Source organism: Bordetella holmesii (assembly GCF_020735985.1).
In the GTDB taxonomy this organism is placed as follows: domain Bacteria; phylum Pseudomonadota; class Gammaproteobacteria; order Burkholderiales; family Burkholderiaceae_B; genus Bordetella; species Bordetella holmesii.
Window position 1 is genome coordinate 1,021,416 of record NZ_CP085973.1, and the last position, 459,594, is coordinate 1,481,009.

Consider the following 459,594-nt stretch of genomic DNA (forward strand, 5'->3'; position numbering starts at 1 on the left):
TGCCGATCGCGGGCATGCCCACGGAATAGGGCTGGGTGGGGGAAGTCCAATCGCCTTGCTGCGCTCCCTGCGGAACGGGAAGCTCCTTGACCTCTGCCAGCGGTTTGCCCGTGGCACGGTCGAGCAGGAAGATCTGGCCGCGCTTGGTGACCTGAATCAAGGCATGCTGCATGCCGCCCTTGCCATCCGGAATGTCATAGAGCGCGGGTTGCGAGGCGACGTCATAGTCCCAGAGATCATGGTGCACCGTCTGGAAGACCCAGCGCTCACGGCCCGTGGCAATGTCCAGCGCCACGACCGACGAGGCGTACTTCTCGGCGGCCTTGCTGCGGTGCGCGCCCCAGAAGTCCGGCGGGGAGTTGCCGGTGGGCAGATAGAGCAGGCCGAGCTGGTCGTCGAAGGCCGGAGTCGACCACACATTGGGTGTACCGCGCGTGTACGTCTTGCCCTCGGGCGGCAGGCCGGTGATGGACGGATCGGCCATGTCCCACGCCCAGGTCAGTTCACCCGTGTCGGCGTTGAACGCGCGCACCGCACCGGAAGGCTCGTCGATGGCGCGGTTATCGAATACCCAGCCGCCGATGACGATCATGTTGCGCACGACCGTGGGCGCGGAAGTCTGGAAGTAGTAGCCCGGTTTGATCTCGCCCATGCCTTGTTTGAGATCCACGCTACCGTGCGAACCAAAATCCTCGCAAGGCTTGCCCGTGTCCGCATCCAAAGCGATCAGGCGCGAGTCGATGGTGCTCAGGATGATGCGCTTGCGGCATGCGGCAGGCTGCGCATCGCCGGCAGCGGGGGCTGCGGCGGTTTCGTAGTAACCCACGCCACGGCAGCGCTGCCAGACGGGTGAAGACGCCTCGGGGTCAAAGCGCCAGCGCTCCTTGCCGGTATCCGCATCGAGGGCGAAGACCTTGTTGTGCGGCGTGCAGACGTAGAGGGTGTCGCCGATCTGGATGGGCGTGTTCTGATTTTCGGCTCCGGACGAGGCGACATCGCCCGTGCGGAACGTCCATGCGACTTCCAGCTTGTCGACGTTTTGGGGTTCGATCTGCGTCAGCGGTGCATACCGTGTGCCGGACGGCGTGCGCCCGTAGTATTGCCAGTCGGCCACAGGCTGCGGCGTGGTCTCCGCGGCGGGTTGGGCTCTGGCCTCGGTACGGATGACGCCTTGCGGGCGGAACATCCCGACGCCGAAACCGATGAGCGCCAGCAACGCAACGCCGGCCAATGGATAGGCGTTGCGGCGCACGCGGCTGCGGGTGCCGTCGTTGTGCAGCGCCGGCCAGATCAGCAGCGTGATGAGGGCCAAGACAATGGGTCCGATCAGGCGCGGCACCAATTGCCAGAAGTCAGTGCCGACTTCCCAGAGCGACCAGATGACCGTCGCGACGAACACGATCGTGTAGAGCCAGGCGCCCGAGGAGCGACGGCGAATCAGCAGGATGCCCGAGGCGAGCATGCCCAGGCCGGCAATGAGGTAATACCAGGAGCCGCCGAGGCTGACCAGGCGGGCGCCGCCTGCGGCAAGCGCCAGGCCGATGAGCGCCAGCACGATGCCAAACAGTGTCACGTACCAAGGTGGGCGATTAGGGGTGGGGGACATGTGTCTACCTCTGTGTTTTCACCAGCACACGGTGTGCGCAAGACCGGATGTCAGGCCGGCCGGTGTGTTCATGAAAAATCCGACGAAATGATACCTATCGGTATCATTTGGGGCAAACCCTGAAAATCAGGGGGTAAAATAGGGTTCATCGAGGAATACCGGGGAATGCAGACCGGATCTTGAGGAAGAAGTACTCCTGATCGCGGTAGCCGTAGGCGCGGCGCTTGATGACTTTGATGGTGTTGTTGATGCCCTCGACGATGCTGGTGTTGAGCCGGTGGCGACAGCGAGACAGAATCCCGTGCAGATAGGCTTTTAGCTTGAGCGCGAAGTGAGCCAAGGCGGCGATGCCGCTGCCCTGAGCCTGTTGCAGCCAGTGATCCCATGCCTGGCGGGCGTAGCCGGGGTGTTGGTAGAACCACAGCTGTTTGAGCTCATCGCGCATCAGATAAGCGGTGAGCAAGGGCTGGTTGGCCTGGAGCAACTCGTCCAACTTTACCGATTGGCACGGATCGAGGTTTTTGCGATTGCGCAGCAGTAGCCAGCGACTGGACTTGATCACCCGGCGGGCCGGCTTGTCGTGCCGCAACTGGTTCGCTTGGTCTACACGCACCCGGTCTATCACTTCACGGCCGTACTTGGCCACGACGTGGAACAGGTCGTAGACGATCTCGGCGTTGGGGCAGTTGGCCTGGATCTCCAGCTCATAGGCCGTCGTCATGTCGATCGCTACGGCCCGGATCTGCTGGGTGACCTGCTCCCCGTGATTAGTACGAAATCGATGTAGAGTCCGTTCCCAAAGGAATGGCAATGAAGAAACGATTTACGGAAGAGCAAATCATCGGCGTGCTCAAGGAAGCCGATGCAGGTGCCAAGCCCGCAGAGTTGTGCCGCAAGCACGGAATCTCCGAGGCAACGTACTACAACTGGAAGGCGAAGTTCGGTGGCATGACGGTGTCGGACGCTCAGAGGCTCAAGGAGCTGGAGCAGGAGAACAACAAGCTCAAGAAGCTGTTGGCCGAGTCGATGCTGGACAAGGCGGCGCTTCAGGATCTGCTAAGCCGAAAGTAGTCAGCCCGCAGGCCAAACGCGAGGCGGTCAGGACATTAATGACCGAGCGCAGCATGGGTGTTACCCGGGCCTGTGGGCTGGTAGGAATTTCGCGGTCGCTGTTTGCCTACGAGAGCACACGCTCAGGCGATGCTGCGCTGACCGAGCGCATGAAAGAGATGGCAGTGGCGAAACGACGCTACGGCTATCGGAGGATCCATGTGCTCTTACGTCGCGAAGGCTGGCAAGCAAATCACAAGCGAATCTGGCGGCTGTACAGTCTGGCAGGGTTAAGCGTGCGAAAACGAAAGCGTAAGCGAATCGCGGCGACCGAGCGCGTGGTTCGCCCAGCGGCAATCGCGCCGAATCAGAGTTGGTCAATGGACTTTGTGGCCGACGGCCTAGCCTATGGCCGCCGATTCCGCTGTTTGACTATCGTCGATGACTACACTCGCGAATGCCTGGCCATCGAGGTCGATACGTCGTTGCCGGGACTGCGTGTTGCCATGGTGCTGCAACGGCTGGCGGAGATGCGTGGCCTGCCGCGATCTATTACCGTGGACAACGGGCCAGAGTTCGCCGGAAGAGCCTTGGACGCCTGGGGGCCTACCAAGCAGGCGTAAAGCTGTCGTTTATTCGGCCGGGTAAGCCGGTGGAGAACGCTTATATCGAAAGTTTCAACGGCAAGTTCCGCGACGAATGCCTTAACGAGCACTGGTTCTTGTCCCTGCGACAGGCTAAAAGCTTGATCGAAAACTGGCGAGTCGAGTACAACACCGATCGGCCTCACAGCGCGCTCGGATATTTAACGCCGGCGCAATTCGTGCAGGCTCATCAGAAAGAAGGTCTTTTACCCCTGGGCTCTATGTCGGTGCCGTACTAAATCTGGGGGCAGGTCAGGGCAACCCCAGTTGGCAGTTGTTCGAAGAAGGCTCTGGCCGTCTCGCGCGAGCGGCCATCACCGATCCATAGCACCTGACGGCGGATCGGATCGACAACGACCGTGGCATAACGATGGCCCTTGTGTAGAGCGAACTCGTCCATCGCTAGGTAGTGGATCTGGCTCCAGTCCGGCTCTTGGATCGCCCGTCGCAGCAGGGCCTTGTCCAGCGCCTTGACCGTGTGCCAACCCAGTTGGAAGAAGCGCGCCACGGCCAGAATGTTGCTGGACTCAAGCAACTGGCTGACCGCCTCGGCCAGCCGGTCGGTCACTCGCTGGTAACGGCCCAGCCAGCTCAGCCTCTCCAGATGCGGTCCACCGCACTGCTCGCACCAGACCCGCCGACGCGGCACTACCAGCGTCACTCGCAGCGCCATTAGCGGCAGATCCCGCACCCGGCGCGTGGTCGTCTCATGCACCTGCCGACATCGGTTGCCGCAGTGCTCGCAGTGCATCGTTCGCGCTGAAGGCTTCAGGTAAATCGTGACCGTCCGGCTCTCACCTTCAGGCCACACGACCCGCTCCACCCGATAACCTTCCCACCCACCCAACCTCTCGATCGTCTTGCGGTCCAGCATGATCCCGGCCTTGATCCTTGAAAATCAAGGATCAAGCGTAACGGCAATCAAGCACGGCTCCACGCTATTCCGCGATGAACCTAAAAAAGGGGGGGTGATTTGTATTGCGCCGCCATGCATGCTATAAACACGCCTCTTTAGCGCCCGTAGCTCAGTTGGATAGAGTACTTGGCTACGAACCAAGGGGTCGTGGGTTCGAATCCTGCCGGGCGCGCCATATCTGCAAAGCCCGCAAGCCATGCTTGCGGGCTTTCTCTTTTGGCGCGGCGTGTGTTCACGAGGCATGACGCTTGCGACGCAGGGCCAGCGCGCCTACAAACAGCAACGACAGCGTCACAACGATGGTGGGCGCCGGTGCACTGTCGAGAAAGAAGCTCAGGTATACGCTGGCCATGCAGGACACGACGGCGATGCTCACGGCGCAGACCAGCATGGCGCCGAAGCTGCGCGTCAGCAGCAGGGCGATTGCGCCTGGGGCGATGAGCAAGGCGATGATGAGGATGATGCCCACCGCCTTGAGCCCACCGACGATCGACAGCGAGAGCAGGGCCAGCAATCCGTAATGCAACCACCCGGTTCGCAGTCCCAGCGCGCGGGCCTGTACCGGGTCGAAAGCCTGCAGCAGCAGGTCGCGCCACTTCACGACAATGACCCCGCTGACCACAATGGCGATGATCCCGCTTTCGACTTGGTCGGGCCAGGAGACGCCCAGCATGTCGCCGAACAGAATGTGATCCAGATGGACTTCGCTGCGTATGCTGGTATGCAGCACGACGCCCAGGCCGAACATGCCTGAGAAGACCACGCCCATCACGGTTTCCTGCTTGAGGCGGCTGTTGGCCTGCAGATAGCCAGTGCCCACGGCGCAGAGCATGCCGGCACCCAGTGCGCCGATTTCCAGAGGTATACCGGCCATATAGGCGAGCACCACGCCGGGGAACACGGCGTGCGAGACGGCATCTCCCATCAGGGCCCAGCCTTTCAACACCAGGAAGCAGGACAGCAGAGCCGTGGGGATGGCTACCAGCATGGCGATCAGAAGCGCCTGGCGCATGAAATCGAACGCCAAGGGAGCATAAAGCTGTTCGATCAGCGTCATGAGGCCTCCAGCGCGGCTCGCCGGTGTGCTGCCAGGCGGCCATGCTTGGGGGCAAAGACGAATGCCAGCAGAAAGCACAGCGTTTGCAGCAACACGATGATGCCGCCGGTGGCGCCGTCCAGAAAGTAGCTGGCATAGGCGCCGATGAAGCTGGTGGCCGCACCGATGATCACGCTCAGGATCAGCAGATGGCCGAAGCGGTCTGTCAGCAGGTAGGCTGTGGCGCCGGGCGTGACCACCATGGCGACCACCAGAAAGGCGCCGACGGTCTGCATGGCGGCCACCGTGCAGGCGGCCAGCAGGCTGAAGAAGACGGCCTTGATCACGCGCGGATTGATGCCCGTGGTCCACGCGTGGTTTTCGTCGAAGAACGTCACCATCAGATCTTTCCACTTGCACAACAGTATGGCGAGCGAAACAAAACCGATGATGGCCAGCTGCAAGGTGTCTTCGGGTGTGATCGCCAGGATGTTGCCCATGATGATGGTCTGCAGATTGACCGCCGCGGGCGACAGCGAAGCCATGAATAGCCCCAGGCCGAAGAACCCCGCAAACACAAGGCCGGTGACGACATTTTCCTTGAGAGCCGTGCGCTGCTTGATGAACAGCATCGCCGCCGAGGCCAGCAGTCCGGCCAGAAAGGCGCCGCCGGAAAACGGCAGGCCCAACATGTAGGCGCCTGCCACGCCGGGCACGATGGCGTGCGAAAGCGCATCGCCAATGAGCGACCATCCCTTGAGCATGAGGTAGGCCGACAGAAAAGCGCAGACCATGCCGACTAGCGCGGAGACCCACATGGCCTTGATCATGTAGTCATAGGTGAATGGCGCGACGAGCCCGGCGATCATGGCCGGTCTCCGGGGCGTGGTTCGCGCGGTGTCGCGGTGTCGCCGTAGAACACCAGCGGCCGCTCATCATCGGTGACAATGTCCACGGCCAGCGCCCTGCGCTCGTCGGTGTTGCTCAGTACGAAGCGGCGCAGCACGCCGCCGAATGTCGCCTGCAGGTTGGCCTGCGTGAACACGTCAGCCACTGGGCCGTAGGCCAGTACGGTTCGATTGAGCAATACCGCGCGATCACAGAATTCCGGCACGCTGCCCAGATTGTGGGTCGACACCAGCATGATGCGGCCTTCGTCGCGCAGTCGGCTGAGCAGGGCGATGATGGCGTCTTCGGTCGTCACATCCACGCCGGTGAAAGGTTCGTCCAGCAGAATGACGCGCGCGTCCTGAGCCAGGGCGCGCGCCAGGAAGACCCGTTTCTTCTGGCCGCCGGACAACTCGCCAATCTGTCGGGTGCGCAGGGTATGCATCCCCACGCGCTCGAGCGCCGACGTCACGGCCAGGTGATCCTTGCGGCCCGGGCGGCGCAGGGGGCCCATATGCCCGTATCGGCCCATCATCACGACATCTTCGACCAAGACTGGAAAATCCCAATCCACGTCTTCGCTCTGGGGCACGTACGCCACCAGCTTGCGGCGCAGCGCCGTGCGGGCGGGCATGCCGAGGACCTCTATCTGTCCGCACGCCAGGCGTTGCAGGCCCATGATGGCCTTAAAGAGCGTGGACTTGCCGCTGCCATTGACCCCGACCAGCGCGGTGATGGTGCCTGCGGGGATCTCGAAGCTGGCGCCGCGCAAGGCGGTGTGGCCGTTGCGGTAGGTAACCGTGGCCTCGTCGATCTTCAGGCCGGTCAGTGTGGTGGGGGGGATCAAGGTTGCAGTCCGCGAGCGATGGTTTCGGTGGTCACGCGCAGCAGGTCAAGATAGGTGGGCACGGGGCCATCGGGCTCGCTGAGTGAATCGACGTACAGCACGCCGCCATAGCGCGCGGCGGTTTCTCGCGCAACCTGCTTGGCCGGCGCGGGCGAAATCGTGCTTTCGCTAAAGACTGCTGGAATCTTGTGCTCGCGCACCACGTCGATGACATGGCGCACCTGCTGCGGCGTACCCTGCTGGTCCGCGTTGATGGGCCACAGGTACAACTCCTGGAGCCCGAAGTCGCGCGCCAGATAACTGAACGCGCCCTCGCTGGATACCAGCCAGCGACGGTCAGGGGCGATGGCGTGGAGTCGTTGCGCAATGGGTTGCAGGGTTGCCTGGATGCGCGCCTTGTAGGCTTGGGCATTGGCGCGATAGATCTCGGCGTGGGCGGGGTCATGGCGCGCCAGGGCATCGCGGATGTTGTCGACGTAAATCAGCGCGTTCTGAGGCGACATCCACGCATGGGGATTGGGTTTGCCTTGGTAGGGGCCGGCGTCAATGCTTATGGGGGTGATGCCATCGCTGACTACGGCACTGGGGACGTTGCGTACCCGGCTGAAGAAGCGCTCGAACCAGCGCTCCAGATTCAGGCCGTTCCAGAGCACCAGTTGTGCGCCCTGGGCTCGCGCCAAATCGCCCGGCGTAGGCTGGTACTCATGAATTTCGGCGCCGGGGCGGGTGATGGCCGTGACGTCCGCGGCGTCGCCGGCCACATTGCGTGCCATGTCGGCAATGATGGTGAACGTGGTGACCACTTTGAATTTGTCGGCGGCCAGCGCGGTCAGGGGAGGGCTGAGCCCGGCGAGAAGGGCAAGGCACAGCAACAGGCGGCGGGATCGATCCAGCGACACGGAGGGACTCCTCGAAAACAAAAGGCGTGGCCCTTTCTGGCAAGGGCGCGTCAACAGGAGGATCGATAAAAAGTCATGCGGCACGTATAAAATTTAAAGGATAATAAGTCTCATTAATTGATTGTGTCCAGCACCGGCCTGGTGTCAACGCGGCGTGATCGCCGTCAATTGGACAAATGGTAAAAACACGCTATAATCTTTCTTCTGCGCCCGTAGCTCAGTTGGATAGAGTACTTGGCTACGAACCAAGGGGTCGTGGGTTCGAATCCTGCCGGGCGCGCCATATTGAGAAATCCCGCAAGCCATGCTTGCGGGATTTTTTTTAGGTTCATCGCGGAATAGCGTGGAGCCGTGCTTGATTGCCGTTACGCTTGATCCTTGATTTTTCAAGGATCAAGGCCGGGATCATGCTGGACCGCAAGACGATCGAGAGGTTGGGTGGGTGGGAAGGTTATCGGGTGGAGCGGGTCGTGTGGCCTGAAGGTGAGAGCCGGACGGTCACGATTTACCTGAAGCCTTCAGCGCGAACGATGCACTGCGAGCACTGCGGCAACCGATGTCGGCAGGTGCATGAGACGACCACGCGCCGGGTGCGGGATCTGCCGCTAATGGCGCTGCGAGTGACGCTGGTAGTGCCGCGTCGGCGGGTCTGGTGCGAGCAGTGCGGTGGACCGCATCTGGAGAGGCTGAGCTGGCTGGGCCGTTACCAGCGAGTGACCGACCGGCTGGCCGAGGCGGTCAGCCAGTTGCTTGAGTCCAGCAACATTCTGGCCGTGGCGCGCTTCTTCCAACTGGGTTGGCACACGGTCAAGGCGCTGGACAAGGCCCTGCTGCGACGGGCGATCCAAGAGCCGGACTGGAGCCAGATCCACTACCTAGCGATGGACGAGTTCGCTCTACACAAGGGCCATCGTTATGCCACGGTCGTTGTCGATCCGATCCGCCGTCAGGTGCTATGGATCGGTGATGGCCGCTCGCGCGAGACGGCCAGAGCCTTCTTCGAACAACTGCCAACTGGAGTTGCCCAGCAGATCCGGGCCGTAGCGATCGACATGACGACGGCCTATGAGCTGGAGATCCAGGCCAACTGCCCCAACGCCGAGATCGTCTACGACCTGTTCCACGTCGTGGCCAAGTACGGCCGTGAAGTGATAGACCGGGTGCGTGTAGACCAAGCGAACCAGTTGCGGCACGACAAGCCGGCCCGCCGGGTGATCAAGTCCAGTCGCTGGCTACTGCTGCGCAATCGCAAAAACCTCGATCCGTGCCAATCGGTAAAGTTGGACGAGTTGCTCCAGGCCAACCAGCCCTTGCTCACCGCTTATCTGATGCGCGATGAGCTCAAACAGCTGTGGTTCTACCAACACCCCGGCTACGCCCGCCAGGCATGGGATCACTGGCTGCAACAGGCTCAGGGCAGCGGCATCGCCGCCTTGGCTCACTTCGCGCTCAAGCTAAAAGCCTATCTGCACGGGATTCTGTCTCGCTGTCGCCACCGGCTCAACACCAGCATCGTCGAGGGCATCAACAACACCATCAAAGTCATCAAGCGCCGCGCCTACGGCTACCGCGATCAGGAGTACTTCTTCCTCAAGATCCGGTCTGCATTCCCCGGTATTCCTCGATGAACCTCATTTTTTCTCTCAAAGGCAGACAGGCGGGCGGGATTGCTGCATGGCCGCCGCATTTATACGTCTGCCCCCGGGTATAAGAAAAATTCTATTTATTTATTTATTTTGCATATTCGTGCTGCTTATGGAAAATGCCGCTGTGGCGACGACAGCCGGGCCCGATCTGAACGAAATGCGGGAAAGTCATGTTATTTCAATGACTTGTTGGCTCACTCCGGGATAGCCACGGGCTCGGAAGTCAGCGTGTCCCAACACCGACGATCAGCCTGGGACAGCACGGTATTAGTGAAACCCCGGGGGTCATATCAGGCCCAGCGTCTGCAATAGGGGCAGCCGTTGGTCATGGAAATTTGCGGCCAGCGTACGCAGTTCTGCCAGATTACTGGCGGCATCGGGCAAGGCAGTGCCATCTTTCATCAGGCGTCGTCCGCTGCTGTCGAGCCGCTGCCAAACATGCCGGACCCAGGCGTCGAGCTCATTTCCTGATTGCGCAGCCTGCAGCATCAGTCGGCTGACATGGTCCAGTGCGATACCGCCGCCGGTCACCGGGCTGGCCAGGTATTGGAGGATGTCACCGTTTTGCGCCAGAACATGACTGTTAAAGGCGTGGCAGCACCGCCGCGTACGCTCGGTACTTTCCTGGATGGGGTGAACGTGACCGCTGCCAGCCAGAACGAGCAGCGCCTCGATCGTTTGGGATGTAGCGATGTCTTGCGCCTGCAGCCGGGATTGCAGCTCCCCGATGGTCAGAGGGCCGTGCTGTTCGAATGCCTCGAGCAGGGGCTCATGGACGGCTTCTTTCATGGTGGCTTCGCGGGTGGCACCGCGCACGGTCATGGAGATGGCCGAGCGTGGCGAGCATAGCGCGATGCGCTGTTGTTCGATGAGGGTTTGCCTTTCTTCGGGCGGCAGCAGCCGTGCGCCCTTGATCCAGCAGTCTTTGCGAAAACTTCTTCCCACCATCACGTCGCGGGCGTCCTCCCGCACCAGAGGGTCCGTCAGCGCCGCCAGCACGGACTGCTGCTCGGCTGTCGTGTGCAGTGCCTCGACGTGATCGAAAGGGTCCGCGCTGCACGCGTAGTCCAATTTGGCGGTCTTCAGCGACGAGGCCAGACCACTGAAGATCTGGGGCTCCCATTGATGGTTGAAGTATTCGTGCAACAGATACTCGATGGGGTGGTCGCGCAGAGCCGGGACTCTTTCTTTGATCAACGGTGCGATCTGCTGGTAGATAGGGTCGGTTGCCAGCAGACGCTCGCAGAAATCCAGTGCCTGTTGTGCGCGCTCGCGCAAGGGACCGCCATTGCTGCGGGCATGGCTGGCAAGCAAGTGACGCACGGGTAGCATGGGTGCCCACCCGGGCAAGGCGTTGTAACTCAAATAAACCACTCCGCCGACGTTGAGTTTGCGGCGGATGAGATCGAGAATGGCCTGGCGGCTGTCATCCTGTATCCAGGACCAGATGCCGTGCAGCGCGATAAAGTCAAAGTTGGGCAGGTCCGGGCGGCCGACAAATTCTTCGAACGCGTCATCGCACAGGGTGGCTGGGTGGCCTGCGGCCCGGGCCAGCTCCTGCGCGAAGGCGACCTGCGCGGGATTGAAGTCCGTACCATGCCAGTGCCAGCCTGTGGCACTGGCATGGATGTTGATGCTCAGTCCTTGGCCGAAACCCAGTTCGCAGGCGTGACCGCTAGTCGGGAAGCGGTAGCCCGCCAGGCCCATGACGAATCTGAGCCAGAGGGGATTGAGCTCACGGTAGTAGCCGTAGGTATAGGGGACTTCGGTAATGTAACCGGCATTCCAGGCTTGCATGGTCGGCTGCCAAACAAATGGCAAATCATGCGCGCAGGCCATGGCGCAGCCGGGGCTTGATGTGATAATTCGGTCATATCCTAGCGGGCCAGGGTGAATGTGCTGCGGGGCTGTCGTCCTGGCGGCAATCGCCGTTGTCACTAGCCTGGACCGCGGCGAACCTCGCGCAGCCGCTAGTTAAAGAGTGCGTCGAGCAGCGTATCGGCCGTCTGCCGCAAACGCGCCCTGTCTCGATAAAGACGTTCAATCACGACCAAACCCCGGGTAGCGGTGATGAACAGCCGCGCCGCCTCGGGTGGGGGTAACCGCAACTCGGGCGCGGCGCTTGCCAGGCGTTGGACAAACAGGGTTTCGAGATCATCCAGCAGGCCGGTCAGGGCATCCCGGATGACAGGATCGTCGATATCTGGCCCCATGGCCGTCTTGGTCGACATGCAACTGCGCGCCGGCGTTTCGTTGGTCAGCGATCCGATGAGCAGGCAGAGAAAGCCGTCGAGCGCGTCACGGGCGCCGGCCGCCTCGAGAACGCGCCGCGTGGCATCGACCCAATAGGCGCGATAGCGTTCAAACACGCGCAAGAACAAGGTTTCCTTGTCGCCGTACGCGTTGTAGAGCGAGCCGCGCTGCACCCCTGTGGCCGCGGCAAGTTCCTGCATGGTGGTGTCGGAATAGCCATGCTGCCAGAACACCGCCAGAGCCTGATCCAGCAAGAGGTCTTCATCGAATTGGCGTACGCCTGCCACGCTGTCCTCGCATTGTCCATGTCTGCGTAGGGGTATTAGACGGCATTCTTGTCATTGGTGTCAAATTTGACTAGAGTGTCAAAAATGCCGGGAACACCGGCGGTTTCTTGGGTGTTGCGCCATGTCTGTACCCCGTGTGTCCCGCGAGTTCCGTTTTGTGCTTTGCCTCGTTTTTGCGGGGTTCTGTGCCAGCCTCATCAGCATTGGGCCGGCTCGCTTTGTCTACACCCCGTTGCTGCCGGCTTTGATCGAGGCGCATTGGTTCTCGGCCGCCGACGCCGTCTATCTCGGTGCGGCCAACTTGGCAGGATATCTGGTGGGCGCGTTGAGTGGGCGTGCGCTGGCGCGTCGATGGCCGGATGTCAACGTGCTGCGTCTGATGTTGGTGCTGGTGGCCGCGTCCTTCGTCGGTTGCGCCTTTCCATTGTCGCTGAGTTGGTTTTTCATCTGGCGCTTGCTTTCCGGTATCGCCGGTGGCGTTGTGATGGTGCTGATTGCATCGACCTTGTTGCCGCATGTCCCTGTTGCCCGGCGCGGGCTGGCCAGCGGAGTGATCTTTGTTGGCGCAGGGTTGGGCGTGGTGGTCTCGGGCACCCTGGTGCCGTGGTTGATGCACTGGGATTTACGCGTCACCTGGCTGGGGTTGGCCGTGTTTACGGCTGTGTTGACGTTGGCGAGCTGGCGAGCCTGGCCCCCGGCAGTCCCCCGGAGCGGCCCGGCGGGCAGCACCTGCCTTGCGCGGCCTGCTGCTGCACGTACCGCGACCGTCGCGCTGCTCTATGTTCAGTACGCCCTCATGGCAGCGGCCTTCGTGCCCGTGATGGTGTTTCTGGTCGATTTCATCGCGCGCGGTCAGCGTCTGGGAGCCAGCGAAGGAGCGTATTTCTGGGTGCTGTACGGAGTAGGAGCCATGTTGGGGCCGGCGTTGTATAGGCTGTTGATCGACCGTTTCGGCGCTACGCTTACGTTGCGAATGATGCTGTCGTCGCAAATGTTGGCGATGCTGGCCCTGGCACAGGTCGACCACCACGGGGTTCTGGCGTGTCTGACGTTGCTACTCGGTACGTTTCCGTCGGGCATAGCGCCGACCATGCTGGCGCGTATCCATCAGTGGATGGCCGGCGCGGCGCAGCAAGCGGCGGTATGGAGCCGGGCGACGACCGCTTTTGCGGTGTTGCAGGCCGCGAGTGCTTATGGCTACTCTGCTCTGTTCAACCATACCGATGGCCGCTATGCCTTGTTGTTCGAGCTGGGTGCTGGCTTCATGGGCTTGACGTTTCTGATGGATTTTGGGTACACGGCACTGCAGCGCGAAAACAAAGTGGCTTGACAAAAAGTCTAATAATAGACACATATTACATATGTCTATGTCACCACGCGCGGTCGAGCAACAGGCGTTGCTCGACCAATTGCAACATATCGCCTGCGGCCTGAGTCAGACCTTCGCGCCGTTTTGCGAAGTGGTGCTGCACGACCTGCGTGATCCGACGCACTCCATTCTTGCCATCCATAACAATCTGTCAGGGCGCCAGGCCGGCGATCCGACCACGGAGCTGGGTCTGGCTCGCATTGCCGACGCTGGATTTCCGCAGGTGGTGGCCAACTATGCCAACCAGTTCGCCGATGGCAGGCAGGCCAAGAGCACCTCGATCGGGATCAAGGACAGCAGCGGTACCTACGTGGCCGCGCTGTGCCTGAATGTCGATCTCACGTTGTTTCGCAGCATGCAGAGCCTGTTGGGTCAATTCAGCACTCTGGCTGACGGTGCGGCGGCGCAGGAAACGCTGGATCCGCCCGGTGTACAGGCACTGCGCATGCGCATCGATCAGTTTGCGGCCCGGCTGGCCAGCACGCCGCGTTCGCTCAAGCCCGAAGAGCGTCGCCAGTTGTTGCGCGAACTCAAGAAGGAAGGCTACCTGGACGTGCGCCGCGCCGTGGAAGTCGTGGCGCAACATCTGGGCGTGTCGCGAGCCACGGTGTATGGCGATGCTAAATAAGTGCCATGCCCCGGCGTGCGCCGGGATGGTTTTTCGTTAAATCTTCAAGACCTACCGGTGAATTCGACCATGCAAAACCTTCCGACTTACGCCGACGTAGCGGCCGCCGCCGAGCGTCTGCAGGGCCACGCCCATCGCACGCCCGTGGCAACCTCGCGCCGCCTGAACCAGGAGTTGGGCCTGGAGTTGTTCATCAAATGCGAAAACCTCCAGCGTATGGGAGCGTTCAAGTTCCGTGGCGGCTTCAATGCTCTGTCGCGCTTGAATGACGCGCAACGCCGCGCCGGTGTGGTGGCCTTTTCGTCCGGTAACCACGCTCAGGCCGTGGCGCTGTCGGCGTCGCTGCTGGGCATACCGGCTACCATCATCATGCCGGAGGATGCGCCTGCATCCAAAGTCGCAGCGACCAAGGGCTATGGTGGAAACGTGGTGTTCTACAACCGCTATACCGAGGACCGTGAAGCCATCAGCCGCAAGTTCTCCGAAGAGCAAGGCCTCACACAAATCCCGCCTTATGACCATCCCGATGTCATTGCCGGGCAGGGTACCGCAGCCAAGGAGTTGTTCGAGGAGGTTGGACAGCTCGATGCCTTGTTCGTGAATCTGGGCGGCGGCGGCCTGTTGTCGGGTTCCTTGTTGTCGGCCAAGGCCTTGTCTGCTGATTGCAAGGTCTATGGTGTGGAACCCGAGGCGGGCAATGATGGCCAGCAATCGTTGCGTGCCGGGAAAGTCGTTCATATCGACACGCCCAAGACGATTGCCGATGGCGCTCAGACCCAGCACCTGGGGCAATACACCTTCGAGATCATCCGTCGCGACGTGACGGACATTGTGACGGTCAATGACGCACAATTGGTGGCCGAGATGCGGTACCTGGCCCAGTTTCTCAAGTTGGTTGCCGAACCCACCGGATGCCTGGGGCTGGCCGCCGTACGCCAGGCTCGCGAGCAACTGGCTGGCAAACGCGTCGGCGTGATCATCAGTGGCGGCAACGTCGACATGGCGCGTTTTTGCGAGCTACTGCGTGCCTGAGTCCGCGCTGGCATAGTCCTGCCGGTCTATGCCATGGCGTTGCAGCTTGTCGTAGAAGGTCTTGCGCGGCAAGCCCAGGGCGGCCATTGTCGCTTTGACCTCGCCCCGATGCGAGGCCAGTGTCTGGCGGATGATCTGCGCTTCAAATTGCTCCATGCGCTGGGGCAGACTCAACCCCGGCTCTGGGTGCGATTGGCTCACGGGCGGGTTGAGCCCCCCCAGCACAAAGCGTTCGGCAAAGTGTGCCAGCTCGCGGATGTTGCCGGGCCAGCGATGAGTGGCCAGATGATGGCGGACATCCTCGGTGATAGCGGGCGCCTCGCGATGAAACCGCCTGGCGGCCTGAGCGGTAAAGTGAGCAAATAGCAGTGCAATATCCGCACGGCGCTCACGTAATGGCGGCAGATGCAGCGTGACCACGTTAAGACGGTAGAAAAGGTCCTCGCGGAAACTCGCCCGCATGGCCTCGGCGCTGAGGTCTGTCTTTGTTGCCGCAACCACGCGCAGATCGACCGAGCGCACTTCATTGGTGCCCAGCGGGGCGACCTGACGGCCTTCCAGTACGCGTAAAAGTTTGACCTGTAAGGCCAGCGGCATGCTTTCGATTTCATCGAGAAACAGCGTGCCGCCGCTGGCGTACTCGATGCGCCCGATGCGTTTTTTCTGGGCACCGGTAAAAGCGCCCGGCTCATGGCCGAAGAGCTCTGATTCGATGACGGTTTCGGGCAGCGCGCCGCAGTTGATCGCCACCAGAGGGTGGTCGCGTCTATGCGACAACCTGTGCAGCATGGTGGCCACTACTTCTTTGCCCGTGCCGGTTTCGCCTTCGATGAGCACGTCCACATCCGCGTCGGCGATCTGACGCAACGTCTGTTTGATGCGCTGCATGGCAGGCGTCACGCCGATGAACGGGATATCTTCGTCCATGGCGTGGGCAGCCGCTTCCCGCAACTGGCGGTTGCTCAATACCAGGCGGCATTTTTCGGCCGCACGGTCTATGGCGGCCAGAAGCAGATCCGCGGGGTAGGGCTTGGCCAGAAAATCATAGGCGCCGTCGCGCATGGCCTGCACCGCCATGGCGATGTCACCGTGGCCGGTCACCAGAATGACGGGGATGTCCGCATCGATGTCGCGCAAGCGCAGCAAAAAGGAAATGCCATCCATGCCCGGCATGCGGACATCCGTGACGACGACTCCGCCAAAATCGCGATTGATGTGCGGCAAGGCAAGCAATGCCGAACTGAAGCCCCGGACGGAGAACCCCCGCATTTGAAGCGTCTGGAGACAGGCGCGCAATGCATCCGGGTCATCATCGACCACGAAGACTTCAGGTGTGCTTTGGTCCAGGGCGGGTTGGGAAAGGGGATTCATGAGGTTAGATCGGGGGCGTCGGGGGCGCGGCGCAGCAGGATTTCGAATACGGCGCCGCCCTCCGGGGTATTGGCGGCGTCCAATGTGGCGCCGCACTCGGTCAGAATGTCCTGGCAGATCACCAGACCCAGCCCGAGGCCTTCGGCCTTGGTGGTCTGAAACGGCGTGAACAGTTTTTGCAAGATCTGCGGCGCGATGCCTGGACCATTGTCCGTCAGACTGAGGCGGATAAAATCAGCGTCTGCCTGTACGCGCAGCGTCAAGCGGGGCTGGTGAGTGGCGGCATCCAGCGCGTTTTGCAGCAGGTTGACCAACACTTGCTCCAGGCGAGATCGGTCTGCCCGCACTCGTAGCTCAGGGGGGGCAGCCGTGTACGCGAGCACGGCATCTTGCCGGTGTAGCCGCGGCCCCATGAGCAGCAACGCACCATCGATGGCCTGATGCACGGGCAGATCGGTGATGCAGGCGCGGCCCTTGCGCGAAAACGCCCGCAACTCGCCCGTAATGCTGCCGATGCGATCCGTCAGGGCGGCGATGGTGCGGAGGTTTTCCTCGGTATGCTGCGGATCGCCGCGCTTCAGGAACGCCTGGGCGTTATCGGCGTAGGCGCGGATAGCCGACAACGGCTGATTGATTTCATGGGCCACGCCTGCCGCTATCTGTCCCAGGAGGGCTAGCTTGTTGGCCTGCACCAACTCATCCTGCATTTCGTGCAGGCGCGTTTCAGTGCGTTGCCGCTCGTCGATCTGTGCGACCAGTTGCTCATTGCTTTGACGCAGTTGGCGGGTGCGCATGCGGACGCGCCTTTCCAGGCGGGCCTTGGCGTTGAGTTGGGCGCGGACGCGCTCGCGCAGCAGGCGACGGCGATAAAACATCAAGCCACCGCCGGCGTAGGCGAAAGCCATGATCAACACTACGGTCAGTTGAATATTGGATATGGCGCGCCGGGTGCTGGCTTGCACCGGCACCAGGGTGTGCAATGTCCAGTTCGGCGAGGCGGGTACCGCACGGGCGCTGTGCATGAGTAAGGTGCCAGGCGGCATCGTCAGCGCTGCCGCCGTGTTACGCGTGAGCGCGTGCGCAGTGCCGTCGGCCAGGCTGGGTGCCAGCGGCAGTTCGGTGACGGCTCCTTGGCCGAACTGCAAACTCTGCTGCAGGCGTTCGGTCAGTGCGGCCGGCAACGGACCGATAGAGTGAAATTGCCATTGCGGTACGTTGCTGATGAGCACGACACCTTGTTCATCGGTGACGAATAGCGGATCGGGCAGCCCCTTCCAGTCTGCCTCTTGCTGTTGAAAGTCCATTTTGAGTACGGCGACGCCAAGGGGATGGCCTGCGACGTCATCGATGCGCCGGGAAATATACAGGCCCGCTTCGTGGCTGATCGTACCCAGGGCGAAGTACTCTGCCTGACCGTCGGCCATCGCACGCTGAAAGTAGGGGCGGAACTGATAGTCGACCCCCACGAACGTGGCCGGTTCGCGCCAGTTGCTCGCGGCAACGGCCACCCCCTGGCGGTCAAGGATGTAGATGGCTGAGGAACCGACGGCGTGACTGATCTCGGCCAGTTTGGCATCCAGGATTTCGACGGCCGACTGACGGCGTTCGGTCAGAGCCTGGTGCACTTCGGCATCGCGGGCCAGCACGTGCGGAACGGCGCGAAATTTCTCCAGGCTGCTACGCAGCGCGACGGTGTTCAACTGTGTGGTGGCATCGGCTCTTGCGGCTACCTCGCGTAAAGCGCGACTCTCCGCCCACTGGGTGGCCGCCAGCAGAATCAATAGCAGCAGCGCCAGTGCAGCAAGCGCCCAGACCGCTGCGCCAGACCATCGATGTCGACGTTGCGATGCAGCATTCGCGGCGTGGGCGGCGCGAGGCGGAGATGAGGAGAGCGGGGTGTACACGACGAGGAGTGTGTGGAATTCCGCACATTCTATAGCAGGCGTGTGCGGTCTGCCGCCAGCGCCGCGCGGCAGTACTTCTCGTGGTTAAAAAAAATGACGCCAGATCAACTGCTTGCCACTCGATTTTTGGTACCCTGAACCGGCACGAAACTTGCATTTATCGAAGCAGGGCCGCGCGTGGTGCGCGGCCGAACCATTGCAAAAACAAGCGCGTCGACTCATGTTGCGTTGCAATAGACGATGCGGAAACAGGTGGGGACAATCCCGATGATCGAAATCGATCAAAGCGCTGGCAGGCCGGTGCGCAAACAGAAGTTTTATCAAATCCTGTATGTGCAGGTGATAGTAGCCATTGTGATCGGCATTTTGCTGGGGTATTTCCGGCCGGATCTGGCCGATGCCATGAAGCCTCTGGGCGATGGTTTCATCAAGCTGGTGAAAATGATCATCGCACCCGTGATTTTCCTGACGGTTAGCACAGGCATCGCCGCCATGAGCGACCTCAAGAAAGTGGGGCGCGTGGCCGGCAAGGCCATGTTGTATTTTCTGGTGTTTTCCACACTTGCCCTCATTCTGGGTCTGGTGGTGAGTCATATCGTGCAGCCAGGCGCAGGCCTGCACATCGATCCGACTACGCTCGACCAGAAAGCGGTGGCCGATTATGTGACCAAGGCCCATGACTCGACCATCACCGGCTTTCTGCTCAATATCATTCCGACCACCATCGTCAGCCCGTTTGTGACCGGCGATATTCTCCAGGTGCTGTTCGTCGCCGTCCTGTTCGGTGTTGCGCTGGCGTTGGTCGGGTAACGCGCCAAGCCCGTGACGGATTTTCTGACGGTCCTGTCGTTGCCGGTTTTCAAGCTGGTTGCGCTGTTGATGAAGGCTGCACCCATTGGCGCCTTCGGCGCCATGGCTTTTACGATAGGCAAATATGGCATCAAGTCCGTGGTCAACCTGGCGATGCTGGTAGGAACCTTCTACGTTACCTCGATATTGTTCGTGGTTGTGGTCCTGGGGCTGGTGGCGCGTTATAACGGTTTTTCCATCCTGAAACTGGTGCGTTATATCCGCGAAGAGCTCCTGCTGGTGTTGGGTACGAGCTCGTCGGAGGCGGCGCTGCCCACGCTGATGCAAAAAATGGAGCGCGCCGGGTGTTCGAAATCCGTGGTGGGCCTGGTCGTGCCGACGGGCTACTCCTTCAACCTGGATGGAACCAACATCTATATGACCATGGCCGCGTTGTTTATCGCACAGGCTTGTGACATTCCGCTTACGTTGGGCGATCAGATCCTGCTGCTGTTGGTGGCGATGCTGAGTTCCAAGGGGGCCGCGGGCGTGACGGGTGCGGACTTCATTACGCTGGCGGCCACGTTGTCGGTGGTCCCGACTGTCCCGGTGGCGGGTATGGCCTTGATTCTGGGGGTCGACCGTTTCATGTCTGAATGCCGTGCGCTGACCAATCTGGTGGGCAACGCTACCGCCTCGATTGTCGTGGCGCGTTGGGAAGGCGAGTTGGACAAGGATGCCCTGCAGGTGGCGCTCGAGGGTTCACGTGCTGCGCCGGCTGCCGAACAGGCCAAGCAGGCCAAGCAGGCCAAGCAGGCCAAGCAGGCAGGTTAAGGCTACAGCGGCCAGAAGAAGACAGGCACCGGGGGCAAGCCCCGGTGTTTTTTTTTCAGGGCAAGGCGATGCCGGCATGGCCCAAAAGCTCGGACGTTTCAAAGAGCGGCAGCCCCATGACACCACTGTAGCTGCCGCTGATATGGCGGATGAAACTGCCGGCTAAGCCCTGAATCCCGTACGACCCTGCTTTGCCGAAAGGCTCGCCGCTATCGCAGTAGCGTTCGCATTCGGCGCGGGAAAGCGGCCGCATGCTGACCTCGGTGATAGATACCGCTTGATGCAAGGTCTGACCGTGGGCCAGAACTACGGCTGTGTGGACTTCGTGCGTTGTCCCCGATAGACATGCCAGCATGCGCAGAGCATCGGCTCGGTCTGCGGGCTTGCCCAAAACCTGGCCGTCGAGCATGACGGTTGTATCCGCCGCCAGCAAGGGGAGCACGGGAAGACCTTGATGCTCCATCCATGCGAGGCCGCGTTCGGCTTTCTCGCGCGCCGTACGGCGCACATAATCGGCCGGAGTTTCTCCCGGATGTTGAGGCTCATCCTCGCCAGCCGGGGCGGGTACTTGAAGGACGATGTGTTCGAGACCGATTTGAGTCAGCAACTCGCGGCGGCGTGGGCTGGCAGAGGCGAGATAAAGACGGGCAGGGCGGTCCATGGACGGTCAGGCGCGGTGATAGGGGTGGTTGGTCATGATGGCCCAGGCACGGTAGAGCTGCTCGGCCAGGAGCACCCGTACCATGGGGTGGGGTAAGGTGAGCGACGATAGGCGAATGAGCCCATCGCACGAAGCCTTGAGGCTGGCATCCAGTCCATCTGGGCCGCCAACCAGAAATGCCACATCGCGCCCGCCACCGCGCCATTTTTCCAATTGCTGCGACAGCGCTATCGTGGCGAGATCCCGCCCACGCTCGTCCAGAGCGATACGCAGGCTGCCTGCTGGTAGCGCTGCTTCGATGCGTCGCGCTTCGGCGGCCATCATCTGTGCCGGGGTTTTACCGCTGGTGCGCGGCTCGGGCTTGATTTCACGCAGTTCCAGCGCGCAATCGGCCGGCAACCGCTTGGCATAGTCGTCCCAGGCGGTCTGGACCCAATCCGGCATCCGGGTCCCGACCACAGCGACTATCAATTTCATGCCGGATCTTCGTCGTCGCTGACCGCGTCGTAGCTGCCCGCCATCGGCGCGGCGCGAGTGGACTCGGGCAACAGTTTGAGTCGCACGGGTTTGCCGCCCCAGATCTCTTCGAGGTTGTAGTACTGACGGATGGCCGGCTGCATCAGATGCACGACAATATCGCCCAAGTCGACAACGACCCATTCGCCGGTGTCTTCGCCCTCGACGGTGATGCCCGTCAGGCCCAGCGCGCGGCCACGATCGGCGGCGCTGGAGGCCAGCGCGCGGGTTTGGCGGTTGGAGGTCGCACTGGCAATGACGACACGGTCAAACAGGCTGGTCAGGTGGGTCGTGTTAAAGACCTTGATGTCCTGGGCCTTGACGTCTTCCAGGGCGTCGATGACGGCGCGTTGTAGTTTTTGAATATCCATGGCTGAAATAATAACCCGCGAGAGTAAAAAGAAAGATCGCCGCTCAGGCGGCAAGGTAGAGACCGTGCTCGGCGATGTAGCGCGAAACGGCCGCTGGTAGCAGGCCCGCGGTGGATTGGCCACTGGCCAGGCGTTGGCGGATGTCGGAGGCCGATATCGCCATGGGGGTAAAGGGTAGTTCGCGCAAGGATTTGCCCTGCTGCGCAAGCAAGACAGCCAGCGCATCGGGCGCTTGCAGCGGTGTGCCCGGACGGGTTGCCACCGCCAGGTCCACGCGGCGCACGATTTCCTGCCAGTCGCGCCAGGTGCAGAAATTTGCCAGTTGGTCGGCACCCAGGATCCAGGTGAATGTCGCGGCAGCGGGCAGCGCGCGCACGGTATCGACCGTATAGGTCGCACCGCCGCGATCGATTTCGGTCGAGTTGACTGCCAGACCGGGCTGCCCGGCAATGGCGGCCTTGATCATGGCTAGGCGGTCAGCGGGGCTGGCCAGCAGGGGGGCGCGTTGCCAGGGGTTGGCAGCGGGGATGAACTGCACTTCGTGCAGGCCCAGGTGAGCCATCGCGCTCTGCGCCAAGGCCAGATGTGCCAGATGGATGGGGTCAAAGCTTCCCCCCAGAAGACCGATTTGCTTCACACCCAATCCCGGGGCGTGAGAAAGGCGGCCAACTCGGCCTCGGGGGTGCCGGGCTCGGGCTGCCAATCGTAGCGCCACTGCGCCTGCGGTGGCATGGATAGCAGAATGGATTCGGTGCGCCCGCCCGACTGCAAGCCAAACAAGGTACCCCGGTCAAAGACCAGGTTGAACTCGACATACCGGCCACGCCGGTACGCCTGGAAATCGCGCTCACGCTGGCCATAGGCCAGGGCCTGGCGACGTTCGACGATGGGCAGATAGGCGCCGAGAAAACTGTCGCCGACCGAACGGGTCAGCGCAAAGCTGGCCTCGAAGCCGGGATCGTTCAGGTCATCGAAGAAAATGCCACCCACGCCGCGGGTTTCCTGACGGTGCTTGAGGTAGAAGTACTCATCGCACCAACGCTTGTAGTGGGGGTAGTAGTGCGGACCATGCGGGGCGAGGGCATCACGGCATGCAGCATGGAAATGACGCGCATCTTCTTCGAAAGCATAGTAAGGCGTCAGATCCAGCCCCCCGCCAAACCAGAAGACATCCTGTTCGTCGTGGTCGGGCCTGGCTTTGGCCACGAACATGCGTACGTTCATGTGCGTGGTGGGCACGTAGGGATTACGTGGATGCAAAACCATCGATACGCCCATGGCCTCCCAGGAGCGGCCAGCCAGTTCAGGGCGATGCGCACTGGCCGAGGGGGGCAGGCGCGAGCCGGTGACATGGCTAAATAGGACCGCCCCGCGCTCGAGCAACCGACCGCCTTCGATCAGGCGCGACAGACCGCCGCCGCCTTCGGGACGTTGCCAGTTATCGCTACGCAGAGCTTCGCCGCCAGCGGCCTCCAGCGCCGAGACGATACGGCTTTGCAGATCGAGCAGGTAGTGCTTGACAGCGGATATGTCGACGCTCATGCAGACATCAGGCTTTGGATTTTTGCTGGGAGGGTTTCAGGGCACGCCAACCAATGTCGCTGCGGTATTGCCGGCCATCGAAATGGATGGCGTTGACCGCCTCGTAGGCACGCTCGCGCGCGATGCGCACCGAGTCACCCAGCGCGGTGACGCACAGCACACGCCCACCGGTGGTCTTGATCTGATCGCCATCGCGTTCGGTGGCGGCGTGAAAAACCATGCAATCGTCCGTCTCGGCAGGCAAACCGTTGATCACGTCGCCGGTGCGCGGCGTGCCGGGGTAATTGTGCGAAGCCAGAACCACGCCTAGCGCGGTGCGGCGATCCCAGATGATGTCGGCTTGATCCAGGGTGCCGTCGACCGCATGCTCGAGCGCTTCGAGCAGATCGCTCTTGACGCGCATCATGATCGGCTGGGTTTCCGGGTCGCCCATGCGGCAGTTGAACTCCAGCGTCTTGATCGAGCGGTCTGGATCATCACCGGGGGCGATCATCAGGCCGGCATACAGAAAACCCGTATACGGGATGCCGTCGCGCGCCATGCCCTGCACGGTGGGCAGGATGATTTCGCGCATGATGCGATGATGCAGTTCGGGCGTGACGATGGGCGCTGGCGAGTAGGCGCCCATGCCGCCGGTATTGGGGCCTTGGTCGCCGTCTTGCAGGCGCTTGTGATCCTGGCTGGTCGCCAGCGCCAGGACGTTGCGGCCGTCGACCATGACAATGAAGCTGGCTTCTTCACCGACCAGGCACTCTTCGATCACTACGCGTGCGCCGGCATTGCCCAGCGAGCCATCGCCCAGCATGGCGTCAATGGCGGCGTGCGCCTCTTCGAGGCTGGCGGCAACGACGACACCTTTGCCCGCGGCCAGACCATCGGCCTTGATGACGATTGGCGCGCCTTCCTGGTCGATATAGGCATGGGCCTGCACCGGGTCGGTAAAGGTCTGGTAGCGTGCCGTGGGGATGTTGTGGCGCACCATGAACGCCTTGGCGAAATCCTTGGAGCTCTCCAGTTGGGCTGCCGCCTTGGTCGGGCCGAAGATCTTCAGGCCGCGCGCACGGAATACGTCCACCACGCCGGCAGCCAGGGGGGCTTCGGGGCCGACGACGGTCAGCGAGACGCCCTCTCGCTGCACGAAATCAGCAAGTTCTTCGGGCTGGGTAAGCGCGATGTTTTCCAGCTGGTCGCCCGTCTGCGTGCCGCCGTTACCCGGCGCCACATAGACCCTATGCACGCGTGGCGAGCGGGCCAGACGCCATGCAAGGGCATGTTCGCGGCCGCCCGAGCCGATTACCAGGAGTTTCATGTTGCGGAGAATCTGAAAGGTGTTGCCGCCCGGCGAGGGCGCGGGAGCCAGTCGGTCCCGTCGGAATAGACGCCCGTCCCGGCGGGTGCCGTGACGGGCGGTGTCACTACTGCGCTTCGTCGAACACGACGTTGGTGTAAACCTCTTGGACGTCGTCCAAACCTTCGAGAACGTCGAGCAGCTTTTGCATCTTGATAGCGTCGTCACCCGTCAATTCGGTTTCGTTCAACGCCTTCATGATGATGCCGTCGACTTCGGCCTTCAGGCCGGCAGTGTCGAAGGCCTGGCGCAGGGCGGCATAATCCGCGGGCGCGCAAACGACTTCGATGCCGCCTTCTTCGTCGGTCAGGACATCCTCGGCACCGGCTTCCAGGGCCACTTCCATGACCTTGTCTTCGGAGCTGCCCGGGGCGAACAGGAACTGGCCGCAGTGCTTGAACATGAAGGCCACCGAGCCTTCCTGGCCCAGGTTGCCGCCGTTCTTGGTGAAAGCATGACGGACTTCGGCTACCGTGCGGGTGCGGTTGTCAGTCATGCAGTCGACGATGACGGCTGCGCCGCCGACGCCATACCCCTCGTAGCGGACTTCTTCGTAGTCGGCGCCGTCAGCGCCGCCTGCACCGCGCTGGATGGCACGCTGGATGTTGTCCTTGGGCATATTGGCGTCGGTAGCCTTGTCCCAGGCCAGCCGCAGACGCGGATTGCTGTCGGGATCCGCGCCGCCGGCTCGTGCCGCGACGGTGATCTCACGAATGATTTTGGTCCAGAGCTTACCCCGCTTGGCGTCTTGGCGGCCCTTGCGGTGCTGGATATTGGCCCATTTACTATGTCCGGCCATGGCTTCCCGATGAAAGATCTGCAAACGGGTATTTTACCGTGCCCGGGACTGGCCCGCCGCAGCGTTACGCTTATGTGTCTCTGCCGCCACGTCCACACAGGCCGCCCAGGCCCTAAACTTGACCCTCTTTCAGGGAAATCCGGAGTACCGCCATGCCTGATCCTATCGTCATTGCCAAGAATGCCAAGACCGAACTTGCCTTGCTGCCAGCCCTGGCCAACCGGCATGGTTGCATCACCGGCGCCACGGGGACGGGTAAGACGGTCACGCTGCAACTCTTGGCAGAGTCATTCTCGCGCATCGGTACGCCGGTTTTTCTGGCCGACGTCAAGGGTGACCTGACGGGCATCGCGCAGACTGGCGCCGCATCGTCCAAGCTCACGGAGCGCCTGAGCAGTCTGGGTCTGCCCGAGCCCGTCTGGGGTGCCAGCCCGGTCGCGCTGTGGGATGTCTTCGGCGAGCAGGGCACGCCTGTGCGCGCCACGGTTTCAGACATGGGGCCATTGTTGCTGGCTCGCATGCTCGAGCTAAATCCGACCCAGGAGGGCGTTCTCGCGTTGGTGTTCAAGGTGGCTGACGATGAAGGGCAACTGCTGCTGGACATGAAGGATCTGCGCGCCATGTTGCAGGATGTGACCGACCGTGCCGCCGAACTCAAGGTGCGCTACGGCAACGTCTCGGCGGCCTCGGTGGGGGCGATTCAGCGTGCTTTGCTGCAGTTGGAGTCACAGGGCGCGGACCATTTCTTCGGCGAACCCATGCTGGATGTGGCTGACCTGATGCGCACCGATGCGCGAGGACACGGCGTGGTCAATATCCTGGCTGCCGACAAACTGATGCAGGCTCCGCGGCTCTATGGTGTGTTTCTGCTCTGGTTGCTGGCTGACCTTTATGAAAAGCTGCCTGAAGCCGGCGATCTGGAGCAGCCCAAGCTGGTGTTTTTCTTCGATGAAGCGCACCTGTTGTTCAGTGATGCACCCGGCGCATTGCTGAACAAGATCGAGCAGGTGGTGCGTTTGGTGCGATCCAAGGGAGTGGGGATCTATTTCGTCACGCAAAACCCCCTGGATATTCCTGACAGCGTGCTTGGGCAGTTGGGTAATCGGGTGCAGCACGCGCTGCGCGCGTTTACGCCGCGCGATCAGAAGGCCGTCAAAACGGCCGCCCAGACAATGCGACCGCAGTCCGGCCTGGACATCGAGGCGGCCATCACCGAACTGGGGGTGGGCGAAGCGCTGGTGTCGTTGCTCGATGCCAAAGGGCGGCCGACGCCGACGCAGCGCGCCTGGATACTGGCGCCGGGCAGTCGTATTGGTCCGGCCTCCGATAGCGAACGTGCGGCATTGCGCCGGGACATGCCGTTGGCAGCCAAGTACGAGCAGCCCGTAGACCGCGAATCTGCCTACGAAAAACTCCACGCCCGGGCTCAGGCGACCGCGCCTGCAAGCCCTTCGGCAGCACCACCGCCGGCCGCGACGCAGGGCGACAGCCTGACCGGCGGGCTACTCAAAGGGCTGAACGACGTCCTCTTTGGCTCGACCGGCCCGCGCGGTGGCAAACGCGACGGTGTGGTGCAGACCGCGGCCAAGTCGGCATTGCGGCAGGCCAGCCGTGATCTGGTGCGAGGGGTGCTTGGATCACTCTTGGGCTCGCGCAGGCGCTGACGCACCGGACAATTGATGTTCCGTTTGTCAGAGATTTTCACCAGAGTCCTGACAGGCTGTGACCGCAGGGAGACAGGCGTTTCGGTCCATTTCAGGTCTGCTTGCACGTGAGCGCAAGCGGCGCATGATGTCCTCACCGGCATGTGCCGGAGTGGAGGACATCATGAGGATGATGACGCGCGCTGCCGCCGCGGCACTGTTGGGCATTCTGGGCGGATGCATCGTGGTCCCCCCCGGCCACGGGCATGGCCCGGGGCCCTATCGCTACGGCCCGCCCCAGTACTACGCGCCGGCCTATCCGGCCCCGTACTACCGTTGATGGCCCAGATGGGCGGCCGTATCGTCGAGCACGCGCGCGAATCGGGCCACCATGTCGCGCACTTGGGCTGCGGTAATGATGAGCGGGGGGCAGAAGGCGACGGTGTCTTGAATACCGCGCACGATGAGTCCATGGTCGTGGGCACGCTCATAGGCATAGCCTCCGGCGCTGCCCAATGGATCAAAGGGGGTGCGGGCAGCTTTGTCGGCCACGAGCTCAACGCCAGCAATCAGGCCCGCGCTGCGGATTTCACCGACCAAAGGATGATCGGCCAGCGCGTTGAGTTCCTGGCGCAGGATATCGCCCATTTCGGCGGCGTGGGCGATGAGGCCGCGCTCATCGATGATCCGCAGGTTCTCCAGGGCGACCGCCGTCGCCACAGGGTGGCCACTTGCCGTATAACCGTGGCCAAAGGTGCCGAGGCGGCCGCTGTAGTTCCGAATCGCATCGGAGACCTTGGCGTTAAGCAGCACCGCACCCAAGGGCTGATAGGAGGAGGTGATCTGTTTGGACAGGACCATCAGGTCGGGTTCGATGTCGAAGATTTCGCTACCGAACCGTTTGCCCAAACGGCCAAATCCGGTGATGACCTCATCGGCAATCACCAGGATGTCGTACTTGCGGCAAACCGCCTGGATTTTTTGCCAATAAGTCTGGGGTGGAACGATCACGCCTCCCGCGCCCATGACGGGTTCGCCGATAAAGGCGGCCACGGTGTCGGGCCCTTCGCGCAGGATGAGAGCCTCGAGTTCGTCGGCCATGCGCGTGGCGAAATCCTCTTCGCTTTCGCCTGGCAGGGCCTGCCGGTAATAGTGCGGGCACGCCGTATGCAGTATCTGCGGCAACGGCAGATCAAAGCCTTTGTGATTGCCGGGCAGGCCGGTCATGCTGGCTGAGGCCACCGTCACGCCATGGTAGCCACGCTGGCGGGCGATGATTTTCTTTTTGTCGGTGCGGCCCAGTGCGTTGTTGTAGTACCAGACCAGTTTGACGACGGTGTCGTTGGCCTCGGAGCCGGAGTTGGTGAAAAAGGCCTGCGCCATTCGGCCCTCGGTATAACCGATGAGGCGCTCGGAGAGCTCGATCACGCTTGGGTGCGATTTGTGCGTGAACGTGTGGTAGTAGGGCAACTCCTGCAACTGGCGCGTTGCGGCATCGACCAGACGCGGCTCGCCAAAACCCACGGCCACGCTCCACAGGCCCGCCATGCCTTCGAGATAGCGATTGCCTTTGTCGTCATACACATAGATACCTTCGCCGCGCGTGATGATGCGCGGCCCCACCTGGGCATGCTTGATCGCATTGGTGTAGGAGTGCAGTTGATACTGGACATCCTGCTGCTGGGCCTGGCTGAGATTGGACATGGGAGATTTCCGGATGAGGCCGCCGTAGACGGTCTGTAACGTGGCTTTTGGCCTGTTATATGATCGAGTCATTATCCAACAATCCCACGCCTCGCAGCGCGTAGAGTCCACCGTGAAAATCATTTTCTCAACCAGCCACGAAATCGAACCGTCCGAATGGATTTAGCCGCTGGCTCGTGCGGTGCCGGGCGCGGAAGTCGTGATGTGGTCGGAAGACCTGCCACGGCAGGATGCCGAGATCGCCGTGGTCTGGGGCCCGCCTGCCGGGTTGTTCGAGCGTGAGCGCAAACTGCGCGTCGTGTTCAATCTTGGTGCAGGCGTGGATGCGTTGTTTCGCTTACCGACGTTGCCGGCCGAACTGCCGATCGTGCGACTCGAGGATGCCGGCATGGCGGTGCAGATGGCCGAGTACGCCGCGCATGCGCTGGTGCGCGCCAGCCGGCAGTTCGATCAGTACGAGGCGCTGCAGCGCGAAGGACGTTGGCAACCATTGCCGGAACTGGATCGCAGCCTGTGGCCGGTCGGCGTGCTTGGCATGGGGGTGATGGGCGCGCGGGTGGCCAGCAGCCTGGCCGCTCTCGACTATCCGGTGGCGGGCTGGTCGCGTAGCGGCAAGTGCCCCGACGGCATTCAGGCCTTTGGCGGCCGAGATGCATTGGATGCGTTCCTGGGCCGCACACGGGTACTGATCAATACGTTGCCCTTGACCGACGACACGCACGATCTGCTGTGCCGCGAAACCCTGTCCAAGCTGATGCCTGGCGCCTATCTCATCAATATGGGTCGCGGTGCGCATCTGGTCGAAGAGGATTTGCTCGCCTTGCTCGACAGCGGACAGGTGGCCGGCGCGACGCTGGATGTCTTTCGCACCGAACCGTTGCCGCTGGGGCATCCCTTCTGGACCCATCCGCGTGTGACCGTGACGCCGCACGTGGCCGCGATGAGTCTGCGGCGTGAAACTCTTGCTCAGGTAGCGGCCAAGATCCAGGCTTTCATCCGAGGCGAGCCCTTATCGGGCCTGGTATCGCGCGAGCGGGGATATTGAGTCCCGCCATGTGCGCTGGCAGAACCCGCGCGCGCACCTTCAGCGGTTGAGCAGGAGAGATTGGCGTGCGGCGTCGTTCTCCGGCGCGGGCGTCTGGCGGTCGGCTAGCGGCTGCTTGACGTCACCGCCCGCCCGCATCCGAGCGTCGGCGGGATCTTCCAGGCGCGTTGCGCCAGGTCACGAGAAAAATGCCGGCACCCACGATGAGCATCATGCCGGCGACGGCCAGGCCGTCGGGAGGGCGGTCGAACAGGAAGGTGCTGAACACCATGGCCATCAGTAGATGGAAATAGTTCAGGGGAGCCAGCGTTGAGGCTTCGACACGTTGGAACGCCGCGATAAGCAGAATCTGCGCCAGGCCATTGCCTGTGCCCATGGCCAGGATCGCGAGCCAGTCGGCGGCGTCCGGCCAAGGGTCAGGAAGAAAGAAAGGCGCGGGCAGGGCAGTCATCAGCAGGCAGATGAAGGCCGTGTAGGCATATTGCACATGACTGGCGACCCGGCCGGCCAGCTTGCGGGTCAGAACCTGGAATATGGCGTATGCCATGGCCGCGACCGCCATGAGCGCTGTGCCCAGGGCGGGCAGATCACCGCCCGGGCGCACGATCAGCAACATGCCGGCAAAGCCTGCGCCGACGGCCAGCCACTGTGGCAGCCCCACGTGTTCGCCTAGCAACCAGGGCGACAGTGCCACCAGAATAAGGGGTGAGGTGAAGTAAATCGCGGTGGCCTCTGACAAAGGTATCCAGATGAGTGCGGTCATAAAGCAGGTGCCCACCGTGCCTAACGCCAGCCCACGAGCCAGCAACAACGGTTTGTACGGTTGCCGCGACCAACGGGCAGCGCCACGGCCGGCCAGCAGAAACAGTGCGATGGTACTGACTGCGCTGTAACGCACGACGTTAAGAAAGGGGGCGGGATAGAACGCCAGCATATGCTTGGAGGCGGCGTCAAAGGTCGCCAGCGCAACCAACGCCGCCAGAAAACAGAGGATGCCGGCCGTGCGCGAGGAGGCGGGGCTGACGGTGGTCATGGCTGCGCAGCCCCCCTCTTGCTCCAGCGCCTGGGCGCGAGTCGGTATGACAAGGAGCGCGGCGCGGGCACTGCGGCCCGGATGCGCAACGTGCCGTCGCAGGCGCGGCGGCCGCGACGTGGAAAGAAAGCCTTCATGAGTGTCCCGGCCGGGCGCTATCCGGCCGTCTTGATTTCGACCTCAACGAACACGAATTCGGTGTCGTTGGGATTGATGACATTGTGTTCGACGCCGATTGGGCGTGTGTAAGCGACCCCCGAGGTGAGCTGGCTTTCACGCAGCCCTTCGGGGGTCTCCAGTAGCAATACGCCGGTGGTTTGAGGAACAACGACGTAACGCATGCCGTGACGATGTCAGCCAGTCTCGGCGCCAGGCGGGAAGCGCCATTCTGTCACGCAGACGTAGTCGTCATCGATTTGCACGGTGGGGATGGCCGGGGGGCGAGTCATAGCGGTCTCCGAAATCGTTCAGCAGGTGGCTGGGGCAGGGCCTGGTTCATTATGTACAGCGCTTCGTTCGTCAACTTTCTTGATGGAGGGCGGAGCGTGGCAATGGATGTCGTTTGCACACGGCGGCGCTGTCGCGGCCCCCAGCCGCGTGTCGGGGCGCGGTGACGGTCGGCGTGTGGCCGGGGAAGCGTCGCAGCGATAGGCACGTCACGCCCTGTTTGCCGTCCAATGGGTAGGTTTGGGCCGTCGCCTGCGGTGGGCACGACCACGTGGTGGCCAGCCGGCCGAGCCTCGTTGCCCTCATGCATGATGTGCACGTCCTGATGATGGTGACGCAGCGTATCGAATGTTGCGTAATTTCAAAAGGTCCAAACGACATCGAGTTTCTGGTGCCACTCGGAAAGCATGGGGTTCCTCTGGAGCACGTCTGGCGGGAGCAGATCGTTCCTCCACCAGCGCGTTGGCCGGCGTCGGCATACGTGCAGCGCTGGCCGGGCGCGGTGCCCACCCTTTATCATGCGCAAGAGACGCGCCGTGTCGGCGTGTGACCTTGGAGACATTCGGGTGGCTGCAAAGAAACACAGAATCGCCGTGATTCCCGGCGACGGTATTGGCAAGGAAGTCGTGCCCGAAGGGCTGCGTGTGCTCGATGCGGCAGCCACGCGTTTTGGCATCGATTTCCAATGGGATCACTTCGACTGGAGCTGCGACTATTACGCCAACTACGGCAAGATGATGCCCGATGACTGGATGCAGCAGATCGGCGGCCATGAGGCCATTTTCTTTGGCGCCATCGGTTGGCCGGCCACCGTACCCGATCATGAAGCACTGTGGGGGTCGTTGTTTCGTTTCCGCCGCGATTTTGATCAGTACATCAACTTGCGCCCGGTACGTCTGATGCCTGGCGTGCCGTCGCCGTTGGCCAATCGCCAGCCTGGCGAGATCGATTTTTTCCTCGTGCGCGAGAACACCGAGGGGGAATACTCCAACAGCGGTGGGCGCCTGTTTGCAGGTACCGAACGTGAAGTCGTGATCCAAGAGAGCGTGTTCACGCGCGTGGGCGCCGACCGGGTATTGAAGTTCGCCTTCGATCTTGCGCAAAAACGCGGTAAACATTTGACCGCCGCGACCAAGTCCAATGGCATCTCGATTTCCATGCCTTGGTGGGACGAGCGCGTGGCCGATATCGCCACGCAGTATCCCGATGTGCGCTGGGACAAGTATCACATCGACATCCTTTGTGCCCATTTCGTGCAACACCCGGACTGGTTCGATGTCGTGGTGGCGTCGAACCTGTTCGGTGACATCCTTTCCGACTTGGGGCCCGCCTGCACCGGCACCATAGGAATTGCGCCTTCGGCGAACCTGAATCCCGAGCGTAAGTTTCCCTCGCTCTTCGAGCCGGTGCACGGATCTGCGCCCGACATTTACGGCAAGGGTATCGCCAATCCGATCGGCCAGATCTGGAGCGGGGCGCTGATGCTGGACTTCCTCGGCTACCCTCAGGCCTCGCAAGCCGTCGTATCGGCCATTGAAACGGTGTTGGCGCAAGGGCCGCGCACGGCGGACATGAAGGGCAAGGCCAGTACCGAAGAGGTCGGCCGGGCCATCGCCGGCATCGTGGCCAAGGCTTGATAAGAAAGGCCCACCTGAACTGCCCCCCAATAAGCTGGACCTAGGTCCAGCTTATTGGGGGGCAGTTCAGGTGGGCGGGCCTTGTTGGCGGCGAGTCAGTGCGCGCCGGCTGCGGCTTCGGCCGCGCCATCGTCCTTGCCTTTGCCCTTGCCGCGCGAGGACGTGGGCCGGGCAAACCACACCGTGCCGATGAGCAGCACGAAGATGATGGCCGAGGCGTAGAAGATATCGACGGCCGCCATCGTGTAGGCCTGGTTATTGACCATCCCATCGACCACGCTGAGGGATTGCTGATGATCGAGACCCAAAGCGTTTTGCAATGTGCCCATGATATGGTCGAAGGCCTGCTGGCCAGATTTGGCGGACTCCGTCATCTGCGCGTGATGTAGCGTAGCCCGGTTGTCCCATAACGTGGTCGCAATCGAGGTGCCGAATGCGCCGGCGGTCAACCGTGCGAAATTGGACAGGCCCGAAGCGGCCGGAATGCGGCTGGGATCGAGCCCGGACAGCGTAATCGAGGTCAACGGCACAAAAAACATGGCCATGGCCGCACCCTGGATGATGGTCGGAATCATCAGGGTGCGCATGTCGGTCTGTGTGTTAAAGCCCGAGCGCATGAAACATACCAACGCGAAAATCATGAAGGCCACTGTCACGATCTGGCGCGGGTCGCGGGTGGCCAGCAATTTGCCTACGATAGGCGTGAGCAGAATCGCCAGCAAGCCGACCGGCGCGGTCACCATGCCTGCGTAGATCGCCGTATAGCCCATGTTGCTTTGCAGCCAGAGCGGCAGCAGTACGACATTGCCGAAGAAAACCCCGTAGGCCGTGGCCAGCGTGAGCGCGCCCACGGTGAAGTTACGCTCTTTGAACAGCCTGAGGTCGACCACCGGATGCGCGTCAGTGAGCTCCCATATCAGGAAGAAAACGAAGGCGGCAAAGGCAATGGCAGCCAAAGCGATGATGGTGGGACTGGCAAACCAGTCGAGTTCTTTGCCCTTGTCGAGCATGATCTGCAGGCATCCTACCCAGACGACCAGCAGGAACAGGCCCACTTTGTCGATCGGCAGTTTACGGGTGAGCGATTCGCGATCGCGGAAGATACGCCAACTGATCCATGCTGCCAGTAGACCCACCGGCACATTGCTGTAAAAAATCCATGGCCAGGTGTAGTTGTCGGATATCCAGCCTCCCAGCAGAGGCCCGGCCACAGGCGCGACCAATGTTGTCATGGACCACACTGCCAGCGCCATGCCCGCCTTTTCTCGCGGGAAAGCTCCCAGCATCAAGGCTTGCGACAGCGGGATCATGGGACCAGCCACGAGGCCTTGCAACACCCGGAATGCAATCAGCGCTTCAAGCGTGGGCGAGAAGCCGCATAGCCACGAGGCAAGCACAAAGAGCAGGGTGGACGTCACGAACAGCCTCACTTGTCCGAAGCGTTGCGTCAGCCATCCGGTCAGAGGGACCGTGATGGCGTTGGCCACGGCAAACGAGGTGATGACCCACGTGCCCTGGCTGCTGCTGACGCCGAGATCGCCCGAGATGGTGGGGATGGACACGTTGGCGATGGACGTGTCCAGCACGTTCATGAACACCGCCGTCGACAGCGCGACTGAGCCGATGATGCGGGTGGCGCCCTCTAGTGGCGGGTAGGGCCCGTCCGAGGGCGCCTTGCGGGCTTGTTCGCTCATGATTGAAGGTTGTCTTTGATGATCTTGGCAATGAGGGCGTCAACTTCGCCGTGGGCGGCATCGAAGGCGCGCGTTGACCAGGCCGGCTCCGAGCGCGCCGCCGTCAAGGCGGGGCCGTCGTCCTTGCCCACGTCGACCTCGACATCCATGGACAGGCCGACCCGCAGCGGATGCTTTTTGAGATCTTCCGGATCCAGGGCAATGCGTACGGGCACGCGCTGCACCACCTTGATCCAGTTGCCGGTGGCATTCTGGGCGGGCAGCAAGGCGAAAGCGCTGCCGGTGCCAGCGTCCATGCCGATAACCTTGCCGTGATACTTGACCGAGCTGCCATACAGGTCCGCAGTCATCGTCACCGGTTGGCCGATACGCATATGGCGCAACTGCCCTTCCTTGAAGTTGGCTTCGACCCAGACCTGATCCAGGGGCACCACGGTCATCAGAACCGACCCGGGTGCCACGCGCTGACCGACTTGCACGCTGCGCCGGGCGATCATGCCGTCGACCGGTGCGGGCAGCACCGTGCGCGAGCTGGCCAGCCAGGCATTGCGCAGATTGGCTGCGGCCTGCCGCACGTCGGGGTGGTTCTCTACCGACGTGCCCTGGGTCAGCGCCTGATTGGTGACTTGCTTGGCCTGCGCCGATGCCAGGGCCGCTCGGGCCTGCGCCAGGCCGGCCTGGGCGGTCTTGAGTGTGGTTTCTGCGTGGAGGATTTCCTCGCCGCTCACGCCTCCGGAGGCAGCCAGTGCCTGGCGGCGTTTGAGGTCGCTTTGCGCGCGGTTGAGATCGGCCTGGGCACGGCCGATGTCGGCCTGGCGCACGTCCACGTCAGCGGCCAGGCTGTCGTTCTGGACATAGAACGTGCGCACTTGGCGGACGATCTGGGCGAGTTTGGCTTCAGCCTGCTGCAAGGCGACATCGGTGTCGGCCGGGTCCAGGCGCACCAGTGGCTCGCCTGCCTTGACCATATCGGTGTCATCCGTCTCGATCGCTACCACGGTGCCTGGCACCTGCGGAGTGATTTGGACGAGGTTGCCGTGTACATAGGCGTCGTCCGTACTCTCGAAATGCGAGCCGTAGAGCGCCCACCAGGCACCGTAGAGCAGTGCCAGGACGATAAAGGCGCCGGTTGCGATCAGGAGCAGGCGCTTGCGAGCGGGATGGGTAGTGGGGGTGTTCATGGCAAGCGATCAGTGAGAAGAGGAAGGTTGATTGCTGGCATCGGGCGTGTAGCCGCCGCCCAAGGCGTAGGCTAAGTCGGCATCGAGCTGATACGCGCGGTACTGCAGGTCCGTCAGTAGACGCGCCTGGGCCAGGACTCCGTCCTGGGCCAGCAATACCGAGAGGTAGTTGCCCAGGCCGCTGCGGTAGCGCCGCACGGCCAGATCGTAGGCATCTTCGATGGCCTGACTGGCCTGGCGGCGTTCGGTTTTTTCACGGTCGATCAGGCGTAATGCATCCAGCGCGTCGCCCACCTGTTGTACGGCGGTCAGTACGGTCTGGTTGTAGTCGGACACGGCAAGATCGGCGTCTGCGCGGCTGCTCGCCAGGTTGGCGTTGAGTTCGCCGCCGTGAAAGATCGGCAACGTGATGGCCGGGCCGACGCCCGTCGTGCGGCTGAAGCGGTCAAACAGCATGTTGGTGCCCAGCGCCTGAAAGCCTGCAAAGGCTGCGATGTTCACATTGGGATAAAACTCTGCTTTGGCACTGTCGATTTCGTGGCGCGCGGCCTGAGCGCGCCAGCGGGCCGCCACCACATCGGGCCGGCGCCCCAGCAGCTCCAGTGGCAGGGCGTGAGGCAGGATGCCGTCTGGGGCCTGCAGCACGACAGCGGTGATGGATTGCATCTGAGCTGCGCTGGAGGCGGTCAGCGCGGCGAGTTGGTTGCGCAGTTGAGCGATCGTCGTCTCGACCTGAGTCAGGTCCACTCGGGCTGCCGCGGCGGCTGACTCGGCCTGTTTGACCTCGACGGCGGTATCCAGGCCGGCTTGCCGGCGATCCTGTGTCAGTTTCCAGACGTCGTCGCGTTGCGCGATGACGCGCTTGATGACGTCGCGCTGGGCAAAGGCATTCTGCAGGTTCAGATAGCTGCGCACGACGGAGCGGGCCAGCATCGTGCGGGCCGCCTGGGCATCGGCCTGCGCGGCATCGCGCCGCGATACGGCCGCTTGCAGGCGCGAGCGGTTCTTGCCCCAGAAATCCAGCTCGTAGCTGAAGTCCAGCGCCATACGGTTATCCGACACAACCGAGCCGCCCAGCGGCGCGGGATACTGGTAGTTGCCGGACAAGTGCTCCCGGGTCAGGTTGTAGTTGGCGTCGACCCGTGGCATCAGAGGAGCGCGCGCGCCCGCCACGGACGCATTGGCCTGCGCCAGCCGGGCCAGGGCAGCGGTCAACGTGGGGTTGCTGTGCAAGGCCGCATCGACCAACTGGTCCAACTGCGGATCGCCATAGCGTTGCCACCATTGGGTGGTGGGCCACAGGGGCGAGGAGTCGGCCAGACCCAATTGGGTCGGTTCCAGTTCAGCCACTGGCTTGGAGGCCGGGTCCATCAGCGCGCAGCCCGTCAAGGCGAGCACCAAGGCGGTGGAAAGTAGGCGTTTCATCCTGACTGTTTGCTTAAAATGTTTGATCGGTCTGTTATTGACTAGGCAGTAATTAGAGCGCATTGGCCTGGGCTTGGTATGAACAACCCATTTGGAAACGAGGTTAACGAATGCCGGGTATCAAGAGCAGCCTTGCTGCGAACCGTTGGCCAGCATGCGGTTGAGCAGGTGGCGCAACTGCAACACCTCTTCGGGGCTGAAGCCGCGCAGGTGCGTATTGAGCGCCTTGGCGATGTAGGTCGGAATCTGGCGCGCCTTGGCCAGGCCGCTATCGGTAAGCTCTAGCTTGATCACGCGGCGGTCTTCGTTGCTGCGCATCCGCCGCAGCAGGCCTTTGAGCTCCAGTCGGTCCAGTGTGCGGGTCATCGCGCCCGTGTCCACGCCGATGATGCGTGCCAGCTCGGCGGACGTATCGGCGCGGCCGCGCTCGATGAGCGCCAGGGGCCGCCATTGCATGGCCGTCAGATCCAGCGGCGCCATCTCCTGGTCGAGCATGCGGTTGAGCGATTGGTGCACCAGCTTGATCAAAAACCCGCAGTTGTCCTCGCTGGCGGTGACCGTGTCGGCACGGTAATGGACATTGCTGGGGGCGGCAGGATCAGGCTTGGCGGGATTCATAAGCCAGAATTTTACTGCCTAGGCAACTATTGTCAAGGCAGTGTGCCAGCTTTCACGCTCCGGGTTTGCGTAGGCCGGACCACACGATGGCCGCCACGATCAGGGCGGCGCCACCCAACATGCGCACACTGGGTTGCTGGGCGAACAATATCCAGGCGAAGGCGATGGCATAAACCGGCTCAAGCGCGATGACCAGGCCGGCGCTACGGGCATTGAGCTTCGTGAGCGAGGAGACAAACAGGAAGTGCGACAAGCCTGTGCAGAACACCCCCAGCAAGGCGAGCCACATCCAGTCTATCGCCGCCAGAGTGGGCAATTGATCGACCGCAAAGGGCAGAACGATGAGCGAGACGATGGCGTTTTGCCAGCAGGATACTTGCATGGGATCCATGCCCGAGGCGGCGCGACGGTTGCTTAACGCCAGTAGCGCGAACGACAAGCCCGACAGCAGCCCCCAGGCCAGGCCCACGGTGCCTTGGTCGGCCCAGTCGAAAGAGGGGGTGACCAGCACCAAGCCGGCAGTCACCAGCGCGAGCACCATCCATTCGGCCGCACGGACTTTTTCGCGAAACAGCACGCCCTCTAGCAAGGTGATGAAGGCAGGAAAGCTGGCAAAGCCCAGAGTGGCAATAGCAATGCCACCGACCTTGACCGAAATGAAGAAGGTGACCCAATGGCCGGCCAGCAGTGCGCCGGAAATCACCAGTACGAACAACTGGACCGGGGTCAGCACGCCGAGCAGGCTGCGGCGCTGCACCCGTGCAAAAAAAGCCAGAGAGGCGACGGCGAACAGTGCGCGGCCCAGGGTGATGACCGCAGCGCCGGCCTGGATGAGTTCGCCGAAGACCCCGGTCAGGCCGAAGAGCACCGCGGCTACATGGATATATACAAGGGCACGCTGGCGAGTCATGGTGTGTGGGCTGAGAGTCGGGGGGAGGGCGGCCTGCCGGCCCGGGCCGATGGCGGGCAGCAAAATTCACGGCGCACCTGCGCGTTGGACGCAAGGGCAAACTAAAATCATCGCATGAATCGACTTTCCAAGCATTTTGCTGCTTCCCGCCAGGGGCAGATCCTGGCGGGCTATTTTTTGGTTCATCGAGGAATACCGGGGAATGCAGACCGGATCTTGAGGAAGAAGTACTCCTGATCGCGGTAGCCGTAGGCGCGGCGCTTGATGACTTTGATGGTGTTGTTGATGCCCTCGACGATGCTGGTGTTGAGCCGGTGGCGACAGCGAGACAGAATCCCGTGCAGATAGGCTTTTAGCTTGAGCGCGAAGTGAGCCAAGGCGGCGATGCCGCTGCCCTGAGCCTGTTGCAGCCAGTGATCCCATGCCTGGCGGGCGTAGCCGGGGTGTTGGTAGAACCACAGCTGTTTGAGCTCATCGCGCATCAGATAAGCGGTGAGCAAGGGCTGGTTGGCCTGGAGCAACTCGTCCAACTTTACCGATTGGCACGGATCGAGGTTTTTGCGATTGCGCAGCAGTAGCCAGCGACTGGACTTGATCACCCGGCGGGCCGGCTTGTCGTGCCGCAACTGGTTCGCTTGGTCTACACGCACCCGGTCTATCACTTCACGGCCGTACTTGGCCACGACGTGGAACAGGTCGTAGACGATCTCGGCGTTGGGGCAGTTGGCCTGGATCTCCAGCTCATAGGCCGTCGTCATGTCGATCGCTACGGCCCGGATCTGCTGGGCAACTCCAGTTGGCAGTTGTTCGAAGAAGGCTCTGGCCGTCTCGCGCGAGCGGCCATCACCGATCCATAGCACCTGACGGCGGATCGGATCGACAACGACCGTGGCATAACGATGGCCCTTGTGTAGAGCGAACTCGTCCATCGCTAGGTAGTGGATCTGGCTCCAGTCCGGCTCTTGGATCGCCCGTCGCAGCAGGGCCTTGTCCAGCGCCTTGACCGTGTGCCAACCCAGTTGGAAGAAGCGCGCCACGGCCAGAATGTTGCTGTGACCTGCTCCCCGTGATTAGTACGAAATCGATGTAGAGTCCGTTCCCAAAGGAATGGCAATGAAGAAACGATTTACGGAAGAGCAAATCATCGGCGTGCTCAAGGAAGCCGATGCAGGTGCCAAGCCCGCAGAGTTGTGCCGCAAGCACGGAATCTCCGAGGCAACGTACTACAACTGGAAGGCGAAGTTCGGTGGCATGACGGTGTCGGACGCTCAGAGGCTCAAGGAGCTGGAGCAGGAGAACAACAAGCTCAAGAAGCTGTTGGCCGAGTCGATGCTGGACAAGGCGGCGCTTCAGGATCTGCTAAGCCGAAAGTAGTCAGCCCGCAGGCCAAACGCGAGGCGGTCAGGACATTAATGACCGAGCGCAGCATGGGTGTTACCCGGGCCTGTGGGCTGGTAGGAATTTCGCGGTCGCTGTTTGCCTACGAGAGCACACGCTCAGGCGATGCTGCGCTGACCGAGCGCATGAAAGAGATGGCAGTGGCGAAACGACGCTACGGCTATCGGAGGATCCATGTGCTCTTACGTCGCGAAGGCTGGCAAGCAAATCACAAGCGAATCTGGCGGCTGTACAGTCTGGCAGGGTTAAGCGTGCGAAAACGAAAGCGTAAGCGAATCGCGGCGACCGAGCGCGTGGTTCGCCCAGCGGCAATCGCGCCGAATCAGAGTTGGTCAATGGACTTTGTGGCCGACGGCCTAGCCTATGGCCGCCGATTCCGCTGTTTGACTATCGTCGATGACTACACTCGCGAATGCCTGGCCATCGAGGTCGATACGTCGTTGCCGGGACTGCGTGTTGCCATGGTGCTGCAACGGCTGGCGGAGATGCGTGGCCTGCCGCGATCTATTACCGTGGACAACGGGCCAGAGTTCGCCGGAAGAGCCTTGGACGCCTGGGCCTACCAAGCAGGCGTAAAGCTGTCGTTTATTCGGCCGGGTAAGCCGGTGGAGAACGCTTATATCGAAAGTTTCAACGGCAAGTTCCGCGACGAATGCCTTAACGAGCACTGGTTCTTGTCCCTGCGACAGGCTAAAAGCTTGATCGAAAACTGGCGAGTCGAGTACAACACCGATCGGCCTCACAGCGCGCTCGGATATTTAACGCCGGCGCAATTCGTGCAGGCTCATCAGAAAGAAGGTCTTTTACCCCTGGGCTCTATGTCGGTGCCGTACTAAATCTGGGGGCAGGTCAGAACCTTTTTTTGGGCGCCCGGACACGCTGTCCGAGAATGGCGCTTGCCCCCAGACTCCTGCTGCTGTCGTTGCACAATGACGCCGTCTTTCGGGAGGCGTGCTGTGGTGACTCGTTTGGGAAAAAGCCGGCTAAGAAGGGCTGCCGCAATGGGGGCTTTGCTGATTTTTCTGGCTGGCGCAGGGGCCGGGGCATGGTTTGACCGTCAGCTCACGATCGATGCCTGCCTGGATGCCGGGGGGCGTTGGCAGGCGCAGGGGGTTTGCGTGCATGCCCCGCAGCCTGCCTGCGGCGGCTAGAACGCCTTTCCGCCTGTGTGGGCGGTCACTCTGTTGCGGCCCTTGCGCTTGGCTTCGTAAAGCGCCTGATCAGCGTGGGCCAATACAACCTGTGCGTCGCCGTGCGCCTGCCACAACGCCACGCCGATGGACACGGTGACGTGACCTACGCCACCAGGCATATGCGTGGCCTGCACGGCAGCGCGCAGGCGTTCGGCAAGCGCCTGTGCACGGGGCATGTCGGCGCCGGGCATCAACACGAGGTATTCTTCGCCTCCAACGCGAAAGGCACAGTCTTGCTGCCGTATTGTGGTACGCGTCAGGTTGGCCAGCGCCTTGAGTACTTCGTCGCCCGCAGCATGACCGAAGGTATCGTTGACGCGCTTGAAGTGATCCAGATCCAGCGCCAGGGCCGCAAAGGGTTGCCTGTTCGCCTGCAGGCGGCCCATCTCGCGCGCCAGGCCGCGACGGTTCAACAGCCCGGTCATGGGGTCGGCAAGCGTTTCGGCATCCAGCGAGGACAGGCGCTGACGGTATTCGGCCAGCGTAATGTCCACAGCTTCGCCCAATTGCTGCGCCTCGAAATACCAATTAGAGCTTATATGGCTGGCAGGCTGAGGATGGGCCAGGTCGGTGCTGCGCAGAATATTGGCCAGTTTACCCAGGGGGCGGGCAATACCGTAGGCCAGTGCACAGACCGCAAAAAAGATGATCAGCGCAATGGGTAGCGAATACAGCGCTGCGCGGGCCAGCAGCGTGCGTTGCGGCGTGGTAATGATGGTTTGCGGGCTTTGGACTACCACGCCCCAGTCGGCAGTGGCCACCGGCGCGTAACCGGCCAGGTACAGCTCGCCGCGCGTGTTCACGATGGCTCGCGCACCTCGCTCTTTACGTAAAAGAGACTCGACCGCCTCGTTGTGGCGCTCGCTGCTGCCCACCCGGCGGGGATCCTGGTGGGCAATGATCGTGCCGGTGCCGTCGACGACATAGGCATAGAACCCGTCCGCGCGCGAGTGGTTGCCAACCAGCCGGCTGAGTTGGTTGTCCTTGTGGACCAAGGTGGACAGACCCACCAGGCCTAAGTATTCCCCTGCCGGGCCTCGGATAGGTTCTGTAAGCGCCACCGCCATTTTCTCTGCGGCGGTCAGATAGACCGCCGAGACGTTGTCGCGGCTTTGTCGGTCACCGATCTCCAGGCCAGCCAGTGTGCCAGGGTTGCTCGCGGCGTCTGGCGTCAGCGTGGCATAGGCGATCACCTTGTCGTCCTTATCTGCGATCGCAGCCACCGACTCGCCATCGGCTAGCTCGGCCAGCCGGGAGGCTTCGGCTTGCAGTGCGTCGGGCTGTTGCATCAGCGCAGGAAGCCGTCTGGCACTCGAGCGCAATTGGCGCTGCACCGACCCCACATATATGTCGATGGCCTCGGCAAATTTTGCAGCATAAGCCTGGTTGGCCGACAGCGCTTGGGCCATGAGGTGCTCGCGTTGCACCGCATAGGCCAAACCCAGGGCAGTGGCGAAAGCCACCGCGCTACTCAACATCGCCAAAGCGACGATGAGGTACAGCAATCGAATCTTCGATCGTCTCATCTATTCCCCTCTCCCGCCGGCCGTTGACCGGCCGGGTGCGGTATTAAGACCGATCTGGAGATGGAATATTCCCGGCGCGCCAGTGATAAGGACGCCGATTCTTGATAAATATCAAATCAAGATGATGTCGTACTGCTCCTGGGAGTATGCGCCCTCGACCTCCAGCGAGATGGGCTTGCCCACGAAATCCCCCAACATGGCCAGATGCTGGCTTTCCTCTTCCAGGAACAGATCCACCACCCCCTGCGAGGCCAGCACGCGGAACTCCTTGGGGTTGAACTGCCGAGCCTCGCGCAGGATCTCGCGCAAGATCTCGTAGCAGACGGTGCGGGGAGTGCGCACATTGCCACGAGCCTGACACATGGGGCAGGGCTCGCATAGCTGGTGGGCGAGCGAGTCTCTCGTGCGTTTGCGTGTCATCTCGACCAGGCCAAGTTGCGTAAAGCCATTGACCGTCATGCGAGTACGGTCACGCGACAAGGCTTTTTTCAGTTCGGCCAACACGGTGTCGCGGTGCTCGCTGTCTTCCATGTCGATGAAATCGAGGATGACGATCCCTCCCAGATTGCGCAGGCGTAATTGCCGGGCAATGGCCTGGGCCGCTTCGAGATTGGTCTTGAAAATGGTGTCGTCGAAGTTTCGCCCTCCGACAAAGCCACCGGTGTTGACGTCGACTGTCGTCAGGGCTTCGGTCTGGTCGACGATGAGATAGCCGCCGGATTTGAGATCGACACGACGTGACAAGGCCCGAGCGATCTCCTCGTCCACGCTGGCCGTGTCAAACAGGGGGCGTTCGCCGCTGTAATGGCGGATTCGCGACAGCACGGAGGGGGTGTACGTCTTGCCCCACTCGAGCAGCGCCGCCGTCGTGCTGCGTGAGTCCACCTGAATGACGCCGGTGGAGGGGCCGGCCATGTCGCGCAAGACGCGCTGCGCCAGGGTCAAATCCTGGTGCAACATGGTGGGGGCGGGCTGGCTGCGGGCGGCCGCCTGTACGCTGGCCCAAAGCTTGCGCAAATACTCCAGATCCGCGGCCAGCTCTTCATCGTTGGCACCCTCGGCCTGGGTACGGACGATGAAACCGCCTTTCTCGCCCTCGGGCACCAGGGCGTGGACGCGCTCGCGCAACTGGGTGCGTTCGGCTTCGGAATCGATCTTCTGCGAAATCCCGATATGCGGGTCATGCGGCAAATAAACCAGCATGCGGCCGGCAATGCTGATCTGGGTGGACAGGCGGGCACCTTTGGTGCCCAGCGGATCCTTGATGACCTGGACCATCAAGGTCTGCCCTTCGAACAGCAGCTTCTCTATAGGGGTCGGATTGACGCCCTGGCTGCGCTCTTGCCGATTTTCTCTCAAATCGGCGATGTGGATGAAGGCGGCACGTTCCAGACCAATATCAATAAACGCGCTCTGCATACCTGGCAACACACGAACCACCCGGCCCAGGTAGATATTGCCCACATGGCCGCGCTGAACACTGCGCTCGACATGCAATTCCTGCACCGCGCCCTGCGCGACGATGGCAACACGGGTTTCAAAAGGCGTGACGTTGATCAGAATGTTTTCAGTCATTGTTGTCCGTGTCTATATATAGGGATGCGCTAGGGTAGCGTAAGTCGCTGCGGCGCAGGCAACAGCCCCGGTGTGGAGGAGGAAAATGCGCCTGCTGACCAGCCTGTACGGCGTCGTGAGGAAGAAAAAACAGGTTTTTTATAAAAAAGGTGTCAAAGCCGTGACACACGATTTTTTTCTATGCTATAGTTCGCCCCCTCGCAGCACAGACAGCAACGCAGATGCAACGCAGTCGGTGTAGTGAGGACCGAAGCGAGATTGGTTTTTCGGTTTCCGAGGCGATTGCCGCATGAGCGGGGCGCAGGAAGCGGGAAGTGATTTCGAACACGGGGAGTGAGGATTAGGCGAAGAGCCGGCCGGGATTCCTGAATCGCCCCGGGTTTCTTAGACAGTCCCGTTCATCAAAAAGTAGCGCCGTTCGAACTCTACCGGAGAAACCTGGCCGATATAGCTGTGGCGCCGTCGTGGGTTGTAGAACAACTCGATATAGTCAAACACATCGGCGCGTGCCTGGTCGCGAGTGGAATAGATCTTGCGTCGGATTCTTTCACGCTTGAGCAACTGAAAGAAGCTCTCAGCAACGGCGTTGTCATAGCAGTTTCCTCGTCTGCTCATGCTGGGGCGCAACCGATGGGCTTTCAGGAAGTCTTGCCAGTCATGACTGCTGAACTGACTCCCTTGGTCTGAATGCACGAGTACTTCGGCCTCTGGTTTACGACGCCAGACCGCAGCCAGCAATGCGTTGATGGCAAGTTCTCGGGTCATCCGATCGCTCATGGACCAGCCCACGATCTGCCGCGAGAACAGATCCAATACCGCGGCAAGATAGAGCCAACCTTCGTGTGTTCGGATGTAGGTAATGTCGGTCACCCAGACCTGGTTGGGGGCATCGACCCGGAACTGGCGTTGTAGATGGTTCGGAGCAACAACGCTGGGACGAGTACCTCGGCCTCCCGGACGACGGCCGTATCCTGTGTGTGATCGCAAGCCAGCTTGGCGCATCAAGCGGGCCACGCGGTGCTTGCCACACCGCTCTCCCATATCGTTCAAGTCACTGCTGATCTTACGATAACCGTAGATCCGGCCACTGTCTTCCCAGCACTGCTCGATGAGCGCGCCGACGCGCTTATCCTGTGCCCCGCGCGCACTCACAGGCTGCACCTTCCAAGCGTAATAGCCGCTGGGATGTACCCCCAAAACTGCGCATAGGCGACGCACAGCGTATTGCTCCTCATGGGCCTTGATAAACGCGTACTTCACCCGGACTGCTTGGCAAAGTACGCGGCGGCCTTTTTTAGGATGTCGCGCTCCTCGCTCACCCGCTTGAGCTCAGCCTTAAGCCGACGGACCTCCGCGCTCTGGCTATCTTGATGCGTCCGCTGCTCAGGACTGCCCGAATACCGCTTGAGCCATGCATAAAGGCTGTGGGGACTCACGCCTAATCGTGTCGCAACATCGCCGACCTTGTGTCCCCCTTCGGTGACTTGCTTTACCGCCTGTACCTTGAACTCTTCTGAGAATCGCTGCCGCGATGTCTTGCCTTCCATACACACCTCCATATCGCCTTAATTGTGAGGCAACTAGGTGTCTAGGAAACCCGGGGCGATTCATTCCAGTGTTGCACGACGGTGTAGAAATAAAGCGGCTTCGGTTGCATGATCTGCAAAAGTTGTGTTATAGTTTCGGGCTTGGCAGTTAACGAAACGTCAGGGTTAATCCTGATCTGCACTGAAAGGCGCAGGACGCTTCGCTAGTTGCTAAGCAGGGTTGCCGAGGGGTGATCCCGGGGGCGCGAGTCTCTGAGGAGGTGGTGAGTTGGCAAGGCAAACGTGAGCAGAAGAAATTTTGCGAGCGTCGCGAAAAAAGCGAAGCCGAGTTGACAAACTTAAAAAACTTCTTCATAATCTCGTTTCTCTGCTGCTGACAACGATGCAGCGACGACAGCAAGGCAAGGCGCTGTAAGTTGCACGACGTTGGCAGGCAAGCGAAGCAGTTTGGCAGTACCGCTCTTTAACAATTAAACAACCGATAAGTGTGGGCACTTGATGTGAGTGCGCAACGACTGGGTTTCAGCCTGGTCGGGAAGCGAAACTATCAAGTGCTCATATATGAAGTAAGGAATAGTTTTTCGAAACTATCCCTCACTTCCTTTGAGCAAGCGAAAGTCGTCATTGGGTAACACTGATGGCGCAACACAGAGATTAAACTGAAGAGTTTGATCCTGGCTCAGATTGAACGCTGGCGGGATGCTTTACACATGCAAGTCGGACGGCAGCACGGGGCTTCGGCCTGGTGGCGAGTGGCGAACGGGTGAGTAATGTATCGGAACGTGCCCGGTAGCGGGGGATAACTACGCGAAAGCGTGGCTAATACCGCATACGCCCTACGGGGGAAAGCGGGGGACCTTCGGGCCTCGCACTATTGGAGCGGCCGATATCGGATTAGCTAGTTGGTGGGGTAACGGCCTACCAAGGCGACGATCCGTAGCTGGTTTGAGAGGACGACCAGTCACACTGGGACTGAGACACGGCCCAGACTCCTACGGGAGGCAGCAGTGGGGAATTTTGGACAATGGGGGCAACCCTGATCCAGCCATCCCGCGTGTGCGATGAAGGCCTTCGGGTTGTAAAGCACTTTTGGCAGGAAAGAAACGGCACGGGCTAATATCCTGTGCAACTGACGGTACCTGCAGAATAAGCACCGGCTAACTACGTGCCAGCAGCCGCGGTAATACGTAGGGTGCAAGCGTTAATCGGAATTACTGGGCGTAAAGCGTGCGCAGGCGGTTCGGAAAGAAAGATGTGAAATCCCAGGGCTTAACCTTGGAACTGCATTTTTAACTACCGAGCTAGAGTGTGTCAGAGGGAGGTGGAATTCCGCGTGTAGCAGTGAAATGCGTAGATATGCGGAGGAACACCGATGGCGAAGGCAGCCTCCTGGGATAACACTGACGCTCATGCACGAAAGTGTGGGGAGCAAACAGGATTAGATACCCTGGTAGTCCACGCCCTAAACGATGTCAACTAGCTGTTGGGGCCTTCGGGCCTTGGTAGCGCAGCTAACGCGTGAAGTTGACCGCCTGGGGAGTACGGTCGCAAGATTAAAACTCAAAGGAATTGACGGGGACCCGCACAAGCGGTGGATGATGTGGATTAATTCGATGCAACGCGAAAAACCTTACCTACCCTTGACATGTCTGGAATCCCGAAGAGATTTGGGAGTGCTCGCAAGAGAACCGGAACACAGGTGCTGCATGGCTGTCGTCAGCTCGTGTCGTGAGATGTTGGGTTAAGTCCCGCAACGAGCGCAACCCTTGTCATTAGTTGCTACGAAAGGGCACTCTAATGAGACTGCCGGTGACAAACCGGAGGAAGGTGGGGATGACGTCAAGTCCTCATGGCCCTTATGGGTAGGGCTTCACACGTCATACAATGGTCGGGACAGAGGGTTGCCAACCCGCGAGGGGGAGCCAATCCCAGAAACCCGGTCGTAGTCCGGATCGCAGTCTGCAACTCGACTGCGTGAAGTCGGAATCGCTAGTAATCGCGGATCAGCATGTCGCGGTGAATACGTTCCCGGGTCTTGTACACACCGCCCGTCACACCATGGGAGTGGGTTTTACCAGAAGTAGTTAGCCTAACCGCAAGGGGGGCGATTACCACGGTAGGATTCATGACTGGGGTGAAGTCGTAACAAGGTAGCCGTATCGGAAGGTGCGGCTGGATCACCTCCTTTAAGAGCTTGAGTGCTCGTGTCAAGTGTCCACGCTTATCGGTTGTTGTTATATAGCTGCTGGATCGGTGGCTGCTGATCCGAGAGAGAAAGGTTTCGCGGGTCTGTAGCTCAGTCGGTTAGAGCACCGTCTTGATAAGGCGGGGGTCGTTGGTTCGAATCCAACCAGACCCACCAAGGTTTCCTGAGAGGGAAATGGGGGTGTAGCTCAGCTGGGAGAGCGCCTGCTTTGCAAGCAGGATGTCATCGGTTCGATCCCGTTCACCTCCACCAAAGCCTGTCCAGAGGATGGGTGTGGGGCGAGACCAGAAGGCGAGAGAGCAACGCTTAGTGCTGCGAGTCAGTGTTAAGCGTTGGGTTTTGGCCCGACAGCTATATATGTTCTTTAACAATTTGGAAGAAACACAACGTAAAGTGTTCGTTTAGTAGTCGGCGCGAGTCGATGAGGACGGATACGGGTTGTGATTGCATGATTTTGTTCCAAGTCTCAAGAACTGGCTGGGCGCGCAAGCGTTTGGTCAGATGCTTTGAACTTATGAACGGCACAAGCACGAATGAACAGCACCTATAAGACTTTAGTGTTATAGGATCAAGCGACTAAGTGCATATGGTGGATGCCTTGGCGATCACAGGCGATGAAGGACGTAGTAGCCTGCGAAAAGCTGCGGGGAGCTGGCAAACAAGCATTGATCCGCAGATATCCGAATGGGGAAACCCACCGCGCAAGCGGTATCCCTGGCTGAATACATAGGCCAGTGGAGGCGAACCGGGTGAACTGAAACATCTCAGTAGCTCGAGGAAAAGAAATCAACCGAGATTCCGAAAGTAGTGGCGAGCGAAATCGGAAGAGCCTTTACGATTTAGCATTTTGCATAGTCGAACGGAATGGAAAGTCCGGCCGTAGCAGGTGATAGCCCTGTAGACGAAATGCAGAGTGTGGAACTAGGCGTAAGAGAAGTAGGGCGGGACACGTGAAATCCTGTCTGAAGATGGGGGGACCATCCTCCAAGGCTAAATACTCGTGATCGACCGATAGTGAACCAGTACCGTGAGGGAAAGGCGAAAAGAACCCCGGAAGGGGAGTGAAATAGATCCTGAAACCGTATGCATACAAACAGTCGGAGCCTCTTTATGGGGTGACGGCGTACCTTTTGTATAATGGGTCAGCGACTTACATTCAGTGGCGAGCTTAACCGAATAGGGAAGGCGTAGCGAAAGCGAGTCCGAATAGGGCGTCCAGTCGCTGGGTGTAGACCCGAAACCAGATGATCTACCCATGGCCAGGTTGAAGGCACGGTAACACGTGCTGGAGGACCGAACCCACTAGTGTTGAAAAACTAGGGGATGAGCTGTGGATAGGGGTGAAAGGCTAAACAAATCTGGAAATAGCTGGTTCTCTCCGAAAACTATTTAGGTAGTGCCTCAAGTATTACTGCAGGGGGTAGAGCACTGTTATGGCTAGGGGGTCATGGCGACTTACCAAACCATGGCAAACTCCGAATACCTGCAAGTACAGCTTGGGAGACAGAGCACCGGGTGCTAACGTCCGGACTCAAGAGGGAAACAACCCAGACCGCCAGCTAAGGTCCCGAATTATCGCTAAGTGGGAAACGAAGTGGGAAGGCATAGACAGTCAGGAGGTTGGCTTAGAAGCAGCCACCCTTTAAAGAAAGCGTAATAGCTCACTGATCGAGTCGTCCTGCGCGGAAGATGTAACGGGGCTAAGCGATAAACCGAAGCTGCGGGTGTGTACTATGTACACGCGGTAGGAGAGCGTTCTGTAAGCCTGCGAAGGTGGCTTGTGAAGGCTGCTGGAGGTATCAGAAGTGCGAATGCTGACATGAGTAGCGATAAAGGGGGTGAAAAGCCCCCTCGCCGTAAGTCCAAGGTTTCCTGCGCAACGTTCATCGGCGCAGGGTGAGTCGGCCCCTAAGGCGAGGCAGAGATGCGTAGCTGATGGGAAGCTGGTTAATATTCCAGCACCGTCGTACAGTGCGATGGGGGGACGGATCGCGGAAGATCATCAGGGTGTTGGATGTCCCTGTTGCTGCATTGAAGATGGCGCTTAGGCAAATCCGGGCGCGTAAATCAAGGGTGTGGCTCGAGCGAGCATGTCTCGCGAAGTGATTGGAAGTGGTTCCAAGAAAAGCCTCTAAGCTTCAGCTGTACGAGACCGTACCGCAAACCGACACAGGTGGACGGGATGAATATTCCAAGGCGCTTGAGAGAACTCGGGAGAAGGAACTCGGCAAATTAATACCGTAACTTCGGGAGAAGGTATGCCCCGGTAGTGTGAGGCGCCTGCGCGCTGAGCATGATGGGGTCGCAGAGAATCGGTGGCTGCGACTGTTTATTAAAAACACAGCACTCTGCAAAGACGAAAGTCGACGTATAGGGTGTGACGCCTGCCCGGTGCCGGAAGGTTAAGTGATGGGGTGCAAGCTCTTGATCGAAGCCCCGGTAAACGGCGGCCGTAACTATAACGGTCCTAAGGTAGCGAAATTCCTTGTCGGGTAAGTTCCGACCTGCACGAATGGCGTAACGATGGCCACACTGTCTCCTCCCGAGACTCAGCGAAGTTGAAGTGTTTGTGATGATGCAATCTACCCGCGGCTAGACGGAAAGACCCCATGAACCTTTACTGTAGCTTTGCATTGGACTGTGAACCGGCCTGTGTAGGATAGGTGGGAGGCGCTGAGCTCGAGTCGCTAGATTCGAGGGAGCCGACCTTGAAATACCACCCTGGTTTGTTTGCGGTTCTAACCTTGGTCCGTTATCCGGATCGGGGACAGTGCATGGTGGGCAGTTTGACTGGGGCGGTCTCCTCCCAAAGTGTAACGGAGGAGCTCGAAGGTACGCTAGGTACGGTCGGAAATCGTGCTGATAGTGCAATGGCATAAGCGTGCTTGACTGTGAGACTGACAAGTCGAACAGGTGCGAAAGCAGGACATAGTGATCCGGTGGTTCTGAATGGAAGGGCCATCGCTCAACGGATAAAAGGTACTCTGGGGATAACAGGCTGATACCGCCCAAGAGTTCATATCGACGGCGGTGTTTGGCACCTCGATGTCGGCTCATCTCATCCTGGGGCTGTAGCCGGTCCCAAGGGTATGGCTGTTCGCCATTTAAAGAGGTACGTGAGCTGGGTTTAAAACGTCGTGAGACAGTTTGGTCCCTATCTGCCGTGGGCGTTGGATACTTGACGGAGCCTGCTCCTAGTACGAGAGGACCGGAGTGGACGTACCTCTGGTGTACCGGTTGTCATGCCAATGGCATTGCCGGGTAGCTAAGTACGGAAGAGATAACCGCTGAAAGCATCTAAGCGGGAAACTCGTCTGAAGATTAGGTATCCCGGGGACTAGATCCCCCTAAAGGGTCGTTCAAGACCAGGACGTTGATAGGTCGGGTGTGGAAGCGCAGTAATGCGTTAAGCTAACCGATACTAATTGCCCGTGCGGCTTGATCCTATAACTCTTTAGTCTTACATATACGATTGCTGGCCAGTTCGCGCCAGTGCCGTCTGAACATACATCAACGCAACCTCAGTTGCTGCTTCTTCCAAATTCAAGCCGTTGACAACGCGTCAACCGCTTAGCCGGTTACGCCTGACGACCATAGCAAGGTGGCCCCACTCCTTCCCATCCCGAACAGGACAGTGAAACGCCTTCGCGCCGATGATAGTGGACGTACGTCTGTGAAAGTAGGTCATCGTCAGGCTTTTATTCCTCAAAACCCCGTAAGCTATCCGCTTACGGGGTTTTGTTTTGCGCAAAACATTTACACCCGTGAGGCGATCTCCACATGTTCGACCCGATGTCGGACATGGTTGCCTCCCCCCTCTGCCAACGCCTCTTTGCCAGTCCCTGTCGTTTGCTTGATTGACGCCGGACCTGACGCATGGCGGCTTGGCCTGACCCTAGCGTCGCCACGCAGGCGAGGCTTTCTGCACAGAAGGTTGGGGCGCAAGCCTACGCGCCGCTGCTCGTGCAACTCGACGATGCCGGAACGCTGCCTGGCGCCACTGTGGGCAGCATTGCGCAGCTAGCCGTTCTAGAGCGTTGCGCAAGCGGTGTGTTTTCTGCTGACGCGTGATCGAGCGGGAGTCATGCCGGGCGAAGACGCATGCCGGGCCCTTGTTTCCTGGGTTACGCGCTCGGTATGACCTGCTCCCCGTGATTAGTACGAAATCGATGTAGAGTCCGTTCCCAAAGGAATGGCAATGAAGAAACGATTTACGGAAGAGCAAATCATCGGCGTGCTCAAGGAAGCCGATGCAGGTGCCAAGCCCGCAGAGTTGTGCCGCAAGCACGGAATCTCCGAGGCAACGTACTACAACTGGAAGGCGAAGTTCGGTGGCATGACGGTGTCGGACGCTCAGAGGCTCAAGGAGCTGGAGCAGGAGAACAACAAGCTCAAGAAGCTGTTGGCCGAGTCGATGCTGGACAAGGCGGCGCTTCAGGATCTGCTAAGCCGAAAGTAGTCAGCCCGCAGGCCAAACGCGAGGCGGTCAGGACATTAATGACCGAGCGCGTGGTTCGCCCAGCGGCAATCGCGCCGAATCAGAGTTGGTCAATGGATTTTGTGGCCGACGGCCTAGCCTATGGCCGCCGATTCCGCTGTTTGACTATCGTCGATGACTACACTCGCGAATGCCTGGCCATCGAGGTCGATACGTCGTTGCCGGGACTGCGTGTTGCCATGGTGCTGCAACGGCTGGCGGAGATGCGTGGCCTGCCGCGATCTATTACCGTGGACAACGGGCCAGAGTTCGCCGGAAGAGCCTTGGACGCCTGGGCCTACCAAGCAGGCGTAAAGCTGTCGTTTATTCGGCCGGGTAAGCCGGTGGAGAACGCTTATATCGAAAGTTTCAACGGCAAGTTCCGCGACGAATGCCTTAACGAGCACTGGTTCTTGTCCCTGCGACAGGCTAAAAGCTTGATCGAAAACTGGCGAGTCGAGTACAACACCGATCGGCCTCACAGCGCGCTCGGATATTTAACGCCGGCGCAATTCGTGCAGGCTCATCAGAAAGAAGGTCTTTTACCCCTGGGCTCTATGTCGGTGCCGTACTAAATCTGGGGGCAGGTCACACCGACTGTCGGAATCGGCGTATGAGGACTATCTGGTTTGCTCATATTGGACGCGCATGATGGGGACAGATCCGAGCGGGGCACGACAGTAAAAGCAAAGCGCCGGCTTGGGCCGGCGCTTTGTCTCCAGGATCGGATCTTGAATCCCGGTCAGGTTCCTACCCAGCCCTGCGGGTTAGTAGTCCAGTTCGCCAAAACTGTATTGGCCGCTGGCCTTGGCTTGCGCAAGTTCGGCCTTGACCTGGTCGCGGCTCAGCGATTGACGGCTCATCTGGACGGCGGGGTAGTCCAACTCGCCGAACGTGTACAGGCCTTTGGCCTTCGCTTGCTGCAGGTCGGCGCTGACGTCAGCCCGCGACACAGAGCTGGTGCTCTGGCTGTAGACGCCTTGGAAGGGAACGTCATTGGGTTCGATGTTCTGCGAGGCAAAGGCACCGGTGCTCAGGACGGCAAGGGATACGAGCACTGCGCTAGTAAGGGTCTTCATGATGATTCCTCCGGTTCGTTGGATCTGGGATCCGGACTCGGCGGCCTTTCCGTCGATGTTCGTTGTTGTTTCCCAATGACTGTATTGTGCGCTGCTGCAACATAGGTATAAACCCTGTTTTTCGAGAATGATTATCCCATTTTTCGTGCTAATAAATAAATAAATGAATAATTAACCTCGTATTATGGGTTGAATTCACAGAACAACTTGCAGCCTTGCGAACGTCTCGGTGCCGGCGGGCCTGCACGACCGGTGTTACCTGTTCGTGGGTGGAATAAATGTCTCCCTGCGTCGCGTGAAGCACGATACGATCAGTCACGCCCGACGCGCTGTCGGGTTCTTGTCAGCAAGACAAGGTTGGCGCTCAGCCGACCTCAGAGAAAGCGCACCACCACCACCTGTTTTTACATCCAAGGAGTGGCTTGATGACTCGACCGAGGTTAGTCAGACAACGCGTGTGTATTGGGATCGGGGTAATGCTGGCACTGGGACAGACCCCGGCATCGTCGGCGACTACGGCGCAAGCCAAAGGCAGTAAGTTTTAAGGACCTCTAGCTCATGCCTGGTTAGAGCAGCGGACTCATAATCCGTTGGTGCCGAGTTCGACTCTCGGGGGGGCTACCAAAGAAATCCTGAGCAATCAGGTACCTACAGCCGCCAGCAATGGCGGCTGTTTCGTTTCCGGCGTCTGCTGTGACCAAAACGTGACCGTTTCGGGGTGCGCGGCAAGGTGTGAGTCGCCCCGGGTTTCCTAGACGTAAGCGCCTGCTGAACACACCCTTGACGGTTCTGCTTATGCAGCAGGTTGCCACCGATGCGGCAGCAGCTCAGCGATCTGGCTGTTTTTCTGCGTGGGAAGGCGCGTGAGCACGTCCTTCAGATAGGCGTACGGGTCGTGCCCATTGAGCCGCGCCGACTGGATCAGGCTCATGATGGCGGCCGCACGCTGCCCGCCGTGCAGCGAGCCTGCGAACAACCAGTTCGAGCGCCCGATCGCCCAGGGCCGGATCTGGTTCTCCACCCAGTTGTTGTCGATCGGTGCATCGCCATCATCAAGATAGCGCGTGAGCGCCTCCCAGCGCTTGAGGCTGTAGTCGATGGCGCGTGCGGTACCCGAGCCATCGGGCACGCGCTGGCGCTGCGCGATCAGCCATCGATGCAAGGTCTCGGCGATCGGCCTGGCGCGATCCTGACGTATCCGCCTGCGCTTGTCGGCAGGCAGGTCGGCTACGTCCCGCTCTACGCCGTAGAGCGCGCCGAACAGATCCAGTGCCTCTCCGGCGATCTGGCTCTGGTGGCTCGCATGCAGGTCATGGAACTTGCGCCTGGCGTGCGCCATGCGGCCAAGTTCCTTGATGCCGGCAGCGAAGCCGGCCTTGTAGCCCACATAATCGTCGGTCACCAGTTTGCCGCGCCAATCTTGCAGGAACGTGCGGCAGTGCTCACCGGCCCGGCTTGGCGCGAAGTCGTAGAGCACTGCACGCAGGCTGTCGAACGAGGTCGGTGTGTATGCCCACAAGTAGGCCCGGTGCGTCTTGCCCGCGCCCGGATTGAGCATCTGCACTGGCGTCTCGTCGGCATGCAGCACGGGTTTGCCCAGCACCTCGGCCTTGAGCGCATCGACCAGCGGCTGCAACCGCAGCCCGCATACGCCGACCCACTCGCCCAGCGTCGAGCGCGGCAGCGCCAGACCGGCGCGCGCAAAGATGCCTTCCTGGCGGTATAGCGGCAGGTGGTCGGCGAACTTGGCCACCAGCACCTGCGCCAGAAGTCCCGCCGTCGGGATGCCCTTGTCGATGACCTGCGCGGGGACCGGCACCTGCGTGAGCGTCTCGCAGTGCTCGCACACCCATTTGCCGCGGATGTGACGTTCGACCGTAAAGACGCCCGGCAGGTAATCCAGCTTCTCGCTGACGTCCTCGCCGATGCGTTTCAAGCCGCAGCCGCAGCGGCACGTCGTGGACGCCGGTTCATGGTGGATGTCGGTGCGCGGCAACTCGGCCGGCAGCCGCATGCGACGCGGCGCTTGCGACGGCGCAGGCTTGGTGGAGATCGCTTCGCGCAGCGCGTTGACTTCCTCTTCGATAGCCGCCATGTCGGCGTCCATTGTCTCTTCCAGAAGGCTTGCCTGCGCCGGGCTCAATTGCTCGCTGCGCTTGCCGTAGCGCCAGCGCTTGTACAGCGCCAGCTCCTGCATGAGCTGGTCGATGTGCGTCTGTTTGAAGTGCAGTACGCGATCCCGCTCGGCAACCACCGCATCGTGCGCCGCTATCTGGGCGTCACGCGCGGCCACCTCGCCCATCAGGCGTTCGGCCAACGCGCGCAGTTGCTGTGCGTCGAGGTGATCCAGGGATGCGGTACTCATGGCCCACAGTATGCCGCGGGGCTCGCAGCGGCGATATTGGCGTCTTGCCGGATTGTCCGGCGCTACAACACCGAGATCGCGCCGGCCCCGCCCACATGCTGCCAAGGCAGGCCCAGCACCAGCGCCTGCCACTGCTCACTGTCGACCGCGACGTGGGGGCCGCGCAGCGCATCGGCCCACACGAACTTGCCGCGGTTCAGCCGGCGCGCAGCCAGCCACACGCCGATCCCGTCATGTACCAGCACCTTCATGCGGTTGGCGCGCCGGTTTGCAAAGCAATAGGCGTGGTGCGGACGGGCCGAACCGAACACGGCCACCACCCGGGCCAGTGCCGTCTCGGTGCCGGCGCGCATGTCCAGCGGCTCGGTGGCCAGCCAGATCGCATCGACACGGATCACCGCAGCCACTCGCGTAGCCACGCCACACATGCGCCCGCTTCACTCACGGGCCATTGCACCGTCGCTTGCGCGGGACCGCGCGACAAGCGAATCTCGATGTGACGGCCTGACGAGGGCACCGCAGGCAACGCGACCGGCACGAACGCCGGCGCTACAGGGGCCTGCCGTTCGGCCTGGCGAATCCACTTATGCACCAGGTTCGCGTTCACGCCATGTGACAGCGCCACGCCGGCAATGGAGGTTTCTGGCTGGCTGCACTGGGCCACGATCTGGGCCTTCAGCGCCTTCGGATAAGACCGACGCTTAGGAACCGGCGCTAATTCTGTCTTCGACATGGTGTCCACCTAAACGTGGTGGACACTATCGAGGACAACGCACGCGCTCAATATGGGTTCGCCGGGCGCTTACGGATGTCCTATCTTGCGCAGCTGTCAAACGACGACAATGTATCTTATGGCGGGTCGGCCTATAAGGCTGCCTTGCCCGGCAATCGATGGCGCATAGGGGGTGGGCTTGCGCTGGACACCGGGCCGCATCGCGTCTTTCTAGACATGCGCTACGGCCATGGCTCTGACGTCTCGCGTGAGGTCTCCGCCGTGGTGGGGTACTCGTACCGTTTCTAGGGCGTTGGGCTAGGCCGCCTATAATGCGCGCCTCGCAGTGCGCGGAGTTTCGGCATGCCCGAGGAGAGTCTGTTCTGGTTCATGACGGCCACTGTCACGTTTGCGCTATGCGCTGGCGTGGCTGCTGGCTGTCGGAAAACTCTAGGGTCCACCTTGCGTGCCGTGGCATTGGCCTCCGCCCTCGTTGCGGGGGCCGTGGCATGGATGACGCCGCCCATGGCGAGCGGGGGTATGGCCTGGCTCCTAGCGGCAGCCGGTGGCCTTTTTAGTCTGGTCATTGCCTGCGCGTGCGCACTTCTGACCAGGCGTATGCGGGGGGCAGCCGTTCCGGCGCACGATCATGACAGCCATGTGGCCAACCAGGAAAGTATCAATGGAAATTATCAGTAGCCAGACCGGCGAATTCGACTCGGGTATCAGCCTGCAGACTACGGTGGATGGCATCCCCTTTGGTGTCTACATCGTGTTGGGTGTGCCGGATCTGGACTCTATCGCGGATTTCGTCCCGCCCGAAGCCCTGTCTGATGGGGCCTCGATTCATGCGGCTTCTGTCGATACGGTGGATGGCGCCCAGGAGCAGATCGATGAAGTGCTAGAGAATCTCAACCCTGCTGACGTGGTGGTCTTCTTTTGCGCAGATGTGGACTGTTTTGCTGCAGCCCTGGATCTGCTGGGTCTTCCGATCGAAGAGTGAGCAAACCGGGGCGGCTGGAGGGGGCTTTTCTTCGCTATCTCTTTGATTATTAGTAAATAAGACACATCCAAATATTGACACGAAGATAAAGCAGAGCGTAACGGCAGTTTCTATTTGTTGCATTCTTCGGACGTATTTTTATGGATTATCTTGACTTAGGAGAGGAACCTGACGATAGTGTCGGCACGAGAGATCAAGTGTTGCGAAGTCTGTTCAGTGCCGTGCCTTTTCCGGCATCAGTTATTGTCCTGCTGTCCCCTCCTTGATTGCATCGTGGCTCCGGGTGCATCCGCACCCACTATCTTAGGAAATACAGTATGGAAACCGGCGTCGTTAAGTGGTTCAACGCAGAGAAAGGTTATGGCTTTATCACCCCGGAATCGGGTGGCAAGGACCTGTTCGCTCATTTCTCCGAGATCCAGTCCAATGGCTTCAAGACCCTCGAAGAGAACCAGCGCGTGAGCTACGTCACGGCGATGGGCCCCAAGGGTCCCCAGGCAACCAAGATTCAGATCATCTAATAAATAGCTGAATCTAGGCCAAAGCCGAGCCCCGCAAGGGGCTTTTTTGTTGCCTGTCCCTGCCGCGCGCCCGGTGGGCGCGCGACATCCTTCTTGATAGAGGTCCGTCATGCCTTCTTCGTCGTCTTGCCAGTCTTCGGATGTACTCGATTTCTGGCGTCATGCCGGCCCGCAGCGCTGGTTCGCACGGGATGTTGCCTTCGACCGCGAATTCAGGGAGCGCTTCCTCGAGGCGCATTTCGCTGCCGCGCGGGGAGAGCTTTTTGACTGGGAAGGCAGCGCTGATGGGGTGCTGGCACTGCTCGTGCTGCTGGACCAGTTCCCGCGCAATGCCTTTCGTGGCACGGGCCATATGTTTGCCACCGACGGTCTGGCGCTGGCTGTGGCGCGACGCGCTGTCGCGCATGGACTGGATCGGGAAGTCGACACGGAATTGCGCGCGTTCATTTATTTGCCTTATGAGCACGCAGAGAATATTGACGCCCAGCAAGAAGGCGTTGAATTAATGACACACCTGGGCGGGGAAACCTTGCGTTTCGCTATTATTCACCGTGACCTGCCCCCAGATTTAGTACGGCACCGACATAGAGCCCAGGGGTAAAAGACCTTCTTTCTGATGAGCCTGCACGAATTGCGCCGGCGTTAAATATCCGAGCGCGCTGTGAGGCCGATCGGTGTTGTACTCGACTCGCCAGTTTTCGATCAAGCTTTTAGCCTGTCGCAGGGACAAGAACCAGTGCTCGTTAAGGCATTCGTCGCGGAACTTGCCGTTGAAACTTTCGATATAAGCGTTCTCCACCGGCTTACCCGGCCGAATAAACGACAGCTTTACGCCTGCTTGGTAGGCCCAGGCGTCCAAGGCTCTTCCGGCGAACTCTGGCCCGTTGTCCACGGTAATAGATCGCGGCAGGCCACGCATCTCCGCCAGCCGTTGCAGCACCATGGCAACACGCAGTCCCGGCAACGACGTATCGACCTCGATGGCCAGGCATTCGCGAGTGTAGTCATCGACGATAGTCAAACAGCGGAATCGGCGGCCATAGGCTAGGCCGTCGGCCACAAAGTCCATTGACCAACTCTGATTCGGCGCGATTGCCGCTGGGCGAACCACGCGCTCGGTCGCCGCGATTCGCTTACGCTTTCGTTTTCGCACGCTTAACCCTGCCAGACTGTACAGCCGCCAGATTCGCTTGTGATTTGCTTGCCAGCCTTCGCGACGTAAGAGCACATGGATCTGTCAACGCCGGTTGAAAATTGACCCACTTTCGTCGGAATCGTCGGAGTAAATCTGACCCACCCCGGCGTTCAAAAACCTAGTTCCTGATCTTGATGTTTCCTGCTTTGCGCTTGTCCTTGAGCCGGTAGCTTTCCCCGGCAATCTGCACGATATGGGCGTGGTGCAGCAGGCGGTCGAGCAAGGCAGCGGTCAGCGTCTGATCCTCAGAGAAGCACGAGGCCCACTGGCTGAAGGGCAGATTGCTGGTGACGATGATGCTGGTACGCTCGTAGCGCTGGGCCACCACGTTGAAGAACAGGTTTGCTTCCTCGCGCCCGAAGGGCAGATAGCCAATCTCATCGATCACCAGCAGGCGCGGCCCGATGATAGCGCGGTTGAAGTACTGCTGCAGCCGGTCCTGCTTATGGGCCGTGGCCAACTGCATCATCAGGTCGGCGGCAGTCAGAAACCGGGTCTTGATGCCCGCCATGACGGCGCGGTACGCCAATGCCTGCGCCAGGTGGCTCTTGCCCACGCCGCTGGGTCCCAGGAACACCACGTTCTCAGCCCGTTCGATAAAGCTCAGGGCCGCCAGTTCCTGGATCTGGGCACGCGGCGCACCACTGGCAAAGGCGAAGTCATAGTCTTCGATGGTCTTGACCGAGGGCAGCGTGGCGATCTTCATCAGGGCGGCGCGCTGGCGTTCGATCCGGGCGTCGTTCTCAATACCCAGAAGGCGCTCCAGGAAGTCGCCATGGCTGGCGTCTTCGCGGGCGCACTGCTGGGCCATGGCGGGCCACTCGCTGCCGATACGCTCCAGCTTCAGGACATCGCAGATCTGTTCGATGCGGTTGTGTTGAAGGTTCATGCTCGCACCTCCAGCAACTCGTTATAGACCGACAGCGGGTGCTGGAAGCTCTCTCGCGGCACAGGCCGGTGAGACGTGGCCGGCACCAGCATGCCGTGTTGCGCAGGCAACTGCAGTAGCGCCAGGCGCTCTTCCTGCAACCGCTTAGCGGGTCTCTCCCGAGTGGTGCCATGCAGCCGCTGATCGGCCACCTCCGTGAGCCAGCGACCGACGTGCGCGTTGGCTGCCGTCACATCGAAGCGCAGGCCAGCCTGCTTGAGGGGCGCGGCCAACGGGACACAGAAACTGCCCTTCAGGTATCCGTTGAAGCGTTCGACCTTGCCCTTGGTCTTGGCGCGATAAGGCTGGCACACACGCGGGGTGAAGCCGAACTCCTGGGCGACGGCCAACAGCCCGTTGTGCCAGCGATGCTGGCCGGGGCCGTAGGCATCGCGCTCGGTGATGATGGCGCCCGCGTTGTCGAACAACACGTGCTGGGGTACGCCGCCGAAGTAGATGAAGGCCTGACGCAGACATCCGAACCAAGTGTCGGCGCGCTCATCGGTGGTGAACCGCACCCAGCTCGAACGGCTGTATCCCAGCGTGGCGACAAAGGCCATCAAGGGATCACGGCCGCGCCGGATGTGGGTGAAGTCGGCCTGCATCTGCTTGCCAGGCGGCGTCTCAAAACGAACGACCGGTTCAGGCTCCTGGTGCTTGTAGCCGCTAAGAAACTCCTTGAGCTGCGTTACACCACCGGGGTAGCCCAGTTCTTGAATCTCCCGCAGCAGCACGGCTGCTGGAATCCAGTGCGGCCGGGCCGCCTCGATGCGCCCGTGCAGATAGTCCTTGTACGGATCCAGCTTGGTGGTCCGTGCCTCGCGGGGCTTGTACTGCTGGGCACCAGCCTCACGCAGATACCGCCTGATCGTGTTGCGTGAGCAGCCCAGCTGCTTGGCCATCTCCCGAATGCTGACGCCGCGACGCGCCATTACCTTGATCTCCACTGCTTGCTCCTGAGTCAACATTGTCGGCGGCCAAAAGGCCGCCATCATCGCCCAGGTGGGTCAGATTTACTCCGACGCGGTGGGTCAGTATTACATCGGCGCTGACATGGATCCTCCGATAGCCGTAGCGTCGTTTCGCCACTGCCATCTCTTTCATGCGCTCGGTCAGCGCAGCATCGCCTGAGCGTGTGCTCTCGTAGGCAAACAGCGACCGCGAAATTCCTACCAGCCCACAGGCCCGGGTAACACCCATGCTGCGCTCGGTCATTAATGTCCTGACCGCCTCGCGTTTGGCCTGCGGGCTGACTACTTTCGGCTTAGCAGATCCTGAAGCGCCGCCTTGTCCAGCATCGACTCGGCCAACAGCTTCTTGAGCTTGTTGTTCTCCTGCTCCAGCTCCTTGAGCCTCTGAGCGTCCGACACCGTCATGCCACCGAACTTCGCCTTCCAGTTGTAGTACGTTGCCTCGGAGATTCCGTGCTTGCGGCACAACTCTGCGGGCTTGGCACCTGCATCGGCTTCCTTGAGCACGCCGATGATTTGCTCTTCCGTAAATCGTTTCTTCATTGCCATTCCTTTGGGAACGGACTCTACATCGATTTCGTACTAATCACGGGGAGCAGGTCACCTCGGCCAGCCGGTCGGTCACTCGCTGGTAACGGCCCAGCCAGCTCAGCCTCTCCAGATGCGGTCCACCGCACTGCTCGCACCAGACCCGCCGACGCGGCACTACCAGCGTCACTCGCAGCGCCATTAGCGGCAGATCCCGCACCCGGCGCGTGGTCGTCTCATGCACCTGCCGACATCGGTTGCCGCAGTGCTCGCAGTGCATCGTTCGCGCTGAAGGCTTCAGGTAAATCGTGACCGTCCGGCTCTCACCTTCAGGCCACACGACCCGCTCCACCCGATAACCTTCCCACCCACCCAACCTCTCGATCGTCTTGCGGTCCAGCATGATCCCGGCCTTGATCCTTGAAAAATCAAGGATCAAGCGTAACGGCAATCAAGCACGGCTCCACGCTATTCCGCGATGAACCTTATTTTTTGAGGCTTAGTGGTCTGCACTGCTCGTGAGTCGATCTACGTAGGCGATGCCTACCGCCGAGAGTATGAATACCACGTGAATGATGGTTTGCCACATAACCCCGGTTTCGGTAAAGCGGGCATTGTCTGATCCCAGGTTGCCGGCTTCGATGAACGTGCGCAGCAAGTGGATCGAAGAGATACCGATGATCGCCATGGCAAGCTTTACCTTGAGCACGCTCGCATTGACGTGGTTGAGCCACTCAGGCTGATCCGGATGGCCTTCCAGGCGCAGGCGCGAAACAAAGGTTTCGTAGCCACCGACGATCACCATGACCAGGAGGTTGGAAATCATGACGACATCGATCAGCCCCAGCACCAGGAGCATGATGTCCATCTCGCCGAAGCTATTGGTGTGCGACACCAGATGCCATAGCTCCTTGAGAAACAGAAAGACGTAGACGCCCTGGGCGACGATCAGGCCAAGGTAGAGAGGTAGTTGCAGCCAGCGCGAGCTGAATATCAGGGCCGGCAGAATGCCGAGGCGAGGGGGCTGTTGAGGGTTCATCGTTGCGAGCCTATTTGGTGAAGTGGGATTCAGGCGGCTCGCATTCTAGCAACGGCAGGTGTCGTTTTGCAGGCCACAGTCCCCTCCGGCGAGGCCATCTGCGGGGCGCTACGGGACGGGGATTGGGGTTGTCGGGCGACTTTCCGGTAAAATGGCTGGTTTACCCGGTTCGATTCGTCGTTTGCCGGGTTCGATTTCTTCTCATCCCTCGAAAAATAGGTCTTTTGATGCAGCCTGTGGTTGAAACCCTCTCCGGCCTGGAGCGCCGTGTTGATCTGGCCATTTCCGTGGCCGACGTGGAAAAGGAAGTCCAGGCGCAGCTCAAGCGCGTGGCCCGCACCGCCAAGGTGCCGGGTTTCCGTCCCGGCAAAGCGCCGATGGCTATGCTCGAGCGTAGCCATGGTCCGAGTATCCGCTATGACGTGATCAACTCCCAAGTCGGCCGTGCCTTTGAGCAGGCCGTCGAAGGCGCCAAGCTTCGCGTGGCCGGTAGCCCGTCGTTGGAGCCCAAGACCGAAGGCGTGGACGAAGCCACACTGGCTTTCTCGGCGACGTTCGAAGTCTATCCCGAAGTCGCCGTGCCTGATCTGTCGGGTCTTGCCGTAACGCGCTTCGAAACCGAAGTCAGCGACGCTGAAGTCAACAAGACACTCGATGTTCTGCGCAAGCAGCGTGCTACTTACGAAACTCGCGAAGGCCGTGCCGCGCAAGACGACGACCGCGTCATTCTCGATTTCGCTGGCACGATCGATGGCGTGCCTTTCGAAGGCGGCAAGGCTGAGGACTTCCCCTTCGTTCTGGGCCAGGGCCGTATGTTGCCCGAGTTCGAAGAAGCGGCGCGCGGCCTGAAGGCTGGTGAGACCAAGGTCTTCCCCCTGAGCTTCCCCGAGGACTATCAAGGCAAGGAAGTCGCTGGCAAGACCGCCGAGTTCACGATCACCGTCAAGGAAGTGGCCGAGGCCGTATTGCCTGCTGTCGATGCCGAGTTCGCCAAGTCGCTGGGCCAGGCCGATGCTGACGTCGAAAAGCTCAAGGCTGATATCCGCAGCAACATCGAGCGTGAAGTCAAGGTCCGTTCGCAAGGCCGCACCAAGACCAGCGTGATGGACTCGTTGGTCGACGCTGCCAAGTTTGATGTGCCCAAAGCGCTGGTCGATAACGACGTGCAAGGCCGCATTGCTCAGGCCCGTGAAGAGCTCAAGCAGCGCGGCGTGCCCAATGCCGAAAACATGCCCATGCCGGCAGAGGTATTCGCAGCCGAATCCGAGCGCCGTGTTCGCCTGGGTCTGTTGGTGTCTGAGCTGGTCAAACAAGCTCAGTTGCAGGCCAAGCCGGAGCAGGTTCGCGCCCGCATCGAAGAGTTCGCCCAGAACTACGAGCAGCCCGCTCAGGTTGTCAGCTACTATCTGTCGGACCGCCAGCGCCGCGCCGAGATCGAGGCGATCGTGCTGGAGGACAACGTTGTGGCCTACGTGCTGGAAAAGGCCAAGGTAACCGATGAAAAGGTTCCCTTCGATCAGTTGATGGGGATGGCATAACTATGCAGCGATTCACCGATTTCTATGCGGCAATGTATGGTGGAGCGTCGGTGACGCCCACCGGGCTGGGCTATATCCCCATGGTGGTGGAGCAGTCCGGCCGTGGCGAGCGCGCCTATGACATTTACTCGCGCCTGTTGCGAGAGCGCCTGATTTTTTTGGTCGGGCCTGTCAATGACGCCACGGCCAATCTGGTCGTCGCCCAATTGCTGTTTCTGGAGTCGGAGAATCCTGATAAGGACATTTCCTTCTACATCAACTCGCCCGGCGGGTCGGTGTATGCGGGCATGGCCATTTACGACACCATGCAGTTCGTCAAGCCCGATGTATCCACGTTGTGCACCGGGTTGGCGGCCAGCATGGGTGCATTTCTGTTGGCAGCGGGCAAGAAGGGCAAGCGCTTTTCCTTGCCCAACTCCCGCATCATGATTCACCAGCCCTCGGGCGGCGCCCAGGGGCAGGCCAGCGACATTCAGATCCAGGCCAAGGAAATTCTCGACTTGCGCGAGCGCCTCAACCGCATCCTGGCCGAAAATACCGGTCAGCCGGTCGAGCGCATCGCCATAGACACCGAGCGTGACAACTTCATGTCCGCTCAAGATGCGGTATCGTATGGCTTGGTAGACAAGGTTCTGGCCCGACGCGAAGACGTTTGATACGTTTTTGCCTGGCTTGCAGGCCCTGCCGCCACGTCCGATAAGCGTTACATGCATTCCCCGGCAACGGGGAGTGCATCTCCTACCAGAGACTAGAAACACTTATGCCTGAAAAAAAGGGATCGGCAGACGCAAAAGTGCTGCATTGCTCTTTCTGCAACAAGAGCCAGCATGAGGTCCGCAAGCTGATCGCAGGTCCGTCTGTATTCATCTGCGATGAGTGCATCGACCTTTGCAATGACATCATCCGTGAGGAAGCGCAGGCGACCGCGCGCGCGGCGATTCGTTCCGAATTGCCGACTCCGGTTGAGATCAAATCCTTCCTGGACCAGTACGTCATCGGTCAGACCGGCCCTAAGCGCATGTTGGCGGTAGCGGTTTACAACCATTACAAGCGCATCCGGCATGGCGAGATCAAGGGCGATGAGGTCGAGCTGTCCAAGAGCAACATCATGCTGATCGGGCCCACGGGCTCGGGCAAGACGTTGCTGGCGCAAACGCTTGCACGCATGCTCAACGTCCCCTTCGTGATGGCCGACGCCACTACCTTGACCGAGGCTGGTTATGTTGGCGAAGACGTCGAGAACATCATCCAGAAGTTGCTGCAGAACTGCAATTACGACGTCGAGAAGGCCCAGCGGGCCATCATCTATATCGATGAGATCGACAAGATTTCGCGCAAGTCTGATAACCCGTCCATCACCCGCGACGTATCGGGCGAAGGCGTGCAGCAGGCGCTTCTGAAACTCATCGAAGGCACGGTGGCTTCCGTGCCTCCGCAAGGCGGGCGCAAACACCCCAACCAGGACTTCGTCCAGGTGGACACGACGAATATCCTGTTCATCGTAGGTGGTGCCTTCGACGGGCTGGAAAAAGTCATCCGCGACCGCACGGAAAAATCCGGTATCGGGTTTTCGGCTTCGGTTCGGGCCAAATCCGAGCGTGGCGTGGGCGAACTCTTCAGTGAAGCCGAGCCGGAGGATCTGGTCAGGTTTGGCCTGATTCCGGAACTGGTCGGCCGCCTGCCGGTCGTGGCCACGCTCGATGAGCTCGACGAGGCTGCACTGGTGCAGATTCTTACCGAGCCCAAGAATGCGCTGGTCAAGCAGTTCCAGAAGCTTTTTGCCATGGAAGGAGCCGAGCTGGATATCCGGCCGGATGCTCTGACGGCAATCGCGCGCAAGGCGCTCAAGCGCAAGACCGGCGCGCGTGGATTGCGCTCGATCCTTGAGTCGGCGTTGCTCGACACCATGTATGACTTACCCTCGCAGGGCAATGTCAGTCGCGCCGTTCTCGATGGCAACGCCATCGAAGGCGGGGGCAAGCCCCTGCTGATCTACGCCGACGAGGGTGCTGAGTCTGCCAAGGCAGGCCAAGGCGAGGTCCGAGACGCGGCGGCCTGAGCCGCATGCTCTGCAAAAAACCCGTCATTGGCGGGTTTTTTTGCATCTTGATGCGGCCGCGTAATCAGCATCTTGATTTTTGGGCTATCGTTCCCATATCAGACGTAACCGACCTCGGGCCTATGCAGCCCTTGTGTCCCTCTCATTCACTCTGAGGAACCCCCTATGTCTGCGAGCCAGACCCTGCCTTCAGATCCGATTGACTTGCCCCTGTTGCCTCTGCGCGACGTGGTGGTGTTTCCGCACATGGTTATTCCGCTGTTCGTCGGGCGCCCGCGCTCGATCCGTGCGCTGGAAGTGGCGATGGAAGCGGGTAAAAGCATCATGCTGGTGGCGCAGAAGTCCGCCGGTAAGGATGACCCCACTCCGGAAGACGTCTACGACATCGGTTGCGTAGCCAGTATTCTGCAGATGCTCAAGCTGCCCGATGGCACCGTCAAAGTGCTGGTCGAGGGCAGCCAGCGCGCGCGCATCGACAGCATTCAGGATGCTGACTCGCACTTTACCTGCCAGGTCACGCCGATCGCGCCCGACGCCACGGCAGGCCCCGAGGCGGAGGCGTTACGCCGTGCCATCGTGGCGCAGTTCGAGCAGTACGTGAAGCTCAACAAGAAGATTCCGCCCGAGATCCTGACCTCGTTGGCGGGTATCGACGACGCCGGCCGCTTGGCCGACACCATCGCTGCGCATCTGCCGCTCAAGCTTGAGCAAAAGCAGAAGATGCTCGAAATCGTGCCCACGGCCGAGCGCCTTGAGGGGCTGCTCGCGCAGCTGGAAACCGAAATCGACATTCTGCAGGTCGAAAAGCGCATCCGTGGCCGCGTCAAGAAGCAGATGGAGAAGAGCAAGCGCGACTACTATCTGAATGAGCAGGTCAAGGCCATTCAGAAGGAGTTGGGCGAGGGCGAAGAGGGCGCTGATCTCGAAGAGCTCGAAAAGAAGATCATCGCCGCGCACATGCCCAAAGAGGCGCGCAAGAAGGCCGACGCTGAGCTCAAAAAGCTCAAGCTCATGTCGCCGATGTCCGCCGAAGCCACGGTGGTGCGCAACTACATCGACACGATCATCAATCTTCCCTGGAAGAAGAAAAGCAAGATCAACAACTCGATCGCCAATGCCGAGCGGGTGCTGGACGATGACCACTATGGCCTGGAGAAGGTCAAAGAGCGCATTCTCGAGTATCTTGGGGTGCAACAGCGTGTCGACAAGGTCAAGGCGCCTATCCTGTGTCTGGTGGGCCCTCCGGGCGTGGGTAAGACCTCGCTGGGACAGTCCATTGCCAAGGCGACCAACCGGAAGTTCGTCCGGATGGCGTTAGGTGGCGTGCGCGACGAGGCCGAGATCCGTGGGCACCGTCGGACGTACATCGGCTCCATGCCGGGCAAGATCTTGCAGAACATGTCCAAGGTGGCCGTTCGCAATCCGCTCTTCCTGCTCGATGAGATTGACAAGCTGGGCATGGATTTTCGCGGCGACCCGTCGTCGGCATTGCTTGAGGTCCTGGATCCGGAACAGAATCACACCTTCCAGGATCATTACATCGAGGTGGACTTTGATCTGTCCGACGTGATGTTCGTGGCGACCAGCAATACGCTGAATATTCCGCCGGCCTTGCTTGATCGTATGGAAGTGATTCGTCTGTCGGGTTACACCGAAGAAGAGAAAATCCATATCGGCAGCGATCATTTGTTGCCCAAGCTGATGAAGAACAACGGCGTGAAGGAAAACGAACTGACGGTCGAAGAAAGCGCGTTGCGCGACATCGTGCGTTATTACACGCGTGAAGCGGGAGTGCGTTCGCTCGAACGAGAAGTGGGCAAGATATGCCGCAAAGTGGTCAAGCAATTGCTTACGGCAAAGGATAAGGGCGAGCCTGAGACCGGCCCGGTCGTGGTCAATGCCGAGAACCTCGATGCCTATCTCGGCGTGCGCCGTTATACGTTTGGCATGGCTGAGAAAGAGAACCAGATCGGGCAGGTGACCGGTTTGGCGTGGACCGAGGTGGGCGGCGATCTGCTGACCATTGAAGTGGCGGACATGCCCGGTAAAGGCAATATTCAGCGCACGGGTTCGCTGGGCGACGTCATGAAAGAGTCGGTGGAAGCGGCCCGTACCGTAGTGCGGTCGCGGGCTCGCCGTCTGGGCTTTGCCGATAGCGTGTTCGAGAAGCACGACATGCACGTCCACGTTCCTGAAGGCGCCACGCCTAAGGATGGGCCGTCGGCGGGTATCGCCATCACTACGGCCATGGTGTCGGCGCTGTCGCGCATCCCGGTGCGCGCGGATGTTGCCATGACCGGCGAGATCACCCTGCGAGGCGAGGTTCTGCCTATTGGTGGCCTGAAGGAAAAGCTTCTGGCAGCGCACCGCGGTGGCATCAAGACCGTGTTGATACCGGAAGAAAACGTCAAGGATCTCGCAGAGATTCCAGACAACGTGAAGAACTGCTTGGAGATCGTGCCGGTGCGCTGGATCGACAAGGTGCTGGAAATGGCGCTGGAGCGTCTGCCCGAGCCCTTGGCCGATGAAGAGCCCGTCAAGGAAACCATTGTCAGCAAGCCAGTGGAGTCAGGCGATCCCGTGCTCAAGCACTGATCCGCCAAAAAAACCCCCGCCATCTCAAGATGGCGGGGGTTTTTTTTGGTTCATCGAGGAATACCGGGGAATGCAGACCGGATCTTGAGGAAGAAGTACTCCTGATCGCGGTAGCCGTAGGCGCGGCGCTTGATGACTTTGATGGTGTTGTTGATGCCCTCGACGATGCTGGTGTTGAGCCGGTGGCGACAGCGAGACAGAATCCCGTGCAGATAGGCTTTTAGCTTGAGCGCGAAGTGAGCCAAGGCGGCGATGCCGCTGCCCTGAGCCTGTTGCAGCCAGTGATCCCATGCCTGGCGGGCGTAGCCGGGGTGTTGGTAGAACCACAGCTGTTTGAGCTCATCGCGCATCAGATAAGCGGTGAGCAAGGGCTGGTTGGCCTGGAGCAACTCGTCCAACTTTACCGATTGGCACGGATCGAGGTTTTTGCGATTGCGCAGCAGTAGCCAGCGACTGGACTTGATCACCCGGCGGGCCGGCTTGTCGTGCCGCAACTGGTTCGCTTGGTCTACACGCACCCGGTCTATCACTTCACGGCCGTACTTGGCCACGACGTGGAACAGGTCGTAGACGATCTCGGCGTTGGGGCAGTTGGCCTGGATCTCCAGCTCATAGGCCGTCGTCATGTCGATCGCTACGGCCCGGATCTGCTGGGCAACCCCAGTTGGCAGTTGTTCGAAGAAGGCTCTGGCCGTCTCGCGCGAGCGGCCATCACCGATCCATAGCACCTGACGGCGGATCGGATCGACAACGACCGTGGCATAACGATGGCCCTTGTGTAGAGCGAACTCGTCCATCGCTAGGTAGTGGATCTGGCTCCAGTCCGGCTCTTGGATCGCCCGTCGCAGCAGGGCCTTGTCCAGCGCCTTGACCGTGTGCCAACCCAGTTGGAAGAAGCGCGCCACGGCCAGAATGTTGCTGGACTCAAGCAACTGGCTGACCGCCTCGGCCAGCCGGTCGGTCACTCGCTGGTAACGGCCCAGCCAGCTCAGCCTCTCCAGATGCGGTCCACCGCACTGCTCGCACCAGACCCGCCGACGCGGCACTACCAGCGTCACTCGCAGCGCCATTAGCGGCAGATCCCGCACCCGGCGCGTGGTCGTCTCATGCACCTGCCGACATCGGTTGCCGCAGTGCTCGCAGTGCATCGTTCGCGCTGAAGGCTTCAGGTAAATCGTGACCGTCCGGCTCTCACCTTCAGGCCACACGACCCGCTCCACCCGATAACCTTCCCACCCACCCAACCTCTCGATCGTCTTGCGGTCCAGCATGATCCCGGCCTTGATCCTTGAAAAATCAAGGATCAAGCGTAACGGCAATCAAGCACGGCTCCACGCTATTCCGCGATGAACCTTTTTTATGGCTGCTGTTTTTGTGCGGGCTGCGTCAGTGCAGGCTATGGGTGCGAATCAAGCCCACCGCGATGCCTTCCAGTGCGAACTCGTCGTCCGGGCTCAACACGATGGGTGCGAACTCGGGGTTTTCGGGGAGCAGCTCGATACGGCTGCCGTGGCGTTGCAGGCGTTTGACGGTGACATCGTCGCCGAGGCGCGCCACGACGATTTGGCCGTTGCGCGCTTCAGCCGCCTTTTTGACCGCCAGCAGATCGCCCTCGAGTATGCCTGCATCGCGCATGCTCATGCCGCGGACTTTGAGCAGGTAGTCAGGGGCTTGGGCAAACAGGCCTGGATCCACGCCCACCTCGCGTTCGACATGTTCGGCCGCGAGGATGGGCGAGCCGGCAGCTACGCGTCCCACGAGTGGCAGCAATAACTGCGCCAGAGCAGGGTGGGGCAGCAGAGCCTGGCTGGGCGCACTGGGCTCGGGCCCTTTGAGGCGGATGCCACGCGAGGCACCGGCGGTCAGTTCAATGGCGCCCTTGCGTGCCAGCGCCTTGAGGTGGTCTTCAGCGGCATTGGGCGACCGGAAGCCCAGCGCCTGTGCGATCTCGGCGCGCGTGGGGGGAAAGCCGGTACGGGCGACGGTTTGCCGGATCAGGTCGAGAATTTCCTGCTGGCGATCCGTGAGTTTGGTGGCCATGGTAATGATCCCAATGATGGCCCGGGGCTTGTGTGAACCACGGACTGTATGTATATACAGCGTGATTCTGGGGGACACAGCTGAAAAATGCAAGCGATGCCAGGGCGATACTCCCGTTTCTAGCGACTACCGCAAGCAGGGGACGCTACGCGGTCATGGCTGGCCCCTGGTTTGCGGTCGATTCGCGCAAAGCCATCGTCAGATACTCAGGATTGGCACATCCAAGGTGTGGTTGACCTGCCCCCAGATTTAGTACGGCACCGACATAGAGCCCAGGGGTAAAAGACCTTCTTTCTGATGAGCCTGCACGAATTGCGCCGGCGTTAAATATCCGAGCGCGCTGTGAGGCCGATCGGTGTTGTACTCGACTCGCCAGTTTTCGATCAAGCTTTTAGCCTGTCGCAGGGACAAGAACCAGTGCTCGTTAAGGCATTCGTCGCGGAACTTGCCGTTGAAACTTTCGATATAAGCGTTCTCCACCGGCTTACCCGGCCGAATAAACGACAGCTTTACGCCTGCTTGGTAGGCCCAGGCGTCCAAGGCTCTTCCGGCGAACTCTGGCCCGTTGTCCACGGTAATAGATCGCGGCAGGCCACGCATCTCCGCCAGCCGTTGCAGCACCATGGCAACACGCAGTCCCGGCAACGACGTATCGACCTCGATGGCCAGGCATTCGCGAGTGTAGTCATCGACGATAGTCAAACAGCGGAATCGGCGGCCATAGGCTAGGCCGTCGGCCACAAAGTCCATTGACCAACTCTGATTCGGCGCGATTGCCGCTGGGCGAACCACGCGCTCGGTCGCCGCGATTCGCTTACGCTTTCGTTTTCGCACGCTTAACCCTGCCAGACTGTACAGCCGCCAGATTCGCTTGTGATTTGCTTGCCAGCCTTCGCGACGTAAGAGCACATGGATCCTCCGATAGCCGTAGCGTCGTTTCGCCACTGCCATCTCTTTCATGCGCTCGGTCAGCGCAGCATCGCCTGAGCGTGTGCTCTCGTAGGCAAACAGCGACCGCGAAATTCCTACCAGCCCACAGGCCCGGGTAACACCCATGCTGCGCTCGGTCATTAATGTCCTGACCGCCTCGCGTTTGGCCTGCGGGCTGACTACTTTCGGCTTAGCAGATCCTGAAGCGCCGCCTTGTCCAGCATCGACTCGGCCAACAGCTTCTTGAGCTTGTTGTTCTCCTGCTCCAGCTCCTTGAGCCTCTGAGCGTCCGACACCGTCATGCCACCGAACTTCGCCTTCCAGTTGTAGTACGTTGCCTCGGAGATTCCATGCTTGCGGCACAACTCTGCGGGCTTGGCACCTGCATCGGCTTCCTTGAGCACGCCGATGATTTGCTCTTCCGTAAATCGTTTCTTCATTGCCATTCCTTTGGGAACGGACTCTACATCGATTTCGTACTAATCACGGGGAGCAGGTCATGGTGTCGCAATGTACATGCTCCATATCGTCTCAGCGATGTTGGAACACCCATTCGTAACCCACGGTCGTGTTGAGGCGTTCGACGTAGGCATCCTGTCGTGGCTTGCCCGGTTGAGTATCTTTGAGCTTCAGGCGATCTCGGTGCTACGTGGGCCACCAACAGTCAACACCATTCGGAACTTGACGTTGCCTGACTTCATGCGTTGATAGGCTTCATTGGCCTGCTCGAATGGCATCACTTCGATCTTGGGGCGTACCCCCGCCAGCACGCTGAAATCCAACGTTTTTTCGTTCTCCCAGGGCGATCCGGTGATTGAGCCCAGTACGCTGCGCTCTCCCACAACTAGGTGGCCCGCAGACACAGGCAATGGATCTTTCCCTGCGCCAAGTAGCACCAGGCGGCCTTGTGGCGCCAGCCCGACCATCAGCGGGGAGACCACGGCAGGAGCGCCAATCGTGGTGATGATGGCCTGCGCGCCTCCCATGGCTTTGAGCTTGGCTGCCGCATCCTCTTCGTTGGTGTCGATGTAGATGTGTGCGCCCAGATCGAGCGTATCGTTGGCGATGTCACTGCCTCGTCCTATGGCTACTACGCGAAACCCCATGCGACGCGCATATTGCAACGCCATGTGGCCCAGCCCACCAATGCCCAGAATGGCGACGGTATCGCCGGCCTGCGCCCCGCACTTCTTCAAGGCATTGAACGTCGCAATCCCCGCACAAAGAATCGGAGCAGCTTCTTCCGCATGGAGTTCGTCGGGAATCGACACCAGGCCGGACGCCCGAGCCAGCATGACCTCGGCGTAGCCGCCGTCGCAGGTGGCGCCGACGAATGGCTGGTTCTGGCACAGTTGAAAATGTCCCTGGCGACATTGCGCGCACTCCCCGCAAGGCCCGCCCAGTCGGCCAATACCGACACGCTGGCCGATTTTCCAGATAGACGGCACATACGCTCCCAGCGCGGTGATCCGGCCCACTACCTCGTGACCGGGTACACGAGGCGGCTGCAACGTCGGATCGGCACCGTCGATGTCGCCCACGTCGGCGCCACAGATGCCGCAGGCATCAACTTCAATCAACACTTCGCCCGCGCCTGGTGTTGGCGTGGGATGTTCCACCAGTTCCAGAAAGCCTGGCTGGGTGACTTGCATGGCACGGTATGTCGATTGCATATCCTCCGCTCCTAAAAATGATTAATAGAAAAATGCCTCGGCCCAGGGCGGATGCGAGGCGGTTCAGCGCCTCATCGACCACACTGCGCGGACACGGCAGGTTGATGCGCGTGAAGCCTTCGCCTTCGGCGTCGAACTTGCGTCCACGGTCGAGTCATAGCCGTGCGCGGCGCAGCAGGTGGTCATGCAATTCGGCAGTCGCCACATCAATGTCGTGAGTGGCACCGGTGATGCGCTCCGTCTTGCCTTGCTGTCTCATGGCAACTCCTTGTTCAATGCCGCACGGGATACCCCTGGCGTCAGTGCCTGGACACCCAGACCTGCTGCTTCGATGGCGCCGGCGAGATAGCCCGGAAACTGCGGCGACCACTCATTGGCGATGCCCGTGAGGCAGCCTTGCCAAGGTCCTGATGCGGCTTTTGACGCAGGTGCCTGAGCATGCTGGCCCGTCGCGTCGCGATCCATTGCCGTGGCGGTGCGCGGGTCTTGTGCCCAGTCTTTGATGATGTCGGCCTTGGGCGTCGCCGCGTCGGGTCCGAACATCCGGACGCACTGCGCACGGCAGTGCGTGCGCATCACCTCGTCAGAAACGGTGCTGCGCACGCGCGCCGGCACACCCAGGAAACCAAACAGCGCTGCGCTGCCGCCGGGCATGGAGGCATCATGGATCTCACCCATCGGCCCGCGTGCACTGCGGCCCTCTCCTGATAACCCCCGTTCTCGCCAGAACGGGCTGCCATAGATTGCGATGTACTTGGCGTGCGGCGCCATCCATGTGGCCGTGTCGCGCCACTGCCGGGCGAGTGCCTCCGGCAACGCTGGCTCGAAGGCAATGGTGTTTTCGATCAGACGAGGCGGCAGCGCCAGCAGGACGTGCTCGGCGTGCCACGTCACGGGACGACCGCTGGCATCGACGCTCTCGACGACAACATGGTAATCGTTTTTGCGCAGGCTCTGCACCGTATGGCCGGTCAGGACACGGCCTGAGTTCAATCTGCGGTGCAGCGCTTCGATCAGGCGGCCCATTCCACCCTTCAGGCGCATGGACGCCGGAGAGTTCGCATAGCCATGCATGCGCACGGGAGCGTCCTGCGGCGAACGCTCGACCACCATGTCACCGGCCTCGAACTGCTTGAAGCTTTCCAGGCCCAGTGCTTCGATCAGCCGTCAGAGTTCGCGCTGGTAGCCGGGCCAGAACCAGGCGGGGCCAAGATCGAAACGGTCAACGGAGCTTGCTTGTGCTGCTCCGTGGGAAACGACCTGTCCCGAGGCGTCGGCAGAGGCGATACGCCCGCCAGGTGCCTCCCGAGCTTCCAGCACCACGTAATCGGTCACGCCTTGTCGTGCCAGCAGATAGGCTGCGTACAGGCCGCTCAATCCAGCGCCGACGATGACGATGCGTGCGTTATGCGGGCTCATGCTGCTACCTCCGCATCGGACAAATGGCCCGTCTTGAGGTACACAGTGGCACCTTGATCGCCAGCACGAGGCACAGCAGGTTCACCTGCCGGCAGCCGCAGCCAACTGCCTTGCTCGTAGCGCGTCTCCTCCAGCACCACAGTGCCTGATACGACCAGGATTTCCGCGCCGTTTTGCGACGCTTCGAGAATATTTGCGCCAGTAGCCAGGCGCTGCAGGCTGACCTGCTCGCCCTCAGTCGCGAATAACGGGCACACCTCACGCGCACCCTCGCGGCACCAATTGGCCGGGTCGCGCGTGTTAATGCGGACGCTGCGCGTCTCGTTATCCGGCATCTGCTGGAGCTTGACGAAAATGACTGCGCCCTCGGCGCTGGAGGGCTGATGGCTGGAGCCGGGCGGGTTGCGCAGATACCAGCCTGCCGGGTAATGCCAGCCTCCTTCAGAGAAGGTTCCAGACAGAACCAGGATTTCCTCACCACCCGGATGCGGGTGCGCGGGAAAGTAGGATTCGGGTGCGTACCGCACGATGCTGGTGGCACGGGCTTTCTCCGCGCCTACGCGATCCAGCATCACCCGCTCGACGCCTCCCTGTGGCGAGGCGACCCATTGGTAACTGCTGGATGCCACGATGGCGCGGCGGGTGAAATCAGCATTGATCAGCATGATGTTTTTCCAAACTGGGGACGGCGCCATGGCTCGTCCAGGCGATGGCGGCCATCCCCGGTCAATACGGCTTATCTGGCGGGCAGTTGCTGGTAGGCCTCGACAACACGTGCCGAGTAGGTAAGCGCAGCACCCGCGTTCAACGCGATGGCAACACCCAGGGCTTCGGTGATTTCTTCGAAGGTGGCACCGTGTTCGACCGCCTTCTTGGTGGGCACGGAGATGCAGCCGTCGCATCGGGTGGTGATGGCCACCGCCAGTGCAATCAACTCGTGAATCTTGGGTTCCAGATGGCCGCTCTTGACGGCTGCGTTGTCGATCGTCATCAGGCCGCGCATCACGTCCGGGCTTTGTTTGGCGTAGTCGCCCACGCGCTCCAGCAGGGAGTCGCGGTAAGCATTCCAGTCTTGCATCATGGTTGTTCTCCAATAACAGGTTAAAGCCGGACGTAGGTGCGCCCAGCTGTGGTTTCAATAGGAAGCCTCCGCCATCGGCGTACCGATGGCGGGAGGCGCTACAGACAGCGATCAGTCAGCGAAAATGGTGATGACGTCCACCGGCCGCACCAGGGTCTCGTGCAAGGTGCAGGCTTGCTCGACGGCAGCGATCAGCGCCTGCAGTTGCTCATGGCTGGCATCGGGCGACTTGGCGTGTGCCTTCACGCGCACCTGAGTCACGCCAAGCGGCACGCCGGGATCCACATCGAACTACGCGGGCTGCCCTGCCGGCTTGCGTCAAAACGTTCAGATCGACGCCGTTGAGCGGGGTGGTTGTCATCCGTTGCTCCTTACGCGACGCTGTAGATGCGCACGTCCGGCGCAGCGTCGAGCAGCGGCTTCAGGCCACCAACGACATCAGCGGTGAAGAGATCGCTTTGCAGGTAGGCATTTGCGTTCTCCACGGTGTCAAAACCGTGCTGCACCTGCACATCCTCGTCGCGCACTAGCAGTTCCTTGGAGTGAGCGCCCTTGATAGTGTCGAGGAACGCCGCCTTGTAGTTCTGATAGACACCGGCAGCAGCCGCACGATTGGCGTTGGCGATCTTGAGAGTGATTTGCAGATAGACCATGCTGATTTCGTTTCCAGGTTGATAAAAACAGGGCAGGCGCCGTCAAGACGCCTGCATCCGACAATCAGTTGCGGCCAGCCATCACGCCGCCATCGACATCCCAGATGGCGCCAGTGACCCAGCCCGCTTTGTCCGACAGCAGGAAGGCGACCACTTCCGCCACATCCTTTGGCGTGCCCACGCGGCCGATCGGGTGAAAGCTGTTGAACCCTTGTAGCGCGCTGTGGACTTCGGCCTGGGAATGAAACCTTCGTAGATCGGGGTCTGCACCACGGCAGGCGACACAGCGTTGACACGGATGTTCTTGCCGGCCAGTTCCATGGTCAGATGCTGGGTCAGGGAATGCAGGCCGGCCTTGGCCATGGAGTACGCCGAGGACGGTGTCGCCGCGACGGCCTGCTTGCCCCACATCGACCCGATGTTCACGATCGCGCCCGGACGGCCCTTGGCAACCAAATTGGCGGCGACCTTCTGTGTGATGAAGAAGGTGGCTTTGTTCAGTTGCATGTACTGGTCGTAGTCCGCACCCGAATGCTGCAGGAACGGCTTGGGGAAGAACACGCCGCGGCATTGACCAGCAGGTCGATGTCCGAGTGCTGCTCGTCCAAGGTCTTGATCAGCGAAGCCACGGCCTCGTCGTTGGTCAGGTCTGCGGTCAGTGCCCAGACTTGACCCAGCGCCGCAAGCTCCTTGCGCGCTTCTTCGGTCTTCTCCGTACGGTTGCCCACGATGACGACGCTGCCGCCGTCGGCCAGCACGGTGCGTGCGATCTGCATGCCCATGCCGCTGGTGCCGCCGACGACCAGCAGCTTCTTGCCCTTGAATTGATTACTCATCTTGAAATCCTCTCTGTTGGCCCGCCGCTTGGCAGTGGATGAATAGAAGAAAAACTGTTGATTTCGAAGGTGGCAACAGTGCCGCCTCATCCACCTTAAAATGAATTTTTCTCTGTAATAAGCGTTATTTTTCTCCTGTTCCCAAAGACTGACAAACCATATAAAGTGTCAGTTATTGAAAGAAAAACTTTATCAAAATGAAGTCACCCCTCCACCTGAATGCCTTGCGTGCCTTCGAGGCCAGCGCCCGCCACCAGAGCTTCTCTGCGGCGGCAGCCGAACTCAACGTCACGCCAGCAGCGGTAGGCCAACTCGTACGCACGCTGGAAGACTGGCTGGGAACACCCCTCTTCGTGCGGGGCAGCAGTGGCCGCGCGCGGCTCCTTCCCACGGAGGCTGCCGAGCGGGCACTGCCCGATATCCGCGCCGGGTTTGATCGGCTCACCCTGGGGATGGAGAGACTTCAGGAGGGTGCGTCAAACGGCGTGCTGACCGTGGCCGTCAGCCCCGCCTTCGCGGGGAAATGGCTATTGCCCCGTATCGACCGCTTCCAGGCCGTCGGCGCCGACACGGATGTGCGCCTGGACACCAACCTCAAGCCCGTGGATTTCGTGGCTCAGCGGGTTGATATCGGGGTGCGATATGGCGCCGGCCATTGGCCGGGGTTGACCGCCGAGAAGCTGATGGATGAAGAGGTTTACCCGGTGTGCTCGCCCCAATTGCTGCGTGAGCACTGGCGCTTGCAAACGCCTGCGGACCTGGCCCAAGAAACCCTGATCCACGATTTGTCCATGGACCGGCACACAGCGTTTCCGAGTTGGGGGGGTTGGCTGCAGAAAGCCGGTGTGACAAATGCCATTGCCCAACGAGGCATGCAGATCAATAATTCTGCTGCGGTCCTACAGGCGGCGATCGACGGGCATGGCGTAGCGCTGGCGCGCAGTGTGATGGCTCATGATGACTTGGCAAGCGGACGTCTGGTAAGGCTATTTCCAGGCATCAACTTTGCTTCTGCGCTGGCGTACTACATTGTGTATCGACCAGAGTGTGCGAGCTTGCGCAAACTGACAACCTTTCGGGATTGGCTGCTGGCAGAGGCCGCTCATTCTCAAACAGAGAGTGGTGAGTTTCAAGTCTCAGGCTCTAGTCTCCGGTCAACCTCCCGTGACTGACTCCCACCTCGCATTGTCGCGCAGCACTGCTGCTCCAATCGTCGTTCGATCATGGGACGCACGGCACAGACGGCAAGCCTATGCCGGCATCGAGCATCGTGTAATGCCGCATCCAAGCCGCCCGCCGGCGTTCGCGCGATGCCGGAGCAGAGCAGCTTGCTGCCCGTTGGGATGATCTTGCACGGGAAGGCGGGCACCGCGGTATCTCGTAGTGCGACCGTGTTGTCTTTGGGGGAGGCATCGGCTGCCGACGTGTTGAGCTTCTTCGGCACGCGCAAGGCAGAGTTCTTCCACCTCAACCGCTTCGAGAGCATCGAGCAGTTGCAGGCCGGCATCCGGCAGTACATCCGCTACTACAATCACGACCGCATCAAGCTCAAGCTGAAAGGCCTGAGCCCGGTGCAATACCGAACTCAGGCCTTCGGGCTCTAATCGACCGTCCAACTTCTGGGGGTCAGTTCATTTTTACCGGGGCGTTTGTGGCCTGGGCTATGTCCGGGCGCTTACTTGATCACGGCGGCGATAGCGGCAGCCACCACATCGATGTTGCGGCTATTCAGGGCCGCCACGCAGATACGGCCGCTGGAGACGGCATACACAGCATGCTCTTCACGCAGGCGGTCGACCTGAGCTGCGGTCAGGCCGGAGTAGGAGAACATGCCGCGTTGTTGCAGCACGAAGCTGAAGTCTTGCGCGGCGCCCTGGGCCTTGATCTTTTCGACCAGTTGCTTGCGCATCAGGCGGATCCGGTCACGCATGCCGGCGAGTTCCTGCTTCCATTCGGCCAGCAGTTCGGGGTTGTTCAGCACGTTGGCCACCACAATGCCGCCATGGGTGGGCGGATTGGAGTAGTTGGTGCGAATGACGCGCTTGAGTTGGCTCAGGACGCGGGTCGCTTCGTCTTTGTTGCCAGCCACCACGGTCAAGGCGCCGACGCGTTCGCCGTAGAGCGAGAAGGACTTGGAGAACGAAGAGCTGATCAACATGGTCAGATCCATGCCGGCAAACAGGCGCACGACCGATGCGTCCTGGTCGAGGTCTTCGCCGAAGCCTTGATAGGCGATGTCCAGGAAGGGGACCAGCTTGCGCGCCTTGACGACGTCGGCGATCTGCTTCCATTGCTCGGCAGTGGGGTCCACACCCGTGGGGTTGTGGCAGCAAGCGTGCAGCACGACGATAGTCTGTTCGGGAGCCGCCTGCAGAGCCGCCAGCATGCCGTCGAAATTCAGGCCGCGGGTCGATGCGTCGTAATACGGGTAGTTTTCAACCGTGAAACCGGCGCGCTCGAACAGGGCGCGATGGTTTTCCCAGCTGGGGTCGCTGATCATGACCTTGGACTGCGGCAGCAGTTGCTTCAGGAAATCGGCGCCGACTTTCAACGCGCCCGTGCCGCCCAGCGTTTGGGTCGTCAGTGCGCGGCCTTCCGCAGCCACGACGGAATCATTACCCAGCAGCAGGGTTTGCGCGCCCTTGTTGTAGGCAGCAATGCCCTCGATGGGCAGGTAGCCCCGGGCAGCCGCTGCTTCGACACGAGCGATTTCCGCCTTGCGAACCGCGCCCAGCAGGGGAATGCGTCCCTCGTCATCGTAGTACACACCCACGCCCAGGTTCACTTTACCGGGACGGGTGTCGGCGTTGTACTGCTCGTTCAGGCCAAGGATGGGGTCGCGGGGCGCGAGTTCGACAGAAGCGAAGAGGGTGCTCATGAGTGTTGAGAGTATGGGTGGACGCACGATGATGTGCTGTGGATAATGGGGGGTTTACCCTTGGACAGTCTAGCATGACAGACCCTGGATTCGTGGAATTTCCCGGCAGCCCGTTTCAGCTGTACCAGCCTTATCCGCCAGCTGGGGATCAGCCTGCGGCCATCGACGGCCTGGCCCAGGGCATCGCCGATGGGTTGATGTACCAAACCCTTTTGGGGGTGACGGGTTCAGGCAAGACCTACACGATGGCCAATGTCATTGCGCGGCTTGGCCGCCCGGCGCTGGTGCTGGCGCCCAATAAAACGCTGGCCGCGCAACTCTACGCCGAAATGAGGGAGTTTTTTCCGCGCAACGCGGTCGAGTATTTCGTCTCTTATTACGATTACTACCAACCCGAGGTCTATGTGCCAACGCGCGACTTGTTCATCGAGAAAGACTCCTCGATCAACGAGCATATCGAGCAGATGCGCCTGTCGGCCACCAAGAGTCTGCTGGAGCGTCGCGACACGGTGATCGTGGGCACGGTGTCCTGCATTTACGGTATTGGTAATCCGGGCGATTACCACGCAATGGTGCTCATCCTGCGCACGGGTGACACGATCTCCCGGCGTGAGGTGTTGGCACGGCTGGTGGCGATGCAGTACACGCGCAACGACGCGGATTTCACTCGGGGCACCTTCCGCGTGCGCGGCGAGACGATCGACATCTTCCCGGCGGAGAGTCCGGAGCTTGCCTTGCGCCTGACGTTGTTCGACGATGAAGTCGAAACGCTTGAGCTCTTCGACCCGCTGACGGGCAAGGTGCGGCAGAAGTTGCCGCGCTTTACGGTGTATCCCGGGTCGCATTATGTGACGCCGCGCGAAACGGTGTTGCGTGCCATCGAGACCATCAAGGAAGAGCTGCGGGACCGGCTGGCGGCTTTTGTTCGCGATGGCAAGCTGGTCGAGGCGCAACGCCTGGAGCAACGCACGCGTTTCGATCTCGAAATGCTGCAGGAGCTCGGTTTTTGCAAGGGCATCGAGAATTATTCCCGCCATCTGTCGGGAGCGGCGCCAGGCGATCCACCGCCCACGCTGATCGACTATTTGCCTGCCGACGCCTTGATGTTCATCGACGAAAGCCACGTCACCATGGGGCAATTGGGTGGCATGTACCGGGGTGACAGGGCGCGCAAGGAAACCCTGGTGCAGTACGGTTTTCGCCTGCCCTCCGCATTGGACAACCGCCCGCTGCGCCTGGAGGAGTTCGAGGCGCGTATGCGGCAGTGCGTGTTCGTCTCGGCCACGCCGGCGGAGTACGAGCGGCAGCACGCCGATAATGTTGTCGAGCAGGTCGTGCGGCCGACTGGCCTGGTGGATCCTGAAGTGGAGATCCGCCCGGCGCATACCCAGGTTGACGATTTGCTGGGCGAGATTCGCAAGCGGGTGCTCAGCCAGGAGCGCGTGCTCGTGACAACGCTGACCAAACGCATGGCCGAAGATTTGACCGACTTTCTCACCGAGCATGGCGAGCGGGTGCGATACCTGCATTCGGACATCGATACGGTCGAGCGGGTCGAGATCATCCGGGATCTGCGTTTGGGGACTTTTGATGTCCTGGTCGGCATCAACTTGCTGCGCGAAGGGCTGGATATTCCCGAAGTGTCGCTGGTGGCTATCCTGGACGCCGACAAGGAGGGGTTTCTGCGCTCTGAACGCAGTTTGATCCAGACGATCGGCCGTGCCGCGCGTAATTTGCACGGCCACGCCATTCTCTACGCCGACCGCCTGACGGAATCCATGCGGCGCGCCATCGATGAAACCAGCCGCCGGCGCGCCAAACAATTGCAGCACAACGAAGACCACGGGATTACTGCCCGAGGTGTGAGTAAAGCCGTGCGGGAGATGATCGACGGCGTCATGGCGCCTGCCGACTCGCACGATCCGCTCGAGGCCATGGTGCCGGCTGCAGCCCTGAGCGACGAGAAGTCCATGGCGCGTGAAATCAAACGCCTGGAAAAGCTCATGATGGATCATGCTCGCAATCTGGAGTTTGAGCAGGCGGCGGCTGCGCGTGACGCCCTGACGGCGCTCAAAAATCGGCTATTGCTCGATGGAAAGCAATAGCTGGTTGCGGCGGTATATGCTTATCCTGGGTGGTGTCAAGCATATAGGCGGAAAATATGCAAAAAGACGTCAAAAAACATCATTCTATACATCAATTTATTATTTTAAGTAATTGATTTAATTGGATAAAAAACTTGGTCAATATTGGTGGCCCAAATCATTAAAACGCAAAAAAAGCTTGCTATATTCCGGGTTTTCCCGCACACTGGCTCCCATGATGACCAAGGTACTTTTCGTTTGCATGGGCAATATCTGTCGCTCGCCGAGCGCAGAGGGAGTTTTTCGCCATTTGGTGAACGACGCCGGCTTGGGTGAAGTTGTCCGGATCGATTCCGCAGGCACTCACGCGTTCCACATCGGTGAAGCCCCCGATGCGCGGGCTGTTGCGGCTGCGCGCAAGCGTGGCTACGACATCAGCGAATGCCTGGCGCGCCAAGTCACGCCGGAAGACTTCCGCGAGTATGACCTGATTCTTGCCATGGATTGGGATAATCTGTCTGCACTGCAGCAGCAGTGCCCCAAGGCCTATCAGCACAAATTGATGTTGTTGATGCGCTTTGCCAATGATTTCGAGGAAGCCACCGTGCCCGACCCCTATTATGGTGGTCCGGAAGGTTTCGGCAAGGTTCTGGATTATCTCGAGGATGCCTGTCAAGGCGTTTTGGAGCTGGTGCGCAAGCGCGCGACTCAGTACCAGGCGGCCTGATGACGCCCTTGGGGGCAGGATCTGCCCCCTAAGGTTGCACATGCGTGTGCGGCCTTGCCACAAACCGCGCCACGGCGCGGTTTTTTCAATCCGAGATACTTAGCAAATTACTCGGGAATTTGTTATACTTGAGGTAATTACTCAGGTATTACGCCAGAGTGTGTAGCCGGGATTGCTGTCTGTATCCGGCAGGCGGGTCCCGACAGATTCACAGGAAACTCATCATGCGGCTAACCACCAAAGGACGTTTCGCCGTGACTGCCATGATCGATCTGGCTATGCGGCAGCATAGCGGCCCGGTCACTCTCGCGGCGATCAGCCAGCGCCAGAATATTTCCCTCTCCTATCTGGAGCAGCTTTTTGGCAAGCTGCGCCGCCACGAACTTGTGGACAGTGTTCGCGGCCCCGGCGGCGGCTATTCGCTGGCTCGCCTTGCGCGCAATGTGACGGTTGCCGATATCATTTTCGCGGTCGATGAACCCCTGGACGCCACCAGCTGTGGCGGCAAGGTGGATTGCACCAGCGGCAATGACGGTAAGCCCGGCAAGTGCATGACGCACGAGCTCTGGGCCACGCTCAACCGCAAGATGGTTGATTATCTGGATTCGGTTTCGCTGCAGGATCTGGTGGATCAGCAGCGTGTGCGCCAATTGCAGGAAGCCAACAATCAAGCCCAAGGCTGTTCGGTGCGCGTCAATCGCGCAGGCTCAAATGCCAATGCCGCAACGGCTGTTGTTTCGGGCACAGCCGCCAACGCTGCGGCTACCGTTTAAGAAGCATCAGGAACAGTACTCATGAGCAACCGCCCCATTTACCTGGACTACTCCGCCACGACGCCGGTCGACCCGCGTGTGGTCGAGAAGATGATCCCCTGGCTCTACGACAATTTCGGCAATCCGGCTTCGCGTAGCCACGCCTTTGGCTGGGACGCTGAAGAAGCGGTCGAAAATGCGCGTGCCGAGGTGGCCCGACTGGTCAATGCCGATCCGCGTGAAATCATCTGGACGTCTGGCGCGACCGAATCCGACAATCTGGCCATCAAGGGCGCTGCGAATTTCTATGCCGAGCGCGGCAAGCATATCGTGACGGTCAAGACCGAGCACAAGGCTGTGCTGGACACCTGTCGTGAGCTGGAGCGCCAGGGTTTCGAAGTGACGTATCTCGATGTCAAGGACGATGGCCTGCTGGACCTCGACGCCTTCAAGGCGGCGCTGCGCCCGGATACCGTCCTGGTGTCGGTGATGATGGTCAATAACGAAATCGGCGTCATCCAGGATATTGAGGCCATCGGCGAAATCTGCCGTGAAAAGGGCATTATTTTTCACGTCGATGCCGCGCAGGCCACGGGCAAGGTCGAGATCGACCTGCAAAAGCTCAAGGTGGATCTGATGTCGTTCTCGGCGCATAAGACTTACGGGCCCAAGGGCATCGGTGCTTTGTATGTGCGCCGCAAGCCGCGCGTGCGCATCGAGGCGCAGATGCATGGCGGTGGGCATGAGCGCGGCTTCCGCTCCGGTACGCTGGCCACCCACCAGATCGTGGGCATGGGCGAGGCGTTCCGCCTGGCGCGTGAAGAAATGGGCACGGAAAATGAGCGCGTGCGCATGCTGTGCGACCGCTTACTGGCAGGCCTCTCGCAAATCGAAGAGGTGTATGTCAACGGCAGCATGGAGCACCGTGTTCCGCACAACCTGAACATCAGCTTCAACTACGTCGAAGGTGAGTCCCTGATCATGGCGATCAAGGAACTGGCTGTTTCCAGCGGGTCGGCGTGCACGTCGGCCAGCCTGGAGCCTTCTTATGTACTGCGCGCGCTCGGGCGCAATGACGAACTGGCGCACAGTTCGATCCGGTTCACCTTGGGCCGCTTTACCACCGAGCAGGAAGTCGACTTCGCTGTCGAGCTGCTCAAGGGGCGTGTTGGCAAGTTGCGCGACATGTCGCCGCTGTGGGAAATGGCCAAGGAAGGCATCGATCTGAACAGCGTGCAATGGGCTGCGCACTAAGCGCGCCGCGAGTCACAACCTACGTGGAGAATCATCATGGCATACAGCGATAAGGTCTTGGACCACTACGAAAATCCCCGCAACGTCGGCTCTTTCGATAAGGGCGACGATTCGATCGGTACTGGCATGGTTGGCGCGCCCGCCTGTGGCGACGTCATGAAGCTGCAGATCAAGGTCAACGATGAAGGCGTGATCGAAGATGCGCGCTTCAAGACCTATGGCTGTGGTTCGGCCATTGCATCCAGCTCGCTGGTGACCGAATGGGTCAAGGGCAAGACGCTGGATCAGGCCATGGCCATCCGTAATACGCAGATCGCCGAAGAGCTGGCCTTGCCCCCGGTCAAGATTCACTGCTCGATTCTGGCCGAAGATGCCATCAAGGCTGCCGTGCAGGATTACAAGACCAAGCACGGCGTGGCCGAGGCTGTTGCGGCAGACTGATATGGCCGTCACCCTGACCCAACAAGCGGCCAACCATATCGGCCGCTATCTGCAAAGGCGCGGTAAGGGTATCGGGCTGCGCCTGGGCGTGCGCACGACCGGCTGCTCGGGCATGGCGTACAAGCTCGAGTATGTCGACGAGGCGCAGGCCGATGACATGGCATTCGAGAGCTTCGGCGTCAAGGTCTTTGTCGACCCCAAAAGCCTGGCGTATCTGGACGGCACCGAGCTGGATTATGCGCGCGAAGGCCTCAACGAGGGCTTCAAGTTTCGCAACCCCAACGAGAAGGCGACCTGCGGCTGCGGCGAGTCGTTCACGGTGTAAGTCTTGGCCGTTGACGATCATTTCAGCCTGTTTGGCCTGCCTGCGACGTTCGAGCTCGATGACCGTGCGCTTGAAGCGGCCTGGCGTGATGTGGCCGCTCGTGTTCACCCCGACCGGTTTGCCACGGCCAGTGCGCCGGAACGCCGGGTGGCGATGCAGTGGTCCGCGCGTGCCAATGAGGCCTATCGGCAACTGCGGGATCCGCTGTTGCGCGCGCGCTATCTTTGCGAGGCAGCCGGCGTCGATCTCCAGACCGAAAGCAACACGGCCATGGCGCCTGGCTTTCTGATGCAGCAGATGGAGTGGCGCGAGCTGCTCGATGATGCGCGCCACGACGAGCAGGCACGGCTTACATTGAACGCCGAGCTCGAGGATGCGCGTGAAGCGATGCGGCAGACGCTTGCCGATTTGATTGACCGGCGCAAGGACTATCCCGCCGCGGGCCAGAAGGTCCGCGAGTGGATGTTCATCGAAAAACTGGCTCAGGAACTGGCTTCGATCCAGCCCTAGCAGCGGCCCGGCAGGGCCCGTTCAGCGACAAGTACAACAATGGCTTTATTGCAGATTTCCGAACCCGGTGAATCACCCGCCCCGCATCAACGGCGCCTGGCAGTGGGTATAGATCTGGGAACGACCAATTCTCTGTTGGCAGCGGTGCGCAGCAGCGTGCCCGAAGTATTGTCCGACGCTGACGGACATGCGCTGTTGCCTTCGGCAGTGCGTTATCTGCCTGAAGGCCGGGTCACGATCGGTCGTGCCGCCTTGCCGCATCAAGCCAGCGACCCGGGCAATACCATCGTGTCGGTGAAGCGCTTCATGGGCCGCTCGGCCGAGGATGCGCGTGACAGCGGCGCGCCTTATGACTTCGTGGATGCCCCTGGTATGGTGCGCCTGCGCACCCTGCACGGTGACGTCAGCCCGGTTGAGGTCTCGGCCCAAATTCTGGCTACCTTGCGTCAGCGCGCTGAAGACGTGCTGGGTGATGACCTGGTGGGCGCGGTGATTACGGTGCCTGCCTATTTCGATGATGCACAGCGCCAGGCCACGCGTGATGCGGCCAAGTTGGCGGGCTTGAATGTCTTGCGTCTGCTCAACGAGCCGACGGCCGCCGCCATCGCCTACGGACTCGATCAGGCCGCCGAAGGCATTTATGCCGTTTATGACCTGGGTGGGGGCACGTTCGATATATCGATCTTGCGCCTGTCGCAAGGGGTGTTCGAGGTGATCTCCACCGGCGGCGATACGGTGCTGGGCGGCGACGATTTCGACCATGCGATCGTGGCCGATCTGGCCGCCTCGCTCGGGCTGGAAAACCTGTCGCTGTCCGATAAGCGCGGGCTGCTGGTGGCGGCCCGTGCCGCACGCGAAAGCTTGACCGATGTGGATCAGGCGGTGATCTCCGTGATGCTCGATGCAGGCCGTCAGGTCGATATGCCTCTGACGCGTGCCCACTTCGATACCTTGGCAGCACCGCTTGTAGATCGGACGTTGCAGGCAGCTCGCCGCGCGTTGCGGGATGCCAGCCTGAGCGCCGCCGAGGTCAAGGGCGTGGTGCTGGTCGGCGGCGCGACGCGCATGCCGGTCGTGAGGCAGGGTGTTGCCGCTTTCTTCGGCGCGCCGCCGTTGACCAATCTCGACCCGGATCAGGTCGTGGCGTTGGGCGCGGCCTTGCAGGCCAACTTGTTGGCGGGCAATCGTGCACCAGGCGAAGATTGGCTTTTGCTGGACGTGATGCCTTTGTCACTCGGGCTGGAGACGATGGGTGGGCTGGTCGAACGGGTCATTCCGCGCAACAGCACCATCCCGGTTGCCCGTGCCCAAGAGTTCACCACGTTCAAGGACGGCCAGACCGCCATGAGCGTGCATGTTGTGCAGGGCGAGCGCGACCTGGTTGCCGATTGCCGCTCGCTGGCCCGCTTCGAGCTACGAGGCATTCCTCCCATGGTCGCCGGCGCGGCTCGCATCCGCGTGACCTTTCAGGTTGATGCCGACGGGCTGCTTAGCGTGACCGCGCGCGAACAGAGTACGGGTGTGGAAGCGGCCGTCACGGTCAAACCTTCCTATGGCCTGTCCGACGACGAAATTACGCGCATGCTTTCCGACAGTGTCTCGTATGCCGATGACGATGCCAAAGCCCGGATGTTGCGTGAGCAGCAGGTCGAAGCCCGCCAACTGGTCGAGTCCGTGAGTGCTGCGCTGGCGGCCGACGGGGACCTTCTCGATGGCGACGAACGGTCTCGTGTAGATGCTGCCTTGCAGGCCGCCGCACAGGCGCAGTCGGCCACCGAGGTTGATGCGGTGCGTCAGGCCGTTCAGGCCTTGTCTGACGCCACTGAGGATTTTGCCGCCCGCCGCATGGATCGCAGTATCCGCGCGGCACTGGCTGGCCGTAAATTGGACGAACTCGCTTAACTCGACGTCATGCCGAAACTGACTGTATTGCCTCATCCCGATTTATGCCCGGAAGGCGCCGTGATTGATGATGCGCCGCAAGGCAAATCAATCTGCAGGGTGCTCCTCGATAACCATATCGATATCGACCATGCCTGCGAGCTTTCCTGTGCATGTACCACGTGCCACGTCGTCGTGCGCCAGGGCTACGCCTCTTTGGAAGAGGCCAGCGACAGCGAGGAAGATCTGCTGGACAAAGCCTGGGGCCTGACCTCGGTGTCGCGCCTGTCGTGTCAAGCGATCATCGAAGAGCAGGATCTCACCATCGAGATCCCCAAGTACACCATCAACCATGCCAAGGAGGATCATTGACATGAAGTGGGTAGATACTTATCAGATCGCTGAAGCTCTGATGGATACGCATCCGGCTGTGGATCCCAAGACGGTGCGTTTTACGCAACTGCGTGAGTGGGTTCTGGCGTTGCCCGATTTTCAGGATGATCCGGCCCGTTGTGGCGAGAAAATCCTTGAGGCCATCCAGATGGCCTGGATAGACGAAGCCGAGTAAACAGCCTCGGACGCGCACAAATCCCGCTATTGCGGGATTTGTGCTTTGTGGACCCTTACATCCGGTAGCGCGCGGTCAGCAGGAAGCTTCGGGGAGCCCCATAGAAATTGTGATCGTAACTAATGGAGCTGTAGTACTTCTTGTCCGTGAGGTTGTAGATGTTCAGGCCCAGGTCCAGGCGTTCGTTGACTTGGTAGCCGACCCGGGCATCAAGCGTGGTATAGCCGCCCTGCGTGCGGCCATAGTAGCCAAAGTCGGAAGATTTGCTCTGGGTGTTGATGCCACCGCCCATCGACCAGCGGTTCCATTGGTCGGGTAGACGATAGTTGGCCCAAAGTTTGGCCATGTGGCGGGGCACGCCCGTGTTGGACGAAATGTCATAACCCACGGAGGGGACGTCAGAGCCGCGGTGCCGTGTATGGGTGTAGGTGTACGAAGCGGTGACCTGCTCCCCGTGATTAGTACGAAATCGATGTAGAGTCCGTTCCCAAAGGAATGGCAATGAAGAAACGATTTACGGAAGAGCAAATCATCGGCGTGCTCAAGGAAGCCGATGCAGGTGCCAAGCCCGCAGAGTTGTGCCGCAAGCACGGAATCTCCGAGGCAACGTACTACAACTGGAAGGCGAAGTTCGGTGGCATGACGGTGCCGGACGCTCAGAGGCTCAAGGAGCTGGAGCAGGAGAACAACAAGCTCAAGAAGCTGTTGGCCGAGTCGATGCTGGACAAGGTGTCAGCGCCGATGTAATACTGACCCACCGCGTCGGAGTAAATCTGACCCACCTGGGCGATGATGGCGGCCTTTTGGCCGCCGACAATGTTGACTCAGGAGCAAGCAGTGGAGATCAAGGTAATGGCGCGTCGTGGCGTCAGCATTCGGGAGATGGCCAAGCAGCTGGGCTGCTCACGCAACACGATCAGGCGGTATCTGCGTGAGGCTGGTGCCCAGCAGTACAAGCCCCGCGAGGCACGGACCACCAAGCTGGATCCGTACAAGGACTATCTGCACGGGCGCATCGAGGCGGCCCGGCCGCACTGGATTCCAGCAGCCGTGCTGCTGCGGGAGATTCAAGAACTGGGCTACCCCGGTGGTGTAACGCAGCTCAAGGAGTTTCTTGGCGGCTACAAGCACCAGGAGCCTGAACCGGTCGTTCGTTTTGAGACGCCGCCTGGCAAGCAGATGCAGGCCGACTTCACCCACATCCGGCGCGGCCGTGATCCCTTGATGGCCTTTGTCGCCACGCTGGGATACAGCCGTTCGAGCTGGGTGCGGTTCACCACCGATGAGCGCGCCGACACTTGGTTCGGATGTCTGCGTCAGGCCTTCATCTACTTCGGCGGCGTACCCCAGCACGTGTTGTTCGACAACGCGGGCGCCATCATCACCGAGCGCGATGCCTACGGCCCCGGCCAGCATCGCTGGCACAACGGGCTGTTGGCCGTCGCCCAGGAGTTCGGCTTCACCCCGCGTGTGTGCCAGCCTTATCGCGCCAAGACCAAGGGCAAGGTCGAACGCTTCAACGGATACCTGAAGGGCAGTTTCTGTGTCCCGTTGGCCGCGACCCTCAAGCAGGCTGGCCTGCGCTTCGATGTGACGGCAGCCAACGCGCACGTCGGTCGCTGGCTCACGGAGGTGGCCGATCAGCGGCTGCATGGCACCACTCGGGAGAGACCCGCTAAGCGGTTGCAGGAAGAGCGCCTGGCGCTACTGCAGTTGCCTGCGCAACACGGCATGCTGGTGCCGGCCACGTCTCACCGGCCTGTGCCGCGAGAGAGCTTCCAGCACCCGCTGTCGGTCTATAACGAGTTGCTGGAGGTGCGAGCATGAACCTTCAACACAACCGCATCGAACAGATCTGCGATGTCCTGAAGCTGGAGCGTATCGGCAGCGAGTGGCCCGCCATGGCCCAGCAGTGCGCCCGCGAAGACGCCAGCCATGGCGACTTCCTGGAGCGCCTTCTGGGTATTGAGAACGACGCCCGGATCGAACGCCAGCGCGCCGCCCTGATGAAGATCGCCACGCTGCCCTCGGTCAAGACCATCGAAGACTATGACTTCGCCTTTGCCAGTGGTGCGCCGCGTGCCCAGATCCAGGAACTGGCGGCCCTGAGCTTTATCGAACGGGCTGAGAACGTGGTGTTCCTGGGACCCAGCGGCGTGGGCAAGAGCCACCTGGCGCAGGCATTGGCGTACCGCGCCGTCATGGCGGGCATCAAGACCCGGTTTCTGACTGCCGCCGACCTGATGATGCAGTTGGCCACGGCCCATAAGCAGGACCGGCTGCAGCAGTACTTCAACCGCGCCATCATCGGGCCGCGCCTGCTGGTGATCGATGAGATTGGCTATCTGCCCTTCGGGCGCGAGGAAGCAAACCTGTTCTTCAACGTGGTGGCCCAGCGCTACGAGCGTACCAGCATCATCGTCACCAGCAATCTGCCCTTCAGCCAGTGGGCCTCGTGCTTCTCTGAGGATCAGACGCTGACCGCTGCCTTGCTCGACCGCCTGCTGCACCACGCCCATATCGTGCAGATTGCCGGGGAAAGCTACCGGCTCAAGGACAAGCGCAAAGCAGGAAACATCAAGATCAGGAACTAGGTTTTTGAACGCCGGGGTGGGTCAGTTTTACTCCGACGATTCCGACGAAAGTGGGTCAATTTTCAACCGGCGTTGACAACAAGGCGGCGCTTCAGGATCTGCTAAGCCGAAAGTAGTCAGCCCGCAGGCCAAACGCGAGGCGGTCAGGACATTAATGACCGAGCGCAGCATGGGTGTTACCCGGGCCTGTGGGCTGGTAGGAATTTCGCGGTCGCTGTTTGCCTACGAGAGCACACGCTCAGGCGATGCTGCGCTGACCGAGCGCATGAAAGAGATGGCAGTGGCGAAACGACGCTACGGCTATCGGAGGATCCATGTGCTCTTACGTCGCGAAGGCTGGCAAGCAAATCACAAGCGAATCTGGCGGCTGTACAGTCTGGCAGGGTTAAGCGTGCGAAAACGAAAGCGTAAGCGAATCGCGGCGACCGAGCGCGTGGTTCGCCCAGCGGCAATCGCGCCGAATCAGAGTTGGTCAATGGACTTTGTGGCCGACGGCCTAGCCTATGGCCGCCGATTCCGCTGTTTGACTATCGTCGATGACTACACTCGCGAATGCCTGGCCATCGAGGTCGATACGTCGTTGCCGGGACTGCGTGTTGCCATGGTGCTGCAACGGCTGGCGGAGATGCGTGGCCTGCCGCGATCTATTACCGTGGACAACGGGCCAGAGTTCGCCGGAAGAGCCTTGGACGCCTGGGGGCCTACCAAGCAGGCGTAAAGCTGTCGTTTATTCGGCCGGGTAAGCCGGTGGAGAACGCTTATATCGAAAGTTTCAACGGCAAGTTCCGCGACGAATGCCTTAACGAGCACTGGTTCTTGTCCCTGCGACAGGCTAAAAGCTTGATCGAAAACTGGCGAGTCGAGTACAACACCGATCGGCCTCACAGCGCGCTCGGATATTTAACGCCGGCGCAATTCGTGCAGGCTCATCAGAAAGAAGGTCTTTTACCCCTGGGCTCTATGTCGGTGCCGTACTAAATCTGGGGGCAGGTCATCGCCCCGATAGGTATTGGGCGGCCCCAGTCGGCCGCTACGCAGCAAATACTTGATGTCGTTCGTTTCATCCACGCGCACCACAGCCGCCTTGAATTTCCATCCATTGGAAAATCGGTGGGTGAGGTCGGCGAACCAAGTGTTCTGGGTTTTATACGCGTGATTCCATTTGGCGCTCAGATTGGTCGAGCGTGAATACTCCGGCATCGACCCGTCTCCATAGTTGGGCAGCCCACTCCAGTCGATGACCCCATAGGGATTTTCGCGGCTGTACCCCAGTCCCAATGTGGTGGCCGGGCCGAGGTCTATGTCCAAGGCGCCGTAGAACGTCCTCTCGTTGCTATCGACATAGTCTCGGAAAGAACCCTTGGTTTCATAATCGGCCACCACGCGGCCGCGTACGGTTGCGCTTTCATTGAGCGGCCCACCGAAGTCCACTTGAGCGCCGTACTGGTCATAACTGCCCACTCGACCGGTCACGATGAACTGGCGTTCCTGCGTAGGGCGTTTGCGCACCAGGTTGACCGATCCAGAGGGGTCGCCTGCCCCCTCAAATAGCGCCTGAGGGCCGCGCATGATTTCGATACGATCATAGATGGCAGTATCGGAGTTGAATGCGGATCCGCGTGCGTATAGCTGGCGTTCGAGCGGCACGCCGTCGAACTGATAGCTCTGGATGAAGAATCCACGTGAGTAGAACTGGCCACCGGGTTCGTTGGAAACCATGGAAACGCCGGGCGCGTAGTTCAAGGCTTCGCGCACGTCGGTTACTCCTTGGTCGTTCATGCGCTGACGTGTGATGACCGACACGGCCTGCGGTATATCGCGTAGCGCGAGGTCTCCCTTGGCGATGGTGGTGATATTGGCAGAGTAGGAGCCGGTACCCTCAGTGGTGGCGAGGTCGCGCCCAGTTACCGCCACTGGGCTGAGGAGGAAGACCGCTTGGGTGTCCGCCTGTAGACGATACTGGCCTTGGGGGTCCCTGATGGCATGCAGTCCTGTGCCGGCGAGGATCGCGTTCAGTGCGGTGGGTAATGAAAAATTGCCGCTCAAACCGGGGCTGCTGCGGCCGGCCGTCAATCCAGGGGGGCTGGCCAGCAGCACGCCGGATTCGGCGGCAAAGCGGGCCAGGACTTGTTCGAGGGAACCGGCGGGGATGCTGTAATCGCGGTTAAGGTGCGTCGCTACAGTATCTGCAGTGGTTTGCGCATGGCTGCCCACGGGGGCCAATCCGGACAAGGCGGCTGCGCAAGCCAGATGGATCAAGGTTTTTCTGGACCAGGCAGCGGGCAAAGCCATGCGGGTTCCACGACGGCAGCACGTGCGGCCGTGGAGGGACAAACGGGTAGACATGACGCGTTCCTCTGAGCGAATCGGAAGGTGATTAGGAGATCTCTCTTCCTGTTCATCGAACGAGACACGAAAAGCGGAACTCTTTTTTTATTTTTTTGTGTCTGGTCAGGATGGCGACGTCGCGGGCTGCCTGTCAGCGTGGCAGGATGTCCACCCACCAAGGCAGCATCCTGACGCGGACCGGCAACACGGATTCCAGCATGTTCAACGTGCGATCGGGGTCCGTCATGGGGAAGCTGCCAAAGACGGGGAGGGCAGCCACGTCGGGAGCAACACCCACATGGCCCAAGCGGTACCGCGACAGCTCCCGCGCCATGTCGGCCAGGGGGATGTTCTTGGCAATGAACAATCCTCGGGTGGAGGACTCGGCATCGGGATCGGCCGCGCGTGGCGCGCTGATGCCCTGGCGCGTCATGCGGGCACGCCACCCGGCAAGCAACAGCGCCTGCGCGCCTGACGGCGCATTCGCCTGAACGCTGCCCTGATAGACAGCCACGTCAGTACCCCCGTCATCGCGGCGAACGGAAAAGCGCGTCCCCAACGCACGCAAACGGCCTTGTGGGGTGTCAACGACGAAGGGGCGAGAGGCGTCGGGAGCCGTGCTGATGAGGATCTCGCCAGCGATAAGCTCCAGACGCCTGAGCCCGGCACTGTAGTGTTGGTCAAACGCACTGGCCGTGCCCAGCCAGACGCGTGTGCCGTCGTCCAGCACGACTTCACGTACCTCACCCGTGCCGCTGCGGTAATCCGCCGCCCAGGGATAAAGGACGTTGTGGCGCCAGGCGGCATGTCCGACCACGCCGGCCGCAGCCAGAGCCCCAATCCCCAGGAGGGTACGCCGCCGGCCACTGTTGAATTCGGCGCGGCGGTAGGCGGTGGCGGCAACCCCGGATGCCTCGCTCTGACGTATTGGCAGGAAAAGCCGGCCGACGCTCTCGACCTGGGCCCAGGCGCGCGTATGGGCTTCACAGGCGTCGTGCCAGGCTTGCCAGGCGGCGCGTTCGGCTGCGGTGGCCTCGCCGGAGCGCAGCAGGGCAAACCACTCCGCCGCCTGCTCCAGGGGGGCGATTCCAGGTGCGGCGCGCTTCAAAGTTTTTGGAGGCATTGCAGCATCGCTTGCGCGACATACTTTCGGACCATGCGGGTGGAGACACCCAATTCGTTGGCAATCTCCTGATCGCTCATTTCGCAGCCGACTGCCATGATGAAGGCATGAGCCGCTTTGGGAGGAAGGCCGCGCACGAGACGATCGACCTCCTGCAAGGTTTGCAGCACGATGGCCTGATGTTCGGCGCTCGGCACGTGTGCTTCGGGTTGGGCGGCCAGGGTCTGCAGCCAGGCGTGTTCGATCTGTCGCCGGCGCCAGAGGTCGACGCACAGCCCGCCAGCCAGCGTGCGCAGGTAGACGCGTGCCTGCGGCCGACTGCCAAAGGGCAGAGGTTTGGCCAGCAGGCGCATGAACGCATCCTGGGCCAGATCGGCGGCATCCGCAGCGTTGCCCAGCCGGCGGCGCAACCAATCCTGCAGCCATGGATGGTGGTCACCGTAGAGCGTTTCCAGGTTGGGCGGCGATGCGTAATCCGAAGCGTCCAATTTGTGTTGCTGCACGCAAGCAGCACCAAGAAGAGATTTGTAATAAGAATGATTATTACTTAAAATGGGGCGGCAGCCAATTCAAGGCCAAAGCCGATGTGGCAGGCGCACGGCGGTATCATTCTGTTTTCCGGCTCCCTGACAAGCATCATGACCTCGCCTTCCTTGCGCTTTGGCCTGGCGGCCAATCGCCTGCATCACGAGACGCCCGACGCTGCGCTTTTTAGCTGGCTACGCGCCAGTGGCGCTGGCATACGCGAAATGGGTATTGAATTACACACGGTAGGCCGCACGCACGATGCCATCGCGCGCGAGGGCATGCTGCAAGGATATCGAGGACTGATCCGCTACCCGTATGGCCGCGAAGGCGGGTTGATGAAACTGGTGGCCCGCGTGACAGAAGGCCGGGATGGGCAAGCCCCTTTCGATGGCGCCATCTATCTCATCGATCCGGTTGACCCGTCCTCTATCTTTCCAGAGGCGCTGGCGCTCAAGCGGCAGTGCATCACGCACGGCCGGCCTTTCATTTCCACCCTGGCCGGGGCCATAGAGTGGATTGAGATCGAGCGCCTCAGTGCGGGGTTGCCGGCGGACCCCGCTCTGGCGCGGTTGTTTCGTTTCGACGGGCAGACGCTGGCGCTGATTGCCCACGATGCGCTCAAGGACGAGATGGTGGCCTTTGCCGACCAGTACTTCGACGTGCTGTCCCAGTTTGCGCGGCGCGTGGCCACGGGCACCACGGGTGGCCTGCTCAACGACCTTGCGTGGTCGCGCGGTTGGCCCAAAGACCAGCCTTGGGTGACGCGATATCTCAGCGGTCCGCTGGGCGGCGACGCACAGATTGCCGAACTCGTGCTCGAGCATCAGTGTCAACGGGTGATTTTTTTCGAGGACCCGCATGTGGCGCGTCAGCACGAGGCCGATATCCAGCTGCTGGAGCGCGCCGTGCGCGTGGTGACCGACTCGGCTACTTGCGCCACGTCGCCCACCGTCGCGCGGCGGTGGGCCGAAGCGGTACGCACACGCCAAGCAATGTAGCCGGGATAGTTGGCCGCTTTTTAACGCGGCCGGCGGCGGTAGGCCAGCACACCGCAGACCAGCGCGAGCAATACCTGCGCCAGGCCCAGGGGGAGCAGGAAGTCGAGCTTGCCGTCGACGCCTGAGAGGCTGCTGCGGCTCATCCAAAGCAAGCATGCAAGGATGGCGCTGGCTAACAGGACGCCAGAGGCGGCGCAGCAAAAGAGAAAACCGCGCCCGGCCTGCCCACGGGCGGCGCGGCGGCACGGCAAATAGATATACAGGACAAGCACCACGAGGCCAGCCAGCAAAAGGATCTTGGCAAGCATCGTGGCGTGGCCTCAGTCTTCGCGGCGCAGGTGCGGGAAGAGAATCACATCGCGGATGCTGGGGCTGTCGGTCAGCAGCATGACCAGGCGGTCGATGCCGATGCCGCACCCACCTGTCGGCGGCATGCCGTATTCCAGGGCCCGGATGTAATCCGCGTCGTAGTACATGGCCTCTTCGTCGCCGGCATCCTTGGCCTCGACCTGGGCGCGGAAGCGTTCTGCCTGATCTTCGGGGTCGTTGAGCTCGGAGAAACCGTTGGCGATTTCACGGCCGGTGATGAACAACTCGAAGCGTTCGGTGATGCCCTCACGGGTGTCGGAAGCGCGAGCCAGTGGCGATACCTCGACGGGGTAGTCGATGATGTAGGTCGGATTCCAAAGCTGGGACTCTGCGGTCTCTTCGAACAGCGCCAGTTGCAGGGCGCCCAGACCAGCCCTTGCCAGAGGGGCTTTGTCGACGTCGGCACCGAATTTCTTCAATTCGGCTCGCACGAAATCGGTGTCGTCGAGCTCGGCCTGCGTGTAGTGCGGCGCGTACTTGAGGATCGCTTCGCAGATTGTCAGGCGATCGAAGGGTTTGGACAGGTCGAGTTCGCGCCCCTGGTACGTGAGCACGGCGCTGCCGGCCGCTGCAATGGCTGCCTGGCGGATGAGCGACTCGGTGAAGTCCATCAGCCAACGGTAGTCCGCATAGGCCGCGTAGAACTCCATCATGGTGAACTCGGGGTTATGCCGCGGGCTCACTCCTTCGTTGCGGAAATTGCGGTTGATCTCGAACACTCGATCGAAGCCACCGACGATCAGACGCTTGAGATAGAGCTCCGGTGCAATGCGCATGTACATTTCCATGTCCAGCGCGTTGTGATGCGTCACGAACGGCTTGGCTGCCGCGCCACCCGGGATGGGATGCAGCATGGGCGTTTCGACTTCGAGGAAGCCGGCCTCCAACATGGCCTGTCGGATGCCTCCTACGGCCTTGCTGCGCGCCTCGAACGTGCGGCGGGTCGTGTCGGTCATGATGAGGTCGACGTAGCGCTGGCGATAGCGCATTTCCTGGTCAGACAGGCCATGAAACTTGTCGGGCAAGGGGCGTAGCGATTTGGACAGCAGGCGCGCGGAGCTGGCATGCACGGACAGCTCGCCCTTGTTGGTCTTGAAAACCGAGCCTTCGATGGCGATGATGTCGCCGATGTCCCACTGTTTGAAGCCCGCGTAGACGTCTTCGCCCAGCGTGCCACGATCCAGATAGATCTGGATGCGGCCGCTGCCGTCTTGAAGTGTGGCAAAGCTGGCCTTGCCCATGACGCGTTTGAGCATCATTCGTCCGGCCACTTTGACGTGCACGGTGGCTTCGAGCAGGGCTGCGGCGTCCTGGTCGTCATACGTGTCGTGCAGGCGGGCGGCTTGCGCGTCCGGGACGAAATCGTTCGGATAGGCAACACCAGCTTCGCGCAGTTTGGCCAACTTGGCACGCCGTTCGGCGATCAAGCGGTTTTCATCCTGGGCGGTGGGCGAATGATCAGTCATGGTGGGTCAGTGGTAATTGCGGATGTCGTCGATTTCGGTCTGGCCGAAGTCTTCGCGATCCAGGTAAGCGAGGCTGTTGGCAGCCACGTCGGCCGGCGCAGACAACTTGCCGGTTGCGTGGAAGTCCTGAAAGCGGGTCAGGCCGGGGAAGGCTTGCGGGTCGCTGGAACGAATATCGGCTTGCATGCCGGTATCGACAATGCCTGGCGCCAGTGACACCACGCGGACACCGCTGGCGCCGTGTTCGGTTTTCAGGACGCGGCTATACATGTCTACAGCAGCTTTGGTGGCGCAATACACGCCCCAGCCGGCGGTGGGGTTGCGTCCCGCGCCGGAGGAAATGTTGATGATGCGCCGCTCGGCCGACAGCCCGTCGACCGCTTGGAGAAAGCGCGCGGTCAGCAGCATGACGGCGGTGACATTCAGCGCCAACGCCTGGCCGATAGCCGCCGCGTCGTTCAGGGCAGCGGTGTTGGCTACCGGATGCACCGTGCCTGCGTTGTTGATGAGCACGTAGCGTTTGGCGTCGCGGGGAATGACGAGTTCGGCGGCCGCGCGCGCGGCCGCCTGACTGTCGGCCAGGTCGACTTGCACCTGCTTCAATGTCACGCCCTGTTCCCGGGCCAGCCTGGCCAACTCGGGATCGGTGTTACGCGCCAGAGTCACCAGTTCGGTGCCTGGACGCAGCAGGCCGCGGGCCAGAGCGGCGCCCAGTCCGCGCGAGGCGCCGGTCAGAATGGCAAACGTGTCAGTCATGGTTGCGGGTTTCCGTAGGCTGCAGGGCAGGGACTTGCGCCCCTGCGGGAATCAAACACCTTGCTTGAGGCTGGCCTGAATGAAAGGGTCCAGGTCGCCATCGAGCACTTTCTGGGTGTTGGAGATTTCGACGTTGGTGCGCAGATCCTTGATGCGGCTTTGGTCCAGCACGTACGAGCGGATCTGATGGCCCCAACCCACATCGGTCTTGGAGTCTTCGAGTTTTTGCTGCTCGGCCATGCGTTTGCGCATTTCGAGTTCATACAGCTTGGATTTCAGCATCTGCATGGCCTCGGCGCGGTTGCGATGCTGGGAGCGGTCGTTCTGGCACTGCACCACGATGCCGCTGGGCATGTGGGTAATGCGTACGGCCGAATCCGTTTTGTTGATGTGCTGGCCACCCGCGCCGCTGGCGCGATAGGTGTCGACGCGCAGATCGGCCGGGTTGACTTCGACCTCGAAGGACTCGTCCACTTCGGGATAGACAAATACGCTGGCAAACGAGGTATGCCGCCCGCCGGAAGAATCAAAGGGGCTCTTGCGGACCAGGCGGTGTACGCCGGTTTCGGTGCGCATATAGCCAAAGGCGTATTCACCTTCCATCTTGATCGTGGCGGATTTGATCCCGGCAATTTCGCCCTCGGATTCTTCCAGCACTTCGGCTTTGAACCCCTTGCGCTCGGCGTACTTCAGGTACTGGCGCAGCAGCATGGAAGCCCAATCCTGGGCTTCGGTTCCGCCGGCGCCAGCCTGGATGTCGAGGAAGCAATTGAGCGGATCGGCCGGATTGGAGAACATGCGGCGGAACTCGAGGCCTTCGAGCTTTTCCTGGAAGCCATTGGCATCGATCTCGATGGACTCCAGCGTGGCGTCGTCGGCGTCGGAGGCTGCCAGTTCGAAGAGCTCCCGGGCGTCGGCGACACCCTGGCTCAGTTCGGTCAGGGTCTGAACGACATCCTCGAGCGATTTCTTCTCACGCCCCAGATCCTGGGCGTGTTTGGGGGCGTTCCAGACGGCCGGGTCTTCAAGTTCGGCGTTTACAACGTGCAGGCGTTCGGTTTTGGCATCGTAGTCAAAGATACCTCCGTAGAGCCTGCTCGCGCTCCGCGTAGTCGGCAAGGCGGGCGGCGATCTGGTTCTGACGTTCGGCTTCCATGATTGATCCTGGTGACTTTTATGCGAAACCTGGCATTTTAACGTGCTTGGGTCGGACGTTGGATTCCGGCCCATTTTTCACACCGGCTCGGCGTACTCGATCACCAGTTGCGCCGTCACCATACCGTTCCAGACATTCTGTTCCAGGCGATAGGCGGCCTGGATACGCTCGGGCATCATCTCGTCGTGGCCAAACCAAATGGCATCGAAACGCTGGTGGCCCCGTTCGAGCGACAACTTGAGGTGTTTTTCGCCTACCAGGCGCTGGCTGCGAACGGTGAATTCGTCCAGAAAGAGGGGGGCGGCAAAGCCTGCCCCCCAGACTTGCTGTTGCAACAGGCCGGCGACTTCAGCATTGGCATAGCCGCTTTCCAGCGACCCGTCGGTCTCGAGCAAGGGCTCGAAGCGATCCCGGCCAGTGAGTTCGCGCACGGCGGCGTCAAAGGCCGGAGCAAAGGCGGCAAAGCCGTCGCGGCCCAACGTCAGGCCGGCGGCCATGGCATGGCCGCCGAACTTGCGGATCAGGCCAGGATGGCGCTTGGACACCAGATCGAGCACATCGCGCAGATGCACGTCCAGGATCGAGCGGCCCGAGCCGCGGATTTCGTCGTCACCGGCCGGTGCGAAGGCCAGTGTGGGCCGCCAGAATTTTTCTTTCAGACGCGAGGCGACCAGACCCACCACGCCCTGATGCCAGGAGGGATCGAAAACGCAAACGGTCGCGCCTGCCACGGCATCGGGCGCCTGCATGGCTGCCATGGCCTGATCGCGCATTTCTGCCTCGATGCCACGGCGCTCGCGATTGATGGCATCGAGTTCGCGGGCCATTCGCAGCGCCTGATCTTCGTCATCGGTGGTTAGGCAGGCAATGCCCAGGCTCATGTCGGCCAGACGGCCGGCGGCGTTGATGCGCGGGCCCAAGGCAAAACCCAGGTCAAAGCCGCTGGCCGAGCGCGGCTCGCGGCCGGCGACGGCAAACAACGCCCGCAACCCTGGCTGCATCCGGCCAGTGCGCATCCGTTGCAAGCCTTGCGTGACCAGCAGACGGTTGTTGGCATCGAGCTTGACCACGTCGGCGACGGTGCCCAGCGCGACGAGATCGGATAGCGCATCCAGGCGCGGCCCGCCGTCTGGCGGGTACACGCCGCGGCGGCGCAGCTCGGCGCGCAACGCCAGCATCATGTAAAAGATGACGCCCACGCCCGCCAGATTTTTGGAGGGAAAACCGCAACCAGGCTGGTTGGGGTTGACGATGGCCAGGGCCTGGGGAAGGGTATCGCCGGGAAGATGGTGATCGGTGATGACCACGCCGATGCCAGCATCATTGGCTGCGGCCACGCCATCGACGCTGGCGATGCCGTTGTCGACCGTGACGATGAGGTCGGGTTTGCCGCTGCGGTGTTTGATGGCCAGATCGATGACGGCAGGCGACAGACCATAGCCGGTCTCGAAGCGATTGGGCACCAGGAAGTCCACATTGGCGCCCATGGCGGTCAAGGCGCGCAAACCGACAGCGCAGGCGGTGGCGCCGTCACAGTCGTAGTCGGCCACGATCAAAAGCCGCTTGCCTGCCGCGATGGCGTCAGCAAGTACCGCCGCGGCGTGCTCGGAGTGCGTCAGCGTGCCCGGCGGCAGCAGCGAGGGCCAGTTCATCTGTGTCTGGCCGGCCTCGGTTACGCCGCGCGCGGCCCACAACCGGGCGAGCAGAGGATGGATGCCGGCATTCTGTAGTGCCTGGCAGGCGGACAGATTGGCCGAGCGGACAGTTAGACGGGGTGTGACCACCAGCGATTCCAATTGTGTTGGCGCGCAGGCCACCATTTGAGCAGGCCGGCGCGGGGTTTGAGGGTGATACTGGCGCGGCGGTCGCGGCCTAGCAGGGTCAGGTCGAGCGCGGTCAATACTTGACCATGGGCGTTGGCCAGCGGTTTGAAGTGTTCGGCGTCCAGCGCTGCCAGGCAGCGCAGCCAGCCGCCCCAATCGCCCTCGCGTGCCAGAGCCTCCAGCCCGGTGTAGACCTGCGCCTGGTGGGGCACGGGTTGCCAGGGGTGCGCCCCGCCATACAGCCACAGCGCATTGACCGGCGGCGCGCCGCGAGCCATGCGTGCTTCATTGACCGGATGCTCGTACCAGGCCATCTGGATCTCATTGAGCAGTCGTCGCCAGGGACGGCTGGCGGCATCCTGTGCCCACCAGTGCTGCAGTCGGTCTCCAGCCACGGCCAGTGGACTGGCCGGCCGCGGTGCCATGCCCGCGGGCAGGCGCAGGCGCCAGCGTTGCGGGCTGAGGATCTCGGCGCCGAACTCGCCGTCGGCCAGAAGCGGAGCAATGGCGTCGAACAGCACCGCACTTTCTTCCGTACGCAGGTCCATCATCTCGGGATCCAGCAGCGAGGCCGTATCCGCGCCCAGCGCCAGGTGGACCAATTCGCCCAGCCAGACGCTGTCGCTGCCGTCGCGGATGCCTGCCAGCAGCGGCCCCAGACCCATGCCCAGAGATTGGCCGGGTTCGGCCTGGAAACCGGCTGCCTGCAACTGCCAGCCTTCATAGGCGGTGCAGCCATGGATCCTGGGATCGAAGTGCGCGGCCTCAGCCTGGCCCAGCGCCAGCCAGCGGCTGAAGGTGGGAGCATGTTCGGGCAGATGGCGTGCCAGTTCGCTGGCAACGGCGAGGTCGGGCAGGGCGCCGGGGATCACGATGTGCATGGCCGGGATTGTAGTCCGGTCCGGCTCGTCTACAGACCGTCACAGACCGGCATACCCGGATGTGTTTTGCCGCTCGGGTTAATGCCATAATGCGCACGTGCTGAAATTACCTTACGAACTCTGGATCGGCGCCCGCTATGCGGGCCTGGCCCGTCTGGGCCGGCGCGGTGGGCGCCGGGATCGCTTCATTTCCTTTATCGCGGCCTCCTCCATGGCGGGGATAGCGCTCGGCGTCGCGGCGCTGATCGTAGTGCTGTCCGTGATGAACGGGTTCCAGAAAGAGGTGCGCGACCGCATGCTGTCGGTCCTACCTCATATCGAGCTCTACATCCCTGGCGCCTTGCCGGATCGGGTGCTGGCGCAATGGCAGGAGTTTGCCGATGCGGCCCGCAAGAACCCCGAGGTCAAAGGGGGGGCCCCTTTTGTCGCTGCCGGCGGCATGCTGGTGCGCGGGCAAGCGCTGCGCGGCGTGCAGGTACGCGGTATCGATCCGAGCCTGGAGGGCGAGGTCTCCGATTTGCCCAAGCAGATGGTCAGCGGCAAGCTTTCCGACCTCAAGCCGGGCAGTTTTGGTGCGGTGCTCGGTAGCGATCTGGCCGATAGCATGGGCGTCAAAGTGGGCGACACCCTGCTGATGCTGGCCCCGCAAGGGTCCATCAGCCCGGCGGGCTTTGCGCCGCGCATGCGGCAGTTCACCGTGGCCGGGATTTTTACCTCTGGCCATTATGAGTATGATTCTTCCCTGGTGTTTGTCGATGACGATGACGCGGCCAAGGTTTTTCGTGACAGTGGCACGGCCGGCGTGCGGTTGCGCGTGGCGGATATGCAGCGCGCGCCCGAAGTGGCCGCTGAGCTGACCCGGGTGCTGCCGCCTTACGTCATGGCCAGCGACTGGTCACGCAACAATCGCACCTGGTTTGCCGCCGTCCAGACCGAAAAGCGGATGATGTTCCTCATCCTGGCACTCATCGTGGCGGTGGCGGCCTTCAATCTGCTGTCGTCGCTGGTGATGGCGGTCAAAGACAAGCAATCCGATATCGCCATCTTGCGCACGCTGGGAGCCGGCCCGCGCGAAGTGGCCCGGATTTTCTTGGTGCAGGGGGCGCTTATCGGCGTGATCGGCACCCTGCTGGGCGTGCTGGGTGGCATTGTGATTGCCTACAACGTGCATATCATCGTGCCCTTCATCGAAGGGTTGTTCGGCGTGCATTTCCTGCCGCGCGAAATTTACTTCATCAGCGCCTTGCCTTCCGACCCGCAGGCGGGCGACATCATTACCATTGGTGTGACCTCGCTGGTGTTGTCGTTGCTGGCTACGCTTTATCCGAGCTGGCGCGCGTCGCGCCTGCAACCGGCCCAGGTGCTGCGTCATGACTGATTCTGTCCAGGCGGCGCTGCGCGCCGAACATCTGTCCAAGGTTTATGACGAAGCCCCAGCCCGCATCCAGGTGCTGGACGACGTTTCGCTGGTAGTGTCTCGCGGTGAAATGGTTGCCATTGTCGGAGCCTCCGGCTCGGGCAAGAGTACGTTGCTGCACATTCTGGGCCTGTTGGACGTTCCCAGTAGCGGCTCCCTGATCGTCGACGGGACCCCTGCTGACGGACTTTCCGAGGCGCGTAAAAGTGCTTTGCGCAATCGCAGCCTGGGCTTTGTCTATCAGTTTCATCATCTGCTTCCAGAGTTCACGGCGCTGGACAATGTCGCCATGCCGTTGATCGTGCGGCGGGCCGACCGAGACCAGGCGCGCGCGCAGGCACGCGAGGTGTTGTCCCAGGTCGGGCTGGCCGAGCGCGAAGGGCACTATCCCGGGCAGTTGTCCGGAGGCGAGCGTCAGCGGGTGGCGCTGGCGCGGGCCCTGGTCACTCGTCCGACCTGCGTGCTGGCCGACGAGCCCACAGGCAACCTGGACCGCCACACCGCGCACAACATGTTCGAGCTGCTTACCCGCGTCAATCGGGAGTCCGGTACGGCGTTTGCCATCGTGACCCACGATCCCGAACTGGCCGCCCGCGCGGACCGTCAGCTCCACATGGAAAACGGACGTCTGCTTCCGGGTTGATCCGGGGCAGCCCGCCTGCCATGCTGATCGACACCCACTGCCATCTGGATGCCGCGGAGTTCGATGCTGACCGCTTGGCGGTGGCGCGTCAGGCATATGACAGAGGGGTAAAAACCATAGTCATACCGGCAGTCGAACGCGCCAATTTTTCGATCGTGCGGGACCTGGCCCATGGCATACAGGGCGGGGCCTATGCGCTTGGGATACATCCGCTTTACGTGGGCCGGGCAAGCCAGGAGGATCTGGTTGTGCTGCGCCAGGCGGTCGAAGCCGCAATGCCGGATCCACGTTTCGTGGCCATCGGCGAGATCGGGCTGGATTTTTTTGTGCCAGACATCGCCAGTGGCGAGCCCCGCATGCGCCAGGAGCATTTCTATGCGGCGCAACTGGCGCTTGCCGCCGAGTTCGGTCTGCCCGTGCTGCTGCATGTGCGCCGCTCTCAGGATATTCTGCTGAAGTACTTACGCCGCCAGCGCGGATCGTGCGGCGGCATTGCTCATGCTTTCAATGGCAGCGCCCAGCAGGCCCGAGGTTTTATAGACCTGGGCTTTGCCCTGGGCCTGGGCGGGGCGATGACCTATGCGCGGGCGTTGCAGATCCGCCGCCATGCCACGGACACAGATCTGGATCATCTGGTGCTCGAAACGGATGCACCCGACATTCCGCCCGCATGGCTGCATGAGCCTGAGCGACGCAATACCCCGGGCCAACTGCCCCGTATCGCCGCAGAGTTGGCCGTCATACGGCATTGCGCGATCGACGAGGTAGCCCGCCGCACGACAAGCACGGCGCGGCGGGTGCTACCGCGCCTGGCTGCCATTTGCTGAGTCGACCCCGGGTGCCGTGATACGTGCGGCACCCGTGGGGAACCTCTTACATGCGATAGCGTAGCGTCAGCATGGCGTTACGACCATCGCCATAGACGCTGAAGAACGTGCTCGGCGGACGGATGTAGTAGCTGCGGTCAAAGATGTTGTTCAACTGTAGCGATACATCGATATGGGGGTTGATACGCCAGCCGACCTGCGCATTGAAGATCGCATAGCCGCCTTGGGTGACGCCCCGATAGGTGGAGCTCTGGGTCAGCATGCCGCCGCCGACCGTCACATCGCGCAACGCGCCTTCGCTAATGCGGTAGTTGGTCCACAGTTTGAACAGATGCTTGGGGTCGGTGCCGTCGGTCAGGTCAGGGGCGTCGTTGTCGAACTTGACGTTGAGGTAGGTGTAGCCGGCATACACATTCCAGTTGGGGGTAGGTTGGCCCGCCACCTCGAATTCCACGCCCTGATTGCGCGCCTTGCCACCGGGGATGCTGCCGATGGGGTGATTGGGGTCCTCTACCGCGCGGTTGTTGTCATTGATGCGAAACAGTGCCACCGTTGTGCTGAGCCGATTGTCGAAGAAGCTGTTCTTCACACCGACTTCGTACTGTTCGCCGGTGCGTGGCGGTAACATCGCGCCTGTGTAGGTGGTGCTGGTCTGCGCACTCATGAAGCGCGAGAAACTGGCGTAGGCCGTGGTGGCGGGTGTCACGTCCCACACGAATCCGGCCGAGGGCAGGAAGCGATGATTGACTTTAGCTACCGTCTCCCAATCTCCGGTTGTCGGGAGGATGGGCTGGGAGCGTTCATCGAGAAAGGCTTCGCGCGCGCCCAGCACCAGCGTCAGCGGGTCGGCCAACTTCAGCCTGGCCTGGGTGTAAATGCTGTATTGCTGCAGCCTGTCCTTGTTGCCGCTGGTAAAGGGCACCGATACCTCCGGAACCGCATTCGGGTCATACAGGCTGAAGGCGCCACCGGCATAGGGGCCGTACACTGACTCGAAGCCGTACTTCTGCGTCGAGTGCATCTGCGAGTAATTGACCCCGGCAGTGAACGTGTGCGTGCGTCCGAACGCCTGCAGCGGGCCAGACACATGGCTATCGAAGCCAAACCATTCGGTCTCGGAGGATTGGCGTTGGTCTCCGAATTCGCTCAGGCCCTGCTGCGTCGCGCCGGGACTGGAGTAGGCATATTTGGCGCTCAGGCTGCCGCTGCGGTAGAATGTCGTGGTGTCCCAGTTCCAGCCATTGTCGAAGCGATGCGTCAGATTGGCATTGACTTCCTTGATCGCGACATGCGAGCGGTTCCAGTCAGGGCTGTAATTCTCCGACGGCGAGCCGGACAAGCCTCCGATCAACGCCGTGCCGCTGGCGTTGACGACGCCGGGGGCTCCGTAATCCAAACCCTTGATGGAGGTGACCTGGTAGCCCGCCGAAAGGGAAAGCGTCGTTTGCGGCGAGACATCGTAGTCCAGCGCCGCGTAGAGCATGCCGTTCTTGTTGCGGGTGTCGTCGGTCGACTGCAGCGAATTATTACCCGCCATGACCGCGCGGCCACGAAGCGTGCCTTCGTTGTTGAGCGGACCCGTGACGTCGAACATCTGGCGCACGCTGCCAAACGTGCCGACCTGTGTCTCGCCGGAGAGGTGGAACTCATCCATGGGGCGCTTGCGCACGAGATTGACCGTACCGCCTGGTTGCCCGATGGCGTCGTCGGTCACGCCCGCCGGTCCGCGCATGACTTCGACCCGGTCATACATGGCCATGTCGAACTGCTGTTGATACTGCAGGCCATTCATGATGGACACGCCGTCGAACTCGATGCCCATCTGATTGCCGCGGGCGCGGAAGTAGGCCGTGCCATCGCCATAATCGATGGATTCGACTCCGGTCACATAACGCAGGCCCTGCTGGATGGTGGTGACGTTCTGGTCGTCCATGCGCTGGCGCGTCAGCACCGACACGGAGGCGGGGATCTCTCGGAGTGCAACCGGAATCTTGCCGATGGTGGCGCTGGTCGCAGCATAGGAACCGCTGCCTTCCGTATTGGCGTCGTCGGCGATGATGCCGGTTACTCGGACGGCTGGCAGCGTCGTGCTGGGCAGTGCACGCAGCAGATAGCCGCCGTTGTCCTGTTGCACGGCCTGCAGGTTGCTGCCCGCCAGAAGCGCGGCCAGTGCGGCGTCCGGGGTATAGCTGCCCTGGATCCCTGGGGTGGTCTTGCCACGAGTCTGGTCCTCGGTGAAGGACAGCAGAATATTGGCTGAACTGGCCAGTGCGCGCAGCGCCGGCGCCAGCGGGCCTGCCGGTATCGTGAAGCGAGCGGCCTGTGTCTGGGTGGCGGTGGCCTGAGCGTTGGCCGCTGGCAGGCCGCTGGCCAACGCCAGGCTCAGCGCAACGGCCAAGGCGCCAGGACGTAGGCACAATGGGCGGGCGGCGGGCGCAAAGCGGGCCGGGATGTGTTGGTGTTGGCTATTGGTGCCAGGTCTTGCGACGGTGCGCATGAGGTCCCCAAGAAAGGTAGGTAGCGTGACGTTCTCTTGGGGTATGAGCCGCGAGATGGGCGATCGGGCAGCCTGGGGTTTACTTTTTTTCCGGTTATTTTGTAACAATGATTCAGGACTGGGCCTGTACGACGATCCAGTAGCGGGTGCGTTGGGAAATCCGCACCGGCAGGAACTTAGGCAGCATATCCAAAATGGTGTCGGTGTCCTGCAAAGGGAAAACGCCGGAGAGCCGCAGATGGGCCACGGCCGGGTCACAACGCAGCAATCCGGGCCGGTAGCGTGAAAGCTCTGCCAGAAAGTCGGCCAGCGGCAGGTCCTCGGCAATGATCTGGCCATGCGTCCAGGCGAGTTCCTTGTCCGCCAACGCGACAGGTACGTCCACGCCGTGGCGAGTGAAAAACACACTTTCGCCGGCATCGAGCCGGCGCTCCGAAGCCTGTTGTGGCGAGATTTCTACGGCGCTTTCCAGCACGGCCACGGCACTGCGGTCGTCCTCCTGCCGCACCATGAAACGGGTACCCAACGCGCGTACACGGCCTTGAGCCGTCTGCACGATGAAGGGGCGGCTGTCCGGTTTTCCCCCGACCAGACGGTGTCCCGTGGTGAACAATGCCTGGCCGGCGACGAGACGGATAAGGCGCAACTGGCTGTCGAAACGCACATCGATGGCGCTGGCCGTATTGAGGACGATCTCCGTGCCGTCGGCCAGCGCAATGGTCCGCTGCTGACCGATGGCACTGCGATAGTCAGCAGTCAGGTTTTGCCATGTCTGGCTGCGGGTCGCGAGCAGGGAAGAGCCGCCTATGAGGCCGCCCCATAGCAGCAGACGCAGCGTCTTGCGCCGGGCGCGCGCGGTCGCGCCATTGTAGGGCGACAGGGTCTGGTAAGCCGCGCCGGCCTGTATCAGGGGCAACCGGCGGCCAGTGACCGCTTCAATATGTTGCCAGGCACGCTCATGCTCGGGGCTGGCGGCGCGCCACTGTTGCCAGCGCTGGCGCTCTTGCGTTGTGGCCTCGCCCGACATCAGCACGGTGAGCCATTGCGCCGCCGCGTCGGCAGTGGCTTCGCTGATCGGCTGGCCACAGGCCATCGGCGGGTTCGAGGGATGCGCCAAGACGGATGGGCCTGCCATGACTCAGGCGCTCAGCGCAAAAAGACATTGCCGATTGGCACGAACCAGATACTGCTTGACCGAGCTTGCCGACACCCCAAGGCGGTTGGCGACTTCGGCATAGCTGAGCTCTTCCAGATGCACCAGCAAAAAGGCTTCTTTCGCTTTTGGTGGCAGTCCGTCGAGCACGCGGTCGAGTTCTTGCAGCGCCTCGAGCGCGAGCAGTTGCGCCTCCGGCGACGGGGCGATTTCTTGCGGCAGGGACGCCAGTATTTCCAGATAGCTGGTTTCCAGCACCTGGCGGCGGTGGCGGTGCGCCACCAGCCGCCGGGCGACGGTCACGAGAAAGGCTCGTGGCTCGCGAATGCTGCCCATCGACCCGGCCGTGATGACGTTGACGAAGGTGTCTTGCGTGACATCCGCCGCATCAAAGCTGTTGCCCAGTTTTTTTCGCAGCCATCGGAAGAGCCAACTGTGATGGTCGCTATACAGCGTGTGCAGGTCGTGCTGTGCGGGGAACTCGGCGGTCGGCATGGGGCTACCGCAGCATTGCGGCTCAGGGGCGCGGATTGAATAGGAATGTTTGTCATTTATAACCGAAACGAAACGAAATACGCAATGCCGGATCGAGCTGAGGCGGGGGGCTCAGGTATGATGCGGCCACTGTCCGACCATCAGGCTTTTCCAGCATGCCGCTCATTGAATTCACGCTTGCCGCAGGCGCTCCCTATATAGAGATCAACCAGTTGCTCAAGGCCACGGGCGTGGCTGACAGCGGTGGAGCAGGTAAAGCACTGGTGGCCGATGGCCAAGTCTCAGTGGGTGGCGTCGTGGAAACCCGCAAGACCGCCAAAATCCGCAGCGGGCAGATTGTCAGCCATGGTGATACCCGTATCGTCGTACGCGCGGTGCCCAGCGCCGACGATTCTGTCTGACGCGCATCGCCATGAAATTCAAACTGTCGCAAGATTCCATTTTTGCCGTGCTACTGCGCTCGCCATTGTGGATGAGTGCCGGCCTGGCCCTGGTGCTGTGCCTTGGCGGCTTTGCCGTTCTGCCCAAGGACCTGGCCGCGATGGGGGTCTTCGTGGCCGTGCCGTTTGCGGCCATTGCCCTCGTTTCCGCCGTGCGGCGCCGGAACACGCCGTCGCAGGCAAGGATTCTGGCCGTGGCCGCAATGTCCTGGGCCGAATTCGCCAGCACGGCCGAAGCCGGTTTTCAGCAGGATGGTTGTCAGGTCGAGCGCCTGCAGCATCCCGGCGCCGACTTCTCCTTGCGCAAGAAAGACAAGGAAGCGGTAGTCAGCGCCCGTCGCTGGAAAGCAGCCAGTATCGGAGTCGAGCCCTTGCGGCAGTTGCAGGCACTGCGTGAAAAACGCGGTGCCGGCGAGGCGATCTTCATAGCATTGGGCGAGGTTTCCGATAAGGCCTGGCATTACGCCCAACTGCAGAACATCTCGCTGATGACCGCGCCCGAGCTGGCTAAGTTGCTGCGACACCAGAAGCTCTGACGCGTCCTCGCGGACTCAAAACCGCGCGCCCCAGTTGAGACAGCGCTCGAGCGCTGCGCCGGGGTGGCGGAATTGACCTGATCGGCATCGGTCAGCAGACCGGGCTTGCGCCTTCTGGAAGCCGCGTGACGAAATGACGTTGAGTCAATAGGGCCGGTCGCATATCCGTGGCCACGCGGCGGCAAATCCGTCGCTTTTTGTTCGCCAGCACGCTTGCCGCCTGCCTGATGCAATGTGTCCCCTATGGTGATCTCGAGACTCTTCCCACAAGCAGGTCGGGCTCCGGCGACTTATCGCGTCTGAGCTAATCGATAAAGTGCGTTGCAGTCCCAGGGGCCTTCGCTCGCGCTGCGCGTTGCCACTGCCTTTGCCGTGCGCCTCATCGAGGCGCCGCCCGCAGTGGCAACGGGCCCCTGGGCTGAGCCGCCAGCGCGCGGGCAAGCTGCCGTTTATCGAAGGAATCCGCCATGAGTAAGAGCATCCGCCACCCGGTCCGATCATTGGCCTCTGGTGAGAGGGTGAGTGGCGACGACGCTGGCAGCAGACGCCGGCAAACGGGGCGTTCGGGGCGGCGTGGCAGACACCGCGCACGCCCGAGCGTCGCTGCAACGGTAGGCACCAGCCTCCTGGTGCAATCATTGTTGCCCGGGTCGGTCTTGGCACGGACTGCTCCCGCTCTGACGCCCGGTTCAGACGCCATCGCGCCAACCGCGCCGCCCACCTGGATTCATAAGCTGGCCGACGAGTTGCGCGGCCTGGCGGCACGACAGCGGGAGGGGCAGGTTGCGCAACTGGACGGGCGCTATCTCAGACTCCAGGCGCAGGGCGAGTTGAATCAGGCCTTGCAAGACTCCGTGACCCGCGCAAGGGAATCGGGCCTTCCCTTTCTGCGGCGCCTCGAGGGTGGCGTGAACATCGATGTCGAGTCCGGCCGCAGCGCCCTGGAGCTCAACGCCATCGAGGAGGTTCATCGTGCAGGCAAGCGGTCGGTGTTGGCCCAGGTGGGCGCGCACAACGAGAATGACCGCCCCACCGCCAGTGCGGGCCTGGTCTATCGGCACGATACTGCTGCAGGCTGGCTCCTCGGGACCAATGCGTTTGTGGACCGCGAGTTCGGCAAGCAGCATTGGCGTGCCTCGGTGGGAATGGAGGCCATCGCGCCGGAGTTCACGCTGCTCGGCAATGTCTATCTGCCGCTATCAGGTTGGAGGGGCTCCCGGCACGAAGAGCGGTTACAGGAGCGTCCAGCCTCCGGTTTCGATCTGGGATTGAGTTATCGGCCCGAAGCATGGCGGGGCTTGAGCCTGACGGCGTCGTACTTTCGATGGAATGGTGCGCAGGTGGACGTCTTCGACAGTGGGCGCGGTCGATACCGGCCTGCTGGTTTCAAGTATGGTCTGCAGTACCGCCCGGTTCCCATGCTCAGCGTGGGACTGGAGCAGACACAGGTATCAGGTGGACAGCGGCAGCTTCGACTACAGCTCGGGCTGTCGATCCGTCTGGGCCAGCCGTGGGCCAAGCAATGGCGGCCTGAGGCAGCGCCACCGATAGAACCCTCGCTTGATCGACAGAGGTCTGCTCTGGTGCGGCGTGAAACCCGCATTGTGCTCAAGACCCGGCGCAAGGAAATCATGTTGCCATTGTCGGCGCACCCGATCATCACCGACGCCGTGGACGGCAGGCTTACGGTGGCGGGCCTGACGCAAGCCTTTGCGACGGTCAGCCTGCGTATGCCGGATGGATCTGTCGGCACGACGAGGGCCGACGCCGCGGGGCGTTTTCGCTACACCAGTGCGCGTGATCAGCCCTCGGGCAATGTGCTGTTGCGGGCGGTCAATATCTACGGCGACACAAGCGTGGAGCTTAACCTGGTCTATGTCGATGAGGTCGTGCTGGGCAAGCTGAACGTGGCACTGCTGGCGCTGGCTCCTCAACCTGCCGACCGCGCCCTGGCCTTATCGGGCAAGACGCAGCCCAGCATGGAGGTCGTGGCGCATTTCCCCAATGGTGAGTCTGTGTCTGCCAAATCCGACGGCAAAGGCTTGTTCAGGGTTCGCTCGCGCCGTGCGGTGGGGCAGGGCCAGGTGGTAGTCAGAGCCATAGATCCGCAAACGCGGCAAGAGGCGCGCACGGCGGCGCACTATCAACCCCCGGTGGCCGTCGCGCCGACCATTGATACGGTGGACACCGATGCCGCGACCGGGCAAGTCACCGTACAAGGCCAGGCGGAGCCCGGCAGTGATGTGGAGTTGATCTTTCCCGATGGCAGCCGGCAGCGGGTGCGGGCAAGTGCCGAAGGCCGCTATCGACTGACGTCAGCCGCCGACGTACCATCCGGGCAATTGCGAGCCCTGCGGGTGCCGCGTTCGGGCGAGGCCGAGGCCGCGTCCCTCTATACCTATGTGGATGTCAGTGACAAGACGCCACCCGGCGCCCCTGAGTTTGCGAGCGTACTGACCGCAGCCGACACCGGCCGGGTCAGCATAACGGGTAGAGCTGAACCCGGATCCGATGTGGATGTGTTGTTTACGGATGGTTCGCATCAACGTGTGCACGCAGGCAAGGATGGTGCGTTTCAGGCCGTATCCCATCAGGACATCCCGGCAGGCCCGATTGTCGCGCGTGCTACTGACGCCGCAGGCAATGTCGGCCCCCAGGCCAGTTACGACTACACCGACGGGGTGGACAAGACGGCACCCCGGACGCCGACGATTGATGTCATGGAAGCGGCGCAAGACAGTGGCCGAGTCACCGTCAAGGGGGCTGCCGAGCCGGGGGCGTGGGTGCAGGTGACTTTCCCGGATGGCAGTCGGCAACGGGTACAGGCGGATTCGCAGGGCGCCTACCACACCACGTCGGATCACGACGTCGAGTCGGGGACGATCGTGGCCGTGGCCGTCGATGCTGCCGGTAACTCGAGCCAGCAGGCCAGACAGGTCTACGTCGATCTGGTCGATAGAACGGCGCCCGGCCTGCCAGTCATCGATCGAGTGCAGGCCCGGCAGGACAACGGCGTCGTCACGGTCGAGGGGACATCCGAGCCCGGTGCGTTGTTGAGCGTGAGCTTTCCGGGAGGCGAGGTGAAGCAGGTGCGGGCGCAGGCCGATGGCCGCTACCGTGTGACCTCCAGCGATCACATCGAGGCCGGTGCGATCCGCGTTGAGGCGGAGGACGAGGCCGGCAACCGTAGTCCCGCCGCTATCCATTCCTATGTGGATACCGTCGATCGGCGTGCGCCGGACGCTCCCAGCATTCTCGCCGCCCAGGCTGACCCTGCCACCGGTCGCGTCACGCTGACGGGTAATGCCGAGCCTGGAGCGGCGGTGACGGTACGCTGGCCTGACGGAACAGTCTCGAAGGCCGTGGCGGGCCCGGATGGCAGTTATGCGGTGACGTCGGATCGTGACCAGCCCGCGGGCGAGATCATGGTGTCCGTGACTGATGCGGCCGGCAACCAGAGCAGCGCCATGCATCAGGCTTACGTGGACCACGTGGATGCCACTGCGCCCGCCGCGCCAACGGTCAGCTCGGCCACGGCAGATGCGCACACTGGCAGGGTGACGGTCCAAGGGCTTGCCGAAGCGGGCTCGACCGTGACCGTACGCTGGCCCGACGGCACGCGTACGACGACCACAGCGGGTGCCGATGGCCGCTATACCGCCATGTCCGAGCGCGACCTGGCCTCAGGTGACATTGTCCTTGAGGCAAACGATGCCGCCGGTAACACGAGCGGGTCGGCGCGCCATGTCTACACGGACGACGTAGACGCCACACCGCCTGCGGCGCCGTCGATAGATTCGGCACTGGCCGACTCCAGAACCGGCCGGGTCACGGTAAGCGGCGCTGCCGAATCCGGGGCGAGCGTGACGGTGCACTTTCCCGATGGCACGACCGTGCAGGCCAAGGCCGACGCCAATGGACGTTATACGGCCACGTCCAACGGTGATATCGGCTCGGGCCAGATTACGGCCCAGGCGAGCGACGACGCAGGCAATAGCAGCAGCGCTACGCCTCACACCTATCGCGACATGGTGGACGCGACCCCACCCGCCGCGCCGGTGATCTCGGCGCTCACCACAGACAGCCAGACCGGGCGCGTCACGGTGACGGGCCAAGCCGAGGCGGCAGCGATGGTGACCGTGGTGTTTAGCGACGGCAGCCGGCAGACCGTCACCGCGGGCCCCGATGGCCGCTTCGAGGCGCAGTCGGCCAAAGACATCCCCACCGGAGCGATCTCTGTCATGGCAGCGGACGCGGCAGGCAATCAAGGGCCGCAAGCGCTGCGGCAATACATGGATGAGGCCGACAAAACAGCGCCTGCGCTGCCCTCCATCGACGGGTTGGATACCAATGACAGCAATGGCCACGTGACGGTGCGCGGCAAGGCCGAGCCGCTAGCCTGGATCGACGTGACGTTTCCTGGCGGAAGCAAAAAAACGGCACAGGCGGATGGCCAGGGGCGGTATCGCGTCACCTCCGATAAGGACATCGGGACGGGAGAAGTCCTTGTCGTCGCCCGCGATGATGCCGGCAATATGAGCCTGCCTGCCAAGCAGCAATATCGGGACAGCTGGAGCGGGAAACTGCCGCCCAGCGCCGTGCTGTTCGAACTGTCTAGCCGGCAGAACCTCTCGATCACCAAGTCGGCGATTTCGGGCGGCAGATTGTGGATGCTCTACCTGGACCCGAAGTACGCGGGCAAGGTGCAGGTTGATGTGCAACCGACCAATGTCACCAATGGCCATGCGGCCGTCGTCGCGCAGTACGTAAAACGCAATATCGAAAAGACGCTGCGGTATGACCGAATCAAGCGGCGCAACGTGTATGCCATTGGTTTTCATGACCAGACCAGCGGCAACAAGTCGGTCAACAAGGTCCCTGCGGGTCGGTATCCCAACCTGCTCGAGTTAAGGGTGACGGTGCCTGGCGAAGGGGTGTATCGCATGACGCTGAACGTCCAGGTTCATGACTGACGTAATAACGCCGCTAGGCGACCGCATACCCCACGCGGCTGGCGCCTGCCCCTCCTGACAAGGGCGCTTCCTCCGCGATCTCCTGGCAGCCACTGCGAGCGTGCAAGCGTGCCAGAAAACGCGCGCCTCCGACGTTCGGATTTTTCCTGCAAGTTCGTCGGAATTAGGTGGCTTATCTAGTCTGAGCTTATCGCTAAAGTACTTGCCTATAGCGGTTGACGGCACGCAATAACAGCGCTCAAAGCGCGCCTATGCCGTTTTCTGCACCGCCACGTCAAGGCATCTCTATTCGTCGATAGCCGGCCGCTTGCGAGCAGCCTGGGCGCCGCTTTGCCTGCGATTTTTGCAGGGGCAGCACCCCTCACTCAAGGAAACGCCATGAACAAGAACATCTACCGCCTCGTCTGGTCCCGGGCCCGGGGGGCTTGGGTGGTTGCTGGAGAATGGGCTCGTGCAATGGGTAAGGCGGGCGGCCAACGCCGTCGCATGCGCCCGCGTCTGCGTCAGACCACGGCGGCCATGATCAGTGGCAGTCTGTTGGCGCAAGCGTTGCTGCCCGTGTCGGTTGCCGCGCAAGGGATTCCCACGCTGGGCCCAACTCGCCCCTCGCCGCAGGAGGCCTCGGCTGCCGAAGACCGCTCCTGGGAGCACAGGCTCGCCGCCCAGGCGCAATCCCTTGCACAGGCTCAAGCCGAGCGCGAGCCGGGAGCGCGCCTGGACGCCGACTATCTCAAGCGCGAGGCGCAGGCGCAGGCCAATGACGTCTTGCGCGGCGGCGTGAGCCTAGCGCGGGAGTCCGGCCTGCCATTTTTGCGCAACCTGCAAGGCGCCGTGAACGTCGATTTCGACTCCGGCCGCAGTTCCGTGCAACTGAATACGATCGACGAGGTGTTTCGTGCCGGGCCTGCCACCGGGTTGGTGCAGGTGGGTGCGCATAACCAGAACAGCCGCCCCACGGGTAATGTCGGCGCGGTCTACCGGCACGAGGTCCATGAGGCGCTGATGGTGGGCGCCAATGGTTTTCTGGACTATGAGTTTGGCAAACAGCATCTGCGAGGCTCGCTCGGGATCGAGGCTATTGCCCCGGAGTTCAGCCTGCATGGCAATGTGTACGTACCGATCTCCGGTTGGAAAGGCGCCAAACGCGACAATCGCCGGGAGGAAAAACCCGCCTCGGGTATGGATGTGGGCGTCCAATACAGTCCTGCCTTCGCGCCCGGACTGAGCCTGAAGACGTCGTACTTCCGCTGGAATGGCGCCCATGTGGACTATTACGACAGCGGTCGCAGTCAGGCCGGTGCCAAAGGCTTCAAGGTCGGGGTGGAGTACCGTCCCGTACCCGTGCTGAGTCTGGGCCTGGAGCAGACACAGGTCATGGGCGGAGGTGGGCAGACGCGCTTGCAGCTTGGGCTGTCCGTAAATCTGTCGGAGCCGCTGTCCAAGCAGTTGCGCCGCCCAGACTCCGACGCACCCGTCTTCTCGTTGGATGGCCGCCGCCACACCCTGGTCGAGCGCGAGAACCGCATTGTGCTCAAGACGCGACGCAAGCAGATCGTTTTGCCACTGACCGTGACTTCCGTCTCCACGCGGCAGGCCGACGGCCGCATCACCATAAGCGGTCTAACCCATGCGGGAGCAACGGTCACGGTGCGCCTGCCGGATGGTTCGACGGGAGTTGCGGGCGCCGACGCTGCGGGCCGCTTCACGTACCTGTCGGCCGAGGATCAGCCCTCCGGCCTGATCGTGCTGCGAGCCCGCAATGCCGAAGGCGACAGCAGCCGCGAAGTAAGCTACCAGTACGTGGATGAAGTGCGCCCGGGCAGCTTGCGGGTGGCGGTTACCTCCCTGGTGACGCAGCCCGTGGTGCGTTCGCTGGAAGTCAGCGGCCGCACGGAACCGCAGGCGGATGTGCAGGTGTCTTTCCCGAATGGCGAATCGATCGCCGCCAAGGCGGACGATCAGGGGATGTTCAAGGTACGGTCCAAGCGCGAGGTCAAGCAGGGGCAGGTCGTGGTGCAAGCCACCCATCCGCAGACCGGGATGCGGGTAAGCACGAGCACCCATTATCAGCCTCCAAGCGTGCAGGCGCCTACTATCGAGACGGTCGTCACCGAGGCGAAAACCGGGCGCGTCACCGTGACCGGCAAGGCCGACCCCGGCGCACGCGTGGACGTTCGTTTTCCGGACGGTTCCTCGCAACGTACGGTGGCAGGCAAGGATGGCATGTACCAGGTCGTCTCGGCTGGCGACATGGTGTCCGGCGACATCAGAGCCCAGGCGACGGGGCAAGACGGCAGCACGAGCCCGGTTGCGGTTCAGGCTTATGACGACGCCCAGGACACCACGCCGCCAGAGGCGCCTGAAATCCGCCTTATCACCACCGACGATGCCTCCGGCCGCGTGGCTGTCAACGGGCGGGCCGAGCGGGGCGCAGACGTCACGGTGAACTTCCCGGACGGCACGGTCCAGCGCGTGGTCGCTGCCGATGACGGCAGCTATCGGGTGGTGTCTGAGACGGACATGGTGGCCGGGGACATCCAGGTTGTTGCGGCGGACGCTGCCGGCAATAAGAGCGCAGTGTCCACTCACCGCTACGTGGATGTCGTGGACAAAACCGCCCCGGCCGCGCCCATCATCACCGCCGTCACCGAAAATCCCGCCGACGGCCGCCTCACGGTCGCGGGCAAGGCCGAGCCAGGTGCGCAGATTGACATCGTCTTCCCGGATGGAACGCTTGCGCAGGTCGTAGCGGGGGACGATGGCAGCTACGAAGCGACGTCTACGCGCGATATGGTGTCGGGCGGGATTGATGTCAGGGCCAAAGATAAGGTCGGCAATCTGAGCGAGGTGACGACGCGCCATTTCGACGATCGCGTGGATAAAACAGCGCCGGCGGAGCCGACGATCACCACCGTCGTCACGGATCCGGCCACGGGGCGTGTGACCGTGAGCGGAAAGACGGAGCCGAAAGCGCAGGTCACCGTCAGTTTCCCGGACAGCACGGTGGCTCAGGGCGTTGCCGGCGACGATGGCATGTTCAGCGTGACCTCTGCGGGCGATATGGTCGGTGGCGACATCCGCGTGCAGGCCGTCGACCAGGCGGGCAACCAGAGTCCGCAGGCCAGGCAGCGCTACGATGATGCTCCGGATACAACCCCGCCGGCGCCACCAAGCATTACTAGCGTGGTCACCGATCCGAAGACGGGCCGGGTGACGGTCAAGGGCAGCTCCGAGGCAGGGGCCGAGGTCACGGTAACGTTCCCGGGAGGTGCCAGCCAGAAGGTCAGGGCCGGCGCCGACGGCAGTTACAGCGCAAAATCGGCGGAGGACGTCATGACGGGCACGATACAGGTCGAGGCGGCCGACTTGGCGGGCAACAAGAGCCCTCGGATGACTCATGAGTACATGGACACGGTAGACAAGACTGCGCCAGACGTCGACATCGACAGGCTTGAAGAGGACCGCTCGACAGGGCGTGTGACGGTCATTGGTACGGGCGAGCCGGGCGCGCGGGTTATGGTTACCTTCCCCGACGACTCGACCAAGACCGGCGATATCGACGCCAGTGGCAATTTCCGGGTGGAGTCCGACAATGACTTGGAAACGGGATACATCGAGGTGACTTCCCAAGATAAGGCAGGCAACACCAGCCGGGTGTCGCGCGTGCTGCATACGGACAAGGTAGATAAAACGGCGCCTGCCGCGCCCATCATCGCTGAGGTGACGACGGACCCGACGTCGGGTCGGGTGACCGTCAAAGGTCAGACCGAGCGCGGCGCGCAGGTCGAGATTGACTTCCCGGATGGTTCAAAACAGACGGGTACGGCCGACGGGTCAGGTAATTTTTCGGTCACGTCGGCGAACGACCAGCCTTCGGGGCAGATCACGGCTACCGCTAGCGACAAGGCGCGCAACAGAAGTGCACCGGCCACCCGGCAGTACACCGACACGGTGGATAAAGACGCGCCCGACATGCCGACGATTGCCGATGCCGTTACCGATATGACGACGGGCCAGGTCACCGTGACAGGTAAGGCGGAAGCCGAGGCCACCGTGACCGTCAGCTTCCCCGGCGGGGGCAGCAAAACCGTTCAGGCGGGAAAAGATGGCAGGTACTCGGTGCAGTCTGACGATGATGTGCCCGCGGGGACCATCACGGTCACCGCCAGGGATGCGGCAGGCAACACGAGCCAACCGACCAAGAAGAACTACACCGATAGTTTCGCTCAGACCCATCGAATATCGCGGTTGGACACCAACCCGCAGAACGGTATTGTGACGGTAAGTGGCAAGGCACAGCCCAATGAGGCACTGGTGCTGCGTTTGCCCAACGGCGACGAAGTGAGTCTGTCAGCGCAGACCGATGGAAGCTTCACCGCGTCGTCGACCACTGACGTGCCGGCCGGTGAGGTCCAACTGTTGTCCCGGGCCAATGGCCAGCAGACGGTATTGGCCAAACGTGCGTACACAGATACCTTTACCAAAGGACGCAGCGATCCGTCGTTGAGTACCGCTATCCAGTATCGCTTCTTCGGTGTGCGGCCTCAGGAAACAAGCGCGACACTCATGAGTCTGTATATGGCGACCTTCCGTAAAGGCCCCCCCGTGGTGCAGATCTTGGATGCTTCGCAGCAAGACAAGGAACTGGCCAAACGTGCAGCCAAAGCGTTTACCTTGAAGATCGTGCCCGACTACAACCAGCAGAAGTATGACGTGCAGGTCTCCTGGCCGGCGGGGACGTTTACCGACGCCGACACCGGCCGGCTGACCAATTTGAAGGTCAAGATCTTTGATACGGGAACGGGGAACTACCTCGCGACTCGCGGGCAGATCTACTTCGAGCCGCCGCACAACTGAGTCGACGGCAGGCCGTCTTGCGGCGGCCTGCCGGGGCAAATGATGGGCTGCCGGTTTGATGGCTAGGTCTGTTCTCGACACAAACGGGCCGCTCGATCAGTCGGGCCATCCATATAGACGAGCCGCGTTGTCGGCCATGACAGCATTCCAATCTGCCTGGCTGCCCACCCAATCTGCCAGGCGCTCCAACGCCTGGGCGTCGTCGATGGGATGAAAGGGTTCAATCCCTTGCGCTGATCGCGCCACGCCAGGCCATGCTCCGGGGTGAGGCCAATCGCTTCCCCACAGCAGCCGGTCGCTGCGGCAAGCGACGAGCCCCTGTACCAAGGGCCGCATGTCTTCATGGGCCGCCGCTGCTGAAGCACGCTGCGCGGCCGATAGCTTGATATACACATTGCCCGAGGCCAACAAATCCAGGAGGCAGCGGTATCCCGCTTGCGTAACGCCGGCTTCGCCGCGCAGACCCGCGAAGTGGTCCAACACCACGGGGACGGCCAATCGGGCAATTTCATCGGCCAGACGCTCGATGACAGCCAGGCTGGCGAAGACCTGGACGTGCCAGCCAAGCTGCTCGACACGTGCGCTTGCGTCGAGCAGCAGGGTGCGCGCGACATCCGGGTCGTTTTGGCCGCCGGTCTTCAGGTTGACGCGAACGCCCCGAGCGCCCCGTGCGTGCATGTCCCGCAGACTGCTCAACGACGTGTGAGCGTCCATGACGACGACCGCTCTGGCGGCATCGTCATCCTTGGGATCGTAGGCGCTGAGGGCGTCCAGCGTGCAGCGGTTGTCTGCCCCATACGGACTGGGTTGCACGATGACCACGCGCGAGATGCCGAGTTTGCCGTGCTGCGTGCGCAACTGCTGGATGCTGGCTGGCCCCGGCGTGTAGACGCGGGACGGATCGAAAGGGTAAGCAGACGGCGGACCGAAGACGTGGGTGTGACAGTCGCATGCGCCTTCGGGCATGGATAAGGGAGCCCGCAGGCCTGGATTCTGGGCGTGCGTCACGGGTGTCATAGTTTCTCGATCTTGGCTGATACCATGACGTCACCCCACTTCTTGATATCCGCCAACTGAAGCGCTCTTACCGTCTTGGCATCGCCATATTGCGCCACGATGCCCAAATCAAGAAAGCGCTTCTTTACGCTTTCCATTGTGAGTATGTCGGCGAGTTCCCGGTTGATGCGTTCAACGACTTCGGGGGGAGTTCCAGCCCGAGCGGCCAGCCCGTTCCAGGCCTCAACGACATAGCCGTCCAATCCACTGCTGGCGATGGTCGGAATCTGCGGCAGGGCCGGAAAGGGCTGGGCGGTGCTCACGCCCAAAACCCGCAATGCGCCGTCGGCCATATGTGGCACCACGGGCGCCAGGGTATCGATGATCAGTTGCACATCCCCGCTGCGCGCGGCGGCCACTACATCTCCGGACGATCGATAGGGCACGGTAACTGCTGAGATACCTGCCATCGATTTGAAAAGCTCGGCGGCAAAAAATTGCGCGCTGCCGACTTGCACCGTACCGATGCTGAGCTTGCCGGGATTTTGCTTGGCAAAGTCGATGACATCCTGAATCTTATGAAACGCGGATTTTCCGGAGACGGCAAAGGCGTAGCCGAAACTGGCAGCCTGGGCGATCATGTCGAAGTCTTTGACCGTATCAAACGGCAGCGACTTCATCAGTACCGGCGAGATGCCGAAGTTGCCCGAGGCCGCCATCAGCAAGGTGTAACCGTCGGCGGGCGCGTTAAGCGCGGCCTGCGAGGCGACGATGCCCCCGGCGCCCGGCCGGTTGTCGATGACGATCGCTTGCTTGAGGCGTTCGGCCAGCAAGGGGGCAACGATACGCCAGCTCAGGTCGGCTGTGCCTCCGGCGGCGTATCCCATCACCAGCTTGATGGTGGATTGCGGGTAGGACGCCGCGACGGCAGGCAATGCGACCAGCGCACTGGCCAATGGCGCGGCGGCGCAAAGCTTAATGAACATTCGTCTGTGCATTGCTGTCTCCATTTTTCTTATTGGTGTCACTGGATGGTGAATCGCCCCGGGTTTCCTAGACACCTAGTTGCCTCACAATTAAGGCGATATGGAGGTGTGTATGGAAGGCAAGACATCGCGGCAGCGATTCTCAGAAGAGTTCAAGGTACAGGCGGTAAAGCAAGTCACCGAAGGGGGACACAAGGTCGGCGATGTTGCGACACGATTAGGCGTGAGTCCCCACAGCCTTTATGCATGGCTCAAGCGGTATTCGGGCAGTCCTGAGCAGCGGACGCATCAAGATAGCCAGAGCGCGGAGGTCCGTCGGCTTAAGGCTGAGCTCAAGCGGGTGAGCGAGGAGCGCGACATCCTAAAAAAGGCCGCCGCGTACTTTGCCAAGCAGTCCGGGTGAAGTACGCGTTTATCAAGGCCCATGAGGAGCAATACGCTGTGCGTCGCCTATGCGCAGTTTTGGGGGTACATCCCAGCGGCTATTACGCTTGGAAGGTGCAGCCTGTGAGTGCGCGCGGGGCACAGGATAAGCGCGTCGGCGCGCTCATCGAGCAGTGCTGGGAAGACAGTGGCCGGATCTACGGTTATCGTAAGATCAGCAGTGACTTGAACGATATGGGAGAGCGGTGTGGCAAGCACCGCGTGGCCCGCTTGATGCGCCAAGCTGGCTTGCGATCACACACAGGATACGGCCGTCGTCCGGGAGGCCGAGGTACTCGTCCCAGCGTTGTTGCTCCGAACCATCTACAACGCCAGTTCCGGGTCGATGCCCCCAACCAGGTCTGGGTGACCGACATTACCTACATCCGAACACACGAAGGTTGGCTCTATCTTGCCGCGGTATTGGATCTGTTCTCGCGGCAGATCGTGGGCTGGTCCATGAGCGATCGGATGACCCGAGAACTTGCCATCAACGCATTGCTGGCTGCGGTCTGGCGTCGTAAACCAGAGGCCGAAGTACTCGTGCATTCAGACCAAGGGAGTCAGTTCAGCAGTCATGACTGGCAAGACTTCCTGAAAGCCCATCGGTTGCGCCCCAGCATGAGCAGACGAGGAAACTGCTATGACAACGCCGTTGCTGAGAGCTTCTTTCAGTTGCTCAAGCGTGAAAGAATCCGACGCAAGATCTATTCCACTCGCGACCAGGCACGCGCCGATGTGTTTGACTATATCGAGTTGTTCTACAACCCACGACGGCGCCACAGCTATATCGGCCAGGTTTCTCCGGTAGAGTTCGAACGGCGCTACTTTTTGATGAACGGGACTGTCTAAGAAACCCGGGGCGATTCATGGTGATGCGCGCATCCTTGATGACGCGTTGCCATTTTTTGTAGTCGTCACGGATATAGGCGTCGAAGGCGGCCGGACTGAGTTGCTGAATGGTTATGCCTTGTCCTTCGAGCGTCTTTCGCAAGGCGGGGTCATTGGCGGCTTTTTCGATTTCTGAGCCAAGGCGCGCGATCACCTCGGGTGGCGTGGCTTTGGGAGCGACCACGCCAAACCAGGTCGCCGCATCAAACCCGGGCGCAACGGTTTCGGCGATGGTGGGCACGTCCGGGGCTGCCGGCGAGCGTTTGGCCGTGGAAATGGCCAGGGCCTTCAGGCGCCCGCTTTGCACCAATGGCAGGGCGATCTGGAGGTTGCTGAACATGATGGGAATCTGGTTGCCCATGACATCGGTGAGAGCCGGCTGCTCGCCTTTGTAGACGATATGCGAGAGCTTCGTACCCGTGGACAGTCCTAATAGTTCGCCGGCCATATGTGGCGTAGAGCCGACTCCTCCAGACCCATAATCGATTTTTCCTGGCTCACGCTTGGCTTTGGCGACGAGCTCGGCGACGGTTTTGGCCGGGAAGGCTGGATTGGCCACCAACAGCAGCGGCGCCGTGGCCAGCATGCCGGCGCCGGCAAATGATTGGCTCGGGTCTGCATTGTCTGGGCGCATCAACAGGGGCCCTACGGCCAATGTCGATTGTGTTCCCATCAGCAGGGTGTAGCCATCGGGTTTGGATTTGGCCACGTAGTCCGCGCCGATCATGCCGCTGGCGCCGGTGCGGTTTTCGACCACGACGGTCTGGCCCAGGCCCTCGCTCATCCGCGCGGCCAGCGCACGAGCGACGCTGTCGACCGCGCCGCCTGCGGCAAAAGGCACGATGAGAGTGACTTGCCGCTGCGGCCAGGCCGCCGCCGCTGTGGACGTCATGCCCAAAGCACCCACGAACAAGGCAGAGGAGAGGAAGCTGCGTTTAAGCATGGGGGTCTCCTGGGTCAGGCTTGCACCGACAAAGCTGCGCGCACACCGTTTGTCCATTGCTGGGCGGAGCTTGTCAGAAAGCTGACGTCGGTCTGGGTGGTGACGAACTGCGCGCCGCCCTTGATGGCTTTGACCTGGCGCTCCACATTGCGATTGCCTCCGCAACCGGCGTATTTTCCGTGTTTGCGCGCCACGTCGATGACGCGAGCCTGTGCAGCGACGAGTTCGGGGTCATCGAACTGGCCTGCCTTACCGATGTTGGCGGCGAAGTCGTTCGTCCCCATGTGAATGACGTCCATGCCCGGCACGGCGCAGATTTCTTCGATGTTGGCCAGGCCTTCAGCGGTTTCGACCATGCACACCAGCAGGCAGACGTCGTTGAGCTCTGAGATGCTCTGCGACAGCGGCAGCGCTTTGTAGTCAAAGTGCGGATACCCGCCCGCCACGGAGCGTTTTCCCAATGGCGCGAAACGGCAGATCTCGACTGCACGGCGCGCGTCGGCTGCGGTGTTGACATCCGGGTAGACGATGCCGGTGACGCCATTGTCCAGCAGCAGCGAAACGTCGGGGTCGTTGACACTTTTGACCCGCACCACAGGTGCTATGCCGATTGCCAGAGCGGTCTGGGCGATCTGATGGACCGTCTCCAGGTTAAAGATGGAGTGCTGCGTGTCCAGAAAAATGAAGTCGTGTCCCGTGGCTTTGGCGATGCGCGCGATATCGGCCGAGCGGCCCAGGCGGATATTCATGCCGAGGGCGACGTCGCCGTTCTGCAGGCGTTGTTTAACGGGGTTGACGGGAAGCAGTGAGGGCATTTCGTGTTCCTGGTGTGAAAGAAATATATGTTCAGGCGACGCGGGATTCGGGTTGGCCGCCCTCGAGTACCTTGAAGAGTTCTTGCGCGACTTGCAGGGAACTGCGTTCCTGGGTTTCGGCCGTTCCGCCGCCGGCATGCGGCGTGGCCACTACCGTGGGCAGGCTCAGAAGGGGGTGTTCGGAGACGGGGGGCTCACGTTCTTGCCAGACATCCAGGCCAGCGCCGAAGATGTGTCCGGATCGGATGGCGTCATAGAGATCGGCTTCGTGGACGATACCCCCACGGGAGACATTGACCACGATGGCGCCCTCGCGCATGGCGGCCAGCTCTCGGGCGCCCACCATGTGGCGTGTGGCGTCGGTCAGCGGAACATGAACTGTCAGAAGGTCCAGGCGAGGCCAGAGTGCCTCCAGTCTGTCGATGCGCTCATGATCGATGAACGCCCAGGGATCGTTCTGTGCTCTGGGCTTGTAGAAAGGGTCGTAGGCAAGGACTTGGCAGCCAAAGGCCGCCTGAAACTTGGCAGCGGCCCGGACTCCGATATTGCCCATGCCGATGACGCCCACCGTCTTGCCTTGCAGACCCAGGCCCAGCAGTTTTGGTCGTTCGATTTCTTCCCCCGCTCGAATCATGCGGTCGAACTGTCCTACTCGCCGGGCTACCGCAAGCGCCAGTGCGAGCGCCAATTCGGCCACCGCCTCGCTATTGACACCTGGCGTGTTGGCCACCACGATGCCGTGCCGCCGGGCGGCATCCAGGTCGATGGTGTTGACGCCAACGCCCTGTTTGACGACGGCCTTGAGCCGCCTGGCCTTGGCAAAGTCTGCCTCTGTAAGAGGTGTCATACGGACCATGACGCCATCGGCGTCTTCGTGCCAGTGGGCGCGGCGCGGATCGTTGAAAGGAATCACTTCGGCGCGGCCGTTCAGCCACTGCGGACCTGAGGGGTGAAAGGCGTCGAGCACGTAGATTTTCTTCATTGGCGGAATTCACTTGAAAAGGAAGGGGACCTGAGAGGCCGCGCATAATCGGCGGAGGTGGTCGGCAAGCGCAGGCGGGACCGGAATTCCTTGACGGCTGCGGCGTTCGCGCGCCGCTGCTTCCAGATCACCGTGCACGAGAACGGGGCTGGCCTCTGTTGCCGGGGGCGTGGCGCGCAGTGTGTCCAGAAGGACATCCATATCGTCGCCAAAGGTCTCGGCGCTGCCAAAGGCCGCTGGATCGATGGCGCAAAAGAAATGACCGAGATTGTCTGGATCCTGCGTCCGCTGCGTCTTGATTCGCACCGGAGAAAACGAGGCGCCCGACAGCGTGCCGGCCAGGATGTGCACCATCATGGCCAGGCCATGTCCCTTGTGGCTGGACATTTCGCGGCTGCCTCCCAGTGGCGTTAGACCGCCCCCGATTTCCTTGGGCCGCTTGAACAGGATGTCCATAGCCTGTGCCGCGTCAGTCACCGAGGCGGCGTGCTCATCCACCACCCAGCCCGCGGGCAGCGGATCGGCGCGCAGCTCGTAGACCTTGACCTTGTTTGACGCGGCCGAGCTGGTGGCCATGTCCAGCACGAATGGAGGATTGCGCCGGGCGGGCGCGGCGAAGGCGATCGGGTTGGTGCCGAGTACCGGGACACGGGCGCCCGTGGGTACGGTATTGATGGTGCGTGTGGAGCTGGTGCACAGGCCGATCATGCCTTCAGCGCTGGCCAGGCGCACGTAATAGCCCGCGGCGCCGAAATGATGCGAATTGCGCACGCAGGCAACGCCCACGCCGTGAGCCCGGGCGGCGTCGATGGCTATTCGCATGCCCATGACGGCTGGCGTGTGCCCCAGGCCGGCATCGGCATCGATGAGCGCTGTCGCGCCCGCCTGCCGGACCACGTGTGGCCGCGCCTGCAGATTCAGCCGGCCGTTGCGGCGCGACGTGTCATAGTCCATGAGCATGGACAGGCCATGCGAGTCGACGCCCGACAGGTCGGTGTCGACCATGACTTCGGCGCTGGTCTGCGCTTGAGATGGCGCAATGCCCCAGGCCAGCAATAGCGACAGGATCTGTTCCCGCACCTGGGCTGCCGTGGGCATCAGCCAGCCCTTCATGTCGTCGGCCAGCGTATTGGCATAGGTCATTTGAAGATCGCGGTCAGGCTGACGTCGTGACGGGCATGCGGGTCGTCTCCGTAGGCCACATGGATAGCTGCCTCATGGCGATCGAGGTAACGGATGCGGCCATCGGTTTGGGCCAGTGGTACGTCGTGTCCTGGGATCACGATGCTGTCCGGTTTGCGCCGCCAGTGCTGCCATATCAGGTCGATGCTGGCCTTGGACTGCGCAGCATCGAGGGCCGCTTCGCAGATACCAGAAGCCAGTTCGGCACGCGTTTTTGCCGCATCACCGAGAAATAGGGCGTCGCGTTCCGCGCCCTGCAGAACAAAGAACAGGTGGCCTGGCGTGTGCCCGGGTACCGCGTGGGCGTACAGATGGGGCAGGGGCTGGTCGCCATCGTTCAGGCGGCGCAATCGAGGTGAATGGCTAAGCTCGCGCATGTAGAGCTCGGGGACGGGAGTTTCGCCCCAGGGCTGTCGCACGGACCAGTCCAGCTCGTCTGCCGCGATGGCCACGTGAGCATTCGGAAAGAGCACCCAGTTAATGCTGTGGTCGTGATGGGAATGGGTGAGCAGTACATCCGTGACCTCGGCAGGCGTCACCGCCAATCCCTTGAGTTTGGACATCAGCAGTTTGCGCATACCGATAGGGCCTGTGTCGATCAGTACGACGCGCCCATGTCCGCGCAACAGCGCGATCGTGCTCCAGCCCAGCCCGCCGTGGCATACCGATTTGCCCGGAAACCCGATGACGAGCAGATCTACCTCATAACCAGCGATAGTCAAACGATTCATGGTTTTGTCTCCTACGGAAATGATGGCGTCATCGCTGGCGAATGCATATTCAATTGATATGCTTTAGCCATAAGGTTGAGTTATGAATAAGGGCAGCTAGCTGGGGGCTTGGCTCCGCCTGTGCGCTAGTGTTTGTGGCCTCTACGGGTTTGCCCTTGTCGCATGCGACAGTCGCATGCAGGTCGCGCGAGCTGAGGTATAAATCCAGGTCGAATTTCATCGACTTCAGATAAAAGCAACTTATATGCTCACGCTGCGCCATATCGAGGTGTTTCATGCCGTGATGCGCACCGGTTCGGTGACGGGTGCGGCGCGTCTGTTGAACGTATCGCAGCCCGCCGTCAGCGCTGTCCTGAAACACTGTGAGGCGCGGGCACGGATCCGTCTTTTCGAACGCACCGGGCGCAGGTTGGTGCCGACTGCAGAAGCGGTCGCGCTGTTTCCGGATGTCGCCGCCATCTATGGGCGCCTCGATTCTTTGACCAGGCAAATGCAGGATTTGGCCGGCGGGCGCATCGGGGCCTTGTCGGTGGCGGGGGCCTTTCCGATCGCCAATGGTTATCTGGCCCAGGCCGTGGCCAGCTTTCTGGTGGAACGACCCAGCGTGCGGTTCGCACTGCAGTCGCTGACCTCGCCCCAAGTCATCGACCGGGTGGCCAGCCGGGAGGTCGAGCTGGGCATCGTTTACGAGCCCGTGGTCAATTCAGAGGTGCACACGGAGGAGCTGGTCAGGTCCACCGTGGCTTGTGTCATGCGCGAGGATCATCCATTGGCGGGCCACAAGGAAATCCACGCGCAGGAACTGGCTGCCTACCCCATCATCACCTATTTGCCGCAGGCCCTCATGCGCAGCTATGTGGACGGGGTGCTCAATGAGGCAGGCGTGGTGCCACATATTGCGGTGCAGGTCAGTCTGTCATTGACCGGCATGATCATGGCGTATCACGGGGCCGGTATCGCACTGGTAGAACCGTTTCTACTGGCGTCCATCAAGCTGCCTGGCCTGGTGACCGTTCCTCTGATTCCGCGGGCCGAGTTGAAAACCTTGCTCGTCTATGCCAAGTCCGCACCGCATTCGGAGCTCATGAAGCTGTTCATCCAGCACTTGCGCAAAGAAGTCACCGCCATATCGGGTGAATTACCGGTCGGCTCGCGGCCTACCCGCAGCCGGGCAGGCCGCAAAGCCGCCAGCAAGCCGTAACCACCTGGGCCCGGCGTGCCTCGCTCCCCTCCCGGCGCAACTGCGGCGGCCTCGCCAGGCTGCGTCTCTGTGCCAAAAGCGCTCTGCCTGCGTTACGACGCCTTGTTCCTTGCCTGGCCTGGGGTATGCACCAGACGCACTACACCTTACTTGAGGCAACCGCGTTGGGGTTGTGGCCATCGCTGGCCGGCGGGATCGCCAGGGTGGCCGTGGGCGCGGCCACCATGCGCTTTGCGCTGGCCGCGCCCGGACTGAGCATCCTGATGAAACGATGGATCGCCCGTGCGCTGCGACGTCCGGCCGTGACCGCCAAGATCAGCAAGCTGGCGCGTGTGCCGCAGGGCAGCGATCGCGTGTTCGAGCGCGCCGACCGTTGTTGTCCAGAGGCCTTCTTGTTGTCGTTGTGCACTCGTGGACTTTAGGTGCGGTCAAACCAAACGGTCTGTACGTTGACGAACTCATGCACCCCAAAGTGCGATAGCTCGCGACCGTACCCGCTGTTCTTTACGCCGCCGATCGGTACCCGGGGGTCCGAGGCCGAAAAACCGTTCACAAAGACGCCGCCCGTCTCCAGCCCGCGCGCCATTTTTCGAGCCAGGTCCTTGCGCTGCGTCCAGATCGCACCACTGAGTCCAAACTCGCTGGCGTTGGCCAGTTGCAACGCATCGTCTTCGTCCTTTGCCTGAATGAGCGCAGCGACGGGACCGAAGGTCTCCTCAGTAAAGGCGGCCATGCCGGGCTTGACGTTGGCCAGCACAGTAGGTTCATGGAACGCACCCACCCCCTTGGGAATCCTTCCGCCTAAAAGCAGCTCGGCGCCTTGCTCAAGTGTCCGGTGGACCTGATTGGCCAGCTCGTCGCGCAAGTCAGTCCGTGCCATCGGTCCAACGTAAGTGGAGGGCTTCTGAGGGTCGCCAAACTCAAGCTTGGCAACCTTTGCGACAAACTTTTCGGTGAACGCCGCAGCGATAGGAGCCTCTAGGATGATTCGTTTGGCCGCAATGCAAATCTGCCCGGAATTCTGATAGCGTCCAACCACGGCCGCGTCGACGGCACGGTCAATATCTGCGTCAGCCAACACGACGAACGGGTCAGAGCCTCCCAGCTCCAGGAGCGTCTTCTTCAAGGCAGCGCCGGCTTGAGCGGCGATTGCAGAGCCTGCACGAACGCTTCCGGTAACTGCCACTGCACTGATTCGGCGATCTGCGATGGCTGTGGAGACGAGGTCATTGGTGACATTGATGACCGAGAAGACACCCTCCGGGAATTCTGCCTGGGCAAAGAGATCGAGCAACGCCCGGGCGCAGCCCTGGACGTTAGGGGCATGTTTGAGCACGTAGCTGTTGCCGGCGAGGACGATCGGCATTGCTCCTCTCAGAATCTGCCAGTAGGGGAAATTCCAGGGCATGATGGCCAGCACAGGGCCAATTGGCAAATAGGATACGTAGGCGTGGGGGCCGACGAGGGTCGGCCCATCTTTAAGCATCGCGGGCCCGTTCTCCGCGTACCAATCACAGAGGTTTGCGCATTTTTCGATCTCCGCGACGGCCTGGGTGATCGGTTTTCCCATCTCCTGGGTTGCTAAGAGACCTAGCGATTGCTTCTGTGCGCGCAACAGTTGACCAAGCGCTGCTATGCACACGGCCCTAGCCTCAGTATCGTGAGCAGCCCAGGTTCGGTAGCCCCTATGAGCGCGGGACAGAGCAGCATCTAACTCATCTCCACTCTCGTAGGGATACTGAGCCAGGAGCTCGCCAGTGGCGGGGTTGATTGATCGAGCTTCGGAGGTAATCGACAGGGAGGTCATGCTTATTTTTCCTGTGTTCTACCATGACAAGAGGCCGAATCTCGCTCATAAAGTTAGGCAAATCGGCCAACAACGTCTTGCCCTCGGGGCTGTCGAATGCTGCCTTCAATGCGGCTTCATCCTTGAACCAGAGTTCGCTGAAGCCATCGAATCCAAGAGGATCTTCGGCATCCTGCACAATCAGGTTGACGGCGTACCTTTCCAGGCCGGGCAGCTTCACGCAAAGGGCCGCATGCACATTGAGCCAATGCGCGTGGAAGGCTTCCATTGTCATGTCTGGACGGCGCTTGAGCAGACCAATGCGTTTTACGTACTGTGTGTTGTCCATCCTGAATCCTTTTATGCCGTTGTCGCGGGAGCGTCTTTGCCACGCACTTCTACGCCCGTCCATTGCTCCAGCGTCTGGACGATAGTGGTGCTGTTCTGGCTTGCGCCCACCTGAAGAACGGTCTGCATCCACAAGCGGTCTACTGCCGTGCCGACCCACAGAGGTACTTGCAATGTTTCGGCCATGTCCAGGCAAAGACGCACGTCTTTGCGCATCAACGCATTGGCAAATCCGTTGTTGAACGAACGGTTCAGAACATGGTTGGGGAAACGTTCCTCGGTGGCAGCGTTGCGGCCTGATCCGGTGTTGATGATTGCGAGCATCACGTCAGGATCCAGTCCTGCTTTCACCCCCAGAACCATCGCTTCTGCCGTGATGGCCAGATGGGTCGCTGACAGGAGGTTGTTGGTCAGCTTCAGACTATGGCCTTGGCCGACTTCGGTACCTACGATGCCCGGTTTGCCGAACTCGCTCAAAGCGGGAATGACCTGTTTGACCACGTCTGGGTTGCCGGACACCATCAATGCAAGGGTGCCGGCAATGGCGCCGCCAACGCCGCCGCTGACAGGCGAATCGATAGCAACGATGTTGCGAGTCGCCAGCGCCGCGCCGACCTCTTGAGCTGCCTTCGGCCCAGTGGTCGAGAGGTCGACATAAATTCGGACCTTATCGCCAGCGATGATACCTTCGGGTCCGAGAGCTACCTGCCGGACTACGTCAGGGGTGGGCAAGCTGACCATGACGAGTTCAGCGCGAGACGCGACGTCTGCAGGGCTTGCCGCTATTTGAGCGCCTAGCACCGCGTACTCGTCGAGCTTGTCCTTCGAGACGTCGAAAACGACAAGATCGCGCCCACTGTCCAGGAGGCGCCTGGCGATGGGTGCCCCCATGCTGCCTAGGCCAATGAATCCGATGGGGCCTGAGCTCATTTGGCGGTCTCGTTAATCAGGTGCTCGCGGATGACCGGCGTGGCGGTGCGGAAGCCTTCGATCCCCGCTGGGACGCCGGCATAGACGGCTGCCTGGAGCAGCGTCTCCTGGATCTCCTCGATCGAGCAACCGTTGACCAGAGCGCCTCGCACGTGGGTCTCGAGTTCTTTGGGGCGGTTCAACGCTGCCAGCATGGCGATGTTAAGCAGACTTCGGGTCCTATGGGCCAGGCCCGGTCGAGCCCAGGATGCTCCCCAGCAGAACTCGGTGGCAAATTGCTGCATGGGTGCGTTGAATGCGTCAGCGTCCCAGAGTGCTTGCTTGACCTTGTCCTTACCAAGGACCGCCTCTCGCACCTGCAACCCGGCTTTGAATTTTTCGGCTTCGTCGTACTGCTGTTTGGATTGGCTCATTTTTTACCTATACCGAGTTATTCCGGCGTGGCACCGGAGATCGTGACCGCTTCGGCCACTTCGTGACTTCTTGATCCAGGAATCTCTGCGCTTGTTCAGGAGTCTGGGAAAGGACACCGCTGGCGCGGTCCCTCATGAACTTCGCCATTGCGGGACTGTTCAATACTTCTTGGCTTGCTTGGGATATCTTGGTTTTGATGTCCTGTGGCACTGCAGCCGGCGTCAGGAGCATTCCCCACCCGATCGCCTCAAACTTCCGCCCCGTGATTTCGGCAACGGTGGGTACGTCCGGTAGTTGCTCCAGCCGTTTGGCCGTGGTTACCGCTAGCGGTGTCAGCTTCTTGGACTGGATGAGAGGAAGAATTGCGGGCAGGGCGTCAGCAATGATGGGTAGCTGCCCACCGACGACGTCGGCTTGCGCAGCCGGGCTGCCGCGATAAGGGATGTGCTGCACATCTATCTGCATCGCATGATTGAGCATCGCGGCGGCCAGATGCTGAGTGCCACCCACGCCCGCGCTCGCATAGGAGAGTTTTCCTGGCGCGCCCTTGGCCTTATCGACGTACTGCTGGAGCGACGCAATTTGCGAGGCGGGATTCGATGCGAACATCAGCGGTACGGTGTAAATGCCGGTGATGGGCGTGAAGTCCTTCTTAAGGTCGTAGCCGAGCCGTTCTTTAGGGTAGAGCGTCTGATTGACCGCCATCGAACTACCGGCCATCAAGAGCGTGTAGCCGTCGGCGCTCGAGCGCGCTGCGGCAGCGATACCGAGGTTACTGCCGGCGCCGGACTTGTTGTCTACGACGATGGACTGACCGAGCTTCTTGCCGAGCTCTGCGGCAAACGCGCGAGCGAAGATGTCCGCGGATTGGCCCGCTGCGAAAGGAACGATCATCGTTATCGGCCTTTCCGGGTACGCCGCGGCAGCAGCGCTGGAGGCGGCAAGCAAAGCGGCAAGAACAGTGGTTCTCATCTGTGGTCTCCTGATTTTATGAAAGCGGTTATGAGTACCGCTCTGGCGACCAGTATGCGATTGTCCTGATGAGCGTGGAGCGGTTATTCTCGAAGCACCCTTCTAAAAATTAGAAAGCTTGCCTCGTTTGTTGGGTAATAAACCGCAAAATGCCTACTGTGATTCCGGATTTGAGAACGCTGGTCCTGTTTATCGATACCGTGGAGGCGGGTAGCATTACTCGGGCGGCGAAGGCATCGAATATGGTGGTTTCAGCCGCAAGTCGACGGCTCGCGCTGCTGGAAGAGAGCGTAGGGACACCGTTGCTGATCCGCGGCGCCAGAGGCGTGGCGGCGACGCCGGCTGGCGAGGCAATGTTGTTCCACGCCAGAAGCCTGTTGCGCCAGGTTGGCCAGATGAACCTTGATCTGCAGGATCACGCAAGAGGTATGCGGGGGATAGTGCGAATTTATGCTGTCGCTTCCGCACTGAGCAGGCAGTTGCCGACGGACCTGCGGCGCTATAGCGAGTTGTATCCGGAGGTGGGCGTTCAGCTCGAGGAGAAGCACTCATTCGAGGCGGTAGCGGCAGTGCAACTGGGACTGGCCGATGTTGCGGTCACATTCTCAACGGCATCCGAGGACGACGGACTTACGTACCTGCCTTATAAGACCTCGCAGTTGGTAGCGATCGTCGATCTGTCTCATGGGGCCGCCCATGACGCGTGCAGCCTGAGCGATTTGCTCGATTACGACCTTATCGGCCTGGAGAGCAACACGGCATTGATGGCCCTGTTGGAGCGAGAGGCTAGGTCGCTGGAAAAGACGGTGAGGCTTCGAACCCAGGTCAAGAGCTTTTACGTGCTGGCGCGATTGGTTGAGGCAAGACTGGGAGTGGGATTCATGCCGCTGGACGCAGCAACCTCATTCGCCAAGGATATGCAGATCCGCATTATCCATCTGACAGACTCGTGGGCAATCAGGCAACTGCATCTCTGTGTCCAAACCGTGCCGTTACTACCTGCGCACACCGCCAATCTTGTCGAAGTGCTCGGTTCTTACCGCGAACAACCCTCCGGAGTTTAGGAGCGGTAATGCGGCGACGGGATCGCGCGGATATCGCGAAGCACCTTCTTTCTAACGCAGAGACGCCTGTCGCCGGCCTATTAGCCCCGTTGGGGGTGGCAGCGCGCGTGAGCGGCGGCTGCCGGCTTGGTGATGCAAGAAGAGATTCGGGCCCGATAGGGCTTCGGACGCCCGTTGATGGCGGCCCGAAAGCGACCGGACGTCGAGGGTGTGCCTTGCGAAAAATCGACGGTGAAAAAACATACAACGCCGAGCTCGAGAGGGCGGCGATCGAAAAACGGAGATCGGCCGAGTAGTAGTTAATGGTGAGACAAACACGGTTCCCGGCGTCATCTCTCTATTTTTGCCGAGTACCTCTACGCAGTCTCATTGGCCTTCACACGTGGCGCCTTGCCGAGAGGCATTGCAGCAGACTGCGACGTTTGGGCGAGGCGATGCGTGTGTGGCGGGGGCGTGTGACGGAGAGAGGCTTGATGGCTTGGCTGATGCTGCTGGCCGCAGGGCTGGCCGTGTGGCGGGCGCTTACGTGGGATTCTGCCTTGCTGGCGGCGCAGCATGACAATCAGATATTCGTGTTGCCTATCACCGTTGCCAGCCTGGCACGGGGCGATGGCCATAGCCGGACGTTTACGGCGCAACTCGATGCCAAGCGGCCGCAGGGGCTGCCTGAACAGGTACGGGTCAGTTGGCGCGCATTGCCAGGTGGGCAGGTGTCAGAGCTGGTTCCGGGGCAGCGCTGGCGTATGGCGTTGGTGCTGCGCCGCCCTTACGGGCCGGCCAATCCGTACGGGCCACATCACGAGCGGCGGCTGCATGCCGAGAGGGTGGGTGCGACGGCCACGGTGCGCGGGCAGCCACGCTTGCTGGCGCCACCGCAAGGTCATTGGTTGGAGCGTGCGCGGCACGATTTGCGCGAGCGGCTGGCCGCGGTGTTGGGTGAGCGTCCCTACGCTGCAGTGATCATTGCCCTCGTGATGGGCGACCAGCAGTCGGTGCGCCGCGAGGATTGGCACGTTTTCAATCGAACCGGCATCACGCATCTGGTTTCCATCAGCGGTCTGCATGTGACGATGCTCGCCGGGCTGGCAGCGGCGGTGGCGCGGGGTTTGTGGCCACGCTTGCGTTGGCGCGGCTATTTTCTGGCTGAGATCTGGGCCGCGCAGCGCGTCGCGGCAATGGTGGCGGTGCTGGTTGCCTTGGCGTACTGTTTGTTGGCAGGGTGGGGGGTGCCAACTCGCCGCACGTTTTTCATGCTGGCTGTGGTGGCATGGGCGCTGCAGGCCCGGGTGCCATTGCGGCCGGCGGCGATCGTGCTGTTGGCGGCGATGGCTGTCGTGATGCTCGATCCGTGGGCCGTGATGACGCCCGGATTCTGGCTCTCGTTCGCGGCGGTGGCGATCCTGATGCGGGTGGCGCTCACTGCGCGGCGGGGCAACTGGCGCGCTCGGGTGCAGGCGGTGGTGGCGGATTTTTGCCGTATGCAGATGGCCGTCACCTTGGGACTTGTGCCCGTGCTGGCCTTCTGGGTCGGTGAGGTGTCGCTGGTGTCGCCGTTGGCCAATGCGCTGGCGATTCCGTGGGTAAGCCTGGTGGTTACGCCGCTGGCGCTGTTGACCGGGGTGACGGCTGCGTTGGCTGGCCAGTGGGCCTGGGCCATCGCCGGTTCACTGGGGTGGGCCGCGCACGCCAGCCTGGCTGTGCTGATGCAGCCGTTGTCATGGCTGGCTAAGTGGCCTTGGGGGACACTGCCAGTGGCGGCATCGCCTGGCTGGATCGGGTTGCTTGCCCTCGCTGGCGTGATATGGGCGCTACAAGGCCGCGGATGGCCGGCGCGCTGGGTGGGCTGGCTATGTGTGCTGGCTATGTGTGCTGCCCATGGTGATGTGGCGGCCCGAACGTCCGCAGCCTGGCTATTGGCGGCTTACGGCACTCGATGTGGGGCAAGGCACGGCCGTGGTCCTGGAGACCGCCCATCACGTGCTTCTTTATGACACCGGTCCCCGGCATTATCAGTCCTGGGACGCGGGCGAACGGATCGTACTGCCTTATTTGCGGGCACGCGGCATTAGGCGGCTCGATCATTTAGTGGTGTCGCACGCCGATCTCGATCATGCGGGCGGCGTGCCCGCCATCCTGGCGGCGATGCCGGTGGCGCGATATTGGTCCTCATTTGCTCTGCCGGCGTGGCTGGCGCGCGAGCAGCGCTTGCGCGAACGCGATGGCTATGCGCTGCCAGCCAAACTGGCCATGCCACTCAATCTGCACGAGTGTCGCGCGGGGCTGGGTTGGGAGATGGACGGCGTGAGGCTGCGGTTTCTGCACCCCGGGCCGGAGCGTGCGCTTTGGCCCAAGGGCAACAATGCCCGCAGTTGCGTGTTGCTCATCGAGGGAGTCGCGCACCGAGCATTGCTGCCGGGTGATGTCGCGGCGGCGCAAGAGTCGGCTTGGGTCGCTGACCTGCCGGCCGTCGATGTGGTGTTGGCGCCGCACCATGGTTCGGCGTCGTCGTCCAGCCCCGCCTTGGTGGCCGCGGCGCGGGCAAGCCATGTCATCGCCCAGGCCGGCCGGTTCAGCCGCTTTGGGCATCCAGCGGCCGCTGCGGTCAGGCGGTGGGAGCGCGCTGGGGCGACGGTCTGGCGTACCGATCGCGATGGTGCGGTTGTCGTAGAGTCAGGCAAGTCTTTGCAGGTGTCCGCATGGCGCCAGATACGCTGGGATGGCTTTCCATTGACCGAGGCAGGGTCCCCGCAGCAAGATTGACTGCGCGCCTGGCCTGGTGCCTCGTGGTCCGCGATTCTGACACCGTTGCAAGCGAAATCGTTTGGCGACGCAGACGTTTCGGTACGCCTGACAGACGCAACTGCCCCTTTGCGCGAGAACGCCGCGATATTATTCGCGTTTGAGGCGGCGCCAGGCTCTGGGTTTGGTGCGATCGAGTAACGGGGCAGTGACAACACTTGTTGGCCGGGAAGTCCGCAGGTGCGACTGGGTGTGAGGGGCGTTTTATGGGGCCATGAGGCGCGCATCCGTACGGTGTCAGGGAAAGAGGCGTGTGTTAAAAAGGCAACCGTTTTGTGAGGTTTTCATTGGCTTTGTGCCATTCTGGCGGCCGACATTTCACGGACGCCGCGGGCGGCTCCCGGCCCGCTTTGATCCTCGTCCACACGCAAAGACACCATGACACCTCGATCCGACACCGTCGCCTATGACGCCGCCCTCCATCTGGACGAGCTCAGGCAGGCAAGGCGCATTGCCGTATTGATGGCGCCGCGTCTGGGTGACAGCGCGTTGATGATGGCCATGGCCGCCAACCTCGCCCGCAATGGACGCGAGGTGGTGGTGTTTGGCGATTTCATCTATGGCATGCGCGAGGCTTTTGCCGGCATGGATGTGCGCCCCTCGCTCGCAGAAGGCCAGGCCAAGGCGGTGCTGGCCGATTTCGATTGCGCCGTGCAAATGCACGTGGGCTGGCCCTATCCGCTGCATGACTACGCCAAGCATTATTTCTATTACGACGCGCACGTGGTGATAACGGGCAAGGGCTTCGTCAAACTGGAGCAGATCCGCGATTTCTGCCACGATGCCATCGGCTTGCCCGACTGTACGCAGGACAACGGTCTGCGGCCGCCCGCGCACTGGGTGTTTCGTAAATATCCCCGGCGCGTGGCAATCCATCCGAGTTCCACCAGTGAGCAACGGTGCTGGGCCCAGGCCCACTTCGTTGACCTGGGCAAGCGTCTGCAACGCCAGGGGTACGAACCTTATTACATTCTGGCCGCGCACGAGCGCGAACAGTGGCGCTGCCTGGAAGAGCAGGGGCTGCCCATCCAACAATCGCCCTCTCTATTAGACGTGGCGCATTTCATCCACGAGTGCGGTTGGTTCATCGGAAACGAATCGGGCATTGGCCACCTGGCTTCCAATGTCGGTATTCCCACACTGACCTTGACCGGCCGGCCCACCCGAACCCGAGCCTGGCGCCCGGCCTGGGCGCCTTCGCGCATTGTCTACCCGGCCTATATCCCGGGGGGGCGTTGGCGCGATCGGCTGTGGCGAAAATGGTTGCTGCCTTCGCACGTCATGCGGGCTTTCAAGCGATTGGTGCAGGAGTGCAATAATACGGCCCAGTCTTCGGGACAGTCGTCAACGGATGGCGGATTCCGCCAAGCGTGACCGGGTCAGTTTGTGTAGGTGAGGGTGTGTTGTCTAGAAGCTTCTTGATGGTGGTCACATTGTTGGCCTTGCTCGTTCCCGCCTTGGCCCTGATCAGCGCCGATGGCGGTCCAGCCATCCTCTATCTGACGTCCTTTTTGGGCTTGTGCGCCTGGGGCGTCAACGCCTTTACCCGGCGCGAGCCTTTCGATTTTCGTAGCCTTGCTGCTGTCGCCGTCGCCCTGATGTCGCCGTTGGGCGCGATGCTGATCACCAATTCCGTGCATGGAGCCTGGAGCTCTTCCGAGCAGGAGAAGCTGCTGCGTTTTGCCCTGTGCGTACCTATTGCGTGGATGCTGCTGCGTGCCCGGCGGCAATGGTTACGCAATGTGCAGTGGTCCCTGATTTTCAGTGCGTACGCGGGCTCGATCATGTTGTTGGCCATTGTTGGCACGCCAGGACTGGGCCGCATGGCGGTCTCGGAGTTCGGTGGCAAATACAATGCGGTAGCGTTTGCTGATTTGACCCTGTTTTTTGGTTTTGCCTCGGCGCTTTGCCTGCCTTGGTCGCAGTCGACCTGGCCACGTCTGGAGGCAGCGGTCAAGATACTGGCCGTGCCCTTGTCCGTTTATGCGGTGTGGGTCTCGGAAACCCGCAGTAGCTGGATTCTTTTTGGCGTGCTGGGCCTGGTCATTTTTTTGGTTCATCGCGGAATAGCGTGGAGCCGTGCTTGATTGCCGTTACGCTTGATCCTTGATTTTTCAAGGATCAAGGCCGGGATCATGCTGGACCGCAAGACGATCGAGAGGTTGGGTGGGTGGGAAGGTTATCGGGTGGAGCGGGTCGTGTGGCCTGAAGGTGAGAGCCGGACGGTCACGATTTACCTGAAGCCTTCAGCGCGAACGATGCACTGCGAGCACTGCGGCAACCGATGTCGGCAGGTGCATGAGACGACCACGCGCCGGGTGCGGGATCTGCCGCTAATGGCGCTGCGAGTGACGCTGGTAGTGCCGCGTCGGCGGGTCTGGTGCGAGCAGTGCGGTGGACCGCATCTGGAGAGGCTGAGCTGGCTGGGCCGTTACCAGCGAGTGACCGACCGGCTGGCCGAGGCGGTCAGCCAGTTGCTTGAGTCCAGCAACATTCTGGCCGTGGCGCGCTTCTTCCAACTGGGTTGGCACACGGTCAAGGCGCTGGACAAGGCCCTGCTGCGACGGGCGATCCAAGAGCCGGACTGGAGCCAGATCCACTACCTAGCGATGGACGAGTTCGCTCTACACAAGGGCCATCGTTATGCCACGGTCGTTGTCGATCCGATCCGCCGTCAGGTGCTATGGATCGGTGATGGCCGCTCGCGCGAGACGGCCAGAGCCTTCTTCGAACAACTGCCAACTGGGGTTGCCCAGCAGATCCGGGCCGTAGCGATCGACATGACGACGGCCTATGAGCTGGAGATCCAGGCCAACTGCCCCAACGCCGAGATCGTCTACGACCTGTTCCACGTCGTGGCCAAGTACGGCCGTGAAGTGATAGACCGGGTGCGTGTAGACCAAGCGAACCAGTTGCGGCACGACAAGCCGGCCCGCCGGGTGATCAAGTCCAGTCGCTGGCTACTGCTGCGCAATCGCAAAAACCTCGATCCGTGCCAATCGGTAAAGTTGGACGAGTTGCTCCAGGCCAACCAGCCTTTGCTCACCGCTTATCTGATGCGCGATGAGCTCAAACAGCTGTGGTTCTACCAACACCCCGGCTACGCCCGCCAGGCATGGGATCACTGGCTGCAACAGGCTCAGGGCAGCGGCATCGCCGCCTTGGCTCACTTCGCGCTCAAGCTAAAAGCCTATCTGCACGGGATTCTGTCTCGCTGTCGCCACCGGCTCAACACCAGCATCGTCGAGGGCATCAACAACACCATCAAAGTCATCAAGCGCCGCGCCTACGGCTACCGCGATCAGGAGTACTTCTTCCTCAAGATCCGGTCTGCATTCCCCGGTATTCCTCGATGAACCTTTTTTTTGGATAACCGACACTGGAGCCGCCGCATCAAAGCGGTTTTCGTCGCTGGGGTGGCGGCCTTCATGCTGGCTGGCCTGGTGTTTTCCTGGAATTCCAGCGGCAGCCGCATGAGCGAAGTGTGGTCGGAAATCAAACGCTACGAGCATCAGGATCGGGATACTTCCACAGGTATCCGCATGCAGTTGTGGCATGCGTCCTGGTTGATGTTCAAGGAGCATCCGCTTGTGGGCGTGGGCGCGCCCAATTTCCGTGACGAACTCGCTCGCTTCGAGCAAAGAGGTATTGTCACACCGCGTGTGGCGATAGACTATGGCGAGCCGCACAATGATTATCTGGCTGCCTTGGCCTGCTATGGCCTGATCGGCCTGTTGAGCTTTTTGGCGCTTTATTTCGTGCCGGCGCTGGTATTTCTTCGGCGCCTGCGCAGCACTGATAATCTGGTGCGCGAGGGGGCCCGTATCGGGCTGCTGTTTACCTTGGGATATGCGGTGTTCAGCCTGACGGAAATGATGTTCCGCAATATGCGTAGTGTCCCGATCTATGCAATCACGATGGTCGTGCTGTTTGCCTTGACCCGTGAAAAATCGCCTTCTGACGCGTCGCAGGACACGTAGGGCCAGGTGTGCGCCGTGCGCGGCGGCCAACGGCGAGGGGGCGGCAGGCCGCGCTTGTGCCTCTGATAGGACGCGGGCCCGGCCTTGCCTGGTGCTGAGCCAAGGCTTCAGGACCGGACGTAAGACACCGGCGGGTCAGGCAACCCGGGCAGGGGTAAGATGAACCCCGATCCCTTTTGCAGACAGGCCCTCTCATGTCAGACCCGCGTTTGGATTCCGTCACCTGCGTCAGTCCCGCAGGGTTTCATCGCATGGCATATTGGGAGTGGGGCGATCCGGCCAACGCCCGGGTGCTGCTGTGCGTGCACGGCCTGACGCGAAATGGCCGTGACTTCGATCATCTGGCACGGCGTCTGGCGCCGCACTACCGTGTGGTGTGCCCGGATGTCGTGGGGCGGGGGCAGTCGGATTGGCTGACCAACCCCATGTATTACACCATCGCCCAATATGCGTCGGACATGATGACGCTGCTGGCGCGATTGCGCCCCGCGCGCTTGGCTTGGGTCGGTACGTCGATGGGAGGCTTGATCGGCCTGGGCCTGGCGGGTGCGCTGGGCATGGCGCGCCAGGCGCATGCCGCACAGTCGCATGCCGGCTTGCCGCTGCCACCCTCTCACGAGTTGAGTATCGAGCGCATGGTGCTCAATGATGTAGGGCCCCGCCTGCAGCGTGTGGCGCTTGAACGTATCTGCGAGAACGTCGGCGCGCGTGCGGTATTCAATACCTTTGATGAGGCGCTGCAGGCAACTAAAGTGTCCTGCGCCACTTTCGGGCCCCACAGCGAGGAGCATTGGCGCGAGTTGGCCGACAACAGCTATGTCAGCGAAGGCGGGCATTGGGTCAAACGCTACGACCCGAACATCGCATTGGCGCTGGCGGCGCAGGCCAACCCGCAGGCCTATGAGGCGGGCGAACAGTTGCTCTGGCACGCGTACGATGGCCTGGGGTGCCCGGTTCTGGTGTTGCGAGGGGCAGATTCGGATCTGCTCAGCGCCCAGACCGTGCAGGAAATGCAGCAGCGTAATCCGCGTACCGAAGAAGTGGTCTTTAGCGGGGTTGGGCATGCCCCCACCTTGATGTCGGCCGACCAGGTGCAGCCGGTGGCTGATTTTCTGCTGCGCGGCTGAGGCGCCAGAGCTGCCAGGGGCTTACACACCTGCGGAGCTGCGCCTACAATACCCTCCATGCCTAGTTCCCGCCTGAATATTGACCTGCATTGCCATTCCACGGTGTCTGACGGTATGTTGCCGCCCGCCGAGGTGGCGCGCCGTGCGCGCGCCAATGGGGTCGATGTATGGGCACTTACCGACCATGATGAGGTCGGAGGGATCGACGAGGCGCGTGCGGCCGCCGCTGAGGTCGGGCTGCGATATTTCACCGGTGCGGAGATCTCCGTGACTTGGGCAGGCCAGACGGTGCATGTGGTAGGTCTGTGCTTTGACGACAAAGACTGCGCCCTGGTGGAAGGCTTGCGCACGACCCGCTCGGGCCGCGCCGGTCGGGCGCGGCGTATCGGCGAGCGCCTGGCGGCCCTGGGCATGCCGGGTGCCTACGAGGGAGCCTTGCCCTTTGCCGGCAATCCCGAACTCATCAGCCGCACTCATTTTGCGCGCTATCTTGTCGAGGCAGGCTATTGCCCGGACGTCCAAACGGTATTCAACAAATACCTGGGCGACGATTGCCCCGGACATGAGCCCATGCAATGGGCTACTCTGGCCGAGGCGGTGGGCTGGATCTGCGGCGCGGGTGGCCGCGCCGTTATTGCGCACCCCGGACGCTACAAGTACAGCCCCTTGCAGTTTGCCGCCCTGTTCGATGAGTTTTTGCAGTTGGGCGGCGAGGGCATCGAGGTGGTCACCGGTAGCCACACGGCTCAGGAGGCGGTGCTGTATGCCGGCGTGGCGCGGCGTTATGGGTTTCTGGCCTCGCGGGGGTCGGATTTCCATAGCGTGGGCGAAAGCAAAGCTGACCTTGGCCGGCTGCCCGCCTTGCCTGACGATTTGACGCCAGTCTGGCACGACTGGCTCTAAACCTGTCTTTCATCCTGAATGGGTGCCCCGCGGGTGCCGCGTCTTCATTGGGTTTGCCATGAACAAGGCTTTTGTCAAAGAATCCGATCGTGACGATGACGATGACTTGCCGCAGGCGCAGGCGCAGGCGCTGCCCGCGGGTACGCGCAACTATATGACGCCCGAAGGCTATGCGCGGCTGCGTGACGAGCTGGCGCATCTGATGACGGTCGAAAGACCCAGCGTGGTGCAGATCGTGTCCTGGGCGGCGTCCAACGGCGACCGCTCTGAAAACGGCGACTATCTTTATGGCAAGAAGCGCTTGCGCGAGATAGACCGGCGGATGCGTTTTCTGACCAAACGGCTCGAGCTGGCCGAGGTGGTCGACGCATCGTTGCAGCCCAACCGTGACCAGGTATTTTTCGGTGCGACGGTGATCTATGCCGACAAGACCGGCGAAGAGCACACCGTGAGTATCGTCGGGGTGGATGAGGCCGAGCCGCTGGGCGGTAAGATCAGCTGGATTTCGCCCGTGGCGCGGGCGCTCATCAAAGCGCGTGAGGGCGATACGGTGGTACTGCGCACGCCTGGTGGGATTCAGGAGCTGGACATCCTCGAGGTCCGCTATCCGCCCCGGCAGGACTGATTGCCCAAAAGAAACGGGCGCTGGCTTGTGGCCAGCGCCCGTGGTTTGGAAGGGATTATTGACGCCCTTGCCTTGCGTCGGTGGCCGGAGCCACCGTTCCCCTTGGGCTGCTGCTTATTGCTTGCGTTCGGCGACGGACTTCTCGGCCAGATTGACCAGATCCTCGCCGATCTGTTTCTTCCATTTGGTGTAGACGCTCTTGGTGGCGTCTACAAAGGCGGCGTGCTGGCTGGCATCCAGATTGGTAATGGTCACGCCGTGGCTCTCGATCTCCTTGAGCAGCGAGGGGTCCTGTGGCGTGACACCCTTGCGTGCAATGACGATCTCCTGCTTGCCAGAGTCCAGCGCCGCCTGACGCACGATCTCGCGATCTTTTTCGCTCCATGAGTTCCAGACGTCACGGTTGACCACGTAGATGAGAGGGTCGGCCACGTAGTTCCACAGCGTCAGGTATTTCTGGCCCACAGTGTAGAGCTTGGAGCCGGTATAAATCGACAGAGGGTTTTCCTGCCCATCGACGGCGCCGCTGGCCAGCGCGGGTTGTGCATCGGCCCAGCTCATCTGCGTGGGATTGGCTCCCAGGGCGGTGAACGTGTCGATGTATAGCGGCGAGCCGACCACGCGCAGTTTCAGCCCCTTCATGTCTGCGGGCATCTTGATGACGTGCTTGGAGTTCGAGAGCTGGCGGTAGCCATTCTCGCCCCAGGCCAGTGGGACGACGCCGGCTTTTTCGATGTACTTGAATATCTCCTTGCCCACTTCGCCTTGCACCAATGCGTCGATGGCGGCGTAGTCAGGCATGAGGAAGGGCAAGGAAAACAGATTGAGCTGTTTGACCTGCGGCGACCAGTTGATGGTCGAGCCCACGGCCATGTCGATCACGCCTTGACGGATGGCCGTGAATTCGCGCGTCTGGTCGCCCTGCACGAGCGAGGTGCCGGGATACACCTTGATGTTGATACGGCCATCGGTACGCTCGCGCACCAGCTTGGCCCAGATCTCGGCCCCCTGGCCCCACGGAAAGCTCGTGCCCACCACGATGGAGAGCTTGTACTCCGGCTTGTAGTTCTGCGCTTGAGCGTGGGGCAACGCCAGGGTGGTGGCGGTCAGCAGGGCCGCGCTCAAAAGACGGGATAGCTTCATGGAGTCTCCTCGGTTTGTGCTTGCTTTGTTATGGGGCCGGGCTCAATAGCCCAGCCGATGCGGCAACCAGAGTGCCAATTGCGGGTAAGCCAGGACAGCTATCAGTACCACCATCATCCCGGCCAGCAGCCAGATTACCCAGGGAATGGTCGATTCCATCGGTACGCGCGCGATGCGGCACGACACCATCAGGTTGACGGCCAGCGGCGGGGTGAACTGCCCAAGCGCGACCTTCAAGGTGAGGATGACGCCGAACCAAACCGGGTCCCAGCCATAGGCTTTTGCGATCGGCATCAGCAGGGGCACGAAGATCAGGAAGATGGAAATACCATCCAGGAACATCCCCACCGTCATCAGCAGCACGATCAACAACGCGAGCACGCCATACTCGCCAAGGCCCGAGTGCACGATGGCGTTGGTGGTGGGATCGATGACGCTCAGCGTCGACAGTGCCCAGGCAAAAATGCCTGCCAGCGTCACGACCATCATGATGACGGCGGATAATTCGGCCGCCTCGCGCAGAATGGGAAACAGATCTCTGACTTTGATCGTGCGATGTACGCACATGCCGACGAACAACCCGTAGAAGACCGCCACCACGGCCGCTTCGGTCGGCGTGAACCAACCCAGGCGCATGCCGCCGAGGATGAGAACCGGCGCGGCCAGACCCCATAGCACATCGCGCAGGCTTTGCCAGAACGGCGGGCGGGGCAGCTTGACTTCCAACTGCCCCATACCGTGGCGGCGCGCCATCCAGACCGCAGGAACGATGAGTGCCAGCCCGGCCAGAATGCCCGGCACCATGCCGGCGGCAAAGAGTGCGGGCACCGACGCTTCCGGAACCAGCACGGAGTAAATGATGAAGGCGACAGACGGTGGGATGAGAATGTCGGTGGCCGCGCCGGCAGCCACGACGGCGGCCGAATAGGGTTTGGGGTAGCCTGCACGTGACATGGCAGTGATCATCACTGCGCCCACGGCGGCGGCACAGGCCGGCCCTGAGCCCGAAATACCGCCCAGAAACATCGCCACGAAGATGGATATCATGGGCAGCATGCCGGGGCTGCGGCCAAAGATGGAAATGGCGAAGTCCACCAACCGCTTGGCCACGCCCGAGCGATCGAAGATCGATCCGACCAGCACGAACATCGGAATGGCCAACAGGGGATACTTCGCCAGGCCGGCGTAGAAGTTCTGAGGCACGGCCAGCAGGCCGAACCAGGCGACATCGGTGTTGGACAGGACGATGGCCAGGGTGCCGGCCAGACCCAGGGCTACGCCAACCGGCACGCCGATGACCATCAGCCCGATGAAGACCACAAACAGCAGGGTGGCGATCATGGCCCGGTCTCCTGGCGCCGGCGCGCTAGACGAATCAACGATCCCAGAACGCGCAGGGTGATGCCGGCCGAGAAGATGGGCAACCAGATCGAGTACCACCACGTGGGCAGACCAATGGCCGGAGAGGTTTCTTCAAACCTGAACTCGTCATGACCTGCTCCCCGTGATTAGTACGAAATCGATGTAGAGTCCGTTCCCAAAGGAATGGCAATGAAGAAACGATTTACGGAAGAGCAAATCATCGGCGTGCTCAAGGAAGCCGATGCAGGTGCCAAGCCCGCAGAGTTGTGCCGCAAGCACGGAATCTCCGAGGCAACGTACTACAACTGGAAGGCGAAGTTCGGTGGCATGACGGTGTCGGACGCTCAGAGGCTCAAGGAGCTGGAGCAGGAGAACAACAAGCTCAAGAAGCTGTTGGCCGAGTCGATGCTGGACAAGGCGGCGCTTCAGGATCTGCTAAGCCGAAAGTAGTCAGCCCGCAGGCCAAACGCGAGGCGGTCAGGACATTAATGACCGAGCGCAGCATGGGTGTTACCCGGGCCTGTGGGCTGGTAGGAATTTCGCGGTCGCTGTTTGCCTACGAGAGCACACGCTCAGGCGATGCTGCGCTGACCGAGCGCATGAAAGAGATGGCAGTGGCGAAACGACGCTACGGCTATCGGAGGATCCATGTGCTCTTACGTCGCGAAGGCTGGCAAGCAAATCACAAGCGAATCTGGCGGCTGTACAGTCTGGCAGGGTTAAGCGTGCGAAAACGAAAGCGTAAGCGAATCGCGGCGACCGAGCGCGTGGTTCGCCCAGCGGCAATCGCGCCGAATCAGAGTTGGTCAATGGACTTTGTGGCCGACGGCCTAGCCTATGGCCGCCGATTCCGCTGTTTGACTATCGTCGATGACTACACTCGCGAATGCCTGGCCATCGAGGTCGATACGTCGTTGCCGGGACTGCGTGTTGCCATGGTGCTGCAACGGCTGGCGGAGATGCGTGGCCTGCCGCGATCTATTACCGTGGACAACGGGCCAGAGTTCGCCGGAAGAGCCTTGGACGCCTGGGGGCCTACCAAGCAGGCGTAAAGCTGTCGTTTATTCGGCCGGGTAAGCCGGTGGAGAACGCTTATATCGAAAGTTTCAACGGCAAGTTCCGCGACGAATGCCTTAACTAGCACTGGTTCTTGTCCCTGCGACAGGCTAAAAGCTTGATCGAAAACTGGCGAGTCGAGTACAACACCGATCGGCCTCACAGCGCGCTCGGATATTTAACGCCGGCGCAATTCGTGCAGGCTCATCAGAAAGAAGGTCTTTTACCCCTGGGCTCTATGTCGGTGCCGTACTAAATCTGGGGGCAGGTCAGTCATAGACCAGCCGCGTCGAGAGCACGGTCAGCAAAGCAAAGAAAAACAGCACGCAGACGTTGGAGATCAAACCCAGTATGCGCTGGCGCCGGGGGCTGCCGTTGTCGGCGAGGATTTCGATGCGGATGTGATGATTGCGTACAAACGCCAGGCTGCCGCCGGCCATGGTCAGGACAATCAGCAGAAAAACGGAAATCTCTTCTGTCCAGGCAAAGGACTGGTCGGTCAGATAACGGACCAGGACATTGCCGAAGGTGATCAGGGCCAGAGCGGCCAGCAGAATCACGGCCAGCCAGTCCTCGATGGCCAGAGGCACTTTGACCGGGGGGGCGGTTTCTGCCGGGAGTATGGGTTCGAGCGGCTCTTCTTGGGGGCGGTGCATCACGAACGGCGTCTAAGGCTGTTGGGCAGCTCTTGTGGGTAAGAGGAGGCTGCATCCTACCGTCGCCGAATCCCGGCATGTCTTCGTGTTTTCCCGCGGTGCGGGGCGATTGCAACATGTTGCGCGGCAGCAAATGACGCTGACGGTTGGCTGAATCGGCCATTCACGGAAAGGGAACACCGTGACATCCCGGGCCTGTTGGGGTCGCACGTTGCATCGCAGCATGCCGGTTTGGCGAGCCGAACGGGATTTTGTAACGCTGCTGCCGACCTCGCTGGCAGAGCACTAATTCACCCGAGTTGGGAATTGGTCCGGGTTTACCCCCGCCAAGCAGGTAAAATCATGTTTTGATCCTCTTTCTTCCCTACGGCGCCCGCATCGTGTCCCTTGTCCAGCATCTGCCCGGTTCCTCCGTCCTGTCCTCATTTCGCCGTGAGCGACTTCTCACGCAACTGAAAAAGGCCGGCCTGCCGGTGGCGGACATATCCGCCCGCTACGAACACTTCGTGCAAACCGACAAGGCTTTGTCGGCCGAGCAGCAGACTCACCTCGTTCAACTGCTGGATTACGGCACGCCCGTTGCCGGCGAACCTGCCGCCAAGGGCCTGGCGCTATTGGTCATCCCCCGTCTTGGCACGATTTCGCCCTGGGCCAGCAAGGCCACCGACATCGCGCACAACTGTGGCCTGGACAGCGTGCACCGCATCGAGCGCGGGGTGCGTTACCTCATCACCCCTGAGCGTGGTTTGCTTGGCAGCAAGTCCTTTGACGCGGACATGCTGGCGCGCGCGGCGGATTGCCTGCATGACCGCATGACCGAGACGGTCGTACAGGCCGATTTCGATGGCCAGGCGCTGTTTACGCCGCTGGCCGGCAAGCCCATGCGCACCGTGGCGGTCAAGGCCGAAGGACGCGCTGCGCTGGAAGCGGCCAACACCAGCCTGGGTCTGGCTTTGTCGGAAGACGAGATCGACTATCTCACCAAGGCCTTTGGCGACCTGGATCGCGACCCCACCGATGTGGAGTTGATGATGTTCGCCCAGGCCAATAGCGAACATTGCCGGCACAAGATTTTCAACGCCGACTGGGTCATCGATGGCCAGGAGCAGCCCAACACGCTGTTTGGCATGATCCGTGCGACGCACAAGGCTCAGCCTCAGGGTACGGTCGTGGCGTATTCGGACAACGCTGCCATCATGGAGGGCGGCCCGGCGCAACGCTTCCAGGCGGGCCTGCCGGGTCAGGCAGGCGAGGGCGCCGAAGGCGCGCGCTATGTGCGCCGCGATGCGATCATGCATACGCTCATGAAGGTCGAAACCCACAATCACCCCACCGCAATAGCGCCTTTCCCGGGTGCGGCAACGGGCGCGGGCGGCGAAATTCGCGATGAAGGCGCCACCGGCCGAGGCTCCAAGCCCAAGGCGGGCCTGACCGGCTTTACCGTGTCGCACCTGCGCTTTGACGACGCCTTGCAATCTTGGGAGGCCGATCACCACGGCCTGCCGGATCGGATCGCCTCGCCGCTGTCCATCATGATCGATGGCCCCATCGGTGGAGCCGCATTTAACAATGAGTTCGGCCGCCCCAATCTGCTGGGTTATTTCCGCAGCTTCGAGCAGACCGCCGGTGGTACGCGCTGGGGCTATCACAAGCCCATCATGATCGCGGGTGGTCTGGGCAGCATCGATGCTGGCCTGACCCACAAGGATCCATTGCCGCCGGGCGCGCTGCTGATGCAATTGGGGGGACCGGGTTTCCGCATCGGCATGGGCGGCGGCGCGGCTTCCAGCATGAGTGTGGGTAGCAATTCGGCCGAACTGGATTTCGACAGCGTGCAACGCGGCAACCCCGAGCTGGAGCGCCGTGCCCAGGAAGTCATCGACCGCTGCTGGCAGCAAGGCGCCGAGAACCCCATTCTGGCTATCCACGACGTGGGGGCAGGCGGCCTTTCCAATGCCTTCCCCGAGCTGGTCAACGATGCCGGGCGGGGCGCCACGTTTGATTTGACGCGCGTTCCGCTGGAAGAGTCCGGCTTGTCGCCGGCCGAGATCTGGAGCAATGAATCGCAAGAGCGTTACGTGCTTGCCATCTTGCCGCAGGATCTGCCGCGCTTTGAAGCCATCGCCCGGCGTGAACGCTGCCCGTTTGCCGTCGTGGGCGTGGCCACTGAAGAGCGCCAGTTGCGCGTGGTCGATGGCGAAGGCCTGCCGGGCCTGGATGCCGTGCGCGCGCAGCGTGCCGACGAGGTTCGCCCGGTCGATGTCCCCATCGATGTCATTCTGGGCAAGCCCCCCCGCATGACGCGTGACGTACAGCGCCTGCCGGGCGTGTCCGCACCGCTGGATCTGGCCGGTATCGATCTGACCGAGGCAGCCTATCGCGTGCTGCGCCACCCGACCGTGGCCAACAAGAGCTTCCTCATCACCATTGGCGACCGTACGGTGGGCGGGTTGTCCAGCCGTGACCAGATGGTCGGTCCCTGGCAGATTCCGGTGGCCGACGCCGCCGTCACGCTGGCCGACTACGAAGGGTTCCGCGGTGAAGCGATGTCCATGGGTGAGCGTACGCCGCTGGCCATGCTGGACGCGCCGGCCTCGGGCCGCATGGCGGTGGCCGAAGCGCTGACCAATCTGGCCTCGGCCGATGTGGCGCGCATGGAGGACATCAAGCTGTCGGCCAACTGGATGGCGGCCTGCGGAGTGCCGGGCCAAGATGCGGCGCTGTATGACACCGTCAGTGCCGTCAGTGAGTTGTGCCAGGCCGTTGGTCTATCCATCCCGGTGGGCAAGGACTCGCTGTCCATGAAGACCACCTGGGCCGAAGATGGCGAGTCGCGGCAGGTCATCTCGCCCGTCTCGCTCATCGTGACGGCCTTCTCGCTGGTGGGGGACGTGCGCGCCAGCCTGACGCCGCAATTGCGCGGCGAGGCGGGCGACAGCGTGCTGATTTTCATCGACCTCGGGTGCGGCCGCCATCGCATGGGCGGCTCCATTCTCGCGCAGGTATACAACCAGGTGGGCCAGACCGTCCCGGATATCGATCAACCGCAGGATCTGCGTGCGTTTTTCGTGACTATCCGCACGCTGGCCGAGGCTGGCTCCATTCTGGCCTACCATGATCGCTCCGACGGTGGCCTGTTTGCCACGATCGCCGAGATGGCCTTTGCCGGCCGTACGGGGGTGTCGGTCAATCTCGACATGCTGACCTTCGATCCGCAGTCGGCCGATTGGGGCGACTACAAGATCCGCCCCGAGCAGGTGGCCGTGCAGCGCGATGAACTCACGCTCAAGGCCCTGTTCTCCGAAGAGGCCGGCGCGGTCATTCAGGTTTCCGCCTCTGAGCGCGATGCCGTCATGCAGGTGCTGCGCGGCGCGGGTCTGTCAGCGCATTCGCATGTCATCGGTGGTCTCAACGGTGGCGACGAGATTGAGTTTTTCCGCGATGGCAAGAAGATCTGGGGCCAACCGCGCGCCGAATTGGGCCGCGCCTGGAGCGAGGTCAGCTACCGCATCATGGCGCGCCGCGACAATCCCGCTTGCGCGCAGGCCGAACTCGATGTCTGGAACGACACGACCGATCCCGGCCTGTCGCCGCGTGTCGCCTTCAATCCGCAGGAAGATGTCGCGGCTCCGTTCATCGCCACGGGCAAGCGTCCGCGGGTAGCCATCTTGCGCGAGCAAGGTTGCAATAGCCAGGTTGAAATGGCCTGGGCCTTCGATACGTCGGGTTTCGAGGCGGTCGACGTACACATGACCGATCTGCTGTCTGGCCGCATCGACCTGGCCGGCATGCAGGGCCTGGTTGCAGTGGGCGGCTTCAGCTATGGCGATGTGCTGGGCGCCGGCGAGGGCTGGGCCCGTACCATCCGCTTTAACAGCAAGCTGTCGGATCAGTTTGCCGCTTACTTTGCCCGTCCGGATACCTTTGGTTTGGGCGTGTGCAACGGTTGCCAGATGATGGCTGCACTGGCGCCCATGATCCCCGGAGCCGAGTTCTGGCCGCGCTTTACGCGCAATCAATCCGAGAAGTACGAGGCGCGTCTGTCCCTGGTGGAAGTGCAGGCATCGCCCTCCATCTTTTTTGCCGGCATGGAAGGCGCGCGCATCCCGGTGGCGGTGGCCCACGGCGAAGGCTATGCCGACTTCTCGCAGCAAGGCGATGCCAGCCGCGTTCTGGCGTCGGCCCGCTACATCGACAATCACGGCAAGCCTACCGAGGTCTATCCCTTTAACCCTAACGGCAGTCCGCAAGGCCTGACCTCGGTGACCACGGCCGATGGCCGCTTCACCGTGCTGATGCCGCATCCCGAACGCGTGACGCGTAATGTCATGATGTCCTGGGCGCCGCAGCAATGGGGCGAGAAAGACAGCGGCGGCGCGTTTACGCCGTGGATGCGCTTTTTCCGCAATGCGCGAGTGTGGTTGGGCTGATTCCTGCATCCTCTTATCGCAAACCCGGCAAGCGGCCACCAGCCGCTTGCCGGGTTTTTTATGAGCAAGCCCCGCTAGGCGAAACGCGCGGCCAGACGGATTGCGGCTTAAAATAACGGCTTCGCGCTATGCCTGCTCCCAAACGGAGAACCGCTCATGAACGCCCGTGTCCCTGACGACGCCCTGCCTCCCACTCTGGATCCGAAAGCCTTGCAGGCTTTTGTCGATGACAAATGGGATACCGAAATTATCCCCGCGCTGACCGAGTACATCGCCATTCCGGCCAAGAGCCCGGCGTTTGACGCCGATTGGGAAAAAAACGCCTATATCGAACGGGTGGTGCGCGACGCTGCTCAGTGGGTGCAGGCGCAGAAGATCCACGGCATGACGGTGGAAGTGGTGCGTTTGCCTGGCCGCACCCCCGTCATCTTTTTTGATGTGCCTGCCACGCGCAAGGACAACGGCGACACCGTGCTGCTCTACGGCCACCTGGACAAGCAACCTGAGTTCTCGGGCTGGCGTTCGGATCTTGGCCCCTGGACCCCCAAGTACGAAAACGGCAAGTTGTATGGCCGCGGCGGCGCGGACGATGGCTACGCCATCTACGCGTCATTGACGGCCATCATGGCGCTGGACAAACAGGGTGTGCCGCGCCCGCGCTGCGTGGGCATCGTCGAGACCTGTGAGGAGTCCGGCAGCTATGACCTGCTGCCTTATGTGGATGCGCTGCGCGATCGTCTGGGCAATGTGGCACTGGTGGTCTGTCTGGATTCAGGGGCGGGCAACTACGACCAGCTTTGGATGACAACGTCGTTGCGCGGCATGGTCTCCGGTACGCTCGAGGTCCAGGTACTGGACGAGGGTGTGCACTCGGGCGACTCCAGCGGGGTGGTGCCCTCGAGTTTCCGTATCCTGCGTCATCTGCTCGATCGCCTCGAAGACAGTGGCACCGGCCGCCTGTTGCCGCAGAGCCTGCATTGCGAGATTCCGGCCGATCGTATCGATCAGGTCAAAGCCACGGCGCAGATTCTGGGCGACGAAGTCTGGCGGCGTTTTCCCTGGAGCTGTGGCGCCGAGGCTGGCTTTGTGCTGCCCATGACCACCGAGCCGGAACAGGCGCTGCTCAACCGTACCTGGCGCCCGACGCTGTCGGTTACGGGCGCCGAAGGCCTGCCTCCTTTATCCAGCGCGGGTAATGTGCTGCGTCCGCGTACGGCGTTCAAGCTGTCGCTGCGCTTGCCGCCGCTTATCGATGCGGTCGCCGCGTCGCAGGAGATCAAGGCGCTGCTGGAAGCGGACTCGCCCTATAACGCGAAGGTCATATTCCACGCTAACGAGGGCGCGGCAACCGGCTGGAACGCACCGTCGTCGGCAGCGTGGTTGTCTCAGGCGCTGGACCTGGCCTCGCAGGACTACTACGGCGCGCCTTGCGGCTATATCGGTCAAGGCGGCACGATTCCACTGATGAGCATGCTGCAAAAGGGTTTTCCCAAGGCGCAGTTCATGGTGTGCGGCGTGTTGGGGCCCAAGTCCAACGCGCATGGCCCGAACGAGTTTCTGCACGTGCCTTACGGCAAGAAATTGACCGCAGCGGTGGCGCAGACCATGGCTGCCATGCCTGGCGCCTGAGGTCCGTATGATTCTGGAAACTTCCGCGGCGCAGGCCGTTGCCGGCGAAGTGCGCCGCTGGCTGGATAGCGCCGTCATCGGCCTTAATCTCTGTCCTTTCGCCAAGGCTGTGCAGGTCAAAGGCCAGGTCCGTTATGCCGTCAGCGATGCCACCGACGAGGAGGGCGTGCTGCAGGACCTGGAAGCCGAGCTCCTGCTGTTATCGCAGACCGACCCCGACAGCGTGGACACCACGTTGTTGATTCTGCCCGAGGCGTTACCCGATTTTTATGATTTCAACGACTTCGAAGAGTTGTCGGAGCGGCATGCTAAAGCGCATGCGACTGGTGGGCGAGTTGCAGGTCGCCACCTTCCATCCCTTGTTTCAGTTCGCCGAGACCGATCCGGACGATATTGAGAACTACACCAATCGTTCGCCTTATCCCATTTTGCATCTGTTGCGCGAAGAAAGCATCGACCGGGCCGTCGAGGCATTTCCGGACGCCGCCGAGATTTATGAGAAGAACATCGAAACGATGCGCGCTCTGGGTCACGATGGCTGGCAGCGCCTGATGGATGAGGGCAGCGACAAGGGCACCCACTGAACGAACCCCTCAGGGCGCGAGGATGGACGCGCGTTGCGCGCTGCGGCGTGCGATGAGGGCCTGGTACTGGCGTAGTCTGTCCTCGCGGGCGGCGATCATGTCGGCCCGGCATGAGGCCAGGGCGACTTCGCCCCAAGTCAGGCGCCAGGCATCATTGTCGCGCCCAGCCATATCGGCATACACCGCGCAGTCGGCCTCGATGTAGCCCTGCCACTTGTCTTGGTCGTTGGCCAGAGAGGCGGCTTCATCGTCGGGCAGTTGCCGGCGCAACGCGTCATAGCGAGCGAACATCGCGGCCTGGCGCTCGGCCAGCGCGGCTTGCGCGCAGACCTGGGCTTGATAGCGTTACTCTGCCAGTGGCGTGCCACAGTCATCGCCCCTGGCGGGCAGCGCGGTCAGGGAAATGGCGGCCGCCGTCAGCGGCATGGCGGCGCGCAAGAGCATCGTCATAATGCTGGACTCAGAGGTCAGCAGGGACGGTAAAGCGCTCGCGCAATTGCGGCAGGCCCACCCGATCCAGAATCTCATGGAGGCGCTGGGCAGCCTTGCGGCGGGGCCGATCGGGCTTGTGCTGCGCGATGATGAGTTCGTTTTTCATGGAGTGCTCCCAGCCGACCAGTTCGGTCACGCTGACCTGGTAGCCGTGAGCCTCGAGTTGCAGGCAGCGCAGGACGTTGGTCAATTGGCTGCCGAATTCGCGTGTATGAAGCGGATGACGCCAGAGTTCGGCGGCGTCACCCAGCGATGCGCCCTTGTTCTGTCTCAGGGCGGCGGCGATCTCGGCTTGGCAACAGGGCACCAGCACAATATGGTCGGCGCGCTTGGTCAGCGCAAAGCGGATGGCGTCGTCGGTCGCCGTATTGCAGGCGTGCAGGGCGGTAACAACGTCGATGGTCTCGGGCAGTAGCGGCGAGACGATGGACTCGGCCACCGACAGATTGAGAAAGGACATGCCAGCAAAGCCGGCGCGTTGCGCCAGGTCCTGCGAGCTTTGTACCAAAGCTTCCCGCGTCTCTATCCCGTAGATGTGCGAGTCATCGGCCAGTTGCTTGAAATACAGGTCGTAGAGAATGAAGCCCAAATACGACTTGCCCGCGCCATGGTCGGCCAGCGTGACCCGGCCACGGCGCGACTTCACCTCAGCCAGCAGCGGCTCGATGAACTGAAACAAGTGGTAGACCTGCTTGAGCTTGCGCCGGCTATCCTGATTCATCTTGCCGTCGCGGGTCAGGATGTGGAGCGCTTTGAGCAGTTCGACCGACTGGTCGGGGCGGATATCGTAAGTCTTGGACATCGGTACAACGAGGGCAGGCGTGGCCACCAAACCCGCAGTGTACCGAAATCCGGTGGGCAGGCGTGGCGCGCGCCTTGGGGCGTGCGTTCAGGGCTGCGCAAACACCGGTTCGCCCAGATTCAGCATCAGCCGGTTGGCCCAGGCGAAGATGGCATCGGCGTGCAGCAGATCCAGGATTTCGCCTTCGGTCAGGCCTACATCCTTGAGTGCCTGGATATCCGACGCCTGCAATGCGGCCGAGTGCTCGGTGATTTTGACGGAAAACTCGGCGATGGCGCGTTCGCGCGGCGTTGTGCCGGCTCGGCGCGGATTCTCGAACACTTCCGCGATCACGTCAGTGCGTTTGGCCAATTGTTCGAAGCGCTGCGCGTGCACCGAGGCGCAATAGACGCAACCATTGACGCGCGACACCACCGTGGCGCCAAGCTCGCGTTCTGCGCGCGACAGCCCGCCCGGCGCATACATGATGGCGTTGAAGGCCGTGGAGCGTTGGCGCAGGATTTCCGGCTGGTGAATCAGGAACAGATAGTAGTCGGAGGTTTTGGCTTTGGGATGGCTTTCTTCCAGCACGGCAATCTGTTGGGCCGTGGCCTGCTCGACGTTCACCGTGTCGAGCCAGGCTTTCCATTCGAGGACTTCATTGGTGAAGCCATGTGCTTTGATCGGGGTAGTCATGCAGCGTGCTCCAGCGATTTCATGGCCTTCAGGCCCGCGACCAGGCGCACCTGATATGACAGAAAGGCGATCAATTGAGACAGCGTCACCACCTCGGAGGTGGATAGACCGGCCGCAGGCAAGGCTTCAAGTGCGGCCCGGTCGCCCTCGACCGGGTTCTGGATCAGCTTGCGCGTGAACTCCAGCATGGCGTCCAGGCGCGGCACGCCGGCGGCCTGGGGCGCGCCCTGAGCCAGTGCGTCGAGCACGGCAGGATCCGCCTTCTCGGCAACCAGACGTTGTTGGTAGTAGTCGGCCAATTCGGGCGAGGGCGTCAGCCTGCAGGCATGCACGGCGACAGCCAGCCGCTCGACCAAGGACAGGCCGGGCAGCGCGGGATCGAACAAAGCTTCCAGGCTGCCCTGGGTGGCGGCGACGACTTTCTCGCGCTGATGGCGCACAGTGTAGAGCGCATCGTCTGCGTCAATGCCGACCAGCCGGTCGACGAGGTCTTGCTGATTCATTGTGTATCTCCTTGAGCCTTGGCCGCCACGGCGCCGCGCAGGAACTGCAGCACGCCCGCCCAGGACGCCTCATCGGCGTGGGCGTTATCGCGCGGGTTGCCACCGCTGGTGCTGATCTTGCCCGACACCGGATGGGCGTAGACCATCTGCGTGGTGGGCACATACGGGAACACGATCAGGTGTCCGCCATTTTCGAAATCCAGCCAGCGAACATCGTGGGGCTGGCCGGTTTCGGTCAGTTTGTCGCGCACCATGCGCGAGTACAGCGACGATGGCCAGGAACCGTCATCGGTGGCCGACAGGAGCATGACCGGCCCCTGTATGCGTTCGACCGGAATGCGAGCACGAGCCACGGCGTCCGGATCCTGCAAGGCGGTGAGGAAGGCGAGCTCATGGCGAGGCGGTGCCGGGCCATCGTCGAAAGGCTTCCAGCTGGCTGTGCGGTTGTTCTCCCAGACGTGGGGTAACGCTTTGCCCTCGAGCAGCCAGGTCGGGCCTTCGCGGCCCACCTTGGGGTCGGCCGCGTTCTGGCCGCTGTGAACCACCGCGCCAGGCACATAGGCAATCACGGCGGAGACGTCTTTAGCAAACGTCGCACCCAGCAGAAGCACCAGTTCGCCTCCCCGCGACTGACCGCTGAGGGCGACGAAGTCGTGTGCGGGGCGGACTTCACGGCGCAGCCATTGCAGGCCGCGTTGGAAGTACTCCAGCGGTGTATTCGAGATGTAGTCGGACAGGCCAGGCGCTTTGAAGTAGCCCAAGGCAAAGGCTGCGTATCCGTGCGACGCATATAGTGCGGCGCGCGGCTCATTGATGCCACCACCCGAGCCGTTGAGAATCATGATGGCGGGATGCGGTCCTTCTCCAGCAGGCAGATAAAGCGTGCCCACCAAACCGTCTTCACGCACCTCGCGCCGCGTCACGCCGGCGGCTGCCAGACGCTGCACGAAATGGCCGCTGGCGTGCATGTCCTGGGTACTGGCCAGAACCTCGGTGGCAAGCGCTTCGGTGACCGGCTGGTTGAAGGTCTCGCGGCGTCCGGCCACCTCGGGCGCCTGGGACCAGATCAGCCCCATGGGCGAGACGCCCTCATAGCTGCCGCGGATGGGCGCGTCGCGGGTGGTGTCCACCGAGCCCTGGGCATCGGCCACGAAGCTGGCCTGGGCTCGCCAGGTGACGCCGGCGCGCGAGGTTGCGGTCTGCAGGCTGACCTCTGCGCCGGGTTGGGCGCCGCGCACCACGATGCGCCGCGGCACATCGATGAGCGCGTCGGCTGGTTCGATCGACAGGCTGAGGCCGGCCATTACTTGGCGTCCTTGCTGACCATCTGGGCGGCCGTGCGGTCACTGGTCATCGGTTCGACCTTCAGGCCTTTGCGCGCGGCCCAGATGTTCTTGTAGTGAAAGAGGGGGATGATGCCCACGTCATCACTGACGATCGTGGCCGAGTCGCGCAGGATGGCTTCACGCTTGGCCACGTCAAACTCGGACGTGGAGGCGTCCAGGGCCGCATCGACCTTGGGGTTGCTGTAATGGCCCCAGTTGGAGGCGCCCAGGCCTTTTTGCGGTGACACGGTGGCCAGGATATTGACCAGGGCGTAGCTGGCTTCGCCGGTGCCATTGCCCCAGGCCAGCATGCTTACGGCATATTCGTTCTTATTGGCTCGGCCGGAGTAAACAGCCCATGGCACGACCTCGACCTGGGTCTTGATGCCGATGCGCGTCCAGAATTGTGCGATGGCTTGCGCCGTCTCGGCACCTTGCGGGTAGCGATCGTTGGGCACGTGCATGGTCAGTTTGAAGCCGTCCGGGTAGCCGGCTTCGGCCAGCAGCTTCTTGGCACGTGCGGCGTCGTAGGGGATGTTCTTGATATCGGGGTTATAGCCAAACGTACCCTTGGGCATCCATTGATTGGCCTCGGTGGCCGCGCCTTGCAGGATGCGGTCGGTAATGGCGGGACGGTTGATGGCCAGATTCATGGCTTGGCGCACGCGCACATCCAGCAGCGGATTCTTGTCCAGCGGTTTGCCGGCGTTGTCGGTGATGAAGGGGCTGGGAGCGGGATTGAAGTTGGGCTGCAAGAGCATGACGCGCAGGCCATCGTAGGGATAGACCGAGATGTTCGGTGCCTGCTTCAGCTTGTCCAGATCCGAGACCGAGACTTTGTCGATGACGTCAACGTCACCGGCCAGCAGGGCGGCGCTGCGCGCGGCCGCATTGTTGATGTAGCGATAGTTGATCTTGTCCCAGGGTTGCTTGCCGCCCCAATAATCGTCGTTGCGCTCCATGACGACCCGGTCGCCCGGTGTGTAGGAGACGAACTTATACGGACCCGTACCGACCATGGCCTTGCCCGAGTTGTAGTCTTCGGTGGCGGACTTCTCACCCACGTGTTTGCTGACGACGTGCACCGATGCCAGATTCAGCGGCAGGTCGGGATTGGGCGTCTTGGTCTTGACCACGAAGGTGAGCGGATCTGGTGCGCTCATGGATTCGATGGTGCGCAGATACCCCGCATAGGTGGCAACGCTACCCGGTACGGCGCGGGCACGGGTGTAGGAGTAAATCAGGTCATCGGCGGTAAACGGCGTGCCGTCCTGCCACTTGACGCCAGGGCGCAGCTTGAATTCCCACGTGGTGCTGTCCAGGGGCTTCCAGAACAGTGCCAGGCCAGGCTGCAACTTGTTCCATTTGTTCTCGACCAGCAGGTCCCAGAAGTGCAGGGCCACCGAGCGGTCGCCGGCATGGTTGTTCAACTGCGGGTCCAGCGAGGACAACGGGTCGGCGAACCCGATGGAGAGGTTCTCGGCGGACACCGGGGCGGCCGCGGCCACGAGGGCGGCGGCCAGGGTGGTGAGGAGCACTCGTTTCATGGTGCGTAGTCCTGATAAGTGTGTGGGAGGTTAGCGTCCATCGTTCAGATGACAGACGCTCAGATGATCAATGGCGATGCCCTTGAGTTGCGGCGCTTCGGTCTTGCAGCGCGGCATGACGTGGGGACAGCGGGGATGGAAATGACAGCCCGAAGGCGGCGCCAGAGGGCTGGGGATTTCGCCCTTGATGGCGGTAAATGTCTTGTGGCGGGTGTCCAGCCGTGGAATCTCGGCCAGTAGTGCCTGGGTGTAAGGATGATTGGCGTGCCGGAACACCTCATCGACCGAGGCCGATTCGACCACTCGGCCCAAATACATGATGACGACCCGGTCAGAGATGTGTTCCACCACGCCCAGATCGTGGCTGATGAACAGATAGGTAAGGTCGAGCTCGGCACGCAGATACATGAACAGGTTGAGGATCTGCGCCTGGATGGAGACATCCAGCGCGGCCACTGCTTCGTCGCAGACCAGCATATCGGGCCGCACGGCCAGGGCGCGGGCAATGCCGATGCGCTGGCGCTGCCCGCCCGAGAACTGATGCGGATAACGCTGGCGCAGTGCGGGATCCAGACCCGCGCGCTGCAATTTTTCGCTGACGTAGTCATCAAAGCCGCTGCGATCGACCAGCCCATGAATGCGGGCGGCCTCGCCCACGATTTCGTCGACTCGCAGACGCGGGTTCAGGCTGGCGTAGGGGTCTTGAAAAATCATCTGGACTTTCAGGCGGGCGCGTTGCGCCTCCTGCGGGCTCATCTCGCCAGGCAGTCGGCCGTTGACGCGAACGTCTCCATCGCTGGGCGGCATGATGCCTGCCGCGATGCGGCCCAGCGTGGATTTGCCGCAACCGGACTCGCCGACCAGGCCCACGACTTCGCCCGGGCGCACCAACAAGTCCACGTTGTCCACGGCGCGTGTGACGGCGGGCGGCCGGGACAGTCCCAAGGATTGCAATGCACGTGACACGGCTGTCTCGCGCCGCTCGCCAAAGCGTTTGCTCACGCCACGCAGGTCTACCAAAGGTGTGGCCACATCGCTCATGCTGCAATCTCCAGCGCGGGGTGAAAGCAGCGCACCAGACGCTGGGTCACGGGTGCGGACAGCGGGGGGCGCTGCCCACAGGCGGTCGAGACGCGCTCACAGCGCGAGGCGAAAGCACAGCCTTCGGGCAGGGACAGCAGATTGGGTGTCATGCCGGGGATCTGTCGCAGCCGCTGGCCGCGCACATTGTTGCTGGGCAGGCTGCTGATGAGCCCGGCCGTGTAGGGATGCATGGGCGTATCGAGCACCGCATCGACCGGCCCGTGCTCGACGATGCGCCCGGCATACATGACGGCGACCTCGTCGGCCAAGCCGGCCACCACGGACAGGTCGTGAGTGATCCAGATCAAACTGGTGCCGTGTTGGCGAGCGAGTTTTTGTACCTCGGACAGGATTTGAGCCTGGATGGTGGCGTCCAATGCCGTGGTGGGTTCATCGGCGATGATGAGATCCGGGCGATGCAACATGGCAATAGCGATGGCTACGCGCTGACGCATCCCGCCAGAGAGCTGGTGCGGATACGCCAGCAGTCTTTCCTCGGGGCTGGGTATCCCCATCATGCCCAGCGTCTCGCGGGCACGCTCGCGCGCCTGAGCGTGGCTGACGCGCGTGTGGGCGCGCACGGCCTCGATCATCTGCGCGTCGACGCGCAAGACGGGATTGAGCGTCATCATCGGATCCTGAAAAATCATCGCAATCCGATTGCCTTGCAGTTGCCGCAGTTCACGCGGGCGCATCCGCGTCAGGTCGCAGCCCTGGAACAGAATGCTGCCATCGACCACGCGGCCCGGGGGGGCGACCAGACCCATGATCGAAAACCCCGTCACGGACTTGCCCGAGCCGGACTCGCCCACCAACCCCAGGATCTTGCCGCGCTCGAGCCGGAACGACACATCGTCCACCGCGGGCAGGGTACCGGCACGGGTCTGGAAGTGGGTGCGCAGGTTGCGCACCTCCAGCGTGAGCGGCGCCAGAGATTGCGTGGCGGCGGTCATCGGTGCGTCCTCGGGTTGAGCACATCGCGCAGGCGGTCGCCCACCAGATTGATCGCCACGATGGTGACCAACAACGCGATGCCGGGATAAAAACTGATCCAGTATTGGCCGGAGAGCATCGTCTGAAAACCGTTGGCGATCAGCAGACCCAACGACGGCTCGGTCACCGGCACGCCCAGTCCCAAAAAGCTCAGCGTGGCCTCCAGGGTGATGGCACGGGCGATCTGCAACGTGGCAATCACGATGAGCGGCGGCAGGCAGTTGGGCAGTATGTGCCGCAACATGATGCGCCAGTTCGGGATGTCCAGGCAGCGGGCGGCTTCGACATATTCGCGCCGTCGTTCGACCAAAGCCTGGCCCCGGGCCGTTCGCGCGTAATAGGCCCACTCCAGAATGACCAGGGTCAGGACGACATTGCCCACGCCTTTGCCGAGGTAGGCCAGGATCATCATCGCCACCAGGATCGACGGAAACGACAGAATCAAATCCACCAACCGCATGATGATGGTGTCGGTTTTGCCACCCGCGTACGCGGCAAGCAGGCCAAGCAGGGTGCCTATCACCGCGGCGATCAGCGCCGAACCCACGCCTACGATGAGGCTGATACGCAAGCCATACAGAATGGCCGAGTACAGGTCGCGGCCCTGGCCATCGGTGCCCAATAAGTAGTTGTAGCTGTCCATGCCATTGGCCGAGCCGGGCGGCAGGCGTGCATCGAGCACGTCCAGTTGGAGCAGGTCATAGGGATTTTGCGGAGTGATCCAGGGAGCCAGTGACCTGCCCCCAGATTTAGTACGGCACCGACATAGAGCCCAGGGGTAAAAGACCTTCTTTCTGATGAGCCTGCACGAATTGCGCCGGCGTTAAATATCCGAGCGCGCTGTGAGGCCGATCGGTGTTGTACTCGACTCGCCAGTTTTCGATCAAGCTTTTAGCCTGTCGCAGGGACAAGAACCAGTGCTAGTTAAGGCATTCGTCGCGGAACTTGCCGTTGAAACTTTCGATATAAGCGTTCTCCACCGGCTTACCCGGCCGAATAAACGACAGCTTTACGCCTGCTTGGTAGGCCCCCAGGCGTCCAAGGCTCTTCCGGCGAACTCTGGCCCGTTGTCCACGGTAATAGATCGCGGCAGGCCACGCATCTCCGCCAGCCGTTGCAGCACCATGGCAACACGCAGTCCCGGCAACGACGTATCGACCTCGATGGCCAGGCATTCGCGAGTGTAGTCATCGACGATAGTCAAACAGCGGAATCGGCGGCCATAGGCTAGGCCGTCGGCCACAAAGTCCATTGACCAACTCTGATTCGGCGCGATTGCCGCTGGGCGAACCACGCGCTCGGTCGCCGCGATTCGCTTACGCTTTCGTTTTCGCACGCTTAACCCTGCCAGACTGTACAGCCGCCAGATTCGCTTGTGATTTGCTTGCCAGCCTTCGCGACGTAAGAGCACATGGATCCTCCGATAGCCGTAGCGTCGTTTCGCCACTGCCATCTCTTTCATGCGCTCGGTCAGCGCAGCATCGCCTGAGCGTGTGCTCTCGTAGGCAAACAGCGACCGCGAAATTCCTACCAGCCCACAGGCCCGGGTAACACCCATGCTGCGCTCGGTCATTAATGTCCTGACCGCCTCGCGTTTGGCCTGCGGGCTGACTACTTTCGGCTTAGCAGATCCTGAAGCGCCGCCTTGTCCAGCATCGACTCGGCCAACAGCTTCTTGAGCTTGTTGTTCTCCTGCTCCAGCTCCTTGAGCCTCTGAGCGTCCGACACCGTCATGCCACCGAACTTCGCCTTCCAGTTGTAGTACGTTGCCTCGGAGATTCCGTGCTTGCGGCACAACTCTGCGGGCTTGGCACCTGCATCGGCTTCCTTGAGCACGCCGATGATTTGCTCTTCCGTAAATCGTTTCTTCATTGCCATTCCTTTGGGAACGGACTCTACATCGATTTCGTACTAATCACGGGGAGCAGGTCACCAGCGCCGCAGCCAGAAAGAGCAGTACCGTTACCACCAGCCCGAACACGGCGGTCCTGGAGGCGAAGAACTCGGCCGCATTGCGCCGCCAGGGCGATTCGCGCTTGAGCGCGGGAGCAAGCGTCTGAGTCATTGCGCGCCCTCCAGCCTGACTCGCGGGTCGAGCATCTTGTACAGAATGTCCACGATGAGATTGAGCATGACGAACAGGTACACCACGACCACCAGGTAGGAGACGATAACGGGGCGATCCAGTGCGTTGATGCTGTCCAGAATGAGTTTGCCGGCACCTGGCCAGGCGAAGATGCTTTCGGTCACCACCGCAAACGCAATGGTCGAGCCCAACTCCAACCCCAATACCGTGACCAGCGGGATCATGGTGTTGCGCAGGATGTGCATCACCACCACGCGCATGGGCGACAAGCCTTTGGCGCGTGCGAATTTGACGAATTCCTGGGGCAGGACTTCACGTACACCCGCCCGGGTCAGGCGAATGACGAGCGACATCTTGAAGAGCGACAGATTGATGGCAGGCAGCAGCAGATGCCGCAAGCCGTCTGCCGTCAGCCACGACCACTGTGCGCCGGCGACCTCCACCGTCTGGTCCCGGCCGCTGGCGGGCAGCCAGCCCAGGGAGACGCTAAACGCCATGATGAGCATCAGCCCGACCCAGAAGGTCGGCAGAGAAAACCCCACGATGCTGCCCGTCATGATGGCTTTGGAGACGGGATGCTCGGGGTACAGGCCGGCATACAGGCCTAGCGGCACTCCGATCAGCACCGCCAGAAACAGCGCGGCAAAAGCAAGCTCCAGCGTGGCTGGCATGCGTTGCAGAATGAGTTGCACGGCCGGAATGTTGTAGACAAAGCTGTTGCCCAGGTTGCCGTGCAGCGCGCCGTTCAAAAAGGCCAGGTATTGCCGCCACAGTGGCTGGTCCAGGCCCAGCTCGGCGATGATGCGGGCGCGATCGACTTGGTCGACGTCCTGGCCGATCAGGATGTCGACCGGGTTGCCAATCGCATGCAGGCCGACGAAGACGATGAGGGTCATCAGCAGCACGACCACCACCGCTTGGGCCAGGCGGCGCAAAAACCACAGTGTCATGAGCGGGCTCCTGGCGGCGGGGCCGCCGTCCACTCGTCGCCGAAGACTTCCGGCTCGGCATACGCCAGCATGTTGGCGAAGTGGTGCTCCACATCCTCGGCATAGAACTGCCCCGCGATGCCCTGCGCCAGCCGGCGCGCGCCCTCACTGACGGCGGGAATGTCTCCCGACACACTGCCGTGTGACAAGGCGGCTGAGTAGCAAAAGCAGTGCACGCGTTCCAGGCCTGGACAGGCGCCCGGTGACTTTTCCTGGAACTCGAAGACGGGGCCGAGATCGGGCGAGTCCTGCAGTTCCTGGTCTTCGGCACCCGGGGCCGGCTGATAGCGGTCGCCCCACAGACGAATATGCGGTGCGATGGCGGCGAATTCGGGGTGGGCCTGCCAGTCAAGCTTGAAGCCGGTGGAGAAAATGACGAAGTCCACCTCGAACACACCTTTGGGCGTGGTCAGATGTATACCGCTGACGTCGGCATGGACGTCGACAATGGGGCAGCCAAGGTTGAAGCGGGCGTTGGCATGCTGCGACACGCGCAAGGTGCTGCCGCGGGGTGGCGGCACCTGCTGCGTGTTGATGTAATGCCGGAAGCGCCACTTCCATTCGTCGGGCAGGGATAGATGGCCATGCGTCAGCCCGGGGTTGCCAGCGCCTTTGCCCTTGTTCACACGCGGGATGTCGTCACGGCGGATGAGCATATCCACGCTGACCGCACCGGCTTCGAGTGCGGTGGCGGCGCTATCCATGGCCGAGGCGCCCGCACCAATGACCGCGACACGCTTGCCAGCCAGCGTTTGGTAGTCCATGGCATCGGAAGAATGCGCCCAGCACGCGCGCGGCAGGCGCTGCGCGAAGGCGGGCAGTGCTGGCCCGCCCAACCCGTCACGGCCAGTCGCCACCACCACGTGGCGCGCCAGCATCTGCTGCACGCCTTGAGGGCTTTCTACGGCCAGCTCCACGACGCCATCGGGGCGCGGCAACACGGCGGCGACCCGGTGGTCGTTGCGTATGTCCAGCTCCAGCACGCGGCGGTACCAGCGCAGGTAGTCCATCCATTGCAGGCGCGGGATCTTGTCCAGCGCTTGCCAGGCGGTGGCACCATATTGGGCCTCGAACCATGCGCGGAAGGTCAGCGCGGGCAAGCCCAGCGCCGGGCCGGTCAGCTGCTTGGGTGAGCGCAGCGTCTGCATGCGGGCCGTGGTCGCCCAAGGCCCCTCGCAGCCCTGAGGCGAGCGGTCCAGGCAGACCGCGCGCACGCCATGTTGCTTGAGGGCAGCACAGGCGGCCATGCCGGCCATGCCGGCCCCAATGATCACCACCTCGAAAAGCGTGTGTCCCTCCGACTGGCGGGCAGGTACCCAGTCGCGGGCAGGTAGATCGAGCCAGGCCAGATCCTGACGTAGCCGTGCCTCCAGCTCGGTCAGGCCTAACGGTGGGTGGGCAATAGAAAAACTCATATCGGGTCCGTCGAAAAATCGTCTTTGCCGTGGATGCTGTGTAGCAATCCGGCGTGGGCGCTGGCCTCATGGCGGATAAAGCCGGGCAGCAGCGTGGCGGCGGTCTGCGCCAGCGCCTCGGCCATCGCCGCGACGGTCGGTGCGATGGGGGTGGACTGCGGCGTGACCACGCCGAAAAAGAATGGGATGTTCTGGTCAATGGCGCGTATGGCCACGCCCTGCACGGGCAGACCTAGCGCCGAGACGGGCTCGAGAATCGCCACGCCCAGCCCGGCGCGTACGGCGGCCAGGGCGTTCAACGAAGAATTGCTCTCGATCAGGCCGGCGGCAGCCTGGGCCAGTGCACGGTCCAGGCGTCCGCGCAAACGATAGGGGTTGGCCAGCGTAATGAAACGCCGTCCGGCCAGTGCCGCCACGGGCACGGTAGCGTGCTGCGCCAAGGGATCGACGTCGGGCAGCGCCACCACGCAGGCGGCCTGGCCTATCCAATGCACGTCCAACCCGCGGTGCTCCAACGGCAAACTGGTCAACCCCAGTTGCGCCGAACCCGTCAGTACGGCGTGCAGAACCTGTTCGGGCGAGACGCTGCGCACCTGCATGGCGCGCACGCCGTAATTGGCCTCGGCGCGCGCGATGGCGTGGGGCAGCAACCCAGCCGCCAGTGCGGAGGTCGCCGCCAGGCGCAAGGGCTGCTGCTTGCCCTGGGCGATGTCGTGTGCCCGCGTCTGGATATGTCGCAGGCTGGACAGCGCATGCGCCACATCTTCGTACAACAGGAAACCCTGTTCGGTTGGCGTGACGCGCGGCCCGCTGCGCAAAAACAGCGGGTAGCCGATTTCCGCCTCGAGCTCCTGGATGGAACGGGTGATGGAGGGTTGCGAGCGGCCCAGCAGCCGGCCTGCGGCAGTAATACTGCCGCTGCTCATGACAGCGGCAAAGGCCTCGAGTTGGCGTAATTCCATGACATTGCTTTTATGCTTTAAGCGAATTCTTACGCGCTTAGTATGCGCAATACAAATACTTAAAGGGCATAAGCAAATACCCGGGCTAGTAATAACCCGGGTATCGAGGGCCTGCGCCGAGCGCCACGCTCAATCGTCGTGGGATTCGTGCACGGCCACGGCGCCGCGCTTCCAGTAGCTCGCGGCTCGGATGCGGTTTTTGTCGATGCCGTGCTGCTCGACCATGCGGGTACGTACCGCCTTGGCGATGGCGGACTCGGCGGCCACCCACATATAGCCTTCTCCGGCGGGCAGTTGCAGCGCCGCGGCAGCGTCGGCCAGGCTCGGATCCCCCGCATCCCGCGCCAGCCAACGTACTTGCAGGCGGGCTGCCGACGTCAACGGCAATTGGTTGGTGTGCGAAGGGACTTCCATCAGGACCAGGGCTTGTGTGCTGGCAGGCAGCTCTTCAAGGCGGCGGGCAATGGCGGGCAGGGCGGTTTCGTCACCGATGAGCACATGCCAGTCAAACTCTGGGGGCACCACGAACGAGCCACGTGGCCCGCCGATGGCCAGTTGCTGGCCCACTTGCGCCTGAGCGGCCCAACTGCCGGCGGGGCCTTCTCCATGCAACACGAAGTCCAACACCAGTTCGCCGGTGTCGCGGTTGAAGTGGCGCGGCGTGTAATCGCGCGCGGCCGGCCGTGGTTGACCTTCGGCAAAGCGCACGCCATCCGTACCGACTTCCGGCAGCACCACGGCCTGGCCGGGCACGGAAGGAAAGAACACTTTGACGTGGTCATCAAACGAGGCGGAGACAAAATCATGCAGGTCTTCGCCCGAGAATGTGATGCGCGCCAGCAGGCCGGCAGCCAGATGTTCGACGCGGCTGACGGTGAGCTGCCGCAGTTTCAGGGTGTGGCGCACGCGCTCGACGTGCAGGTTGGGGCGGGTCATGGGAACTCCTTACGGAAATCGAATACGGGTCTATCGAGAACAGGGTGGGTGGTCGATCTCTTGGGCGGTACGCCGCAAGATGGCCGCGACGCGGCGCTGCTCGGCCGGGCTGGCTCCGCTTTTGAGCAACAGTGCCTGGCGCAGGGCCTGCCGCGCTTCGACGAACTCCGGCACCCATCCCGTAGCGAGATCTTCACCTTGCGGGCCCGTCTGCCGCGGTTCGGCGCTCCAGGCCTGGCGCATCCATTCCATTTTGCGGCCGATGTGACGCAACCTTTCGAGCAGGAGTTCTGCCTGTGCACGGTTGGCTGACAGATGCGCCAGGCCATCGGTGGTGAGGTGATAGCGCTTTTTGCTGCCTTGGGGTTCTACGGTCACCAGACCCAGTTCTTCGAGATAGGTGAGCGCGGGGTAGACCATGCCCGGACTGGGCGTGTAATAGGCTTTGCTCAGTGCGCCTATCGCCTTGATGAGCTCATAGCCATGGCTGGGGTTGAGCTCGAGCAGGGCAAGCAGGATGAGTTGCAGGTCTTCGGCGCTGACCTTGCGGCCTCGGGTCATGTCAGCCTCGCCGGGCTCGCCGCGGCCGGGTGCAGGGTGGCGCATAAGGGCCTCCTTCATTGGGTAAGGGCCAGAAAGCAGGATGATGCCATTAATATATCTTAAGATATATATCTTAAGATATACTGAACATGCTGAAGTGCTGCCAAAAAAAACACGCCTTGCGGCGTGTCGTCGTGCTCTCTGGTCGCTCAATCCCTGTCATGCAAGGCGAGCGCGTAGTCCACGATATCCGGTGGCCAACCTTGCATGCAGGCCACCAGCGCGGCGCGGTCGCCGGCATACAGGCCGCGAAGCGCCTCTTCATAGGCGGGCAGATTGCCCGCTACGGCGTGCAGAAAATGATAGGTGGCGTCCTGGCGTTCGCGCCGATCGCTGACACCCTTATCCCGCTTGCGGGCTTCTTCGACCAGCTTGCGCAGCGTCACCGACGCGCCGCCGGGTTGTTGCGCCAGCCAATCCCAGTGGCGCGGCAGGAGCGTGACCTCGCGGGCGACCACCCCCAAGCGCGGCCTGCCACGGCCTCGGCCAAACGCTGCGCCTTCTTGGGCCGGATCGGCCAGGGCGAGGGGGGCAAACGTGGCGCTGGTTGCGGTCAGCCGTGGATCCAGATCGATCTGGCGGCCGGTGTGATCGTTGAACACCAGCACCTGGCCTTTCGGCCTGTCGTGCAACGCCAGTGCCACCTCGGCCAAGCTGCCTTGTGCCACGCGGCGCATGCCATCAAACGCCGTGAACTGCTGCGTCATACATGTACCCGGGTAAAAATAGTTTCGCCAGTATGGGCAGGCCCGGGTGTGGATGTCAATAAAGCCCGGGTATAAATGTCGTGTTCGGACCACAAGCCCTGCCGGCAAGATCCGACGCTTGGCCCTTGACGTCTACACCACATTACGGGAAAAACCTAGGGCTAACACCTAGTCACGGTGGCTGATCGGCGTATAATCTTGCTTTGCGCCCGGAGTTCCCCATGCGTCTCGTCCAAAAAGCGCTCACCTTCGACGACGTGTTGTTGGTGCCTGCGTATTCCGAAGTGTTGCCGCGCGACACTTCGCTCAGCACCCGCCTTACCCGTAATATCACCCTCAATATTCCGCTTGTGTCTGCCGCCATGGACACCGTGACCGAGTCGCGCCTGGCCATCGCCATGGCGCAAGAGGGCGGGATAGGCATCATTCACAAGAATCTCAGCGCCGACGACCAGGCTCGCGAAGTCGCACGCGTCAAGCGCCACGAGTTCGGCATCGTGATCGATCCGGTCACGGTCACGCCCGACATGAAAGTGCGCGACGCCATCGCCTTGCAGCGCCAGCATGGCATCTCGGGCCTGCCCGTGGTCGAGGGCGGCAAACTGGTCGGCATCGTCACCAACCGTGATCTGCGCTTCGAAGACCGCCTGGATCAGCCGCTGCGCAACGTCATGACCCCGCGCGACCGCCTGGTCACCATGCATGAAGGCGCCACGCTGGACGAAGCCCAGACCCTGATGCACAAGCATCGCCTCGAGCGCGTGCTCATCGTCAACGATGGTTTCGAGCTGCGTGGCCTGGCGACGGTCAAGGACATCGTCAAAAATACTGAGCATCCCTATGCCTGCAAGGACGCCCAGGGCCAGTTGCGCGTGGGCGCGGCCGTCGGCGTGGGTGCCGGCACCGAAGAGCGTGTCGAAAAACTCGTGGCCGCCGGTGTCGACGTCATCATCGTCGATACCGCGCACGGACATTCGTCGGGCGTGATCGAGCGCGTGCGGTGGGTCAAGCAGAATTTCCCCAAGGTCGAAGTCATCGGCGGCAACATTGCCACTGCGGCTGCGGCGCTGGCATTGGTCGAGGCTGGCGCCGACGGCGTCAAAGTCGGTATCGGCCCTGGATCGATCTGCACCACCCGTATTGTGGCTGGCGTAGGCGTGCCGCAGATCACCGCCATCTCCGATGTGGCCAAGGCGCTCGAAGGCACCGGTGTGCCTCTTATCGCCGACGGTGGCATCCGGTACTCGGGTGACGTGGCCAAGGCCCTGGCAGCAGGCGCCTTTTCCTGCATGATGGGCGGCATGTTCGCCGGTACCGAAGAAGCGCCCGGCGAAGTCGTGCTCTTCCAGGGCCGTTCGTACAAGTCGTACCGCGGCATGGGCAGCCTGGGCGCCATGGCCGATGGCTCGGCCGACCGCTACTTCCAGGATCCGGCCAACAACGCCGACAAGCTCGTGCCCGAAGGCATCGAAGGCCGCGTGCCCTACAAAGGCAGCGTGCTGGCTATCATTTATCAGCTGGTCGGCGGCATCCGCGCCTCCATGGGGTATTGCGGTTGCGCCACCATCGACGACATGCGTACCAAAACGCACTTCGTCGAGATCACTTCGGCGGGTGTGCGTGAATCGCACGTCCACGACGTCCAGATCACCAAGGAGGCGCCTAACTATCGCGCCGACTGATCCCCGGATCGTCAACCCCGCAATGCATCGCGCACCGGCAGAACCCTGAAACGTTCTGGCCGGTGCGCTTTTATTTCCAACCGGCAGAGTCACCATGCATCAGCGCATCCTCATTCTCGACTACGGTTCGCAAGTCACCCAACTGATCGCCCGCCGCGTACGCGAAGCTGGCGTCTACTCTGAAATCCACCCCGGCGACGTGGACGACGCCTTCGTGCGCGAACAGGCTGCCCAGGGGCTCAAAGGCATCATCCTGTCCGGCAGCCACGCATCGGCCTACGAAGAAGGTTCCATGCGCGTGCCGGCCTCGGTCTTCGAGCAGGGCCTGCCCGTATTGGGCATCTGCTATGGCATGCAAGCCATGGCGCAGCAACTCGGCGGCAAAGTCAGCTTCAGCGACCACCGCGAATTCGGCTATGCCGAAGTCTCCGCGCACGGCAGCACCAAGTTGCTGGCGGGCCTGGCCGATTTCCAGGACGACGCCGGCCAGGACCGCTTCAAAGTCTGGATGAGCCACGGCGACAAAGTCACCGAACTGCCACCGGGCTTTAGCCTCATGGCCTCCACGCCGTCCTGCCCCATCGCCGGCATGGCCGACGAAGCGCGCGGCTATTACGCAGTGCAGTTCCACCCCGAAGTCACCCACACCGTCCAAGGCAAGGCCATGATTTCGCGCTTCGTGCGCGAAATCTGCGGCTGCGAAGGTGACTGGAACATGCCCGACTACATCTCCGAAGCCGTCGCGCGCATTCGCGAACAAGTCGGCAGCGATGAAGTCATCCTCGGCCTGTCCGGCGGCGTCGACTCGTCCGTGGCGGCCGCGCTCATCCATCGTGCCATCGGTGACAAACTCACCTGCGTGTTTGTCGACCACGGCTTGCTGCGCCTGAACGAAGGCCAGCAAGTCATGCAGACCTTCGCCGACAACATGGGCGTGAAAATCATTCACGTCGATGCCACCGACCAGTTCATGGGCAAACTGGCCGGCGTTGCCGACCCCGAAGCCAAGCGCAAAATCATCGGCCGCGAGTTCGTCGAAGTCTTCCAGGTCGAAGCCGGCAAGCTCAAAGGCGCCAAATGGCTGGCTCAGGGAACCATCTACCCTGACGTCATCGAATCGGCGGGTGCCAAGACCGGCAAAGCCGCTGCGATCAAATCGCATCACAACGTCGGCGGTCTGCCGGATACCCTCAACCTGCAACTGCTCGAGCCCCTGCGCGAACTCTTCAAAGACGAAGTGCGTGAGCTGGGCGTCGCTCTCGGCCTGCCGCCGCAGATGGTCTACCGCCATCCCTTCCCCGGCCCGGGCCTGGGCGTGCGTATCCTGGGCGAAGTCAAACACGAGTACGCCGAACTCCTGCGCCGCGCCGATGCCATCTTCATCGAAGAATTGCGCAACACCAAAGACCCGGCCAGCGACCTGAGCTGGTACGACCTGACCTCCCAGGCCTTCGCCGTCTTCCTGCCGGTCAAATCCGTAGGCGTCATGGGCGACGGCCGCACCTACGAATACGTAGTTGCCCTGCGCGCGGTGCAAACCTTCGATTTCATGACCGCCGACTGGGCACCCCTGCCGCACCCGCTGCTGGCCCGTGTCTCATCACGCATCATCAACGAAGTCCGCGGCATCAACCGTGTGGTGTACGACGTGTCCAGCAAACCGCCGGCGACGATCGAGTGGGAATGACGGAGCGTCTTTCGGGGGCTATCGCCAGGTATCGGTAGGGGTGACTTAACTTGTTGATTTTAAAAGTATAAGTTGCGTTTTCTATCGGTGGCTATCGCCGGCCAGCAGAACGGGTCGGCGACAGAACTGACGGTACGCCCCCGGAGGTCGGATCCAGACCTTCCTGTTTACTATTTAGACCGAACCGGTCTTTGACGGTAAAAAAACTCCTGAGGAAAGCTTATTTCATGCGGCTTTCCGAGCATCAACGGGTCTCCAGGTCCCTGACGGTAAAAGCCGTCACGAACAGGAGGAACACCCTCAATGCTCACCGACACAGCACTGCGCAATCTCAAGCCTAAGTCCAAGATTTATAAGGTTTTTGACCGCGATGGCATGTACGTGGCGGTATCGACCGCCGGTACCATCACCTTCCGCTACGACTACCGTCTCAACGGGCGCCGCGAGACGCTGACCCTCGGACGGTACGGGCCGGCCGGTATGTCGCTGGCCATGGAGCGAGAGCGGCTGCTCGACGCCAAGCGCTCGGTCGATCAGGGCCTTTCCCCGGCGCTGGAGAAGCAGCGGGCCAAGCGGAGGCTGACGGCCGCCAAGACCTTCGGCCAGATGACGGAACGCTGGCTGGCCGATGCCCGCATGGCCGACAGCACGCGGGCGATGCGCAAGCACATCATCGACCGTGACATCCTGCCGGTCTTCCAGAACCGGAAGCTGAAGGAAGTCACCCCCGACGACCTGCGGGCGCTGTACAACAAGGTAAAGGCGCGCGGCGCACCGGCCACGGCCATCCACGTCCGCGACATCGTAAAGCAGGTCTATGCCTTCGCCATCCTGCATGGCGAGCGGCTTACCAACCCGGCCGACGACGTGAAGGCGGCTTCGATCGCGACCTTCGTTCCCAAGGACCGGGCGCTTTCGCCAGCCGAGATCCGGTTGGCCTTCCACCAACTGGAGACTATCGCGGCTTATCCGACCATCCGGTTGGCCTTGCGCCTGATCCTGCTGACGATGGTGCGCAAGAGCGAACTGGTCGAGGCGACCTGGAGCGAGGTGGATTTCGAGAACGCCACCTGGACGATTCCGAAGGTGCGGATGAAGGGGCGCACGCCGCACGTGGTCTACCTGTCGCGGCAGGCGATGGACATCTTCGTAGCCTTGCACACCTGCGCAGCGGGCTCACGGTTCGTTTTGCCGTCGCGCTATGACCCCGACCGGTGCATGTCCCATGCAACGCTCAACCGGGTGACCCAGCTCATTGGTTCACGCGCGAAGGAAGCCGAGTTGCCGTTGGAGCCTTTCACGGTGCACGACCTGCGGCGCACCGCGTCCACGCTGCTCAACGAGGTGGGCTTCAACGCAGACTGGATCGAGAAGTGCCTGGCGCACGAAGAAGACAGCGGACGTCGCGGTCGGTCTACAACAAGGCCGAGTACGCCGGGCCGCGGCGGCACATGCTCCAGGAGTGGGCCGACATGGTGGAGGCGTGGATCGATGGGCGCACGCATGTGCCGAAGCTGGTGCCGGAGGACGTGACCGTGCCGGTCCTGAGTCCTACGGTCTGATGTTTTAAATCTGTGATTTGGGGACATGGTGAGGCGCTCATGTCATCAAGAACGACATGAGCACCTTAGGTGTCGCTATTTCGATGAAATAAGAACATGACTCGTTGACGTGTCGCCAGCAGCGACATAAGCTGAGAACGTGTCGTCAAAATGGTATTTTTGCATCATGAATGATATTGCACTTGCCTGGCATCCAGAGCAGCCTCACAACCAACTACCAGCGCTCCCCCCGGCGCAGGAACTGGAGACCCGGCCCGTGCTCAAGGCCTGTATCGAGGCCCGTGCCGCGTTGGCCGAACTCAAGCAGGCGGCCGAGTTGATTCCCAACCAGGCGATGCTGATCAATACCATTCCGTTGCTGGAGGCCAAGGACAGCTCGGAAATCGAGAACATCGTCACCACCACCGACCAACTGTTCCAGTACGCGCAGGGCCACGACAACGCCGATCCTGCCACCAAGGAGGCGCTGCGTTACCGCACTGCGCTGCACCAAGGCTTTCAGTCGCTCAAGGCGCGACCGTTGTGTACCACCACCGCCGTGGATGTCTGCCGCACCCTCAAGGGGGTGGACATGGACATCCGCCACACCCCGGGCACGCAACTCGCCAACGACCGCACGGGGGAGGTGGTCTACACCCCGCCCGAAGGCGAGGCCCGCTTGCGTGACATGCTGGCCAACTGGGAGCGCTTCCTGCACAACCAGGTCGACCTGGATCCGCTGATCCGCATGGCCGTGGGCCACTACCAGTTCGAGGCCATCCACCCATTCACCGACGGCAACGGCCGTACCGGCCGCGTGATCAATATCCTCTACCTTATCCAGGAAGAGCTGCTGAATCTGCCTATCCTGTATCTCAGTCGCCATGTGATTGCCCACAAGGCCGACTACTACCGCCTGCTGCTCAGTGTGACGCGAGATGGCGCCTGGGAACCCTGGCTGCTGTTCATGCTGCAGGCCGTCGCCGATACGTCCAAATGGACCACAGGGAAGATCGCGGCCATTCGCGGGCTGGCCGAACACACCACCGAGTACGTGCGCACACGCCTGCCCAAGATCTACACCCGCGAATTGGTGGATGTCATCTTTGAACAGCCCTATTGCCGCATCGGCAACCTGGTGGAAAAAGGAATTGCCCAACGCCAGGCTGCCTCGCGCTACCTGCACGACTTGGCCAGCCTAGGTGTGCTGCGCGAAATGCAGGTTGGCAAGGAAAAGCTCTTCATACATCCCAAGCTGATGCAATTGATTAGCCGCGACAACAACGACTTCCAGCCTTACGCCTGAAGTGCCGGGAATGGCTTCGGGCGGGTAGCCTCGGGTTTGCATTTTTCCAAAGAAGATCACTCTGGATGATCCTTTCCCTGAATTTTCAAACTTATCGTCCTTGGTGGTGGTTTATAAATATGATATTTTGAGCACTATGGATGCTCAAAATTCAGGAAAATTGAACCGTTTGCTGGCCGAACTGGGCGATACGCGCCTGGTGTCCAGCCGCTGGCTGCGCGCGCATGACTACTCCAACAGTCTGGTCGCGCGCTATGTCGGCAGCGGCTGGCTGGTGTCGCCGGCGCGCGGCGTGTACATGCGCGCGGGCGGGCGGCTGCAATGGGATGGGGTGGTCCGCAGCCTGCAGGTCGGGGAGGGCATGCCACTGCATGTCGGGGGACGCTTTGCTCTGGCTCTGCAAGGGCACGAGCACTACTTGCGTTTGGGCGATGCCGGGACGATCACGCTTTACGGGCCAGCAGCTCCGCCGGGCTGGGTCGGCAAACTATCCATGGAGCAGCGCGTCGAGTACCAGGGCAAAGGGCCGTTCGATCTGCCGGCCGTGTCCTTCACGGCGGAAGTCTCCGAGACGGCGCTATCCAAGGTGGGTCTGGCCTGGCATCCCGCTACGCCTGGTGTCGATGCCCTGGTGTGCTCGACGCCCGAGCGGGCCATGCTGGAGTTGTGCGATGGCGTATCGAGTGCGGCAGGGGTCTATGAGGCCGATGCGCTGATGCAGGCCATGACCACGCTGCGCCCGCAGCGCGTCGGCTTGCTGCTGCGTCACTACCGCAGCATCAAGGCCAAGCGGCTGTTCCTGGCGCTGGCCGATCGCCATCGGCATGCGTGGCTGGCGCATGCGCCGTTGGATGGCGTCGATCTGGGCCGGGGCAAGCGTGCGCTGGTGCCCGGCGGGCGCCTGCATCCGGCCTACCAGATCACCTTGCCAGGAGACCTCGATGAGCACCTGGCTTGATCGGTGGGATCGGCGCTACACCGACCGTGTGCGGCTGCTGGTCGAGATCCTGCCGGTGCTGGCCCAGGAGCCGCGCTTCGCGCTCAAGGGCGGCACCGCCATCAACCTGTTCGAGCATGACCTGCCGCGCCTGTCGGTGGACATCGACCTGGCCTGGCTGCCGGTGCACGACTATGCCGAGGATGCGAAGCTGATCGCCGAAGCACTCGGACGACTGGGCGACGCGATGCGCGCCCGGCCTTTGCAATTGCAGGTGCAAGCTTCAGCGGGCGAAGGCGGGGCGGTCACCCGGCTGGTAGCCAGTCGCGGCCGCGCGCGGGTGCAGATCGAGACGACGCCGGTCATGCGCGGTGCGGTGCATCCGGTGCGGACCATGGTCGTGCGCCCGAAGGTGGAGGAGGCGTTCGGCTTCGCCGAAGTGCAGGTGCTGGATTTCGCGGACCTGTATGCAGGAACGCTGGCGGCGGCATTGTCGCGGCAGCATCCGCGCGATCTGTTCGACGTGGGCATGCTGCTGGAGGATGCGCGGGCGGATGTAGGTCTCTGGCGAACCTTTCTCGTGTACCTGACGTGCAGCCCCAAGCCGGCGTGGGAGATACTGGCGCCTCGCGTACCTGCGGATTTTGAGGCCACCTTCGAGGCTCATTTCAAGGGCATGACGTCTGAGCCCATTGAAGCGGCGGCCTTGCTGGAGAGTCGCAAACGTCTGTTGGCGCGCGTGGCGCATTGGCTGGACGAGCCGTCGTGCGCCTTTCTGCAATCGGTCGAGGATGAGCAGCCGAATTTCGGGTTGATCGGCCTTGCCCATGCGGCCGATCTGCCGGGGGTGCGGCGCAAGCTGTACAACCTGGCACAACGCACGGCCGCCAAACGCGCGGCGGATCTTGGTCAGTTGGCGGACGTGCTGGCGCGCATCAAGGCGCGCTGACGCAGCGGGTAATACAAAGGCGATCGGGTGATCGCGATGGCTCACGATTTCACACTGATATATGCGTTGAGTCCTGAGTTGGATTTGCAGGATGAGGTCCTGAGCCGGCTGGCCAGCAGCGATTGTGCCGACGCCACGGTGAGCTGGGGTTAGCCTGGGCACGTTGCGCTGGCCTTCAGCCGGGAGGCAATGGGCCGCGATGCTGCGGTCGCGCTTGCCTCGGCTCAGATGGCACAGGTGCTGCCCGGGGCAGAACTGGTCAGGGTGGATGCCGGGTAGTCGCCGTGGACGCTAGACGGCGATTTCATCGAACAGGGTGATGCCGACGCAGCCTCACGTCCGGGCCGGGCGATATGTCGGTCTCTGCTGATCGCGAGGCTTGCTTGCGGCCTTCGATCCAGGCCTCGACTTCTTCCAGATCCCAGACCACGCAGCGCGGCGTCAGCTGGAAGCGCCGGGGAAACTCATCGCGTTGCTCCATCTCGTAGATGGTGATTTCAGCCAAGGGCGCGATCTGATGCAGTCCGCGGCGGCGGATCGTGCGGCGAAAAGGCAGCGGCGAGCCCTTCGGGAACAGCGGAAGCTCAGCGTACTGCTCGGTGCCGGGGAGGGAAGCAGTGGGTTGTGCAGAGGTGCTGAGCGGTTCTGAGTCGGAAGCCACCGTCCAGATTCCATGTGTTCGCAACGAACGTCATGGTGGCTATCGGTGGCGATTGCGACAACGTGCTGGGTAATTCCCCCATTTTTAGCGATCGCTTATGCGGCGGGTTTCTCACCGTGGCAGCAGCCGGCCCGCCCGCAGGCAGTAGTCATCATAGGCGGAGCCGAATTCGGCGCGCATCATGGCTTCTTCGCTCGGGACGCGGATCAGCCACATGGCCGCGAAGGCCGGTATGACCAGGGCTCCGGCAATCCAGTTATGGATCAGCAGGGGCTGGGTCAGGGCAGCGATCCAGATCGCTGCATACATGGGGTGGCGAATACGCCGGTAGACGCCTGCCGTAATGAGTTGATGCTCCTGGCGCACTTCCAGTCCGGGGCTCCAATTGCGGCCCAGATCGGCGTGGCTGCGCCAAAAGAGCCAGAGACAAGGCAGTTGGAGCAGGGCGCCCGTCCATGTTGCCCAGGATGGCAGGCGGTAATCCGCAAATCCGAAGGCACCTGTGGCCAGTTGCAGTAGCGGCAGAACCATCATCGTGATGAACATGCCCGATAGCAGCAGGCGTTCGTCCAGACCTTTGCGAGCACCGACGATGACGTTGGCACGATTGCGAATGCTGTGCGGCGTTCGAATCGCAAACATGGCAACGAAGCAGGCCAGCCAGACCAGCGCGCCCCAGCCGCTGGCGCGCCAGCGCAGGGCATAGGCGAGGAGGGCGGCGGCGATCAGCAACACGCACGCTGGCGATAAAACGATAGCCAACGGTGAGTTATTGAGACCGCGACGCGGTGTGGCGGCGCCGGGGCGGGATGGCAACTGGCGGGCAGGCATCGTGTTCTATGCTCATTAATGAGAATAAGTCTCATGAGTATATGTCCTGTGCGCGACTTTGGGGTCCTCGGGGGTGTTACGACATTTTTTCGTCCTGCGCGTCGCTCACGCGCTGTGGGCGTAATCAGAGGCCTGGCCACATGCCGCCATCGAGACGCAGGTTAGCGCCTGTGATGTAAGCCGCCCGCGGACTCACCAGAAAGGCAATGGCGTCGGTGATTTCTTCGAGAGTGCCGACGCGGCCCATGGGGATCGGTGCAAAGACGGGGAGCATGGCGCGCTCGATGTCTGGCCACGGTGCATCGGCGTCCATGCCGCGCTCGGCGGCTGCCTGACGGAAGGCCCGGTCGAGGCTCTCACTATGGATGGTGCCAGGCGATAGGGTGTTTACGGTGATGCCTTCGCTGGCCACGGTCTTGGCGAGCGACGCTGTCATGGCATGCATGGCGGCCTTGGCTGCTGAGTAGTCCGGCCGGCTCGCCGCAGGCATTAGTGCCGCCATGCTCGAAATGTTGACGATTCTGCCCCAGCGCGCGGCCCGCATGCCAGGCAGGAGGGCAGAGATAGCCCGCACGGCGGCCAGCACGTTTCTGTCAAAACTTGCGGCCCAGGAGTCGGTTCGCGTGTCTGTCCAGTCTTCAGGTTGGCCGGATCCGCCCGCGTTGTTCACCAGGATGTCTACGCCCAGGCTCTTGGCCTGATCGAGCAGGTGCGCGGTTTGATTCTCATCTGTCAGGTCGCCTGTGACGCCATGCGCCTGCCCGCCTTGGGCGAGGATGTCTTGCACCACGCTGGCAGTCCGTGATGGGTTGCGGCCATGGATGATGACGGTCGCGCCTTCACGCGCCAGGCCACGGGCCACCGCTTCGCCGATACCCCGGCTGCTGCCGGTGACAAGGGCCACCTTGCCAGTTAATTTCAAGTCCATGAGTCATCTCGTGTTAGCGTCGTTGTTTGATTAAAGGACAGGATCATGGGCGAGGCAATTACGCACTTTAAAGTGCCTGTGACTCCCGAAGAACGTGCCGCCTGCCTGGGTGTGGATGGCTCGGTCGCGCAGGTGACGCGGGCGTTGCGCATGCTGAGCGGTCGTTGGAAGCTGCCGATTCTGTTTCGGCTGTTCGCCGAGCCTTCGTGGCGGACGGCACATCTGTTGCGCGACATGCCGGGGCTCTCAGCCAAGATGTTGACCCAACATCTGCGTCAGCTCGAGCGCGACGGGCTGGTGGCCCGACGCGATTTCGGGTCGCAACCGCCGCATGTGGAGTATTCGCTTACCGATGCCGGGCGGGCGCTTATGCCCGTGCTGATGGCGCTGCGGGAGTTTGCACGCCGCCAGGCATGATCAAGAGGCACATGACCGTCGTGACGTCCGGGGCCGGCCCGCAAGAGCGGGCCTGTTATGGGCCCCGCCTTCAGCCGGCCAGACTGCGCACGGTTCCTGATACCCGGATGCTGCCGCCTGTTTCCGGTGAGATCTCGGCATGCAGGTAACTGGGCATGCCCATGTCTTCGCCCTGAATGATGTCGATGGCGCCACCATGCGGCCATTGTTGATCGCGCAGATAGCCGCCTAAGGCTGCGGCGGCAGCCCCCGTGGCTGGATCCTCGTAGACACCGCCCGAGGCGAAGGGGTTGCGTGCGTGGAAGCGTTGCGCGGTTTCGGCGTAGACGATGGCAATGGTAGCAAAGCCTTGAGCGAGCATGAGTTGCCGGCCGGCGGATTGGTCATAGCGCATGCCGGTCAGGCGCTGACGGTTGTTGAGGGCCAGGATGAGGTGGTGTGCGCCGCCCTGCGCCAGGGCGGGAGGTAGTCGCGGGTCCAGGTCGTCATGGGTGTAGCCAAAGAGTTGAAGGCTGGCTTCGATGAGCTCTGCCTCTGCGGGCTGGCTGCGGGTCGGCGGCGATTGCAGGGCGACCTGGAGTTGGCCGTCGTGCCGGTGGGCTTGCACGCTGATCAAGGCGTCGTTGATTTGCAGGGCGTAGCGGCCTTCTCCGTGGCGCGCGGCCAACGCGGCGCCCAGGGCAATCGTAGCGTGGCCGCAGAAGGGAATTTCGATTTCGGGAGCGAAGTAGCGGACCCGCCAAACGCCGGCTTCGGGCGCGGCGAACGCGGTCTCGGAATAGCCGACGTCGGCCGCGATGGCCTGCATCGTGGCGGCGTCAGGCAGGTGTTCGCTGATGACGACGCCAGCGGGGTTGCCACCCGTGTCGCCTGCGGCGAAAGCCGACAGGCGCTGCACCGAATAACCGTGGATGCGTTCTTGGGCAGTGGGCTGGAAGGAGGAGGTCTGCATGGCGGTCCAGGGGATGAGGTCCGCCATTTGTACTGCGTCGAGCCTTGGTTGGGCAACCGGGTGCGCTCAGTGGCAGCGTTCAGAATTGATAGGTCATGCCCAGCATGGGGCCGCGCTGCACGACGTCGTAGACGAAGCCGTCATGGCGGTAGTCCACGCCCAGGGCGCGGTAGCCCAGGGCCACGGAGATGTGCTTGCTTGCCTGGTAGCCAACCGCTCCCATGAGGTCCCAGTCGAGCTTGGCCGCACCACCGCCGACCAGGGCCCAGCCAGTGAGGTAAGTCCGGTCGGTGAGGTGGTAGCTGCCTTTGACGCCGCCGACGGCGTCGACCCAGGTGGCGCTGCCGCTTTTGCGGCGGCCGTCGAGGTAGCCGCCTTCGATGGACAGCCGGGTGCTTACCGACCAGAGGCGGGCGCCGGCGATGACATCGAGATTGCCGTTGGCGCCTTGCAGCAGGCTGTATCCGCCGCCAACCATGGTGGAAAAGGTCTCCGAGGTGACATCGATGTTTTTGCGCAAGATGCCGTTGCCGTTATGGTCGGTGACCGAGGTCTTTGCATAGAGCAGGTCGCCGACGATGCTGTAGCGGCCTTTTCTGGCATCAAAGGCACCCATGATGGCGATGTCGAGGTTATCCCAGATATCGCCGAAGCTGGATTTGATGTCAGCGGCCGGTAGCGGAGCTTGTCCTGACGTGCCGCTGATGCCCGAGGCCCAGGCATAGGGGCTGAAGGAGAACGTCCAGCCAGCGTCGGCGGCAGCAGCTTGCTGGCCGGCCAGTACGGCGCCAGGCAGTACTGTGGTCAGGAGGGAGAGAAGGCGGCTAAAGCGCATGGTTCAAGGGGTTCCGGATAAGGCAGCGGTTTCGCTGCTGCACTCCATGGCGGGGTGCTGGGCGGTGGCCGCGATGACCTCTTTGCGGGCCAGTTCGAGATCAGCGAGGAAAGTCGGGTCGGCGTGCAGACGGGCCACCGTGGCCGCGCCCATTATGCGTCCGGCGTCGACGTCGCTTTGCCAGTGCGCGTTGCAGATGACCCGGCTCTGGCCGAAGGAAATCCCGCGGCTCAGCAAGGTATTGGCGCGCTGGGGATGGATTTCGGCCAGCACCAGCGCCCAGGCCCAACCAGCAGCCGTATGGCCGGAAGGGTAGGAGCCGTCATTGCGCAGCAGCGCTTCCTGGTCGGGCCGGCACGTGCCTTCGTTGTGTATGACAAAGGGCCGCGTGCGCTGGTACTTATCTTTTACGCCGTAGGTGGACAGACCCGCGTCGGTAAGAATGCGTTGCATGAGGGTGTAGAGATGTGGCGTGGTTGTCGCGTCTATCTGCAGGCCCATGGCGCAGGAGAAGTTCTTGGCGGGCTGAGGAAAACTCAGGTCGGCATCCGTGCGTGCGAGTTCCCAGCGGGCCGTGCCGCGCAGGGGCAGCGTGGCTTGCCCGGCTTGTTCGTCGCGAGCCAGCGACGGGCTGCCGACCGTGGGCGGCGGCCCCAGCAATTGAAGGCTATCGGGCAGGTTTGTCTGCTTGAGATAGCCGGGGGCAAGCTGGAAGTGGGGGTCGCTGACGGCTGGCGGCAGGGCGCTGTCCTTGTCGGCTGCGAAGGCGTGCGCGGCGAATCCTGCACTCAGGCAGATAAGCAGGGAATATCGAAGACGTGATGGCATGGTCGCGAAATGACTACTAGGAAGCGCGTCGAGCGGGGCAGCCAACGCTGTGAGGGTGTCTGCACCGGTGTGCAGAGGCAGATGGGCGGGTTGCCCAGACCGCGCGTGCAGAGGCTACAAAGAAACTTCCGTCACGGCTTGCCATTTGGTGCCAAAGTCGCTTTCGGGGGGCAGTCCTTGGCCTGACGGAGGAATCGCGAGGGGGCCTGCCCAGTCCAGCGCTTGAAGGCACGGGTAAAGTGTGCGGGGTCGCTGTAGCCCACCATGTAGGCGATTTCGGTGGCGGAATAGCGGCGCAGCTGCATCAGCCGTAGCGCTTCGCTGCGGCGGGTTTCGTCGCGCAGTTCCTCGAAGTCGACGCCGCTGCTTTTGAGGCGCCGCTGCAAGGTGCGCGGAGAAAGCCCGATGTGCCTGGCCACGGACTGCAACTTGATGTCTTGCTGATCGGCAATGTGGTCGATGAGCAGGCCGGCAGTGCGGATGGTGGATTGCAGAGCTTCGGTCACTTTGCGTGCTTCGTCCCGGTATCCCTGTAGCGGGATATCCAGGAGGTCGCGGTCGAACTCGATCATGTCGAACTCGGCACCAGTTTCGATATTGGGCCCGAGGCTTTCCTCCAGCGCTTCGTCGCCCGGGGAGCGGGCGGCTTTCAGGTGCACACGCACGGCAGCAGGCGCGCCGGCCAGCAGGGCCACCTTGCGCAGCACTGCCAGGGTGCCGAGCGTGAACTGTTGCGGGTCTTCTTCAAGGGGGGCGGTGAAGCGATGGATAAGCCGCGTCGTGCGGCCCTCGGTCACGATACGGATGTCTCCGCCTTGATGCAGCATCGCTGCCCGCGTGGCTGCCATGGCGCAGGCTTGCGCCACATTGGCCGAACTCAAGACATGTTTTCCCCAGGGGCCCAGGGCGCGCAACTCCATCAGACGACCCACATGAGCGCCGCCAAAGGGATCCTGCGCGATCGCGGCCATCTGGTTGGCGATGCGAAAGCACAGTGTGCGCGGCAACCAGATATCGGGGGTCTGAAAAATATTGGGAGAAATGCCGGCGCGTTGAAAAAATTCCAGCGGCGAGATGCCCCGGCTTGCCAGATAGGGGGCGATCTGCAAAAAGCTGCGCAGCAGGATGGCGGGCTGGACGCTGGGCATGAGGCGGGCAGGGGTGCGAGGGCTGCGGGATCCCGGGCGGTGGCAGATGCGCGGGGGAGATCCCGGCCCCGGCATCGCAGAGGCGTAGACGCAAGCAGCAGGCGATGGGGGCGCGTGCCGCCCGGATGCGCGCGGGACAAAGCGCCGGGCTCCTGGCGGTCGTTGGGCCCGAAGCCTGGAGTTCGTGATCCATGGCCCATGGCTTCTGTCTGGTCTTGCACTCTGCGGCGCTAGTGTAAGCCGACAGGGCGGCGCAAGGTTAGTGGTTTACGCGTCTGGCAGCTTGCCTTTCGGCGTCAACCTGAAGCGGTTGTGGCTTTGGCGCCAAGTACGGTTTGGTTTTGTTGACAGCGGCATGGCCGGTCTCAATACTTGCGCCGCGTCGCCGTATGCGACGAGACAACCAAGCAGATCAGAGGTGTTTCATGCGGGTGGCAAGTCATGTTGGAGTGGTGAGTGTGCGCCGCGTGCTGGCGCGTGTGTCGTTGTCCGCCCTGATGGCGCTGGTGGTGTTTGTGCAGGGTGCCGTGGCGATGGCAGCCGACAACGGCCAGCAGCTGCGTGCTCAGGCCGCGCAGGCCTTGCAGCATCTGTACGTCAAGGTGCCCGGCAGCGCCGAGCTGGGAGAGAAGGCCGAGGCCGTCCTGGTGTTTCCCAAGATATACAAGGCCGGTTTCGTGGTCGGAGGCGAGCACGGCAAGGGCGTGCTGTTCAAGGGTAAGGAAGTGGTGGGCTACTACGACATCTCCGCGATGTCCGTCGGTCTGCAAGCCGGCGCGCAGATGTTTTCCTACGCACTGTTCTTCATGAATCGCACGTCGTTGGACTATCTGGCCAAAAGTGATGGCTGGGCACTGGGTAGCGGACCGAGTGTGGTGCTGTGGGATAAGTCGTTTGCGTCCAGTGTTTCGACGACCACTCTCTCTCAGGATGTTTTTGCCGTGCCTTTCGGGGGCCAGGGCTTGATGGCGGGTATGGGTCTGGAGGGGTCGAAGATCTCGCGGGCAAGCCCGTGATGCCGCAGGCAGCCGGGGGCGTCAGGCGGCCGTGCTCTTTCTGGGCAAGAAAAATGCTGTCGTGTCTACGCCTTCTAGGGCGAGCAGGCGTAGTTTTCTGTGCAGACCGCCCGCATATCCCGTCAGGCTGCCACTGCTGCCCACGACGCGGTGGCACGGGATGATGATGGAGATCGGGTTGTGGCCAACGGCGCCGCCCACGGCCTGGCCGGCGACAGGCCGATTGCCGGTCTGCTCTGCAATCTGCCGCGCGATGGCGCCATAGGTGGTGGTCTGGCCATAAGGAATCTCGCGCAGCGCCTGCCAGACGCATTGCCGAAACGGCGTTCCCTGAGGAGCGAGGTCAAGATCGGCGAGCGCAGGCTTTGCACCGCGAAAGTAGGCGTCAAGCCAATGTTCGACACGTTTGAACTCCGCCCGGTCCGGGGCGGGCGTCAAGGGAGCACGGATCGAGCCTCCATGGTACTTCTGGCCCGCGATCCACAAGCCTGTCAGATGGTGGCCATCACTGGTCAGAAGCAGCGGACCCAGTGGAGAAAGGTAGTCGTGGCTGTACATCATCGCGTTCAGTGAAGAGCATTCCAGAGATTGATTGTGGCGTAACTGCGCCAGGGTTGCCAGGCCTGAGCCAGCTCACGAATCTGGCCGGCTGTGCGTGGCGCCAGCGCCTTCTTCACGCCAAAGTCGGTCGGCATGAAGGCATCCGTCCAGGCCATGGCCCGCATGGCGATGTACTGGGCGGTCCAGGGGCCGATGCCCGGCAGCGTAAGTAATTTTTGAACTTCATCTTCGGCAATGGCGCCGGGCCCGAAGTCCAGCTCGCCGGTGCTAAGCGCGTGGGCCAAGGCCCGGATCGTGCGTGCACGCGTACGAATGATGCCCAGCGGCCCCAGGTGGGTCTCGATGTCGCCATTCAGCTCCAGAATACGCTCGGGTGACGGGAAGGCATGGCTTAAGCCCGGCACGCCTGTTTCCACGGCGATGCCGTAATGGCTGACCATCCTGCTGGCCAGAGTCCGGGCGGCTCCGACGGTGATCTGCTGGCCGAGGACGGCGCGCACCGCCATCTCAAAGGGATCGAAGCTGCCAGGCAGGCGGGTGCCGAGAATTTGCATGGACTCGGCCAGAGTATTCATGCCGGCCAGGCCTTCGTGCACGGGATGAGGGTCGCAGGTCAGGTCAAAGAGGTGACGCACGCGGGCCAGCACAATGGGAAGCACGGGTAACAGGGTCAGCGACACCTCGAGGTCGAGCGCGTGCCGCGCGGGTAAGTGGCGCACGCTTATCCAGCCGGTATGCATGCCGCCGTCGGTGCCGGTAAGCGCCACGGCGCGGGCGTAGCGTTGTGCATCGACGATTTCTATGCCCGGGATGGCGCGCGACGCCAGAAAACCGAGCATGGTCTCCCATCGGTAGGGGGGGCGGTAACTCAGCTTGAGCCGGATCTGGCTGGAGGGCTCGGCCCGTTTGCGGCGACGCAGCGCCGTCGGCGCCAGGCGGTAGCGCGCCTGAAAGAGCGCATTGAATCGCCTCAGACTGCCAAAGCCGGCGGCCAGGGCCACGTCCACCACGGCTAGGTGTGAAGATTCAATAGGTTGTATGCATGGTTCATCCGAACCGGATTTGAGAAACTGGAAATCGCCAACCCCCCAGTTCACTCAAGGAGCCCGGCCGGATGAACACCCATAAGCATGCCCGATTGACCTTCCTACGTCGCCTCGAAATGGTCCAGCAATTGATCGCCCATCAAGTTTGTGTGCCTGAAGCGGCCCGCGCCTATGGGGTCACCGCGCCGACTGTGCGCAAATGGCTGGGCCGCTTCCTGGCTCAGGGCCAGGCGGGCTTGGCCGATGCGTCCTCGCGCCCGACGGTCTCGCCCCGAGCGATTGCGCCGGCCAAGGCGCTGGCTATCGTGGAGCTGCGCCGCAAGCGGCTGACCCAAGCGCGCATCGCCCAGGCGCTGGGCGTGTCAGCCAGCACCGTCAGCCGCGTCCTGGCCCGCGCCGGTCTGTCGCACCTGGCCGACCTGGAGCCGGCCGAGCCGGTGGTGCGCTACGAGCATCAGGCCCCCGGCGATCTGCTGCACATCGACATCAAGAAGCTGGGACGTATCCAGCGCCCTGGCCACCGGGTCACGGGCAACCGACGCGATACCGTTGAGGGGGCCGGCTGGGACTTCGTCTTCGTGGCCATCGATGACCACGCCCGCGTGGCCTTCACCGACATCCACCCCGACGAGCGCTTCCCCAGCGCCGTCCAGTTCCTCAAGGACGCAGTGGCCTACTACCAGCGCCTGGGCGTGACCATCCAGCGCTTGCTCACCGACAATGGCTCGGCCTTTCGCAGCCGCGCCTTCGCCGCGCTGTGCCATGAGCTGGGCATCAAGCACCGCTTTACCCGACCTTACCGCCCACAGACCAATGGCAAGGCCGAACGCTTCATCCAGTCGGCCTTGCGTGAGTGGGCTTACGCTCACACCTACCAGAACTCCCAACACCGAGCCGATGCCATGAAATCCTGGCTACACCACTACAACTGGCATCGACCCCACCAAGGCATCGGGCGCGCTGTACCCATCTCCAGACTCAACCTGGACGAATACAACCTATTGACAGTTCACACCTAGGTCGGTATCGGTGAGAAGGTTCTTGGCCAGCAGCAGGCGGCTAGTTTGCAGGTATTGGATCGGGTTGACGCCGAACTCGGCCATAAAGACCCGGCGCAGATGGCGGTCGGTGCAGCCCAGCTCTTGCGCCAACGCACGTACGCTGGCGTGGCGGCCGCCATGATCGTCCATCAACCTGGCCGCGCGCCGCGCCAGCGATGTGCGGGCGTCCATAGGCGAGTGGCCGGGCGCCAGTTCCGGGCGGCACAACAGGCAGGGGCGAAAGCCGGCTTGTTCGGCTGCGGCGGCGGTATGGTGAAAACTGCAGTTTTCCAGTTTTGGCACGCGCACCGGGCAAACGGGCCGGCAGTAAATGCCGGTGGAAGACACGCCGACGAAGAAGCGTCCATCGAACCGCGCATCTTTCGCTTTCAGTGCGCTGTAGCACGCTTGGCGTGCGTCACCGGTCATTGGCTGGGTATCCATGTCATCCACTCTAAACCCTGCCGCCGCAGGTTTCTCGCCATTTTCGGACCTCATAGCGTGCCAGGGTGTCAGCTTCCGCGTTTCAAACCCGCCACATGCGCAATCACCATATCGCGCATGGCGCGCGCGGGCAGCGCAAGCAGTTTGTTTTTGTGAGTGAGGATGAAGACCTCGCGCTTGAAGCTGCTGTCTTCAATCGGGACGATGGCCAGCGACGGCCGGCGGAATTGATAGAGCGTCAGCGAAGGAACGATAGTCAGGCCGACGCCGCTTTCGACCATGGCGCTGGCCGTGGCCAGATGCTCGACCTCCAGCACGGTGTTGAGCGGGTAGGGGCTGAACGCGGCGTCCACATGCTGGCGCACGCTGCTGTGGCTGACGAAGTTGACGATGGGATATTGCACTATCTGCTCCAGCGTGACGCGTTTGCGCTGCCGGGCCAGCGGATGATCGGGCGGGCAGACCAGATGGAGCTGGTCCTGCCATAGCAACTGGCGTTCGAGCTTGGCGGTATGGCGATCTTCCGTGGCGATGGCGAAGTCGATGTCCCCGGCGGCCAAAAGCTCCACACAATTCTGCGACATCCCATCGCGCAGCACTGTGGTCACGCCGGGGTATTGGGTACGGAACTGGCGAAATACCGGCGGCAGCCAACTGGCGGCCACCGAGGGCAGGGCGGCAACCTGAACCGAGCCGATGCGGCCAGCGGCATAGTCCTGCAGGTGTTGGAGGGCTGTCGTGGTTTCGTTGAGCGAGCGGCGGGCAAAGGATTCGAATAGCTTGCCAAACGGCGAAAGCTCGATATTGCGTGTATTGCGCACAAAAAGCTGCGCATCGAGTTCTTCCTCCAGCGACTTGATCAGGGCGCTGAAAGCCGGCTGCGACAGCCCGATCTCGGTTGCGGCACGGGTGAAGTTCTGCTGGTCGGCGGCGCTGACAAAGGCGCGCAACTGGCGCGTGGAGACGTTCATCTATTGATTTGAATATTGGATTAGTTGTTTTGAAATTTCGATTTTACTTCTGAGTTGGCGCCGCCCACAATTCGCCCATTCCAACAATGCAAAGAGACAATGGTGACGCCGCTCTGGATTGGTTGTGGGGCCGGATTTTCGGGGGACCGCCTGGACGCGGCCTTGCCCGTGGTGCGCACCTTGGCCCGGCGGCCAGGCCGGCGCGTCCTGATTCTGGAAACCCTGGCCGAACGGACCCTGGCGTTGGCACAACTGGCGCGCCGCGAGAATCCGCAGGCCGGTTATGAGCCGTTGCTCGAACCCTTGCTGCGCCCGGTGCTGGAGCTCTGCCTGACCGAGCGCATCGCCATTGTCAGTAACTTCGGCGCGGCCAATCCCTCGGGGGCGGCGCAACACATCCTGCGGTTGGCCAAGGCCATGAACCTGCGCGCGCCCAAAGTCGCCATCGTGCATGGCGACGATCTGCTGGCGCGGGCAGACGCTCAGACGCTGATCGCGCAGGCCGGGTTGGCCCGCCCGGCAGCCCTGGTCAGTGCCAACGTGTATCTTGGCGCCGAAGCCATCGCGGCGGCCTTGCTCGACGGCGCCGATATCGTGGTGACGGGTCGCGTGGCGGACCCGTCGCTGGTTTGCGGACCCGCGCTGGCCCATTACGGGTGGTCGCCGCAGGATTGGGATCGACTTGGGCCTGCGACGATGGCCGGACACCTGCTTGAGTGCGGCTCGCAGGTGACGGGAGGCTATTTTGCCGACCCGGGTTTCAAGGATGTACCCGATTTGTGGAATCTGGGTTTTCCTGTCGCCGAGATCCTGCCCGACGGGCACTGCATCGTGGGCAAGGCCGACGATACGGGCGGAATCGTCGACCGCCGCACGGTCACTGAGCAATTGCTCTACGAATTGCACGATCCGGCCGCTTACCTGACTCCGGACGTGACGGCAGATATCAGCGTGGCGACGCTCACCGACCTGGGGGCAGATCGTGTCGCGCTGGCAGGGGTGCGGGGCCATCGTCGTCCTGACACCTTGAAAGTCCGCGCTTTCTATGAAGGGGGATGGCTGGGCGAGGCCGAGATTTCTTATGGCGGCCCGCGCGCCGAAACGCGCGCGCGGCTGGCCGCCGACGTCATCCGGCGCCGCCTGGGTGGCGAGTTGCGGGTCGACCTCATCGGAGTGCAGAGCCTGCTGGCCGATGATGAGGGACGTTTCATGAGTGTCCTGGCCGATGGCGGCGCGCGTGATGTACGCCTGCGCGTGGCGGGCAAATACTCCGCACGCGAGGAAGCCGACACCCTGGCACGCGAAGTCAACGCCTTGTATTGCTGCTGCCCGGCCGGCGGAGGCGGAGTTCGCAGCGCGGTGCGCCGGCGCCTGGAAACGCGCTCGGCCTATATCGACCGCAATCTGGTCAACGCAACCCACGAGGTGCTGGCATGACGAACGGCAGGCGCGTTCACCTCTTTGAAGTGGCGCATGGGCGTACGGGCGACAAAGGCAATCGCTCCAACATCAGCGTCATTGCCTATGACCCGGCACTTTACGACAGCCTGGTGGATCAGGTAACCGAAGAAGCGGTCAGACGTGTATTCGCGCATCGGCGGCCTGGCGCCATCCGCCGCTATCTGTTGCCGCAATTGGCGGCCATGAATTTCGTCATCGACGACGTGTTGGACGGAGGAGTGAATGACTCGCTCAATCTGGATTCGCACGGTAAGTCGCTGGCGGGGTATCTGCTGGACCTGGAGATCGACCTGCCCGGCGCTGCGCCGGGCTGACACTCACTGCCCACAACAAGCCGCTACGTACGGCTTACCCATCCATCGGAGGAGACATATGAAGACAGTCAAGCATTGGTTGGTGGCGGCAAGCGCCATCGTGGCCTGCACCGCCCACGCCGAGAACATCAAGATCGCCTATAACGGCGATATTTCGGGCTCGCCTTCAGCGGAATCAGGCCAGATCGGCGTGATGGGGATCGCCGCCGCTGTCGAGGACATCAACAAGCGCGGCGGTGTATTGGGCCGCAAGCTTGAATTTCTGGTGCGTGATGATCTGGGCCAGCCGCCCAAGTCCATCCAGAACATGACCGATCTGATCGACCGCGAGAAAGTGGCCGTCGTCTTCGGGCCGACCAATTCCGGCAATGCCCTGGCCTGGAAGCATATCGCCAACCAGAAAAAGATGCCGGTCCTGGTCTCCAGCGCCTCAAGTACGGCGATCACCGAGCCGGCGGGCAACAATCCCAACTATCTGTTCCGCATTTCGATGGTGGACCGCGACCAGGCAGCCGCCCTGATCGCCTATGCCGCCAAAAGCCCTCAAGCAAAAAAAAATCGGGTTTTTTGTCGAGACTACGGGCTACGGGCAAGCGGGTCTGAAGGATATGGAGCAGATCGCGGCACTGCACGGCATCAAGCCGGTGGTGATCGAAAAGTTTGACGCGCGCGACACGGACATGACCTCGCAGTTGGGCAAGGCCAAAGCCGCCGGCGTAGATACCTTGGTGGTGTGGGCGCAGGCCGCGCCGCTGGGGCATCTGGTGCGCAGCATGGAGAAGATCGATTACATGCCCCGCGTACTGACGACCTGGGCGGCGTCGTTCAGCGGTTTTCCGCAGGTTGCCGGCAATAAATTGATGGAATGGCCGGTGTTTCTCACCACGTCCAGCCAGGCCAAGTCACCGGCAGCGAAGTCCTTGCTCGAGCGTATCGGTCCGAAGTTGGCCAACCCGTCGATGTTCTGGGCCGCCAGCCAGGCATACGACACGGTGCTGGTCTGGGCGGCGGCGGCCGAGCAGGCCAAGAGCCTGGATGGCGCGGCCGTGCGAGCGGCCATGGAGGATCTGCAGCAGCCCGTCGATGGTCTGGTCAAGCAATACCAGAAACCTTTTACGGCCACCAATCACGAGGGCCTGCAGGCGCAGGACTACCATTGGTCGCGCTGGCAGGGCGGCAGTGTCGTGGACTTTGCGGATCCGGTGCTCGACGCCATGACCGCCGCCGACTTCAAGAAGTAAGGATCCGGGCATGTCGACGACCCTACTTCAGGCCTTGATCGGCGGGTTGACCATGGGCGGCATCTACGCATTGATCGCCCTGGGTTTCAGCCTGACCTACACGACCACGCGCACATTGAATTTCGCGCAAGGCGACTTCGTGTCCGTGGGCGCTTTCGTGGGCCTGGCTGCGGTCGGCCTGGTGGCCAGCGCGCTGGCCATCGATCCGGCCACCTCGCCGTGGGCCTATGTGCTTGCGGTGCTGGCTGCCTTTCCTAACGGCCTGTTCGGCAAGACACTGGTGGAAAAAGTATGAGCGTCGCACAAACTCAGGCGCCGCCCGCAGCCGGCCCGCGCATGCCGCCTTTCGCCGCGGTGGCGACGACGGCGCTTCTGGCCGTCCTGGCCATGGTGCTGACCAATGATTTCTATCTGCGCATTCTGTTCATGTGTGGCGTCTATTACCTGTGCGCCGCAGGCATGAATGTGCTGGCCGGATATGCCGGGCAGAAGTCGCTCGGCCAGGCAGGCTTGTTTGCTGCGGGCGCGTACGCCGCGGCTTTGCTTACCACGCGTTGGGGTTGGCATCCGGCCTGGGCGCTGTTGGCCGCGCCGCTGGCGGCCGCGCTGGTGGGGTTGTTGATTGCCTTGCCATCGCTACGCGTCAAGGGACCGAGCCTGGCATTGGTGACCCTGGCCTTTGGCATCGTCGTTGAAAAACTCGTGACAGAGTGGACCGATGTGTTTGGTGGTGCCCAGGGTATTTATGGCATCGCGCCGCTGGCCTGGGCCGATGCACCGTTTAGCCTGCAGCAGTGGGTGTGGCTGGTGCTCGGTCTGAGCCTTTTGGTTCACCTTGTGCTCAAACGGGTGTTGCAAGGCAGGTTCGGTCGGGCATTGTTGTCCTTGCAGTTTGATGAGATTGCAGCGGCCTGTTCTGGTATTGCGGTATATCGTTACAAGACGCTGGCGTTCATGGTGGCCGCGGCCTTGTGCGGTCTGGCCGGGGCGTTGGTGGCGCAGCAGAACCAATACTTCAATTCTGACTTCATCACATTTCATCTGTCGGTGTTCATCTTGCTGCTGGTCTTGCTCGGTGGCGCCGGTACGATCTATGGCCCTTTGGCCGGCGCCGTCGTATTGACGCTGGCTGAGGTATTCCTGGCTCAGAGGCCATTTGCGCAGCATTTCATCTATGGTGCGATGCTCTTGTTCGCGTTGTATCTCATGCCGCGGGGCATTGTTGGCCTGTTCGACAGACGGCGCACACCAGCGGCCGGACCGACGGGCGTGCAGACCTGCGAGCCAGCGTTGCCGCATCGGCATGTGGCCGCGGACGTGCCGTTGTTGCAGCTCAAAGGCATATGCAAGAACTTTGGCGGCGTGATGACGGCGCAGAACATCGATCTGGTCTTGCAGCCCAGGCACATTCATGCGCTGATCGGGCCCAACGGGGCGGGCAAGAGCACCTTGATCAACATCCTGACCGGCGTGATCGCGCCGAGCGCAGGCACGCTGATGCTGCAAGGCCGCGACATGACGCATGCGGGTGCGCACAAACTGGCCGCCGCCGGGGTGGCGCGCACGTTTCAGAACCTGCGTCTTTTTGGCGTGTTGTCCGTGCTGGATAACGTGCTCGTTGGTGCGCACACCCGTCTGGAGCAGGGCGTTTCGGAAGCCCAGGCACGGCAGGAAGCACTGGATGTCCTGGCATTTACGGGCTTGTCCGGTTACGCGCAGGCCGTGGCCGGCAGTCTGCCCTATGGCGTGCAGCGCAGAGTCGAACTGGCGCGCGCCCTGGCCAGCCGTCCCGCGCTGTTGTTGCTGGATGAGCCCGCCGCCGGTCTTAACCCCCAGGAGACGCGCGAGCTGGGTCAACTGGTGCGCCGCATTGGCGCCCTTGGCGTGGCGGTGCTCTTGGTCGAGCATGATATGAGTCTGGTGATGAATATTTCGGATCACATCGTGGTGCTCGATCGCGGCATCGTCATCGCCGAGGGTAATCCCCGGCAGATTCAGCACGATCCGCGCGTCATCGAAGCCTATCTGGGCACCGATACGGGATGGGAGGACTGATGCTGGCTATCGAGGATATGGCGATCTCCTATGGGCCCATGCGTGCCTTGCGCGGGGTATCCATGCATATCGGGCAGGGCGAGATCGTGGCTTTGCTAGGCGCCAATGGCGCGGGCAAGAGCAGCCTGCTGCGCGGCATCATGGGTTTGATGCCGGCGGCGGGCGCGTTGCGTTTTGAGGGCCGAGATCTGTGCGGCCTGTCTACACCCGAACGGGTCATGGCCGGACTGGCCATGGCGCCTGAAGGCCGGCAGGTGTTTACGGATCAGACCGTGCACGAGAACCTGCTGCTTGGCGGCTATCTGATACGTCACGACCGGCCCCGCCTGGCCCGGCAGATTGAAGGCTATTTCGAGATGTTCCCCCGGCTCAGAGAGCGCCGTGAACAGGTGGCAGGCACGCTCAGCGGTGGCGAGCAGCAGATGCTGGCCATTGCGCGGGCGCTGATGTCCAACCCGTGCCTGTTGATTCTCGACGAACCGTCGTTGGGGCTGGCACCCCTGGTGACGGCCGACATTTTTCGAGGCCTCAAACGCCTGCGCGATGCGGGCATGACAATACTGCTGGTTGAGCAGATGGCCAATCAGGCGCTGGCTATTGCCGATCCGGCCTATGTGCTCGAAGGCGGAACGATGACGCTGCAGGGTCTGGCTGCTGACTTGCGCCGCGACCCGCGCATACGCGAGGCCTATCTGGGCGGCGAGTTCGCGCCCGAGGCCGTCCATTGACTTCATTGAATAAGGAATTGCCATGACGCTGGCTCAATATGGTTGCTTTATCGACGGCGTATGGGGGGCTGCCGGTTCGGGCGAAATGCTCGATGTGCTGGACCCGGCCACCGGAGAACCGATCGCTCGGATTGCACGCGGCCAGGCCGGGGAGGTCGACGCCGCGGTGCAGAGCGCGCGGCGCGCCTTGCGCGGTTGGGCGGAGTGCCCGCCTGTGCAGCGCGCCCGCATATTGGCCGAGATTGCCCGGCGCATCACTCTGGAGCAGGACCATCTGGCCCGTTTGGAATGCCAGGACACGGGTAAGCCGCTCAAACAGGCACAGGCCGATGCCGTGGCCGCCGCCCGGTTTTTTGAATACTACGCGGGGGTGGCAGACAAGGTGCTCGGAACCTCGATCCCCTTGGGGGCGGAGTATTTTGATTTCACCGTGCGCGAACCCATGGGGGTGACCGCGCAGATCGTGCCCTGGAACTATCCCTTGCAGATCGCCTCGCGCGGCCTGGCGCCGGCCTTGGCGACCGGCAATACGGTGGTGATGAAGCCAGCCGAGCTGGCCTGCCTGAGCGTGCTGGAACTCACGCGCATCTGCCACGAGGCAGGCCTGCCCGCTGGTGTTCTCAACGTCGTGACCGGCTTGGGCCATGAGTCGGGAGCCGCCCTGGCCGCGCATCCTGGCGTCGGGCTGGTGGTCTTTACCGGTTCGGTTGCGACCGGCAAAGGGGTGATGAAGGCAGCCGCCGAGAATATTGTGCCCGTGCTGTTGGAGCTGGGAGGCAAGTCGCCTAATATCGTGCTGGACGATGCCGATCTGGACATGGCTGCGCCGCTGCTGCTGAAAGCCGCCTTTCCGCACGCGGGTCAGACGTGCTCGGCGGGCACGCGCATTCTCGTGCAGCGCGGCGCACACGCGGCCCTGCGCGAACGCTTGACGGCGTTGGTCGGCCAACTGCGGGTCGGGCCCGGGTTAAGCGACCCCGACATCGGGGCGCTGGTCAGCCGCGATCAGCAACGCAAAGTGCAGGGCTACATCGAGATCGGCCGTCGGGAGGGGGTGGACGTCATTGCGGGCGGGCAGCCGGTTGCCGGCGCCGACCTCGACGCCGGCAACTTCGTGATGCCGACATTGCTCGATGGTGCCCACGCGCAGATGCGGGTGCACCAGGAAGAGATCTTCGGGCCCGTGCTGACGCTGCTGCCTTTCGATGATATCGACGAGGCGGTCGATATTGCCAATGGCACGGAGTACGGATTGGTCGCAGGCATCTGGGGGCGCGATGTCAGCCGCACGCACCGCCTGGCGCAACGGGTGCAGGCCGGACAGGTCTTCGTCAATTGCTATGGCGCCGGTGGCGGGGTGGAACTGCCCTTTGGCGGCTACCGTAAGTCCGGCTTCGGGCGTGAAAAGGGCCTGGACGCGTTACTGTCATACACCCAGGTCAAGAACATCTGCATCCGAATCTAGGTCTCTGTCATGTACACAGTCTCGAGTTTTTCCTGCCCGACCCGTTTGGTTTTTGGCGTGAACGCCCATCAGCAACTGCCGGCCATCGTGGCTGGCGCAGGCGCGCAACGGGTGTTCCTGGTCGTGGATCCGGCGCTGGCGCAGGCAGACATCACGCGAGCCATCATGGCCAGCCTGAACGAGCGGCAGTTGTCGCTGGCAGTGTTCGCCGAGGTCGAACCCGACCCCAGTGACACCACGGTGCACGCTGCCTACGATCTGTGCCGCGCCCGGCAAAGCCAGGCCATCATCGCCATTGGCGGGGGCAGTACCATCGATGTTGCCAAGTCGGTGGCGATTCTGATGACCAACGGCGGACGCATTGCCGATTACGAAGGCATAGAGAAGTTCAGCATCCCGCCCATGCCGCTGTACGCGGTGCCGACCACCGCGGGGACGGGCTCCGAGGTTTCCGGCGCCTGCGTGGTCACGGATACGGCGCGCAACGTCAAGATGGCCATCCGGCATGCGGCCTTCAGTCCTGCCCAGGTGGCTATCCTCGATCCGCTGGCCGTCAGTTCCATGCCTGCGCATGTGGCCGCTCATGCGGGTATCGATGCCTTTGTGCATGCATTCGAATCGTACTTGTCCAAGTTGGCCAATCCTTTTTCGGATGCCGTGAATCTGCACGCCATGAAGCTGATCGTCGGCAGTATCCGCCAGTTCGTGGCCAATCGGCGCAATACGGCCGCAGCCATGGACATGTTGTGCGGATCCTCGATGGCGGCGATGTCCTTTGGCGTCACGGGCCTGGGCAACGTGCACTGCATGGCCATGCCCTTGGGGGCGCTGTTCCATATACCGCACGGTTTGGCCAACGCCTTGTGTCTGCCGACAGTGGCCGAGTTCAATCTGATGGCCAACCCGGCGCGTTATGCCGATGTGGCGGCCATCTTCGGCCTGGACTGCCGCGGCGTGCCGCCGTTGGCGGCCGCGAGGCTGGCGGTGGGTGCGATACGTGAGCTATGTGCGGATCTGGGCGTGCCTGTGCGGTTGCGCGATGCAGGGGTGGCGGAGGATGCGCTCGACGAACTGGCGCGGCGCAGCTATGCGGCGGATTACAACCGCTGGAATCCGCGCCACACGACCGAGGCGGATTTCCGCGGCCTGTTCCGTCGCGCGTTCTGACGCCTACGCGCAGGCTTCGGTTCTGGCCAGCACGATCTCGATGTTCGCGGCTTGCCCGAGAGTGCGAAGGTCTGCCAGGATGATCCGTCGCCGGGCCTGCGCCGCCGTGGCGCGTGCCACGGCGGCGCGATAGCAGTAGACCGACGCGACGGCGTCGCAGCTCGCGGCCCGCCAAGCATTTGGCGGGCCGCCGACCAGCCAGACCTGCGTGGCCGGGCGCGAAACCCATGCGGCGGGCAAGCCAGCATGAGTTGCTGCGGCCAGGCGCGTAAAAGCGCGGGGCGTCATGGTGGTCGGGGCCGAGGCGGGGAAAAGCGGGCAGAAAATCGGGGATCGCGCTGCGGCAGCCGCTGCAACGCAGCCCTGCACGCGCCTGGAGCGTTGGGCACGGGTCGCCGCCATGGCTTAACATGGAGGCAGGCTAGGCTGCCTCGGCGCCGGCCGTCTTCCGTTTTTTGGTAGCACCCGTTATATGTCCATTTCTCCAGGCATCGTCGACGACCTTGCCGCAGCGTCTCCTGAACTTTCTCCCGCCCAAACCCGCCGAGCCCTCTTTGCCTTGGGGGTGGGCGGCTTTGGCATCGGCACCGGCGAATTCGTCATCATGGGCCTGCTGCCCGACGCCGCCAGCGATCTGGGAGTGTCCATTCCCCAGGCAGGCCACCTCATCAGCATCTACGCCTTGGGCGTCGTCATAGGAGCGCCACTGCTTGCAGTGCTGGGGGCGCGCTGGCCACGGCGCAGCTTTCTGATCGGTTTGATGCTGGTGTTCGCCTTGGGTAATTTTGTCAGCGCCGCAGCCCCGGGCTTTGCCTCCATGGCGACCGCGCGTTTTTTCACCGGTTTTCCGCATGGCACGTTTTTTGGCGTTGCCGCGTTGGTCGCAGCCGGTCTGGTGCCGATCTATAAACGAACGCAGGCCGTCGCCATGGTGTTGCTGGGCCTGACCATCGCCACGTTGGTGGGCGTGCCCATCGCCGCGGCCATCGGGCAGTGGCTGGGGTGGCGATCGGCGTTTGCCATCGTGGGCGCCATCGGCCTGCTGACGGCCTTGCTGGTCTGGCGCTGGGTGCCATACATGCCGGGTAACAAGGCCGCCAGCCCCTTGCGTGAGCTGGATGCGTTGCGCCGCAAACAGGTCATTCTGACCCTGGCCATCGGCGCGATCGGTTCAGGCGGGATCTTCTCTGTCTTCAGCTACATCAAACGGACCATGATCGAGGTCGCGCACATGCCAGAGGCCTGGGTGCCGGCCGTGCTGGCGCTGTTCGGGGTGGGCATGGTCAGCGGCAATTTGCTCGGCTCGCGTTTTGCCGACCGCAATATTGAACTGACCATCCGGTATGTACTGATCTGGGCAGCTATCGTACTGACGGCTTTTTTCCTGACCTCGCACAGCGCGATCCTGGGTTCGATCAATGTGTTGCTCATCGGCACCATCGTGGCGCTCGGCTCGACCTTGCAGACGCGGCTGATGGACGTGGCCGGCGATGCGCAGACGCTGGCCGCGGCGCTGAATCATTCGGCGTTCAATGTGGCCAACGCGCTGGGCGCCTGGCTTGGCGGCGTGAGTATCGACGCCGGGCTGGGCTGGTCGTCGACCGGGTGGGTGGGCGGCCTGCTCGCCCTTGCAGGTCTGGCCACCCATTACTGGGCCCTGGCCGATATGCGCAAACGTGCTCGCTGAACCGCGCTGGCCTGGGTCAGCGCGGCGCGCGCGAGCCGGGGGCTCGCGCGCAGTAAGCAAGATGATCAGGCCAGGGCAGCCTCGTAGCGGCGCTGCACTTCGGGCCAGTTGACGACCTCGTAGAACGCCGCGATGTAGTCCGGACGGCGGTTCTGGTACTTCAGGTAGTAGGCATGCTCCCAGACATCCAGACCCAGGATGGGGGTATAGCCTTCCATCAGGGGGCTGTCCTGATTGGCGCTGCTTTGCACCACCAATTTCTTGTCCGGCCCCACGCTCAACCAGGCCCAACCGCTACCGAAGCGCGTCAGTGCCGCCTTGGTGAACTGTTCTTTGAAGCTATCCAGTCCTCCCAGGTCGGCATCGATCGCGGCGGCCAGACGGCCTTGCGGCTTTCCGCCGCCCTTGGGCGACATCACTTCCCAGAACAGGCTGTGATTGGCATGGCCGCCACCGTTGTTGCGTACAGCGGCGCGGACGTCCTGGGGCAGTGTTTCGATGCCAGCGACCAGTTCTTCGATGGGAGGAAAGGGCAGCCCCTTGGCCTGCAGGGCGGCATTCAGGTTGTTGATATACGTCTGGTGATGTCGCGTGTAGTGGATTTCCATGGTCTGCGCATCGATATGCGGTTCGAGCGCGTCGTAGGCATAGGGCAGGCTAGGCAGGGTGTAAGCCATCTCGATCTCCTTCTTGTCCGGGGATACTCGGGGCGCCGACATGGCGCACCGGACAGGAGACGGCGGTGTGAGCGGGCATGGTGAGCGATCCTAGGCAGAAGAGGCGAATGGTAGGGAGTTTTACGGCCAGGGCGAAGTAAGTCCTTGCCGCGGACAGGGCTTTTGGCCACCTTCGGCGCTATCGGTATGGCTGCGCCGCGTCGAGGCCCATCTCTGCAATGTAGCGCGCTGGCGGCTTGCCCAGGGACTTTTTGAACATGGAAATAAAGGCCGTGACCGAGTCGTAGCCTAGCGCGCCGGCGACCTGTTGCACACGGTGGCCGCTAGCCAACAGGCGCAGTGCTTCGATCAGATGGATCTGCTGACGCCACCGACCAAAGCTCAAACCGGTCTCGGCCTGCACCAGCCGCGCGAGCGAGCGTTCGCTCATCGCGACCCATGCCGCCCATTCTCCCAACGTGCGCCGGTCGGCAGGGTGCTCCGCCAGCCGTCGCGCAATGCGGCGCACGCGAGGCTCCTGGGATACCGCCAGATGCAAGGTCGTCACGGGCATGCGCGTCAACTCTTCCAGCAGCACGGTTGCTTTGCGCTGCTCGGGGCCGTCGCCCGGGTAGTCGGCCGGCAGCCGGGCCATTTCCAGGACAAGCTCACGCACCAGTGCCGTGATTCCCAGTGTGCAGCAGCGTGCCGGCAACGCGGCCGCGCCGGGCTGCACGAAGAGATAGGCCAGCCGAGCGTTGGCGGTGGCCCGAATACTGTGCGGCATCATGCCAGGCACCCAGACCGCGCAGTGCGGCGGAACCATCCACAAGGCATCGGCTACCTCGCAGATGGCGGCGCCTTTCAAGGCCAGTACCAGTTGCCCCTGCTGATGCCTGTGCACGGGGACTTCGCTCTGGATATCGGAGACGTCTACGCGTATTCCGACTGCCGGGCTGCGCAGCGTCTCCATATTCACATCTTGCAGAGCCTGGACCAGCTCTACCGAGCGCGGGGCAAACATGGACATGATTTGGCGGAATTCAGCGATTTAATGTCTATATAGCTTAATTCATGAAGATACCGGACACGCTAGGCTCCTGGTTTACGTAATCAGAGTCTCTTATGTCGAATCGATCCCGCACGGTGTGGCTGGTTGTCGGCCTGTTGCTGGTGGCCGCCAATCTGCGCGCGCCCGTCACGGCCGTGGCGCCGGTCCTGTCCATTCTGCAGGAGCAGTTCCGGCTGTCGGCAGCCCAGGCTGGCCTGCTGACCACCTTGCCCTTGTTGGCGTTCGGGCTGGTGTCGCCGTTTGCCGGCGCGATTGCTCGCGCCCATGGCCTGGAGCGCACGGTGCTGGTCGCGCTGTTGGCGATCGCCGCCGGCGTCCTGCTGCGATCTGCCGGCGCCATCTCGGCCCTTTATGCCGGCACGCTGCTCGCGGGGATGGGCATCGCGTTAGGCAATGTCCTGCTGCCCAGCATCATCAAACGCGACTTTCCAGGGCGAGTCGCGCTGGTGACGTCCGCCTGCGCGCTGACCATGGGGGGCGCAGCGGCAATCGCCTCGGCCAGCGCAGTGCCGCTGACCGGTGTTGGCGGCTGGCCGCTGGCGCTGGCTCTGCTCGGACTGTCGTTCTGGCCTGCGTGGGCGCCCCTGTGGGCCTTCTGCCTGGGCGCAGGCTCGGGGGCAGGTTTGATTCTGGCGTTGATGTTCATGGGGCTGCGAGCGGCCACTCCACGCACGGCCGCCGCGTTATCCGGCATGGCACAGTGCTTGGGCTATCTGCTGGTAGCCAGCGGGCCGCTTCTGGCAGGTAAGGCGTATGCATGGTCGCACAGTTGGACCCAGCCTCTGGGTATCGGGGTCGTACTGTGCGTGGCCATGGCAGGTTTCGGGGCGTTGGCCGGGCGGGCGCGCTTGCTCGGCGATGGTGTTTTGCCTTCAGCACAAAAAAGATAATAATAGTCACTCTCAATTGAGAGTGAGGCATCGTGAGTACCGTTGGGCCGGACTGGTCTTTGCCAGCGTCCAGGCCCGCCATGCAGTTGGCGGGCGGGTCGCTGCGTTTTCTGCGTGCCGAACGCATGCCCGAAGCGCTTTCGCCAGGCTGGAAGTTGGTGCTGTTGCTGGAAGGGCGACTGCGCTACCGGGTGGGAGGTGGGCGCGTGACAACGGTGTGCGGCCCGGCCGTGCATCACAGTCTGTGTCGCGAGCCCTGGTCCATGGAGCATGAGTTCGACAGCCAATCTCAGCTGCGCTTTGTATCTGTGCGCTTGCCCCTTGATGCGTTGGCGTGCAGTTGCGGCCTCGATGGCGATGAGCTGGCGTATCGTCTCGGGGCGGGGACTGATGCCTATGCCGAATCTAATCGGGCTGCCCCTCCTGGTCTGATGGCGCTGGCGCGCCAGATGCTGGATTGTCCGGTACCCGATGCGCTGCGAGAACTTTATCTCTCCGCCAAGGCGAGTGAACTGGCCGCGTTATCCCTGGCGGCCTTGCTGCCGCGCCCGGCGTCCAGCGGCCTTTCTCCTGCCGACTGCGAGCGCTTGCATCAGGCGCGCGATCAGCTGTTGGCCCATCTGCAGCAACCGCCCAGCCTGCCCGCGCTGGCTGCGGCCGTCGGCATTAACGTCAACAAGCTCACCAGCGGATTTCGACGCTTGTTCGGACAGAGCGTGTACGCCTTTGTGCGGCAGGCGCGTATGGCGCAGGCGCATGCGCTGTTGGCCGAGGGCCGGCTGACGGTCAGCCAGGCCGCGTATGCGTGTGGTTATACCGATTCGCATTTCAGCAAGGTTTTCCATCTCCATTACGGGGTCTTGCCGCGCGACGTGGCACGGTAAGTAAAGTCTTCCGCGATCGGCATTAAAACTTCCGCAATCGCCATTCATGCCGGAGTCATCTTTCTAGAATCTCGTGAGAATTATTCTCATTGACTGGAAAGAGGAACGGTCGTGTCAAACAGCAAGGAAAAGCCCGGCTTGCGGCAAGCCGCAGCCTGCCTGGCAAGTGCCATGGCGCTACCCGTGGCGGCGCAGGATGTGGTGCTGATGCAGGCGGTGAGCGTGAATGCGCCGAGCGCCCAGACGGTTTCGCTGGGCAAGCAGTCGCTTACGTTGCAGGAAATCCCCCAATCGGTATCGGTGATCGGGCAGGATCAGATGCGCGAGCAGAACTTGCAGACCTTGGACGAGGTCATGCAGCACGCCACCGGCATCACGGTGCAGCCGTATCAATTGCTCACCACAGCCTATTACGCGCACGGTTTCAAAGTGGACTCCTTCGAGCAAGACGGTGTACCCGTATTGATGGGCAATACCGCGGCCTCGCCGCAAGATATGGCTGTCTATGAGCGGGTGGAAATTCTGCGTGGCGCCAATGGCCTGATGCACGGCTCGGGGAATCTGGCAGCGACGGTCAACCTGGTGCGCAAGCGTGCGCAGCGCGAGTTTGCCTTCAATGGCAGTCTGCAGGCCGGAAGCTGGGATCATTACCGTGCCGAGGCCGATATCGGCGGGCCCTTGAACGACGCGGGCAACGTCCGCGGGCGGATGGTGGCCGCCTATGAAGACCGCGGTTATTTCTTTGATGTGGCGGACCAGCAGTCGACGCTCTTTTATGGCGTGGGCGAGATCGACCTGGGTGCGGCGACGGTGTTGACGGCGGGGGTGCAGTACCAGCACATTCGTTCGACGACGAATATGGCCGGTGTGCCACGATACAGCGACGGCGGCGATATCGGCTTGTCGCGGTCGACCTTTCTGGACGTCGACTGGGATCGCTTCAACTGGGATACCACTCGCTGGTTTGCCGACGTGGAACATCAGTTTGCGTCGGGATGGCGTGGCAAAGTCAGTCTCAATTACCTGAGGTCAGACAGCCATCTGAAGTACGCGGGGGCTTATGGCGCCATCGACCGCAAGACTGGGCTGGGATCGCGCCTGATGGGCGGGGCGTACAAATTCGACAACAGCCAGACTAGCGTTGATGCCTACTTGTCCGGACCCTTGACCCTCTTCGGGCGAGAGCATGAGGTGGTGTTGGGCGGCAATGTGCAGCGTGTCACGACCGAACAATACACCGCCGCGTTCTCGCCGGCGCTGAATGTGCCTGTCAACGTGTTCGACTGGGACCCGCACAGTGTCGCCGAGCCGGCGACCGGGACGTACCGGTCGCCTGGCGAGACGCGAGTCAAACAACAGGGGGTGTATGCGATGGGGCGGTTCTCGCTTGCGGACCCGCTCACGCTGGTATTGGGCGGGCGCATGAGTTGGTGGAACCAATCCGCGCCTACTGCGGGGCAGCGCATTGACCCGGAATTCACCCCTTATGGCGGCTTGGTGTTCGACCTCGATAGCCGATGGTCTGTTTATGCGAGCTATGCCGAGGTATTTCAGCCGCAAAGCGAGCTCACTCTCGACGGCCAGCCATTGGATCCTATCCGAGGCAGCAGTTACGAAGCCGGTGTCAAGGGCGATCTGGACGGCCTGAATCTGTCCGTGGCGCTGTTTCAGATCGACCAGAAAAATCGTGCTCAGCAGGACCCGCAATGGCCTTGCGTGGGCAACGCCTGCTATTACATTGCGGGTGGCAAAGTGCGCAGCCGCGGCCTGGAGTTGGAAGCCTCCGGCCGCATCCAGCCCAATTGGACCGTGACGGCGGGTTACACCTACAACACCAGCAAGTATCTGGAGGATGCGGTCTCGGCTGGGCAGCCCTTCGCTCGCTTCACGCCCAAACACATTTTGCGCCTGTGGACGCAGTACACGCCCGCGGTTTGGGAGGGGCGTTTGTCGGTGGGCGGTGGCCTGCGCATGCAATCGAATTTTTCCACCGTATCGGCGGGCACGACCCTGAGGCAGGGCGGGTACACGCTGGTGGACGCTCGCTTGGGCTGGCGCGTGAACAAGCATCTGACGGCCTCTGTCAACCTGAACAACCTCTTTGACCGGCGCTACTACCAGAGCTTGTCCAGCACAAGTTGGAACAACCGTTATGGCGAGCCTCGCAATGTCATGCTGACACTGCGTGCCGAGTATTGAAGCGCAGCGCCGTCATGTCCACATTGTTGCGGCCTCCGCAGGTATTCGACAGCTTCGATCATTTTTTCTCGCTCACGGCCGACGGCACGCTGTCGTGCCTGGGCCCTCTGATGCGCTCGGCCCAGGCGCCGGGTTGGCTTGCCGGCCTGAAGACGGCGGCTGACACGGCCAGCGTGCACGGCCACGTCTGGGAGCGCCACACACACGGTGACGAGTTGCTGAGTGTGGTGGCCGATCACGTGGTCGTGCACTGGTGTGATGGGGAGCATACGAGCGGCCAGGAGGATCTTCCCGCAGGCAAAAGCTTGCTGGTGCCACGCGGCCTTTGGCATCGGCTGGAGCTCTTGTGCGCCAGCCAGATTTTTTTTCTCACGCCCGCCCAGGGCGGTGAGCATCGCAAGCAGGAGGTTTGATGTCTTTTATGCAGTCGCGACCGCGTTTGTTCCTGATGATTGGCGCCCTGTATTTGTCGCAAGGCATCCCGTTGGGGCTGGCGATGGAAGCCTTGCCGACGCTATTGCGCCGCGATGGCGCTGCCCTGCAGGCGCTGGCCTGGCTGCCCCTGGTGGGGCTGCCCTGGGTGCTCAAGTTTCTTTGGGCATCGCAGGTTGACAACCGGTGGTCGCCTGCGTGGGGGCGGCGGCGCAGTTGGATATTGCCCATGCAGTTGTTGGCGCTTGGCTGCCTGCTGATTCTGGCCATGGTCGGGACGGACGATGCCGCCTTGGGGATACTGCTTTTGGGCTTGGCCTCCCTGGCCAGTGCGACACAGGATATCGCCACTGATGGTTTGACCGCCGAGCATTTCAGCAGCGACGATCTTGCCCGGGCTAACGCAATACAGGTGGGCGGCACCATGGTGGGGTTTTTCCTGGGCGGACCTGGATGCCTCACGCTGGGAGCCTATGTGGGCTCGCGTGGTGCGGTGCTTGGTCTGGCCGGCCTGGTGGGCTTCAGCCTGTTGATGGTCAGCCTCTGGCGTGAGCCGCCCGTCAAGCTCGCACGGCAGGATCGTGCCTGCCTGCGTGGTTTTCTGAGGCGCCCGGGTGCATGGCCGCTGGTGTGGGCGGCCGGCTTGTCCGCCATGGCCGTGGCCGCGCCCTATGGGCTGGCCAAGCTCATGCTGGTCGATGCCGGTTGGGCGCCCGAGGCGATCGGGCGCCTGGGTCTGGCCGGCGGAGCAGTCACGTTGTTGCTGGGTTGTGGCGGGGGCGCATGGCTGGCTGAGCGTATAGGGCCGCGCAACGCGTTAGGCCTGGGATTGTTGGCCAGCGCGGCGGCTGCCACCGCGTGGATCGCCCTGGCAGCCGGCGAGCCGGGGCCTCTGGGAGCCTTCCTGGCGCAAGCCTTGGCTTCTTTCGGTGCCGGCGCCGCGTCGGTCGGGTTGATGACGCTGGCCATGCGCTTTGCGCAAGACGGCCGGCAGGCCGGCACGGATATGACGGCAGTGCAAAGCGCACGTGATCTGGGCGAAGTCATGGCGTCTGCCGGCATGACCGCCTTGGCCGCACAGTTGGGCTATTCGGTGAGCTTTGGGGTCAGCCTGGGCGGGGCCCTGTTGGTACTCATTCTTCTGCTGCTGACGTTCACCCCGGGGCGGGCCAAGCCCGTGGCATAGCGGGCCTGGCTGCGCGGTTCAGCAGCGCTGCGCGGACGGGGCGCGGCGCGAACGCAGCATGTGCGAGAGCACCAGCAGCAGTCCGGCCCCGGCGATCAGGGCTCCGGCAAGCGGCACGGCGGAGTAACCCATGCCCGCCGATAGGGCCGCGCCGCCGGCGGCCGCGCCCAGGGCATTGCCCAGATTGAAGGCGCCCACATTGACCGAGGATGCCAGTCCAGGCGCTTCGGCCGCGGCGCGCATGACGCGCATCTGCAACGGAGGCACCACGGCAAAGGTGGCAATGCCCCAGATCAGCAATGCCATGGCTACGCCGGTGTGGCTTTGCGCCAGCCAGGGGAATGCCAGCATGACCACGATCAAGAGTGAAAGAAATACGACGAGACTGCCGTCCAGGGAGCGGTCAGCCAGCCGGCCGCCGGCGATATTGCCCACCGAAAAGCCCACACCGATCAGCACCAGCATTGCGGTGATGAAGGCCGGCGAAGCGCCGGTCAGCGCCGCCAGGGTCGGTGCGATATAGGTGTACAACGTGAACATCGCGCCGGCTCCCAGGACCGTGGTGGCCAACGCTGCCAGGACGGCAGGCCGGGTCAGTACAGCAATCTCGGCCCCGATGTTCAGGCGGCTGCCGCCTTGACCGGCCGGCAAGGCCACGCGCAGTCCAAGCATGGCGATCAAACCCAACCCGGCTGTTGCCGCGAAAGACAGGCGCCACCCCAGAGTCTGGCCCAGCCAGGTCGCCGCCGGTACCCCGCCGATGTTGGCGATGGTAAGGCCCATGAACATGGCCGCGACAGCGCTGGCTTGCCGGTGCCGGGGCACCAGGCTGGCGGCCACGAGCGAGCCCAGGCCGAAGAACGCGCCGTGGTTAAGGCTGGTGACCAACCGGGCCAGCAGCAGCGTGAGGTAGTCGGGCGCCATTGCAGAGAGCACATTGCCCAGGGTGAAGATGGCCATCAGTGTCATCAAGGCTTTGCGCCGCGGCCAATGCGCCAGAGCCAGCGTCATGACGGGCGCTCCGACCAGCACGCCAACCGCATAGGCACTGACCAGCATGCCGGCTTTGGGGATGGATACATCTACGCCTTCGGCAATGACGGGCAACAGGCCCATGGGGCCGAATTCTGTGGTGCCGATTCCAAAGGCGCCGACGGCCAGCGCCAGTAGTGGAAGAGTGGCCTTGGTGCCGGATTGCTCCGCCGGCAAGGGGGTGTTCATCAACGTACTTCCGGTTTGAATAAACGAAGGCTGCAGTTTGCCGTCTTTACTTTTGCAGAAAAAGACGGTTATAAGCGAAAGACTTTGATAAAAAATCAACAAATGAAAATTACGCTGGAAGAAATCCAGGTATTTCTGGCCGTGGTCGACAGTGGTTCGCTCACGTCGGCGGCGCAACAGCTGGGACAGACCGTCTCGGGCGCCAGCCGGGCCCTGGGCCGCCTCGAGGAAAAACTGCAGACCACACTTTTGCACCGCACGATCCGACGTATCGAGCTAACCGAAGAAGGGCGGGCGTTCATGGCGCAGGCGCGCGCCATTATCGGCGCGGTCGAGGCAGCGGAGGAGGGAATGGCCGTCCGGCGCGGGCAGCCCTCGGGACGCCTTCGGGTGGACGCCGCCACACCCTTCATGCTGCATGTGATCGTGCCGCTGATAAAGGGTTACCGGCAACGCTATCCGCAAGTCGAACTGGAATTAAACAGCAGCGAAGGCTATATCGATCTGCTGGAGCACCGCACGGATGTGGCCATACGCATAGGCCGCCTCAAGGACTCCACGCTGCACAGTCGGGCCATCGGCAGTGGCAGGCTGCGTATTCTGGCCAGCCCCGACTATCTTGCTCGCCATGGCACACCGCGCTCACCGGATGACCTGGCTATCGGCCACAGCTTGCTCGGTTTCAATCAACCCGACTCTCTCAACTATTGGCCGTTGCGGGACGAGTCGGGCGAGCGGCGCTATATCACTCCGACAATATGGGCCTCCAATGGCGAAACGCTCAGGCAGCTTGCCTTGCAAGGCATGGGCCTGGTCTGTCTGTCGGATTTCATGACGGGCCAAGACCGAGCCCTGGGGCGATTGAAACAAGTTCTGACCCGGCACACGATAGACGAACGCCAGCCAATAAACGCGGTTTATTACCGGAATACCGCGATTTCGGCTCGCATTACGTCCTTCGTGGATTATCTGGCTCAGGCCGTCGGCTAGACCCCGTCTCTTATGTCCGGCGGAACATCAGCGTGGTCGACTCGGCCCGCGCGCCATGCGGGTCGATCGCGTAGCCAGGGATACGCCCAGCCTCCTCGAACCCGAGGCTGAGATACAAGGCTTGGGCAGGGCTGTCACTGACGGTGTCCAGCGTCAAGAGATGACGTCCGCGTCGCTGGGCTTGCGCCATTGACCTGCCCCCAGATTTAGTACGGCACCGACATAGAGCCCAGGGGTAAAAGACCTTCTTTCTGATGAGCCTGCACGAATTGCGCCGGCGTTAAATATCCGAGCGCGCTGTGAGGCCGATCGGTGTTGTACTCGACTCGCCAGTTTTCGATCAAGCTTTTAGCCTGTCGCAGGGACAAGAACCAGTGCTCGTTAAGGCATTCGTCGCGGAACTTGCCGTTGAAACTTTCGATATAAGCGTTCTCCACCGGCTTACCCGGCCGAATAAACGACAGCTTTACGCCTGCTTGGTAGGCCCCCAGGCGTCCAAGGCTCTTCCGGCGAACTCTGGCCCGTTGTCCACGGTAATAGATCGCGGCAGGCCACGCATCTCCGCCAGCCGTTGCAGCACCATGGCAACACGCAGTCCCGGCAACGACGTATCGACCTCGATGGCCAGGCATTCGCGAGTGTAGTCATCGACGATAGTCAAACAGCGGAATCGGCGGCCATAGGCTAGGCCGTCGGCCACAAAGTCCATTGACCAACTCTGATTCGGCGCGATTGCCGCTGGGCGAACCACGCGCTCGGTCGCCGCGATTCGCTTACGCTTTCGTTTTCGCACGCTTAACCCTGCCAGACTGTACAGCCGCCAGATTCGCTTGTGATTTGCTTGCCAGCCTTCGCGACGTAAGAGCACATGGATCCTCCGATAGCCGTAGCGTCGTTTCGCCACTGCCATCTCTTTCATGCGCTCGGTCAGCGCAGCATCGCCTGAGCGTGTGCTCTCGTAGGCAAACAGCGACCGCGAAATTCCTACCAGCCCACAGGCCCGGGTAACACCCATGCTGCGCTCGGTCATTAATGTCCTGACCGCCTCGCGTTTGGCCTGCGGGCTGACTACTTTCGGCTTAGCAGATCCTGAAGCGCCGCCTTGTCCAGCATCGACTCGGCCAACAGCTTCTTGAGCTTGTTGTTCTCCTGCTCCAGCTCCTTGAGCCTCTGAGCGTCCGACACCGTCATGCCACCGAACTTCGCCTTCCAGTTGTAGTACGTTGCCTCGGAGATTCCGTGCTTGCGGCACAACTCTGCGGGCTTGGCACCTGCATCGGCTTCCTTGAGCACGCCGATGATTTGCTCTTCCGTAAATCGTTTCTTCATTGCCATTCCTTTGGGAACGGACTCTACATCGATTTCGTACTAATCACGGGGAGCAGGTCACCATGACTTCCAGCATGAGGGCGCGTGCCAGCCCCTGCCGCCGCGCCCGAGGATGCACGAGAAGTTTGCGGATTTCGGCGCGATGTGGTTGATTGGGTGGCGTGTCGAGATCCAATTGCACCGTGCCCTCCAGCGTATCGCCCCGCCAGGCCGCCAGCAGATACACGCCGCCGTCCTGCAGGCCGGGCCGCACTTTGTCGCGCCAGAATGCGGTAGCGCTTTGCAGCGAGTACGGCAGCAGAAAGTTCACGCTTGCGCCGCCGGCTACACAGGCCTGCAACACGTCGGCCAAGGCCGTCAGATGGGTATCAAGATCGCTAGCGCTCAGGGCGCGGATACGCCAGGTTTGGGTCGTGCTCATGAGGAGGGCGGTGCTCAAAGGAGGAAAAGAAAGTAGTGCGCGCCCGTCTGGGTGAGAAAGCGGCTTGCGCCATACAACTGGTAGCGCAGGCAGTCGCCAGGAGCCAGGTGATGGAGCCGGCCGTCCACGGTCATCTCCAGATCGCCTTGCACGAGCACGAGGTGATGCTCCAGGCCCGGCCGGGGTGGCGCGTCGTAGTTGATGCAGGTGCCGGCGACAAGTTCGCAAGCGAGAACCTCACCGGCCAGGTTGCGCGCCGGAGGGGAAACCGAGCGGCGCACGAAACCGGTGTCGCGCCACACGGCCTGCGCCGACAGGGGTACGAAGGCCGGAAATTCTTCCTCCACCATCCGCAATAACCGTGACAGCGTGATTTCGAACGTGGCGCACAAGCGGCCGAGTACTTGCGTGGTGGGGCTGACCTCGGCGTTTTCGAGCCTGGACAGGGTGGCCCGGCTAACCTGACTGCGCCGGGCCAATTCATCCAATGACCAACCCCTTTCCGTGCGCAAACCTTTAAGCCGTTGCGCCAGTTGTTGATCAAGGTCTTGCGTCGAATCTTCCATATTCGAGATTATTTCTCAAATATGGGAATCATTCAAGTGTGGCGAGGTTTGCCGCGTTGTTTGGTGTGGGCGAATTCTTCGAGCTGCTTCTGCGTCATGGTGTCGTACATCTGGCGCGAGGCTCCCTTGAGCGAACCGACGGGGGCCTCATGTCGTTTGGCGGCCAGGGCGGCACCCGCAGCCATCTGCTGAGCCTTGGATTTGGCGGGCATGACAGTCCTCCTTGCTGGAAACGTTGGCGATCCGGCCAAGCAGACCGGCTTGAGGTTCATCCTAGCGTGAGTGTTAGGGCCCCCGGAGTTACGCGTGGTAGCTGGATGCAACCTTGCCGTTTGCATCCGAACCCGGTCGGGCTTACAGTGGCCGCCAACATACGACGCGGAGCCTCTGCATGAATCGTCACCAGGTATTGCGGCAGGCGTTACAGGAAGGCCGTCTCTTATCGGCCATGGCGGCGCACAACCCGATGGCGGCGCTGCTTGCCGAGCAGGCCGGCTTTGATGCAATCTGGGGCAGCGGTTTCGAGCTCTGCGCCAGTTACGCCGTGCCGGACGCCAGCATTCTGTCGCTTTCCGTGCATGTCGAGATGATGCGGGCCATCGTGGCGCGCGTGAGCGTGCCCGTCATCGCCGACATCGATACGGGCTTTGGCAATGCCGTCAACGTCGCCTACGTCCTGCCGCAGTTCGAGGCCGCGGGGGTGTCGGCTGTCGTCATGGAGGACAAGCACTTCCCTAAAGACACCAGCCTGCGCGAGCAGGGGCGGCAGGACTTGCTGCCCATCGAGACCTTCCAGGGCAAGATCGAGGCCGCGGTGGCGGCCCGGCAGAATCCGGATGTATTGATCGTCGCACGCGTCGAGGCGTTGATCGCGGGCCTGGGCCAGGCCGAGGCCCTGACACGTGCGACGGCCTACGTGCAGGCAGGCGCCGATGCGATTCTCATCCATTCCAAGCAGAAGACGCCTGATGAAATCCTCGAGTTCGTGCGCGCATGGAGTGGTCAGGCGCCGCTCGTGCTGGTGCCCACTGCCTACCCGCAATTGCGCGAAAGCGATATTGCGCGGTTGCACAAAGTGGGTATCGTGATTTATGGCAATCACGCCATACGTGCGGCTGTCGGCGCCATGCGCGAGGTCTTTGCGCGTATCCGCGCCGAAGGCGGCATCGCCGAGGTGGACGCGCACCTGCCCACGGTCAAGGAAATCATCGCGTTGCAAGGGGATGCCGGCATGCGCGAACTGGAAAAGCGTTTTTTGCGTTGAAACGCCAGGCCCGGCGGCACGCTCCTGTGGCGCTTGGCCCATATCGGGAGCAGACAAACAGAGCGTGATCGAACCACCTCTGGCAAGATGGCGTCTACTCAGTTGTCCGAGATTCCCGATGCCCCGTTCCACCACCGCCGGTCTGCGTAGTGCCTGGCTGGCGCAGGCCCAGTCTCATCCTCTGGTCACCGGAGGACTGGTACTGGGAGTTCTCGTTGTCGGTTGGCTGTGCGCCAGCAGTATTCACGAGGCGTTTACGGGAAGCAATCGCGGGCATGTGGGGCTGGCGGTCGCTGGCGGTCTTGCCGGATTTTCCGCCACCGCATTGGGCGCGTTGGTGGCGGGCATCTTGGGTCGCATATCGCCCCGCACCCAGGACAGCATGCTGGGTTTTGCGGCCGGCATGATGCTGGCTGCCAGCGCCTTTTCCCTAATCCTGCCTGGCTTGGCGGCTGCCCAGCCCCTGGTTGGCGGCGGATCTGCCGCAGCGGCAGTGGTGGTCCTGGGCATGGCACTTGGCGTGTTGCTGATGCTGGGCCTGGACTACTTCACGCCCCATATGCATGCGCAAAGCGGGTTGCGTGGCCCGGAGAGCGCACGGGTCAATGGGGTGTGGCTGTTCGTGCTGACCATCGTGTTGCACAATCTGCCCGAAGGCATGGCAGTTGGCGTGAGCCTATCGAACGGCGACCTCGGTGTAGGGCTGCCGCTGACCTCGGCCATTGCCATTCAGGATATTCCGGAGGGTCTTGCGGTGGCGGTCGCGCTGCGCGCCATCGGCCTGAGTCGCCGGCAGGCGGTGTGGATTGCCATCGGGTCGGGACTCATGGAGCCGCTGGGGGCACTGATTGGCGTAGGGATGGCCAGCGGCTATGCCTTGGCCTATCCCGTCAGTATGGGGTTGGCCGCAGGCGCCATGATCTTCGTGGTATCGCACGAAGTCATCCCCGAGACCCATCGCAATGGTCACGAGACCTTTGCCACCGTCGGGTTGATGATAGGTTTCGGGGTGATGATGTTTCTGGATACCGCGTTGGGTTGAGCGCGGCTTAACTGCCCCAGCGCTGATCCCGGCAGGTCTGCAGCGCGCGGTTGTATGAGTCCACCATGACCTGCGTGGTCCATTGGCTGGCGCCGGCCGGGTCGAAGCCGCTCTGGTCCATCGCGTATCGAGCGCAATTGACGTGGCCGGTGGCCGCCGTCGTCTGGGCTACGGGAGCCGGCGCGAGGTTGACCGAGGCCGGGTCCGTGGGATCCGCGGCATAGGATGCGGCAGGTTCATAGACCGGCGCGGCATACGCAGGCGCGGGCGCATAGGCGGGCGGCTGCACGTAGACCGGAGGCGGCGCATAGACGGGCGCGACGCTGTAGCCCGGGGACATGTAGGCGTAACCGTTGCTGCCCATCTGTACCGTGGGCGCGTAGCTGTAGCTGGGTTCAGCGTTGGCCGACAGCAACAGGCCAGCGGTGATCAGGCCGATGGCGCCGCCGACGATCCAGCGATCGGCGGCGGACCACCCGCTGGAATGTCCACCCCGGTGACCTCCGTGATAGCCGCCTGGACCGTAGCCCCCGCCCCAACCGGGGCCGCCTGCCAGCGCGGGGGTGGCAGCCGTTGCCGTCAAGGCCGCCAAGGCGGTTGCGCCCGCCAGGCGCATCAAACGCGATTTCATTGCAAAACTCCTGAAGACCGGACTGTCCGCGAAGGCGGTTCTGCGGTCCTAATGCCTAATGTACTCTCTGGCCGGCTCCATGGAGTGTCACCAGACTTTAGCGGGATTTCAGGAGGTTTCACCACTCTGGGCGTCGTGGCGCTGCGCCCACAGAACGATGGGGACGGCGCACAAGGCGAAGGCAGCCATCATGGCAAATCCTCCCCATTGCACCTGCGGGTAGACCAATCGTGCTGCGTTGACACTGAAAAACATCAGGACGCCGCCGGACAGCACGGTGTACAGCGCAATGGCCGAGGTCTGGCAGTCAGGCGGTACATGCTCGGAAATATAGGCCATGATGGCCGAGTTGTTGCCGCCCAACGTGAAGGCTTGGAGCAACTGGAAGGCCAGCAGCACCGGCACCTCGACGAACATGGCCAGGCCGACCCAACGCACGGCGGTCATGGCCGCGGAGATCCAGATCAGCCGCTGAGACCCCAATATCGGCAGAATGAGCAAAGCCAGGAAGAAAAACACGACCTCAGCGCCCACGCCGGCCGTCCACAGCAGGCCGATATCCGTGGTGGACAATCCATGGTCGGTCCAGAACAGCGTGGCATAGGAGTACAGAAATCCATTGCTGGCCTGGGTCAGCGAAGCGGCCAGAATGCAGAGCACGACAGGGCGCAGGCGCAGTACCCGCAGCAGCGGCAGACCTTGTGCCGCGTGGGGGCGGCGCGGCGGGATCTCACCGGCGCTCAGGGCGCGCAGGCAGGCGACGCAGGCCAGCGCCAGCGTCACGCTCAGAACAATAATGGCCAGCGGGCCGGTCTCGCGAATCAGGTAGCCACCGGCCAGTGTGAGGGCGGCAAAACCCAGCGATCCCCAGACTCGTACCGTAGTGTAGAGAGGCCGGCCTGCCCGGTTGCTCGCCAGGGCAAGGCGGTCGAGGGCGGGCTGGACGGCGGGCAACAGCAGGTTTACCCCAAGCGTGGTCCAGAACATCCAGCCCAGTGACTGCTGCCAGGGATAACCGGCAAACAACAGCGCGGTGCCCAGCAACGGCAGTGCGATGAGCAAGCGCAGCCTGCCAGTGAGGTCGGCGGCATGCGCCAGGGCAGGGGCTGACAGTATCTTGGGAAGAAATGCCGTGGCGACGATCAGCCCGATGGCATCCTTGTCCAGTCCCTGGCTGGATAGCCACAGGGGCAGAAAGGGGATGCTGATCCCCTGCAATCCGTAATACAGAAAATAGAAAACGCGCAGCCAGCTCAGGTTGTGGGCCACTTGGAAAGACTCCGACGGTATCGCGGCTCGGCGCGCGGCAGGGGCAGAGCATACTGCAAAGCCAGGCGCTGGCGCCGGGCGCGCCGCGGCGCTACCATCTGGCGTCGCGGTGTGTGTGTTCTTCGGGTTTCCATGTCGCTACTGTTGCCGGCTCTGGTGTTGCGCGCGGCCGTTGAGTCGGATCTGCCCTTTCTGTTGGCGTTGCGCCGTCATACGATGGAGCCGCATTTGCGGCGCGATGGTATGGCGGTGGATGAGCAGGCGCATCTGCAGCGCATTCGCTATCACTGGGACGATGCGCGCATCGTTCTTATCGACGATGCGCCGGCCGGACTGCTCAAGGTTCATCATGATGAGCAGGGCTGGTATGTGATCCAGATTCAGGTGGTTCCGTCGCGCCAGGGGCAGGGACTGGGTAGCCGGTTGCTGGGGAGCGTGTTGCAGCGCGCCGATGACGGCGGCCAACAGGTGCGTCTCTATGTAATCAGGAGCAATCCTGCCCGCCGTCTCTATGAGCGGCTGGGATTCAGAATTTGCGAGCGGGGCGAGCACGTATTCCTGATGTGTCGCCCGCCAGGCACGGGGCCCGTGATCGCTGGTTAGGCCTGCACCAACGTCTGAAAGCCCCCATATGCCATGCGCCGAGGATCGAAGACCCCTTCGACGCACACCTCCATGAGCCGTGGGTCATTCATGACGATCGCGTTGATCCGGTCGCGTTCGCTTTTGCTCGAAAACACGATCCAGGCGAAGATCACGATGTCGCTTTCGCCCGCCTCGGCCACGTCACGGAAGTCGCGCATGCCGTGCTGCGGGTCGAGCGCATCGCCGACGCATTCGCGGTAGGCCAGCGCGCCATGCGCGAGCCACACTTTGGCCGCGTGAGCGGCCATGGTGCGATAGGTTTCCAGTTTGTCGCTGGGGATGGCCAGCACATACCCGTCTACATATTCGGTCATTCCGCTCTCCTAGGGCGCCGACAGGCGCCATAGGTCTACTGTAGCGGCGCAGGGCCGGCGGCGGCCAAGGGGATTTGCGACATTCTGGCGGGTGGATTACGACATCGTGCCGCGCTATGCTTGGCCGATGAAACGCATCGCCCTGCTGGTGCCTGCCGGCGCCAATATCGCTTCCCTGGAAACGGCACGCCAGGGTTTCCAGGCAGCCAACGCGCGCTTGCGCGACTGCGGTCGCGATCCGGCGTTTTCGGTGCGCCTGCTGGCCGCCGAACCCACCATGACGCTGGACGACGGTCGCATCAGCGTGCGCGTCGATGCGACCCTGGCCAGTGCCGGCCAGGTGGATATTTGTCTGGTGCCGCCATTGATGATTAGCGATGGGGCGGGCCTGGGCCAGATTTTGGCGGCCAACGCCGCGCTTATCCGCTGGCTTGCCGCGCACTATAAAGAGGGTGGCGAACTTGCCAATCTCTGCCTGGGTGCGGCGTTGCCGGCTGCGGCCGGTTTGCTCGACGGCCGGCGTGCGGTGGTGCATTGGGCCATGCGCAATCAGTACGCCGCGCTATTTCCCAATGTGTCCTGGGTATGCGATTGCGTGGTGCTGGCAGATAAGGGGCTCTACACCAGTGGCGGGGCATTGTCGGCGGCGCATCTGGTACTGCATCTGATCGAAAAGCATGCCGGGCGCGACATCGCCATCTGGTGTGCCAAATTATTCCAGCTGGACTGGGATCGCCACAGCCAATTGCCGTTTCTGGTTTTTGCAGGCCAGAAAGCGCACGGCGACGCGGTCGTATTGGCGGTGCAAGAGCATATCGAAACGCATTACGCCACGCGGTTGGCCGTCGATGGCCTGGCGGTGCTCCATGCCGTGGGCCGCCGCACGCTCGAGCGCCGCTTTCGGCACGCCACCGGCAACAGCGTGGTGGAGTATCAGCAACGCGTACGTGTGGAGGCCGCCAAGCAGCAACTCGAGCGCACCCGCAAGAGTGTGTCGGAAGTGATGTACGAAGTGGGCTACAGCGACACCAAGGCTTTCCGCGACATATTCAGTAAGCACTGCGGGATGTCGCCGCTGAATTATCGCGATAGATACGGTTGATTGCGGGCAGGCGACGGGCAAAAAAGAGGAGGCGCGATGCCTCCTCAACAATGAGCCGGCGCCTGGCGGCGCCGTGTCGTGGCGCCCGGCCATGCTCGTTGGGTACCGGCGAGAACCCATGCTTGGGCCAGGTGGGCGCGCCTGAGCAATGTGTACGATTTCGTGCCGAAGATCGCGTGCGACGTCGTGTTTTCCGACCAGTCCTGCCAGCGCGGGCCATGTCGGCTGTCCGAGCAAGGAGAGGCCGAGGGGGGGCAGTCGCCGTATTGCGCCTTTCGTGCCAACATAGCCCCATGGCACGCATACCGCTTTTTCCCCTGGGCAATATCCTGTGTCCCGATGGTGTTTTGCACCTGCGGGTCTTTGAGATCCGCTATCTGGACATGATCAAGCGCTGCCTGGAGGACAGGCAGCCTTTCGGTATCGTGATTCTTCTGGTGGGCCAGGAAGTGCGCAAGCCCGACGCGTTGGAGGTGCTCGCGCCCGTGGGTACGCTGGCGCGCATCGAGCATTGGCAGCAGCCGGATCCGGCCCTGTACGAGCTGCGTTGCCGAGGCGGCCAGCGTATTGAGCTCGCCGATTGCGAGCGGGGCCGTTTCGGCCTATGGACTGGGCGGATGCAGGCCATTGATGCCGACCCGGTGGTGCCCGTGCCCGGCGCCATGCGCGAGGCCGTCGGTGCCTTGGGGCGGCTGATCGCCGGGCTGCAGCAGCAAGGGTATGGCCCGGCCGAGATGCCGGTGGGCGCACCGTATCGGCTGGACGAGGCGGGATGGGTGGCGGATCGGTGGTGCGAGCTGCTGCCACTGGCGCCGGCTGAGAAGGCTCGTCTTCTGGGTCTGCGCGATCCGCTTGCCCGGCTGAGCGAGGTCAGCCGCGAGCTGGCCGCGCGCGGCCTGATATAAGAACGGGCGCGCAAGCGGTTATGCTTGGCGCCATGGATATTGAGATCAACGAAGAGTTGCGGGTGTATATCGACCCGCTGACGTCCGAAGAATATAGCGCGCTGGAGCGCAGCATCCTTGCCGAAGGCTGTCGCGATGCGTTGGTGCTCTGGGGTAATGTGCTGGTCGATGGGCACAATCGCTACGAAATCTGCTGCCGCCACGGTGTCGAATTTCGCACCCTGCAAAACGAACGCTTTCAGTCCATGGACGATGTGCGGTTATGGATGATAGACAATCATCTGGGCCGGCGTAGCGTGTCGGATTATCAACGAGGCGTTCTGGCGCTGCGTAAAAAACAGATTCTGCAAGCCCGGGAACCTTCCGACTCGGGTGAAGCTGCTCCGGAGGCTGTTGTACCCAGCCGCCAGGAACTCGCTCGTGAAGCCCGTGTAAGCAGCAATACGCTGGCGCAGATAGAGCGGATTGAGCAGCAAGCCGTGCCGCAACTGGTGAAAGCGGTGCGCGCAGGGGAGATTTCCATCAATGCCGCCGCCGCCGTGGCCAGTTTGCCGCCGCCGCGCCAGCAACAGGCTGCCGAGGGAGGCAAGCAGAACCTGCGGGAGGTTGCCCGCCAGGCGCGTCTGGAACTGCAAGCAGCCCGCTACCAGGCCAAATTGCGTAAGGATGCGCAAGCGCAGCCCGCAGGGCAAGCCGAGGCCGGCACGCAAGTCGTGCCGCCGTGGGAGAGCCCTGCGATCGAGGACTATCCGGCCGAGGTGGAGCGCTTGAATGACATCATCAAGCGTTTGACCGAGGAACGCGACGCACTGAAGAAAAAAGTCATGCACCTGACGGTGGCGCTGGCCGAAGCACGCCGCGAACCCGGTTGAATCGGATCAGCCGCAACGGATCGCGCTGATCTTTCCCTGGCCGTCGACGATGATGTTTACACGGCTGGGGTTGTATTCCAAGGTCATGACCTGGCCAGGCTTGAGTACGCGCACGGTGCTCGAGCCACTGCCGGAGAGCACGTTGCTGCTGGCCGAATCACTGAACGCCTGGCCGACCATCCTTTGGGTGGGCTGGGCGTCGCAGCTCTTGCCGCCAGACAGCATGGAGCCGCTGGCGCTTTCCGGGGCCGCGGAGGGCGACGGTCCACTGGATGAGCTCGTCGACGAAGGGGCGGAGTTGTTGCCTTGGTTGGCGGCGCAGCCGGCCAGACCGGCCATGCCGGCGGCAAGAATGAAGGTCAGCAGGTTCCGGTTCATGAGTACTCCTGGGACGGGAAGCGGACGAAACCTCCATGATAGTAGAGTACGCGCCAACGGGCACGGCTGTCGTCAGCGCGTGCGACGTTGGCGCACGGCGCGGGCGAGGTCATCGAGCACCGGCAGGGTCTGGGTCCAACCCAGGCAAGCGTCGGTGATGGACACGCCATGCGCCAAGGGCACCCCCGGCTTGAGATCCTGCCGCCCGGGTTGCAGGTTGCTCTCTATCATTAACCCGGTGATCCGGCGCTCGCCGCCGGCGACCCGTTGCGCGATGTCGCGGGCGACGTCGATCTGCCGGTCATGCGATTTGTTGGAATTGGCGTGCGAGCAGTCGATCATGACTTGCTCGCGCAGCCCCGCTTTGCGCAACACGTCGCAGCAGGCCTGTACGCTGGCCTGATCAAAATTGCTGCCGTTCTTGCCGCCTCGCAAAATCACGTGCGTATCGGCATTGCCACGTGTCTCAAAAATGGCGGCCACGCCCATTTTCGTCATGCTCATGAAGGCATGGCTGGCACTGGCGGCCACCATGGCGTCGGCGGCGATCTGCACGCCGCCGTCGGTGCCATTCTTAAAGCCCAGAGGGCAGCTCAGCCCCGAGGCCAGTTGGCGATGGCTGGGGCTTTCGGTGGTCCGGGCGCCGATGGCGCCCCAGGCGATGAGGTCCGCAATGAACTGCGGGCTGAGCAAATCCAGGAACTCCGTGGCGATGGGCAAGCCCAGGCTGGAGATTTCCAGCAGCAGCGCACGCGCGCGGCGCAGCCCTTCGTTGATGCGGAAGCTGCCGTCCAGACGCGGATCGTTGATGAAACCCTTCCAGCCGACAGTGGTGCGCGGCTTCTCGAAATAGACCCGCATGACGATCAGCAGATCATCGCCGAGCGCCTCGGCGGCCGTTTTCAACTGCCGCGCATAGGCTATTGCCTGGTCGTGGTCATGAATGGAACAGGGGCCCACCACGACGATGAGGCGATCATCGCGCCCGTGCAGCACATCGGCGATGTCGCGGCGGCTCGATTCGACCAGGTCCTGGACTGCGGCCGGGGTCGGCAGTTCGTCGAGCAGGAGTGCGGGCGAAATGAGTGGGCGCACTGCGCCGATGCGCGTGCCGTCAATTCGGGTCGTGTCTTGGGTGGAGTCGGCCTGGCCGGCTTCCCGGTCATGCATGGCGTCGTCGATGCGGGTCAAAGCGTTTCTCCGTGCGCGTGCGGTGGTCTTGTCAGGCAGCCATTATCGCACTTCGGCCACGCGCGCCGCCAAAAGCCGGCGCTTGCTGCGGCGAGCTCGCGCGCCTTACGTCAGGTTACCGGCGTTTACCTGCCTGCCTGGCGCTGGCGCTACCATGGGCGGAATCAACGGGAGCGCACATGACATCGATACGTGCAGGCATTGGTGGCTGGACTTACCCACCCTGGCGCGACGGGGTGTTCTATCCCGCAGGTTTGCCGCATGCGCGCGAGTTGGCGTTCGCGTCACGGCAGGTGAGCGCGATCGAGGTCAATGGCACGTTCTATGGCAGTCAGAAACCCGCCACGTTTGCGGCCTGGGCCAACGAGGTGCCGGCTGGCTTCAAGCTGGCGCTCAAAGCGCCTCGCTATGCGACCCAGCGGCGCGATCTGGGTCAGGCGGGGGAGTCGATCAGACGATTCATGGAAAGCGGCATTGACCGGTTGGGCGACACGCTCGGCCCGTTGTTGTGGCAGTTGCCGCCAGGCAAAGTCTACGAAAGGCAGGAGATCCTGGAATTTCTGGCGTTGCTGCCGGCACAGGTGTCGGGCAGGGCGCTGCGCCATGTGCTTGACGTGCGCCATCCCAGTTTCGACTGTGAAGACTATCTGCGGCTGGCGCGCGCCAGGGGCGTGGCGACGGTGTTGACAGACAATCCCCGGTTCGTGGCGATCACGGACAGCACCTGCAAGGACTTGATCTATATACGGTTGATGGCAGCCGACCCGCGCTTGCGGCGCGGCTATGCGCCTGCGGTACTCGATGCGTGGGTGGAGTGTGCGCGGCAATGGGCAGCCGGACAAAGTCCGGATCTGCCCCGGCGCCTGCCCGATATCGGCGGCGGTATTGCGCGCGAGGTCTACGTGTTTTTCATCAACGGACACAAGCCCTTGGCGCCAGCGGCCGCGGTGGATTTTCTGCGCCGCCTGGACCGGCCATAGCGCCCGGTCGGGCGCGTTGCGGCGGGCGCCGCCTGCTTCCGTCAGGCGGACGGCCGGGCAGGTCCGGCCGTCGTTGGCTGCGTTGCGTTGGGTGGGCGCTTCAGTCGGCCACAGGCGTGCGCATCGTGACGAACTCTTCGGCGGCCGTGGGATGGATGCCTATGGTTTCGTCGAAGACACGCTTGGTGGCGCCGGCCTTCAGGGCCACCGCCAGGCCTTGCATGATTTCGCCCGCGTCGGGGCCGACCATGTGGCAACCCAGGACACGGTCAGTGTCGGCGTCGACCACCAGCTTCATGAGTGTGCGCTCCTGGGAGTCGGTCAACGTCAACTTCATCGGACGGAAACGACTTTCGAAGCGTTTGACGCGGTGGCCTCGCTTGACGGCCTCTTCGGTGGTCAGGCCTACGGTGCCGATATTGGGCAGGCTGAAGACGGCCGTGGGGATGAGGTCATAGTCCACCGGGCGATACTCCGCAGGGCGAAACAGGCGGCGGGCGATGGCCATGCCTTCTGCCAGGGCGACCGGCGTGAGCGGCACGCGTCCGATCACATCGCCCAACGCCAGGATCGAGGGTTCGGCGGTCTCGAACAGGTCATTGACCTCGATATAGCCTTGTTTGTTGAGGCTGACCGAGGTGTTTTCCAGGCCCAGGTTGTCCAGCATGGCACGCCGGCCGGTGGCATAGAAAACACTGTCGGTTTCGAGCACGGAGCCATCGACGAAGGTCGCCGCGAGCGTGCCGTCGGGCAATTTGTCGATCCGGGCGACGTCGCTGTTAAAGCGCAGAGTCATTGATTTTTTCTGCAGCTCGTCGCGCAGGTGCTCGCGTACGCTCTGGTCGAATCCGCGCAGGAACAGCTCGCGCCGGTACGCCAGCGTGGTATCCGCACCCAGACCATTGAAGATAGAGGCAAACTCGACGGCAATATAGCCGCCACCGACCACCAGCACGCGGCGGGGCAATTTCTTCAGGAAGAACGCCTCGTTGGAGGTAATGGCGTGTTCCTTGCCGGGGATGTCCGGCACGAATGGCCAGCCGCCGGTGGCCACGAGAATGCGTTCGGCCGTGTGCCGCTGACCGTTGATCTCGACCGTATGGGGATCGACGATGCGAGCGTGGCCTTCGTGCAACGCCACGCCGCTGTTGACCAGCAGATTGCGATAGATGCCATTGAGACGTTCGATTTCGCGGTTTTTGTTCTGGATCAGGGTGTGCCAGTCAAACCCGGGGTGTCCGGGTGTCCAGCCAAAACCGCTGGCCTGCTCGAACTCTTCGCTGAAATGAGCGCCGTAGACGAGCAGTTTTTTGGGCACGCAGCCGACGTTGACGCAGGTCCCGCCCAGGTAGCGGCTCTCCGCTACCGCGACGCGCGCGCCGAAACCGGCGGCAAACCGCGCCGCACGTACCCCGCCCGAGCCCGCGCCGATGACATAGAGGTCGAAATCGAAAGCCATGAGTATCCTTGTTGCTAGGCCGGCAGCCGCCGGCGAGTAGTGCTATTAAACATCGTTCCGGGATTTCGCCAAATCCAGCCGCGCAAATGGGATATAACCATGCAAAAGGGACGACCGAGGTGTCATGCAAGCAGAAACAGGTTTTTTCGGTAGCGCCGGCGCGGCGTTGGGGCAGGGCATCAAATGGGTGGCCGAGGCGTTGCGCTGGTTATTCGGCGGCTTTTTCGGTGCGTTGGGTGAGTTTTTCGCCGGCATGGCCGCGGCGCTGGGCATGAGCCCGAACATCATGAATTTTGCCCTGTTATTGATCGGCCTGTTGATGCTGTGGGCGGGGATCAAGGCGTTTGCGCGGCGTTCGATTTTGAGCGGCGTCTTCTGGCTCGTGCTCTGCGCGCTGCTGCTGGGTGCATTGACGGGTTAGGTTTGCCGCGCCTGCGTGATGAGCCGCGCCAGGCGTCGCGATAGAGGGTCGAACAGGTCGGCTGCCGTATTGCCATAGCCCAATACCAGGCCGTTTTGTGGCGCGGCCAGCGCGAAGGCCGACAGCGCCTGAGGCTGCATGCCGTGGGCCGGGCCGGCGCTGGCGATGAGATGGTCGGGGTATTCCACGGGAAGACGCAGGGTCAGGTGCAGGCCGCACTGCCCGCCCTCGACGGTGTGGTCGATGTCCAGATGGCGGGTCAGCGCGGCGCGCAACGCTTGTTGCCTTTCGCGGTACAGGCTCCGCATACGACCCAGGTGGCGGCTGAATTCGCCGCTTTCGATGAAATCCGCCAAGGCTAGTTGTTCATAACGGTGCCCACCGCGCAACAGTTCGGCAATCCCTATCCGGGTGGCGTCGACCAGGCATTCGGGCAACACGGCAAAGCCCATGCGCAATGACGGAAACATCGTTTTGCTGAAGCTTCCGATATAGAGCACCGGTGCCTGCGGCGTCATGCCCTGCATGGCGGCGATGGGTTCGCCGTGGTGGCGGAACTCACTGTCGTAATCATCTTCGATGATCCACGCCTGGTGCTGGCGCGCCTGGGCGATGAGGTCAAGCCGGCGGGCCGCGGGCATGACCCCGCCGGTGGGGTATTGGTGCGACGGCGTCACATAGATCAGGCGCGGCGCAGCGTCGGCCCAATCACGCGCGTCAACGCACAATCCGTCGTTGTCCACGCCTTTGGGCCGCACGTCCAAGTCGCCGGCAAAAAAAGCGGTCCTTGCGCCGCGGTACCCGGGATCTTCCACCCAGGCAATGTCGCCCGGGTCGGCCAGCAGCCGCACGGCCAGCGCCCGAGCCTCCTGTGTGCCTTCGGTGATGATGACCTGCTCGGGCAGGCAGTGCACACCACGGGCCACGCCCAGGTAGCGTGCGATGGCCGCACGTAAATGTGGCTCTCCGGCAGGTTCCCCGTAGGCCAGCGCCTCGCCGCCGCCATCGCGCATGGCGCGATCCAGTGCGCGGCGCCAGGCAGCAGCCGGAAAGTGAGCCAAGGCCGGCTGGCCGGGGCGTAGCGCAAGGTATGAGCCGGTGCCTCGCGGCGTGGCCACCAGGCGTTCAAGCCGCCGGGCCACACGTACGGGTTCTGTTGAGACCGTCGTCGCGGCCGGCCTGCGCTGGCGGGTGAGCGTTGCCACGCGCGTGCCTTGGCGGTCGGCCTGCACATAGCCTTCAGCGGCCAGGTGTTCGTAGGCAATTGAGACCGTGTTGCGCGAAATCGACAACGCTTCGGCCAGGTTCCGTGAGGCGGGCAGCCGTGTTCCCGGCGCTAGGCGCCCTTCGAGGATGGCTGTCTTCAGACGCTGAAGCAATTGGCGTTGCAGCGGTACGGCACCCGGCAGCAATGGCGCATCCAGCAGGACGAGGCGGGTCAGGGTGTCTTCCATGGCGCAGGCGTGGCACTAAGAAAATGCTTTTTACTGGGGCTTTCTATGATGCCACGAATCGATCTAGAGTAAGCGCTCTCAATCCTGCTGCGCGGAGATACGTATGGCCCTGCTCAATTCCTTTGACCAGCCTGTTGGCGAAACCTTGCCGGGCTGGACGGCGCGGCCCCGTCCGCCGCGCACGCCTCTGGAAGGCCGTTTCTGCCGTCTCGAGCCTCTGGATGCCGAGCGGCACGCGGCGGATCTGTTTGCCGCATACAGCGCGGCCCCGGACGGCCGCGATTGGACCTATCTTGCCGTTGGCCCGTTTGTCACGCAGCAGGCCTATCGCACGTATTGCGAACAGGCGGCGCAGAGCGACGACCCCATGCATTTTGCCGTCATCGACCGTGCCAGCGGACGTGCCGTGGGCACGTTGGCATTCATGCGTATCGACGTGGCCAATGGCGTTATAGAGGTGGGCAGCGTGACCTTCTCCGGGGCGCTTCGACGCACTCCCATCTCCACGGAGGCACAGTTTCTCTTCATGAGGCGCGCATTTGACGAGCTGGGCTACCGGCGCTACGAATGGAAGTGCGACAGCCTGAACGCGCCTTCCCGGCAGACGGCTGCCCGGCTGGGCTTTCAGTTCGAAGGGATATTTCGCCAAGCGGTGGTCTACAAGGGCCGCACTCGCGACACGGCTTGGTTCTCCATCACCGATGCGCAGTGGCCTGCTCGGCGCGCGGCCTTTGAGCAGTGGCTCGCGCCGGAAAACTTCGACGCCCAAGGCCGCCAGCGCGCGCGCCTGCAGGACCTGCGTGTCGAGGCCGGGTAAGCGTTCAACGGCAGCGCCGGCGGGCCCACCAGGTTTGCAGGGTGCCGGCGGCGCTCACCAGCGTGATGCCGGCCAGCACCAGCGCCGCGCCAGCGGCAAAATGTCCGTCCAAGGGATCATCGAGAAGGATGACGCCCAGGCCCACGCCAAATAGCGGCGTTAAAAAAGACCACATCGAAAATCGCGTGGCCAGATAGCGGCGCAGCAACCAGAACCAGGCCAGATAGCTCATGAGCGCTACCACCACGCTTTGAAACAGCAGGCTGTAGAGCGCGGTCACGGTCCACGTAGCGGCAGCACCTCCCATCACGCCGTGCAGCAAGGGCAGGATCAGCGCCGCGCAGACCATCTGATAGAACAGCGTTTTGGAGGCGGGAGCCTCTGACAGCCGGCTGGCGCGTATGCCCACCGTCGTCATGCCCCACGCTGCTCCGGCTAGGATGCCCAGCAGGTCGCCCAGCAGCATATCGGGCGCGGTGTCGGTGGGGGAATGTTTGCCCAGAAACGTCAGCGCGATGCCGGCGAACGCCAGGGTCACGCCCAACCATTGCAGCGGCCGCAGACGTTCACCCGGCACCCAGGCATGCAGGCCCAGTGCGGCGAAGATCGGGGACGTGTATAGAAACACTGCCATGTGCGAGGCGGTGGTGTAGTGCAAGCCCAGCGCCACGAACACGAACTCCAACGCAAACAGCACGCCGACACCCAGCCCGGGCCGCAGGCTGCCGTCGCGCCAGAAACCGGTGCCTTGCGTGCGCAGCACTACCAGGCCGAGGACGGCCGCGGCAAACGCCGAGCGCAGGCCGATCTGCAAAAGCGGCGCGACATCGGCTGCGACCGCTTTGATGGCAATCTGCTTGGCCGCCCAGCACAGGCACAGCACCACCATGGCGCCCGTGGCCAGACCGTCGAGCGGCCGGCGGATGGCGGTCATGGCAACTCGGCCGGGTGGTTGTCCAGGGCCTGCGCGATTTGCTGACGCAGATCCCAGTCCGCCAATTGCGCACTGATGGGGCCGTAATAGGCGCCGTCGCGCACGACATGGATGGCGGGCAGGTGAAAGACCTCATAGCGCTCGACCAGCCCGCCATTGCGGCCTGCATCGACCCAGAAAATGCGCTCGGCAGGCAGTTCGAACCTGGGCAGGCGCTCGCGCGCCACGCGGCAGTTCGGGCAGCCCTGACTATGGAAAACCACCAGCGAGATACCGGGGGCGTCGAGCAGGCTACGGTCGGCGGTGCCGTCGTCGATATCGGTCTGGTCCATGGGATCAGGCAAGCGTGTCCAGTTCCAACAGGGTTTGATAGAGCACCCGCGTGCCATCGAGTAACTGCTCAGGGGTGATCCACTCTTGCGGACAATGACTGCGTCCGTCCAGACAGGGGATGAAGATCATGCCCATGGGGCCGGTCGGTGCCATGTACATGGCGTCGTGGCCGGCTCCGCTGGGCAGAGTCATGGTGTCATAGCCCAGCGAATCGGCAGCAGTGCGTACCGCTTCCATCACCAGCCTGGCGCAATCGGTCGGTTCGGCGCGCGACAGCGGTTCGGCCTGCACGGTCAGACGCAGCGCGGCCAGCTCGGGCGTCACGGTCTGTAGTACCGCCTGTGTGAAGCTGTCCAGGACGGCATTGCTGTCGCTGCGGACTTCCAGTGTCATGTCCACCCGTCCGGGCACGGCATTGGCGGCGTTGGGGGTCAGCGTCAAGCGTCCGACCGTGGCCACCACATAGTGCGGCCGGCCTGCCAGGTCGGTGGCGCGGTGGTGTGCCGCGTCGATGATGCGCGCCGCACCCACCAGGGCGTCGCGGCGGATGTCCATGGGCGTGGTGCCGGCATGGTCGGGCTGCCCGAGCACCACGATGCGCGTGCGGCGGATGCCGACGATGTTGCTGACCACGCCTATCGGCAGGCCGCGGGCTTGCAGCACAGGCCCTTGCTCGATATGCAGTTCTACGAAGGCGGCGCTGGTGTCCGGGCCGCGCAAGGCTTGGCCCAGTGCGTCTGGCCGGCCGCCCGCGCGGACGATACCTTGTGCCAGTGTTTCTCCGTCCGGATTGCAGGCAGCCAGCATATCCGCGGTCAGGTGACCGCTGATTGCGCGGCTGCCGACGCATGAGATGCCGTAGTCGCTCGGTTCTTCGGATAGGAAGTCGATGACTTCGAACGGATGGTCCAGCCGCAGGCCATGGTCTTTCAGTGTGTGGGCCACCTCAATGCCAGCCAGCACACCAATGATGCCGTCAAAACGCCCGCCCTCCAGTACGGTGTCGCAATGCGAGCCGGTCACGAGCGGCTTTTTTTTCTCGGCGTTGCGGCCGCTCATGCGTCCCACGAGATTGCCTGCGGCGTCGATATGGCTGCTCAGACCCGCGGCGTCGAATTCGGCACGCAACCAGGTGCGTGCCTGATCGAACAAGGGAGTGAACGCACGGCGGGTCCAGGGTTGGCCGGGCACGGTCATGCGCGACAGGGTCTCGATGCGCGACCAAAGACGGTCGGCATCAATAGGAGGAAAGACAGTGGTACTCATGGGCGTGGAAATTTTCGGGGCCCGAAAGGGCCGCCCGATTATGTCATAGCCGCTGCGCACTTCCTGCCCGCCGGAGGGCTGAAAATACCGGGTAAACCCTTGGTGTCGGGTGGTAAAGACACCAGAAGCTGCTTGGTTAGCCCGCATACTCCCAAGTATGATGGCCGCATCGCCCGGGGCATGGTCCGCCGGGCCACATTTTTTCGGTTCATCGAGGAATACCGGGGAATGCAGACCGGATCTTGAGGAAGAAGTACTCCTGATCGCGGTAGCCGTAGGCGCGGCGCTTGATGACTTTGATGGTGTTGTTGATGCCCTCGACGATGCTGGTGTTGAGCCGGTGGCGACAGCGAGACAGAATCCCGTGCAGATAGGCTTTTAGCTTGAGCGCGAAGTGAGCCAAGGCGGCGATGCCGCTGCCCTGAGCCTGTTGCAGCCAGTGATCCCATGCCTGGCGGGCGTAGCCGGGGTGTTGGTAGAACCACAGCTGTTTGAGCTCATCGCGCATCAGATAAGCGGTGAGCAAGGGCTGGTTGGCCTGGATCTCCAGCTCATAGGCCGTCGTCATGTCGATCGCTACGGCCCGGATCTGCTGGGCAACTCCTGTTGGCAGTTGTTCGAAGAAGGCTCTGGCCGTCTCGCGCGAGCGGCCATCACCGATCCATAGCACCTGACGGCGGATCGGATCGACAACGACCGTGGCATAACGATGGCCCTTGTGTAGAGCGAACTCGTCCATCGCTAGGTAGTGGATCTGGCTCCAGTCCGGCTCTTGGATCGCCCGTCGCAGCAGGGCCTTGTCCAGCGCCTTGACCGTGTGCCAACCCAGTTGGAAGAAGCGCGCCACGGCCAGAATGTTGCTGGACTCAAGCAACTGGCTGACCGCCTCGGCCAGCCGGTCGGTCACTCGCTGGTAACGGCCCAGCCAGCTCAGCCTCTCCAGATGCGGTCCACCGCACTGCTCGCACCAGACCCGCCGACGCGGCACTACCAGCGTCACTCGCAGCGCCATTAGCGGCAGATCCCGCACCCGGCGCGTGGTCGTCTCATGCACCTGCCGACATCGGTTGCCGCAGTGCTCGCAGTGCATCGTTCGCGCTGAAGGCTTCAGGTAAATCGTGACCGTCCGGCTCTCACCTTCAGGCCACACGACCCGCTCCACCCGATAACCTTCCCACCCACCCAACCTCTCGATCGTCTTGCGGTCCAGCATGATCCCGGCCTTGATCCTTGAAAAATCAAGGATCAAGCGTAACGGCAATCAAGCACGGCTCCACGCTATTCCGCGATGAACCATTTTTTCGCGGCGACGGCAGCGGCGCCGTGCATGCCTGTTCCGTCCCATCCTGGAGAGTTCCCGAATGACGCAAACCGCCGAGGCCAAACTGCCGCCGCTTAACGTGCCCGCTTACGTAAAACATGCGCGATTGATCGAATGGGTGCAAAGCGTGGTCGCGCTGACGCAGCCAGACCGCGTGGTCTGGTGTGATGGCACGCAAGAAGAGTATGACCGCCTGTGCGAGCAGATGGTGCCGGCCTGCACCATGCGCCGCCTCAACGCTGAGAAGCGCCCGAATTTCTATCTGGCGTGTTCTGACCCTTCCGACGTGGCGCGGGTCGAAGACCGTACCTTCATCTGCTCGCAGCGTGAGGAAGACGCCGGCCCGACGAACAATTGGGCTGCTCCGGCGCAGATGCGTGCGACGCTGCAGGGATTGTTCCAAGGCGCCATGCGGGGCCGCACGCTGTATGTCGTGCCATTTTCGATGGGCCCGCTGGGTTCGCCGATCGCTCACATCGGCGTCGAGCTCTCTGACAGTCCCTATGTCGTGGTCAATATGCGCATCATGACGCGCATGGGCCGTGCGGTATGGGATGTGCTGGGCGCTGACGGCGAATTCGTGCCGTGTGTGCATAGCGTGGGCAAGCCGTTTGCCGCCGGGCAGGCCGACGTGGCGTGGCCGTGCAACCCCGTCAAATACATCGTTCATTATCCTGAAACGCGCGAGATCTGGAGTTTTGGTTCGGGGTATGGCGGCAACGCTTTGCTGGGCAAGAAGTGTTTTGCCCTGCGTATTGCGTCGACCATGGGCCGCGACGAGGGCTGGCTGGCCGAGCATATGCTGATTCTGGGCGTGACCACGCCCAAGGGCCGTAAATACCACGTGGCGGCAGCTTTTCCGTCGGCATGTGGCAAGACCAATTTTGCGATGTTGATCCCGCCTTCGGGTATGGACGGCTGGAAGGTCACCACCATTGGTGACGACATCGCCTGGATCAAGCCGGGTGCCGATGGGCGCCTGCGTGCCATCAACCCGGAAGCCGGCTATTTCGGCGTGGCGCCAGGGACCAGCGAGAAGACCAACTTCAATGCCATGGCCACGCTCAAGGCCAATGTCATTTTCACCAACGTCGCACTGACTGACGATGGCGACGTCTGGTGGGAGGGGATGACGGATGTTCCGCCAGCGCATCTGATCGACTGGCAAGGCCAGGATTGGACTCCCGAGATCGCCCGCGAAACCGGCCGCAAGGCCGCGCACCCCAATGCCCGTTTCACGGCTCCGGCCGCCCAGTGCCCCTCCATCGACCCCGAATGGGAAAATCCGCAGGGAGTGGCCATCGATGCCTTTATCTTTGGCGGCCGCCGGTCGACCACGGTGCCCTTGGTGACGGAGGCCCGCGACTGGGTCGAAGGCGTCTACATGGCTGCCACCATGGGGTCGGAGACCACGGCGGCTGCGGCCGGCAAGCAGGGGGTCGTGCGCCGCGATCCTTTCGCGATGCTGCCGTTCTGCGGCGACAACATGGCCGATTACTTCAATCATTGGCTCTCCGTGGGTCAGCGTCTGTCTGATGCCGGTGCGAAGCTGCCGCACATCTACTGCGTCAACTGGTTCCGCAAGGGCCCGGACGGAAAATTCGTCTGGCCGGGGTTCGGCGAGAACATGCGCGTGTTGAAGTGGATGTTGGGCCGTTTGGACGGCGACGCCGGCGGCCAGGAGCAGGTCTTCGGGATTTCGCCGTCTTATGGCGACATCGACTGGACGGGGCTGGAGTTCACGCCGGATCAGTTCCAGCAGGTGATTTCCGTGGATGCGCCGGCCTGGCGCGAAGAGCTCGGCCTTCATGGCGAGCTGTTCGAACAACTCGCCCGCGGTCTGCCGCCGGCCTTGTCTAACACCAAGTCGGAAATCGAGCGCCGCCTGGTGGCTTGAGTCCTTCTGGGCGCCCACGGGCCAAGGGCGGCATAATGCCGCTCATGGCCCGCTTTCGCATTCTGGCTTCATGAGTGTCCTGACCTTGCCGCACGAGGCAGGCTATTTGTGCCTGCGCGGTGTGGCGCCTGCCGGTTTCGTGCCGGTGGACCTCTGGAGCTGCAGCGTGGCGAGTGCATCGCCATCATGGGGGAGTCCGGGGCAGGCAAGTCGCTGTTTCTGCGGCAGATCGCGGATCTGGATCCCGGCGTGGGTGAAATCTGGCTCGATGGCGTGGCGCCCAGCAGCATGCGGGGGCCAGCCTGGCGCCGCCTTGTGCGCTACTGTCAGGCGGAAGCCGGCTGGTGGGATGACGCCGTGGCCGAGCATTTTTCCGGTCCAGCCGCGCAGACCGATGCCGTGCCAGCGCTGCTCGAGGCCCTGGGTTTGCGGGCCAATATCATGCAATCGCAAGTCAGCGATCTGTCCACCGGCGAGCGGCAACGACTGGCGTTGCTGCGGGCGCTGCGCGATCAGCCTGCCGTCATGCTGCTCGATGAACCCACCGCCTCGCTGGACGAGAGCGCGACCGAGCGCGTCGAGAGGCTGATCCGCCGCTTGCTGGCGCAGGGCACGACCGCGTTGATGGTCACCCATAACCCGGCTCAGGCTCAGCGTCTGGCCGGACGGTGCTATCGAGTGCATGATCGCAGGTTGCAGCGGCTATGAACGTTCTGGCTCATCCCACCGTGCAAGGGGTGCTCACGCTACAGACGAGCGATCTGGCTATTGCGGCCTCGCTGGTGGCTTTGAGCGCAATCATTTCGCTGGTGATGCGGCTGCGTATGGAGCGCAGCATCGTGTGGGCCGCCATCCGGGCGGTGGTGCAGTTGCTGCTGGTAGGTCATATCCTGCGGGTGGTTTTTGCGTATGCGTCGGTGTGGCTGACGCTGGGGGTCGTCTTGGTCATGATGAGTCTTGCCGCGCGCGAAGTGGCGGCAAGACCTGCCGAACGCTTCAGCGGAGCCGGTAATCTGCGCATCGGTGCGCTGGCGGTGATAACCACCACCGCGGTGACCGCGATGTTCATCCTCAGTACGGCGCTGCACCCTGACCCCTGGTACGACCCCCGCTACCTGATTGCACTGGTAGGTATTGTGCTTGGCAGCGTGCTCAATGCCGCAAGTCTGGCGCTTGATGGCATGCTGGGCAACGTGCGGCGCCAACGCGCGGCGATCGAGTCCCGGATCGCGCTGGGCGCCACGCCACGCCAGGCTTTCTCGCCCCTCATGCGCGAATCCGTGCGGCGGGGGCTGGTGCCTGCCATCAATCAGATGGCGGCGGCAGGCATCATCACGCTGCCGGGCATCATGACAGGGCAGATCATTGCAGGCATGGATCCCGTCGAGGCCGTGAAGTACCAGATTCTGATTCTGTTCTTGCTGTGCGGGGCAAGTGCCCTGGCAGCGATGGGCGTAGCCTGGGCGGCTTTGCGCCGCTTGACGGATGCCCGTGGCCGTTTGCGGCTGGATCGCCTGCATGTGCGCTGAACCTGCCCGCATCCATGGCTTCGCACCCGTAGCCCGTCCAGATGCACGCATCCTTATCCTGGGGACCATGCCCGGCATGATTTCCCTTCAGCGCAATCAGTACTACGCCAACGCGCGCAATGCTTTCTGGCCCATTGCGCAGGCCTTGTTCAAGGTGGATCTTCACGCCGGCTACGACGACCGGCTGACGGCCTTGCAGGATGCCGGTGTGGCCTTGTGGGATGTGTTGTCCCAGTGTGTGCGGCCTGGCAGCCTGGATGCTGCCATCGTGGCCGAGTCCGCCGCGCCCAATGATTTCGTAGGTTTTCTGGCGCGGCATCCCTGCATCGAGGTCATCGGTCTCAATGGTGCCAAGGCTGCCCAGCTCTTCCGGCGTCATGTGGTGCCGACCTTGGCGGGCGGAGCGCGCCAGCCTCGGCTGGTGACGTTGCCGTCGACCAGTCCCGCGCATGCGGCGCAACGCTTTGACAGCAAACTGCTGGCCTGGCGCGGGCTGCTCGAGCAGGTCTGAGTTCGCACCAGGTCAGTGGAAGTTGCGGCTGCGGGCTTGCAATCCGTCTTCGTCCAGTTCGCGCAATAGCGCCGACATATCGACCAGCCGCTGGGCCACGAGGTTACGAACGCCGTCGATGTTCTGCCAGGTGCCATAGACGCCCAGCAGAACGGCACCCAGCAATTCACGGCGCTGGCGTTCGATGAGCTCGTTGCGCACCACGACATTGACTGGCCCGGTCTCATCCTCGATGGTGACGAAGATCGTGCCTTTGGCCGTCTGGGAGCGCTGGCGCACGGTGACGATGCCGCAGGCCCGCGCCAGCCGCCGGTCAGGATAGGTATTGAGAACCTCGGCAGGCTCGAATCGGCGAGCCGCCAGGTTGGCGCGTAGCAGCGCCACAGGGTGGCGGCGTAGCGTCAGGCCGGTACTGTCGTAATCGGCCACCACGGTTTGGCCTTCGCTGGGCGCAGCCAACAAGGGACGCTCGGTCTCAAGGATCGGCGCATGGTGCAGCAAATCACGGCTATGCACACCGACAGCGGACTGCCAGCGCGCCTGCCGTCTGTGCCCGGCCAGCGGACGCAGGGCATCGGCGGCGGCCAGCGCATCGAGCTCCTGGCGGTTCAGGCCGGCGCGGCGGCCAAGGTCGGCAACATCGGTAAAAGGTTGTTGCCGGCGGGCGTGCTCGATGCGTGAGCCGGCAGCTTCTTTGAGCCCTTTGATCTGATTCAAGCCAAGGCGAACGGCCGGCCTCGTCTGGCCGGCGAGGGGTTCAAAGCCCGCCTCCCAGCCACTGATGGTTATGTCTGTCGGCAGCACCACCACGCCATGGCGGCGGGCATCCTGCACCAGTTGCGCGGGTGCATAAAACCCCATGGGCTGTGAATTCAGCAGCGCAGCCAGAAAGGCTTCGGGTTCGTGGCATTTGAGCCAGGCGCTGGCATAAGCCAGCTGCGCGAAACTGGCCGCATGGCTTTCTGGGAAGCCATACTCGCCAAACCCCTCGATCTGCCGAAACAGCGCCTCGGCGAACTCCAGGCTGTAGTCGTTGGCGACCAGTCCGTTGATGAGCTTGAGGCGGAATCTATCCACGCCGCCTTTGCGCCGCCATGCCGCCATGGAGCGGCGCAACTGATCCGCTTCGCCTGGCGTGAAACCCGCTGCGGCCACGGCGATCTGCATGACCTGTTCCTGGAAGATCGGCACGCCCATGGTGCGCCGAAGCACTTCTTCTACAGCCTGTCCGGGCGAGACGATTGCCTCTTTACCTTGGCGGCGGCGCAGATAGGGGTGGACCATCCCGCCTTGAATAGGCCCTGGCCGCACGATGGCTACCTGCACCACCAGATCGTAATAGCAGCGCGGCTGCAGACGCGGCAGCATGCTCATTTGCGCGCGGGATTCGATCTGAAAGGTGCCTACCGTGTCGGCGCGGCAGATCATGTCGTAGGTAGGGGTATCGTCCGGTGGGATCTGATGCAGAGCCAGCGGCAAACCGCGCCGCTGGCCTGCCATACCCAGGGCGCGCCGCAACATCGACAGCATGCCCAGGGCCAGCACATCGACCTTCAGCAGATTGAGGGCATCGAGATCGTCTTTATCCCATTGCACGACGCTGCGGCCATCCATGGCGGCATTCTCAATGGGCACCAGACGGGAGAGTTTGCCACGCGAAATGACAAATCCTCCCGGATGCTGCGACAGATGGCGGGGGAAACCCATCAGGGTCTCGGCCAGAATGGCCCATTGCCGTGCGATGCGCGAGCTCGGATCCAGGCCGCATTGATGCAGCGTGCGCAGCATCTCTTTTTTGCCGTCCCACCATTGATGGGCGCGCGCGACCGCGTCGATGATGGCGGAATCCAGACCCAGCGCGCGCCCGGTATCGCGCAGCACACTGCGTGGCCGATAGGAGATCACCACGGCGGTCAGCGCCGCGCGCGCCCGGCCGTATTTTGCGTAGATGTACTGGATGACCTCTTCTCGGCGCTGATGCTCGAAATCCACATCGATGTCGGGCGGTTCGTTGCGCTCCTTGCTGATGAAGCGCTCAAACAGCGCATTACCGTTGCTGGGGTCTACGGCGGTGATGCCCAGGCAATAACAGACGGCCGAATTGGCCGCCGAGCCCCGGCCCTGGCAAAGAATGCCTTGTCGGCGCGCGAAACCGACGATGTCATAGACCGTCAGGAAATAGGCCTCGTATTGCAGTTCGGCAATGAGACTGAGCTCTTTTTCCAAAAGTTCGCTGACCGACTCGGGAATGCCAGCAGGGAATCGTTCGGCAGCGCCCGCATAGGTGACGCGGCGCAGATAGGAGGTGGGCGTCTCGCCTTGGGGCACGATTTCATCGGGGTATTCATAGCGGATTTCATCCAGGCAGAAGTCGCAGCGTTGCGCAATGACCTGGGTTTGGGCCAGCGCCTCGGCGGGATAGAGCCCAGCCAGACGTAGCCGCGAACGCAAGTGGCGCTCAGCGTTTGCGGCCAGGTCATAACCGCATTGCGCGACGCTGCGGCCGCTGCGGATCGCCGTCAGCGTGTCGTGCAGGGGCTTGCGCGAGCGCACATGCATGTGCACCTGGCCGATGGCCACCAGCGGCAGGCCGGCCGCTTGCGCGGCCTGTTGCACAGCGGCGCGATGCAGGTCGTCACGCGAGCGCTGCAATTGCGATAAACCCACCCAGGCGCGGCCCCTGAAGTGGCGCGCCAGCCAGTGCGCCTGTGCGGTCATCTCGGCTGGCGCTTGGCCATAGGGCGGCGTCAGAATGGCCAGGCAACCGGCAAGGCCGCGCGCAGCAGGCGTGACCAGGTCCGCGGGCCGCAGCAGATAACGGCCTTTTTCGGCACGGCTGCGGCCCAGCGTGATGAGTTCTGCCAGATTGCCATAACCCTCCTTGTCCTGGGCCAGAAGCACGAGTTCTATAGGGGCATGGTTGCCATTGTCCAGCGCCATCCGGCTGCCGATGATGAGCTGCAGGTCCGGATGCTTGGCCGCCTGAACATGCGCACGGACCACTCCAGCCAGCGAGCACTCGTCGGTGAGCGCCAAGGCGGTGTAGCCGAGCTTGGCGGCGCGCTCGACCAGTTCTTCGGGGTGCGAGGCGCCCGTCAGGAAACTGAAATTCGACAGGCAATCCAGTTCGGCATAGGCCGGCAGCGCAGAGGTAAAAAGATCGGCCACCATGCGGGTCAGGCGTATAGCCCGTGCAAAAACCAGTGCTGGCCATGTTCGCGGTACAGCCAATAACGGGCCCCGGCCTGATCCTCGGCCACAAAGTAATCGCGTTGCGTTTGTGTGGCGTCCCACCAGCCGCTTTCTATGCGCTCGGGACCGCGCAGCAGGCGCAGTGGCTGGCCTTGATAGACCGGGCGATGTGCCTGTTCGGCAAGAGCGCGGGCAGGTTCGACGAGCCAGCATGGCCGATCCAGCGGCCCGGTGGGCAGGCTGTCGCGTACGCGGACGTGATGATGGGCAGGCTGCCAGTGGTTGGCGACTTCAGGCCTGTGATCGGCTTGAGGAGCCGGTCGCCGCAGTGCCTGTGGCCCCAGACGTGCAGCCAGCAGGTCCAGCAACCGTGCATGGTCGGCGGCATTGCCGCCCGGTTCGGGAAACAAGGTGGCGCTCGCGGTCCCGGGCTCGACGGTCTCGTGCGCCGATAGCGCCACGGCGATGACCGGCGCGGCCAGTTCGAGGCGCTCGAGGCGTTCGCGCAGCAAACCAAGCAGATGACGGCTGTGCCAGACCGGCTCAGCCATGGAGAGCGTCAGCAACGATGGCGGGCAGGCACGGCGGCCGCGTTCGTGCTCGAGCGTGAGCGTGACCGCGCGCACCGCGCGCCGGCAGGCGTGCAACCAGCCACTGAGTTGCTCGGCCAGTCGGGCTGCGACATCCATGAGGGCATGGGCGTGTTCGACGTAGTCCAGGAGTTCGAGGCGCGCGTCAAAACGTGGCGGTGGCTCAAACCAGCGGTGGGCTTCGCTGGCCTGCCCATAGGCAAGGTCAAGTGCTTGCAGCAACGCCGGCCCGGCACGGCGTTGCAGGCCGCCGCGTGGCAGGGCGCGCAGGTCGGCCAGGCTGTGGCAGCCCAGGCCTTGCAACCAGGTGCCCTGGGGGTGAGCTTCGGGCAGCAGCATCAGCGGCAGCGCGTCCAGGCGGCGTGCGAGGCTGGATAGCCGCAGGGCGGGGCGGGCTGCGCCCACGGCCAGCAGCCAGGCGCCTTGGGCCGTGGGCGCAATGCCCAGCCGTCCATGCAGCCCCAGGGCGGCCAGGCTGCTGCGCACGCGGTGAGCCAGGCGAACAGGCCCGCCAAATAATTGCAGGCTGGCGCCGACATTCAGTAGCAGGGCGTCGGGTTCGCGCAAAGCCAGTTGCGGGGTGTACTGCAGCAGGGCCAGCGCGGCTTCGTGCAGGCGGCGCGTTTCGGCCTGCGGGTCGCGCAACCGCAGATCGGCACTGGGCGCCAGGGCCAGGGCGCTGGCGCGCCGCATGCCGATTTCCATGCCTGCCTGGCATGCCGCTGGCGTGAGCGCCACGATGCGTTCCTGCTCGAGGAGGGCGCCGCAGTAACCCGGCTCAGGCCACCGGGCTTGCACACTGTCCAGAGACAGATGATGGAGATGGATGGCGATCCAGAGGCGCATGAGGAGTAAAGACTTGAGCTGCCCGGTTTGGGGTACCGTCCAGCGGCAGGAAAATCGGGGTGTCGCACACCGGACCGCGGCGCTTGAGAATCTGGATGGACAGCCCGTTGGGCGCGGGCGCCAGGGCCAGGCGCAGCGGTGCGGGCGACGCATGATGCGCGGCTTGCGCCGGGCGCAATACGAAAAACAAGGTATCGCTGGCCTGCGCGGCCAGATGCAGCCGGCGCAGGGATTCGGGGCGCACCTGCGGCAACCAGCAAAGCAAGGCCGTGCAACTGGCGTGTTTGAGGATTTGTTCGGCAGCCCATAAGGCATCGCCCGGGCGCGGCGGCGCCACCCACAGCAAGCGTTCGGGAGCGAGCCGACATTGCCGCCAGGCAGCGATATGCGGCGTGAAAGGCGGCTGCACCAGCGCGATCGCACGGGCATCGTCGCGTTCGGCGATGGCCGCAGCCAGCAGGCGCACTTCACCGCTGCCCGGATGAGGCAGCAGCAGTTCGGTCAGACAACCTATGGGCCAACCGCCCTCGGGCAGTTGCGCGGACAGTTCACTGTGGCCGGTGGGCACCACGCGTGCGCTGGCCCGGGCCAGTTGCGTGGCTCGCCAAAGTGCGGGGTGGATGTGTTCGGGCGTAGGCATGGCGAAATTTCAATGACTGTATAAATATACAGTAAATCGAATCGAATGACCCATGCTGATGCGGCACCATATTAGTGCTCCATGCATGCCCCAAAAGGGGGCGCCTGGGCAGGAAAATGGGTTGACGGCGGGGCGCCTGGAGAGGGCTGCCCCGCGGCAACCTTGGCACGCTTTCTGCTTGCTCAAGGGCTGTCCGCTGTCATTCAACCTGCCTGAGGAGCCGTCATCATGGCTTACCTTCCCGAGAAGATCGTCGAGCTTTCGCGCCGCGTGGAAAAAATCTCCAACGAAAAAATATCCAGCATCGTCGACATCAACCAGCAAGCCAAATACTTATCCCTCAATGCCCGTATCGAGGCGGCGCGCTCCGGCGAGGCGGGGCGGGGGTTTGCGGTCGTGGCCAATCAGGTGCAATTCGTCTCCGAGCAAATCACCGGCATCGCCGATGCCCTGAAACAGGAGTTGGCCGGCTCCATTGCCGACCTGATCCGTATCAGCGAACACACGTTGCAGGAGATCCGTGGCTACGAAGGCAGGCGGCTAAGCGATCTGGCTTCCAACATGATAGAAACCATGGATCGCAATCTCTACGAGCGCTCCTGCGATGTCCGCTGGTGGGCCACCGACTCATCGCTGGTGGATCTGCTCAGTTCAGGGCAGGGTGAGCGCCATGCCAGCGAGCGGTTGAGCGTGATTCTGGACAGCTATACCGTCTATCTCGATCTCTGGGTAGCCGATGCCAGTGGCCGTGTGGTGGCCAGTGGCAGGCCTGGCCGCTATCCTCAAGTCATGGGTGCCGACGTTTCGCACTCCGAATGGTTCCGGCGCGGCATGGCCACGGCCAGCGGTGGCGATTACGCGGCACTGGATATTCAGTGTGAGCGCCTGCTGGGCGATGCCCAGGTCGCCTCCTATGCCACCGCGGTCCGCGCCGGGGCGGACCGCAATGGCAAACCTCTTGGCGTGCTGGGCATTTTTTTGGTTCATCGAGGAATACCGGGGAATGCAGACCGGATCTTGAGGAAGAAGTACTCCTGATCGCGGTAGCCGTAGGCGCGGCGCTTGATGACTTTGATGGTGTTGTTGATGCCCTCGACGATGCTGGTGTTGAGCCGGTGGCGACAGCGAGACAGAATCCCGTGCAGATAGGCTTTTAGCTTGAGCGCGAAGTGAGCCAAGGCGGCGATGCCGCTGCCCTGAGCCTGTTGCAGCCAGTGATCCCATGCCTGGCGGGCGTAGCCGGGGTGTTGGTAGAACCACAGCTGTTTGAGCTCATCGCGCATCAGATAAGCGGTGAGCAAGGGCTGGTTGGCCTGGATCTCCAGCTCATAGGCCGTCGTCATGTCGATCGCTACGGCCCGGATCTGCTGGGCAACCCCAGTTGGCAGTTGTTCGAAGAAGGCTCTGGCCGTCTCGCGCGAGCGGCCATCACCGATCCATAGCACCTGACGGCGGATCGGATCGACAACGACCGTGGCATAACGATGGCCCTTGTGTAGAGCGAACTCGTCCATCGCTAGGTAGTGGATCTGGCTCCAGTCCGGCTCTTGGATCGCCCGTCGCAGCAGGGCCTTGTCCAGCGCCTTGACCGTGTGCCAACCCAGTTGGAAGAAGCGCGCCACGGCCAGAATGTTGCTGGACTCAAGCAACTGGCTGACCGCCTCGGCCAGCCGGTCGGTCACTCGCTGGTAACGGCCCAGCCAGCTCAGCCTCTCCAGATGCGGTCCACCGCACTGCTCGCACCAGACCCGCCGACGCGGCACTACCAGCGTCACTCGCAGCGCCATTAGCGGCAGATCCCGCACCCGGCGCGTGGTCGTCTCATGCACCTGCCGACATCGGTTGCCGCAGTGCTCGCAGTGCATCGTTCGCGCTGAAGGCTTCAGGTAAATCGTGACCGTCCGGCTCTCACCTTCAGGCCACACGACCCGCTCCACCCGATAACCTTCCCACCCACCCAACCTCTCGATCGTCTTGCGGTCCAGCATGATCCCGGCCTTGATCCTTGAAAAATCAAGGATCAAGCGTAACGGCAATCAAGCACGGCTCCACGCTATTCCGCGATGAACCTCTTTTTTTGCATGGCGTGCCGCCGCGGCACTCAGTGTGAGCGCACGAAATTCTGATCGATTTCTTGGGGGTGATTCAAGCCCAGCAGTGCCGTGTTCCGGTGGAGCTCGGTCTTGAGAATCTGGATGGCATGTTCGACGCCGGCGCGCTGTCCAACCGTCGCGGCATAATGCATGGGCCTGCCGACAAAGACGCAGCGTGCCCCTAGCGACAGTGCCTTCAGAATATCCGTGCCGCGGCGGATGCCGCCATCCAGCATGACGGGTAGATTTGGCACTGCTGCGACAATTTCCGGCAGCATATCCAGGCCACTGACCGCTCCATCGATCTGCCTGCCACCATGATTGGATACGATGATTCCATCGCATCCGGTCTTGGCGGCCAGCAAGGCATCGTCGGGGCGCAAGATCCCTTTTATGATCAGAGGGCCTTGCCATAGACGCCTGGCGAGGGCGACGTGCGGCCAGCTCACCTTGTCGCGGCCCTGAGTGTCTCGCTCGACACGTGCCGAAATGATGGGCGCTCCGCGTTCAGCACGCCAGTTTTCAAAATGCGGCATGCCGTGACGAAAAAGGGTTTTCAGAAAAGTGGACATCAGCCAGCTCGGATGGCTCAGCCCATCCCAGGCCATTCGAAGGCTGGGCTTCAATGGCGCGCTGAATCCATGGCGGGCATAAGCTTCGGGATTGGGAGAGACGGGCAGGTCCACCGTCAACACCAGCGTGCTGAAGCCAGCGTTTCGGACCCGAGTCAACAGTGCCTGGATCCGCTCTTGTTCTGCAGGCAGATACGCCTGGAACCATGTCTGAGGGGCAGCCTGAGCCACTTCCTCCATGGGTACGAGCGAGGCGCCGCTCATGATGGCTGGCACATTGTGTTCTTGCGCGGCTTGTGCGAGGACCTTGTCCGCGCGATAGCACCACATCGCCGCCAACCCTACGGGTGCGAGGCCAAACGGCGCACTATAGGTCTGACCGAGCAACGATATGGACGAGGATCGATTCGAGACATCCGTCAGCACCTTAGGGCAGAGGTGGATTCCTGCAAATGCCTGGCGATTGGCCTCGATGGCCATCCCGTCTTCTGCGCCATGCCGGAGGTAACCGTAGAGTTGCCTGGGCAGGCGTTTCTTTGCGGCGGGTTCGAAGTCGTGCAACGACAAAAACGAAGCGGGTCTGAACATGGCCTGCCATTTATCCTAATAAATAGGATGCAAGTTTTATAATATGGCTTGCATCATCCGCAACCAGGCAGCCTTTGTCAATCGCGAAGGCAAGCGATGCGCCCGCTGGCAGGCAGGGTGTGGGCAGGTATGGGCCTGGGCAGGTGGGCGGGCAGCGAGCACGCTAGCCAGGCGAACGATGGCGATCAGACGTGGTCAGGCGGGGCAGGCCGGCCGAACGCGCGGCAAGGGCACGCAGCGCGCCGCGGCCTCGCCGGAAAAGAGGCCTCGCGCGAGCGGGCGGCGCTTAGTTACCGTCGCAATCCGCCCAGCAATTGGGGGTTTCAAACAGACGGACGCGAGACAGCCGGAGATGGTGCCCGTAGGTGTTCTGATAGTGGGGGGCAAGAATCCCGAAAATAACGGCCGCCAGGTTTTCTGCGGTAGGGATACGGTCGAGGATCACGGTCTTGTGATCGGGCAGGGAGGCCAAAAAATCGCGTACGGCGGCATCGCCTTCATAGACCAGAAAAGCATGGTCCCAGATATCGACCAGATGCGTTTTGGCGATGTGTTTGATGTCCGAGAAGTCCATCACCATACCGTTATCGGATTGGCCGGGTGCCTGGACGACGTCGCCAGTCAGCGTCAACTCCAGGACGTAACGGTGGCCGTGCAGATTGCGGCACTGGCTGCGATGATCGGGAATGCGGTGGCCGGCATCGAACTCCAGCCTGCGGGTGACGGAAATCAAGGGCGGCTCCCGCACGTGAATCGGACAATCATGGAATGCCTATGTATTTATGGGTTTGCACGCTCAGCCGCCATTGCGGATGCGCCATGCAATAAGTCACTGCCGCTTCGGTATTGGCCAGCCGCTGCGGGCCATCCATGGGCTGCAGGAAGAAATGCTCGAAATCGAGATTGGCAAATGCTTCGGGGGGCGTATCGGCTTGCGGAAACACCAGTTTGAGCTCTTGGCCGCGAGTCTGCACCACGGGTGCCTTGCCCTTGGGGCTGACGCAGATCCAGTCCACACCAGCCGGAACGGGTAGGGTGCCATTGGTTTCGATGGCGATGGTAAAGCCTTGCGCATGCACTGCCGCGATCAAGGCAGCATCGAGTTGCAACAAGGGTTCCCCTCCCGTGAAGACGACATACCTGCCGGCGGTCTCGGGGCCCCAGGTGTCAGCGAGCGTCGCAGCAAGCGCTGCAGCGTCACGGAATTTGCCGCCGCCCTCGCCGTCAGTACCGACGAAATCGGTATCGCAAAAGGTACAGGCAGCGGTTGCGCGGTCTCTTTCGCGGCCAGACCAGAGATTGCAGCCCGAAAAACGGCAGAACACCGCGGCGCGCCCAGCCTGGGCGCCTTCGCCCTGCAGCGTCTTGAAAATTTCTTTGGCGGAGTAAGTCATGAAGATCCGGGAGCCTGAGCCCAAACCGGGAAAATGCAATCTGCCATTTTACCGTCAGTGAGCGCGGGCAGCCTGTCGGGCCCGTGCGGGCCTCGTCAGCGCCGGAAAGGACAACGGCAGGGTGAGACAGGCCGGCGTGGTTAAATCTCCCTTTCAATGAGCCGGCGCATTTTCGATGTTGCACATTCAGGAATCCCTTTACCTGGACGAACGCGAACTGGATTTCGGCATGATCCGGGCGCAGGGCGCCGGTGGCCAGAACGTCAACAAAGTCGCCAGCGCCGTGCACCTGCGCTTTGACGTGCCTGCTTCGGCGCTACCTGATGAGGTCAAAGAGGCCATCCTGGCCCTGGCGGACCGTCGCATATCCAAGGACGGCGTGCTGATCATCAAGGCGCAGGCCTATCGCAGCCAGGACAAAAATCGCGCCGATGCCGTCGAACGCTTGCTGGCCTTGTTGCGCCAGGCACTCGTCAAGCACCCGACACGCCGCGCCACCCGGCCGACCATGGCATCCAAACGCCGCCGCGTGCAACGCAAGGTGCAACGTGGCGATGTAAAGCGCCTGCGAGGCCGTGTGGGTGAGGATTAGGCCACCGCCGGATAGCTGAAGAACGCGACGTGAAGCGTGTTTAGCAGCAGATGCGCCACGACGGCAGCGGCCAGGCCGCCGCGCTGATAGGCCCAGCCGTAGAACAGGCCGGCCACCGACGCCAGGGCGACCAGGCCGGGTCCGCCGGCATAGTGCGCCAGCCCGAATAGCACCGCAGTGCAGATGCAGGCCCAAGGCCCACCCAGACGGCGATTCAAGGCTGGCTGAAGATAACCGCGAAAAAAGGCTTCTTCGGCCAGGGTGACCAGCAGCGCGTTATTGATCAGCCATGCCCAGCCCGCATCCGGCCAGCCGGGTGCCCAGGCAACGGCACCAAACCACCAGGCGATACCCAGGCAGACCAGAGCGCCGGTCAGACCGGCTGCCAGGCCACTCTGCAGGCTCTGCCGCTACCCGCCACGTATCAGCGGCGGAGCCATGACCCGTAGTACCCACCAGGCAATGAGCGGTTTGTCGAGGTTGAGATACATGCGAAGGGGCACGGAGTCTGGCTTGATGGCCTGGTCGATGATCAGCGGATTATGGAACCCCGGCAGCCGGTGCAAGGCGAGCGCCAGGGCCGTGAGGACGAAGAGCGTGTGGCCGAATGCCGGGCAGCGACCGCGCTGCAGCTTCGCACTGGCCAGCAGTAAGGCGAACGCCAGCAAGGCCGAAGGTTCGAGCCAGTCTCGCCATGCGGCGCAGGCCAGTCCTGCCAACAACAGCGCCAGGGCTGGCCTGTACGCCGGCGGCCACCAGAGCAGGACGTAGGCCGGAAAGATCAGGATCCAGGGCAGGCAGGCAATCATGCAGGAGTCATCGGGAGCGTTGGCGCATTGTAGGCAAGGTGCGCGGTCGGGGCGAGGAGCGAAAAAAACGGCTCCCGTCTCAGGTGTTGCGGTGTAAGGTTGACGCATGCTCGGCATGCCGCCGGCTCAAAGGACACGCATGATGCATATCGCTTTGTTAATGATGGCCGCGGCGCTGTTGCCGCTGGTCGCTGCCATTGCCTGCAAGGCTGGAGGCACCGGATTTGACAACCGCGAGCCGCGCCATTGGCTGTCGGATCAGCAGGGCTGGCGAGGGCGCGCGAACGCGGCACAAGCCAATAGCTTCGAAGCCTTACCGTTCTTCTTTGCCGCCGTGTTGTTTGCGCTGTATAACCAGGCTCCCCGCGAGCAGCTTGTCGTGCTCATGGGGGCCTGGGTGGTGGTGCGTTTGGTCTATCTCGCCCTGTACGTGGGAGGCCATGGCACACTGCGCTCGCTGGCCTGGTTGGCAGCGCTTATCCTCAACATAGTTATCTTGTTTGCCGGCGTGCACTGAGCCGGCAACGGCTTATTGCCACTCAAAAATCGCGTTTGCGGTCCCGCTCGCACCGATATGCACGCCTTGCGTCTTAACCTGTCCGTTGGACGTGGCTTTGACGGTGTAATCGCCCGCCGGAAGATTGGCCAAAAGATAAGGGCCTTGCGAGACAGTCTTCAGGACGACTTTGTTCTGCGCATTGCTGATCTCGACCGGGATGTCGGCCAGATACTGGGCACTGCCGCCGGCGGCGCGTTGGGCAAACGTGAGCATCAGGCGGTACTGACTGGCTGCCGCCTTCATGGCGTCGGATTGCCCTTGGCCGATGCCGCCAGACAGAAAGCGCACATCGCCTTGCTGCTGGGCTTGAGGCAGACCGGACGGCGGCGATTGGGCCAGGCTGGCCCCGCTAAGAGCCATGAGGCTGGCGGTTATCAGGGCTGCTGCGACTACGTTGTTGCGGTTTTGCTTCATGGTCGGTACTCCTCAGATAAGGCAATCTTTACCGGGTCGATTACCCGTTGCCGATTGCACGCCGTGCGGGATCGCTTGCCAAGGCCAAGAGGCGCCAGCCTGGATGGCCGTTCTATCAGGCCGGATGCATAAGGGAAGGTGAGATCGGTTTCGCCGGCCACATGCGCCTCGGGCGTGAAGCGCCTTTCATGCAACTCGCCCACGCCATTATCACGCCATAGCAGCACCGTGGAGCACCGAGTGCCGTAGTCCGGGCTGACGATGAAAGGACTGCTCAGCAGCCGTTCTCGTGCCAGTGGCAGGCCGGTCCGGGGCAGGGCCGCGTCATCGGCCGGCTCGCGGTCGTCCAGCGCGGCAAACAGGGCCGGCAGGTTGGGTTGCGGGCTATGGGCCAGTACCTGCGCGACGGCCGTCTTCAGGCGCACCAGTTTGGGCCAGGGAGTATCCAGCAGGTGGTTCGATAATGCGTAAACGCCGGTGCTCAGATAGCGCGGCGCCGTGTCTCGATTGCTGTAGTACCAGGCTCCTTGATGATCGCCGACGATGAGATTGAAACCGTTATAGGCGCTTGCCTGGCGTGCCACGTCCATAAGGTAGTCGTGCGGCGCTATCGAACCGGCAAGGTAACGCTCGACCAGCGCGCCGCGCGACGGTGCATCGGCGACCTGGTGCCCAACTTCGCGGTAATTGGTGATGACGGCATAACGGCCGTTGTCGGCTGCGCCCATCCACGTGCCGCCCGCGCGCAGGTCGCGCCCGGCATACAGCCGAGGCTCGCCCGGCCAGGGGGCGGCCGCGGCCGTGGGACGGGCATGGAACTCATCGCGGTTAGCGGCGATGAGCACCGGGATGCAGGCCACCTGGTTCAAGGCGATGACGGCAAGGCACATATCAGCTGCGCACCAAGGGTGCCAGTTCGGGCTGCGCGATGCGGAAGTAGTCCTCCGTGCGCAGGAGGATGGAAGCATCCAGACGGCCGGCATTGAACACGATTTCATCGTGCCGCTGACGCAGCGTGGGATCAACGATCAATTGCAGTTCGGGATTGAAGGAGAACGGAGGGATGGCACCGATCTCGCAGCCGGTCAGTTCGCGCGCCAGATCCAGCGATGCCAGCGCGGCTTTCTTGCCACCTGCGGCGCGGGCGATGGCCTCCAGATCGGCTTGCGCGTCAGCCGGGAAAACCGCCAGCACGTGTTTGCGTTGCGTGGCGCTTATCTTGATGCGGCAGACCAGGGCTTTGGCGCCCTGGCTCACTTCGGTGCCGCGGATGGCCGCGACTTCCACGGACTTGCCTGCAGCCGGATGGCGGAGCAGACGAAAACTCACGGCATGCTTGGTCAGCAGGTCCTGCAATTGCTCAAAGACGTCCATGACGGCGTACGAAGGCGGATACAGCCTCCATCATACGCCCGCTTCGGCGGGGGCTTCATTCCACCAGCCGCCACCCAGCGCGTGCATGAGCGCGGCCGTATCGGTGTAGCGGCGGGTCTGGGCCTGGATACGGTCGCGCCGTGCCGAGAGTAATTGACGTTGCGCGTCGAGCAGGTTCAATTGGCTGATGCCGCCGACGTGGTACTGGTCGCTGGCGGTGGTGTAAACGGCCTCTGTTTGCGCTTCGGCTTGACGCTGCTGGCCGAGCACCTCGGCGTCGTGTTCCAGGGCACGCAGGCTGTCGGCCACCTGCTGCCAACCTTGCAAAACCGTATTGCGGTAGGCCGCGGCCGCGGCCTCGTAGGCGGCCTCGGCGCCGCGCTTGCGGGCCCGTAGTTCGCCGCCCCGGAACAAGGGCTGAGCCAGGCCCAGCCCGAGGTTCCAGATGTTGATGCCGTTGCCCAGGTCCCCTGCATGGGTGCGTTGGGTGCCGAAGCCGGCCGTCAGGGTCAGGCGCGGGTAGAGATTGGCCGTGGCCACGCCCACATCGGCCGCAGCGCGGCGCCACGCGGCTTCCGCAGCCAGGATGTCGGGACGCTGTCGCGCTAGCGCCGAGGGCAAGCTTACCGGCACTTGCTGCGGCAGTTTGAGGCTCGACAGCCTCAGGCCAGGATCGGACATGCTGCCCGGGTCCCGTCCAAGATACACGGCCGGTTGATGCGTGCTGCGCGCGAGTTCCTGTCGCAGCGTGGGCAACTGAGCCTGCGTCTGGGCCACGAGCGCGGCCTGCGCATGCCACTGCCGTTCGGCGACCGCGCCGGCGTCTAGACGCTTGCGGACGATAGTCAATTGCGACTGTTGGGCCTCGGCCAGGGCCGTGGCGGCCTCTAGCTCCTCGCGCAGTCCGGCTTGCCTGATGGCAGTCGTGACGACGTTGGCCGCCAGGGTCATGCGAGCCGCCTGCCATTCATAGGCCATGCGCTGCGCCTCGGCGACGTAGCCTTCGACAGCCCGCCTTTCGCCGCCCCAGATATCCAAGGTGTAAGACACCGCAATCGAGGCGTTATACAGGGCGAAAGGCTCGGGCTGCGGCACGTCGATACCCATGGAGGACGGGTCCACCCGTTGCCGCACGCCGGACAGCTTGGCGTCGACTGCCGGCAGCAGGCGCGAGCCGGCTTGTGCATTGGCGGTCTCTTGCGCTTGAACGAGCTTGGCGCGGGCCTGCGCCAGGGTGGGGCTGTCAGCCAGCGCCTGGCGCACGAGCGTGTCGAGGACCGGCGATCCGAACAATTGCCACCATTGGGCGGGCACATCCGCGCCCGCCTGCAGGGCTTGCGCGTCGCGGCCCTGGCCCACCTGGGCTGGCATGCTCAAGGGCGTGCCTTGGGGGGCGTGGGGGTGGAAATCCGGGCCGACGGCGCAACCGGCCAGCAGCACCAGCCAGGGCAATCGGGTCGCGAACGTAGCGTAATGGGGCATCGAGGCACTCAATCCAGGGTGCGGCGGTAAAAACGCAAGGCCAGGCCCATGACGACCAGCGTGAAAACAATCAGCGGCCAGATACTGGGCCACAGATCGATCCAGCCATTGCCTTTGAGCAAAATGCCGCGAATCAGCCGGTTGTAATAGGTCAGCGGCAGCACGTTGCCGATGGCTTGCGCCCAGGCGGGCATGCCCAAAAAGGGGAACATGAAGCCCGACAGCAAGAGATTGGGCAGGAAGTAAAACATCGCCAACTGCAAGGCCTGCAGCTGGTTCTGAGCCACCGACGACAAGGTGATGCCCACGGTCAGGTTAGCCGCAACGAAAAGCAGTGTCGTCAGATAGACGGCCAGCAGACTGCCTTCGAAGGGCACGTGAAAGACAAAACGGGCCGCTGCCAACGTGATCGTGGCCTGGATCAGGCCAATGGCGATGTAGGGCATGATCTTGCCGGTCATCACTTCCAACGGCGTGACCGGCATGGCGAGCAGGTTCTCCATGGTGCCGCGCTCACGTTCCCGGGTCATGGCCAGGCCGGTGATCATTACCAGCGTAAGCGTAAGCACCATGCCGATCAGGCCGGGAACGGTGTTGTATTGCGACACCTGCTCTTCGTTGTAGAGACGGTGCACCCGCACGTCGAAGGCAGCAGGCGCGCCAGCCAGATGCGCCCAGGGGCCGGTCAGGTCATGGCGTGGGACGCTGTCGGCCAGTTGCGCTGCCGCGCCGATGGCCATGCCCGTGGCCAGGGGATCCGTGGCATCGGCCTCGATCAGCAGGGCGGGGCGTTCGCCGCGCAGCAACTTGCGGGTAAAGTCCGGGGGGATAGTGACCACAAAGAGCACGTCGCCGCGCGCCAGTGCCTGCCGTGCGCTGGCTTCGTCAGGCAGCGTGTCGACGATTCTGAAGTAATCCGAGGCGGACATCGCCGAGAGATAACTGCGCGTGAACTCGCTCTGATCGGCGGCCAGGACAGCCGTTGGCAATTGCTTGGGGTCGGTATTGATGGCGTAGCCAAACAGTGCAAGCTGCACCAAGGGCAGTACGATGATCATGCCGAAGGTAATGCGGTCACGTCGCAACTGCAGAAACTCCTTGAGCACCATACTCCACCAGCGCGTCCAGGAGAAAAAGCGCCCTTGAGTACGCACGGCGCTCATGGTTGGCTCCCGAAGTTGTCGCTGGCTCGGCTCATCAGATAAATAAAGACATCTTCCAGGCTGGTTGGCACGGGCGCAATCGTCAGACCGCGGCGATGTACCGCGTCGCGCAGTGTCTGCTCCAACGGTCCGCCGAGCTGACCGCTGACGTGCAGCGCATTGCCAAACGCCACGGTCTGTGCGACACCGGGCTGGCCGCGCAACCACTGACCCAATGGCACCAGATCTGCTCCTCGTACCGCCCAGGTCTGCAACTGCTGGCCGGCGGTGATGCTCTCGGCCGTGCCTTGCGCCAGCATGCGGCCGTAGGCCAGATAAGCCAGTTTGTGGCAGCGCTCGGCCTCATCCATGTAGTGGGTGCTGACCAACACCGAAATACCTTGTGCGGCCAGGGAGTGCAGCTCTTCCCAGAAGTCGCGCCGGGCCGTCGGGTCAACGCCGGCAGTGGGTTCGTCCAGAAGCAGTAATTGGGGTTCGTGCAGCAGGCAAGCGGCCAATGCCAGGCGTTGCTTCCAGCCGCCTGATAGCGAACCCGCCAGTTGATTGGCCCGCCCCTGCAGGCGCAACTGCTCGAGCGCGTGGTCCACGGCCTGCCGACGTCGGGGCATGTCGTAGATACGCGCTACGAAGTCCAGGTTTTCACGGATGGTGAGATCTTCCCAATACGAGAACCGCTGCGTCATGTACCCCACGTGGCGTTTGATGCTGCCACTGTCACGCAGAATGTCGTAACCCAGGCAGGTGCCACTGCCGGCGTCGGGGGTGAGCAGCCCGCACATCATGCGTATGCAGGTGGTCTTGCCGCTGCCGTTGGGACCGAGAAATCCGTAGATCTCGCCGCGCCCGACTTGCAGTGACACTTGTTCGACGACCAGTTTGTCACCGAAGCGTTTGGTCAGCCCCTGGACGTCGATGACAGGGTCGGGCTGGGTCATGGCGCCGTCTCGTCCAGACGCACGTCCACCGGTTGGCCGGGATGCAGGCGAGTGGCCTGATCCGCCTGGGGGCGCGCTTCGACCAGAAAAACCAGTTTGTCCCGCACTTCGCGGCTGTAGATGACGGGTGGCGTGTATTCCGCCTGCGTGGCGATATAGCTGATGTGCGCCGGTATGGCGCCGCCGCAACCATCGCAGGCGATACTCAGCGGCTGGCCGACGCGCAGGCGACCGACTTGATCCTGTGGGACGAAAAAGCGCAGCTTGATGTTGCCCGGCGGCAGCAACCGTACCACCGGACTGCCGGCGTTGACCCATTCGCCAGGCCGGTACAGGGTGTCGAACACCAGGGATTGGGCGGGAGCCTGAACGCGTCGCTGTGCCAGGCTCCAGTCCGCCTGGGCCAGCGTCGCTGCGGCCGCTTGAACGTCGGCCTGTTGCGCCTGACGTTGCTGGTCACGGGCTGGCAGCGTGGCCACTTCAAGCTGGGCCTGCAACTCGCGGACCTGGGCACGATTGGCATTGGCGGAGGCGCGCGTATTGTCCAGCTCCTGGCGCGAAATGCCCCCGTCTTGATACTGGCGCGTGTCGCGCGCCAGTTGGGCATCGGTACGGGTCTGTTCTGCCTGAGCACGAGCGAGCTGGGACCGCACGACGGCGACCTCGGGCGGTCGTTTGCCGCTGGCGGTGTCGGCCAGTTGAGCCTGCGCTGCGGTCAATCGCGCCTGGGCTTCGTCGCGAGCCGCCGTTTCTTTGTCGTGATCCAGGGTAAACAGCAGACCTGCCTGGGGCACTTGCTGCCCCCGTTCGACATCGAGGCTGAGCAACCGTCCGGACTGGGTAGGCGCCACGGCGACGAAATCACCCTCGGCATAGCCCTGGAAAGCGGTGTTTGATTCGCGGCCGCAGGCGGCCACAAGGCCGCAGGCCAACGCCGCCGCGGCAAGGCGAGCGAACCGGGTCATGGGCGTAGGATCGGTCAAAGTCATGGGCGTCGGCGTCTGGAAGAGAAAAGGCCGTGCTCGATAAGCGCACAGGCGTGGGCGGAGATGGCGGTACGGTCCAGGGGCTGGTCCTGGCCCCAGACGCGCCGCCAGACCCCGGCGGTAGCCAAGGGCAACAGCGTTGTGCCCAGGATGGAGAGAAAAACCAGTCTGGGATCTATCCCCGGGTGGATCTGGCCTTGGGCCTGCGCCTGCGCGAGTTCTTGCGCAAAGGCGCGCAGTCTTTCGGTCGGTAGGTGGGCGAGGACGCGATCGCGCAACTCCCCGCCTTCGTTGACGACTTCCCGCATCCATAGCGGCGCAAGCCACGGGCGCTGGTCGGCGCACTCCATCAGCCTGGCCACGATGGTGCGCACCATCCCGCGCAGGGAGCAGACCTTGTCGGGCGGTGACCAGACGTATTCGATGAGAGGCACCAGGCGCTCGGCTACGACCGTGTCGAGCAAGGCGTCGCGATTGCGGAAGTAATAATGCACCATGGCCGCGGTCAGGCCCGCGGCCTGGGCAATGCGGGCAATCGTCGTTGCCGACACGCCGTGCTGCGCGAATAGGGCCGTGGCGGTATCGAGCAGAAGTGCACGCGTGGCGCCGGCGTCGGGGCGGGCAGGCCGTCCAGGGCGGCGCAGGCGTAGCGAGGCGGTTAAGGTCACCATGGACGCAAGTTTAATTAATGAATAAGTTAATTAAAAACGGATATATGTGACAGGATCCGGGCGCGCGGGCGCCTGCCTGGTGTAAAAGAGATCAAATCCATCAAGGAGTTCGCGCATGGCTGAACAATCCGCCTCCGTCAATCGCCGCATTCTGCTTGCCCGTCGTCCCCGGGGCGAGCCCCTGGAGAGCGATTTTCGGCTGGTGACCGAAGCCGTACCTCGCATTGGTCCGGGCCAGGTGTTATTGCGTACGGTTTATCTGTCGCTGGATCCGTACATGCGGGGCCGCATGAGCGATGCGCCATCCTATGCCAAGCCGGTGGACCTGGATCAGGTCATGGTGGGCGGCACGGTAAGCCGTGTGGCGGCCAGCCAGCATCCTGACTTTGAGGTGGGCGAATGGGTGCTGGGTCAAAGCGGCTGGCAGGATTGGGCGTTGTCGGACGGCCATGGCTTGCTCAGCTTGGGACGAGATCCACAGCAGCCCTCGTATGCGCTGGGTGTGCTTGGCATGCCTGGCTATACCGGCTATATGGGCCTGCTCGACATAGGGCAGCCCCAGCCTGGCGAAACCGTGGTGGTAGCTGCGGCCACCGGCGCGGTGGGTTCAGTGGTGGGGCAGGTCGCGCGCCTGAAGGGATGCCGCGCGGTGGGGATTGCTGGCGGTTTGGAAAAATGCCGATTTGCGGTCGAACAACCGGGCTTTGACGCCTGCCTGGACCACCATAGCCCCGACCTGGCGGACATGCTGGCAGAGGTGACGCCAGATGGCATCGATGTTTACTTCGAGAACGTCGGCGGAAAAATTTTTGATGCCGTCATGGGTCGCCTCAATCCGCGGGCGCGGGTGCCGGTCTGCGGGCTGATTTCGACTTATAACGCCACCGAGCTTGCACCGGGACCGGACCGGGTGCCCGCCCTCATGGGAACGATATTGCGTAAGCGCATCCGCATGCAGGGCTTCATCATCATGCAGGATTACCCGGACGGGTTCATCCCATTTCGCCAGGTGATGAGCCGTTGGCTCGAGCAGGGTGACGTCAAATACCGCGAAGACAGGATCGAGGGGCTGGAGGCCGCCGGTCGTGGTCTGATCGGCTTGTTGCGCGGTGAGAACGCGGGCAAGCGCATCGTACGAGTGGGAGACGACGCATGAGGATACTCATGGTGCTGACATCGCATGAGCGCCTGGGCGATACGGACCGCAAGACGGGTTTCTGGCTTGAGGAGTTTACGGCGCCGTTTTATGTCTTCAAGGATGCGGGGGCGCACATCACGCTGGCCTCGCCGCGCGGGGGGCAACCGCCGCTGGATCCCCAGAGCCAGGCCAGTCAGGCCCAGACCGAGTCCACGCGCCGGTTCGACAAGGATATACCCGCGCAGGCGCAACTTGCCGCCACTGAGCGACTGGCCGATATCCGGGCCGCGGATGTCGACGCGCTGTTCTACCCCGGCGGCCACGGGCCGCTATGGGATCTGGCCGAAAACCGCCACTCGCTGGATCTGATCGAGGCGCTGCTTGCGGCTGGCAAGCCGGTAGGGGCGGTGTGTCACGCGCCTGGCGTGTTGAGGCATGCCAAAACCTGCGGCGGAGAGCCGTTGGTGGCAGCGCGCAGGGTAACCGGATTCAGCAATGCCGAAGAGGCGGCCATGAAGCTGACTCATGTCGTGCCGTTTCTGGTCGAGGATGAACTCAAAAGGCTCGGCGCCGACTACAGCGCAGGACCGCAACCGTTTGCACAATACGTGGTGCGCGACGGTCTGCTGATCACGGGGCAGAACCCGGCTTCCTCAGCAGGCGCGGCGCAGGCCTTGCTGGCCGCGCTGGCGCGCGACTGAGCGAGGCCGGCTCAATCGGGCAAGCGGAACGTCGCGGCAACGGCCTCGAAGTCAGCCACCGTGCGCTGTTGCCAGGCGTCGTCCCGGTCGAGCTCCTGAGCCAGGATGCGCGCAACCTCGGGTGCGGCCACGCTGGCGGCCGCGGCATCCAGGAAGAGGGCACGATTGCGGCGCGCCAGCACGTCTTCGACCGATTGCGCCAGCTCGTGGCGGGCGGCATAACGTACATGCGCTTCAGTCAGCCCGCTGGCTTGGACCAGCATGCGGTCGGCGCCTGGCAGGGCACGCAAGGCCGGCAAATCGGTGCCGTAGTAGCTATCCGGTGTGCCTTGCGGCGCCAGCGGCCTGGCGTCGGCCGCCGGCGCACCGTGCAGGCGTAACTGCGCACTGCGGCAGGGTGCTTGCGGCAGCAACTGTTTGCTGATGGCAGTGTCCATCACATCCTGGGCCATCCGGCGATAGGTGGTCCACTTGCCGCCGGTGACCGTGATCAGGCCGCTTTTGGCAGTCAGGATGGTGTGTTCACGCGATAGCGACTTCGTGGAGGCGTCGCCGGTGGCCTTGACCAATGGCCGCAGGCCAGCCCAGACGCTGGTGACGTCCGCACGCGTGGGCTTGCGAGTCAGGTAGCGGGCGGCGGTCTCGAGGATGAAGTCCACCTCGCCGGGCATCGGGCGCGGATCAATAGGGAGATCCGTACGTGCGCTATCGGTGGTGCCGACGATGGTATGACCGTTCCAGGGAACCATGAAAAGCACCCGGCCGTCATCGGTTTTCGGCACCAGAATGGCTTGTTCGCCAGGCAGAAAATCCCGCGGCAGCGTCAAATGTACGCCTTGACTGGGGGCAACCATCGTTTGCGCGGCGGGGTCGTCCATACGGCGCACCGCATCAACCCACACCCCGGTGGCGTTGATGACGCACCGGCCGCTAACGGTGTGTTGGGTATCATCGATGGTGTCATGAGTCCGTACGCCGTCGATGCGGCCTTGTGCATCACGGGTCAGGCCGACGACTTTGACGTAGTTGATCGCGGTGCCACTCAGATCCAGGAGCGTACGCATCAGCGCTGTGGCCAGCCGAGCGTCGTCGAACTGGCCGTCGTAATACAGCACTCCTCCACGCAGCCGTTGGCCGTTGACGGCGGGCGCCAGCGTGCTTGCCCGTGCCAGGGTTTCGCGCGAGGATAGCCAGCGGCTGGGAGCCAGGTTGAGTTTTCCGGCCAACATATCGTAGAGCTTGAGCCCCACGCCATAAAAAGGTTGGTCCAGCATCGAATAGGCCGGGACCACGAATCCGAGCGGCCAGGCCAGATGGGGCGCGTTCCGCGCCAACAGTCCGCGTTCGTGCAGCGCCTCGCGTACCAGGCTGACGTTACCTTGGGCGAGATAGCGCACTCCCCCATGCACGAGTTTGGTGGCCTTGCTGGATGTTCCCTTGGCGAAGTCCGCGCCTTCAAGCAGCAGGGTCCTGAAGCCGCGGGAGGCCGCATCGACGGCCGTGCCCAGACCGGTGGCGCCACCACCAATGACAATGACGTCCCAAGGAGCGGAGGGCTCCAGGCGGGCGAGAAGTTCAGCGCGTGTGGGCGTGGCGTCGGAAGGGCGTGAGTTCATGGTTGCGAAGAAAGAGAGTCAGGGCGCATCGCCAGCGATATGGCAACGCACGCCCGCGTCGCGTAGGATTTGGGCCAGCGCGGGCTGCGGTTCTGCGTCGGTGAAAAAAACGGCTGATGCGGGCAATGGGTGCCAGCTCGACCATGGCCTGGCGCTGAAACTTGCTGCTGTCGGCTGCCAGCCATACTTCGCGCGACTGATCAATGATGGTCCTTGCGACCCGTACCTCACGAAAGTCGTAATCGCGCAAGGTGCCGTCGGCTTCGATACCGGATATGCCGATCAGGCCAATGTCCACCTTGAATTGCCGAATGAACTCGATCGTGGCCTCACCGGTAATCCCCCGGTCGCGCGGGCGCACGACGCCGCCGGCGACGATGACTTCGCAATCCGGGTTGTCCGATAGGATGTCGGCCACATGCAGATTATTGGTGATGACGCGCAGACCTCGGTGCCGCAGCAGGGCGCGCGCAATCGCTTCCGTGGTGGTGCCAATGTTGATGAGCAGAGAACATCCATCGGGCACGGCGCGCGCCACGGCTTCGGCGATGCGCCGCTTGCCCTCGGCGTGCAGACCCTGGCGCTGGCGGTAGGCGATATTCTCGATGGTCGATGCTTCGCTGCGCACGCCGCCATGAAATCTCGAAAGCATGCCGGCCTCAGCCAGCAGATTGACGTCGCGGCGCACCGTCTGCAACGTCACATCGAAGGCGCGCGCCAACTCTTCGATGGAGGCCGACCCCTGAGATCGGACCTGCTCCAGGAGCGCACTTTGGCGGGGGTTCAGTGTCATGGTTACATGATAAAACAACAAAAGCGAAAACACATAATCCTATTCGCGCGTGGATTATGTTCGCTTTCTGTCGTACCAGGTTCGCTCGTGCCGCGCCTGTGGCGTGTGCAAACGCGGGCGTGCGGGCACCGAAGCCGGCAACCCGATCCGTCCATCCGACAGGGGCAATGATGGTGATCTGCGTATTGCGGCCCAGGCGCACGGCGGATGCCGAAGTACCGGCCACGGGCTGATGGCGTCGATGTCGACATTCAGGCCTGGCCAGGTACTCACGTTCCGACCCCGCGTCGACCCGCGCATGGGGCTGGTTCAGGGTGCGAACTTGCCGCCGCTTTGCGGGGTGCCGGAAGTCAGCCTGATAAACGGCGGCTCGACGAATCGGCCGTCAATCGCCTTCGGTCCACTCTACGCAAGCCCCTACCGAACACAGGTTTTCGACGAAATTGGGGTGCGCCCGGAGAATAGGCAGGGCATTGGTGATTTCCGAGCGGCCTTCGATACTGGCGGCCACCATCAGCAACGCGATGGCCACGCGAATGATATAGGGACTTTCGACCTTGGCCGGGGTGAGCGGCAGGCCGTCGAATGTGATGAGGCGGTGGGGATCGGAAAGAAAAACGTGGGCGCCAAACTTGGACAGCTCTCCCGACCAACCCATGGCGCCGTCGTAGACCTTGTTCCAGAACATGGCGCTGCCCTGCGCCCGTACGCCGAGCGCGATGAAAATGGGCAGCAGATCGACGGGCAGGTAGGGCCACGGGGCGGCTTCGACCTTGGTCAGGATGTTCTGGGTGAAGGGCCGGCGCACCTGCAGCGGGCCGTCGCAATGCGCCTGCGACCAGCCATCGTGATGCTCGACCTCAACGCCAAACTTGGCGAATGTGCGATCGATGAGAGGGAACTGCTCGGGAGCAGAGTTCTTGACCGTGATGGCGCCGCCGGTGATGGCCCCCAGCGCCAGAAAAGTGGCGATTTCGTGGAAGTCTTCGTCGAACCGGAATTCACCACCGCCCAGACGCTGGCCGCCTTCGATACGCAGATGGGACGTTCCGATTCCGCTGATGGGAACGCCCAGCATTTCCAGAAACCGGCAGAACTCCTGCACATGCGGTTCGGAGGCGGCATTGACCAGGGTGGACACCCCTTGAGCGGCTACGGCGCACAGGGCGAAGTTTTCCGTAGTGGTAACCGATGCGTAATCGAGCCAATGATCATTGGCCGCCATTTTCCCGTCGGCGCGCACGATTAGCGAATGAGGCGCGCGTTCGATGCGTGCGCCAAAGCGTTCGAACACTTCGACGTGCGGATCGATCTCACGCACGCCCAGCGTGCACCCCTTGACGTCGTTTTCCAGGCGGGCCACGCCAAAGCGCGCCAGCAAGGGCGGGACCAGCATGATGGACGAGCGCATTTCTTCGGGCAAATGATGGTGCGCCGGATCGAAAGCGGTATGGCAGTGGTGCAGGTCCAGAACGCCAGACGCAAAATCAACGTTTACATCGCTGCCCAGTTGCCGAAAGATGTCGAGGATCTTTTTGACGTCGGTGATTTCGGGCACGCCAATCAGCCGCAACGGCTGGTCGGTCAGAAGCGTGGCGCAGAGAATGGGCAGTACGGCATTTTTATGGTTCATCGAGGAATACCGGGGAATGCAGACCGGATCTTGAGGAAGAAGTACTCCTGATCGCGGTAGCCGTAGGCGCGGCGCTTGATGACTTTGATGGTGTTGTTGATGCCCTCGACGATGCTGGTGTTGAGCCGGTGGCGACAGCGAGACAGAATCCCGTGCAGATAGGCTTTTAGCTTGAGCGCGAAGTGAGCCAAGGCGGCGATGCCGCTGCCCTGAGCCTGTTGCAGCCAGTGATCCCATGCCTGGCGGGCGTAGCCGGGGTGTTGGTAGAACCACAGCTGTTTGAGCTCATCGCGCATCAGATAAGCGGTGAGCAAGGGCTGGTTGGCCTGGATCTCCAGCTCATAGGCCGTCGTCATGTCGATCGCTACGGCCCGGATCTGCTGGGCAACTCCTGTTGGCAGTTGTTCGAAGAAGGCTCTGGCCGTCTCGCGCGAGCGGCCATCACCGATCCATAGCACCTGACGGCGGATCGGATCGACAACGACCGTGGCATAACGATGGCCCTTGTGTAGAGCGAACTCGTCCATCGCTAGGTAGTGGATCTGGCTCCAGTCCGGCTCTTGGATCGCCCGTCGCAGCAGGGCCTTGTCCAGCGCCTTGACCGTGTGCCAACCCAGTTGGAAGAAGCGCGCCACGGCCAGAATGTTGCTGGACTCAAGCAACTGGCTGACCGCCTCGGCCAGCCGGTCGGTCACTCGCTGGTAACGGCCCAGCCAGCTCAGCCTCTCCAGATGCGGTCCACCGCACTGCTCGCACCAGACCCGCCGACGCGGCACTACCAGCGTCACTCGCAGCGCCATTAGCGGCAGATCCCGCACCCGGCGCGTGGTCGTCTCATGCACCTGCCGACATCGGTTGCCGCAGTGCTCGCAGTGCATCGTTCGCGCTGAAGGCTTCAGGTAAATCGTGACCGTCCGGCTCTCACCTTCAGGCCACACGACCCGCTCCACCCGATAACCTTCCCACCCACCCAACCTCTCGATCGTCTTGCGGTCCAGCATGATCCCGGCCTTGATCCTTGAAAAATCAAGGATCAAGCGTAACGGCAATCAAGCACGGCTCCACGCTATTCCGCGATGAACCTTTTTTATTGGCGGGAGGGACGATCTTGCCGCGCAATGCCGTGCCGCCATGAACGATCAAATGAGACATGATATTCAAACATGAAGTCAGGACAGTGCCTGAGGAAACTCGGGCAACGCAATGTCCGCGTGGCCAGGCAACACCCAGCGCGCGCACTCGCGGGTCGCGTCGATGCAGCCGCCTTCGGCGTAGACACCTTGCGGATCACGGATGCGCAGCATGCGCTGCAGTACCGCCTGGCACGCGGCCGGATCGGCTTTAGTTTGGGCGACCGAGGCTTCTACGATGTCTTCATCGATGAACAGCTTGCCTTCGGCATCGAGGCGCGCACCGTCACGCCAGTGAAAAATTTCCAGGCATTTATGCGTGAGCGTGTAAGGCTGATCGCGCTTCCAGAAGTTATTGAACAGGCCCGATCCAAGGTAGAACACCCACGAGCCCTCATAGCCTTCGACGTTGGAAGAATGCGGATCGGGGTTGCGAAACCAAAGCCGGTCACCCGGCACGTAAAAGCGTGGCGGCAACGGGTCATCGAGCGAGCCGTACTCGCGCAGGAACGCATCATGGAAACGCCCCGACATCACGGCGCGTGTCTCCCATTGGCGTTGCAACCTGGCATGGAGCTCCGGATTGCTTTGCTGCAGTTCTTGCGCGATGCCCAGCACGGTGACGTATTCGGTCGCGCGATAACACGAGAAGGCGTAGGTCTGCCCTGATACCTGAGGCTGGGTGGCCAGGGTTAGGCCTTCGATCAGCGAGCGGCCCGGCAGGATGGTAAAGCCGGTCGCTTCGTCGTATGTCCAGTATTGCGCCGGGCGCTCGGCCTGCTCGGTGTCAAACGCCAACGCGGTACGGGTCGCCGCGCGCACGATGTTGCGGCGCACACGGATTGCCGCTTCGAGCTCGGCCACGTCGGGGAAGGGAAAGGCAACCGGGCAGGCCAGCATGGCCAGCACGATTTCCTGCTCGAGATCGGCGTCCCCGCCCGTGTCCAATCCCAGGCTTTGGACCAAGCTGGTCGTGTCACCCTCTGGCAGGTGACGCGCGGCGAAGTCTGCGCGCGCGCGAATACGCCCGGATCCGTCAGCGGCGCTGTCGCACCATGCGTGCTGGTCCAGCCCCCGCGTATGCAGGAAGCGTTGGGCTGCAGCCAGGCTGTCAGAGGAGGCCGGAAGAATACGAATGCCGCCGGAATCGGCGGCGTAGGGGGCTGCACTGGGCTGCATGGATCAAGCACCTGATGGCGAACGCCGGTGGACACCGGCTTGGGTCGGGGCGGGTCTGGCGACCCGCGCATCCGCTACAGCATAAATCAGGCCGCACGGTCCGTGGGCGGCGCCGGCGTGGCTGGGGGGTCGGAAGGCGGCGGGCTTGTGGAGTCGGAGCGAGCCATCCACGCGATCAGCGAGGAGCGCATGGCCTCCTCGACGGACATATTGATTGGCGTTACCCATTCCGTGGGTACGAACACCGTGTAGCCTCCTATCATGTACCCCATGGGCAGATAGACGGCCACGCGTTCGCCAGGCAAGAAGCCTTCGGGCAAATCATCGGTGCCGCGGCGAGTGATCAGGCCCACCACCTCCAGGGGATTGCCGGGCATGCGCAGCACAACGACCTGTTGCGAGGTAGCCTTCGCGCTGGAGGAGAAATAGTCGGCAAAGCTCTTGAGCGACGAATAAATGCTCTTGACCACGGGCACGTTGGTAAACGGGATTTCCAGAAAGAGCACCACGCGCTGCACACGCTCTTTGGAGACCAGAAAGCCGATGGCCAGAATGGCCAGAATGCCCAGGAACAGCCCCAGGCCGGGGATGTAGAAATTGCCGATGAACGGACGCAGGAAGGTCAGCGCGATCGCTTCCGTCCATGCCAGGAAGATGAATAGCAAATACAGCGTGAGCGCGATCGGCAGAACGGTGATCAGGCCAAGAAAGAAATAGCGATATAGTCGTCGGGACATGTGATCAACTCCGGACAGCAGGTGTCCAATCAGGCGCCAATGGTACTCGAAGCCAGCCGCGCGGTATGGCTCAGCGGTCCACCGGCAAGTACAGCGATTCCTTGATCTCTTCCATCACGACATAACTGTGCGATTCGGCCGAGGCGGGCAGGCGTTTGAGAATCTCGCCCAACAGGCGGCGGTATTCAGCCATTTCGGTCAGCCGGGCCTTGACGAGATAGTCAAAGTCACCCGAAACCAGGTGGCATTCCATCACTTCCGGCACATACATCAACTCTTGCTTGACCTTGTCGAACACATCGCCCGACTTGGCCGAGAGCCGGATCTCCAGAAAAACCAGCAACGTTTTGCCCAGGGCGGCTGGATTCAGGCGCGCATGGTAGCCGGCAATCACGCCATCGCGTTCCAGGCGTTTGACACGTTCGGAGCACGGGGTGGCAGATAGGCTGACCTGCTCGGCCAGGTCGGTGATGGAGATGCGCGCGTTGCGCTGCAGGATATCGAGGATTCTTCGATCGATGCGATCCAGTTCGCGCATTTCACTCCCCGGCGGCAAGAAAGAGGGCGGATCCAGTGGAAGTTTAATGTTTTTTGCGTATATTTGGTGGTTTTCACTAGATATGCGGTCATAGACTACCCGAATCGACTTGGTAATATGAGAATCGCGGGGAATCACCATGCATATCATCGTCTTGGGCAGCGGTGTCATTGGTACGACGACGGCCTATTATCTGGCCCGGCAGGGTGCTCAGGTGACCGTACTGGATCGCCAGCCTGGTCCGGCTGATGAAACCAGTTATGCCAACGCCGGCCAAGTCTCCCCAGGGTACTCCACACCCTGGGCAGCCCCGGGCATTCCGGCCAAGGCGCTCAAATGGATGTTTCAGAAGCACGCACCGCTGGCCCTGCGGGTCGACGGCAGCCTCTGGCAATGACGTTGGCTGGCGGCCATGCTGGCCAATTGCACGGCGGGCCGCTATGCCGTCAACAAAGAGAGGATGTTGCGGCTGGCGGAATACAGCCGTGATTGCCTGCGCGAACTGCGCGACGAGACGGCCATTCAGTATGAACAGCGTACCCAGGGCACGCTGCAGTTGTTTCGAACCGAGGCGCAGATGCAGGCCGCACGGCGCGACATGGCCGTGCTGGAAGACGTAGGCGTGCCGTATGAGTTGCTCGATCGCAACCGCCTTCCTGTGGCCGAACCTGCGCTGGCGCGTTCGCTGAACAAGTTGGTCGGCGGTCTGCGCTTGCCCAATGACGAGACGGGCGACTGCCGACGTTTCACGCGCGCGCTGGCTGAGTTGGCCCGCGGTATGGGCGTTCAGTTCCGCTTTAACCAGGCCGTCGACGGCCTGGTGGTGGAAAATGGCCGGATCGGCGGCGTGCGGGTGGCGGATGAACTGTTGCGCGCCGACGCCTATGTTGCCGCTTTCGGCAGCTATACGCGGGACTTTCTCGCTCCGCTGGGGCTGGATCTGCCGGTCTATCCGGTCAAGGGGTATTCGCTCACGATCCCCATGACCGACGCGGCGGCCGCACCCGTATCTACCGTGCTCGATGAAACCTACAAGATCGCCATCACCCGTTTTGACGAACGCATCCGCGTCGGCGGCATGGCCGAGCTCGCCGGCTTTGATTTGCGCCTCAAGCCGCAGCGCCGCGCCACCCTCGAGATGGTGGTGCAGGATCTTTTCCCCGGGGCAGGGGATGTGGCTGGCGCGGAATTCTGGACGGGTCTGAGGCCCATGACCCCAGACAGCACGCCCATCGTCGGCCCGACGCGCTACGACAACCTCTTTCTGAATACCGGGCACGGCACGCTGGGCTGGACCATGTCCTGCGGCTCCGGCCGGCTCATGGCCGACATTGTCATGGGCTGCCAGCCTGCCATCCGCGCCGATGATCTGGCTATTTCGCGCTATCAGCGCACCGCGCGCGCTGCCGGTGATTTGCGCCTGGGGCAGAACGGGGCCTGACGCAAGGCAATCGCCCTGTCCGGTGCAGGGGCTTGTGCCACAATCCTGGCATGAGCTCCCGACCCGTTTCCTTCCTGCACACCGCCGACTGGCAGATAGGCCGACAGTACGGCCAGTTTGATGACGACGACGGCGCCGTACTGGCCGAGGCGCGGCTGGAGACGGTCGCACGACTGGCGGGGCTGGCGCATGAGCGCGGCGTCGACGCCGTGCTGGTGGCGGGCGACGTGTTTGATACCCAGGCCGTCTCGGACCGCACCATCAGGCGTCTGTTTGCGGCCTTGCAGGCCTACTCCGGTCCGTGGGTAATGATTCCGGGCAACCATGACGCGGCGCTGGCCGACAGCGTCTGGACCCGCGCCCAGCAACTGGGTTGCATTCCCGAAAACGTATCCGTCGCCTTGCAGGCAGGAGTGATCGAGCTGCCCGGTATGGCGGTGCTGGCCGCCGACTTGACCCAGCGACATACCTACGATGACGTCACCCGGGTTTTCGACGGCTTGGCAAGCCCGCCCGGGTTGCCGCGCGTGGGATTGGCGCATGGCAGTGTGGCGGGCCGACTGCCCGAGTCGGCCGACGCCGCCAATCCCATCGCCGCGGATCGAGCCGAGCGGGCGCGATTGGATTATCTGGCGCTGGGGGATTGGCATGGGTGTTTGCGTGTGGGCGAGCGCTGTTGGTATGCCGGCACGCCCGCACCAGATCGCTTTCGAGGCAACGAGCCCGGATATGTGTTGCACGTGCGGCTGCAAGGCGGCGCCGCCGAGGTGGAGCCCCTCAAAGTGGGGCGCTATCGATGGCAGGCCTGGACGGTCGCTCTCTCGGTCGAAGCCGATGCCGAAACGCTGGCGGTTCGCCTGGAAGAACTGCGCGCCGACGATGTGCTGCGTCTGACCTTGACGGGAACGGTTTCACTGGCTGCGTGGGAGCGCCTGGCGCAGGTCATCGGTCAGGCCCAAGCCCGCTTGCGAGCGCTGCGGTTGGATCAGGATGCGCTGACGCTGGAGCCACAGGAGACGGATTTCGCCGCTCTGGATGGCGGGGGCTATGTCGGTGACGTGGCCGCCCGATTGCGAGCGATGCAGGCGCAGTCGGATCCACAGGGGGCGCAGGTGGCGCGTGACGCCATGCGCATCCTGATGCGCATGGCGCGCGACGGGAGCGCGCCATGAAACTGCACCGGATTGTCCTGCAGGAATTCCGCAAGTTTCGCGACACCGCGGCGCTGGAGAACCTGCACACGGGCCTGAACATCATTGCCGGCGCCAACGAAACCGGCAAATCCACCTATGCGCTGGCCTTGCGGGCGGCGTTTCTCGAGCGTTATGGCACCAGCAAGGTTGCGGATCTCGCGCCCTACGGCTTGAGCGGCGCGCGCCCGTCGGTGACGGTCGCATTCGAGCATGCAGGCCATCAATACGAGCTGTGCAAGCAGTTTCTGCATCGGGCCCGCTGCGAACTGCGTATCGACGGGCAACGCCTGGAAGGCGAAGAGGCCGAACAGGCGCTGGCCAAGTTGCTGGGATTCGACATCCCTGGCCGCGGGCAGAGTAAGCCTGAGCACGCGGGCGTGCCCGGACTGCTGTGGATCGCCCAGGGCAGCGGGCAGGACATTGCTGAGCCAGCCCAACACGCCGCCGGACAGGTGCGCGAGGCCCTGACACAGATCACGGGCGAACTGGCCAGTCAGGGTGGCGACCGGTTGCATGCGCAGGTGCAGGAGGCGCGTGCCGCCTTGCTGGACGCACGTGGCGGCAAACCCAAGGGGGCTTACAAGGCGGCCGAAGACAACTGGTTGCGTCTGGGCCAGGCTCGGGAGGCCCTGCTGCGCGAAAGTGCTGAGCTGGAGGCCGATGTCGACCGGCTGGCCAGCTGGCGCGCCGAGTACGAGCAAAACGAAAGCCAGGCGCCTTGGCTGGCACTTGAAGCGCAGGCCGCACAAGCGCAAGCGCGCCTGCAGGCGTTGGCGCGCGAACAGGAGGCACTGGACCGCCTGCGTCAAGAGGCCGACGAGGCGCGGCGGCTCGCGCTGGCCTTGCGGGAGCAGATCGCCCGCGACCAGCAGGACTCCGAAGCCCTTGGCCAATTGCGCGCCGACGCGACGGCAGCAGCTCAAGCGGCGGCGCAGGCCAGCGACGTGGCAGCGCGCAACACGCAGGCGCGTCAACGGGCCGAGTCGGCGTTGCTTCAGGCGCGCGCGGCCCTCGAAAGCCTGCAGGAGGCGCGCCGACAAAGTGAGATGCGCGATGCGCTGCGCCGCGTCATCAATGATGAGGCACGCCTGACCGAAGCGCTACAGGCCGCCCAGGAATCCGCCATCCAGGGCGAGCGGATCCAGGCTCAGTTGGGTCAAATCCGTATCGACGCGGCTAGCTGTGAACTGTCAATAGGTTGTATTCGTCCAGGTTGAGTCTGGAGATGGGTACAGCGCGCCCGATGCCGTGGTGGGGTCGATGCCAGTTGTAGTGGTGTAGCCAGGATTTCATGGCATCGGCTCGGTGTTGGGAGTTCTGGTAGGTGTGAGCGTAAGCCCACTCACGCAAGGCCGACTGGATGAAGCGTTCGGCCTTGCCATTGGTCTGTGGGCGGTAAGGTCGGGTAAAGCGGTGCTTGATGCCCAGCTCATGGCACAGCGCGGCGAAGGCGCGGCTGCGAAAGGCCGAGCCATTGTCGGTGAGCAAGCGCTGGATGGTCACGCCCAGGCGCTGGTAGTAGGCCACTGCGTCCTTGAGGAACTGGACGGCGCTGGGGAAGCGCTCGTCGGGGTGGATGTCGGTGAAGGCCACGCGGGCGTGGTCATCGATGGCCACGAAGACGAAGTCCCAGCCGGCCCCCTCAACGGTATCGCGTCGGTTGCCCGTGACCCGGTGGCCAGGGCGCTGGATACGTCCCAGCTTCTTGATGTCGATGTGCAGCAGATCGCCGGGGGCCTGATGCTCGTAGCGCACCACCGGCTCGGCCGGCTCCAGGTCGGCCAGGTGCGACAGACCGGCGCGGGCCAGGACGCGGCTGACGGTGCTGGCTGACACGCCCAGCGCCTGGGCGATGCGCGCTTGGGTCAGCCGCTTGCGGCGCAGCTCCACGATAGCCAGCGCCTTGGCCGGCGCAATCGCTCGGGGCGAGACCGTCGGGCGCGAGGACGCATCGGCCAAGCCCGCCTGGCCCTGAGCCAGGAAGCGGCCCAGCCATTTGCGCACAGTCGGCGCGGTGACCCCATAGGCGCGGGCCGCTTCAGGCACACAAACTTGATGGGCGATCAATTGCTGGACCATTTCGAGTCGACGTAGGAAGGTCAATCGGGCATGCTTATGGGTGTTCATCCGGCCGGGCTCCTTGAGTGAACTGGGGGGTTGGCGATTTCCAGTTTCTCAAATCCGGTTCGGATGAACCATGCATACAACCTATTGAATCTTCACAGCTAGCCTGTCCGCGTTGCGCAAAACAGCCCACGAATGCGATACCTTGCGTCTGCGCCAGGAGCTTGCAGCCACTCGCATCCGTTATTCGCTGCCGCCCGACGTGGTGCTCAGCCTGGGTGAAAGCATTCTGCGAGACGAGGGCGAGGCCCTGTTGTCCGCGGCGACGGAACTGCGGTTGCCCGGCTTGGGCACGCTGTCTATTGAACCCGGCGGGCGGGATCTCCCCACGCTGCAGCGCGAGCTCGCTCAGGCTCAGGCAAGCTTGTCAAAGGGGCTGCAGGCGCTGGGCCTGGAAACGTTGGCGCAGGGCGAAGCACGTCTGGCCTTGGCCGAGGAATTGCAGCGGGAGCTGGCTCAGGTACGTGCCGCGCTGGCCGCACAGGCCCCTGAGGGCTTGGCGGCGCGGCGCGCGGAGCTGGCCGAGGTCACCAGCACGCGCGCGCAACTGCAGGCACGCCTGAGCGTCGAGGCGCCTGCCGCAGATCTTGAGCAAAAGCTGGCGGCGGCCGCTGATACGTTGCAGCGCTGCCAGGCCAGCTGCGAAGCCGCGACCCAACTGGCTCGCAAAGCCGACGCCGTCCAGATCGAGGCCCAAGGTCGGGCTGGCCTGTTGCGAGAACAGGCCGATAGCCGCCAGGCTGCCTTCGACACCGAGAACCAGGCTGCACGCCGCGCGGCGCGGGCAGTGCAATTCACGCAGGCCGAGCAGCGTGAGCAGGATTGCCGCAGGCGCGTCGAACACGCTGAGGCGGCGTTGGCTGAACATCGCCCGGAGCAGGTCCGACAAGACGCCGAGCGCTACGCGCGCTCGGCCGAACTGGCGCGCCAGGCGCAGCAGGACCGCCATGCGCGTCTGCTGCAATTGCAGGGCAAACTGGAGCAGGCTGGCGCGCAAGGGGTGGGTGAACGCCTGGCCGCCACCGAGGCCGAGTGGCAGCGAGCAGGCCGCCTACGAGAGGATTATGCCCGCCGCGCCGCCGCGCTGGATCTGCTGTGGCGGCTTCTCGACGAGCAGCGCGAGACGGCGACCCGCCGCTTGCTGCAGCCACTGGCCGAACGCTTGGCGCACTATCTAGGGCTGTTGTTTCCCGGGGCGGATTTGCGACTGGACGAGCAGTTGCTGCCCGTGGCGCTGGCGCGTGGCGGCATCGAGGATGCCCTGGCTGCCTTGAGCTTCGGCACGCGTGAACAGCTGGGTCTGCTGGCGCGGCTGGCCTATGCCGACTTGCTGCAACAGGCCGGCCGTCCCACACTGCTGGTGCTTGATGATGCGCTGGTGCACTCCGATGACAGCCGGCGCGAGCGGGTCAAACGCGCGTTGTTTGATGCCGCTACGCGTCACCAGATCCTGCTCTTTACCTGCCACGCTCAGGCGTGGCAGGACATGGGTGTACCGGTTCGCCAGCTCGACGCATTTACTCCGTGAGCTGAATCTTCTGCTCACGGGCGATCTTCTGGCGCAGCTCCAGTTCGCGCTTGATGAGTGCGGCATAGGCTTCCGGCGTGCCGCCGTCGATCTGCGAGCCGCCCTCGATCAGGCGTTGCGACGTGCGCGGGTCTTTCAACGCGCGTGCGGCGGCGTCATGCACCTTCTGCACCACGGCTGGCGGCACGCCGGCCGGGGCGACCAGACCGTACCAGGCCATATTGTTCATGGCCGGCATGCCAGCCTCGGCAAATGTAGGTACGTTGTCCAGCCCGGGGACGCGTTTGGTCGAGGCGACGGCCAGCGCACGCAGCTTGCCAGACTGGATATGCGGCATGGAGGAGGGCAGGTTATCGAACTGCGCGCTGACTTGCCCGGCGAGCGTGTCGTTCAGTCCCGGGCCCGAGCCTCGGTACGGGACGTGGATGAACTCCGGCGTGCCCGTCAGCGATTTGAACAACTCTCCATCCAGATGGGAGATGCCGCCCGTGCCGGCCGATGCATAGCTGTACTTACCCGGATTGGCCTTGAGCAGAGCGACGAACTCTTCCAGGTTTTTCGCGGGCACCTTGGGATTGACCGTCAGCACGTTGGGCACGTTGACCAGGTTGATGATCGGCGTGAAGTCTTTCAACGGGTTGTACGGCGTCTTGGGGTTGGTCGCCGGATTGGTGGCCATGGTGCTTACGGTGGCCATGCCCAGGGTGTAACCGTCGGCCGAGGACCGGGCGAGTGCCTCGGCGCCTATCGCGCCGCCGCCGCCGCCCTTGTTCTCGACCACGACGGGCTGGCCGAGCTCGCGTCCCAGGCTTTCGGCGACCACGCGCGCGACGATATCGGTGGTGCCGCCCGCGGCAAAAGGCACGATCAGGCGAATAGGCCGGTCAGGGTAGTCGGCCATCGCCTGCGAAGCGAAAGCGGTAGCGCCTAGCGCGACACACAGCAGAGTGCGGATTTTCATAGTGTTCTATCTCCTCAGCGCGGCAGGTCGTGGCCTCTTCCGCAATGTTGTGATGTGCCCGCGGCTTTGTGGGCCGGGCGCGGCATTCCACCCAAAAAACGCCGGCGGAGATAGGCGGATTTACCCGTAGGAGGGGGCGGGTGCTGGGCAACAAGCTGCTGTGATTGCACAATTATTGTGCAATGATCGTCGTGGTAAACGCTGTTATTGGTGCGTAATTTACAAGAATCTGATATTTTTTTGTCTGAGTCTCCTGGCCGTTTTGCCAGAACCCCTTCCGTAATGGCCCTCAGTGCGCTCGCCGCGCTGGTGGGATATGTTGTCTGTTCAGGACGGCGGCGAGCGGTAGTATGGATCGAGTCAGGGCGTCTTCCGATCGCCTAACAGGCTTCATGCCCGTCTTTCGCTTGCGCCAATAGACGGGCCGGACCTCTCCCGGAGCGCCATGTCGCTACTACTCATTCTCGCTCTGCCATTTGCTGGCAGCTTGTGCGCCGCCCTGTTGCCGGCAAATGCCCGCAATGCGGAAGCCTGGCTGGCTGGGCTGGTTGCGCTGGCAACCACCTTGCTGGTGGCCAGTCTTTACCCTCAGATCGCGGCGGGTGAGGTGATACGGGTCCAGATACCCTGGGCTCCGGCATTGGGTTTGCAGTTTGCCTTGCGCATGGACGGCTATGCCTGGCTGTTCTCCTTCATCGTATCGGGCATGGCGACCTTGGTCGTGCTCTATGCGCGTTACTACATGTCTCCCAAAGATCCGGTTCCGCGGTTCTTTTCATTTTTTCAGGCGTTCATGGCCGCCATGCTGGGCGTGGTGCTGTCGGGCAACCTCATCCAGCTGGTCATGTTCTGGGAGATGACCAGCCTGGCGTCCTTCATGTTGATCGCTTATTGGCACCATCGCGCCGATGCACGACGTGGAGCGCGCATGGCCTTGACGGTCACTGGCGCGGGTGGCCTCTGTCTGCTCGGCGGGGTGCTCCTGCTGGGCCACATCGTAGGCAGCTACGACATGGATGTGGTGCTGCGCTCGGGCGACCTGGTGCGTGCCGACCCCTGGTACCCGGCCGCGCTGGTGCTGGTTGCACTAGGCGCGCTGACCAAGAGCGCGCAGTTTCCCTTCCAGTTCTGGCTGCCCAACGCGATGGCGGCCCCCACCCCGGTATCGGCCTATTTGCACTCGGCCACCATGGTCAAGGCCGGTGTGTTTCTGCTGGCGCGATTCTGGCCTCTGCTGGCCGGCACGGATGAGTGGTTCTGGCTCATCGGCGGAGCCGGGCTGTGCACGCTGGTGCTGGGAGCCTACGCCGCCATATTCCAGCAGGACATGAAAGGTGTGCTGGCCTATTCCACCATCAGTCATCTGGGGCTCATCACGTTGCTGCTGGGCCTGAACAGCCCGCTTGCTCTGGTCGCGGCAGTGTTCCATATGGTCAATCATGCAATCTTCAAGGCCTCGTTGTTCATGGCCGCCGGCATCGTCGATCACGAAACCGGCACGCACGACCTCAGCCGGCTAAGTGGCTTGTATTCGGCCATGCCGTTGACGGCGACCATGGCGATGGTCGCTGCAGCCTCCATGGCCGGCGTGCCGCTGCTCAACGGTTTTCTGTCCAAGGAAATGTTCTTCGCCGAAACGACGTTTATCACCGGCGACCATGTCCTGGAGTATGGCTTGCCCCTGATGGCAACCATCGCCGGCGCCTTCAGTGTCACCTACTCGTTACGTTTCATCCTGCAGGTGTTTTTCGGTCCGCCCTCGACGGATCTGCCGCGTGCGCCGCATGAGCCGCCCCGCTGGATGCTGTTTCCCAGCGCATTGCTGGTATTGCTCTGTCTGGTGATAGGGGTGGCTCCGGGCCTGACCGTCGGGCCGGTGCTGGATATTGCCGCGCACAGCATCCTGGGGCCGGACATGCCGCAGTTCAGCCTGGCCGTCTGGCATGGTTTCAACCTGCCGCTGGTCATGAGTCTGGTGGCGATGACCGCGGGTGTGCTGCTGTATCTCGGGTTGCGGGCCCAGCAGGCGGCCCATCCGGGAAGGGTTCCATTCATCTATCGTCTGGACGGCCGGCGCACCTTCGAGTTTCTGTTCGAAGGCAGTGCGGTCGTGGCACGCTGGGTGCTGCGCCGCGTGTCCTCGCCACGCCTGCAAGTGCAGATGCTGATCATCATCAGCGTCACGCTGTTGGCAGCCTGGCTGCCCCTGCGCCTGCATGCCTGGCTCGACGGGCAGGGGCCGCGTACGCCCGCCGATCCGACCTTCTTGCTGCTCTGGCTGGCAGGCGGGGCCTGCGCGGTGGGCGCGGCCTATCAGGCCAAGTACCACCGCTTGGCGTCGCTGACGCTGTCCGGCGGGGCAGGGTTGGTGACCTGCCTGACGTTCGTATGGTTCTCGGCGCCCGATCTGGCCTTGACGCAGTTGGCCGTTGAGGTCGTAACCGTCGTCCTCTTGTTGCTGGGCCTGCGCTGGCTGCCACGGCGTATCGTGGGCGAAGGCGAGGACGTACGGCCGGACGTCAAGGCTCGCCTGCGGCGGGCACGGGATCTGGGCCTGGCCGCTTTGGCGGGGATATCCATGAGCGCGATTGCCTACGCCATGCTGACGCGCCCTCTGGGTGAAACGATTTCATCGTTTTTCGTCGAGGAGGCCTTGCCCGAGGGGGGCGGCACCAACGTGGTCAACGTCATTCTCGTGGACTTCCGGGGATTCGACACGCTGGGCGAAATCACGGTGCTCGGCATCGTGGCGCTGACGGTCTACGCCTTGCTGCGACGCTTCCGGCCGGCGCAGGAAAGCATCGAGATGCCGCGCCAGCAGCGGGAGCAGGATGGCTTGACGATGGGCGAGTTGCCGCCCAGTCCGGACGTCAAGTCGCCGCTGCCTCAGGGGGCGATGCGGATTCCCGCCGTGCTGGTACGCCTGTTGTTGCCTATCGCCGTATTGGTGTCGGTCTATCTGCTGCTGCGAGGACACAACTTGCCTGGCGGCGGGTTCGTCGGGGGCCTAGTCATGGCGACCTCGGTCATCCTCCAGTACATGGTGGGGGGCGTCTACTGGGTGGAGTCGCGCAGCCGGCTCAATCCGCAGCACTGGGTGGGCCTGGGATTGCTGGCTGCAGGTGCTGCCGCGATGTCGGCCTGGCTGGCGTTGCGGCCGTTTCTGTCGGCGCTGGCCTGGGACATCCATGTGCCGCTCATAGGAAAGATCCACCTTTCCAGTGTGCTGTTGTTCGATCTCGGCGTTTACATGTTGGTGGTGGGTGCCACGGTGCTTGTGCTGGTCGCGCTCGCTCACCAATCATTGCGGGCCCAACGCAAACTCGTCGCCGAAGCGCAGCAGGCCGATGCCGAAGCGCAGGCAGCAACGGCCGTCAAGGGGGCGTGATATGGAGTGGATCTACGCAATTGCCATTGGTGTGTTGGTAGGCTCAGGGGTGTGGCTCTTGCTGCGCCCGCGAACCTTCCAGGTCATCATGGGGCTATCGCTCATCTCTTACGCCGTCAATCTCTTCATATTCGGTATGGGGCGGCTGACGGTGGGCCGTCCTCCCGTGGTCGATCCCTTGGTGCCGCCAGATCCCAGCGTCTACGCAGACCCTCTGCCGCAGGCGCTGGTCCTGACCGCCATCGTCATCGGCTTTGCGACGACGGCCCTGTTTCTTGTGGTGCTGCTGGCCTCGCGGGGCCTGACAGGCACCGACCACGTTGACGGCCGGGAGCCTGAATCTTGATCGATTGGCAGCAACACCTTCCCATTTACCCCATCGTGGTGCCGCTCTTGGCGGGCGCGGTCATGCTGCTGCTGGCCGACACTCGCCGCCGCGAGCGCGCGGCCATCGCCGTGGTTTCTACGCTGCTGCAACTGGCAAGTGCCATCGCGCTGCTGTATCTGGCTTCCGGCGCAAACGGCGTCTGGCCTGATGGCATCGGCGTTTACCTGCCCGGCGACTGGCCGGCGCCTTTCGGCATCGTCCTGGTAGTCGACCGGTTGACCGCGGTCATGCTCACGCTTACCGCCACGCTGGGGTTGGCCACGCTCATTTATTCGCTGGCGCGCTGGGACCGTGCGGGAGTGCATTTCCACTCGCTGTTCCAGTTTCTGCTCATGGGCCTCAATGGCGCCTTCCTCACCGGCGATCTGTTCAATCTGTTCGTATTTTTCGAGGTGCTGCTGGCCGCGTCATACGGCCTGCTGCTGCACGGATCGGGCGCCACGCGGGTGCGGGCCGGCCTGCAATATATCGCGGTCAACCTGGTGGCTTCCTTTTTGCTGCTCATCAGCATCGCACTCATTTACGGCGTGACGGGCACGCTCAATATGGCCGATCTTGCGGTTCGCGCCGGCACGCTGGTCGGCGCCGATCGCAGCCTGTTCGAGGCCGGTGCCGCCATTCTGGGCGTCGCTTTTCTCGTCAAAGCGGGTGCTTGGCCGTTGAATTTCTGGCTTGTCAGCGGCTATGGATCGGCGTGTGCACCCGTGGCTGCCATGTTCTCCATCATGACCAAGGTGGGGATTTATGCTTTGCTGCGCATCGGTTCGCTCCTGCTACCGACGGGGGCGCCTTCGGCGTTCAGCCTGGATTGGATGTTCGCCGTCGGCTTGGCCACGCTGTGTTTCGCAGGCATCGGTATCTTGGCGTCGCAGCAAATGGAGAAGATCGCCGGTTACTGCGTCATCCTGTCGGCGGGCACCTTGCTGACGGCGTTGGGCATGCCAGGCGTGACATTGACCGGACCGGCATTGTTCTACCTTATCAGCTCGGTGCTGGCCACCGGCGCGTTCTTTCTGCTCATCGAGCTCATCGAGCGCACCCGCAGTTTCGGTGCCAACGTGCTGGCCGTGACGATGGACAGCTTTGATCTCGATGATCCGGCTGCGCCCAATCGTTCCGATGACGTCGTCGGGGTGGCGATCCCCGCTGCCATGGCCTTTTTGGGGCTGGCGTTCACCGCCTGCGCGCTGTTGGTCACCGGCTTGCCGCCCCTGTCGGGCTTCGTTGCTAAATTTTCTTTATTGTCGTCAGCGGTCTCGGCGGCCAACACATCGGCTCCGCCGCTGGACGCTTGGCTCCTGGTGGCAGGAGTTCTGTTGTCCGGCCTGGCTGGGCTAATGGCATTGGGCCGGACAGGGATACGCGTATTCTGGAGCAGCGAAGACCGCACCACGCCGCGGCTGCGGGTGATCGAAGCCGGCCCCGTGGCGGTTCTCATCCTGTTATGTGTGGCGTTGACCGCCGCAGCCGGGCCGATTTCGGCCTATCTGGATGCCGCCGCCCAATCGCTGGATACGCCAACCGCCTATATCGAAGCCGTGCTATCCAAGCAGCCCGTGCGCGTGATCGGGGAGGGGCACTGAGATGCGCGAGATCATCGGTAAAACGCTCCTGCCGCTGGGTATCTTCCTGCTTTGGCTGGTGCTCAACGAGTCGTTGTCCTGGGGGCAGGCCGCCGTGGGTGCGGCTCTGGCGGTGTGGCTGGGGTGGGCATCGACCCGGCTGCGCCCGCTACAGGCCCGCCCGCGCCGCTTCTATTTGCTGCCTGGCTTGTTCTGCCGCGTCTTGTTGGACATCATCCGCTCGAACTGGGCTGTTACCCAACTGATCTGGCGGCCGCATTCAGACATGTCCCCTGGGTTCATGCACATTCCTTTGACCATGCGCGACCCTCATGGTCTGGCCATGCTGGTTTGCATCCTCACCTATACACCGGGGACCGTGGTCGTGGAAATCTCCGACGACCAGGATCTGACCTTGCATGTGCTGGACCTGCAAAACGAGGAAGAATGGGTGGCCCTGGTCAAGGGACGCTACGAGCGCACATTGATGGAGGTGTTCGAATAATGGGGCTGTTACTTTATTTGTCGGCTTCTTTCGCGCTGACCTGCTTTGCGGTCGGCCTGGGCTGCGCCGTGATCCGTATACTGCGCGGCCCGACGGCTCAGGACCGCGTGCTTGGCCTGGATGCGGTCTATATCCAGGGCATGCTCATCATGTTGGTCTTCGGTATCCGGGAAGGGACGGGGGTTTACTTCGATATTGCGCTGCTGATCGCGCTCTTCGGCTTTGTAGGCTCGACGGCCATGGCGAAGTTTCTGCTGCGAGGGGAGGTCATCGAACCATGATAGGCGCCGATATTCCCTGGTGGATCGCGGTACCGGCCAGCCTGTTGCTGATCGCCGGCGGCCTGCTGGAGCTGACCGGCGCGGTGGGGTTGCTGCGCTTTGGCCATTTTTATGCGCGAATTCATGCTCCTACGCTGGCCAATACGCTGGGGGCTTGCAGCGTCCTGTTGTCATCGATCCTGGTATTTTCCTACCTGGCGTCGCGCCCGGTGTTCCATGAAGTGGTGATCATCATCCTGCTGGTGCTGACATCGCCCGTCACCGGAATGATGCTTATGCGCGCGGCGGTCTACCGCAATCGCGACGCCGAAGTCGGGCCCAATGTACCGCGCACCAGCGCCAGCAGTGAGCCTTGAGGCGATTACGCTTGGACAGCTCTGTAACATTTCGCGCAAGATCCATGGGCGAGATTTGCGTAAGGTAGAGACGTTACAGCTGTCAGCTTTGGTCCCCCGGGATGTGTCCCGGCCTAGAACCCAAACAGGAGAAGACCATGAATCAACCTCAAACCCTCCGCCACCGCTGCGTGAACGCCACCGCCGGATCGTTGCTGGCCTTGACGGCGGCGCTTTGGGCGATCAGCCCGGCGCATGCTGCCGAACCGTCCAACACGCCCGACGCTGTCTATAAACGCGAAGTCGCCCGCTGCAACGCTGGCATGAGTGCGCAGGATCGCAAAACCTGCCTGCGCGAAGCCGGCGCCGCACGCGACGAAGCCAAGCGAAATCGTCTGAGTACGGGATCGACCAGCCACGAGCAGAATCGCACTCGGCGCTGTGACGCGCTGCCTGCCCTGCAACGGCAGGATTGCATCACGCAGATGACCGATCCGGCCAACACGACCACGCGCGGTAGCGTCGACGGTGGCGGGGTGATGCGCGAAACCGTCATTCCCGTGCCCGCCGGGACTCCGGGTTCCACCATGCAGAATAATCTGCCGCCGGCGGGCACGCCGTCGGGCCTGCAACCGGCCGCCGCGCCGATGCGTTGATCGACAAACGCGGGACGGCGTCTGCCGTCCCGCAGCAGTGCATGCGGCATTCAGGCAAAATGTGGGCTCTTTCACTTGAGCTATCCCCCGAATGTCCGACGTCATCGCCCTGGTATTCGACTTCGACGACACGCTGGCTCCAGACAGCACCACGGGCTTTCTCGAAAGCATTGGTGTCGATACGGCGGCCTTCTGGAAGGACTCCGTTGATCCGCTGCTGTCTCAGCAGGACTGGGACCCCGTTCCTGCCTATCTCTACCGCATGATAGAACTGTCCCGCCAGGGCAAGCATGGCCCGATCACGCGCGAACAGCTGCAACAGTGGGGCGCCAGACTGCCCTTGCATAAAGGGGTGCCCACACTTTTCGAGCGCCTGCGCCAGGCCGTGCGCAGTACGCATCCGCGTATTCAGCTCGAGTTCTATCTCATCTCGAGTGGCATCGGCGATATCGTTCGTTCTACGCCTATCGCTGCCGAGTTCACCGATATCTGGGCCAGCGAGTTCATCTACGATGAGGCCGGCGGCATCTGTTTTCCGCGTCGCATTGTCAGCTTTACCGACAAGACACGGTATCTCTTTCATATCCAGAAAGGGCTGGTGGGGCCGGAGTTTCGCAACCGGCCCTTCGAGGTCAATCGTAAGGTGTCGGAAGATCGTCTGCGCGTGCCCTTGGACCAAATGGTCTTCGTCGGCGATGGCTATACCGACATTCCCTGCTTTTCTCTTATCCGGCGCGCCGGCGGCTATGCGTTTGGTGTTTGGGATCCGAGCCATCGCGACAAGCGCAGCCGGGCCTGGGGGTTTGTCGAGCAGGGCCGCGTCTCCAATCTCAATTTCGCGCGCTACGACGAAGAGGCCGAGCCATATCAGTTGCTTGAGGCCGCGCTTATCGGGCTGGCCGGTAGTGTCTCGTTGAAGTCCAGAGCCTACGGTGGCTGAGGACGCGACGGCGGTGACCGATGACGTGTTCATGCAAATGGCGCTGGATCAGGCGCGCCTGGCCTATGCAGCCGGCGAGGTGCCCGTGGGCGCCATTGTTGTCAGTGCGCAGGGCGAAGTGCTGGGCATGGGTTACAACCGCACCATCATGGATGCGGATCCCACCGCGCATGCCGAAGTTGTGGCGCTGCGCGCAGCCGCAGCTCAGTTGGGCAACTACCGCTTGCCGGGTTTGGCGCTTTACGTCACGCTTGAGCCTTGTGTCATGTGCATCGGCGCCATGCTGCACGCCCGACTGGCACGCGTGATCTATGGCGCGCAGGATCCCAAGACTGGCGCGTGCGGCAGCGTGCTCGATGTCGGCGCTGTCGGCCAACTCAATCATCACACCACAGTAACCGGAGGTGTGCTTGCACAGCCTTGCGCGGACCTTCTGCGCACGTTCTTTCGTGAGCGCCGCCAAAAGGAAAAAACACGATGAACCCCCCCCGTAAGACAGGTCACGAAGGCCATGATCACGATCACGGCCATACCTGCGGGCTGACCTGCGAGCACCACGTCGCACCTTCCGGCGGTATTTACCTCATTTCGCCGTCGTCGGCCGTGCGCGATCCGCAAACCGTCGAGCTTGCCCGAGAACGGCTGGCGGCCGAAGGCTTCAAGACCGTGCTCGATCGCGCGGCGCTGGCTACGCATCAGCGCTTTGCGGGCACGGATAAACAACGCCTTGCCGGCCTGGCGCGTGCCGCCGCGCAGAAACAGCCCATCGTCATGGCAACGCGTGGCGGCTATGGATTGTCACGCCTGTTGCCGCACATCGACTGGAAAGCCATGGCCGACAGCGGCAAGCGGTTTGTCGGCATGAGCGACTTCACTGCTTTCAACCTGGCCTTGCTGGCGCAGACCGGAGCGGTAAGTTATACGGGCGCCACGGCCGTGCGGGATTTCGGTGGCAAGCGCATCGATCCGCTTACTGTCGCCCTGTTTGGCGAAATCATGCGTGGCGAACTGGAAATCCTCAGCTTCGAAACCGCCGATGCGGATTCCGTCGATGCGCGCGGCGTACTGTGGGGTGGCAACTTGGCGACACTCGTTTCCCTGCTCGGCACGCCTTATTTCCCCAAAGTGCGTGGCGGTATTCTGTTTATCGAAGACGTATCCGAGCATCCCTACCGCATCGAGCGCATGCTGGCCCAACTGGCGCAGGCTGGCGTGCTGCAAAAGCAGAAGGCCATCCTGCTGGGCAGTTTCACCGACTATAAGCTGGCCGAGCATGATCAGGGCTACGATTTACCTGAAGTCATTAAATGGTTGCGCCGCGAGGTTAAGGTGCCGGTCATCGTCGGCCTGCCCTACGGTCACGGCAATCTCAAGGCGACGCTACCCATTGGTCAGAAAGTGGGCGTGGCCACCGAGCGCGGCCTGGCCCACCTGGTGATCGACGAACATCACCATTGACCCTGGACGCCGGCTGATTGCCCTGCTTGCGGCCTGCCGCAAGCAGGGCAGCGCGTAAATCCCCCGGGCTTGGTACACTGTCAGGTTTACTAGACCGGCAACGAGCTTGGGGCTTTTTTTGCGCTTCGCTTTGCATGCCGGGCCGGCCCGCGGCCTTTTGCCGTCGATGACATCGGGCGCACGACCATCAGATGGCCAGCAGGCCGCCGATATCGTCGGGCGCTTCGGGCCTGTATCAGCATAAACAGACACCGTGATCTCTACCGCCAATCTCACCATCCAGTTTGGTCCCAAGCCGCTTTTCGAAAACGTCAGCGTCAAGTTCGGCGAAGGCAACCGCTATGGCCTTATCGGGGCCAACGGCTCGGGCAAGTCCACCTTCATGAAGATTATTGGCGGTGACCTCGAGTCTTCCGCCGGCAATGTTTCGCTTGAGCCGGGCGTGCGCCTGGGCAAACTGCGTCAAGATCAGTTCGCCTTCGAAGACATGCGCGTGCTGGATGTGGTCATGATGGGCCACAGCGAGATGTGGGCTGCGATGACCGAACGCGACGCCATCTACGCCAACGCCGAGGCTACCGAAGACGATTACATGCGCGCGGCCGACCTCGAGGCAAAGTTCGCCGAGTACGATGGCTATACGGCCGAAGCGCGTGCCGGCGAGTTGCTGCTCGGTCTGGAAATCGCCGTGGATCAGCACAATCTGTTGATGCGCGAAGTTGCTCCCGGCTGGAAGCTGCGCGTGCTGCTGGCCCAGGCACTGTTCTCCAATCCCGACGTGTTGCTGCTCGACGAGCCGACCAACAACCTGGATATCAACACCATCCGTTGGCTGGAGACCGTGCTCAATGGTTATCAGAGCACGATGATCATCATCAGCCACGACCGTCACTTCCTGAACCAGGTGTGCACGCACATGGCCGATGTGGACTACGGCGATATCCGCATCTATCCCGGCAACTATGACGACTATATGCTGGCCTCGACGCAGGCGCGCGAGCGCCTGACGGCCAACAATGCCAAGGCCAAAGAGCGCATCACCGAGCTGCAGGACTTCGTGCGTCGCTTTGCGGCCAACAAGTCCAAGTCGCGCCAGGCCACCTCGCGCCTGAAACAGATCGACCGCATCAAGGCCGATCAGGTCGAGGTCAAGCCGTCTTCGCGCCAGAACCCCTACATCCGTTTCGAGCAGAACAAGGTCATGCACCGTCAGGCGGTGACGATAGACCGCCTGTCCAAGAGTTACGACGCGCCGGTCATCCGTGACTTCTCGGCCATGGTCGAGGCGGGCGAAAAGATCGCCATCATTGGCGCTAACGGCGTGGGCAAGACCACGTTGCTGCGTCTGCTTGCCACGGATCTGGCGCCGGACTCGGGTTCGGTCAAATGGTCGGAGAACGCCGACATGGGCTATATGGCCCAGGACGTCTCAGATCAATTCCACCAGACCGACATCAACCTGTTCGATTGGATGTCGGAATACCGTCAACCGGGCGATGACGACCAGGCCATACGGTCGGCTCTGGGGCGGTTGCTGTTTTCCAGCGATGATCTGCCCAAGGCCCCCAACGTGTTGTCTGGCGGCGAGAAAAACCGCATGACGTTTGGCCGCCTCATGCTGGGGCGCCACAATGTGTTGCTGCTCGACGAACCCACCAACCACCTGGACATGGAATCCATCGAGTCGTTGCAGTTCGCGCTGGAGAAATTCGAGGGCACGCTGATTTTCGTCTCGCATGACCGCGAATTCGTCTCTGGTCTGGCTACGCGCATTATCGAAATCCTGCCTTCGGGCGAGATCGTCGATTATCGCGGTGGCTACGAAGACTATCTGGCCTCGCGTGGCATCGAAGCATGATGGGCCGGTGAGGGCTGCCTTGGCCGGCGGCCGGATCCTGCCAAAAGGCTGCCGCGGGGCAGCCTTTTTTATATGACTTTTAGCGATTAAAACATTCTATAAATATCGTTTGGATTCATATGGTGAATTGTTAGATTGTGCATCAACCCGCCGTCCGGCGGCCGAGATACTCATGAATCTGACTTTCGACCACGTTCACAAGCAGTACGGCGACCTCCTCGTCGTCGATGGCTTCTCCAGTGAGTTCAAGACCGGAGAGCTGGTCGCCCTGGTGGGGCCGTCCGGTTGCGGCAAGTCCACCTTGTTGCATCTGGCCGCTGGCCTGGAGAAGGCCACGCAAGGCCGGGTACTGGCCGATGTCCAGCCCGTGGGTGGTCCGCATCCCAGCCGCACCTTGGTCTTTCAGGAGCACGCGCTCTACCCTTGGCTGACCCTGCGGGACAACGTGGCGTTGGCCCTGGAGTTTCAGAAGACCCCCAAGCGCCAGGCGCGCGCGGCTGCCGACGCCTGGCTGGCTCGCGTCGGACTCAACGGGTTCGAACACTACTATCCTCATCAGGTCTCTGGCGGTATGCGCCAGCGCGCGGCGCTGGCGCGCGCTTTTATCGCGCAGCCACAGACGCTGCTGATGGACGAGCCTTTCGGCGCTCTTGATGCTCTGACGCGCTTGAGCCTGCAGGATGTGTTGCGGCAATTGATTCGTGAAGAGAAACCGATGGTCTTGCTGGTTACGCACGACGTCGACGAAGCCTTGTTCCTTGCCGACCGCATCGTCGTTTTTTCGGCGCGCCCGGCGCGTGTGCTGCGCGAGTTCAACCTGACTCACCGCGCCAAGACGCATGATCTGGCCGATCTGGCGGGCGAGAAGCGCGAAATCCTGAGCCTGCTGGGCATTGCCGTCGGTCAAGACCACGGCGCCCAGACACTGGCTGCCTAAATTATCGGGCCCGCCTGGCGCGCCCTTATTCGCAATACTGGAGATCTGGATGAAGTTCAAGCAATGGTTGGCCCTGCCTCTGGCAGCCGCACTGTTGGCCGCACCGGCCATGGCAGCTGAGAAGTTCCGCGTCGGCTACCTGCGTGTCATGGACGACGCGCAGGCCATCGTCGCGCAGGAAGGCGGCTTTTATCAGAAAGCAGGGCTCGATACCGAGCTGATCGAATTCAAGTCGGGAACCGACCTCATCAAGGCCATTGTGGGCGGTCAGCTCGACATCGGCGTGCTGGGCTTTACCAACGCCGTGGCCTGGGCCTCCAAGGGCGCGGACCTGAAGGTCGTCGGCGGCGCGCAGCAGGGCTACCACTCCTTGCTCGTGCGCGATGACAGCGGCATCAAGGATATCGCCGGGCTGAAGGGCAAAACACTGGCCTCTCAGGCCGAAGGCAGCACAGCAGACGTCGTGCTCAAGGGCGTGGTTCTCAAAGAAGGCAAACTGGCCGACGGCGACGTCAACGTGATGGGCGTCAGCCCCGCGGTCGCCGTGCAGTCGCTTGTCGGCAAGCGCGTCGACGCGGCCTTCCTCTTCGAGCCCTACGACCGAATCGCGCAACTGATCGCGCCGGTCAAGCAAATCTATGAAGTGGGTCAATCCTGGCCGTTTCCCTGCATGGTCGTGATCACCTCGGGTGACGTGCTGGCCAAGCGCAAGGACGACGTGTGGAAGGCGTTGGATGCGCAAAAGTCCGCCATCGACCTGTTGCAGAAAAAGCCTGACGAAGCCTCCAAGCTGATTGCTTCCTACTTTATCGCCGAACCTACCCTCAAGACCTTGTCGCGTGGCGAACTGCCGCGTGAGACGGTGATCAGCGAAGCGATCCGTACTCAGGTGTTCACGCCGGCGCTCACCGCCAAGGACACCAAGCGTATGCAGGAGATCGCTGACATCCTGCAGGCTCAAGGTTCGCTCAAGACGCGTGATGGCAAGCCCTACGATGTCTCGTCGATTGTCGATCTGTCCTGGCAAGAGGCTCGTAAACTTTGAGCTCCCGAGTGACCGGCGCGCGCAAGTACCTGGCCGGGGTACTTGGCGTAGCCTTCATTTTGCTGTTGTGGCAGACGGCGGCATGGTTGCTGCCGGACTTCCTGATGCCCGGCGTACCCACGGTCTTGGCCCGCCTTTATGAAGAGCTCGGCAAAAGCAGTTTTCATCAGGCGTTGCTGGGCACGCTGGCGCGGCTGGGAGCGGGTTATGGCCTGGCGCTGGTGGCCGGCATAGGCTTTGGTCTGGTGGCGGCACTGCTCTATTTTTTCCGCGAGGTTCTGCGCAGCGCCATCGTCATTCTCCAATCCATCCCCTCGATTGCCTGGGTGCCGCTTTTCCTGATTGTCATGGGTTTTGGCAGCACCCCGATCATCGTGGTGGTGGCGCTGTCGGCCTTCTTCCCGGCAGCCCTGAGCGTGATGAACGCCACCGAGTCTGTACAACGGGTGCATGTCTCGGCAGCGCGCGTCATGGGCGCTTCACCATGGGGACTGGTCAAACGCGTTTATCTGCCAGCAGTCATGCCTGAACTCATTACGGGCGCGCAGTTGGCGTTCGGCAATGCCTGGCGAGCCTTGATCTCGGCAGAAATGCTGATCGGTTTTGGCAAGGGTCTGGGCCGTTCGTTGGCTTACTCAGGCGAAATCGCCGATATGACGGGCGTGATGACCAATATCCTGGTCATTGCCGTGTTGGCTGCGTTGATCGATCAGTTCGTGCTTGAAAACCTCAAGCATCGACTGTTGCGCTATCAGTACGTGTGAGCGCATGAAACCCGCCTGGCTGCCTCCGTTGTTTCTGGCCGTCGCCGCCATGTGCGGCGCGTCCGTGCAGGCTCAGGAGGTATTTGCGCCCGCGCGGGCGCGCGGCGAGTTGCGTGTGGGCGTGCCGGCGCTGGCGCCAGCGCCGCTGGCCGGCGCCAAAGTTCGTACCCCGGAAGGACTTGCAGTGCCCGCTGCGGCCCGCCTGGCCGCGCGCCTGAACTTGCCCTTGGTATTGGTGGAGGTTCCTGCGTCGCAGGCGCAGGCTGCGTTAACCGAGGGCAGGGCAGACGTGGTGCTGGCCGAGCAGACGGTTGGCAGTCCACCTTCGCAAGGTTGGATCAGCGCGCGCGTGAGCATGCAGCCCAAGGCCGTGATCCGCAGCGATACGCCGCTACGCATCTGGCCCCAGGTGGCAGGTAAACGCGTATGCATGGCGCAATCGAATCTGCGGGCGCAGACGCTGGCCGTTGCGCACGATGCGCGGGTACAAACCTATCGAGCGCCTTCGGATGCGTTGGTGGCCGTGCGCGAAGGGCAGTGCGATATTGCCTTGATCGACGGCACGGTATGGACGGCGCTTATGCGTTTTCCGGAGTGGCGCAAATTCTCCTCGACGCTACCGGCAGACGGCCCGCGCGCTGACCTCGGCTGGTTGACGAGCCCGCGCGACACCGTCTGGCTGCAAAACGAAATGCGCAGTTGGCAGGCCACCGGCGCCTGGACGGCGATGGCAGCCAAATGGGCGCGCGATGTGGCCTTCGACGTCTATCTCGATCAGGAAGTGCCTGACTGCCACGGCTGAGCCCCGCAGTACAATGGCGGCGTATGCTGCAGACCCTAGCCGCCGCCTGTTCCTTCCAGGAAGACATCAAAAAAAGCCGTTTCGCCGCGCATGCGGCTCCCGTGGCCAGCGTGGCCGAGGCCATGGCGTTTGTGTCGGCTCACAGTGTTGCCGATGCTACTCACAACTGCTGGGCTTATCGTATCGGCAACGCGTACCGGTACAACGACGATGGCGAGCCTGGCGGCACGGCCGGCCTATCCTGCAAGCCATAGACGGGCAGAGCCTAGACCGAGTGGCGGTGTTGGTGGTGCGGTGGTTTGGCGGCATCAAGCTGGGCGCCGGCGGTCTGGTACGCGCGTATGGCGGTTGCGCGGCCAATTGCCTGCGGGCCGGACACTATCTGGAAATCATCCCCGCCGTACAGGTGAGCTGCCGCTGCAGCTTTGCCGAGCAGCCTGTGCTCAGAATGCGTTTGGCGGCAGCGGGCGCACACATCCTGGCTGAAGACTATGACGCCACAGGTGTGGCGTTGGTCGTGGAGATGCCGGCTGCCGTGCAGAGCGAACTGGCGCGCGTCGCAGCCAACATCACGCGCGGGCAGTCCCACTGGCACGTCCTGCAACCACCGCAGACAGTGCCAGAGGGTTGATTCTCAGGCCGGGTCGCCTTCTGCTTTTTCCTGCGCCTCGGCAATATCGCGATGGACCTGGGCCATGTCCACTTCCTTGACCTTGGTCAGCAGCTCTTCAAGCTGACCGGCACTCAGGGCACCGGGTTGCGAAAACAGCAGCACCTTCTCGCGGAATACCATCAGAGTGGGAATGGAACGGATGCCCAGCGCGCCGGCCAATTCCTGTTCGACGTCAGTGTTGACCTTGGCGAACGTCACATCGCCATGCTTTTCGGCAGCCTGCTCGAAAACGGGCGCAAACCCTCGGCAAGGGCCGCACCACGGGGCCCAGAAATCGATGATCAAGGTACCATCCGGCGTGATGGCGTCCTGGAAAGAGTCTTTGGTGAGTTCGACGATGCTCATGGCGTTGTCCTTGCCGGGTGCCGGCGTTAGGGGCGGGTTTCACCCAGTTTGCGCGATCGGCGATCGCGATTCAAGCGCGGGCCGCCAACGCGGCCCGGCCAGTTGACCTCAGGCGGCTCGACCTACGCCGTCGCGCTGCTTGAGCGACGCGACAATGTCGTAGGAGCGCATCCGGTCTTCATGGCGATAGAAGTCCGAGACGATCATGACCTCATCGGCTTCGGTGCGCGCGACAATATCCTCAAGCTTGCGCTTGACGGTATCCGGTCCTCCGACGATGGCCGCTCCCAGTTTCTGTTCGACCGCGGCACGTTCCCATTCGTTCCAGTGCTCGTCCATGTTTTCAACCGGCGGCTGCAAAGGCAGGCGGTTGCCGCGGATGAGCGACAGAAACTTCAACTGCTGCGTGGTCGCCAGTAATTGGGCTTCTTCATCGGTGGGTGCTGCTACGACGGGCACACCGATCATGGAGTAGGGACGAGCCAGGGTAGCCGAGGGTTTGAACAGATGCCGGTACAGGCGCATGGCGGCCATCCCTTCCGGCGAAAAATGGCCGGCAAACGAAAAAGGCAGGCCTAGCTCGGCGGCCATGCGAGCGGAAAAATCGCTCGAGCCCAACAGCCAGATCGGGACATCCAGGCCCGCGCCGGGAATGGCGCGCACGGCCTGGCCCGGCCGCTCGGGCGCAAAGTAAGCGCGCAGCTCCTGCACCAGTGCGGGAAACTCCAGGCCGCTGCGTGGGCCTCGGCGCAGTGCCTGCTGCGTGGCACCGTCACTGCCGGGCGCGCGTCCCAGGCCCAGATCGATGCGGCCCGGATAGAGGCTCTCCAGCGTGCCGAACTGCTCGGCGATGATCAACGGCGCGTGATTGGGCAGCATGATGCCGCCCGAGCCCACTCGCAGTGTCTGCGTCTGACTGGCTACGAGCCCGATGAGGACGGCGGTGGCGCTGCTGGCCACGCCCGTGATGTTGTGGTGCTCGGCCAGCCAGAAGCGCCGATATCCCAGCCGTTCGACATGCTGCGCCAGATCCACCGTGCTGCGGAAGGCATCCGCCGGCGTACAGCCCTGCACGATAGGGGCAAGGTCGAGGACCGAGAAAGGAATAGTGGCCAATACGCTCATGGATATCACTCCGTCTTCATGCCGGCCGCAGTTGCCAACTATGAATATTCAAGTTTCTATATGGGGAGTGTATCGGCCTTTTTAATCACAAGTCCGAGCAACCTTGCTATCGGGCGGGTCGATAGTCTGAGCGTATCGGCCCGATTGTCCCGGCAGCGGCAGGCTCCCGGGACCTTGGCACGTCACTCAGGGAAAAATGCGTAACGGATCACAAACAGCGCGGCGACCAGCCAGGTAGCCGGGTGCACGCTTCGGATGCGGCCCGTAAACGCCTTGAGCACGACATAACTGATAAAGCCGAACGCCAGGCCATTGGCAATCGAGTACGTAAACGGCATGATCAGCGCCGTCAAGGCGGCCGGAGTGGCTTCCGATACGTCATTCCAATCGATGTCCACCAGCTCGCGCATCATCAGCCCGGCAACGTACAGCAGGGCGGGCGCCGTGGCATAGGCTGGCACGGAGCCCGCCAGCGGTGAGATGAACAGCGCAGCCAGAAACAGCAGCGCGACGACCAGGGCCGTCATGCCCGTACGTCCTCCCGCTTGAACGCCCGAGGCGCTTTCGACAAAAGCGGTGGTACTGCTGGTGCCCAGCACCGAGCCGGCCACGATGGCGGTGCTGTCGGCAAACAGGGCGCGGCCCAGGCGATTTGGCCGATCTTCGGGCACAAGGCCTGCGCGCTTGGCCACGCCCATGAGTGTGCCGGTCGCGTCAAACACTTCTACCAGCACGAACACCAGGATGACATGCACCAGGCCGCTGTGCAGCGCACCCATGACGTCGAGTTTCATGAAGGTCGGAGCGAGGCTGGGCGGAGCCGAAAACACACCCTTGAACTCGTTGTAGCCCAGCGCCATGGACAGCACCGTTACCACCAGAATGCCAATCAGGATCGCGCCGCGCACACGCAAGGCATCAAGCACCGCGATGATGAAAAACCCCAGAATCGCGAACAGCGGAGCGTGGCCGCGCAGATCGCCCAAGGTGACTTTGGTGGCCGGATGCGGCACCACGATGCCTGCGCTCGACAGCGCGATAATGGCCAGAAATAGCCCGATCCCAGCCGCAATGGCGCTGCGCAGAGAATGCGGGATGCCGCGTATCAGCCAGGCGCGGATGCCGGAGATCGTCAGTATCAGGAAGATCACGCCCGAGATGAAGACGGCGCCCAGCGCCTGTTCCCAGGTGTAGCCCATGGTTTTGACCACGGTGAACGCGAAAAAGGCATTCAACCCCATGCCCGGCGCCATACCGATGGGCCAGTTGGCCACCAAAGCCATGATCAGCGAGCCCAAGGCAGCGGCCAGGCAGGTGGCCACGAAAACCGCGCTGCGATCCATTCCCGTCGACGACAGAATGTCAGGGTTGACGAAGATGATGTATGACATCGTCAGGAAGGTCGTCAGTCCTGCGATGACCTCGGTCTTGGCCGAGGTGCCATGCTCGCGCAGTTTGAAAAGCTTCTCCAGCATTATTATTCCCGGTAGCGTGCGGATTGGAAAAAACGCGGCCTCCCCGCGCATGGCGTATTTTGGCACCGTGTAAACTCCAGGGCCATGATTATTCTCGGTTTTGAAAGCTCCTGCGATGAAACGGGCGTAGCTGCCGTTTGCACGCAACGAGGCCTCCTGGCCCATGCGCTGCACTCGCAAATCGCCATGCATCAGGAATACGGCGGGGTCGTCCCCGAGCTGGCTTCGCGCGACCATATCCGCCGCATTGTCCCGCTCACGCGCGAGGTCCTCGAGCGCGCGGGCCTGCAGCGGCGCGACATTGGGGCAATTGCCTATACGGCAGGCCCCGGGCTGGCCGGTACGTTGCTCGTCGGCGCCAGTGTGGCGCAGTCGCTGGCATGGTCCTTGGGGTTGCCCGCCATTGCCATTCATCACCTCGAAGGGCATTTGCTCTCACCGCTGCTGGCGGACCCTCGGCCCGATTTTCCTTTCGTGGCCTTGCTGGTTTCGGGCGGTCACACCCAGCTCATGCGGGTCGATGGTGTGGGGCGCTACACGTTGTTGGGCGAAACCCTCGACGATGCAGCCGGCGAGGCGTTCGATAAGTCGGCCAAGCTCATGGGCCTGGGTTATCCGGGCGGGCCGGCGCTGTCGCGATTGGCCGAGCAAGGCGATGCTTCGCGATTTGAGCTGCCTCGTCCTATGTTGCATAGTGGCGACCTGGACTTCAGTTTCAGTGGCCTGAAGACTGCCGTTCTCACACGCGTCAAGGCCGCCACGCAAAACGGCGCGCTCGACGAGCAGTCCCGCGCCGACCTTGCCGCAGCCACTCAGGCAGCCATCATCGACGTCCTGGCTGCCAAATCCATCCGCGCGCTCAAAGCCTCCGGGCTGCGCCGCCTGGTGGTGGCCGGAGGTGTGGGGGCCAACAAGCTGCTGCGCCAACGGCTGGGCGAAGCATTGCCGCGCATGCGCGCCACGGCCTACTTTCCGCCTCTTGAACTCTGTACCGACAACGGCGCCATGATTGCGTTTGCTGCGGCTGAACGCGTCAAAGCGGGGTTGGCCGACCTGGCCGAAGGTGACCACGCGTTCACCGTGCGCCCGCGATGGGATCTGGACGAGTTGCAGGCTGCTTAGGTCAGGCGGGTTGCCGGTAGAGCAACGCCTGCACATCCATACTGCGCATCAGCCGGGCTGTGGCCTCGGCCAGACGGGTGGCCGGACGCTGGCGCGGCGTGGCCAGCACCAACTGGTTGCGCAGGGGGTGCGATTCGATATGGCAGACCGCCAGTGCCCTGTCGTCCAGCGCTGCCGAGCGCGGCAAGATCGCGCAGGCCTGCCCTTGCGAGGCCAGCTCCACAATGGTCTGCACCGCATCCACCTCGGTCACGACGTTCAATCGCACACCATGCCGCCGGCACACGCCTTCGACCAGTGTGTGGATGGCGTTGGGTGAGCTGGGCAGAATGAGCGGGATGTCAGTCAACGCGGCAAGCGGGATGTGCGCGGGAAGGGGCGGTTGGCGCTGTCGTGGCGCCACCAGTACCAGCTCCTCTCGCAGCAGGAGCTCCGTGGCCAGTTGCGGTGTGGCAGGCGGATCATAAAGCAGGGCCAGATCCACCCTGCCAGATAACAGCCACTCCCGCATTTGTGCGGACAGGCCTTCGGCGACGGTAATGGCGGCATCGGGAAAGGTTTGCCTGAACGTTGCCACAAGAGGAGGGGTCAGCACCCGCGCGATGCGCGGCGGCAATCCAACCACCACCTTGCCGCTGGGAGACGCGCGCAGACCGCGCAGGTCTTCGCGTGCCCGAGCGGCTAGCGCCAGCAAACCTCGCGCATGCCCCAGGAAACGCAGACCGGCTTCCGTGGGTTCCACACCGCGGCCGTTGCGATAGAGCAGATGCTGCTCGAGCTCCAGCTCCAACAGCCGAACCTGCCGGCTCAATGTTGGCTGGGCCACGTCCAGCGCTTCGGCGGCACGCGAGAAGCTGCGCCGTTCGGCAACATTGACGAAGTACTCAATCTGTTTGAGGTCCATGACAGCAGGGCGGTCGCAATAGTTATAGAGAAAAAGCATACCTGAAATCACAGATATTTCATTGTTAGTTGATCCGGCCTCGCGCACCATGTCAGCTTTCCTTCATTGGCCCATCATGCCGGATTGCCTGCCTCCGCTAGAACACCCCAGCCGTCCCCGTCACGCGTTGCCGCCGGGCGCGTGGGACACGCACTGTCATGTGTTCGGCCCCCCCGACCGATTTCCCTACGCCGAAGGTCGCAGTTACACCCCGCCGGACGCTCCCTATGAGCGCCTGGCTGCCTTGCATCGGCACATCGGCGTCACACACGCCGTCGTGGTGCAGGCGGCCTGTCACGGCGCGGATCACAGCGCCTTGCTTGACGCGCTTAGCCAATCGCAGGGCCGCTATCGCGGCGTGGCTGTGATAGCACCTGACATCGCCGAAGCGGAACTGCAAGCCCTGCATGTGGCCGGTGTGAGAGGCGCGCGGCTCAATTTCGTACCCCACTTGGGTGCGCCACCCGAGGAGGCGACGGTGCTGGCGCTGGCCGGACGTATCGCGCCATTGGGCTGGCATTTTTGCCTGCATGTCGACGGCGCAAGCCTGCCGGGGCTGCTGCCTTTGCTCAAGCGCTTGCCGCTGCCCTATGTGGTCGACCACATGGGCCGGATTCAGGCCGCACGCGGCCTGAATGACGCGGCGTTTCGCGGATTGCTCGGCCTGGCCGCCGAGCCGGGTGCCTGGGTCAAGATCTCGGGCATCGATCGCATCAGCCAGGGCAAGCGGCCGTTCCATGAGGGGCTGCCCTTCATGCACGCGCTGGCAGAAGCGATGCCTGAGCGCGTGCTTTGGGGCAGCGACTGGCCTCATCCCAATGTGCGCGGCGACATGCCCGATGACGGCGAAGTCGTCGACGCGCTGTTTCTCGCTGTGCCCGATGCAGAGTTGCGACACCGCATCCTCGTCGATAACCCTGCGCGGTTGTACGAACTAGCTTGACCTGATTTCATTCCTATAACGGAGACAATGATGAATAAGTCCTTCCTCGCCTGCGCCCTGGCGTTGTGTGCAACCTTGAGCGCGGTGCCCGTCCATGCCGAACAGACCGTACGCCTGATCGTGGCGTTCCCTCCGGGCGGGCCGGTCGATCTGGTCGGCCGTGTTCTGGCCGAACGCCTGGGCAAAGAGCTCGGCCGCCAAATCATTGTCGAGAACAAGGCGGGCGCCAATGGCAATATTGGTGCGGCCTTCGTTGCCAAAGCCCCTGCCGATGGGTCGGTACTGTTTCTGACCAGCGTCGGGGCGGTCGCCATCAGCCCCGCGCTGTATAAAGAGCTTCCCTACAACCCCAAGGAAGACTTCGCACCGGTCTCGCTGGTCGTCAATAACGCGACCGCCTTTGTCGTCAACCCGGCCAATCCAGCCAAAGACGCCGCCGATTTCGTGCAGCGATCCAAGGGAGGGGCTCAATCGGTGGCAATCGGTTCGTCCGGCGTGGGCAGCATCCCCAACCTGACTCTGGAAATGTTCTCGGATGCCAGCCATGCGAACGTATTGCATGTGCCCTACAAAGGCGCAGCTCCTGTCATCAATGACGTGATGGGCAATCAGGTCGCCGGCTTCTTCGGGGACGTTCCCGGCCTCATCGGGCATATCCAGGGCGGCAAGCTCAAGGTGCTGGGTATCGCAGCGCCCACCCGCCATCCGCTGTTGCCGCAAGTCCCGACGCTGGCCGAGCAGGGCATCGCCGGCGTGGAGTCGAACAACTGGTATGGTCTTCTGGCCCCGGCCGCCACGCCACCGCAGACCGTCGCCAAACTGAACCAGGCTGTGCGCAACGCTCTGGACGACGCCAGCACCCGCCAGCGTTTGCAAGCCTTTGGCGCTGAGCCTGCGCCGTCCACGCCCGAGGCCTTTGCAACGCTGATCCAGAAGGATCGCGAGAAATGGTCCTCGCTGATCGAGCGCGAGCAGATCAAACCGGAGTAATCCCATGACTGATGTCTCTCGCCTGGCGCCGGTGGCGCCGGGATCCCGCCCCGAACTGGCTGCCCTGGAGGCCCGCATCCAGGCTGCGCGCGGCCGTATCTCGCCGCTCTACCAGGTCCTGCTCAACAGCGCGCCCATTTGTGAGGGTTGGGAGGCGATGCTCAGTGCTGTGCGCAATCGCAACTCATTGCCGGCGCGGCTACGCGAATTGGTCATTCTTCGCGTGGCCATTCTGAATCGAGCGCCGTACGAGTTCGAGGCGCACGTGCCCCATGTCCTGGCTGCCGGCGTGGCGCCCGATACCGTGCAAGCCTTGCGCGTTCATCCGGCGCCTGCCGATATTCCCGGCCTGCACGCCGGCGAGGCCGAGGCACTGGCCTACACCGATGCCATGACCCGCGACATCGAGGTGTCCGACCCGGTCTTCGAGCCGTTGCGCGGGTACTTCGACGAGCAAGGATTGCTCGACCTGACCGCCACCGTGGCCGCTTACAACATGGTTTCCCGCTTGCTGGTCGCGCTGCGGGTGGGTCACTGAGGAAAATCACTATGTCGATGCAAACCTTGTTATTGCGCATCATCGGTCTGGCCCTTGATGAGAGCGCCGCGCGTGATCTGCGCGGTCATATGCTGGCCGCCTGCCCACAGGCGCGCGTGGACATCCACGTCGCCGTAGATGTGGAAAGCGACTTTACGTATGTGTATTGCAGTTCGGCCTCGCCGCAGGGGCTGGCGGCCATGCGTGCGTTGGTCGATGAGCGCTATCCCGGTGCCGAGACCCGCGTGCTGGATCTGCTGGCCGATCTGGCGGGCCGCTCGGACGGCCAGGCCAGTGCCTGGCATTATGTGGTGGAGACGGACGTGCTGCCGGAGATGGAGACAGACTTCAATGCCTGGTATGAGCAGGAGCATCTGCCCGGGTTGGCAGGGGTGCCGGGCACGGTGCAGGCGCGCCGCTGGCGCTGCCATGATGGCAGCCCGCGCTACCACGCCGTCTATGAACTCGTCACCCGCGAGACCTTTGGCAGCGAGCCCTGGCTTGCGGTGCGTGGCAGCGAGTGGAGTTCACGGCTGCGGCCGGCGTTTTGCAACACCCGGCGCACCATGTTCCGCAAACTGGCCGGTTAGGCCTTCTTGCCGCCGATGCGGCTCTCCTTGCCCTTGATGAGCCGATCGATATTGGCGCTGTGGCGGTAAAAGAGCAGGGCGCTGATGGCGACCAGGGCAACGGCGGCCGGGGTGCTCATGCTCCAGGCCACCCCACCGCCGAAGAAGTAATAGACCGGCGCAAAAAACGCCGCGACCAGTGCGGCCAGCGACGAGTAACATGACACCACGGCCACGATGAGCCACGTGGCCACTGTGGCCAGCGCCAGCCATGGACTGACCGCGAACAGAATGCCCAGGGCCGTGGCCACACCCTTGCCGCCCTTGAATCCCAGAAAAATGGGGTAGAGGTGGCCGAGAAACACCGCCAGCATTACCAGGGCGTAGGTCAGCGGCGACAGGCCCGGGGCCAGTTTTACCGCCAGCCAGATCGCGAACCAGCCCTTGGCCGCATCACCGAGCAGGGTCAGAGCCGCGGCAAGCTTATTGCCCGTGCGCAGCACATTGGTGGCCCCTGGATTCTTGGACCCATAGCTGCGGGGATCCTGCAAACCCATCAGCTTGCTGACGACCACTGCAAAAGGGATGGACCCGATCAAATAGGCCAGCACGATGAGAAGTACGGCAAACAACGGCGTGGGCTCGGTCAGAACCATGGCGTATCTATCCCTTTGAGGAGCGGCGCAAAAGGTGCCGCGGATGGTGTGGGTGGCAATTCTACCCCGCCGGCCGTGGCTGTCCATCCGGTCTTGCGCCGAATGTCATCGTAGTGACTGTACAATCGCAGCCTGTCGGCCGTTGGCCGCCTTGCGGAGATGTGATGCGAATTCTGGTTTCCAATGACGATGGCTATAACGCTCCCGGACTGGAAGCGCTGGTCGACTCGCTCTCTGGCCTGGGCGAGCTGACGGTGGTCGCGCCGGAAACCAATCACAGTGGCGCATCCAACTCGCTGACCCTTAACCGCCCGTTGACCGTGCGTACCGCATCCAACGGCTTCATCTATGTTAACGGCACGCCTTCGGATTGCGTGCACGTGGCCCTGACTGGCTTGATGGACGCGCGGCCCGATCTGGTCGTCTCCGGCATCAACAACGGTGCCAATATGGGAGATGACACGCTGTACTCCGGGACGGTGGCTGCCGCCAGCGAAGGCTACCTGTTCGGTATACCGGCCATCGCGTTTTCGCTGGTCGAGAAGGGCTGGGAGCATATTGAGTCCGCGGCCCGCGCGGCGCGCCGCATCGTCGAGCGTCAGATTGCCGAGCCCTTGGCCGCTCCGGTACTGCTCAACGTCAATATTCCCAATCGGCCGTACGAGGACATGCGCGGGCTGCGTGTCACGCGTCTGGGCAAGCGGCACCCCTCCGAGCCCGTGGTTCGTACCACCACGCCTTATGGCGACACGGTGTATTGGATAGGGCCGGTAGGCCTGGCCAGCGATGCCGCGCCGGGCACGGATTTCCATGCCATCGCCGAGGGGGCCGTATCGCTGACCCCGCTGCGGCTGGACCTGACGCAACACGCCCAGCTCGATCTGGTCGGTCAATGGGCGAATCCCTTATGCGCAAACCTGTAGATCCCAAAGACGGGGCCGCAGGCTACTCGCGCCAGGGCCTGGCGCCTGGCTATACGCCGGCCAACAGCAACACGCGCATTTCCGCCGCCACGCTGCAGCGTCCGCAGCCGCTCAAGCCGGCAGCCGGCCCGGCCAACCTCGGTCTGAACTCCGACCGACTGCGCCAGGCGATGGTGCAACGCCTGCGACAGCAAGGAATCAGCGACGAGCGCGTGCTCGATGCCATGGCCATCGTGCCGCGGCATGTGTTTGTCGATGAAGCGTTGGCCAGTCGGGCCTACGAAGATGCGGCTCTGCCCATCGGGCACTCTCAAACCATTTCCCAACCGTGGGTCGTGGCGCGCATGATTGCCGCGGTCTGCGAAGGTCGCACGCCGACACGTGTACTGGAGGTCGGTGCTGGTTGCGGCTACCAGGCCGCGGTACTGGCCCAGTTCGTTCGCGAGGTGCATGCCGTCGAACGCATCCGCGGGCTCTATGAATTGGCACGCACCAATCTGCGCGCGTTGAAGCTGACGACTCGTGTGCGGCTGATCTACGGCGATGGCACTCAGGGCGTCGCCGGCGTGGCGCCATTCGATGCTATTGTTGTGGCTGCCGCTGGCCTGGCCATTCCCCAGGCGCTTTTGAATCAATTGGCGCCAGGCGGCCGACTGATCGCACCCGAAGGTTCGACCAGTCAGCGGCTGGTCCTCATCGAACGAACTGGCACCGCAAGCTGGAAGCGCACGGAGCTTGAGGCAGTGCGGTTCGTTCCCTTAAAGCCAGGAATACAATCTTGAGCAAACAGGAGATACGTATGCTCAACGGGCAGTTGTCACTGACCGGGACTTTTTCCATGAACACGAACATCATGCGCCGCCCCGTGCGTTGGGCGGGCGTGCTAGGTCTGGTCGCTCTGGCGGGTTGCGCGGGCAAAGCCACGCGCGCGCCCGTGGTCGACCTGACCAACCAGCCGGCCTCCAGCGCCACGGCAACGGCGGGCGGCTATGTCGTCAAGCCGGGCGATACGCTATTCAAGATCGCGCGTGCCAACAACGTCGACATCGAAACGATCAAGCGCCTCAATAGTCTTTCGGACCCCAACCAAATTCACGTCGGCCAGGTTCTCAAGCTTTCCTCTGCCACCAGCAGCAACGCGCAGCCTCAGCCCATCACAGGCGGCCAGATTCAGGCCAAACCGCTCGATGCGCCTGACAGTCACGCCGCTGGCACCGATACCAGCACCCCTGCTACGCCGGTCACACCGCCGCCGACGCCAGCCGAGACCAAACCGGTCGCGCGGGCTGCCGACGCCGGAGTCATCAACTGGGGATGGCCGTCCAGCGGTCAGATCCAGCAGAACTTCAACGCCAACAGCAAGGGCATAGACATCGCCGGCAATCCAGGCGATCCCGTCATGGCCGCGGCCGATGGCAAGGTCATGTATAGCGGCAATGGCGTGCGCGGTCTGGGCAACCTGATCATCATCAACCACCAGAATGGCTTCATCACCGCCTATGCGCACAACCGCGCACTGCTGGTCAAGACGGGGCAGGACGTCAAGCGCGGCGCCAAAATTGCCGAACTGGGCCAGTCGGACACCAATGCGCCAAAACTGCATTTTGAAATCCGTCGCCAGGGAACCCCTGTCGATCCTATGCAGTATCTGCCCGCTCGATGACACCCACCCTGGTTTTCGATCTCGAAACCTTGCCCGATGTGGTCGGCCTGCGCCGTCTGCATGGATGGGGCCCTGATGTCAGCGACCTGGAAGTCGCCGAGCGCGCGTTTGCCGCACGCCGCGAGGCCGTCGGGCACGATTTCCTGCCGCTGCATCTGCAGCGCGTGGCGGTAGTTGGCTGCGTCTTTCGAGACGATCAGGGTTTCCGCGTCAAAACACTGGGTCAGCCCGATGATCCCGAAGCCGCATTGCTCGCCGGGTTTTTCAAGACCATCGAGCGCTACACGCCAAAGCTCGTGAGTTGGAATGGCTCGGGCTTCGACCTGCCCGTTCTGCACTATCGCAGTCTCATCCATGGCGTGCCGGCGCCAAGGTATTGGGATTGGGGCGACGAAGACCGGGACTTCAAATACAACAACTACCTGAGCCGCTACCATACCCGTCATCTGGACCTCATGGATGTGCTGGCCAAGTACAACGGACGGGCCAATGCTCCGCTCGATGAACTGGCCAAGCTCTGCGGCTTTCCTGGCAAACTCGGAATGGATGGCAGTAAGGTCTGGGAAGCCTGGAATCAGGGGCAGGCCGACGCCGTGCGTGCGTATTGCGAGACCGACGTGGTCAACACCTGGCTGGTCTATTGCCGCTTTCGCTTTCTGCGTGGTGAGCTTGACCACGCCTCGTATGACGCTGAAATCGCTCTTGTGCGCGATACGCTGGCGGCCAGTGACGCCCCTCATTGGAAGGAGTACCTCGCGGCCTGGGACGCCAACTGATCCTCCTTTCATCCGGCAAGCAATCGACTGAAACATAGTCAGCCGCGCATGAAACCTGAATGAAATCCGGGCAATCGCACAATGATCCTGCCTTCTTTTACTTCAGGAGTTCAATCATGTCCCGATCCGCTCTTCGTACTTCGCTTGCCAGCCTCGCCATGGCGATTGCCGCTGGCGTGACTATTGCTCCCGCAGTCGCGGCGCCCGATGCTCCCCCCCCGGCGCCTGCAGCAGGCCATCCGCGTGGCCCCATGATGGAACGCGATGGGATGTGGATTCCTGGTCTGGGCCCGCTGTCCAAGGCGCAGGTCGCGTCGCTCAAGCTCGACGCCAAGCAGCAGGCGTTGTTTGACAAGGCTCGCGACGCCTCGCAGCAAGCCATGGAGGCACGCCGCCAGGCCGGTCCCGCTCCGCACGAACTGCTCCAGGCTCAACTCAACGCCGGCAAGCTCGACCCGTACGCCTTGGCCGCGGAAGGTGACAAGCGCCGAGCTCAGTTCGAGAGCCAGGAAACCGCGCTGCGCACCCAATGGCTGGCCGTCTGGGATAGCCTGAACGACGCTCAGCGTGCCCAGGTGACGCAGATCGTCAAAGAGCGTGTCGCCAAGATGAAGGAGCATCACGGCAAGCGTGGCGAGCATCGCTCGGGCCGCCCGGGGCAAGCCGCCAGCGCCGCTCCCGCCGCCCAGTAATCCCATCCCGCGCAACGATCAACCCGGCCGGTGGCCGGGTTTTTTCATGGCGCGCCATTCTGGGGCGCATTCCCGCAAGTTTCACCAATACAACGCCGCAGCAGCGTCCCCAATTCGATGCCGCACCGCCTGGGTGCGCGGTCCGGGGACGGATATAGGGCAAGGGACTTTCAAAAAACCTGGCATGAAAAATGCTTGATCACAGGTGCGCCGGTCAGACCATACGGTCGGCAGGACGGACGTTCAGCAACTTGCGTCTGCCCCACCTCAATCGATCAGGATCCAGGAATAATGAAGAAGACCTTGCTTTCCCTGCCTTTGGCCATCAGTGCTCTCACGACGTTTCCCGCTCTGGCCGAGCCCACTGATCTGGGTGCAGGCTTTGCCCTGAGCGGCAATGCTGCCATCGTCAGCGACTATCGTTTTCGCGGTTACTCGCAAACCGATTTTCGTCCTGCCGCGCAGGTCGGTTTCGACCTCACCCACAGCTCGGGTTTTTATCTGGGCAACTGGAACTCCAACGTATCGAATTTCGTCTTCACCGACGGCAACCTGGAGATGGACTTCTATGGCGGCTGGAAAGGCGACCTCGGCAATGGCCTGGGGCTGGATGTGGGGGCCTTGCACTATTACTATCCAGGCTCCAGTTCACCCAAAGGCGGTAACTACAACAATACCGACCTGTATGTGGGCTTGAGCTATGGCAACTACTCCTTGAAGTACTCCTACACGCCCAGCGACTTCTTCAGCACCCCGGACAGCAAAGGTACCTGGTATCTGGACGGCACCGCCAACTTCGACCTGGGCGATGGCTGGGGGCTGGTCGGCCATGTCGGCTACCAGAAGCTCAAGAACCAGGTCAACATGAATGGCGATGCCATGGGCCATTATGTGGATTACAAAGTAGGCGTCACCAAGGACATCAAGGGCTGGGTATTCGGCGTGGCTGCGGTGGGTGCCAGCAAGGACAATTGGTTGCCGACCAAGTATGGCCATCCTTCTGGCCGACTCGGTGCGGTGTTTTCGGTGGCACGCAGCTTCTGACCACAGCGCACAAGAGTGGGGCGGGACTGACCTGCCCCCAGATTTAGTACGGCACCGACATAGAGCCCAGGGGTAAAAGACCTTCTTTCTGATGAGCCTGCACGAATTGCGCCGGCGTTAAATATCCGAGCGCGCTGTGAGGCCGATCGGTGTTGTACTCGACTCGCCAGTTTTCGATCAAGCTTTTAGCCTGTCGCAGGGACAAGAACCAGTGCTCGTTAAGGCATTCGTCGCGGAACTTGCCGTTGAAACTTTCGATATAAGCGTTCTCCACCGGCTTACCCGGCCGAATAAACGACAGCTTTACGCCTGCTTGGTAGGCCCAGGCGTCCAAGGCTCTTCCGGCGAACTCTGGCCCGTTGTCCACGGTAATAGATCGCGGCAGGCCACGCATCTCCGCCAGCCGTTGCAGCACCATGGCAACACGCAGTCCCGGCAACGACGTATCGACCTCGATGGCCAGGCATTCGCGAGTGTAGTCATCGACGATAGTCAAACAGCGGAATCGGCGGCCATAGGCTAGGCCGTCGGCCACAAAGTCCATTGACCAACTCTGATTCGGCGCGATTGCCGCTGGGCGAACCACGCGCTCGGTCGCCGCGATTCGCTTACGCTTTCGTTTTCGCACGCTTAACCCTGCCAGACTGTACAGCCGCCAGATTCGCTTGTGATTTGCTTGCCAGCCTTCGCGACGTAAGAGCACATGGATCCTCCGATAGCCGTAGCGTCGTTTCGCCACTGCCATCTCTTTCATGCGCTCGGTCAGCGCAGCATCGCCTGAGCGTGTGCTCTCGTAGGCAAACAGCGACCGCGAAATTCCTACCAGCCCACAGGCCCGGGTAACACCCATGCTGCGCTCGGTCATTAATGTCCTGACCGCCTCGCGTTTGGCCTGCGGGCTGACTACTTTCGGCTTAGCAGATCCTGAAGCGCCGCCTTGTCCAGCATCGACTCGGCCAACAGCTTCTTGAGCTTGTTGTTCTCCTGCTCCAGCTCCTTGAGCCTCTGAGCGTCCGACACCGTCATGCCACCGAACTTCGCCTTCCAGTTGTAGTACGTTGCCTCGGAGATTCCGTGCTTGCGGCACAACTCTGCGGGCTTGGCACCTGCATCGGCTTCCTTGAGCACGCCGATGATTTGCTCTTCCGTAAATCGTTTCTTCATTGCCATTCCTTTGGGAACGGACTCTACATCGATTTCGTACTAATCACGGGGAGCAGGTCAGGACGGCGCCGATGGTGCGACGTCCCGCTTTTTGCTGGCCCCAGATCCGCACGGGCCGGCTGGCGCAGCAGGCAGGCGCAGTCCATTACAATGCTCGGCTGCCTAAGAATCTGGACGCTTGCGAGATGGTCGACGAAGTTTTGAATATCGAGTCCCTGGACCTGGAAGCCAGGGGCATTGCCCGCCGCGATGGCAAAGTGGTCTTCGTGGAGGGGGCGTTGCCTGGTGAGCGCGTGATTGCCGCCACGGTGCGCAAGAAGCCCTCCTATGAAATCGCCCGTGTCGAGACGGTGCTCAGACCTTCGGCGCAGCGGGTAGAACCGCGTTGCCCGCATTTTGGTGTCTGTGGCGGCTGTGCCATGCAGCACCTGGAGCCAACGTCCCAGGTCGCCATCAAGCAGCGTGCACTGGAAGATACGTTCTGGCACGTGGGCAAACTGCGGCCGCAGCGTGTGCTGCCGCCTTTGCATGGGCCGACGTGGGGTTATCGTTATCGCGCCCGCCTGTCGGTTCGCGTCGTGCCCAAGAAAGGCGGGGTGCTCGTGGGCTTCCACGAACGTAAAAGCAGCTACGTTGCCGACATGCGTGAATGCCATGTGCTGCCACGCCATGTGAGCGACCTGCTGGTGCCCTTGCACGCGATGATAGGGTCCATGTCGCGGCCCGAACGGATGCCGCAGATAGAGGTGGCGTTGGGCGACGCGGTTACGGCGCTGGTGCTGCGCCACCTCGAGCCGCTGACCGATCACGACATCGCCATCCTGCGCGAATTCGCCCGCGAGCATGATGTGCAATGGTGGCTGCAACCCAAGGGGCCGGATACCGTGCATGCACTCGATCCTGCCCATACCGATGCACTGGCCTACACCATGCCAGAGTTTGGCCTGCGCATGCCCTATCGGCCGACCGACTTCACTCAAGTCAACCACGCCATCAATCGTGCCATGGTGTCGCGGGCACTGTCCCTGCTCGACGTGCAGCCGACCGATCGCGTGGCCGATCTGTTCTGTGGCCTGGGCAACTTCACATTGCCGCTTGCGACGCAAGGGCGCGAAGCGGTGGGTGTCGAAGGCAGCAAAGCCCTGACCGACCGCGCGATGGAGGCGGCTTCGCGTCATGGGTTGGCCGCGACCACCCGTTTCGCCACACTCAACTTGTTCGAGGTGGACGTCTCATGGCTGCGCGGTTTAGGCTATTTTGACCGGATGCTGATCGATCCGCCGCGCGAAGGCGCCCACGCGGTGGCGCAGGCGCTGTCGCTGTTGAGCGCCGCCGAGCGGCCTTACCGCATCGTGTATGTGTCCTGTAACCCGGCCACACTGGCGCGCGACGCGTCCATCATGGTCCACGAAGGCGGCTATGCACTGAAGGCTGCCGGCGTGATCAACATGTTTCCCCACACCGGGCACGTTGAGTCCATTGCCGTGTTCGAATCGTTGCCCGAGGCGGACGTGCTGCATGCTCAGGAACAGGCTCGTCTGAAGGCAGAAGAGGCCAGGCTGGCGAGCCAAGCGGCCGCCGAGGCGGCCGCGGCTTAGTTTTTCGACAAGATCAAGTCGGCGATGATGGGACAGTCGGGCCTGTCATCGCCCTGGCAGTGGCGGGCCAGATGTTTGAGGGTATTGGCCATTTCCCGGAGCTCGGCGACCTTGCGCTCGAGTTCGGCCACGTGTTGCAGGGCAATCCGCTTGACGTCGGCGCTGGCACGGCTGCGGTCACGCCACAGTGCCAGCAATTCCTGCATCTGTTCGACTGAAAATCCCAGATTGCGTGCGCGGCGGATAAAGCGCAGCGTGTGCAGGTCTTCTGGCCCGTAGCGCCGGTAGCCGGCCTCGTTGCGTGCCGCCGGATTGATCAAACCGATGCTTTCGTAATAGCGGATCATCTTCGCGGAAATGCCGGTTGCTCCAGCGGCCTGGCCAATATTCATACTCGATCTCCAATAGGGCGCAAGGTTTTGAGTCGCAGGGCATTGCCCAGCACGAACACGCTCGACAGCGCCATGGCGCCGGCAGCAAATATCGGTGACAGCAGCAGTCCGAAGGCCGGATAGAGCGCGCCGGCCGCCACGGGAATGAGGGCGGCATTGTAGGCAAACGCCCAAAAGAGGTTCTGCCGGATGTTGCGCATCGTGGCCTGGCTGATTGCCACGGCATTGGGCACGCCGCGCAAGTCGTCAGCTATCAGCACGACCGAAGCAGCTTCGATGGCGACGTCGGTGCCGCTGCCTATGGCGATACCTACATCAGCCGCGGCCAACGCCGGTGCATCATTGATGCCGTCTCCCACGAAAGCTACCTTGCCGCTTGCCGCACGCAAGGCCTGCAGTGCCTGCACTTTGCCGTCTGGCAAGACTTCGGCGTGTACGTCGTCGATGCCCAGTTCGCGAGCGACCGCAGCGGCGGTGTGTGGGTTGTCACCGGTAATCATGGCCGTGCGCACACCGAGGCGGTGCAGCGCCTGCAGCGCCGAACGCGCCGACGGCTTGACCGGGTCGGCGATGGCCATCATTGCGATGGCCTTGCCGTCGGCAGCCACATAGATGGGGGTCTTGCCCGCGTCGCCCCAGTCTCGGGCCAGATCGCCGAAGCCGCTGACATCCACGCCTTCGGCCTGCATGAGGCGCGCCGCGCCGGAGACGATATGGTGGCCCTCCACGCTGGCGCGTACCCCGGCCCCGGTGACGGCCTCAAACCCTTGCGCTGCCGGCAGGTGCAGGCCCCGTTGCTGAGCTGCCGCGACAATGGCATGCGCAATGGGATGCTCGGAATGCATTTGCACGGCGGCCAGCCAGCCCAGCACCGTATCGCCTTGCATGCCCTCGGCGGGCTGGATGTCGGTCAACTTGGGTTTGCCCAAGGTGAGCGTGCCGGTCTTGTCGAACGCTACCAGCCTGACATCGCGCAGGCTCTGCAACGCATCCCCCTGGCGGAACAATACCCCCAACTCGGCGGCTCGCCCCGTTCCTACCATGATCGACGTAGGCGTAGCCAGGCCCATGGCACAAGGGCAGGCGATGATGAGCACGGCAACGCCTGCCACCAGCGCGTGGCTCAGGACAGGCGACGGCCCCCATATCAGCCATACCAGGAAGGTGAGGGTGGCCGCGGCCATCACGGCAGGCACGAACCAGCCCGTTACCTGATCGACCAGACCCTGGATGGGCAATCGAGCCCCCTGGGCGTTCTCCACCATCCGGATGATGTGGGCTAGCACCGTATCGGCGCCGGTATGGGTGACGCGCAGATTGAAACTGCCCGAGGTGTTCAGCGTGCCCCCGGTCGCCTTGGCCCCAGCCTGTTTTTCTACGGGCAAGGGCTCCCCGGTCAGCATGGATTCATCCACATAGGAGTGCCCGTCGATGATCTCGCCGTCCACGGGTATCTTCTCGCCCGGACGCACCATGACGATGTCCCCGGCACGGACGCGCTCGATCGGGATATCTACGGTCTGGCCCTCGCGCAGCACGCGCGCGGTACGCGGCTGTAGCCCGATCAGACGCTGGATGGCCGCGCCGGTCTTGCCTTTTGCGCGGGCCTCGAGCATGCGGCCGAGCAGAATCAGGGTGATGATGACGGCTGCGGCTTCAAAATACACGTTGCGCGCGGCCTCCGGCAGCCACTGCGGCGCAAACAGCACCACCACGGAATAGGCCCACGCGGCGCCGGACCCCAGTGCCACCAGCGAGTTCATTTCAGGGGCGCGGCGCCAAAGTGCGGCAAAGCCCTTGCTGAAAAAAGCCCGGCCAGGACCAAGCAGCACGAGCGTGGTCAGCGCGAACTGCACCATCCAACTGGTCTGTTCTCCCAATGTGTGGGTGACCCAGTGATGCATGGGCGCAAACAGGTGCGAACCCATCTCCAGGATGAATACGGGCAGCGTCAGGGCGAGCGCCCAGCAAAACGCGCGTTTCAAGTGGCGTGCCTCGGCGGCGCGCTGGTTAGCCAGTGCCTCGGCATGATGATCGTTTGCAGTCAATGCGTGCGCCTCATAGCCCACGCGCGCCACGGCATCCAGCAAAGCCTGGGGATCGGTATCCTTTAACTGCACCTGGGCGGTCTGTGTCGCGAGGTTGACGCTGGCTTCGGTCACGCCAGGCACGCCCGCCAAAGCATTCTGAACGCGTTTCACGCAGGAGGCGCAACTCATGCCGTCGATGGCAAGCTCGATACGGCCAGACGCAAGCGTAGAAGAAGTCATATTGGGTGATCCCGGTAGTCTGCTCTGAGCGCAGTCTGTGCCTTCCCATCATGGGAAGGTCAATCGATATTTTATGCTTGACCTTACTATGGTGGGAAGCTTTATTCTGTCTTTCATGATGGCAAGTCGCCATCCCTCACAGGAGTCGAACATGAGTGTTGCGTTTATCGTCCCCGATATGACTTGCGGCCATTGCGTCAAGACCATTACCCAAGCCGTTCAGAACGCCGTGCCGGGTGCGCAGGTTCAGATCGATTTGCCCGCGCACCGCGTGACGGTCAGTCCCGCCGAAGGCGCGGATGCCGCGGAAGCGGCCATCCGCCAGGCCGGCTATGATCCAAAGAAACAATAATTGAAAGTCCTGGGGCGATTTGGAATGGCTATCGATCAATTTAAATAATTGAATTGGATTGATCGATAGCAAATATTTAAAGTGGAGCCTTCGGTAGCGCGTAGGCGCCACCTCCCAAATACCCCAGGAGAACTGCATGCTGCAAAATCGTGAAGGCCAACGTGTTCCGAATGTGACATTTCCCGTCCGTGTCGACAACACCTGGAAGAAGCTGACCACCGACGACATATTCAAGAATCGCACCGTCGTCGTTTTTTCCTTGCCCGGTGCCTTTACCCCCACGTGCTCCTCGACCCACCTGCCGCGCTACAACGAACTGGCTCAGACGTTCTTTGATAACGGCGTGGACGACATCGTCTGCGTGTCGGTCAACGATACCTTCGTCATGAATGAGTGGGCCAAAGACCAGGAGTCCGCCAACATCAGCTTGTTGCCGGACGGCAATGGGCAATTCACCGAAGGCATGGGCATGCTGGTCGACAAGAGCGACCTGGGCTTTGGCAAGCGTAGCTGGCGCTACTCGATGCTGGTCGAAGACGGTGTGGTCAAAAAGATGTTCATCGAGCCCGAGAAAGAAGGCGACCCGTTCGAAGTCTCGGACGCCGACACTATGCTCGCTTACTTGGCTCCCGCAGCCAGCAAGCCCGATCAGGTCGTCGTGTTTTCCAAGCCAGGCTGCCCCTTCTGCGTCGAAGCGAAAGCCTTGCTCGAGTCCAAGGGCTATGACCCCATCGAGATCCCGCTGGAGCACAAAGTGCGTGGCCGCGTCATCGGAGCGGTTTCAGGTCGTGGTACCGCCCCGCAGGTCTTCATCAATGGCAAGCTCATTGGTGGCCTGGACGATCTGAAAGTCCACTTCGGCTGATCGCCGGTTGGGGCGGCCGCCCCACGTTGTACCTCCCTAGCGACGTATCCGCCGACCGCCCTGTGCGGTGGCCGGCGGATGCGTGCGCTTGCAGATCGAAGGAAAAAATATGAAATCCCTGCATACCGATATTGCTGTCATCGGTGCCGGCACGGCCGGTCTGGCGGCCTATCGCGCGGCTCGCGCCGCCGGCAAGCGCGCTGTCATCATCGAAGGCGGGCCTTATGGCACCACCTGCGCTCGTGTGGGGTGCATGCCCTCAAAACTGCTGATCGCCGCCGCCGAGGCTGCTCACGCCACCCGGCATACGGACGCTTTTGGTGTACGCGTGGCCGGCCCGGTGACCGTGGATGGCCAGGCGGTCATGGCGCGCGTCAAACGTGAGCGCGACCGCTTCGTCGGCTTTGTCCTTCAAGGCGTGGAGAACCTGCCTGCCGAAGACAAATTGCATGGTTATGCCCGGTTTCTGAGCGACCGCGTCCTGCGTGTGGATGATCACACTGAAGTGCATGCCGAGCGCGTGGTCATCGCTACCGGATCGCGGCCTGCCGTTCCTGCGCCGTTTTTGGCGCTGGGTGATCGGCTGGTCGTCAACGACGACGTGTTTGCCTGGGACAGCCTGCCTGCCCGCGTCGCGGTTTTCGGGCCGGGTGTCATCGGCCTGGAGCTTGGGCAAGCCCTGGCGCGTCTGGGCGTCAAGGTACACGTGTTTGGCGTCAGCGGCAGTCTGGGCGGCATCAGCGATCCCGCCGTGCGGCAGGCCGCCCGCAGAATCTTTCAGGCGGAGTTCTACCTCGACCCGGATGCGCGCGTGCTGGAGACCAAACGGGTCGGCGACGAGGTCGAGATCCGCTATATCACGCTGGACAACACGGAGCGTGTCGAACGTTTCGACTACGCGCTGGTAGCGGCCGGCCGCAAACCCAATGTCGATAAACTTGGTCTGGAAAACACGTCCTTGACGCTGGACGCTCGCGGCGTGCCGCAGTTTGACCGATCGACCATGCAGGTCGGGAGCTCGGCCATCTTTATTGCCGGAGACGCCAATGCCGATTCGCCGCTGTTGCATGAAGCCGCCGATGAGGGGCGTATCGCCGGTGAAAACGCGGCGCACTATCCGCAGGTGACGCAATCTCTGCGCCGCGCCGCGCTGGCAGTGGTGTTCTCGGATCCTCAGATTGCCCTGATCGGTACGGCACATGCACGTCTGCCGCGCGGGAGCTACGTAACGGGAGAGGTGGATTTTGCTGACCAGGGCAGATCGCGTGTCATGCTCAAGAATCGCGGCCTGCTGCACGTCTATGCAGAAATCGGCTCAGGCCGTTTTCTGGGCGCGGAAATGGTCGGGCCCGGCGCAGAGCATATCGGCCATTTGCTTGCCTGGGCGGTCCAGCAAAATATGACCATTACCCAAATGCTGGAAATGCCCTTCTACCATCCCGTGATCGAGGAAGGGCTGCGCACGGCCTTGCGCGACGCTCAAGCCCGCCTGGTGCAGGCCGGCGCGCCGCGCGCGGCCTGAGCGGCTGGCTTCAGGCGAACTTGCCCGGGTTTTCCACGTATTGAAGGGTAAATCCGGCGCGGTCGTCTTGCGCCAGTTCACGGGCCAGGTAGGGCATGGCGTCCTTGAGGGCCGCCTCCAGCGTCCAGGGCGGGTTGACGAGAAACATCCCGCTGCCGTGCAGACCGAATCCGTCAGTGGCCGGCCGCTTGACGCTAAGCGTGGCATGCAACCAACTTTTGACAGGCAACCGTTCAAGCAGGCGCGCCATTTCGCCAGCCTCGCGCCTTTGGACCAGCGGATACCACACCGCATACGTTCCGGTCGCGAAACGCTTTATGCCTTCTTTGACCGCGGTGAGCGTACGGCGGTAGTCCTGCTTGTCCTCATACGAGGGGTCGATCAGCACCATGCCGCGGCGGGTCGGCGGCGGCAAAAGTGCCTTGACGCCTTCGAAACCATCGGTCGAGTAGACCGTGGTCTGGCGCAGGGATATCCGGTCACGTTGCTCCAGGTTGTTGACGAGAATGCCCGACTCCGTCGGGTGCATTTCGAACAGCCGCAACCGATCGCGGTCGCGAAGGGCGTCCATTGTCAGCCAAGGCGAGCCCGGGTAATGGCGCAGCGTGCCGGACGGGTTGTAGGTCCGCACCTGCTGGACATAATCGGCCAGTAAAGGGGGAAGATCCGTACGCTCCCACAGGCGGCCGATGCCGTCGGCAAACTCGGCGTTCTTGCTGGCCCAATCGCTGTCGAGCGCGTACAGACCCGCGCCCGCATGGGTATCTATCACCCAGTAAGGCGCATCCTTGCGATTGAAATAGTCCAGTGTGTGGATGAGGATGGCGTGCTTGAGCACGTCGGCGTGGTTGCCGGCATGAAAGGCGTGGCGATAACTAAACACGGAAACTCTTCTTAGGCCGAAGGCCGAATGTCGGACAGTTTGTCGGTGAAAATGGCGTCCATGCCCCAGCTCAGCAGCTGTCGCGCGCGCGCCGGGTCATTCACGGTCCAGGCGGCAATCCGATAACCGGCCGCGTGCACCGCGTCGATCAATGCCGGCGTGGCGTCCTTCTGGTTGATATTCAGGGCGATGCAGCCATAGCGAGCCAGTCGCTCGCGCCAGTCTGCCGGCACCTTCTCGACCAGCAGGGCCCGTGGCAACTGTGGAGCAACCCGTTGCGCCTCGGCCAACGCCGGTTCCTCAAACGAAGACAGCAGCGGCAAAACGCTGGCGTCGTGCCAATACTCGGCGCACAGGCGGGCGACTTCGGCCCCCGTCTCGGCTTCGCGGCCCGGGCAGGGCTTGATTTCGACATTGCAGGCGATGCCATTGGCGCGCGTGTAGCGGGCGACCGACACGAAGCTTGCCACCGGTTCTCCGGCAAATGCCGGCGAATGCCAACTGCCCGCATCCAGCAGGGAGATCTCCGTATAAGATTTGTCCTTGGCCGGCCCCTGTCCGTCGGTCGTACGGTCGACGTCATCGTCATGCATCAGGATGGCGACGTTGTCGCGGCTGAGCTTGACGTCGAACTCAAACATCGTGAATCCATGGGCTGCACCGACGTGCATGGCCGCCAGGGTATTTTCGGGGGCCAGGTGCCCGCCGCCGCGATGGGCAATATAAGGAGAGTATGGCCAGGCCGGCAGGGAGGGCGTCATGTACAAGACCTCAAACAAGAATACGCGTCGGAAACATCGGGTAAAACACGGGGTTTCACGGCTTGCAAGCATACTCCCTAACGGGGGACGGGGCTTGGCGCACGAGGGGGTGGGCAGGGGCTGCGGAGGTGGTAAACTCCGGCGGCTGGCCCGGCACGGTTTCCACAAATGCCGCTGCAGGGTCCGGGCGAGCGTCCGGGCGAATTGTTTTCGCCTTTTTTATGCGTTTTGGCTTGGCACGGGGCCGCGCCAATCTGGCAACAGGGAATACATGTTTGAATTTATTCGCACCCATCGGCGTTGGATGCAGTTAATCCTGCTGCTTCTGATCGTGCCGTCTTTCGCGTTGGTAGGCGTGCAAGGCTATACCAGTTTCGTCAATGGCGAACCTGAGCTGGCCACCGTCGCGGGGCAGGGAGTCAAACAGTCGGAGTTCGATGCGGCTCACCGCAATCAGCTGGAGCAGTTCCGCCAGCGCCTGGGCACGCAATTTGATCCGGCCGTGCTCGACACGCCCGCCATGCGCGAGCAACTGCTCAATCAATTGATCGACCAGCGTTTGCTGGCCCAGGTCGCGCTGGACAACCGCTTCTCGGTTTCCGACGAAACGCTGCGCAACACGATTGCTGCCATTCCGCAGGTTCAGGACGACGGACGTTTCTCGCCGGAGCGCTACCGTCAGGTACTGGCCGCTCAGGGCCTGTCGCCGACGTCGTTTGAGAATGGCCTGCGTCGCGATCTCGCCGTGGCTCGTGTCCTTGAACCCATCGGTTTGTCGGCCCGAGTACCGCAGGTCGTGGTCCAGGACGTCGAGCAAGCGCTTACACAAAAGCGCACGATCCAGTTGCGTACCTTTGCCGCAGCCGATTTTCGCTCCAAGGTGACGGTCACTCCCCAAGACGTCCAGACGTGGTACGAGGCGAACAAAGAATCGCTGCGCGTGCCCGAGCAGGTTCAGGCGCAGTATCTGGTACTGGACGAAGCCGCCGCCACGCAGGGTGTCGAGGTCAAGGACGAGGACATCGCCAGCTATTACGAGCAGAATAAAAACCGCTTTGGCACCCCTGAGCAGCGTCGTGCCAGCCATATTCTGATCAACTCGGCGGCAAGTGATTCCGCGGATGCACGCAAGGCGGCCCGCGCCAAAGCTGAAGAAATTGCCCGTCAGGCAGCGGCCAACCCGGCCGGTTTTGCTGACCTGGCCAAGAAAGACTCCCAGGACGCCGGCTCGGCCGCCCAAGGAGGCGATCTGGGCTGGATTGCTGCGAATTCCGTCCCGCCCAGCCTGCAGCAGGCTATAGCAGGGATGTCCAAGGACGCCGTCTCCGGTGTGATCGAAAGCCCGTTTGGCTTTCACATCCTCAAGGTCACCGAGGTCAAGCCCGCCCAGGTCAAGACCCTGGCCGAAGTCAAGGACCAGATCTCCGGCGAAATCCGTAAGCAGTTGGCCTCGGCGCGTTTTGCCGAGATGGCAACCAAGCTGCAAGGCGCCGTCTATGATCAGCGCGACAGCCTGCAGCCGGCGGCCGATGCCCTGGGCCTGAAGCTGCGCACAGCCACCGGCATCACTCGCTCGGGGCTGTTGCCGGCCACGCAAGCCGGTGCAGGATCGGCTGCGGCGAGTGCCGACTCCGCTTTGCTTGAAAATCCGCGTGTGCGTCAGGCGCTGTTTGCTGCCGACGTCCTGCGCGAAAAGCAGAACACCGGCGTTATCGAACTCGCTCCCGACACGCTGTTGGCCTTGCGCGTTGCCGTCGTCGAGCCCTCGCAGATTCCGCCCTTGGACAAGGTCAAGGACGGCATTCGTGCCCGTTTGCTCGACGAGCGTTCGGCTCAGGCGGCCCGTGAGGCCGGCGAACAGGCGCTCAAGGCGCTGCAAACGCAGGATCAGGCGGAAGGCTTCGGCGCGCCGCTGACCATATCCCGCCAGGATCCGGGCAATTTGCCGCGCACGCTGGTCGACGCCGTCATGCGCATGGATGCTGCCAAATTGCCGGGTTTCGCCGGGGTGCCCTCTGGCAGCGACTATGTCCTGGCTCGCCTGGACAAGGTCGAAGCCGGACAACCCGACGCTCAGGCCGCCGAGATGCTTGCCCGTCAGCTTGGCGGCGCCTGGGGCGAAGCCGAAGATCAGGCCGTGCTCAAGATGCTGCGCGAAGCCTACAAGGTGCAAATCCTGCCGCCAGCCGCGCCCATCATCAAGGGAGATCAGCCCGCCGAAGGCTGATCGCCGCGCAGCAAGGGTTTCAGGCCCGGCCAGACGTTGTTCAGCAACGTCGGCTGGGCTTTTTCATTGGGGTGTATCCCGTCGGCCTGAAACAGCTCGCGATCCGTCGCCATGCCCTCCATGAGAAATGGTGTCAGGCTCACCCCTTCTTTCTGGGCCACGGCCTGGAAAACACGCGCAAAGCGTTCGGTGTAATCGCGTCCATAGTTGGGGGGGATTTGCATCCCGACGATCAATACTTTGGCGCCGGCACCTTTGGCTGCCTGTGTCATGGCCGCCAGGTTGTTTTCCGTCATGCTCAAAGGCAACCCGCGCAAGGCGTCATTCGACCCCAACTCCAGCACAACCACCGCCGGCGTATGACGCTTGAGCAAGCCAGGCAATCGTGCCGTGCCGCCGCTGGTGGTGTCACCGCTGATGCTGGCATTGACCACCTGATAATTCGGGTATTGTTCAGACAAGCGGCGAGCCAGTAGCGGCACCCAACCGGAGCCGCGGGCCAGACCATACTCGGCAGCCAGGCTATCACCCACCACCAGCACCGTTTGCCTATCGGCAGCGGTCGACGCGGTTTGAGCCTGAGCCGCCGGTACGCATGCCAGCATGAGTGAGACGGACAACACACGGAATAATGAGCGCATGGATATCAGCAACGCGATAGAAGTGATTGGGTTGAGCAAGCGGGTGACCGATGCCACGGGAGAGCTCACCATCTTGGATGGCCTTGATTTTACGGTCCGTTCCGGCGACGCCGTGGCTATCACCGGGAACTCCGGTTCCGGCAAGTCCACCTTGCTCGGACTGCTCGCCGGCTTGGATGTTCCCTCAGAAGGGCAAATCCGTCTGGCGGGCCAGGATCTGTTTGCGTTGGACGAAGATGGCCGTGCCGGGCTGCGGGCACGTTATGTGGGGTTCGTCTTCCAGTCGTTTCAGCTGTTGCCTAACCTTACGGCCCTCGAAAACGTCATGTTGCCACTGGAGCTGGCAGGCAGGCCCGGGGGGGCAAGCCGCAAGGCGGCCGAGTCCATGCTGCAGCGCGTGGGGCTGAGCGCCCGTCTGCATCACTATCCGCGCACGCTGTCGGGTGGCGAGCAGCAACGCGTATCGCTGGCGCGCGCCTTCGTGGTGCATCCGGCCTTACTCTTTGCCGACGAGCCGACAGGCAGCCTGGATGCCGCGACCGGGCAGACCGTTATCGACCTGATGTTCGAACTGCAGCGTGAGCAAGGGGCTACCCTGTTGCTGGTCACCCATGACGCCGGATTGGCCGCGCGCTGCGATCGCCAATTGGTGTTGTCCGGCGGGCGCCTGCAGGCTTAGCGCCGGACCGTGGCCGCCCGCCGCCACTCCAACATGCCGATCACGATGCCACTGCCGCAAATGATGGCAATGCCCAGCCAGGTCAGCGCGTCCGGGAAATGCCCCCAGAGCAGCCACCCCATGGTGGTTGCTCTGACGATCTGCATATAGACAAAAGGCGCCAGTGTGGATGCCGACGCATTGCGGTACGCCGCGATCTGCAGCAAGTGCCCCAATGCCCCCGACAATCCGGTCGACAACAGGATCAGCCAGTTCATGGGGCTTAGCCCGGCCAGCACGGGCAGTGCCGCCGGCAGGATGAAAGGCAGCGCAGCCGTCAGGCAGATCGTGCCCACCAGCCCGCTCCAGATCAGAGACGTGTAAGCGTCATCGCAGGCCACGCGCCGGGTGAGAATGAACTGTGCCGCAAAGCAGAAGGCGGTCAGTAGCCCGAATATCACCCCAACAGGATCCAGACCGCCACCCGGCCGGATGACGATCAGCACGCCCACAAAGGCTACCGCGCTGGCCACCCAGCGAGATAACCGAGGCGGTTCGCGCAATATCCAAGGCGCCACCGACAACACGATCATGGGCGCCAGGAAGTTGATCGCAGTCGCCTCGGCCTGGTGCAAGTAGCGCAGGGTCGTAAAGAACATCAGCGTGGCGCAGAACATCGCCGCGCCGCGCAAAATCTGATCGCGCGGGCGTCTTGCGCGCAGGATGCGCCGGCCACGCCGCGGCACCACCAGTGCCGTTACCACGACCAGGTGCACGACATAGCGCACCCAGCACAACATCAGCAACGGCACACCGGCCGTCATTACCCATTTGCCACTGGCGTCCAGGCAGGACAACGTCCACAACGAGAGGATAAGCAGCAACACCCCGACCAGGGGACGGCCGCTCGATGTCTGCGGGGGCGGCAGGCCGGATGGCGCGCCCAGGCCGGCGCGGGCCTGTTGCATGAGTCTCTCCTGAGGTCGCGGGTGTAGGGGCGTGCAAACGCCGGTCATCATACGCCCTCGGACAATCCCCTCCATCGAGCTGATAACGCTTGGTTAATTAGTCCTATCCAAAAGGCGCTGCACGGGGCAAGGACGAGGATGTGGTCCTAGTTGGTTCGAGAGAGGGTGCGACTATCCTGACACATTGAGGAGTGATCCTACATGTAAGTAGGGCCCTGTGAAGTGTTGCGCTGAGTAGTGTCTCTGCATCATCTGCTTAATTTTTTGATCCTGGTCCGCAACCAGCCCTCCGCCCAGCGGGCGCATCACGGGCAGCGCGGATAACAATCGTTGGCAGAGATACACCGTGAACGCCTCTCTCTATCGTTTGATCTTCAGCAAAGTACTGGGGATGTATGTCCCGGTATCCGAACTCAAGACGGCGGGTCGCCGCAAGGGCCGGCGAGCGCGCACCGGGGCAGGCGGGCCATATCGCTTACGTATGCTCTCTTGCGCGCTCTGGCTGGCCTTTGGCCTGTCCGGGCCTGCAGGCGCGCAGGTCACGCCCGCTGCCGGCGCCGCCACAACGACACATACGTCCGCCAATGGCGTGCCAGTGATTAACATCGCTGCACCCGATGCCCACGGCCTGTCGCACAACAAATTCCAGCAGTTCAACATCGTGGCGCCGGGCGCGGTGTTCAACAACAGCAAGCAGAACGGTCGATCGCAGATCGCCGGACAGATCAGCCGCAATCCCAACCTGACCGGCGCGCTGGCCTCAACCATTCTGTCCGAAGTGACCGGTCCCGGCGCCAGCAGCCTCAACGGAACGCTGGAAGTCCACGGCGGAACCGCCAACCTCATCATCGCCAATCCCAATGGCATCAGCGTCGATGGCCTTACCACCCTCAACACGCACAGCCTGACGCTGTCGACGGGCGTGCCGAGCGTGCGAGACGGCGTCGTCTCGCTGGGCGTCACCCAGGGTCAGCTCACCGTGGGCAGCAGTGGCGTCAATACCGATGGTTTGCAGACCTTCGACATGGTGGCCAAGCTCATCCAGATCGGCGGGGCCATTGGCGGCACGCAAGGCAACCAGGCCGATATCAAGGCGCTAGCGGGCAGCAGCAACTTCATCACCGCTACAAGGTCCGCAGCGCCGGTGCGGCGCAAGCGCGCCGCCGAGGCAGGCTCGGGCTATGCCATCGACGGCAGCGCCGCGGGCGCCATGCACGGCAAGGCCATCACCCTGATATCCACCGATGCGGGCCTGGGGGTACGCCAGCCGGGCACGCTCGTATCTGCCGGAGACATCAGTATCGACGCCCGCGGCAACGTCGAGGTCGGCAGTGCCAAAGCCAGGGATCTGGCCTTGCGTGCCGGCGCGGACGTCAAGGCCGGCACCGTTCAAACCGCTGGCAAACTCACCGCCAGCGCTGGCCGCAACCTGGCGGTCGATACGATGGTGGCAGGCCAGGGCGCCAGCATCACTACGGACTCCGGCGACATCACGCTGGGACCGGCCGGCAAGGCCGAAAGCGCCGCCTCCGAGCTCACCGGCAATGTCGAACTCACCGCGCGCAACGGCAGCATCATCCTGTCGCGTGACATCAAGGCCGATAGTTTCAAGGTCAGGGCAAGAAGCTGGGTATTCCGCAATGCCGTGGTCGAGGCCAGCGGCAAGAGCGGCGCGCCCAACAGCGTAGATGTGGAGGTCAGCGATCGCATCGTGCTGGTCGGCGCCCTGCATGGTGTTGACGGCGCAGGCAATCCCATCACCAATTCGGTGGTCAAGATGGTGGACGGACGTCCCGTGGTGCACGAAGCGTCCTCCGGCAAAGCTCTCCCAGATGCGACCGTGGGCTCCAGCGTCGGTGTGCGTGCCCTCAAGGGCAATATCCTGTTAAAGGGTAGTTCGCTCGACAATCAAAGCAGCGTCATCACCGCACTTGACGGCGATACCACGCTGAGCTTCACCGGCAATATCGAGAACCAGGGCGTGATTCAGAGCAAGAAGCGGCTCACGGTTACAGCAAAGGACATAAAAAATACGCTGCTGTTCGATTCCGATACCAATATCGAACTCACCGCTAGCGGAAAAATTGAGAACACTGGCGAGATCTCATCGCTGGACAAGATAAACAAACGCGCCGTGCGCAATGTACTTCTGCATGCGGGTGAAAAACTGACCAACAGCGGGTTTCTGGGGGCATCCGGAAAACTGACCATCGAGGGTAATGTCGCCCAAGATGGTGCAAAAACGCGTCCAGATGTGATCAATGATGCTCAGGGGCGAGTCGACGTAGAGGAACTGTCCTTAACCGGAAACCGTTTTGACAACAAAGGCAGTTTTGTTGTGCGAGGAAGCGGAGCGACCGCCGACGTGACACAGATGTTCCGCACGACAGGAAGCTTCGAAGTGTCCTCCCAGAATGGGTTAGACGTACGAGCCGGCGACGTGTATGCAGACGGAAAGCTTACGGTGAAGGGCCGGGCTAAGCTGGATGCTCGCGCCAATGCGCAGTTCGCGGCTAACGCCAAGGTTCAGGTAAACACGCTCGAGGTTAAGGCGCAAGATCTCATCAATAAGGGTGACGTCACCTCTACCGGCCAGGTAAACGTTCAGGCACAGCAGAGCATCGTCAATCACGGCAAACTCCAGGGACACGAAATCACGCTTGCCGCACAGAGAGATGTGCGCAACGAGGGCGTAGCGGTGCTGATCCAGGCGAGACAAGCACTTTCGGTGACTACCACTGGAAGCGTGACGAATGGCGGCACACTGCGAGGTAGAACGGTGACACTACAGACCGACGAGGCTGCTAATGAGCGAGGTGCGATGATTGTCGCGTCGCAGTCAGGCGACTTCAAGGTGAGGAAAAGCCTTCGCAATGAGGGGACGATCAGTACCAAGCGAACGGATATCCAGGCGGCAGAGCTTCACAACATGGCGGGTGGCAGTCTGTCAGCCACGTCGGCCAAGATTACGGTCTCGCAGGGCCTGACTAACAGCGGAGAGATCAAGGTCAGCGGCATGCTCGACGGCCGTGCGGCCACGTTGAGCAACCAGGCCGGTGCACAGCTGAGCGCCGCGCAAGCCAAGCTCAACGTCCAAGGCGATCTGTCTAACGCGGGGGACATCAAGACCCAGCAACTCACACTCGCGGCGAAAGGCTTGCACAATCAGCCAGGCGCCTTGCTTCAGGCGGACAGCGCGCAACTTACGGTTCAGGAAGACATCGACAACGCCGGCGAGGTCAAAGCAAAAAAACTGACGCTTGGCGCCCGAAAACTGCATAACAAGGCAACGGGCAAGATCCAGGCTGACAACGCCACCCTCAGGGTGCAATCGCTGGATAACGCGGGCGTGGCGCAGGCCAGCCACGACATGTCCATAATGACGACGGACTATGCCAATGCCGGTCAACTGAGGGCAGGGCACGATCTGACCTTGAACAGCAGCAACATTGCTGGCCTGACGATAGACGCCAAGCGTCAGTCCCCCCTCGCCAATGGCACGTTGACCCTGCAAGCCAAGTATCTGACGGTACGTACCGGCATCGAGAACCCAGGCAACGTCGTCTTGACGGCCAGCACGGGTGGCATCACCAACTACAGCCAGATCGCCACGCCCGGCGCGTTGACGTTGACGGCCAAAGGCGGCATCACCAATAGCCCTGGCTCGCTGATCTGGGCGGGCAAGGACGTCACTGCCTCGGGCCACACCATCGACAATCAGCGCGATGCCTGGCTGATGTCGCAAAACGGCAAGGTCACTCTTGCCGCCTCGCAAAAGCTGCGCAATGAGGCGGGCCGTATCGAGGCTGGCGGCAAGCTGTCCATCGATACCCCAAACCTCGAGAACCTCTCCGAACTGCAAGGCGATGTCCGCGTACAGCGCTCCCAGAAAGAAACGGTGAACATCTCCCAGGATCAGGGGTTCTGGAGCACCGGGCGTTGGGTGCGAACCAAAATCCACAGTTTTTCGGTGAGTACGCCCGTCAGTACCCTGAAGGTCAAGCAAGGGGGCATACGGGCCGGTGGCGATATCGACATAAACCAGCAGCAGCACAAAGGCAAGAAAGCACGCGTCTACAACGAGGGCGCCATCGTGGCCGGCGCGCAGCTGCGGGTCGATGGCAACGTCGAAAACCGTTCCAAGGGGAAGTCGCTCAGTGTCATGGACTATTTGCGCCAGAACACGGGCGGCTTTTCAACCCGCGTCGAAGAGGTGGCACTTCCTTCGGGTGGGCACGATGGCCGCTTCACGTCCCTCTACGACATGCTGGATTTCATGCTCAACAACAGCGCTCATCGCGTCTCGCTAGGCGGCTTTTATTCCTACTCGCCTACCTACAACCTGTTTCCGGTGCTGGCCGGGGCCGACCTGAGCAAAGCCCCCGAGCTGCAGAAGATGCTGGCCGCTGCGCTGGGTGCGGACTGGCGCGGCCTTACCGCAGTGCAGCGTGAAGAGCGTTGGCGAGAGTTCAAAAATGGCCGGCGCGGTGGCACGGTGGACTACTACCCTCTTGAGCAAACGGTTTTGGCTGGAAAAGCCGGCGTCACGCACACGGGTGGCACCATGCTCGTCGGTGGCAACAGCACGCAAAACGCCGCAGCGGCCAGCTTGCAGGCCCACCAGCGCCAGCAGGCACAGATCGGTAAAGTTCAGGTGCCCATACTGGCAGGGACGCTGGATGCAACCTTCAAGCTCGACGAGCCGCAACTCGAGGACATCGATCTTGATTTTCCGGATCCGGTGCTCGATGAGTTGCTGGCAAACCGCTTCGTGTTCCGGCCGGTGTCGCCGACGATCAGTACTGCAGCCATCAAGGCGCCCGGCAAGCAGACCTTGCCACGCCCCTATTTCGAGACGCGGCTCAACTACATCGATCAGTCGCAATTCTACGGCTCAGGCTATTTCTTCCAGAAACTGGGCTATCAACCGCAGCAGGGTGCGCGCGTTAGCGGCGACAACTATTTCGATACGCAATGGATATTGCGTGAGCGTGCCCGCCTGCTGGGTGCTGCAGGGGCGCGGATGGGCAGTGGCGACGCTCAGACCGTCAAACAGCTGATGGACAACGGCAGTGAACAGGCCTCTCGTCTTGGCTTGCAGGTCGGCCAGGCGTTGAGCGCTGACCAGGTGGCCAAACTGGACAAGGATACGGTCTGGTATGTCTGGACGCGGATAAACGGCACGCAGGTCTTGATGCCGCGCGTCTACCTGGCCCGCGCCTCCAGGCAGGCCGCCGACGACGTGCGCAAGCAAGGGGGGGCCGTCGTGGCATCGGCGGGCGATATCAATGTCGACACGGGCGGAGGGGATGTCACCGTGGCCAATGGGGCTCTGGTGGGCGCGAAGGTGTCGATTGACACGCGCAGCGCCGTGGCCAAGCAGGAGGCCGCCCAACGCGACGCCATGCTCGCCCGGTTGGGGCAGGAGCTCGGCACGCCCCTGAACAGCGCCATCGACACGCTTGCCCAGGCGCACCAGACACAGTTGCAGCAAGCGGCGGGCAAGGTCATGGCGTTGGCGGGAGCGGCGTTGGCCAAAGCGCCAGACGGCAAGGTCACCTTGGACGTCTCCAAGCTCGATACCACGCAGTTGGCGCGTCTGCAGTCCTCTGCCCAGGACTTCTACTGGAACAGCCAGCTCAACGCCACCGACCTGCTGGAGCTGGGCCGCGCCTCCGTGGGCCTGGATGCAAGCGGCACCAGCGTCGCGGCCGGCGGCCTGAACGCCGATGCGGCTCGAGGCATGTTGGCGGAGCGTGCCGGGGCCTGGCGGCAGAAGCACGATAAAGGTCAGGCGCTGACACATAAGCAGTTGCTGGATGTGCTGCAGCGCGTCTCCGAGGCGTCGACAGGCAAACTGGCTGTGACCAAACCTACGGCTGCGGCCGTTACCAAAGCGGCGCAGCGGCTGGCCGAAAGCGAAATGCGCGCCAAGGGCAGCTATGCCATCAAGGCCGCCATCGGGCAGGCCAACTTCAGCAGCACGGGCGGTGTCCGGGCCGGGATCTCCGGCCAAGAGAGTGTGACCGTCAGAGCAGGCGACAGCCAGATTGCGGGCGCGCAACTGCAGGGCAAGACGGTCGACCTCCAGACCGAGGGCAGGCTGCGCACCATTGTCGGGATGCGGTACGACGAGAAGGGGCACTTGCTCGCTCGCGATGATCAATCTCAGATCCAGGGCAGCGATTCGGTCAAGATCGCCGCAACCGACTACGCGAGCGAAGGCGGCATCGTGGCCTCGGCCGGCGAGGTCGCGCTCAAGACGTCCACGATCAAACTCGGTACGGTCAAAGAGGTGGGGTCGCACTATGCCTCCCACGTCACTCACGCGCTGGGCGAGGCGCTTGCCGCGCTGTCCCAGACCATCAAGACCGAGCAGTCTGCCAGCGCGACCGACGTCGGCAGCACCATTACCGCCAAAAAACTGATCGTCGACAACAGTGGCGACGTGTCGGTGACTGGGGGCACGATCGACGCGAACAAGAGCGAAATCGATATCGGCGGCAATCTTCAGCTCAAGGCGGGTGAAAACCACTACTACGGTTACAGCCGCGAAGACCGTCGCGAGTTGGCCCTTGGCGCGGCAGTGGGGGCAGGCGGCTACGAGGCCGCCGCCTCGCTGGGTAGCGAAACCGGCGGCTCGGCCCACGCCGGACGCGGCAAAACAGCGGGCGCCCGGCTGACGGCGGGTTTCTCGGCGTCCTCTGAAGAAAGCACCATACAGGCCAAGACCCACCGTAATGCACAGTTCAACGTGGGCGAGGGCAAGGTAAACGTGCGTGGCACGGCTGATCTGGGCGGCGCGGACATCAACCGCGATCTGGCCAAGTCTCAGGCAGCGGTTGGTGCCGCAGGGCTGAGCATCGAGGCCGGCAACATTGCCAGCACCAAAGCGGTGGACGACATCCACACGCAAACTTCGTACACCCGCTATACGTTGGGTGCGGAGGCCAATGCCGGATCTTCAGTGGCGACGACGGCGACCCGCTTCGGAGACATGATCGCGCAGACGGTGGACGACCCCAAGCGCAAGATCGACCCGGCGCTGGCCGCGGCCATGGCGGCAACAGAGACCACGCAATTGTTGTTGGGCGACACCGGCTCACTGACCGGTACCGCTAAGGCCGGCGCTGAGTGGGGTCACCAAACCAGCACCGAAACCCGGGAGAGCACACAGACCTTCGGTGGCAATATCTCGTTGGCGGCCAACAAAGGCGACATCACTCTGGCCGGTACGCAGTTCAAAGGCGGCGATCGCGTCACGCTCGATGCCAAAGGTGATGTGTCGCTCAGGGCTGCGCAGTCCCGTACGGTCAGTCATGGCGAAGATCATGGTTTGACGCTTTCGGCGTCGATCAACGGCGGCGTCAACGCCGCGCTCGGGGCGGCCGGAGCCGGCGTGTCCGCTACCTTGTCGGGTTCGCACACCGTCAGTACGGAAAACAGCACCCGTTACCAGAATGCCAACATAGCGGCGGGCGAGGTCAGTATTCGAACCGCGGGCGACCTCGCGCTGTCAGGCGCACGGATAACCGTGCAGGATAAAGCCAAGATTGATGTCGGCGGCAACACGCGCATCACCAGCGTGCAGGACGACATTCAACGCAAGCAGGAGGGCGGCACTTGGACGGCCGGGGCGGTGGCAGGGGTCAACACCAAGACCATCGGTTCGGCCTCGGTCACGGTAGGCCTGACCGGTGAGGAGCATCACGACAATGCCAAGGTCGTTCGAGAACAGGCCGGCATACAAGCAGGCAAGAGCCTGACGCTCACTTCGGGGGGCAACCTGGATGTCACGGGCGCCCATCTGGTCAGTGCGGATGGCCGCGTCAACGCCGGTGGCAAGATCAACGCCAGCCAGCTCAAGGACAAAATAGACAAAGATGGTGGCAAGGCTGGTGGATCGGGTGCCATCAACCCGACGACCGGCTTACCTATGGTGACCATCGAGTATGGGCGCGATGCACGAGACCATGTGGAGGCGACCAACAACGCTACGATTGCTGTGGGCAAGGCGTCCCATGTCGCGGCGGCCCAGGGTATTGCGGGGCATCTCAATACCGACGTCGGGCAGCAGCGCGTTGTCACGCGGGAAGAGTACTACGCCGGCGGGGAGTCCGCGCTGTCTGTCGCACTGAAGCCGGCGGTAGAAAAACTGCGTGACAAGCTGAACAAGCAGGACGTGGTCGAACATGCTCCGCCAGTGGTGAAAACCAAAGTCGTCAATACCCAAACGGCGACCATCACGCCGCCGCGTGACGTCCACCACGCCAAGGTGGTCGACCCTGGTCATCCTGCTCCGGTGGTCAAGACCAAGGTCATCAAGACGGAGACCGCGACGGTTAGCTCGACCCCCAAGGTTCAGTACGCGCAGCGGGTCGACCCCGGACATCCCGCCCCGATGGTCAAGGCCAAGGTCATCAAGACCGAAACCGCGACGGTCACCACGACCCCCAAGGTTCAATACGCGCAGCGGGTCGACCCCGGACATCCGGCGCCGGTGGTCAAGACCAAGGTCGTCAAGACCGAAACCGCGACGGTTACCACGACCCCCAAGGTTCAGTATGCGCAACGGGTCGACCCCGGACATCCGGCGCCGGTGGTCAAGACCAAGGTAATCAAGACCGAAAAGGCGACTCTCACGACGACTCCCAAGGTTCAGCATGCCAAAGTGGTGAATCCGGAGCCGGAGGTGCCTGCGGTGTCCACCCCGGTGTCGCAGCCGCCGAAATTGGTGGCGCCTCCCGTAGCGGACCAGGTTGATGCCGGTCCCAAACCTGCGCCAAAGGTCGATCCTAAGCCCAAGGCCAAAGCGGCGGCGGCCCGACCAAATATCAAGCCTCAACCGCAAGGCGGCCGGTATGCCGTCCAGGAGCAGGTCAAGGTCGCACAGAAGCAGGTGTCCGAGATCAACCTCATGAAGGATGTAGGAGGCAAGCTTGCCAAACCCGTCACGCTGACGTTTACCGGACCCAATGGACCTGAAACCGTCACCATCACGCGGCGCGAGCAACTGATGAAGCTCGACGGCAAGCTCTTGACGAGCAAGCCTGCCCAAGGGGCGGAGCAGAAGTTCCTTCTCAAGGTCGAGGACGTCGGCGGCAAGAACTACCGTATCTCCTATAGGACAGCGAAGTAGGCAGGGGCTTTGCCTGGTTGGCGGAAAAGGGATCTTCCCTTTTCCGCCTTTTTTTGGTTCATCGCGGAATAGCGTGGAGCCGTGCTTGATTGCCGTTACGCTTGATCCTTGATTTTTCAAGGATCAAGGCCGGGATCATGCTGGACCGCAAGACGATCGAGAGGTTGGGTGGGTGGGAAGGTTATCGGGTGGAGCGGGTCGTGTGGCCTGAAGGTGAGAGCCGGACGGTCACGATTTACCTGAAGCCTTCAGCGCGAACGATGCACTGCGAGCACTGCGGCAACCGATGTCGGCAGGTGCATGAGACGACCACGCGCCGGGTGCGGGATCTGCCGCTAATGGCGCTGCGAGTGACGCTGGTAGTGCCGCGTCGGCGGGTCTGGTGCGAGCAGTGCGGTGGACCGCATCTGGAGAGGCTGAGCTGGCTGGGCCGTTACCAGCGAGTGACCGACCGGCTGGCCGAGGCGGTCAGCCAGTTGCTTGAGTCCAGCAACATTCTGGCCGTGGCGCGCTTCTTCCAACTGGGTTGGCACACGGTCAAGGCGCTGGACAAGGCCCTGCTGCGACGGGCGATCCAAGAGCCGGACTGGAGCCAGATCCACTACCTAGCGATGGACGAGTTCGCTCTACACAAGGGCCATCGTTATGCCACGGTCGTTGTCGATCCGATCCGCCGTCAGGTGCTATGGATCGGTGATGGCCGCTCGCGCGAGACGGCCAGAGCCTTCTTCGAACAACTGCCAACAGGAGTTGCCCAGCAGATCCGGGCCGTAGCGATCGACATGACGACGGCCTATGAGCTGGAGATCCAGGCCAACTGCCCCAACGCCGAGATCGTCTACGACCTGTTCCACGTCGTGGCCAAGTACGGCCGTGAAGTGATAGACCGGGTGCGTGTAGACCAAGCGAACCAGTTGCGGCACGACAAGCCGGCCCGCCGGGTGATCAAGTCCAGTCGCTGGCTACTGCTGCGCAATCGCAAAAACCTCGATCCGTGCCAATCGGTAAAGTTGGACGAGTTGCTCCAGGCCAACCAGCCTTTGCTCACCGCTTATCTGATGCGCGATGAGCTCAAACAGCTGTGGTTCTACCAACACCCCGGCTACGCCCGCCAGGCATGGGATCACTGGCTGCAACAGGACATGCCTGCTCCTGGCAATGAGCGCAGGCGCTCTTGCCTCGGACGGCACCATCACCATCCGCGGCGAGATCATCGACACCACCTGCAAGATAGAAGACGCCGAACCGCCTGCGGACATCGCGGTCCGCCTGCCCAAGATCTCCACCGCCGCGATCCGGCATGTCAATGACACCGCCGGGGCCACGGTTTTCACTATCCGCTTGAGCGAATGCCCGGCGGCCATCAATGGGCAGAACGTTCATATTTACTTCGAGCCTGGGCACACGACTGACTATGACTCGCACACCTTGATTCCGTATCAACTGGCAACGGCCGCCACGCCCATCCCGCAAGCGGGAGTCGGCGCCACGCGCCTCGACCATTTGCGTATCGAGCTTGCCGGCTTGGACGGTGTGCAGATTCCCATGGGTAGTACGCCCGACATGCAAAAGGCGATTGCAGGAAACACCTTCCGAGTGACGGATAACAAGGCCGATGCGCGATTCATCGCCCGCTACAAGCGAATATCTGATGGCGCGATCGCAGCGAGCCACGTCGGCACGACGGTCCAGTTCTCGGTGATGTACCCCTGACCCGAATAGGCCAGCTGACAGCAAGTGGCTGCGGCTGACATCCCTTCCTGAAAGCGTCGCCCTTCGCAGCAGCGCGGTGACAGGCGACTCAGCTATTGGGTTCTGACAATGAGTATTTTCAAACGGCGCCCTCAAGGCGCCCTGGGCGAGGTTGTGCGCGCCACACGCGCAAGGATATGGCAGGCGCGCGCGCGCGGGCTCTGCGCGGCTGTGCTGAGTATCGGGTGGGTCGCCAGCGTGCAGGCCAGTCTGGTGATCGAAGGCACCCGCGTGGTCTACAAGGCAGGCGCGCCCGAAGTGGTCGTCAAGATGAGCAATGAAGGTACGGTCGCTTCGCTCATGCAGGCGTGGATCGACGACGGCCGCGCCGACGCGACTCCCGATCAGATGAACGTGCCGTTTTTCCTCACCCCCCCACTGGCGCGGGTGGAGCCTGGCAAAGGCCAGGCCTTGCGTATTTTTCATACTGATGGCGGGCAGGCATTGCCCCAGGATCGCGAGTCGTTGTTCTGGCTCAACGTACTGGATGTGCCCCCCAAGGCCGACGGCGTGGAGGATTCGGGCGGCATTCTGCAGATCAGCGTGCGGACCCGCCTGAAGATGTTCTTCCGGCCCAAGGGCTTGAAGGGCTCGGCGGACAACGCGGCCAGCGATTTGACGTTCCGCATCGCGCCAGGCGGCAAGCTTCTGATAAGCAACCCCACGCCGTACTACATAAACCTGCGAGAGGCCTCCTATGGCCCGCAGGAGCACCCCACGCAGCGGTATCCCTCGATGATGATCGCGCCTTTTGCCAGCGCCACGCTGGACCTGGGCGCAGCCCGGCCGGCCTCCATCCGTTACGCCTCCATCAGCGATCTGGGAGCCATCTTCTTTTTCGAGAAGGAGGTGGGCAAGCAATAGCCGGCCCGGTTCGGATGATGGTTGACAATCACTACGCCAGGACGAGACGCCCGCCGTTGTCTCCGACCTTGCTGAGCGCCGGATTATTGGCGCTGTTTTCCTCGGCAGCACCCGCTGCGCAGCAACAGGCCGAGCTGCAGTTTGATCCCCGCATGCTGTGGGGCTCGGCGAGCCACGCGGACTTGCGCAGGTTTGCGCGGCGCAACGTCTTGCCGCCCGGTCTGCACCAGGTCGAGGTGGTCATCAATGGCGAGCGCGGCGTGCCGATGCGGGTGCGCTTCAAGGCGGCCGCCTCCGCTTCGCTTCACGACAGTGATGCATTGGCGTGCCTGGATCACGACCAGTTGTATAGGCTGGGCGTGAACCTGGACGCGCTGGATCCGGCACTGCGCGCGCAACTGGCTGCCGGTGCCTGCGTGGGCGTTCGAGACATCTATCCCGACAGCGTCGAGAGCTTCGACTACGCCACGGCGCAGTTGAGTTTCAGCGTGCCTCAGGCCTACGTGCGCAATCGTTACCAGCGCGACATTCCGCCGGAAAGATGGCAGGAGGGCATTACGGCGTTTCGCAGTAACTACAGCTATAGCTACAGCCGCTATGACTCCCGCGGCGCGTCGTTTCAGTCCTTCAGCGGGTTGTTCGACAGCGGTTTGAATGTGGGCGGCTGGTATTTTCGCAATAGCGCGTTTTTCAGCCTTGCGGGCGGCCGCCGCGAGTTGCGTTCGCAGCGCAGCACCTTGCAAACCGACATCCCTTCCTGGCGCGCCCGCCTGGTGCTGGGAGATATCTACGCTGGCTCCGAGTATTTCAGCCCGTATCAGGTGCGCGGCTTCACGCTGGCAAGCGACCCGGCCATGCTGCCTTACTCGGAACGGCTCTATCGACCCACCGTGCGTGGAGTCGCGGCCACCCAGGCCAGCATCAAGATACTGCAGGGTGGCAACGTCATCTACCAGGCCAGTCTGGCACCGGGGCCTTTTGCCATCGACGACTATTCGCCCATCGGCTATGGCGGAGACCTGACCGTCATCGTTACCGAAGCCAACGGGGCCGTGCAGCGCTTTGTCGTGCCGTTTGGCAATGCGGTGCGACTGATCCGCAAGGGGCAACTGCAATACGCCCTGACGGCGGGGCGCTACGCTCGTGGCTTGCAGGCCGCCGCGGCACCTTGGGTGGCGCAGGCCAGCGGACGCTGGGGTCTTCAGGATGGCGTCAATCTCTATGGCGGGCTGTTGGGCGCTCACAAAACCTATGCCGCCATGACCCTGGGCGCGGCATTCAACACCCCGGTGGGAGCGCTGAGTCTGGATACAACATGGGCCTACGCCCGGCCGGTGCGGCAAAACAGTTTCTACGGGACGAGCTATCGCCTCTCGTATAGCAAAACGCTGGAATCGAGCCGTACGGTGGTGCGCCTGGCGACCTTGCGATACTCGTCAGAGGGGTTTTGGACGTTATCCGATAGCCTGGCGCGGCAATTCACCCCCCTGCGTCCAGGCAGGCCGCGAGGAGAATTCAGTCTGGCGGTCAGCCAGCCTCTGGGCGCCTACGGCAGCTTGTATATGTCCGGCGCGCTGCGCAATTACTGGCGCTCGACCGCGCGGCAGACCCAGTGGGAATTGGGTTACGGCACGCGAGTCAAAGGGGTAGGCGTTTACCTGTCGGCCTCGTTCAGCAATGGCAGCTTCGGGCCCGACCGTCAGGTCATGCTGAACTTTTCCATCCCGCTGTCGAGCGATGCCTCGTCAGGCTCGCTGCGCACGAGCGTGTTGCGCACCCGTAACCGGGGCAGCAATGAGCGCGTCTCCTATGAGGGCACCGTCGGCCAGAGCAGGGCGCTGAGTTACGGACTGGATGTCACCCGCAACGCCGACCGCAGCACGACGTATGGCCTGAGTGCCAACTACCTGGGGCGTTACGGGCAGATCGCGGGTGCCTTCACGCAACAGCCGTCTGGCAGCCAGGTGTTTGTCAACGGCAGCGGGGGGCTGGTGGCCCATCGTGGGGGGGTGACCCTGGGCCAGACACTGTCTGACAGCGTGGGGCTCATCGATGCCCGGGACGCCGGCGGCGCGGCCATTGCCAATACGCGTAACGCCACGGTCGATGCGCGTGGCTACGGTCTGGTGGGCCTGTCGCCCTATTCGCTCAACGAGGTGCAGCTTTCTCCCGAGAATCTGCCGCTCGATGTCGAATTGCAGTCGACCGTGGAGGAGGCCGTGCCGCGCGCCGGTGCCGTGGTGCCGTTGGTATTCAAGACGCGGCGCGAGCGCTCAGCGCTGCTGTTGGTCGATTCAGGGGCGCGCGAACGCCTGCCATTCGGCAGCCCCATTACCGACAGCAAAGGCAACACACTGGGCACCAGCGGTCAGGGTGGGCGCGCACTGTTGCGCGGTCTGCCAGACCAGGGCGAGGTTCACGTCCGCCTGCGCGATGGCAGTGTCTGTATCACCCCTTATCGGTTGGACGACAACACGACGAGAGGCGAGGGCAGATTGCCTCGGATCGTTATGCAATGTGAGCTTAACCATGCGACTCCTTGATTCACCTCTTACGAAGTTGATCGCCCTCAGTATTACCTTACTCACATGGGCGCGTCCGGCTTTTGCAATGTTCGACGGGCCTCCTGTTCAGTGCGAGACGACCAGCAACTTTATCAGCCCACCGCAGGGGATGTTGGTGCGTGTGACGCCGGAAACGCCATTGGGCACGAAACTTACCCCGACCACCTTCTCTCACAGCGTGCTGGCAGGATTTTGTGAGTACACCGTCGGTGAAGAGGTCACTGACGACGATGATCTGATCGATGATCTGATCCAGAACGGGCGGGTGGAGTTCGTGATGGAAGCCAGTAGTGACTATCCTCAGGTGGACAGCCCGTATGGCGTGATGATCAGGCTACCGGGGATTACCGACGAGATAGGCGTTGCCTTGCAGGTGGTTTCTGCCCACAAGGAAATGCTCTCCGCCGGCAAGAAGGAGTGGGTGATCGGCACGAACGGAACCCTTTTGGGTGGTTTCAATGGGACGATAACGCTGTCTTCGCCAACTGATCAAGAACTCAGTTATCTCATCACCAAAATCGCGCAAGTTACGAAGCCCGGCAAACGCTTGATAGGCGGAGGAAGGCAGAACATCTTCACGGTCAAGTGGGTGCTTGTGTTCAGAGGCGAGCGGCACATCCTGGGTCGTAGTTCCGTCATGATGAGTACTGGAATCTCGCGCCTGTCGGTGTTACCCCAAGGTTGCAGCTACAAGAACATCACGCAAACTCTGCCAAACGTAAGGCGAGCGGATTTCAAAGGTGTGGGGTCAACGCTAGGCGAAACATCCTTCAATGTCCCCGTCTCATGTTATGGCGGGCCGAGCGCCAAACTGTCCATCATGCCTCAGCATGTCTATGAAATGATGGCCGGCGTGGGTTTGCCGGATGACATGGAAGCCAAGGGCGTGGGCGTGCAGTTGCTCAAGGATGCCTCGGGCGACACCCCCTGGGAGTTCTCCATGGCGCGTCCACTGGACGAAGCCAAGCGCACCGAGGAGCGCGTCCAGATCGATATCCCGCTGCGCGCGCGCTATTACCAACTCAAGAAAGACGTGCAGGCCGGACCTTTGCGGGTCGTCTACAACGTCACATTGACCTATGATTGAGATCCCCTTTAAGGGGCGGCACCCACGCCTGGCAGTGGCTGCAAGCTTGGCCTGCTTGTCTGCGGCAGGGCCTGCTTTGGCGCAATCGTCGCATCCCCTTTTTGCGCCCAATGGGCAACAGCCGCTCACCCCGGGTCAACGCGACCTCGATTTCGAACACAATCGCCTGCAACGCGCTCAACAGCAGCGGCAGATCGACCGCGCACTCAGCCAGCCGCCCGGCAGCACGATCGAAGCGCCCGAGACCACGCCCGCGCCGGATCTCACCAGGCCTGGTCATACTGTGGCCGTCTCGGGGGTGGATCTGGATTTCGGCACGCAACCGGTCCTGTTTGACGCGCAAACGCTGGCCCGGGAGTTTTTGCATCGTCCCTTGGATAATCAGGGGCTGTTCAACCTTGTGCGTCTGTTGACGGCGAGGCTGTATGAGTTGGGTTATGTCACCTCCAACATTGCGCTGCTGGAGCCGGCCTTGAAAAATGGGCGCCTGCAGTTGAAAGTCAACTGGGGGCGCATCAAGGGATGGCGCATCAATGGCAAGCCGCTTCAGACGCTGCGCGATCGCGCCATGGTGGGTTGGGCCATCCCCAATTGGTGGCGGTCGCCGCTCAACATACGTGACCTGGACCAAGCCATTGAGAACATGAACAATGGCCTCAAACAGGTCACGGTGACGATTGCGCCCGCTGAAGAGTATGGCTACTCCTATCTCGATCTCCGTGTCGAGCGCGCGGCCTGGGCCCGGTTTTCGATAGGGGCAGACAACTCCGGCCTGGGCACGCCGCAACAGGGGCGTGATAAGTACAGCCTATCGGTGGGCACGGGCGATCTGCTGGGGATCAGCGACAGCCTCAACCTGTTTGCCAGCCGGCGTTACTTTTCAGACGCCGGCAGCGATGGCGAACAGTCCTATGATTTGTCGTATCGCATCCCGCTAGGCTATACCCGCATCGACCTTCAGGCCGGCTACAGCAGCTACAAGAACTTGCTGCGTGCGCACCGACTGGCCTACCAGTCCGCAGGCAACTCGCGCAATGTGAGTCTGCGGATCACGCGTACCGTTTATCGCGACGCGACGTCGCAGTTCAGTTTGTACGGCGCACTGAAGTCTCGCCAGAACAAGAACTATCTGGCGCAGACAAGGCTGGATGTCAGTAGCAAGCATTACAGCGATGGCACGCTGGGTCTGCAGTGGAGCGTGCAGCGCGGCCGTCAGGCCATGTTCGCCGACCTGTCCTGGAATCGAGGCTTGGGCCTGAACAACGGCCAGTATTCTGCCTTCGACGCGGTCAATGCCCGCGGCTATGCGTCGCGCGTCAACGCTATCGTGTCCTGGCAGGGTAGCTTTGCGCCTGGCGGGCAGGCGCTGCGCGTTCAGTCTCAGTTGGGTTTTCAGTACTCGCGCCAGATTTTGCTCAACAGCTACCAGCTCACGCTGGGTGACGAGTACACCGTCCACGGCTTCAGCCGCATGACCTCGCAAAGTGGCGACAAAGGTGTTTATTGGTCAAACACCGTATCGCTGCCTGTGCGTTGGCCACGGCTGGCCGGCGTGAGCTTGACGCCCTTTGCGGGCCTGGATGTGGGCAGGCTGCAGAACAACCAGGACACAGCCGCCGTGAGCATGGCCGGTTGGGCACTTGGTGTTCGGCTGAGTTCCCCGTACTGGAACCTATCGGCGACGTATGCACGCGCCATGTGGTCGCCGCTGCCGAAAAAACCTCTTTGGTACCTGAGTACCTCCTTCGTTTTTTAAAGGGCAGAATCGTCTGTGCCGCTGATTGTCAGCGTCAGCATCGACGTCGGGCAACGGTCATACAGGCTGAGCGTGACGTTGCCTTCAGCTAACGCAAAGAGCGCGGTGGCCAGGGTGTTTTCTTCGTCAGGATCGTTCGGGTCGGTGCGCAGCAGCGGCAGCGACCCGGTACTGTCGAGCAGGGCGGCGACGAGGTCGGTGCCGCTGGCGCTGCCGCGCCAGGCGTCCAACAGGTACTCGGCCTGGCGTTGCCGGCTGGCCGATGAGTCGCTGATGACCTGGGGCGGGCTGCCGGGGTGGATCAGGTGGTTGGCATGCACATAGCCTTTGAGGATTTCGTGTACGGCGCACTGCGCCGGCGTGGCCTCGACGCTGAACATCCGGCCCTCTGCGGCCGAGCCCAGGGTGTGATGAAAACCCCCCGCCCGCGGCAGCGTCTGCAGCAGGTCCAGGGCCTCCTGCAGGCTGGTGCAATCGAGTACGGCGCGTGCCACCAGCATGCGCGGCACGCCCATCTGCCGTTGACGCAAGCGTACATTGTTGATGGTCTGCGTCAAACCATTCCGATTGCTGGCGAAGGTGTGGCCCGGCAATGAGCCGGGATAGTAGAAACTGACGTACCCTGGCGCATCGTCGAGATGGACGTCGACGATGCGGCAACGGCCCCGCAGATAGGGGTCGCCATCTTCGTTATGGGCCATCCAGCAGTTGCCATCGGGATCGCGCCAGGCCAGCGAGGTGCAGCCATCGGAGGTTTTGCGCAGTAGATCACCGCGGCAGTTCCACAGGAGCACGTCTTCGAGCGGCATGCGCAAGCCTTCGGCCAGGCCTTCGAGCTCCTGCCAGATCGCGGGCAGGGCGGCGCGAGCGGCCTGGCCCAGGCCTTGCAGGAAGCCGTGGCCACGCCAGGGACGTAAAGCAGCTCAAGTGCTGCTTTGATCCAGATAGGCGGGCATGATGGCGCGCGCCAGCTTGCCGAGCTCCAGACCGACCTGCCGCCGGTCTCCCTCGATGGTGATGGGATTGAACGCCACAGCCTGCCCCCGGGTGATTGGGATGGGAGTTGCATTGTAATTTCTATCTGCGGCTGTGCCACGGGGAAGTGTTGCGTTAAGATCGTTCGCAAGCCAGTTGCAGGCCTGGATTTTGGTCCGGCACCTGGCGCCCAGACTTGGCTCGCCAGGCAGTATGGGCGTAGCCTGTTGAATCCACAGGAGAAATCTATGATCAAAAGTAAAGTCGCGGCTGCCCTCGTTGGGCTGTCCGTCACGATGTTTGGTTCGATATCTGCCGCGGCGCCTCAGGGTAAGGAGTTGATCGTAGCCACCGACACGGCATTTGTGCCGTTCGAGTTCAAGCAGGGCAACACTTACACGGGTTTTGACGTTGATCTCTGGGCGGCGATCGCCAAAGAGCTCAATCTCAAGTACAAACTGCAACCCATGGACTTCAACGGCATCATCCCGGGCCTGCAAACCAAAAACATCGATGCTGCGCTGGCCGGGATCACCATCCGTGACGATCGCAAGAAGGTGATCGACTTCTCGGATCCCTATTATGAAAGCGGCCTGGCTATCCTTGTCCCTGAAAAGACCAGCAATATCAAGACGGCACAGGATCTGGCCGGCAAAACGGTCGCCGTCAAGACGGGCACCGCAACGGTGGACTTCCTCAAGGCGCAGGTGCCAGACGCCAAGCTCAAGCTCTTTCCCAATATCGACAACGCCTACCTTGAGCTGGCCACCGGCCGCGTCGATGCCGCCGTGCATGACACGCCCAATGTTCAGTACTACGCCAATACGGCTGGCAAGGGCCGCGTGAAGGTCGTGGGTACCGTCAAGAGCGGCGATTTTTATGGCATCGCCTTCCCCAAGGACAGCGACCTGGTGGCGCAGGTCAACAAGGCGTTGGCCACCCTCAAGGCTAACGGCGAATACGACAAGATCTATACCAAGTGGTTCGGCAAGGCGCCCTGATGCGCTGATCTGAAAGAACCTTTGGCCGCTTGCGGGCAGGTCTCGCCGGCGGCCATGTTTTTTCCGCCAGAAAGGGGGAAGCGTGAATTTTGACGTATCAGTAATCTGGGACGCCTTGCCCAATTTGCTTGACGGCACATTGATGACCGTCAAGATCACCTTGTGCGGCCTGGTCGGCGGTTTCATTCTTGGGGCATTGGCCGGCGTTGCCCGTGCCTACGGGCCGCGTCCGTTGGCGATTCTGGCGCAGGTGTATGTCGCCGTGATCCGTGGTACGCCCATCGTGGTGCAGGTGATGTTCATTTACTTCGCGTTGCCGTTATTGCTGCCGGGTATGCGGGTCGAGGCCGAGACGGCCGCGATCGCAACCCTGATCATCAACTCGGGCGCATACATTGCCGAAATCGTGCGCGGCTCCTTGCTCTCGGTGGCGCGCGGCCTCAAGGAAGCTGGCCAGGCGATGGGACTGCCGTTTTCCAAGATTCTTTTTCACATTATTGGGCCGGTGGCTTTCCGCCGCATGATTCCCTCGCTGGGCAATCAGTGCATCATCAGCCTGAAGGATTCTTCGCTGTTCATCGTCATCGGTGTGGCCGAATTGACCCGTCAGGGCCAGGAGATCATGGCCAGCAACTTTCGCGCCGTGGAGATCTGGTCAGCGGTGGCGGTGGTTTACCTGATTCTTACCGGCCTGATGGCCCTGGGCTTGCGGCTGCTAGAGAAGAGGATGCGCATACTATGAGCATGGTCGAATTCAAGAACGTCACCAAACGCTTTGGCGATTCGGTCGTCCTCAATGGGATTACAGTTAACGTCGATGCCGGTGAGGTCGTGGTGGTGGTCGGGCCGTCCGGCTCGGGGAAATCTACGTTCTTGCGCTGTATCAACGTGCTGGAAACCATCGACGGTGGCGATCTGCACGTCGACGGCATCAGTGTGCTTGGATCGTCCGAGGACGTGCGCACCATCCGGCGCGAGGCCGGAATGGTATTCCAGCAGTTCAATCTGTTTCCGCAGATGACAGCGCTGGAGAACGTCATGTTCGGGCCGCTGCACACGCGAGGGACCAGCCGCGACGAGGCCCGCCAGGTGGCCCGCGAACTGCTCGGCAAGGTGGGCCTGTCCGAGCGTATGGACCACTACCCCGCCGAGTTGTCGGGCGGTCAGCAACAGCGCGTGGCGATCGCCCGGGCCCTGGCCATCAAACCCAAGCTCATGCTCTTTGACGAACCCACCTCAGCGCTGGATCCCGAGTTGCGCCACGAAGTATTGAAGGTCATGCGCGATCTCGCGGTCGAGGGTATGACCATGGTCGTCGTCACCCACGAGATGGAGTTCGCCCGCAAGGTGGGTAGTCGGCTTCTGTTTATTGATGGCGGCAAAATTGCTCATGATGGCAAGCCGCAGGCCCTGTTGAGCGACCCGCCGAGTCAGCGGTTGCGGGACTTCCTGCAGCACGTGGCCTAAGAGGAACGCGCCGCAGTCGTCGAGGCAGCGGCTGGGGTGGGAGCAGGCACAGGAGGGCAGCGCCCAGAGAACTATGGCCCGGCGGTGCCGGGCCATAGTGGCTTATCCCTTGACGCGGACAATCTTCTGCACCTGCGGCACATGCCGGATGGCGCGAATGACTTGGGCCAGATGTTTGCGGCTATCAACCTGCACCGTCAGGTGCAGTGATACCGTCGAGACCGCATCGTCATGCATCGTCACCTGGACGATGTTGGCATCGGCCGCCGTGACTTCGGCGGCGATGCGCCCCAGCACGCCGCGTTCGTTGCGCGTGATGATGTCCAGCCGTGTGGCCAGGTGCTTGGCCGTTTGCTTGTCCCAGGCGACCGTGACCCAGCGTTCGGGCTCGCGCAGGCGCTGGCGCGCCGCCACCGGGCAGTCGGCGGTATGCACGACCAGGCCGTGGCCCAGGCGCATGCCCGCGATGATGGGGTCGCCAGGCAGCGGGCCGCAGCACGGTGCAAGCTGAACGGCCTGACCTTCATTGCCCTGGATCAAGATAGGGGCCGCGCGCGCGGAGATGATTTCGTCGACGGCCGCGGCGGTGGTGGCCACCAGATCATGCTCCGGGGCGAAGCGGCGTGCCACGACGGCGGCCAGGCGCTTGCCCAGGCCGATGTCGGCCAGGATTTCGTCGCGTGATGTGGCGCCGGTGCTGCGCGCCAGCTTGTCCCAAACCGGGTCGTCGGCCGGCGGCATGGGCAGATGCAGCTCTTGCATGGTCTGCACCAGCAACCGCTCGCCAAAGGCGACGGACTCTTCATAGCGCACCGTGCGCAAGAAATGCCGGATCTCGGAGCGCGCACGCCCGGTGCGCACGTAATTGAGCCATTGGGCATTCGGGCGCGAGGCGGGTGAGGTGATGATCTCGACGGTGTCGCCGCTGGCCAGTTCGGTGCGCAGGGGAACGAACTCGCTATTGATCTTGGCTGCGACCGCCTGGTTGCCGATGTCCGTATGAATGGCGTAGGCAAAATCCACCGGCGTGGCACCGCGCGGCAGCGCAATGATCTTGCCACGAGGCGTAAAGACATACACCGCATCAGGGAAGAGATCGACCTTCACGTGCTCGAGGAACTCGCCCGAATCCCCGGTCTGGCTCTGAATGTCCAGCAGGGACTGCAGCCATTGGTGCGTGCGTTTCTGCAGTTCGTTGAGCGTGAGGTCGGCGTCCTTGTAGAGCCAGTGCGACGCGACGCCTTCTTCGGCGATGTGATGCATGTCGCGCGTGCGGAACTGAAACTCCACGGGCGTGCCGTAAGGTCCGACCAGCGTCGTGTGCAAGGATTGATAGCCATTGACCTTCGGGATGGCGATGTAATCCTTGAACTTGCCCGGTACCGGACGGTAGAGCTGATGCAAGGTGCCAAGCGCCAGATAACACTCGGGCAGGGTATGCACGATGACCCGGAAGCCGTAGATATCTAAAACCTCGGAGAAGGTTTTCTTCTGGTCGGCCATCTTGCGATAGATGCCGAACAGGGTTTTCTCGCGGCCGGTGACCTCGGCCTCGATGCCGGCAGCCGGCAATGCGGCGCGCACCGAGTCCTCGATTTTGCTGATGACCTCACGCCGGTTGCCGCGTGCGGCAAGCACGGCCTTGTACAGCACCTGATAGCGATTGGGGTACATGGCTGCGAAACAGAGGTCTTGCAGCTCACGGAAAAGCAGGTTCAGGCCCAGGCGGTGGGCGATGGGTGCGTAGATGTCGAGGGTTTCGCGTGCGATGCGGCGGCGCTTCTCAGGGTTGACCGCGTCCAACGTGCGCATGTTGTGCAGACGGTCGGCCAACTTGATGAGAATGACGCGCACGTCGCGCGCCATGGCCAGCAGCATCTTGCGAAAGCTCTCGGCCTGTTGCTCTGCCTTGGTAGCGAAGTCCAGGCGTTGCAGCTTGGACAGCCCATCGACCAGTTCGGCCACCTCGGGGCCGAAGCGTTCGGCCAGTTCCTGCTTGGCGACGCCTTGGTCCTCGATCACATCGTGCAGCAAGGCAGCCGACAGCGCATTGGCATCCAGCTTCCAGCCGGCGCAGATCTCCGTGACCGCGATGGGGTGCGAAATGTATGCTGAGCCTGAGGCGCGAAACTGCCCCAGATGGGCCTGGTCGGCGAAGCGATAGGCTTCGCGCACCCGCTCGACGTCCTTGGGCTCGAGATAGGTATTGATGATCTCGGTCAGGGGCGCCAGCGAGGCGATGGGGGGAGGGCTAATTTCGGATGTGTCATCGATCTGCGGCGCAGAGGATGACCCGGCACGATTGCGCGCCTTTTTGCCGCCGCGCCGGCCCAGGCGCGAGCCTGCGCGAAGCGCTGCGAGTAGACCTGAAGAGGCATACTTCAGTCCGGGAAAAGCCATGCTAGCCGCCTCCCCGGCCGCGATCAGGTCGGGACTTTACGCAGCATTTCCAGGCCGGTGAGGCCGGAGGCGATTTCACGCAGGGCAGTCACGGTCGGCTTGTCTTTGCTGTCCAGGCGCGGGGCATGGCCTTGCGCCAGCTCGCGGGCGCGGTAGGTCGCAGCCAGCGTGAGCTTGAATCGGTTAGGGATTTGGTTCAGACAATCTTCGACAGTGATGCGGGCCATGGAATTACCTGGTGGATAGCTGACGTTAGGAACAGGGCGTTTTTTAGTGCGAAGCCGGAATGCCAAGTTGGGCAAACAAGCTTGCATTTCGCACTGCCTGAGATGAAAAACGCAGCCGCGCGGCACTGATGACTTGCATCAATTCCGACAGGGCTACGCTAAATTCTTGATTAATAATAACATATTCGCATTCCGGCGCGTGCGCGATTTCGCCGCCCGCCGCCAGCAATCGGCGCGATATCACTTGTTCAGAATCCTGGCCCCGTGCCTTGAGGCGCGTCTCGAGTTCTTCGATCGATGGCGGCAGGATGAAAATGCCGATTGCGCCCGGATAGCGCTGCTTGACCTGCCGGGCACCCTGCCAGTCGATCTCGAGCAGGACGTCTCGGCCGGCGGCGGTGGCTTCATCGATCAGGTCGCGTGGCGTACCGTAGAAATTGCCATGGACTTCAGCCCATTCAAGCAACCGGTTGTCGGCGCGCAGCGCGGTAAACGCTTCTTGCGTGACAAAACGATATTCGCGGCCGTCCTGCTCGCCGGGGCGCGGTGCGCGCGTCGTAGCGGAAATGGACAGCATGATGGATGGGTCGCGGTCGAGGAGGGCGCGAACCAGGCTGGATTTGCCGGCGCCACTCGGGGCGACGACCATGAAAACATTGCCGGAATGAGCGGACATGGAAATAAAGCGCACGGTACGAGACCCGAAGCATAACAAATCGGCGCAGCCGTCAGGCGCGCAGCGCCACGGCCCAAGGCCCGCCCTGCGGGACGTTGGTCACTCCCGCTTGCATTGCGCAGGCGGGGTTTGGGGTAGGATGGCCGCGTTGAGAAATCTTGGTGGAGAAGCGAATGCAGTCAAATGACACACCCGGCTCACGGGTGGCGCTTGTAACTGGCGCAGGTACCGGTATTGGCCGGGCCGTTGCCCTGGAGTTTCTGGCTCAGGGGTACAAGGTGGTGTTGGCCGGCCGCCGGCGAGAGCCGCTGGAGCAGACGCGTATTGCCGCCGGCGAAGATGGCGTGCGTGCGTTGGTCGTGCCGACCGACGTCACGCAGGAGTCAGACGTGCGCGCGCTGTTCGACGAAATTCAGCGCGAGTATGACCGTCTCGACGTCCTGTTCAATAATGCCGGGCGCAGTGCGCCTGCCGTTCCCATTGAAGACCTGCCTGTGGAAGTCTGGCGCTCGGTGGTGGACACCAATTTGACCGGCATGTTTCTATGCGCGCAGGCCGCTATTCGCCTTATGAAGGCGCAGAGCCCGCGCGGCGGACGCATCATCAACAACGGATCGATCTCGTCGCACGCACCGCGCCCATACTCCATTGCCTATACGGCAACCAAGCATGGCGTGACCGGTCTGACCAAATCGATCTCGCTGGATTGCCGGCAATATGGCATTGCTTGCGGTCAGATCGACATCGGCAATACCGCCACCGACATGACCGAACGCATGGCCCAGGGCGTGCTTCAGGCGGACGGGTCGACGCGGGTCGAACCCCGCATGGACGTCGCGCACGTCGCTCAGGCTGTTGCGAGCATGGCGCAATTGCCCTTGGACACCAACGTGCAGTTCATGACGATCATGGCCACGAATATGCCGTTCGTGGGTCGAGGCTAAAGGGCAGGGGGCGGGCCAGGCCGCCCCTGTCGCGCGTTAATTGGCGTTTTGGGCCAGCAATTGCGATGGATTGCTTTCTAGGTAGCTGCGAGCGCCCACGTAGCGCTTGGACCAATAGCTATTGCTGAGCTTATCGACGCGGACTTTGGCGCCGCGCGAAGGCGCGTGCACGAATTGATTCTGGCCAATATAGATACCAACGTGCGACGTCACACCACGCCGGCTGGTCGCGAAAAACACCAGGTCGCCGGGACGTAATTGACGGCGATTGACGTTGTCGCCCGCCTGACGCTGAGCGCGCGAGGTGCGCGGCAGATCGATACCCGCGGTCTCGCGGAAGACGAACAGGGCCAGGCCGCTGCAATCGAATCCGTCAACGGGATCGTCGCCGCCCCAGCTATAAGGGGTACCTATCTTATCCAGGCCGGCTTGAACGATACGTTCACGCAGCGTGGGGACGGTGGTTTCATCGGCCAGCTTCAGGCCTTGAATATTGCCCAATACGTCGGTGTGCACCGTCGCGCTGGCAATACCGGTTAAACATAGCGCCAACAGCGGGGCGCTGAGCAGTGCGGACAATCTGGACCATTGTCCGCGGTCTTTTCGCGTGGGAGGAGTCATGCGGCACTTCGGACAGCAAAGTGTGGACGGATGGCTTCAGAGCACGTGTCTCTAGGGATAAGCCGGCGGCAAAGCGAAACCTTAACAGCAGATGCCTGCGGATAGTTCTGAAATAGTATTTCATTACATTTTTGATGCGCTGCAGGATGTTTCTTGCGGCTGGATCTCCGGGCGGGCGGGGCGCCGTACGGGATGCGCCATAATCGGCGACGTGCGGCGCTCAGGCCGCGATGCAGCAGGGAAAACGACCAATGAGTGCAGTGTATTCAGCAGCCAACCTCTATCGTCCGGAGCCCATCCCGTTTGAACGTTTTGACGATGCGCGCGCCGCCGTCGAGCGGCTGACACAGATTTACGACCGCAATACGGCATTTCTGCGCCAGGCATTTCAGGACGTGCTGCATGGGCGCAATGTAAGCGGGCGTGTGCGTGCCTGCTACCCCGCCTTGCGGATATCCGTGCAAACCTACGACCCGATAGACTCCCGGCTGTCGTACGGCCATGTGGCAGAGCCTGGCTGCTACCAGACAACCGTCACACAGCCTGGGCTGTTTACCGACTATCTGACTGAGCAGATTGGCCTGTTGCTCCAGAATCATGGCGTCCCGGTGGAAATAGGGGAGTCCGACACGCCCATACCCTTGCATTTTGCATTTCCGGAGGGCACCTACGTCGAGGGAGAGCATCTGGACAGCCTGCGCCGGCCCTTGCGCGATCTGTTCGATGTGCCCGATCTGGCGGTGACTGACGACGCGATCGTCAACGGCTCCTGGCGCGGACGGGAGGGTGAACCCCATCCTTTGGCACCATTTACCGCCACGCGCGTGGATTACTCCTTGCACCGGCTGCAGCATTACACCGCGACCGCGCCTTCGCACTTTCAGAATTTCGTGCTTTTCACGAACTACCAGTTTTATGTGGACGAATTCTGCGCGCGGGCCCGAGCCATGATGGCAGAAGGGCGCGGCGACTACGAGGCGCTGATCGAACCGGGCAACCGCATCACCCGGCGCGGTGAAACCACGGCGACGGCGGATGCTGGGCAAAGGCTGCCCCAGATGCCGGCCTACCATCTGGTGCGGCCCGATCACTCCGGTATTACGTTGGTCAATATGGGCGTGGGACCGTCAAACGCCAAGACCATCACGGACCATATCGCCGTGTTGCGGCCCCACGCCTGGCTGATGCTCGGCCACTGTGCGGGTCTGCGGGATTCGCAGCACCTGGGGGATTACGTATTGGCTCACGGCTATGTGCGCGACGATCATGTGCTCGATGCCGATCTGCCGGCCTGGGTGCCCGTGCCGCCGCTGGCAGAGGTGCAGGTTGCGCTGGAACAAGCCGTCCAGGAAGTCGCGGGCCTGTCAGGCTGGGACCTCAAACGCATCATGCGCACGGGAACCGTGGCGACTATCGACAATCGCAATTGGGAGCTGCGCGACCAGGGCGAATTGGTGGAGCGGTTCGCGCAGTCACGTGCCATTGCGCTTGACATGGAATCCGCCACGGTGGCGGCCAATGGGTTCCGATTTCGCGTGCCATACGGGACCCTGCTTTGCGTGTCGGATAAACCCTTGCATGGCGAGCTCAAGTTGCCCGGCATGGCCAGCGCCTTCTATCGCAGGCAAGTCAATCAGCATCTGGAAATCGGTATTCGCGCCCTGGAAATTCTGAGTGAAATGGCTCCGGAAAGGCTGCATTCGCGCAAGCTGCGCTCCTTTACCGAGACGGCCTTTCAGTAAGCGGACGTCATCCATGCACCTGTAACACTGCGTAGCCATACTCGCGGCTTTTCATCTGTAGGGAGTTTGACATGCAAGCCGCGAAATCGCGTATGGGGATGCAGTATCGCCGCTGGATGGCCGCGCTGGCCTTGCCCTTGGTACTGGCCGGTTGCAACGGCGGTGGCGACGACGATGATGAGCAGGTGAGCACGACGCCACCACAGACGGCTCCCGAACAGACTCCGCCGGCCAGCACGGAGCCGACGCGCAACACCGTCTATCTGGACGCCAAAGCCGGTGACGTGATTGCCGTGCGTATCGAAGAGTTGCTGCCCACACAGGCCGCCATCGGTTACGACCAGATCTACTACAAGCTTGGCCGTTGGCAGGGAGATTTCAACCGGTCCACCTGGCAGGCCAACGCCACGCAAATGCTGGACTACTTGAACCGCACCGTCGGCAAGAAGTTCGACGATTATTGCGAAGACACGGGCCAGACGTCGCGCGCTCAGGATTTCCAGACCATCGCCGAAGCGAGCGCCGCGCGCCTGGACGACGCCACGACGTTTGCCTGCAAGGATGCCCCGGGCACCAATGCCGATGCAATGAAGACGGTCGTAGTGGGATGGGATGGCAATCTGTATCTCACGGACGGGCACCACTCCTTCTCGTCATTGCGCGAGATCGCCGATGGCGGCCCCAAACTCAAGGTCTGGGTCAAAGTCGATGCCAATTACAGCGATATGACCAGCAGCGCGGCGTTCTGGCAACGAATGGTCGATGAAGGTCGAGCCTGGCTGCGCGATGGCAACAATCAGGCCATTACGGTCGATCAATTGCCCACGCGCCTGGGCCTGGCCAACGCGAACGAGGCCGGCGGGATGCAGGAAGACCCCTATCGCTCACTGGTCTACTTCACACGAGATATCGGCTACACCAATAGCGGCTTGCCAGAGTTCGCGGAATTCTTGTGGGGCGACTGGTTGCGCAAAGAGACCGAGGCCGGGCGCCTGCAGCCCATGTCGGCGTTCAATCTGAAGGCACCCGCCGCCGCTGCCGATATTCTCGCTGTCAGCACACTGAAGAAAGATCTGTCGCGTGCAGACAGCGCGACCAGCTACGCGGCCATGGCACGCGAGGCTTCGTTGCGCATGACGGCGCTGGCCGATGCCGACGTGGTCTATGGCGATCGCACGGCGGCACGGTTGGGTCGTGTGAAACTGGTGCCCAACGCCGATAGCGGCACACCCACCAAGACCGCTCGCGATACGCTCGAGGAGTTACCGCGTAACGACGCGAAGTCAGATCTTTCTCCGCGTGGCGCGGGCAAGCTCTGGTTTGCCGTCAACTACCGCAATTGCGGCCGGCCGGCCGCCGGTACCTGCTGGGGTTGGTAAACAGGCACGGGCAGGCGTAGCGCCTGCCTGTCAGACGGCGCGGAGCACGCCTGGCGCGAGCCAGGCCTGCTCCGCGAATGCTTTATTCGATGTTCTGCGCCTGCTCGCGCATTTGTTCGATAAGCAGCTTCAGATCCATGGCGGCGCGGGTGACTTCCAGGCTGCCGGCCTTGGATCCGAGCGTATTGGCCTCGCGGTTCATCTCCTGAAACAGGAAGTCCAGACGTTTGCCCGCGCTGCCCTTGGCGCTGCCTTTGCCGCTTGCCTTGCCTGCACCCTCGCTGAACAAATGGCGGAGTTCTTCGAGATGGGAACGCAGCCGGGCAAGCTCTTCGGCCACATCGATACGCATCGCGAACAGTCCGGCCTCCTGTGCTACGCGCTCGGTCAACTCGGCGCCGCTGATGTGAGCGAAGCCGCCCGGAAAGGCCGCCTCAAGGCTTTCCCGCAGTTTGGTTGCGAGCTTGTCGCGATGGTCTGCCAGCAATTGCGGCAGGTGACTTTCGACCAGCTCAACGATGCGGCCTACGCCGTCGGCGCAGTCTCGCATTACCTGAGCCAGGCGCTCGCCCTCGCGGGCTCGGCCGTCCTGCAGTTGAGTCAGTGCCTGTTGAGCGGCGCGGACGCACGCCGCCCCCCAGATTTGCGGGTCAAGGGCATCGTTGATGCGTTGTCCGGGCCAGTTGAACAGTTCGACCAGGCGGGGGGCGCTGACTTCAGGCAGGATGCGCCGTGCGGCCTGCAGTTGGTCGGCCAATTGGCCCAGCCATTGCGGATCGAGTTGGGTGACTTCAGCCGTGGCATTGCGGGTGAAGCTTACCCGGACCTCTACCTTGCCACGTGCCAATTGGCCGGTTAGCAGCTCACGCAGCGGCGTCTCGGCGTGCCGCAGTTCGTCAGGCAGACGGAAGTGCAGGTCGAGAAAACGGCTGTTGACGCTGCGCAGCTCAAGAGCGAGCGAGCCTTGTTCGAGATCGACGCGGGCGTTGCCAAACGCGGTCATGCTGCGAATCATGATGGATATTCCTGGAAATGCCGGGCGAAAGCCCTAAAGCGCGGGATTGTGCCCGCAGAATAACCGAAGAGCCCGAGGGCGCACGTACAATCCATCCATCCCTATGCACGCCTGTTGATGATTCTGGAGTTTGCCTTGACCTCACCCGATACCTTTGCCCGTCCCGATGGCCGCGCCGTTGATGCCTTGCGGCCGTTCCATTTGCAGCGCGGTTTTACCCGTTATGCCGAAGGATCGGTGCTGGTGGTGGCGGGCAACACCCAGGTGCTCTGCACGGCCAGTGTGCTGGACAAGGTACCGCCCTTTTTGAAGGGCAAAGGAGAGGGCTGGGTTACGGCTGAGTACGGCATGCTGCCCCGCGCCACGCACACCCGCGGCGACCGGGAAGCCGCGCGTGGCAAGCAAAGCGGCCGTACGCAGGAGATTCAGCGCCTGATTGGCCGCTCCTTGCGTGCGGTGGTCGACCTGAAGTTGCTGGGAGAGCGCACCCTGCACCTGGATTGCGATGTCCTGCAAGCCGATGGCGGCACGCGCTGCGCCAGCATTACCGGTGCCTGGGTCGCGACAGCCGACGCCGTGGCATTGCTGATAGAGCGCGGCCAGTTAACGCAAAACCCCATCCGTGATCACGTCGCCGCCGTGTCCGTCGGTCTGGTGGGCGGGCGCGCGGTTCTGGACCTCAACTACGAGGAAGACTCTGCCTGCGAAGCGGACGTCAATGTCGTCATGACGGGCGCTGGCGCTTTCGTGGAAGTGCAGGGAACGGGCGAGGAGGCAACTTTCACACGGGCGCAGCTAGACACCATGCTGGGGCTGGCCGAAGGTGGGGTTGCACAACTGGTGATGGCTCAACGTGCGGCCCGTAGCTAGGCGCCGGCGGCGGTAACGGGAGGCCGGGCGCCCGGCCCGCTACAGCGCTACTATTGAAGCGTTCGGAACTCGTTGTCATCTACCGCCATGTCGCAAACACCGCTTTGCACGGAAGAAGAAATCCAGACTCTGGTGCATGAGTTTTATGCGCGCGTACGCGCAGATGCGAGGTTGGGCCCAATTTTCAATGCTCACATTGATGATTGGGACGCCCATTTGAGCAAGTTGACGGACTTCTGGTCGGCCATCTTGCTGCGCACCCGGCGCTTTAGCGGCACGCCCATGCCTAAGCACATCGCGCTGCCGGATTTGAGCGCCGAGCTCTTCGAGCATTGGTTGGCGTTATTTCGTGCAACGGCCCGGGCACAACCCAATCAGGCGATGGCCACGCAGGCCCTGGCGATGGCCGAACGTATCGCGCAAAGCCTGTGGTTGGGCTACCAGCTCAGCCGGCAGCCCGACGTTGCACCGCAAGCATTGCGCTTTTCCTGAGCCTGCCTATCTGTCATGCGGGCAATAGCGTGCCCACTTTGGCTTGCTCGGCCATGCCCCACACGGCATCGATGAGACGCTGCAACTCTTCGGGGCGTGCAGCGCCAGCATACTGGCCCAGGCTGCGCATCTTCGCCTCGATCTCGGCGCGTGACAGCGTATTGCCCGGGTCGCCCTTGGGTTCGTCCACCCGGGCCGTCAATTCGCGGCCGTCCGTAGTACGAACCTTGACCTTGCCAATCCAGCGCTGCGGATAGGCCTGGTCGACCTCCTCATCCAGCGTCATGATCGTGCGTTCGCGCCAGGAGGCCATGGCAGGGTCTTCCAGAGCGGCGTCGAATTCGGCCAGTCCAGCACGCCCTTTGAGCGCGATCAACCCGAGCACGGTGCCCATCGAGAACTTTGACTGGTGAACGGTGGCGGGATGAGTAACCGGGCCCAGCACGTCGAGCGCACCCTGATGAACCAGGGCTTCGATGCTGGCGATATCGCTGGCCTGGAGGTGGTTGTCGCGCATGACGGCCTGCAGGGCGTCGGCGGCCGGATGCGTGTGGCGGCAGGATGCGTGATACTTGAAGGAGGTTTCGGCGAGGGCCCAGCGTTGACCCAGGCGGTCCGTGAGACGCTTGCGGTCGGCGTCGCTGGACATGCCGGCAGCCAGGCCTTGAGGGCCTTCGAAGATCTGACGCGCGCCCGTAAATCCATCGCGAGCCAGATAGGCCGCAGTGATGCCGGCGGCCACGGCATGCGCGGTGTGCAATTGTTTTGAATCCGCCGCGTCGCGCAGGAACTCCCACAGGCCGGCAGATTGCGTGCCCGCCGAACCCAAGGCATTGAGCATGGCCTCAGGGTCCAGGCGCAGCAGGCGCCCGACCGTGACAGCAGCAGCCAGCGTACCTACAGTTGCCGTTGTATGGAAGATCTTGTAGTGCGAGCGGCCGAGGAATTCGCCGATCCGGATGCCGACTTCATAGCCGGCAACCGCAGCGGTCAGCAGGTCTTTGCCGGACAGGCCCAGTGCCTGAGCCACGGCCAGCGCCGGCGGAAAGATTACCGCTGCGGGATGAAAGACGGAGCCGTTGTGTACATCGTCCTGTTCGACCACGTGTGCGGAGGCGGCGTTGACCATCGCCGCAAAAAGCGGCGTGCTGCGGCGGCGGTTCACCAGGATCTCCGAGGGGCCGTCAGCCGGACCCATGGTCTGAGCATAGTCGGCCATGATTTGCACCGGGCGCGCACTGGCGCCGGCCAGAATCGATGCCAGGGTATCCAGCAGCAGGTCCTCGGCGCGCCGCAGTACCGGCGCAGGGATGTCTTCGTAACGGAGTTGGCTGGCGAACGTGGCCAGGGCAGCGCTAGGAGAGAGGGTCATAGTGTTCAGAAGGAGCGAGGCAGGCCCAGCACATGCTCGGCGACATAGGAGAGGATGAGGTTGGTCGAGATCGGTGCGACCTGGTAGAGGCGTATCTCGCGGAACTTGCGCTCGACGTCATACTCGTTGGCAAAGCCGAAACCGCCGTGGAACTGCAGGCAGGCGTTGGCCGCCTCCCAGGAGGCATCCGCGGCCAGCAGCTTGGCCATATTGGCCTGAGCGCCGCAGGGCTGGTGCGCATCGAAGCGGCGGGCGGCTTCAAAACGCATCAGGCTGGCCGCCTCGACGTTGATGTGCGCGCGCGCGATGGGAAACTGCACGCCCTGGTTCTGGCCAATCGGCCGGCCAAAGACCACCCGCTCCTTGGCGTAGGCAGTGACTTTGTCCACGAACCAGTAACCGTCGCCGATGCACTCGGCGGCAATCAGCGTGCGTTCGGCATTCAATCCATCCAAAATATATTTGAAACCTTTGCCTTCCTCACCGATGAGGTTCTCCGCGGGGATTTCCAGGTTGTCGAAGAAGAGCTCATTGGTCTCATGGTTGACCATGTTCGGGATGGGCCGCACCTGCATGCCGTGTTTGACGGCATGGTGCAGGTCCACCAGAAAAATGGACATGCCTTCGGATTTGCGGGTCACCTGTTCCAGCGGGGTCGTGCGGGCAAGCAGAATCATCAGATCCGAATGCTGCACCCGGGAGATCCAGACCTTCTGGCCATTGATCACATAGCGGTCGCCGCGCTTGACGGCGGTGGTCTTGATGCGAGTGGTATCGGTGCCGGTCGTGGGTTCGGTCACCCCCATGGACTGCAGGCGCAGTTCGCCACTGGCGATTCGGGGCAGATATTCGCGTTTTTGGGCCTCGGAGCCGTGACGCAACAGAGTGCCCATGTTGTACATCTGGCCATGGCAGGCGCCCGAGTTGCCGCCGCTGCGATTGATTTCCTCCATGATGATGGAGGCTTCTGTCAAACCCAGGCCTGAACCGCCGTATTCCTGCGGGATAAGCGCCGCCAGCCAGCCAGCTTCAGTCAACGCGCGGACAAAATCGTCGGGATAGCCGCGTTCTTCGTCGATCTTGCGAAAATACTCAGCCGAAAACTGGCTGCAAAGGCTGCGGACGGCTTCGCGGATGTCCTGGTAGTCGTTCTGGGTATCCTGCATGGGCGGGCTATTATCGAGTTTGGAAAAAAGGAACAGGTCAGACTTTGCCGCAAAGGCGGGCGGCCTGCCAATTCCGCTTTGATTAATACTGGGTTATCCAAACCCGAAGCAGCAGGAAATCGCCGGTATGGCCACGTATTTTGACCTCACGGACCTGCAGTTGATGGTCCATATCGGAGACTGGCACAGTTTGACCAGAGCCGCCGAGAAAACTCATCTCTCGCTGCCAGCGGCCAGCACCAGGGTCAAAAATCTCGAAGAGCATCTCGGCACGCAACTGCTCTACCGGACCAGCCAGGGCGTGACGTTGACGCCCTCCGGAGAGGCGCTGACGCGTCACGCACGTACGGTGATGCAGCAAATAGAGCAGTTGCGCGGCGATATGCAGGAGTTCGCCCGGGGCGTAAAAGGCCACGTGCGTGTACTGGCCAACACGACGGCAAGTACGGAGTTCATGCCGGCAGTACTGGCCCGTTATTTGGCGGTGCATCCGGACGTCAACGTGGAGCTGCGCGAACGGCTGAGCTACCTTATCGTACGGGCGGTGGCCGACGGTTCCGCCGACATCGGCGTGGTGGCCGGATGCGCCCCGGATCCCAAGCTGCAATTTATTCCCTACCGCAATGACAGACTGGTGCTGGTGACAGGGAGCCGCCATCCGCTGGCAGTTGAAGATGCCGTGCCGTTTGCCGACACGTTGGGGTTTGACTATGTTGGCCTGTCGGAGTGGAGCGCTATTCATCCATTTCTGGTGCAGGCGGCTGCCGGGCTGGGGAGGACCTTCCGCTTCCGGGTCGAGGTAGGCAATTTCGAGGCCGCCTGTCGCATGATAGAAAGCGGCGTAGGGATAGGGGTCGTCCCGGAGTCTGTGGCATTGCGCTACGCGCGCGTGCTGGATATTGCCGTCGTGCCGCTGACGGATACGTGGAGCCTGCGGCAGTTGCATATCTGCGTGCGTGACCTGGAAGCTTTGCCCGTTTTTGCGCGCGAGTTGGTGCAAACCATGATCGATGACGTCCCGGCGAGCAAGCCTTTGGTGTGATGTCAAAAAATTGGTTCATCGAGGAATACCGGGGAATGCAGACCGGATCTTGAGGAAGAAGTACTCCTGATCGCGGTAGCCGTAGGCGCGGCGCTTGATGACTTTGATGGTGTTGTTGATGCCCTCGACGATGCTGGTGTTGAGCCGGTGGCGACAGCGAGACAGAATCCCGTGCAGATAGGCTTTTAGCTTGAGCGCGAAGTGAGCCAAGGCGGCGATGCCGCTGCCCTGAGCCTGTTGCAGCCAGTGATCCCATGCCTGGCGGGCGTAGCCGGGGTGTTGGTAGAACCACAGCTGTTTGAGCTCATCGCGCATCAGATAAGCGGTGAGCAAGGGCTGGTTGGCCTGGAGCAACTCGTCCAACTTTACCGATTGGCACGGATCGAGGTTTTTGCGATTGCGCAGCAGTAGCCAGCGACTGGACTTGATCACCCGGCGGGCCGGCTTGTCGTGCCGCAACTGGTTCGCTTGGTCTACACGCACCCGGTCTATCACTTCACGGCCGTACTTGGCCACGACGTGGAACAGGTCGTAGACGATCTCGGCGTTGGGGCAGTTGGCCTGGATCTCCAGCTCATAGGCCGTCGTCATGTCGATCGCTACGGCCCGGATCTGCTGGGCAACCCCAGTTGGCAGTTGTTCGAAGAAGGCTCTGGCCGTCTCGCGCGAGCGGCCATCACCGATCCATAGCACCTGACGGCGGATCGGATCGACAACGACCGTGGCATAACGATGGCCCTTGTGTAGAGCGAACTCGTCCATCGCTAGGTAGTGGATCTGGCTCCAGTCCGGCTCTTGGATCGCCCGTCGCAGCAGGGCCTTGTCCAGCGCCTTGACCGTGTGCCAACCCAGTTGGAAGAAGCGCGCCACGGCCAGAATGTTGCTGGACTCAAGCAACTGGCTGACCGCCTCGGCCAGCCGGTCGGTCACTCGCTGGTAACGGCCCAGCCAGCTCAGCCTCTCCAGATACGGTCCACCGCACTGCTCGCACCAGACCCGCCGACGCGGCACTACCAGCGTCACTCGCAGCGCCATTAGCGGCAGATCCCGCACCCGGCGCGTGGTCGTCTCATGCACCTGCCGACATCGGTTGCCGCAGTGCTCGCAGTGCATCGTTCGCGCTGAAGGCTTCAGGTAAATCGTGACCGTCCGGCTCTCACCTTCAGGCCACACGACCCGCTCCACCCGATAACCTTCCCACCCACCCAACCTCTCGATCGTCTTGCGGTCCAGCATGATCCCGGCCTTGATCCTTGAAAAATCAAGGATCAAGCGTAACGGCAATCAAGCACGGCTCCACGCTATTCCGCGATGAACCAAAAAATTGCCATTCTTGGCCGGGATAATCCACGCACCGCGCCCTACCGGGTTTTGGGCGCTAGCGCTTGGATGATTATGGCTAAGAATCTGCGGGTCGCGACGGCCCTGACCGCCACCATGGTGGTTTTCGTTTTTCTTTTCGTCGCGGCTGCCGCGGCGGGGGTGCTCGCGCTACGCGCCAACCGGACGCACATCGAGGCGCTGGGCCGGGGCAACATCGAGCGGGCCAATGAGTTGAGCGACACGTCAGCGCGTCTGTTTCAGGCACGGGCCCAGTTGGCCGATGCCAAGACCTTCATGGAAGGCGGGCTCGAAGAGGACCGCAATGCGGCGTTGGCGCGCGCCGATGCGTTGCTGAAGCTGGCAGCGCAAAGCGCCCAGCGTCTGCGCGAGAACCCCGATGAGGACGACCCCGGTTATGCCGCTGTCCTGGCCGCTTATGCCACGTTGGCGGACAAAGCGCTATGGCCGTTGGCAGCGGCCATCAAAGGCTGGAATGGCATCCAGGCAAATCAATTGAGCGACAAGATCCTGCCCACCGCCACGCAAGGCTATGTCAGCGCGGTCGACGTCTATCAGGCCCATGCACGCGAGCAGGGACGGCAGATGCTGCATCAAGCCGGCCTGATGGTCGACCGGATGGCGCTTGGCGCATTGGCTCTGTTGCTTCTGGTTCTGGCCCTGGCATTGATGATCCGGCTGGCCTTTCGGCGCGCGGTCTTGCGCCCCCTGACGGAGGCAGGCCGGCATTTCGAGCGCATCGCCGACGGCGACCTGACTGCGGGAATCGCCAACCGCGGTGACAACGAAATCGGGGTTCTCTATTCGGCCATGGGACGCATGCAGGGCGGACTGACGCAGGCGGTGGCCAGTGTGCGCAGTGGTGTGGAGGCGATTCATGACGGAGTGGGTGAGATCGCGGCGGGCGCGGGCGACATGTCCAATCGTGCCGCGCGACAAGCCGCCATCCTGCAGGAAACCGCTGCCAGCATGACTGGCCTGGCCAATACCGTCAGCCAGACCGCTCGCAATGCCGACTTGGCCAGCGGCCAGGCCGAAGGTGCGGCGCGTCTGGCCAGGGATGGCGGCCTGGCCGTGCAGAACGCCGTCCAGAGCATGCAGGGGATTTCCGCCTCGGCGGCACGCATCGGCGAAATCGTCGGCGTGGTTGACAGCATTGCTTTTCAGACCAACATTCTGGCGCTCAATGCCGCCGTGGAAGCAGCCAGAGCCGGCGAGCAGGGCAAGGGTTTCGCGGTGGTGGCGGCTGAGGTGCGCTCGTTGGCGCAGCGCAGCGCCCAGGCGGCGCGCGAGATAAAGGGGCTGATTGAGGAGTCGCGCGAGCGCGTGGCCGCCGGATCTCGGCAGGTGGAGCAGGCCGGGCAAACCATGGATGCCATGGTCTCGGCCGTCGACAGTGTCATGCGATTGGTCAGCGATATCTCCCATGCCAGCGCTGAACAGGCCGAGGGGATTTCCGCCATCAGTAACGCTGTGGCAGAGGTGGATCGAGACACTCAGGAAAATGCCGCCATGGCCGAACAGACGGCGGCGGCGGCCATGGAGCTGGAAACTCAGGCCCAGTCCTTGCGCGAGGCGGTAGCAGTGTTCCGGCTGCGCGGCGGACAGGGCAGCAGCGCAGCCGTGCGGTCAGATCGCCGGTCGGTAGGTCTCGAGCACCATGGGCAGGTCCCCTTTCTTGACCTTGTGCTTGACGTGGGCAGCCGCTGACGCGATGTCTTCGGGCCGGGTGCGCGCCCCGGCCTCGGCCAGTGCAGCCGGCTCTACGCTCAGCGCACCGATGCCCAGCGTCACGAAAGGGAAAAAGCGCAGGCTGCCGTAACGGTCTTCCGCGCGTATCCCCCCGGCGCCGCGCGCCTGGGCATCGTACAGGCTGGTGGCCCGGGAGTTGAACTCGTCGATCAGACGAGTCAGGCGGTCTTTCCAGTCCGGGCTGCGCAACGCGATGACGAAGTCATCGCCGCCTACGTGGCCGACAAAGTCGCGTTGCGCGTCGCAATGGCGGCGAATGATTTCGGCGCACAGCAATATCATGTCGTCGCCGCGCCAATAGCCGTAGACATCATTGAAAGGCTTGAAGTTGTTCAGGTCGGCGTAGCCGATGACGAAGACATTGGGTCCTTCCAACAGTTGCGCGATGTGCTTGCTGATGGGGATGTTACCTGGCAGCGACGTCAAGGGATTGGCGTAACGCGCGGCCTCCAGACGGATTTCTGTCACCGAGCGCACCAGCGCCTCTCCCGTACCCAGGCCTTCGTAGCGCCCCAGGCGCGTAATGATGAAACCGTCGGTCAGGTAGCGCTGGTCCGCCGAGGTCAGCACGTGGCTGAGTTGGTCGATGGAGGTGCTGATGTCGACCAGTACCGGTTCGGTATTCATAAAGGTATCGCACCGATTGCGTCCGAACAGGTCGCGGGTATAGCGCTCCGAATAGTGTTCGAGAAAATCTCGGCGGTTGATGATGCCGACCGGCCGGTCATGCTCATCCAGCACGGCCAGGGCATGCTGGTGGCGCTGCTCCTGAAAAATTCGATGCACGTCGTCGTTACTGTGGCGCGAGAGATACACCGCAGGGCCTTCGGTGCGCAGGTGCAGGGCGGTTCTGCCCGATCCGATGGTCTGGGTGGCACGCGGGACGGCGGGTAGCATCGCGCTGAGTTCTTCGGGCAGGCAGCGGGCCGGCTCAGTATCGGGGTAGCCCAGACACCAACCTTGAGCGTAGCGGATGCCCAGATCGGCGATGGTAAGCAGGTCGTCCTGGGTCTCGATGCCTTCGGCGACCACGGCCGTACCCAGTTGCTGGGCCACACCGAGCATGCCGCGCACCAACGACAGGCGGTTCTCATCGCGGCTGATGTCGCGGAAAAAATAACGATCGATCTTGACCAGATCGGGCCGCAGCTCCAGCCATAGCTGCAAGGAGGCGTGCCCGACGCCATAGTCATCCAGCGCCAGCTTCATACCGGCTTCGCGCAGGCAATCCAGGGCTTGGCGTAAGGTGTGCGTGTCTTCGCGCTCGGGCCTGTGATCTGTCAGCTCGATCACTATGCGATTGGCTGGAAGGCCGGAGTCGCCTTGCAGGCGTCGCGGCAAGTCCCGACCCCAGCGGCTCCAGTAGGCGAGAATCGTAGCGCCTGAGAGATTGAGAAAGAGTTTTCCCTGGCCCCCAAGGCGTAGATAGTTGGCCGCGCCCGCGCGGAATGACTCCCACTCCAACTCGTCGCGCAACCCCAGGCGGCTGGCCTCTGCAAACAGGACGTCAGGCAGATGCAGCGGACTGTCGGCCGGTCCACGGATCAGGCTTTCATGCCCGTATATCTTTCCCTGGCTCAGATCGGCGACAGGTTGGTAGCGCGCCTTGAGCAATCGTCTTTGTATCAGCCAGGGCAGATTGGCAGCGGGGGTTTCGGAATCTAGCAACGGGTTCATGCTTGGGCAAAAGAATGGCCGCTGGCAGCGGCAAAGATCCCATCATGAAGGCAGTTTGTGTCGTGATTGTTTCCATTTGTTATGGTCTGGATATTTACCGATAGCGAAGGGCCGCCTGCAGCCAGCAGCATTCTCATTGCCGGGGCTGCCTGAGCGCCTGGCCCGACTACAATAGGGACCATGTCTTCTGTCATCCCTACTTCTTTACGCCGCATCGTGCTGGCGTCCAACAATCCCGGCAAGCTGCGCGAGTTTGCCGCGCTGTTTGCGCCGCTGGGCATCGAGCTCGTCCCGCAAGGCGAGTTGGGCGTGTCTGAAGCCGAAGAGCCGCATCTCACATTTGTCGAGAACGCTCTGGCCAAGGCGCGGCATGCGAGCCTGGCTACCGGCCTGCCCGCATTGGCTGACGACTCCGGTCTCTGTGTGCATGCCCTGGCGGGTGCGCCCGGCGTGTATTCGGCCCGGTACGCCCAGCGCGAGACCGGTGCCGTCAAGGCTGACTCAGCCAATAACGCCTTGCTGCTTGAAAGGCTGCAAGGGCAGGCTGACCGGCGTGCCTGGTATGTGGCGCTGTTGGTCTTGGTGCGCCACGCCGAGGATCCCTGTCCGTTGATTGGCGAGGGGCATTGGCACGGTGAGATCGCCCAGGCGCCCGCCGGCGAACACGGGTTTGGGTACGATCCCTACTTCTACTTGCCCGATCTGGGGCGCACCGCCGCCCAACTGCCGCCGGCCAAGAAGAACGCGGTCAGCCATCGGGCGCGCGCGCTGAGCGTGGTTCTGAGCAAGTTGCAGGCACTCTGAGCGGCATGGCCATTACTATTCCTATCCGGCTGGACGGTGCCCCCGTGCCCCGATCAGCCGTATTGCTGCCCGCAGGCTCGGCGCTGACCAGCCTGCCACCGCTTTCGGTATATGTGCACGTGCCCTGGTGTGTGCGCAAATGCCCCTATTGCGACTTCAATTCGCATGCCGTGCCAGGCAAGGATATTCCTGAGCGGGCCTATCTCGACGCTTTGCGCGCGGACCTGGAGCAATCCCTGCCGCTGATCTGGGGGCGGCAGGTCATATCCGTGTTCATTGGCGGCGGCACTCCCAGCCTGCTTTCCTCGGCCGGATTGGACGAGTTGCTGGCCATGCTGCGGGCCTGCCTGAACCTATGGCCCGACGCCGAAATCACCATGGAAGCGAACCCGGGGACGGCGGAAGCGGGGCGCTTCATGGACTATGGTGCCAGCGGTGTGAACCGGCTGTCACTGGGCATCCAGAGTTTTGACGATACCCAGTTGCGCAAACTGGGACGGATTCATGATGCCAACCAGGCACGCGCGGCCATCGATATGGCGCAACGGGCCGTGCCACGCGTCAATCTGGACCTGATGTTTGCGCTGCCGGGTCAGGACCTCGACGCCTGTCTTGACGATGTACGTCAGGCGCTGGGGTTTGGCACCGAGCACCTGTCCATGTATCACCTGACGCTGGAGCCCAATACGGTCTTTGCCAAGTACCCGCCCGAAGTCCCGGACGACGATCTCAGCGCGCTCATGCAGGATGCGGTAAAGGCGACGCTGGGCGAGGCCGGGTTGGCCCGCTACGAGGTGTCGGCATACGCACGGGCTGGGGGGCGCAGCAAACACAATGTCAATTACTGGGAATTCGGAGACTATCTCGGCTTAGGGCCAGGGGCTCACGGGAAGCTGTCTTTTCACGACCGCATCATTCGCCAAGCCCGTCATCGCAATCCGGAATCCTGGATGGCCAAAGCCATGGCGCAGGATGGCAGCCACATTGCCGAGTCCCGCCAGGTCGGGCAGCAAGAGCTGCCTTTTGAGTTCATGCTCAATGCACTGCGTTTGAAGGACGGGGTGGCAGCCAGCACCTTTTCCGAGCGTACTGGCTTGTCGCTGGCCGGTATTGCGCACCAATTGGAGGCGGCCACGCAGCGCGGCCTGCTTGACGCCGACCCGACGCGTTTGCGCGCCACTGCCCTGGGTTGGCGCTTCCTGAATGATCTGCAGGAAATCTTCCTGTAAACAAAACGCACCACAATGAGGCAATCATGCCCTGTATTTTGCACAACAATGGTGCTAAATTGAGCTCGGCTTGTGTTCTGCCTCGGGATTTCCCCAGGGATAAACCTGGCACGCATATTGCTTTAGCTTTCTAGGCCTGTCGGGCACTATGCCCGTGACGCTTTTACCCAATGGAGATGACATGGCAAGCCCACAAGACGTTCTCAAACAGATCGCCGATAACGAAGTCAAGTTCGTAGATTTCCGCTTCACCGATACGCTCGGTCGCGAGCACCACGTCTCGGTGCCTGCCCACACTGTCGATGAAGACAAGCTGGAAAGCGGCCAGGCTTTCGATGGTTCGTCGATCCCGGGCTGGAAGGGCATCGAAGTTTCCGACATGCTGCTCATTCCCGACGTCAATACCGCCAATCTGGATCCGTTCCGCGAAGAAGCGACGATGATCCTGACCTGCGACGCCGTCGAACCCTCCGACATGAAGGGCTACGACCGCGACCCGCGCTCGCTGGCCAAGCGCGCCGAAGCCTACCTGAAGTCCTCAGGCCTGGGCGATACCGCCTTCTTCGGTCCGGAACCCGAGTTCTTCGTCTTCGATGGCGTGACCTGGAACACCGACATGTCCGGCACCTTCGTCAAGATCAAGTCCGAAGAGGCCCCGTGGTCCTCCGGCCTGGAGTTCGAAGGCGGCAACATGGGCCACCGTCCGGGTCTCAAGGGCGGCTACTTCCCCGTTCCCCCTGTCGATTCCTTCCAGGACATGCGTTCGGAAATGTGCCTGTTGATGGAACAGATGGGCGTGCCGGTTGAAGTGCACCACCACGAAGTGGCTGCTCCCGGCCAACTCGAAATCGGTACCAAGTTCAGCACGCTGGTTACCCGCGGTGACTGGAACCAGATCGTCAAGTACGTGATCCACAACGTGGCCCACGCCTATGGCAAGACCGCCACCTTCATGCCCAAGCCCATCGTCGGCGACAACGGTTCCGGCATGCACGTGCACCAATCCATCTGGAAGGATGGTCAGAACCTGTTCGCAGGCAATGGCTATGCTGGTCTGTCTGACTTTGCTCTGTACTACATCGGCGGCATCATCAAGCACGCTCGTGCCCTGAACGCCATCACCAACCCCGGCACCAACTCCTACAAGCGTCTGGTCCCGCACTTCGAAGCCCCGGTCAAACTGGCTTACTCGGCCCGCAACCGTTCGGCCTCGATCCGCATTCCTTACGTGGGCAACCCCAAGGGCCGCCGTATCGAAACCCGCTTCCCGGATCCCCTGGCCAATCCCTACCTGGCCTTCTCGGCCTTGATGATGGCTGGTCTGGACGGTGTGCAGAACAAGATTCACCCCGGCGATCCCGCCGACAAGAATCTGTACGATCTGCCGCCGGAAGAGGATGCAAAGATCCCGAGGGTGTGCGCTTCGCTGGAAGAGGCTCTGGCCGCTCTGGACAAGGATCGCGAGTTCCTGACCCGTGGCGGTGTGTTCAGCAATGAAATGCTGGATGCGTACATCGAACTCAAGATGGCTGACGTCACGCGCCTGCGCATGACGACCCATCCGGTCGAGTTCGACATGTACTACAGCCTGTAATACACCGAGGCTGAAGACCCCGTCCGCTTGCGTGGGCGGAGTCTGCTAGGGGCGGGTCATTCGACCCGCCGACTTTCCCGCCCCGGAGCCCACATGACGAATGTAGATGCCTTTGAGTTGCTTGCCACCTCCGTTTTCCTGTTGAACGAGCGTGGCCATATCGAGTATGCCAATGCCGCTGCCGAGGATCTCTTCGGCCGATCCCGCAAACAGTTGCGCGGCCAGGCAGCGCCCACGCTGTTTGACCACCCAGAAGCCTTACAGAATTCCATAGATGGCGCCGTCGGCGGCAAATTTTCCGACGTACGTCAACTGTCTTCCTTGCGCCGCGCCAACGAATCGATCGAAGTCAACGTGACGACGGTTTCCTGCCCGGGCCAGCGCTGGCCTGTGTTGGTCGAGACGCGCGAGATCGAGCAGCGAGTGCTGGCCGACCGCAATCATCGCCTGGTCGACGAGATCGAGTCCCATCGTGAGCTGCTGCGCAATCTTGCCCACGAGGTCAAGAATCCTCTGGGCGGTCTGCGTGGCGCAGCGCAGTTGCTGGAAGCCGAGCTGCCTAGCCCGGCGCTGGCTGAGTACACCCAAGTCATTATTTCCGAGGCCGACCGCTTGCAGGCTCTGGTGGATCGCCTGAGCGGTCCGCAACGCGTGCCGCTGCATGCGCGCCCGGTCAATATTCACGAAATCTGCGAGCGCGTATGCGCGCTCATTCAGGCCGAGTTCCGTGATGACGTCGGCATTGTGCGCGACTACGACGCTTCCATGCCTGACGTGCAGGGTGACGCTGCGCGCCTGATGCAGGCCGTGCTCAACGTGGCGCGCAATGCAGCCCAGGAACTGGTGCTGCAAAAACCCGGCTCCGGTGTTTCGCCGCGCCTGATCACCCTGCGCACGCGGGTGGCCAGGCAGGTCATGCTGGCTCATCGTCATCATCGTCTGGCGCTGGTGTTGTCCATTATCGACAACGGCCCGGGAGTTCCAGAGCACATACGTGACCGTATTTTTCATCCCCTGGTGACCGCCCGCGCGGGCGGAACCGGGTTGGGCCTGAGCCTGGCGCAGGATTTCGTACAGCAACACGGCGGCATTATCGAATTCGAGTCTCGGCCTGGCCACACTGAATTCCGCCTGGTATTACCGATGGAGCCCTTCTGATGAAACCCGTATGGATAGTTGACGACGATCAGGCGATCCGTTGGGTGCTGGAAAAAGCCCTGGCCCGCGCCGGGATTGCCACGCGCAGCTTTTCCCAGGCTGCCGACGTCCTTGACGCGCTCACGCGCGATATGCCTTCGGCGCTGGTGTCCGATATTCGCATGCCGGGCGGCGATGGCCTTGATCTGCTGCGGCAGATCAAGGAGCGGCATGCCGGCCTACCTGTCATCGTCATGACGGCGTTCGCCGATCTCGATAGTACGGTCTCCGCCTTCCAGGGCGGCGCATTCGACTACCTGGCCAAGCCTTTCGATGTCAACGAGGCCGTGGCGCTTATCCAGCGCGCCATGCAGGAAGTGGAGCCCCAGACCGAGGCCGAGGCTGACGCATCGGTCAACGATCGCTACATGATGACGCAGTCATCATCGACGGCGATGCAGGAAGTCTTCCGTGCCATCGGGCGTCTGGCGCAATCGAAGGTCACCGTCCTGATCACCGGAGAGTCCGGCACAGGTAAGGAATTGGTTGCACGGGCTTTGCATGGTCATGGCGCGCGTGCAGGAGGCCCGTTCGTCGCCTTGAACGCAGCGGCAATTCCTCGCGATCTGCTCGAGGCCGAGCTCTTCGGTCATGAGCGCGGTGCATTTACGGGCGCCAACACCTTGCGTCGTGGCCGCTTCGAAGAGGCACATGGCGGCACGCTGTTTCTAGACGAAATCGGCGATATGCCCATCGAGCTGCAGACGCGTTTGCTGCGCGTGCTGGCGGAGGGCAGTTTCTATCGCGTGGGCGGCTCCCAGCCTGTGCGGGTCGACGTGCGCATCGTCGCGGCGACCCACCAGCCGCTTGAGCAGCGCGTCGAACAGGGCCTCTTCCGGGAGGATCTGTTTCATCGCCTCAACGTCATTCGCCTGCGCTTGCCGCCTTTGCGCGAACGTACCGAGGACATTCCGGCGCTGGCCAATCATTTTCTGGCGGTCAGTGCCAAGACCTTGGGCGTGCCGGTTAAACGCCTGACGCCGGAGGCAGTGGCCGTGCTGATCAGGTTCGACTTTCCCGGTAACGTGCGGCAGTTGGAGAACTTCTGTCACTGGCTTACGGTCATGGCGCCGGGACAGACCATAGATCGTAATGATCTGCCCCCTGAGATACGGGCGATCGAGCATGTGCCCTCCAATCCGCCCTTGCGCGTGCAGGGGTATAACGATGGCGGCTATCTCCCACCTGCTCAGCAGGGGCGTCCGGCGGCAGCCGGAGGCAGTTTTGGTGCCGACGACTTGCCTCGGAGTTGGCAAGAGGCGCTGCTCAAGGATGCGCAGTATCGGCTCGAGCGTGGCGAGCCCGCTGTCATGGCCACGCTTACGCGCCAGTTTGAAAAAATCCTTCTGCAGAGCGCTCTGGATGCCAGCCGCGGCCGCCGGGTCGAGGCGGCGAGCCGGTTGGGGATAGGGCGCAACACCATCACGCGCAAACTGCGCGAACTTGGAATTGCCGAGGATTGAACCTATGGTCGCCCATCCCCAACAAGCCGCTCATTGAGCGGCTTTTTTTGCGCCGGCGGTATGGCGAGCTGCCCGTCGTGCAGATCGCTCAGACCCGCAGTTTTTTCAGGGTGGCGCCCGCAGCGGAGTCAGCTCACGCCCAAGAGGCTTTCGCACAATCGCGGCGAGCGTAGCTTTTCCAGCCACCAGGCCAGTGCCTGCCCCGGCCGCTCGGGCCGCCAGGCATAGACGACGTGCTCGGTGGGCACGACGAGACCCTCGACGGGGCACGACATGAGCTGCCCCGTGGTAATGGCACCGGCAGCCAGGGTCAACGGCAGATAGCCGCAGCCCAGGCCGCGGATCTGTGCCTGAAGCTTGGCGCGCATCGTCGGCATGACGATTACGCTTTGGCGGGGCAGCAATCCCCGTGTTCGGGCAGGAAGGTCGCGCGAGGTGTCTGCCACGACGATGGCGGTATGCTCGGCGATATCCTGCGCAGTAAGCGCGCGTTCGAGACGGGCTAAGGGATGTTGCGGAGCCACGCAAAAGGCCATCTGAGTCTGGCCCATGGCCATGCTGTGATAGGCGCCTGCAGGCACGCCGGAGGCGTCGGCACCGATGATGAGGTCGGCGCGCCCCGCTGCCAACGCGTCCCAGGCACCGCTTAACACCTCCTCGCTCAGGCGGAGCGACGTCCCGCTGTTGAGGGCCTGAAAATCGCCGACCAGGTCAAGCAGCGGTTCCAGAGGAAGCACGGCGCTGACCGCTACCCGCAGTTCCATCTCCCAGCCTGTGGCGATGCGTTTGACGCGGCAAGCCAGGTCGTCGAGTGAGCGCAGCAGATGCCGCCCTTCGTCAAGCAGGGCCTGGCCTGCCGCTATCAGTTGTGCGCGATGGCCGGACCGGTCAAATAGCAGAACGTCCAGCGCGTCTTCGAGTTTGCGTACGGCATAAGTGACGGCAGACGGCACCTTTCCCAGGTCGCGAGCCGCGCGGCGAAACTGCCGTGCCGCGCGATGGCATCGATCATCAGCAGTAGTTCAGGAGTAATGGCGCCGATGGGCGGGCGCGAGGCGACGGGGCTGGGCATAATCGTTCAACTAAATTGAATGATGTCTTCAATTCTAGTTGGCTTCGCTGCCCACCACAACGCGCACAATGGGTCCATGGATGAACGATCACTGTCGAAAAGATAGCTGTTTTGTCGTTCATAAAATCGAAATAAGGAGCTAAATATGATCACCATTCGCCCGGCGGCGGCTCGCGGCCACGCCAACCATGGTTGGCTCGATACCTATCACACCTTTTCATTTGCCAACTACTACGACCCCGCCCACATGGGTTTTGGACCGCTGCGTGCCATCAACGATGACCGGATCGCCGCCGGCCGGGGATTCGGCACGCACGGACACCGGGACATGGAGATCATTACCTATGTACTGGATGGTGCGGTCGCCCACAAGGACAATATGGGGACGGGATCGACCATCAGGCCGGGCGATGTTCAACGGATGAGCGCCGGACGTGGCGTACTGCATTCGGAGTTCAACCCGCAACCGGATGCGGCCACGCATCTATTGCAGATCTGGATCGAGCCCGATGTCTCGGGCATTGCGCCAGAATATGAGCAAAAGACCTTCGATGCCGCAGAAAAGCGCGGGGCGCTGCGCCAGGTGGCCTCAGCCGACGGTGCGCAAGGCTCGCTGCGCATTCATCAGGACGTCCGGCTGTATGCGGGGTTGTTCGACGGCGACGAGCAGGCTGAACTGAAGCTGGCGGCGGGCCGCAGAGCCTGGGTGCATGTCGCGCGCGGCACTCTTGCGGTCAACGGTCAAGCGCTTGGCGCCGGCGACGGTATGGCGCTGGAAAAATGAGCCGGCGGTGAGGTTGACCGATGGCCGGGGCGCCGAGGTGCTCGTGTTCGACATGCCGTAAAGTAGTCATGGCGGAGCCAGGCGGCTCCGCCATCGCTGTGCAGCGTGGTGAGTCGCAACCCGGGCGGACGGCGCCCTGTTTGATGAGGTAATCGATCATGTCGAATCTGCCCCCCAGGGGCGAAACCAGCCTGGACACCATTGTGGTGCCGCGCAGCAGTGATCTGGGCGGTTTTGAGGTGCGCCGCGCATTGCCCTCGGCGCAGCGCCGTTCCATCGGCCCGTTCGTTTTTCTTGACGAGATGGGACCGGCGATCTTTCCGGCAGGCACCGGCATGGACGTGCGCCCGCATCCCCATATCGGGCTGGGGACGGTGACCTATCTCTATGATGGCAGCATCGTGCATCGCGATGGCAAGGGGCATGTGCAGACCATCTTGCCTGGCGAAGTCAACTGGATGACCGCTGGCCGGGGTATTGTCCATTCGGAGCGATCTTCGCCCGAGAGCCGTCGCGCCGAGCAGCGAATCTTCGGTTTGCAACTTTGGGTAGGGCTGACTCGGGCATGCGAGGAGACCGACCCGGGCTTCGCCCATTACGGCCGCCAGGCGCAGCCCGTCGTGGAAGGCGAGGGCGTGCGCGCGCAAGTGGTGGCAGGCAGCCTGTTTGGACAAACCTCCCAGGTCAACACCTTGTCGCCACTTTTCTTTGGCGATGTTCAGATGCAGGCTGGTGCCTGTATGGAGTTGCCCGCTGAGTACGACGAACGTGGAGCCTATCTGGTGCAGGGCCGTGTCGAGGTCGACGGCCAGGTGTTCGAGGCAGGCCGTCTACTCGTTTTCAAGGAGGGTTGTCCGATCTTGATTCGCGCTCACACTGATGCACGTTTTGCAGTGCTGGGAGGCCAAGCGCTGGATGGCCCGCGCTTTATCTGGTGGAACTTTGTCTCCAGCAGCAAGGAGCGCATCGAGCAAGCCAAGGACGAATGGCAGCGCAACCGTTTCGGACAGATCGTGCCTGGCGATGAAACGGAGTTCATCCCGCTGCCTGTGCCACGGGGCTGAGTATCCTGATGCGCTAGCGGCCACGCGCGTAAGCGGCCTCGCGCTGCTCCTGCAGGGTTTCGCGCCGGATATAGTCACGCACAAAGTCGCTGGCTGGAGCATGATGCAGGTTGTAGGGCGTATCCCACTGGGCGATGCGGCCTTTGTCCATGATGCCTATGCGGTCCGCAATGGCGAAGGCTTCGGCCTGATTGTGCGTGACGAGAATGGCCGTGTGGCCGGTCGCTTTGAGGATCTCGCGCACTTCGAAAGCCAGCCGTTCGCGGGTGTCGACGTCAAGGTTGGAAAATGGCTCATCCAGCAATAAGAGCCCGGGCGAGGGCGCCAGTGCTCGTGCCAGAGCGACGCGTTGCTGCTGGCCGCCAGAGATCTCATGCGGATAGCTTTGGGCGGCATGGGCCAATCCGACCAGTTCCAGCATTTCGCCGATGCGGATCCGCTGCCGATCCTTGGGTAGCCGACGCAGGCCGAAAGCCACGTTCTGGCTGACCGTCAGGTGCGGAAACAGCGCGTAATCCTGAAACATCATGCCCACATTGCGTCTCTCGGGCACGACTTGCTCGCCGGGTGCCGATAGCACGCGGCCGTCGAGCAGAATGCGGCCGGCACGTAGCGGCTCGAAGCCGGCTATGGCGCGCAAGACCGTGGTCTTGCCGCAACCAGATTCGCCCAGCAGGCAGCCGATCTGGTCGGCGGCAAGGCTCAGGCTCAGGTCGTCGACCACGCGTTTAATGCCCTGCGGGGTGTCGTAGCCCAAGGCGATGTGTTCGAGTTGAAGTAGATCGGGCACGGTATCAATGTCCCATTTTCAGATTGCTGCGCGCGAGCAGGATGACGGGAGCCAGGCCCGCAAGGACGATGGCCAGCGCCGCGACGGCGCCTTCCTCGTAGGTCCCGCGCGCCGCTTCGGCGTATAGCCAGGTGGCCAGGGTGTCGAAATTCATCGGCCGCAACAAAAGCGTGGCGGGCAGCTCTTTCATGGTGTCGACGAACACCAGTAAAGCGGCGGCGGCCAGCGCCGGACGCAACAGAGGCAGATGCACGCGGCGCAGGGTGCCGCCGACGGTTTCACCCAGCAGTCGCGAGGCCTGCTCGAGCGACGGCGGGATGCGCGCCAGGCCGGCCTCGACGCTGCCAGTGGAAATGGCCAGAAAACGGATGGTGTAGGCGCACACCAGCGCACCCGTGGTGCCCATGAGCAGCATGCCAGGCCAACCTAGCAGCCGTCCCGCAGCCTGGTCCACCCAGGCAAATGGCGTGAGCAGGCCGATGGCCAGTACTGTGTCCGGCACGGCGTAACCCAGGCTGGCGATGCGCGCGCACGCGCGGGCCGGGCCGGCGCCGGATCCGAGGTTGCGGGCCGCCCAGGCGACGGCCAGACCGCACAGAACAGTAATGACTGTGGCGCTGGCCGCAACCAGCAGCGTATTGCCCAGGCTGGCGAGTAGCTGGCCCGAGACACCACCGACCAGGTGCAGGCGCTTGTAGGTTTCCGCCAGCAGATAAAGGGCGGGAGCAACAAATCCCAGGATCACCGGAATCCATCCCAACAGACAGGCCGTCAGCGCAGCCAGGCCGCGCAGGCGCTGGGGTTGCATAGGGCGCATGCGCTGCGTGGTGGCGTAGCGTTGGCGGCGGCGTCCGCGCCGCTCCAGCAGCACTAGAGCAATGACCAGCGCGAGCATCGTCAGCGCGATCTGCGCCGCGCCGGCCAGATCCGAGCGAGTAATCCAGGTGGTGTAGACCGACACGGTCAACGTCTGCACCCCGAGAAACTCGGAGGCACCTATGTCATTGAGGGTTTCGAGCAGGGCCAGGCTCACGCCTACGGCGATGGCCGGCCGTGCCAGAGGCAGGGCCACGCGGAAGAATACCCCCGTGCGGCTGGCGCCCAGGCTGCGCGCAGCTTCAATGAGGCTGGCGGCCTGTGTCATAAACATGATGCGGGTGCTCAGATATACGTAGGGGTACAGAACGAAGCCCAGCACAAAAATGGCTCCGCCCAGAGAACGCAGGTCAGGCAAACGGAATTGTCGAGGGCTGTCGTATCCCAGCAGCGCACGGATGACCGATTGAACGGGGCCGATCGGGTGCAGCAGGTCCAGATAGGCAAACGCGATGATGTAGGTGGGAACAGCCAGCGGCAGCAATAAGGCCCAGACCAGGATGTTGCGGCTGGGAAAGTCATAGGCGGCCACCAGCCACGCAGATCCGGCCCCCAGAACGGTGACCAGTATGCCAACACCCAGGAGAAGTTGAGCCGTGTTACTCAGCGCTTGAGGCAACACATAGGCGGCGAGATGATTCCAGTGGCCCAGGTCGGCATCCATCGCCCACCAGGCGAGACTGGCCAGAGGAACCAGAACGGCCAGAGCAATGAGGGCGGAGGCCAGCAGCCAGCCGCGGCCGCGCAAACCGGTGCTGTAGTGACGTGCCAGGGTTAGCTTGGAGATCATGTGCAAGAAAAACACAAAGCGGCCTTGGGGCCGCCTGTCTAGACTACCGGAGTGAAGGTTGTCGGCACCAGGAGGCTGCTCCTGGTGCCGCGACGGATCTGTTAGTTGTCGAAGCCGACTTTGTCGACCAATTCGCTGGCTTGCTTGCGGTACTTGGCGATTTCGGCAACCGGCAACGCATCGACGGTCAAGGGACCGAAACTGGCCACCACGGGGTCGAGCTTGACCCCCTTGCGCACGGGATACTCATAATTGGCCTGAGCGTAGAGCGTTTGGGCCGGCTCAGACACCAGGAATTCCAGCAGTTTGACGGCGTTGGCCTTGTGCGGGGCGTGGGCAGCGACCGCAGCTCCGCTGACATTGACGTGAGTGCCGCTGGTCTTTTTGTCAGCGAATGTTGGGCGGATGACCTTGATGGCATCGCCCCATTTACGGGCATCGGTGCCCGGTTCGGCATTTTTCATGTGGCCGACGTAATAGGCGTTGGCCAGGCCAATGTCGCAGATACCACCCAGAATGTCGCGCGCGACATCCCGATCACCGCCGGCTGCCTTACGCGCCAAGTTGGCTTTGACACCGCGCAACCATTTCTCGGTTGCCTCGGCGCCGTCGTGGGCGATCATGGCAGCGACCAAGGCGGTGTTATAGGGGTGCTGGCCGGAGCGGATGCAGACCTTGCCCTTGTACTTGGGGTCGGCCAGGTCTTCGTAGTGAAAGCTATCCAGCTTGAGGTCTTTTTCGGCATAGAGCACGCGGTCGCGCAGGGACAGTGCATACCATTTGCCGTCGGCGGCGCGCAGGTTGGCCGGAATGACGTCGTCCAGCGTGGCAGATTTGACCGGTTGCGTCACGCCGCCATCGACCAGGTCGATCAGATTTCCGATGTCCACGGTCATCAGCACGTCGGCAGGGGATTTTTGTCCTTCCGCCTTGACGCGTTCGAGCAGCCCGTCCTTGACAAAGACGGTGTTGACCTTGATGCCGCTGTCCTTGGTAAAGGCGTCCAGAAGCGGTTGAATGAGCTTGGGCTCTCGCGTGGTGTAGAGGCTGACTTCCTCGGCTGCACCGGCCTGGGTGGCAAATGCGGCAGCACCTGCGAGTGCCAAGGTGCGTAGCAGTGAGGTGAGGGCGGGACGCTGAATGGGCATGGTCGGATCTCCTGCTCGGCGCACGGGCGCGCCACACAAACGAAAATGATTATCAACAATCGCGCAAGATAGCAGGAAGCGCAAAAACGTTCAACTAAATGAAAGGTTTATATGTCTGACCTCGGGCAAGAGCAGCGAGACGAGAGTATTTCGGCAAGTCAGAAAGGAAGCGCTTCCACAGCATTTTGGGCTATATGGGTATAACCATTAATGAGAGCAATTATCAGATGGATGGGTTAGAATCGGTACTAACCCTAGGTCTATTCTGTGCGGTCGCACGGCGTCACAACTTCTACAACGATATGGCTGCTTTCAATACTGAGCGCGTGCTGAGCGTGCACCACTGGAACGACACTCTCTTTTCGTTTACCACTACCCGCGATGCTGCGCTGCGCTTTCATAATGGCCATTTCGTCATGATTGGTCTGGAGGTCGAAGGCAAGCCGCTGATGCGCGCCTACAGTATCGCCAGCGCCAATTACGAAGAGAATCTCGAGTTTCTCAGCATCAAGGTGCAGGATGGTCCGCTAACCTCGCGCCTGCAGCACCTCAAAGAGGGCGACAGCATTCTGGTCAGCCGCAAGCCGGTAGGTACGCTGGTCGCCGATGACCTGCGGCCGGGCAAGCATCTTTATCTGTTTGCCACAGGCACCGGGCTGGCGCCCTTCATGAGTATCATCAAGGACCCGGACGTCTACGAACGCTTCGATAAGGTCATTCTGCTGCACGGCGTACGCTTTGTCAGCGAGCTGGCCTATGCCGATTACATCGGCCAGGAACTGCCAGACAACGAGTTTTTTGGCGACGTGGTGCGCAACAAGTTGATCTACTATCCCACGGTGACGCGCGAGCCTTTTCGTAATCAGGGGCGCATTACCGAGCTGGTCGAAAACGGCAAGCTGTTCGAAGACATCGGCCTGCCGCCGCTCAATCCGGAAACTGACCGTGCCATGATTTGTGGCAGCCCGCACATGCTGGCCGATATCCGCGCCATGCTGGACGCTCGGGGTTTCGAAGTGTCCGCCGGCGTGGGCGAGCCAGGCGATTACGTCTATGAGCGGGCTTTCGTCGAGAAATAATTTACACGGTGTGCCGCCGGCCAAGCCCGTCATGTCGATGGCGGGCTTTTTTTTGGTTCATCGAGGAATACCGGGGAATGCAGACCGGATCTTGAGGAAGAAGTACTCCTGATCGCGGTAGCCGTAGGCGCGGCGCTTGATGACTTTGATGGTGTTGTTGATGCCCTCGACGATGCTGGTGTTGAGCCGGTGGCGACAGCGAGACAGAATCCCGTGCAGATAGGCTTTTAGCTTGAGCGCGAAGTGAGCCAAGGCGGCGATGCCGCTGCCCTGAGCCTGTTGCAGCCAGTGATCCCATGCCTGGCGGGCGTAGCCGGGGTGTTGGTAGAACCACAGCTGTTTGAGCTCATCGCGCATCAGATAAGCGGTGAGCAAGGGCTGGTTGGCCTGGAGCAACTCGTCCAACTTTACCGATTGGCACGGATCGAGGTTTTTGCGATTGCGCAGCAGTAGCCAGCGACTGGACTTGATCACCCGGCGGGCCGGCTTGTCGTGCCGCAACTGGTTCGCTTGGTCTACACGCACCCGGTCTATCACTTCACGGCCGTACTTGGCCACGACGTGGAACAGGTCGTAGACGATCTCGGCGTTGGGGCAGTTGGCCTGGATCTCCAGCTCATAGGCCGTCGTCATGTCGATCGCTACGGCCCGGATCTGCTGGGCAACTCCTGTTGGCAGTTGTTCGAAGAAGGCTCTGGCCGTCTCGCGCGAGCGGCCATCACCGATCCATAGCACCTGACGGCGGATCGGATCGACAACGACCGTGGCATAACGATGGCCCTTGTGTAGAGCGAACTCGTCCATCGCTAGGTAGTGGATCTGGCTCCAGTCCGGCTCTTGGATCGCCCGTCGCAGCAGGGCCTTGTCCAGCGCCTTGACCGTGTGCCAACCCAGTTGGAAGAAGCGCGCCACGGCCAGAATGTTGCTGGACTCAAGCAACTGGCTGACCGCCTCGGCCAGCCGGTCGGTCACTCGCTGGTAACGGCCCAGCCAGCTCAGCCTCTCCAGATGCGGTCCACCGCACTGCTCGCACCAGACCCGCCGACGCGGCACTACCAGCGTCACTCGCAGCGCCATTAGCGGCAGATCCCGCACCCGGCGCGTGGTCGTCTCATGCACCTGCCGACATCGGTTGCCGCAGTGCTCGCAGTGCATCGTTCGCGCTGAAGGCTTCAGGTAAATCGTGACCGTCCGGCTCTCACCTTCAGGCCACACGACCCGCTCCACCCGATAACCTTCCCACCCACCCAACCTCTCGATCGTCTTGCGGTCCAGCATGATCCCGGCCTTGATCCTTGAAAAATCAAGGATCAAGCGTAACGGCAATCAAGCACGGCTCCACGCTATTCCGCGATGAACCTTTTTTTAGTCGTGGTCCAGCAGCCTGGCCGTGGCCAGTGCGCCAGCGACTGCCAGTGCGATGGGCACCACGAAGTTATGGTTGACCTGGGTAAATTCCATGACAAGCACGATGGCCGTGAACGGCAGGTGCATGGAGGTGCCCAGAAAAGCCGCCGCTCCGATTACGGCATAAGCCCCCAGCGGCGCACCCGGCCAGAGCAGATTCCACACCCCGCCCAGCAGTGTGGCGAGCAGGGCGCCGCAGGCCATGCCCGGAGTCAGCAACCCGCCCGAGGCGCGTACGCGCAGCGCGCATGCACTGACCAGCATCTTCAGGCAGAGCAATACGGCAGCCATTCCCAGTGTCAACGCGCTGTCGAAACCGAGTTGCGCCGGGCCTTTGCCATTGCCCAGCAGCGCCGGAAAATACACCGACAGCAGCCCGATCGCGGTGAAATTGAGCAGAGCCAACACGATCAGCGGCCAGCCGCTCAGACTCTGTGCCCGTAGCTTTGCCTGATCGGTCATGCGTGAGAAAGCGTGCGCCACGGCCCCAATGATAGGGCCGGCAAGCATGGCCCACACGAGGATACTGGGATGGATTTCCAGCGGACCGATCACATACTGAAGACCCATGCCCAGCCCCAACCAAGCGACTGCCGCAGCGATCGCAGAGGTCGCAAGAGCGATGAGTGCAGCTTGCCAACAGAAGGTGGCAAGTAGGCCTTCCAGTGCAAAAACTGCGCCAGCCAATGGCACGTTATAGACGGCAGCAAGCCCCGCGCCTGCCGCGCAGGCGACCAGAATCCGCCGTTGCTCCGCATTCAGTCTCGCGTGGCGCGCCAATCCGCTTGCTAGCATGGCAGCCGCTTCTCGGGGCGCTGCCTCCCGCCCAAGGGGAGAGCCGAGTCCGACCGTGATGATCTGCAGAATTGCATGAGCCAACGTCGCGCCTGGCGGCATGGGGGGCGCGTCATCCGACAACGTGGCCTTGACGCTGACCAACGGGCGGCCCCAGCGGTATAGCGCTCCCCAACCCAGCCCGGCGACCAGGCCACACGCAATGAGCGCCATGACGCGCCGTTCGGGCGTGGCCGCCATGACCCCGTAGAGGAAGGCCCGGTGGCTGAAAAACAGATCGTCCAGACTGTAGCCGAACGCCAGATGTTGTACGGCATGCAGCAACATGGACAGCAATAGCCCTACGACGCCTGCGGACAGCCCCACAAGCAATACAGTCAGAGTAAACGTGGCGCGCGGACGAAGAGCGGGCGAGAACATGGCAAGATGCAGAGCAGAGGGACTTGAGATTGTAGGAGGGGGCAGCTTGCAGTTCCCTGGCAGCTTGCCACTTTCGCAAGTTTCTATTGCTGTTTAAACTTCGATAGTCATGTTTTTCGTCACTCAGGAGTCGCTCATGAGCAAGCAGATCATCCATACTGACGCGGCGCCGGCCGCTGTCGGCCCATACTCTCAGGCCGTGGCCGCGAGCGGTTCAACAACCGTGTATCTGTCTGGCCAGATCGGGCTGGAACCCGGCACTGGCGACCTCGTGTCCGAGAATTTTGACGCCCAAGTGCGCCAAGCTTTCGCCAATATGGAGGCCGTGGTCAAGGAAGCAGGCGGGTCCCTCAACGACATCGTCAAACTCACACTGTTCCTGACGGATTTGAATAAATTTACCGCTGCCAACGCCATCATGGCCGAGCTGATCCCACAGCCGTTTCCCGCACATTCGACCGTTGGCGTGGCCAGCCTCCCCAAGGGTGCGCAGTTCGAGGTCGAAGCCATTCTGGTTCTCTGATACGGCGAGCGCAGCATCCCTATGGCTGCTCAAGCGAAGGCCGCCAGCCGTGTAGCGAGCGGGCGCTCGGATACCGAGCGCCGGCTGCATAACCTCGGCCTGGTCGAGCCCGAAGATTTCGTGCTGCACCTGCCGCTGCGTTACGAAGACGAAACGCGTGTGCTTCCGATCTCTGCAGTCCGCCCCGGCTTTTCGGCCCAGGTAGAGGGCGAAATTCTGCGCTCGGAGGTGTTGTACCGGCCTCGCCGGCAGTTGACGGCTGTCATTGCCGATGAGAGCGGCGAACTGCAATTGCGTTGGTTCAATTTCTATCCCAGCCAACAGAAACAGTTGACCGCGGGCCGCCGTCTTCGGGCGCGCGGCGAGGTGCGTGGGGGGCTGTTTGGCCGCGAAATGGTGCACCCGCGCATGACCAATGCGGACGGCGCGTTGCCTGAGGCTCTGACGCCGGTATACCCCAGTACGGATGGCCTGGCCCAGCCTGTCTTGCGCCGCGCGGTCACGCAAGCCCTGCAACGCGTGGATCTGCATGACACCTTGCCGCTTGCCGTGCGCGAGCGCTACAGCTTGATGCCGTTCGATGATGCCGTGCGCCTGTTGCATGCTCCGGCGCCTGGCATTCCCGATACGGATCTGACTGAGCGTACCCACCCGGCCTGGCAGCGAATCAAGTTTGACGAGCTGCTGGCCCAGCAACTGTCCTTGGCGGCCGCGCGCGCGGCCAGGCGCGACAAGCGTGCGCCCTGCATGTCTGTCAACGCGGCCGAAGGCAGCCTGGTGGCGCGGCTGTACGCAGCCTTGCCGTTTATGCTGACTGGCGCCCAGCAGCGGGTGGTCGGCGAGATCGCCGCAGACCTGGCGCGCCCCTATCCCATGCATCGCCTGCTGCAGGGAGATGTCGGTAGCGGCAAAACGGTCGTGGCCGCGTTGGCGGCCGCTCAGGCCATCTCCAATGGTTTTCAGGTGGCTTTCATTGCTCCCACCGAGATTTTGGCCGAACAGCATTTTCGCAAGTTGCAGGCTTGGCTCGAGCCCCTTGGGGTATCGGTCGCATGGATGAGCGGCAGCCTGGCTGCCAAGGTGCGCCGCACCACCGCATCCGCCGTGCAGGCGGGCGAGGTGCAGTTGGTGGTGGGCACACAGGCGCTTATCCAGGACGGTGTCCACTTCTTCCGTCTGGGCCTGTCCATCGTCGATGAGCAGCACCGCTTTGGCGTCGGGCAGCGCTTGGCCCTGAGCCGCAAGGGCGAGCAGGCAGCAGGGCAGATAGTGCCGCATCAATTGAGCATGAGCGCGACGCCCATTCCGCGCACGCTGGCCATGACTTTTTTTGCCGATCTGGATGTTTCCGTCATCGACGAGTTGCCGCCAGGACGCACGCCAGTTTTGACCAAATTGTTGTCCGAAGCGCGCCGCGACGAGCTCATTGCGCATATCGCGCAGGCCGCGCGCTCCGGGCGTCAGGCGTACTGGGTCTGTCCGCTGGTCGAAGAAAGCGAGGCACTGCAATTGCAGACGGCCGTGGATACCTACGAAGCCATGTGCGTGGACTTGCCCGACCTGCGCGTCGGCTTGGTGCACGGGCGTCTGCCGCAGGCAGACAAAGCGGCTGTCATGCAGGCTTTTCGTGCTGGGGACGTCGACCTGCTGGTAGCCACGACGGTGATCGAAGTGGGTGTTGATGTCCCCAACGCTTCGCTCATGGTGATCGAGCACGCCGAACGCTTTGGCTTGGCGCAACTGCATCAACTGCGTGGACGCGTGGGCCGCGGCGAAGCGGAGTCTGTCTGCGTGCTTCTTTATCAAACGCCGCTATCGCAGGTTGCGCGCGAACGCCTGCGGGCCATGTTCGAGACCAATGACGGGTTTGAAATTGCCCGGCGAGACCTCGAGCAGCGAGGACCAGGTGAGTTTCTTGGTACGCGCCAATCGGGGATGGCCCTGTTGCGCTTTGCCGATATCGACCGCGATGTGGCGTTGGCCGAGGCGGCGCGCGACACGGCGGTGTATCTGCGCCAGCATGATCCCCAGGCTGTTCACGCGCATCTCGGCCGGTGGATGCGTGGGCGAGAGGATTTTCTGAGAACATGACGTCTCTTTATTGCGTGGATCGCCGCGAGCGGTCCTTTTCCCAGGAGTGGGCACGATGACCCTGACTGAACTGAAATACATCGTGGCAGTGGCGCGTGAACGCCATTTTGGCCGGGCGGCGGAGGCCTGTTTCGTCAGCCAACCGACATTGTCCGTGGCGATACGCAAGCTGGAAGATGAGCTCGGCGTCACGCTTTTCGAGCGTGGCGGCGCCGAAGTGGGTGTCACGCCGATTGGCCAGCGCATCGTCGCCCAAGCGCAAAAAGTGCTTGAAGAGAGCGCCAGCATCAAAGAAATCGCGCGTCAAGGGCATGATCCCTTGGAGGGCCCTCTGCGCGTGGGTGTCATCCACACGATAGGCCCCTATCTTTTGCCCAGGCTGGTGCCTGAGCAGATCGCGCGCACACCCCAGATGCCTTTACTTTTGCAAGAGAATTTCACCGTACGGTTGGTGGAGTTGCTGCGTCAGGGCGAGATTGATTGCGCCATCATGGCCTTGCCCCTTCCCGAAGCAGGGCTGGTGACTCAACCGCTCTACGATGAGCCCTTCCTGGTCGCCGTGCCACACGATCATGAGTGGGCCCAACGCAAATCCATTGACGCGCAGGACCTCAAGCAGCAAACCATGTTGTTGCTGGGCAGCGGGCATTGTTTCCGGGACCAAGTGCTGGAAGTCTGTCCGGAGCTGTCGCGTTTCTCTGCAACCAGCGACGGCATTCAGCGCACCTTCGAGGGCTCCTCCCTGGAGACCATCCGGCATATGGTGGCTGCCGGCATCGGCGTGACCGTGCTGCCTGTGACGGCGGTTCCTGAACATCCGTCCAGCAAAAGCCTGTTGAGCTATGTGCCCTTCGAAGGGCAGGCTCCGACACGGCGCGTCGTGCTGGCCTGGCGTCGTAGCTTCCCCCGTCTGACCGCCGTAGAAGCGCTGGCGCAGGCGGTTTACGCATGCGGTCTGCCTGGCGTGACCATGCTCAATGACGAGGCCGTCAGCGCGCAGGATCAGGCGGCCTGATCCAAGAGCGGAAATGGCCATCCGTCCATACCTTGACGCTGCGGATGCGCCTCGGTCGTGGTGGGTATGCCACGGGCCGAGGTCTGCCCTGATGGTGTCCCCCAATGGTATTCTTAGTGTGTTTTCGTAGCCTTTTGACAAGGAGCCCCACATGGCAAAATCGACCAAAAACAGCAGCGCCGCACCCCGTATCAATATCGGGATCTCCGACAAGGATCGTGCAGCGGTTGCCGGCGAACTGGCCAAGCTGCTGGCGGATTCGTATTCGTTGTACCTGATGACGCACAACTTTCACTGGAATGTCACCGGGCCGTTGTTCAATACGCTACACAACATGTTCATGACCCAGTACACGGAAGAGTGGGGGGCCCTGGACGCCATCGCTGAGCGCATCCGCGCCTTGGGTCACTATGCGCCCGGCACCTACCGCGAGTATGGCCAGCTGACATCTATCGAAGAACCCAGCAACGTACCGGAAGCGCTGGAGATGATTCGCATGCTGGTCAAAGGCAACGAGGCCGTGGCCAAAACCGCCCGTGCGGCGTTCGAGAAGGCCGATGCCGCCAACGATCAACCGACCGCCGACTTGCTGACGCAGCGTCTCGACGTGCACGAGAAGAACGCCTGGATGCTGCGCAGCCTGTTGCAATGACCTGTACGCCGAGTCAACTCGCATGATGGTGGTCACTGCTCTGGCATCAGGATGCCGGAGCAGTGACCGATCGGCGGCGAGGCTGCCGCTGAAACATCATTATGCAGGGGCGTTTTCCATGAAGCGCTCCAGCAACCGGCGCCCTTCGTTAAGGTTGCCCGTACGCAGGCTTTGCATCACCAATTCCACATTCGCTTCGCGATCCATCGGATTGCTCTCGATGACGCGTTTCGCGCTGGCAATCACCTCGTTCTGGTCTTTGGATTGCTGCCGCTGATCCTGGAACTCGCGTTTATGCGCATCCGATAGCGTGCGTTGCAGCGAGGGCAGTCCGGCATAGGTGGGATCGATGGCGCGTATGGCGCCTACGTCCTGCTCGGCCATCCGGAGGTTGCCGGCGATCAGATGGCGTCCCATCGAGCGAGCCAGGGCCCGCAGGTTCTTCTCTATCATGGCAGCAGTCTGCTCGGGGGTAAGCACGCCACTGTTGGCCAGCCTGCGGTAAACCGAAACGGCATCGGCATGCGCGCCCAATTGCACTAGCCGCGTCGCGGGAAGGAGTACGGTTTCCGATTCTGCGGGCAGGGCGGCTTCGGCCAGGCGGTGCCAGCACGCAACCGCTACCGCGCCATGGCCGTCGGCCTGCAGTTGTTTGGCGGCGCGCTGCACATAGCGTACGTCCACGGCGTTGAGGGCAGCCAGTTCCGCCAGCAATTGGATAGCCATTTCACTGCTTCGATACTCAGCACTGGTTTCATAGCTCTTGAGCAAGCGCCGATAAGCCTGATTGATTTCATCGTCGAGTTCGGTCTGGTGCTCGCCGGCCAGGATCTGCAGAGCATAGAAGGCGCCCAGGCTGGGCAACAGTGCACCCGCACGGCCGGCATGACGGACTTCGCGGCGGGCTCGCTTGAGCACATGTTCGCGCGCGCCCTGAAGGCTGGTGCTGTCCACCGCCTGGGTGGCTGCCAGAGCGCTGACCATGCTCGCACCCTCTTCCAAGGGCGTGCTGCTGCGCGTGGCGTGGCGTAAAGAACGTTCGGGTGCGGCCTGAGCGCTTACGCGGAAGGCTCGCTCAGCCTGTTCATTCTCGCCCAGGCGTGCATGAATGCGGCCCAGCAGCGTCGCGGTTTTTTCGTTGCGCTCGCACTGCAGCGACTCCTGGGCCCAGCCGCGTGCGGTATCAATCTGTCCTTGCTCGAAGGCGCACTCCGCTGCCTGACGGAGAATATAGGCGTTGCGATTGGCATCGATGGCCAACGCTGCGCCCCAGGCATCGAGGACTTCATCGGTCTGGCTCAGTGCCATCATGGCCCGGGCACGCAACACATAGGCCGCCGAGACATTGGGCTTGAGTTCAATGGCCCGATTGGCATAAAGCAGCGCCAGATCCCAAGCTTGCGCCTGCCCATATTCCTTGGCGGCTTCCAGGCTCTGTTTCCAATCGTTGGCGGTCTGGCCCTCGGGCAACGCTGCTGTCTCCTGTACGCCCAGCAATTTGTCGCAGATCTCTTTACCCACCAGGTGCGCGAACGCCGTGGTGTAGTGGGTGGTATCCCGGCCGTCTTCGGGCATGCCGCGGTCCTGGCCGTAAGCCGCTAGCAAGGAGCCTGGGTCGACGAGGGTAATACCGGCGCGGGCGCAGGCACGTGAGACTCGATCAACCATTTTTGCCCGGTCAGCGATGAGTTCGCCGTGAGCATTCATGGCGTTGCAATGCGTCACGAGCACAAAGCTCGGGCCGAGCAAAAGAGCGATCTGCTTGAGGTCGCTTTCGATTTCGGCTGCAGTCTGCGTACGGAGAACGGTTTGGGTCAGGACATGCTGCACGGCTTCGGGTGCACGGGCGTAGCTGGCCGTGGCGTGGAACTGTCGCAGACGCTGGGCACGCACCTCGGCTGACCCATGCTCGAAGAAAATCTTGCGCAACTCCGGGCAGAAGGCCAACGCCTCCTTGAATCGCACCAATTGCAGCTGATAGCCGTCTAGCTCCAGCACTTTGATGGAGCTGATCTCCACGACGTGGCGGTCTTCGGCCGGGATGCTGCCGTGGGGCAAACGTGGATTACCCTCGCGGTAGGTCTGACCGGAGATGAATGGCCACAGAGCCGCGGGAATGGTCAGGTCGCCGCGCATGTAGCGGATAGCCTGGATGGTTTCCTTGGAGTTGTGCGTGTAGCCGTATAGCAGCCGGTTATCCAGCACGAAATTGCGCCGCGCCTGTACTTTTGCCATAGGGCCGGCCACGCGGCAGGACCCGATCGTAGTGATATTCACGGTGAGATACTCCGTCTCGTTCAATAGCGGTTTGAAGATAGCGCAGGCCTGATCTGTAGCCTTATGCAGGGGGTGTGATTAGGTAACGACTGTGCAAGCCGACCCGGTGCGGCAAGCATGTGACGCCGGGGTTGGAGATGAGTCTTTGTTGCATCTGTAGTGCTTCAACGTGAACGCAACCCTGTCAATTGGGGTTCTGCGCGCCGTGCCGGATTGGCGGGTTCGGGTGTCGCCGCTTGCATCAGCATGGTGCTGATGGCTTCTTCATACGCCTGCCATGGCATGTGTCTTTGCACGGATTCGCGCGCTTTGCGCCCATATTGCTCTCGCGCTAAGGCTTCGCGCAGCAGGGCCTGCAGGCGCGCGGCGCTGTCGGCAGGGGCGGCGGCCAAGTCAATATGCACGCCGTTTTCTCCGTCAGTCACGAGATCCGTATAGGTGGCTATCGGCCCAACAGCCGGGCACAGCCCCAGCGACATGGCCTCCAGAAGCGCCGCGCAAGCCGGCACGGCGGTGTGGTCGGCTCTGGTGGGCCAGTACGGAAACAGAGCGATATGCACCTGCCTGAGTAACTGTTCGCGCGATACCGCATCGGTGATCGTCGGGGCGAAGATGACCTGATCCTCGGAAAGACCGATCGCCACGGCATGCTGGCGCATGGCAGCGGCTGTGCGCCCTTCGGACAGAACCAGGAGCACGGCGCTATCGTCGTGCAGGGCCAGTTCTGCATAGAGATCGATCACCACACGCGCCAGCATTGCCGGAGGATCGTCCTCATTCCAGACGATGACTTTCTTGCCGCTCAGGCGTGCCAGCGTGCCTGCAAGCGCGATATCACTTTGCGGTGTACGCAGGTTGGCGGCAGGCAGAGGAAAGGGGGGCAGCAGGCAAACGGCGGGTTCGGCCTGCAGCAGCTCCTGGAGCGGCGCCGCCAGAGCGGTGCAGCCCAGCGCGAGCATGTCGGCCTGAGATAACGCTCTTTTGAGCAGCCGCAGATCGACCAGAGCGCGCTCGGACAGCACATGGTTGGAAGCGGTTTTTTGAAAAAAACTCACGCTGTGCGCAATAAACCCGTAGGGCACGCGCAGGCGGGTGGCCGCTGTATGCGCTGCGATACCGCAATGTGCATCGTCCCATGCCAGCACCGCACGGGGCCGCTGGCCTACGGTTTGAGCCAGAACGATGTCGGCCAGAGCCTGAGGCTGCAAACGCGCAGTGCGTGCCTGAGCCGCTGTGACAGCCTGGTAGAGCACGCCGTCGACGCGTAGCTCGGAGGTGCTCGGCTGATCGGTATCGGCGGTGTCGTCGTCGCTGGATTGCCAACTGATGACCCGCACTTCGCCCTCGCGGGCGGCGAGGCTGGTGGCGTAACGATGCAGCGCGTTCTCATTGGCGCTGCGGCGCTGCAGCAGACTGTGGGGCGCGAGAATCAGCAGCGGGCCTTCTGCTGAGAAATCATAGCGATACCCGCCTGGAAGGTGCGCAGCGGTATCGTCGGTCAGCACATCGTGGGCCGCTTGAATCCGGGCATATCGCTGAGATTCGGCGGTGTTCAGACGCACCCCGCTGGCGCTGGCCGTCTGCAGCAAGCGCGCTGGGACGGTCACAAGACCCGCGTCAAAAAGACTGAAAGCCAATTGGCGGCTGTGCGGCGCTGCCGGATCGATGAGCAGCAGTTGCTGGGCGACCTGCTCGGCAATGTCGGGGTAGCTTGTGCGTGCCCAACGCGCAATTTCGCAATACACCTTGCTGCGCACTTCGGTCGGCCAGCTCTGCTGCCCGCACCAGAGCAGCACCTCGGGACTGCGTACACGCTTGACGTAGTCCAAGGCGTCTTTGATCGCGCTTGCCGCTTCCGCGGGCAGCGCTGCGGCATTGGGCTTGCGCGGCGCTGGGTTGTGCCGGTGTTCTCGCCGGTGAGTATGCGACAGGCGCAACAAGGTGTAGGGCAGCAGCAGATAGTCCGCCATATTGCGTGCCCGGATCACTGCCTCCCCGAGCTTCCAGGTCAGGGTCAGCCGCTGCTTGGCCAATTGTTGAGTGGTTTCGCGCAGCAAGGTTCGAGCATTGGCCAGGTCTTTTTCGGCTTGCACCCTTGCCGCGTGCTCTTGCTCCAGCCGCGTCATCAACTGCTCGCCGTCGCCTGGCCCGGCGAGCGTTCCGGCAGACCGGGAAAGTCGTAGTACGTTGCTTACGGTCATGAACGGGATCCTATGACTGAGAAAGTTGCCTGCCTGATAGACCCTCTTCCATGTGGCGTCGGATCCAGTCCTCCCGATAACGGATGCGACCCTGGCGGCCGGTTGGTGAGTTCAAGCCGGTGGTGGGGGATTGAGTCAATGAGTCGTCTCGGTGCAATGCAATGGTGTGCACGTCGGCGTCGCGCACCACGCTGCCTGTGCCGCAATGAAGCCGGATACGGTGTTCATATTCGTCGTCTGCTCCAAAGCGGACCTCTTCGTAAGGACCGAGGCGGTCAAGGACCTCGCGGCGCATCATCATCGACGCGGGGTTGTGGCGGATCAGAGGATAAATACGCGGAGACACGAGCTGGCCTAGCGCGGTCAGGCGCAGTAAACGGCTGGTGCATGCCATGGCCCGGTAGGCGTGGACCATGCCAAGCTGACGCTCTATGCGCCGAGGCAGCATGACATCGTCGGCATCAAGAAAAGTAATAAAACTGCCACGTGACCGGGTTAGTGCGATATTTCTAGCTGCGTACGTGCCGCAATTATCTATCCGAAGCGGATTTATACGCGCATTAATTGAAGCCGCTGCCAGGATATGTTGGAAAGTGTTATCTGTCGATCCGTCATCAACCGCTACTATTTCAATGTTTTGATAGGTTTGACGTTCTACAGATAATAGGGTGTTGTCTATATAGGACTCGGCGTCGCGCGCACAAATTATTACGCTCACCAAAACATGGTCCTGAATTTCTGACGGAACAATCGATGTTTTTCGTGCGTAAAACTCGTCCATTGTCAGAGGACGGTTGGTCGTCGCGAGCTCGCCGCCCGCATTTGTGAGGAGGTGCGTTAAATGTTTGCGTGCTTGTCCAAATTGCCCTGCCAGGCAATGCTGCGCAGCAACAACTGCATGCAAATTATTCGCTTTCTTAAGATTGGTTCGCCGGGGTGTGGGCAGCGCCGCAGCGTGCCATTGAGCAGCATCGGCGTCGCTGGCGGCAAGGGCCATCGCCAGGGATAGCGCGCTCTCTGAGCGCTTTAACCATGTATTGGCCTGCTCAGGGTTCTGTCTCCCCAGCGTCAGCGCGTACTGCTGGCGTTCAAAATCGGATACCCGGCCGGAGAAGTCCGCCGGATGCAGTCGTGCATCGGCGCCCGTCCATTCCAACATCGCTCGTGCGCGAGCAAGCTCACAATCGAGCCCACCGCCCTTGGTGCGCTGCGACGTTTCAAACAAGCCTATCCGGTTGAGCCGCAGCGGGTCGTCAGCGTGCCGGTGCAACACCTGCCAAGCCTGCAACATATTGACTGCTTTGTGTACGCGTTTCTGGCAAATATTTAACAGAGTGGTTCCGAACATTTAACCTGCCTAGGTATGAATTTTTCAGTTTTTGCGCTGGCGGCGAGGAAGCCCCACTAGGGAGAGCGCCCGCAAGAATTACGTCCTATTATGAAATTATAAAAAAATAGATTTTTGCGTATAAATAGAATAATAAGAATACGCATTTGGTTTTATTTGATAAGTATTGAAATATCGGCCTGTCTTTTTGGACCGTATCATCCCTCCCGTTCGAACTCAGCCACCGTCAGGGCGCTGGGAATCCTGCGGCAACCGCACACGACAAACGGGAAAAAGGCAATGAAACGTCAGACCGAGGCTATGCATTGAGCGCCCACCTGCTGGGCACGCAGGCCAGGGTCATTGCCGCGTTGATCTACCGCGAAACACGTGTACGTTTCGGGGGAACACGGTTGGGTTATCTATGGGCTTTGATTGAGCCCATCATGCACGTGGCGGTGCTGTCGACGATCTATGTCGTCTGGGGCAGGCAGGCGCCGTTGGGCAATCTGCAGATGTTCTTTATCACCGGCATCATGCCGTTCTTCCTGTTCAGCCACACCTCATCACGGTTGTCGCGCGCGATCACGTCGAATACCCAGCTGTTGCGCCTGCCAGCCATCACCAACATGGACGTCATCTTCGCCAAGGCGTTGCTGCAGGCCCTGACCTGGATTGCGGTGTTTGGAATCCTGCTTTTTCTCACCATGCTGGGCGGTGATCTCCTCCTGCCGGAGAACCTTGAGACCTGCGCGCTGGCGGCGTTCTTCACCTTTTTGTTGGGTTTCGGCGTTGGCCTGATCAACTCGGTGCTGAACATGATGTTCAAGTCCTGGGAGCACCTCTACAGCGCGGTCACGCGGCCGCTGTATTTGCTTTCCGGCGTTTTCTACCTGGTCGATGCACTGCCCGAGAAAGCTCGCGCAGTGCTGATCTACAACCCCATGGTGCATGCCATCGAGTGGTTCCGTGAGGGGTATTTCGCCAATTTCAGTTCGTTGACCCTTGATCGTTCCTATCTGATTGAGTGGGCCATCTCGGCGGCGGTTCTCGGCCTGTGCCTGGAGCGTGCGATGCGTCGACGCTTGCATACCCGCTAGGAGCGAATCATGACCGAAGCGCGCGTAGTGATATCCCTCAAAGAGGTGAGTAAAGCCTTCCGCTCCAAAAAGGGTGCCAAAACCGTGTTGGATCGGATCAGCGTCGACTTTATTGCCGGGCAAAACGTCGCCATCCTCGGGGCGAATGGAAGCGGGAAATCTACGCTTTTGCGCATGGTCAGCGCCATGGAGTTGCCCGATCGCGGCAGCGTTGAACGTCGGGCCCGGGTGTCGTACCCATTGGGCTTTGCCGGCGCGATCAGTTCGTCGATGACGGGACGGGACAACGTGCGTTTCATTGCTCGCGTCTATGGTTGCGACCTCGCGCATGTCGAGCGCTTCGTTCAGAACTTCTCAGAACTCGGACGTGCCTACGATCTTCCCGTGTCGACCTATGCGAACAGTATGCGGGCGCGGCTTTCGTATGGCGTTTCGATGGCGTTGGCCTGCGATGTGTATGTCGTGGATGAAATGCTTGCGGTGGGCGACATGGACTTCAAGCGCAAATGCCTGGACGTGTTCGCCGAGCGCTCGCGCGGCGCCACCATTCTCATGACATCCAGCTCCACGACGACGGTGCGACGCTTCTGCACCCACGGTTTGATTCTGCGCGACGGCCGCCTGCAGGGATTTGGCGAACTTGCGGACGTCGCCGAGCGATTCGCTCAGGTCGTGGACAACAGCGACGATGTGGCGCTGCCCGCCGTGGATAGCGAAACCTGATTTTTTAAGGAAACCAGATCCTATATGACGACATCGGACACAACCTACCGCGGTCCGGCTTTGCCGGGCGCGGCTGCGCAGCGCCCGTCGCGATGGCTGCGCAACTCAGCCATCTTGCTGATCGCCGTGCCCGGCGCACTGCTGGCTTTTTACCTGCTGGTGATCGCGGCTGACCAATACGTGTCGGAAGCCCGTTTCGGCTTGCGGGCGGGCTCTGTGACCCAGGCCTCCGCAGCCAGCCGCGAGGGGCATTCCACTCTTGGTGGAGGCGAGATGACGGCGGAGTTGTTCGTCGACTCCTTCGCCGTGGTGGATTACGTCAAATCGCGCCAGATCGTGCGCGAACTTGACCGGACCCTCAATCTTCGCAAGATGTGGTCCAAGCCTGGCATCGATTTCTGGTACCGGGTTCCGGCTGACGCCTCGGAGGAAGCACTGTGGCGCCATTGGAGTCGCATGATCGACATTCAGTTCGACATGTCAACCGGGGCCATCATCCTGCGTGTCAGGGCATTCACGCCGGAGGACTCGCTACGCTTGTCACAAGCCATCCTCCAGGCCAGCGAAAAACTGGTCAACCAGATGTCGAAGAAGGCTCGGGAAGACAGCGTGCGCTTCGCGCACCTGGAGGTGGAGGAAGCGGAGCAGCGTCTATCTGCCGCACGGTTCAAGGTGCAGGATCTGCGAGCCAGCACGGGGGTACTCGACCCCGTCAAGGAAGCCGAGGCCAATCTGCAACTGGCAGCAAAAGTTCGAGGGGATATCGCCACGACAGCTGCCGAGGTCGCCACCTTACGGGCAGGTGGTGTGCGCGGCGGGCCCGGGCTGGAACGGGCCCAGGCACGCTTGCGTGCCCTGCAGACACAGCTGAGCGATCTCAACGACCAGCAGATCAGCGTCGGGAGTAAGACAGGGAAAACGGGAAGCCTGTCTACGGTATTGCGCGAGTACGAATCCGCAGAGACCGAGCGCCAGTTCGCGGAGGTCTATTACACCGGCGCGCTCAAAGGGCTTGAAGACGCCCGCAGTCTGGCGGCCAGGCAAGTGCTCTACACGGTGATCGCCTCCCAACCTACCTTGGCCGATGAATCGCAATACCCCCGCCGTTGGGTGGACACCGCGCTCGGCCTGCTGGGCTTTCTGATTCTGTGGATCGTCGTCGTGCTAGTGGTATATGCCATCCGCGATCACGCCTGACGTGCAGCACTAGCAGAGACGCCGCCATGTTTTCTTTTCTATCGCGTTTACGACGGCAAGAGCATGCTCCACAGCGTGGCAGCAGCACCGCGTTGCCGTCTTCGTTTGCGGATCAACTGGAAGAAGTGCTGGTGGGGGCTGTGCAGGAAGAGGTACCCACGCGCGATGTCGAAGAACAGGCCCGCTCGCTCATGCAACGCCAGGTGGCCGCAAACGACGCCTTGAGCGCCGTGGTGCATTTGCTGGAGTATGTGCGGCGCTACCCGGACACCGAACTCTTTCAAGTGCTGGTTGCACGCAGCCTGGAAGCCGCCCATCGTCCCGATGACAGCCTGGCCGTCTGGCGCGGAATCCAGCACCGGTTTCCCGACTCGGCGGACGCCTTCATCTTGATGCTGCGCGGCGTCAAACGGCAGTTAGGCGTTGACGCCGCGCGTCAGGAGATAGAGAAGTACTTCGCCGGGGGCAGTCAGGCCGCGCGCGACATCCTGCTTGAGGCGAAGAGCTGGGACGAGATCGGCCACCCGGAACTGGCCGATGCGGCCTTCGCCCGGCTGGTCGACTCGCATCCGGAGTTCGAAGATGGTTATGCGGTGTGGGCACAATCGCAGAATCGGCGCGGCGTGCTGTGGCGGGGTCGCGAGATTCTTCAGCTTGGCCTCAAGCGCCTGGGGGAGCGCGGTCGTAAACTGACGCGCCGGCTGGGTGCACTGGATACCGATTTGGCCGCGCTGACGGCGTTAGGCGTGTCGTGGTCGGAAAACAATGTCCCGGTCAGCGTGCTGGTGCTGCAAAGGCTGTTTCAGGAGATAGGCCGCCGCCGCAACGAGGAGATCGATCCTAAGCCCGAGTCCTTTGTGGGCAAGGTGCTGATGATCAATGGCTCATTAGGTGCGGGTGGCGCGGAGCGTCAGTTCGTCAATACCGCCGTTGCGCTGCAGACGGCGATGCTGCAAGGCCAATCCATTGCCGAGCACGACGTGCTGGGTCCGATTCAGGTCGTGTGCCGGTCGCTACGAAGCCGCGAAGGCGCCGACTTTTTCGCCGCCACACTCCGCGAGCATGACATCCCTGTGGCGGTGTACGCGGATATGCCCGCCTGGGGCGGCTCGGAGTTTGCGTCCCTGCTGGCGCCGTATCGTGAGTATCTGAGATTTTTGCCCAAACAGATCATCGAAGGCACCAGCAAGCTGACGGACGTGATCCGCTCGGGTGCGCCTCGCGTCGTGCACATTTGGCAGGATGGGTCGATCTTTGCGACAGCACTGGCCGCCTTGTTGGCCGGCGTTCCCCGAATCGTTCTGTCTGTGCGCACGATGCCGCCGATAGACCGCCCGGATCGCTACCGCGTCGAGTACGACATCATTTACTCCGAACTATTGAAAATGCGAGGGGTGGTCCTGAGCTCGAACTCCAGCTTTGCCGCGCGACGCTATGCCGATTGGCTGGATCTGGACGCGCGGCGTATTCCCGTGGTCTATAACGGCCTTGCACCCCTGAAGTCCGTCAGCGATGACGCCTGCGTGCAGATGATGCAAGCCTTCTCTGCGCGGACGTCGGAACAGGCTTTTACCGTGGGCACCGTTATGCGCGTCGACGAGAACAAGCGGCCCTTTCTCTGGGTTGAGGCTGCTCAGCAGTTTGCACGCACGAATCCCCATGCGCGCTTCGTGATGGTGGGGGCCGGGCCTTTGCTTGAGCCGGTCAAAGAGTTTGCCCAACGGCTGGGGATATCGGATCGTATCCTGTTCACCGGCCTTTCGCGGCGCGTCGGGTATTGGCTGGAACAGTTCGATGCCTTCTTGTTGCTGTCGCGTTTTGAGGGCTTGCCCAATGTCCTGATCGAAGCCCAGTTCGCGGGCGTGCCCGTCGTGACCACATTGGCCGGCGGAGCCGGTGAGGCCGTGCAAGAAGGCGTGACCGGTTTGACCCTGCGAGCCGAGAACACCACTGCCGAGGAGGTCAATATCGCGCTGGGTCGCCTCTACGCGATGCGGCAGGACGACGCGGATATTGGCCGCAAAGCCCGCCACTGGGCTCGTGCGCGTTTCTCCCTGTCGCAAATGATCTCTGCAACCGTGCGTTGCTATCAAGGACTTTGAGGGACCGGATGACCCACGTCCTCAATCTATTCGTCCTTGGCAGTTGCAGAGTCCATCGGCCCATCCGTCTGCTGCAGGAGCAGGGCAGGGCGCGGCTGTGCACGGCAGGTCTTCCGGGCTATATCCACAGCACGCGCGAGGCTTGCCAGCGTTTGCGCTGGCTCTGCGAAGGGCAGGGTCTGGACAGGCAATTGCTGCCGTTTCTGTTCGCACGAGCCCTTTGGCCCAGTCTGGACGAGACTCACCGCCGTGAACTGATGCAGGCAGATGCCGTCGTGATCGAGGCCGCCGCCGAGCGCAGTGTGGAGGTCGATGGCGTGTTTCTGCAGAAGAACCTGGTGGTGCGCCACCTGGTGCGCGAGCTCGGGGACATCGGTATGCAGTGGTGGCGCAGCCTTTTGCGCTGCGGTGCCGTCAGTCCTGATGAGTACGCCCGGGCCATGGGTGAATATCGGCAACTTGCCGATCCGGCGATGCTGGCGCCAGGCGAACGGGTTCTTCGGCGCGCGCGTTGCGAGACTGATACCGAGAGCCACGTGCGCGAGGACTTGAGGTATGCAAGCCGTGTGCTGGGAAAGCCTGTGCTGGTCGTCACGCATGTGGACTTGCCAAGGTCTGATGGGCGGCCCATTTTGTCGCGCAGCCACCATGTCGCGCGAGTGAAAGCCGCTTGCGCGGGGCTTGCCGGTTTGCATGTCGTTGACCCGCTGGACTGCGCGCAGGGCCTGGGTCGAGCGCAGATACTGGATCGTGACGGCGAAGACCTCAATCATTATTGCCCGGCGTTTGAAACCCTCCTGGCCGAACATCTGTACCAACAGGCGAACACCCTGCTTGGGACGGATCTGCGCTAGATCCCCTTACACCACCGGAGTCCAACGATCCGTCATGAGAACCCCCCTTATTTCTATGTTTCGCTTCCTGCCGCTGGTGATACTGATGGGCTTGTCCGGTTGCAGCATTCTTGCCGGCTCCGGGCCGACGCGCGGCGCCATCATGGACGCCGGCACCGCGCAAGGCGCCGACGCGCCGGGCGCCTATGACGTGGTGGACGTCAACGCCAGCACCATCGAACCGTATGTGCTCAAGCGCCCGCCCGAGGTCGACGGCAATACCTCGGACGGATACGCCGGCAACATGCGCGCCCGGCCGGGCGACGTGCTGCGTATTCTGGTCGCTGACAGCATGGAGGGGGGGCTGTTCGCCCCGCTGAACACCGGAGGTACGGTGTTCGAGGCTGTGCGAGTCGACGCCGAAGGCATGATATCGCTGCCCTATGCCGGCCACCTGCGAGTGCGTAACAAAACACTGGGAGCCATCGAGCAGATGGTCAAGAACGCGTTGCGCAATACGGCTGCCGTGCAACCGCAAGTCATGGTGGATCTGGCTGATGATCGTTCAAACTCTGTACTGGTGACCGGCGCTGTTGCCCAACCCGGCCGCTTCGGAGGCAACAAAAGCCCTCTCACTGCACTGGATGCCGTGGCGCAGGCGGGCGGCTCGACATTGCCTCCGTATTAGGTTGATGTCGTCATCCGCAACGGCACCCGCATGACTCGCGTGCCGTATCAGCAGTTACTTAACGGCCACAATATCGCGCTGGATCCGCGCTCGGAAGTCGTAGTCGAACCCAATCTCAAGCGCTTCGTCGCGATGGGAGCCATTACGAAACCTGGCCTGCATGAGCTGCCGTCCAAACGCAGCAACCTGCTGGATGCGCTGGGTGTGGCAGGCGGATTGAACGACCGCGCTGCCGACGCCACCGGGGTATTTGTCTTTCGTCTCGATGGACTGGACCCGGCGGGCCAATCCCGGCCAACGGTCTTCCGGCTGAACATGCGTAATCCCGAATCGATGTTTCTTGCCAAGCAGTTTGAACTGCGGCCCGAGGACGTCGTCTATGTCAGCAACGCGCCCATGTACGAATGGGAGAAGATCATTACCCCCATCGTGCAGGTCCTGATCGTCGGCCAGCGCGTTGGCGCAAATTGACTTTCAATTAGAGGTACTCATGAGCATACGCTCCATCTTTTCTGATTTCCAACTGGCCATCGTGGGCCTGGGCTATGTCGGTCTGCCGCTGGCGGTGGAGTTCGGCAAGAAGCGCTCCGTCGTCGGGTTTGACATCAACGCGCGCCGCATCGACGAGTTGCGCCGCGGCCATGACCACACGCTGGAAGTGGATGACAAGGAGCTGGCCGAAGCCAAGCACCTGAGCTATACGACCGACCACGCCGAGCTGGGCCAGGCCAATGTTTTCATCGTGACCGTGCCCACGCCCATCGATGAGTACAAACAGCCGGACCTGACGCCGCTGGTCAAGGCAAGCGAAACCATCGGTGCGGTGCTCAAGCGCGGCGACATTGTGATTTACGAATCCACCGTCTACCCTGGCGCGACCGAGGAAGACTGCGTGCCGGTGCTCGAGCGCGTCTCGGGCTTGAAATTCAATGAGGATTTCTTTGCCGGCTACAGCCCCGAGCGCATCAACCCGGGCGACAAGGCGCATCGTGTCTCGACGATCAAGAAGGTGACTTCCGGCTCGACGCACGAAGTGGCCGAGCTGGTCGACCAGCTCTACAAGGAAATCATCGTCGCCGGCACGCACAAGGCCTCGAGCATCCGGGTGGCCGAAGCCGCCAAGGTCATCGAGAACACGCAGCGCGACGTCAACATTGCGCTGATCAATGAGCTGGCGCTGATCTTCAACAAGATGGGCATCGACACCGAGGCCGTGCTGCAGGCGGCGGGCACGAAGTGGAACTTCCTGCCGTTTCGCCCGGGCCTGGTGGGGGGGCATTGCATTGGCGTGGATCCCTACTACCTGACGCACAAGGCGCAATCCATCGGCTACCACCCGGAAATCATTCTGGCTGGCCGGCGCCTGAACGACTCGATGGGCGGCTACGTGGTGTCGCAGCTGGTCAAGTGCATGACGAAAAAGCGCTTGCACGTGCAGGGCGCGCGCGTGCTGGTGATGGGCCTGACCTTCAAGGAAAACTGCCCGGATCTGCGCAATACCCGCGTGGTCGACATCGTCAAGGAACTGGGCGAGTACAGCGTGGACGTGGATGTCTACGATCCGTGGGTCGACGCCGACGAGGCGCGGCATAAGTACGGCATCACGCCGGTGGCCCAGCCGGCCGAAGGCAGCTATGACGCCATCATCCTGGCGGTGTCGCACCAGCAGTTCGTGGACATGGGCGCCGAGGCCATCCGCAGGCTGGGCAAGCCCGAGCATGTGCTCTATGACCTGAAATACGTGCTGTCGGCCGAAGAGTCGGATCTGCGCCTGTAGCCTCAGCCTGCTCCTGAACTGTTGGCCAGGGGCGGTACCGGAGAAATGCGCGGTGACGGCGGAGATACCCTCCAGGCCGCGCGGCGTCGCAAGGCGCCCAACAGTTTGAGCCCTTGCGGCCACTGGCCAAGGCCGCTGTCGGCGTTGAGATGGCCGGCTTGCGGCACGACGACAAAACGGCTGCCCCAATCCTGGGCGAAGTGCCGGGCTCGGCTCAAGGAACAATACGGATCGTTGTCGCTGGCCACCACAACGCTTTGGAAGGGCAGAGGCTGCTGCGGGATAGGCGCAAAATCTCGCAGGCAGGCGGGTGTGCCGGCCTGCTCGACGTCAGCGGGCGCCACGAGCAATGCCCCGGCCACACGAGAGCGCAGCGCGATCGGCAGCGACGCGGCGACCAGACAGCCAAGGCTGTGGGCGATCAGCAGCACCGGGCTGGAGGCTTCGTCGACCGACGCACAAAGCGCGGCCAACCATTGAGCTCGCTGAGGGTTCTGCCAGTCCTGCTGGCGCAGGCGCCGTGCGTACGGCAGGCTGTCTGCCCATAAGGTCTGCCAGTGCCCGGGCCGGGAGTCTTTCCACCCAGGAATGATGATAGGTTGGAGTCTCATGTGCGCCATATTGCCTGGGGCGCTAACCAACCCAAACGACTATCTATTTCAATGCATATATCGTATGGGATATATGCGCACCCTGATTGCTCTGGCGCCCAGGGACAGTCGGTTCGGTTATGCTTGCCTTGCATAATGCGCCGGCTAGCCTGGCGCGTAGATCAACGAAGACAAGCCAAGGAAGGAGTGCCCCATGAATAAGCCATTTCACTTGACCCCCATTCTGGCCGCCGTGGGCGTGACGATGGGACTGGCCTGGTCCGGTGCCCAGGCGCAGAACATCAAGATTGGGGTCGTCGGTCCGACGACGGGCCCGGTGACGCAATATGGGGATATGGTCCGAGAAGGTGTTGACACCGCCATCGAGCAGATCAACGCGGCGGGAGGCGTAAACGGCAAGAAACTCGAGGCCGTGGTCATCGATGACGCCTGCGAACCCAAGCAGGGGCCAGTCGCTGCCAATCGCGTGGTCAATCAGCAAATCGGTTTCGTCGTCGGCCATGTTTGTTCGGGAGCGACGATTGCCGCGACCGACATCTACAACAACGAAGGTGTGGTGATGGTCACCCCGTCAGCGACGGCGCCGGCGGTTACCGACGGCAAGAACTACGAGTTTATTTTCCGCACCATTGGCCGCGATGATCAACAGGGCCCGGCCGCCGCGAAGTTCATCGAGAGCAAAATCAAGCCTGCCAATGTGGCGGTGCTGCATGACAAGCAATCTTACGGCCAGGGGATTGCCACTGCCGTTAAAAAAGACCTCGAGAAGGCCGGCATCAAGGTCTCGGTGTTCGAAGGTATCAATGCCGGCGACAGCGATTATTCCGCCGTCATCACCAAACTCAAGAGCAATGGCGTGGATTTCGTCTATTTCGGGGGTTATCACCCCGAAATGGGCCTGTTGCTGCGTCAGGCTGCCGAGCAGGGGGTCAAAGCCCGTTTCATGGGGCCGGAAGGCGTCGGCAACCCGGACATCAATGCTATCGCCGGTGATGCGGCCGAGGGCATGCTGCTGACGTTGCCGGCTGATTTTGCACAGAATCCGGCCAACGCCGCCGTGGTCAAAGCCTTCCAGGAAAAGAAGCGCAATCCGAATGGCGCATTCCAGCTGACGTCTTATGCGGCTACCCAGGCGATCGCCGACGGCATCAAAGGCGCAGGCAGCACGGATCCGACCAAGGTGGCAAAGTACATGCACGCCAATACCTTTGAAACCCCGATTGGCAAGACGGCCTGGAACAAGCAGGGCGACTTGAACAATTTCGAGTTCGAGGTCTTTACCTGGCACAAGGATGGCAGCAAGACTGCTTTCAAGTAAAGGCCAGGCCAAAAAAAGGCTGCCCGCATAGTTGCAGGCAGCCTTTTTTATGGTTCATCGAGGAATACCGGGGAATGCAGACCGGATCTTGAGGAAGAAGTACTCCTGATCGCGGTAGCCGTAGGCGCGGCGTTTGATGACTTTGATGGTGTTGTTGATGCCCTCGACGATGCTGGTGTTGAGCCGGTGGCGACAGCGAGACAGAATCCCGTGCAGATAGGCTTTTAGCTTGAGCGCGAAGTGAGCCAAGGCGGCGATGCCGCTGCCCTGAGCCTGTTGCAGCCAGTGATCCCATGCCTGGCGGGCGTAGCCGGGGTGTTGGTAGAACCACAGCTGTTTGAGCTCATCGCGCATCAGATAAGCGGTGAGCAAGGGCTGGTTGGCCTGGAGCAACTCGTCCAACTTTACCGATTGGCACGGATCGAGGTTTTTGCGATTGCGCAGCAGTAGCCAGCGACTGGACTTGATCACCCGGCGGGCCGGCTTGTCGTGCCGCAACTGGTTCGCTTGGTCTACACGCACCCGGTCTATCACTTCACGGCCGTACTTGGCCACGACGTGGAACAGGTCGTAGACGATCTCGGCGTTGGGGCAGTTGGCCTGGATCTCCAGCTCATAGGCCGTCGTCATGTCGATCGCTACGGCCCGGATCTGCTGGGCAACCCCAGTTGGCAGTTGTTCGAAGAAGGCTCTGGCCGTCTCGCGCGAGCGGCCATCACCGATCCATAGCACCTGACGGCGGATCGGATCGACAACGACCGTGGCATAACGATGGCCCTTGTGTAGAGCGAACTCGTCCATCGCTAGGTAGTGGATCTGGCTCCAGTCCGGCTCTTGGATCGCCCGTCGCAGCAGGGCCTTGTCCAGCGCCTTGACCGTGTGCCAACCCAGTTGGAAGAAGCGCGCCACGGCCAGAATGTTGCTGGACTCAAGCAACTGGCTGACCGCCTCGGCCAGCCGGTCGGTCACTCGCTGGTAACGGCCCAGCCAGCTCAGCCTCTCCAGATGCGGTCCACCGCACTGCTCGCACCAGACCCGCCGACGCGGCACTACCAGCGTCACTCGCAGCGCCATTAGCGGCAGATCCCGCACCCGGCGCGTGGTCGTCTCATGCACCTGCCGACATCGGTTGCCGCAGTGCTCGCAGTGCATCGTTCGCGCTGAAGGCTTCAGGTAAATCGTGACCGTCCGGCTCTCACCTTCAGGCCACACGACCCGCTCCACCCGATAACCTTCCCACCCACCCAACCTCTCGATCGTCTTGCGGTCCAGCATGATCCCGGCCTTGATCCTTGAAAAATCAAGGATCAAGCGTAACGGCAATCAAGCACGGCTCCACGCTATTCCGCGATGAACCTTTTTTATTCGGGCGGTTGACTCACAGGCCGGCGACGCGTCGTCCGGAGTCCAGTTCGAACCAATGCAGATCGTGCCGGCCATCCGGGCCGATGCTCATGGTGTCTCCGACTCGTATGGTCGATTCCGACAACTGGCGGGTCGTACAGCGCACGACAATCATGTTCTTGCCGTTGCGACCATGCACCAATTGCTCCGAACCCAGGGTTTCGATCATCTCGATGACCACGGGAATGCCCTCTGCATTGAGCAGCATGTGTTCGGGGCGCAGCCCCATGACGACTTTACGGCCGCGTACCGACTGAGGCACCTGGAGCGGCGAAATCTGTAGTGCTGTACCTTCTAGCGTCTGCATAGTGCCGTCGCCAGCCACATCGACCTCGATCAGATTCATTGGGGGAGACCCGATAAATCCGGCTACGAAGGTGGAGGCAGGTTTGTCAAAGACCTCCATCGGAGTCCCGATCTGCTCCGGCACGCCCTGATACATGACCACCATGCGGTGCGCCAGTGTCATCGCTTCTACCTGATCGTGCGTGACATAAAGACTGGTGGTGTTCAGGCGCCGATGAAGCTTGAGGATTTCCAGCCGCATGGCCACCCGCAGCTTGGCATCCAGATTGGACAACGGCTCGTCAAACAGAAAGACCTTGGGCTCGCGCACAATGGCCCGACCCATGGCGACGCGTTGACGCTGCCCACCCGACAGTTGGCGCGGGCGCCGCTCGAGCAACTTGCCCAGCTCCAGGATCTGTGCGGCGGCCTCGACACGTTTCTGGATCTCTGCCTTGGGGACCTTACGGATTTTCAGACCATACGCCATGTTCTCGAACACGCTCATGTGCGGATAGAGAGCATAGTTCTGAAACACCATGGCGATGTCGCGCTCGGCCGGCTCCAGGTCATTGACGGGTTTTCCGTCGATGATGATCTCGCCGCTGGTAACGGTCTCGAGCCCGGCCACCATGCGCATGAGCGTGGATTTCCCACAACCGGAAGGGCCGACGATGACGATGAATTCACCATCCTTGATATCCATGTCTATGCCATGGATGACCGGCACGTTGCCGGCGTAGGTTTTCTTTACGTTGCGGAAACTTAGGGTAGCCATACGTTTTATTCGTCTGGGGTAGCGTGTCGGGAGGGCAGGTGCCGGTCACTTTTCCGTATCGACCAGGCCCTTGACGAACCATTTCTGCATCAGGATCACGACCAGCGCGGGCGGGATCATGGCCAGAAGGGCGGTTGCCATGGTGATGTTCCATTCGGTGACGCTGTCGCCGCCGCTGATCATGCGCTTGATGCCAATGACCACCGGGTACATATCTTCCTGGGTCGTGATGAGCAACGGCCAGAGATACTGATTCCAGCCATAGATGAACTGGATCACAAACAGTGCGGCAATGCTGGTGCGCGCCAGAGGCAGCAGCACATCGAAGAAAAACCGGACCGGCCCCGCACCGTCGATGCGAGCGGCTTCGATCAATTCGTCCGGCACGGTAAGAAAAAATTGCCTGAACAGAAACGTCGCCGTGGCTGACGCGATCAGGGGTAAGGTAAGTCCTGCATAACTATTGAGCAGCCCAAGATCGGCCACCACCTTGTAGGTCGGTGCGATGCGCACTTCGACCGGCAGCATCAGAGTGACGAAAATCATCCAGAAGAAGAACATGCGGCCGGGAAAGCGGAAATACACGACAGCAAACGCCGATAGCAGCGAGATGGCGATCTTGCCCAGCGAAATGGCCAAGGCCATGATCAAACTGACGTACATCATGCGCGCCACCGGCGTGCCTGACGAGCCGCCGCCAGACCCGGCGAAAAGCGCCTGCATGTAGTTGTCGACGAAGTGCTTGCCAGGAATCAGCGACATCGGCGCCGAAGCGACCTCCTGGGCCGTCTGTGTGGACGCCACGAACGTGACATAAATCGGGAACGCGACCAGCGCCACTCCCATCAGAAGGATGACGTGGGCCAGCGCATCTAGCCAGGGACGGCGTTCTACCATGGTTGCTAACCTTGTATTCGAAAATCAGTACTGCACTTTGCGGTCGATGTAGCGGAATTGCACGACCGTGAGCATGACCACGATGACCATCAGGACCACCGATTGTGCGGCTGACGAACCCAGGTCCAGGCCGCGGAATCCATCGCTGTAGACCTTGTAGACCAGGATGGCGGTAGAGGTGCCCGGGCCGCCCTGAGTGGTCGTGTCGACGACGGCAAAAGTGTCGAAAAATGCGTAGATGACGTTGACCACGAGCAGAAAGAACGTCGTTGGCGACAGCAGCGGGAACACAATGCTCCAGAACCGACGCGCGGGAGAGGCTCCATCGATAGCGGCGGCTTCGATCAGCGAACGCGGAATGGATTGCAGGCCCGCCAGGAAGAACAGAAAGTTATAGGAAATCTGCTTCCAGACGGCAGCGATCAGCACCAATATCATTGCCTGTGTGCCATCGAGCCGGGGATTCCAGTCTACGCCCAGGCTGCGCAGCGCCACGGCAAGGATCCCGACCGACGGAGAGAAAAGAAACAGCCAGAGCACGCCGACCACGGCCGGGGCGACGGCATACGGCCAGATCAACAGTGTCTTGTACATACCGGCACCGCGTATGACGCGGTCGGCCATGACAGCCAGCAGTAACGATACCGACAGACCGACAAACGCCACCAGTACCGAAAACACGGCAGTGACCTTGAAAGAATCCAGATAGGCCTGTTGGGAGAAAAGCTCTACGAAGTTGTCCATGCCGACAAATTCGGAAGACAGGCCAAACGCATCTTCCAGGCGCATGGATTGCCACATCGCCTGCCCGGCCGGCAAAAAGAAAAAGACCACCGTGATGATCAACTGCGGCGCTAACAGCAGGTAGGGCAGCGTCTTGTGGCCAAATACGACACGTTTTTCCATGGGGCTGGGCAAAAATGGCGGCCTGTGCCGCGAATGCATGAACCGCCGGGATCCGACGGCAGGGCAGAGCAAGGTGTCGGCGTTGCCCCGGCGCATGCGCCATCGGGCTGAAGCCTGGGCCTTACCCCCTTAAAACGCAAAGGCCGCAGACTGCCCTGAAAAATGCCGGAATGGAAGCGGAATCAGGACAACTGCGGAAAAAGGGAGCGCCACGCCCCGGGCGGGCACCGGGGCTGCGGCCCGGGGACAGATACAAACCGGTCACCGGGCCACCAGGGGCAAGTTTACTTCACGCTTTTTTCGAACTTCTCGAGCAGATCATTGCCGCGTTTGACGATCGTCTGCAGACCATCCTTGGCCGTGGTCTTGCCCGAAACAACACGTTCGATTTCGGCGTCCTCGATCTCGCGAATCTGCGGCAGGTAGCCGAGTCGCAGGCCCCGCGATTGCGCGGTGGTCTGCACGTTAAGCTGCTTGACGCCAACATCTGTACCGGGGTTCTTGTCGTAGAAACCCTGTTTCTTGGTCAGTTCGTAGGCATCGACAGTAACCGGAACATAGCCGGTCTGCTGATGCCAGCGCGCCGCGACTTCAGGGCTGGCCAAGAACTTGAAGAATTTCGTCACCCCTTTGTAGACATCGGGTTTTTTGTTCGCGAAGACCCACAGCGAGGCGCCGCCGATGATGGTGTTCTGCGGCGCGCCTTGCACGTCGGCATAGTACGGAACCGTGGAAGTGCCGAAGTCGAACTTGGCGTTCTTCATGATGTTGGCGCGCAAGCCGCTCGAGCCGGTGATCATGGCACACTTGCCGCTGATGAACAGTGAATTGGGTTCATCGCCGCGGCCGCCATACATGAAGATGCCGTCCTTGCCGAGTTTGGCCAGGTTTTCGAGGTGGCGCACATGCAGCGGCGTATCGATAGCCAGCCGCGCATCCACACCGCCGAAACCGTTGTCCTTGGTGGCGTAGGGCACGTTATGCCAGGCCGAGAAGGTTTCCAGCTGTACCCAGGACGGCCACGACGTGGTGTACCCGCACTCCTGGCCGGCGGCCTTGAGCTTCTGCCCGGCGGCAACGACTTCTTCCCACGTCTTGGGCGGTTTTTCGGGGTCCAGGCCCGCCTTCTTGAAGGCGTCCTTGTTGTAATAGAACACCACCGTCGAGCTGTTAAAGGGCATGGAAACCAGCTTGCCCTCGGGTGAGGAGTAATAACCGGCGACCGCGCCGATAAAGGCTTTGGGGTCGATCGGATCGCCGGCTTCCTCGGACATCTGCTGCACGGGCTTGATAGCGCCCTTGGCATGCATCATCGTGGCAGTGCCGACCTCGAAAACTTGCAGGATGTCTGGCGCATTGCCGGCGCGGAACGCAGCAATGCCGGCATTCATGGATTCGCCGTAATTGCCCTTGTAGACTGCTTTGACTTGGTAGTCGGGATTTTGCTTGTTGAACTCTTCAACCAGCGCATTGACCCGGTCGCCCAGGGCGCCTTCCATGGAGTGCCAGAATTGAATTTCCGTGGCGGCGTGGGCCGAGACGCTTGCAAAGGCAACGATCAGCGCCGCTGCCAGGGCGATACGTTGGGGTTGCATGAAGTGTTCCTCCGGTTGAGCGACTGCGCCGCGGGTTGCGCGCGCGAGGCGATACACCTTATGAATTGTTTGTGACAGAGGCGTGACTGTTACACCGCCCGCTGAGGCTGTCAAATTGGGCCGCTGTCTTCAGCCCGCCGGACGGTTTGGAGCATTCTGCATCCGGCCCGGCCGGTTTACAATGGCGTGCCATGGAAAACCCTCTCTCTATCGCCTTTATTGGCGGCGGCAATATGGCCTCCGCCTTGGCTGTCGGTCTGGCCGACAAAGTGTGTCCTGCCCACAACATCCACGTCGTGGACATCAACGTCCAGGCGCACGCGTTCTGGCTGCAGCGCGGCATGACGGCCGCGGCGGCGCCCGATGCGGCGCTCGCGCGTTGCCGCGTCTGGATCTTTGCGGTCAAGCCTCAGGTCATGCGCGATGTCGTGCAGGCCGTTCAGCCTTGGCTGGAACCCGACACCCTGGTCATCAGCGTGGCGGCCGGTTTGCGGGCCGACACGCTGGCCGGTTGGCTCGGCCAACCCGAGCGGCCCTGGAGCCGTCTGGTGCGTTGCATGCCCAATACCCCTGCGCTTGTCGGCCAAGGCATGACGGGCATGGCTGCGCTCGACGGGGTGAGTGCGGCGGACAGGCAACTCGCGCAGACGCTGCTGGGCGCGGTGGGCGAGGTGGTATGGGTAGCCGATGATGCGGCGCTGGACGCGGTGACGGCATTGTCCGGTAGCGGGCCAGCCTATGTGTTTCTCTTTATCGAAGCATTGATCGCTGGCGGCCAGGCGGTTGGCCTGTCTGCCGAGCAAGCCCGCCAACTGGCGCTGGGCACTTTGCGCGGCGCGACGACCCTGGCGAGCCAGGCCGAGGACCCTCCGTCCGTGCTGCGCGAACGCGTGACGTCCAAAGGCGGCACGACGGCGGCAGCACTGGCGGTGCTCGAACAAGCCGATATGCGCAGTATCGTGGCGCGTGCCATCGAGGCGGCGGCCCGCCGCTCGGAGGAATTGGGCGAGGAGTTCGGCAAGTGAGGCGCTTTGAGACCATGCGCGGCTATCAGTTCCTGTTGGCCGTGTTCTGCATGGGTGCCGTGGTGGTCGGTTCCAATATTCTTGTCCAGGTGCCCTTGAATAATTGGTTGACCTGGGGAGGGCTGTCCTATCCGGTCGCCTTCTTGGTGACGGACGTCCTGAACCGGCGTTTCGGCCCCGTTGCGGCGCGGCGTGTGGCCTGGTTCGGGTTTGCCGCCGCGCTGGCGGTGTCCGTGTGGGTGGCGTCGCCGCGCATCGCACTGGCCTCCGGCCTGGCCTACATCTGCGCACAATTGATCGACATCCAGGTGTTCGACCGGTTGCGGGACCAACGCTGGTGGCGTGCCCCCTTGGTTTCAGGGGTGATAGGGGCGGTGGCGGACACGGCGATTTTCTTTAGCGTGGCGTTTGCCGCCACCGGCACCCCATGGCTGACCTGGATGCTCGGCGATCTGGCCATCAAGCTGGTGATCAACATCAGTATGCTGGCGCCGTTTCGCGCCCTGATGTGGAATCTGGCGCGACCGGTTCCGCAGACGCGCTGACGGCCTGTCAGCTCGCTATGGGTGCGATGGCGCCCACCTGGCATCGATAGCACAACGGCGGCACCTGCAGCATAGATCGCAGCAGGTGCCGCCATTTCCATCTCTCTCTCTTACGTGAGGCTTACGCCGCCCAAATCGGCGCATTCGGGCGCTATCTGACCCGCATTTGCCGGGCGACAGGACTATTGGGGATTCCACGCAGTGACACCCCGGACCCATGCTTTCAGAATAGCCGCGACATTGACGCTGCCGTGAGTCTGCGGCGCCGTGTAAGCAAGGCATGCGGAATAACGATGTTTCGCCTACCCACCAATAAGTCCGCTCCAATACTCTTGCCGGGAGAATTTGCATGAAGTTGTCGCAACGCTTTACCCCGCTCGCCGTCGCGATTGGCGCTCTGGCTTTCGCCGGGGCCGTGCACGCTGCCGATACCATCAAAATCGGTATTCCCCAGCCCATGACCGGTCCCAACACCCAATACGGGGATCAAATCCAGGCAGGCGCACTGACTGCCATCGAATCCATCAATGCCAAGGGTGGGGTAAAGGGCAAGAAGCTCGAGGCCATTCTGATCGACGACGGCTGCGAACCGAAGCAGGCCGTGCCGGCCGCCAACCGCGTGGTCAATTCCGGTGCCAAGTTTGCGGTGGCCCACGCCTGCTCGGGCGTGACCGTGCCCGCCGTCAACGTCTATGAGCAGGAAGGCATTGTCGCCATCACTCCGGGCGCCACCTCGCCGCTGGTGACCGACACGACCAAGCCGCATTATTTCTTCCGCACGATTGGCCGCGATGACCAGCAGGGCCCGTTCGCTGCCCGCTACATCGCAAATACCATCAAGCCGAAGAAAGTGGCCGTGCTGCATGACAAACAGACCTATGGCTCCGGTGTGGCCAACCAGGTCAAGTCCGCGCTCGAGAAGGAAAAAGTCAACGTTGCCTTGTTCGAGGGCATCAACGTGGGTGACAGCGATTATTCCGCTATCATCACCAAGCTGAAATCGGCCGGTGTTGACTTGGTCTATTTCGGCGGCTATCACCCTGAGCTTGGTTTGCTGCTGCGTCAGTCCCGCGAGCAGGGCTTGAATGTCCAATTCATGGGCCCGGAGGGCACAGCCAACCAGGACCTGGTGGCCATCGCCGGTCCGGCCATCGAAGGTCTGCTGGTGACGCTGCCGTCGGATTTCACCAAGCTGCCTGGCAACGAGGGCATCGTCAAGGCCTTCAAGGATGCCAAGCGTGATCCGGACGGAGCCTTTCAGATGCCGGCCTACGCGGCCGTGCAGTTGATCGCCGACGGCATCAATGCCGTGGGCGAGGACCCGGCCAAGGTGGCCGACCATCTGCACAAAAATTCCTTCGATACGGCCATCGGTAAGGTTGAATACGACGCCAAGGGCGACCTGAAGGACTTCGAGTTCGCTGTCTTCAAGTGGGACAAGAACGGCAAGAAGACCCAGCTGTAAACACGCTGCGGGCCCTGGCTGACTGCCAGCACCGTCCGCAGAGCCAAGGTTTCCGGCTCCGGGTGGCATTACCGGAGCCGGAGCTATTTGGAGCATTCGCAACATGCATGATCTTATCCCCCAGCTGACCCAGCAGTTCTTCAACGGGCTGTCCTTGGGCGCGATCTATGCGCTGATCGCCATTGGCTACACAATGGTCTACGGCATCATCGGCATGATCAACTTCGCTCACGGCGAGATCTATATGATCGGCGCCTATGTGGGCCTGGTTACGTTGACGGCCATCGGTACCAATAGCGGCATGCCGCTGCCGTTCATCATCGCAGCCATGCTGGTCGTCTCTATCGTAGTGACCTGCGTCTACGGCTTCAGCGTCGAGCGCGTGGCGTATCGGCCGGTGCGTGGCAGCCCGCGCCTGGTCGCACTCATTTCTGCCATCGGGATGTCTATTTTCTTGCAGAACTGGGTAGCCTTGGGGCAGGGTGCCCGTGACATGGCCGTCCCCTCTCTGGTCTCCGGAGCACTGCAGTTTCGCATGGGGTCAGACTTCGAGGTCACCGTCCCTTATTCACGCGTCATGATCATTGTGGTGACGGTCGTGCTGATGGTGGCGTTGACGCTGTTCATCAAGTATTCGCGCATGGGCCGTGCCTCGCGTGCCTGCTCGCAGGATATGCACATGGCCAATCTGCTGGGCATCGACACCAACAAAGTGATTTCCTTCACCTTTGTACTGGGTGCCGGGCTGGCGGCCGTAGGGGGTGTACTCATTGCCATCACCATCGGCAAACTCAATCCCTTCATTGGCTTTCTGGCGGGTATCAAGGCGTTCACCGCTGCGGTGCTCGGGGGTATCGGCAGCATTCCGGGCGCCATGCTGGGCGGCGTACTGCTGGGGTTAGCCGAAACATTCGCCGCAGCCTATATCTCCTCGCAGTACAAAGACATCGTCGCCTTTGGGCTGCTCGTGCTCATCCTGCTGTTCCGTCCCACCGGGCTGCTCGGTAAACCTGAGGTTGAGAAAGTCTGATGGCTAATCATTCACTCAAAAACGCCACCATGGCGGCCGTGTTGACGGCCGTGATCGTCACCCCAGTCTTTGGCCTGCAGCTCATTCGGCAAGGTGCGCGCACCAGCCTGGAGTCCCGTTGGGATCTGGTTATTCTGGCCGCCGCCGTGGTCTTCCTATTCCAGTTGCTGCGTCCCTGGCTGACCAAACCCTTGCAACGCCTCAAGACCGGCCTGCCGACCTTACCGGCCGCACCCACCGCCGGCGGCCGCAAATGGCTTTTTGTACTGGTTTTGCTTGGCGCGGCGATCTGGCCATTTTTTGCCGGCCGTAGTTCTGTAGATATTGCCACGCTGGTGCTGATCTACGTGATGCTCGGGCTGGGCCTGAACATCGTGGTCGGTTTCGCCGGTCTGCTGGATCTGGGTTTCGTGGGTTTTTACGCCGTCGGTGCCTACACCTACGCCTTGCTCTATCACTGGGGCGGATGGAGCTTCTGGGAAGCCTTGCCTTTCTCGGGGGCTGTGGCTGCGCTGTTTGGCTTTGTGCTGGGGTTCCCGGTGCTGAGGCTGCGCGGGGATTATCTGGCCATCGTGACACTCGGTTTCGGCGAGATCATTCGCCTGCTGCTGATCAATTTGACGGAGCTCACCGGCGGCCCCGACGGCATCTCCGGGATACCCAAGCCCACCTTCATGGGGCTGGAACTCACTCGCCGCGCCAGCCAGGAGGGCGGTGAGACCTTCCATCAGTTTTTTGGTCTGGCGTTTCAGAACCAGCATTTGGTCATCTATCTCTACTTAATGGCGTTGGTGCTCGCGTTGGTTACGCTGTTTGTGTCGACGCGATTGATCCGCATGCCGGTAGGCCTGGCCTGGGAGGCCTTGCGCGAGGACGAGATCGCTTGCCGTTCCCTGGGACTGAATCCAACCCGAATCAAGCTGTCGGCCTTTACGCTGGGCGCCATGTTTGCCGGCTTCGGCGGAGCGTTCTTCGCCGCCCGCCAGGGCATGGTCAATCCGGAATCCTTCACCTTCATCGAGTCGGCATTGATTCTGGCCATCGTGGTGTTGGGAGGTATGGGTTCGCAGTTCGGTGTCATTCTGGCCGCCATTCTGTTGACGGTGTTGCCTGAGCTGGCGCGCGAGTTCGCCGAGTACCGCATGCTGATGTTCGGGCTGGTAATGGTGTTGATGATGATGTGGCGTCCACAGGGCTTGCTGCCCATGAAGCGTCCGCATGTGGAGCTGAGCAAATGAGTGCAACCTTGCTTAAAGTCTCCGGCCTGACCATGCGTTTTGGCGGCTTGCTGGCTGTCGATAGCGTGGCGTTTGACGTCAAGAGTGATGAGGTCTTCGCCATCATCGGCCCCAACGGGGCTGGCAAGACAACCGTCTTTAACTGCGTGGGCGGCTTTTACAAGCCCAGTGCAGGCGAGATCCTGATGGATGGCAAGCCGATTACCGGCTTGCCCAGCCACAAGGTCGCACGCCATGGATTGGTGCGCACGTTCCAGAATGTGCGCCTGTTCAAGCAGCTGACTGTGCTGGAGAATCTGCTAGTGGCACAGCATACTCAGGTGGAGTCACGCCTGCTGCCAGGTCTGCTCAAACTCAAGTCCTATCGGCAATCCGAGGCCGAGGCGCTGGACCGTGCGGCACAGTGGCTGGACTTCATGGGTCTGCGGGATCTGGCCAATCGCGAGGCCGGAAATCTGGCGTATGGCCACCAACGGCGTCTGGAAATCGCCCGTTGCATGATCACCAAACCCCGCCTGCTCATGCTGGATGAGCCGGCCGCGGGCCTGAACCCGCAAGAAAAGCGCGACCTGCAGAATCTGATCGATCAATTGCGGCGTGAGTTTGGCGTGGCCGTTTTGCTGATCGAGCACGACATGAGCCTGATCATGGGTATTTCCGACCGCATTCTGGTCATGGAGCACGGCAAGCCCATCACCACGGGCACCCCCGACGAGGTGCGCAATGATCCGCGCGTCATCAAGGCCTATCTGGGGGAAGAGTAAATGCTCAAGCTGGAAAATATCCATACCTATTACGGTGCGATTCAGGCGCTCAGCGGCGTGTCGGTCGAGGTCAACCAGGGCGAAATCGTCACCCTTATCGGGGCCAATGGCGCGGGCAAGACGACGTTGCTGATGACGGTTTGCGGCGATCCCCGCGCGCGCGAGGGCCGCATCCTCTTCGAAGGCCAGGACATCACGCACGAGCCTACCCATTTGATCATGCGCAATGGGATTGCGATCTCGCCTGAAGGACGGCGGGTGTTCAAAGACCTGACCGTGACGGAAAACCTCCAGATGGGAGGCTTTTTCTGCTCGCGGGCTGATATCGAAGCCGGACTCGAGCACGTGTTCACGCTGTTCCCGAGGCTGAAGGAGCGGGCCAGCCAACGTGCCGGCACGATGTCTGGCGGGGAGCAGCAGATGCTGGCGATCGGCCGGGCACTGATGACCCGCCCGCGGCTGTTGTTGCTCGATGAGCCCACGCTCGGTCTGGCACCCCTGATCATCGCGCAGATCTTCGAGATCATTCGCACCATTCGTGACGAAGGGGTGACGGTTTTCCTGGTGGAACAGAATGCCAACAAGGCCTTGCAAGTCGCCGACCGGGGCTATGTGCTGGAGAACGGCCGCGTCGTACTTCAGGATACGGGGGCCAATCTGCTGGTCAACGACGAGGTGCGCAAAGCCTATCTGGGCGGCTGAGCACGGCTTGAGGTGACCGGATCGAAAACCTGCTCATGCAAGAACCCCGAGGTGTGGCGTTGCACCCCGCCTCGGGCTTCAAACGAGGGTTCAGGCTGACAGGGCTTCGGCTTCGAGGTGATGTGGCTGAAAGTGGGCGATGGCTGCCAGAGCCAACGCATCGATGGAGTCGGTCAACGGAATGCCCAGGTCTTTGCGCAAGGCGTGGGGTACGGCCAGCGGCAACTCGGTGCAACCCAGCACGACGGCATCCGCACCGCGCGTGCGCAGACGCTCTATGCATTCGGCGGCCGGCGCGAAGGACTCTTCGACCTGATTGCCCTTGACTGCACGAATCGAGGCCATGCAGAGGGTGTCGATTTCTTCTTCGGTGGGGACAATGCAGGTATAACCGTGTTTTTCCAGGGTTTGCTGATACAGACCAAGACCCAGCGTGGCAGCGGTGCCCATCAGCCCCACGCGTCCACGAGTGATGCCTTGTCGCTTGAGATCTTGCGCTACCGCTTCGATGATGTGCAGGACTTCGCACTCGGAGGCTTGCGCCATCTGCTCATACCAGAGGTGAGCGGTATTGCAGGGCACCGCGATCAGTTTCGCGCCGGCATTGTTGAGGGTGCGTATCCCCCGCAGCATGGCTGGCCAGGGGTCGGCGCCACCATAGAGGCGAGCCGTACTGCGATCGGGAATGCGCGGATCGTTGAGCAGCAGGGCAGGAATGTGCTGCTGGTCTATGCTGGCCGGGGTCAGCGCTGCCAGGCGCATGGCGAATGCAGCACCCGCAAGCGGGCCCATGCCCCCGAGGATGCCCAAATAACAAGAATCGGTGTGAGTCATGACAAAGCGGTGAAACCAGGGCGGCAAAGCGCGCCTCGAGACGGCTATCCGGACAGCCGGACCAGGTCGGCGGGCTCGCACCGTTGATGGAGCGGGCTTCGTCGATCAGAAACTACTGCCCAATGATACTGCGTGTGCTTGTATTTTTCCAGGGTTTACCCTAGGGCAATGGCCCCATGAGCCGCCTGCGTGCGTGGGTGAGGTTGGTTTGCAACTCAGGCGGATTGGCTATGCGTTCGTCCAATACAAAAATGCGCGGATAGTCAGCGTGCGATGCGCAGCATCCTGGGCGCCAAGACGTCGTGCAGGCCGAAGACGAGATAATTTTGGTTCATCGAGGAATACCGGGGAATGCAGACCGGATCTTGAGGAAGAAGTACTCCTGATCGCGGTAGCCGTAGGCGCGGCGTTTGATGACTTTGATGGTGTTGTTGATGCCCTCGACGATGCTGGTGTTGAGCCGGTGGCGACAGCGAGACAGAATCCCGTGCAGATAGGCTTTTAGCTTGAGCGCGAAGTGAGCCAAGGCGGCGATGCCGCTGCCCTGAGCCTGTTGCAGCCAGTGATCCCATGCCTGGCGGGCGTAGCCGGGGTGTTGGTAGAACCACAGCTGTTTGAGCTCATCGCGCATCAGATAAGCGGTGAGCAAGGGCTGGTTGGCCTGGAGCAACTCGTCCAACTTTACCGATTGGCACGGATCGAGGTTTTTGCGATTGCGCAGCAGTAGCCAGCGACTGGACTTGATCACCCGGCGGGCCGGCTTGTCGTGCCGCAACTGGTTCGCTTGGTCTACACGCACCCGGTCTATCACTTCACGGCCGTACTTGGCCACGACGTGGAACAGGTCGTAGACGATCTCGGCGTTGGGGCAGTTGGCCTGGATCTCCAGCTCATAGGCCGTCGTCATGTCGATCGCTACGGCCCGGATCTGCTGGGCAACCCCAGTTGGCAGTTGTTCGAAGAAGGCTCTGGCCGTCTCGCGCGAGCGGCCATCACCGATCCATAGCACCTGACAGCGGATCGGATCGACAACGACCGTGGCATAACGATGGCCCTTGTGTAGAGCGAACTCGTCCATCGCTAGGTAGTGGATCTGGCTCCAGTCCGGCTCTTGGATCGCCCGTCGCAGCAGGGCCTTGTCCAGCGCCTTGACCGTGTGCCAACCCAGTTGGAAGAAGCGCGCCACGGCCAGAATGTTGCTGGACTCAAGCAACTGGCTGACCGCCTCGGCCAGCCGGTCGGTCACTCGCTGGTAACGGCCCAGCCAGCTCAGCCTCTCCAGATGCGGTCCACCGCACTGCTCGCACCAGACCCGCCGACGCGGCACTACCAGCGTCACTCGCAGCGCCATTAGCGGCAGATCCCGCACCCGGCGCGTGGTCGTCTCATGCACCTGCCGACATCGGTTGCCGCAGTGCTCGCAGTGCATCGTTCGCGCTGAAGGCTTCAGGTAAATCGTGACCGTCCGGCTCTCACCTTCAGGCCACACGACCCGCTCCACCCGATAACCTTCCCACCCACCCAACCTCTCGATCGTCTTGCGGTCCAGCATGATCCCGGCCTTGATCCTTGAAAAATCAAGGATCAAGCGTAACGGCAATCAAGCACGGCTCCACGCTATTCCGCGATGAACCATAATTTTAGGGATGGATCAGCAGGGCTTCAGCCCAGGCGCGCGTCAGCCCATCATCTTTGCCAGCCAGGACGATCTGCGGGCGCAGTCGCGCTGAGGGACGCGGCCCGCTTCGAGCGCCAACCATATGCATTCGCTGCGTCCCGCGATGTTGCTTCCATAGCCGAGTTCATCATTTGCGCAGCGCTTGGCTGGCGCGAACCGGTCGCGCCGCTGTGACCGGGCGGGGCCGGACGGCCGCCTCCCGATTCTTCTGTGCTAGGCCAGCCCTTCGGCCTTCAGCGCGGCTTGAACCTTGGGATCGGCCTCCATGCGTTTGAAGAAGGCAGCCAGATCGTCGTAACCGCTCAAGTCGATGTCTTTGGCATGGGCCCAGCGCAACACCACATAGAGGTAGGCGTCGGCGATTCCAGGACGCGCGCCAGTCAAAAAGGCGCGTCCGGACAGGCGTTGATTGATGATGCCGAAGAGCGAGCGCAATTGGCTGGCGGCACTGCTGCGCAGAGCGTTCTGTGCGGCTTCATCTTCCACATAGCGCTGTGCGCCGAACACCAGGGAGAACGTTTTGTGCACGTCGGAGTTGATCAGTCCCAACCATCGGCGCGTCTCGGCGCGTCCGGCCGGCGTGCCATCGCCCATGAGGCCCGCTTGCGGGGCCGCTTCGGCCAGATACTCCAGAATCGCCGTGTTCTGCGTCAGCACGAGGTCGCCGTCGACCAGTGCGGGCACTGCACCCAGCGGATTGATCTTCAGAAACTCGGGGCCCTTGAGGGCTTCGCGGGTGAGCATATGCGTTTCATATGGCTTGCCGATCCACTCGAGGACGATGTGATCAGCCAGCGAGCACGCGCCGGGCATGTAGTACAGTTTCATTGAGCGTAGTCTCCGAAAAGAGGACGTATCGTGTCCAGGCACATATGGTACGCCTGGCGGCGACAACATGTTCACACACATCCGACACCTGTCGCGAGGAGGGTCCTATGTCGTGTCATCGTTTTCTGTGGCTGTCGGTAGTGGTGGGTACGTTTTCGCTCGGAGCGGCCCATGCATCGACGAGCTTGACGCCGACGGCTGCCAATGTCCGTGTCACCGAGGTAGCTCGCGGGCTGGAGCATCCCTGGGCACTGGCATTTCTGCCTGACGGTTCGGCATTGATCACCGAACGACCCGGCGTGTTGCGGCAGTTGCGGGCAGGGAAACTGTCCGAACCGATCAAAGGCGTGCCTCAGGTGTATGCGCAAGGGCAGGGTGGTTTGCTGGATGTCGCTCTATCGCCCGGGTTTGCGCAGGACAGGTTGGTTTACTTGGCTTTTTCGCAAGCCGGCGATGGCAAAAGTGGCACCGCGGTAGGCCGAGGGCGATTGTCCGAGGATGGCATGACACTGGGCGACTTCACGGTTATTTTCCGGCAGTTGCCCAAATTATCCACGGGCCATCACTATGGCTCGCGGCTGGCATTCGATAAAAACGGCCACCTTTTCGTGGCGTTGGGCGAAAACAACCAACGGCCGACTGCCCAGGACCTGACCAAGTTGCAGGGCAAGGTCGTGCGATTGAACCTCGACGGGGCCGTACCGGATGACAACCCCTTTGTCACCGATAAGCAGGCGCGTCCTGAGATCTGGTCCTATGGGCACAGAAACCCGCAGGGCCTAGCCGTCAATCCCTGGACGGGTGCGCTGTGGGAGCATGAGCATGGGCCGCGCGGCGGAGACGAGCTCAACGTGATTGAACGCGGCGCCAATTACGGATGGCCGCTGGCCACTCACGGCATCAATTACTCTGGCCTTCGCATTCCCGAAGCCGCAGGCACGGATCTCGACGGTGGAGCGGCACCGAAGTACTGGTGGGCCAAGTCGCCGGCCATTTCCGGTATGGCCTTCTACGACGCGCCCACCTATCCGCAATGGCGGCGGTCGCTTTTCATCGGTGCACTCGCTGACCAATCGCTTATCCGACTGACGCTTGACGGCGATAACGTCGTCGCGGAGGAACGTATGCTCAAGGATCTGGGCGCGCGAATCCGTGACGTTCGTGTCGGCCCGGATGGTGCGGTATACGTGCTGACTGACGCCGCGCAGGGCAGCTTGCTGCGCCTGACGCCGGCCGAGCAGCCCTGAGCGCTTAGTTGCGACGGCGACGATGGCCCGTTTCGCGCCAGGCGATATAAAGACCGCTGCCGGCGATGAACACCGCGCCCAACGTGGCCGAGAGCGCCGGTGTTTCACCCCAAATGAGCCAACCCAGCAACGTCGCCCATAGCAAGCCGGTGTAATCAAAGGGGGCCACCACAGACGCCGGCCCAATGCGAAAACCTTGGGTAATGAGTGTCAGTCCGAGGGTACTGAACACGGCCACGCCGGCGAACAAGGGCAGGTCATTCATGCGGGGCGCCTGCCAGAACCAGGGGATAAGCACCGCACTGCATACGAGTTGACCTGCCACGATATAGAACATCGTTGTCAGCATGCCCTCTGCCTTGCCGATCGTACGTGCGGTGATCATCATGACGGCATAGAGCAGGGCCGTCACCAGAGGCAGCAAGGCGGCGAGTTGAAAACTGGCCGAACCGGGCCGCACAATCACCAGCACCCCGGCAAACCCTGCGGCCACAGCCAGCCACCTGCGCCCATCGACCCGCTCCTTCAATAAAAAAACGGACAGCGCCGTGACGAACAATGGCGCGGCAAAGGCGATGGCCGTATTTTCAGCCAACGGCAGATAGTTCAACCCGAGATAGAAACAACTGGCCGAGACGATATTGATGGCGCCGCGCAGTAAATGAATGCCCGGATGACGGGTGCGCAGGCTGCGCCGCCCTCCAAGACAGGCGGCCAGGACGAGCACCACCGGCGCGGCGATAAGTGCGCGCAGAAAGAGGATCTGAATGGGCGAATAAGAGGCCCCAAGCCATTTGGCCTGCGCATCGCTGAGGGTCAGGCAGAAAATTCCTGCAACCACGCAGGCGATGCCCGCTAAGGAGCCCGCGCCCTGTCCGGGTGCGTCGAGGGAGGTGCTTGCCATGATTTACTGCGGGCTGCGGGCTACAGCCCAGGCGATCAGCGCCCAGGACAGCAGAAAAGCCACCCCACCGATGGACGTAATGGCACCCAGGATTCGTGTCCCCGTGCCGGCCAGCAGATACAGACTGCCACTGTGCCGGCGAACATGAGCCAGCCTGCCGCCGGCAACAGCGCCGAGCTGTAGCGAGTACTAAGCCAGGCCACCGCCAACAGCCCCAGCGCATGGATGAGCTGATAAAGCACCCCTGTCTGCCAGACGGCAAGCATTTCTGGATCCAGTACCCGTTTGAGTCCGTGTGACCTGCTCCCCGTGATTAGTACGAAATCGATGTAGAGTCCGTTCCCAAAGGAATGGCAATGAAGAAACGATTTACGGAAGAGCAAATCATCGGCGTGCTCAAGGAAGCCGATGCAGGTGCCAAGCCCGCAGAGTTGTGCCGCAAGCACGGAATCTCCGAGGCAACGTACTACAACTGGAAGGCGAAGTTCGGTGGCATGACGGTGTCGGACGCTCAGAGGCTCAAGGAGCTGGAGCAGGAGAACAACAAGCTCAAGAAGCTGTTGGCCGAGTCGATGCTGGACAAGGCGGCGCTTCAGGATCTGCTAAGCCGAAAGTAGTCAGCCCGCAGGCCAAACGCGAGGCGGTCAGGACATTAATGACCGAGCGCAGCATGGGTGTTACCCGGGCCTGTGGGCTGGTAGGAATTTCGCGGTCGCTGTTTGCCTACGAGAGCACACGCTCAGGCGATGCTGCGCTGACCGAGCGCATGAAAGAGATGGCAGTGGAGAAACGACGCTACGGCTATCGGAGGATCCATGTGCTCTTACGTCGCGAAGGCTGGCAAGCAAATCACAAGCGAATCTGGCGGCTGTACAGTCTGGCAGGGTTAAGCGTGCGAAAACGAAAGCGTAAGCGAATCGCGGCGACCGAGCGCGTGGTTCGCCCAGCGGCAATCGCGCCGAATCAGAGTTGGTCAATGGACTTTGTGGCCGACGGCCTAGCCTATGGCCGCCGATTCCGCTGTTTGACTATCGTCGATGACTACACTCGCGAATGCCTGGCCATCGAGGTCGATACGTCGTTGCCGGGACTGCGTGTTGCCATGGTGCTGCAACGGCTGGCGGAGATGCGTGGCCTGCCGCGATCTATTACCGTGGACAACGGGCCAGAGTTCGCCGGAAGAGCCTTGGACGCCTGGGCCTACCAAGCAGGCGTAAAGCTGTCGTTTATTCGGCCGGGTAAGCCGGTGGAGAACGCTTATATCGAAAGTTTCAACGGCAAGTTCCGCGACGAATGCCTTAACGAGCACTGGTTCTTGTCCCTGCGACAGGCTAAAAGCTTGATCGAAAACTGGCGAGTCGAGTACAACACCGATCGGCCTCACAGCGCGCTCGGATATTTAACGCCGGCGCAATTCGTGCAGGCTCATCAGAAAGAAGGTCTTTTACCCCTGGGCTCTATGTCGGTGCCGTACTAAATCTGGGGGCAGGTCAGGGCTCCTTGAGTGAACTGGGGGGTTGGCGATTTCCAGTTTCTCAAATCCGGTTCGGATGAACCATGCATACAACCTATTGAATCTTCACACCTAGCGCGATCCTGCCGCATCCGGGGTTGCCCGACGGAAACGTCCTGATCAATCCTCGGCACGCTGACGCGGCCCGAATCCGTGTCGCGCGCTGCGAAAAATTCGTTTATGACCCGCGCCTGGGGCCGAACCCGGCATGAACGCCAGCGCATAGCATTTCCTCAGAGACGCCAGGGGAAAGACACAAGCCTGCCCGGGCTTGGGGCACAATTCGGCCATTGGCCACGGGGTGGCGCGTTTTGGGGCAGAAGCAACCATGAGCAAGAACACTAGAGGCGGTTTACGGGCCTGGATAATCGGACTTGCCATGTTGGCGCTGGCAGGGTCGGCGGCCGCTGCGCCGCCTCAACCTCTGCGCATAGGCGTCATCGCCAGTGTGGCCAATGAAGCGACTGAAATCGCCATTCGACAGGCGGCCGCACAAGGGTTGGACATCAAGCTCGTCGAGTTCAGCGATTGGGTGCTGCCAAACATTGCCGTGGCTGATGGTTCCATTGACGCGAATTTCTTCCAGCACGAGCCTTTTCTGCAGCTCTTCAATCAGAGCCGCGGCACCCATCTCAAGGCTATCGATTATGGCTATTCGACCACCATCGGGCTCTTCTCGAAGAAACTCAAACGGGGCGACGAAACTCCTCAGGGCGCAACCATTGCGGTTCCTAACGACCCGGTAAATACCGGTCGCGCGCTGCTGCTTCTTGAGCGCATTGGGCTCATCGGCCTCAAGCCCGGCGTAGGCCACCGCGCCACCTTGCAGGATATCGTTGCCAATCCGCGCGGTATTCGTCTGGTGCAGGTCGAAGGCTCACAATCGGCACGCACCTTCGATGACGTCACCGCGTCGGTGACCTATACGACGTTCGCCAAGCACGCCGGGATCGACGAGAAGGACGGCCTGGCGTTCGACAATACCGAACCGGACACCATCAAGCGTTACGCCATCCGCTGGGTGACCACCCCGGAAAAAACGCAGGATCCGCGCCTGTTGCGCTTTATCGATATCTATCAACAATCGCCCTAGGTCAAGGCGACGCTCAAGCGGCTGTACGGCGACCTTATCCGTTTCCCGTGGGAGTGAGCAGCCCTGGTGCCGCACGCACCGCGAGAAGGTCGGTGCTCATTTCAGTGGGCGAGACGATGCCCAGCATGGCCATATCGCGGTCGACCTCATCGCGCAGCAGCCCGATGGCGTGCTCGACGCCAGCCTGTGCGCCGACCGCCGCAGCATAGTTGAAGGGCCGGCCGACAAAAACGAAGTGCGCGCCTAACGCGAGGGCTTTGAGGACATCGGTGCCCCGGCGAATGCCGCTGTCCATCATGACGACCATGTCGCCGGCCGCGCGGGCCACTTGGGGCAGCACGCGCAGTGGCGAGACGGCCCCGTCAAGCTGGCGGCCTCCGTGGTTGGAGACGATGATGCCATCTGCACCATGCTCGCGCGCCAGGGCAGCGTCGGCGGGATGCATGATTCCTTTGATGATCAGCTGCCCCTGCCATCGGGCCCGGATCCGGGCAACGTGTTCCCAGTTGAGGTGGTCGCGTGCGCTGAAGTCGCGCAGCACACTGGCTGACATGATGGGCGCGCCACGGGTGGCGAAAGAGTTTTCGAAGTGCGGCATGCCATGTCGCGCCAGGGTGCGCAGAAAGACGCCCACCGTCCAGCGCGGATGCCTGATCCCTTCCCATGCCAGCCTCAAGCTGGGTTTGAGCGGGGTCGAAAAGCCGGTGCGCACATTGTTTTCGCGATTAGCCGATACCGGAATATCTACGGTTAACACCAATTGCCGAAAGCCGGCCGCCGCCACGCGATCGACTAGGGCATCGATACGCTCGACGTCGCCCGGCAGATAGGCCTGAAACCACGTGCCAGGCGCGGCCGCCGCTACCTCTTCAAGGCGTATGAGTGACGTGGCGCTCATGATGGCGGCGATGCCTGCCTGGTGGGCGGCTCGCGCCAGCACGATGTCACCGCGATAGGCCGACAGGGCACTGATTCCCATGGGCGCGATCCCGAAAGGCGCAGCGTAGGGCTGCCCGAACAGTTCGACGCTCTGGTCGCGGCCGGCGACCTGCCGCAGCACCCGAGGCACGAAACCCAATTCAGAAAAGGCTTGGCGATTATCATCGCGCGAGAGATTGGTCTCGGCTGCGCCGGCAATATAACCAAATATCGGCCGTGGCAAGCGGCGGCGCGCAGCCTCTTCGAAGTCATCCAGCGAAAGAACAGACTTCAAGGCGCGGGACGTTGGCATGGAAACTCCGGATGGGCGCGGTGCGCGCCGAATCCGGCAATCTAGCAGGGCCGGCATCCCCCGGAAAGCGAAGAAATCAGTAAAGAGATTTTCGCTTTGGTGAAACGAGTCAAATCAAATGGCAATAACGTCGGCACTGTCACGGGCGGGCAACGCCAGGGTTTCGCCCATGCGTATCGGCCCTCTTACCGAGGGGGTGTCCAACCAACGGATACGACGCGGGCCAAAGAGCACGACGACGGTAGACCCCAATTTGAAACGGCCCATCTCCGCACCTCGGGTCAATGTGATGGGTTCACGGCCCAAGGCGTCGTAACGCATGCTGCGTACTTGCCGTTTGTGGGGTGTGACCAACCCGGCCCAGACGGTTTCGATGGAAGCCACGATCATGGCACCGACGAGGACCAGCGCCATGGGGCCGTGCTCGGTATCGAAAATGCACGCGACGCGCTCATTGCGGGCAAACAACTCCGGCACATGACTGGCAGTGAGCGGGTTGACCGAAAACAGCCTGCCGGGTATGTGGATCATTTCGCGCAAGGTGCCCGTTACCGGCATGTGGACGCGATGATAGTCCTTGGGCGAGAGGTAAATGGTGGCGAAATCTCCGCCCTCGAAAGGAGCGGCGCGCTGGTCGTCACCACCCAGCAAGGCCGACAGGCCGAAGCTATGCCCCTTCGCCTGAAAAATCCGCCCCGCCTGGATCGGACCCAGCTGACTGATGGCACCGTCCGCGGGCGAGACGATAGTGTGTGGGTCATCATCGAGCGGACGGGCGTCCGGCTTCAAGGCGCGGGTGAAAAACTCATTGAAGCTGGCGTAGGCGCGCGGATCCTCGATCAGGGCTTGACTCATGTCGACCTGATAGCGCCGCACGAAACGCGAAATCATGGCGTTCTTGATTTCGGGTGCGCGGCTGTCGGCCAGCACGCCCATGGCGCGCGACACGAGATGATGAGGCGCGAGATACTGGCTGGCGAGGAAAATCTGGTCTTTGATCGACATGAATAGCCTGGATGACCGGCCCCGGTTGGGCAGGCAGGTCAAAACAAGGCTGAAGTGTAACGTCTGGCAGGCCTCAGCGCTCGCCACCATGTTCGGCCAGCCAAGAGGCCGGCACGGCTTGATCGTCGGCCGGGCGGGGCAAGCGTTGAACCGCCGTGCCCGCCGGGATCTGCTGAACGCGCGGACGGTGGATCCGGCGCAGGCTAAAACCCGCGGCACGGGAGGCGGCGTTTTGCAGCAGCACCGACAATACTGCCCCGTTGTCCTGAATCCAATGTGTTTTGCCGCGCAGCAGTTTCATTGCTGCATCAGGGGTGCCAAGGCGATACGCCATGGCGCTGATCGCGGTGCGGTGCCGGCCATCAAATTGATCCTGCCCCACATCGAGCATCGCCACAGCGTCCAGATTACCGCTGTCATAGTCCACCCGATAGACATACTGCAAGCCTGCGTTCGGGTCACGGACGACGACGTATTTCTCTGTACCTGAAATGTCGGAAAGTATGCCCATCACCTCGGATTCCACGAGCTGATTGCCGAGTTGCTCTTCGGTGTACAGGAATATCGTCGGTAAACGGGGCGCGTCCGCCATCGCGGGACTCCAGAATGGGAAAGCGCGGGATTTTACCCGCGCAGGTCAGCAGTCAAGACAACGCGAGCTTAGTCAGCGCAGGCTGATCCAGGTGGTTTTCAGATCTGTGTATTTATCCAGCGCATGCAGCGATTTGTCGCGGCCAAAGCCTGACTGTTTAACGCCGCCAAATGGGACGGAAATGTCGCCATCCGCGTAACAGTTCACCCAGACTAGGCCGGCTCGCAGGCGCCGCGACAGGCGGTGGGCGCGCGACAACGCAGCCGTCCAAAGCCCTGCGCCCAGGCCATAGGCGGAGTCGTTCGCCAGCCGAATGGCTTCATCTTCATCCGTGAACCGCTGTACAGCGAGCACCGGACCGAATACTTCTTCGCGCACCAGGGAGTTGGCCTGATCGGTGCACTCGACGATCGTAGGCTCGATGTAATAGCCGCCCGTATCGTGCCGCACCTGCCTGCCGCCCTGCCGCAGCGTTGCGCCCTCAGCGCATCCGGCGTCGATGCGTGCCAGGATGCCCTGCATCTGGCGTTCATCCACGATTGCGCCCATGGGAGTGTCCGGGTTCAAGGGGTCGCCTGGTTGCAGGCGGCAAGCATAGCCTGCCAGCAGACTCATGAAACGGTCATAGATGCCGGCCTGCACATAAAGGCGCGAGCCGGCAATGCAGACTTCTCCCTGGTTGGAGAAAATGGCCAATGCGGCGACTTCGGCAGCGCGCGGCAGATCCGGGCAATCGTCAAAGACGATGTGAGGCGACTTGCCTCCACACTCCAACCAGACGCGCTTGAGGTTGGACTGTCCTGCATACTCCATAAAGCGCTTGCCGGTTGCCGTGGATCCGGTGAACGCCAGGCAATCGACGTCGTCATGGCGACCCAGCGCTTGCCCCGCGACTGGACCCAGTCCCGGCACGACGTTGAAGACCCCCGGCGGAATCCCTTCCTCTTCGGTCAAGCCGGCCAGGCGCAAGGCGGAAAGCGAGGCTTGTTCGGCCGGCTTCAGGACAACTGAATTGCCCGCGGCAAGAGCGGGAGCGAGCTTCCATGCCGCCATCATCAGTGGGTAATTCCAGGGCACCACGGCAGCCACCACGCCAAGAGGCTCGCGCGTGATCGTAGCCAAGACATCGGGGCCGGTTGGCGCAATCTCATCGTACTGTTTGTCGATCGCCTCGCCATACCAGGCGTAGCAGCGGGCGGTCTCAGGCAGGTCAAAACTAAGCGCATCGCGGATGGGTTTGCCCATGTCCAGGGTTTCGAGCAATGCAAGTGTTTCGCTGTCCTGCTCGATCAGGGCTGCCAACCTAAGCAGGCGGGCCTTGCGCTCGCGCGGCGCCAGATTCGCCCACACGCCAGCCTCGAAGCTGCGGCGCGCTGCGGCGACCGCCCGATCGACATCGGCTTGGCCACAGGCTGCTATGTTGGCCAACAGCCTGCCATCTATGGGGCTGTGTGCGGCAAACGTCGCCCCGTCGGCGGCATTGCAATAGGAGCCATCGATATAGGCTTGGCCGGAGATAGTCAGGCTGGCCGCGCGCGCGTGCCAGTAGGCAGTGTCATGCAGATTCATCATGTTGGGCGGTGCAAGTAGCGAACTTGGCGCCGCGTACGGCGCCGAAGCACAGAGAGGTTCAGGGCTGCGTATTGGCACGCGCCAGCATGGCGTCGAGCAGCACGTTGGCGCCGGCCTCCAGATCAGCAGGTTTGGCGTCTTCGATCTCGTTATGGCTGATGCCGTCTTTGCACGGCACGAAAATCATGGCGGTAGGTGTGACACTGGCCATGTACACGGCATCGTGCCCGGCGCCTGTAACGATGTCCATCGCCGGCAGATCGCGTTGCTGGGCCGCCTCGCGTATCCAGCCGACCAGTTCGGGATCGAAGGGCGTAGGAGGGAAGTACTGCACCTGCCGTACATCGATTTCCACCGCGTGCTCGCGGGCCACTTGAGCCGCGCGAGCAAGCCACTGCCTGTCCATGTTGGCCAGCGTCGCCTCGTCCTGATGACGCAGATCCACGGTCATGCGTACCTGCCCGGGGATGACGTTGCGCGAGCCAGGATGGGCATGGATCTCTCCGACCGTTCCTCGGCCATGCGGGGCGTTGGCCCGTGCGAGCTCGACCACCGCCTGCACGAGAAAGCTGGCGGCATACAGGGCATCTTTCCGTATAGCCATAGGCGTCGGACCGGCGTGCATTTCCATGCCGGTTATCGTGACGTCATACCAGCGCACCCCCAAAGACCCGGTGACCACGCCGACGGTCTTGCTCTCATGTTCGAGGATGGGTCCCTGTTCGATATGTGCTTCGAAGTACGCGCCCACCGGCCGCCCGCCAACAGGGTCGTCGCCGGCATATCCAATGGCACGCAGCTCTTGCGCAACGGACGTGCCGCCGGCATCGCGTGCAGACAGCGCCGTCTCCAGGGAAAACTTGCCCGCGAACACGCCCGAACCCATCATCACGGGAAGAAATCGCGAGCCCTCCTCATTGGTTCAGATGGCCACCTCTAGCGGTGCCCGCGTCTGCACGGCGTGGTCGTTGAGCGTCCGCATGACTTCCAGGCCGGCCAACACGCCATAGCAGCCGTCGAATTTTCCGCCCGTCGGTTGCGTGTCGATGTGGCTGCCGGTCATGATCGGGGCCAGCGTGTCGTCCAGACCGGGGCGGCGCGCAAAGATGTTTCCAACCTGGTCGACACGGATGCCGAGTCCGGCCTCGCGCATCCAACCGGTGACCAGATCACGCCCCTGGCCATCCAGTGCCGTGAGCGCCAGGCGGCAATTGCCGCCCTTGGGCGTGGCGCCGATCTGGGCCAGTTCCATGAGCGATTGCCAAAGGCGATTGCCGTTGACAGAGATAGAGGTGTTCATCGTGCGACTCCTGTCAAATAGGGGTTACTGCTGGCGTGCGAGTGCGGTCTGGCGTATTGCGCTCAAGGTTTGACCCGGCGCGATGCCATCGGGGTCATAGCGAATCTCCAACAGGGCCGGCAGATGTTCGCGATCCGCAAACGCCAACGCCCTGTCGAATGCCTGCGCGAAGTCTTCGCTACGCTCGACGGCTTCACCGTAACCGCCATAGCCTCGGATGACCTGCGTGAAATCGGGGTTCTGAAAGGTCAGCGCGACCGTGCGTGCTGGAAAATCCCGCTCCTGGTGGGCGCGGATCGTACCCCACATGCCATTGTTGAAGACCAACACCACAATGCCGAGGCGGTACTGCAACGCTACCCCGAGCTCCTGCATATTCATCTGAAAGCAGCCATCGCCGGCGTAACAGACCACAGTGCGGTCGGGGCGCTCCAACTTGGCCGAGATGGCGGCAGGCAGCCCATAGCCCATGGAGCCGACCGTGGGAGCCAGACTGGTGCCCGGGCCGCAGTAACGACGATAGCGGTGCGGATAGAGTGCGTAGTTTCCCGCGCCGACGGTAATGCAGGCATCGGTCGGAATGCGGGTTCCGACGCTCACTGCCGCCTCGTCCAGGCTCATGGGGCCGGGTGAGGGCAAGGGGAGGGTGCTGTCCAGATACTCCTGTCGGGCCTGGGTAACGAGATGGGCGCGCGAACGCGGATGACCTGGGTGCAACTGCGATGCGGCTTGCGCAAAGCTTGCCACGTCCGCGACGATAGCTTGCGTCGGGGCAAAGACACGCCCGAGTTCCGTGGCATCGGGATAGACATGGATCAGCTTCTGCTTGGGCAGAGGGCTTTCGATGGCCGTATAGCCCTCAGTGGTGGCCTCGCCCATTCGCGTACCGACCGCGAGTATGAGGTCGGCTTGAAGCAGCCGCTCGCGCAGGGCAGGCGTCATGCCCCAGCCGACGTGACCCGCCGCATTGGCATGGTTTTGATCGAAACATTCGAGGCGGCGCCAGGCCGTACCCACGGGAAGCTCGAAACGCTGCGCGAAGTCGGCGATCTGTGCCATCGCGGTACTCGTCCAGCCCGAACCACCCAACAACAGAAAGGGGCGTTCGGCCGCATCGAGCAAGGCTGTCATGCGGGCCAGGTCGCCCGCCCCGGGATGGCTATGGCTGCGCTGGTAGCGCGGCATGTCCGCCACGGCGGCACGACCCCAGAGCGTATCTTCGGGCAGCGCCAGCACGACCGGCCCGGGCCGGCCGCTGGTGGCGACGGCGTAAGCTCGGGCGATGAATTCAGGAATACGGTCAGTGCGGTCGATCTGAGCGACCCACTTGGCCATCTGACCGAACATGCGGCGATAGTCGATTTCCTGAAAAGCTTCACGCTCGTAGAAGTCGTTGCCGACCTGGCCCACGAACAAAATCATGGGGGTGGAGTCCTGAAACGCCGTATGCACCCCAATGCTGGCGTTAGTGGCTCCCGGGCCCCGCGTCACGAAGCAGATGCCGGGTTCGCCCGTCAGCTTGCCGTAGGCCTCGGCCATGTAGGCCGCGCCGCTTTCCTGGCGGCAGACGATGGGCTCGATGGCGTCTCTGTGCTCGTTGAGCGCGTCTATGCAGGGGAGGTAGCTCTCGCCAGGGATCATGAAAATACGCCGCGCACCATGAATGCGCAACTGCTGCATCAGGATCTGACCCCCGTTGCGTTCGGCCAGTGTCTGATTCATGTCGGTACTCCTTGAGCCGCTTTAGCCCATTGTTCGAATTCGGCGTGACGCGCAAGCAGGCGTCGCGCCGTGTTGTAGACGGGGGGATCAATGGTGCTGGGCACACCGGCCGCCAGGTCAGCGTCGCGCTGAGTCACGCATTCTTGCGCCTGGGCAATCTCCAGGGGTTGGGGCGTGAAAACCTCGTGGATATGCTGAACTTGCTCGGCAAAGGTGGCGCATTTTGACTTCAGCCCGAGGCGGCGCGCCCAGCGCAGATCCGCGTGCAGGCTGGCCGCATCGCGGAAGTTGAAAGGGCAGTCGATCGGCAGACACCCCGCCGCGGTGCAATCAACCAGAAAGCGCGCACGTACGGCATGCAGCTCCTGCCCGTCGGGACCACGCTCGGCGCCGAGGCTGGCGCTGAGGTCTTCGGCCGCCAGCAGGCAGGCCGATACGCGCGCGCTTGCCGTCATGATGGCGTAAGCGCGCACCAGACCTAGCGCGGATTCCAGGGTCGGGACGATCTCCGTGCGTCCTAAAGGTAGGCCCAGCGCCTGCTCGCGAGCGGAAATGGCGGCGTCGAGCTCGGCAATTTGCTCGGGGCTCTCGGCATGGGGCAGAAAGATGGCATCGGGAGCGCCAGCCATCACCCCATCCAGATCGGCCAGGCCATCGGCATCGAGCTTGTTGATGCGCACGGCGGCCACCACCTGTCGATCGCGGCACTCTTGCATCAGTGTGACGAGGCGCAGGCGGGCTTGCGGCCGGTCCTGGGGCCGCGTGAACTCTTCCAGATCGGCCACCAGGGCGTCGGCGCCGCACTCCAGGCCCGACATCTGCGCCCGGACGTCGAGTCCCGGCACAAACATCCAGCTGCGGCGAAGGGAAATGGGACGGCGCGTCATTGCATATGCCTAGGCAAGAATAGAACCAGTTCGGGAACGAACGTCAGCAACAACATGACGGCCGTCATGGCGAGCATCATCCACGACAGCGGCCGCAAGGTCTGCATCATGTTGATGCCTCCGATCTTGCAGGCGGCCATCAGGTCCACGCCTACTGGAGGCGTGTTGGCACCGATGGCCATGTTGATGGACAGCAGGATGCCGAAATGCACGGGGTCGATGTTGTAGTGCGCAAGCACCGGCATGACGACCGGAGCAACAATGATGATGACGGGAATGGCTTCCATGAAGGTGCCAAGCGCCAGCAGGACGACAGTGAGCACCAGCAGTACGGCGACCCGGCTGTCCGTCCAATCGACCAACAGTTGAGACAGGGCCTGCGGCACTTGCTCGGCAATCAGCACCCAGGCGAACAGGCCCGATGCGCCGATGATGAGCAGAATCGAGGCGCTGCCTTCTCCGGTGGATTTCAGGCTCTCCCACAATGACTTCACCGTCAGAGGGCGGTACCAGAAAAAACCGATAAGCAAGGCATAGATGATGGCGCTGGAGGCCGCTTCGGTGGCGGTGAAGATTCCGAACCGGATACCGCCAATGATGAGCACGGGCACCATCAGTGCCGGGATGGCATCGACCAGGGCCGCGCGCAGTTCATCCCAGCTAAACGGTTGCCCGCCGGCCCAATTGTGCTTGCGCGATTGCCAGATGGCCACGCCGATCAGCGATAGTCCCAGCAACAGGCCGGGGATGATGCCGGCGACAAAGAGCTTGCCGACGGAGGTGTCGGTAATCGTGCCGTAGATGATGAGCACGATGCTGGGCGGAATGATGGTGGACGTGGCGCCGGCACTGCCGACCAGCGCGCAACTGAAGCCCTTGTCGTAGCCGCTGCGGGCCATGGCCGGCAGCAGCAGGCTGCCGATGGCAACCACGTCGGCCACGCCCGATCCCGACAGCGCACCGAACATCAGGCAGGCCAGCACCGCCACCACGGCCAGGCCTCCTTTGATGTCCCCGACAATGGCAGCGCACAAGCGCACGATGCGCTGGGTCAGTCCCGCGCCGTTCATTAATTGCGCCGCCAGGATGAAAAGCGGAATGGCCAGCAGCGTGAAGCTGTCCAGACCTGCGACATACTGTTGGGCCGCGACCATCATGGGCGCGGCATCGTAGACGGTCAGATAGGCCAGGCAGGCGAGCACCAGACCGAAGGCGATCGGCATGTCGATCAGCACGGTCAACGTGAAAACGCCCATGAGAAAGAGGGCACCGGTAGACATCTTGTTATTCCTTTACGGGCGCGGGCTCGAACAATTGCGCCAGATGCACGACGATGGTTAGCGCGCAGGCAAACGGCAGGGCGAGATAGACGACACCCGCCGATACATCGAGCGCGGGCAGGGTCTGGTCCATGGTCAGGTCTGCCAGTTCCCACCCGGCATAGCCGAGCACGATCAGACCCACGATGACCAGGACCTGGTTCAGACGCTCGAAAAATCCGAGTACGCGCGGGCTGCGTACGACGAACGGCAGCAGGCCTGCCATCAGGTGAGAGCGTTCGAAGCTGCAGGTCACGCCTCCGATGAAGGCAGACCAGACCAGCACCAGACGCGGGAGTTCTTCGGCCCAATGCGGCGTGGTGTGCGTGACAAAGCGCGCAAACACTACATAACTGATCAGGATCGCCAGTAAGGCCACCGCCAATGCGGCGATGGCCTTGCTGATGCCCGACAGGATGACGGACAGTCGCTGGAGCATGTTTATTTCGCCTCGCGATACTTCTGGACCAGACCCATCAGCTCAGGACCGTAGGTGACGGAGTACGTCTTCCAGACAGGCTCGACCGCGGCGGCAAACGCAGCCTTGTCGACATCATTGACCTGCATGCCTTTTTCCTTGAGCTGGGCGATATAGTGCGCTTCGCCGTCGGTGATCATCTTGCGCTGCTGATCGCGCCAATGGTCGGCGGCCTCTTGGATCACCTTACGATCGTCGGCGGACATCCGGCTCCAGACCGGTTTGGAGATGATCAGGTTGGCGGGCCCCCAGACGTGGCCGGTCAGGGAGAGGTGCTTTTGCACTTCAAAGAAAGATGAGGTGTAAATGATGGACAGCGGATTTTCCTGCGCGTCGAAGACTTTCTGTTGCAATGCGGAGTAGAGCTCCCCGAAGGCCAGGGGAGCCGGGTTGGCACCCAGAGCACTGAACGTGTCCAGGCGCATCTTGTCCGGTGTGACGCGCGTCTTCAGGCCACTGAGATCCGCCGGCGTGGTGATCGGACCGCGGTTGTTGGTCATGTGCCGAAAGCCGTTTTCCCACCACGACAGAATGACCAGATTTTTCTTCTCTGCCAGCTTCGACAGCGCAGCGCCCAGTTCGCCGTCATAGGCGCGGTAGGCCTGCGCGGCGGTATTCCAGGTATACGGCAGCTCTACAACGCCGAACTTGGGTTCGATAGGCTGCAATGAGCCCGAGCCGATGATGGCCGCGCCCTGGCTGCCGATCTGCAGCCCTTCGAGCATGGTCTTTTCATTGCCCAGTTGGCCGCTTGGGAAAAGAATGAAGTTGACACGCCCGCCAGTTTTTTCCTTGACCTCGGCGGCAAAGCCTTCGGCCGCCTTGTTCCAGCTATGGCTGGGCGCGAGCACGTGGCCGAGTTTGACATCCAGCGCGTGGGCGGCCGGCGCGAGTGCCAGACTCAGGCCCGCGCCGATGATAAGGGAGCGGAAAATACGATTTAGCTGCATGGTTTCACCTTGGAATGTTGTTGTGGGCCCCGCGAGGGGCCGGGAAGGCCGGAACCGCCGGCGCAAGCGGGCCCCTGGCGCCGGTATGGGCACCTGTGGCAGTAAGAAAGAAGCGGAAGACGATTTAAGTCGTCATCGGATGGGCCCGCTACCGAAGTCTTCGCGCAAGCGGGCAAGGATGCCGACCAGATGCTCATGCATCGCGTGGCGCGCGCGTATCGGATCCCTGTCGGTGATGGCCTGAAGAATGCGCTCGTGCTCGTCGCGCGCAGCGCTCCAGACCCGGGTGGTCACAAAATGAGTTTCCAGACGACTGAACACCGGGCTGATCGTGCTCAGATGCCAGATATGTGAGATGGCCGCAGCCAGGGCGGCATTACCGCAGGCCGCGGCAATGGCTCCGTGGAAAGCCTGATCGTGCACGCTCGGGCTGTCGGTCAAGGACATCGCCTCGTGCGCATTGCGGATGGCGGCGATCTGCGCCGCCGAGGCCTTCTGGGCCGACAGCGCTGCGCACTCCGGCTCCAGCAGCAGACGGGTTTCCAACAAGTCAAACGGGCCGATGTCGGTACGCTCGCCGCCTTGTGAAAGCGCTTGGGACGGGTCATATTGCCCATCCTCTCGAGCAGCGCAGACAAAAACCCCTGTCCCTACGCGCACCTCCACGTAGCCTTCGATTTCCAGTGCAATCAGCGCCTCACGCACGGAAGCACGGCTGACTTGCAACTGCTCGGCCAGATCGCGCTCGGCGGGCAGGCGAGCACCACACGCAAAATCGCCCGCCCGTATACGGCTGGCGATTTGATCGGCGATCATTCGATAAAGGCGGGTTGATGCAACTGCTTGGAAAGTAGCCATGCTGTCGAGATATCCGGTGGCCGAGTGGTCAGGCCGCTGAATTATACCGGACTGCTAGGCATAAAAAAATGCACAACGACAGGCTTCAGGGAAAACCACTATGCGCGTGCGCACGGCGGCAGCCCCCGGGGGCCGTTTATGACGACTTGACCATGCGCAACAGTGCTTCGTGCAGGACTTCTGCATTACTGTGCAAGCCGTCATGCGCCGCATAGACCAGCGTCAGGCGGCGCCCTGCAGCAGCTGTCAGCAGCGCGCGCATACGCTCTTGCTGCGCCGATTGGGCCAGCTCTCGACCATAATCATGGCGAAACGTCTCCCATAATGGCGGGTCGTGCCCGTAAGCCTTACGCGTGGCCTGAGTCGGGGCAAGCAATTTGGCCCATTCGTCCAGTTTCAGTGATGCCTTGGAACATCCCCTGGGCCACAGTCCGTCGACCAGCGCGCGATAGCCGTCGTCCGTGCCGACAGGGTCGTAGGCGCGTTTCAGGACAATCTCATTCGGTTTATGCATGGCAGCCTCCCGCCAAAAAAGGGCGGATCGCATCGCGTCCGCCCCGTCGTAAACCCACCCGGGCGCCGGGCGGGTCACGTCATTTAGCCATCATCATGGCGAAATATCCAAACACTGTCAGCAGTACACCCGAGACGGCGTAGCCTACTGGGAAGCCCAGCCAGGGTACGCTGGAACCCACTTCTTTAGCGGCTTCACGCGCAGGTCCGGAGTGGCTGCGCGCTCCGGCGGTGGCGCCCATCAGCAAGGCCGGGTTGATCTTCATGATGTGAAAGCCGATCGCCCACACAATGATGGCCGGGATGGTCGACGCCAGAAAGCCCACCGCAAAGATCTTCAGGGCAATGGTGCCGGTGAGCTGGCTGAGCAGTTCCGCGCCGGCATTGATCCCGACGATCGAGACAAAGCCGATCAGCCCGAGGTCCTCGAGGATGTTGCGTGCCGCATTCGGCGTGTTGCTGAAGAAGCGCAGACGCGACGAGATCGAGGAGACGATGATGCCCGAAAGTAGCAGCCCGCCGGCGTTGCCCAGACCGACCGCGGCACCGAAAGCGGGCACCTCAATCAGGCCGATGAGAAAGCCCAGGATCATGCCGGCGGACAATGTCAGCAGGTCGGTCGCCGAACTGTGGCGGGCAATCACGCCAAAGATCTGGCCTGCCTTGTCCACTGCCACTTGCAGCCCGGTGACGAACAGCACGTCCCGTCTTTGCAATTTGGTTTCCAGACCCATCGGAATCGGCACGCCACCACGCTCGATACGCTGCAACTGAATCTGACCAGCCAAGGGATGGCTGCGGAAATCCTTGAGCGGGATACCCATGATCTCTTTGTTCATCACGAGGATTTCGGCCTGATCCAGCGGGATGTTCAGCGCCTTGGCATCGGGAACCTCCGGTCCGATGATGCCCATGTTCTCGGTCATGGACAGCAGGTTGCCCCCCAGCGCGACAACGTCGTCCTTTTGCAGCACGATCGCCCCGTCGGCACCAAGCAGCTGGCCGCCACGCTCCACATTGATGACCTGATACTCCGGGAATTTAATCCGGAACTCCTTGATGCTCTTTCCAACGGGGAGATCGTTAACGACCCGGTAGGCCCGAACATCGAAAGGGTGAAAGGCCGTGATGCCGGCATCGTCCACATTGGGCACCCCGTGTTCGGCTTCGAACTCCAAGGCCGCCTTCTTGGCATCCACGCCCCAGATGCGCGGCAGATACTTGCACAGCAAGATGATGCCCACCGTGCCCCAGATATACGTAATCCCGTATGACAGCGCGATCATGGCGTCGACCTGCTCTTTGGTCATGCCATCCTTGATCGCCAGCGATCCGGAAGAAATCGCCTGTTCGGCCGAGCCGATGGCTGCCGACATCGTTTGCGATCCGGCCAGTATTCCACCCGCTGCGCCTTGCGGCAGATCCAAGAAGTTGACGCCGAACACCACGATGACCAGGCCCAGCACGGGCGCGATGATGGCCAGGATGGCGTAGTTGATCGAATCCTTGTTCAGCGCGTTGACAAAAGATGGGCCGACGCGCAGGCCAACGCCGTACATGAACAGGTAATAAAGCAGGGACTTGGCGAAGTCATCGAGGTGGAACTTCACGCCGAAGCTCGAACCCAGCGTGGCCAGTAAACACCCCACCACGATGGCCGCGGCCACGGATCCCAGCCCGTAGCCCTTGAAGCTGAACTTGCCCACCCACACGGATAAACCGATGGTAAGGAAGAGCAAGATATACGGATTGTCCGCAAGGAATTGCATTGCTGAGTGCATGTTGCGCTCCAGATAGCACCAGACTGCAACAGCGCGCACCTTGAAAGTCAGGGTGCGCGCTGTGGGTTACGCGATTAGAGCCATGAACCTCAGCACTTGGCCGGGGTGGTCTTCTCGTCCGGGTGACCGTGCAGCGCTGGCGGGGTGGCGGTGCCGCCGTGTTGCTCGAGCCACTTGCACGCATTGATGATGTCGTCAGCCAACTTCATCGATACGTTGTGATTGATGTGCGGACGCACCACCACGCGCAGACTGTTGACCGATTCAGCGTTGGCCGGCATCTGGTAGGCAGACAGGACCCAACCCTTTTCGCGGACTTTGTTCGACACGTCGAACTCGCTGAACTTCGTCACTTTTTTGTCCAGCGTCACGGCCACGACCGGGATACGCTGGGTGTCGTTCATGATGGTGAAGTAGCCGTGACCTGCCCCCAGATTTAGTACGGCACCGACATAGAGCCCAGGGGTAAAAGACCTTCTTTCTGATGAGCCTGCACGAATTGCGCCGGCGTTAAATATCCGAGCGCGCTGTGAGGCCGATCGGTGTTGTACTCGACTCGCCAGTTTTCGATCAAGCTTTTAGCCTGTCGCAGGGACAAGAACCAGTGCTCGTTAAGGCATTCGTCGCGGAACTTGCCGTTGAAACTTTCGATATAAGCGTTCTCCACCGGCTTACCCGGCCGAATAAACGACAGCTTTACGCCTGCTTGGTAGGCCCAGGCGTCCAAGGCTCTTCCGGCGAACTCTGGCCCGTTGTCCACGGTAATAGATCGCGGCAGGCCACGCATCTCCGCCAGCCGTTGCAGCACCATGGCAACACGCAGTCCCGGCAACGACGTATCGACCTCGATGGCCAGGCATTCGCGAGTGTAGTCATCGACGATAGTCAAACAGCGGAATCGGCGGCCATAGGCTAGGCCGTCGGCCACAAAGTCCATTGACCAACTCTGATTCGGCGCGATTGCCGCTGGGCGAACCACGCGCTCGGTCGCCGCGATTCGCTTACGCTTTCGTTTTCGCACGCTTAACCCTGCCAGACTGTACAGCCGCCAGATTCGCTTGTGATTTGCTTGCCAGCCTTCGCGACGTAAGAGCACATGGATCCTCCGATAGCCGTAGCGTCGTTTCGCCACTGCCATCTCTTTCATGCGCTCGGTCAGCGCAGCATCGCCTGAGCGTGTGCTCTCGTAGGCAAACAGCGACCGCGAAATTCCTACCAGCCCACAGGCCCGGGTAACACCCATGCTGCGCTCGGTCATTAATGTCCTGACCGCCTCGCGTTTGGCCTGCGGGCTGACTACTTTCGGCTTAGCAGATCCTGAAGCGCCGCCTTGTCCAGCATCGACTCGGCCAACAGCTTCTTGAGCTTGTTGTTCTCCTGCTCCAGCTCCTTGAGCCTCTGAGCGTCCGACACCGTCATGCCACCGAACTTCGCCTTCCAGTTGTAGTACGTTGCCTCGGAGATTCCGTGCTTGCGGCACAACTCTGCGGGCTTGGCACCTGCATCGGCTTCCTTGAGCACGCCGATGATTTGCTCTTCCGTAAATCGTTTCTTCATTGCCATTCCTTTGGGAACGGACTCTACATCGATTTCGTACTAATCACGGGGAGCAGGTCATCCCGGATCATGTCCGCGCAAGCGGACGTCCAGCACCAGGGGCAAGCCCTGGCGCTGTTTAATTCGTACAGGAGATAGGAAACGCCCAGGAGGTGGGCGGCAAGCAGACCAGCATTTCGACTTTCATAGGGTGATACTCACATAAATGCAGATTTATGTTGACCGTGGCCGTCATGGCGACCAGCGGGTCCCGACGTCTATTGCCTGCTTGCGGTGCAGCTGTTTTTTACAGTGCAAGGCGCATTGATGTACTGATTTATTAATGATGCCTGAGGAAGAAACTTATCACAACTGGGCTGCAATCTCATTAGCGTCTGAAATTGCTTACGTGCCAGCACGTAAATCCTGCTGAGGAGGATCATTAACCTCGACGCGGCTGCGAATGGCAAGATAGCTCACCGCCTGCGTCACCTGCGGAGGCTGCGGCCCAGTGTGAAACGCCTGTACCGCTTCAAGGACTATTTTATCGGCGAGCGTCATGCGATCCATCATGCGCAGATACTGAAACCAGTTATCTACAACAAAAACCTCGGTCCACAAAGCAAGGTGATTCAAATCGCGAAACACTTGCCATTGATCGGCGCCATTTCGCATGCGCATGCGGCGCAAGGCTCTAAGGCTGCTTAGAAATCCTGACTGGCCGCTCGCTTCTATCTGATAATGCACCTGGATAATGATGGCGCCACGTTGCGGATTGAAATCCTGTTGAGAGGGCGGTTGCGACGCTGACGGCCATGCGGCCAGGTCCTGCGTATCGTTCAGACTGGGCAGGCGCGACCGGAAAAACAACAAGGCGGTAAGGGTCAAGGTGATACCGGCGGCTGCCAGGCTGCCCTTGACGCCCAGTGTTTCGGCGAAGTGCCCCCAGGTGAAGGCGCCCAGTGCCAGTCCACCAAACATCGACATCTGATACAGCGCCAATGCCCGGGCCTTGACCCAGTCTGGTACCAGCACCTGGATAGAGGTGTTGTAGGTGGCCAGCACGGCGATCCAGCAACTGCCCGCCACCAGCAAAGCGGGGAAAACCAGCACCAGGCTGTCTACGGTTCCCAATAACAACAGACTTGCCGCCATCAACAGCGCGCCGGCGCTGATCAATCGCCCCGTACCCAGACGACGTTGCGCCGCACTTATCCATACACTGCCGCCGATGGCGCCCAGACCCAGCGCGCCGAGCATGTATCCATACAGTGACGCGCTACCCGAGGTATGGTCGTGGGCGAGCAGCGGTAACAAGGCCCAGAGTGCGCTGGCTGAGATCCCGAAACTGAATGAACGCAGCATGACCTGCCGCGTGACGCTGGAAAACTCCGTAAAGCGCCACGCCGCAACAACGCCCTCGAGGATGCGCTCCGGGGGCAGAGATCGCTTTGGCAGCTCCCGGCGCCAGATCCAGATGGCCCAGATAAGCGAGGCATAGCAGACGCAGTTAAATAGAAAAACCCAGGGTGCGCCGAACAGGCCCAGCAACAGACCACCCAGGGCCGGGCCCAGTGCGCGGGCGACATTGAAGTTGACCGAATTGAGCAATATTGCCCGGCTCACCTCGGGCTTGGGCACCTGCTCGCCGACGGCGGCCTGCCACGCCGGGGTGACGATGGCGCTGCCCACCGACATAAAGAACACCGCGACGATGAGGCTAAGCGGATGCAGCATGCCCAGAAAGGCCAGGGTAGTGATGACCAGACCTATGATCAGCTCCATGGTCATCCCCACCAGCATTACCTTACGGCGGTCGTAGTTGTCCGCGATGACGCCGGTCAGAATCGATAGCACAACCAGGGGGAGGGCGGCAGCCACCTGAATCATCGCTACCAGTACTGGGCTGCTCTGCTCGGTGGTGACGATCCAGGCTGCCGCGACCGATTGTGCCCATATGCCAAGGTTGGCAAACAGATTGGCGATCCAGATCGTGCGAAACGCGGATCGGCGCAGAGGGGCGAGCACGCTTGCCGATACGCTTTCGGTATCGGGCGTGGTGCCCGGCGGCAGGTCGTTCTGTCCGGACGGCGCTTGCAACATCGAGGAAAGTCTCCAGCCAGGGCAGCTGTGCCACCGAAAGCATGAGAGTCCCCCGATGCACATCAGGCTGTCAAGTCGGCCCCCCTGCGGCGGCCACGTTACGCGGGCGGGGAGGCCAGATCAGAGACCCGGGCGAACGCAGGATGGCGTGGCGCACGGCTGCGCTGATCTCGCGGCGATCGCTGCGTTTGAGGGCACGGGAGCGCAAGGCGAGATTAAACGATAGCGCGAAGCTCACCGCCACATTCAGTACGCCCATGGCCGCAATGCCTGCCACCGCTTGCCAGAATGCTGGGGTCTGCGCCACATCCCAGCCCAGCACGCCAATGGCCGCGCCCATGGAGCCGGTACTGAGCGTGACGTGCCTGACCTCGACCTGCGGGCCGAAGAAACCGACCAATTCCGGACCCAGGCCGAGCAGCAAGCCCAGCGAGACGTTACCGGCAATGCCCGAGATATTGCGTTGCCAGAACGCGGCCCACCGTTGAGCCCCGCGCTCTCCCAAGGCATACCGCAGCCGGCGGTTGTAGACCATGGCGTCGTGGACGCGATGCAGGGCAAACCAATTGTCGGCCCAGCCGGCGACCAGGCTCGATAGCCACAGCAAGACGCCGGTGGCGATCGCAAACAGGGGCGTCAAACCCCAGATCGAGAACGAGTCGATGGTTTGCTGTGCTTTTTCCGGGGAGAGCAGTGGGTGGTTGAAGATCTTGACGGCCACCCATTGGACAGCCAACGCCACGGGAAACACTGCAGCAAGGTTGCCAAAAATGGCCGCGGCATTTGAGCGGATCATCGCCAGGGTATCGTCGACAAACGCCTGGCGGCCCTGCGCCGTGCCGGTGTCATCCAGACGGTGAGCCAGGGCCGGCCCGGTCATCGCTGGCTGCTTGGTCGCCAACGTGAAGTGCGCAAAATGGATGACCAAGAAGCTGCTGGCGTAGTTCAATGACGCCAGCATTCCTTCCATAAAGCGGCCGGCATGCAGTCCGTAGATGGCCAGCTTGATATAGACGGTGGCCGCCGTGATCAGTCCTCCGCCCAATGCCGCCTTGATCATCTCACGGTACTCGCGGCCGTCGCGCGCAATGTAGTGTTCGCCGGTTTGCGCCGTGCGCTCCATGACACGTCGGGCAAGGTGGGCGAACGAAGAGGCGGCCAGGTGCCGGACGCTGCGTAGCGCCTGGGTGGACTGGATCAACTCGGCCATCAGGTGCAAGTGCTTGTGCTTCTGCGTAGGATCCACCCACACCCCGAGCAACAACTCGATGCGCCGCAAGCGGGATTTCATGCGCTCGATCTGAAACACCACCTCCACTGACACACCGTTGACCTCAAGCTCGGCATAGACGTTGCGGGCCTGCAGGCGACACTCATCCAGAAGAGCCCTGAAGTAAGCCAGCGACTGCGCAAAGACGTCAGGCATGCGCCAGATGGTCGGGTTGCTAAGCTGCGCACACGCCTCGGTCAACTTGAAAAAGGGCGTCTCCGTCACGGCTCCTGGCAGGCGTGAACGGATCGAGTGGCTCAGACCGGTGGCGCGAACCTGGCTGACGAGCTATTGACCAGGGCTTGCTCGAAGCCGGGCAGGCGATCCGCGTCCATGCCCAGCGCCGGATCGCGGCGGCTGTCCGGGACCTGCAACAGGTCGCGCAGGCGCTCCAGCGTGTCTTCGTCGATGGCGCGCAGCCAGTCGGCATCATCTTCGCTCGTAAATACCAGCGAGAAAATTGCAAACATGTCGCTGCGATTGGGCGGCAGCGGGAGATAGCGCGCCTGCACGCGCTCGACCATCTCGCCCCAGAAGCCGGGCTGGGATGCCACGCCAGTATCACAGAACAGCGAAAGTGGATCGTTGTCGGCAACCACTGAACGCAGCGTCTGCGCAAACCGCTCCCGCGTCTCCGGTTGGCGGTCTAGCACATGGAGGAGATATCGCAGTCGCGCCAGTTGCGGGTGGCTCCCGCTGGCGCCGGCCGGCGCGGCTCGGGCGCGCCGGATCCAGAGCGCAAGCTCGATGACCCAAAGATTGCGCTCGACCAGGTCGGCGTCGGGCCTTGCGGCGGCCAGCAGGCTATCCAGTTGATGGCCGGCAGTACGGGACGCCTTCCAGCGTTGCCAGAGTCGCAACATCGTATTCACCTTCAGGTGGAAAAACGGCCTGGCGTCAGCCGGTGGGGTACTCGTGTCAGTCGCGGGCGGCCAGCCAGGCCTGCATATCGGCTTCCAGGCTGGCGAGCGTCTGAATCAACACGGTGGCATCTGCTTGCATATCGCCCTTGCTTTGACGGGCGGCCGCCTCCAAGGCGTGAGCTTGAGCGACCGCCTGATCGGCCGCCACTACGCGGGCGCCGCCCGCAATACGATGGGCCAGATCTGCCACGGCGGGATTGTCTCCGATCCGGGCCGCTTGCGCCAGCGCCGCGCTATCCTCGCGATTGGTCTTGATCAGTTCTTCGATAATGTGTCGCGCCATGGCCGCGTCGGCACCGGTCAGATCAAGCAGCTCCTGAGGGCGGAAGGTAGTGGGAGAGAAAGGCATGGGGCGTTGCTCGGCTTTCCGAACGGCAAGGGGGTGCAGACGTTGCTGCAACGTATCAATGTCCAAGGGTTTGAACAGGCAGCCGTCCATGCCGGCAGCCTCGCAGCGGGCAAATTCTTCGGTTTGCGCCGACGCCGTGATGGCATAGATGATCGTAGCCGCGCGGCCATGTGCCTGCTCGAGGCGACGGATCTCCCGAGCCACCTCATAGCCGCTCATCCCCGGCATATTGCAGTCGGTGAGCGCCACATCCGGCTCATGCTCGCGCCAAAGCGCCAGACCCTGCTTGCCATCTGCGGCGTCCAGGACATCATGACCGATGTATGCCAATTGTTGCGCCAGCAGCATGCGATTGGGCCCATGGTCGTCAATGACGAGCACTCGCAGCCGGGCCACCTTGGCATCGGTGCAGATCTGCGCGGGCAGGGACGCTGCTGGCAGCACATCCGCGGCCAACAGCGGAGCGCAAAGCTGCACATCGATGCGCGTGCCTTTGCCGGGGATACTGCTCAGATCAAAGCTGCCGCCCATGGCCTGCACGATGCGACGGCTGATAGCCAGTCCTAGCCCAGTGCCTGCGAGCCTGCCTTTGTCGGCGCGGGCTTCCTGGTGGACCTGGGTAAACGGCTCAAACAGACGCCTGCGGTCGGCGGCGCTGATGCCAGGGCCGCTGTCGTCGACGGCGATTTCTATCCGGGCAAGTCCTTGCTCAACTGGCCTGACCTGCATCGATACCGTCACGCCACCTTTCTCGGTGAACTTCAAGGCATTGCTCACGAGATTGGACACGACCTGCTTGAGGCGAGAGGCATCGATAGAGACCGCAGGGACCTGGTCTGCGCCGATGTCCAGCCGAAGGCTCAGCCCGTTTTGCCGCGCCATCCCCTGGAAGACATTGACCACGCTCTCGAGCAAGCGGCGCAGATCGGTAGGTACCGGCGTGAGCTCGAGTTTGTCTGCCTCAATCTTGGAAATGTCCAGAATATCGCCAATCAGATCGAGCAGCGAGCGGGCCGAATCATAAGCCACCATCAGTGCCTGGCGGTCAACCGCCTGCTCGGGCGGGCGACGTAGTACCAACTCCAACATCCCTATGATGGCGTTCATGGGAGTGCGGATTTCATGGCTCATGGTAGCCAGAAATGTGGTCTTGGCACGGTTGGCCGCGTCGGCCTCTTCTTTGGCTTCTTGCAGATCATGCAGCAGCCTCATACGTTCCGTCAGATCGGTCCAGCCGCCGATCAGCCCATTGACGCGGCCGACCGAGTCGGCGTAAGGCAGCAGCCAGTGATAGAGATAATGCTTTTCGCCACGCAGCGTCAGCTCCAGATCCTGAAAAACTGGGCCGCCTGCCTCCTGTTCCATTGCCTGCAGGTATTGCTCATGCACGCGTGCAGCCTGGGCAGGATTGTCGGTGCGCATGGGCGACTCTAGCAAGGTCCGGCCGACCACGTCCTCGGCCTGCAACTGGAAGGTATCCAGATAACTACGATTGCAAATCACCATACGGCCGTGTCGATCACGCACAAAGACCGGGTTGGGGATGCCATCGATCAAGACGCGCATGAAGGCCAACTGGTCGCTCAATGCTCTTTCTGCCTGGCGGCGTTGGCGCATCTGCCTGCGCAGATAGACCACCCAGGCGAGAAATATCGCGGCAGTGACCACGGCGGCTGCCACGAGCAGATAGATCTCCTGACGATAGGCGTACCAGGTATTGATGGTGGATGCGGATTCGCCGCGCCAGCGGTTCATGAGGTAGATAGACTCATCGGCCGGAAGCGCCGCCAAGGCTTTGTCGACGATGCTTTGCAGCTCATCCTGATCGCGGGCAAACGCGAAGGCCAGCCGCGCAGGAGCGGTGTTCAGCGCGGCGGTGACGCGAAGCTCGTCGCGAAAGTAGTTACGGAGGTAAAAGTTGGCGGCAATTTGGGTTTGCACCGCAACATCCGCCTGCCCACCGAGCACCTTTAGCAGCGCATCATTGGGGCTGCTGGCCGGCACAAGCTCCGCATGCGGGTAGTGTTGAATCAACGCGTCAGACGCGGCGCTGCCGGGCACACTGGCAATACGCAGGCCCGCGAAATCCGCGCCGGCAGACGAGGCCGGGCTGTCCTGCCGGCCAACCAATACAAATGCCGTGCTGAGATAGGGAGCGCTGAAATCCAGCACATCTTCGCGGTTTTGGCTCCAGAACAGCCCCGCACTCATGTCTGCCTCATGGTTCTGCAAGGCTTGCTGCATCCCCGCCGACGAGTCGGCCCCTTCGATCTGGAAATGCAATCCTGCCAGTTGGCCAATCCGTTGCAACAGATCCATCGAGAGTCCGGACAACTGCGCGTCGCCCTGAATATGCATCGAAAAGGGCGGAAAAAGATTCAGTGCCTGCACGCGGACCACCGGATGCCGCCGGATCCAGCGCTGTTCCTTTTCCGTCAATGCAAGCGGCGGGGGCGGCATGAAGGCGCCGGTGGGCAAGCCCCATCGATAGATAGCGTTCTGCCGCCAGACAGCCGGGATGCCGGCAATGGTTTGGTCAAGAATGTGACGCAGCCGGGTATTGGCGCGTTGCACGGTGTAGACATTGGCACGTTGGCCGAGGTCATCCCGGCGTAGCACCTGCATGTCGCTAAAGACGCCTGCCGCCAAGTAATAGGCCACGGCCAGTGGGTCGCCGAGATAGACATCGGCCTGCCCGTACGCCACGGCACTCATGCCCAGCAACGGCGTCGGGTAGCTGCTCCATCGTGCGGCTGACGCATCCTGGGGTATGGCGGCGGGCTGGGAGCGCGGATTGACCGCCACGCGCAATGTTCCCAGATCGGCCGGGATATCGCCTCGATCGCGCCGCGCCACAGCCACTGTAGGATTGCTCAGGTAGGGGCGGGTAGTGGCGAAGTCCTGGCCGTGCAGCGGGCCGCCAGCCACATCATCGACCGCGTCGATATCGCCTTCCTTCAAGGCGTGCAGCGCACTGTCTCGATCCGGAAACAGGCGAATCACCGGGATCAAGCCCAGGTTGTGACTGATGAGCTTGAGGTAGTCGGCGTTGAGCCCCTCGAAACGCGGGCGTTGCGTAAACTGAAATGGCGCATAGTCAGGGGCGTAGATGCCGAGTCTGAACTCGCGTTTGTCTGCCAGCCAATGCCAGTCCTCGCCGTCCAGATCCAGGTTCAGTTTTGGTACATCCGCATTGGAGCCGTCGAGCAGCGTCTGAGCGCCGACAGGCCCGCCAGCGAACAAGAGAGCGGCCGCCAGACTCAGCAGCCACCGCGCGCATCGCCAGACCACCCTTGGCGGCATAAACCTCACCCCAGATTATTTCGTTTGGCCATGTCTATCAGCTCCACCAGTGTGGTTGCATTAAGCTTCTGCAGCAGGCGGGTTTTGTAAGTACTGATGGTTTTATTGCTCAGAAACATGCTGTCGGCAATATCTTTATTGGTCAGGCCTTGAGCCAATAACTGCAGCACGGCCAGCTCGCGATTCGACAGCGAGGAGATCATCATCGCGTCGTCCTGGTTTTCGACTCCGCGAATATCCGTAAGCGTGGTTTTCGGGAAATAGGTGTAGCCCGCCACGACCGCCTTGGCGGCGTCGACCACTTCTTGCAGGTTACCGTGCTTGGAGACAAAGCCCGCGGCGCCCGCGTTAAGACAGCGCCTGGCAAAGAGGGCGGGCTGTTGGCCAGTGAGGATGAGCACGTGCATGGGCAGCCCCATGCGCCTGCAGGCGGGTCAGGACCTCCAGGCCATCGAGCTTCGGGATGGCGATGTCCAGAATCACCAGGTTGGGGAGCAGCTCCCGCGCCATGGTGATGCCGTCCAAGCCGTTGTCCGTTTCGCCCACGACCTCGAAACCCTCTTTCTCCATCAAGCCCTTTACGGCATACCGGATGACGGGATGATCATCAATAATTAGTAGCTTTTGCATGGCCGTCTGCTGCCTCACAAATCTTCAGTTTTAATGATCGTTATTATGTTTGAAAAGATGTAGTCAGCCAGAGGTGGTTTTTTTCCGAAGCCGGGATCACATTGAAAGGTAAGCATCTAAAGCTCCCAATTCGGTGACAAGTTAGAGCATAGCCCGCAGTTTGGCTACTGAATATTGCGAGAATGTGCGTTACGGTGAACCTAATAAAAATCAGGCTAGTTTAAGTATCTGCCCCAAGGGCCGGGCCGGGATCTCAGACCAATCTTGTGCTTTTTGTCTTATCTGCTGCGGCCACTGGCGCTACGGCGGGGCGCCGGGATCGTGCAATACATCGAACGCCCCGTCCGGGAAGATCGAATAAGACGCCGTAACGGCGTGCAGGGATAAACCGAGCTGACTCGGCAAGCCCGTACCTAGGCGGTAGCGCGTCATACGATCAGGTATTGGCTACCATGGGATTGAACAACCATGACTCATACTCGTCCCCCGACATGGGGCGCGCATACCAGAAGCCTTGGCCCAGCGCGCACCGCATGTCGAGCAAGGCGTTGCGGCGATCAGCGGTTTCGATGCCCTCGGCAACCACGTTGATGCCCAGGCGCTCGGCGAGAGAGAGCGTGGCGGCGATGACGCTTTCGCTACGGGCATCGCCCGGCAGGCGGCTGACAAAGGAAGCATCGATCTTGAGCTGATTGAATGGCAGATTGCACAACCTCTCCATCGAGGAAAAACCGGTGCCAAAGTCATCGATCGAGACCGTGCACCCCAGCAGACGCAGCCGCACCAGGGTTTCGAGCGTGGAAGCTTGCACCGAGAGCGGGCCGGTTTCGGTGACCTCGATTGTGAGGGCGGTGGCCGGCAGGGCATGGAGCTGCAGTGCCCCCATCAAATGGGTCATCAGTTGGGCATTGCCCAACTGACACGTCTCGACGTTCAGCGCCAGGCTTGCCCCCCTGCCCATGGGGACAGAACGTGCGGTTTGCGCCATCGCCTGATCAGCCAAGGCCCACGTCATGCGATCGAGTTCGTTGCAATCCTTGACGGCTTCGATGAAGCAGCCCGGCGAGAGCAGGCCGCGCTCAGGGTGAATCCAGCGCGCGAGGACCTCCGCGCCAGCGGGCTGAAGTGTGCGCACGTCGAACTTGGGCTGGTAATAGGGGATGAACTCGCCACGATCCAGACCGACGCGAATCTCGTCGGCGCTGGGCGGATCTTCGGCCGGGGTCTGCGCGTTGCCCGGCGCCGTGGAGGAGTCGCTCTCATAGCGCCGCAGCAGGGACTCCAGGCGACCGAGGTTGAGGGGTTTGCCCAGATCGCCCAGCACCTGGATACCGGATAGACTGGCCATGTGCAAAATGGCAGCTGTCAGGTCACTGGGGACGTCGCTGCTGAGAATGACCGATTTGACGAGATTGCGCTGACTGGACTCACGCAAGAACTGAGTGCCGTCCATGCCGGGGGTGCGGACATCGCAGATCACGATGTCGGCCACGCCATGCAATGCAAGTTGTTCGAGCGCCTGGCTGCCTTCCTGGGCCTGGAGAACACGGGTATATCCCAGCATCTCCAGGGCTCGGACAATGACCAGCCGCTGCACGGGGTGGTCTTCGATCACGAGGACGGCCGGCTGTTTCATACGGAATTTTGACTATCAATGGTGGGAAGAGCATAGGCGGCCCTGAGGCTGCTCGGCGAGACAAAGGTCTTCGCTGGCTGCCACGATTGGGCGCGCAAGACAGAATTCCTTCGATTTATATCCGCTTTTATATCCGGTTGAGCACAAATTTCCAAGATGATGTCCCGTATTTTTTTAGCAACGCGGCGATGCCTCGTTGGAGGGACCCGACAATGCCGGAACGATACGGCCCCAAAGAACAGTCGAATCGAGAAAATATCCAGGGGGCAAGCGTGCTAATTACCGCTATGGATGCCATCTATCGTGCAAACTATCAGATAAATCTTGGGGCTCTATCGGCAATGCCGTTATCCAAGACTGATCCCATACGAATGGGCGGGCGTGGTCTGGCAACGGCGTATTACGCCGTTAACGTCCGCAACAGACAGAACTTTAGGGCCGCAACGCCTAGCCAAACGGCAACGCTGCGCGTATCGCAGACCCGCCTGAGTCTAAGGACGCGAAGTCGTCCGGCTTTTGCTATTATTCAGGTTATTGTTAGATTCATGGGGAGGCTGTGGATTCGCCCGCCTTCCCTCTTTATGACCGAAGAGCCCCCGTCTACCAGCGGCCGCTGCCGCCACCGCCTTACCCCTTGCGGGGTACCTGAATTCTCACACCAGCCGCCCGCGCGGTTGTTGTTGTTTTGCCCTACGCCCATGCCTCGTCCAGAGACAGTGGGCTTTTTTATTTTGAGGAACGTGGATGCTTTTTGACTGGATGTCCGACCCGACTGCCTGGGTGGGCCTGGCCACCCTGATCGTGCTGGAAATCGTACTTGGCATCGACAATCTGGTGTTCACCGCCATTTTGGCTGACAAGTTGCCAGCCCATCAGCGCAACAAGGCCCGCATGTTGGGGTTGTCGCTTGCGCTGATCATGCGTCTGGCCTTGCTGGCCAGTATTGCCTGGGTGGTGACGCTGACGCAGCCGTTGTTCAGCATCCTGGGGGCGGAGATTTCCGGCCGCGACCTGATCCTGATTCTTGGCGGGCTGTTTCTGCTGTTCAAGGGCACCATGGAGCTGCATGAACGGGTCGAGGGGCGTGCCCATGCCACCAGTGGCCGCCAGCAATACGCCGTGTTCTGGCAGGTGATTGCCCAGATCGTGGTGCTCGATGCGGTCTTCTCGCTGGACTCCGTCATTACCGCGGTGGGGATGGTGCAGGATCTGAGCATCATGATGACGGCGGTCATCTTCGCCATGGCCGTGATGATGTTGGCCAGCCGCCCTCTGATGGCTTTCGTGGGACGCCATCCCACGGTGGTGATTCTCTGTTTGGGCCTGCTGCTGATGATCGGCTTCAGCCTCGTGGCTGAAGGCTTGGGCTTCGACATTCCCAAGGGCTATTTGTACGCGGCCATCGGTTTTGCCATTCTTATCGAGCTCTTTAATCAATTGGCGCAGCGCAATCGGCAACGCGACGAGCACGGGCTGGGGCGGCGCGAGCGTACCGCGCGCATGGTACTGAAACTGTTGCGCGCGCAAGGCGAAGACGCCAGTGGGGTGCCCGCCGAACCGCAGGCGGCCGAGCATGCGGCCGCCTTCGCGCCCGAAGAAAGCAGCCTGATCGAGGGGGTGCTGTCCATGGGGCAGCGAGATCTGCGCAGCATCATGGTGCCGCGCGGCGAGATGATCTGGCTGGATGTGCGCGACGACACCGCGACCGTGCTCCACAAGTTCGCCTCTGGCCATTCGCGCCTTCCTCTGTGCGACGGCGATCCGGCCAATGTCGTTGGGGTGCTGCACTTCAAGGATGTGCTCGCCCCCTTGCGCGTGCCCGGGGCCTTGGACCTGATCGAGCTTGCGCAGGAGCCGCACTACGTGCCGGAGACGGTGCCGGTGATCAAGTTGCTGGAGGTCATGCGCCAGTCGCGCGACCATTTGTTGATCGTGGTGGACGAGCACGGGGTCTGCGAAGGACTGGTGACGCCGATGGATCTGCTCACGGCGGTGGCAGGTGACCTGCCGGATCACGCCGAAGATCAGGTCACAGGAGCGGCGCGTCTGGCCGATGGTTCCTGGCTGCTCGATGGCCGGCTGGCGACTCCCGAGGCTGCGCGGATCATCGGTGCGCCGCTGCTCGGGCAGAACTACGCCGAGGACGCCACCTTGGCGGGTTGCGTGCTGCGAGCGGCCGACAGCCTGCCCGAAGTGGGCGTACGCGTACGCTGGCGCGATTGGGAGTTTGAAGTCAGAAGGCTGGAAGGGCGCCGCATCGCCCAAGTGCTGGCCCGCCAGGCGGTCTGATCAAGGCGGCGGCCACTGGCCCTCAGCCTGGGGGGCACGGGGTCAGCTCAAGGTGCAGTTGACCCAACTGTCCATAGGTCAGGCTGATCTTGCCTTGAGCCGGTATATCCAGATAACCGGCATAGGAGCCGGTGATGATGTGCTGGCCTGCGACCAGGCCCAGCCCGTTCTCCGACAGGAAGTTGACCAGCCAGTAAAGTCCGGCGCGAGGCGCGCCGTCCGGGTGCCGGCCGGCGAGCTCGCAAGCCGGTTGACCCTCGATTTGCAGTGTCAGGCTTAGCGATTGCGGCGCGGGCTGATCGATGGCTGGGCCAAGTACCAGGCCATTGTTGTAGAGATGATCGGCCAACAGTTCGGCGTGGGGCAGAGCCTCGGGCCGCAGATAGCGACTGCCGAGGATTTCCAAGGCCAGGCGGGCGTTGCCCACCGCGTCGTCGATCTCGTGTTCTGAGTACGGGCGCGCCCGCGGCGGCAGGTCCGCGGTCAGCTCAAATGCGATTTCAGGCTCGATGCGAACCGTGTCCTGACCCAAGGAAATCGCGCCCGCCTGACGCAGACCGCTGACATAGATCGGGGCCAATTTGAGCTTACCGTCTTGCGGCAAGCCACATTTCCATCCAGCAATGGGGTCGCCCTCGACCAAGCGCAATGCGGCCTGAGCTTGCTGAACCGACAGAGCCTGACCTTGCGTGGCAGGCCGGCAGGTTTCAGGAAGGCGCTCGCCCGGTTTGTGTCGGGCCTGGCGTAACAAGCGTGCCGCAGCAGGGGCACCGGGGTAGAACTGAATGGTTTCGGTCATGGCGTGCAAAAGCACCAGTCTACGACGTACGATTCAGGCAGGGCAATCGTACGGCAAGGCCTCCGTACCGTGCCGCGCTTGATGTGAATTCTTATATTTTTTACTTTAATTATGGTAAATAAGCCGCTGATTTTATTGATATTAAGGTTGCTGCCGGCAGGTGCGCAACCGGATACAGGATGGTTTCTTCGATGACGGTGGTATTGGCGCGGTTTGTCTATGGCGTTGCAATGGCCTGGATCGCGCTTGCGATTATGCTGGCCCTGGCTCTTGTCTGCTTGCGCGTCGTGCGGCGGACGGTACGGTCCTTCGAGACAGAGCGCCAGCAGGATCTGGCCAGCGGGCTTGTCGTATTCGTTGCCGTGACCGTGGCGCTGGCGGCCTGCTATGCCTGCGGTCATGTCCTGCACGCCTGGATGGGCAAGAGCGCCCTGGTCGGCGGGCAGCCACAGTGGCTTGCCGGCAACAGCCATTTGTCCGCGGCGGCGCTGATGGGCGCGACCGTCGCCCTGGGCCTGGCTGCGGCGGCGCCCGGGTTATGGCGCCGCCTCCAGACACCGCGCGCGGATAGACCTGTGCCCCAAGAAGGCCGTGCCAAACCAGAGAAAAAGGCCTCGCCGCAAAGAAGCACCAAGGCCGCCGTCAAACAACGGCCGCGTCCCCGCAGGATAGCCGCCCTTGGCTGGGCCGCGCTGTTTGTGATTTTGCTGGGCGCGATCTTGCTTGCGTTCGCCTACATCGTCGCGCCACTGGATCCGGCCCCCTTGGCCGCTGGTGCCGACGCGAAGATGATTGCACGCGCCAACGTACAGGCCGAACACATTCTCCGCGCGCGCCCCATCTACTATGCCGCCGCGGGCCTGCTGGGTGCCGGAAGCCTGATCGTGTTCGGTTGGTTGATCTCGCACCGTTGGCGGGGCGCCTGAGTGCCGCAAACTCAGGTACGCTGGAGCGACGACGTGAGGTGGACGATACACAGGGGCGGTAGGACAGCGTGCAAAAATCGGATTTGATTGGCGGCAGTGGTAGACATTGGCGCTATATCTCGCTGGCCATAGCCCTGTTGCTGCCGCTGGTAGCGTGCGTGGTGCTGACATGGATGAATGCGCAGCGCCTAAGCCGGACACAAGCGCAAACCGAGGCGGGCATCATGCGTGTCCAGGTCGAACGCATATTGCGCGAAGCCTGGCTCGGTATCGACGCCATGGTGCCACTGTTACAAGTGGGTTGCGATCAAGCCCGGCCAGTTCTGTCGCGCACGATGAGTACGCGGCCATATTTTCGCTCGCTGACCCTGTTCGACGGTCGGCAGGCCTACTGTTCGTCGCTGCCATCGTTGCCCGGCGGTCATTCCAGAGAGTGGCCGTGGGCTATCCCCCCTGGACGTTGGCTGCGGCTGGTCAACGGGTCGCCTTTCGTGCTTGAGCGTCCCGCCTTGCTGGCCGGTACTGCAGGCCCGGGCGAACGGCATGCGATTGCAGTGATCGACAGCCAGTATCTGCAAGACCTGCTGGACTCGGTGGCGGCGCTAAGCAATCACCGCATCGAACTGAAGATCGACGGTGGGATGACCCTAGCGAGCTGCCCTGCGCGTGACCTCATCTATGAGCCGCGCGCCTATGGCGCGCAGAGCGCTAGCGTGTCTTTCATGTCGCAGAACGTACCTGTCGACATCCGCATCTTCTCGCCCGCGAGCCAGGTTTAGGAGGAATGGCAGCGCTTGCTGCTGGTGTCGCTGCCTGTGGCGCTGGTGTTAGGGTGTCTGATGAGCTGGGCGGTATTCCGTCTGCAAATGCAGCGAATGTCGTTCCATGATCAGATTCACCGCGGCATGCGGGCAGGCGAATTTCATATGGAGTATCAACCCATCCAGGGCATCGGGAGTGACCGTTGCGAAGGGATCGAGGCTCTGATGCGCTGGGAGCGGCCAGGAGTGGGCGCAATCAGTCCGGAAGTGTTCATTGCCGCCGCCGAGGCAGAAGGCGCCATCGTGCCTCTGACCCGGCATGCGTTGCGCCTGATCGAACGGGATCTTCCGCTGATGGGCCTGCCACCGGGTTTTCATTTAAGCGTCAACGTCGCGGCGGAACACCTTCTGCGCGCGGATTTCCCTGCGGACATCGAGGCTTTCGCCCAGCAGGTTGCACCCAATGCCCCACACTTGGTGCTGGAGCTGACGGAACGCAGCCTGGTGGAGAACAGTGGCATAGTCCAGCAGCATATCCGTACGCTGCGGGCGGCGGGACTGAGTGTAGCGATTGATGATTTTGGTGCAGGGTACTGCTCCTTGTCGTACTTGCAGCAATTACCGGTGGATTATCTGAAGATAGACAAGGTATTCATCGACGCCATTACCGATGCGGATCAGGATTCGCCCATTCTGGAGCTGATTCTGGCCCTGGCAAGCCGATTGGGCCTGTCGGTTGTCGCCGAAGGAGTCAGCGCACAGACGCAACTGGACTATTTGCGCCAACGCGGCGTGGGCTACGTCCAGGGTTTTCTGGTCTCACCGCCGTTACGCGCCGCCGAGTTTGCCCACTGGTACCGGGTTAAAGGACATCGTCCTCTCGCCTGAGGCCCGGGTGGCGGTGTACTCTTTGGCTCGCGCGCCGGCGCGTATTTCAATCACTATGGGTAAGAAAATGAAGCTTGGATCAGGCGGCGTTGGCCTGCTGATGGCAGCGGGCATGTTGGCTTTTTCCTCTCTTGCAGCGGCACAAGGCAGCATACGGATTGGCGAAATTAACAGCTACAAGGCTCAGCCCGCCTTTCTCGAGCCTTACCGCAAAGGGATGCAATTGGCGGTGGACGAGGTCAATGAGGCCGGTGGCATCGGGGGCAAGCCGCTCGAGTTGATCATCCGGGACGATAATGCCACTCCGGGCGAAGCCGTCCGTGCCGCCGAAGAGTTGCTGTCGCGCGAGAAAGTGGATGTGCTGACCGGATCTTTCCTGTCGCATATCGGTCTGGCTCTGAGCGATTTCGCCCGGCAAAGGAAGGTGTTTTTTCTCGCCAGCGAGCCGCTGACCGACAAAATCGTATGGCAGGAGGGCAACCGATATACCTATCGCTTGCGCACCTCGACTTACATGCAGGTGGCGATGCTGGTGCCGCAGGCGGTAGCTCTGAAGAAAAAGCGCTGGGCGATCGTCTATCCCAATTATGAATACGGCCAGTCCGCCGTGGCCACGTTCAAAGCGCTCATGAAGGCCGCTGACCCGGACATCGATTTCGTCGCGGAGCAGGCCGTGCCGTTAGGCAAGGTCGACGCCGGCAGCGTCGTGCAGGCATTGGACGACGCCCGGCCCGATGCTATTTTCAATGTGCTGTTTGCCACCGACGTGACCAAGTTCGTCCGAGAAGGCAACACCCGCGGATTGTTCAAGGACCGGCCCGTTGTGAGTGTGCTGACCGGCGAGCCCGAATACCTGGATACCTTTCGCGACGAGACCCCGCAGGGATGGATCGTCACGGGCTATCCCTGGCAGTTCATCGATACGCCCGAGCATCAGGCTTTCCTCAAGGCCTATGAAGCCAAGTTCCACGATTACCCACGGCTCGGATCGGTAGTGGGCTACAGCGCCATCAAATCATTGGCCGAGGGCATGCGACGCGCCGGCTCCGCCGATACAGAGGCATTGATCAAGGCCTTTGCCAGCCTTGAGCTGACGATTCCCTTCGGCCCGATTCAATACCGCGCCCTGGACCATCAGTCCACAATGGGCGCCTATGTCGGCCGGCTGGGTCTTAAGGATGGGAAGGGCATCATGACCGATTTTCGCTACATCAGCGGTGCCGACGTCATGCCTGCGGACTCCGAAGTGCGTACCTTGCACCGCCCAGACTGATCGGCCGCACGCATGAGTGTTACCGCGTTTCTGGTTCAGTTGCTCAACGGTCTGGCAGAGGCATCGTCGCTTTTTCTGGTGGCCGCCGGCCTGTCCTTGATCTTTGGCGTCACGCGGCTGGTCAACTTCGCCCACGGCTCGCTCTATATGTTGGGGGTGTATGGGGCTTACTCCCTGGTGCAATGGATAGGGGGCGGAGCCGTCGGTTATTGGTTCGGAGTGCTAGCGGCGGCGCTGGCCGTCGGAGCATTGGGCGCAGTGATCGAGATGGTCCTGTTGCGCCGTCTCTATCGGGCGCCGGAGTTGTTTCAACTGCTGGCCACATTTGCCCTGGTGCTCTTGATCAATGACGCCTGTCTGTGGATCTGGGGGGCAGAAGACTTGTTGGGACCCCGGGCGCCGGGACTTGAGGGCGCGATCGATCTGCTGGGGCGGCGTTACCCAACCTACAACCTGGTGCTGATAGTCGCCGGCCCCATGGTGCTGGGCCTTCTTTGGGCGTTGCTGACCCGCCCCCGTTGGGGCCGCCTTGTACGAGCCGCTGCTCAAGACAGAGAAATGCTGGGCGCCCTGGGCGTCAATCAGGCGTGGCTTTTCACGGGTGTGTTTGCCCTGGGCGCCATGTTGGCCGGCCTGGGTGGCGCGTTGCAGTTGCCCCGTGAACCCGCGAGCCTGAGCCTGGATCTGCGCATAATTGGCGACGCATTCGTCGTTGTGGTGGTGGGCGGCCTGGGCTCCTTGCCAGGTGCGTATGTTGCGGCATTGCTGATCGCAGAGCTCAAGGCGGTGTGCATCGCGCTGGGCACGGTGCATTGGGCGGGCTTTACGGTGTCGTTCTCCAAGTTGACATTGGTCGTGGAGTTTCTCGTCATGGCCGTCGTCCTCGTGGCCAGGCCCTGGGGATTGTTCGGCAAACCCCAGGCCGTCAGCCGCAGCGGCGCCTCCGCGGAAGCTCCGCTGCGACGAGCTTCGCGCAGCATGCGAGCTGGCTTTGCCGGCGTGCTGCTGCTGCTGGCTTTACTGCCACTGGTCTCGCCATGGCTGCCTTATGCCGTTGTGCTGGCGCAGGATATGTTGATTGCTGTCCTGTTCGCCGCCAGCCTGCACTTCATCATGGGGCCGGCAGGCATGCATTCTTTTGGCCACGCCGCCTATTTCGGATTGGGCGCCTATGCCGCGGCATTGTTGCTCAAGACCGTTGCACTGCCCATGGAAGCCGCGCTTCTGTTCGCGCCATTGGCTGCCGGGCTAGGCGCATTGGTCTTCGGCTGGTTCTGCGTCCGGCTCTCGGGGGTCTATCTCGCCATGCTGACGTTGGCCTTTGCACAGATTATGTGGTCCGTTGTGTTCCAGTGGGATGGGCTCACGGGCGGGTCCAACGGAATCATCGGCGTGTGGCCGTCGTCCTGGCTGGGTGGATCGGCCTATTATTATCTCGTGTTGTGCATCGCCGCCGCGTCGCTCTGGGCGCTGCGCCACATCCTTTTCTCGCCTTTTGGCTATGCGCTACGTGCCGCGCGCGACTCGAGCCTGCGCGCCGAGTCCATCGGGATCAATGTCAACGCCGTGCAGTGGGCCGCCTTTGTGGTGGCAGGTTGGTTTGGCGGTGTCGCGGGAGCGCTGTTCGCCTTCTCCAAAGGGAGTGTCTCTCCTGATGTGATGGCGGTGGGCAAGTCGGTCGACGGCCTGGTCATGGTCTTGCTTGGCGGCATTCAGAGCCTGGCCGGCCCGGTCGTGGGGGCAGCCAGCTTTACCTTGCTGCAGGATTACGTCATGCGTGCCACGGAATACTGGCGGGCCTTGTTGGGGGCCGTAATACTGTTGCTCGTACTAGCCTTTCCCCAGGGCCTTGCCGGGATCTGGAGATCGCTTACGCGCCACAAGGCGCCAGCATGATGTTACAGGTCAAAGACCTCGCCAAAGCGTTTGGTGGCGTTCGCGCCGTCGATGGGATCAGCTTCGAGCTGCGAGCTGGCGAGTTGCTCGCGCTCATCGGCCCCAACGGCGCGGGAAAATCCACCCTGTTCAACATGCTGGGCGGCCAATTGCCGGCCAGCGCCGGTTCAATTCAACTCGCCGGCCGGGAACTGGTCGGGCGCAAACCGCGCGAGATATTTCGTCTCGGCGTGGGGCGCACGTTTCAGATTGCCGCCACGTTTGCGTCCATAACGGTAGCGCAGAACGTGCAGCTGGCGCTCCTGTCTGAAAAACGCCAAGTGTTTGCCTTCGGTCGTGCGGCGTGCGATCAGCACCGAACCGAAGCACTTTCCCTGCTCGCGCAGGTTGGCATGCAAGAACAGGCCGACCGTCCATGCAGCGAGTTGTCCTATGGCGATGTCAAACGGGTCGAACTGGCCATCGCGCTGGGTGGAGAGCCGTCTTTGCTGCTGATGGATGAGCCGACTGCGGGCATGGCACCGGGCGAACGGCTGTCATTGATGGCCTTGATCCGCAGGCTCGTCACCGAACGCGGGATGGCGGTGCTCTTTACCGAACATAGTATGGACGTCGTGTTCGGCTACGCCGATCGGATCATCGTGCTGGCGCGCGGGCGACTCATCGCTGAGGGATCGGCGAAGGAGATTCGCGAGCACCCACGGGTCCAGGAGGTGTATTTCGGCACGGGCAGCACGTTTGCCGCGCAGGGAGAACGTGCTTGAATCCAACCTTGCTCAGTGTCCAGCGCCTCAATGCCTGGTACGGTGCGGCCCACACGCTGTTTGATGTCAGTCTTTGCGTCGGCCGGGGGGAGGTGGTGGCGTTGATGGGGCGCAATGGCGCCGGTAAGTCCACCACGATCAAAAGCATCATGGGATTGGTCAGCCGACGGCATGCCGACATGCGCTTCATGGGGCGGGATATCTCCACCATGCGGCCGTTCGAAGTGGCTCGTCTCGGGCTGGGTTACGTACCCGAGGAGCGGCGTATATTTACCGACCTCAGCGTGGCGGAGAACCTGGACATGGGCCGCCAGCCGGCGCGGCGCTGGCCGGATGGCAGCGCCGCAGCGAACTGGCAGCCGCAGGACATGTATCGGCTGTTTCCCAATCTGGCCACGCTGCGCGATAGGCCGGCAGGCCTGATGAGCGGTGGCGAACAACAGATGCTGGCCGTGGCGCGCACGCTGATGGGCAACCCTTATCTGATTATGATGGATGAGCCGTCGGAGGGAGTAGCCCCCCTCATTGTCGAGCAGATGGCGCAAATGATTCTGCGACTGAAGGCCGCAGGCGCGAGTATTTTGCTGTCGGAGCAGAACCTGCACTTTGCCATGCTGGTGGCTGACCGCGCCTACGTACTAGAAAAAGGCCAGATCTGCTACCACGGCGGGATGGACGAACTCGCCGCAGATACGGCGGCCAGGCGCGCCTATTTGAGTATGTAGATCAGCCGCGCGCCCGGGTTGCATGCCAACATAGCAGGGACCCGGCAGTCACCATGGCCACACCTTGCCAGAATGCCGCACCGGGATCCTGGTGCAACCATGCGGCAGCCAACAAGGCTGACAGTACCGGCGTGAAGTAGGAAGCAGCGGCCCAAAAGGCCAGATTGCCTTTCTGTATACCCAGATTCCAGCAGCTATAGCCGGTGGCCACCAAGGCGCCCAGCACCAGGACTTGCACGCCGGCTGCGGGATTGGCGACCAAAGCCTCGTACACGCCCATCTCGGTACTCAGGCCATGCTTGAGCCATAAGACCAAGGCAGTTATCAGCAAAAAAAGGGCGACGCCGTTATCTCCGCGCCCGTAGATGCGGGTAAGCACCGAATAGGCAGCCCACAGGCCTGCTGCAGCAAAGGCCAGCGCATAGGCCACCGGATTGCCGGCGACATTGTCATGGATACGATCGAACGACAGTGCCTGGCCGGCCCCGGTAATCCAGACGATGCCCAAGAAGGACAGGGCAGCGCCCGGCCATAACACCCACGTGCCGCGCGCCTGCCCGGCCAGCACTGCCACCACGATGGTCAGGCTGGGCCAAAGGTAATTGATCATGCCCAGCTCGAGAGCTTCCGCCCGGGTATGTGCCGAGCCGATCGCCAAGGCCAGGCAGATCTCATAGGCGGCAAACAGCGCTGCGCAGCCGTAGAGATAGACCGGATGAAAGCGGGCCAGCCGCGGCAAGCCGCGGACCAGGCAAACCAACGCGGCGCTGACGGTGAACAGGCAGGCGGCGCCGCCGGCCGGCCCCACAAGCCTTCGGCAATACTGCGTATGAGCCCGACCACGGCGCTCCAGCAGACAACGGCAAGCAGACCAATTACGGTTGCCCGGGACGACGGGGGGGCGGAAGGCAAATCAGACTCGGCAAATCGGGACAAGCGCGCATAGTAATCGAGATTGCAAACGGAAACCTACCCGGCCAAAGGCCGATGTTCTAGCCTTTTACTGCACCGGACCGATGTTCTGGCCCGGATGTCGCTCGAGCCGATGCTCTGGCTCGTCACTGCTACTTCTTTGTGTTGCAAAGACTACCTACTGCACTTGCGGATAAAGCACTTGCTGGTCTTGCACTTGCTGGTACTGCTACTGCATCACGCGTGGCTCCGCGCTTACTACCTAAATCAGTTCGTGTGGGGCGGGTAGTCCAGTTCGCCGAAGGTGTAATCACCATTGGCCTTGGCTTGAGCCAGCTCGTCCCTGACTTGTTGACGGGTCTTGCCCGAAGTGGCCATGGCGGTGGCGGGCGGATAGTCGTTTTCGCCAAAGGTGTACTGACCGGTCGCCTTGGCATTGGCCAGTTCCTGTTGCACTTGAGCGTTGCTCTTGCCTTGCTCTTGCTGGCCGTAGACGCCTTGGAACGGCACGTTGTTCGGTTCAATGTTCTGCGAGGCGTAAGCACCCGTGCTCAGCATGGCCATCGACATCAATAGGGCGGAAGTGAGGGTTTTCATAGCGGTTTCCTTTAGGTCTAGGTTCCTGGGAGCGGACCTGGCGGAGGTGCCGTCAAAGTTCGTTTTTGTTTCCCAATGACTGCATTGTGCATGCAACAAGACCTAGGATAAACCCGGTAAAGTTGAAAAGATTATTCCATTTATCGATGTAATTAGATGCTTGATGAATATTTTCCGCAATACTATCCGTTTTTTTGGAAGCTGAAGAAGTAGGGACCTATCGAAGGAGAGGCAATTGCGGCAGGGTCGTCTTCTGGCCCGGCGCCTTATCGAACAGAAACGCACCAAAACGCGCGTGACCAGGGGATTAAGGGGGTGGCGCGCGCGTGCGGAGACGAAAAGTCAGCGGCTGAGGGCCGGTGGCCGAGCTGGCACACAGCCCGGCAGTCGAACGCGTTTTTGTGCGGGAGGAAACCCTCACCTTTGGCTGCGGCGGCTGGCTATGGCATAGTAGGACCATCTCTTAGGTAAGACAGTCTTCAGAGTGGTCGACCGCAAACGGTTGATCATGCACGGCCGACGATACGGCCTAAGCGTTTCCGCTCTGGAAACGCGCATAGAGGGAGGTCCACATGCATAAACGAATGCAATGCTGGCTGATCGGTGCGTGTCTGGCCGGCAGTTTGGGGGTAGCCCAGGCCCAGATGGCTGAGCCAGCCGCATCAGCCAAACCCGCCGCCCGCAGCGCCATCGTCGTCGATGGCAACGGTTGGCTTGGCGCATCTGATCAGGAGCGCCGTGCGTTTCTGGTCGGCGTGGCGAATATGATCGTGGCCGAGAATGCGTATGCGAAACGACGCGACCAGGCGGCGCCAGGTGCGGCCAAAGCCATTACCGACGCCCTCAGCGGCATGAATCTCTGGCAGTGGAGCGAGCGAGTGACGGCATGGTACCGGGCCAATCCGGACAAGCTGTCCACCCCGGTCATGGGTGTGATCTGGCGCGACCTCGTCAAAAAGTCTCATTAATTAAGGAGGACGGACTATGAACAAGAAAGCCAAATTTGCGGCGGCCCTCCTGGTGCTGATGCTGGCCGGTTGCGCGACCGCAGCGGGCGGCCTGATCGGTGGCGGGGTCGATCGTGCCTCGGGTGGTGACGGCTCAGCGGGCGCCATGATCGGCGCGGGTGCCGGCATGATGATCGACGTGCTGGACTGACCTCTCGCCCATCCCCGCACACCCGCTCTGACGGTAAACTGGGCGATACAGGGGCCAGCCTTCGGGCTGGCCCGATTATTTGAGGAGTCAGCATGAGATCCCTGGTAGCACTGGCTGTCGCGCTGGCCGCGCCCGCCCACGCCGCGCAGGCCGCAGCAATTACCTATGATATCGAGCCGTCGCATACGTATCCCAGCTTCGAAGCCGATCACATGGGAGGTCTGTCGACGTGGCGCGGCAAGTTCAATCGTTCCCGGGGCGTCGTCGTGTTGGATCGAGAGGCAAAAACAGGCAGCATCGATATCGAGGTCGACATCGCATCGGTGGATTTTGGCCACGACGAAATGAACCGGCACGCAATAGCACCTGACATTTTCGACGCGGCAAGGTATCCCACGGCGACCTTCAAAGGCCGTTTTACCGCGTTCGATGGCGACAAACCTGAGAAGGTGCGGGGGGAGTTGACGCTGCGTGGTGTCACCCGTGCGGTGACACTGACCATCGAGGATTTCAATTGCATGATTCATCCCATGGAGCATCGGGAGGTGTGTGGGGCAGACGTGTCGGCCTCCTTGAATCGCCGCGACTTCGGCCTGGATTTCGGCCTGAACATGGGATTCAAACCGCGAGTGAAACTGAACATTCAGGTTGAGGCCTTGCGTCGTCCCGGTTGAGTCCAGGGCAAGGCGGTAGTGGGGCCGATATAATGGCGGCTTCGGCTCGCTGCCGTGGCATAGAGCTGCGGCGCTTATCTGTTTCTGCGTTTTGTTGCGCACATCGCCCCTATCCAAATGAAAAAACTCAGCGCTGTTTTGATGATTTCTGCTTTGCTCGCTGCGTGCGGCCAAAGTGATAACGCTCCGCAGGCCAGTGCATCTGCCACGTCCAAGACCCAGAAGGTCGTGGTCGGCCTGGATGACAACTTCCCGCCCATGGGTTTCCGGAACGAGAAGAACGAGCTGGTGGGCTTTGATATCGATATGGCGCGCGAAGCCAGCCGCCGTATGGGTGTGGAGGTCGAGTTCAAGCCCATTGACTGGAGCGCCAAAGAAGCCGAACTCAATGGCAAGCGCGTTGACGTGCTCTGGAACGGGCTGACGATCACTGACGAGCGCAAGAAGAATATTGCCTTCACGGCTCCTTACATGGCCAACCACCAGATTATTCTGGTTGCGGTGGACTCGCCCATCAAAACCCGCGCGGATCTGGCCGGCCACGTCGTCGGCGCCCAGGACGGCAGCAGCGCCATCGATGCCATCAAGAAAGATGACACCGTATTCAAGAGCCTGAAAGAGCTGAAGATGTTCGGCGACAACGTGACCGCATTGATGGATCTTTCGGCTATGCGTCTGGATGCCGTGGTTGTCGATGAGGTGGTGGGGCGATACCTGGCTTCCAAGCGTGAAGGTCAATACCTCGTGCTGGATGAGAACTTCGGCACCGAAGACTATGGCGTCGGCGTGCGCAAGGACGACACGGATCTGTTGGGCAAGCTGGACAAGACGTTGGGCGACATGAAGCAGGACGGCACGTCGGGCCGTATTGCGACCCAGTGGTTCGGCGCCGACATCATCAAATAAGGCTGACGGGCGGTCAGCTGACCGCCCGTACTCCGCATGGACTACGTCATATCTCTGCTGGGACCAATGGCCGATGGCGCCAAGGTCACGCTGTCGCTGTTCTTCATTACCTTGGCTCTGGCGGTCCCGCTGGGGCTGGTTCTTGCGCTGGCGCGCATTTCCAAGTTCAAGTTGCTCGCAAGGCTGGTCAACGGCTATATCTGGCTGATGCGCGGCACGCCTTTGATGCTGCAACTGCTGTTCATTTATTTTGCCCTGCCTTTCGTGCCTGTCATAGGCGTGCGGTTGCCCGACTTTCCCGCAGCCATCGTCGCGTTCGCGCTTAACTACGCCGCCTATTTCGCCGAGATTTTCCGGGCAGGTATTTTGTCAGTGGATCGGGGCCAATACGAGGGCGGCAAGGTGCTGGGGATGACCTATTTGCAGACCTTGCGCCGAATTGTATTGCCGCAGATGGTGCAAAGGGTGCTGCCGCCCATGAGCAATGAGACCATCACCCTGATCAAGGACACTTCGCTGATCTACGTGCTCGCGCTCAATGACATCTTGCGCACCGCGCGCGGCATTGTGCAACGCGACTTCACCACCACGCCATTTCTCGTGGCAGCGGCCTTCTATCTCACCATGACCTTGGTGCTGACCTGGTTCTTCCAGCATTTGGAAAAACGCTATGCCAAGTATGACCAATAGCCCACCCATGATCGAGGCCGACGGCATCGTCAAATCCTTTGGCGGGGTCAGGGTGCTAGATGGGGTCTCGTTGACGTTGCGCAAAGGCGAAGTCGTGGCGGTGATCGGCCCGTCGGGATCGGGAAAAAGCACCTTCTTGCGCTGCCTGAACCACCTTGAAACCATCGACGAGGGCGCGATCTCGGTCGAAGGAGAGATCTTGGCGCGCGGGGTGGCGGGCGGTCGCAGTGAGTATGTCAGGGACGTCGAAGTTCGGCGCATCTGCCGCAAGATGGGCATGGTCTTTCAATCGTTCAATCTCTTTCCGCACATGACGGTGCTGCAAAATGTCATCGAAGCGCCCATCACCGTCAAAGGGATGAAGCGCGATGCCATCGTACCCAAGGCGGAAGAATTGTTGCGCAAGGTCGGCCTGCTCAACAAGCGGGACAACTATCCGGCAAGGCTGTCCGGTGGGCAGAAACAACGCGTGGCCATCGCCAGGGCATTGGCCATGGAGCCAGACATCATGTTGTTCGATGAGCCGACTTCGGCGTTGGATCCCGAGCTGACGGTCGAAGTGCTGCGCACCATGCGGCATCTGGCCGAGGAGCACATGACCATGCTTGTCGTCACGCATGAAATGGGCTTTGCACGCGAAGTCGCCCACCGAGTCATCTTCATGGATCAGGGACGCATTGTCGAAGAGGCTGCCGCTCGGGTTTTCTTCGAGGCTGCGCAGCAGCCGCGAACGCGTGCTTTCCTGGGGCAGATGCTCTGAAAAAACGGTCTTGGCGTCCCGCATCCGAAGCGCCAAGACCCCCTCTTGCTAGCCCCGCAACGCCAGTGCGCGGCGGCGTTGCCGCTGGCGCAAGGCGGATACGGCCAGCAGGCCGATCAAGCCCGCGCAGGCCACAATGAAGCCCAGACTGATTGGGCGGCTAATGAAGATCGATAGATCTCCACGTGACAGCAGCAACGCGCGCCGGAAGTTCTCTTCGACCATCGGACCCAGCACGAATCCCAATAGCAGCGGGGCAGGTTCGAAGCGCAGGCGCATGAGCATGTAGCCCACGACGCCGAAGAAGGTCACCATGCCGACATCGAACAGATTGTTGTTGGTGCTGTAGACGCCAACGCACACAAAGAACAGCGCCGCCGGAAAGAGATAGCGAAACGGTACGCTGAGCATGCGCACCCACATGCCGATCAGCGGCAGGTTCAGCAGTAGCAGCAGCACGTTGCCGACCCAGAAGCTGGCGATCAAGCCCCAGAACATATCCGCGTGCTCAATCATCATCTGCGGACCCGGTTGGATGCCGTGAATGATGAGTGCGCCCAACATCAACGCCATGACGGGATCCCCCGGGATGCCCAAGCTCATCGTAGGGATGAAACTGGTCTGCGTCGAGGCGCTGGTGGCTGCTTCCGGCCCCGCAATTCCTTCGATCGCTCCATGGCCAAAGCGCTGCGGCTCGCGCGCCACCTTCTTCTCCGTGGCGTAGGAGATGAACGAGGCAATGGTGGGTCCGGTGCCCGGCAAAATCCCGAATGCCGCGCCGATGGCCGTGCCGCGCACGAGCGCGCCGCGCGCCTGTTTGATGTCTCCCGGCTGCGGACGCATGGCACTCATGCTGATCTTGGTGTTGGCAATGCTGCCCCCGTCGCCGATGCGGTTGATGTTTTTGAGAAAATCCGCCACGCCAAACAAGCCCATGGCCAACGCGACGATCTGCAAGCCATCGCTGAGCTCCAGGATACTGAAATGAAACCGCATGGTCCCGGTATTGACATCGGTGCCCACCACGCCCAACAGCAGACCAACGACGACCATGGCCACACCCTTGAGCGCCGAGCCCTTGGCCAATGTGGCGCCGGCCAGCAGCCCGAGCATCATCATCGAGAAATACTCGGCGGGTCCGAACTTGAAGGCAACGTCGACCAACATAGGCGAGAACAGAATCATCGCCAGAATACCGACTGACGCGCCGCAGAACGACGAGAACATCAGCATGAACAGCGCCGAGCCTGCTTTGCCGTTACGCGCCAGCGGGTTTCCATCCAGGCAAGCCACGGCATGGGAGGCAGTGCCAGGCAGATTCAGCATGATGGAGGTAATACCGCCGCCATACTGCGAGCCATAATAGATGCCCGACAGCATGACCAGCGCGGCGGTCGGGGTCATCGTATAGGTAAGCGGCAGCAGTATCGAGATCGCTGCCAGCACCCCCATGCCCGGCAACACGCCGATGAGGTTGCCCATGAAGACACCGAAGATCGCCCACAGGAGATTATCCAGGGCAAAGGCGACAGAGAAACCGTGAAGCAGATTGTTCAGAATGTCCATCTCGTCTCAGCCCCAACGAAAGAGCGGGAACTGCAGTTGCAGGCCCCATGAGAAGATGGCAACACCCAGGGCGGTGACGCCCGCGGCGAGCAGCGCGGCGGTTTTTAGCGTGTGCTGGCGGTCGCCGAGCGCAGAAATAAAGACCAGGCCGAAGGTCGCGGGAATCAGGCCTCCGTATTGCCCCAGGAGGATGAAGGTAAGCAAACCGGCTGTGATGCATGCCCAGCCGCGCCATTGCGACGGGGCAGGGCCCGCGTCTGTCTCGGCGCCGTCCTGCCGCCGGGTCCGCCATATCGCAACGCCCAGCAGGGCCAGTAGCGCTCCCAGAATGGCCGGAAACATCCCTGGCCCCATGCGCCCGAGTGTGCCGAGCTGATAGGTCGTGGCAAGCGCAAAGGCCCCCAGGCCCAACACAATCATCGCCCCGCCCGCAGCCCATTCGTGGCGCTCGGATCGTGATTCCTGCTGCATCCTTTTGTCTCCTTTCGCATGGCTGACGGGTGTCTGAAGCCAAGCTGAATTTAGGTTGAAAAGGTCAGCAGTCTAAAAGTCCAGACTTGCGTTTTGCTTTCATTGATACGCTAAATGCCGTTAAATTACGGGAAAATACCTACTTCTTTCATTTAGCTATCAATGCCGAAAGGAGATCGAACCGCCATTCCGTTGACCGAATTTAGCGGCTTTTAGATTGATTTTGAGGCGCGATAAATAAAAAAAAACGGCCCGAAGGCCGCTTTTTGGGGCGTGGGCCGCTATCAGGCGATGGTGGCCAAAATGCTGTTGAGCGTCGTGCTCGGGCGCATGGCCTTGCTCGTCTTGTCAGCATCCGGCTGGTAGTAGCCACCGATATCAACAGCTTTGCCTTGCGCGGCCTTCAGTTCGTCCAGAATCTTGGACTCATTCGCGGCCAACGCGGCAGCAGCAGGCGCGAACAATGCCGCCAGTTCCTTGTCGTCGGTCTGCTCGGCCACGGCCTGGGCCCAGTACATACCGAGGTAGTAGTGGCTGCCACGGTTATCCAGGCCACCGACCTTGCGCTCCGGCGACTTGTTGGTGTCGAGGAACTTGCCGGTGGCTTGGTCCAGCGTCTTGGCCAGCACGCGGGCGCGGGCATTGTTATAGGTGCTGCCCAGATGGTCGAGCGATTCGGCCAGTGCCATGAATTCGCCCAACGAATCCCAGCGCAGAAACCCTTCTTCAAGGAATTGCTGCACGTGCTTGGGCGCCGAGCCGCCAGCGCCGGTCTCGAACAACGCACCACCAGCCATCAGCGGAACGATGGACAGCATTTTGGCGCTGGTGCCGAGTTCCATGATGGGGAAAAGGTCGGTGAGGTAGTCACGCAACACGTTACCCGTCACGGAGATCGTGTCTTTCCCTGCACGGATGCGCTCGAGCGACACTTTGGTGGCCTCGACCGGCGAGAGGATGCGCAGATCCAGGCCGCTGGTGTCGTGATCCTTGAGGTAGCGTTCGACCTTGGCGATCAATTGGGCGTCATGGGCACGGTTGGCGTCGAGCCAGAAGACCGCAGGCGTATCGCTGGCGCGGGCCCGGGTGACAGCCAGTTTGACCCAATCCTGGACGGCCGCATCCTTGGTCTGGCACATGCGCCAGATGTCACCCGTCTCGACGGATTGCTCGAGCAATACCGCGCCGCTGGCGTCGAGCACGCGCACCACGCCGGTAGCCGGGATGATGAACGTTTTGTTGTGCGAGCCGTACTCTTCGGCAGCCTGAGCCATCAGACCGACGTTGGGCACGCTGCCCATGGTGACGGGATCGAAAGCGCCATTGCGTTTGCAGTCTTCAATCACGGCTTGGTAGACGCCGGCGTAAGAACGATCCGGAATCACAGCCTTGGTATCTTGCAACTGCCCGGCGGCATTCCACATTTTGCCGGAGTCACGGATCATGGCGGGCATGGATGCGTCGACGATCACGTCGCTGGGCACATGCAGGTTGGTGATGCCCTTGTCGGAATTGACCATGGCCAGGGCCGGCTGCACCTGATAGAGCGCGTCAATGTCGGCCTTGATGGCTGCCTGCTGCTCAGCGGGCAGATTGGCCAGTTTGGCGTACAGGTCGCCAATACCGTTGTTGGGATCGAACCCGGCCAGCTTGAGGGCATCAGCGTGCTTGGCGAGTACGTCCTTGTAGAACACGGACACCACATGGCCGAAGATCACCGGATCGGAGACCTTCATCATGGTGGCCTTCAGGTGCACCGAGAAGAGTACGCCTTGCTGTTTGGCTTCATCGATCTGGGCCTGCAGAAAGCTGCGCAGCTTGCCGGTCGACAATACCGCGGCATCGATGACTTCGCCGGCCTTGACAGCGACCTTGTCTTTCAGGACAGTTTTCTTGCCGTCGGCGCAGGTCAGTTCGATCGATACGTTGCCGGCGGCGGCCAGGGTGACCGACTTTTCGGAACCGTAGAAATCTCCGCTTTCCATGCTGGCAACATGCGACTTGGAGTCGGCTGACCAGGCACCCATTTTGTGAGGGTGTTTGCGCGCGTAGTTCTTGACCGACAAGGGCGCGCGGCGGTCGGAGTTGCCTTCGCGCAGCACCGGATTCACGGCGCTGCCCTTGACCTTGTCGTAGCGAGCCTTGACGTCACGCTCGGCGTCCGTCTTGGGCTCATCGGGATACTCGGGCAATTTGTAGCCCTGGGCCTGCAGTTCTTTGATGGCGGCCTTGAGCTGAGGCATCGAAGCACTGATATTGGGCAGCTTGATGATGTTGGCTTCGGGCGTGAGCGCCAGGGCGCCGAGTTCGGCAAGCGCATCACCGACGCGCTGGGCTTGCGTCAGCGTTTCCGGGAACACCGCAAGGATACGGCCAGCCAGCGAGATGTCGCGGGTTTCTACCGTGATGCCGGCGGGCTTGGCGAAGGTCTGGATGATGGGCAGCAGCGAACGGGTGGCCAGAGCCGGAGCTTCGTCGGTGAAGGTGTAGATGATCTTCGGAGTGTTAGACATAGTCCTTTGACTGCCCGTGTGCGCGGCGCGCATCCGGACATACCTTGCGCAATACGCTGTAGAGTTTGTCGGGAGTGTGATGCAGGGCGACGCGCCGCCGCCAACCATCGCGGGCCGAGAGGCGCTCGCTTGGCCGCTCTCGCGGAGCGTAAAAGCGGGCGCATCCCGTCTGAACAGGCAGCGTCGTCCCTTCCGTGACGGCACGCGCCTCCTTATGTGTTGGAGAACTGTGGGGCCGCCACAGCTAATGATTGTAATACCTGAGCCGGCCTCGCGCGCGGCAAGCCCCCGGTACAAGCCGGCAGCCACACAGGCCGCCCGCAGCACTGGCCGCGCGCCGGAAACGTCCTGAGCGGCGAATCGGCCACGGCAGGTTCGCCAGACCGGCCCGCGCGGCAGGAACAGGGAGATGGCGAGCCGATCTTTACGCCCGACAGGCATGGCCGGGCAGGGGCCCGGCCCACCAACCACTGCGCAGCTCGCGGGGGAGAACGTCCGCGTGCACACGCGCGCTGGACTCCCATGCGTGCTCGCTGACCTCCAGCCCGGCGTATACGCCATACCCGTCTCCTGCCTCGATGCGTCCCTCGGCAGCCAGGCTTTCCCCTGCCCGGATACTGCCCTGAGCCACGATATCGCCACGAGCCTTGATGCCCCAGCCCGCGCCGAGGTGGCCGCCGGCGCGCACATCGGCGCCTGACTCGATGCCGTGTCCTGCCTGCAAGCGGCGCGCCGCCTCAATGGCGCCGCCGGCGCGCAAGCCTTTGGCACAATGCAAATCCTCCTGGGCGGTGAGCGAATCACCGACTACGCAGTCGCCGTCGATACGTGCGGCTCCACGGCAGACCAATTCCCAGCCGGCGCGCAGCGACTCGCAGGCAAGCGCCGCACCCGATTCGACGCTCCATTCGGCCTGTACGAGTCCGCCGGCCTGCAACGGGCCTTCCGAGCGCACGGCCGCAGCGCTCTTGATGTCCCCGCCCGCGACCAGCGCTCCCGCGCAAGTGATCCCTGCGCCGGCAAGAATGTCCCGACCCGCGCGCAACAGCCCGCCGGTTTCCACTGCGCCGCGCACCCGCAGCGTGCCGGCAAAGACCAGAGCGTCGGCGGCTAAATGATCCAACGTGAGAACAGCATCGGTGGGGCCGAACTGATCAAGCAACCAGCAGGCGTCTTCGACTCGCCCGGCAGCGACCAAGGCATCGAGCAACTGCTGATAGCTGCTGTCGCTTGCCGCATTGCGGATGTACCAGCGAAATCCGTCCGCGCAAGGTTGTTTGGCCTTGATGAAGGCTTTGGTGATGTCCATGCGTATTCCTGCCGCCCTGTTACAAAAGGACGATGCGCGCCGCTCAAAGGCGCGCGGTTAGGCGCGGGTTATGCCCGTCGACCTGAAGAATTGCGCTATGGGGGATTACTGAGGTCGCCGGGCTAAATCATCTGCGGCGAGTGTGGGGGCGATACC

400 protein-coding genes, 5 tRNA genes, 3 rRNA genes and 35 pseudogenes (1 of these 443 cut by a window edge) are annotated in these 459,594 nt (G+C 62.0%); 215 read left to right on the top strand and 228 right to left on the bottom strand.

The genetic code is table 11. The annotated features are described in order from the left end of the window. Positions 1-1,606: the 5' portion of a membrane-bound PQQ-dependent dehydrogenase, glucose/quinate/shikimate family gene (locus LK440_RS04805; RefSeq protein ID WP_005014777.1), read on the bottom strand. It extends 755 nt beyond the left edge of the window; only the first 1,606 of its 2,361 coding nucleotides appear in the window; it begins with the start codon at positions 1,604-1,606; its stop codon lies beyond the left edge, outside the window. 145 nt (positions 1,607-1,751) lie between these two features. Beyond that, positions 1,752-2,360, bottom strand: a pseudogene (locus LK440_RS04810) (ISL3 family transposase); the annotation flags it as partial. Positions 2,361-2,416: 56 nt separating this feature from the next. Here LK440_RS04810 and LK440_RS04815 point away from each other — a divergent pair. Next, positions 2,417-3,539, top strand: a pseudogene (locus LK440_RS04815) (IS3 family transposase). A 17-nt stretch (positions 3,540-3,556) separates the two neighbouring features. Here LK440_RS04815 and LK440_RS04820 read toward each other — a convergent pair. Further along, positions 3,557-4,174 (bottom strand): annotated as a pseudogene (locus LK440_RS04820) (ISL3 family transposase); the annotation flags it as partial. Between the two features lie 140 nt (positions 4,175-4,314). Between LK440_RS04820 and LK440_RS04825 the strand changes: the two are divergent. Continuing rightward, positions 4,315-4,391, top strand: a tRNA-Arg gene (locus LK440_RS04825). A gap of 57 nt (positions 4,392-4,448) precedes the next feature. Here LK440_RS04825 and LK440_RS04830 read toward each other — a convergent pair. Genes LK440_RS04830 through LK440_RS04845 form a run of 4 tightly spaced genes read right to left on the bottom strand, consistent with a single transcriptional unit; the run spans position 4,449 to position 7,886 of the window. Further along, positions 4,449-5,273, bottom strand: coding sequence for a metal ABC transporter permease (locus LK440_RS04830; RefSeq protein ID WP_005014769.1), 825 nt, complete (start codon positions 5,271-5,273; stop codon positions 4,449-4,451). Further along, the gene (locus LK440_RS04835) at positions 5,270-6,121 is read right to left on the bottom strand and encodes a metal ABC transporter permease (protein ID WP_005014767.1); all 852 of its coding nucleotides are present in this window, start codon (positions 6,119-6,121) and stop codon (positions 5,270-5,272) included. The genes LK440_RS04830 and LK440_RS04835 overlap by 4 nt, the downstream gene beginning before the upstream one ends. After that, entirely contained in the window at positions 6,118-6,987 is an 870-nt protein-coding gene (locus tag LK440_RS04840; protein ID WP_005014766.1) for a manganese/iron ABC transporter ATP-binding protein, read from the bottom strand. The genes LK440_RS04835 and LK440_RS04840 overlap by 4 nt, the downstream gene beginning before the upstream one ends. Then, the gene (locus LK440_RS04845) at positions 6,984-7,886 is read right to left on the bottom strand and encodes a metal ABC transporter substrate-binding protein (protein WP_005014765.1); all 903 of its coding nucleotides are present in this window, start codon (positions 7,884-7,886) and stop codon (positions 6,984-6,986) included. The genes LK440_RS04840 and LK440_RS04845 overlap by 4 nt, the downstream gene beginning before the upstream one ends. A 206-nt stretch (positions 7,887-8,092) precedes the next feature. Here LK440_RS04845 and LK440_RS04850 point away from each other — a divergent pair. After that, a tRNA-Arg gene (locus LK440_RS04850) sits at positions 8,093-8,169 on the top strand. Between the two features lie 124 nt (positions 8,170-8,293). Beyond that, positions 8,294-9,514, top strand: a complete 1,221-nt coding sequence (locus tag LK440_RS04855; RefSeq protein WP_005011985.1) for an ISL3 family transposase — start codon at positions 8,294-8,296, stop codon at positions 9,512-9,514. 303 nt (positions 9,515-9,817) lie between these two features. Here LK440_RS04855 and LK440_RS04860 read toward each other — a convergent pair whose 3' ends face one another. Both LK440_RS04860 and LK440_RS04865 read right to left on the bottom strand, forming a co-directional pair. Next, positions 9,818-11,329: a class I SAM-dependent methyltransferase gene (locus LK440_RS04860; RefSeq protein ID WP_025341169.1), complete on the bottom strand. Its 1,512-nt coding sequence runs from the start codon at positions 11,327-11,329 to the stop codon at positions 9,818-9,820. Between the two features lie 173 nt (positions 11,330-11,502). Continuing rightward, entirely contained in the window at positions 11,503-12,072 is a 570-nt protein-coding gene (locus LK440_RS04865; protein WP_005014760.1) for a TetR/AcrR family transcriptional regulator, read from the bottom strand. Between the two features lie 121 nt (positions 12,073-12,193). Between LK440_RS04865 and LK440_RS04870 the strand changes: the two genes are divergently transcribed. The 3 genes from LK440_RS04870 (at position 12,194) to LK440_RS04880 (ending at position 15,101) form a co-directional block, all read left to right on the top strand. After that, positions 12,194-13,402: a YbfB/YjiJ family MFS transporter gene (locus LK440_RS04870; protein ID WP_005014759.1), complete on the top strand. Its 1,209-nt coding sequence runs from the start codon at positions 12,194-12,196 to the stop codon at positions 13,400-13,402. A gap of 37 nt (positions 13,403-13,439) precedes the next feature. Continuing rightward, positions 13,440-14,069 carry a helix-turn-helix transcriptional regulator gene (locus tag LK440_RS04875; protein WP_005014755.1) on the top strand — a complete coding sequence of 210 codons (630 nt, stop codon included), beginning with the start codon at positions 13,440-13,442 and terminating at the stop codon, positions 14,067-14,069. Between the two features lie 69 nt (positions 14,070-14,138). Then, entirely contained in the window at positions 14,139-15,101 is a 963-nt protein-coding gene (locus LK440_RS04880) for a threo-3-hydroxy-L-aspartate ammonia-lyase (protein WP_005014754.1), read from the top strand. Here the strand turns inward: LK440_RS04880 and LK440_RS04885 are convergent. Beyond that, complete coding sequence (locus LK440_RS04885; RefSeq protein WP_005014753.1) at positions 15,087-16,472, bottom strand: sigma-54-dependent transcriptional regulator; 1,386 nt, start codon at positions 16,470-16,472, stop codon at positions 15,087-15,089. The two genes, LK440_RS04880 and LK440_RS04885, sit on opposite strands and share 15 nt — an antisense overlap. After that, positions 16,469-18,253, bottom strand: coding sequence for an ATP-binding protein (locus LK440_RS04890; protein WP_005014750.1), 1,785 nt, complete (start codon positions 18,251-18,253; stop codon positions 16,469-16,471). Before LK440_RS04890 ends, LK440_RS04885 begins: the two co-directional genes overlap by 4 nt. 390 nt (positions 18,254-18,643) lie before the next feature. Between LK440_RS04890 and LK440_RS04895 the strand changes: the two are divergent. Beyond that, positions 18,644-19,999, top strand: a pseudogene (locus LK440_RS04895) (dicarboxylate/amino acid:cation symporter). Positions 20,000-20,054: 55 nt separating this feature from the next. On the opposite strand, the gene LK440_RS04900 reads toward LK440_RS04895, so the two are convergent. From LK440_RS04900 to LK440_RS04930, 7 genes are all read right to left on the bottom strand, one after another. After that, positions 20,055-20,660 carry a Maf family protein gene (locus tag LK440_RS04900; protein WP_005014748.1) on the bottom strand — a complete coding sequence of 202 codons (606 nt, stop codon included), beginning with the start codon at positions 20,658-20,660 and terminating at the stop codon, positions 20,055-20,057. Positions 20,661-20,666: 6 nt separating this feature from the next. Then, a complete protein-coding gene (gene rlmH / locus LK440_RS04905; protein ID WP_005014747.1) occupies positions 20,667-21,137 on the bottom strand; it encodes a 23S rRNA (pseudouridine(1915)-N(3))-methyltransferase RlmH in 471 nt (156 codons plus the stop codon). Next, positions 21,134-21,547, bottom strand: a complete 414-nt coding sequence (gene rsfS, locus LK440_RS04910) for a ribosome silencing factor (protein WP_005014744.1) — start codon at positions 21,545-21,547, stop codon at positions 21,134-21,136. Before rsfS ends, rlmH begins: the two co-directional genes overlap by 4 nt. A 43-nt stretch (positions 21,548-21,590) precedes the next feature. After that, complete coding sequence (nadD, locus tag LK440_RS04915; protein ID WP_005014741.1) at positions 21,591-22,184, bottom strand: nicotinate-nucleotide adenylyltransferase; 594 nt, start codon at positions 22,182-22,184, stop codon at positions 21,591-21,593. Continuing rightward, the gene (gene hemF / locus LK440_RS04920) at positions 22,181-23,089 is read right to left on the bottom strand and encodes an oxygen-dependent coproporphyrinogen oxidase (protein ID WP_005014740.1); all 909 of its coding nucleotides are present in this window, start codon (positions 23,087-23,089) and stop codon (positions 22,181-22,183) included. The genes nadD and hemF overlap by 4 nt, the downstream gene beginning before the upstream one ends. A gap of 7 nt (positions 23,090-23,096) precedes the next feature. Beyond that, positions 23,097-24,398: a phosphoribosylamine--glycine ligase gene (gene purD, locus LK440_RS04925; protein ID WP_005014730.1), complete on the bottom strand. Its 1,302-nt coding sequence runs from the start codon at positions 24,396-24,398 to the stop codon at positions 23,097-23,099. Positions 24,399-24,504: 106 nt separating this feature from the next. Continuing rightward, positions 24,505-25,236 carry a YebC/PmpR family DNA-binding transcriptional regulator gene (locus LK440_RS04930; RefSeq protein WP_005014728.1) on the bottom strand — a complete coding sequence of 244 codons (732 nt, stop codon included), beginning with the start codon at positions 25,234-25,236 and terminating at the stop codon, positions 24,505-24,507. A 152-nt stretch (positions 25,237-25,388) separates the two neighbouring features. On the opposite strand from LK440_RS04930, the gene LK440_RS04935 reads away from it, so the two are divergent. Together LK440_RS04935 and LK440_RS04940 are read left to right on the top strand one after the other, a co-directional pair. Then, a complete protein-coding gene (locus LK440_RS04935; RefSeq protein ID WP_005014726.1) occupies positions 25,389-26,900 on the top strand; it encodes a helicase HerA-like domain-containing protein in 1,512 nt (503 codons plus the stop codon). Positions 26,901-27,063: 163 nt separating this feature from the next. Continuing rightward, on the top strand, positions 27,064-27,219 hold the full coding sequence (locus LK440_RS04940; RefSeq protein ID WP_153566136.1) for a hypothetical protein: 156 nt from the start codon (positions 27,064-27,066) through the stop codon (positions 27,217-27,219). Here LK440_RS04940 and LK440_RS04945 read toward each other — a convergent pair. Next, complete coding sequence (locus tag LK440_RS04945) at positions 27,210-28,583, bottom strand: aspartate aminotransferase family protein (protein ID WP_005014723.1); 1,374 nt, start codon at positions 28,581-28,583, stop codon at positions 27,210-27,212. The genes LK440_RS04940 and LK440_RS04945 overlap by 10 nt on opposite strands. 169 nt (positions 28,584-28,752) lie before the next feature. On the opposite strand from LK440_RS04945, the gene LK440_RS04950 reads away from it, so the two are divergent. Beyond that, on the top strand, positions 28,753-29,628 hold the full coding sequence (locus LK440_RS04950) for a 2-hydroxyacid dehydrogenase (protein ID WP_370510768.1): 876 nt from the start codon (positions 28,753-28,755) through the stop codon (positions 29,626-29,628). A 121-nt stretch (positions 29,629-29,749) separates the two neighbouring features. Here the strand turns inward: LK440_RS04950 and LK440_RS04955 are convergent, their stop codons facing one another. Together LK440_RS04955 and LK440_RS04960 are read right to left on the bottom strand one after the other, a co-directional pair. Next, positions 29,750-30,661: a DMT family transporter gene (locus LK440_RS04955; RefSeq protein WP_005014720.1), complete on the bottom strand. Its 912-nt coding sequence runs from the start codon at positions 30,659-30,661 to the stop codon at positions 29,750-29,752. 155 nt (positions 30,662-30,816) lie between these two features. Continuing rightward, positions 30,817-31,110, bottom strand: a pseudogene (locus tag LK440_RS04960) (cupin domain-containing protein). Positions 31,111-31,412: 302 nt separating this feature from the next. Between LK440_RS04960 and LK440_RS04965 the strand changes: the two are divergent. Then, on the top strand, positions 31,413-31,658 hold the full coding sequence (locus tag LK440_RS04965; RefSeq protein WP_005014714.1) for a hypothetical protein: 246 nt from the start codon (positions 31,413-31,415) through the stop codon (positions 31,656-31,658). Continuing rightward, complete coding sequence (locus LK440_RS04970; protein WP_050557407.1) at positions 31,627-32,745, top strand: tartrate dehydrogenase; 1,119 nt, start codon at positions 31,627-31,629, stop codon at positions 32,743-32,745. The genes LK440_RS04965 and LK440_RS04970 overlap by 32 nt, the downstream gene beginning before the upstream one ends. A gap of 95 nt (positions 32,746-32,840) precedes the next feature. Here the strand turns inward: LK440_RS04970 and LK440_RS04975 are convergent, their stop codons facing one another. The 6 genes and pseudogenes from LK440_RS04975 to LK440_RS05000 form a co-directional block, all read right to left on the bottom strand. Next, positions 32,841-34,439, bottom strand: coding sequence for a DHA2 family efflux MFS transporter permease subunit (locus LK440_RS04975; protein ID WP_005014709.1), 1,599 nt, complete (start codon positions 34,437-34,439; stop codon positions 32,841-32,843). Further along, positions 34,436-35,620 (bottom strand): EmrA/EmrK family multidrug efflux transporter periplasmic adaptor subunit, encoded by a 1,185-nt coding sequence (locus tag LK440_RS04980; protein WP_005014706.1) that lies wholly within the window; start codon positions 35,618-35,620, stop codon positions 34,436-34,438. The genes LK440_RS04975 and LK440_RS04980 overlap by 4 nt, the downstream gene beginning before the upstream one ends. Positions 35,621-35,629: 9 nt before the next feature. After that, on the bottom strand, positions 35,630-37,045 hold the full coding sequence (locus LK440_RS04985; protein WP_005014705.1) for an efflux transporter outer membrane subunit: 1,416 nt from the start codon (positions 37,043-37,045) through the stop codon (positions 35,630-35,632). Positions 37,046-37,165: 120 nt separating this feature from the next. Beyond that, positions 37,166-37,663 carry a MarR family winged helix-turn-helix transcriptional regulator gene (locus LK440_RS04990; protein ID WP_005014704.1) on the bottom strand — a complete coding sequence of 166 codons (498 nt, stop codon included), beginning with the start codon at positions 37,661-37,663 and terminating at the stop codon, positions 37,166-37,168. A gap of 52 nt (positions 37,664-37,715) precedes the next feature. Continuing rightward, positions 37,716-38,573 carry a DMT family transporter gene (locus LK440_RS04995; protein WP_005014703.1) on the bottom strand — a complete coding sequence of 286 codons (858 nt, stop codon included), beginning with the start codon at positions 38,571-38,573 and terminating at the stop codon, positions 37,716-37,718. Between the two features lie 182 nt (positions 38,574-38,755). Further along, a pseudogene (locus LK440_RS05000) lies at positions 38,756-39,625 on the bottom strand (ISL3 family transposase); the annotation flags it as partial. Between the two features lie 61 nt (positions 39,626-39,686). Here LK440_RS05000 and LK440_RS05005 point away from each other — a divergent pair. Then, a protein-coding gene (locus LK440_RS05005; protein WP_101557886.1) for an IS3 family transposase occupies positions 39,687-40,807 on the top strand; the annotation gives its coding sequence in 2 pieces (ribosomal slippage) (positions 39,687-39,939 and positions 39,939-40,807; 1,122 coding nt in all). A gap of 165 nt (positions 40,808-40,972) precedes the next feature. Next, positions 40,973-41,122 carry a hypothetical protein gene (locus LK440_RS05010; protein WP_017685964.1) on the top strand — a complete coding sequence of 50 codons (150 nt, stop codon included), beginning with the start codon at positions 40,973-40,975 and terminating at the stop codon, positions 41,120-41,122. On the opposite strand, the gene LK440_RS05015 is transcribed toward LK440_RS05010, so the two are convergent. From LK440_RS05015 to LK440_RS05025, 3 genes are all read right to left on the bottom strand, one after another. Next, entirely contained in the window at positions 41,119-42,642 is a 1,524-nt protein-coding gene (locus LK440_RS05015) for a GGDEF domain-containing protein (RefSeq protein WP_227944783.1), read from the bottom strand. The genes LK440_RS05010 and LK440_RS05015 overlap by 4 nt on opposite strands. A 159-nt stretch (positions 42,643-42,801) precedes the next feature. Then, on the bottom strand, positions 42,802-44,265 hold the full coding sequence (rng, locus tag LK440_RS05020; protein WP_005019713.1) for a ribonuclease G: 1,464 nt from the start codon (positions 44,263-44,265) through the stop codon (positions 42,802-42,804). Positions 44,266-44,649: 384 nt separating this feature from the next. Beyond that, positions 44,650-45,812 (bottom strand): IS3 family transposase gene (locus LK440_RS05025; protein WP_370510753.1). Its coding sequence is split into 2 segments (ribosomal slippage): positions 44,650-45,557 and positions 45,557-45,812, totalling 1,164 coding nucleotides; the frame shifts between segments, so codons are not numbered across the junction. A 656-nt stretch (positions 45,813-46,468) separates the two neighbouring features. Between LK440_RS05025 and LK440_RS05030 the strand changes: the two genes are divergently transcribed. From LK440_RS05030 to LK440_RS05055, 6 genes and pseudogenes are all read left to right on the top strand, one after another. Further along, positions 46,469-48,000 (top strand): 16S ribosomal RNA (locus LK440_RS05030). A gap of 97 nt (positions 48,001-48,097) precedes the next feature. Continuing rightward, positions 48,098-48,174: transfer RNA gene (locus LK440_RS05035), tRNA-Ile, on the top strand. A gap of 20 nt (positions 48,175-48,194) precedes the next feature. Continuing rightward, positions 48,195-48,270: transfer RNA gene (locus tag LK440_RS05040), tRNA-Ala, on the top strand. Between the two features lie 314 nt (positions 48,271-48,584). Beyond that, positions 48,585-51,464: ribosomal RNA gene (locus LK440_RS05045) — 23S ribosomal RNA — on the top strand. A gap of 137 nt (positions 51,465-51,601) precedes the next feature. Further along, a 5S ribosomal RNA gene (gene rrf, locus LK440_RS05050) occupies positions 51,602-51,714 on the top strand. Together the 16S, 23S and 5S rRNA genes with 2 tRNA genes alongside form the textbook arrangement of a ribosomal RNA operon. A 502-nt stretch (positions 51,715-52,216) precedes the next feature. Continuing rightward, positions 52,217-53,070: pseudogene (locus LK440_RS05055) on the top strand (IS3 family transposase). Positions 53,071-53,262: 192 nt separating this feature from the next. Here the strand turns inward: LK440_RS05055 and LK440_RS05060 are convergent. Further along, positions 53,263-53,574 (bottom strand): DUF4148 domain-containing protein, encoded by a 312-nt coding sequence (locus LK440_RS05060; protein ID WP_005014621.1) that lies wholly within the window; start codon positions 53,572-53,574, stop codon positions 53,263-53,265. Between the two features lie 545 nt (positions 53,575-54,119). On the opposite strand from LK440_RS05060, the gene LK440_RS05065 reads away from it, so the two are divergent. Further along, positions 54,120-54,198 (top strand) — tRNA-Ile (locus LK440_RS05065). A gap of 169 nt (positions 54,199-54,367) precedes the next feature. Here LK440_RS05065 and tnpC read toward each other — a convergent pair. From tnpC to tnpA, 3 genes are all read right to left on the bottom strand, one after another. Beyond that, positions 54,368-55,939 carry an IS66 family transposase gene (tnpC, locus tag LK440_RS05070; protein ID WP_005014618.1) on the bottom strand — a complete coding sequence of 524 codons (1,572 nt, stop codon included), beginning with the start codon at positions 55,937-55,939 and terminating at the stop codon, positions 54,368-54,370. A gap of 62 nt (positions 55,940-56,001) precedes the next feature. Further along, positions 56,002-56,337 (bottom strand): IS66 family insertion sequence element accessory protein TnpB, encoded by a 336-nt coding sequence (tnpB, locus tag LK440_RS05075; protein WP_005014613.1) that lies wholly within the window; start codon positions 56,335-56,337, stop codon positions 56,002-56,004. Next, complete coding sequence (gene tnpA, locus LK440_RS05080) at positions 56,334-56,672, bottom strand: IS66-like element accessory protein TnpA (RefSeq protein WP_005014610.1); 339 nt, start codon at positions 56,670-56,672, stop codon at positions 56,334-56,336. Before tnpA ends, tnpB begins: the two co-directional genes overlap by 4 nt. A gap of 661 nt (positions 56,673-57,333) precedes the next feature. Here tnpA and LK440_RS05085 point away from each other — a divergent pair. From LK440_RS05085 to LK440_RS05095, 3 genes are all read left to right on the top strand, one after another. After that, positions 57,334-57,654 (top strand): hypothetical protein, encoded by a 321-nt coding sequence (locus tag LK440_RS05085; protein WP_005014600.1) that lies wholly within the window; start codon positions 57,334-57,336, stop codon positions 57,652-57,654. A gap of 317 nt (positions 57,655-57,971) precedes the next feature. Continuing rightward, positions 57,972-58,175 carry a cold-shock protein gene (locus LK440_RS05090; RefSeq protein WP_005014599.1) on the top strand — a complete coding sequence of 68 codons (204 nt, stop codon included), beginning with the start codon at positions 57,972-57,974 and terminating at the stop codon, positions 58,173-58,175. A 109-nt stretch (positions 58,176-58,284) separates the two neighbouring features. After that, entirely contained in the window at positions 58,285-58,776 is a 492-nt protein-coding gene (locus tag LK440_RS05095) for a DUF924 family protein (protein WP_005014598.1), read from the top strand. Here the strand turns inward: LK440_RS05095 and LK440_RS05100 are convergent. The 7 genes and pseudogenes from LK440_RS05100 to LK440_RS05125 form a co-directional block, all read right to left on the bottom strand. Continuing rightward, positions 58,744-59,412: pseudogene (locus LK440_RS05100) on the bottom strand (IS3 family transposase); the annotation flags it as partial. The gene LK440_RS05095 and the pseudogene LK440_RS05100 overlap by 33 nt on opposite strands. A 76-nt stretch (positions 59,413-59,488) precedes the next feature. Beyond that, positions 59,489-60,259 (bottom strand): IS21-like element helper ATPase IstB, encoded by a 771-nt coding sequence (gene istB / locus LK440_RS05105; protein ID WP_005013542.1) that lies wholly within the window; start codon positions 60,257-60,259, stop codon positions 59,489-59,491. Then, complete coding sequence (istA, locus tag LK440_RS05110; protein WP_025341473.1) at positions 60,256-61,266, bottom strand: IS21 family transposase; 1,011 nt, start codon at positions 61,264-61,266, stop codon at positions 60,256-60,258. The genes istB (LK440_RS05105) and istA (LK440_RS05110) overlap by 4 nt, the downstream gene beginning before the upstream one ends. Beyond that, positions 61,148-61,513 (bottom strand): hypothetical protein, encoded by a 366-nt coding sequence (locus LK440_RS18075; protein ID WP_135238891.1) that lies wholly within the window; start codon positions 61,511-61,513, stop codon positions 61,148-61,150. Before LK440_RS18075 ends, istA (LK440_RS05110) begins: the two co-directional genes overlap by 119 nt. Beyond that, positions 61,513-61,812 (bottom strand): annotated as a pseudogene (locus LK440_RS05115) (transposase); the annotation flags it as partial. The gene LK440_RS18075 and the pseudogene LK440_RS05115, both read right to left, overlap by 1 nt. Positions 61,813-61,873: 61 nt before the next feature. Continuing rightward, positions 61,874-62,200, bottom strand: a pseudogene (locus LK440_RS05120) (transposase family protein); the annotation flags it as partial. 96 nt (positions 62,201-62,296) lie between these two features. Beyond that, positions 62,297-62,836, bottom strand: coding sequence for a TIGR00645 family protein (locus tag LK440_RS05125; RefSeq protein WP_005014595.1), 540 nt, complete (start codon positions 62,834-62,836; stop codon positions 62,297-62,299). Positions 62,837-63,063: 227 nt separating this feature from the next. Between LK440_RS05125 and tig the strand changes: the two genes are divergently transcribed. The 4 genes from tig (at position 63,064) to lon (ending at position 69,028) form a co-directional block, all read left to right on the top strand. Then, positions 63,064-64,374 carry a trigger factor gene (gene tig, locus LK440_RS05130; protein ID WP_005014590.1) on the top strand — a complete coding sequence of 437 codons (1,311 nt, stop codon included), beginning with the start codon at positions 63,064-63,066 and terminating at the stop codon, positions 64,372-64,374. Positions 64,375-64,376: 2 nt separating this feature from the next. Beyond that, on the top strand, positions 64,377-65,030 hold the full coding sequence (gene clpP / locus LK440_RS05135) for an ATP-dependent Clp endopeptidase proteolytic subunit ClpP (RefSeq protein WP_005014589.1): 654 nt from the start codon (positions 64,377-64,379) through the stop codon (positions 65,028-65,030). A 104-nt stretch (positions 65,031-65,134) separates the two neighbouring features. Beyond that, positions 65,135-66,433 (top strand): ATP-dependent Clp protease ATP-binding subunit ClpX, encoded by a 1,299-nt coding sequence (clpX, locus tag LK440_RS05140; protein ID WP_005014587.1) that lies wholly within the window; start codon positions 65,135-65,137, stop codon positions 66,431-66,433. A 165-nt stretch (positions 66,434-66,598) separates the two neighbouring features. Beyond that, the gene (gene lon / locus LK440_RS05145) at positions 66,599-69,028 is read left to right on the top strand and encodes an endopeptidase La (protein WP_005014581.1); all 2,430 of its coding nucleotides are present in this window, start codon (positions 66,599-66,601) and stop codon (positions 69,026-69,028) included. A gap of 50 nt (positions 69,029-69,078) precedes the next feature. On the opposite strand, the gene LK440_RS05150 is transcribed toward lon, so the two are convergent. From LK440_RS05150 to LK440_RS05200, 13 genes and pseudogenes are all read right to left on the bottom strand, one after another. Further along, the gene (locus tag LK440_RS05150; protein WP_005011985.1) at positions 69,079-70,299 is read right to left on the bottom strand and encodes an ISL3 family transposase; all 1,221 of its coding nucleotides are present in this window, start codon (positions 70,297-70,299) and stop codon (positions 69,079-69,081) included. Positions 70,300-70,414: 115 nt separating this feature from the next. Continuing rightward, positions 70,415-71,068 carry a transcriptional repressor LexA gene (gene lexA / locus LK440_RS05155; RefSeq protein ID WP_005014574.1) on the bottom strand — a complete coding sequence of 218 codons (654 nt, stop codon included), beginning with the start codon at positions 71,066-71,068 and terminating at the stop codon, positions 70,415-70,417. A gap of 249 nt (positions 71,069-71,317) precedes the next feature. Further along, a protein-coding gene (locus LK440_RS05160; protein WP_101557886.1) for an IS3 family transposase occupies positions 71,318-72,438 on the bottom strand; the annotation gives its coding sequence in 2 pieces (ribosomal slippage) (positions 71,318-72,186 and positions 72,186-72,438; 1,122 coding nt in all). A 91-nt stretch (positions 72,439-72,529) separates the two neighbouring features. Beyond that, positions 72,530-72,631 carry an integrase core domain-containing protein gene (locus tag LK440_RS18080; protein WP_076879527.1) on the bottom strand — a complete coding sequence of 34 codons (102 nt, stop codon included), beginning with the start codon at positions 72,629-72,631 and terminating at the stop codon, positions 72,530-72,532. Continuing rightward, positions 72,628-73,671: an alcohol dehydrogenase gene (locus LK440_RS05170; RefSeq protein ID WP_005014572.1), complete on the bottom strand. Its 1,044-nt coding sequence runs from the start codon at positions 73,669-73,671 to the stop codon at positions 72,628-72,630. The genes LK440_RS18080 and LK440_RS05170 overlap by 4 nt, the downstream gene beginning before the upstream one ends. A 255-nt stretch (positions 73,672-73,926) precedes the next feature. Then, entirely contained in the window at positions 73,927-74,784 is an 858-nt protein-coding gene (locus LK440_RS05175) for a flavin monoamine oxidase family protein (RefSeq protein WP_017685980.1), read from the bottom strand. 54 nt (positions 74,785-74,838) lie between these two features. Continuing rightward, positions 74,839-75,090: an FAD-dependent oxidoreductase gene (locus tag LK440_RS17935; RefSeq protein ID WP_017685981.1), complete on the bottom strand. Its 252-nt coding sequence runs from the start codon at positions 75,088-75,090 to the stop codon at positions 74,839-74,841. Then, the gene (locus tag LK440_RS05180) at positions 75,087-75,755 is read right to left on the bottom strand and encodes a cupin domain-containing protein (protein WP_005014566.1); all 669 of its coding nucleotides are present in this window, start codon (positions 75,753-75,755) and stop codon (positions 75,087-75,089) included. The genes LK440_RS17935 and LK440_RS05180 overlap by 4 nt, the downstream gene beginning before the upstream one ends. Positions 75,756-75,826: 71 nt before the next feature. Next, on the bottom strand, positions 75,827-76,171 hold the full coding sequence (locus LK440_RS05185) for a carboxymuconolactone decarboxylase family protein (RefSeq protein ID WP_005014564.1): 345 nt from the start codon (positions 76,169-76,171) through the stop codon (positions 75,827-75,829). 111 nt (positions 76,172-76,282) lie between these two features. Further along, entirely contained in the window at positions 76,283-76,444 is a 162-nt protein-coding gene (locus LK440_RS05190; protein WP_230580948.1) for an OsmC family protein, read from the bottom strand. 98 nt (positions 76,445-76,542) lie between these two features. Next, positions 76,543-76,824, bottom strand: coding sequence for a hypothetical protein (locus LK440_RS05195; protein ID WP_005014556.1), 282 nt, complete (start codon positions 76,822-76,824; stop codon positions 76,543-76,545). Between the two features lie 64 nt (positions 76,825-76,888). Continuing rightward, the gene (locus LK440_RS18085) at positions 76,889-77,005 is read right to left on the bottom strand and encodes an SDR family oxidoreductase (protein ID WP_407651378.1); all 117 of its coding nucleotides are present in this window, start codon (positions 77,003-77,005) and stop codon (positions 76,889-76,891) included. Positions 77,006-77,085: 80 nt separating this feature from the next. Next, positions 77,086-77,750: pseudogene (locus tag LK440_RS05200) on the bottom strand (SDR family NAD(P)-dependent oxidoreductase); the annotation flags it as partial. A 107-nt stretch (positions 77,751-77,857) separates the two neighbouring features. On the opposite strand from LK440_RS05200, the gene gcvA reads away from it, so the two are divergent. Together gcvA and LK440_RS05210 are read left to right on the top strand one after the other, a co-directional pair. Then, positions 77,858-78,832 carry a transcriptional regulator GcvA gene (gene gcvA, locus LK440_RS05205; RefSeq protein ID WP_005014555.1) on the top strand — a complete coding sequence of 325 codons (975 nt, stop codon included), beginning with the start codon at positions 77,858-77,860 and terminating at the stop codon, positions 78,830-78,832. Between the two features lie 258 nt (positions 78,833-79,090). After that, positions 79,091-79,264, top strand: a pseudogene (locus tag LK440_RS05210) (IS3 family transposase); the annotation flags it as partial. A 71-nt stretch (positions 79,265-79,335) separates the two neighbouring features. Here the strand turns inward: LK440_RS05210 and LK440_RS05215 are convergent. Continuing rightward, positions 79,336-80,538, bottom strand: a complete 1,203-nt coding sequence (locus LK440_RS05215) for an amino acid aminotransferase (RefSeq protein ID WP_005014553.1) — start codon at positions 80,536-80,538, stop codon at positions 79,336-79,338. 74 nt (positions 80,539-80,612) lie between these two features. On the opposite strand from LK440_RS05215, the gene uvrB reads away from it, so the two are divergent. The 10 genes from uvrB to iscX all read left to right on the top strand — a co-directional run bounded on the left by uvrB (position 80,613) and on the right by iscX (position 89,080). Beyond that, complete coding sequence (uvrB, locus tag LK440_RS05220; RefSeq protein WP_017685984.1) at positions 80,613-82,643, top strand: excinuclease ABC subunit UvrB; 2,031 nt, start codon at positions 80,613-80,615, stop codon at positions 82,641-82,643. A 214-nt stretch (positions 82,644-82,857) separates the two neighbouring features. Then, complete coding sequence (locus tag LK440_RS05225) at positions 82,858-83,349, top strand: low molecular weight protein-tyrosine-phosphatase (protein ID WP_005014551.1); 492 nt, start codon at positions 82,858-82,860, stop codon at positions 83,347-83,349. Positions 83,350-83,573: 224 nt separating this feature from the next. Further along, positions 83,574-84,122: a Fe-S cluster assembly transcriptional regulator IscR gene (gene iscR / locus LK440_RS05230; protein WP_005014547.1), complete on the top strand. Its 549-nt coding sequence runs from the start codon at positions 83,574-83,576 to the stop codon at positions 84,120-84,122. 21 nt (positions 84,123-84,143) lie between these two features. Continuing rightward, the gene (locus LK440_RS05235; RefSeq protein WP_005014546.1) at positions 84,144-85,355 is read left to right on the top strand and encodes an IscS subfamily cysteine desulfurase; all 1,212 of its coding nucleotides are present in this window, start codon (positions 84,144-84,146) and stop codon (positions 85,353-85,355) included. Positions 85,356-85,391: 36 nt separating this feature from the next. Continuing rightward, on the top strand, positions 85,392-85,796 hold the full coding sequence (iscU, locus tag LK440_RS05240) for a Fe-S cluster assembly scaffold IscU (protein WP_005014545.1): 405 nt from the start codon (positions 85,392-85,394) through the stop codon (positions 85,794-85,796). A gap of 1 nt (position 85,797) precedes the next feature. Further along, positions 85,798-86,121, top strand: coding sequence for an iron-sulfur cluster assembly protein IscA (gene iscA, locus LK440_RS05245; protein ID WP_005014544.1), 324 nt, complete (start codon positions 85,798-85,800; stop codon positions 86,119-86,121). 3 nt (positions 86,122-86,124) lie between these two features. Further along, positions 86,125-86,631 carry a Fe-S protein assembly co-chaperone HscB gene (gene hscB, locus LK440_RS05250; protein ID WP_005014543.1) on the top strand — a complete coding sequence of 169 codons (507 nt, stop codon included), beginning with the start codon at positions 86,125-86,127 and terminating at the stop codon, positions 86,629-86,631. A gap of 39 nt (positions 86,632-86,670) precedes the next feature. Beyond that, positions 86,671-88,533 (top strand): Fe-S protein assembly chaperone HscA, encoded by a 1,863-nt coding sequence (hscA, locus tag LK440_RS05255; RefSeq protein ID WP_005014539.1) that lies wholly within the window; start codon positions 86,671-86,673, stop codon positions 88,531-88,533. A 9-nt stretch (positions 88,534-88,542) separates the two neighbouring features. Continuing rightward, positions 88,543-88,884, top strand: a complete 342-nt coding sequence (gene fdx / locus LK440_RS05260) for an ISC system 2Fe-2S type ferredoxin (protein WP_005014536.1) — start codon at positions 88,543-88,545, stop codon at positions 88,882-88,884. Position 88,885: 1 nt separating this feature from the next. Beyond that, entirely contained in the window at positions 88,886-89,080 is a 195-nt protein-coding gene (gene iscX, locus LK440_RS05265; protein WP_005014534.1) for a Fe-S cluster assembly protein IscX, read from the top strand. Between the two features lie 55 nt (positions 89,081-89,135). Here iscX and LK440_RS05270 read toward each other — a convergent pair whose 3' ends face one another. Continuing rightward, positions 89,136-89,468, bottom strand: a complete 333-nt coding sequence (locus LK440_RS05270) for a TonB-dependent receptor domain-containing protein (protein ID WP_005014530.1) — start codon at positions 89,466-89,468, stop codon at positions 89,136-89,138. A gap of 113 nt (positions 89,469-89,581) precedes the next feature. Here LK440_RS05270 and LK440_RS05275 point away from each other — a divergent pair. From LK440_RS05275 to LK440_RS05295, 5 genes and pseudogenes are all read left to right on the top strand, one after another. Beyond that, positions 89,582-89,806, top strand: a pseudogene (locus tag LK440_RS05275) (transposase); the annotation flags it as partial. A 90-nt stretch (positions 89,807-89,896) separates the two neighbouring features. Next, a complete protein-coding gene (gene istA, locus LK440_RS05280; protein WP_025341421.1) occupies positions 89,897-90,907 on the top strand; it encodes an IS21 family transposase in 1,011 nt (336 codons plus the stop codon). After that, positions 90,904-91,674 (top strand): IS21-like element helper ATPase IstB, encoded by a 771-nt coding sequence (gene istB, locus LK440_RS05285; RefSeq protein WP_005013542.1) that lies wholly within the window; start codon positions 90,904-90,906, stop codon positions 91,672-91,674. Before istA (LK440_RS05280) ends, istB (LK440_RS05285) begins: the two co-directional genes overlap by 4 nt. 154 nt (positions 91,675-91,828) lie before the next feature. Then, positions 91,829-92,392, top strand: a complete 564-nt coding sequence (locus tag LK440_RS05290) for a DDE-type integrase/transposase/recombinase (protein ID WP_101558036.1) — start codon at positions 91,829-91,831, stop codon at positions 92,390-92,392. A gap of 29 nt (positions 92,393-92,421) precedes the next feature. Beyond that, complete coding sequence (locus LK440_RS05295; RefSeq protein WP_025341181.1) at positions 92,422-92,652, top strand: integrase core domain-containing protein; 231 nt, start codon at positions 92,422-92,424, stop codon at positions 92,650-92,652. On the opposite strand, the gene LK440_RS05300 is transcribed toward LK440_RS05295, so the two are convergent. The 3 genes from LK440_RS05300 to LK440_RS05310 all read right to left on the bottom strand — a co-directional run bounded on the left by LK440_RS05300 (position 92,620) and on the right by LK440_RS05310 (position 95,613). After that, positions 92,620-93,966: a TonB-dependent siderophore receptor gene (locus tag LK440_RS05300; RefSeq protein ID WP_005019683.1), complete on the bottom strand. Its 1,347-nt coding sequence runs from the start codon at positions 93,964-93,966 to the stop codon at positions 92,620-92,622. The genes LK440_RS05295 and LK440_RS05300 overlap by 33 nt on opposite strands. Before the next feature lie 187 nt (positions 93,967-94,153). Continuing rightward, positions 94,154-95,125: a FecR family protein gene (locus LK440_RS05305; protein WP_227944784.1), complete on the bottom strand. Its 972-nt coding sequence runs from the start codon at positions 95,123-95,125 to the stop codon at positions 94,154-94,156. Then, positions 95,107-95,613 carry a sigma-70 family RNA polymerase sigma factor gene (locus LK440_RS05310; RefSeq protein ID WP_005014516.1) on the bottom strand — a complete coding sequence of 169 codons (507 nt, stop codon included), beginning with the start codon at positions 95,611-95,613 and terminating at the stop codon, positions 95,107-95,109. Before LK440_RS05310 ends, LK440_RS05305 begins: the two co-directional genes overlap by 19 nt. Positions 95,614-95,763: 150 nt before the next feature. Between LK440_RS05310 and LK440_RS05315 the strand changes: the two genes are divergently transcribed. Beyond that, positions 95,764-96,651 carry a methylglyoxal synthase gene (locus tag LK440_RS05315; protein WP_005014514.1) on the top strand — a complete coding sequence of 296 codons (888 nt, stop codon included), beginning with the start codon at positions 95,764-95,766 and terminating at the stop codon, positions 96,649-96,651. Positions 96,652-96,671: 20 nt separating this feature from the next. Here LK440_RS05315 and LK440_RS05320 read toward each other — a convergent pair whose 3' ends face one another. From LK440_RS05320 to LK440_RS05345, 6 genes are all read right to left on the bottom strand, one after another. Then, positions 96,672-96,959, bottom strand: a complete 288-nt coding sequence (locus LK440_RS05320; protein WP_005014513.1) for a hypothetical protein — start codon at positions 96,957-96,959, stop codon at positions 96,672-96,674. 12 nt (positions 96,960-96,971) lie between these two features. Next, positions 96,972-98,486, bottom strand: a complete 1,515-nt coding sequence (lysS, locus tag LK440_RS05325; RefSeq protein WP_005014511.1) for a lysine--tRNA ligase — start codon at positions 98,484-98,486, stop codon at positions 96,972-96,974. A gap of 6 nt (positions 98,487-98,492) precedes the next feature. Continuing rightward, a complete protein-coding gene (locus tag LK440_RS05330; protein WP_005014509.1) occupies positions 98,493-99,242 on the bottom strand; it encodes an SDR family oxidoreductase in 750 nt (249 codons plus the stop codon). 51 nt (positions 99,243-99,293) lie between these two features. Continuing rightward, positions 99,294-100,398 (bottom strand): peptide chain release factor 2 gene (gene prfB, locus LK440_RS05335; RefSeq protein ID WP_100225795.1). Its coding sequence is split into 2 segments (ribosomal slippage): positions 99,294-100,316 and positions 100,318-100,398, totalling 1,104 coding nucleotides; the frame shifts between segments, so codons are not numbered across the junction. A gap of 77 nt (positions 100,399-100,475) precedes the next feature. Beyond that, positions 100,476-102,182 carry a single-stranded-DNA-specific exonuclease RecJ gene (gene recJ / locus LK440_RS05340; protein WP_005014504.1) on the bottom strand — a complete coding sequence of 569 codons (1,707 nt, stop codon included), beginning with the start codon at positions 102,180-102,182 and terminating at the stop codon, positions 100,476-100,478. Then, positions 102,164-103,102 (bottom strand): hypothetical protein, encoded by a 939-nt coding sequence (locus tag LK440_RS05345; protein ID WP_005014502.1) that lies wholly within the window; start codon positions 103,100-103,102, stop codon positions 102,164-102,166. Before LK440_RS05345 ends, recJ begins: the two co-directional genes overlap by 19 nt. 145 nt (positions 103,103-103,247) lie before the next feature. On the opposite strand from LK440_RS05345, the gene LK440_RS05350 reads away from it, so the two are divergent. The 3 genes from LK440_RS05350 to LK440_RS05360 are packed head-to-tail and all read left to right on the top strand — an operon-like array spanning position 103,248 to position 105,989. Then, positions 103,248-104,480, top strand: coding sequence for a lipoprotein-releasing ABC transporter permease subunit (locus LK440_RS05350; RefSeq protein WP_230580969.1), 1,233 nt, complete (start codon positions 103,248-103,250; stop codon positions 104,478-104,480). Next, positions 104,473-105,162 carry an ABC transporter ATP-binding protein gene (locus tag LK440_RS05355; RefSeq protein ID WP_005014500.1) on the top strand — a complete coding sequence of 230 codons (690 nt, stop codon included), beginning with the start codon at positions 104,473-104,475 and terminating at the stop codon, positions 105,160-105,162. The genes LK440_RS05350 and LK440_RS05355 overlap by 8 nt, the downstream gene beginning before the upstream one ends. Positions 105,163-105,182: 20 nt before the next feature. Next, positions 105,183-105,989: a TatD family hydrolase gene (locus LK440_RS05360; protein WP_025341471.1), complete on the top strand. Its 807-nt coding sequence runs from the start codon at positions 105,183-105,185 to the stop codon at positions 105,987-105,989. 46 nt (positions 105,990-106,035) lie between these two features. On the opposite strand, the gene LK440_RS05365 is transcribed toward LK440_RS05360, so the two are convergent. The 3 genes from LK440_RS05365 to LK440_RS05375 all read right to left on the bottom strand — a co-directional run bounded on the left by LK440_RS05365 (position 106,036) and on the right by LK440_RS05375 (position 110,134). After that, the gene (locus LK440_RS05365) at positions 106,036-108,486 is read right to left on the bottom strand and encodes a TonB-dependent siderophore receptor (RefSeq protein ID WP_227944785.1); all 2,451 of its coding nucleotides are present in this window, start codon (positions 108,484-108,486) and stop codon (positions 106,036-106,038) included. A gap of 112 nt (positions 108,487-108,598) precedes the next feature. Beyond that, entirely contained in the window at positions 108,599-109,621 is a 1,023-nt protein-coding gene (locus tag LK440_RS05370) for a FecR domain-containing protein (RefSeq protein WP_227944786.1), read from the bottom strand. A gap of 3 nt (positions 109,622-109,624) precedes the next feature. Further along, the gene (locus LK440_RS05375) at positions 109,625-110,134 is read right to left on the bottom strand and encodes a sigma-70 family RNA polymerase sigma factor (protein ID WP_005014492.1); all 510 of its coding nucleotides are present in this window, start codon (positions 110,132-110,134) and stop codon (positions 109,625-109,627) included. Positions 110,135-110,289: 155 nt separating this feature from the next. On the opposite strand from LK440_RS05375, the gene LK440_RS05380 reads away from it, so the two are divergent. The 4 genes from LK440_RS05380 (at position 110,290) to LK440_RS05395 (ending at position 120,940) form a co-directional block, all read left to right on the top strand. Further along, a complete protein-coding gene (locus tag LK440_RS05380) occupies positions 110,290-110,535 on the top strand; it encodes an RNA-binding S4 domain-containing protein (protein ID WP_005014483.1) in 246 nt (81 codons plus the stop codon). 11 nt (positions 110,536-110,546) lie between these two features. Next, on the top strand, positions 110,547-111,110 hold the full coding sequence (locus LK440_RS05385) for a restriction endonuclease (RefSeq protein WP_005014481.1): 564 nt from the start codon (positions 110,547-110,549) through the stop codon (positions 111,108-111,110). A gap of 656 nt (positions 111,111-111,766) precedes the next feature. Continuing rightward, positions 111,767-116,083 (top strand): Ig-like domain-containing protein, encoded by a 4,317-nt coding sequence (locus LK440_RS05390; RefSeq protein WP_227944787.1) that lies wholly within the window; start codon positions 111,767-111,769, stop codon positions 116,081-116,083. Positions 116,084-116,461: 378 nt separating this feature from the next. Next, complete coding sequence (locus tag LK440_RS05395) at positions 116,462-120,940, top strand: inverse autotransporter beta-barrel domain-containing protein (RefSeq protein WP_025341469.1); 4,479 nt, start codon at positions 116,462-116,464, stop codon at positions 120,938-120,940. Positions 120,941-121,036: 96 nt separating this feature from the next. On the opposite strand, the gene LK440_RS05400 is transcribed toward LK440_RS05395, so the two are convergent. After that, a complete protein-coding gene (locus LK440_RS05400) occupies positions 121,037-121,957 on the bottom strand; it encodes an amidohydrolase family protein (protein WP_005014478.1) in 921 nt (306 codons plus the stop codon). Then, on the bottom strand, positions 121,954-122,997 hold the full coding sequence (locus LK440_RS05405; protein ID WP_227944788.1) for a Bug family tripartite tricarboxylate transporter substrate binding protein: 1,044 nt from the start codon (positions 122,995-122,997) through the stop codon (positions 121,954-121,956). Before LK440_RS05405 ends, LK440_RS05400 begins: the two co-directional genes overlap by 4 nt. A gap of 37 nt (positions 122,998-123,034) precedes the next feature. Between LK440_RS05405 and LK440_RS05410 the strand changes: the two genes are divergently transcribed. Then, positions 123,035-124,197, top strand: a protein-coding gene (locus LK440_RS05410) for an IS3 family transposase (RefSeq protein ID WP_370510753.1) whose coding sequence is annotated in 2 segments (ribosomal slippage) — positions 123,035-123,290 and positions 123,290-124,197 — 1,164 coding nt in all. Because the reading frame shifts where the segments join, the coding sequence is not laid out codon by codon here. Between the two features lie 91 nt (positions 124,198-124,288). Here LK440_RS05410 and LK440_RS05415 read toward each other — a convergent pair. The 5 genes and pseudogenes from LK440_RS05415 to LK440_RS05435 form a co-directional block, all read right to left on the bottom strand. Further along, a pseudogene (locus tag LK440_RS05415) lies at positions 124,289-125,236 on the bottom strand (Bug family tripartite tricarboxylate transporter substrate binding protein); the annotation flags it as partial. Beyond that, complete coding sequence (locus LK440_RS05420) at positions 125,194-125,994, bottom strand: HpcH/HpaI aldolase family protein (protein ID WP_005014462.1); 801 nt, start codon at positions 125,992-125,994, stop codon at positions 125,194-125,196. The pseudogene LK440_RS05415 and the gene LK440_RS05420, both read right to left, overlap by 43 nt. Positions 125,995-126,025: 31 nt before the next feature. Then, on the bottom strand, positions 126,026-126,976 hold the full coding sequence (locus LK440_RS05425; protein WP_005014461.1) for an NAD(P)-dependent oxidoreductase: 951 nt from the start codon (positions 126,974-126,976) through the stop codon (positions 126,026-126,028). Positions 126,977-126,985: 9 nt separating this feature from the next. Next, positions 126,986-128,119: an Ldh family oxidoreductase gene (locus LK440_RS05430; protein WP_005019667.1), complete on the bottom strand. Its 1,134-nt coding sequence runs from the start codon at positions 128,117-128,119 to the stop codon at positions 126,986-126,988. After that, entirely contained in the window at positions 128,116-128,889 is a 774-nt protein-coding gene (locus LK440_RS05435) for an MBL fold metallo-hydrolase (RefSeq protein WP_005014448.1), read from the bottom strand. The genes LK440_RS05430 and LK440_RS05435 overlap by 4 nt, the downstream gene beginning before the upstream one ends. Before the next feature lie 244 nt (positions 128,890-129,133). Between LK440_RS05435 and LK440_RS05440 the strand changes: the two genes are divergently transcribed. Both LK440_RS05440 and LK440_RS05445 read left to right on the top strand, forming a co-directional pair. Then, positions 129,134-130,090, top strand: coding sequence for a LysR family transcriptional regulator (locus LK440_RS05440; RefSeq protein WP_005014444.1), 957 nt, complete (start codon positions 129,134-129,136; stop codon positions 130,088-130,090). A 125-nt stretch (positions 130,091-130,215) separates the two neighbouring features. Then, positions 130,216-130,512, top strand: coding sequence for a hypothetical protein (locus LK440_RS05445; RefSeq protein ID WP_005014442.1), 297 nt, complete (start codon positions 130,216-130,218; stop codon positions 130,510-130,512). On the opposite strand, the gene LK440_RS05450 is transcribed toward LK440_RS05445, so the two are convergent. The 5 genes from LK440_RS05450 to LK440_RS05470 are packed head-to-tail and all read right to left on the bottom strand — an operon-like array spanning position 130,509 to position 134,540. Further along, on the bottom strand, positions 130,509-131,897 hold the full coding sequence (locus LK440_RS05450; protein WP_005014441.1) for an NAD-dependent succinate-semialdehyde dehydrogenase: 1,389 nt from the start codon (positions 131,895-131,897) through the stop codon (positions 130,509-130,511). The two genes, LK440_RS05445 and LK440_RS05450, sit on opposite strands and share 4 nt — an antisense overlap. Continuing rightward, positions 131,806-132,225 (bottom strand): EthD family reductase, encoded by a 420-nt coding sequence (locus tag LK440_RS05455; RefSeq protein ID WP_005014440.1) that lies wholly within the window; start codon positions 132,223-132,225, stop codon positions 131,806-131,808. The genes LK440_RS05450 and LK440_RS05455 overlap by 92 nt, the downstream gene beginning before the upstream one ends. A gap of 11 nt (positions 132,226-132,236) precedes the next feature. Next, positions 132,237-133,115, bottom strand: a complete 879-nt coding sequence (locus tag LK440_RS05460) for an NAD(P)-dependent oxidoreductase (protein WP_230580945.1) — start codon at positions 133,113-133,115, stop codon at positions 132,237-132,239. 35 nt (positions 133,116-133,150) lie between these two features. Beyond that, the gene (locus LK440_RS05465) at positions 133,151-133,567 is read right to left on the bottom strand and encodes a carboxymuconolactone decarboxylase family protein (protein WP_005014437.1); all 417 of its coding nucleotides are present in this window, start codon (positions 133,565-133,567) and stop codon (positions 133,151-133,153) included. Positions 133,568-133,574: 7 nt separating this feature from the next. After that, positions 133,575-134,540, bottom strand: coding sequence for a tripartite tricarboxylate transporter substrate binding protein (locus LK440_RS05470; RefSeq protein WP_005014435.1), 966 nt, complete (start codon positions 134,538-134,540; stop codon positions 133,575-133,577). Positions 134,541-134,689: 149 nt separating this feature from the next. Here LK440_RS05470 and LK440_RS05475 point away from each other — a divergent pair, with 149 nt between their 5' ends. The 10 genes from LK440_RS05475 (at position 134,690) to greB (ending at position 145,038) form a co-directional block, all read left to right on the top strand. Further along, the gene (locus LK440_RS05475; RefSeq protein ID WP_005014433.1) at positions 134,690-135,604 is read left to right on the top strand and encodes a LysR family transcriptional regulator; all 915 of its coding nucleotides are present in this window, start codon (positions 134,690-134,692) and stop codon (positions 135,602-135,604) included. A 473-nt stretch (positions 135,605-136,077) separates the two neighbouring features. Next, positions 136,078-137,595: a ComEC/Rec2 family competence protein gene (locus LK440_RS05480; protein WP_227944789.1), complete on the top strand. Its 1,518-nt coding sequence runs from the start codon at positions 136,078-136,080 to the stop codon at positions 137,593-137,595. Further along, positions 137,486-138,364, top strand: coding sequence for a ComEC/Rec2 family competence protein (locus LK440_RS05485; protein WP_227944790.1), 879 nt, complete (start codon positions 137,486-137,488; stop codon positions 138,362-138,364). Before LK440_RS05480 ends, LK440_RS05485 begins: the two co-directional genes overlap by 110 nt. A gap of 417 nt (positions 138,365-138,781) precedes the next feature. Beyond that, positions 138,782-139,777, top strand: coding sequence for a glycosyltransferase family 9 protein (locus LK440_RS05490; protein WP_005014430.1), 996 nt, complete (start codon positions 138,782-138,784; stop codon positions 139,775-139,777). Between the two features lie 29 nt (positions 139,778-139,806). Next, positions 139,807-140,490 (top strand): hypothetical protein, encoded by a 684-nt coding sequence (locus LK440_RS05495; RefSeq protein ID WP_196243718.1) that lies wholly within the window; start codon positions 139,807-139,809, stop codon positions 140,488-140,490. Positions 140,491-140,538: 48 nt separating this feature from the next. Then, positions 140,539-141,759, top strand: a complete 1,221-nt coding sequence (locus LK440_RS05500; RefSeq protein ID WP_005011985.1) for an ISL3 family transposase — start codon at positions 140,539-140,541, stop codon at positions 141,757-141,759. Positions 141,760-141,768: 9 nt separating this feature from the next. Next, the gene (locus LK440_RS05505; RefSeq protein ID WP_005014425.1) at positions 141,769-142,383 is read left to right on the top strand and encodes an O-antigen ligase family protein; all 615 of its coding nucleotides are present in this window, start codon (positions 141,769-141,771) and stop codon (positions 142,381-142,383) included. A gap of 194 nt (positions 142,384-142,577) precedes the next feature. Next, on the top strand, positions 142,578-143,510 hold the full coding sequence (locus LK440_RS05510; RefSeq protein WP_025341467.1) for an alpha/beta fold hydrolase: 933 nt from the start codon (positions 142,578-142,580) through the stop codon (positions 143,508-143,510). Positions 143,511-143,567: 57 nt separating this feature from the next. After that, complete coding sequence (locus tag LK440_RS05515) at positions 143,568-144,413, top strand: 3',5'-nucleoside bisphosphate phosphatase (protein WP_025341466.1); 846 nt, start codon at positions 143,568-143,570, stop codon at positions 144,411-144,413. A gap of 58 nt (positions 144,414-144,471) precedes the next feature. Next, the gene (gene greB, locus LK440_RS05520) at positions 144,472-145,038 is read left to right on the top strand and encodes a transcription elongation factor GreB (protein WP_005014420.1); all 567 of its coding nucleotides are present in this window, start codon (positions 144,472-144,474) and stop codon (positions 145,036-145,038) included. A gap of 114 nt (positions 145,039-145,152) precedes the next feature. On the opposite strand, the gene LK440_RS05525 is transcribed toward greB, so the two are convergent. The 3 genes and pseudogenes from LK440_RS05525 to LK440_RS05535 form a co-directional block, all read right to left on the bottom strand. Beyond that, positions 145,153-146,181 (bottom strand): DctP family TRAP transporter solute-binding subunit, encoded by a 1,029-nt coding sequence (locus tag LK440_RS05525; protein WP_005014419.1) that lies wholly within the window; start codon positions 146,179-146,181, stop codon positions 145,153-145,155. 42 nt (positions 146,182-146,223) lie between these two features. Continuing rightward, the gene (locus LK440_RS05530) at positions 146,224-147,522 is read right to left on the bottom strand and encodes a TRAP transporter large permease (RefSeq protein WP_005014417.1); all 1,299 of its coding nucleotides are present in this window, start codon (positions 147,520-147,522) and stop codon (positions 146,224-146,226) included. Beyond that, a pseudogene (locus tag LK440_RS05535) lies at positions 147,519-147,674 on the bottom strand (TRAP transporter small permease subunit); the annotation flags it as partial. The pseudogene LK440_RS05535 and the gene LK440_RS05530, both read right to left, overlap by 4 nt. Before the next feature lie 58 nt (positions 147,675-147,732). Here LK440_RS05535 and LK440_RS05540 point away from each other — a divergent pair. After that, a pseudogene (locus LK440_RS05540) lies at positions 147,733-148,855 on the top strand (IS3 family transposase). A gap of 16 nt (positions 148,856-148,871) precedes the next feature. Here the strand turns inward: LK440_RS05540 and LK440_RS05545 are convergent. Further along, positions 148,872-149,255: pseudogene (locus LK440_RS05545) on the bottom strand (TRAP transporter small permease); the annotation flags it as partial. A 380-nt stretch (positions 149,256-149,635) separates the two neighbouring features. Here LK440_RS05545 and purL point away from each other — a divergent pair. The 3 genes and pseudogenes from purL (at position 149,636) to LK440_RS05560 (ending at position 155,898) form a co-directional block, all read left to right on the top strand. Further along, positions 149,636-153,685 (top strand): phosphoribosylformylglycinamidine synthase, encoded by a 4,050-nt coding sequence (gene purL / locus LK440_RS05550; protein WP_061781667.1) that lies wholly within the window; start codon positions 149,636-149,638, stop codon positions 153,683-153,685. Between the two features lie 156 nt (positions 153,686-153,841). After that, positions 153,842-155,314 (top strand): M20 family metallopeptidase, encoded by a 1,473-nt coding sequence (locus tag LK440_RS05555; protein ID WP_005014412.1) that lies wholly within the window; start codon positions 153,842-153,844, stop codon positions 155,312-155,314. A gap of 7 nt (positions 155,315-155,321) precedes the next feature. Then, a pseudogene (locus LK440_RS05560) lies at positions 155,322-155,898 on the top strand (DUF1415 domain-containing protein). A 9-nt stretch (positions 155,899-155,907) separates the two neighbouring features. Here the strand turns inward: LK440_RS05560 and LK440_RS05565 are convergent. The 17 genes and pseudogenes from LK440_RS05565 to LK440_RS05645 all read right to left on the bottom strand — a co-directional run bounded on the left by LK440_RS05565 (position 155,908) and on the right by LK440_RS05645 (position 171,016). After that, a complete protein-coding gene (locus tag LK440_RS05565; protein WP_005014410.1) occupies positions 155,908-156,189 on the bottom strand; it encodes a lysozyme inhibitor LprI family protein in 282 nt (93 codons plus the stop codon). 169 nt (positions 156,190-156,358) lie between these two features. Further along, positions 156,359-157,192, bottom strand: a complete 834-nt coding sequence (locus tag LK440_RS05570; protein WP_005014409.1) for a class I SAM-dependent methyltransferase — start codon at positions 157,190-157,192, stop codon at positions 156,359-156,361. A gap of 87 nt (positions 157,193-157,279) precedes the next feature. Further along, positions 157,280-157,867, bottom strand: coding sequence for a peroxidase-related enzyme (locus LK440_RS05575; RefSeq protein WP_005014407.1), 588 nt, complete (start codon positions 157,865-157,867; stop codon positions 157,280-157,282). Then, the gene (locus tag LK440_RS05580; protein ID WP_005014405.1) at positions 157,864-158,370 is read right to left on the bottom strand and encodes a CMD domain protein; all 507 of its coding nucleotides are present in this window, start codon (positions 158,368-158,370) and stop codon (positions 157,864-157,866) included. The genes LK440_RS05575 and LK440_RS05580 overlap by 4 nt, the downstream gene beginning before the upstream one ends. Next, a complete protein-coding gene (locus tag LK440_RS05585; protein WP_005014403.1) occupies positions 158,367-159,674 on the bottom strand; it encodes an acyl-CoA thioester hydrolase/BAAT C-terminal domain-containing protein in 1,308 nt (435 codons plus the stop codon). The genes LK440_RS05580 and LK440_RS05585 overlap by 4 nt, the downstream gene beginning before the upstream one ends. Then, positions 159,674-161,242, bottom strand: a complete 1,569-nt coding sequence (locus LK440_RS05590) for an ABC transporter substrate-binding protein (protein WP_005014402.1) — start codon at positions 161,240-161,242, stop codon at positions 159,674-159,676. Before LK440_RS05590 ends, LK440_RS05585 begins: the two co-directional genes overlap by 1 nt. Before the next feature lie 30 nt (positions 161,243-161,272). After that, complete coding sequence (locus tag LK440_RS05595) at positions 161,273-162,274, bottom strand: ABC transporter ATP-binding protein (RefSeq protein ID WP_005014400.1); 1,002 nt, start codon at positions 162,272-162,274, stop codon at positions 161,273-161,275. A 5-nt stretch (positions 162,275-162,279) separates the two neighbouring features. Continuing rightward, entirely contained in the window at positions 162,280-163,278 is a 999-nt protein-coding gene (locus LK440_RS05600) for an ABC transporter ATP-binding protein (RefSeq protein ID WP_005014398.1), read from the bottom strand. Beyond that, a pseudogene (locus tag LK440_RS05605) lies at positions 163,275-164,149 on the bottom strand (ABC transporter permease). Before LK440_RS05605 ends, LK440_RS05600 begins: the two are co-directional and overlap by 4 nt. Then, a pseudogene (locus tag LK440_RS05610) lies at positions 164,068-165,190 on the bottom strand (IS3 family transposase). Before LK440_RS05610 ends, LK440_RS05605 begins: the two co-directional pseudogenes overlap by 82 nt. Before the next feature lie 61 nt (positions 165,191-165,251). Further along, positions 165,252-165,383 (bottom strand): annotated as a pseudogene (locus tag LK440_RS05615) (ABC transporter permease); the annotation flags it as partial. After that, entirely contained in the window at positions 165,380-166,354 is a 975-nt protein-coding gene (locus LK440_RS05620; RefSeq protein WP_005014392.1) for an ABC transporter permease, read from the bottom strand. The pseudogene LK440_RS05615 and the gene LK440_RS05620, both read right to left, overlap by 4 nt. Beyond that, positions 166,351-167,808, bottom strand: coding sequence for a flavin-containing monooxygenase (locus tag LK440_RS05625; RefSeq protein WP_005014388.1), 1,458 nt, complete (start codon positions 167,806-167,808; stop codon positions 166,351-166,353). Before LK440_RS05625 ends, LK440_RS05620 begins: the two co-directional genes overlap by 4 nt. Then, the gene (locus tag LK440_RS05630; RefSeq protein WP_005014385.1) at positions 167,805-168,770 is read right to left on the bottom strand and encodes a LysR family transcriptional regulator; all 966 of its coding nucleotides are present in this window, start codon (positions 168,768-168,770) and stop codon (positions 167,805-167,807) included. Before LK440_RS05630 ends, LK440_RS05625 begins: the two co-directional genes overlap by 4 nt. A 129-nt stretch (positions 168,771-168,899) precedes the next feature. Further along, positions 168,900-169,706, bottom strand: coding sequence for a siderophore-interacting protein (locus tag LK440_RS05635; RefSeq protein WP_005014383.1), 807 nt, complete (start codon positions 169,704-169,706; stop codon positions 168,900-168,902). A 30-nt stretch (positions 169,707-169,736) separates the two neighbouring features. Next, entirely contained in the window at positions 169,737-170,312 is a 576-nt protein-coding gene (locus LK440_RS05640) for a PadR family transcriptional regulator (RefSeq protein ID WP_005014381.1), read from the bottom strand. A gap of 146 nt (positions 170,313-170,458) precedes the next feature. Next, on the bottom strand, positions 170,459-171,016 hold the full coding sequence (locus LK440_RS05645; protein ID WP_005014378.1) for a DUF2239 family protein: 558 nt from the start codon (positions 171,014-171,016) through the stop codon (positions 170,459-170,461). A gap of 221 nt (positions 171,017-171,237) precedes the next feature. Here LK440_RS05645 and guaB point away from each other — a divergent pair, with 221 nt between their 5' ends. The 7 genes and pseudogenes from guaB (at position 171,238) to LK440_RS05680 (ending at position 179,271) form a co-directional block, all read left to right on the top strand. Then, the gene (gene guaB, locus LK440_RS05650) at positions 171,238-172,698 is read left to right on the top strand and encodes an IMP dehydrogenase (protein ID WP_005014377.1); all 1,461 of its coding nucleotides are present in this window, start codon (positions 171,238-171,240) and stop codon (positions 172,696-172,698) included. Between the two features lie 94 nt (positions 172,699-172,792). Next, complete coding sequence (gene guaA, locus LK440_RS05655) at positions 172,793-174,385, top strand: glutamine-hydrolyzing GMP synthase (protein WP_005014375.1); 1,593 nt, start codon at positions 172,793-172,795, stop codon at positions 174,383-174,385. A 303-nt stretch (positions 174,386-174,688) separates the two neighbouring features. Then, a pseudogene (locus LK440_RS05660) lies at positions 174,689-175,947 on the top strand (tyrosine-type recombinase/integrase). A gap of 166 nt (positions 175,948-176,113) precedes the next feature. Next, positions 176,114-177,232, top strand: coding sequence for a protein adenylyltransferase Fic (fic, locus tag LK440_RS05665; RefSeq protein WP_005014373.1), 1,119 nt, complete (start codon positions 176,114-176,116; stop codon positions 177,230-177,232). A 136-nt stretch (positions 177,233-177,368) separates the two neighbouring features. Then, positions 177,369-178,190 (top strand): type IV toxin-antitoxin system AbiEi family antitoxin domain-containing protein, encoded by an 822-nt coding sequence (locus LK440_RS05670; protein WP_017685523.1) that lies wholly within the window; start codon positions 177,369-177,371, stop codon positions 178,188-178,190. Further along, positions 178,174-179,118, top strand: coding sequence for a nucleotidyl transferase AbiEii/AbiGii toxin family protein (locus LK440_RS05675; RefSeq protein ID WP_005014368.1), 945 nt, complete (start codon positions 178,174-178,176; stop codon positions 179,116-179,118). The genes LK440_RS05670 and LK440_RS05675 overlap by 17 nt, the downstream gene beginning before the upstream one ends. A gap of 36 nt (positions 179,119-179,154) precedes the next feature. After that, positions 179,155-179,271, top strand: coding sequence for a hypothetical protein (locus LK440_RS05680; RefSeq protein WP_005014366.1), 117 nt, complete (start codon positions 179,155-179,157; stop codon positions 179,269-179,271). A 151-nt stretch (positions 179,272-179,422) separates the two neighbouring features. On the opposite strand, the gene LK440_RS05685 is transcribed toward LK440_RS05680, so the two are convergent. The 3 genes from LK440_RS05685 to LK440_RS05695 all read right to left on the bottom strand — a co-directional run bounded on the left by LK440_RS05685 (position 179,423) and on the right by LK440_RS05695 (position 181,538). Next, a complete protein-coding gene (locus LK440_RS05685) occupies positions 179,423-179,779 on the bottom strand; it encodes a helix-turn-helix transcriptional regulator (protein ID WP_005014365.1) in 357 nt (118 codons plus the stop codon). A 111-nt stretch (positions 179,780-179,890) separates the two neighbouring features. Continuing rightward, positions 179,891-180,514, bottom strand: a complete 624-nt coding sequence (locus LK440_RS05690; RefSeq protein ID WP_005014363.1) for a protein-S-isoprenylcysteine O-methyltransferase — start codon at positions 180,512-180,514, stop codon at positions 179,891-179,893. 220 nt (positions 180,515-180,734) lie between these two features. Then, positions 180,735-181,538 (bottom strand): SDR family NAD(P)-dependent oxidoreductase, encoded by an 804-nt coding sequence (locus LK440_RS05695; RefSeq protein ID WP_005014361.1) that lies wholly within the window; start codon positions 181,536-181,538, stop codon positions 180,735-180,737. Between the two features lie 45 nt (positions 181,539-181,583). On the opposite strand from LK440_RS05695, the gene LK440_RS05700 reads away from it, so the two are divergent. Continuing rightward, on the top strand, positions 181,584-181,955 hold the full coding sequence (locus LK440_RS05700; protein ID WP_005014359.1) for a winged helix-turn-helix transcriptional regulator: 372 nt from the start codon (positions 181,584-181,586) through the stop codon (positions 181,953-181,955). Between the two features lie 70 nt (positions 181,956-182,025). On the opposite strand, the gene LK440_RS05705 is transcribed toward LK440_RS05700, so the two are convergent. From LK440_RS05705 to LK440_RS05720, 4 genes are all read right to left on the bottom strand, one after another. Beyond that, on the bottom strand, positions 182,026-182,907 hold the full coding sequence (locus LK440_RS05705) for a PhzF family phenazine biosynthesis protein (protein WP_032826802.1): 882 nt from the start codon (positions 182,905-182,907) through the stop codon (positions 182,026-182,028). 79 nt (positions 182,908-182,986) lie between these two features. Next, complete coding sequence (locus tag LK440_RS05710; protein ID WP_005014354.1) at positions 182,987-183,742, bottom strand: hypothetical protein; 756 nt, start codon at positions 183,740-183,742, stop codon at positions 182,987-182,989. 3 nt (positions 183,743-183,745) lie between these two features. Next, complete coding sequence (locus tag LK440_RS05715) at positions 183,746-184,570, bottom strand: acid phosphatase (protein ID WP_005014353.1); 825 nt, start codon at positions 184,568-184,570, stop codon at positions 183,746-183,748. A 131-nt stretch (positions 184,571-184,701) separates the two neighbouring features. After that, on the bottom strand, positions 184,702-185,718 hold the full coding sequence (locus LK440_RS05720) for an AraC family transcriptional regulator (RefSeq protein WP_005019619.1): 1,017 nt from the start codon (positions 185,716-185,718) through the stop codon (positions 184,702-184,704). 425 nt (positions 185,719-186,143) lie between these two features. Here LK440_RS05720 and LK440_RS05725 point away from each other — a divergent pair, with 425 nt between their 5' ends. Beyond that, entirely contained in the window at positions 186,144-186,734 is a 591-nt protein-coding gene (locus LK440_RS05725) for a lipid-binding SYLF domain-containing protein (RefSeq protein WP_005014351.1), read from the top strand. Between the two features lie 21 nt (positions 186,735-186,755). Here the strand turns inward: LK440_RS05725 and LK440_RS05730 are convergent, their stop codons facing one another. Both LK440_RS05730 and LK440_RS05735 read right to left on the bottom strand, forming a co-directional pair. Continuing rightward, positions 186,756-187,295: a methylated-DNA--[protein]-cysteine S-methyltransferase gene (locus LK440_RS05730; RefSeq protein WP_005014350.1), complete on the bottom strand. Its 540-nt coding sequence runs from the start codon at positions 187,293-187,295 to the stop codon at positions 186,756-186,758. A 5-nt stretch (positions 187,296-187,300) separates the two neighbouring features. Further along, entirely contained in the window at positions 187,301-188,305 is a 1,005-nt protein-coding gene (locus tag LK440_RS05735) for an AlkA N-terminal domain-containing protein (RefSeq protein WP_005014348.1), read from the bottom strand. Between the two features lie 104 nt (positions 188,306-188,409). On the opposite strand from LK440_RS05735, the gene LK440_RS05740 reads away from it, so the two are divergent. After that, complete coding sequence (locus tag LK440_RS05740; RefSeq protein ID WP_005013747.1) at positions 188,410-189,360, top strand: IS481-like element IS481 family transposase; 951 nt, start codon at positions 188,410-188,412, stop codon at positions 189,358-189,360. On the opposite strand, the pseudogene LK440_RS05745 reads toward LK440_RS05740, so the two are convergent. Together LK440_RS05745 and LK440_RS05750 are read right to left on the bottom strand one after the other, a co-directional pair. Next, a pseudogene (locus tag LK440_RS05745) lies at positions 189,352-189,810 on the bottom strand (bifunctional transcriptional activator/DNA repair enzyme AdaA); the annotation flags it as partial. The gene LK440_RS05740 and the pseudogene LK440_RS05745 overlap by 9 nt on opposite strands. An 83-nt stretch (positions 189,811-189,893) precedes the next feature. Then, positions 189,894-190,796: a LysR family transcriptional regulator gene (locus LK440_RS05750; RefSeq protein ID WP_005014344.1), complete on the bottom strand. Its 903-nt coding sequence runs from the start codon at positions 190,794-190,796 to the stop codon at positions 189,894-189,896. A 99-nt stretch (positions 190,797-190,895) separates the two neighbouring features. Here LK440_RS05750 and LK440_RS05755 point away from each other — a divergent pair, with 99 nt between their 5' ends. Genes LK440_RS05755 through LK440_RS05790 form a run of 9 tightly spaced genes read left to right on the top strand, consistent with a single transcriptional unit; the run spans position 190,896 to position 199,227 of the window. Then, a complete protein-coding gene (locus LK440_RS05755; RefSeq protein WP_005014342.1) occupies positions 190,896-192,233 on the top strand; it encodes an acyclic terpene utilization AtuA family protein in 1,338 nt (445 codons plus the stop codon). Then, on the top strand, positions 192,230-192,571 hold the full coding sequence (locus LK440_RS05760) for an AtuA-related protein (protein ID WP_005014339.1): 342 nt from the start codon (positions 192,230-192,232) through the stop codon (positions 192,569-192,571). Before LK440_RS05755 ends, LK440_RS05760 begins: the two co-directional genes overlap by 4 nt. Before the next feature lie 58 nt (positions 192,572-192,629). Further along, positions 192,630-193,235 (top strand): ABC transporter substrate-binding protein, encoded by a 606-nt coding sequence (locus tag LK440_RS17835; protein WP_230580944.1) that lies wholly within the window; start codon positions 192,630-192,632, stop codon positions 193,233-193,235. Beyond that, a complete protein-coding gene (locus LK440_RS17840) occupies positions 193,171-193,812 on the top strand; it encodes an ABC transporter substrate-binding protein (RefSeq protein WP_242697913.1) in 642 nt (213 codons plus the stop codon). Before LK440_RS17835 ends, LK440_RS17840 begins: the two co-directional genes overlap by 65 nt. 10 nt (positions 193,813-193,822) lie before the next feature. Then, a complete protein-coding gene (locus LK440_RS05770) occupies positions 193,823-194,107 on the top strand; it encodes an ABC transporter permease subunit (protein ID WP_005014337.1) in 285 nt (94 codons plus the stop codon). Continuing rightward, on the top strand, positions 194,104-195,867 hold the full coding sequence (locus tag LK440_RS05775; RefSeq protein WP_005014336.1) for a branched-chain amino acid ABC transporter ATP-binding protein/permease: 1,764 nt from the start codon (positions 194,104-194,106) through the stop codon (positions 195,865-195,867). Before LK440_RS05770 ends, LK440_RS05775 begins: the two co-directional genes overlap by 4 nt. Further along, complete coding sequence (locus LK440_RS05780) at positions 195,867-196,595, top strand: ABC transporter ATP-binding protein (RefSeq protein WP_005014333.1); 729 nt, start codon at positions 195,867-195,869, stop codon at positions 196,593-196,595. Before LK440_RS05775 ends, LK440_RS05780 begins: the two co-directional genes overlap by 1 nt. A 22-nt stretch (positions 196,596-196,617) precedes the next feature. Continuing rightward, on the top strand, positions 196,618-198,060 hold the full coding sequence (locus tag LK440_RS05785) for an aldehyde dehydrogenase family protein (protein ID WP_005014331.1): 1,443 nt from the start codon (positions 196,618-196,620) through the stop codon (positions 198,058-198,060). Positions 198,061-198,069: 9 nt separating this feature from the next. Continuing rightward, the gene (locus tag LK440_RS05790) at positions 198,070-199,227 is read left to right on the top strand and encodes an iron-containing alcohol dehydrogenase (protein WP_005014330.1); all 1,158 of its coding nucleotides are present in this window, start codon (positions 198,070-198,072) and stop codon (positions 199,225-199,227) included. A 3-nt stretch (positions 199,228-199,230) separates the two neighbouring features. Here the strand turns inward: LK440_RS05790 and LK440_RS05795 are convergent, their stop codons facing one another. Then, complete coding sequence (locus LK440_RS05795; protein ID WP_005014328.1) at positions 199,231-199,515, bottom strand: hypothetical protein; 285 nt, start codon at positions 199,513-199,515, stop codon at positions 199,231-199,233. Positions 199,516-199,699: 184 nt separating this feature from the next. On the opposite strand from LK440_RS05795, the gene LK440_RS05800 reads away from it, so the two are divergent. After that, the gene (locus LK440_RS05800; RefSeq protein ID WP_005014326.1) at positions 199,700-200,914 is read left to right on the top strand and encodes an MFS transporter; all 1,215 of its coding nucleotides are present in this window, start codon (positions 199,700-199,702) and stop codon (positions 200,912-200,914) included. Positions 200,915-200,979: 65 nt separating this feature from the next. Here the strand turns inward: LK440_RS05800 and LK440_RS05805 are convergent, their stop codons facing one another. Next, positions 200,980-201,591 (bottom strand): superoxide dismutase, encoded by a 612-nt coding sequence (locus tag LK440_RS05805; protein WP_005014322.1) that lies wholly within the window; start codon positions 201,589-201,591, stop codon positions 200,980-200,982. A gap of 178 nt (positions 201,592-201,769) precedes the next feature. Beyond that, the gene (locus LK440_RS05810; protein ID WP_005014320.1) at positions 201,770-202,600 is read right to left on the bottom strand and encodes an AraC family transcriptional regulator; all 831 of its coding nucleotides are present in this window, start codon (positions 202,598-202,600) and stop codon (positions 201,770-201,772) included. A 95-nt stretch (positions 202,601-202,695) separates the two neighbouring features. Here LK440_RS05810 and LK440_RS05815 point away from each other — a divergent pair, with 95 nt between their 5' ends. The 5 genes from LK440_RS05815 to LK440_RS05835 all read left to right on the top strand — a co-directional run bounded on the left by LK440_RS05815 (position 202,696) and on the right by LK440_RS05835 (position 208,233). Continuing rightward, entirely contained in the window at positions 202,696-203,532 is an 837-nt protein-coding gene (locus LK440_RS05815; RefSeq protein WP_005019603.1) for an MFS transporter, read from the top strand. 32 nt (positions 203,533-203,564) lie between these two features. Continuing rightward, complete coding sequence (locus LK440_RS05820; protein ID WP_227944791.1) at positions 203,565-204,416, top strand: helix-turn-helix transcriptional regulator; 852 nt, start codon at positions 203,565-203,567, stop codon at positions 204,414-204,416. A 171-nt stretch (positions 204,417-204,587) separates the two neighbouring features. Next, positions 204,588-206,615: a TonB-dependent siderophore receptor gene (locus LK440_RS05825; RefSeq protein ID WP_242697814.1), complete on the top strand. Its 2,028-nt coding sequence runs from the start codon at positions 204,588-204,590 to the stop codon at positions 206,613-206,615. A gap of 14 nt (positions 206,616-206,629) precedes the next feature. Then, positions 206,630-207,028 (top strand): cupin domain-containing protein, encoded by a 399-nt coding sequence (locus LK440_RS05830; RefSeq protein WP_005014316.1) that lies wholly within the window; start codon positions 206,630-206,632, stop codon positions 207,026-207,028. Beyond that, a complete protein-coding gene (locus LK440_RS05835) occupies positions 207,028-208,233 on the top strand; it encodes a RhtX/FptX family siderophore transporter (RefSeq protein WP_005014315.1) in 1,206 nt (401 codons plus the stop codon). The genes LK440_RS05830 and LK440_RS05835 overlap by 1 nt, the downstream gene beginning before the upstream one ends. Positions 208,234-208,251: 18 nt before the next feature. On the opposite strand, the gene LK440_RS05840 is transcribed toward LK440_RS05835, so the two are convergent. Further along, complete coding sequence (locus LK440_RS05840) at positions 208,252-209,454, bottom strand: MFS transporter (RefSeq protein WP_005014314.1); 1,203 nt, start codon at positions 209,452-209,454, stop codon at positions 208,252-208,254. A gap of 102 nt (positions 209,455-209,556) precedes the next feature. Between LK440_RS05840 and LK440_RS05845 the strand changes: the two genes are divergently transcribed. Continuing rightward, complete coding sequence (locus tag LK440_RS05845; protein WP_005014313.1) at positions 209,557-210,444, top strand: LysR family transcriptional regulator; 888 nt, start codon at positions 209,557-209,559, stop codon at positions 210,442-210,444. Positions 210,445-210,454: 10 nt separating this feature from the next. Here LK440_RS05845 and LK440_RS05850 read toward each other — a convergent pair whose 3' ends face one another. The 5 genes and pseudogenes from LK440_RS05850 to LK440_RS05870 form a co-directional block, all read right to left on the bottom strand. After that, on the bottom strand, positions 210,455-210,601 hold the full coding sequence (locus LK440_RS05850) for an N-acetyltransferase (protein ID WP_227944792.1): 147 nt from the start codon (positions 210,599-210,601) through the stop codon (positions 210,455-210,457). A 49-nt stretch (positions 210,602-210,650) separates the two neighbouring features. Beyond that, a pseudogene (locus LK440_RS05855) lies at positions 210,651-211,773 on the bottom strand (IS3 family transposase). 43 nt (positions 211,774-211,816) lie between these two features. Further along, a complete protein-coding gene (locus LK440_RS05860) occupies positions 211,817-212,212 on the bottom strand; it encodes a GNAT family N-acetyltransferase (protein WP_227944793.1) in 396 nt (131 codons plus the stop codon). Beyond that, positions 212,209-212,760, bottom strand: coding sequence for a helix-turn-helix domain-containing protein (locus tag LK440_RS05865; RefSeq protein WP_005014310.1), 552 nt, complete (start codon positions 212,758-212,760; stop codon positions 212,209-212,211). The genes LK440_RS05860 and LK440_RS05865 overlap by 4 nt, the downstream gene beginning before the upstream one ends. Before the next feature lie 32 nt (positions 212,761-212,792). Beyond that, positions 212,793-212,972, bottom strand: a complete 180-nt coding sequence (locus tag LK440_RS05870) for a DUF3008 family protein (RefSeq protein WP_005014308.1) — start codon at positions 212,970-212,972, stop codon at positions 212,793-212,795. 179 nt (positions 212,973-213,151) lie between these two features. Here LK440_RS05870 and LK440_RS05875 point away from each other — a divergent pair, with 179 nt between their 5' ends. Then, positions 213,152-214,024 carry a phosphonopyruvate hydrolase gene (locus LK440_RS05875; RefSeq protein WP_005014305.1) on the top strand — a complete coding sequence of 291 codons (873 nt, stop codon included), beginning with the start codon at positions 213,152-213,154 and terminating at the stop codon, positions 214,022-214,024. Between the two features lie 118 nt (positions 214,025-214,142). After that, a complete protein-coding gene (locus tag LK440_RS05880; RefSeq protein ID WP_005014303.1) occupies positions 214,143-215,066 on the top strand; it encodes a ZIP family metal transporter in 924 nt (307 codons plus the stop codon). Positions 215,067-215,073: 7 nt separating this feature from the next. Here LK440_RS05880 and LK440_RS05885 read toward each other — a convergent pair whose 3' ends face one another. Then, a complete protein-coding gene (locus LK440_RS05885; RefSeq protein WP_005014302.1) occupies positions 215,074-215,697 on the bottom strand; it encodes a hypothetical protein in 624 nt (207 codons plus the stop codon). 108 nt (positions 215,698-215,805) lie between these two features. Then, on the bottom strand, positions 215,806-216,966 hold the full coding sequence (locus tag LK440_RS05890; protein ID WP_005014300.1) for an MFS transporter: 1,161 nt from the start codon (positions 216,964-216,966) through the stop codon (positions 215,806-215,808). A 132-nt stretch (positions 216,967-217,098) separates the two neighbouring features. On the opposite strand from LK440_RS05890, the gene LK440_RS05895 reads away from it, so the two are divergent. After that, a complete protein-coding gene (locus LK440_RS05895; protein WP_005014299.1) occupies positions 217,099-217,569 on the top strand; it encodes a GNAT family N-acetyltransferase in 471 nt (156 codons plus the stop codon). Here the strand turns inward: LK440_RS05895 and LK440_RS05900 are convergent. Beyond that, positions 217,566-217,925: a DUF1428 domain-containing protein gene (locus LK440_RS05900; RefSeq protein ID WP_005014296.1), complete on the bottom strand. Its 360-nt coding sequence runs from the start codon at positions 217,923-217,925 to the stop codon at positions 217,566-217,568. The genes LK440_RS05895 and LK440_RS05900 overlap by 4 nt on opposite strands. Positions 217,926-218,052: 127 nt before the next feature. Here LK440_RS05900 and LK440_RS05905 point away from each other — a divergent pair, with 127 nt between their 5' ends. The 3 genes from LK440_RS05905 to LK440_RS05915 all read left to right on the top strand — a co-directional run bounded on the left by LK440_RS05905 (position 218,053) and on the right by LK440_RS05915 (position 220,804). Further along, positions 218,053-219,027 carry a GlxA family transcriptional regulator gene (locus LK440_RS05905; RefSeq protein WP_169512605.1) on the top strand — a complete coding sequence of 325 codons (975 nt, stop codon included), beginning with the start codon at positions 218,053-218,055 and terminating at the stop codon, positions 219,025-219,027. Between the two features lie 293 nt (positions 219,028-219,320). Then, complete coding sequence (locus LK440_RS05910) at positions 219,321-219,932, top strand: LON peptidase substrate-binding domain-containing protein (protein WP_005014292.1); 612 nt, start codon at positions 219,321-219,323, stop codon at positions 219,930-219,932. Positions 219,933-219,952: 20 nt separating this feature from the next. Continuing rightward, the gene (locus LK440_RS05915) at positions 219,953-220,804 is read left to right on the top strand and encodes a ParB N-terminal domain-containing protein (protein ID WP_005014290.1); all 852 of its coding nucleotides are present in this window, start codon (positions 219,953-219,955) and stop codon (positions 220,802-220,804) included. A gap of 6 nt (positions 220,805-220,810) precedes the next feature. Here the strand turns inward: LK440_RS05915 and LK440_RS05920 are convergent, their stop codons facing one another. Both LK440_RS05920 and LK440_RS05925 read right to left on the bottom strand, forming a co-directional pair. Continuing rightward, entirely contained in the window at positions 220,811-221,182 is a 372-nt protein-coding gene (locus LK440_RS05920) for an I78 family peptidase inhibitor (RefSeq protein ID WP_005014289.1), read from the bottom strand. Between the two features lie 72 nt (positions 221,183-221,254). Beyond that, entirely contained in the window at positions 221,255-222,373 is a 1,119-nt protein-coding gene (locus LK440_RS05925; RefSeq protein WP_005014286.1) for a 3-deoxy-7-phosphoheptulonate synthase, read from the bottom strand. A gap of 179 nt (positions 222,374-222,552) precedes the next feature. On the opposite strand from LK440_RS05925, the gene LK440_RS05930 reads away from it, so the two are divergent. Next, the gene (locus LK440_RS05930; RefSeq protein WP_005014285.1) at positions 222,553-223,353 is read left to right on the top strand and encodes a DUF72 domain-containing protein; all 801 of its coding nucleotides are present in this window, start codon (positions 222,553-222,555) and stop codon (positions 223,351-223,353) included. Between the two features lie 100 nt (positions 223,354-223,453). Here the strand turns inward: LK440_RS05930 and gorA are convergent, their stop codons facing one another. Next, entirely contained in the window at positions 223,454-224,812 is a 1,359-nt protein-coding gene (gorA, locus tag LK440_RS05935) for a glutathione-disulfide reductase (protein WP_005014283.1), read from the bottom strand. Positions 224,813-224,936: 124 nt separating this feature from the next. On the opposite strand from gorA, the gene LK440_RS05940 reads away from it, so the two are divergent. Further along, a complete protein-coding gene (locus tag LK440_RS05940; protein WP_005014281.1) occupies positions 224,937-225,233 on the top strand; it encodes a hypothetical protein in 297 nt (98 codons plus the stop codon). Here the strand turns inward: LK440_RS05940 and pdxR are convergent. Beyond that, entirely contained in the window at positions 225,230-226,687 is a 1,458-nt protein-coding gene (gene pdxR, locus LK440_RS05945) for a MocR-like pyridoxine biosynthesis transcription factor PdxR (RefSeq protein WP_005014278.1), read from the bottom strand. The two genes, LK440_RS05940 and pdxR, sit on opposite strands and share 4 nt — an antisense overlap. Before the next feature lie 103 nt (positions 226,688-226,790). Between pdxR and LK440_RS05950 the strand changes: the two genes are divergently transcribed. Continuing rightward, entirely contained in the window at positions 226,791-227,504 is a 714-nt protein-coding gene (locus tag LK440_RS05950; RefSeq protein ID WP_005014277.1) for a GNAT family N-acetyltransferase, read from the top strand. A 4-nt stretch (positions 227,505-227,508) separates the two neighbouring features. Here LK440_RS05950 and LK440_RS05955 read toward each other — a convergent pair whose 3' ends face one another. The 4 genes from LK440_RS05955 to LK440_RS05970 form a co-directional block, all read right to left on the bottom strand. Further along, positions 227,509-228,438 (bottom strand): DMT family transporter, encoded by a 930-nt coding sequence (locus LK440_RS05955; protein ID WP_005014275.1) that lies wholly within the window; start codon positions 228,436-228,438, stop codon positions 227,509-227,511. Then, positions 228,435-228,770: a thioredoxin family protein gene (locus tag LK440_RS05960; RefSeq protein ID WP_005014274.1), complete on the bottom strand. Its 336-nt coding sequence runs from the start codon at positions 228,768-228,770 to the stop codon at positions 228,435-228,437. Before LK440_RS05960 ends, LK440_RS05955 begins: the two co-directional genes overlap by 4 nt. Before the next feature lie 4 nt (positions 228,771-228,774). Next, entirely contained in the window at positions 228,775-230,037 is a 1,263-nt protein-coding gene (locus tag LK440_RS05965) for a Zn-dependent hydrolase (RefSeq protein ID WP_005014271.1), read from the bottom strand. A 208-nt stretch (positions 230,038-230,245) separates the two neighbouring features. After that, the gene (locus LK440_RS05970) at positions 230,246-231,250 is read right to left on the bottom strand and encodes an ISL3 family transposase (protein ID WP_005012353.1); all 1,005 of its coding nucleotides are present in this window, start codon (positions 231,248-231,250) and stop codon (positions 230,246-230,248) included. A gap of 148 nt (positions 231,251-231,398) precedes the next feature. Here LK440_RS05970 and LK440_RS05975 point away from each other — a divergent pair, with 148 nt between their 5' ends. The 4 genes from LK440_RS05975 to LK440_RS05990 all read left to right on the top strand — a co-directional run bounded on the left by LK440_RS05975 (position 231,399) and on the right by LK440_RS05990 (position 235,295). Beyond that, positions 231,399-233,255 (top strand): phosphoenolpyruvate carboxykinase (GTP), encoded by a 1,857-nt coding sequence (locus LK440_RS05975; protein WP_005014269.1) that lies wholly within the window; start codon positions 231,399-231,401, stop codon positions 233,253-233,255. Positions 233,256-233,441: 186 nt separating this feature from the next. Continuing rightward, on the top strand, positions 233,442-233,963 hold the full coding sequence (locus tag LK440_RS05980; protein ID WP_230580943.1) for an ABC transporter ATP-binding protein: 522 nt from the start codon (positions 233,442-233,444) through the stop codon (positions 233,961-233,963). Beyond that, on the top strand, positions 233,960-234,784 hold the full coding sequence (locus LK440_RS05985) for an ABC transporter permease (protein WP_005014265.1): 825 nt from the start codon (positions 233,960-233,962) through the stop codon (positions 234,782-234,784). The genes LK440_RS05980 and LK440_RS05985 overlap by 4 nt, the downstream gene beginning before the upstream one ends. Next, the gene (locus tag LK440_RS05990; protein WP_005014263.1) at positions 234,774-235,295 is read left to right on the top strand and encodes a DNA-deoxyinosine glycosylase; all 522 of its coding nucleotides are present in this window, start codon (positions 234,774-234,776) and stop codon (positions 235,293-235,295) included. The genes LK440_RS05985 and LK440_RS05990 overlap by 11 nt, the downstream gene beginning before the upstream one ends. Before the next feature lie 12 nt (positions 235,296-235,307). On the opposite strand, the gene LK440_RS05995 is transcribed toward LK440_RS05990, so the two are convergent. The 3 genes from LK440_RS05995 to imuA are packed head-to-tail and all read right to left on the bottom strand — an operon-like array spanning position 235,308 to position 240,563. Continuing rightward, positions 235,308-238,466, bottom strand: a complete 3,159-nt coding sequence (locus LK440_RS05995) for an error-prone DNA polymerase (RefSeq protein ID WP_005014260.1) — start codon at positions 238,464-238,466, stop codon at positions 235,308-235,310. A gap of 5 nt (positions 238,467-238,471) precedes the next feature. Continuing rightward, the gene (locus LK440_RS06000; RefSeq protein ID WP_032954285.1) at positions 238,472-239,923 is read right to left on the bottom strand and encodes a Y-family DNA polymerase; all 1,452 of its coding nucleotides are present in this window, start codon (positions 239,921-239,923) and stop codon (positions 238,472-238,474) included. Further along, positions 239,856-240,563, bottom strand: coding sequence for a translesion DNA synthesis-associated protein ImuA (imuA, locus tag LK440_RS06005; protein WP_005014256.1), 708 nt, complete (start codon positions 240,561-240,563; stop codon positions 239,856-239,858). The genes LK440_RS06000 and imuA overlap by 68 nt, the downstream gene beginning before the upstream one ends. A 228-nt stretch (positions 240,564-240,791) precedes the next feature. Between imuA and LK440_RS06010 the strand changes: the two genes are divergently transcribed. Continuing rightward, entirely contained in the window at positions 240,792-241,601 is an 810-nt protein-coding gene (locus LK440_RS06010) for a methyl-accepting chemotaxis protein (RefSeq protein WP_005019584.1), read from the top strand. On the opposite strand, the gene LK440_RS06015 is transcribed toward LK440_RS06010, so the two are convergent. From LK440_RS06015 to queE, 4 genes are all read right to left on the bottom strand, one after another. Continuing rightward, entirely contained in the window at positions 241,547-242,551 is a 1,005-nt protein-coding gene (locus tag LK440_RS06015; RefSeq protein WP_005012353.1) for an ISL3 family transposase, read from the bottom strand. The two genes, LK440_RS06010 and LK440_RS06015, sit on opposite strands and share 55 nt — an antisense overlap. 113 nt (positions 242,552-242,664) lie before the next feature. Continuing rightward, positions 242,665-243,708 carry an alpha-hydroxy acid oxidase gene (locus LK440_RS06020; RefSeq protein ID WP_230580942.1) on the bottom strand — a complete coding sequence of 348 codons (1,044 nt, stop codon included), beginning with the start codon at positions 243,706-243,708 and terminating at the stop codon, positions 242,665-242,667. A 394-nt stretch (positions 243,709-244,102) separates the two neighbouring features. Beyond that, complete coding sequence (gene queD, locus LK440_RS06025) at positions 244,103-244,549, bottom strand: 6-carboxytetrahydropterin synthase QueD (RefSeq protein ID WP_005014250.1); 447 nt, start codon at positions 244,547-244,549, stop codon at positions 244,103-244,105. Positions 244,550-244,577: 28 nt separating this feature from the next. Then, positions 244,578-245,210, bottom strand: coding sequence for a 7-carboxy-7-deazaguanine synthase (queE, locus tag LK440_RS06030; protein WP_005014248.1), 633 nt, complete (start codon positions 245,208-245,210; stop codon positions 244,578-244,580). 175 nt (positions 245,211-245,385) lie between these two features. Between queE and arfB the strand changes: the two genes are divergently transcribed. After that, positions 245,386-245,802 (top strand): alternative ribosome rescue aminoacyl-tRNA hydrolase ArfB, encoded by a 417-nt coding sequence (gene arfB, locus LK440_RS06035; protein WP_005014247.1) that lies wholly within the window; start codon positions 245,386-245,388, stop codon positions 245,800-245,802. On the opposite strand, the gene LK440_RS06040 is transcribed toward arfB, so the two are convergent. Further along, complete coding sequence (locus LK440_RS06040) at positions 245,799-246,203, bottom strand: CPBP family intramembrane glutamic endopeptidase (RefSeq protein WP_319946468.1); 405 nt, start codon at positions 246,201-246,203, stop codon at positions 245,799-245,801. The two genes, arfB and LK440_RS06040, sit on opposite strands and share 4 nt — an antisense overlap. Before the next feature lie 9 nt (positions 246,204-246,212). Continuing rightward, entirely contained in the window at positions 246,213-246,611 is a 399-nt protein-coding gene (locus LK440_RS06045; protein ID WP_005014242.1) for a hypothetical protein, read from the bottom strand. 139 nt (positions 246,612-246,750) lie between these two features. Between LK440_RS06045 and LK440_RS06050 the strand changes: the two genes are divergently transcribed. Then, positions 246,751-247,128, top strand: a complete 378-nt coding sequence (locus tag LK440_RS06050; protein ID WP_017685904.1) for an MAPEG family protein — start codon at positions 246,751-246,753, stop codon at positions 247,126-247,128. Positions 247,129-247,140: 12 nt separating this feature from the next. Here LK440_RS06050 and LK440_RS06055 read toward each other — a convergent pair whose 3' ends face one another. From LK440_RS06055 to LK440_RS06090, 8 genes are read right to left on the bottom strand one after another with little or no spacing between them, the layout of a single operon-like run. Beyond that, positions 247,141-247,584: a carboxypeptidase-like regulatory domain-containing protein gene (locus tag LK440_RS06055; protein ID WP_005014239.1), complete on the bottom strand. Its 444-nt coding sequence runs from the start codon at positions 247,582-247,584 to the stop codon at positions 247,141-247,143. Continuing rightward, a complete protein-coding gene (locus LK440_RS06060) occupies positions 247,581-248,474 on the bottom strand; it encodes an NRDE family protein (RefSeq protein WP_005014237.1) in 894 nt (297 codons plus the stop codon). Before LK440_RS06060 ends, LK440_RS06055 begins: the two co-directional genes overlap by 4 nt. A 1-nt stretch (position 248,475) precedes the next feature. Beyond that, on the bottom strand, positions 248,476-248,958 hold the full coding sequence (locus tag LK440_RS06065) for a YbaK/prolyl-tRNA synthetase associated domain-containing protein (RefSeq protein ID WP_005014235.1): 483 nt from the start codon (positions 248,956-248,958) through the stop codon (positions 248,476-248,478). 30 nt (positions 248,959-248,988) lie between these two features. Next, positions 248,989-250,440 carry an efflux transporter outer membrane subunit gene (locus tag LK440_RS06070; RefSeq protein WP_005014231.1) on the bottom strand — a complete coding sequence of 484 codons (1,452 nt, stop codon included), beginning with the start codon at positions 250,438-250,440 and terminating at the stop codon, positions 248,989-248,991. 8 nt (positions 250,441-250,448) lie between these two features. Next, on the bottom strand, positions 250,449-251,603 hold the full coding sequence (locus LK440_RS06075) for an ABC transporter permease (RefSeq protein WP_005014229.1): 1,155 nt from the start codon (positions 251,601-251,603) through the stop codon (positions 250,449-250,451). Next, on the bottom strand, positions 251,600-252,538 hold the full coding sequence (locus LK440_RS06080) for an ABC transporter ATP-binding protein (RefSeq protein WP_005014228.1): 939 nt from the start codon (positions 252,536-252,538) through the stop codon (positions 251,600-251,602). Before LK440_RS06080 ends, LK440_RS06075 begins: the two co-directional genes overlap by 4 nt. Next, complete coding sequence (locus LK440_RS06085) at positions 252,535-253,527, bottom strand: HlyD family secretion protein (protein WP_005014227.1); 993 nt, start codon at positions 253,525-253,527, stop codon at positions 252,535-252,537. Before LK440_RS06085 ends, LK440_RS06080 begins: the two co-directional genes overlap by 4 nt. Continuing rightward, positions 253,524-254,195: a TetR/AcrR family transcriptional regulator gene (locus tag LK440_RS06090; protein WP_005014226.1), complete on the bottom strand. Its 672-nt coding sequence runs from the start codon at positions 254,193-254,195 to the stop codon at positions 253,524-253,526. The genes LK440_RS06085 and LK440_RS06090 overlap by 4 nt, the downstream gene beginning before the upstream one ends. 115 nt (positions 254,196-254,310) lie before the next feature. Between LK440_RS06090 and LK440_RS06095 the strand changes: the two genes are divergently transcribed. Then, positions 254,311-255,351: an NADP-dependent oxidoreductase gene (locus tag LK440_RS06095; RefSeq protein ID WP_005014223.1), complete on the top strand. Its 1,041-nt coding sequence runs from the start codon at positions 254,311-254,313 to the stop codon at positions 255,349-255,351. Beyond that, complete coding sequence (locus LK440_RS06100; protein WP_005014221.1) at positions 255,348-256,034, top strand: type 1 glutamine amidotransferase domain-containing protein; 687 nt, start codon at positions 255,348-255,350, stop codon at positions 256,032-256,034. Before LK440_RS06095 ends, LK440_RS06100 begins: the two co-directional genes overlap by 4 nt. Positions 256,035-256,045: 11 nt before the next feature. Here LK440_RS06100 and LK440_RS06105 read toward each other — a convergent pair whose 3' ends face one another. From LK440_RS06105 to LK440_RS06135, 7 genes and pseudogenes are all read right to left on the bottom strand, one after another. Then, complete coding sequence (locus tag LK440_RS06105) at positions 256,046-257,650, bottom strand: glycerol-3-phosphate dehydrogenase/oxidase (RefSeq protein WP_005014215.1); 1,605 nt, start codon at positions 257,648-257,650, stop codon at positions 256,046-256,048. Between the two features lie 18 nt (positions 257,651-257,668). Then, positions 257,669-258,443: pseudogene (locus tag LK440_RS06110) on the bottom strand (DeoR/GlpR family DNA-binding transcription regulator). A gap of 385 nt (positions 258,444-258,828) precedes the next feature. After that, entirely contained in the window at positions 258,829-260,076 is a 1,248-nt protein-coding gene (locus tag LK440_RS06115; protein WP_005014212.1) for a UDP-N-acetylglucosamine 1-carboxyvinyltransferase, read from the bottom strand. Further along, the gene (locus LK440_RS06120) at positions 260,073-261,077 is read right to left on the bottom strand and encodes an ISL3 family transposase (protein WP_005012353.1); all 1,005 of its coding nucleotides are present in this window, start codon (positions 261,075-261,077) and stop codon (positions 260,073-260,075) included. The genes LK440_RS06115 and LK440_RS06120 overlap by 4 nt, the downstream gene beginning before the upstream one ends. A gap of 168 nt (positions 261,078-261,245) precedes the next feature. After that, positions 261,246-262,385: a hypothetical protein gene (locus tag LK440_RS06125; RefSeq protein WP_005014211.1), complete on the bottom strand. Its 1,140-nt coding sequence runs from the start codon at positions 262,383-262,385 to the stop codon at positions 261,246-261,248. 86 nt (positions 262,386-262,471) lie between these two features. Continuing rightward, on the bottom strand, positions 262,472-263,122 hold the full coding sequence (locus tag LK440_RS06130) for a DUF502 domain-containing protein (protein ID WP_005014210.1): 651 nt from the start codon (positions 263,120-263,122) through the stop codon (positions 262,472-262,474). A gap of 70 nt (positions 263,123-263,192) precedes the next feature. Continuing rightward, positions 263,193-263,660 carry a winged helix-turn-helix transcriptional regulator gene (locus LK440_RS06135; RefSeq protein WP_005014203.1) on the bottom strand — a complete coding sequence of 156 codons (468 nt, stop codon included), beginning with the start codon at positions 263,658-263,660 and terminating at the stop codon, positions 263,193-263,195. A 139-nt stretch (positions 263,661-263,799) separates the two neighbouring features. Between LK440_RS06135 and LK440_RS06140 the strand changes: the two are divergent. The 3 genes and pseudogenes from LK440_RS06140 (at position 263,800) to LK440_RS06150 (ending at position 267,511) form a co-directional block, all read left to right on the top strand. Further along, a pseudogene (locus tag LK440_RS06140) lies at positions 263,800-265,101 on the top strand (D-amino acid dehydrogenase). A 50-nt stretch (positions 265,102-265,151) separates the two neighbouring features. After that, positions 265,152-266,273 (top strand): metallophosphoesterase family protein, encoded by a 1,122-nt coding sequence (locus tag LK440_RS06145; RefSeq protein WP_005014202.1) that lies wholly within the window; start codon positions 265,152-265,154, stop codon positions 266,271-266,273. Continuing rightward, positions 266,270-267,511: an AAA family ATPase gene (locus LK440_RS06150; protein WP_005014200.1), complete on the top strand. Its 1,242-nt coding sequence runs from the start codon at positions 266,270-266,272 to the stop codon at positions 267,509-267,511. Before LK440_RS06145 ends, LK440_RS06150 begins: the two co-directional genes overlap by 4 nt. On the opposite strand, the gene LK440_RS06155 is transcribed toward LK440_RS06150, so the two are convergent. After that, on the bottom strand, positions 267,471-268,421 hold the full coding sequence (locus LK440_RS06155) for an IS481-like element IS481 family transposase (protein WP_005012650.1): 951 nt from the start codon (positions 268,419-268,421) through the stop codon (positions 267,471-267,473). The two genes, LK440_RS06150 and LK440_RS06155, sit on opposite strands and share 41 nt — an antisense overlap. A gap of 112 nt (positions 268,422-268,533) precedes the next feature. On the opposite strand from LK440_RS06155, the gene LK440_RS06160 reads away from it, so the two are divergent. Further along, positions 268,534-269,946, top strand: coding sequence for an ATP-binding protein (locus tag LK440_RS06160; RefSeq protein ID WP_017685513.1), 1,413 nt, complete (start codon positions 268,534-268,536; stop codon positions 269,944-269,946). Here LK440_RS06160 and LK440_RS06165 read toward each other — a convergent pair. After that, on the bottom strand, positions 269,936-270,907 hold the full coding sequence (locus tag LK440_RS06165; RefSeq protein WP_005014197.1) for a Bug family tripartite tricarboxylate transporter substrate binding protein: 972 nt from the start codon (positions 270,905-270,907) through the stop codon (positions 269,936-269,938). The two genes, LK440_RS06160 and LK440_RS06165, sit on opposite strands and share 11 nt — an antisense overlap. Before the next feature lie 445 nt (positions 270,908-271,352). On the opposite strand from LK440_RS06165, the gene LK440_RS06170 reads away from it, so the two are divergent. The 16 genes and pseudogenes from LK440_RS06170 to LK440_RS06245 all read left to right on the top strand — a co-directional run bounded on the left by LK440_RS06170 (position 271,353) and on the right by LK440_RS06245 (position 286,457). Continuing rightward, positions 271,353-274,295 carry a monovalent cation/H+ antiporter subunit A gene (locus LK440_RS06170; protein WP_005019567.1) on the top strand — a complete coding sequence of 981 codons (2,943 nt, stop codon included), beginning with the start codon at positions 271,353-271,355 and terminating at the stop codon, positions 274,293-274,295. Position 274,296: 1 nt separating this feature from the next. Further along, positions 274,297-274,641, top strand: a complete 345-nt coding sequence (locus LK440_RS06175) for a Na+/H+ antiporter subunit C (RefSeq protein WP_005014186.1) — start codon at positions 274,297-274,299, stop codon at positions 274,639-274,641. After that, positions 274,638-276,266: a monovalent cation/H+ antiporter subunit D gene (locus tag LK440_RS06180; RefSeq protein WP_005014185.1), complete on the top strand. Its 1,629-nt coding sequence runs from the start codon at positions 274,638-274,640 to the stop codon at positions 276,264-276,266. Before LK440_RS06175 ends, LK440_RS06180 begins: the two co-directional genes overlap by 4 nt. Position 276,267: 1 nt before the next feature. Continuing rightward, on the top strand, positions 276,268-276,750 hold the full coding sequence (locus LK440_RS06185; RefSeq protein WP_005014183.1) for a Na+/H+ antiporter subunit E: 483 nt from the start codon (positions 276,268-276,270) through the stop codon (positions 276,748-276,750). Next, entirely contained in the window at positions 276,750-277,031 is a 282-nt protein-coding gene (locus LK440_RS06190) for a K+/H+ antiporter subunit F (RefSeq protein ID WP_005014182.1), read from the top strand. The genes LK440_RS06185 and LK440_RS06190 overlap by 1 nt, the downstream gene beginning before the upstream one ends. Then, positions 277,028-277,387, top strand: a complete 360-nt coding sequence (gene mnhG, locus LK440_RS06195; protein ID WP_005014180.1) for a monovalent cation/H(+) antiporter subunit G — start codon at positions 277,028-277,030, stop codon at positions 277,385-277,387. The genes LK440_RS06190 and mnhG overlap by 4 nt, the downstream gene beginning before the upstream one ends. A gap of 137 nt (positions 277,388-277,524) precedes the next feature. After that, on the top strand, positions 277,525-278,022 hold the full coding sequence (locus LK440_RS06200; protein WP_005014177.1) for a hypothetical protein: 498 nt from the start codon (positions 277,525-277,527) through the stop codon (positions 278,020-278,022). Positions 278,023-278,113: 91 nt separating this feature from the next. Beyond that, the gene (locus tag LK440_RS06205) at positions 278,114-278,962 is read left to right on the top strand and encodes a haloacid dehalogenase-like hydrolase (protein ID WP_005014175.1); all 849 of its coding nucleotides are present in this window, start codon (positions 278,114-278,116) and stop codon (positions 278,960-278,962) included. A gap of 31 nt (positions 278,963-278,993) precedes the next feature. After that, complete coding sequence (tadA, locus tag LK440_RS06210) at positions 278,994-279,443, top strand: tRNA adenosine(34) deaminase TadA (protein ID WP_230580966.1); 450 nt, start codon at positions 278,994-278,996, stop codon at positions 279,441-279,443. After that, positions 279,440-280,420: an LD-carboxypeptidase gene (locus LK440_RS06215; RefSeq protein ID WP_005019565.1), complete on the top strand. Its 981-nt coding sequence runs from the start codon at positions 279,440-279,442 to the stop codon at positions 280,418-280,420. Before tadA ends, LK440_RS06215 begins: the two co-directional genes overlap by 4 nt. A gap of 253 nt (positions 280,421-280,673) precedes the next feature. Continuing rightward, on the top strand, positions 280,674-282,278 hold the full coding sequence (locus LK440_RS06220; RefSeq protein WP_005014169.1) for an ABC-F family ATPase: 1,605 nt from the start codon (positions 280,674-280,676) through the stop codon (positions 282,276-282,278). Positions 282,279-282,450: 172 nt separating this feature from the next. Further along, positions 282,451-283,215: an ABC transporter ATP-binding protein gene (locus LK440_RS06225; protein WP_005014168.1), complete on the top strand. Its 765-nt coding sequence runs from the start codon at positions 282,451-282,453 to the stop codon at positions 283,213-283,215. A gap of 49 nt (positions 283,216-283,264) precedes the next feature. Beyond that, complete coding sequence (locus LK440_RS06230) at positions 283,265-284,260, top strand: ABC transporter substrate-binding protein (protein WP_005014167.1); 996 nt, start codon at positions 283,265-283,267, stop codon at positions 284,258-284,260. A gap of 8 nt (positions 284,261-284,268) precedes the next feature. After that, positions 284,269-285,024 carry an ABC transporter permease gene (locus tag LK440_RS06235; RefSeq protein WP_005014165.1) on the top strand — a complete coding sequence of 252 codons (756 nt, stop codon included), beginning with the start codon at positions 284,269-284,271 and terminating at the stop codon, positions 285,022-285,024. Positions 285,025-285,028: 4 nt separating this feature from the next. Further along, positions 285,029-285,826: a type 2 periplasmic-binding domain-containing protein gene (locus tag LK440_RS06240; RefSeq protein WP_005014161.1), complete on the top strand. Its 798-nt coding sequence runs from the start codon at positions 285,029-285,031 to the stop codon at positions 285,824-285,826. Positions 285,827-285,849: 23 nt separating this feature from the next. Then, positions 285,850-286,457, top strand: a pseudogene (locus LK440_RS06245) (IMPACT family protein). Positions 286,458-286,460: 3 nt separating this feature from the next. Here LK440_RS06245 and trxA read toward each other — a convergent pair. The 3 genes from trxA to LK440_RS06260 form a co-directional block, all read right to left on the bottom strand. Continuing rightward, positions 286,461-286,844, bottom strand: coding sequence for a thioredoxin (gene trxA / locus LK440_RS06250; protein ID WP_005014143.1), 384 nt, complete (start codon positions 286,842-286,844; stop codon positions 286,461-286,463). A 108-nt stretch (positions 286,845-286,952) separates the two neighbouring features. After that, on the bottom strand, positions 286,953-287,969 hold the full coding sequence (locus tag LK440_RS06255; RefSeq protein WP_005014142.1) for an LLM class flavin-dependent oxidoreductase: 1,017 nt from the start codon (positions 287,967-287,969) through the stop codon (positions 286,953-286,955). 182 nt (positions 287,970-288,151) lie between these two features. After that, positions 288,152-289,444 (bottom strand): NCS2 family permease, encoded by a 1,293-nt coding sequence (locus tag LK440_RS06260; protein WP_005014141.1) that lies wholly within the window; start codon positions 289,442-289,444, stop codon positions 288,152-288,154. Between the two features lie 84 nt (positions 289,445-289,528). Between LK440_RS06260 and tsaD the strand changes: the two genes are divergently transcribed. Then, complete coding sequence (tsaD, locus tag LK440_RS06265) at positions 289,529-290,566, top strand: tRNA (adenosine(37)-N6)-threonylcarbamoyltransferase complex transferase subunit TsaD (protein WP_005014139.1); 1,038 nt, start codon at positions 289,529-289,531, stop codon at positions 290,564-290,566. 1 nt (position 290,567) lies between these two features. Here the strand turns inward: tsaD and LK440_RS06270 are convergent, their stop codons facing one another. Continuing rightward, positions 290,568-291,470 carry a LysR substrate-binding domain-containing protein gene (locus LK440_RS06270; protein WP_025341462.1) on the bottom strand — a complete coding sequence of 301 codons (903 nt, stop codon included), beginning with the start codon at positions 291,468-291,470 and terminating at the stop codon, positions 290,568-290,570. A 199-nt stretch (positions 291,471-291,669) separates the two neighbouring features. Here LK440_RS06270 and LK440_RS06275 point away from each other — a divergent pair, with 199 nt between their 5' ends. From LK440_RS06275 to LK440_RS06290, 4 genes are read left to right on the top strand one after another with little or no spacing between them, the layout of a single operon-like run. After that, on the top strand, positions 291,670-292,452 hold the full coding sequence (locus LK440_RS06275) for an amidohydrolase family protein (RefSeq protein ID WP_005014136.1): 783 nt from the start codon (positions 291,670-291,672) through the stop codon (positions 292,450-292,452). A gap of 27 nt (positions 292,453-292,479) precedes the next feature. Continuing rightward, on the top strand, positions 292,480-293,442 hold the full coding sequence (locus tag LK440_RS06280; RefSeq protein WP_025341460.1) for a Bug family tripartite tricarboxylate transporter substrate binding protein: 963 nt from the start codon (positions 292,480-292,482) through the stop codon (positions 293,440-293,442). Between the two features lie 4 nt (positions 293,443-293,446). Beyond that, complete coding sequence (locus LK440_RS06285; protein WP_005014128.1) at positions 293,447-293,980, top strand: carboxymuconolactone decarboxylase family protein; 534 nt, start codon at positions 293,447-293,449, stop codon at positions 293,978-293,980. Positions 293,981-293,991: 11 nt separating this feature from the next. Next, positions 293,992-294,570 (top strand): DUF4286 family protein, encoded by a 579-nt coding sequence (locus tag LK440_RS06290; protein ID WP_005014127.1) that lies wholly within the window; start codon positions 293,992-293,994, stop codon positions 294,568-294,570. Here LK440_RS06290 and plsY read toward each other — a convergent pair. Next, complete coding sequence (plsY, locus tag LK440_RS06295) at positions 294,567-295,205, bottom strand: glycerol-3-phosphate 1-O-acyltransferase PlsY (protein ID WP_005014126.1); 639 nt, start codon at positions 295,203-295,205, stop codon at positions 294,567-294,569. The genes LK440_RS06290 and plsY overlap by 4 nt on opposite strands. 164 nt (positions 295,206-295,369) lie before the next feature. On the opposite strand from plsY, the gene surE reads away from it, so the two are divergent. The 6 genes from surE to LK440_RS06325 all read left to right on the top strand — a co-directional run bounded on the left by surE (position 295,370) and on the right by LK440_RS06325 (position 300,303). Then, positions 295,370-296,128, top strand: coding sequence for a 5'/3'-nucleotidase SurE (surE, locus tag LK440_RS06300; protein ID WP_005014125.1), 759 nt, complete (start codon positions 295,370-295,372; stop codon positions 296,126-296,128). Beyond that, positions 296,113-296,910 carry a protein-L-isoaspartate(D-aspartate) O-methyltransferase gene (locus LK440_RS06305; RefSeq protein ID WP_005014124.1) on the top strand — a complete coding sequence of 266 codons (798 nt, stop codon included), beginning with the start codon at positions 296,113-296,115 and terminating at the stop codon, positions 296,908-296,910. Before surE ends, LK440_RS06305 begins: the two co-directional genes overlap by 16 nt. Positions 296,911-296,927: 17 nt before the next feature. Continuing rightward, complete coding sequence (locus tag LK440_RS06310; RefSeq protein WP_005014123.1) at positions 296,928-297,791, top strand: peptidoglycan DD-metalloendopeptidase family protein; 864 nt, start codon at positions 296,928-296,930, stop codon at positions 297,789-297,791. Next, positions 297,788-298,567, top strand: a complete 780-nt coding sequence (locus LK440_RS06315) for a 3'-5' exonuclease (protein WP_005014122.1) — start codon at positions 297,788-297,790, stop codon at positions 298,565-298,567. The genes LK440_RS06310 and LK440_RS06315 overlap by 4 nt, the downstream gene beginning before the upstream one ends. Positions 298,568-298,683: 116 nt before the next feature. Further along, complete coding sequence (locus tag LK440_RS06320; RefSeq protein WP_026087867.1) at positions 298,684-299,259, top strand: periplasmic heavy metal sensor; 576 nt, start codon at positions 298,684-298,686, stop codon at positions 299,257-299,259. Positions 299,260-299,550: 291 nt separating this feature from the next. Continuing rightward, the gene (locus LK440_RS06325) at positions 299,551-300,303 is read left to right on the top strand and encodes a TorF family putative porin (RefSeq protein WP_005014119.1); all 753 of its coding nucleotides are present in this window, start codon (positions 299,551-299,553) and stop codon (positions 300,301-300,303) included. A 43-nt stretch (positions 300,304-300,346) separates the two neighbouring features. On the opposite strand, the gene LK440_RS06330 is transcribed toward LK440_RS06325, so the two are convergent. Then, a protein-coding gene (locus LK440_RS06330; RefSeq protein ID WP_101557886.1) for an IS3 family transposase occupies positions 300,347-301,467 on the bottom strand; the annotation gives its coding sequence in 2 pieces (ribosomal slippage) (positions 300,347-301,215 and positions 301,215-301,467; 1,122 coding nt in all). Between the two features lie 185 nt (positions 301,468-301,652). Between LK440_RS06330 and rlmD the strand changes: the two genes are divergently transcribed. Further along, complete coding sequence (gene rlmD / locus LK440_RS06335; RefSeq protein ID WP_025341459.1) at positions 301,653-303,065, top strand: 23S rRNA (uracil(1939)-C(5))-methyltransferase RlmD; 1,413 nt, start codon at positions 301,653-301,655, stop codon at positions 303,063-303,065. Here rlmD and cueR read toward each other — a convergent pair. Together cueR and LK440_RS06345 are read right to left on the bottom strand one after the other, a co-directional pair. Next, positions 303,062-303,457: a Cu(I)-responsive transcriptional regulator gene (gene cueR / locus LK440_RS06340; RefSeq protein ID WP_005014116.1), complete on the bottom strand. Its 396-nt coding sequence runs from the start codon at positions 303,455-303,457 to the stop codon at positions 303,062-303,064. The two genes, rlmD and cueR, sit on opposite strands and share 4 nt — an antisense overlap. Then, the gene (locus LK440_RS06345; protein ID WP_005014115.1) at positions 303,454-305,727 is read right to left on the bottom strand and encodes a heavy metal translocating P-type ATPase; all 2,274 of its coding nucleotides are present in this window, start codon (positions 305,725-305,727) and stop codon (positions 303,454-303,456) included. Before LK440_RS06345 ends, cueR begins: the two co-directional genes overlap by 4 nt. A 151-nt stretch (positions 305,728-305,878) precedes the next feature. On the opposite strand from LK440_RS06345, the gene LK440_RS06350 reads away from it, so the two are divergent. The 3 genes from LK440_RS06350 to LK440_RS06360 all read left to right on the top strand — a co-directional run bounded on the left by LK440_RS06350 (position 305,879) and on the right by LK440_RS06360 (position 308,466). Beyond that, a complete protein-coding gene (locus LK440_RS06350) occupies positions 305,879-306,079 on the top strand; it encodes a heavy-metal-associated domain-containing protein (protein ID WP_005014114.1) in 201 nt (66 codons plus the stop codon). A gap of 136 nt (positions 306,080-306,215) precedes the next feature. Next, positions 306,216-306,944: a glutathione peroxidase gene (locus LK440_RS06355; protein ID WP_005014113.1), complete on the top strand. Its 729-nt coding sequence runs from the start codon at positions 306,216-306,218 to the stop codon at positions 306,942-306,944. Positions 306,945-307,053: 109 nt separating this feature from the next. Next, positions 307,054-308,466, top strand: coding sequence for a dihydrolipoyl dehydrogenase (locus LK440_RS06360; protein WP_005014112.1), 1,413 nt, complete (start codon positions 307,054-307,056; stop codon positions 308,464-308,466). Positions 308,467-308,476: 10 nt separating this feature from the next. Here LK440_RS06360 and LK440_RS06365 read toward each other — a convergent pair whose 3' ends face one another. Then, complete coding sequence (locus LK440_RS06365; protein ID WP_005014111.1) at positions 308,477-309,349, bottom strand: 23S rRNA (adenine(2030)-N(6))-methyltransferase RlmJ; 873 nt, start codon at positions 309,347-309,349, stop codon at positions 308,477-308,479. Between the two features lie 11 nt (positions 309,350-309,360). Further along, a complete protein-coding gene (gene ugpQ, locus LK440_RS06370) occupies positions 309,361-310,110 on the bottom strand; it encodes a glycerophosphodiester phosphodiesterase (protein ID WP_005014110.1) in 750 nt (249 codons plus the stop codon). 271 nt (positions 310,111-310,381) lie between these two features. Here ugpQ and LK440_RS06375 point away from each other — a divergent pair, with 271 nt between their 5' ends. Next, positions 310,382-312,337 (top strand): SurA N-terminal domain-containing protein, encoded by a 1,956-nt coding sequence (locus LK440_RS06375; protein WP_005014109.1) that lies wholly within the window; start codon positions 310,382-310,384, stop codon positions 312,335-312,337. Here the strand turns inward: LK440_RS06375 and LK440_RS06380 are convergent. After that, the gene (locus LK440_RS06380) at positions 312,319-312,978 is read right to left on the bottom strand and encodes an arylesterase (protein ID WP_026087871.1); all 660 of its coding nucleotides are present in this window, start codon (positions 312,976-312,978) and stop codon (positions 312,319-312,321) included. The two genes, LK440_RS06375 and LK440_RS06380, sit on opposite strands and share 19 nt — an antisense overlap. Between LK440_RS06380 and LK440_RS06385 the strand changes: the two genes are divergently transcribed. After that, positions 312,977-313,657, top strand: coding sequence for an ABC transporter ATP-binding protein (locus LK440_RS06385; protein WP_005014106.1), 681 nt, complete (start codon positions 312,977-312,979; stop codon positions 313,655-313,657). The genes LK440_RS06380 and LK440_RS06385 overlap by 2 nt on opposite strands. Here the strand turns inward: LK440_RS06385 and LK440_RS06390 are convergent. Continuing rightward, positions 313,654-314,604 carry a DMT family transporter gene (locus tag LK440_RS06390; RefSeq protein WP_005014105.1) on the bottom strand — a complete coding sequence of 317 codons (951 nt, stop codon included), beginning with the start codon at positions 314,602-314,604 and terminating at the stop codon, positions 313,654-313,656. The two genes, LK440_RS06385 and LK440_RS06390, sit on opposite strands and share 4 nt — an antisense overlap. Before the next feature lie 346 nt (positions 314,605-314,950). Between LK440_RS06390 and LK440_RS06395 the strand changes: the two genes are divergently transcribed. The 7 genes and pseudogenes from LK440_RS06395 (at position 314,951) to LK440_RS06425 (ending at position 331,766) form a co-directional block, all read left to right on the top strand. Next, the gene (locus LK440_RS06395) at positions 314,951-323,743 is read left to right on the top strand and encodes a two-partner secretion domain-containing protein (protein WP_110097774.1); all 8,793 of its coding nucleotides are present in this window, start codon (positions 314,951-314,953) and stop codon (positions 323,741-323,743) included. 137 nt (positions 323,744-323,880) lie between these two features. Further along, a pseudogene (locus LK440_RS06400) lies at positions 323,881-324,882 on the top strand (ISL3 family transposase); the annotation flags it as partial. Between the two features lie 19 nt (positions 324,883-324,901). Next, positions 324,902-325,456, top strand: a complete 555-nt coding sequence (locus LK440_RS06405; protein WP_017685298.1) for a fimbrial protein — start codon at positions 324,902-324,904, stop codon at positions 325,454-325,456. Between the two features lie 108 nt (positions 325,457-325,564). After that, positions 325,565-326,359 (top strand): fimbrial biogenesis chaperone, encoded by a 795-nt coding sequence (locus LK440_RS06410; RefSeq protein ID WP_005019537.1) that lies wholly within the window; start codon positions 325,565-325,567, stop codon positions 326,357-326,359. A 56-nt stretch (positions 326,360-326,415) separates the two neighbouring features. Beyond that, positions 326,416-328,902, top strand: coding sequence for a fimbria/pilus outer membrane usher protein (locus LK440_RS06415; RefSeq protein ID WP_227944794.1), 2,487 nt, complete (start codon positions 326,416-326,418; stop codon positions 328,900-328,902). A 160-nt stretch (positions 328,903-329,062) separates the two neighbouring features. Continuing rightward, a complete protein-coding gene (locus tag LK440_RS06420) occupies positions 329,063-330,010 on the top strand; it encodes a fimbrial protein (RefSeq protein ID WP_227944795.1) in 948 nt (315 codons plus the stop codon). 76 nt (positions 330,011-330,086) lie between these two features. After that, a complete protein-coding gene (locus tag LK440_RS06425) occupies positions 330,087-331,766 on the top strand; it encodes a ShlB/FhaC/HecB family hemolysin secretion/activation protein (RefSeq protein ID WP_005014097.1) in 1,680 nt (559 codons plus the stop codon). Here the strand turns inward: LK440_RS06425 and LK440_RS06430 are convergent. Then, a pseudogene (locus LK440_RS06430) lies at positions 331,763-332,800 on the bottom strand (C45 family autoproteolytic acyltransferase/hydolase). The gene LK440_RS06425 and the pseudogene LK440_RS06430 overlap by 4 nt on opposite strands. Positions 332,801-332,989: 189 nt before the next feature. Here LK440_RS06430 and glnH point away from each other — a divergent pair. The 3 genes from glnH to glnQ all read left to right on the top strand — a co-directional run bounded on the left by glnH (position 332,990) and on the right by glnQ (position 335,209). After that, complete coding sequence (gene glnH, locus LK440_RS06435; RefSeq protein ID WP_005014096.1) at positions 332,990-333,742, top strand: glutamine ABC transporter substrate-binding protein GlnH; 753 nt, start codon at positions 332,990-332,992, stop codon at positions 333,740-333,742. Positions 333,743-333,824: 82 nt separating this feature from the next. Continuing rightward, a complete protein-coding gene (gene glnP / locus LK440_RS06440; protein ID WP_005014095.1) occupies positions 333,825-334,484 on the top strand; it encodes a glutamine ABC transporter permease GlnP in 660 nt (219 codons plus the stop codon). Next, a complete protein-coding gene (gene glnQ, locus LK440_RS06445; RefSeq protein WP_017685303.1) occupies positions 334,481-335,209 on the top strand; it encodes a glutamine ABC transporter ATP-binding protein GlnQ in 729 nt (242 codons plus the stop codon). The genes glnP and glnQ overlap by 4 nt, the downstream gene beginning before the upstream one ends. A 102-nt stretch (positions 335,210-335,311) precedes the next feature. On the opposite strand, the gene LK440_RS06450 is transcribed toward glnQ, so the two are convergent. From LK440_RS06450 to gmk, 3 genes are read right to left on the bottom strand one after another with little or no spacing between them, the layout of a single operon-like run. After that, positions 335,312-337,609, bottom strand: a complete 2,298-nt coding sequence (locus tag LK440_RS06450; RefSeq protein ID WP_005014092.1) for a RelA/SpoT family protein — start codon at positions 337,607-337,609, stop codon at positions 335,312-335,314. A 23-nt stretch (positions 337,610-337,632) separates the two neighbouring features. Next, positions 337,633-337,836, bottom strand: coding sequence for a DNA-directed RNA polymerase subunit omega (rpoZ, locus tag LK440_RS06455; RefSeq protein ID WP_003811126.1), 204 nt, complete (start codon positions 337,834-337,836; stop codon positions 337,633-337,635). A 43-nt stretch (positions 337,837-337,879) separates the two neighbouring features. After that, entirely contained in the window at positions 337,880-338,512 is a 633-nt protein-coding gene (gene gmk / locus LK440_RS06460) for a guanylate kinase (protein WP_025341458.1), read from the bottom strand. Positions 338,513-338,685: 173 nt separating this feature from the next. Here gmk and LK440_RS06465 point away from each other — a divergent pair, with 173 nt between their 5' ends. Further along, on the top strand, positions 338,686-339,456 hold the full coding sequence (locus tag LK440_RS06465) for an SDR family oxidoreductase (RefSeq protein WP_005014089.1): 771 nt from the start codon (positions 338,686-338,688) through the stop codon (positions 339,454-339,456). A gap of 36 nt (positions 339,457-339,492) precedes the next feature. On the opposite strand, the gene LK440_RS06470 is transcribed toward LK440_RS06465, so the two are convergent. Then, positions 339,493-340,077 carry a C40 family peptidase gene (locus LK440_RS06470; protein ID WP_025341457.1) on the bottom strand — a complete coding sequence of 195 codons (585 nt, stop codon included), beginning with the start codon at positions 340,075-340,077 and terminating at the stop codon, positions 339,493-339,495. A 251-nt stretch (positions 340,078-340,328) separates the two neighbouring features. Here LK440_RS06470 and LK440_RS06475 point away from each other — a divergent pair, with 251 nt between their 5' ends. Both LK440_RS06475 and LK440_RS06480 read left to right on the top strand, forming a co-directional pair. Then, the gene (locus LK440_RS06475; RefSeq protein ID WP_005014087.1) at positions 340,329-341,819 is read left to right on the top strand and encodes an AMP nucleosidase; all 1,491 of its coding nucleotides are present in this window, start codon (positions 340,329-340,331) and stop codon (positions 341,817-341,819) included. Positions 341,820-341,890: 71 nt separating this feature from the next. Beyond that, positions 341,891-343,198, top strand: a complete 1,308-nt coding sequence (locus LK440_RS06480) for a ParB/Srx family N-terminal domain-containing protein (RefSeq protein ID WP_005014086.1) — start codon at positions 341,891-341,893, stop codon at positions 343,196-343,198. 82 nt (positions 343,199-343,280) lie between these two features. Here LK440_RS06480 and LK440_RS06485 read toward each other — a convergent pair whose 3' ends face one another. Then, positions 343,281-344,213: a YicC/YloC family endoribonuclease gene (locus tag LK440_RS06485; protein ID WP_005014085.1), complete on the bottom strand. Its 933-nt coding sequence runs from the start codon at positions 344,211-344,213 to the stop codon at positions 343,281-343,283. 117 nt (positions 344,214-344,330) lie between these two features. Between LK440_RS06485 and rph the strand changes: the two genes are divergently transcribed. Together rph and LK440_RS06495 are read left to right on the top strand one after the other, a co-directional pair. Beyond that, positions 344,331-345,083, top strand: a complete 753-nt coding sequence (gene rph, locus LK440_RS06490) for a ribonuclease PH (RefSeq protein ID WP_005014084.1) — start codon at positions 344,331-344,333, stop codon at positions 345,081-345,083. An 87-nt stretch (positions 345,084-345,170) separates the two neighbouring features. Beyond that, positions 345,171-345,575 carry a group III truncated hemoglobin gene (locus LK440_RS06495; RefSeq protein WP_005014083.1) on the top strand — a complete coding sequence of 135 codons (405 nt, stop codon included), beginning with the start codon at positions 345,171-345,173 and terminating at the stop codon, positions 345,573-345,575. A gap of 13 nt (positions 345,576-345,588) precedes the next feature. Here LK440_RS06495 and LK440_RS06500 read toward each other — a convergent pair whose 3' ends face one another. Both LK440_RS06500 and LK440_RS06505 read right to left on the bottom strand, forming a co-directional pair. Beyond that, on the bottom strand, positions 345,589-346,947 hold the full coding sequence (locus LK440_RS06500; RefSeq protein WP_005014082.1) for an MmgE/PrpD family protein: 1,359 nt from the start codon (positions 346,945-346,947) through the stop codon (positions 345,589-345,591). A 5-nt stretch (positions 346,948-346,952) separates the two neighbouring features. Further along, positions 346,953-348,113 (bottom strand): acyl-CoA dehydrogenase family protein, encoded by a 1,161-nt coding sequence (locus LK440_RS06505; protein ID WP_005014081.1) that lies wholly within the window; start codon positions 348,111-348,113, stop codon positions 346,953-346,955. Between the two features lie 127 nt (positions 348,114-348,240). Here LK440_RS06505 and LK440_RS06510 point away from each other — a divergent pair, with 127 nt between their 5' ends. Beyond that, positions 348,241-349,155, top strand: coding sequence for a LysR family transcriptional regulator (locus tag LK440_RS06510; protein WP_005014080.1), 915 nt, complete (start codon positions 348,241-348,243; stop codon positions 349,153-349,155). Between the two features lie 15 nt (positions 349,156-349,170). Here LK440_RS06510 and LK440_RS06515 read toward each other — a convergent pair whose 3' ends face one another. After that, a complete protein-coding gene (locus tag LK440_RS06515) occupies positions 349,171-350,391 on the bottom strand; it encodes an ISL3 family transposase (RefSeq protein ID WP_005014079.1) in 1,221 nt (406 codons plus the stop codon). A gap of 159 nt (positions 350,392-350,550) precedes the next feature. Between LK440_RS06515 and LK440_RS06520 the strand changes: the two genes are divergently transcribed. Beyond that, positions 350,551-352,206, top strand: a complete 1,656-nt coding sequence (locus LK440_RS06520; protein WP_017685591.1) for a methyl-accepting chemotaxis protein — start codon at positions 350,551-350,553, stop codon at positions 352,204-352,206. Here LK440_RS06520 and LK440_RS06525 read toward each other — a convergent pair. Then, positions 352,126-353,925, bottom strand: coding sequence for an EAL domain-containing protein (locus LK440_RS06525; protein ID WP_017685592.1), 1,800 nt, complete (start codon positions 353,923-353,925; stop codon positions 352,126-352,128). The genes LK440_RS06520 and LK440_RS06525 overlap by 81 nt on opposite strands. Positions 353,926-354,105: 180 nt before the next feature. On the opposite strand from LK440_RS06525, the gene rdgB reads away from it, so the two are divergent. The 5 genes from rdgB (at position 354,106) to ntrC (ending at position 360,212) form a co-directional block, all read left to right on the top strand. Continuing rightward, positions 354,106-354,729, top strand: coding sequence for an RdgB/HAM1 family non-canonical purine NTP pyrophosphatase (gene rdgB, locus LK440_RS06530; RefSeq protein ID WP_005014076.1), 624 nt, complete (start codon positions 354,106-354,108; stop codon positions 354,727-354,729). 5 nt (positions 354,730-354,734) lie between these two features. After that, positions 354,735-355,958 carry a radical SAM family heme chaperone HemW gene (gene hemW, locus LK440_RS06535; protein WP_005014075.1) on the top strand — a complete coding sequence of 408 codons (1,224 nt, stop codon included), beginning with the start codon at positions 354,735-354,737 and terminating at the stop codon, positions 355,956-355,958. A 181-nt stretch (positions 355,959-356,139) separates the two neighbouring features. Next, positions 356,140-357,552 carry a type I glutamate--ammonia ligase gene (gene glnA, locus LK440_RS06540; protein ID WP_005014074.1) on the top strand — a complete coding sequence of 471 codons (1,413 nt, stop codon included), beginning with the start codon at positions 356,140-356,142 and terminating at the stop codon, positions 357,550-357,552. Between the two features lie 93 nt (positions 357,553-357,645). Beyond that, positions 357,646-358,710, top strand: a complete 1,065-nt coding sequence (gene glnL, locus LK440_RS06545; RefSeq protein WP_005014073.1) for a nitrogen regulation protein NR(II) — start codon at positions 357,646-357,648, stop codon at positions 358,708-358,710. Beyond that, entirely contained in the window at positions 358,710-360,212 is a 1,503-nt protein-coding gene (gene ntrC / locus LK440_RS06550) for a nitrogen regulation protein NR(I) (RefSeq protein WP_005014072.1), read from the top strand. Before glnL ends, ntrC begins: the two co-directional genes overlap by 1 nt. Positions 360,213-360,340: 128 nt before the next feature. Here ntrC and LK440_RS06555 read toward each other — a convergent pair. Then, positions 360,341-361,284, bottom strand: a pseudogene (locus LK440_RS06555) (LysR family transcriptional regulator). Between the two features lie 145 nt (positions 361,285-361,429). On the opposite strand from LK440_RS06555, the pseudogene LK440_RS06560 reads away from it, so the two are divergent. Both LK440_RS06560 and LK440_RS06565 read left to right on the top strand, forming a co-directional pair. Then, a pseudogene (locus LK440_RS06560) lies at positions 361,430-362,129 on the top strand (pirin family protein). A 97-nt stretch (positions 362,130-362,226) separates the two neighbouring features. After that, the gene (locus LK440_RS06565) at positions 362,227-363,132 is read left to right on the top strand and encodes a pirin family protein (RefSeq protein WP_005014069.1); all 906 of its coding nucleotides are present in this window, start codon (positions 362,227-362,229) and stop codon (positions 363,130-363,132) included. Between the two features lie 13 nt (positions 363,133-363,145). On the opposite strand, the gene LK440_RS06570 is transcribed toward LK440_RS06565, so the two are convergent. From LK440_RS06570 to LK440_RS06580, 3 genes are all read right to left on the bottom strand, one after another. Then, positions 363,146-363,922 (bottom strand): ABC transporter ATP-binding protein, encoded by a 777-nt coding sequence (locus LK440_RS06570; protein WP_005014068.1) that lies wholly within the window; start codon positions 363,920-363,922, stop codon positions 363,146-363,148. A 4-nt stretch (positions 363,923-363,926) separates the two neighbouring features. Continuing rightward, a complete protein-coding gene (locus LK440_RS06575; RefSeq protein ID WP_050427731.1) occupies positions 363,927-365,588 on the bottom strand; it encodes an ABC transporter permease in 1,662 nt (553 codons plus the stop codon). A gap of 101 nt (positions 365,589-365,689) precedes the next feature. Next, positions 365,690-366,736 (bottom strand): Fe(3+) ABC transporter substrate-binding protein, encoded by a 1,047-nt coding sequence (locus tag LK440_RS06580; RefSeq protein WP_005014066.1) that lies wholly within the window; start codon positions 366,734-366,736, stop codon positions 365,690-365,692. Between the two features lie 302 nt (positions 366,737-367,038). Between LK440_RS06580 and LK440_RS06585 the strand changes: the two genes are divergently transcribed. Next, the gene (locus LK440_RS06585; protein WP_005014065.1) at positions 367,039-367,815 is read left to right on the top strand and encodes a ferredoxin--NADP reductase; all 777 of its coding nucleotides are present in this window, start codon (positions 367,039-367,041) and stop codon (positions 367,813-367,815) included. 57 nt (positions 367,816-367,872) lie between these two features. Here LK440_RS06585 and LK440_RS06590 read toward each other — a convergent pair whose 3' ends face one another. Together LK440_RS06590 and LK440_RS06595 are read right to left on the bottom strand one after the other, a co-directional pair. Beyond that, a complete protein-coding gene (locus LK440_RS06590; RefSeq protein ID WP_005011985.1) occupies positions 367,873-369,093 on the bottom strand; it encodes an ISL3 family transposase in 1,221 nt (406 codons plus the stop codon). A gap of 87 nt (positions 369,094-369,180) precedes the next feature. Continuing rightward, positions 369,181-370,437 carry a chloride channel protein gene (locus LK440_RS06595; protein ID WP_005014064.1) on the bottom strand — a complete coding sequence of 419 codons (1,257 nt, stop codon included), beginning with the start codon at positions 370,435-370,437 and terminating at the stop codon, positions 369,181-369,183. Between the two features lie 136 nt (positions 370,438-370,573). Here LK440_RS06595 and LK440_RS06600 point away from each other — a divergent pair, with 136 nt between their 5' ends. The 4 genes from LK440_RS06600 (at position 370,574) to LK440_RS06615 (ending at position 374,718) form a co-directional block, all read left to right on the top strand. Then, complete coding sequence (locus LK440_RS06600; protein ID WP_005014063.1) at positions 370,574-370,960, top strand: Rid family detoxifying hydrolase; 387 nt, start codon at positions 370,574-370,576, stop codon at positions 370,958-370,960. A 21-nt stretch (positions 370,961-370,981) separates the two neighbouring features. Beyond that, complete coding sequence (gene recG, locus LK440_RS06605; RefSeq protein ID WP_005014062.1) at positions 370,982-373,051, top strand: ATP-dependent DNA helicase RecG; 2,070 nt, start codon at positions 370,982-370,984, stop codon at positions 373,049-373,051. A gap of 55 nt (positions 373,052-373,106) precedes the next feature. Continuing rightward, positions 373,107-374,066, top strand: coding sequence for a LysR substrate-binding domain-containing protein (locus tag LK440_RS06610; protein WP_005014061.1), 960 nt, complete (start codon positions 373,107-373,109; stop codon positions 374,064-374,066). Positions 374,067-374,217: 151 nt separating this feature from the next. Next, positions 374,218-374,718: a Dps family protein gene (locus LK440_RS06615; RefSeq protein ID WP_005014060.1), complete on the top strand. Its 501-nt coding sequence runs from the start codon at positions 374,218-374,220 to the stop codon at positions 374,716-374,718. A gap of 99 nt (positions 374,719-374,817) precedes the next feature. Here LK440_RS06615 and LK440_RS06620 read toward each other — a convergent pair whose 3' ends face one another. From LK440_RS06620 to LK440_RS06630, 3 genes are all read right to left on the bottom strand, one after another. Continuing rightward, positions 374,818-376,995 (bottom strand): hypothetical protein, encoded by a 2,178-nt coding sequence (locus LK440_RS06620; protein ID WP_005014059.1) that lies wholly within the window; start codon positions 376,993-376,995, stop codon positions 374,818-374,820. Positions 376,996-377,159: 164 nt separating this feature from the next. After that, complete coding sequence (locus tag LK440_RS06625; RefSeq protein ID WP_227944797.1) at positions 377,160-379,196, bottom strand: glycosyltransferase; 2,037 nt, start codon at positions 379,194-379,196, stop codon at positions 377,160-377,162. 10 nt (positions 379,197-379,206) lie between these two features. Beyond that, entirely contained in the window at positions 379,207-380,487 is a 1,281-nt protein-coding gene (locus LK440_RS06630; protein ID WP_017685740.1) for a glycosyltransferase family A protein, read from the bottom strand. Between the two features lie 362 nt (positions 380,488-380,849). Here LK440_RS06630 and LK440_RS06635 point away from each other — a divergent pair, with 362 nt between their 5' ends. From LK440_RS06635 to tviB, 8 genes are read left to right on the top strand one after another with little or no spacing between them, the layout of a single operon-like run. Then, positions 380,850-381,623 carry an ABC transporter permease gene (locus tag LK440_RS06635; protein WP_005014055.1) on the top strand — a complete coding sequence of 258 codons (774 nt, stop codon included), beginning with the start codon at positions 380,850-380,852 and terminating at the stop codon, positions 381,621-381,623. A gap of 9 nt (positions 381,624-381,632) precedes the next feature. Next, a complete protein-coding gene (locus LK440_RS06640; protein WP_005014054.1) occupies positions 381,633-382,346 on the top strand; it encodes an ABC transporter ATP-binding protein in 714 nt (237 codons plus the stop codon). 24 nt (positions 382,347-382,370) lie between these two features. Next, a complete protein-coding gene (locus LK440_RS06645; RefSeq protein ID WP_005014053.1) occupies positions 382,371-383,543 on the top strand; it encodes a hypothetical protein in 1,173 nt (390 codons plus the stop codon). Between the two features lie 26 nt (positions 383,544-383,569). After that, positions 383,570-385,645, top strand: a complete 2,076-nt coding sequence (locus tag LK440_RS06650) for a glycosyltransferase (protein WP_005014052.1) — start codon at positions 383,570-383,572, stop codon at positions 385,643-385,645. A gap of 8 nt (positions 385,646-385,653) precedes the next feature. Then, positions 385,654-386,499, top strand: a complete 846-nt coding sequence (locus LK440_RS06655; RefSeq protein ID WP_005014051.1) for a hypothetical protein — start codon at positions 385,654-385,656, stop codon at positions 386,497-386,499. 34 nt (positions 386,500-386,533) lie between these two features. Then, positions 386,534-387,166, top strand: coding sequence for a polysaccharide biosynthesis/export family protein (locus LK440_RS06660; protein ID WP_227944798.1), 633 nt, complete (start codon positions 386,534-386,536; stop codon positions 387,164-387,166). A 30-nt stretch (positions 387,167-387,196) separates the two neighbouring features. Next, on the top strand, positions 387,197-387,637 hold the full coding sequence (locus LK440_RS06665) for a polysaccharide biosynthesis/export family protein (RefSeq protein WP_017685738.1): 441 nt from the start codon (positions 387,197-387,199) through the stop codon (positions 387,635-387,637). Positions 387,638-387,656: 19 nt separating this feature from the next. After that, entirely contained in the window at positions 387,657-388,943 is a 1,287-nt protein-coding gene (gene tviB, locus LK440_RS06670) for a Vi polysaccharide biosynthesis UDP-N-acetylglucosamine C-6 dehydrogenase TviB (RefSeq protein ID WP_005014050.1), read from the top strand. 2 nt (positions 388,944-388,945) lie between these two features. Here tviB and LK440_RS06675 read toward each other — a convergent pair whose 3' ends face one another. Next, positions 388,946-389,554: an RBBP9/YdeN family alpha/beta hydrolase gene (locus LK440_RS06675; protein WP_005014049.1), complete on the bottom strand. Its 609-nt coding sequence runs from the start codon at positions 389,552-389,554 to the stop codon at positions 388,946-388,948. A gap of 193 nt (positions 389,555-389,747) precedes the next feature. Here LK440_RS06675 and LK440_RS06680 point away from each other — a divergent pair, with 193 nt between their 5' ends. Continuing rightward, positions 389,748-390,872 carry a branched-chain amino acid ABC transporter substrate-binding protein gene (locus LK440_RS06680; protein ID WP_005014048.1) on the top strand — a complete coding sequence of 375 codons (1,125 nt, stop codon included), beginning with the start codon at positions 389,748-389,750 and terminating at the stop codon, positions 390,870-390,872. A 54-nt stretch (positions 390,873-390,926) separates the two neighbouring features. Here LK440_RS06680 and LK440_RS06685 read toward each other — a convergent pair whose 3' ends face one another. From LK440_RS06685 to ugpB, 5 genes are all read right to left on the bottom strand, one after another. Next, complete coding sequence (locus tag LK440_RS06685) at positions 390,927-392,147, bottom strand: ISL3 family transposase (RefSeq protein ID WP_005011985.1); 1,221 nt, start codon at positions 392,145-392,147, stop codon at positions 390,927-390,929. Between the two features lie 103 nt (positions 392,148-392,250). Then, complete coding sequence (locus tag LK440_RS06690; RefSeq protein WP_005014047.1) at positions 392,251-393,339, bottom strand: sn-glycerol-3-phosphate import ATP-binding protein UgpC; 1,089 nt, start codon at positions 393,337-393,339, stop codon at positions 392,251-392,253. Between the two features lie 45 nt (positions 393,340-393,384). Then, positions 393,385-394,236 (bottom strand): sn-glycerol-3-phosphate ABC transporter permease UgpE, encoded by an 852-nt coding sequence (ugpE, locus tag LK440_RS06695; protein WP_005014043.1) that lies wholly within the window; start codon positions 394,234-394,236, stop codon positions 393,385-393,387. Positions 394,237-394,260: 24 nt separating this feature from the next. After that, on the bottom strand, positions 394,261-395,142 hold the full coding sequence (gene ugpA / locus LK440_RS06700; RefSeq protein ID WP_005014042.1) for a sn-glycerol-3-phosphate ABC transporter permease UgpA: 882 nt from the start codon (positions 395,140-395,142) through the stop codon (positions 394,261-394,263). Positions 395,143-395,426: 284 nt separating this feature from the next. Continuing rightward, positions 395,427-396,737: a sn-glycerol-3-phosphate ABC transporter substrate-binding protein UgpB gene (gene ugpB, locus LK440_RS06705; RefSeq protein WP_005014041.1), complete on the bottom strand. Its 1,311-nt coding sequence runs from the start codon at positions 396,735-396,737 to the stop codon at positions 395,427-395,429. 191 nt (positions 396,738-396,928) lie between these two features. Between ugpB and proC the strand changes: the two genes are divergently transcribed. The 7 genes from proC (at position 396,929) to LK440_RS06740 (ending at position 403,506) form a co-directional block, all read left to right on the top strand. Beyond that, positions 396,929-397,762 carry a pyrroline-5-carboxylate reductase gene (proC, locus tag LK440_RS06710; protein ID WP_005014039.1) on the top strand — a complete coding sequence of 278 codons (834 nt, stop codon included), beginning with the start codon at positions 396,929-396,931 and terminating at the stop codon, positions 397,760-397,762. Positions 397,763-397,776: 14 nt separating this feature from the next. Then, the gene (locus tag LK440_RS06715; protein WP_101557832.1) at positions 397,777-398,307 is read left to right on the top strand and encodes a queuosine precursor transporter; all 531 of its coding nucleotides are present in this window, start codon (positions 397,777-397,779) and stop codon (positions 398,305-398,307) included. Between the two features lie 349 nt (positions 398,308-398,656). Further along, positions 398,657-399,772 carry a branched-chain amino acid ABC transporter substrate-binding protein gene (locus tag LK440_RS06720; RefSeq protein ID WP_005014037.1) on the top strand — a complete coding sequence of 372 codons (1,116 nt, stop codon included), beginning with the start codon at positions 398,657-398,659 and terminating at the stop codon, positions 399,770-399,772. Between the two features lie 103 nt (positions 399,773-399,875). Further along, positions 399,876-400,802, top strand: a complete 927-nt coding sequence (gene livH, locus LK440_RS06725; protein WP_005014036.1) for a high-affinity branched-chain amino acid ABC transporter permease LivH — start codon at positions 399,876-399,878, stop codon at positions 400,800-400,802. After that, positions 400,802-402,040, top strand: a complete 1,239-nt coding sequence (locus tag LK440_RS06730; RefSeq protein ID WP_005014035.1) for a high-affinity branched-chain amino acid ABC transporter permease LivM — start codon at positions 400,802-400,804, stop codon at positions 402,038-402,040. Before livH ends, LK440_RS06730 begins: the two co-directional genes overlap by 1 nt. Then, entirely contained in the window at positions 402,037-402,804 is a 768-nt protein-coding gene (gene livG, locus LK440_RS06735; RefSeq protein WP_005014034.1) for a high-affinity branched-chain amino acid ABC transporter ATP-binding protein LivG, read from the top strand. The genes LK440_RS06730 and livG overlap by 4 nt, the downstream gene beginning before the upstream one ends. After that, positions 402,805-403,506 carry an ABC transporter ATP-binding protein gene (locus LK440_RS06740; protein ID WP_005014033.1) on the top strand — a complete coding sequence of 234 codons (702 nt, stop codon included), beginning with the start codon at positions 402,805-402,807 and terminating at the stop codon, positions 403,504-403,506. Between the two features lie 90 nt (positions 403,507-403,596). Here LK440_RS06740 and cuyB read toward each other — a convergent pair whose 3' ends face one another. The 3 genes from cuyB to LK440_RS06755 form a co-directional block, all read right to left on the bottom strand. Further along, on the bottom strand, positions 403,597-404,340 hold the full coding sequence (gene cuyB, locus LK440_RS06745) for a cysteate racemase (RefSeq protein WP_025341453.1): 744 nt from the start codon (positions 404,338-404,340) through the stop codon (positions 403,597-403,599). Positions 404,341-404,671: 331 nt separating this feature from the next. After that, entirely contained in the window at positions 404,672-405,892 is a 1,221-nt protein-coding gene (locus tag LK440_RS06750; protein ID WP_005014031.1) for an ISL3 family transposase, read from the bottom strand. A 339-nt stretch (positions 405,893-406,231) separates the two neighbouring features. Continuing rightward, on the bottom strand, positions 406,232-406,846 hold the full coding sequence (locus LK440_RS06755) for a glutathione S-transferase family protein (protein WP_005014030.1): 615 nt from the start codon (positions 406,844-406,846) through the stop codon (positions 406,232-406,234). A 107-nt stretch (positions 406,847-406,953) separates the two neighbouring features. On the opposite strand from LK440_RS06755, the gene LK440_RS06760 reads away from it, so the two are divergent. After that, positions 406,954-408,093, top strand: a complete 1,140-nt coding sequence (locus LK440_RS06760) for a PQQ-dependent sugar dehydrogenase (protein WP_005014029.1) — start codon at positions 406,954-406,956, stop codon at positions 408,091-408,093. Between the two features lie 4 nt (positions 408,094-408,097). Here the strand turns inward: LK440_RS06760 and LK440_RS06765 are convergent, their stop codons facing one another. Both LK440_RS06765 and LK440_RS06770 read right to left on the bottom strand, forming a co-directional pair. After that, positions 408,098-408,997 carry a DMT family transporter gene (locus LK440_RS06765; protein ID WP_005014028.1) on the bottom strand — a complete coding sequence of 300 codons (900 nt, stop codon included), beginning with the start codon at positions 408,995-408,997 and terminating at the stop codon, positions 408,098-408,100. A 3-nt stretch (positions 408,998-409,000) separates the two neighbouring features. After that, positions 409,001-409,296, bottom strand: a pseudogene (locus tag LK440_RS06770) (DUF423 domain-containing protein); the annotation flags it as partial. 57 nt (positions 409,297-409,353) lie between these two features. Between LK440_RS06770 and LK440_RS06775 the strand changes: the two are divergent. The 3 genes and pseudogenes from LK440_RS06775 to LK440_RS06785 all read left to right on the top strand — a co-directional run bounded on the left by LK440_RS06775 (position 409,354) and on the right by LK440_RS06785 (position 411,603). Next, a protein-coding gene (locus LK440_RS06775; RefSeq protein WP_370510763.1) for an IS3 family transposase occupies positions 409,354-410,474 on the top strand; the annotation gives its coding sequence in 2 pieces (ribosomal slippage) (positions 409,354-409,606 and positions 409,606-410,474; 1,122 coding nt in all). A 107-nt stretch (positions 410,475-410,581) separates the two neighbouring features. Then, a pseudogene (locus tag LK440_RS06780) lies at positions 410,582-410,722 on the top strand (RES family NAD+ phosphorylase); the annotation flags it as partial. Positions 410,723-410,889: 167 nt separating this feature from the next. After that, positions 410,890-411,603, top strand: coding sequence for a MetQ/NlpA family ABC transporter substrate-binding protein (locus tag LK440_RS06785; RefSeq protein WP_005014026.1), 714 nt, complete (start codon positions 410,890-410,892; stop codon positions 411,601-411,603). Between the two features lie 34 nt (positions 411,604-411,637). Here the strand turns inward: LK440_RS06785 and LK440_RS06790 are convergent, their stop codons facing one another. From LK440_RS06790 to LK440_RS06885, 21 genes and pseudogenes are all read right to left on the bottom strand, one after another. Next, positions 411,638-412,834, bottom strand: a complete 1,197-nt coding sequence (locus LK440_RS06790; RefSeq protein ID WP_005014025.1) for an alpha-hydroxy acid oxidase — start codon at positions 412,832-412,834, stop codon at positions 411,638-411,640. A gap of 114 nt (positions 412,835-412,948) precedes the next feature. After that, positions 412,949-413,839 carry an archaetidylserine decarboxylase gene (gene asd, locus LK440_RS06795; RefSeq protein ID WP_005014024.1) on the bottom strand — a complete coding sequence of 297 codons (891 nt, stop codon included), beginning with the start codon at positions 413,837-413,839 and terminating at the stop codon, positions 412,949-412,951. Between the two features lie 73 nt (positions 413,840-413,912). Then, positions 413,913-414,431 carry a hypothetical protein gene (locus tag LK440_RS06800; protein WP_005014022.1) on the bottom strand — a complete coding sequence of 173 codons (519 nt, stop codon included), beginning with the start codon at positions 414,429-414,431 and terminating at the stop codon, positions 413,913-413,915. 72 nt (positions 414,432-414,503) lie between these two features. Further along, a complete protein-coding gene (locus tag LK440_RS06805) occupies positions 414,504-416,000 on the bottom strand; it encodes an aldehyde dehydrogenase (RefSeq protein ID WP_026087878.1) in 1,497 nt (498 codons plus the stop codon). A 61-nt stretch (positions 416,001-416,061) separates the two neighbouring features. Beyond that, positions 416,062-417,303, bottom strand: a pseudogene (locus LK440_RS06810) (allantoate amidohydrolase). Between the two features lie 24 nt (positions 417,304-417,327). Next, a complete protein-coding gene (locus LK440_RS06815; RefSeq protein ID WP_005014020.1) occupies positions 417,328-419,025 on the bottom strand; it encodes a thiamine pyrophosphate-binding protein in 1,698 nt (565 codons plus the stop codon). Continuing rightward, a complete protein-coding gene (locus LK440_RS06820; RefSeq protein ID WP_005014019.1) occupies positions 419,022-419,912 on the bottom strand; it encodes an HpcH/HpaI aldolase/citrate lyase family protein in 891 nt (296 codons plus the stop codon). Before LK440_RS06820 ends, LK440_RS06815 begins: the two co-directional genes overlap by 4 nt. Then, complete coding sequence (locus tag LK440_RS06825; RefSeq protein ID WP_005014018.1) at positions 419,909-421,192, bottom strand: TRAP transporter large permease; 1,284 nt, start codon at positions 421,190-421,192, stop codon at positions 419,909-419,911. Before LK440_RS06825 ends, LK440_RS06820 begins: the two co-directional genes overlap by 4 nt. 4 nt (positions 421,193-421,196) lie before the next feature. Further along, positions 421,197-421,670 (bottom strand): TRAP transporter small permease, encoded by a 474-nt coding sequence (locus tag LK440_RS06830; protein ID WP_005014017.1) that lies wholly within the window; start codon positions 421,668-421,670, stop codon positions 421,197-421,199. A 2-nt stretch (positions 421,671-421,672) separates the two neighbouring features. Further along, positions 421,673-422,659 carry a TRAP transporter substrate-binding protein gene (locus LK440_RS06835; RefSeq protein ID WP_005014016.1) on the bottom strand — a complete coding sequence of 329 codons (987 nt, stop codon included), beginning with the start codon at positions 422,657-422,659 and terminating at the stop codon, positions 421,673-421,675. A 132-nt stretch (positions 422,660-422,791) separates the two neighbouring features. Further along, on the bottom strand, positions 422,792-423,517 hold the full coding sequence (locus LK440_RS06840; RefSeq protein ID WP_005014015.1) for a FadR/GntR family transcriptional regulator: 726 nt from the start codon (positions 423,515-423,517) through the stop codon (positions 422,792-422,794). Between the two features lie 136 nt (positions 423,518-423,653). After that, positions 423,654-424,031 (bottom strand): DUF488 domain-containing protein, encoded by a 378-nt coding sequence (locus tag LK440_RS06845; protein WP_005014014.1) that lies wholly within the window; start codon positions 424,029-424,031, stop codon positions 423,654-423,656. 79 nt (positions 424,032-424,110) lie between these two features. Next, complete coding sequence (locus LK440_RS06850; protein ID WP_005014013.1) at positions 424,111-425,799, bottom strand: aspartate:alanine exchanger family transporter; 1,689 nt, start codon at positions 425,797-425,799, stop codon at positions 424,111-424,113. A gap of 101 nt (positions 425,800-425,900) precedes the next feature. Beyond that, on the bottom strand, positions 425,901-426,215 hold the full coding sequence (locus LK440_RS06855; protein ID WP_005014012.1) for a hypothetical protein: 315 nt from the start codon (positions 426,213-426,215) through the stop codon (positions 425,901-425,903). 32 nt (positions 426,216-426,247) lie between these two features. Continuing rightward, a protein-coding gene (locus LK440_RS06860; RefSeq protein ID WP_101557886.1) for an IS3 family transposase occupies positions 426,248-427,368 on the bottom strand; the annotation gives its coding sequence in 2 pieces (ribosomal slippage) (positions 426,248-427,116 and positions 427,116-427,368; 1,122 coding nt in all). Between the two features lie 384 nt (positions 427,369-427,752). Further along, positions 427,753-429,450, bottom strand: a complete 1,698-nt coding sequence (locus LK440_RS06865) for an MFS transporter (protein WP_005014011.1) — start codon at positions 429,448-429,450, stop codon at positions 427,753-427,755. Positions 429,451-429,520: 70 nt separating this feature from the next. After that, positions 429,521-431,583: pseudogene (locus tag LK440_RS06870) on the bottom strand (site-specific recombinase). Between the two features lie 55 nt (positions 431,584-431,638). Further along, positions 431,639-435,295, bottom strand: a complete 3,657-nt coding sequence (locus tag LK440_RS06875; RefSeq protein WP_005014010.1) for a transporter substrate-binding domain-containing protein — start codon at positions 435,293-435,295, stop codon at positions 431,639-431,641. A 5-nt stretch (positions 435,296-435,300) separates the two neighbouring features. Then, on the bottom strand, positions 435,301-435,702 hold the full coding sequence (locus LK440_RS18180) for a response regulator transcription factor (protein ID WP_272897082.1): 402 nt from the start codon (positions 435,700-435,702) through the stop codon (positions 435,301-435,303). Then, positions 435,644-435,925, bottom strand: a complete 282-nt coding sequence (locus tag LK440_RS18185) for a response regulator (RefSeq protein ID WP_272897081.1) — start codon at positions 435,923-435,925, stop codon at positions 435,644-435,646. Before LK440_RS18185 ends, LK440_RS18180 begins: the two co-directional genes overlap by 59 nt. A gap of 436 nt (positions 435,926-436,361) precedes the next feature. Then, positions 436,362-437,561 carry an EAL domain-containing response regulator gene (locus LK440_RS06885; RefSeq protein ID WP_005014008.1) on the bottom strand — a complete coding sequence of 400 codons (1,200 nt, stop codon included), beginning with the start codon at positions 437,559-437,561 and terminating at the stop codon, positions 436,362-436,364. A gap of 744 nt (positions 437,562-438,305) precedes the next feature. Between LK440_RS06885 and LK440_RS06890 the strand changes: the two genes are divergently transcribed. Continuing rightward, positions 438,306-439,850: a TerC family protein gene (locus LK440_RS06890; RefSeq protein ID WP_005019488.1), complete on the top strand. Its 1,545-nt coding sequence runs from the start codon at positions 438,306-438,308 to the stop codon at positions 439,848-439,850. A gap of 22 nt (positions 439,851-439,872) precedes the next feature. On the opposite strand, the gene LK440_RS06895 is transcribed toward LK440_RS06890, so the two are convergent. After that, positions 439,873-440,649, bottom strand: coding sequence for a hypothetical protein (locus LK440_RS06895; protein ID WP_017685578.1), 777 nt, complete (start codon positions 440,647-440,649; stop codon positions 439,873-439,875). Positions 440,650-440,828: 179 nt separating this feature from the next. On the opposite strand from LK440_RS06895, the gene LK440_RS06900 reads away from it, so the two are divergent. From LK440_RS06900 to LK440_RS06930, 7 genes are all read left to right on the top strand, one after another. After that, positions 440,829-441,575 carry a hypothetical protein gene (locus LK440_RS06900; protein WP_227944799.1) on the top strand — a complete coding sequence of 249 codons (747 nt, stop codon included), beginning with the start codon at positions 440,829-440,831 and terminating at the stop codon, positions 441,573-441,575. 173 nt (positions 441,576-441,748) lie between these two features. Further along, positions 441,749-442,354, top strand: coding sequence for a CSS-motif domain-containing protein (locus tag LK440_RS06905; RefSeq protein WP_135238892.1), 606 nt, complete (start codon positions 441,749-441,751; stop codon positions 442,352-442,354). Positions 442,355-442,378: 24 nt separating this feature from the next. Further along, a complete protein-coding gene (locus LK440_RS06910; protein ID WP_227944826.1) occupies positions 442,379-443,224 on the top strand; it encodes an EAL domain-containing protein in 846 nt (281 codons plus the stop codon). A gap of 100 nt (positions 443,225-443,324) precedes the next feature. Further along, a complete protein-coding gene (locus LK440_RS06915) occupies positions 443,325-444,497 on the top strand; it encodes an ABC transporter substrate-binding protein (RefSeq protein WP_227944827.1) in 1,173 nt (390 codons plus the stop codon). Between the two features lie 12 nt (positions 444,498-444,509). Further along, positions 444,510-446,393 (top strand): ABC transporter permease, encoded by a 1,884-nt coding sequence (locus LK440_RS06920; RefSeq protein WP_005014004.1) that lies wholly within the window; start codon positions 444,510-444,512, stop codon positions 446,391-446,393. Next, positions 446,393-447,157, top strand: a complete 765-nt coding sequence (locus LK440_RS06925) for an ABC transporter ATP-binding protein (protein WP_005014003.1) — start codon at positions 446,393-446,395, stop codon at positions 447,155-447,157. Before LK440_RS06920 ends, LK440_RS06925 begins: the two co-directional genes overlap by 1 nt. Continuing rightward, a complete protein-coding gene (locus LK440_RS06930) occupies positions 447,154-447,882 on the top strand; it encodes an ABC transporter ATP-binding protein (RefSeq protein ID WP_005014002.1) in 729 nt (242 codons plus the stop codon). The genes LK440_RS06925 and LK440_RS06930 overlap by 4 nt, the downstream gene beginning before the upstream one ends. A gap of 1 nt (position 447,883) precedes the next feature. On the opposite strand, the gene yddG is transcribed toward LK440_RS06930, so the two are convergent. Both yddG and LK440_RS06940 read right to left on the bottom strand, forming a co-directional pair. After that, positions 447,884-448,642 carry an aromatic amino acid DMT transporter YddG gene (gene yddG, locus LK440_RS06935; RefSeq protein WP_305954720.1) on the bottom strand — a complete coding sequence of 253 codons (759 nt, stop codon included), beginning with the start codon at positions 448,640-448,642 and terminating at the stop codon, positions 447,884-447,886. Between the two features lie 419 nt (positions 448,643-449,061). Next, the gene (locus LK440_RS06940) at positions 449,062-449,391 is read right to left on the bottom strand and encodes a DUF4148 domain-containing protein (RefSeq protein WP_005014000.1); all 330 of its coding nucleotides are present in this window, start codon (positions 449,389-449,391) and stop codon (positions 449,062-449,064) included. A gap of 572 nt (positions 449,392-449,963) precedes the next feature. Here LK440_RS06940 and LK440_RS06945 point away from each other — a divergent pair. The 6 genes from LK440_RS06945 (at position 449,964) to LK440_RS06970 (ending at position 453,579) form a co-directional block, all read left to right on the top strand. Beyond that, positions 449,964-450,359, top strand: coding sequence for a hypothetical protein (locus LK440_RS06945; protein WP_169510518.1), 396 nt, complete (start codon positions 449,964-449,966; stop codon positions 450,357-450,359). Positions 450,360-450,375: 16 nt separating this feature from the next. Further along, positions 450,376-450,549 carry a hypothetical protein gene (locus LK440_RS06950; protein ID WP_017685581.1) on the top strand — a complete coding sequence of 58 codons (174 nt, stop codon included), beginning with the start codon at positions 450,376-450,378 and terminating at the stop codon, positions 450,547-450,549. Positions 450,550-450,641: 92 nt separating this feature from the next. Continuing rightward, positions 450,642-451,223 carry a YceI family protein gene (locus LK440_RS06955; protein ID WP_005013997.1) on the top strand — a complete coding sequence of 194 codons (582 nt, stop codon included), beginning with the start codon at positions 450,642-450,644 and terminating at the stop codon, positions 451,221-451,223. A gap of 117 nt (positions 451,224-451,340) precedes the next feature. Then, positions 451,341-452,129, top strand: coding sequence for an amino acid ABC transporter substrate-binding protein (locus LK440_RS06960; protein WP_025341449.1), 789 nt, complete (start codon positions 451,341-451,343; stop codon positions 452,127-452,129). Between the two features lie 36 nt (positions 452,130-452,165). Next, entirely contained in the window at positions 452,166-452,819 is a 654-nt protein-coding gene (locus LK440_RS06965) for an amino acid ABC transporter permease (RefSeq protein WP_005013995.1), read from the top strand. Positions 452,820-452,826: 7 nt separating this feature from the next. Beyond that, entirely contained in the window at positions 452,827-453,579 is a 753-nt protein-coding gene (locus LK440_RS06970; RefSeq protein ID WP_005013994.1) for an amino acid ABC transporter ATP-binding protein, read from the top strand. 48 nt (positions 453,580-453,627) lie between these two features. Here LK440_RS06970 and LK440_RS06975 read toward each other — a convergent pair whose 3' ends face one another. The 4 genes from LK440_RS06975 to LK440_RS06990 form a co-directional block, all read right to left on the bottom strand. Continuing rightward, positions 453,628-455,145, bottom strand: coding sequence for a tripartite tricarboxylate transporter permease (locus LK440_RS06975; protein ID WP_005013993.1), 1,518 nt, complete (start codon positions 455,143-455,145; stop codon positions 453,628-453,630). 6 nt (positions 455,146-455,151) lie between these two features. Next, positions 455,152-455,616 (bottom strand): tripartite tricarboxylate transporter TctB family protein, encoded by a 465-nt coding sequence (locus LK440_RS06980; protein ID WP_005019480.1) that lies wholly within the window; start codon positions 455,614-455,616, stop codon positions 455,152-455,154. A 284-nt stretch (positions 455,617-455,900) separates the two neighbouring features. Further along, a complete protein-coding gene (locus tag LK440_RS06985; protein ID WP_005013991.1) occupies positions 455,901-458,129 on the bottom strand; it encodes an NADP-dependent isocitrate dehydrogenase in 2,229 nt (742 codons plus the stop codon). A gap of 424 nt (positions 458,130-458,553) precedes the next feature. Beyond that, entirely contained in the window at positions 458,554-459,438 is an 885-nt protein-coding gene (locus LK440_RS06990) for a hypothetical protein (protein ID WP_005013990.1), read from the bottom strand. Positions 459,439-459,594 lie beyond the last annotated feature (156 nt).

Bases quoted from the DNA above. Each gene is read 5' to 3' on its own strand.
- LK440_RS04830 (WP_005014769.1), bottom strand. From the start codon at position 5,273: ATGACGCTGATCGAACAGCTTTATGCTCCCTTGGCGTTCGATTTCATG.
- LK440_RS04835 (WP_005014767.1), bottom strand. From the start codon at position 6,121: ATGATCGCCGGGCTCGTCGCGCCATTCACCTATGACTACATGATCAAG.
- LK440_RS04855 (WP_005011985.1), top strand. From the start codon at position 8,294: ATGCTGGACCGCAAGACGATCGAGAGGTTGGGTGGGTGGGAAGGTTAT.
- LK440_RS04860 (WP_025341169.1), bottom strand. From the start codon at position 11,329: ATGCAAGCCTGGAATGCCGGTTACATTACCGAAGTCCCCTATACCTAC.
- LK440_RS04870 (WP_005014759.1), top strand. From the start codon at position 12,194: ATGTCTGTACCCCGTGTGTCCCGCGAGTTCCGTTTTGTGCTTTGCCTC.
- LK440_RS04875 (WP_005014755.1), top strand. From the start codon at position 13,440: ATGTCACCACGCGCGGTCGAGCAACAGGCGTTGCTCGACCAATTGCAA.
- LK440_RS04880 (WP_005014754.1), top strand. From the start codon at position 14,139: ATGCAAAACCTTCCGACTTACGCCGACGTAGCGGCCGCCGCCGAGCGT.
- LK440_RS04885 (WP_005014753.1), bottom strand. From the start codon at position 16,472: ATGAATCCCCTTTCCCAACCCGCCCTGGACCAAAGCACACCTGAAGTC.
- LK440_RS04900 (WP_005014748.1), bottom strand. From the start codon at position 20,660: ATGGACCGCCCTGCCCGTCTTTATCTCGCCTCTGCCAGCCCACGCCGC.
- rlmH (WP_005014747.1), bottom strand. From the start codon at position 21,137: ATGAAATTGATAGTCGCTGTGGTCGGGACCCGGATGCCGGATTGGGTC.
- rsfS (WP_005014744.1), bottom strand. From the start codon at position 21,547: ATGGATATTCAAAAACTACAACGCGCCGTCATCGACGCCCTGGAAGAC.
- hemF (WP_005014740.1), bottom strand. From the start codon at position 23,089: ATGAGCGTCGACATATCCGCTGTCAAGCACTACCTGCTCGATCTGCAA.
- purD (WP_005014730.1), bottom strand. From the start codon at position 24,398: ATGAAACTCCTGGTAATCGGCTCGGGCGGCCGCGAACATGCCCTTGCA.
- LK440_RS04930 (WP_005014728.1), bottom strand. From the start codon at position 25,236: ATGGCCGGACATAGTAAATGGGCCAATATCCAGCACCGCAAGGGCCGC.
- LK440_RS04935 (WP_005014726.1), top strand. From the start codon at position 25,389: ATGCCTGATCCTATCGTCATTGCCAAGAATGCCAAGACCGAACTTGCC.
- LK440_RS04940 (WP_153566136.1), top strand. From the start codon at position 27,064: ATGAGGATGATGACGCGCGCTGCCGCCGCGGCACTGTTGGGCATTCTG.
- LK440_RS04945 (WP_005014723.1), bottom strand. From the start codon at position 28,583: ATGTCCAATCTCAGCCAGGCCCAGCAGCAGGATGTCCAGTATCAACTG.
- LK440_RS04955 (WP_005014720.1), bottom strand. From the start codon at position 30,661: ATGACCACCGTCAGCCCCGCCTCCTCGCGCACGGCCGGCATCCTCTGT.
- LK440_RS04965 (WP_005014714.1), top strand. From the start codon at position 31,413: ATGCATGATGTGCACGTCCTGATGATGGTGACGCAGCGTATCGAATGT.
- LK440_RS04970 (WP_050557407.1), top strand. From the start codon at position 31,627: ATGCGCAAGAGACGCGCCGTGTCGGCGTGTGACCTTGGAGACATTCGG.
- LK440_RS04975 (WP_005014709.1), bottom strand. From the start codon at position 34,439: ATGAGCGAACAAGCCCGCAAGGCGCCCTCGGACGGGCCCTACCCGCCA.
- LK440_RS04980 (WP_005014706.1), bottom strand. From the start codon at position 35,620: ATGAACACCCCCACTACCCATCCCGCTCGCAAGCGCCTGCTCCTGATC.
- LK440_RS04985 (WP_005014705.1), bottom strand. From the start codon at position 37,045: ATGAAACGCCTACTTTCCACCGCCTTGGTGCTCGCCTTGACGGGCTGC.
- LK440_RS04990 (WP_005014704.1), bottom strand. From the start codon at position 37,663: ATGAATCCCGCCAAGCCTGATCCTGCCGCCCCCAGCAATGTCCATTAC.
- LK440_RS04995 (WP_005014703.1), bottom strand. From the start codon at position 38,573: ATGACTCGCCAGCGTGCCCTTGTATATATCCATGTAGCCGCGGTGCTC.
- LK440_RS05010 (WP_017685964.1), top strand. From the start codon at position 40,973: ATGGGGGCTTTGCTGATTTTTCTGGCTGGCGCAGGGGCCGGGGCATGG.
- LK440_RS05015 (WP_227944783.1), bottom strand. From the start codon at position 42,642: ATGTTGAGTAGCGCGGTGGCTTTCGCCACTGCCCTGGGTTTGGCCTAT.
- rng (WP_005019713.1), bottom strand. From the start codon at position 44,265: ATGACTGAAAACATTCTGATCAACGTCACGCCTTTTGAAACCCGTGTT.
- LK440_RS05060 (WP_005014621.1), bottom strand. From the start codon at position 53,574: ATGAAGACCCTTACTAGCGCAGTGCTCGTATCCCTTGCCGTCCTGAGC.
- tnpC (WP_005014618.1), bottom strand. From the start codon at position 55,939: ATGAGTACCGCATCCCTGGATCACCTCGACGCACAGCAACTGCGCGCG.
- tnpA (WP_005014610.1), bottom strand. From the start codon at position 56,672: ATGTCGAAGACAGAATTAGCGCCGGTTCCTAAGCGTCGGTCTTATCCG.
- LK440_RS05085 (WP_005014600.1), top strand. From the start codon at position 57,334: ATGGAAATTATCAGTAGCCAGACCGGCGAATTCGACTCGGGTATCAGC.
- LK440_RS05090 (WP_005014599.1), top strand. From the start codon at position 57,972: ATGGAAACCGGCGTCGTTAAGTGGTTCAACGCAGAGAAAGGTTATGGC.
- LK440_RS05095 (WP_005014598.1), top strand. From the start codon at position 58,285: ATGCCTTCTTCGTCGTCTTGCCAGTCTTCGGATGTACTCGATTTCTGG.
- istB (WP_005013542.1), bottom strand. From the start codon at position 60,259: ATGAACCTTCAACACAACCGCATCGAACAGATCTGCGATGTCCTGAAG.
- istA (WP_025341473.1), bottom strand. From the start codon at position 61,266: ATGTTGACTCAGGAGCAAGCAGTGGAGATCAAGGTAATGGCGCGTCGC.
- LK440_RS18075 (WP_135238891.1), bottom strand. From the start codon at position 61,513: ATGACCGAGCGCAGCATGGGTGTTACCCGGGCCTGTGGGCTGGTAGGA.
- LK440_RS05125 (WP_005014595.1), bottom strand. From the start codon at position 62,836: ATGAACCCTCAACAGCCCCCTCGCCTCGGCATTCTGCCGGCCCTGATA.
- tig (WP_005014590.1), top strand. From the start codon at position 63,064: ATGCAGCCTGTGGTTGAAACCCTCTCCGGCCTGGAGCGCCGTGTTGAT.
- clpP (WP_005014589.1), top strand. From the start codon at position 64,377: ATGCAGCGATTCACCGATTTCTATGCGGCAATGTATGGTGGAGCGTCG.
- clpX (WP_005014587.1), top strand. From the start codon at position 65,135: ATGCCTGAAAAAAAGGGATCGGCAGACGCAAAAGTGCTGCATTGCTCT.
- lon (WP_005014581.1), top strand. From the start codon at position 66,599: ATGTCTGCGAGCCAGACCCTGCCTTCAGATCCGATTGACTTGCCCCTG.
- LK440_RS05150 (WP_005011985.1), bottom strand. From the start codon at position 70,299: ATGCTGGACCGCAAGACGATCGAGAGGTTGGGTGGGTGGGAAGGTTAT.
- lexA (WP_005014574.1), bottom strand. From the start codon at position 71,068: ATGGCCACCAAACTCACGGATCGCCAGCAGGAAATTCTCGACCTGATC.
- LK440_RS05170 (WP_005014572.1), bottom strand. From the start codon at position 73,671: ATGCAATCGACATACCGTGCCATGCAAGTCACCCAGCCAGGCTTTCTG.
- LK440_RS05175 (WP_017685980.1), bottom strand. From the start codon at position 74,784: ATGGTGGTCGAGCGTTCGCCGCAGGACGCTCCCGTGCGCATGCATGGC.
- LK440_RS17935 (WP_017685981.1), bottom strand. From the start codon at position 75,090: ATGAGCCCGCATAACGCACGCATCGTCATCGTCGGCGCTGGATTGAGC.
- LK440_RS05180 (WP_005014566.1), bottom strand. From the start codon at position 75,755: ATGCTGATCAATGCTGATTTCACCCGCCGCGCCATCGTGGCATCCAGC.
- LK440_RS05185 (WP_005014564.1), bottom strand. From the start codon at position 76,171: ATGATGCAAGACTGGAATGCTTACCGCGACTCCCTGCTGGAGCGCGTG.
- LK440_RS05195 (WP_005014556.1), bottom strand. From the start codon at position 76,824: ATGGTCTATCTGCAAATCACTCTCAAGATCGCCAACGCCAATCGTGCG.
- gcvA (WP_005014555.1), top strand. From the start codon at position 77,858: ATGAAGTCACCCCTCCACCTGAATGCCTTGCGTGCCTTCGAGGCCAGC.
- LK440_RS05215 (WP_005014553.1), bottom strand. From the start codon at position 80,538: ATGAGCACCCTCTTCGCTTCTGTCGAACTCGCGCCCCGCGACCCCATC.
- uvrB (WP_017685984.1), top strand. From the start codon at position 80,613: ATGACAGACCCTGGATTCGTGGAATTTCCCGGCAGCCCGTTTCAGCTG.
- LK440_RS05225 (WP_005014551.1), top strand. From the start codon at position 82,858: ATGATGACCAAGGTACTTTTCGTTTGCATGGGCAATATCTGTCGCTCG.
- iscR (WP_005014547.1), top strand. From the start codon at position 83,574: ATGCGGCTAACCACCAAAGGACGTTTCGCCGTGACTGCCATGATCGAT.
- LK440_RS05235 (WP_005014546.1), top strand. From the start codon at position 84,144: ATGAGCAACCGCCCCATTTACCTGGACTACTCCGCCACGACGCCGGTC.
- iscU (WP_005014545.1), top strand. From the start codon at position 85,392: ATGGCATACAGCGATAAGGTCTTGGACCACTACGAAAATCCCCGCAAC.
- iscA (WP_005014544.1), top strand. From the start codon at position 85,798: ATGGCCGTCACCCTGACCCAACAAGCGGCCAACCATATCGGCCGCTAT.
- hscA (WP_005014539.1), top strand. From the start codon at position 86,671: ATGGCTTTATTGCAGATTTCCGAACCCGGTGAATCACCCGCCCCGCAT.
- fdx (WP_005014536.1), top strand. From the start codon at position 88,543: ATGCCGAAACTGACTGTATTGCCTCATCCCGATTTATGCCCGGAAGGC.
- iscX (WP_005014534.1), top strand. From the start codon at position 88,886: ATGAAGTGGGTAGATACTTATCAGATCGCTGAAGCTCTGATGGATACG.
- istA (WP_025341421.1), top strand. From the start codon at position 89,897: ATGTTGACTCAGGAGCAAGCAGTGGAGATCAAGGTAATGGCGCGTCGT.
- istB (WP_005013542.1), top strand. From the start codon at position 90,904: ATGAACCTTCAACACAACCGCATCGAACAGATCTGCGATGTCCTGAAG.
- LK440_RS05290 (WP_101558036.1), top strand. From the start codon at position 91,829: ATGACCGAGCGCAGCATGGGTGTTACCCGGGCCTGTGGGCTGGTAGGA.
- LK440_RS05300 (WP_005019683.1), bottom strand. From the start codon at position 93,966: ATGGCTTTGCCCGCTGCCTGGTCCAGAAAAACCTTGATCCATCTGGCT.
- LK440_RS05305 (WP_227944784.1), bottom strand. From the start codon at position 95,125: ATGCCTCCAAAAACTTTGAAGCGCGCCGCACCTGGAATCGCCCCCCTG.
- LK440_RS05315 (WP_005014514.1), top strand. From the start codon at position 95,764: ATGACCTCGCCTTCCTTGCGCTTTGGCCTGGCGGCCAATCGCCTGCAT.
- LK440_RS05320 (WP_005014513.1), bottom strand. From the start codon at position 96,959: ATGCTTGCCAAGATCCTTTTGCTGGCTGGCCTCGTGGTGCTTGTCCTG.
- lysS (WP_005014511.1), bottom strand. From the start codon at position 98,486: ATGACTGATCATTCGCCCACCGCCCAGGATGAAAACCGCTTGATCGCC.
- LK440_RS05330 (WP_005014509.1), bottom strand. From the start codon at position 99,242: ATGACTGACACGTTTGCCATTCTGACCGGCGCCTCGCGCGGACTGGGC.
- LK440_RS05345 (WP_005014502.1), bottom strand. From the start codon at position 103,102: ATGCACATCGTGATCCCCGGCGCCCTGCCCGACCTCGCCGTTGCCAGC.
- LK440_RS05355 (WP_005014500.1), top strand. From the start codon at position 104,473: ATGACTGATTCTGTCCAGGCGGCGCTGCGCGCCGAACATCTGTCCAAG.
- LK440_RS05360 (WP_025341471.1), top strand. From the start codon at position 105,183: ATGCTGATCGACACCCACTGCCATCTGGATGCCGCGGAGTTCGATGCT.
- LK440_RS05365 (WP_227944785.1), bottom strand. From the start codon at position 108,486: ATGCGCACCGTCGCAAGACCTGGCACCAATAGCCAACACCAACACATC.
- LK440_RS05370 (WP_227944786.1), bottom strand. From the start codon at position 109,621: ATGGCAGGCCCATCCGTCTTGGCGCATCCCTCGAACCCGCCGATGGCC.
- LK440_RS05375 (WP_005014492.1), bottom strand. From the start codon at position 110,134: ATGCCGACCGCCGAGTTCCCCGCACAGCACGACCTGCACACGCTGTAT.
- LK440_RS05380 (WP_005014483.1), top strand. From the start codon at position 110,290: ATGCCGCTCATTGAATTCACGCTTGCCGCAGGCGCTCCCTATATAGAG.
- LK440_RS05385 (WP_005014481.1), top strand. From the start codon at position 110,547: ATGAAATTCAAACTGTCGCAAGATTCCATTTTTGCCGTGCTACTGCGC.
- LK440_RS05395 (WP_025341469.1), top strand. From the start codon at position 116,462: ATGAACAAGAACATCTACCGCCTCGTCTGGTCCCGGGCCCGGGGGGCT.
- LK440_RS05400 (WP_005014478.1), bottom strand. From the start codon at position 121,957: ATGACACCCGTGACGCACGCCCAGAATCCAGGCCTGCGGGCTCCCTTA.
- LK440_RS05420 (WP_005014462.1), bottom strand. From the start codon at position 125,994: ATGCCCTCACTGCTTCCCGTCAACCCCGTTAAACAACGCCTGCAGAAC.
- LK440_RS05425 (WP_005014461.1), bottom strand. From the start codon at position 126,976: ATGAAGAAAATCTACGTGCTCGACGCCTTTCACCCCTCAGGTCCGCAG.
- LK440_RS05430 (WP_005019667.1), bottom strand. From the start codon at position 128,119: ATGACCTATGCCAATACGCTGGCCGACGACATGAAGGGCTGGCTGATG.
- LK440_RS05435 (WP_005014448.1), bottom strand. From the start codon at position 128,889: ATGAATCGTTTGACTATCGCTGGTTATGAGGTAGATCTGCTCGTCATC.
- LK440_RS05440 (WP_005014444.1), top strand. From the start codon at position 129,134: ATGCTCACGCTGCGCCATATCGAGGTGTTTCATGCCGTGATGCGCACC.
- LK440_RS05445 (WP_005014442.1), top strand. From the start codon at position 130,216: ATGCACCAGACGCACTACACCTTACTTGAGGCAACCGCGTTGGGGTTG.
- LK440_RS05450 (WP_005014441.1), bottom strand. From the start codon at position 131,897: ATGACCTCCCTGTCGATTACCTCCGAAGCTCGATCAATCAACCCCGCC.
- LK440_RS05455 (WP_005014440.1), bottom strand. From the start codon at position 132,225: ATGGACAACACACAGTACGTAAAACGCATTGGTCTGCTCAAGCGCCGT.
- LK440_RS05460 (WP_230580945.1), bottom strand. From the start codon at position 133,115: ATGGGGGCACCCATCGCCAGGCGCCTCCTGGACAGTGGGCGCGATCTT.
- LK440_RS05465 (WP_005014437.1), bottom strand. From the start codon at position 133,567: ATGAGCCAATCCAAACAGCAGTACGACGAAGCCGAAAAATTCAAAGCC.
- LK440_RS05470 (WP_005014435.1), bottom strand. From the start codon at position 134,540: ATGAGAACCACTGTTCTTGCCGCTTTGCTTGCCGCCTCCAGCGCTGCT.
- LK440_RS05475 (WP_005014433.1), top strand. From the start codon at position 134,690: ATGCCTACTGTGATTCCGGATTTGAGAACGCTGGTCCTGTTTATCGAT.
- LK440_RS05480 (WP_227944789.1), top strand. From the start codon at position 136,078: ATGGCTTGGCTGATGCTGCTGGCCGCAGGGCTGGCCGTGTGGCGGGCG.
- LK440_RS05485 (WP_227944790.1), top strand. From the start codon at position 137,486: ATGTGGCGGCCCGAACGTCCGCAGCCTGGCTATTGGCGGCTTACGGCA.
- LK440_RS05490 (WP_005014430.1), top strand. From the start codon at position 138,782: ATGACACCTCGATCCGACACCGTCGCCTATGACGCCGCCCTCCATCTG.
- LK440_RS05500 (WP_005011985.1), top strand. From the start codon at position 140,539: ATGCTGGACCGCAAGACGATCGAGAGGTTGGGTGGGTGGGAAGGTTAT.
- LK440_RS05510 (WP_025341467.1), top strand. From the start codon at position 142,578: ATGTCAGACCCGCGTTTGGATTCCGTCACCTGCGTCAGTCCCGCAGGG.
- LK440_RS05515 (WP_025341466.1), top strand. From the start codon at position 143,568: ATGCCTAGTTCCCGCCTGAATATTGACCTGCATTGCCATTCCACGGTG.
- greB (WP_005014420.1), top strand. From the start codon at position 144,472: ATGAACAAGGCTTTTGTCAAAGAATCCGATCGTGACGATGACGATGAC.
- LK440_RS05525 (WP_005014419.1), bottom strand. From the start codon at position 146,181: ATGAAGCTATCCCGTCTTTTGAGCGCGGCCCTGCTGACCGCCACCACC.
- LK440_RS05530 (WP_005014417.1), bottom strand. From the start codon at position 147,522: ATGATCGCCACCCTGCTGTTTGTGGTCTTCATCGGGCTGATGGTCATC.
- LK440_RS05555 (WP_005014412.1), top strand. From the start codon at position 153,842: ATGAACGCCCGTGTCCCTGACGACGCCCTGCCTCCCACTCTGGATCCG.
- LK440_RS05565 (WP_005014410.1), bottom strand. From the start codon at position 156,189: ATGTTCGCTCGCTATGACGCGTTGCGCCGGCAACTGCCCGACGATGAA.
- LK440_RS05570 (WP_005014409.1), bottom strand. From the start codon at position 157,192: ATGTCCAAGACTTACGATATCCGCCCCGACCAGTCGGTCGAACTGCTC.
- LK440_RS05575 (WP_005014407.1), bottom strand. From the start codon at position 157,867: ATGACTACCCCGATCAAAGCACATGGCTTCACCAATGAAGTCCTCGAA.
- LK440_RS05580 (WP_005014405.1), bottom strand. From the start codon at position 158,370: ATGAATCAGCAAGACCTCGTCGACCGGCTGGTCGGCATTGACGCAGAC.
- LK440_RS05585 (WP_005014403.1), bottom strand. From the start codon at position 159,674: ATGGCCGGCCTCAGCCTGTCGATCGAACCAGCCGACGCGCTCATCGAT.
- LK440_RS05590 (WP_005014402.1), bottom strand. From the start codon at position 161,242: ATGAAACGAGTGCTCCTCACCACCCTGGCCGCCGCCCTCGTGGCCGCG.
- LK440_RS05600 (WP_005014398.1), bottom strand. From the start codon at position 163,278: ATGACCGCCGCCACGCAATCTCTGGCGCCGCTCACGCTGGAGGTGCGC.
- LK440_RS05620 (WP_005014392.1), bottom strand. From the start codon at position 166,354: ATGACACTGTGGTTTTTGCGCCGCCTGGCCCAAGCGGTGGTGGTCGTG.
- LK440_RS05625 (WP_005014388.1), bottom strand. From the start codon at position 167,808: ATGAGTTTTTCTATTGCCCACCCACCGTTAGGCCTGACCGAGCTGGAG.
- LK440_RS05630 (WP_005014385.1), bottom strand. From the start codon at position 168,770: ATGGAATTACGCCAACTCGAGGCCTTTGCCGCTGTCATGAGCAGCGGC.
- LK440_RS05635 (WP_005014383.1), bottom strand. From the start codon at position 169,706: ATGACCCGCCCCAACCTGCACGTCGAGCGCGTGCGCCACACCCTGAAA.
- LK440_RS05640 (WP_005014381.1), bottom strand. From the start codon at position 170,312: ATGCGCCACCCTGCACCCGGCCGCGGCGAGCCCGGCGAGGCTGACATG.
- LK440_RS05645 (WP_005014378.1), bottom strand. From the start codon at position 171,016: ATGACGCAGCAGTTCACGGCGTTTGATGGCATGCGCCGCGTGGCACAA.
- guaB (WP_005014377.1), top strand. From the start codon at position 171,238: ATGCGTCTCGTCCAAAAAGCGCTCACCTTCGACGACGTGTTGTTGGTG.
- guaA (WP_005014375.1), top strand. From the start codon at position 172,793: ATGCATCAGCGCATCCTCATTCTCGACTACGGTTCGCAAGTCACCCAA.
- fic (WP_005014373.1), top strand. From the start codon at position 176,114: ATGAATGATATTGCACTTGCCTGGCATCCAGAGCAGCCTCACAACCAA.
- LK440_RS05670 (WP_017685523.1), top strand. From the start codon at position 177,369: ATGGATGCTCAAAATTCAGGAAAATTGAACCGTTTGCTGGCCGAACTG.
- LK440_RS05675 (WP_005014368.1), top strand. From the start codon at position 178,174: ATGAGCACCTGGCTTGATCGGTGGGATCGGCGCTACACCGACCGTGTG.
- LK440_RS05680 (WP_005014366.1), top strand. From the start codon at position 179,155: ATGGCTCACGATTTCACACTGATATATGCGTTGAGTCCTGAGTTGGAT.
- LK440_RS05695 (WP_005014361.1), bottom strand. From the start codon at position 181,538: ATGGACTTGAAATTAACTGGCAAGGTGGCCCTTGTCACCGGCAGCAGC.
- LK440_RS05700 (WP_005014359.1), top strand. From the start codon at position 181,584: ATGGGCGAGGCAATTACGCACTTTAAAGTGCCTGTGACTCCCGAAGAA.
- LK440_RS05705 (WP_032826802.1), bottom strand. From the start codon at position 182,907: ATGCAGACCTCCTCCTTCCAGCCCACTGCCCAAGAACGCATCCACGGT.
- LK440_RS05710 (WP_005014354.1), bottom strand. From the start codon at position 183,742: ATGCGCTTTAGCCGCCTTCTCTCCCTCCTGACCACAGTACTGCCTGGC.
- LK440_RS05715 (WP_005014353.1), bottom strand. From the start codon at position 184,570: ATGCCATCACGTCTTCGATATTCCCTGCTTATCTGCCTGAGTGCAGGA.
- LK440_RS05720 (WP_005019619.1), bottom strand. From the start codon at position 185,718: ATGCCCAGCGTCCAGCCCGCCATCCTGCTGCGCAGCTTTTTGCAGATC.
- LK440_RS05725 (WP_005014351.1), top strand. From the start codon at position 186,144: ATGCGGGTGGCAAGTCATGTTGGAGTGGTGAGTGTGCGCCGCGTGCTG.
- LK440_RS05730 (WP_005014350.1), bottom strand. From the start codon at position 187,295: ATGATGTACAGCCACGACTACCTTTCTCCACTGGGTCCGCTGCTTCTG.
- LK440_RS05740 (WP_005013747.1), top strand. From the start codon at position 188,410: ATGAACACCCATAAGCATGCCCGATTGACCTTCCTACGTCGCCTCGAA.
- LK440_RS05750 (WP_005014344.1), bottom strand. From the start codon at position 190,796: ATGAACGTCTCCACGCGCCAGTTGCGCGCCTTTGTCAGCGCCGCCGAC.
- LK440_RS05755 (WP_005014342.1), top strand. From the start codon at position 190,896: ATGGTGACGCCGCTCTGGATTGGTTGTGGGGCCGGATTTTCGGGGGAC.
- LK440_RS05760 (WP_005014339.1), top strand. From the start codon at position 192,230: ATGACGAACGGCAGGCGCGTTCACCTCTTTGAAGTGGCGCATGGGCGT.
- LK440_RS17835 (WP_230580944.1), top strand. From the start codon at position 192,630: ATGAAGACAGTCAAGCATTGGTTGGTGGCGGCAAGCGCCATCGTGGCC.
- LK440_RS05770 (WP_005014337.1), top strand. From the start codon at position 193,823: ATGTCGACGACCCTACTTCAGGCCTTGATCGGCGGGTTGACCATGGGC.
- LK440_RS05775 (WP_005014336.1), top strand. From the start codon at position 194,104: ATGAGCGTCGCACAAACTCAGGCGCCGCCCGCAGCCGGCCCGCGCATG.
- LK440_RS05780 (WP_005014333.1), top strand. From the start codon at position 195,867: ATGCTGGCTATCGAGGATATGGCGATCTCCTATGGGCCCATGCGTGCC.
- LK440_RS05785 (WP_005014331.1), top strand. From the start codon at position 196,618: ATGACGCTGGCTCAATATGGTTGCTTTATCGACGGCGTATGGGGGGCT.
- LK440_RS05790 (WP_005014330.1), top strand. From the start codon at position 198,070: ATGTACACAGTCTCGAGTTTTTCCTGCCCGACCCGTTTGGTTTTTGGC.
- LK440_RS05795 (WP_005014328.1), bottom strand. From the start codon at position 199,515: ATGACGCCCCGCGCTTTTACGCGCCTGGCCGCAGCAACTCATGCTGGC.
- LK440_RS05800 (WP_005014326.1), top strand. From the start codon at position 199,700: ATGTCCATTTCTCCAGGCATCGTCGACGACCTTGCCGCAGCGTCTCCT.
- LK440_RS05805 (WP_005014322.1), bottom strand. From the start codon at position 201,591: ATGGCTTACACCCTGCCTAGCCTGCCCTATGCCTACGACGCGCTCGAA.
- LK440_RS05810 (WP_005014320.1), bottom strand. From the start codon at position 202,600: ATGTCCATGTTTGCCCCGCGCTCGGTAGAGCTGGTCCAGGCTCTGCAA.
- LK440_RS05815 (WP_005019603.1), top strand. From the start codon at position 202,696: ATGTCGAATCGATCCCGCACGGTGTGGCTGGTTGTCGGCCTGTTGCTG.
- LK440_RS05825 (WP_242697814.1), top strand. From the start codon at position 204,588: ATGGCGCTACCCGTGGCGGCGCAGGATGTGGTGCTGATGCAGGCGGTG.
- LK440_RS05830 (WP_005014316.1), top strand. From the start codon at position 206,630: ATGTCCACATTGTTGCGGCCTCCGCAGGTATTCGACAGCTTCGATCAT.
- LK440_RS05835 (WP_005014315.1), top strand. From the start codon at position 207,028: ATGTCTTTTATGCAGTCGCGACCGCGTTTGTTCCTGATGATTGGCGCC.
- LK440_RS05840 (WP_005014314.1), bottom strand. From the start codon at position 209,454: ATGAACACCCCCTTGCCGGCGGAGCAATCCGGCACCAAGGCCACTCTT.
- LK440_RS05845 (WP_005014313.1), top strand. From the start codon at position 209,557: ATGAAAATTACGCTGGAAGAAATCCAGGTATTTCTGGCCGTGGTCGAC.
- LK440_RS05865 (WP_005014310.1), bottom strand. From the start codon at position 212,760: ATGGAAGATTCGACGCAAGACCTTGATCAACAACTGGCGCAACGGCTT.
- LK440_RS05870 (WP_005014308.1), bottom strand. From the start codon at position 212,972: ATGCCCGCCAAATCCAAGGCTCAGCAGATGGCTGCGGGTGCCGCCCTG.
- LK440_RS05875 (WP_005014305.1), top strand. From the start codon at position 213,152: ATGAATCGTCACCAGGTATTGCGGCAGGCGTTACAGGAAGGCCGTCTC.
- LK440_RS05880 (WP_005014303.1), top strand. From the start codon at position 214,143: ATGCCCCGTTCCACCACCGCCGGTCTGCGTAGTGCCTGGCTGGCGCAG.
- LK440_RS05885 (WP_005014302.1), bottom strand. From the start codon at position 215,697: ATGAAATCGCGTTTGATGCGCCTGGCGGGCGCAACCGCCTTGGCGGCC.
- LK440_RS05895 (WP_005014299.1), top strand. From the start codon at position 217,099: ATGTCGCTACTGTTGCCGGCTCTGGTGTTGCGCGCGGCCGTTGAGTCG.
- LK440_RS05900 (WP_005014296.1), bottom strand. From the start codon at position 217,925: ATGACCGAATATGTAGACGGGTATGTGCTGGCCATCCCCAGCGACAAA.
- LK440_RS05905 (WP_169512605.1), top strand. From the start codon at position 218,053: ATGAAACGCATCGCCCTGCTGGTGCCTGCCGGCGCCAATATCGCTTCC.
- LK440_RS05910 (WP_005014292.1), top strand. From the start codon at position 219,321: ATGGCACGCATACCGCTTTTTCCCCTGGGCAATATCCTGTGTCCCGAT.
- LK440_RS05915 (WP_005014290.1), top strand. From the start codon at position 219,953: ATGCTTGGCGCCATGGATATTGAGATCAACGAAGAGTTGCGGGTGTAT.
- LK440_RS05920 (WP_005014289.1), bottom strand. From the start codon at position 221,182: ATGAACCGGAACCTGCTGACCTTCATTCTTGCCGCCGGCATGGCCGGT.
- LK440_RS05930 (WP_005014285.1), top strand. From the start codon at position 222,553: ATGACATCGATACGTGCAGGCATTGGTGGCTGGACTTACCCACCCTGG.
- gorA (WP_005014283.1), bottom strand. From the start codon at position 224,812: ATGGCTTTCGATTTCGACCTCTATGTCATCGGCGCGGGCTCGGGCGGG.
- LK440_RS05940 (WP_005014281.1), top strand. From the start codon at position 224,937: ATGCAAGCAGAAACAGGTTTTTTCGGTAGCGCCGGCGCGGCGTTGGGG.
- pdxR (WP_005014278.1), bottom strand. From the start codon at position 226,687: ATGGAAGACACCCTGACCCGCCTCGTCCTGCTGGATGCGCCATTGCTG.
- LK440_RS05950 (WP_005014277.1), top strand. From the start codon at position 226,791: ATGGCCCTGCTCAATTCCTTTGACCAGCCTGTTGGCGAAACCTTGCCG.
- LK440_RS05955 (WP_005014275.1), bottom strand. From the start codon at position 228,438: ATGACCGCCATCCGCCGGCCGCTCGACGGTCTGGCCACGGGCGCCATG.
- LK440_RS05960 (WP_005014274.1), bottom strand. From the start codon at position 228,770: ATGGACCAGACCGATATCGACGACGGCACCGCCGACCGTAGCCTGCTC.
- LK440_RS05965 (WP_005014271.1), bottom strand. From the start codon at position 230,037: ATGAGTACCACTGTCTTTCCTCCTATTGATGCCGACCGTCTTTGGTCG.
- LK440_RS05970 (WP_005012353.1), bottom strand. From the start codon at position 231,250: ATGCTGGACCGCAAGACGATCGAGAGGTTGGGTGGGTGGGAAGGTTAT.
- LK440_RS05975 (WP_005014269.1), top strand. From the start codon at position 231,399: ATGACGCAAACCGCCGAGGCCAAACTGCCGCCGCTTAACGTGCCCGCT.
- LK440_RS05980 (WP_230580943.1), top strand. From the start codon at position 233,442: ATGGGGGAGTCCGGGGCAGGCAAGTCGCTGTTTCTGCGGCAGATCGCG.
- LK440_RS05985 (WP_005014265.1), top strand. From the start codon at position 233,960: ATGAACGTTCTGGCTCATCCCACCGTGCAAGGGGTGCTCACGCTACAG.
- LK440_RS05990 (WP_005014263.1), top strand. From the start codon at position 234,774: ATGTGCGCTGAACCTGCCCGCATCCATGGCTTCGCACCCGTAGCCCGT.
- LK440_RS05995 (WP_005014260.1), bottom strand. From the start codon at position 238,466: ATGGTGGCCGATCTTTTTACCTCTGCGCTGCCGGCCTATGCCGAACTG.
- LK440_RS06000 (WP_032954285.1), bottom strand. From the start codon at position 239,923: ATGCGCCTCTGGATCGCCATCCATCTCCATCATCTGTCTCTGGACAGT.
- imuA (WP_005014256.1), bottom strand. From the start codon at position 240,563: ATGCCTACGCCCGAACACATCCACCCCGCACTTTGGCGAGCCACGCAA.
- LK440_RS06010 (WP_005019584.1), top strand. From the start codon at position 240,792: ATGGCTTACCTTCCCGAGAAGATCGTCGAGCTTTCGCGCCGCGTGGAA.
- LK440_RS06015 (WP_005012353.1), bottom strand. From the start codon at position 242,551: ATGCTGGACCGCAAGACGATCGAGAGGTTGGGTGGGTGGGAAGGTTAT.
- LK440_RS06020 (WP_230580942.1), bottom strand. From the start codon at position 243,708: ATGGCCATCGAGGCCAATCGCCAGGCATTTGCAGGAATCCACCTCTGC.
- queE (WP_005014248.1), bottom strand. From the start codon at position 245,210: ATGACTTACTCCGCCAAAGAAATTTTCAAGACGCTGCAGGGCGAAGGC.
- arfB (WP_005014247.1), top strand. From the start codon at position 245,386: ATGTTGCACATTCAGGAATCCCTTTACCTGGACGAACGCGAACTGGAT.
- LK440_RS06045 (WP_005014242.1), bottom strand. From the start codon at position 246,611: ATGATTGCCTGCCTGCCCTGGATCCTGATCTTTCCGGCCTACGTCCTG.
- LK440_RS06050 (WP_017685904.1), top strand. From the start codon at position 246,751: ATGATGCATATCGCTTTGTTAATGATGGCCGCGGCGCTGTTGCCGCTG.
- LK440_RS06055 (WP_005014239.1), bottom strand. From the start codon at position 247,584: ATGAAGCAAAACCGCAACAACGTAGTCGCAGCAGCCCTGATAACCGCC.
- LK440_RS06060 (WP_005014237.1), bottom strand. From the start codon at position 248,474: ATGTGCCTTGCCGTCATCGCCTTGAACCAGGTGGCCTGCATCCCGGTG.
- LK440_RS06065 (WP_005014235.1), bottom strand. From the start codon at position 248,958: ATGGACGTCTTTGAGCAATTGCAGGACCTGCTGACCAAGCATGCCGTG.
- LK440_RS06070 (WP_005014231.1), bottom strand. From the start codon at position 250,440: ATGCCCCATTACGCTACGTTCGCGACCCGATTGCCCTGGCTGGTGCTG.
- LK440_RS06075 (WP_005014229.1), bottom strand. From the start codon at position 251,603: ATGAGCGCCGTGCGTACTCAAGGGCGCTTTTTCTCCTGGACGCGCTGG.
- LK440_RS06080 (WP_005014228.1), bottom strand. From the start codon at position 252,538: ATGACCCAGCCCGACCCTGTCATCGACGTCCAGGGGCTGACCAAACGC.
- LK440_RS06085 (WP_005014227.1), bottom strand. From the start codon at position 253,527: ATGACTTTGACCGATCCTACGCCCATGACCCGGTTCGCTCGCCTTGCC.
- LK440_RS06090 (WP_005014226.1), bottom strand. From the start codon at position 254,195: ATGGTGACCTTAACCGCCTCGCTACGCCTGCGCCGCCCTGGACGGCCT.
- LK440_RS06095 (WP_005014223.1), top strand. From the start codon at position 254,311: ATGGCTGAACAATCCGCCTCCGTCAATCGCCGCATTCTGCTTGCCCGT.
- LK440_RS06100 (WP_005014221.1), top strand. From the start codon at position 255,348: ATGAGGATACTCATGGTGCTGACATCGCATGAGCGCCTGGGCGATACG.
- LK440_RS06105 (WP_005014215.1), bottom strand. From the start codon at position 257,650: ATGAACTCACGCCCTTCCGACGCCACGCCCACACGCGCTGAACTTCTC.
- LK440_RS06115 (WP_005014212.1), bottom strand. From the start codon at position 260,076: ATGAACCATAAAAATGCCGTACTGCCCATTCTCTGCGCCACGCTTCTG.
- LK440_RS06120 (WP_005012353.1), bottom strand. From the start codon at position 261,077: ATGCTGGACCGCAAGACGATCGAGAGGTTGGGTGGGTGGGAAGGTTAT.
- LK440_RS06125 (WP_005014211.1), bottom strand. From the start codon at position 262,385: ATGCAGCCCAGTGCAGCCCCCTACGCCGCCGATTCCGGCGGCATTCGT.
- LK440_RS06130 (WP_005014210.1), bottom strand. From the start codon at position 263,122: ATGTCCCGACGACTATATCGCTATTTCTTTCTTGGCCTGATCACCGTT.
- LK440_RS06135 (WP_005014203.1), bottom strand. From the start codon at position 263,660: ATGCGCGAACTGGATCGCATCGATCGAAGAATCCTCGATATCCTGCAG.
- LK440_RS06145 (WP_005014202.1), top strand. From the start codon at position 265,152: ATGAGCTCCCGACCCGTTTCCTTCCTGCACACCGCCGACTGGCAGATA.
- LK440_RS06150 (WP_005014200.1), top strand. From the start codon at position 266,270: ATGAAACTGCACCGGATTGTCCTGCAGGAATTCCGCAAGTTTCGCGAC.
- LK440_RS06155 (WP_005012650.1), bottom strand. From the start codon at position 268,421: ATGAACACCCATAAGCATGCCCGATTGACCTTCCTACGTCGACTCGAA.
- LK440_RS06165 (WP_005014197.1), bottom strand. From the start codon at position 270,907: ATGAAAATCCGCACTCTGCTGTGTGTCGCGCTAGGCGCTACCGCTTTC.
- LK440_RS06170 (WP_005019567.1), top strand. From the start codon at position 271,353: ATGTCGCTACTACTCATTCTCGCTCTGCCATTTGCTGGCAGCTTGTGC.
- LK440_RS06175 (WP_005014186.1), top strand. From the start codon at position 274,297: ATGGAGTGGATCTACGCAATTGCCATTGGTGTGTTGGTAGGCTCAGGG.
- LK440_RS06185 (WP_005014183.1), top strand. From the start codon at position 276,268: ATGCGCGAGATCATCGGTAAAACGCTCCTGCCGCTGGGTATCTTCCTG.
- LK440_RS06190 (WP_005014182.1), top strand. From the start codon at position 276,750: ATGGGGCTGTTACTTTATTTGTCGGCTTCTTTCGCGCTGACCTGCTTT.
- mnhG (WP_005014180.1), top strand. From the start codon at position 277,028: ATGATAGGCGCCGATATTCCCTGGTGGATCGCGGTACCGGCCAGCCTG.
- LK440_RS06200 (WP_005014177.1), top strand. From the start codon at position 277,525: ATGAATCAACCTCAAACCCTCCGCCACCGCTGCGTGAACGCCACCGCC.
- LK440_RS06205 (WP_005014175.1), top strand. From the start codon at position 278,114: ATGTCCGACGTCATCGCCCTGGTATTCGACTTCGACGACACGCTGGCT.
- tadA (WP_230580966.1), top strand. From the start codon at position 278,994: ATGCAAATGGCGCTGGATCAGGCGCGCCTGGCCTATGCAGCCGGCGAG.
- LK440_RS06215 (WP_005019565.1), top strand. From the start codon at position 279,440: ATGAACCCCCCCCGTAAGACAGGTCACGAAGGCCATGATCACGATCAC.
- LK440_RS06225 (WP_005014168.1), top strand. From the start codon at position 282,451: ATGAATCTGACTTTCGACCACGTTCACAAGCAGTACGGCGACCTCCTC.
- LK440_RS06230 (WP_005014167.1), top strand. From the start codon at position 283,265: ATGAAGTTCAAGCAATGGTTGGCCCTGCCTCTGGCAGCCGCACTGTTG.
- LK440_RS06240 (WP_005014161.1), top strand. From the start codon at position 285,029: ATGAAACCCGCCTGGCTGCCTCCGTTGTTTCTGGCCGTCGCCGCCATG.
- trxA (WP_005014143.1), bottom strand. From the start codon at position 286,844: ATGAGCATCGTCGAACTCACCAAAGACTCTTTCCAGGACGCCATCACG.
- LK440_RS06255 (WP_005014142.1), bottom strand. From the start codon at position 287,969: ATGAGCGTATTGGCCACTATTCCTTTCTCGGTCCTCGACCTTGCCCCT.
- LK440_RS06260 (WP_005014141.1), bottom strand. From the start codon at position 289,444: ATGCTGGAGAAGCTTTTCAAACTGCGCGAGCATGGCACCTCGGCCAAG.
- tsaD (WP_005014139.1), top strand. From the start codon at position 289,529: ATGATTATTCTCGGTTTTGAAAGCTCCTGCGATGAAACGGGCGTAGCT.
- LK440_RS06270 (WP_025341462.1), bottom strand. From the start codon at position 291,470: ATGGACCTCAAACAGATTGAGTACTTCGTCAATGTTGCCGAACGGCGC.
- LK440_RS06280 (WP_025341460.1), top strand. From the start codon at position 292,480: ATGATGAATAAGTCCTTCCTCGCCTGCGCCCTGGCGTTGTGTGCAACC.
- LK440_RS06285 (WP_005014128.1), top strand. From the start codon at position 293,447: ATGACTGATGTCTCTCGCCTGGCGCCGGTGGCGCCGGGATCCCGCCCC.
- LK440_RS06290 (WP_005014127.1), top strand. From the start codon at position 293,992: ATGTCGATGCAAACCTTGTTATTGCGCATCATCGGTCTGGCCCTTGAT.
- plsY (WP_005014126.1), bottom strand. From the start codon at position 295,205: ATGGTTCTGACCGAGCCCACGCCGTTGTTTGCCGTACTTCTCATCGTG.
- surE (WP_005014125.1), top strand. From the start codon at position 295,370: ATGCGAATTCTGGTTTCCAATGACGATGGCTATAACGCTCCCGGACTG.
- LK440_RS06305 (WP_005014124.1), top strand. From the start codon at position 296,113: ATGCGCAAACCTGTAGATCCCAAAGACGGGGCCGCAGGCTACTCGCGC.
- LK440_RS06310 (WP_005014123.1), top strand. From the start codon at position 296,928: ATGCTCAACGGGCAGTTGTCACTGACCGGGACTTTTTCCATGAACACG.
- LK440_RS06315 (WP_005014122.1), top strand. From the start codon at position 297,788: ATGACACCCACCCTGGTTTTCGATCTCGAAACCTTGCCCGATGTGGTC.
- LK440_RS06320 (WP_026087867.1), top strand. From the start codon at position 298,684: ATGTCCCGATCCGCTCTTCGTACTTCGCTTGCCAGCCTCGCCATGGCG.
- LK440_RS06325 (WP_005014119.1), top strand. From the start codon at position 299,551: ATGAAGAAGACCTTGCTTTCCCTGCCTTTGGCCATCAGTGCTCTCACG.
- rlmD (WP_025341459.1), top strand. From the start codon at position 301,653: ATGGTCGACGAAGTTTTGAATATCGAGTCCCTGGACCTGGAAGCCAGG.
- cueR (WP_005014116.1), bottom strand. From the start codon at position 303,457: ATGAATATTGGCCAGGCCGCTGGAGCAACCGGCATTTCCGCGAAGATG.
- LK440_RS06345 (WP_005014115.1), bottom strand. From the start codon at position 305,727: ATGACTTCTTCTACGCTTGCGTCTGGCCGTATCGAGCTTGCCATCGAC.
- LK440_RS06350 (WP_005014114.1), top strand. From the start codon at position 305,879: ATGAGTGTTGCGTTTATCGTCCCCGATATGACTTGCGGCCATTGCGTC.
- LK440_RS06355 (WP_005014113.1), top strand. From the start codon at position 306,216: ATGCTGCAAAATCGTGAAGGCCAACGTGTTCCGAATGTGACATTTCCC.
- LK440_RS06360 (WP_005014112.1), top strand. From the start codon at position 307,054: ATGAAATCCCTGCATACCGATATTGCTGTCATCGGTGCCGGCACGGCC.
- ugpQ (WP_005014110.1), bottom strand. From the start codon at position 310,110: ATGACGCCCTCCCTGCCGGCCTGGCCATACTCTCCTTATATTGCCCAT.
- LK440_RS06375 (WP_005014109.1), top strand. From the start codon at position 310,382: ATGTTTGAATTTATTCGCACCCATCGGCGTTGGATGCAGTTAATCCTG.
- LK440_RS06385 (WP_005014106.1), top strand. From the start codon at position 312,977: ATGGATATCAGCAACGCGATAGAAGTGATTGGGTTGAGCAAGCGGGTG.
- LK440_RS06380 (WP_026087871.1), bottom strand. From the start codon at position 312,978: ATGCGCTCATTATTCCGTGTGTTGTCCGTCTCACTCATGCTGGCATGC.
- LK440_RS06390 (WP_005014105.1), bottom strand. From the start codon at position 314,604: ATGCAACAGGCCCGCGCCGGCCTGGGCGCGCCATCCGGCCTGCCGCCC.
- LK440_RS06405 (WP_017685298.1), top strand. From the start codon at position 324,902: ATGAGCGCAGGCGCTCTTGCCTCGGACGGCACCATCACCATCCGCGGC.
- LK440_RS06410 (WP_005019537.1), top strand. From the start codon at position 325,565: ATGAGTATTTTCAAACGGCGCCCTCAAGGCGCCCTGGGCGAGGTTGTG.
- glnH (WP_005014096.1), top strand. From the start codon at position 332,990: ATGATCAAAAGTAAAGTCGCGGCTGCCCTCGTTGGGCTGTCCGTCACG.
- glnQ (WP_017685303.1), top strand. From the start codon at position 334,481: ATGAGCATGGTCGAATTCAAGAACGTCACCAAACGCTTTGGCGATTCG.
- LK440_RS06450 (WP_005014092.1), bottom strand. From the start codon at position 337,609: ATGGCTTTTCCCGGACTGAAGTATGCCTCTTCAGGTCTACTCGCAGCG.
- rpoZ (WP_003811126.1), bottom strand. From the start codon at position 337,836: ATGGCCCGCATCACTGTCGAAGATTGTCTGAACCAAATCCCTAACCGA.
- gmk (WP_025341458.1), bottom strand. From the start codon at position 338,512: ATGTCCGCTCATTCCGGCAATGTTTTCATGGTCGTCGCCCCGAGTGGC.
- LK440_RS06465 (WP_005014089.1), top strand. From the start codon at position 338,686: ATGCAGTCAAATGACACACCCGGCTCACGGGTGGCGCTTGTAACTGGC.
- LK440_RS06470 (WP_025341457.1), bottom strand. From the start codon at position 340,077: ATGACTCCTCCCACGCGAAAAGACCGCGGACAATGGTCCAGATTGTCC.
- LK440_RS06475 (WP_005014087.1), top strand. From the start codon at position 340,329: ATGAGTGCAGTGTATTCAGCAGCCAACCTCTATCGTCCGGAGCCCATC.
- LK440_RS06480 (WP_005014086.1), top strand. From the start codon at position 341,891: ATGCAAGCCGCGAAATCGCGTATGGGGATGCAGTATCGCCGCTGGATG.
- LK440_RS06485 (WP_005014085.1), bottom strand. From the start codon at position 344,213: ATGATTCGCAGCATGACCGCGTTTGGCAACGCCCGCGTCGATCTCGAA.
- rph (WP_005014084.1), top strand. From the start codon at position 344,331: ATGATTCTGGAGTTTGCCTTGACCTCACCCGATACCTTTGCCCGTCCC.
- LK440_RS06495 (WP_005014083.1), top strand. From the start codon at position 345,171: ATGTCGCAAACACCGCTTTGCACGGAAGAAGAAATCCAGACTCTGGTG.
- LK440_RS06500 (WP_005014082.1), bottom strand. From the start codon at position 346,947: ATGACCCTCTCTCCTAGCGCTGCCCTGGCCACGTTCGCCAGCCAACTC.
- LK440_RS06505 (WP_005014081.1), bottom strand. From the start codon at position 348,113: ATGCAGGATACCCAGAACGACTACCAGGACATCCGCGAAGCCGTCCGC.
- LK440_RS06510 (WP_005014080.1), top strand. From the start codon at position 348,241: ATGGCCACGTATTTTGACCTCACGGACCTGCAGTTGATGGTCCATATC.
- LK440_RS06515 (WP_005014079.1), bottom strand. From the start codon at position 350,391: ATGCTGGACCGCAAGACGATCGAGAGGTTGGGTGGGTGGGAAGGTTAT.
- LK440_RS06520 (WP_017685591.1), top strand. From the start codon at position 350,551: ATGGCTAAGAATCTGCGGGTCGCGACGGCCCTGACCGCCACCATGGTG.
- LK440_RS06525 (WP_017685592.1), bottom strand. From the start codon at position 353,925: ATGAACCCGTTGCTAGATTCCGAAACCCCCGCTGCCAATCTGCCCTGG.
- rdgB (WP_005014076.1), top strand. From the start codon at position 354,106: ATGTCTTCTGTCATCCCTACTTCTTTACGCCGCATCGTGCTGGCGTCC.
- hemW (WP_005014075.1), top strand. From the start codon at position 354,735: ATGGCCATTACTATTCCTATCCGGCTGGACGGTGCCCCCGTGCCCCGA.
- glnA (WP_005014074.1), top strand. From the start codon at position 356,140: ATGGCAAGCCCACAAGACGTTCTCAAACAGATCGCCGATAACGAAGTC.
- glnL (WP_005014073.1), top strand. From the start codon at position 357,646: ATGACGAATGTAGATGCCTTTGAGTTGCTTGCCACCTCCGTTTTCCTG.
- ntrC (WP_005014072.1), top strand. From the start codon at position 358,710: ATGAAACCCGTATGGATAGTTGACGACGATCAGGCGATCCGTTGGGTG.
- LK440_RS06565 (WP_005014069.1), top strand. From the start codon at position 362,227: ATGTCGAATCTGCCCCCCAGGGGCGAAACCAGCCTGGACACCATTGTG.
- LK440_RS06575 (WP_050427731.1), bottom strand. From the start codon at position 365,588: ATGATCTCCAAGCTAACCCTGGCACGTCACTACAGCACCGGTTTGCGC.
- LK440_RS06580 (WP_005014066.1), bottom strand. From the start codon at position 366,736: ATGCCCATTCAGCGTCCCGCCCTCACCTCACTGCTACGCACCTTGGCA.
- LK440_RS06585 (WP_005014065.1), top strand. From the start codon at position 367,039: ATGGCTGCTTTCAATACTGAGCGCGTGCTGAGCGTGCACCACTGGAAC.
- LK440_RS06590 (WP_005011985.1), bottom strand. From the start codon at position 369,093: ATGCTGGACCGCAAGACGATCGAGAGGTTGGGTGGGTGGGAAGGTTAT.
- LK440_RS06595 (WP_005014064.1), bottom strand. From the start codon at position 370,437: ATGTTCTCGCCCGCTCTTCGTCCGCGCGCCACGTTTACTCTGACTGTA.
- LK440_RS06600 (WP_005014063.1), top strand. From the start codon at position 370,574: ATGAGCAAGCAGATCATCCATACTGACGCGGCGCCGGCCGCTGTCGGC.
- recG (WP_005014062.1), top strand. From the start codon at position 370,982: ATGGCTGCTCAAGCGAAGGCCGCCAGCCGTGTAGCGAGCGGGCGCTCG.
- LK440_RS06610 (WP_005014061.1), top strand. From the start codon at position 373,107: ATGACCCTGACTGAACTGAAATACATCGTGGCAGTGGCGCGTGAACGC.
- LK440_RS06615 (WP_005014060.1), top strand. From the start codon at position 374,218: ATGGCAAAATCGACCAAAAACAGCAGCGCCGCACCCCGTATCAATATC.
- LK440_RS06625 (WP_227944797.1), bottom strand. From the start codon at position 379,196: ATGACCGTAAGCAACGTACTACGACTTTCCCGGTCTGCCGGAACGCTC.
- LK440_RS06630 (WP_017685740.1), bottom strand. From the start codon at position 380,487: ATGTTGCAGGCTTGGCAGGTGTTGCACCGGCACGCTGACGACCCGCTG.
- LK440_RS06640 (WP_005014054.1), top strand. From the start codon at position 381,633: ATGACCGAAGCGCGCGTAGTGATATCCCTCAAAGAGGTGAGTAAAGCC.
- LK440_RS06645 (WP_005014053.1), top strand. From the start codon at position 382,371: ATGACGACATCGGACACAACCTACCGCGGTCCGGCTTTGCCGGGCGCG.
- LK440_RS06650 (WP_005014052.1), top strand. From the start codon at position 383,570: ATGTTTTCTTTTCTATCGCGTTTACGACGGCAAGAGCATGCTCCACAG.
- LK440_RS06655 (WP_005014051.1), top strand. From the start codon at position 385,654: ATGACCCACGTCCTCAATCTATTCGTCCTTGGCAGTTGCAGAGTCCAT.
- LK440_RS06660 (WP_227944798.1), top strand. From the start codon at position 386,534: ATGAGAACCCCCCTTATTTCTATGTTTCGCTTCCTGCCGCTGGTGATA.
- LK440_RS06665 (WP_017685738.1), top strand. From the start codon at position 387,197: ATGACTCGCGTGCCGTATCAGCAGTTACTTAACGGCCACAATATCGCG.
- tviB (WP_005014050.1), top strand. From the start codon at position 387,657: ATGAGCATACGCTCCATCTTTTCTGATTTCCAACTGGCCATCGTGGGC.
- LK440_RS06675 (WP_005014049.1), bottom strand. From the start codon at position 389,554: ATGAGACTCCAACCTATCATCATTCCTGGGTGGAAAGACTCCCGGCCC.
- LK440_RS06680 (WP_005014048.1), top strand. From the start codon at position 389,748: ATGAATAAGCCATTTCACTTGACCCCCATTCTGGCCGCCGTGGGCGTG.
- LK440_RS06685 (WP_005011985.1), bottom strand. From the start codon at position 392,147: ATGCTGGACCGCAAGACGATCGAGAGGTTGGGTGGGTGGGAAGGTTAT.
- LK440_RS06690 (WP_005014047.1), bottom strand. From the start codon at position 393,339: ATGGCTACCCTAAGTTTCCGCAACGTAAAGAAAACCTACGCCGGCAAC.
- ugpE (WP_005014043.1), bottom strand. From the start codon at position 394,236: ATGGTAGAACGCCGTCCCTGGCTAGATGCGCTGGCCCACGTCATCCTT.
- ugpA (WP_005014042.1), bottom strand. From the start codon at position 395,142: ATGGAAAAACGTGTCGTATTTGGCCACAAGACGCTGCCCTACCTGCTG.
- ugpB (WP_005014041.1), bottom strand. From the start codon at position 396,737: ATGCAACCCCAACGTATCGCCCTGGCAGCGGCGCTGATCGTTGCCTTT.
- proC (WP_005014039.1), top strand. From the start codon at position 396,929: ATGGAAAACCCTCTCTCTATCGCCTTTATTGGCGGCGGCAATATGGCC.
- LK440_RS06715 (WP_101557832.1), top strand. From the start codon at position 397,777: ATGCGCGGCTATCAGTTCCTGTTGGCCGTGTTCTGCATGGGTGCCGTG.
- LK440_RS06720 (WP_005014037.1), top strand. From the start codon at position 398,657: ATGAAGTTGTCGCAACGCTTTACCCCGCTCGCCGTCGCGATTGGCGCT.
- livH (WP_005014036.1), top strand. From the start codon at position 399,876: ATGCATGATCTTATCCCCCAGCTGACCCAGCAGTTCTTCAACGGGCTG.
- LK440_RS06730 (WP_005014035.1), top strand. From the start codon at position 400,802: ATGGCTAATCATTCACTCAAAAACGCCACCATGGCGGCCGTGTTGACG.
- livG (WP_005014034.1), top strand. From the start codon at position 402,037: ATGAGTGCAACCTTGCTTAAAGTCTCCGGCCTGACCATGCGTTTTGGC.
- LK440_RS06740 (WP_005014033.1), top strand. From the start codon at position 402,805: ATGCTCAAGCTGGAAAATATCCATACCTATTACGGTGCGATTCAGGCG.
- cuyB (WP_025341453.1), bottom strand. From the start codon at position 404,340: ATGACTCACACCGATTCTTGTTATTTGGGCATCCTCGGGGGCATGGGC.
- LK440_RS06750 (WP_005014031.1), bottom strand. From the start codon at position 405,892: ATGCTGGACCGCAAGACGATCGAGAGGTTGGGTGGGTGGGAAGGTTAT.
- LK440_RS06755 (WP_005014030.1), bottom strand. From the start codon at position 406,846: ATGAAACTGTACTACATGCCCGGCGCGTGCTCGCTGGCTGATCACATC.
- LK440_RS06760 (WP_005014029.1), top strand. From the start codon at position 406,954: ATGTCGTGTCATCGTTTTCTGTGGCTGTCGGTAGTGGTGGGTACGTTT.
- LK440_RS06765 (WP_005014028.1), bottom strand. From the start codon at position 408,997: ATGGCAAGCACCTCCCTCGACGCACCCGGACAGGGCGCGGGCTCCTTA.
- LK440_RS06785 (WP_005014026.1), top strand. From the start codon at position 410,890: ATGTTGGCGCTGGCAGGGTCGGCGGCCGCTGCGCCGCCTCAACCTCTG.
- LK440_RS06790 (WP_005014025.1), bottom strand. From the start codon at position 412,834: ATGCCAACGTCCCGCGCCTTGAAGTCTGTTCTTTCGCTGGATGACTTC.
- asd (WP_005014024.1), bottom strand. From the start codon at position 413,839: ATGTCGATCAAAGACCAGATTTTCCTCGCCAGCCAGTATCTCGCGCCT.
- LK440_RS06800 (WP_005014022.1), bottom strand. From the start codon at position 414,431: ATGGCGGACGCGCCCCGTTTACCGACGATATTCCTGTACACCGAAGAG.
- LK440_RS06805 (WP_026087878.1), bottom strand. From the start codon at position 416,000: ATGAATCTGCATGACACTGCCTACTGGCACGCGCGCGCGGCCAGCCTG.
- LK440_RS06815 (WP_005014020.1), bottom strand. From the start codon at position 419,025: ATGAATCAGACACTGGCCGAACGCAACGGGGGTCAGATCCTGATGCAG.
- LK440_RS06820 (WP_005014019.1), bottom strand. From the start codon at position 419,912: ATGACGCGCCGTCCCATTTCCCTTCGCCGCAGCTGGATGTTTGTGCCG.
- LK440_RS06825 (WP_005014018.1), bottom strand. From the start codon at position 421,192: ATGTCTACCGGTGCCCTCTTTCTCATGGGCGTTTTCACGTTGACCGTG.
- LK440_RS06830 (WP_005014017.1), bottom strand. From the start codon at position 421,670: ATGCTCCAGCGACTGTCCGTCATCCTGTCGGGCATCAGCAAGGCCATC.
- LK440_RS06835 (WP_005014016.1), bottom strand. From the start codon at position 422,659: ATGCAGCTAAATCGTATTTTCCGCTCCCTTATCATCGGCGCGGGCCTG.
- LK440_RS06840 (WP_005014015.1), bottom strand. From the start codon at position 423,517: ATGGCTACTTTCCAAGCAGTTGCATCAACCCGCCTTTATCGAATGATC.
- LK440_RS06845 (WP_005014014.1), bottom strand. From the start codon at position 424,031: ATGCATAAACCGAATGAGATTGTCCTGAAACGCGCCTACGACCCTGTC.
- LK440_RS06850 (WP_005014013.1), bottom strand. From the start codon at position 425,799: ATGCAATTCCTTGCGGACAATCCGTATATCTTGCTCTTCCTTACCATC.
- LK440_RS06855 (WP_005014012.1), bottom strand. From the start codon at position 426,215: ATGAACGACACCCAGCGTATCCCGGTCGTGGCCGTGACGCTGGACAAA.
- LK440_RS06865 (WP_005014011.1), bottom strand. From the start codon at position 429,450: ATGTTGCAAGCGCCGTCCGGACAGAACGACCTGCCGCCGGGCACCACG.
- LK440_RS06875 (WP_005014010.1), bottom strand. From the start codon at position 435,295: ATGCCGCCAAGGGTGGTCTGGCGATGCGCGCGGTGGCTGCTGAGTCTG.
- LK440_RS18180 (WP_272897082.1), bottom strand. From the start codon at position 435,702: ATGCACGTGCTCATCCTCACTGGCCAACAGCCCGCCCTCTTTGCCAGG.
- LK440_RS18185 (WP_272897081.1), bottom strand. From the start codon at position 435,925: ATGCAAAAGCTACTAATTATTGATGATCATCCCGTCATCCGGTATGCC.
- LK440_RS06885 (WP_005014008.1), bottom strand. From the start codon at position 437,561: ATGAAACAGCCGGCCGTCCTCGTGATCGAAGACCACCCCGTGCAGCGG.
- LK440_RS06890 (WP_005019488.1), top strand. From the start codon at position 438,306: ATGCTTTTTGACTGGATGTCCGACCCGACTGCCTGGGTGGGCCTGGCC.
- LK440_RS06895 (WP_017685578.1), bottom strand. From the start codon at position 440,649: ATGACCGAAACCATTCAGTTCTACCCCGGTGCCCCTGCTGCGGCACGC.
- LK440_RS06900 (WP_227944799.1), top strand. From the start codon at position 440,829: ATGGTTTCTTCGATGACGGTGGTATTGGCGCGGTTTGTCTATGGCGTT.
- LK440_RS06905 (WP_135238892.1), top strand. From the start codon at position 441,749: ATGAATGCGCAGCGCCTAAGCCGGACACAAGCGCAAACCGAGGCGGGC.
- LK440_RS06915 (WP_227944827.1), top strand. From the start codon at position 443,325: ATGGCAGCGGGCATGTTGGCTTTTTCCTCTCTTGCAGCGGCACAAGGC.
- LK440_RS06920 (WP_005014004.1), top strand. From the start codon at position 444,510: ATGAGTGTTACCGCGTTTCTGGTTCAGTTGCTCAACGGTCTGGCAGAG.
- LK440_RS06925 (WP_005014003.1), top strand. From the start codon at position 446,393: ATGTTACAGGTCAAAGACCTCGCCAAAGCGTTTGGTGGCGTTCGCGCC.
- LK440_RS06940 (WP_005014000.1), bottom strand. From the start codon at position 449,391: ATGAAAACCCTCACTTCCGCCCTATTGATGTCGATGGCCATGCTGAGC.
- LK440_RS06945 (WP_169510518.1), top strand. From the start codon at position 449,964: ATGCATAAACGAATGCAATGCTGGCTGATCGGTGCGTGTCTGGCCGGC.
- LK440_RS06950 (WP_017685581.1), top strand. From the start codon at position 450,376: ATGAACAAGAAAGCCAAATTTGCGGCGGCCCTCCTGGTGCTGATGCTG.
- LK440_RS06955 (WP_005013997.1), top strand. From the start codon at position 450,642: ATGAGATCCCTGGTAGCACTGGCTGTCGCGCTGGCCGCGCCCGCCCAC.
- LK440_RS06960 (WP_025341449.1), top strand. From the start codon at position 451,341: ATGAAAAAACTCAGCGCTGTTTTGATGATTTCTGCTTTGCTCGCTGCG.
- LK440_RS06965 (WP_005013995.1), top strand. From the start codon at position 452,166: ATGGACTACGTCATATCTCTGCTGGGACCAATGGCCGATGGCGCCAAG.
- LK440_RS06970 (WP_005013994.1), top strand. From the start codon at position 452,827: ATGATCGAGGCCGACGGCATCGTCAAATCCTTTGGCGGGGTCAGGGTG.
- LK440_RS06975 (WP_005013993.1), bottom strand. From the start codon at position 455,145: ATGGACATTCTGAACAATCTGCTTCACGGTTTCTCTGTCGCCTTTGCC.
- LK440_RS06980 (WP_005019480.1), bottom strand. From the start codon at position 455,616: ATGCAGCAGGAATCACGATCCGAGCGCCACGAATGGGCTGCGGGCGGG.
- LK440_RS06985 (WP_005013991.1), bottom strand. From the start codon at position 458,129: ATGTCTAACACTCCGAAGATCATCTACACCTTCACCGACGAAGCTCCG.
- LK440_RS06990 (WP_005013990.1), bottom strand. From the start codon at position 459,438: ATGGACATCACCAAAGCCTTCATCAAGGCCAAACAACCTTGCGCGGAC.